The following is a 358,367-nucleotide window of genomic DNA, read 5'->3' on the forward strand; positions in this document are numbered from 1 at the left end:
CCATGCCGATGGCCGGCGCCCGCCACGTCAGCCCGATCACGGCCAGCATCAGCACGGCGGCGAGAACATGGTTCCACGCCGTCAAAGCCGGCCGCGCCGGTACGGCCAGGGAAATCACGTTGACCGCGCATACCGCTGCAAGCGGATAAACACCGCCATAAGCACCGATCCCGCGCAGGGGCATGCTGAAATCCAGGAAAAGGCCGAGCGATCCACCCAATACAACCAGCATCAGGCCGGTTGCCAGTGCGTAAAGCGCTTCACTCTGGAAACTTGCCTGCCAGCGCGATTCCGACAACCACAAAGCACTTACGGCCGCCCAGTAAAGCGGCGGCCAGAACGCCGCAAATTCGGGTGCAAGCAGCTTGTTGAAGGACACCAACAGACAGCCGCCGAACATCAGCGCCGACACGATGCGGTGCGGCATCCACCTCACCCACAGCAACATGAAACTCTCGAACAGAGCCACCATCGCCAAGGCAATACCGCGCTCATGGGAAGAAGTTTCCATGGTGCCGACCAGCAATGCGCCATGCCCCGCCAGACTGGCAACCAACAGAAACTGGCGCCACACCGGGCTTCCCGCCATCACCTCTTTACGGCCCATCAGCGCCCCGGTCGCGCCGATAATCAGCACGCCGACGACGAACCACGCCTCCGCCGAATCGATCAACGGGGCTGCGCCAACACCAAGGAACAGCAGCAGAAACAAAGCCGACAGCCAGCCGCCGGCCATTTGCAACGCCAACACCCACGGAGAAAGGTCGTGCCCAGCGTCTGCCTCGGCAAACACATCGCCGGTATCGCCTTGCAGATACCCTTCCGCCCGCAGCTGCTCCAGAACACGCTCAAGCATGATGTTTCTCCCCGACGCCCACCATCCCGGCCTCGGACCAGTGGCGCAAGACCCGCCGCAGCCACACCGCCGCAACAGCCGTCATCGCGGCAACCGAAATGCCCAGCATAAAAAACGCGGCCATTCCGTCCCGCCAGAACTGATCGGACAACCCGTCGATCAACCCGGCCGTAAGCACCACAATCGCCGACAGCGCCCCGAACACCAAAGGCACAATGTCGCGCCGATGCTGACTGTAAAACCAGAACGTCGCCGCCAGCCAGGGCACATAAACCAGCGGCACATACGGCATCGCATTCCAGTGCGTCCCGCTACCGAGAAACCACCAACTCACTCCAAGCGTCGTTCCCGCGACGGCGGAAAAAGCAGCGATCAGGCGCGGCGCGTAAGCCGCACGCATCCAGACAATGCGCGGCCACAACGCTTCCCACAGCGCGAGCGCCAGCGCATTGACGAGCAGTGGCGCCCAGAACATTGCATCGTTGAAGAAGAAAAACACCCAGACGTCGAGCCGCCCGACCAGAAACACCGTCAGCGCCGTATTCACCAGCACCAGCCAGAACAGCCAGAGCCACGGCGCACGCCCGGCCACCACCCAGGGCAGCGTCAGCACGGCCCAGCCGGCAAACAACAGTTCACTATCGGCACCGGTCTGGTAAATCTGGCCGATCACCGCCAGCAACACACCGGCCAACACCACCCCGGACGCGAGCCAGGCCTTGCCTTCGGCGCGATCGACACCGACCAGCACCGCACGCGAAGCGGCCACGATCAACGGCAGCGAAACCAGCGCCATCTTCTGGAATCGGTGCAATCCGGTCCAGTTGAATGCAAAGAAGAAGATGATCCCGGCGAGGATCAACAACGCGCCACCGCCCAGCAAAAGACGGTCGACAAACCGATGCCAGCGTTCGGCATCGGGCAACACCCCACACCGCTGCAGACCGATTTCAAGCCCTGTGGATGACAACTGACCAGAATGCGCCAACGATTGCAGATAGCGCCGCAATGACGACTGCCCCATGCTTTTCCCCAAGCGAAAAGGCCGAAACTACGAACCCGCCGCGGCCTGGTGCCAGCGCCGTCGATCCCCAGGCGTGGATATCGACGGCGTAGCCCGAATCAACTCTCCAAGGCAAGCACGATGGAGTAGATCTCGTCACCCGATGCGGCGATCACGTCGTTCACCATCGCCTGATCGAATCCCAGAGCGAGGGCGTTGTTGGCGACCGGCACCACGCGCGCGTCAAGTTCCTTGAACGGATCGGGGCGCGGCGACAACACGCCGGCGACAAACAGCACATCGCCCAGGCTTTCCAAGGGCATCTTTCCGCTGAACTGACGCGAAGCGATCACCGCTTCAACAACACTCGGCGGCAGCGCCAGCTCGTCAAGCACGAGTCGGTTCGCGCGGGCGGCAAGATCATTGATCGTCTCGGCGAGGACGGTCGTGTTTTCGAGCATTTCGGGAAATTCCGCCGCCTGCGCCAGCAGGTAAAACCGCCCCAAGTCGTGCACGATGCCGGCAAACATCGCCTCGTCGGCACTGAGTTTCGTCAGTTTTTTGGCGATCACGAACGACAGCGCCGCCACATGGACGCTGCGCTCCCACAACTTGTCCGAAAAACGACAGCAGCCGTTGTGCCGCTGCGACTGGCGCAACTGGTTCATGATCAGCACCATCGCCAGCGATTTGATCGACTCCATACCGATGCGCACCACCGCCTGCCGCACATCGCGCACCGGCTGGTTGGTCGGATTGAGCGCAACGGAATTCGCCAGCCGGATCACCTTGGCCGACAGCAGCGGCTCGGCCACCACGATCTTGGCCAGCGCCGCCAGGCCGATGTCGGGATTTTCGACAGCACGCAGGACCCGACGACTCGCCTCAAGACTGGTCGGAAAATTCAGCTCACCGAGCTTCGCACTGGCAAAGGCCTCACGAAACGCCTCGGATAACGGGTGGATGTCCTGACTCACACTGCGCTCCTTTGCTATCAAAACTGCACCGCATTCTAGCAGGTTGAATGACGGAGGCCTGATCGCCGCCGATATTCAGGATTTAACCTGAATTTCCCGGTTCCAGCGCTCCGTGAGAATGCGAGGATCGGGAAAATCAGGCATCGCTTAACGAGGAGAAATCCATGCGCACCGCAAGCATCCAACCGCTCAAACTCCTGCTGACCGTCATTTCAGGCAGCCTGATACTGGCCGCCTGCAGCACACCGTCCGGCGGCGGGATGGGGGGAATGGGCGGAGCCGGTGGAGGAATGGGGCGCTTCTGATTTCAGTCTGTGAGACTGCGCCGGCCTGCCCCCGCACCCCGCCGGGACAGGCCGAGCGAACATCAATTCCAGCTGATCATCGCGTAGTTCTTTTTTCCGCGACGCAGCAGGGTAAAGCGCCCAAACAGGCGCTCTGCGTCGCCAATCTGGTGATCGAGCGCCTCGACCTTGCTGCCATTGACGGTCACGCTGCCGCTTTGCAGGAAGCCGCGCGCTTCGCTCTTCGATTTCGCCAGCTTGGCGGCGACCAGCGCGTCGATCAGGCCGGATTCCGTCTTTTCCAACACCATGCCCGGCACGCCGTCCTGCGCCAGTTGTTCGAAATCCGATTCAGTCAGCGCGTCCAGACTGCCGGAGAACAAGCTCTGGCTGATGCGCTTCGCCGCTTCGACGGCGGTCTTGCCATGCACGAGTTCCGTCGCCTGCTCGGCGAGGATGCGCTGCGCTTCCGGCTTCTGGCCGCTGGCGCGATCAGCGTCTTCGATGGCCTCGATCTCGTCCACCGACAGGAAAGTGAAGTAGCGCAGGAACTTGTAGACGTCGGCATCGGCCGTGTTGAGCCAGAACTGGTAGAAGGCGTAGGGCGACGTTTTCTTCGCGTCGAGCCAGATCGCGCCCGACTCGGTCTTGCCGAACTTGGTGCCGTCGGCCTTGGTGACGAGCGGCAGCGTCATGCCGAACACGTGCTTCTGGTTGAGGCGGCGGGTCAGATCGGCACCGGCCGTGATGTTGCCCCACTGGTCCGAACCGCCAACCTGCAGGACGCAGCCGTGACGGCGGTTCAGTTCAGCGAAGTCGTAGCCCTGCAACAGGCTGTAGGAAAATTCGGTGTAGGAGATGCCCTGCTCGTCACGGTTGATACGCTGCTGCACCGACTCTTTCTTGATCATCGCGTTGACCGAGAAATGCTTGCCGATGTCGCGCAGGAAATCGAGCGCGCCCATGCCGCCGAACCAGTCGTAGTTATTGGCCATGATCGCCGCGTTCGGCCCCTCAAAATCGAGGAACGGCGCGACCTGACCACGGATTTTGTCGACCCAGCCAGCGATCACGTCCGGCGTATTGAGCTTGCGCTCGGTCGCCTTGAAGCTCGGATCGCCGATCATCCCGGTGGCACCGCCGACCAGTGCGATCGGCTTGTGGCCCGCCTGCTGGAAGCGCTTGAGCAAAAGCACCGGCACCAGATGCCCGAGGTGCAGACTGTCCGCCGTCGGATCGAACCCGCAATACAGCGTCACCGACTCCCTGAGCAAAAGTTCATCAAGCGCTTTCGCATCCGTGATCTGGGCGATCAAGCCACGCGCGTTCAGGTCCTGGATCAGGGCAGACTGGTACATTCAAAAATCTCCACAGTAGGGGCGGCAACTCATTGCCGTTGCAGTTCGACGAGGGGCGAAATTTTAGCACGCGACATGCCCGCTCCCGCTTTCCTGCCAACCCGCAGCGCCTTCCAGGTAGCGCCCCACATGCTGGTTCGGCATTCCCGACCCGGACGGCCCGGATGCCGCCATCGACTACAACGCCATCCCGGCCAACGGCATCGCCATGCATTAGGGCGGAATCGGCTTCGAATTGCGCACCCCGGACGACTTCAATATCTACGGCATCGTCGTCGACCGGGATGAACTGGCGCGCTACGCCGCCGAAGTCGAGGCCATCGAACCGGAAATTCTGCTCGGGCAAAGCAACGTGCTGCTCGTCGACGTCGACGCCAAAAAACGCCTATGCCAGCGCATCACCCACCTGCTCGACGAAGCCAGCCATCTCGAACCCCGACCCATCGACAACACCGAAGATTTCCAGCAAATCACGCAAGACCGCATCCTCGGCGCGCTCGTCAGCGTCCTGATGACGCGCAGCGGCGAGAACGCACCGGAACGCCACGCCCAGACACGCCTCCACCGCTGGCAAACCGTCCGCCGCATCCGCGAATACATCACCGAAAACGCCGATGCCGGCGTCAATGTGCCCGAGCTGTGCCGCCAGTTCCACATGAGCCGGCGGACGCTGCAATACAGCTTCGAGGAAGTCACCGGCCTTTCCCCCACCGCCTACATCCGCAACATCCGCCTCAACGGCGCCCGCCGCGAGCTGCGGCGTCTGCAGCGCGGCGACCGCTCCGTCTCGGAAATCGCCCTCGACGGGGGCTTCTCGCACTTCGGACAATTTTCACAGGACTACCGCCAACTCTTCGCCGAACTGCCGTCGGCAACGTTGCGTTCGGTTGCTGGCTGAAACGCGGCAACAGTTGCGGTTTTTCACCTCGCCTGACCAACCCGCAAATGGCCAGCCGCCGCTCTTCGCATAGCCGCCATTCGTACGGGCGGTGTAGTTCTGAACCTGCCGGAAGGGCAATCCGAACTGATCGGCCTTCGCTGTCCTAGATATGCCCTCCCTGAATCGTCAGTAATGGGACAGATTGCTGACGGAGTAGGCCCCCCGCTGTTCAGCATTCCTGGCTCACTCCATACCCGTTACGACTATCGATCCATCAGAATCCAGATACAAGCCCTTGCAGATGCAGTTTCAAAAGATTTTTCTTTCATCGTGACTTTCCTTCCAAAGAAAGGATGAGCTGTCCAAGAAGCCTCATGCCGGCTTCGCAATCATCATTCCAGGGGGCGCCGTAATTCAGTCGAATGCTGTTGCGGTACTGCCGACTGGCCGAGAAAATTGGTCCTGGCGTGATGCTGATTCCTTCCTGCGCGGCAAGCTGATGCAAGGCCAGCGTGTCGACGTTTTCTGAAAATTCCACCCAGAGGAAATAGCCGCCAGAAGGTTTGGTCACGCGAACGTTTTCCGGAAAATAGCGGCGGATAGCCTCGCTCATCTGGCTCAGTTGCGATTCCAGGGTATAGCGCAGTTTACGCAGGTGCTTGTCGTAACCCCCGTTCTGTAAGTAGTCGGCGAGCGCGACTTGGGCCGGCACACTGGCGGAGAGCGTCGTCATCAGCTTGAGCTGCTCAATCTTCTTGCCGAAGCGGCCGGGCGCCACCCAGCCAATGCGATAACCGGGCGCGAGGCTCTTGGAAAAAGAACTGCAATGCATCACCAGCCCTGCGCGGTCATAGGCTTTTGCAGGCAGCGGCGGGCGAGCACCGAAATAGAGCTCGCCATAGACATCGTCTTCAATCAATGGAATCTGGTGTTGTTCCAACAAGGCGACCAGCGCTTGCTTGTCGGCGTCGCTCATCGTCGTACCCATCGGGTTCTGGAAGTTCGTCATGAACCAACAGGCTTTGACTGAATGTTGCTCGATGGCTTGCGCCAATGCGCCAAGATCGATCCCGCGTTTAGGATGAATCGGAATTTCGAGCGCTTTCATCTTCAGCCGCTCAAGCGCCTGCGCGGCGGCATAAAATCCCGGCGATTCAATCGCGACCACATCACCGGGGCCGGCCACGGCCGACAAACACAGATTGAGCGCTTCGATGGCCCCGTTGGTGATCACGATATGCTCCGGCGGCTGCGGCATGCCCATCGCCAAGTAACGCAAGGCGATTTGCTGGCGTAGTGGCCAATGACCGGGCGCCAGGCTGGCAACCGTCTCCCAGGGGTCGATAAAGCGGGCCGTCGAAGCGAGTGACTTGGCTAGGCGTTTCAGAGGAAACAGCTTGGGCGAGGCGAAGGCGGAGCCCAGCGGCAAGATATCGCGGTCCTGGGTGGCTTCCAGCACGGAGAAGACAAGACTATTGATGTCGACGGCAGGAGACAATCGTGGTGCCGAGGCCGTCTCGGGCTCCGGTAGAGCGGCGCCCCCCGTGCTTGTTACGAAATACCCGGATCGTTCGCGAGCACGCACCAAGCCGAGGTTTTCCAGGCGGTAGTACGCCTGAAAGACTGTTGATGGGCTGACTTCGTGCTGCCGCACGATGGTCCGAACCGAGGGCAGACGGGTTCCTGCAGGAAATTTGCCGCTGCGGATATCGTTTGCCAACAACTCTGCCAACTGCTCATAACGTTTCATCGCGTCCGTTCTCTCGTCCTGCTCTTGCCGTCTTGTCGCATCTGATACGCAAATCAAACGCGTTTCTGATTCTGTTACGCATTTGTCCAGTATCGCATACTCCGTCGCTCAGGCTGGGACGCGGTGTCTGGCCTCATTGCTTCCGGTCGCACGCCTACAGTCGTCCGGATGGATTTCAGGGGAAACGATGTATCTGTACGATGATTACGACAAATCGCTTATCCGGCAGCGTGTCGAGCAATTCCGCGACCAGGTCGTGCGCCATCAGCGAGGAGAGCTTTCGGATGAGCAGTTTCTCCCCCTGCGCTTGCAGAATGGGGTGTATCACCAACGCCATTCGCACATGCTGCGCGTCGCCATTCCCTATGGCACCTTGTCATCGCGCCAAATGCGGGCACTGGCGGAAGTCAGCGAGCAATGGGATCGCGGCGTTGGCCATTTCACCACACGGCACAACGTTCAGTTCAACTGGGTACGGCTGGAAGATACCCCGGAAATTCTGGCGTATCTGGCGGACTTCGATATGCACACCATTCAGACCTCCGGGAATTGTGTTCGTGGCATTACCATCGATGCGCTCGCCGGCGTGGCGGCGGATGAAGCGGTCGATCCACGCCCGTTTGCCGAGCTCTTGCGCCAATGGGCGACGTTGAATCCAGAGTTCGCTTTCCTGCCACGCAAATTCAAGATCGCCCTCTCCGGCGCGGAGGAAGATCGCGTCTTGCTGCGCTCGAACGATGTCGGACTGCAGCTATATCACAATGCGAGCGGAGAAATCGTCGCGCGCGTCTTTGCCGGCGGCGGGCTGGGGCGTACGCCGATCATCGGCCGCCTGATTTGCGACGCGTTGCCCTGGCAACACTTCCTCAGTTACATCACGGCCATCGTGCGCGTCTTCAACCGCTACGGGCGCCGTGACAACAAATACAAGGCGCGGATCAAGATTCTCCTGCAAGCTTTGGGCATCGAAAATTTCGTCCGTGAAATTGAAAGCGAATGGCAACACCTCAAGGACGGCCCAGCCAAGCTGACCGAAACCGAATATCGGCGCGTTGCCGCGTGTTTTGCGACAGCGCTACCGCCCGTATCGGCCGATGACGCAACAACGCCACTCTGTCACGACAAGGAATTCCTGCGCTGGAAAAAACGGAACGTTCGCCCCCACAAAATTGACGGTTACGCGAACGTAACCCTGTCGACCAAACCGGGACCCGGTGCGGCGCCCGGCGACCTCATCAGTTTTCAGATGCAGGCCATCGCCGACTGGGCCGAGCGTTTTTGTCGCGGCGAGATTCGCATCAGTCATGAACAGAACGTCGTGCTGGCCGGCATTCGCCAAGAGGATCTATACACCTTGTGGTCTCTGGCCAAACCGTTTGCGCTGGCCGCTTCGAACATCGGCCTGATCACCGACATCATGGCCTGTCCCGGCACGGATTTCTGCGGCATTGGCAACGCCCGCTCCATTCCGCTCGTTCATGCCATCCAGTCGCGTTTTGACGATCTGGATTATGTGCATGACCTCGGCGACCTGACCCTGAAACTCAATGGCTGCATGAACGCCTGCGCGCATCATCAACTCGCCGACATTGGCATTCTCGGTGTGGAAAAGAACGGCGAGGAATGGTTCCAGATCACGCTGGGCGGCGAGGCCGGCAATCGGCCCAAGCTGGGGAAGGTGGTAGGGGCCGCTTTAAAAGCCGATCAAGTCGCGGAGACCGTCGAGAAAATCGTCGCGGTATTCCTGTCTCACCGTCGTGAGAGCGAAGTGTTTGCCGACACCTTCGAGCGTATCGGCATCGCGGCATTCAAAGCCGCGATTTATTCAAACAAGAACGGGAGCAGCGCCTCATGAAAAAAATCATTAACGGTCAAATTCAACCACCCGCGGTCGTCGAAGATCACTGGAAACTGGTGCGCGGCTCGCTGGCCGAAATCAGTAATCATGGACAATCGGCAACGATCCTCCCCTTCAGCTTATGGCGCGAACTGCGTCAGGCGGGGGCCCAACTCGACCCGGACAAAACCGCGATCTGGCTTTCGGCGGAAGACGACTTCCGCGATGAAATCGACGCCATATTGGCGCTGCCGCTCGTCGCTATCGATTTCCCTGACTTCAGGGACGGACGAGGCTATTCGATCGCCTACCTGTTGCGCACGCGCTATGGATTCAAGGGCGAGTTGCGCGCCATTGGCGATGTACTGCGTGATCAGTTGTTCTACATGCACCGCTGCGGCTTCACGAGCTTCGATGTGCGTGCGGACAAAGATATTGCCGAAGCCCTGAAGGGGCTGCAAACAGGATTCAGTGTCAGGTATCAGGGTTCAGCCGATGACCCGGTGCCGCTCTTCCGTAAACGTCAAGAAGCCGAGCTGGCCGGGGAGTAGTCGCATGTTTGACCACATCGATCACTACCCAGGCGATCCCATTTTGTCTCTGGCGCAAGCCTATCTGCGCGATCCATGCCCGGAAAAGGTCAACCTTGGCATCGGCATGTACTACGATGAAGCCGGCCGGACGCCGATGCTTGAGGCAGTCCAAGGTGCCAAGGCTATCTTGGCAGCCGATCTGGAAGTAACTGGAATCGACAAGGACGTGGCTGGATACCTGCCCATGGAAGGCTGCCCGGAATACCGGCATGCCATTCAGTGCCTTTTGTTTGGAGAAGACAGTAGCGCGGTAGAAGGCGGTCGCATCGCAACGATACAAACACTGGGGGGATCCGGTGCTCTGAAAGTCGGTGCCGATTTGCTCAAGCAGTTCTTTCCGAGCAGCGAAGTCTGGGTTAGCCAGCCCACTTGGGATAACCATCAGGCCCTGTTTGCAGGCGCCGGATTCAAGGTCAATGGCTATCCCTATTACGACCGGTCGCGTGGCGGGATCGTGTTCGACGAGATGACGAGGGTGCTGCGCAGTTTGCCCGCACAAAGCATCGTCTTGATGCACCCTTGTTGCCACAATCCAACCGGAGCTGATCTGACCCGCCGGCAATGGCAGGAGGTGATTGACGTTATCGCAGCTCGCGGTCTGATTCCCTTCCTTGACATCGCTTATCAGGGGCTTGGCGAGGATCTGGAGGGCGATGCACACGTGATTCGCTCGATGGCTGTTGCGGGTATCCGTTTTCTTGTGGCCAATTCCTTCTCCAAAAATCTGGCGCTTTATGGTGAGCGATGCGGTGGACTGTCCGTCGTGTGCCAGGACGCGGAGGAGGCCTCCCGTGTGCTGGGACAGCTCAAAGCGACGGTGCGCAAGAATTACTCCAGCCCGCCGACTTACGGCGCACGCCTTGCCGCGACGGTCTTGAGCAATGCGGAATTGAAACGTCTATGGAAAGAGGAACTTGATGCCATGCGCGCACGGATCCAGCGGATGCGCGGACGCCTCTGCCACGCCTTGGCTTCCCGGATGCCGATGCATGATTTCAGTTACCTCATCCGGCAACGAGGCATGTTCAGCTATACGAATCTGACCGTGGCGCAAATCGATCAATTGCGCGAGGACTACTCCGTCTATCTCGTCAGGTCAGGCCGCCTGTGTTTGACGGGGCTTAACGACCGTAATGTGGACTACGTGGCCGAAGCAATCGCGACGGTCGTGGGAAGAGCGTAATGGAGACGACTGCTCAAGTGATGAAGGCCGGCAACGAACAGGAGACAGAGCGCGCACAGCGCCTTGCGGCGATGCGGAGTTCAGGCAAGGAGGCTCCGCAACGCCCCGAACTGCTTTGTCCGGCCGGCAATCTCGCCGCCCTCAAGGTCGCCATCGATAACGGCGCCGATGCGGTGTATGTGGGGTTCAAGAATCCCACCAATGCCCGTAATTTTGCCGGGCTCAATTTCACCAATGAACAGATATCGGCTGGAATCCGCTACGCGCAGAGCCGGGGCCGTCAGGTGCATATCGCAATCAATACGTTTGCCCAAGCGGGTCGGGTCAGTGAGTGGCGAGCCAGTATCGACAAGGCGGCCGAAATGGGCGCCGATGCGGTGTTGCTGGCCGATATGGGGCTGCTGTCCTATGCGGCGGCCAGACATCCCGCTCTCAAACTTCATCTGTCCGTTCAAGGTTCTGCGACGAACTTCGAAGCGATCAATTTTGCCTACGAGATGTTCGGGATCAAACGCGCGGTACTCCCCCGCGTCCTGACGCTTGCTCAGATCGAGCAGGTCATTCAGAACACGTCCGTCGAGATTGAGACCTTCGGTTTTGGCAGTCTTTGCGTCATGGTCGAAGGACGCTGCATCCTTTCATCGTACGCAACGGGGCAATCGCCGAATACGCACGGGGTATGTTCGCCGGCGGCATTCGTTCGCTGGGAGCCGCAGAATGGCCGAATGAATGCGCGTCTCAACGGCATCATGATCGACCACTTTGAAGAAGGCGAGCGCGCGGGCTATCCAACGCTGTGCAAAGGACGCTTTAACGCTCAAGGCGAAGACTATTACGCGCTTGAAGAGCCGACGAGTCTGAATGTTCTGGCCATCCTGCCTGAACTCGTGCGCATGGGCGTTCGCTCAATCAAGATCGAAGGGCGCCAACGCGGCCCCGCCTACGTTGGCGAGGTCACCCGTATCTTGCGGGCCGCAATCGATGCGGCGATGAAAGCCGATTACACCGTCAAACCCATGTGGTCCGAAGTGCTCGACAAAATGTCGGAAGGACAACAACACACACTGGGCGCGTACAGCCGCCCCTGGAAGTAAACAATGAAACTTGCTCTCGGCCCTTTGCTTTATTACTGGCCCCGCCAGAAAACGCTCGATTTCTACGCAGAGGCGATGAATTGGCCAGTTGACTGCGTATACCTCGGCGAAATGGTTTGTGGTCGCCGCCATGAACTACGCACCGATGACTGGCTGCGCCTTGCGCAGGAATTCAGCGCAGCAGGAAAAAACGTCGTCTTCTCGTCTCAAGCCTTGTTGGAATCGGCTGGCGACCTTGCCAATCTGCGGAAACTGGCAGGGACCGACTGGCCGCTGGAAGCCAATGACCTGGGTGCTGTCAAAATCGCTCGGGAACGGAAAAAACCATTTATTGCCGGGCCTCACCTCAACGTTTATAACGGTGCGACGCTTGACTGGCTGGCCGAACAAGGCGCCGTACGCTGGATTCCCCCCTTGGAAATGAGCCGTTCCGGACTCGCGGCGGTTCTCGAAGAAAAAACAGGCGCCATCGAAACGGAGTTGTTTGCGCATGGCCGATTGCCGCTCGCTTTTTCGGCACGATGCTTTACCGCGCGGCACTACAACCTGACAAAAGACAGCTGTGAGTTCCGTTGTCTGGCGGATTCAGATGGGCTGGTTGTGCGCACTCGCGAGGGGCAGGATTTTCTCCGAATCAACGGCATTCAGACTCAATCGGCCGCTTGCCACTCGCTCTGGCCCTACTGGCATGAACTTGGTATTGCCCAGTATCTCCGTATCAGCCCGCAGGGCGAACACACCGCCAAAATCGTGCGAGCCTTCGCCGACCGGATTGCCGGCAGATCGCCACAGGAGGATTTCGCTTCCTGGAATCCGGAGGGAATCGTCAATGGCTATTGGCAGGCCAAGCCGGGAATCGAGAGCACAGCGTTGTCGGTGAATGAGATTTAGTCGAGCGAGATTTTTCCGATGACGTCACCGCTATCGCTGCGCCATTTTTTTCTTGCTCTGGCTGTGGTCGCGGTCTGGGGTACCAATTTCGTCGTCATCAAGGTGGCGCTTGGTGATCTGCCGCCGCTTCTTTTCGCCGCATTACGTTTTATTTTGGTGTTTCTGCCGGCGGCGGTTGTTTTCCCGCGCCCGTCTGTTTTCTTGGGTAATCTGGCCTTGTACGGCATCCTGATTGGTGTAGGGCAGTTCGGCCTGCTTTACATCGCAATGAATGGGTTGATATCTCCGGGAATTGCGTCGCTTGTCATCCAGTCGCAAGTTTTCTTTACGATTGGGCTTGCGGCGTGGCTGGCTGGCGAACGTATCCGGATTCATCAATACCTCGCCCTGCTGCTCGCCACTGGCGGAGTCGCCCTCCTCATTTATCACACGGATGGCACGACGACCGTGGGCGGACTGGGGCTGGTGCTTTGTGCGGCACTTTCGTGGGCTGGCGCAAACATGGCAGCAAAAATCGGACGTCCAGACAACATGATGGCGTATGTCGTCTGGTCCAGCGCTTTCGCGATACCTCCGCTCTTGCTGCTCTCTCTTGCTTTCGACGGGCCGGAGGCAATTCGACTTGCCTTCGGGCAGATGAGCATGTTCTCTTGGCTGGCGGTGGCATGGCAGGCGTGGGGCAATACGCTTTTCGGCTACGTAGCCTGGGGTTGGCTGCTGGCACGTTATCCCACGACAACAATTGCGCCCATGGCCTTGTTGGTTCCGATCTTCGGCATAGGCGCCTCAACGCTGCTGCTTGGCGAATCACTCCCCTCATGGAAACTCGCAGCCGCCAGTTTCGTGATGGTGGGTCTGGCTTTGAATCTTCTTTGGCCACGCCTGCGTGCGTGGTTGCAGTCGAGATAAGCCGTTAATCCACAGCCATGCGGATGATTGGGCAGGGAAGTTCCTTGCCTCCGCATTCACACTGCCGAACGAGCTGCCGTAAAGCATTCGCAATGGTATTGAGGCGGTCGATCCGCATTTCGATATCCGCAACCTTTTCGCTCGCCAGTTGCCGAGCAGTCTGATGATCTTGGCTGTCGTTGAGCGAAAGCAGTTCGGCGATTTCCTCTAACGTAAAGCCAACACTCTGTGCGCGCTTGATGAAGCGCAGTCGCTGCACATGCTCGTCCGAGTAGCGACGCACGCTACCAACATCCTGCGGTGTTTCCAGTAACCCGCGTCGCTGGTAATAGCGCACGGTTTCCACCCCCACATCGGCGGCCTTGGCAAGTTTGCCAATCGTCAGAAATTGCTCCATAGCCCCCCTTGACTCCGTACCAAGGTACGGAATTTAGACTGCCTTTTATCAGTCATCCAGAGGAAATTGAAACGCTATGAATTACCCCGAGAAAACGATGGAAGTGCTGGACTTGGTTATCGGCGGCATGAGTTGCGCCGCGTGCGCGGCACGCATCGAGAAGCAACTCAACAAATTACCGGGCGTCGAGGCCGCCGTGAATTTCGCGGCTGAACGCGCGCGCATCCGCTTCTCTGCAGGCGCGGCAAGCGCGGAGCATCTACAGGCGATTGTTGAGAAAACCGGTTTTACTGCCCGCCTTGCCTCCAACGACACATGCGAAGGCGAAAAGGTGCGCAAACTCGCCTTGTATCGCCGCGAATTGATCCACTTCTGGATCGCGGCCCTACTGACATTGCCGCTGGTCGCCCAGATGCTCTTCATGTCGGGTGACAACGGTCACGACGATGCGCTACCGCGTTGGCTGCAACTTGTTCTGGCAACGCCTGTTCAGTTCTGGATCGGCGCCCGTTTCTACCGTGGAGCCTGGAAGGCGCTACGCAACGGCGCCGGAAACATGGATGTACTTGTCGTGCTGGGCACCAGTATGGCTTGGGGTTATAGCTTGGCGGTAACGCTCATGGGGCAATACCAACAGCATGTCTATTTTGAAGCGTCCGCGACGGTCATTACGCTGGTGTTGCTCGGCAAAATCCTCGAAGGAAGGGCCAAGGCCAAGACCTCTGCCGCGATCGAGGCGCTGGTCAAACTTCAGCCGCAGACAGCCCTTATCGAGCGCGACGGTCAGCTCGCGGAAGTACCGGTCGATTTGCTGATTCCAGGCGATATTTTCATGGTTAAACCGGGGGAGGCGATTCCTGTCGATGGTGAGGTGATCGACGGCGTATCAAACACCAACGAAGCCATGCTGACCGGTGAGTCAATGCCCGTCGCGAAAATGGCCGGCAGCCGTGTCTTTGCCGCAACGATGAATGGTGATGGCTTGCTGCGTTGCCGGGCAACCGGCGTCGGCACACAGACATTGCTTGCCGGCATCATTCGCCTCGTCGAGGAAGCCCAAGGTTCAAAGGCACCGGTTCAACGCCTCGCCGACCAGGTAGCGTCCATCTTTGTGCCGGCTGTGGTGGCCATTGCCAGCGCGACATTTATCGGATGGTGGTTTTACAGCGGCGATTTGACGTTGGCCATGATCAATGCAGTCGCCGTGCTGGTGATCGCTTGTCCCTGCGCACTGGGTCTGGCGACGCCGACAGCAATTATGGTCGGTACAGGACAAGGCGCCAAAGCGGGGGTGTTGATTCGTAACGCCGAAGCGTTGGAACTGGCGGAAAAACTTGAGGTTCTGGCGGTGGACAAAACGGGCACCCTGACCGCCGGGCAGCCGGTGGTCACGGATGTCGTCTCCGTATTCGGTGCAGTAAGCACGCAACAGGTTTTGAGGATAGCGGCCAGTCTTGAGCAAGGATCGACGCACCCGCTGGCCAATGCCATCGTCGACAAGGCAAAAGGCGAAGGAATCACTCTCGAAATGCCGCGGAATATGGTGGCTATTGCCGGTTACGGGATAAAAGGAGAGGTCGCCGGGCAACATGTGCGGGTTGGCTCCCCTGCTTGGTTCATGGCTGAACAACAAGCCGTATCTAATGCAGCAGCAGCCCTGCAAGCGGCTGGCCGAAGTGTCGTAGTCGTCGCAGCGAATGACGAAGTGGTGGGAGTCATCGGCATTGCCGATCCGTTGCGAGAAAGCTCACGCCGTGCCGTGATGCGCTTGCGGCAACTTGGCGTCGACGTCGTAATGCTCACCGGAGATAACGCCGGGACGGCTGCTGCGATCGCTCTCGAAGCGGGCATCGATTACTACGAAGCGGAAGTCCTACCGGAAGAAAAGTCGTCGGCCATCAAACGTCTCAAAAATGCCGAAGGAGGGATTCAGCGGCGGGTGGGCATGGCGGGCGACGGTATCAACGATGCACCAGCGCTGGCGGTAGCCGATGTCAGTTTCGCCATGGGGGCTGGGTCCGATGTGGCCATGCAGGCCGCCGATGTAACGCTAATGCGTAACGACTTGAATGGTGTCGCCGATGCGGTTTCGCTGTCGCGTGCAACGCTTGCAAAGATTCGCCAGAACCTGTTCTTCGCGTTTATCTACAACGTACTGGGCATCCCGCTCGCGGCTTTCGGCTTGTTGAACCCCGTTGTTGCGGGTGCAGCGATGGCGGCAAGCTCAGTGTCGGTAGTCTGCAGCTCTCTTCTTCTCAAAAACTGGAAACCAGGAAAGGAATAATCATGGAACGCACAACGATCAAAATCAGTGGAATGTCCTGCGGTGGCTGCGTAAGGAATGTAACCAGTGCTCTCACCGCAATGCCGGGCGTGATGCAAGCGGAGGTCTCGCTGGAACAGGCGCTTGCGACGGTTGAATTCGATGCGGTGCAGGTGTCGCGTCATCAGCTGATAGACGCAGTTGAGGCGGCCGGATTCGATGCCTCCTGAGGTTTTCAGGTCGGGGGGCACTGGTGGTCACCATTTATGGCAGAGCGGGAGGTAACTGGCGTATTACCGCCTGAGTCTGACAACAGGCACAAGATCAGCTCAGGCCGATCACCAAGCCGACAGTTTGCAGGAGCAACAGACCGGTTTCGGATCAGTCACCTGCCGGTCGGGCGGCTCGATTTTTCGAGGCCACTACAGCCGGAACTGGCCGACATCGGCTAATGCCCGCGGGCTGGTCAAGCGCCAAACAGAGGTGATCAGACACGATGATCTCACCCGGTCACGTCCACTGCGATTGGGCGGTCAACCGGGACAAGATTTCGCACGAGAAAAAAGGGAGTCTGGATTCCACCAGACTCCCCTTCCCGTTCAGGCGTAGGCCGGCGCGAAGGCGTTTTCTTGTGAGGCCGGGCCGTTTTCGCTCCAATACGGCGAGAGCTTGCGCAACTGGGCGATGATCGGCGGGACGGCGGCGATGACGCGGTCGATTTCCTCTTCGGTGTTGTAGCGCGACAGCGAGAAGCGGATCGTGCCGTGCGCCGCCGTGTAGGGAATGCCCATGGCGCGCATGACGTGCGACGGTTCGAGCGAGCCGGAGGTGCAGGCCGAGCCGCTGGAGGCGGCGATGCCCTGCTTGTTGAGCAGTAGCAGGATCGCCTCCCCCTCGACGTACTCGAAGGCGATGTTGGCGGTATTCGGCAGTCGGTTGGCCGGATCGCCGGTCACGAAGGCGTGCGGCACTTGCGCCAGGATGCCGGCTTCGAGCTTGTCGCGCAGGCGCTTCACCTCGTTGTTTTCGAAATCCATGTGCTGCATGGCGAGTTCCGCCGCCTTGCCGAGGCCGACGATGGAGGCGGAGTTTTCCGTTCCGGCGCGCCGGCCGCGCTCCTGGTGGCCACCGCGCAGCAGCGGACGGAAACGCGTATTGCGGCGCAGGTAGAGAACGCCGATGCCCTTCGGCGCGTGCAGCTTGTGGCCGGACAGCGAGAGCATGTCGATCTTCGTCTTCTTGAGGTCGATCGGCACCTTGCCGACCGCCTGCACGGCATCGGAGTGGAACATGGCGCCCACCGAACGGGCCATGGCGGCCATCTGTTCGACGGGGAACAGCGTGCCGGTTTCGTTGTTCGCCCACATCACCGACACGATGGCGGTGCGCGGCGAGAGCAGCGACTTGTACTCGTCGAGATCGAGCCGCCCTTTCTTGTCGACCTTGAGCCGGTGGACGACATAGCCTTCCTTTTCAAGATAGTCGCAGAGCGACAGGATGGCCGGGTGCTCGACGACGGTGGTGATGATCTGGTTGCGCTCCGGCTGCGCCTTCAGCGCCGAGAGGATCGCCGTCGAGTCGGATTCGGTGCCGCAGGAGGTAAAGATGATTTCCGTATCGAATTCGGCACCGAGCAGCTGCTGCACGTTGGTGCGCGCTTCCTTGAGCGCCAGCGCGACCTTGTTGCCGAAGCTGTGCATCGACGAGGCATTGCCGAACTGCTCGGTGAAAAACGGCAGCATCGCTTCGACAACGGCGGGATCGCAGGCCGTCGTCGCGTTGTTGTCGAGATAGATGGGATTCATGGTGTTATCTCCGTGGCGACATGGCCAGATAGCTGGCGGGCAGCAGTTGAACGAATTCCCCCAGGGCTTCGATGAGTTGCTCCTGGATTCCGGCGAGCGTCGCCTGCTCCATCATGCAGCCCTGACAGGCGCCCTTGAGATTAACGAAGATGTTCTTGCCGTCGATTTCGACGACTTCGATGTCGCCGTGGTCGCGCTGCAGCATTGGGCGGACCGATTCGATCGTTTCCTCGATCTTGCGCATGCGCTGGAAATTGGTGAGTTTCGGCTTGGCCGTCGGCGTGGCTGGTACTTCGGCAACCGGGGCTTCGGCAGACGGCACCGAGGGATGGAAGGTCATCGGTTGCGCGACGGGTTCAGGAGCGGGGATCGGGGCAGTACAGCGTTCAGCTGACACTTTCGCGAGAATTTCTTCGATGCCTTCGTGGCAGCTGGAGCAGCCGCCGCCAGCTTTCGTGTAATTGGTCACCTGTTCGACCGTGGTGAGGTTGTTTGCGCGCACCACGTCTTCGATCAGGACCGAATCGACGGCGAAACACTTGCAGACCATGGCGCCTTCTTCGTGGTCATCGATCCACGTTTCGCCGCGATAGTTGGCCACCGCCGCCTGCAGGGCCTCGCGCCCCATCACCGAGCAGTGCATCTTTTCCGGCGGCAGACCGTCGAGGTAATCGGCGATTTCCTGATTGGAAACCTTCAACGCTTCGTCGAGCGTCTTGCCTTTGACGATTTCGGTCAGCGCAGACGACGAAGCGATGGCCGAGCCGCAGCCGAAGGTCTGGAAGCGCGCGTCGAGGATTCGTTCGTCGGCCGTATCGACCTTGAGCATCAGGCGCAGCGCATCGCCGCACTGGATGGAGCCAACGTCGCCAATCGCGTTGGCACCTTCCAGCAAGCCCGCATTGCGCGGGTTGAAGAAATGTTCACGAACTTTTTCGGTGTAATCCCACATGGCGCTGCTCCTTTGATGGCCTGGAAACCACAGAGACACAGAAGGGCAGCAAAATGCCGGCAAGAAAAGACCAGGACTGGCGTCTAAAACGAGTGACTCATTACACCAAGTCGAGCTCTTCTCTTTTTACCCTGTGTGTTCGTGTTCTCCGCGGTTAATAACTTCGGTTAAAGATTCTTTGGCTGAAGCCTTGCGGCCCCAGCGGTCATGCGTGTGACGTCAGGCCTGAACCGGGCTCGCCGCGTAGCTGTAGCACTCCTTCGGACAGACGCGTCCGCAGGCGCCGCAGCCGATGCAATCCTTGGCGTTCTTGACCGACATCACCGACGCGGTGTCGTCCTCGTCGTAATCCTCGTCATCGAGTTCGACCTCCTCGCCACGAACAACGAGGTCGAGCACGTCACGCGGGCAGACCTTGAAGCAGCGGCCGCAGCCGATGCATTTTTTGGGATCGATCGCGGTGACGAACTGCGGTTCCCACTCCGTTCCCCCGAGGGTCAATCCAGTAATGTTTGCCATGTAGCTTCCCTTTCAGTATCTAAAATCATTGCCATGTGATTGGCCGACAACTCACAGCCCGGCGACGTCTGGGTATTTGCCGACGATTTCGAGCGCGACAGACAGGTATTTGTCGGCCTCGTTCTTCATCTTCGACAGGCTCTCGAAGCCGAAGCGATGCACGTCGCGCAGCGCCCGGTCGAGAACAACCAATTTGCCGACCGTGATCAACACGCGCCCGAAACCTTCGTGCGTGAGATGAACCAGCGGGACGGCCATCAAACCGCACTCTTTTTCGATGAGTACGGAGATTCCGTTGTAAAACGCCCGGACGCACGCCACCGTCGTCTCGTCCGGATCGCCAATCAGCGGGATCTCGGCCCGGCGTTCCTTGGTCAGCACAAAGGCGCCAAGCAACGTCTCGACGGGCTTGCCGTCGTACTGGCCGTAGCTATCCAGCGCGCGCATCTGGCGCACCATTTCCTTGATGAAATCCGACTCGCGAATGGGGTCCTTGGCGATATCGGAAACAGTCGTTGCATTCATGCGTCTTCCCTCACTGTGATTCGGTTTTGGATTCGAAAAAAGCTGTCGTCGGTGCGCCGCTCTGGCAAACGGTTGGCTGGAAGCCCTGCCCCAGCGCGGAACGGACGATCAGTCGGGCGACCAGCAATCCGGCAAAAAATCCGGCCGCCGCGCCGAGCGATGGCGCGACGTCGCCTGCGAAAATAGATGAGGCCACAATGGCCCCGGCGAGCAGGCCGACCGGCGGCACCACATAGCCGAGCAAGGCGGCCCAAGTCAACGTGGAAGCCGGCAGCGAAACGGAAACGAAATCACCCACCCGCGCGCCTGCCCGCACGTCCGACGGCAGCGCCAGTTCGACGAGCTTTCCCTCGGCCGTGCCGCAAGAACTGCGGCTACCGCAGCTCGCGCAGGCTGGCTCCTGTTCGAGCCGAATCTTCGCCTTGCCGCGCACGATCTGGATGACTTGCCCCTCGCGTTTGATCGTTTCCATCACTCGCTCCACCCTTCCTCCGCCATGCGGTCGAAACGCGCTTTATCGCTCTCGCGCTTGACGAGCTTGTCGATCCACGTCACGCCGCCTTCGCGGATGGCGCGGCGCAGCTCGACGAGCAAACTCTCGATTTCGGTTTCTTCCTCCATGCGCACCGGCTGAATGCCGCTCGCCAGCAACTGGCGAATCGCCGATCCGCCGACAGCGAGGCAATACACGGCGGCGCAACCGGCGAGCGCGCTGATCTTGTCGGCAAGCTTGTTCTCGTTGCCGTCCATCGACTCTTCGGGGAACTCGGCCACCTGCACGAGCTTCGCCCGTTCGCCGTCGACAGCGTAGATGGCGAAGCCGACCGTGGCGCCGAAGTGCTGATCGACGGTGGCGCGATCCGAGGTAGCAAAGGCAACTCTGAGCATGTTCGGCACTCCGTCAGTGGCTGACCACGCCAGCGCGAGCTTCCGTCCGCACGGGTGCTGACACGGGTTCGCTTCTGTAGATGGATCGGTAGGCAGGAATGTCATGGTGCTGCCCCAGGAAAAGGTTAGCGATATCGAAAAGGGCCTGCCGCGCATTGCGGTAGCCCGACCAGCCGCGCGCGAAGCCGCCGACCCAGTCGAACTGCGGGAAACCGGCGCGCAGAAGCGCAATGCCGAGGCGCTTGGCGACCTCGCTGCCGTGCGACGACGCGACAAGCATCCGGGCGCCCTGCTCTGCTGCCGAACGTTCCAGATCCTCGAAATCGCCGATCTGGACTTTCGCGCAGGGCATACTTGCCAGCACATCGGCACGCGTCGGCGAGACAGCGGTGACGACCTGCGCACCCATGCTGTGGAAGAAGTCCGACAAGCCTTTGAGCAGATCGGGATCGAGCGCCAGCGCAATACGGGCGAAGCCGGTCATGAAGTGCGCATCGACCATCGCATCCTGCAACTGCGAACGCTGCCGTTCGAGCTTGGCCGGCACCGGCAGGCCGGACAGGTCGGACAGCGTTTGCGTGAAGGCGTCGCACGCGTCGAGGCCGATCAGATGGTCGAAACGGTAGGTCGGCACACCGGTGCGCGCCTCGAGCAGATTCGCCGCCGCCGCGATCGAGCGGCCAATGGCCAGCGTGGCGATCGACTCGCCCATCGTTTCGATCTCGCAACGCGGCGCGCCGCCGATGGTCAGTGCCGAATAATCCTTCTCGGTCAGATGGCCATCCATCGAATCGCCGATATCCGGCACGACGACGGCGCGCAGGCCGAAGGCTTCGATCCACTCCTTGATCGCTTCGATGTCGCCCGGCGAGAGCATCGACGAGGTGAGCACGTTGACCTGCCGCAACCGGCGCCCGGCATGCTGGCTGACCGGCACCATCACATCGATGATCGCCTCGACGGCCAGCGCGAAGCCCGATTCGAAGCAGCCGGAAAAGTCCGGCGAATTGACCGGGATCACCACCGTGTCGGCGAACTGCGGATACTTGATGCGGAATTCGCGGACGAGGCGTTCGATGTCGGTGCCTTGTGTTTCCGACAAGCCGGTGGTCGGCAGCCCGATCACCTCCGGCTTCGATTTCTCGCAAATCGTTTTCAGGCCCTCGATCACGCTGTCGTCGGCGTTCATCACCGTCGCGATCTGGTCCATCGCCGTCGTTTGCAGCGGGATCGGTTCGCGGAAGTGGCGTACCAGAAAGACCTTGCCGAAGGCCGTGCAGCCTTGCGCGCCGTGCAGCATCGGCAGGCAGTTGCGCAGACCAAGGAAGGCGAGCGCGGCACCGACCGGCTGGCTCGACTTGAGCGGACCGACCGTCAGCGGCTTGGCGAATTTGAAGATTTCAGCCATGTTTTCCCTTTCAGAAACCTTGAACCACAGAGGCACAGAGACACAGAGAAAACCCAGAGAAACGTTCATAAGCGAGGCATTTCTCTGTGCCTCTGTGTCTCTGTGGTGAATGGTTTTCAACCATCGCTACGCCCTCACCGGCATACCTGCCGCCTTGTCGGCCGCCCACGGCGCCGGCTTGCGCACGGCCGGCCAGACCGGGTTTTCGATGGTCAGCGCCAGTTGCCGCGCCATTTCGACCATGCCGGCATAACCGGCGTAGGCGTACTCGCGCTCCTGATTGATATCGAGGAACGGAATGCGCGCCTTCAGCGCCGTGTAGAGGTTGCGGCCGCCGGCGATCAGCACGTCGGCGCCGCCTTCGTGGTAGGTCTTGAGCAGACCGGCCGGGTTGCCGTCCTCAATCATGTGCGCGTCCTCGCCCATCAGGTCGCGGATGCGTTCCTTGTCGTCTTCGGTCGACTTGCGCGTGCCGGTGGCGACGACTTCCATGCCGAGATCCTTGAGCGCCGAAACGATCGACCAGGATTTGACGCCGCCGGTGTAAAGCAGCGCCTTCTTTCCCTTGAGGCGAGTACGCCAGGGCTCGAGTTCGGCATTGACCTTGGCTTCTTCGCGGGCGATCAGGGCTTCGGTACGGGCGGCGAGATCGGAATCGCCGAGCAGGCGGGCGAATTCGCGCAGCGCATTCGACATGTCGGAAACGCCGTAAAAACTGCCTTCGAAGTACGGCACGCCGTGGCTCTCGTTGAGCCGGCGGGCGACGTTGAGCAGCGCGTTCGAGCAGACGACCATCGAGGCTTCGGCGCGGTGCATCGTTTGCACTTCGCGATAACGGGCATCGCCGGAGAGCGAGCCGATGATGCGCAGGCCGAGTTCGTCGAGCAGCGGCGCGACGTTCCAGAACTCGCCACGGATGTTGTATTCGGCGATCAGCGAGATGTCGTGCACCTTGATGCCGGGACGTTGCGCCGATTCGGGCACCGGGTCCGGCTCGCGCGTGCCGATCACGTAATCGAGCATGGCTTCGCCGGCGATGCGGTTGCCGAGTTTCTTGGAGCCGTAGAAGCCGGCCGAGTCGACCGGCACCACCGGCACGCCCCAGCGCTCCTCGGCCGCCTTGCAGATGGCGATCAGATCGTCGCCGATCATCGCCGTCACGCAGGTCGAATAGACAAAGACGGCGGCCGGCGCGTGCGTGTCGATGGCCTGCTTGATCGAATGGAACAGCCGCTTCTCGCTGCGCCCCATCACGATATCCTGCTCGGAGAGATCGGTCGTCATGCCGATCCTGAACAGCGACGGCCCGGTCGTGCGGGTACCGCGGTTATCCCACGAGTCGCCGGCACAGGCGATCGGCCCATGCACGATGTGCGCGACGTCAGCGATCGGGAACAGCGTAATCTGGGCGCCGTCGAACGAGCAACCGCCCGCCGTGGCACCGGGTTTCGGACGCGTGCAACCGCCCTTGGCCTTGTTCGCGTTGTTCGAACAGGCCGGCTCGTTGATCAGAAGTGCAATGTCGCTTGCTTTCATGGTGGCATCCTTTCGGGCCTATCCATGCAATCGCTGTGCCAGCTGCAAGCCGATGATTTCCAATAGCTAAATCAGCTGGCGTTTGTGACGATCACGACAGGCGAAACGAACATTCGGGCCACGTTTGTCTGAAACGCGACATCGCCGGACAAGCGTGCCGAACATGCCATTCATTCGCTTGCCCAACGTCTGTCATACGCCGCTCCCATCGACGCTGGAGAACCGTTGGGTGGAATCGGCCACGGCATCGGATCGACAGGAGATTTGTTGAGCACGACACCCTGTGGACAGACTCTTGCTAGAGGAGAGGTGTGTCACTCCGTGTCTTGAGGCCGCCATGCTGAACGAACTCGCTCCCCCGATACACCATTCATCCCGGCCTGCCGAACTGGCAACGCTGGCCATCGTCTGCGTCATCGATCAGTCGCTGCGCCAGAACCGCCTCCCGGTCATTCGAGGCCTCAGTCGGGACGGGCTCGACAGGCTACTCGACAACTGCTGCCCAGGGGTTATTGCCAGCCCGGGAACACCAACGCCGGACACACCGGCTCTCGTCGACGAATTTGACGATCTCGTCGAACTGCTGCTCGAACATTCTGCCGATCTCGGCGAACCGGGCCGCTGGCTGGTCCACGCCATCGCCACCGCCGCGATGGGCGAAAACCACCTGTGGCAGGACATGGGCCTGCCCAACCGCGCCGTCCTCAGCGAACTGATGCAAACCCATTTCCCGGCGCTTGCCGCGAGGAACGTCGGCGACATGAAGTGGAAGAAATTCTTCTACCGCCAGCTGTGCGAACGCGCCGACGTGCTCATCTGCAAATCGCCGAACTGCGCCGACTGCTGCGACTACCGCATCTGCTTTGGCCCCGAGAACTGATCGCCCCATGGACATCGACATCGGCTTCGCCCACGAAAACGACATCGAACCGCTCTGCGATCTGTTGAGTGAATTGTTCGCGCTGGAAAGCGACTTCACGCCGGACCGCGACAAGCAACGGCGCGGCCTGCGCCTGATCCTCGACAACCCGCCAATCGGGCAGTTGTTCGTGCTGCGCATCGCCGGTGAGATCGCCGGCATGGCCAACGCCCTGATCACCGTCAGCACCGCCGAAGGCCGGCCGGTCGTCCTGCTCGAAGACGTCATCGTCAAGGCCGCGTACCGAGGCCGGCAGCTCGGGCGGCGTCTCGTCGAACACGTCTTCGACTGGGCGCGCGCCAACGGCATGCCGCGCGTCACGCTGCTCGCGGACAAGGACAATGCCCCCGCCCTCGCCTTTTACCAACGCCTCGGTTTCGGCCGCTCCGCCATGACGGTGTTGCGGAAGAACCTGTCCGAATAGCAAGCAGAGTCTCGCCCTCTTGACCATGTAATCTCGGTGCACCTGACCATGGCGGTTCCATAGGATGATGATTGGCCTTGAATACGGGGAAAAAGATGCTTGAATCGAAAGGTAAATAGTCATCCTTTACAGCATATAACCCCTGTGACAACTGATCGCGAAACTTAGACTTGCGTCAAAGGTCAGGGGTGTTTCTCGAGAGGTACGCCATGAATACCAAGAGCATTGAGAAAAACTTCCTGCTGTGCGCCGCCTTATCAGGCGCACTCTTTCTTTGGTCTTGCGGCGGCAGTGGCGGTGGGGGCAGTAGTGGTAGCAGCACGCCCACCGGGACGGTGAATGTGCAGCTTACTGATTCGCCTGCCTGCGGTTTTAACAGCGTAAATATCACCGTCGATCATGTGGAAATTTCTGCAGATGGAAATAGCTGGACGACTATCCCGGTTGACTCGGCGGTGGGGCGCATCGACTTGCTTAGTCTGACCAATGGCGTGCTGGTTACCTTGGGGCAGACACCTCTCCCTGCGGGAACATACCAGCAGGTACGGCTGGTTCTGAAAGAGAATGGCAGTGCAGCGCCTTGGGCCAATTCGGTGGTGATTACGGGTGCGACATCCGAAACGGCACTCAAGACACCCAGTGCGCAACAAAGCGGTTACAAGATCATAGGGCCCTTCACGGTGCAGGAAGGGAAACTTACCGATCTGGTTCTCGACTTTGATGCATGCAAGTCCGTCGTGGTAGCAGGCAAGAGTGGGCAATATCTGCTGAAGCCTGTGGTGACCGCCATTGCCAAGGATGCCAGCGGGTCGATTTCAGGAACGACGGTAGCAAACTCGCAAGTACTCGCCGAACAGCAATCGACATCCGGCCCGGTCGTAGTAAAGGGCACTGTGGCTGATTCCACAGGCGCGTTCACCCTGGCGTTCATGGAAAGCGGCAGCAACGTTGATGTCGTGGTCGTTCCACCGCCGACGGCAATGCGTGCTACGGCGATTGTTCAAAACGTTCCAGTCGCCACGGGAGCCGCCACCAGTATTGGTAACATCAACCCGGCGACCAGCACCATCAATACCGTATCGGGTACTGTCACGGAGAAATCGACAGGGTCGGCGATTGCAGCCAACCTCGTGGCAGAACAGACGATTACCGGCACGAATCGAACCTATGTGGTCACTTCAACAGTAACCGATACGGGGCCTTACAGCATACCGCTGGCCGCCTCCGGACCGTGGGTGGGAACCTTCGGTTCGCTGCCGATACTGTTGATCCAAGACATAGCCGTCGCTGACGTCGGGGTCTACAGCATCACGGCAACGGATGCGCTTGGTTATTCGTCGACCCAACAGACCAACGTGAGCACAGGGCCGGCGTCCGTCAACTTTAATCTCGGGCCATAACCCAAAACGGGAAGGGCGAACCGCAAGGTCTACCCTTCCCGTTTCATATCTCTCGACTGCGTTTTTAACGCATGAACAATGGAATGAACTTATTCCCCAAATAATGGAAGTCCACAAGGGGAAGATCGGACGGCTGAGCACTTACCGCCGTCCGTCGTGATGTGTCAGTAGATTGTCCCCACCGTCGAGGTCAGTTCTCCGTTGATAACATTGACCTGGTAGCCTGTCTCATTACCCACGGCCGGTATCTTTTGCACTTTGACATTCGTAAATGTGAGGGGCTGCCCCGGGGAAACAACCAGCTGACTACCTGAACCTACGCTCAGAACGTAGGCAGCCCCACTGACACCCGGATTGACGATGCTTTTGTAGCTGTATTTTGGGGCGGCCGCCGACGAAACCGTCTTGTCATCATATTCCATCAACAAAGCTGTTTCCTGATCGACGCCAATTGCACGCGCATTGGGCGTATTAGTCCATTTGTCATTGATGACGCGAGCCAGGAAGGTAACCAATCGCCCCATGCGGTCACGGGTATCGAAGTGTGAATCGGTGACCGTCGACACGAGGGGAGGAAAAGGCGTTCTGTCGCGCCAGAAATCACGTCTTAACGCCACGCACCTTGAGTAAGGGTCGGCCAATGCATCCAAGGAAGTGATCGTGCATGGGTCAGCGGTATAAACGAACTCGCTGAGGATCATCATTCCCGCACTGGTTCCGCCAATCGGAACACTTCGGTTCTTGACCTGCTCCGACACCAGGCGTTCCAGTAGCGAGCCTTTCCAGAAATTGTAGTAATCGCCTTGATCGCCACCGGTGAGCCAGATCGCGCCAGCGTTCCGGATATAGGGTTCGATGGCGGGGTCGTTAGCGGTCTCGATAGTAGGGACCACCAGTGTTACTACCGAGGCTACAGCGCCGAGTTTGTTGATATAACTATCGTACGAGGGATTACCGCCGGCACGGATAACGACAAAATTTCCCAGTCTGCCCATACTGCCGTCGCCGCATTGGGTCATCTTGGCAATCATCCAGCTGTAGGCGTCTTTGACATCAATACCGCCGCCCATCAGTACAGCGGTTCGTGTACGCAGAGGAACACCGCCACAGGGCAGGTAATCGACCGGCTTGCCATGCTGATAGATACTCAGCTGCGACTTGTTGGCTGCCTTGACCGGCCCGATACCCGTGGCGAGCGCAACAACGACGACCGTCGTAGCCGTCATTAAATCTTTTATCCCGGAGTGCGGTTGTTTACGAGCGGAAAAAAGCCATTGCGCGAACAATTTCATTTTCATCTCCTCGTTTTTACTCCCCAGAAAACAGCGCTCAACGAATGGGGCATGACCTACTTTTTTATACAGCTTTACGGAAGTAAAGAGATAGATCCTCTTTACCACAGCGCCAGGTTCTCTTTTGTCAAAATAGAGCATGAAACGCTCAGGCAGCAAGTGATTGCCATGCTTTGATTCGCCGTCACACAATCGCAAGAAGGATGAATGTCAGCGACGGGCAACGACAGCCGGCCATCGACCTGTCGTGAATCCGCAAGAGCGTGAAATGGCCGGGGTGGCGTAAAATGCCGCCCCATGACTGAACTGATACTCAAACCGGGCAAGGAGCGTTCGCTCTTTCGCCGTCATCCCTGGATTTTCGAAGGCTCCGTGGCCCACCTGAACGGGCGGGCGCGACCGGGCGATACCGTTGATGTGATTGACGACAACGGGCGCCGGCTGGCGCGGGCCGCGTGGAGTCCGAAGTCGCAGATTCGCGCACGCGTGTGGAGCTTCGATCCGGACGCGATCATCGACGACGCCTTCTTCAAGCGGCGCGTCGCCGAGGCCTTGGCACGGCGCGAGGCCATGCCGCAACTCGCCGGACAAGAGGGCATGCGCCTGATTCACGGCGAATCGGACGGTCTGCCGGGCGTCATCGCCGACCGCTACGGCGACACGATCTGCCTGCAGCTCACCGCCGCCGGCCCCGACAAATGGCGCAACGCCATCGTCGGCGCGCTGGTCAAGGCGACGGGCGTGGCCCGCATCTACGAGCGTTCGGATTCGGACGTGCGCGGCCTCGAAGGACTGGAGCCGGTCACCGGCTGGGTGCATGGCGAGGCGCCGGAAGCGAAGCTGTCCATCGACGAAAACGGTGTGCGGCTCGGCGTCGATGTCGTCGGCGGCCACAAGACGGGCTTCTATCTCGACCAGCGCGACAACCGCCTGCTGACACGCGATCTGGCCAAAGGGAAATCGGTGCTCAACTGTTTCTGCTACACCGGCGGCTTTTCGCTGCAGGCGCTCGCCGGCGGCGCGGCCAGCGTGGTGTCGATCGACTCGTCCGGCCCGGCGCTCGCCGGCGCACAGGCCAATCTGGCGACGAATCCGCAACTCGACGCATCACGCGCCGAATGGCTTGAAGCCGATGTATTCGAGGCGTTGCGCGTGTTCAGGAAAGAGGGACGCCGCTTCGACCTGATCGTCCTCGACCCGCCGAAGTTTGCGCCCTCGGCGGCGCACGCCGACCGTGCCGCGCGGGCTTACAAGGACATCAACCTGCTCGGCTTCCGCCTGCTCAATCCGGGCGGCTATCTGATGACCTACTCGTGCTCCGGTGGTATCGGGCTGGAGTTGTTCCAGAAGATCGTCGCCGGCGCCGCCGTCGATGCCGGGCGCGACGCGCGCATCCTGCGCCGCCTCTCCGCCGGCCCCGACCATCCCATCGCCCTCCACTTCCCGGAAGGCGAGTACCTCAAGGGGCTGCTTGTTCAGGCGGATTAACGCTGTAAACCGCTTTTAACGCAGAGGGCGCAGAGATACAGAGATCGCAGAGAAAAAAACGGGGAACAAAACTTGTCGTTTTGTTCCCCGTTTTTTGGTTTTCTCTGCGCCCTCTGCGTCGAAAGCGGTTCTCCTGACGTTCAGTCGATCTCGATCCGCTTCACATCGCCGAGGATGAAGACGTACGAGAAGACGCCGAGCATGGCGGCTGCGCCAACGTAGGTCAGCGCATAGAAGAACGAACCGGTCGCCGAGACGATGAAGCCGATGACGAGCGGCGTCAGGATGCCGGACAGGTTGGTGCAGAAATTGAACAAGCCGCCGGTCAGGCCCATCAGCTTTTTCGGTGCCACGTCGGTGATCAGCGTCCAGCCGAGGCCGACCATGCCCTGACCGAAGAAGGCAACGGACAGGATGGCGATGACAAGTTGGTCGCTCTCGACGAAGTTGGCCCCAATAATCGTTGAAGCCAGCACCAGACCGCCCACGATGGGCAGCTTGCGGGCAATATTGGCTGAACCGGTGCTCTTGAGCAGACGATCCGAAATCCAGCCACCGAACATGACGCCGATCGCGGCCGCGAGGAACGGCATGATGGCGAAAAAGCCGACCTTGATCCAGCCCATGTGCCGCTCGGTCGCCAGGTACGTCGGGAACCAGGTCAGGAAGAAGACGAGCACGGTATTGCCGGCGAACTGGCCAATCGAGGCGCCGAGGATCTGGCGGTATTTCAGCAAGCGGCCAGCACTGGCCAGCGTAAACGGTGTTTTTGTCTTGCTCTGCACTTCAAGACCACCACCGGCGGCGATGTAATCGAGTTCCGCCTTGTTAACCTTCTTGCAGTCTTTCGGCTCGCGATAAATCTTCCACCAGAAAATCGCAAAGACAATACCGACAGCCCCGACGATGATGAACAGCGCGCGCCAGCCAAAGCTGCCGAGAATCCAGAACAGCAGCGGCGAGAAGCAGGCGAGGCCCAAGTATTCGCCAACCGTGTAGATCGCGGTCGCGCGTGCACGTTCCTGCTGCGGGAACCAGGTGCTGACAACGCGGCTGTTGGTCGGGAAGCACGGGGCTTCGCTGACGCCAAGGCCAAAGCGGAACAGCAACAGCGATTTCAGACCGACGGCTGCGCCCTGCAAAGCCGTAAACGCCGACCAGAATGTCAATGCCAGAAAATAGGTGATCTTGCTGCCGAAGCGGTCAAGAAACACGCCCCCCGGCACCTGGGCGAGAACGTAGGTCCACGAAAACGCCGAGAAAACGACGCCCATCACCGCCGCGCTGATGCCGAGTTCCTGCGTCATCGTCGGAGCTGCGATACCGAGCACGGTTCGATCGAGATAGTTGATCATGGTGCCGATCGCCAACAGGGCGAGCATGACAAAACGCACACGCGTGGCCCCTTGTTGTGGTGCTGACGTCGCGGCCTGAACTTCTGCCGCGACTTCATCTTCGGTCGAAACCGTTGTTGCTAAGCTATTCATGCATGACTCCATGCGCCGGGTTGCTGAAGCCGAACGGCCAGTGGCGCTTTCTGGCCGAACATTTTGTGAAACAAGACAACGAATTGGCAAAAAAAAACGCGGCAAAGCGACCGTTCGAACCCGATCACCTTACCGCGTCGAATCACCTTTTTTATTAGAAGCTGTACGGCCGGTGCAGCCAGTCTTTTACGACCTTCACGTCACGCTCCGGCAGGTAGCTGAAGCCGGATTGTACATCGTCGATCACCGCACTAGCGACGGCGTGCGGCACGGTCTTTGTCGTTAGCATATGAAAGAACCAGGCCATCGGGTAGCCGATCTGGCGGTCGAACTTCTGGATCACCTGATACAGCGCCAGCCCTTTCGCGCCATAGACGATCTCGAATTTCGGCGGAAAACCGTTCATCGCGCACACTGGCGTCGCCTGCAGGATGGTCTGCTGGAAGCGGTCGAGATATTCGCGCACGGCCACCACCCAGTGATTGCTGAACTGCGTCGTATTGCCGGCGCTGCTTGCCTGCCAGGCGTCGAAAAAGCGATGCACGATCTGCGGCTCCGGCTTCTGGGCGGCCATGCGGCGAAGGAAATCGGACACATCGACGATCCGGCGCAAACTGTAGAACGGCGTCCCGACCGGGATCGTCAGGCTTTTTCCCGAATCGCCGCTCGGCGGCTCGTACAGTTCTTCGAGGCTGCCCGGCTCATCGCCGGAAAACAGCTCGTGACTGACGACTTCCTGCAACTCCTCGATTTCGATCTGGATGAAATCGGCCGCCTGTGACCCGGTCGCGGCAACAAGGTAATGCGTTTTGCCTAGGTAACGGGTCGCCTTAAAGCCGCTCTCCAGGTAGGCATCGACAAGCGCGTGGATGTCGTCGCCGTGCGCCGCCAGTTCGGCTTCCGCCCACAGTGCCAGATCGTCGGCGATATGTGCGCCAGCCGCATCGACCACGCCTCCGAGCCGATACCAGCCGCCGCGGGTCAAAACATCGCGAAAGTTGAAATCGGAAAGGATCGACGAGAGCTCGCGGGCAAGGCCCGAGGCGCCGGTCGAGACGGGCACCTTGGCGCACAGCAGCGCCACCGCCTTGTCGAGTTCGTACCCCTTGGCGAACGGCAGCGCGATTTCGGCGTTCATTCGACATCCCCTTCGCACAGGGCAACGACGATGCCACTCGCCTGCTCGGAATCGTTGGTCAGGTTCAGGCAATGGCCGCCGGAATTGACGTAGTAAAGACGGCAGAAATCGTTTGCCGCAACATGCTGGATGCGCGACGGAATGTCATCGTCGCTGCAGATGGAAAAATGAACGTCGGGGAACGTCCGGCGCAGATGGGATGCCAACTGGTCGCTGTAATCCCTGGCGTGACTGGCCACCTGATCCATCACTTTAGGTAGCAAAGAAGCCTCGATCATTCCTCTTCCTCCACTAATTCAGCGTATTTTTCGAGTGACGGCGGCTTGACGCCCATGACCTTGGCAAGCCAGGGCGGCGGGCTGTCCAGCGATTTTTGCAGGCGCGACATGACTGCCCGCGCCGATTCGGCACGCGGAATCTTGACCGGATGTACCCCTGCGCGAACGACCTTGGCCGCCGCCGGCCCGCCGATCGACTGGACACAGACGACTTGGCAATCGGCGACAAGTTGCGCCCGCGCTGCGTTTCGGTCGTCTTCATCGTGGTCAGCTTCCAGCGTCGGACGCACCGCGATGAGGCGCAACTCGCTCGTCGTCAGCTGATAAATCAGGAAATTGACACAGGAGCCGAAATGTCCGTCGAGCACCTCCCCCGCGTTCGAGGCACAGGCTACCCGGATCGACGCCGGCATGTCGCCGTCGGTGTAGGCGTCGACGATGGGAAGGTCGCTGCCCGAAACGTCTTCGCCCCAGAGCAGGCGAACGGCCCGCTTGAGCGCGTCGTCATCGACGCCGATCACGCAATTCTCATCGGCGTGGTCACCGGCCAGAATCTCCCGCAGATCGGTCACGGTAATACTGGCGAGCTTGGTTTCGGTCAGGGGCAAATCGAGTCTGTTGGCCAGCGCCTGAACCAGCCCGGGAACGCTGACGCTGTTGAGTTCCTTGGCGGCCAGCCCCATGCGTAAAGCGGCTTCACGCGTCATTGATGCAGACATGATTTCCTCCTGAAGGTGCCGGCCGCTAATTTGCTGCTCTGCGCGCCGGCACGTTGGTCTTGTTAAGACATGGTTAGAGATAAACGATGCAACTGTCGCCCGACGGGCAGGTGTCCTGACACTTAGGCGAGTCGGCGACGCCGTCGCATTCGGTGCAGGTATCGGCATTGATTTTGAAGATACCGCCCTTCTCGACGATTGACTTGGTCGGACAAACGGCGGCGCAATCGCCGCAGGATGCACATTCCGCCTGAACAATCTTCATTGCCATGATGCTTCTCCTTGCTTGGCTTGGGGGTTGATAAACCTTGAAATACGACGTCCGGCTATTTACTCGACGCCGTCGATGCGCTTGGCACGGACTGAATACGGCAACCGTTCCGGCGCGACCTGGGGTTCGATGTAGTAAATGCCGCCGTTGCCGAGCTTGATTTCTCCGCCCCACTTCTCGGGAGAGTCAAACTCCATCGAGACGATGCTGTCCTCGATGTCGCGCTTCGGCATGTAAAACACGTATCCCTTGTCGCTCTTGCGGATCATGATGTTGGCCATGATTTCTTCCCATTAGGAGTGAGGACCGGAAGGCCAGGGCTCCTCTCCTGACCTTCCCTTCCTCTCTGACCGGCCCGCTTAGCGGATGAGGTCAAAGTTGTAGTCCGTCTTGCCGAGCAGCTTGGTTTCCTGATCGAGTTGCTCCAGAACCGCGTTGGTCAGCGTGGTGAGGATGTACATGCCACCCTCGTAGCCCAGCGTCGTCATGCGGTGCAGGTGGTGACGGTCGAAGATCGGGAAGCCGAGACGGATCAGCGGTACTTCGAACTCCGGCCCCTTGTACAGCGTGTCGCGCTGGATGAACTTGCCGAGGCTGCTACCGATGATGAAATCGGGCTTGTCGGTGAAGCACAGGCTGCGCAGGTGCCAGAGATCGCATCCCGGATACAGCTTGGCATGGATGCCGTAGGGCGAGTCCTCGAGCATCTTCTTCATCGCCTTTTCCCAACGCTTGTTGCTGTTGTTGCAGACGATGTGGGTCGGTTCGATACCCAGTTCGAGCATGAACTTGACGAGGCCCATGACGAAGTCCGGATCGCCGAAGACGGCCATCTTCTTGCCGTGCAGCCACTGGTGCGAGTCGGTCATCATGTCGATGAGGCGGCCGCGCTCCTTGGTGATCGACGCCGGAACTTCCTTGCCGGTGGCTTCGGACACCTTCATCAGGAACGCATCGGTCCACTCGACGCCCATCGGGATGTTGAGCTTCGGAATTTCGTGGTTCCAGGTGTTTTCGATGAACTTCTTCGACTTTTCCAGCGTCGTCGATTGCAGCATGAAGGTAGTGATGGCGTTCGGCGCGTCCTGCACTTCCTCGATCGTCGTGCCGCCGGCGTACATTTCGTACTCGCCGGTCGCCGGGGTGTCGAGCACCTCGTCTGGATCGCAGAGATAGGTGTAATCGACGCCCATCTCATTCATGTAGCGCTTGATGACGCGGTAGTTGCCCAGGTAGGTTTCGAAGCCCGGCACGATGTTGATCTTGCCGTTCTTGCCCGGTGCCTTGTCTTCCATCTTGCCGTTCGTGAAGTACTTGACGATCCCCTCGAACATGTTGTCCCAGCCGGTGACGTGCGAACCGACGAAGGACGGCGTGTTGGCGTAGGGAACGGGGAAGTCCTTGTCGACGTAGCCTTCCTTCTTGGCATTGCCGATGAAGGCGCCCAGGTCGTCACCGATGACTTCGGCGATACACGTCGTGCACACGGCGATCATCTTTGCGTCATACAGCTTGGTCGCGTTCTGCAAACCTTCATGCACGTTCTTCTGGCCACCGAACACCGCCGCGTCTTCCGTCATCGAGTCGGCGATGAAAGCGATCGGCTCCTTGAAGTGACGGTTGAAGTAGGTGCGGAAGTAGGCCACGCAACCTTGCGACCCGTGGATGTAGACCATGGTCTTTTCGAAACCAAGACCGCAGAGAGCGCCGCCGAGCGGCTGGCAGGCCTTGGCCGCGTTGACGGTCAGGGCTTCGCGCTTGAAGTTGAGGTCCTGATACTCCTTGGTGGTCGTCCACTCGAACACCTCGGCGACCTTTTCCTTCGGATGACGTTCTTCGTAGGCGCGCTTGGTCTCGAAGATGTTCTGATATTCCGGCTCGTTGAAGAGCGGGAAACAGGGTTTGACTTTTTCGGTGGTTTGCATTTCGCTTCTCCTGACCCGGCCAACTAGCTGTGGACGCGGGTCGAAAGGTGATTCTGTTTGCCGCAACCGCTTCGATTACGCGGCCTTGGCATCGTCGGCGCTCCGGAAAACGTCAGGCCACCTTCTGCTCGGCCTCGACTTCCTCCTGTTGCCACGGAGCCTTGAACATCGACCAGCACGGGTTGTTCACCGTCATGTCCATGTCACGGGCGAAGACGGCGAAACCGTCATAGCCGTGGTACGGGCCGGAGTAATCCCACGAGTGCATCTGGCGGAACGGCACGCCCATCTTGTGGAAGGCATACTTTTCCTTGATCCCGGAACCGACGAGGTCAGGCTTGACCTGGCGCACGAATTCTTCGAGCTCGTACCCGGTCGCATCGTCGTAGATCAGGGTGGCGTCCTTCATCTCCTTGATCGTGCGGTCGTAGTCGTCGTTGTGCGCGAACTCGTAGCCGGCGCCGACCACTTCCATGCCGAGGTCCTCGTAGGCGCCGATGGTGTGGCGCGGACGCAGGCCGCCGACGTAGAGCATGACTTTCTTGCCTTCGAGACGCGGCTTGTACTTGGCGATGATGGCATCCATCATCGGTTGGTACTTGGCGATCACGCGCTCGGCACCTTCCTTGATCGTGTCGTCAAAGTGCGAGGCGATTTCGCGCAGACTCTCGGCGATCTTGGACGGACCGAAGAAGTTGTATTCCATCCAGGGGATGTTGTACTTTTCTTCCATGTGCCGCGCGATGTAGTTCATCGAACGGTAGCAGTGCAGAAGGTTGAGCTTGACCTTCGGCGTATTCTCGATTTCGACGATGGTGCCGTCGCCCGACCACTGGGCAACCACGTTGAGGCCCATCTCTTCGAGCAGGATGCGCGAGGCCCAGGCATCGCCGCCGATGTTGTAGTCACCGAGGATGGCCACGTCGTAGGGCGTGCCTTCGTCGAGCTTGCCGTCACGCGCCGGCAGAATCCAGTCACGGATGGCATCGTTCGAAATGTGGTGACCGAGCGATTGCGACACACCCCGGAAACCTTCGCAGCGCACCGGCACGACAGTTTTTCCAATCTCGGCCGCCTTTTTCTTGGAGACGGCTTCAATGTCGTCACCGATCAGGCCAATCGGACACTCGGACTGTACCGAGAGCGCCTTGGAGAGCGGGAACAGCCCTTCCACTTCGTCGATCAGCTTGGCGAGTTTCTTGTCGCCACCGAAAACAACGTCCTTCTCCTGGAAATCGGAGGAGAACATCACGTCGCAAAACGAATCGACGCCAGAGATGCCCGCAAAGTAGTTACGGCGACCGCCACGCGAATACTGGCCACAGCCGATCGGGCCGTGCGAAATGGCGATGATGTCCTTGAACGGCCCCCAAACCACACCCCGTGCGCCGGCGTAAGCACAACCGCGCTGCGTCATGACCCCCGGCACCGACTTGCGGTTCGAGGTGATGCACTTCTTCGACTGGGTGATGGTCTTGTCGTTGACCATGAGGTGTTTGGCGCGGTCTTTCTTCGCCTTCTCTGGATAAACCTCAAGCACCTCCTGGATGAGGGCTTCGGCTTCTTCGCGGTTGAGCAAACCCATTTTGCTTCTCCTTGACGGGTGTCGGTCTTTAGCCAGGCACGACACCCTTGGTCGTTGAATCAGATTGCTGTCAAAACAATGAGGTCACGGATCAGGCGACTGCTTCCGCCGCCAGTTCTGCAGCTGTCTTGCCGACGATCGATTCGTCTTCGGCTTCCATGATGCCGAATTCCATCAGCAGCTCTTCGAGCTCTTCCATTTCGAGCGGCGTCGGGATAACGAACAACTTGTTATCGACGATCTTCTTGGCCAGCGCACGGTACTCGTCGGCCTGCTTGGCGGTCGGATCGAATTCGATCACGGTCATGCGGCGGATTTCTGCGTGCTGAACGACGTTGTCACGCGGCACGAAGTGGATCATCTGCGTACCGAGCTTGGCGGCCAGCGCTTCGATCAACTCGTCTTCGCGGTCGGTCTTGCGGCTGTTGCAGATCAGACCAGCCAGACGGACGCTACCGGAGTTGGCGTACTTGACGATGCCCTTGGCGATGTTGTTGGCGGCGTACATGGCCATCATTTCGCCGGAGCAGACGATGTAGATTTCCTGCGCCTTGTTCTCGCGAATCGGCATGGCGAAACCACCGCACACCACGTCACCGAGAACGTCGTAGAAAACAAAGTCGAGCTCGTCGTCGTAAGCGCCTTCTTCTTCGAGGAAGTTAATGGCGGTGATAACGCCGCGGCCAGCGCAACCAACGCCTGGCTCAGGACCACCCGATTCAACGCACTTGACGCCGCCGTAACCGACGGCCAGTACGTCTTCGAGCTCAAGATCCTCGACCGAGCCGGCTTCGGCCGCAAGGTGCATAACCGTGTTTTGCGCCTTGCTGTGCAGGATGAGGCGGGTCGAGTCGGCTTTCGGGTCGCAACCAACGATCATCACTTTCTTGCCGGCTTCGGCAAGCGCCGCGACCAGATTTTGTGTTGTGGTAGACTTTCCGATACCACCTTTGCCATAAATGGCGGCTTGGCGCAGTTTTGCCATGGTGCAATCTCCTTTGTCTGTTTAACTTTCGGGTGAAGGACAATTTCCGTGTTCCCGAGCTATGATTCGCAAAGACCATGCCAACCTGGTTATTTATGGATAACTTGCTGAAATGAAAGAACTAATCCGTCGCACGACCGGTTTTGAGGTCGCGATGGAACCTGACAAAGACCACGTCGTTTGTAGTAGTACCGACAATGACACGGCCACCCTCCCCCGCTACGCGCGCCTACCCATCAACCGCTGCAACCTGCCGGCCATTATTCTCGGCAGCCTGACGTTCCAGCACGCGCCAGCGCCATTGCAGATCGATGGCGTCGCCGAGTTGCATCGGGATTTATTCCGCCGCCTCGACAATTGTGACGAGCGGGAAAAGCGGGCCGAGGTCTTCGGCGATTACCTGACGGTTCGCTTCTGCCTCGAAGACCTCGCAGAGGCCGGTCTGACCGAGCGTTCGGAAAAAAGGGCCAACGCCAACTGGATGCGCGTTCTGCGCGGCTGGAGCTTCAATTCGGACAGCCGCGAGGGCGCCATCCTCAAAGGATGGGTGGAGTCGCGCTTCGGCCTCTTGCCCCGCTTCCATAAAGAACCACTGCGCGACTTCTCGGGAGCCGCCTATCTGCGCTATCTGGAGATGCGTTCATCCGGCCTTTATGGAACAAACGCGCTGGAAAGCCAGCTCGACCTCGTGTTTTCATACGGCCAGTACGAATACCAGCGCAGCCAACAGGCCGGCGAATCGCTGCTGCTTTACCGTGGCATCAACCGGCTCAACGAACATGAAGTCCTTAGCAAAACCGGCAAGCGCCAGATCGTGTTGTTCAACAACCTGACCTCATTCACCGCCTCGCGCGAGCGGGCCAGCGAATTTGGCGACTACATCCTGTCCACGCGCGTACCAACCGACAAGATTTTTTTCCATCACGACCTGGTGCCCGGCGTTCTCAAGGGCGAAGACGAATATCTCGTCATCGGCGGCATCTACGACGTCGACATCCGGACTTTCTGACTTGTCGTAGACGCGACAAAACGGCCGCGGCGTAGTTCTTGCAAGAGACCGGGCAACACATCTCTTGCAAGGATCTCCCCATGAATTCCACTCTCCGCAACCAGCTCATTGCCGGACTCAAGGACGGCAGCATCGTCCCTTATATTGGCCCGGGTGCGCTCACCGATGTCGTTTCCGGCACCGGCGCCCCGATGCCGGCCACCAGCGACGACATGATCATCGCCATGAATGGCGGCAAGCCGATGTCGCCCAAGCTGATGTATGAGTTTTCGCGTGCGGCGATGAACATCGAGCTCAAGCGCGGCCGCGCTACCGTCACCCGCTTCCTGAACACGACATACGGCGAAACGGCATGGAGCCGTTCGGCGCTGCACGACTGGCTGAAGGAAATCCGCCCCGCCTACGTCATCGACATCAACCGCGATACGCAGATCATCGACAGCTACGCCGGTACGCCGCACAACCTGATCCTCGGCTGCGCCCGCATCGGCGGCACGAGCTACCGGTTCAAGCTGTATGCGCATGACGGCACGACATACCGCGAGATCACGCCCGACCAGGCTGACCCGAACCTGCCGGCACTCTTCAAGCCGATGGGCTCGCCCAAACCGGAGCCGAGCTACATCGCTTCCGACGCCGACTACGTCGACTTCATCACCGAACTGATGGGCGGTTTCGGCGTTCCTCCGTTCCTTAAAAGATCGAGAAAAGGGAAACGCTACCTGCTGCTCGGCATGCGCCTGAACCGCGACACCGAACGCATGGTGCTTTCCGACATCATCCACGGCGCCGGGGAGCCGGCTGGCTGGGCGTTGATCGAGACCCCGACAGCGAAGGAAAGACGCTTCCTCGCCCGCCAGAAAATCGAGCTCGTGGAATGCAACTGGCGGGAATTGATGAGCGAATCAGCCGCTCTTCAGCTTTCCGAATAAACAACGGAATAGTCAACGGCGTTGCACGGCCCCCAGACGGCGCATCAAGAAGCGGCTGACCACGCCCGATCAGGCTTCCACCTCGCGACCCAGGCCGGGAATTCGGCGGCGGGCATGGGCCTCGCGATGCCATAGCCCTGAACCAGCACGCATCCGAGGTCCAACAGCCGCGAGCCGTGCTCAACAGTTTCGACCCCTTCCGCGATCACCCGCCGGCCAAAGGCCTCGGCAAGACCGACGACGCCCTGAACGATCGCCAGATCATTGGGGTCATCGAGCATACCGCGCACGAAGCTCTGATCGATCTTGAGCACGGCGGCCGGCAATCGCTTGAGATACGTGAGCGACGCGTAGCCCGTGCCAAAGTCATCGAGTGCGAAACTCACGCCGAGATCAAGACAGGCGTACATGAGTTCGGAAACCTGCGTCAAATCCTCCAGGGCACTCGTTTCCAGAATCTCCAGCTCCAGACGATCATGCGGCACTTCCGGGTGCGCCGCCAGCAAGGCCAACAGCCGATCCCGGAAAGTCCCACCCAGCAGTTGTCGCGCACCAATGTTGACGCTGACCGGAATATCCAGCCCCAAATCGCGCCACACCCCAAGCTGACTCAGCGCAGCATCAATCACCCATTCGCCGATTTCAACGCTGACCGCGTGTTTTTCGATCATCGGCAGGAAAGCGGAAGGCGGCAACAGCCCGCGCTCCGGATGCTGCCAGCGTATCAACGCCTCGGCGCCGATGACCGTCCCGGTCCGCATATCAACCTTGGGCTGGTAGTACAGCACGAATTCATCGCGGGCGAGCGCGCCGCGAATGCCATCGACAAGCTCTTTCTGCCGCAGCGTCGCCTCATCCTGCACGACATCGAACACGTAATAGCGGTTCTTGCCCTCCTGCTTGGCGTGATACATCGCCTGATCGGCGTGGCGCATGAGCAGATCGGCATCCCCCTTGTCCTGAGGATAAAAAGTGACACCAATGCTGGCGGAGACTTCGATCGTGTGGCCATTGACAGGCAAAGGCATCGAGGCGGCATGCAGCAGCCGTTCCAATACCGGCAGGCAATCCGGTTCATGTTCGAGATCGACCAATACGGCGACGAACTCATCGCCGCCAATGCGCGAAATCGTATCCCCCTCGCGCAAGACATCTTTCATGCGCTGGGCGACGGTCTGCAAAAGCTTGTCGCCAACATCATGGCCATAGCGATCATTGACCGGTTTGAACCCATCGAGATCCAGATAAAGCACCGCCAGCGAAAGACCACGACGCATACTCAGGACCATCGACTGGCGCAAGCGGTCGGCCAGCAGAACCCGGTTGGGCAGGCCGGTAAGCGAATCGTAGTGGGCCACATGCTCCAGTTGCCGCTGGTACTCCTTCATCTGGGTGATGTCGGAGAAGAGTGCAACGTAGTTCTGGACCTTCCCCGCCGCATCGTAGACCGCCGTGATGTCGGTCAGAGCCGCAAAAAGCTCACCGCTTTTGTTTCTGTTCCAAAGCTCGCCGTACCAGTAACCGCTCTGAATGAGCGACTCCCACATACTGCGATAGAAATCGGCATCCTGGAAACCTGACTTGATTATCCGCGGATTTTGGCCAATCGCTTCCTCGTACGTGTAGCCGGTAATGCGGCTAAAAGCCTCATTGACTTCAACAATCGTGCCGTCCGCCTCGGTAATCATGATGCCTTCGCGGGCATGGGAGAACACGCTGGCGGCACGTTGCTGGCGGACTTCATTCTGTCGCCGCTCGGTGATATCGGAGAACGTGGCCAGCAACCGTTTGTCAGGCAAGCGCTGGGCAGTCACTTCGAGGTCGCGACATTGTCCATCGGGACGGCGAATCCTGATTTGGTCGGCGCCGGCCGTGGCATGCTCGCCATCGATTTGCGCCTGCCAGTCCGCAATCGCTCTTGTCGAACGCTCCCTATCCGCACAGACAAGCGGCCACCAAGCCTCCAGGTCCGGAACATCCCCTGCCGAATGACCGAACAAGCGCGTGAAGGCGGCATTGGCCAGCACGAACCGCTCCCGCTCGTCGAGCAGCGCAATGCCTTGCGGCACGCTCTCCACCAGCATGCGGAAGTTCGTTTCACTTTCGCGCAACCGGGCCTCACGCTCCAGCACCGCCCCGGCCATGCTACGCATATGCTGCGCAAGGCTCTCAATTTCGTCGATTCCGGAATGCGGAATTCCCGCGTGGTAGTTCCCGCCCGCCACGGCCTCCATGTGCGCGGCGAACTCGCCGACTTTCCGCATCATGCTCCGGCTCGCAATCAGTGCGGAAATAACGGCCAGAAGCAGCGCAAAAGCACTCCCCGCCGCGAGCGAAACCAGCGTTGAGCGGACGATGGCAAACGCTTTATCCGTCGGTTGTCCGACCAGCGCCGTCCAGCCGGTTTCGGCAATCGGCGTCGTACTCCCGAGGTATTGCATCGCATCGAGTTCGAAATACCCGGATGCAGGCGAATCCACCTCTCCCTGCAGAAGTTCCAGATTCCTGAAATTCTCTTGCCGCAACGCCCGCACGGCATCGGGATGGCCGACGACATTGCCGCGGCGATCGAGAATGACGGTCAATACGTCATCCGCTGTGCTCAGCAGCCCGGCGAACCGCGATACTTCCTCAAGGTTCAATTCGCCGACCAGCACCCCATCGATGGCGGTCTCGCCCGCTTTCCGGAGCGGAATGTTCAGCGGCAGCGCCAACGCGACGACGATGTTCCCGCGCGCCGAGAGGTAGGTATCCGACCAGACTTTGCGCCCGACCTGACGCGATGCGCGGGCAAAAACACGGGCCGAGAAATCGATCCCCAACAGGTTTTCCCGCCGGGAACGACCTTCTTTCGGCAAACCGACTTCGATCACGCGATCGTCGGCATCCAGAACGTAAAGCGCCTCAAGGCCCTTATTGGCGTGGGCGACAGTATCGACCATCGTCTGCAACTGCGCTTCCGACAACGTCGGGCGGGAAGCGATGTCATTCTCCAGATTGTCCAGTTGGGAGGAAAAATCGGTGAGGAAGTGATCGATTTGCGTCGCAGCCACCCGGCTGAGCATTAGATTCTGGTGCTCGACGTCCCTGTTGAGCCGGGGCACGAGAACGCCAAGCAGGATGAGAATGACGGAAACAACAGCCAGCGCCACCAGCGTCGATAAACCGAGCGAGAGCCAGAAGCGGATTGAACGTGACATTGCTCTAGCGTCCGATCAGGGTAGCCGCACAAACGTGCCGTTGCGGATAGTCGTCATATACGTCTCGCGCCTCGCGTCGCCGGCCGCATCGAAACGTATCTCCGACTGGACCCCCGCAAAAACCCGACGTTCGAGAATGGCCTGCTTCAACGGCTGCCCCTCCTTTTTTGCGGCCAGAGCGTCGAGCACCACATTCGCCGCATCAAACGCAGTCACGCCACCAAAGCCCGGTTCGAGTGCAAAGCGCTCGACATACGCCTTGCGAAACGCCTGATAAGCTGGAGCCTGGCTGTCGCGATCAAGGAACTGGGCGATGGTCATGCCCTCAACGGCCTTGCCACCCAGCTCCGTGAGCCGCTCGGTTGCCGCCCACTCCGACGTCGCGATACGGATAGCGGCATCGCGTTTGCGCAGTTGCTGGGCCAGCATCGCCGTATCGACCGAATTGGCAATGACGAGCACGGCATCCGACTGCGAACGAAGAAGAGTTTCGGCCATGCGCGCGAAATCCGTGTCATCACCGGAAAGATACGGCTCGGTCATCACCACCTCGCCGCCATGCGCGGCAAAAGCCGCACGATAGTCGGCCAACCAGCTCGCGCTGTACGCTTTATTCCGCAGATCGTAAGCCACCGCAATCCGGCGCAGCCCCTGGGTCGTGTACTGATAGTCGGCAATCTTGTGGGCGTACTCGCTGGTTGGCGAAATAACGCGCAGGAAATAATCATCCCGTCCGGACAGCTCGGTTGTAGACACGGTCGGACTGACCATCAGCATCTGCGCTTCATTCGCCCGCGGCACACAGGCCATCGCCATCGCGCTCGTCATCGGGCCGATGATGGCCTCAACCTTGCGGTCAATCAGACGGGCGACGGCCTGCTTCGCCACCTCCTCGTCCTGAACGTCATCCTCGACGATCAGCTCGACCATTCTGCCATTCACACCACCCGCCTTGTTGCGCATTTCGATGGCCAATGCCGCGCCATTCCGCCCACTGATGCCGAGATCGGCCACACGCCCCGAAACACCGCCGATAAAACCGATACGGATTGGCTCACGCGGCGAACACCCCACGAGGACTGCGGCCAAGGCGAGCAGCCATAAGCAGTTTTTTACTATCGCATTGATCATATCGTCCCTGACATACCGGCTGATCTCCCTTTACCGACGTCCACGACTCCGCTTCCAGCCCCTTGTTTGATACTAGCAATTTATCGCGCTTTTTTGCATGCCCTTATCGTTGCAATACAACCGCCAAGGGAAACGGCGCTCGGGCGACGGTGGGAGCCGTGCGGCAGCCTACCTGATCGACTATGATTATTTATCACCACCGGCATAGGGAATCGTCATGCAAATTCTGGGCATTGACGTCGGCGGCACGGGGATCAAGGCAGCGATTGTTGAAACCGAGACCGGCGAACTGATCAGCGAACGCCTCCGGATCTTGACGCCTCGCCCCGCCACGCCGGAAGCCATCGGCCTTGCACTGAAGGATATCGTCGATCAGCATCGCTGGACGGGCCCGCTCGGCATCGGGTTCCCGGCCGCCATCCAGCACGGTATCGCGCGCACCGCTTCCAACATCGACAAATCGTTCATCGGCTTGGCCGTGGCCGACTTTTTCGCCGCGCAAACCGGTTGCCCGGTTTATATCGCCAACGATGCCGACGTGGCCGGTCTGGCCGAAATGCGTTTCGGCGCCGGCAAGGATACCGCCGGCGTCGTTCTGATCGTCACCATCGGCACGGGGCTCGGCACCGCGCTGTTTTCGAATGGCCACTTGCTGCCCAATACCGAACTCGGCCACGTCCTGCTCGGCAAAGGCATCGAAGCCGAGCGCTACGCGTCGGAATCCGTCCGGGTGACCAAGAAGCTCAGGTGGAAAACATGGGGAAAGCGTTTCAACACCTACCTCGAAACGATGGAAAACCTTTTCTGGCCCGACCTGATCGTGCTCGGCGGCGGCGCCAGCCATAAACTGCACAAGTTCGCCCCCCTCATCACCGTCGTCACGCCGGTCATCCCGGCCAGCTTCCTCAACCAGGCCGGCATCGTCGGCGCGGCACTGTATGCCGAGGAATGCCTGCGCGCTCCGAATCGAATTAGCGCCTGAGAAACTCTGTTTGAACCGCTTTCAACGCAGAGAGCGCAGAGCCGCAGAGAACGCAGAGAAAAATCGAGAAAGGGCAAGGAGGAAGCACAAAGGGTGAATTTCACCCATCGGATTGGAATGAAGCTTCTCTCTGCGATCTCTGTATCTCTGCGACCTCTGCGTTGAAAGCGGTTCCAGCCGACGTTTTCCGGCTTATTCGTCTTCCTCAATAGCCTGTGGTTTGGCCGCCCACGAGGCCAGCCATTGAGCAAGTTCGTTCGCCGGGAGGGGCTTGCTGAAGTAGTAGCCCTGCAGTTCGTCGCAGCCGGCGGACGTGAGGGCAAAGCGCTGTTCGAGGCTTTCGACGCCTTCGGCGACGACGCGCAGGCCGAGCGTATGGCCGAGCCCGATGATGGCCTGGGTAATTGCCTTGTCTTTCGGATCGGTCAGCATGTCGCTGACGAACGACTGGTCGATCTTCAGCTTGTCGATCGGGAAGCGATAGAGGTAGTTGAGGCTCGAATAGCCGGTGCCGAAATCGTCGACCGACAATCCGATGCCCAGCGCCTTGATGCCCTGCAACTGTTCGATCGTGCGCACGCGGTCGACCATCAGCAGCGACTCGGTCAGCTCCAGTTCGATGCTGCCGGGCGTGTTGCCGAATTGCTCCAGCGCCTGCCGCAAGTTGGCGAGCAAGGCGTCGTCCTTGAACTGGGCTGCCGACAGATTGACCGAAACCTGGATATTCCCGATGCCTGACTCGCTCCATTCCTTCTGTTGCCGGCAGGCTTCCCCGAAAATCCAGTAGCCGAGCGGGACGATCAGGCCGGTTTCCTCAGCCACCGGAATGAATTCGGACGGCGACACCAGCCCGCGTTGCGGATGGCGCCAGCGCACCAGTGCCTCGACGCCGAGCACTTCGCCGCTGAGTACGTCGACGCGCGGTTGGTAGAAAAGACACAGTTCGTTCTGACCGATGGCGGCACGCAGGTCGCGTTCGATTTGCAGGCGCTCGCGTTCGGCGCGATCCATTTCGGCGGTGAAGAAATGCGCGGCATGACGGCCTTCGCGCCCTTCCTGCTTGGCGTAGTACATGGCCGCATCGGCGTTGCGCATCAACGCTTCGACGCTCTGCCCATGGTCGGGGTAAACGGCGATGCCGACGCTGCACCCGACGTTGAGCTCGACGCCGTTAATCACGTGCGGCGCGCGGATCAGTGGCACCAGCCGCTGTTCGACGATCTGGCCGACTTCCTGCGCCGTCGCGACATCGCTGAAGATGACGACGAACTCGTCGCCGCCCAGCCGGCTCACCGTATCGCCGGCCCGCACCACCTGCAACAAGCGGCTGGCGACCGATTGCAGCAAGCCGTCGCCGACATGGTGGCCGAGCGTGTCGTTGATGCTCTTGAAGCGGTCGAGATCCATGAATAACACGCCAACGCGCCGGTCGTTGCGTTTCGCCTGCTGGATCGCCATGTTCAGGCGATCGAGACAGAGCGCCCGATTCGGCAGATCGGTCAGCGTATCGTGATGCGCGAGATGGCTGATGCGGCGCTCGCTCTCCTTGCGCTCGCTGATGTCGAGGAAGGTCGCTACAAAATGGACGATCTCGCCGTCGCGGTTGCGCACGGCGTTGATGACCGTCCAGATCGGGAAAGTGTCGCCATTCTTGCGCCGCAGAAGGAGTTCGCCCTGCCAGCTGCCGCGCCATTTGGCGGTGCTCCACGCCTGCTCGAAAAGGCTTTCCTGAGCCACGCCGGGACGGAGAAAGTCAGGGTGGCGGCCGACCACTTCCGAATGCTCGTAGGCCGTACTGCGGACAAAAGCACGGTTCACGGTCACGATCTCGTGCTCGGCGTTCGTAACCATGACGCTTTCCGACGACGCCTCGAACACGCGCGCCCACAATTCGAGCCGGGATTCCATCTGCTTGATACGGCCAATCGGCGTGAAGGCCGTCAGCACCGCATCGCGATTCTGGTAGGTCAGGCGGCGCGCCGAAAGCAGCGCCCAGCGGTTCTCCGGCTCGCCGCGCCAAAGCGCCTCGAATTCATCGACACCGCCCTGGTCGGACAACTGCTGGAAAAACGCCGCTCGCTGAGCCCGCGCCAACCCCTTTTTCCAGGGGTCGGCTTGCGGATCGTGCAACCAGTCGAGCGCCGGTGCATTGGCGTGCAACACCTCATGATCGGGAATCGCCGTCACCATCAGCGGAATCGGAATGGCCTCGATCAACTCGCGCTGCGCTTCGGCGGCACGGGCGCTGGCGGCCAGTTCCTGCTGCGTCAGACGGAAGCGGTCGAGTTGCTCAAGCATGCCGTTGAAGGCGTCGACAAGGCAGCCCAGTTCATCACCGGACGACCATTTGGCGCGCAACGAATAATCGGCTGTCCGGCTCACCTCGGTCGCCACCGTCGCCAGCCGCCGGATCGGCAGCGCGATCATCCGCGCCACGAAGAAGACCAAAGACAGAATAACCAGCAACAGGAAAACCGCCGCGCCGAGGTGCCACCACATGCGCCAGAAAAGCTTATCGACGCGCGCTTCGAGCAAGCCATTCAACGCCCAGCCGGCTTCTTGCCAGGTCACCGCGAGGCTCTCATCGAGCGCTGCCTCGTTGTTGCGAATGTTCGCTACGGAAGCCGCGTCGAAACGAACCATCGCCGCGCGGTGCGTCGCTTCGCGAAAAGATTCAACCGCCGTCAACAGCACGTTAAGTGATGGCGACAGATACTGCCCCAATACGCCATCACCGCCCCCCAAGACCTCCGTGTAATCCAGCACGATCCTGTTGACCAGGGCATCAAGACGTCCTTCGGCGATCAGATACGCAGCCTGCCGCCGCTGCCGGCTCTGTGCCGTGCTCGCTTCGCCGACCGCCAGCGCCGTCTGGCTAACCCTGAACGAGACATCGACCAATTCAGGGAAACGCAACACGACGAGCGACATCGTGTAGTAGCTGTCGATATCCGGGTCGAGAATCAGATTGGACTGATTACCGATACGTGTCACAAGCGACTGCAGTGCATAGGATGCACCCAACCTGGCCTCCACTGCACGGGCATTACCGGACGCATCAGATGCCGTATCCAATCGACGTAGTTGTTCCGCCAGTTCCCCTGCGAGTTTCTCGCTCTGCATTCGGCTGCCATACCTGCGTTCCGCTGCTTCAATCCGAGCGGCGCGGCTAGCCCCTTCGCTGTCGTGCCTGGCGAACATCGTTTCCCGAATCTCGCTGATGTAGGCGTTGCCGGCAATTTCCTTGCGCGCAAAGTCGATCGCGATGTATTTCTCGTTGATCAGGATCGACGAGACGAAGATGACGGCCGACAGGTCAAGAATGTAGATGAGCACCAGCTTGCGGCTGACGCTCAGCTTCCCGATCAACTCCTGAATGAAATGCCGCACGCTCAAGCTCCGCTCCGGCCACGCTGACAGCCCTGAAGCCGGCCCCCCTTCTCAAGCTGCGTCATCCAGCCGTCAATTTCCCGACCCAGCGCTTCCCCGGCGTCAACGAGCGCCCGGACGCCGCCGGCCGCATTCGGCGTCGCCGCCGCCTGCTCAATCGTATGCGAACGCGTGGCAAGCACTTGCCGCTTGCCGTCGATCAGGGTGGCGCGGGCATGCAAGACCCCCCGGCTTTTCTCTGCAGCATCGAAGACGTGCGAAAACTCGAGCAGATCAATCCGCAACAGGCACTCGACCGCTGTGCTTGCCGAAGAGCCGTTCGCCCCAAGCTGCTGCCGCAGGTGCTGAGCGAGCAGGCTGGCCGGCGCCCCTGCCCAGCGGCTGGTCGCGTATTCGCGCAACTTCAGCGGATCGTCATAGGCCAGACGGTAATCGACCGGCAGCGCATCGAACCAGGCCGGCGCCTTGACGTCGACGACCAGCTTCGGCCATCCCGCGCCCAGGGGCTGCGCCGGCAATCCGAAATCGTAAATGGCGGATGCGTCGTTCCGGATGCCTCCGGCGCAACCGCCCAGCAGCAGCGCCGCGCAGAAAATGAACCGATATCGCATGAATTTCCCCTATTTTCTTATTGTCCGGCCCCGGCAGGCGCCACAAAACCGGCCTCGCCGGGACCTGGCGGGTTTTGGCGGCCAAAAATCAGACTTTGCGGCGATTCTTCGACCATTTGCAAAACGCGGTTGAGTTGCTGCGAACTCGCCGAAAGTTCATCCGACAGCGCGTTGAGCCGAGGAACGAGACTGCTGGCGCCGGCAGCCGATGAATCGCCGAGCGCCAGTTCGACTTTCTCGGTCGTCGATTGCAGGCGCGCCACCAGTCCGCGCGCCTCGGCGAAGAACGGCCCGGCCTGCGCCACCGTGTATTCGGCATGACTCAACGTAGTATTGAGTCGCTGCACGTTTTCCGGCGACAGCAACTGCTTGAGTTGAGCCGTCGTCTCCCGCGTGTTGCGCGACGTCGCCTCAAGATTGACGAGCGTGTGCGAAATGGCCTGCCGGTTCTCGGGCGTCAGGATTTCATTGACGCTGGCCAGCAGATCGCGGGCGTTGCGCAGCGTGTCGCCACCGACATCGGTCAGCTCCTCAATCAGTGAATCCTGCATGACGATGCGCGCCGGCCGGTCACCGCTTGTCCCGAGCGGCAATCCGTCCCCGCCGTTTTCTTCGAGCAGGACATGGGCGATACCGGTCACGCCCTGGTAACCGAGTTTGGCCGTCGTGCCGCGGGTGATCGGGATGTCTTTACGGACGCTGATGCGGATCAGCGTGTTGCGCGGGTCATCGCGATCGAGTTCGATCGATTCGACCTTGCCGACGCTGATGCCGCGATAACGCACCTGCGCCTGCGGGCTGAGGCCGGTGACATTGCGATGCGTCTGCACCTCGAAGGTGCTGGTCTCATCCTGCTTGCCGCCAAACCACCACACCGAGGCAACGGCGGCCACGCCAAGGAGCAGCGTGAAAAGTCCGGCGATCAGGGCATGCGAGCGATTTTCCATGGGGTTTCCAACCTATTGATCAGCTGACGGCGACGTCTTTCTTTTCATGACGGCTCGGGCATGTTCGGAGCAGAAAAAGCTGTGGATGAACGGGTGATCGACGTTCAGCACCTCGGCCGGCGAACAACAGACGATGATACGCCGCTCGGCCAGCACCGCGACACGCGTCGCCAGCCCGGCCAGCGTATCGAGGTCGTGCGTCACCATGACGACCGAGAAGCCGAGCTGTCTCTGCAAGGTACCGATCAGATGCACGAAATTGTCCGCGAGGTCGGGATCGAGCCCCGCCGTCGGCTCGTCGAGCACCAGCAGTTCGGGTTCGAGCGACAAGGCGCGCGCCAGCGCCACGCGCTTGACCATGCCGCCGGACAGCTCCGCCGGCATCAGCCGGGCATGATCCGGCCCCAGTTCGACCATCGCCAGCTTCATGTAGACGAGATCGCGAATGGTGTCTTCGTCGAGCAGGCGCAGTTCGCGCAACGGAAAGGCAATGTTGTCGAACACCGAGAGCGCGGAAAACAGCGCACCGTGCTGGAAGAGCATGCCGAAACGGCGCCGCACGTCGCGACGCACGCGCGGGTCGGGATCGAGCACGCGCTCGCCGAACAGACGCACTTCGCCGGCGCTTGGCTCGAGCAGGCCGACGATCTCGCGCAGCAGCGTCGTCTTGCCGCTGCCGGAACCGCCGACCAGGCAAAGAATCTGGCCGGACTCAACATCAAGGTCGATGCCGTCGTGAATCACCGTTCTGCCGAAACGGGTCACGATGCCGCGCAACTGGATCACCGGAGTCATGGTCGGTCTCACTACACCGGCATCCCGACGCCGCGCGTCAGCACCGCAAAAATGGCATCGACAATGATCACCACGGTAATCGCCGTCACCACCGAAGACGTCGTCCGCGCCGAGAGGCTTTCCGTGTTCGGCCGCACCTTGAGGCCGAAGTGGCAGGCAATCAGCGCGATCAGAAAGCCGAACAGGAAACCCTTGCCGATGCCGATCCAGACGTTCGCCACCGGCACCACCCTGGGCAGCGTGTCGATGAAAAAGCCATAGGCCAGTCCCATTTCCACATTCGCCGACACCATGCCGCCGATGATCCCGGCCGCCGCGCACCAGACGACGAGCAGCGGCATGGTCACGGCCAGCGCCAGCACTTTGGGCAGCACGAGACGCAAGGTGCGCGAAATGCCCATCGTCGCCAGCGCGTCGATTTCCTCCGTCACGCGCATGACGCCGATTTGTGCCGTCATCGCCGAGCCGGAACGCCCGGCCACCAGCACGGCGACGATGACCGGCCCCAGTTCGCGGATGATCGAAATGCCGAGCAGGTTGACGATGTAGATGTCGGCGCCGAAGGTCTTGAGCTGCAGCGACGAGAGATACGACAGCACGATGCCGATCAGGAAGCCGACGAGCGCCGTCACCGGCAAGGCCAGCGCGCCGCTCTTGTAGAGCGTGGCCGAAAACTCGCGCCACGGAATATCACGCGGATGCGCAAAGAGATAGCCGAGATCAAGCACGAGCTGGCCGATCAGCGTCACGACCTCGCGCAGGTTCCTTACCGCCTTGAACAACAGGGTTCCGACGACGATCAACGGCCACGACAGCCAGTCGAGCCGCTGTTGCGCACGCGTCCCTCTGCCGCGGGAAAACTCGGCCGACGGCGGCAAGGCGGCGGCCCGTTCGAGAATCGCGCGCTGCTCTGCGGTCGCCGTCAGCGCCTCCGGCCAGCGCCGCCCCCACGCCTGCCAGAGCAACACGGCCCCGGCACTGTCGAGACGCGCCACGTCGGTCAAGTCCCACACCGGACGCCGCGCCGCGTGCTCGCGCAACGTCGCTTGCAGCGCCGCGACAGGCGCCGGCAAAGCGGTTAGCGTCCAGTCGCCGGACAACCTGAGTTCGCGCTGTCCGTCTTTCCCGACGCGCTCGTCGATCGCCAACGCCGGACGGGCCACCGACCTACCCCTCCAGCCCGGCCATCCGGCGCTTGATGCGCAAGGTCATGCCAATCGCCTGCCAGTACTGCACGCCATCGGCCAATGCGCCGGCCGTCAGCGGATTGGCATTCATCCAGGCGGCAGGTAGTTCAATCAGAAAAGCCGTCGCTGTCTGCTTGACCCGGCAGTCGGGCGGCGGCACGTTGCTGCGCGAGCGGTTCAGAATCGCCGCCAGCCGCAAACAGAAAAGCAGGCGCCACATCGGATCGGAAGACGGCATCAACGGCAACTTGTCGAGCTTGCCGCGCTGACCCACCACGAGCAGCGACAACCGCTCCTGATCCTTCTTGGAGAATCCCGGCATGTCGGCGTTGCCGATGATGTAAGCGCCATGCTTGTGAAAACCGCTCTGGGCAATCGACATGCCGATTTCGTGCAACGCCACCGCCCAGCGCAGAAAGCGTACTTCGCACTCGCAGTCCGGCGCGTCGATCGGGATCAATTGGCCGAGCAAGGCGAGCGCCGTCTTTTCGACGCGGGCAACCTGCTTGGTATCGACCTGATAGCGGCGCATGAACTGCTGCACGGTCACTTCGCGCATGTCGTTATGCTGATAGCGGCCGAGCAGGTCATACAGCACGCCGAGACGCAAGGCGCCGTCGGAATAAATCATGCGCTCAATGCCCAGCTCGGAAAAGATGGCCGACATGATGGCGAGACCGCCGGGGAATACAGGCAGACGGTCGGGCCGCAAGCCGGAAAGCTTCATGGCGCTTGCCGAACCGGCGCGAATCAGCATCGCTTTGAGCTTCGCCAGGCCTTCGCGCGTGATGCCGGTGACGCCATCCGGGTTGAGATTATTCTCTTCGAGCAGATCGGCAATCGCCCGCGCCGTACCGGACGAGGCCACCGACTCGGTCCAGCCGAGGCGCCGGTAGTCCTCGGCGATGAGCTGGATTTCGCTCGCCGCCGCCACTTCCGCTTCCGTAAACCGCTTTTTATCGACCCGCCCGTCGGGGAAGAAGCGCAGCGAATAGCTGACGCAGCCCATGAACAGCGATTCCAGCGCCTGCGGCTCGAATTTCTGGCCGATGATGAACTCGGTCGAGCCACCGCCGATATCGACGACCAGCCGCTTGTGACGGTCGTTTTGTGGCAGCGCGTGGGCGACGCCGATATAGATCAGGCGAGCTTCTTCGCGTCCGGCAATGATTTCGATCGGGAAGCCGAGCGCCGCTTCGGCGCGCGGCAGAAACACCTTGGCATTCCTCGCCACGCGCAGGGTGTTCGTCGCCACAGCACGCACCGCCTCCGGCTTGAAGCCGCGCAAGCGTTCGCCGAACCGGCTCAGCGTTTCCAGGGCGCGTTGCTGGGCCTCGTCATCGAGAATCTTCTCGCGGTTCAGCCCGGAGGCCAGCCGCACCGGCTCTTTCAACGAATCGAGCGGGTAAATCTGATCCTCAACCAGGCGCCCGATTTCCAGGCGGAAACTGTTTGACCCAAGATCGACTGCTGCAATCTGTGAATAACCCATTTTGTTTTTTTCAGTCTGCGCGGGAAAGTGAGATCGAGCATTCTAGCATCGGGGATAGGCTGAATATTCGCTCAAGTTTCGCTACCCTTTCCCCGTTTTTCGCTGCCGTTACGGTCATCTCTCTGTAACAAAAGCGTCATAAAATCCGGTGGTCGATTGCATTGCCAGCCCACGCCAGCTTGTCCACTTACCTCATTCCTGCTTCAATGCACCCATGACTTCAAACACCGTTATCATGCGCGGCAACGTGCCGCCCTCCCCGTATAACCGTCCCGAAAACTTTTTGAACCGCGAGCTGGGCATCCTCGCCTTCAACCGGCGCGTGCTCGCCCAAGCCAAGAATCCGCGCAAACCCCTGCTCGAACGCCTGCGCTTTCTGTGCATTGTCAGCAGCAATCTGGACGAATTTTTCGAGATCCGCGTCGCGGGACTCAAGGAACAGGTCAAACTCCACTCGGAAGCCATCAGCACCGACGGCCTGACGGCGCGCGAAGCCTTGCAACGCATCAGCGAAGAAGCGCACGCGCTGGTCGATGAGCAATACGATCTGTTCAACAACGACCTCGTGCCCCACCTCGAAGAAGCGGGCATCAAGTTCTTTCGCCGCGGCTCATGGACCGAGGCCCAGCACGCCTGGATCAAGGATTATTTCCTGCGCGAAGTCATGCCGGTACTCACGCCGATCGGGCTCGATCCGTCGCACCCTTTCCCGCGCGTACTCAACAAGAGCCTCAACTTCGCCGTCGAACTCGAAGGCAAGGATGCTTTCGGCCGCAGCTCAGACGCCGCCATCGTGCAGGCACCGCGCGTGCTGCCGCGCGTCATCCGCCTGCCCAAGCACCTGTGCGACTGCGAATACGGGTTCGTTTTCTTCTCGTCCGTGCTGCACGAATTCGTCGGCGAACTGTTTGCCGGCATGCATGTGCTCGGCTGCTACCAGTTTCGGGTTACGCGCAACAGCGACCTGTTCGTCGACGAGGAAGAAGTCAAGAACCTGCGCACCCAGATACAGGGCGAACTGCCGCAGCGCCATTTCGGCGATGCCGTGCGGCTCGAGATTGCCGATAATTGCTCCGAAACGATGGCCGGCTTCCTGCTTTCCCAGTTCGGACTGGAACCGTCCGACCTCTACCGCGTCAACGGTCCGGTCAATCTGGTGCGGCTGATGCAGATTCCCGATCAGGTGGCGCGCAACGACCTCAAGTTCAAACCGTTCCAGCCGGGCATCCCGAAACCGCTGCAAAAAAATCGCGCCCTCTTCGACGCCATTCGCGCCGGCGACATCCTGCTCCACCATCCGTACCAAAGCTTCATGCCGGTCATCGAGCTACTGAATCAGGCCGCCGATGATCCGCACGTCGTCGCCATCAAGATGACCGTGTACCGCACCGGCACCGACTCCGTGCTCATGCAGTCGCTCATCCGCGCCGCCCAGAACGGCAAGGAAGTCACCGTCGTCGTCGAGCTGATGGCGCGCTTCGACGAGGAAGCGAACATCGGCTGGGCCACCAAGCTTGAGGAAGTCGGCGCGCATGTCGTCTATGGCGTCGTCGGCTACAAGACGCACGCCAAGATGCTGATGATCGTGCGTCGCGAGGACAGCAAGGGCGGCAGCCACCTGCGCCGCTACGTGCATCTGGGAACCGGCAACTACCACCCGAAAACGGCTCGCCTCTACTCGGACTTCGGCCTTTTGACCTGCAACGAGGAAATCGGCGCCGACGTCAATGAAGTGTTCAAGCAGCTGACCGGCCTCGGTCGCGCCGAATCGCTGAAACACCTGTGGCAGGCGCCGTTTACGCTGCACGCCAACATTCTCGTCGCCATCCGCAACGAAATCGCCGCCGCCCGCGACGGCAAGCGCGGGCGCATCATGGCCAAGATGAATTCGCTGCTCGAACCGGAGGTCATCGCCGCGCTCTACGAAGCTTCGCAGGCCGGCGTGCGCATCGACCTCATCGTGCGCGGCGTGTGCGCGCTGCGTCCCGGCATCAAGGGATTGTCCGAGAACATCCGCGTCCGCTCGGTCATCGGCCGCATCCTCGAACACCACCGGATCTTCTACTTCTATGCCGGGGGCGAGGAAAAGGTTTATCTCTCCAGCGCCGACTGGATGGACCGCAACTTCTTCCGCCGCATCGAACTTGCTTTCCCGCTGGTCGACAAGAAGCTTAAGCGCCGCGTGATCTCCGAGGGACTACGCATCTATCTGGCGGACAACCTGCAGTCGTGGGAAATGGAAGGCAACGGCAACTACCACCCGCGCCGCGTCTCGCGCACCCGTCCGCGCAGCTCGCAAAGCGAATTGATCGACCTGCTCAAGCCATGATTCGGGAAGGCAGTCCGTGCGCCTGCCTTCCTTTGGAAAAACAAACTGACGCCCCCGGGTTATCACTTGGGGGCGACTGGGCAGTACCAGGAAACCAACCAGCGATCAGCGCGAGAACTGCTGCACCTTCTGCTCGACAAGCGCCGTGAGATCAGGCCCCAGCTTGCCGGTTTGGCGAGCACGCAGGAACATATCGCGAGCCTCGGGCAACTTGCCCTCCGCTTCCAGCGCCAACCCAAGCCCCAGCCACCACCGCCCGTCGGCCGGAGCCAAACGCGTTGCAACCTGGTAATGGGCAATGGCGTCACGGCTACGCCCCTGCTTATAAAGCACATGACCGGCGAAGCCCTGATAGTCGGCGTTATCGCCGCCCGCCGGCAATGAGGACTCCAGCGTTTTCCACGCATCGGCCAGGCTTCCACGCTCGACTTGCAGGCGTGCCAGAGTCATTGCCCAGCCCACTTGCGCAGGCCGCAAGGCGATCCCTTCCTGCAACAGGACGACGGCCTCATCCAGGCGACGGGCGTCGAGCAACAGCTTCACCAGCCATTGTCTGGCGGCCACATGGGAAGCATCCAGACGCAGCGCTCCGCGTAACAGTTCCAGCGCGTCGTTCGTCTGTCCCTGGTTGAGCGCCGTCATGGACTTTCGATATTCCGCCTCAGCTTTCTCCTTCGGCGACGATGATTCGGCTTTTTCGATAACAACCGTTTTGCCAGGCGTATCCGCATGGCGGTCATCACGTGCCTTCTGCTCAGGCACGGATTCCTTCACTGCTCCCGAGGGTTCGGCCTGACTCAGAGGCGCCGCCTCCTTGCCGATCTCGCTCACCTTGGCGGCCGGTGCCGGATTCTGGCGGGAATCAACAGCCTCTTGCGGCACCGGCACCTCGGCGCCAATAACGTCGGACATTCGCAGACTCAACGCCAACGCAGACAAATTGTCGTCGTGCGTCCGGACATCATCGGAACCGTCTTTCGTTGTCGGCAAGGGGGGATTCAGAAGTGACGGTATCGCAGCGGCCTCACCCGGCCCCATGAAAGAATAGGCGATCCAGAAGGCCGAAATCACGACAAGACAGCCGAGAGAAATCAGCCAAACGCGCGACCGGCGCGACGCAAGCGGCGGCAGCGGGCGAACGTTGTCCAGCAGCCCCTTGCGGTCGGTTGCTGCGCGGCGCGCATCGAGATCCCGCAGCATCTGATTGACTAGACTCATGATCCCCTTTCCACCGCCCCGCTCACCATAGCCAGAGCCCGCGGCGGGCACTCTCGGTGTCCCGCCAGGCCAGCCGGACGTGGCGGGCTTTGACATCCGTCTTCCCCTCGCCGAATGAGGCGAGCAGAGCTTTATGCGCCAGGATATTGATCAGGCGCGGCATACCACCACTGGCGCGGAGCAGCACCCTCAACGCACCAGACGAAAACATTGCCTCGCCACGATAGCCGGCGACCCGCAAGCGGTGGGCGACGTAATTGCCGACCTCCTCCCGACCAAGACCACGCAAGCGATAATGAAATGCAATGCGCTGCAGGATCTGGCGCACCTCCGGCCGACGCAGCTTTTCGTCGAGTTCGGGCTGGCCGAAGAGGACGATATGCAGCAGCTTGCTTTTTTCCGTTTCCAGATTCGACAGCAAGCGTAAAGCCTCCAGCGCCTCGAGCGGCAACACCTGCGCCTCGTCGATACAAACGACGATGCGCTGCCCGTTTCGGGCGTATGCGAGCAATGCCTGGTTCAATTCGCGCAGCAGATGAAAGGCATCAGGGCGGGTGGCGGGATCGGAAGTAACAGGCAAAGCGACGCCCAATTCCTCGGCCAGCGCCTGCAACAACATGGTGGCATCGAGATTCGGATTGGGCAGATAGGCCGTCACCCAGCCCTCGCCGAGCATCTGCAACAGCCGGCGACAAAGCAGCGTCTTGCCGGTGCCGACCTCGCCGGTGATCTTGACGAATCCCTCGCCACCTTCAAGCGCCAGCAACAGGGTATTCAATGCCTCCTGATGCTGGCGATGCGAATAGGAAAAATCCGTATCCGGCGTGATGCCGAACGGCATCGCGGTCATTCCGAAATGGCTCAGATACAACGCAGTCTCGATCTAACGTTATCGAACCGTAGGCACTCTTCCCCGCAAACGCGGATCGAGCTGCTCGATGCGCTGCTGCGTCTCGGCCAGATCGTCTTTCCAGCCCGATTCGTTACGGATGATCGTCGGCTTGATCAGGATGACCAGCTCACGCTTGCTCAGATAGCTGCCCTTGGTGCCGAACAGCCAACCGAGGCCGGATGCCGCCGACGCCCCCGGCAAGCCGGTTCCGCCGGCCGACTGCTCCTGCTTCATCAACCCGCCGATGGCCACGATGTTGCGGTCCTGCACGCGCACGATGCTATCCGTCTCATTGACCGAGCTGCTGGCGAGCGGCAGCGTGTAGGTACCGAGTTCGCCAAGATCGATGACTTTCTGGTTCTCGGTCACCACACTGACCGAGGGATGCACGTGCAGCATGACGTTGTTTTCCGCGTCGATCTGCGGCGTCACGTCCAGCGCGATCCCCGAGAAGAATGGCTGCAGGGTAATCGTCGGCGTCGTCACGTTGCTGGTACCGGTTGAAGTCACCGTTGAGCTGACGTTGGTGACGTAGAAGTCGTCGTTGCCAACCTTGAGCACGGCCTTCTGGTTGTTGACGGTGGCAATGCGCGGGCTGGAGAGTACCTGTACGTTGCCCTGCGTTTCGAGGAAATTCAGCAGCGAGGCGAAACTGGCCGTCTGGATCGCCAAACCAAACAATCCTTGACCGAGTTGCGTCGCCACGGCGGATGTGTTGCTGGAATCGACGGTGATACCGCCGCTCGTGCTGGTCAGGGTGCCCGTGGTATTCAAAGAGGTCCCGGGGTTGAGCGATCCCAACGAGTAGCGGTTGTTATTCCCGGCAAACGCCATCCAGTTGATGCCGGCCTGGAACTCCTCGTTGAGGCTCACTTCAAGAATTTTTGCCTCAAGCATCACCTGGCGCTCGACGACCAGTTGCGTGAGCTTCAGGTACTGCTCGACCGCCCGGATGTCGGAGGGAAAGGCCTTGACCACCACCACACCCGACGCCGGATTGACGATCACGGCGCGCCCGTTCTCACTGCCAACGATGCTGACGAGCGCTTTCCCCAGATCGCCCCAGAAATCGCTGTTCTGGGCCGTAGATATCTGGCTGCTCGGAATCGTCGTATTGGTACTGCCGGATGTCGTCGTTGGATAGGTCGTGCCGGTCGTTGTATTCGTCGGATTGGTCGTCGAAAGCGAGCTCGACGTTACCCGCACATCCGTCTGCCCCTGGCGCTTCCCGGCCAGATAGTTGAGTTGGAAGATTCGCGTCTGCAGGGCATTCGGCAGGATATGGATACGCGTTCCCTGGATCTTGAACTCGTATCCGTACAACTCACGCAACGTTTCGAGCGATTCCTTTACCGTCACGTTTTTCAAATTCACCGTCACGCTGCCCGAAACTTCGGGCGATACCAGCATGCTGTAACGCGTGCCGCTGACCAACGCCATGAACACCTGCGTCGCCGGCGCATTACTCACCGCGAGGTCGAAACGCGGCTCGACTTCCTTGGCCGGCGCGGGCAAATCGAGTTGCACGGGCGGCATCATGGCCTGAGTGACGGCCTCGTCGACACTCTTCGGTCTCGACGCCACGGCCCCCTGCAATTCCTGCCCAACGCGATCAAACGTTTGCGCGGGCGCTTTCTGATGGCTGGCACAGCCGCCCAGCATGACGGACAGGAATACCGATGCCGATAGCGGCAAGGTCAACCGCAACGTTTTCAGCAACGTTGAACTGCACTTCATTGTTCGCTCCTTGTTGGCGCCTTGGCGGCAGCCTTCTTTGTTTTTGTTGCGGTTCTCGGGGGATTGTTCGCGGGATTATGGGCGGCAGCCGGCTTCCTTTCGATGCCCGGCGTAAGCAACAGCCGCTCGGTTCCGGACGGGCCTTCGAGCACCGCTTCACGCTCGGTAACGCGGACGAGACGGCTATCCCCGAACGGCTCACCGAGCGTCACGTTTCTCCCGCCAATCACGGCCACGGGACGACCTTTCTTCGGAACCATGACCGACTGCAACACCGGCCCGTCCATGACCGACGGCTCGGCTGACGGAGAGGAGAACGCGGTGGGCGGCCGGGTTGGATCGGGGGGCGACGGTTCCGCCGCGGCAGTGCCGGCGATCATAAGAAGAAGCAGTGTCAAACGATAAGCCATGCCTTATCCATGCTCAGTGTGTAAACCGTCAGTGTCAGGACCAGCTTCGGATATTTCTCGGCCGACAGATCCACGTTGCTCCACAACAACTTCATCTTTGACTGTTCAAGCCGGTCAAGATAAGCCAGCAATTCCGCATAACTGCCCTCCAGCCGAATCTCGACGCCATGTTTGAACAGTCCCTCCCGTAGCGCAGTATCCGCGGTGCCGCCGGGAGCGGCCTTTCCGTCGCTCTTTTCATCGCTCTTTCCGGCAACAGCTCCGTCGCCGCGCTGGCCGGCAGGCTTTCCATCCAGCAACGGTGCTACCGGCAACGTTTTCAGGCTAAGCAGACGCAAGCCAGTGCCCTGCCCGACCATGGCTTCCAGCAAGACAGGCATTTTCTGCGGAAGGACCAGCGATCCTTCGAACACGCTGAGACGCCCGGCCAGGTCCGCCAGTTGCCGGTTGAGCATTTCCAGTTCAACACGCGCAGCGACATCGGGGTGCCGTTCCGGGGCTTGCAGCGCCGTCAACTGCTGACGGACATTCGCCAGTTGCGCCTGCTGCTCGGTGAGCGTGCGTGACGCCGCCCCGGCCCGTTTGAGCGAAGGATCGATAAACAGCGAATAGCCGACCAGCACAATACCGCCGAGCAACGCCGCGGCAATCAACCAGCGCTCGCGCAACTGCAAGGAATCGTAACGCCCGGCCAAGCGTTGCCAGAGTACCTTCATGATCCGGCGCCTCCACGTGTAGCGTTGCTTCCCGATACCGCCGGCAATTCGGAACGCAGGGTAAATTCAACGTAACGCGGCAACTTCGCTGTCGCATTGCCACTCGTCGTCGACCTGGCCGGAGCACTCTGCGCAAGCGCACTGTCCTTGCTTTCGGCTTCCGGCTCGATGCCCTGCATGTCGAGCGAAGCAAAGCGGCGACCTTGAAAAACCGGGTCGCCACTCAAGCCCTGCACGTACGTCGGCAAGCGCGCGGGGTCGAACATGCGCCCGCGAATCTCGATCTCCTCGCCGCCGCGCGTCATGCGAAAGCCGGTCAGCCAGATATCCAGCGACGCCTGGCGGGCAAACCCGGAAAAGAAACGGGAAAACCCCGAGGTATTCCCCAGTTGCCCGGACTCAAGCACGCTCATCACTTCGGTACGACCGGCCAGCGTCGCCCGCGCCTTATCCAGTTCGGCTGCCAGCGCCGGCGACACGCGGCGCTCGCTGACAAGGCGCGACTGGGCGACCAGTTTTTCCTGTTCGGCGGCCAGTTGCTTTTGCAGCGCCGCCGCTGCCGCCGTCTTTTGCGTTGCGGTGTGACCGCTCCATGCGGCCAGCCCCGACACCGCCACCAGAGTCACCAGGGCCGCGACACCCAGATTCCGCGCGGTAGCCAAGTCGCGACGCGGCCTCAGACGCTCTTCGTAAAGATTGATATCTTGACTCACGCGCTCTCCGCCGTACGCAAGGCCGCACCGATGGCCAGCAGATGACGCCCCTGTACACGTCGGTCACGCAATTCCGGCACCGGCTCGAAGTCGAGAACAGCTGAAAGATCCATTTCCTGCACACTCACATAGGTACTGTTGGCGAGTTCTGCCGCCAGGTTTTCGACCGGCCGGTCACTGGCCACCACGACCTTGGATACCGGAATGTGGCTGTACTGGCGATCGAAGTTGTCGAGGCTGCGCTGCAACTCCAGACCAAGCCGCTCCAGAACACGGGAGCGCACATCCGGGTCGTCGCTCGTCAGTTGCTGCGTATTCATCTCGCCGCGCCGAACCGCAATCAGCTCGCCACGGAAAGTCAGCGTCAGCATCATCCCGTTTTCATCGAGGCGCAGAAACACCAGGCCACGATTTTCGTCCTCCAGCAATCTCGCCACATTGCGCTGGGCAAGCTCGGGGATATCGACCGCCGCCAGCGCAATGCCGGCAGACTCAAACGGCGCCGTTCGCGCCCGCACGGCGGCCTCGGGCGCCGACACGACCAGCACACCCGGTGATCGGCCAGACGACGAGCCATTGTTCGGGATGTCGAGCACGTCGATGCAGGCGCTATCGACCGGATACGTCACCAGATCGCGCAACGACCAGCGCAAGGCTTCCTTGCGTTCTTCTTCAGGCACGGGCGGCGCATCGAGTTGCGACAGCATGTATTCACCCTCGCCCATCAGCGTCGTGCAAGCATGGGATGCCAGTTGGCAGGCAGTACGCAGTCGCCGGAAGGTAGCCTCCGTACCGTTCTCGATCGCGAAACTATCCAGGCGCTGAACGACGGGCCTGGAGCCGGTAGCGCCTACCACATGCGCCAGCGTCACCCGGTCGGCGTGTGGAAGGACAGCGAGCCACCCCGGTTTGCGTCGTGCAGAAAAAAACGGAAACATCTGATCGCCCTAATTATTTTTGTGCTGAAAGATACCGATTAAACCGTTAAACAACAAGAATTTCTCTTCATAGAATCGACGCCGGAGAAGCGACAAACACGCCAATCCATAGCCTCCGCGCCCCTCCGGTTCAGTAATTCTCGCGAAAATGATGAATGGGTCCAGCGCCCTTGTACAGGCCGAACGCAGCAACCGCCGAGGGATTCCTGTTGTATTGCGAGGGCGAAGTTGCTCCGAGCCAGCGCCCGCCCAAGTACGACATGCCAGCGTTATTCACATCAGCGGTCAACAACACCGAACCGTCGTTCCCGGCGCCCGGCGCGGAAAACCCGATCGTTCCCTTGCCCGAGACGATTTTCAGCGGACCGGAGGTCAGGACCGTTTCGCCAGCAGAAAGATTCTTCTTCCAATCCGACAAGCCCAGAAGGGACGCACCGACTACGGTGCAGTCATCATCGCCGTTCGGAACGAACGCCGCACCGTTCCAGCGCAAAATCTCGGCGCGCATCGCAAGCGGCAGGCGCTCGGAGCCGATGGCAGGAATCAGGCGAAGCTGGCCGAAATACAATGTCGTCGTCGCTAGTTTCGTGTGATCCGTACTCCCCGAGTTGTCCGTATCGAGGTCGTAAGTCGTAATCCGGACTCCGTCCTGATCGACGGGCGCAATACCGAGCACCAGATTGGTGAACGGTCCGTCGGGCGTAACACGATTATTGACCGGCGTAGTCAGGCTCGACACGATCACCGTCCCGTCGAAAGCCACCATTCCCGCACTGCTGTCACCAGCGGCCGGCCAGGCCGTCGCAAACCCGCTTCCCGCGATCCGCGCGCTCGACACGGCCTTGAACGGCGTCTGCACGGCGGCACCGAAGGAGAACTCCGAGCCATCGGCCGAGAGAGGGAGACGGGCGAGGCTGCCGACGTAATTCTTCGTAACGGCTTCGCCGCCATTCAGCGCCTTAAGCGTGAAGGAGAGCCCCATTCCCTCGTCGAGGTAACTGAACGCCGAAGCCGGCGAACACGCCGCGATCTTCCGGTTACTCAGTACCGGCGAGACGACAACGAACTCATACGGAACGAATCGCCCGATGAGCGACGTGTCGGAAATCAGCCCGAAGTTGCAACCGTACTTTCCGCTGGAATTCTTCACGTTGGAGTAGCTGTCGGCGACGCAATCGCCCGCCGAGGCGACGCTGTCGATCCCGGTCCACGTCGACGACAGCTTCAGTGAATCGCACTGCGCGGAAGTCTGCCCCGAACAGTCGGTCGCCGTCTGGATGCCGTCGTAGACGCCCCGGATCGACGTCGCGTCGGTGTCCGGGCTGAATCCTTTCAGGTAGAAACGTCCGACTTCGCTGTAGGCGAAACTCCCCGTCGCCGTCGACGATCCGGTTCCCGGCGTTGCCTCCGGGAAGGCCAAAGGCGCGAGATCGCCGGCAACCCATTCCGGCCCGGCCGACGGGAACACCGCCGCGCCTATCCTCGCCGTTCCCGTGTAGCCGCTCGCAACACCGGCGACTCCGCTCGTGGTGAGCTGCAGCGAGAACTTGTCGGACCCGGCCTTGAAAATCGGGCTGCCGTCCTCCTTGTTATTCGTCGCATCGCTCGAAACCACCGACGCGATGCCGGTCGGCCTGACCGAGAACGAGTCGGTCGAGCACGCCGTCGTCGTCCCGTCCGAAATGATCGCGACGAGGTTCTTGTACGCCGTGTTCAGCGTGAAATCGCCCGACGTCTTCTGCCCGGCGTTGGAGGATGAAAAGGTCAGGGTCTGGCTGCCGCCCGGAATGGCGCTCTTCGATTTGCACGTCGAACTGCAGTAATTGGCTTTCGAGCTGTCGAGGACGCAGGCGCCGTCGCTGTTATCGACAAGCTTGACCGTGACGCTCTTCGAACTCCCCGCCGCATAGGTCGTCAGGATCTGATTGTTGTCTATCGCGGCGACATTGAGCTTGAACGGCTTGCCGACCACTTTCATGTAGATGTGCCCGGTCAGGTAGTTCTGCACCGCCAACGGCGTCGAACCGTAGCCCTCGTCAATCGCGCTGAAGCCGCTCGCGACGCCTCCCGAAGGCGGGAAAATCATCTGCGCGCAGATTTTCAGCCCCGAGATTTCGTGAATGTTCGTCGAACTCCCGGTCGATCCGGTGAACGAAATCTGCCAGTTGGCCGGCACCGCCGCCTGCGTGTAACCCGAGGGCACCGCCGTATAGACGTTCGGGATGCTGACGAGCTCCGAGTAGCCGCTCCCGGTGTCGCGATTGACGACCACCGAAGTGCCCTTGGGCGTACTGAACTCGTTGCGCGCATCGATGATGACCTGGTACGCGTAGCCGGGGGATGGCGAGGTCGCCGACTGGTTGTCGATTCCCGGCGAAACCGGCAACTTCCCACCGAGCCAGGGATACCCGCTCGTCCCCGAACCTGAGCCGCGAACGCCGACCGAATTCTCCTTGAATCCTGGACCGGTGACCCGCCCCTCGGTCGGATTGGGATAGTTGCCGTACTCGTCGAGCGCAACGCCGATCCAACCGCCGGCAAAACCGTTGATCCCGGTTTTCTGTGCATAGCCCAGCGACCCACCGTAAGCGCCCGGCACAGGGGGCACCGAGTAGTCGGAGAACGTCACAGCGACCCCATCGGCGCCGGAGCCGTTGTACGCGTAGTGTTTAAACTCGACCGAAATGTAATTGCCTGCTGCCGGGAAGATCCCCGGCACCGTCGCCGCCTTGGCGTTGTTCGTCGTCTTGTCCGTCAGGCGAAGGTAGCCGGATTTCTCGATCTTGGGCAGGATGCGGGTCGAGTCGCTCGTCGAAAGAATCCAGTCCGATCCGAAAATCGTCGACGGATTCAGGCTCGTCCGGCCGAAGTTGTCGCAGACGCAGGTCAGGGTGACACCTGATGGGGCGTTCGAGGGAGGGGAGCACGAAGACGGCGTAGTTCCTCCTGTGCAGCGCGGATACTGCGAGGGATTGATAAGCGAATTGGAGTCCGACGTACACACCCCGTGAACGGTGCTCGTATCGTCGATCGAGAGCGCACCGGGCCAATTACCAGCCGTCACGTTTCCATAAATCGTCGTCGACGTCTTGAGCGTCACCTTGTTGTTGCCGGTCACATTGACCGCACTCGACGACGATCCGAGCGTGCTGCCGGAAATCGTGATGGGCACGTTCGTCGCTGTAAGGCTCCCGCTCGTAACCGTGGCATTAGTAATGGAAATTCCACTGCCGCCGCTGGAGGAAATTGCCCCGGACACGGTTCCGCCGGTAATCGAGACCGTGTTGCTCGAACTGCTGACTCCGCCGGCAATATTGGTATTCGACGTGGTTACCTTGCAGCATTCCGACGTCACGCCGTTGGCGACCGATCCGCCCGAAAGGGAAATCGAACCGTTGGACGCGGCAACGCTTCCCCCGAAGACGGTGCCGTTGGTTGAGGTCACGCCATTGTTGGCGGTTACGTTTCCTGAAATGGAGCCGCCCGAAGTCGTTAGCGTGCCGTCACTGATCACGCCGCCGCTAACGGTGGTCCCGGTAAGGGAGATCGACCCGGAATCGCTGGAGACTCCTCCATAAATCTGGCTGGAACTACCGACGGAAAGATTCCCCCAAGCGACCTCCAGATTCACCGGAACCGACGAGCTTCCAACAACATTGTTGCCGGGTAGCGTCATTCCGCCCTTCGCCACGATCGTGATCGACGACGACGGCAAGATTGCGTCGCCGCTCCCGAGGCTCACTGAACCCGAGCACGTCCATATCGAACCACTGTGCGACCAGTCGCCCGAACAAGGCGCCCTCTCGGTTTTTTTGGAAAACGTGTAGGTTTCAGCCATCGCGGGCGCCGCGCAAAAAAAGACCGCCATGGCAAGCCACAACGCATGCAGGAAGCGGCGCCCGGGAAGGGACCACCGCGACAGCCATTGCGAAGCCTGCGAAACGACACCGTTTCTCATGTGAAATTCTCTGGGTTCATCTCTGTCAGCCATATTCATCGCCCGGCGACCACGGCAATTTCGCGCTCGATGTAGTTGGCGCCCGGCGCGAGATTCGGGCAGGTGCCGGGCGCAGCGCCGGTCGGCTGGTTGCAGGCGGTCGCGACGATGCGGCGGATGACGAGCGGGACATCGCTCCCATCGTCGCCGACCTCGTTGTTCGTCGTCGCAACCTCCGCAAGCTCGCACCTCACGGTCACCGTGAAGCCGGCCAGATTGCCGCCGGGCGCGAACGGCGCGCTCGCCCCGCAGGCGCCGTTTTTCAACAGGTTATAGACGCCCCACTCGGCCCCGGCGCGCGCCGCCTGGTACGCACAGCTGCCCTGGATGTCGGCCGCGTGGCCGATGTGCTGTCGCGTCGAGACATGGACGATGAACGCCGCCAGCGCGGAGAGAATCACGAGCAGGAAAATCGCCGAGGCGAGCGCGAACCCTTGCCCGGCCCGCCGCGCGGAAAAAGTCGGCAGAAACTTCGAGCCCGTTTTCATGGCGCGTTAACCACCTGCATCTGATGGACGAGCCGGACCGACTCGCCCGCATCCTCAAGCCGCAGGATCAGCGTCACGAGCCCGGTCCGCGTGTGCACGCCCGCGCTCGCAATGACCTCGTTGTAGTCGAAATCGCATTCGGCAACGTGGCCGACGAGCACTTGCGCCGCGACCCCGGCGGGCGGCGTCGGCTGGGCGGAGGAAAACGGATAATCGGCATAGCGGAGCAGCCCGCCGGCAGCGGGCGTCCCGAAGTTCGGCGCACAGGCGTAAGTCACCGGCCGTCGCACCACATGGAAGCGCGCGGAAGGCGACGGCGCCGGGAACTGAATCGAGGAGAAAGTCAGCGTATGCGCGGCGGCGTCCGTGCTGAAAAGGCTCGCATTGGAATTGGAGGTGGAGAGCGCCGCACGGTTATTGCCGGCGTAGGCATCGGACGCACTCCCCGGCCCGAGGTTGAAGAGCACGACGCTCTCGCCCGCCGCGTAGACGGGAACCGGCCCGAGCACGTCGAACGACGAATCGGCGTTGCTGAAATCGAGGACGTCACCGGCCCCGCCGGCCGTCGGATACTGGCGGTAGCGCCCGCCGCCCGACGTGGGAATGAATTCGAGGTAGGTCACGCCGCCCGAGACGACGACGCGCACGCTGTTCGGCAGCGCCGTTCGCAGGTCGCGGGCGATGCGCCGAATCGCCGTATCGGCGTTTTCCGTCAATTCGGCGCGCCGCGCGGTATCGACGTACGCATTGATCGGCCCCGGGATGAAAACGGCGACCATCGAAGCGATGATGCCGGTGATCACGATCACCGTGATCAGCTCGACAAGCGTGAATCCGCCGGACCGGGCGGCGGGAGGGGGGCGGAAAAAACGGTGATCGTTCATGGGATGTCGTTCGGCGCGTAGCGGGCGCGGTAGCCTTCGAGCGTGAAGGACTGGCCGCCCGGGCCGGTCGCCGTCACGGAGATCCTGAGCGCGTTGCCGCTCGCCTCGGTGATCGTGTTCAGCACCACCGGCGCCACGGCCACGCTCGCCGAATAGCCGCCGAGGTAAGGCACGGCAACGCCGGCCACGTCGGTGATCGCTGCCAGCGCGAGGCCGTTGTAGTCGTTCACGTTGTCGAACGGCCGCGCATCACCAGCCTCCGGCCCCATCGCCTCCGGCGTCGTGGCGCAATCGCCGGGTCCCGTCGCCGTTTCGGCCTTCGCGTCGTCGGGATCGCAGTAGGTAAACGCCGCCTGCTGGACTTCCTCCATCAGCGCTTCGGCGATCGAGACGAGCTGCCGCTCGACCATCGGGTCGGCGCTGCCGCGAACGCTGACGTTGAACGCCAAAAGGATTCCGGCCAGCCCGACCGAGATGACAACCATCGCGACGATCAGCTCGACGAGCGTCACGCCGCGCTGGCGGGAACGCTGCCCAGTCACGCGGCGATCAGGGGCAGACGACGGCATGGACATACCCCGTTCCCGCCTCGACGGCGAGGCAGAAGGCGCCGTCGCCATTGACTCTCAAGCCCGCCGCGTCGGCCTGGCCCAGCGCATCAAAACGGATCGTCGCAGGAAGCGCCGCCGTTGCGCCGTTCGCCGCGAGCGAAACGCCGTCCGGCATCGCGACCGACAGCGCCGCGCCGGTCGCAGGATCGACCACCGCTCGCCCGTCGCACGCCGCCGGCGGCGGCGACGAAGCCTGCGTCACTCCCAGCCCACCCGACGTCACCGCGACGCACACCTGCCGCCGCTGCGCGACCGCCTGCTGGCGGGCAAAGCGCAAGGACGACGAAACCTCGTCGAAAGCGCCCCGCGTGTCAAACGTCTGCCGGTCGGCGAAGCGTGGAATGATCGCGACCGACAGGATGCCGACGAGGACGAGGATCACGATGAGCTCGACAAGCGTGAAACCGCCAGTCAAGGCCGGATAGGAAGCGGGATGTGTTTTATTCACAAGAAAAAGACCGCCACGGAATCGTGGATTGGACGCCTTGCGCGACCTGACACAAGAAGAGGGGCCAAGCCCCTCTTCTCTCATCGAAAAACCGGGGTCTGTCCCCTATTTGGTGCTATTTTTTCCTATCAGTTCGTACACGCCACATATGCTGTAGCAGACTGCTCCGCTGAACCCAGCGTTCTCTTGATAGTGCATTGCACAGTCGTCCCCGAAGAACATGCTTTAGGCGTTCCACCTTCAATCTGTGCTTTATCCTTCGCTGTTGCCGCACCACTCTGAAGAGTGATGCTACCCGTAAGAAGGTTAGTCTGATTTGCAAGAACAGAGTTCGCGGCTCCTGCGCAAGCATCAGTAGTATCCGAAACATTCACACAAGTCCCACCAGACTTGCACTTAGCATAATTAAGATTCGATGCGCCAGTAATCGCTCCGGCAACCGCTTCAATTGCAGCCTTATCCGCCTCGTCAGTCATGCTAATGAATTTCGGCAGCGCGGTCGCAGCCAGAATGCCGAGGATCACGATGACGACGACGAGTTCGATGAGGGTAAAGCCTTGTTGCGTGTGTTTCATGGTTTTCACTCCATTTAGGTAAAAATCAACAGCCGGTGATCGTGAGCCCGCTGACCGTGGCGGCGGCGTTGGCCGCGGTCGATTGGGTGTAGGTGAAGTTGCAGTTGCCCGGCGTCGGCGCGCCGAGGACGCCGAACGTCGCGACGGTTCCGGAGATCGAGTAGGTGTAGCCTTCGGCCTGCAGTTCGGTTTGCGTCGGTTTGAACACACCGGTCAACCCGGCGGCCGAAAGGATTCCGGCGTTGCCGGAAAAATCGGTGACGGCCGGGTAGCCATAGACCATGTAAACGAGGCCATTCTCGGTGCAGACGGTTCCGGTGGCGCCGGCGGCGTTCGACGCCGTTCCGCCGTCCGAACAGGCGGTCGTGTCAGCGATCCCGCCCCGCGCCAGCGTCGTGGCGTGGACAAGCGTCGAAGCGGCCATGACGCTGCCGCGCGCGGCTTGCAGCTTGGCGATCCGCGCGTCGCGCTGGAGGTTGGTGAAGCGCGGCAACGCGACAGCCGCGAGGATGCCAAGGATGATCACAACGACGATCAGTTCGATCAGCGTGAAGCCGCGCTCGCTCCGTGGGAGGCTACGGTCACGCCAGTCATTCATTCGGTAGTTCACTCTGTTTTCCAAGGAATATCCAAAGTAGCGGAATGGCATTTAACCACAACGTCCTCGGCAAACACAATGAAGAATCAAAAGCTTGAAGGACTTTTACCAACGCCCCCCGAATCGGCGTGGCTAATACACCACTCTTCGACCCGCTGCAGTCCGATTCCGGAAAGACTCGCGCGTGCGTTAGCCGCCTGCGGGCCGTCGACGAGGCGGAAACGCGCCTCGCGGCCGGAGCGGAAGCGGTAGGCAAGCTCACCGCGCACGCGGTCGTAGAACCAGACGCCGTCCCCGGAGGACGCCGGAGGCGCGCCGTCGATCTCGCCGAGGTAGTTCGGCGGACGCCGGCCGATCCAGACCAGCGGGTTGCCGCTCGCCGGCAGTTCGCCGCCGACGGCCTGGTGGTGGGCGATCCGGTCGAGGAGTTCGATGCGGATCGCCGCCGCCTCGCTCTGGACAGCGGCTTCCTCGAAGTCCTCGCGCACCCGCTCAAGCGCGCGGGCCAAAAGAAGCGCGAGGACGCCGACGACCGCGATCGAGATCGCGAACTCGAATTTCCGCATGCCGGCCCGCCCCATCACCTTACCGCTTGACCGCGACCTTGCCGAGGTCCCACATCGGCAGGAAGATGCCGAGCGCGAGAATCAGCACCATCACGCCGAGCAGCACGATGAGGATCGGCTCGATTTGCTGACCGAGCGTTTTGAGTTCGTATTCGACTTCCTGCCGGTACATGTCGCCGATTTCGGCCATCATGTCGTCGACCGCGCCCGACTCTTCGCCAACAGCAATCATCTGCAGGACGACCGGGGTAAAGATGCCGGCGCTGATCGCGGCGCGCAGCAGGCTTTCGCCGCGCTCGACGTTCTCGCGCATGCTCTCGACGCGGCGCGAAATGAAGACGTTATCGACTGTCTGCGCCGAATTGGAGAGCGCCTGCATCACCGGCACGCCACTGCGAATGCCGAGCGCGAAACTGCGCGAGAAGCGCGACAGCGCCGCCTTGTGCAGGATTTTCCCGGCAATCGGGATTTTCAGCGACAGCCTATCCCAATCATGCCGCCCGGCGGCCGTCTTGACCCATGCGCGGAAGGCGCCAATCGCTGCCAGCAAGCCGACCAACATAACCGGCCAATAATCAACCATGAAATTCGAGAACCCGAGCAGCACGCGCGTCATCAATGGCAACTGGGCACCGAAACCGGCAAACACTTTGGCAAAAGCCGGAATGACGAAGATGTTGACGACGACGATCGCCGCTGCCATCGCCAGCACGACGAACATCGGATAACGCAGCGCCGATTTGACCTGTTCGCGCATGTAGCGTTCGAACTCCAGATGCTCGAAGAGACGGAAGAACACTTCTTCGAGCAAACCAGTCGCTTCGCCGACGCGCACCATCGACAGGTAGAACGGAGAAAACACGCGCGGATGGCGAGCCAGCGCCTGTGATAGTTCGCGCCCCGCTTCCAGACTCTCGCGCACTTCACCGATCACGCGCCGCAGTTCCGGATTGATCGCCGCCTCCTGCAAACCGGCCAGCGCGCGCATGATTGGAACGCCGGACTTGAGCAGCGTGTGCAACTGGCGGCTGAACAACAGCAGGTCGATATGGGAGACGCGCGCCGGGAGCAGGGAAACATTCAGACCGGCACCTGCTTTCCCGGCCGCCCCGTCCGTGCGCGTTTTCGTTTCCCGGATTTCAACGGGAATCAGCCCCTGCCCCGACAGCATCTCGGCAACACTGCCCGGACTTACGTTTTCGACGACGCCTTCGACGAGACCGCCTCCGGCATTGCGTGCTTTGTAGGCAAAGGTCGCCACCGTCAATCCTCGAACTGGACGCTGATCCGCATGGCTTCCTCAACGGTCGTCCGTCCCTGCACGACCTGCCGCACGGCATCGCGGCGCAAGGTTTCACCGGCCATCTGCCGGCGCGCCGCCTGGACAAACAGTGCCAAGTCCTCGCCGTTGAGCGCCTCGACGAGATCGTTGCTCATTTCGAGCATCTCGTAGACGGCCGTCCGCCCCTGGTAGCCCGTTCCACCGCAGTGCGCGCAGCCACGCCCGCGCTGGTAATGCTGCCGATCGACGGTATCGCCCAACTCGTAGCGCAGCCATTCGCGTTCGTTCGGGGTCGGCGTATAGGATTCGGCGCAGTTTTCGCAGACGAGGCGGACTAGCCGCTGGGCCAGCACCAGCTGCAGCGACAACGCCACCATGTAGCGCGGCACGCCCATGTCGAGCAAGCGAATCGGCGTTGAAACCACGTCGTTGGTGTGCAGCGTCGAAAGCACCATGTGGCCGGTCATCGCGGCCCGCATGCCGATTTCCGCCGTCATCTGATCGCGCATTTCGCCGACCAGAATGATGTCCGGGTCCTGCCGCAGCGCCGACCGCAGCACCCGTTCGAAAGAGAGATCGATTTTCTCGTGCACCTGGACCTGATTGATGCCGGGCAAGCGGTATTCGACCGGGTCTTCGACGGTGATGACCTTTTTTTCCGTCGTATTGAGTTCGGCCAGCGTCGCGTAAAGCGTCGTCGTCTTGCCGCTCCCCGTGGGGCCGGTGACCAGCACCATGCCGCTCGGCCGCCGAACGGCTTTGCGCAGACGTTCCAGAACAGGCGCCGGCATATTGAGCCGCTCAAGACCGAGCAGGCCCGTGTTCTGGTTGAGCAATCGCATGACCACCGATTCGCCGAACTGCGTCGGCATGGTCGATATGCGCACGTCGACCATCGTATTGCGCACCTTGATGGCGAAACGACCGTCGAGGGGCAAGCGCTTCTCCGAGATATCGAGACCGGATATCAACTTCAGGCGCAAGGCCAGTGCCGACGCAATCTTGCTGTCGGCCTCCATCTGCACATAGAGAACGCCGTCGATGCGGAAGCGGACGCGCAGCGAGCGCTCCTGCGGCTCGATGTGGATATCGGACGCCCGCGTGCGCATGGCCTCTTCGAAAACCGTTTGCAACAGCTTGACGACGGGCGCTTCTTCAGCGCCCGTGGCCGCCCCGAGCAGTTCGCCGAACTCGACCGGCACGTCGCCCAAGTCCTCGGTCAATTCGCGCGCCAGGCCGCTGATCTCGTCGGTGCGCCGATAAACGCGGTCGATGAGCGCCAGCAACTGGCTTTCGGCCACCACGGCCAGTTCGACCTCGCGGCGCGTCAGACGCAGGATGTCATCGTAAGCCTGCAGATCGGTCGGATCGACAAACCCGACCTGTAAATGCCCATGAATCTCGCCGAGCACAACGGCGCGAAAACGCCGCGCCTGCGCTTCTGTGAGCAGGTTGATCAATTCCGGATTCGGGTTGAACTGCTTGAGATCAACAAAAGGCGCGTTCAACTGGCGGGCCAGCGCACGCGAGATCGCTTCCTCGGTGGCAAACGAGCTTTCGACGACAATGCGCCCGAGCTTACGGCCACTGCGTTTCTGTTCCTCAAGGGCAAATTTGAGCTGCTCTTCGGTCAGCACTCCTTGCTGGATCAGCAAGTCACCGAGTCTGATTTTTTCCGGACGCGCCATTCAGATTCCAGTCGTTTTTATGGGTGGTACGCGGGGCCACCGATTCTATCCGAATCATGGTCGCAAAGTGTTTTCAAGGTTTCCTGAACCAACCGAAAACCTGCACCTCTCCCCTGATCGGCGACGCCATGGATCAAGAACCCGCGGGAGTTTCTCTTTCGTAAAACCGGATCGTATTGCGCCCGGCCTCCTTGGCCTGGTACATCGCCACGTCGGCCCATTTGAGAACGTCGGGCGGCGTCGCTTCGTGGTTGATGAAAATGACGACACCGATGCTGGCCGTGCAGCGATGCTCGATGAGCTGGTCAGGCGCGCCGGCTTTCTTCACGGTCAGCACATGCGGTTCGGCCAGCACATGCGGTTCGGCCAGCACATGGTGGATTTTCTCGGCGACGATGCGCGCCTGCACGGTCGATTCGGCGCGGCTCGTGTCGAGTTCGCTCAAGACGACGACAAACTCGTCGCCACCGAAGCGTGCAACGGTGTCGGTTTCACGCACGCAATCGGTCAGCCGCCGGGCGACCTGCTCCAGCAGAAGGTCGCCGACGGGATGGCCGTGCGTATCGTTAAGCGGCTTGAAATTATCGAGATCGAGGAACATCAGCGCGGCATAACGACCGCTGCGCCGGCTGGCGGCCATCACCAGCCCAAGCCGGTCGTCGAGCAGGCGACGATTCGGCAAGCCGGTCAGCGCATCGTAGAAGGCCAGGCCGCGAATCTTCTCTTCGGCCTGATGGCGTTCGATGACGAGCAGCACCAGATTGGCGTAGCTCTTGATCAGTTCGATGCTGTCGTCCGCGTCAATTCCCGCCCCCTGAACTGACTCGCGCCGGTAGAGCGCGATTGAGCCGAGCACCTTGCCGGACGGGTCCTTGAGAAGATGCGTGAGGCAAGCGCGCAGACCAATTTGCTCCGCCATCTCGCGGCGAGGCCCGGACGCCGGATGCGCCAGAAGATTGTCGATAACAAGCGTATCGGCAAAATCCCGGCCGAGGTCGGCATAACGTTCGGCCACGACGGTACGATCCACGGCCCGCACATAGTCTTCCGGCAAACTCGGCGCCGCCACCACTCGCAGCGCCTCCCCTGCTTCATCGAGCAGCCGGATCGAGCAAAAAACGCCGGGATGCAAGGCTTCGATCCGATGCGCGAGCAAATCGAGGACTTCATGCAGCATTTGTCCCGCGTTGATCCGGCAGAGGATCTCGTTGTTCAGTTCAAGCTCCCGCGTACGCCGGAGCAACGCCAGCTCGGCCACTTTTCTCGCCGTAATGTCCTGCATGGCGCCGACCAGTCTTACGGTCTTGCCATCGCGCTGGATAGCCTCGCCACGGCTATGAATCCACACCTAGCGCCCGCTCGGCAGCGTCAGCAGCGACTCGTGCTCCCACGGCGTGCCGTCGTTGATCGCCCGTTCGACCTCGGCCATCCGGGCCGGGCGTTCTTCCGGCGCGTAGAACGACAACGCCTCCTCGGCCTTGAGCACACTTCCCGGCGGCAGCTCACGGATGCGCGCCGCTTCGGCGCTGAGGATGATCGTATGCGAACCGATATCGCGCTCCCAGCCACCGATACGCGCCATCTCGTTGGTACGCCGCAGGCTTGAGTTCAAACGCATCAGCCGCTCCTCCGCGCTCTTGCGCAAAACGACTTCCTTGCGCAGACGGTAAAGCATCACCCCCATCGCCGACACGATGGCCAGCGCGGCGAGAATCCCCCACAGCAGCCCCCAAACGATGCGGCGCATGCGATTCTCGCTCGCCCCCACATCCGGGTCGTAAATAAATCCGTCGAGCCGCGCATCGCTCGCCGCCATGCCGGTTTCCTTGAAGGCATCAACCATGCTCTGCCAGCGCCAGCGGTTCATGTGCCCGATTTCGACCATGGCCGGCAAGACCAGCGACCGCATGGCCTCGGCCTCGAACTGCAAATGCTCGCGCGTCTTCGGGACACGGTACTTGTCGAGCAGCAGGTCGATCACTTCGTCCGGATGCTCCATGGCGTAGTTCCAGCCGCGCAGCGTGGCGGCACGGAACATTTTTACGCGTTCCGGGTGCTGACGCAGCTCATCCTCCGACGTGAAGAGGATGTCGCCGTAGTAGTCGATGCCGTAATGACTCGGATTGATGACGTTATATTCGATGCCGAGCTGACGCAGGACGAACGGTTCGTTGGTGAGATAGGAATTGAACGCATCGACCTTGCCCGCAACAAGATCCTTGATGTCGTAGCTGGTCGGCTGGATATTGACCGTTTCCGGCTTGACGCCTTCGTGCAGCAGCATGGCGTAAAAATCCGAGTCATGCCGACCGCGCATGAGCATGACTTTCTTGCCGACCAGATCATGCGGCGTGCGGATTCCGGAATCGGCCCGCGTCACCAGCACCGACGGCGAATGCTGGAAGATCGCCGCCAGCGCGACCAGCGGCTGTCCGCGCAAGCGCTCGTACAGCACCTCGCTGTTGGCGGCGCCATATTGCGCCCGGCCGGAGAGCACTTCATCGACCGGCAGCTTGCCGGGGCCACCCTCGAGCAAGCGCACATCAAGCCCGGCTTCCTGGTAGAAGCCCTTTTCGAGCGCCACGTAATAGCCTGCAAACTGGAACTGGTGCATCCAGCGCAGTTGCACGTTGACCGTTTCGGATGCATTGGACTCGGCGCGACTGGCCCATGCCCCGAACAGGCCGGACAGCGCGAACAACACGGAAAGCAGGCGGATCAGCGTCAGTTTCAAGGCCGGGCTCACAAAAGGTTGAAGACGAACAACCCACGAAGGACGCTGAACGTTTGAACAGCGGCTTGCCGATTATGCCACTTGCCCAACAGCCGTGTGTTTTCTGATCGCTTTTGCGCTTGGCAAGACAAAGACGTATTCACCACCAAGGCACCAAGAACACAAAGTTTCACCAAGAAAACCCTCGAAAGGCTGTTGCCTGTCTTGTTTCTTTTCTTGGTGCGATCTTGGTGCCCTTGGTGACTTGGTGGTTCGCTTTTTTCTATCCTCTGGCACACGCAAGGGCAACAAGTTCGCGCGCCTGCGCCCGACACGCCTTGCAGGTCGCCGGTTCGAGCGCTTTCAGCCAGCGCTTGGGGATGGCGTCGTAGCCGTAGAGCGCGCCGCCGAGCATGCCGGCGATGGCGCCGGTGGTATCGGCATCGCCGCCGCGGTTGGTCACGTCGATCAGGTAGTGCTCGAAGGTATCGGTATCGACCAGTCCCTGCAGGACGACGTGCAGGGTGTGGACGATCCAGCCGCTCGGGTTTTCCTGCCGTTTGCTGCGGTAGGAAAACTCGGGGAATGCCTGCAGCAACGGCTCGATGCGTTGGCGATAAACCGAGCGCAACGGAAGGCCGAGTAAAAAATCCTGCACCGCGAAGGTGAGAAAGTCGCAGGCGCCGTCGGACACCGGGTTGTTGTGCGTCGCATGCGCCTGCGCGCGCACCGCCTGCCGGACGACCTCGGGCGATTTCCCAAGCGTCGCCAGCGCAACCGGCAGGACGCGCATCGCGGCACCGTTGCCGGCATCGTATTCGGACGGCGCGGCCTCCGGATTGCCCGTACGCCGGAAGGAAATCAGGTTGCGCCGCACGGTGTTGCCGATATCGACCGGCTTGCTGCGCATCCAGCCGTCGAAGGCATGGGCGCAGGAAAGCGGCACGACCTCGCCACCGTCAGACAGAATCGCCGCGCCCAGCGCCAGCGACATCGTCGTGTCGTCGGTCACTTTCCCCGGCTTGAGATTGAGCCAGCCGCCACCGCAGATGTCGCGATGCTCGCCGTACTTGGCCGCAATCTCGTGCGGCGTCATGAACTCGACCGTGGCGCCGAGCGCGTCGCCGATGGCCAAGCCAAGGTAGGCGGCTTCGGCGCGGGAGGTCAGTTCCGTGAGCGAAGAATTCACACTCATGCCTTATCGATGTAAATGGCCGGACGCCATCAGGCCGGGATGACGACCACCTCGCCCTTGAGCACTTGCGCCTGGCACGCCAGCCGGTGATGGCGCGGCGCCATGTTGTCCTTGAGCACCTGATCCTCCAGCGCCGACGGCGCACCGAGATTCTCGTGGCCGCTGATCACTTTCGTCAGGCAGGTGCAGCACTCGCCTTCACGACAGCCGTAGGTGATGCCGGCGCCGACCTTCTCGGAGACCTCGATCAGGCGCGTGCCGGCCGGCACGGATACGGTCACATTGACGTCGGCGAAAGTTACGTTTGCCTTGGGCATGGATTGAGTCCTTTCTCTTTTCCGTTCAGGCCAGTGTGGCCATATCGATAATCTGGTTTTCCATCTGGCCGGTCAGGTGCAAGGCCAGGTCGCGGCCGAAGGAGCGACACTCGGCGAGCTCCACCTCGGTCGGGATCAGCCGCGCCCGCACGCCTTTCATCGGCACGCGCAGCTTCAGGCCGCGCAGGCGGTCCTCGATCATGCCGACTGCTTCGCCGGTCCAGCCATAGGAACCGAAGGCGCCGCCCATCTTGCTACGCACCTGGATGGTGGCCAACGACGAGAGCAAATCCCATACCGGTTTGACCGCATCGCCGTTGATCGTCGGACTACCGACGACAAGCGCGTCGGCCTCCTCGATCAGATCGACGAACGGCGCCACTTCACCGCCCTCGATGTCGTACAGCGAAACGAGCACGCCGCCGGCTTCTTCGGCACCGGCCGCGATTTCCTCGGCCATGGCGCGGGTGCTGCCGTAGGCGGAAATGTAAAAGACGAGCAGCGTCTTCAACTCACCCGTCTCTTTTCCAAGCGCGGGCGACGACAACTCGCGGTAGCGCTGCAGGTAGCGTTGCGGCCGGTCGCGCAAGACCGGGCCGTGCGACGGCGCGACGATCCGCACCGGCAGCGCCTCGATCTGTTCGAGCGCTTCGAGCACATGCGCGCGGAACGGCCGCATGATGTGCGCGTAGTAGTAATCGAACGAGAAGCGGAAATCGCCGACCGCGTCGTTGAACAGGCGCGCATCGCAATAGTGGCAGCCGAAGGCGTCGCCGGAGAACAGGATGCCTTCGTCGGCCAGCCAGGTGCACATCGTGTCCGGCCAGTGCAGGAACGGCGTCTGGAAGAAGCGCAACGTGCGCCCGCCCAGATCGACCGAGTCACCCGTATGCACGGCGGTGAATTCGAGCCGGTCGCCGTGCAGCAAGCCTTTCAGCATCGGGCGACCGCGGCCGGAAATGTACAGCTTCGCCTGCGGCGCGCGCTTGAGCAGCTCCGGCAGCGAACCGGAATGGTCGGGCTCCATGTGGTTGAGCACAATGGCCCGGATTTCGTCGTAACGGGCAATCGATTCGATGCGCCGGAAAAAATCGTCGGCGAAGTTGGCCTTGACCGTATCGATGATCGCCACGCCGTCGTTGCCGCGCACGGCGTAGGCGTTGTAGGTCGTCCCGTTGGCCGTTTTCAGGATGATGTCGAAGGTGCGCAAGTCGGGATCGCGCACGCCGATCCAATGCACGCCCGGCGCAATTTCGACGGCACCTTCGCTCTGAGCAACGCCCGGCCTGTTCATCGTCCGCTCCTAACGCGCCGAGATTTCGGCCTGCACTGCTGCCCAGCGCTCGGGCGGGATGCCGGTCAGCGAGCCGGGAGGGTTCATTTCCTCGCCAGCCGAGTTGAGGATAGCGCCCTCGACCGGACAGATCGACGCGCACTGTGGGTCGTCGAACTCGCCGGCGCACTCGTTGCACTTGTCGGCGTCAATCAAATAATGCGGCTTGGCCGCAAAAATCGCCTTGCTCGGGCAAAGCGGCTCGCACGCCGAGCAATTCACGCAACTGTCGATAATCTCAAGGGCCATGACCTGTTTTCTCCACAATTTCCCTGTCGGGACTCACGCCCGCCGTTCGCCTTGCCCTACGCCGCCCAGCTTGCCGGCCTCCAGCAGGCTGCGCCAGACGGCCATCACCGCTTCTTCGACCGGCTCCATCGCGTGTTCGACGTTCGGGCAGATACCCGCCGCCTCCAGCGCGCCCCACGGCTCGATGCCGATCCGTGAGCACAGCACGACTTCGCAGCCTTCAAGCGCCCGGATGATGCGGTCGATACGCGACTCACCGTCGCCACACGTCTCGCTACCGCCGCAGTACTTGTCGGTCTTGCGATGGCCGATCAGCTTGACGCCCGCTTCGGTCGCTTCATAGACGAGGAATTCGCGCGCGTAACCGAAATGCTCGTTCACCACGCCGGAGCCCTTGGTCGCCACGGCCATCAGCACCGGACGGCCCTGCGGCTTGCGTGCCGGACGGTGAAAGGTAACCACCTGCGTCGTTGGTGCCGGCGCGTGCGCCCGCGCCCGTTTCGCTTCGAGTTCGGCATTCGCCTTTTCGCGGAACGCCTGCCGGCGCGCCAACGCGGCTTCGTGGTCAATTTCCATGGCTTCGACCTTCTCCATGGTGAATTCGGCGCCGCGGTCCTCGCCGAGCATGCCGACCGCGTCGGCCCGGCACTGGCGGCAGTGGCGCATCATGTTCATGTTGCCTTCGCAGGCATCCTGCAAGGCTTTCAGCTCATCAGCCGTCGGGCTGCGCTGGCCCATGAGACCGAAGAAGGTGCCATGTTCGGGCTCGGCGATCAGCGGCATCACGTTATGCAGGAAGGCGCCCTTGGCCTTGACGATGCGCGAGACTTCCTTGAGATGCTCGTCGTTGACGCCGGGGATCATCACCGAATTGACCTTGACCAGAATGCCGCGCGCCACCAGCATCTCCAGGCCCTTCTGCTGCTGCTCGATGAGGATCGCCGCCGCCTCGCGGCCACGCACGCGCTGGTTCTTCCAGAAGATCCACGGATAAATCTTGGCGCCGATGTCGGGATCGACACAATTGATGGTGATCGTCACGTGCTCGATGTTGTGCCTGGCGAGTTCGTCCACGCACTCGGGCAGCGCCAGACCGTTCGTCGACACGCAGAGCTTGATGTCCGGCGCCTTCTCGGCCAGCTGGCGGAAGGTGGCGAAAGTGCGCTGCGGGTTGGCCAGAGGATCGCCCGGGCCGGCGATGCCGAGCACCGACATTTGCGGGATGTGCGCGGCCACGGCCAGCGTCTTTTTCACCGCCTGCTCGGGCGTCAGCACTTCCGACACGACGCCGGGACGCGACTCGTTGGCGCAATCGTATTTGCGATTGCAGTAGTTGCACTGAATGTTGCATGCCGGCGCCACGGCCGCATGCATGCGCGCAAAGTAGTGGTGTGCGTCTTCCGAATAGCAGGGATGGTCCTGCACTTTGGCACGCACCTCGTCGGACAAGCCGTTCATCTGCGAGGCCGTCGACCCGCAACTGCCCGCGCCGCATCCGCCGCCTGCAGGGGCAAAGGCCGGCGAAACCGTTTGTTCTGTCGTTTGAAGGCTCACGTCGTTCTCCGCGAAGTCTGTTCGACCTTCTAGGAGCAATGGCTGTGCCACACCAACGACAAGAAACAATGCCTTGTTTTTAAACAAACTATTATCAACAGGCGTTTGTCGCGTTACGAACAAGACAATGACAACGCGACGACCTGTGATAAAAACGACAGCCCATCCATCGCCCGCAGCAACCTACCGACATGACCACCGCCCGCTTTTCCCTGGACACCGTTCGCACCCTCGCCAACGAAAAAACCTTCGCCCGCGGCATGGCCTATTTTCATGAAGGCGCCGTCGGCGTGATCGACGAGGATGGCCACACAATCAGCGCCACCTCAACGGCACATACCCCTATCGCGTCGAACTCACCGCCAGCGACGACGAACTCGATTACGACTGCACCTGCCCGGTCGGACAGGACGGTGAGTTCTGCAAACACGCCGTCGCGCTGGCGCTGGCCTGGCTCGAAAACAGCGGCGAGGAAGTCTTCCACGACGGCGAGCCGGAAAAACCGAAGAAAAAACGCGCCACCAAGGCCGACACGCTCCGCGACTACCTCGAAACGCTCTCCGAAAGCGAATTGCGCGAGGTTCTGATTGATGCAGCGGACCGCGACCGGAATCTGCGCGACCGCCTGCTGTTTGCCGCCAAGGGCCGCGACAGCCGAGGCATTGCCGACCTGAGCGGACTCATCAACCAAGCCACGAAAATCGAGGGTTTCCTCGCCTGGGACGAGGCATGGAAGTACGAAGAACGCCTCAACGACTTGGCCACGATGCTCGAAAAACGCATCGACAGCAGCGACGCCCAACTCGTCGAACTGATCGAACAGGCCATCACCCAGGCAGAATCGGCCCTCGAACACATCGACGACTCGAATGGCGACGTGTATCCCGCTATCCAAGGGCTGCGGGAGGTTCATCAACTCGCCTGTACCCGCCTCCACCCGGACCCGGTCGACCTGGCCGAGCGGTTGTTCCACTACCAGATGGAGGGAGACTGGGACACTTTCCATACCATCCTGCCGGCCTACGAATCGGCGCTCGGTGCGCAGGGGCTGGCGCGCTACCAGGAACTGATTGAAGCGGAATACGACGAACTACCGATCCTCACGGCCAAAGACGCCAATAAATCGTGGAACTCGCGCCGCAATCGTCTCGAAGCCGCGCTGACCGCCTTGGCCAAACAGCGCGGCGACATCGACGCCATCGTCGCCATCAAATCGCGCGACCTGTCGTCGCCCATGCAGCATCTCGAAATTGCCCAACTGCTCGCCGAACACCAGCGCTTCGACGAAGCCCTGACCTGGGCCAACGACGGCATCGCCGCTTTTCCGGAGAACAACCGCACCGACGATCTACTCACCTTCTGCATCGACGAACACCTGCGACGCGGCAACGCCGACGACGTCGAACGACTGGCCTGGCAACGCTTCGAACACCGCCCCAACCAGGAGGCGTTCGCCTTGCTGCTCAAGACCGCAACACACATCGGTCGCCACGACGATATGCGCCAAAAAGCGCTGGCGTTCCTCGAAGCCCGCGTCGCCGCCGAAGAATCCTCAGGGGAAAAGCCGAGCGTCTGGTCACCCTGTACCCGCAACACCCTCGTCGAAATCCATCTCACCGAGGGCAACGGCGAAGCAATGTGGGCGACGCTCAAGGGCGGACGAACCAGCAAAAACCTTTGGGAACGCTGCGCCGCCATGCGCGGCAAAACCCACCCGGACGACGCCATCGCCCTCTATTTCAAGATGCTGCCAATGGCCATCGAGGAAGGCACGCGCAACGCCCGCTACGAACAGGCATTCCGACTGGTCCAGTCAATCGGCAAACTGCGCGGACAACAAGGCAAAACGACTGAATTCGCCGCGGAACTCGCCCGCATCCGCCTTGAATACAAGGCTAAACGTAATTTCATCAAGGCGCTTTCGGTGTTGTAGGCGAGGCGGCAGAACTTCGGAGGGCGTCGCGTAGCCCTGTTTCGCGACGCCCTCCAAGAAAGTCATGAAGACTGAGTCACGATGATGTTCTGTGCAGGCATCGGGGCGGGGAAGCCGGCTCCGGCCAGAGACTCTTTGATCATGCGATTCGTGTCGAAATAGACCTGCCAGTAGTGATCGTTGTGGCAATAAGGGCGAACGACCAGAACGGGCCCCACGAGATTGAACTCCAGTATGGCGACATCGACAACGGGTTCCGCCAGCACATTCGGGATAGTGGCCACTTTGTCGCGTAGCAACTGCATGGCCGTTTGGTGATCGGCGGCACCGGACAATTGCGCTTTCAGATCAACCCGGCGGAAAGGGTTGCTGGAGTAGTTCTGGATGGTATCCGAGAAAATCTTGTTGTTTCCGATGATGGTTTGCACATTGTCTGGCGTGTTGATCGTTGTCGTGAACAAGCCAAGTTCGGTCACGGTGCCGGTAATACCGCCAATGGTCACAAAATCACCAACCTTGATGGGACGCAGTACGACCATAAACGCGCCCGCCGCAAAATTGGCCAGCAACCCCGACCACGCCAAACCGATGGCGACGCCTGCGGCAGCAATCAGCGCGGCAAACGTGGTGGTCTGGATGCCGAAATAACCGAGGATGCCAATCACCAGCAGCACGTTCAAAGTGACCGTGATGATTGACCCCAGATAGCGCAATACGGTGGGATCGACCTTTTGTTTTTCCAGCGAGTTGCGAACCAGTCTGACCGCAAAGCCGATCAACCAGCGGCCGATGACCCAGAAAAGGATCGCCGCAATGATCTTGACGCCGAAATCGCTCGCATATTGAATCGCCAGATCCTGGTAACGCGAGAATTGTTGAGCATTCATCGCCTGTTCTCCTTTGCGCTTGTTATCTTGTGATGGGCAAATGCTGCTGGGTCAATGCAATTCGATTGGCCGGAAAATTTGCGGACAACACAGTCACACCAATAATTTGGTTCATCGCGCTTTGCCGGAAAAAGCGCGATGAACCAATTTTCATACCTCGCTTATTTTTTTTCCGGAGCGGTGGCCTCGTTGGCCTTCTTCATCGCCTCTTCGGCGGCGTTTTTCGCTTCGGTAGCCGCCTTGTCGGCAGCCTCCTTGGTTTTGTCGACCGCTGTGTTGGCGACTTCGCCGACTTTTTCCGCGGCTTCTTTGCCCGCTTCAGTCACGGCCTCGCCGGTCTTTAGTGCCGCTTCCTTGCTGGCTTCGCCGGCCGCTTTGATCGCTTCAGCCGCTTCTTTTGCGGCAGACTCTGCCGCCGTCGGGGCGGCTACCGCGGGTTCTTCCTTTTTGCCGCAGGCAACGATAAACGGCAGACAGATCATGGTGGCGAGCAGGGTTCGGGAAAGAATTCTCATGAGATGGCATCTCCATTCTGACAAATCGGAATTGTTTGGGACTGCGCAGCATTCATACCGGGAGTGCGATGACGATGCCGACCGTGCAATACGACGACATCGTCTTGCGTGCGGGGGTTACTTGGTGCCCTTTGCATCGGCCTGACACTTCTTGATGAAGGAGGCTTTGGCTGCGCCGGTCAGAGGTTTCCCATCTTTACCGACAGCTTTTGCTTCGCAATTTGCCCCGGAGGCCGCACCACCCCGGGCCTCATTTTCACATTTCTTCATAAATGACATTTTGGCGGCCCCAGTCAGAGGCTTGCCATTTTTCCCAATGGCCCTGGCTTCACAATCGGATGCCATAGGCGCGGATACCGTTGCGGCGGGAGCTGGTTTTGTCGAGGCGGCGGGCGCTTGGGCGAAAGCGGTCGCGGTGACAAACAAGCTGGAGAGTACGACGACAAGTAGCTTGGACATACGAAACCTCCTTATTCGTGAGCACTGGCGATAGGCCGATTCCACAAGAGCAAGGCCGGAAAACATGGGGGCACGCCGGAACAAAGGTGTTGCCTTTGCAACATGTGGCGTCTATGTCACCACAGCTCAAGAATAGCGCCACGAAGAAGAAATACAAGAACCGCAAGTCGGCGACTCTGTGGTGATTTTTGGTTGTTCGCCTTGTTTCGTGCGATTGCCCTGCTCATCGCCACGCTACGGCTGCCTCAGTGACATAAGCTGTTAAAATCCGCCACCGGAGATGGCATTCCTCCTTTAACCGCCCTTCGGGCTGATGATGCCTACATAGTTCCCTGGCCCCATCGGGAGAATGTAGACGCTCGTCCATTTCTTCTCTGCGTGTCCAGATTCATTCAACAAACCCGATGGACACGCATGAAATCCTCCAAGCGCCCCGAACAGATCGATCTGCTGCCTTACCTTGGCAAATGGATTTTGTTGTCGATGGCCGTTGCCGCGCTGGCCGGCTCGGCATCCGCCTTCTTCCTCCTATCGCTCGACTGGGCGACTGAAACCCGTAACACCCACCGCTGGCTCATCTGGCTGCTGCCGTTCGCCGGGTTTTTCGTCGGCTGGCTGTACCTGAAATTCGGCCAGCAGGTCGAAGCAGGCAACAATCTGCTCATCGACGAAATTCACGATCCGAAGAAAGTGATTCCCCTCCGCATGGCACCGCTGGTGCTCGGTGGCACAGTGATTTCCCACCTGTTCGGCGCCTCGGTCGGACGCGAGGGAACCGCCGTTCAAATGGGCGGCGCACTGGCCGATCAGCTCACCCATCTTTTCAAGCTGAAGCACGAAGACCGCCGCATCATCCTGATGGCCGGCATCAGCGCCGGCTTCGCTTCGGTCTTCGGCACCCCGCTCGCGGGCGCCGTCTGGGGGCTGGAGGTATTGGCCATCGGACGGTTGCGCTACGACGCCCTGCTCGCCTGCACGGTAGCGGCCATCGTGGCTGACCAGGTCTGCGCTTTCTGGGGCGTGCATCACACCCACTACATCATCCCCGCGATTCCGCCTGTTACGGCCTGGGGACTTGGCGCCACAGTCCTCGCCGGCATGGTCTTCGGCCTGGCCGGCAAGGCATTCGCCGACGCCACACACGCACTCAGCGGATGGGTCAAGAAGACGATCAGCTACGCGCCGTTCCGCCCCTTGCTCGGCGGCGCAATTCTGGCCATCGTCATCATGTGTTTTGCCGTGGACCGTTACATCGGCCTCGGCGTGCCTGTCATCGTGGAAGCCTTTCAAAAGCCGCTGCCGGCTTACGACTTTCTCGGCAAGATGGTCTTTACCGTATTTTCACTGGGCGTCGGATTCAAGGGCGGCGAAGTCACACCGTTGTTTTACATCGGCGCCACGCTGGGCAATGCCCTTGCCCCTCTGCTCAACATGCCGTTCCCGCTCTTGGCCGGCATAGGTTTCGTCGCCGTCTTCGCCGGCGCCGCCAACACGCCGATCGCCTCGACACTGATGGCCATCGAACTGTTCGGCGCCGAAATCGGCGTCTATGCCGGCATCGCCTGCGTCATCAGTTACCTGTTTTCCGGCCACACCGGCATCTACCGGTCGCAACGCTTTGGTCAAGGAAAGCACAAGCACGCGCCCGAGGGGATGAAGCTGGGAGAACTGCCCGCCTATCGCAAGCAACTCCAGACCAAGGCGAGCCAGCCTGGCGCAACGGAAGACAAAGCGGATGAGCAATCATGAGCGAATGTCGGCCCGCCGCGCATACCGCGCCGACAGCATCGAGCAGACGTCATGTAGAAGCAGTCGCCGCAACCGAGCGGCTCGTAGTATTTGAGGACGACCTTGTAGCCGTCCAAGTCACCCGCCCCCTTGTCTGACGCGGTATCGGCACATTGCCTATCTCAAGAATCGAACGGCTTCTATAGACAACGTTGAGCTTGCCGGTCGCCTCCAGATAGCGCGCCACATCGGCCGCCGACAGCGCGCTCGCCTCGGATTCGTTGATTCGGGTAATCATCGATTCACCAACAAAAGCCGCAAAGGGAAGGACTCGGGATGATAAAGGCACACCTTGGCGGTGAGAAGTGAAAGAAGCGAAACGAGCGTTATTGCACGGGGATCACGCGCTCGCCGCGCCGGAGCTGGTTGCGCAGTTGCTGGACCCGCGCATCGATGGCTTCGAGTTCGGCGAGGTGGTCTCGCTCCTCCTGACTGGTCGCCAGAATGCTGGCGATGCCGCCGTTGCGGATGATGAGCCGCTGCTCGGCCATCAGCGCCAGAATCGGGTCGTGCGTGGCCATGAGGACGATCTTTTCCTGCCGCACGAGGAGCTGCAGCGCCTTCTTGCGGTCGATGCCGGCGTTTTCCACTTCGTCGATCAGCACCACCGGCGAGGCGGAAAGGAAGGCGGTGTCGGCGATCATCAGCGCCCGCGACTGGCCGCCGGACAGCGCCGTAACGGGCGTTGTCGCACTGAACGACTCGCCGGCCAGCCGGTTGGCCTGCAGGATGATGTCGTCAACGATCGTTTCGCTGTCGATCTGCCGGCTTTCGGCGTGCATGCGGATGAAGTCGCCGGCCGCGAGGTCCATGACGAAGTTCATGTTCTGCGAGAGCTGGGCGACGAGCTTGTGCTCCAGCGCAAAGCGCAACTCCGGGTCGGGTGCGGCACCGTTGATCAGGATGCGCCGGCCGGTCGGTGTGTCGCCCTGCGCCATCCATTCGATGTCGGCGAGCAGGCGGCTTTTGCCCGAGCCGGTCGGGCCGACGATGCTGGTGATGCTGCCGGGGTGGAGCGTGAGTTCGCAATTTTCCGGCTCGCCGGTCTTGTTGCGCCCGCCGATGACGGTCAGGCACTCGACCTTGAGCGGTGAATGCCGGACCGGTGGATGCAGCAGCCGGTCGATGTGGTGCAGCAGTTGTTCCGGGCCGATGCCGACATGCTCAAAGTGATCGCTGGGCAGTTGCGCCATATAAGCTGCCAGCGTCACCGAACCATCCGGCGGCGGTTCGATGCCGAAATCGGCAAGCTGCATTTTCAGCAAGGGATACGCGGTCAGCAGTTCGGTCAGAGGCCGCTGCCACCAAGGGGGGGCTGTAGTCGACGAATCGTTCATCTGAAAAACCTCAGTTTGAACCGCTTTCAACGCAGAGATCGCGGAGATACAGAGGGCGCAGAGAAAAGCATTGAGTTGCAAGGCGCGTGGAGTGCGTACTTGTGCGCTGGGCTTGCGTCTTCTCTGCCTTTTCTCGGTTTTTCTCTGCGTTCTCTGCGTCGAATGCGGTTTGCTTTTTCATCGTCACACCTTGATCTTGCGGATGTTGCCTTCCTGGAAGTCGTCGCCGATGCGCGTCTCGCCGAGGCAGTAGGAACAGAGGGCGGCCGGTAGCGTGAAGCGTAGCGCGCCGCCTTCCAGCGTCGGCACGTCGGCCGCGTCGTTGAGCAGTGTCGTCAGCTCGTAGGCGCCCTGCCCGGTGATGCCGTTCACGTGCAGGATGCGCGCCTTGCTGTTGGCCTGCCGCACCTTGAAGGCGAACACTTCGCGCTCGGCTTGCGAGACGATGTCGCCCTTGGTGATGACGACGATGTCGGCCATCTTGAGCATCGGCCCGACCTTCTTCGGCGTGTTGATGCCCATCAGGTTGTCGATCACGCAGATCGCCAGCACGCCGCGGATGTGCGGCGAGCAGCGGTTGCACAGGCCGGCGCTCTCGGAAATCAGCAGGTCGAACCCCTCGCCGACGCCCCAGCGCACGCAGTCGTCGATGTTGCTGACGAAGTAGTGGTCCGGACACAGATTGCCCGACAGCCCCACCCGTACCGGCACGTCGAGCGCGGCGTAGCGTTCGTCGTCATCGGTGGCAAGGCAGTCGAACTTGACGACGCCGACCTGGCGCCCCTCGCCGTGCAGCACGCGGATGACGTTGGCCAGCACCGACGTCTTGCCGGACGACGGCGGGCCGGAGACGGTGATCAGCTTCATCCGCGAATCCTCAACCTTTCCTTACGCTGGCCGGCAAACCCGCCTGAAACTCGGCATCGAGCACGTTCGACAATTCGTTGAAATCACTCGACGCCAGCGTATCCATGTCGGCCATCGAATACGGCTGCGACCAGTCCATCGCATCGACGGTGTGGATATCGCCCTTGGCCAGCACGTCGCGCAGCGACTCGCCCCAGAAGAACGGCAGCACGTCGCGGCAGGCGTCGAGCTGGTCGTGCTTCACGAAGAGCAGCATCGGCGTCAGGATCGGGCCGTCGCTCAGCTTCACCTCGACGACGCGCTTGCGGCTCGGAATCTGGCGGATCGCCGCGCTCGGCATGAGCACGAAGCGGGCGCGCTCCGGGTCGCTCGAATCCATGCTCTTGATGATCTGCGAAAAATGCTTGAGGTAGCGAATATTGGCGGCGAACTGGCGCGGCGCGCCCTCGCCCAGCCGCGTGCGCAACACCATCAGCAGCGCCGTGCCGGAGACATGGCCGCTGCACCCATGCATGCCGATTTCGCCGGCGTAGCAGGGTTTGACGAGGTCGTTCCAGGTCGTCGGCACCGGGCTCGACGATTCGACGCTTTCGTCCATCACCATGCCCCACGAGCCGAAGCCAAGGAAGCCGAGGTTGTGCTTTTCTCCAACGGCGCGGAATTCCGGCGAAAGCAAGTCCGCCCATTCCGGTCGCGTCAGGCCGACGTAGAGACCGGAATCGATGAAGCGCGACTTGAACGGCTGCGTGAACAGCGCGTGGTAGTTGTTGGTCAGCCAAACGTCCGGCACGTCGTTGAGCGTCTCCGCGACGGCCATGTCGTCCTCCACCGAATGCGGCTCGCCTTCGAGCAGCGTCGGGCTGTGGAGCGGCACGTCGTGCGTCGCGTTGTACTCGGCGACGAAACTTTCCAGCACGCCCTTCAGCCGCACCTTGAGCGGACACGGCACGCTGATGTGCAGATTGATCGCATCGGGGCGCAACAACGGCACCGGCTCGGCGCTGACCTGCGCCAGAAAGTCGAGAAAATGGTTGGATTTGTCCGAAATGTCGGATTGAACGCTCACGGAAAGCTCCGGAAAAAGGCAGATTCCGGAACCGTGCAAGTTCGATGCCAAGGTCGCTTTTCAGGTGACAGGCCAATAAAAAGCAAACCACCAAGTCACCAAGAACACCAAGGTGGCACCAAGAAAACATTCCAACGCTCTGTTTTTCTTGGTGAAACTTTGTGCCCTTGGTGACTTGGTGGTGAAACGCTTTTATCCAGAGGCCAGAACGAATGTCAGCTTTGAAACATTCGCTGTCGCAAACGGCGCGACGAGGCGGCGCGGCTTAGTGCTTTTTTCCCATCCACTGGCCCGACTTGCCGTCGCTCGTCTTTTCGCAAACGACGTCGACGCCCGCGAGGGTAGCCTTCTCGCCCACGTTGAAGAACTTGCCGTGATCGCCGGAATAGCATTGCGGGACTTTGGCGGCCACAGCCGGTTTCGCCGCTTCGGCGGGTTTTGCAGGAGCGGTCGATTGGGAAGCGCAGGCCGTCAGCGCGAGAACGGCGGCGGTAAGGATGAACAGGGAACGCATGAAACAAATCTCCTTGATGGGTTGAACTGCGCCGGCGATTCTCTTGCATCGATGTTGCAGATTCATTGCAGCCGCGTCCGAACAAAATCCCATCGCAGCGCGCACGATGCAGGGATAATTCAAGGCTTCGCTCTCACCCGCCATTACGGAAAGCCCCCCATGGCCGCCAAGGAAGCCAAAGCCCGCATCAAGATCAACAAACTGCTCGACGAAACCGGCAAACCGCTGCTCGTACTCGAAGCCAAGTCGGAGGACAAGAACCCGCTGGTCGGCAAGAAACTGGCACTTTTGTTGCCGAAACCAATCCGTGTTCCCCTAACTGCTTTCAGATCCCCGGAGAGACGTTGAAACCATGAATGCCAATCCTTCCTCCCAAGGACTCACGCGCGGCCTGCGCAATCGCCACATTCAACTCATCGCGCTGGGCGGTGCCATCGGCACCGGGCTCTTTCTCGGTGTGGCGCAGACCATCAAGCTGGCGGGGCCGTCCGTTCTTCTCGGTTATGCAGTGGCCGGCCTGATTGCCTTCTTCATCATGCGCCAGCTTGGCGAGATGGTGGTCGAGGAGCCTGTCGCCGGTTCATTCAGCCATTTTGCGAACAAATACTGGGGCAGTCTGGCGGGATTTGCTTCGGGCTGGAATTACTGGGTGCTGTACGTACTGGTCAGCATGGCCGAACTGACGGCGGTCGGCATTTATGTGCAATTCTGGTTTCCCGGCGTGCCGACCTGGGCCTCCGCGCTGGCGTTCTACCTGTTGATCAACGCCATCAATATGCTGCACGTCAAACTCTTCGGCGAGATGGAATTCTGGTTTTCGATCATCAAGGTGCTGGCGATCGTCAGCATGATCGTTTTCGGTCTTTTCCTGCTGTTGAGCGGCCAGGCCGGGCCACAGGCCAGCGTTGCCAATCTGTGGCAACTCGGCGGCTTTTTCCCGCATGGGGTGAGCGGGCTGGTCATGGCCATGGCGATCATCATGTTCTCGTTCGGCGGGCTCGAACTCGTCGGCATCACGGCCGCCGAGGCCGACAATCCCGAGGTGAGCATTCCGAAAGCGACGAATCAGGTGATCTACCGCATCCTGATCTTCTACGTCGGCGCACTGGCCATCCTGCTTTCGCTCTATCCGTGGGACAAGGTGCAGGAAGGCGGCAGCCCCTTCGTGATGATTTTCCACGCGCTCGACAGCCAGATCGTCGCCAATCTGCTCAATTTTGTCGTGCTGACGGCGGCGCTGTCGGTCTATAACAGTTGCGTCTATTGCAACAGCCGCATGCTGCTCGGGCTGGCCGCGCAGGGCAATGCTCCGGCCGTGCTGGCGCGCGTCAATAAGCGCGGCATCCCGCTGCTGGCGCTCGGCGTCTCGGCGGCAGCGACCGGGCTTTGCGTTCTGATCAATTTCCTGATGCCAGGAAAAGCCTTTGAGCTGCTAATGGCGCTGGTCGTCGCGGCGCTAATCATCAACTGGGCCATGATCAGCGCGACCCATCTGATGTTCCGCAAAGCGCTGCAGGAACGTCGCCAGACGCCGCGCTACCGCAGCTGGGGGCAGCCATATAGCAATTACATCTGTCTGGTCTTCATGGCCGGCATTCTGGCGGTGATGTGGCAGGTGCCGGACATGCGCCTGTCGGTCACCCTGATCCCGGTCTGGCTGGCCGTGCTGGCCCTCGGCTTCTGGTTCAAGCAGCGTCGCAATACGCTGGATGCCACTGAACCCACGCTCTTGACCCCCGCCTACGCCGAGGATGAGCAGTGATGACACCATCGCCATCAATCACCGTCCCAACCGCTATCTTTCCTGATCCGTCTGACCGGCCTGACTTAACCTGAAAGGAAAAACCATGAAACTCGCCTGGATCGTTACCGCCACCAGCCTGCTTTTCTCGCCATTGTCGATGGCGCAGGAGACTCCGGCTTCGCGCCTGGATACTGTCATCAAGACGCAAAAACTGCGCGTCTGCTCACCCGGCGACTATCGCCCGTTCAGCCTGGCGCGAACGGATGGCACCTTCGAAGGACTGGACATCGACCTCGTTCAATCGGCCGCCAAGGCTCTGGGCGCCCAGGTCGAGATGGTCAAAACAAGCTGGCCTACCCTGATGAAGGATTTCCAGGAAAAATGCGATATCGCCATCGGCGGCATTTCGGTCACGCTGGAACGCCAGAAGAGCGCCTTTTTCACCGCGCCTTACATGGTCAATGGCAAGGCGCCGATTACCCGCTGTGAAAACGTGGCGCGCTTCCAGAGCATTGCCGACATCGACAAGCCGAACGTGACGGTGGTCGAGAATCCTGGCGGCAGCAACGAGCGTTTTGCCCGCGCCAATTTCAAACAGGCCAAGATCGTCATCTTCAATGACAACACGACGATCTTCGACGAAATTCTCAAGGGCAACGCCGACCTGATGATCTCGGAATCGGTCGAAACGATCGTGCAACAGAAACTGCGCCCCGGCCTCTGCGCGGTCAATCCCGAGAAGCCGCTCCAGTACGGCGAAATGGCCTGGCTGCTGCCGCGTGGCGATAGCGTCTTCAAAGCCTGGATCGACCAGTGGCTGCACCTGGCCAAGGCCACGGGCGAATACGACAAGATCGTTGCGCAGTGGGTGCGCTGAGTAGCACCCACGGCAAACCACTCCCCAGTTGACCGGTCAATTTCATCGAGACTTGACCATATCAATCGGGCACTTGCCCCCCGATGGTTATGAGGCAGAACTTGTCTGCGGTCGGCCAACTGCCGTCCTTTGCCCTTCCTCTTGAGCAGTAGTTCAGGTGTCTGGTTCACTCTGAAACCAGCCGAGTGATCCACAGAAGGCGCTCGGCCACAGACAACCTTGGGACGTACTGAAAAACTCCTGTCATTTTGCATCAACGAAAGAGCCAGTCTGAGAAAATAGGGGAAGTGATTTCGGATGTTGAGAGATGAAACAGATCAGTTTTTCGGAAGGGGAGTTTTCGGGGAAAAAGCGGGTAACGCGTCGGGAGCGGTTCCTGAGCGAAATCGAACGCGTGGTTCCGTGGCAAAAGCTCATTGACGTCATTGCCCCGCACTACACCAAAGGGGGCAAGACAGGGCGGCCGCCAATTCCGCTGGAACGCCTGCTTCGAATGTACCTGGTCCAGCAATGCTTCGCTCTCTCGGACGAAGGCACGGAAGACGCCCTGTACGACAGCCAGGCGATCCGTGACTTTGTCGGCATGGATCTGGCGCGCGAAAAAGCCCCGGACGCCACCACGCTGCTGAACTTCCGCCATCTGCTGGAGAAGCACCGCCTCACCGAAGGCCTTTTCGCCGCGATCAACACCCATCTAACCGAGAAAGGCCTGATCCTCAAGGAAGGCACGATCATCGATGCCACCCTGATCGCCGCCCCCTCCTCGACCAAGAACAAGGAAGGGAAGCGCGACCCGGAAATGCACCAGACCAAGAAAGGCAACCAATGGCATTTCGGCATGAAAGCGCACATCGGCGTCGACGCCGCCTCCGGGATCATCCACACCGTCGTCACTACGCCCGCCAACGACCATGACGTCACTCAGGCCGGAAATCTGTTGCACGGCGAAGAGAAAAGCGTGTTTGGCGACGCCGGATACCAGGGTGTCGAAAAGCGCGAAGAAAACAAGGATTGCCAGATCAACTGGCATGTGGCCATGCGCCCGGGCAAGCGGCGCGCCCTGCCGGACGATGAAATCGGCCGGATCGACGAAGCCATCGAAAAGCTCAAGGCCAAGGTTCGAGCCAAGGTGGAACACCCGTTCCACATCCTCAAGAACCGCCTGGGGATGAAGAAGACCCGTTACCGGGGACTCATGAAGAACACGGCGCAACTCTTTACCCTGTTCGGCATCGCCAATCTGCTGATCGCCAAACGGAAACTCTTTGCTCTTGACGGGGGAGGTGCATCCTGAAAACAGGAAAAGCCCGTAAAACGGGCTTTTCAAGGTCGGGGAACGGCTAAAAACGACAATTTTTTTCGGGAAAAACCGAAAAAAATTCCCAACAACGATACTTGCGAAAAATTTGGCGTGTTGTTCAGCGCTTCCCTCCGCTCTGAAACTTGCCGTGTGGTCAATTCACAGTGATTGGACAAAGCTGACCTTGGCCCAGTGGCTAGATTTAGGCGGTAATGCGACAGTCAACTGCCGTTCAACTGCTGACGGCAGATCAGTGTGTTCCTAGAGCTGGCCTTAGATATTACAGTGAGCAAATATATAGGGCGGACTCATTTGGGACGGGAATGTCTAATTGAAGGCCAAATTCCATAGCTTCCGCCAGGACCAGTGAATCGAACGAATCCGCCACCACTCTAAGTCCTATTATTTTTGCTTTGTAGAGGCGCTTTTTGCCAACATATATCGTATCCCCAACTGATACGGATTGCTCCGCAGAAGCAACGACACCATAAATATTTCCGGTAAACCGCTTCTTAATTGTTCCAAAAATCGACGACAAATTACAACGAACACTGTCTTTTATAAGAGTAGAACGTAGCAGATCACCCAATGACTTAGCTACCAGACGAGAGAACTCGCTGTATCTTTTAATCTCACCCGCGGCAGCCACAGTGCCGACGTCACCATGCGCTGTATCATTCCTGTGCTTAACAAACTCGGCAAGATAGGTCTCTGGATTATACTGACCGCCAAGTTCATTAAGGCAAAATTCATTTATATCTTCGCTTTGATTTACCCACGAGAAGGCTGAGTCAAAACCAATCTTCTTAAAGACTCTATTTAAAGTGTCTGGGCGATAATTGTCTGAATCAGTAAGAAATGCTTCGGGAAGCAGCCTATATGCATTCCCACGTAGACCGTCGACCAATCCACACGCAATTTGGTCTTCCGTCAGCTTTCCGTAGATAGGTTGGGTAGTGCTCCACTTCATGAGAACATGTCCGATACCAATTCGGTGGCTGGTTCTCAAGTCCTGACAAAGATCAATATATCCGGAATAAATCCGCGGCAAGTACCCAACATACTCTTCAACCAATTCGGCTATGCACTGTTCAAAAACAGCGTAAATTCGTGTAACTGCTGCATAGTGGTCAAACAGCTGCCAATCCAACTTAACCGGCGCCAACTGCTTAAGAAGCTCTAATGAAGCCGGATCGATTCGAAAGGGCTCATCAGGTAAGTTGCCATAGATCAACGTTCGAATTGAATCATGCCACTGAACAACGGCCGTTAATGCATCTATTTCTTTGTCTAGACGAGCAAGAACGTTGTCAAACATTAATATTATTCCCCGCGAATTACCGAGGAGAATAAGTCACGGAAAAGACTAATTCTATTTTGGATGGAATCTTTTGTATTCCCTTGGCCTGTAAATGTGCCTGGATTGGCTGTCTCGATCAGCTGTTTTGCCTTAGAAGCTATAATTTCTCGCCTTGCGGTTAGAACATCGGCTTGGTCCTGCAATTCACTCAGACTAACCATAATAGCGTCAGCATACGCAATCTGGGGCTTCGTCGCCCAGTCGCCAGATTTCTGAATCCAAGGGCGGAACAACTTGTCTCCAAATATCTGGTTAGCCAAGACGATCGTATTAATAAACAGAATTTCAAGAAACGATATATCATCGCTATTGAAGTTTCGGCTACGGACCATGTACTGATTCAAGAAACTCTGCATTCCGCCACGATAATATTCAACATGCCTGAGTGCGAAAAATCGGAGTACAAACTCCACATCTCGCATTTTGCTAAAGTGGGGGTTTTTCAGCAAAGTGTCTGGCGGGTTTTCAATTTCTTGTTCACTAAATCTTTGCAGCCCCCAAACAGACCTCATTAAATCGTGCCGCGACAGTTTGATTAACAACCGGTCAAATTCATTGTGGTAAATACAGTGACGAACTTCTTGATTTTCGAGTTCTACACCGCCTGTATTTAGTCTTTCGAAAACCTGCTGCCGGAGCAACATTTCTTCATCTTTAGACGTTGCCGACTCCTTTAATAAAACGATATACGAGATAGACCTTCGATCTAAACCTTTCTTAATCTCGGAGGGCAATTTGGAATATATTTTCCCATTCAACTCTGGCCACTGTTCCAAGCCTTTTAGTTTGAACTTGTTCTCGTAGAAGTCAAAAATAGCCGAGATGCGCTGTTGTCCGTCCATTACCTCATAACGAGCCAAATCCGATTCATATAAAAAACACGGCGGCACCGGAATGTTCATGATAAAAGACTCAATGAGCTTGGATTTCCTTTTGTCATCCCATCGCTGACGACGCTGGTAGAACGGCTGCAGCTTTAGCCATCCTTCCCGCTTTATGGCCGAAACAAAATTTGGCAATTGCTCCCTATTAGTTTCAGTGACAATTCTAAGCTCACGCCGACCATATTTAAGATTGATTTCGTCATCGGTAACCGGATCCCTTGATTCCAGTGAAACGTTTCTCCACATTACTCTCTCAGTCGGGGAGTGTTTTACCATTATTACTTCCTTTCAGATTACCGGCGCCAGTTCATGCTTTCAGCATCCGTTCCGAGGGAGGATATTCAGCGATATCTTCCGGAGGTTGCCAATATGCAAATTCCTTACCATCCTGCCCTGAAATGCTTAGATTTTCAAGGTAACACCTCCACCATCCGGATTGTCTGAAACCAATTTTTCTTAAGCAACTACAGGCTACCGATCTTCGTCACCTTCCCATGTCTCACTGCCGGCAAAATCCACGACGCCATCCGAACGACAGTTTTGGCGCGAATGCACGAATTCATCCGCGCAGAAAGCAGCCGCTTGAAGGATCGTAAGCTTGAACTGCTGATCACGACGGCGCGATTTAACACCGGCAAAGCCGTCCAGAACGGGCCCGCCTTCACGGCGGGCTTTTTCATGGTATCGGCTACAGCTTCTTCACCTCGATATCCAGCGTCTGGATGCGGTAGGCGATCTGGCGGGGGGTCATGCCGAGGAGGCGGGCGGCGCGGGCCTGGACCCAGCCGGCTTGTTCGAGGGCGGCGATAACACGCTCGCGTTCGTCGAGTTCGATGTCGTCGGCGGGCTCCGTTGGAACGGGTGACCGCACGGGCGGCGCCGACGGCGCACGCGGGGCGGCATACGGCAGCGGCGAGGGGACACCACTCGGCGCACCGTGGTCGCGATGCCGGTCGATCAGGACCAGTTCGGCTTCGATGTTGCCCGTTTCCGACATGACGGAGGCACGCTCCAGGCAGTTCTCCAGTTCGCGTACGTTGCCCGGCCACGCGTACTGCGACAATTTGCGCAGCGCGCCTTCGGTCAGCGTGAGGCGCCGCCCCTGCGCCTTGCCGATGCGGCCGACCATGAAATTGGCGAGATCGGACACATCCTCCAGCCGGTCGCGCAGGGCTGGCAGCACGATCGGCATGACGTTCAGGCGGTAGTACAAATCCTCGCGGAATTCGCCGGCGTCGACCGCCGCTTCGAGGTCGCGGTGGGTAGCGGCAATCACGCGCACGTCGACCTTGATCGTCGCCGAGCCGCCGACGCGTTCGAGCTCGCCCTCCTGCAGAACGCGCAACAACTTGGCCTGGAAGGCCGGCGAGATTTCGCCGATTTCGTCGAGGAAGAGCGTGCCGCCATTGGCCGCTTCGAAGCGGCCGCGCCGGGCGGCAATGGCGCCGGTGAAGGCGCCCTTCTCGTGGCCGAAGAGTTCGGATTCGAGCAGGTTTTCCGGCAACGAGGCGCAGTTGAGCCGGACGTACGGCGCGCTGGAGCGCGGCGAATGGTAGTGGATGGCGTTGGCGATCAACTCCTTGCCGGTACCGGTTTCGCCGCGCAGCAGCACGGTCGTGTTCCACTTCGACACCATGCGCACCTGATCGAAGACGCGGCGCATGGCCATCGAGCGGCCGACGATGTTGTCGAAGCCGTACTGGTGGCGCACGGTGCGGCGCAGGGTGTCGCGCTCTTCGGCGATGGTTTTCTTTTCCTTTTCGATTTCGAGCGACAGGCGCACGCTCTGCCCGATCAGGCTGGCGACCATTTCGACGAAGCGGGTGCGCTCTTCGAGCATGCCGTCGTCGGGCGTGTTCGGCTGCACGGCAAGCACGCCCTGCAGCGTTCCGCCGAGGCTGATCGGCGCGGCGATGAACGGCAGCCGCCGGTCGTAGATACCGACGCGGTTGAGAAAGCGCAGGTCGTCGCCGGTGCGGGCAACGGCGATGGTGCGCTTCTCTTCAAGGATCAGGCCGAGCAGACCTTCGCCCGACTGGTAGCGCACCGACGCCAGTTCGCCGTCGTCGATGCCATTGACGGCGTTGGCGACGAGGTCGCCCGTCTCCGGATCGAGCACCGTCACCATGCTGCGGCTCATGCCGGCCTGCTCGTCGAGCGCGCGCAGGATTTCCTTCGAGGTCCGCCGGAAATCAAGCGAACGCGAAAGGATGTCGCCGACACGGTAGAGCGTTTCCAGCTCGACCCGGCGCAGGACGCTGAGATTCAAATTGTTGCTAGCACTCATCATGGCCATGTTTTTATCTTTACTGCGCCGGAAGCGTGATGCGGACGCGGCAGCCGCCGCGGCTCGTTTCGTCGAGTTCGATGACGCCGTTGTGATCGGCGGCGACCTGCTGGGCCGATGACAGCCCGGTGCCGAGATGCTGGCCGCCGGCCTTGCGCGTCGAGAAGAAGGGCTCGAAGACCTTGAGCCGGAGTTCCGGCGGGATGCCGGGGCCGCTGTCCTCGATCACCACTTCGACGCTGTCGCCATTGGTTCCGGTGGCGCGCGTCGTCACGAACAGGTCGCGCTGGCGCCAGCCCTTGGTATTCATGGCGTCGATGGCGTTATCGACGATGGCCTTGAACATCATCCGCACGCGGTTCGGATAGGCGTTGACGCTCGGCAGCACGGCTTGCGGCCGCCATTGCACGGTCACGCCGGCCGAGAGCATGCGCATCGTGGTGAGATCGAGCACGTCGCGGATGGCTTCATTGACATTGACCGACGTGCGCGATTCGGCCAGATGCCCGGGAATCGCGCTGCGCAGGCTTTCCACCGCTTCGCGCCCGGCGTGCATGGCTTCGGCCAGAACGCCCGCCGCGGGCGAGGGGCTGCCGGAATGTCCATTATTCCCACTCCGCCGCTCCATCGTCGCCAGCACCGAGGCCATGATGTTGAGCGGCCCTTCGATCTTGAACACGGCGGCGGTGAGGATTTCGCGCAGGCCGTCGACGCGCGATTCCTCGGCCATCATCGCCTGCAGCAGCGCGAGGCGCGTTTTTTCCTGCTCCATTTTCTGGCGCGTCGTTTCCTTGGCGACCAGCAGCAGATACAACGCATTGCGCTGATCGAAAAAACGGTCGGGATCGCTGTCGTTGCGCTGCACCCAGATGCCGGAACAGGAGAACCAGCGCGGCGCGCCGCCCGGCGTGTCGATGCGCACTTCGCGGTCGTTGAAGGCGTAGCGGCCGCGCCCCGGCAGGCTGGTATAGGAGCCATCGTTCGCACGTATGGCGGCCAGAATCTGCGCCGCCGGATCGGCGACATGCAGGTCGATCATCAGCTTCTTGTACTCGTGGTTGTCGAGCACGACCTTTTCCTCGGCATCGAGCAGCGCCAGCACGACCGGTGCCGAATCGACGACCGACTCGATCAGCGCTTTCTGGCCGATCACCTCGCATTCGAGTTCGTGCAGCGTCGTGATGTCGCGGTGGATGCCGAGAAAGCGGGTCACACCGCCGTCGGCATCGGCCACCGGCGTAATCAGCAGATCGGCCAAATACTTGGCGCCGTCCTTGCGCCGGTTCACGAGGCGGCCGCTCCACGCGTGCCCGGCATGCAGTTGCGCCCACATCTGCTTGTAAATCTCCTCCGGCGTCGCCTTGTGCGAGAGCACCGACGAATTGGCGCCGATCACGTCGTCCGGCGCATAGCCAGTCACGCGGGTGAATGCCGGATTGACATAGAGAATGTTGGCGTCGGCGTCGGTGATGGAGATGGCGATATCCGCCTGTTCGACCGCTTGCTGGAACACTTCCGGCGCGATGGCCGGCTTGGCGTCATGCGGGGTGTGCAGTTGAATTTCCACGTTGGCTCCCTTTCCTGATGCCTGGCTAACAGCAATTTTCAAGCCAAGGCCCGGATGAGCGGCGATGCGAGGCCGCCGGTTTTTCGCCCGCCGCACGCCTGACGCTGTCGCGTTTCTCGCAAAGTGTAGGGATTGCGACATACGGCACGCCCGATAACGGCCGCGAAATCAGGCCGCCTTCCGCCGTTGGCCGTACGCGCAGCCGACGGCTCCAACCCCCGCAAAACCCCGATGCGGTGCAGGTTTTTCCGTCGTCGCACGTTTTTGGACGGCCCTCTGCCCGCCGCCGGACAAGGCCACTGGCACGGATCGTGATAGGGCGACAGTGACTTCCCCCTGGAACACTGACATGAGCGAATACTTTTTCCTGCTGATCACAACGGCCCTCGTCAACAACGTGGTGATGGTCAAGTTCCTTGGCCTCTGCCCGTTCATGGGCGTTTCCAAGCGTATCGACAGCGCCCTCGGCATGGGGCTCGCCACCACGTTCGTCATCGTGCTGGCCGCCTCCGTGTGCTGGAACATCGAACACTGGCTGCTGGCGCCGCTCGGTCTTGGCTACCTGCGCCTGCTGACCTTCATTCTCGTGATTGCCGCCGTCGTGCAATTCACCGAGATGGTGGTGCACAAGATGGCGCCGAGCCTGTACCAGATGCTCGGCATCTACCTGCCGCTGATCGCCACCAACTGCGCGGTGCTCGGTCTGGCGCTGATCAACATTCAGGAAAAACACAGCTTCGTCACCACCGTGATTTACGACTTCGGATCGGCGTTGGGCTTCACCTTGGCCATGGTCATGTTCGCCGGCATGCGCGAACGTCTGTCACTGGCGCGGGTACCGGCTGTCTTTACCGGAGCGCCGATCGCCTTCGTTCTGGCCAGCCTGATGTCGCTCGCCTTCATGGGCTTTTCCGGCCTCAACTTCAAATAACAGGAAAAGGAGACAACGATGCTTGCCGCCGTTACTAGCCTGACCGCCCTGGGTGCCATCCTCGGCTGCGGACTCGGCGTCGCCGCCCGCAAATTCGCCGTCGAAGGCGACCCGCTTGCCGATGAAATCGAAGCCATGATGCCCGGCTCGAACTGCGGCCAGTGCGGCATGGCCGGCTGCTCGGCCGTAGCCAAGGCGATCGCCGAAGGATCGGCCACCGTCACCATCTGTCCGCCGGGCGGCAAGGCCCTGGCCACGGCGCTGGCCGCCAAGCTCGGAATTTCCGTGGATCTTGGCGACGTCGTCGATAGCGGTCCGCAAATCGCGCAGGTCAAGGAAGAAATCTGCATCGGTTGCTGCCGCTGCATGAAAGCCTGCCCGACCGACGCCGTCGTCGGCGCCGCCAAACAGATTCACAACGTCATCCGCGAAGCGTGCACCGGTTGCGGCAGCTGCGTCGAACGCTGCCCGACCGAGGCGATCACGCTCCGCCCGGTTCCGGTGACCCTGCAGCACTGGGTCTGGCCGAAACCCGAGATTGAAGCCGAAGCCTGAGGTAAATCATGGGACTCATCGAAAAGTTTCTCCACAACCTGAAAGCCCCGCACTGGGGCGTTCATCCGGATGACCACAAACGCCCGGCCGCCGACGCGCCAATACGCGTCCTCCCCCTGCCCGCACGGCTCTATGTGCCGTTGCAACAGCACGTCGGTCAGGCCGCGCGTCCCATCGTTCTCGTCGGTCAGAAAGTCCTGAAGGGACAGCTGATCGGCGAGCCGCAGGGACGCATCTCGGCGCCGGTGCATGCGCCGACCTCGGGCACGATCACGGCGATTGGCGATATTACGGCGCCGCACGCTTCCGGCCTGCCCTTCGACGCGATCACGATCACTTCGGACGGGCTCGATCAGGCGATTGAGGTCGATGTGCCGGCCGATCCGTTTGCCTTGTCGCCGACCGAAATCACCAATCTGATCGCTGCCGCCGGTATCGTCGGCCTCGGCGGCGCGACTTTCCCGGCCTCGGTGAAGATGGCGCTCGGCAAGCGCAGCGAGATCACGACGCTGATCGTCAACGGCGGCGAATGCGAGCCCTACCTCTCCTGTGACGACCGCGTCATGCGCGACCACGCCGCCGATGTCGTCGATGGCGTCCGCCTGATGATGTACGGCATGGGCGCCAAGGAGGCGCTGGTCGGCATCGAGGACAACAAGCCGGAAGCCATTGCCGCCATGCGCAAGGCGGCGTCGCACTTCCCCAAAGTCAAGATCCGGCCGGTGCCGGCACGCTACCCGATGGGTTCCGACCGCCAGCTGATCCAGACGCTGACCGGCAAGGAAGTCCCGTCCGACTGTCGCGCCGCCGATGTCGGCGTGATCGTCAACAACGTTAATACCGCCTACTGCGTGCATCGCGCCCTGCGCTTCGGCGAGCCGCTGATCCGCCGCATCGTCACCATCAACGGCGGCGCCGTCTGGCAGCCGGGCAACCTCATGGTGCCGATCGGCACGCTGGCCGCCGACCTGTTCGAGTTCGTCGGCCTGAAGAGCGAACCGGCGCGGCTGGTCATGGGCGGCCCGATGATGGGCACCGTGATTTCTCATGCCAACATTCCGGTCGTCAAAGGTACATCGGGCTTTCTGGCGCTCAGCGAAGAAGAAATCCCGCATAGCGAAGCCGGTCCGTGCATCCGTTGCGGCAATTGCACCAGCGTCTGTCCGATTGGTCTGCTGCCGCTCGAGATGGCCGCCCGCGTGCGCGCCGGCGATCTCGATGGCGCCTCGACGATGGGGCTGTCGGACTGCATTTCCTGCGGTTGCTGCTCGTACATCTGCCCGTCGCACATTCCGCTCGTTCAATACTTCTCGCACGCCAAGGGTGACCTGTGGGCGCAGGAGCGTAGCAAGCTGAAGATGGAAGCGGCCAAGAAGCTGGCTGTCGACCGCGCCGCTCGCCTCGAACGCGAAGCCAAGGAAAAAGCCGAAGCCGCCGCCCGCCGCAAGGCCGAACGCGATGCGGCGAAAGCCGCCGAAGCCGCCGCGAAAGCCGCGGCGGCAGCAACCGAAAGCACCGCAACCACTACGGAGACCGTGTCATGATTCCCGTCCTTCCGGCCAGCGCGCCCGCCACGGCGCCCCATACCGTCACCGGCAGCAGCGTCACGCGCATCATGCTGATCCTGCTCGCCACGCTGGTGCCGGCCACCGTTTATGGCTTCTGGCTGTATGGCTGGCCGAGCATCTTCCTGTGGATCGTCACTGTCCTCTCCGCCCTGCTCGGCGAAGCAGCATGCCTGAAAATGGCCGGACGCCGTGCCATGCCGTCGCTGCTCGACGGTTCGGCACTCGTCACCGGCTGGCTGCTGGCGCTCTCGTTGCCGCCCTGGGCGCCTTGGTGGATCGGCTGCATCGGCGGCCTGTTCGCCACGATTCTGGCCAAGCAGGTGTTCGGCGGTCTCGGCTACAACCTGTTCAATCCGGCGATGGTCGCCCGCGTCTTCTTGCTGATTTCGTTCCCGGTGCAGATGACAATCTGGATCGCTCCGATGCCGATCACGGCGCCGGCCGCGCTCAATTTCCACGACGGACTGCTCGTCTTCATCCGCGGCATCCCGGATCTGGACGCGGTGACCAGCGCTTCCCTGCTCGGCTTCGCCAAGACGGAACTGTCGCGCGGTATCGATCTGTTCCACTCGCTGGCCGCTTCGACGGCGCCGGTCACCACGTTCTCCGGAAATCGCACCGGCAGCCTCGGCGAAACGGCGGCCTTGCTGATCGCCGCCGGCGGGCTCGTGCTCATGGCGTTCCGCATCATCAGCTGGCACATTCCGGTCGCCATGCTGGCCGGCATCGCCATCCCGGCGCTCATCTTCAACAGCATCGACCCGGCGCGCTATCTCGATGTCTCGGCACACCTGCTCTCGGGTGCGGCGATGCTGGGTGCTTTCTATATCGCCACCGATTACGTCACCTCGCCCAACACCAAGTACGGGCAACTTGTCTTCGGATTCGGCTGCGGCTTTTTGACCTACGTCATCCGCACCTGGGGCGGCTATCCCGAAGGCGTTGCGTTCGCTGTGCTGCTGATGAACGCCGTCACGCCGGTCATCGACCGCTACCTCAAACCGCGCATCCTCGGCCGCGACTGGCGCGGCGCTCCCCTTGACCCGGCAATCGAAAAGGCAAAGTCATGAGCAAACTTGACGAATTGAGAGATCGCCTCTTCTATCAACCGCTGTCGCTCGGCCTCATCGCCTTAGCCACCAGCGCCGCGCTGTCCTTTGCCAACCAATCGACGCAGGAAGGCATCGCCGACGCGGAAAAACGCGACCTGCAAACCTCGTTGAGCGAGGTGTTGCCGGCCGGACATGGCGATAATGACCTGCTCAAGGACACGGTGACGGTCGCCGACAACGACGGCAAGGAAGTCACCATCTACCGCTCGCGCAAGGCCGGTACGGTCAACGGCGTCGTGTTCAAGACCGCCGCGCGGGGTTACGCCGGCGACATCGTGGTCCTCATCGGCCTGGATGAAAAAGGCACGATGCTCGGCGCCCGCGTCATCAAGCACCAGGAAACGCCGGGGCTTGGCGACAAGATCGAAGTCGCCAAGTCGAAATGGATTCACGACTTCGAGGGCAAATCGCTCGACAACCTGCCGGCCGAAAAATGGGCGGTGAAGAAGGACGGCGGCGTCTTCGACCAGTTCGCCGGCGCCACCATCACGCCACGCGCCGTCGTCAAGGCGGTCAAACAGGGGCTGGATTTCTACGCCGGCCACCGAGAGGAAATCCTGTCCGCGCCCACGCAAGGAGAAGCGAAATGAATATCCGCGAAATCATGAAGAACGGCCTCTGGGACCAGAACATCGTTTTCGCCCAAGTGCTCGGCATGTGCCCGACGATGGCCGTCACCACCAGTGGCACCAACGGTCTCGGAATGGGGCTGGCGACCACCGCCGTGCTCGTCGGCTCGAACATGATCATTTCGTCGATTCGCAATTTCGTCTCGCCGCAGGTGCGGATTCCGGTCTACATCGTGCTCATCGCCACGCTGGTCACGATTGTCGACATGGTGCTCAACGCCTGGATGCACGATCTGTACCGCGTGCTCGGGCTGTTCATCGCGCTGATCGTCGTCAACTGCGCAGTGCTCGGACGGGCGGAATCATTCGCCTCCAAGTCCGGCATCGTCGCCTCGGCGTTCGATGGCTTGTTCATGGGACTCGGTTTCACACTCGCCCTCACCGCCATCGGACTGATCCGCGAACTCATCGGCATGGGAACGTTATTCAGTCAGGCGAGCCTGTTGCTCGGGCCCAAATTCGCCTTCCTCGAAATGACGGTCATCCCGAACTACGGCGGCGTGCTGATGATGATTCTGCCGCCGGCCGGTTTTCTGGTACTCGGCCTGATGCTGGCGGTCAAACGCTTCTATGAACTCCGCGCCGCCGCGAAGGAAACGGCCAAGACCACTGCCTCGCCCACTCCGCTGGCCGAAGGCGCCATCGGTTGCCATTGAGAGGAGAAAACACCATGCAAATCGGAGTTGCCTATTCGGAGCAGGCCCAGCAGATCTGGATGAACATCGAGGTGCCGGAGGAAGCGACCGTCAAGGACGCGATCGACAAGTCGGGCATTCTGAAGATGTTTCCCCATATCGATCTCGACGCACAGAAAGTCGGGGTCTTCGGCAAGGTCGTGAAACTTCAGGCGGGATTGAAAGCGGGCGACCGGGTCGAGATTTACCGCCCGATCATCTGTGATCCGCAAACCGTGCCGCGCCGCGACGGCGCGGGGGATGACGAATAACGCCACCGGCCGATCGCGTTAGCGTCGGCCGTTTCCGTTGCTCGGAGAACTGGAGGCAAGATAAGCAGCGAATTCGCGCGCCGGAAGCGGCGGGCTGTAGTAATACCCCTGCACTTCGTCGCAATGATAGAGGTGCAAGAGATCCAGCACCGGCTTTGTCTCGACGCCTTCGGCGATGGTCCGCAAACCGAGGCTGCGCGCCATCTGGATGATGGCGCGGACGATGGCCGCATCTTCCTGCTCTGTCGCCAGCCCGCGGATGAAGGCTTGATCGATTTTCAGCTTGTCGACTTCGAAGCGCTTCAGGTAAGCCAAACTTGAGTAGCCGGTACCGAAGTCGTCGATCGACAGTTTGACGCCCATCAGCTTGAGCCTTTTGACGGTGGCCAGCACATTCTCCGTATCGCGGATCAGGATCGACTCGGTCAATTCGAGTTCGAGCATGGCGGGATCAAGCCCAGACTCTTCAAGGGCGCGGGCGACCGAGTACTCGATGTTGCCGCGCTTGAATTGCAGCGCCGACAGATTGACGGCGACCGTCGGCGCGGCCGCCCCGAGCGTCTGCCAGCGCACCGCCTCGCGGCACGCTTCGCGCAACACCCAGTCGCCAATCTCGATAATGAGCCCGGTTTCCTCGGCCACCGGGATGAAGCGGCCGGGGGATACCACACCGAGGTCGGGATGCTTCCAGCGGATAAGCGCTTCGGCGCCGATCAACTCGCCGCTCGCGATGTTGATTTGCGGCTGGTAGTGCAGCACGAACTGGTGATTCTCAAGGCCACGCCGCAATCCGGCATGCAGCATGACCTGCTCGACAGCGTCATCGTTCATGCCGTCGTTGAAGAAGCGATACGTATTGCGCCCCGCCTCCTTGGCGCGGTACATCGCCATGTCCGCTTTCTTCAGCAAGGTGGCGAAATCCGCGCCGTCTTCGGGATAGATGACGATCCCCGCCGACAGTGAGGTCGTCACCTCCTTGCCCTCGATGTCGAACGGCTCATGCAGCCGCTCCATCAATTCGCCCAGGAACGTGACAATCGCGTCAGGCTCGGCGAGATTGGCGAGCAGCAGCACGAATTCGTCGCCGCTCTGCCGGCTCAAGGTGTCCGTACCGCGCAACGATTCGCTGATCCGGGCGGCGATTTCGATCAAAAGCCGATCAGCCGCCGTGCGGCCAAGAAAATCGTTGAGCTTTTTGAAGCGATCAAGGTCAAGGACGATCAGCGCGACCTTGGTGCCAGCCTTGGTCGAAAAGGCGATCGACTGCTGCAATCGGTCCTGCAACAGCACCTGGTTGGGCAGGCCGGTCAGCGAATCGTGGTAAGAAAGAAAGCGCGCCTTTTCTTCGGCCCGCTTCCGTTCGGAGATGTCCGAGACGATCCAGATGCTCCCCTCGTCGGGTCTTTCGGGATCAATGGCGCGGCCAGCCAGTTCGCACCAGAATGTGCTCCCGTCGGCACGCATCATGCGCAGTGTCGCGGAAAAATTTCCGCCCCCGCCAATCCCTCCATAGGCCTCCTCGCCCAAGGCGGCGAAGGTTGCATCGCTATCGTATAAGGCTCTGGTCGTCTGGCCGATGAGCGAGCCATGCGGGTAGCCGTAGATTTCCTCGTAACGTCTGTTGCATGAGACGATCTTGCGTTGGCGGAGCATCACAATGCCGACCAGCGCGTTATCCAGCAAGGCGTCCTTTTCCGCCAGCAGCGCTTCGACCATTTCGAGACTGCGTTGCCGCTCGGTCACGTCGCGCCCAACCATCACGCCGTACGGACGACCTTCAAGCACCGTTACCCGGTAGGTGAGCTCGATGGAAAGGCGGGAGTCGCAGCACTGGTGGTCGATAATGAGCGTATGGCCCGGCGACTCGGCGCTACCCGCTTGAGCGGAGCCTCGGGCCTCACCCACTTCGCGACGAAGTTCCTGCAGCACATGCGCCGTATCGCCCAGCCCCAATTCGGCGAATGGGCGGCCAATCACCGTCTCGACGGGCTTGCAGACAACGCGGCCAAGTGCAACGTTGGCATCGACTATCGTTCCTGCGCCAAGATCGACGAGGATGACGAAATCCGTCGTCCGATCAAGCAGCGTACGGAACCGTTCGAGGCGATCCATGTTCTGCCGCAACTGCGGGTAGTAGCTCTTGTGGAACGACCGTTCGCCCAGCCCGATAATGCTGTCTTTGCGCGACCCCCAGTCGTCGCCGTCAGATGGCTTCACCATAAATAGCCTTTACATCTGCTGCGCCTGCATGACGCGGATTCGTAACGAGGCAGGCATCCTTGATCGCATGAACGGCAAGCTCCTCTATATCCGCCACGCGTACGCCACGCTGGCCAAGGCCGCCCGTTATGCCCAAACGATGCCTTAGCTGATTGAGTACTCCGGAAATCCGGTCCGCACATTCCTGATCTGTCAGACCGCGCGCATACATGCCCATGGCCTCGCCGATCTGGCGGTACCGTTCCGGCGCAGCGGCGAAATTGAACCGAACAACATGCTCGAGCAGCAACGCATTGCATTCGCCGTGTGGAAGATCGAGAAAACCGCCCAGTGAATGAGCCATCGCGTGCACCGCGCCGAGGCTGGCGTTCGAAAAGGCCAGACCGGCCTGCAGGCTGGCCAACGACATGTTCTCCCTTGCGTTCAGATCATCGGGGATGAAGACGGCATGTTCGATGTTTTTCCAGATCAGGCGTATCGCGGCCAACGCGTGCACATCGACCACGGGGGAACTTGCCGAGGACACATAAGCCTCGATGGCGTGCGTCAAAGCATCGACGCCCGTGCACGCGGTCAGGTAGGGATCCATGGTGAGCGTCGTTGCCGGATCGACCAGCGCCACATCGGGAATGACAGTCTTGCTGATGATCGCCATCTTGTAGCGATTCAGCGAATTCACGATGATGCAGAACTGCGAGATGTCGGCCGCCGTTCCGGAGGTTGTCGGGATGCAAATGAGCGGCGGGCCGGGTACTTCAACGCAATCGATGCCCTCGAATTTGCCGACGTGACAGCGATTAGCGTGCACAATCCCGATAGCCTTCGCGCAATCGATTACGCTTCCACCGCCCAGCGCGACGATGACATCACAGCGTTCTGCCGCATAGGCTTCCGCCCCGGCCATGACTTCATGATCTTTTGGATTTGGCGAAAGGCCGAGAAAAACCACGGCGTCGACGCCTACGTCGGAGAGATCTTCGCAAACTTGCGCCAGCCAGCCGGCCGCTGCCACTCCGGCATCGCAAACGATAAACACCCGCCTCGCCATCATATTGCGCGCATAAAACCCGACGCGCCGGCGCGATTCAACACCGAATATGAATTCCGGCGCAACGAACTTGCGCATTTCGTACAGAGCCAATTTGCCCCCCGATCCAATCCAGATACCAAGGCTGAACTCGGACGTGCGTTTGCTGCACCCGAGTTTCCCTTCATTCCCTCATTCATTTCTGAGTATAGCGACAGACTCCAACTTTTTGCCCGCAAGCCGCGTGCGGGATGCGTTCCATTGGTGTCCTCCGTTTGGCAAATTCTACAAAACGGCGGACTTTTTTATTTCCCGCCTACGCCACTCCGTCTGGGGTTTGGGGAAAATCGCCCCCTCGTGTAGTTACGCAACAACGCCCCGTAACCTCACTTCCACGACGGGCTAATCCGAATTGCGGTGCTTTACGATCGACCAATTTGCATCGTTTCGAATTCCCAGCATTGTAATTTCCCCATCTTCAACCCTGACCAATCGATCGGCCTTGGCGATGACTCGTTTGTCATGCGTCGAGAAAATAAACGTTGTGCCGTCCGACTGGTTAATCTGCTTCATCAGATTAAGGATTTCCTCGCCAGTTTTGTGATCGAGATTGGCGGTCGGTTCATCGGCCAACACGATAGCCGGATGAATCGCCAGCGCTCGAGCAATCGCTACGCGCTGCCGCTGCCCACCGCTGAGCTGGTTCGGACGATGATCATGAAATTTCGTCAGGCCAACCACAGCAAGGAATTTTGCCACCCTCTCTTTTCGCTCGTGTGACGAAATATCTTTTCGCTGAAGTAACGGATACTCGACGTTCTCAGCAGCCGTAAGAACGGGAAGCAAGTTAAAGGTTTGGAAGACAAACCCGATCGTCTTGTTGCGCAATTCGGCAAGTTGATCGGGCGTCCTTCCGCTGACATCGTTATCGTTGATAAAGATCCTGCCGCTTGTCGGCGTATCGATACATCCGATCAAATTGAGCAATGTGGTCTTGCCACTCCCGGAGGGACCGGCTATCGCCAGAAATACCCCCCGCTCAAACGACAAGGTGATGTCCTTAAGTGCCCGAACTGTCTGATTTCCGAGCGAATAATCTTTATAGACATGTTCTACGCGGACTATACTCATTCGAACTCGTCCTAACGACACAGTTGAAGTTGAAGAATCAGTTACGGCAGGAACATAGCATGGCGATCGAAATTCCTCTTAAGCGTGCCATAAAATTTGGCAAACTATTGTGCGCTTCCCTGATGATACTTCCCACCTGCGCGGCCTACGCCGCAGACCCGGTGCTGCCGAGTGCAACCTCCTCAACTATAGACGTCCGCGCGATTGTCGAAAAAGCCGATTTGGTCCGCTTTCCCGCAGAGAGCTTTCAAGTCGACGTCGCGATCACCACCACACATTCTGGCAATGCAGCCGAAGAACGGAAGTACCGGGTCCTCTCCAAAGGGAACGCCAACACGATCGTCATGGTGACAGAGCCAGCTGCAGAACGCGGCCAGATCATTCTCATGAAGGAGCGTGACCTGTGGATATTTATGCCCGACGTCTCGCAACCGATACGAATAGCGCTATCACAGCGACTCACGGGGCAAGTCGCCAACGGAGATTTGGCGCGTGCGAACTTCGCCGGTGACTACGATCCAAAACTACTCCGCACCGAACTTATTGATTCAGAAATATATTACGTACTCGAGCTCAACGCGATCGACAAGAGCGTCACGTATCAAAAGGTTATTTACTGGGTCCGCCAAAAGGACCATTGGCCTTATAAAGCCGAGTTCTACTCCTTATCGAGTAGACTGCTAAAAACCTGCAGGTATGAGAGCTTCAAACTTCTTGAAGGGCGAACCAGGCCAACGCGACTGATAATGGACGACGCAATACGGGATGGCTCCCGCTCCATTCTTCAATACAGCAACATGAAGCTAAAAGATCTTCCCGACAAACTATTCACCAAAGATTATCTGAAAAAACTTGATTGATAGTCAGCAATTTTCTGACTTGGGACCTGTAGGTATGGGGAAATCAATCAGTCATCCATACAAAAAAACGCCCTGAAAACCAGGGCGTTTTTCCTTCCTGAATTACAAAAGCATCAAAGCGATTGCGAAAGCGTGTACGCGCATAACCACATCAGACCGTTAGGAAAAACTCCAAGCAAAGCGACCAACAATCCGTTCGCTGAGATAAGAACTTTTACTCCGAGAGGCGCAACGACCCGCGCTTCCTCTACCGGCTGATCAAAATACATGACCTTTACAACGCGAAGGTAATAAAACGCTCCAACCAACGAGAAGAACACCGCCGCTATCGCTAGCCAAAGATACCCGGCCGCCACAACCGCCTGAAGAACTGAAAACTTCGCGAAAAATCCCACAAAAAATGGAATACCGGCCATCGAGAACATCATCATCATCAGAAGAGCCGCATACCACGGATTGCGCTTGTTAAGCCCGGCTAGATCCTTAATCTCCTCAGACTCAAACCCGGTCCGTGCAAGCAAGGTCAGCATGCCAAATGCCCCGGCACTGGTCAGCACGTACGTAATGACATAAAACATCGACGAACTATAGGCATTCAGCGCAAACCTGGCGTCCCCCCCCACAACCCCGGTCACCATCCCAAGCAACATGAAGCCCATGTGCGAAATTGCGGAATATGCAAGCATCCGCTTGATATTACTCTGCGAAATCGCGGCGAAGTTTCCAAGCGCCATCGACAGAACGGAAAGGATCAGGAACATTATTTGCCAATCTGCCGACGCAATAAGCAATCCATTGACCAGCATCCGGACCATGATTGCGAAGGCAGCAAGTTTGGGCGCACTGGCGATAAATAGCGTAACAGCCGTCGGGGCTCCTTGATAAACATCCGGGATCCACATATGAAATGGCACGACACCAAGCTTGAATGCAACTCCGGAGACCAAAAATACCAAACCAAACGCAAGAATCGTCCTGTTAATTTGGCCATTGAATGCCTGCTCGGCAACTGCAGTAATCTCAAGCGTACCGGTTGCGCCGTAAATCATCGACATTCCATAGAGCAAGAGGCCCGAAGCGAGCGCCCCAAGCACAAAATACTTCATCGCAGCTTCCGTTGATGTCACAGAATCACGATTAAGGGCAACCATCGCGTACAACGAAAGGGACAACAGTTCAATACCGATATACACCGTTAAGAAATGATTGGCCGAAATCATGACCATCATTCCAAGTGTCGCAAACAACGTAAGCACGTAAAACTCGCCTCGTGCCAATTGTGGTCGGTCGTTAACATACCCGCGTGAATAAAACAGAACGACGGATACGGTCACATATACGCACAACTTGAGCAGATCTCCCATGAGATCTCCGACGTACATGTTATTGAACGTGTAAAGGATTTGCCCGGAGCTGGTCAACAGCGTAGCTACCGCTGCCCCAAGTAGCGAAACCTGTATCAACGCAAATGTGAGCGTACGTTTCTTGTCCTGCACGAATACATCAACGATAAGAACCAAGCATGCCATAGCCAAAACCACGATCTCCGCACTGGCTAAACGAAGATCAGGAACCACAAATTGCATATCGGCGAGCGTCATAAAAACACCACTTATAAAATCTTACTAACGGCAACGTGGCGCAAAAGTTCATTCACGGAACTATGCAAAACTTCCGTAAATGGATATGGGTAAACCCCCATTCCAAGCGCACCAACGGCTAGCAACGCGAGTACAAAAAACTCTCTCGCGCTGATGTCTGACAACTCCGCGACATGATGATTTCCGACGTCCCCAAACACGACACGCTTATACATCCATAACGTGTAGGCGGCACCCAGTATCATCGTTGAAGCGGCTGTGAACGCAACCCAGAAATTAAACTTAACTGATGCAAGAATCACCATAAATTCCCCGACAAACCCTGAGGTCGCGGGAAGCCCGGCGTTTGCCATGGCAAATAACATAAAAAAGGCAGCGAATTTCGGCATCGTGTTAACGACACCACCATAGTCCGCGATCTGCCGGGAATGGACCCGATCATACATAACCCCAATGCAGAAGAACATGGCACCGGCAACAAATCCATGCGACACCATTTGCACGATGGCCCCTTCCAAGGCTAGAGGACTAAACATGAAAAAGCCGAGGGTAACGAATCCCATGTGTGCGATCGAAGAATACGCAACCAGCTTTTTCATATCCTGTTGGACGAGTGCGACGAGCCCGATGTAGACCACCGCAATAAGGGAAAGTCCAATCAATAAGCCAGAAAATTCGTGTGAGGCATCCGGTGCAATCGGCAACGAGAATCGTAAAAACCCGTATGCACCAAGCTTTAGCGCAATGGCTGCCAAAACAATAGAACCGCCCGTTGGTGCTTCTACGTGAGCGTCAGGCAACCAGGTATGAACCGGCCACATCGGAACTTTCACCGCAAAGGCCACCATAAATGCCAAAAACACCCACTTTTGCGCATCCAAAGCCATCGGTAGCTGGTGCCATTCCAAAATCGAGAAGCTATTCCCCGACACAAAATACAAATAAATCAGAGCGATCAAGAAGAGCAGCGAACCCAGCAACGTGAAAAGAAAAAACTTAAACGCGGCATAAACTCGATTCGGGCCACCCCACACACCGATTATGAGATAAAGAGGAATAAGTGAGGCTTCAAAAAAAACATAAAACAACATTCCATCAAGCGAAGCGAAAATTCCGTTAAGGAATCCCGACATGATCAGAAAGCCCGCGTTGTACTGCGCGACCCTGAAATTGATTACTTTCCACCCGGCAACAACGACGATGAACGTAATAAAACTGTTGAGAATTATGAACAGCACCGATATCCCATCGACGCCCAGGTGGTAATTAATATTGAAACGCGGGATCCATGGCATTAGCTCAACGAACTGCATGGTGGGCGTCGACACATCAAATCCCGTATAAAGGGGAATCGTAACTAAAAAACCTATTCCAGCACCGATCAGCGCAAATTTCCGCGCCAGCGACGCATTACGCTCCGCCCCGCTAGTCAATACAACAAGACCGGCAAGTATCGGCACCCAGATCGCGAGAGATAGTAGAGGCATTTCTGACATTTTTAGACTCGATTATTCGGTTTTAGGCACGCAACAGCCAGAAGGAAAGCAACGCACAGACGCCAAATATCATTGAGAATGCGTAATGATAAATATGACCGGACTGAAGCAGCTTGGCTAATAAAGAGAAAATCTCCACGACGCGTACCGAACCACCGACGATAACCCCGTCGATAACGCCTGCATCGCCCCCCCTCCAAAGCCCCTTCCCAAGCAATCTTGCCCCGCCCGCAATGATCCTCTCGTTAAACTCATCAAAGTAATATTTATTTTCGAGAACTTTGTATAACGGATCGAATACCGACTTGATCGCTGCTGGAATATTCGGGCACTTCAAATAAAAAACCCAAGCGGTTACAACTCCAGAAACTGCCAAGAAAAACACGGGAGTAGAAAAACTGTGCAAAGCCATCGCTACTGCCCCGTGAAACTCCTTCCCCATTTCCTCAATTGCAGGATGGATATGTGAATTGATAAACACCGCGCCATCAAAGTAGCCGCCAAATAGCATTGGCTCAACCGCGAAATATCCAATAAATAGCGAAGGAATGGCTAACAAAATCAGCGGCAATGTTACGACGAGCGGGGGCTCATGCGGCTTTTCTCCCGGCCCCAATCCGTGATGGTGATCGGGCGAGACTTCTTCATCGTCATGATCACCATCGTGCGAATGCGTCCCATGGCTGGATTCATGCTTCCCGAAACGCTCCTTGCCGTGGAATACGAGAAAAAACATCCTGAAAGAATAAAACGCGGTGATAAACACTCCCGCCATTACAGCGAAATACGCGAACCCGGATCCAAAAACATTCGACAAGGCGACTGCCTCAATGATCGAATCCTTTGAATAAAAACCGGAAAAGAACGGTGTTCCAATCAAGGCTAAAGAACCGACCAGCGAAGTCATCCATGTAATCGGCATATATTTCCGCAAACCACCCATGTTCCGAATATCCTGATCGTGATGCATACCGATAATCACGGCACCAGCCCCAAGAAACAACAACGCTTTGAAAAAGGCATGTGTCATCAAATGAAAGATGGCAATTGAATATGCGGAGGCGCCCAAAGCCACCGTCATGTAGCCGAGCTGAGATAAGGTCGAATAAGCGACAACCCGCTTGATATCATTTTGAATGATCCCGAGAAAGCCCATGAACAAAGCCGTGATCGAACCGATAATAATGACGAACGACAACGCGGTTTCAGAGAGTTCAAACAGCGGCGACATTCTTGCGACCATAAAAATACCGGCGGTAACCATTGTGGCTGCATGGATGAGCGCGGAAATCGGAGTCGGACCCTCCATTGAATCAGGAAGCCAGACGTGTAGCGGGACCTGCGCCGATTTCCCCATCGCTCCAATGAACAGCAGAATACAAGTCGCGCTCATAAGTGAGACGGTGCCCCACTCAACGCCGGGAACAATAGGCACAAGCACATCGGCGAGTGCGGCAGCCTGCGAGAAGACGGTCTTATAATCAAGCGATCCGAAGTGGGCCAAGACCAAACCAATTCCAAGGATGAATCCGAAGTCACCGACCCGATTTACCAAGAAAGCCTTCATATTGGCAACAATCGCCGTCGGTCTCGTATACCAGAAGCCGATCAACAGATAAGAAACGAGACCAACCGCTTCCCAGCCGAAAAAAAGCTGCATGAAATTGTTGCTCATCACCAGCATTAGCATGGCGAAGGTAAATAACGAAATATAACTGAAGAACCGATTATATCCGGGGTCATCCTGCATATAACCAATAGTATAAATATGCACCATGAGCGATACAAACGTCACAACGAGCATCATTGTTACCGTAAGTTGATCGATCAGAAAACCAACCTCAAACGAGTAATCGCCAGACGTCATCCAGTGATATACCGTCCCGTTAAAGGTATTTCCGGCTAAAACATCTTGAAAGATGAGTATCGAGGCTAAAAATGCGGTCGCCACACCGGCAATGGTGACAGTGTGAGCTAGCGGTCGCGAAATAATCCTGCAAAACAGACCAGCAATCATGGCCCCGAGCAACGGAGCCAACGGGACCAGCAGGTAAAGCTTTTGCATATCCATTGTATTAACCCTTCAGGCTGTCCAGATCATCAACGTGGATGGTCCGTAGATTTCTGAACAACACCACAAGAATAGCAAGCCCAATTGCAGATTCAGCCGCCGCTACGGTGAGAATAAAAAACACGAACAACTGGCCAGCCAAGTCCTGCATATAGTGCGAAAACGCAACAAAATTCATATTAACCGCGAGCAGCATCAACTCAATCGACATCAATAGAACAATTAAATTCTTACGATTGAGAAATATGCCGACGACACCGACCGAAAAGAGTATCGCACCTAGCACGAGAAAATGTGACAGTGTAAGCAAGTTGCCTCCTGGAGCTTTTTTGATATCTCGACGACTTTGTTATCCAGCGGATTAACGCACAACCCACGACAACAACTGATTGATTACTCACGAGCCTCGGCCGGAATCTTCAAAACCCGAACACGATCCTTGGCTTTTACAAAAACTTGCTCGGACGGGCTGACCGACTTGCTCTTTGTTTTGCCGCGTAACGTGAGCGCGACAGCAGCAACGACCCCAACGAGTAGAATCACCGAAGCAAGCTCGAAAGGATATACGTACTCTGTGAACAACAACCTGCCCAAAGCCTTGGAATTACTGTATTGGCTATCCTGTTGGGGAATGTCGCTCTCAAGAAGGCCGGAATATGTTCCACCCAAGACAAGCGCCATTTCGGCAACCATAAGCAAAGAAACAATCGAGGCCAATGGAAGATATTTCCAAAAGCCTTCTCTTAACCTATCAACATTAATGTCCAGAAGCATAACCACAAACAGGAAAAGCACCATTACCGCGCCAACGTAAACTAGCACCAAGGCGATGGCTAAAAACTCCGCCTGCAACAATATCCAAACCCCACTCGCACTAAAAAAAGCGAGGATAAGATGCAGAGCTGCGTGAACGGGATTCTTTAGCGTTACGACCCGTAAACTGGCAAACACCAAGACAGCGGAAATAAAATAAAAAACGAACGTCTTGAATTCCATCGTGTAGTCGCCTCTTAGCGGTATTTAGAATCCAAAGCACGATCTTCGGCAATTTGGTTTTCGTACTTGTCGCCATTCGCCAAAAGCATCGCTTTGGTATAATAAAGGTCATTGCGTGATTCACCGTGGTACTCGAACACACGGGTCTCAACAATGGCGTCGACGGGACATGCCTCCTCGCAGAAACCACAGAAAATGCACTTGTTCAGGTCTATGTCATAGCGCGTCGTGCGCCGCGAACCATCATCGCGTTCGCCGCACTCAATCGTAATCGCCATTGCCGGGCACACCGCCTCGCACAGCTTGCAAGCGATACAACGTTCTTCACCATTCGGATACCGGCGCAGCGCATGCAACCCCCGGAACCGGTAACTCTGTGGAGTCTTCTCTTCAGGATATTGAACCGTGATCTTGCGCGAAAAAAGATGCCGGCCCGTAACAGATAGTCCTTTTAACAGTTCCTTAAGCAGGAGACTATTTAATATTTCTTTCACCGATCCCATGAGTATTTAGCCTCTCACTTCCAGATATTCCAAGGCGACATCATCCAGCAACCGACAATGAGAAGCCAAACAAGACAAACCGGAATAAATACCTTCCAGCCAAGTCGCATCACTTGATCGTATCGATAGCGTGGGAATGTCGCTCGGGCCCAAAAAAAGACTACCAGAAGAGCAAACATCTTAAAGAACAGCCAAAAGGCGCTGTCCGGCAGGAACCCAAAAGGTGACGACCATCCACCCAAGAACAGCAGGGAGATCAACGCAGTACCAAGAATCATTGCAGAATATTCGGCGAGTTGGAATACAGCAAAACTCATACCGGCATATTCAACATGATAGCCAACAATCTCGGACTCTCCCTCGGGCAAATCAAACGGAGCCCGTCCGCACTCTGCAAAAATCGAGACAAGATAGACAACAAACATGGGCAGCAAGGGCAACCAATTCCACGAAAGGAAATTCAAGCCCATATCGGCGAATCTTCCCTGACCCTGCGCTTGTACGATATCAACAACATTCAGGCTGTTCGAAATCATTAGCACCACGACCAGCGAAAGCCCCATCGCAACTTCATACGAAATCATCTGAGCGGCAGAGCGCATGCTGCCCAAAAATGCGTATTTCGAATTTGATGACCAGCCAGCGAGAATGATCCCGTAAACGCTGATAGACGTCACAGCCATGATGAATAGCAGGCTTGCGTTCACATTCGCCAGTACCAAAAAGTCGCTGAACGGAATTACAGCCCACGCCAACACCGCCGGGGTAAAGGCGAAGACGGGCGCAATCAGGAATACGAATTTGTCCGCACCCGATGGAATCGTCACTTCTTTCAGCAGCAGCTTGAGACCATCGGCCAAAGGTTGAATAAGTCCCCAAGGCCCAACCCGGTTTGGCCCGATCCGAACCTGCATCCAGCCAATCACCTTACGCTCAGCAAAGGTTGTATACGCCACACCAAGCAGCAGCGGCGCAATTATGAGCATCACTTTAATGACTGTCCAGACGACAGTAAGAATATCTTGCCAGGCGCCGCCAAATAATTCCTGTCCGAACTGCATGAACCGATCCAGATATGGAAGCAAGAACCCCGGCAAAATTAGCTGAAGCGTATCGACCATTATGCGGACTCCATTTTTATCGCGCCGAACATATCGCCGAGCATTGAAGTTGACGCGTGCGCTGCCGAAATCTGTACGCAGCCAAAGGGCACCGCATTATCTACCGCTATGGATAGAACAGTCTCACCCGAAGACTGAACAACACGAGTCAATGAGCTATCAGCGATCCCAAGACTTTTCAGCGTGCCAGCACTAACTCGCGCAGTTGGCGATACTGAATCACGGGTTTCCTGAAGGCTATTCGCGCGCCGTACCAAGGAATCTGCGAAATAAATAGGCACATCCGAAATGCGCTGCAAATCCATCTGCGCTGCCTCAAGTCGGACCGAGACACCGGCAACGGAATTGTCCAACCCGCCCGCAAACTCACCGGGATTACCGACAATCTCGTTTCGAACCGCCTCACTCGACTCTTGATCGAAACCGCCGAAGTCAAGCAAGTTACCTAAAACGCGCAATACTTTCCACGCGGGGCGCGCATCCCCAGGGGTCTGACACACTCCAGCAACACTCTGAATCCTGCCTTCGGCGCTCACAAACGTACCCGACGTTTCCGTAAACGCAGCAACCGGCAACAACACATCCGCCGTATCGAGCATCGCCTGACTTTTAAATGGCGTGAGCATCACGACAAGGGATGCCTGCTTGAGCGCGGCACTAGCCATTCCTGGATTGTGGCAATCCAATTCTGGCTCTACGCCCAGCAGGATATAGGCCTTGCGAGGCTCAACGAACATATCATAGGCATTACCGGAACTTGGCAAAGCACCTGCGAGATGACCACCAACGCAATTGGCCCCCTCGCCAATAAACCCAACAACCGCACCGGAAAGCCGGCCTAGTTCGTTCGCAAGAACATGAATCGTCGATGCGGACGGATGTTGCTCGGCGAGATTCCCCAAAAATACGGCCTTTTTCCCGTCCGCCAGTAGGCTTTCGGCAATCGAAACGCTAGCCGCGTCGGGCTGGACATTTTCAAGCTCGTCTAGGGTCTCGATTCCTTTCAACGCCGCCACGGCCTTCACCACCGCCGCCAGAGCGAAAGGGAGCTGACTAGGCGCTACGGTAATCCGGGCATTAAGATTGATCAGCGGATCATCTCCCGTAACGGAAATTAGGCTGACTTTTCCAGACTTTCTGGCTAATTGACGAAGCCGCTGGGCAAATAACGGATGATCCTTGCGCAGGACACTGCCGACGACGACGGCCGCATCAAGTTCTTTAATCTCGGAAAGGCGCAACCCAAGCCATGGCGCCCCTACCATCTTGGCGTCAGTTGCGAAATCGCGGCGACGCGGTCGGAAATCAACGCAACCAGAACCAAGTCCCCGCGTCAACTTCTGGAGAAGGTAAAGCTCCTCCAACGTCGACGAAGGTGACGCCAAGGATGCAATGGCATTTCCCCCATGAGTCCTTGCGACATCCTTCAGCCCGTGAGCCACATAGTCGAGGGCCACACTCCAATCGACTTCTCGCAAACTCCCATCCACCCGCACCATTGGCTTCAGCAAGCGATCACTGCAGTTAAGCGCCTCATAGGAAAAGCGATCACGGTCGCTAATCCAGCACTCATTGACATCTTCGTTTTCGCGCGGCAGCACGCGCATAACGCGATTGTTCTTTACCTGAACATACAGATTTGTACCGAGGCTATCGTGCGGACTTACCGATTTCCGACGCGACAGCTCCCAGCTACGCGCCTTATAACGGAAAGGTTTCGAGGTAAGAGCTCCAACCGGGCAGAGATCAATCATGTTTCCGGAAAGCTCGGAATCGACGGTTCTCCCAACGAACGTCTGGATTTCGGAATGCATATTCCGATTCGCCATACCAAGTTCCATCACTCCGGCGATTTCCTGACCGAATCGAACACAGCGCGTGCAGTGAATGCAACGTGACATTTCCTGCATTGATATCAACGGACCAACGTTCTTCTGGAAAACGACGCGCTTATCCTCCCGATATCGTGCTTCAGATCCGCCGTAACCGACCGCGAGATCCTGCAATTGACATTCTCCCCCCTGATCGCAAATCGGACAATCAAGAGGATGGTTGATCAGAAGGAACTCCATGACGCCTTTTTGCGCATTCACGGCAAGTTCAGAATGCGTAAACACCTTCATTCCGTTCGTGACAGGAGTAGCGCACGCGGGCAGTGGTTTGGGGGCTTTCTCGACCTGAACAAGGCACATCCGGCAGTTAGCCGAAATCGACAGCTTTTTGTGATAACAAAAATGCGGAATATAAGCGCCCACAAGCTGAGCCGCATCCATGATGGTGCTTCCCGCCGGGACTTGGGTTTGCTTTCCGTCTATTTCAATTTCAAGCATATCGAACTACCTTAAGACAACGCACTAAAGAAACCGCTACCCGCCCGTTGAATATCGACCGGTACGAGGCATTTCTTCTGTTCGATGTGGTAAATGAATTCGTCGCGGAAGTGCTTAACGAAACTCTGTACCGGCAATGCAGCAGCATCTCCCAGAGCGCAAATGGTGCGCCCCATAATATTTCCGGTAATACTTTCCAGCAATTCCAAGTCGTCCTCACGTCCATTACCATTTTCGATCCGATGAACGATTTTATATAACCAACTCGTCCCTTCGCGACATGGCGTGCACTGGCCGCAAGATTCCTCGTAATAAAAATATGAAAGTCGCTCCAGCGCTTTCACCATACACACAGTCTCATCGATAATGATTACGGCCCCCGACCCCAGCATTGATCCTGCCTTGGCGATCGAATCGTAGTCCATGGTGCATTGCATCATGACGTCGCCTGGCACGACCGGCGATGATGAACCGCCGGGAATGCATGCCTTGAGTCGCCGCCCACCGCGCATACCTCCAGCCATTTCGAGCAATGTCGAAAATGGCGTACCAAGCGGAATTTCGTAATTGCCTGGCTTATTAACATGACCCGAGATCGAAAAAATCTTTGTACCGCCGTTATTCGGTTTACCAGCATTCAGGAAGGCATCACCGCCAAGATTTACAATCCACGGAATAGAAGCGAACGTCTCGGTATTGTTGATCGTTGTGGGCTTGCCATACAGACCAAAATTGGCCGGAAATGGCGGCTTGTATCGCGGCTGCCCCTTTTTCCCCTCGATGGATTCGAGCAGTGCAGTCTCTTCTCCGCAAATGTATGCCCCATAGCCATGGTGAGCGAAGAGGTCAAAATCGAACCCCGACCCTAAAATGTTCGCCCCCAAGAGTCCGGCCGACCGCGCTTCATCCAAGGCTTCTTCAAATCGCTTGTAAATTTCCCATATCTCGCCATGGATATAGTTATACCCACACGAAGCACCCATCGCATATCCGGCGATCGCCATCCCCTCAATTACGGAATGGGGGTTATAACGCAAAATATCGCGATCTTTGAACGTACCGGGTTCGCCTTCGTCGGAATTACAGACTACGTATTTATTGCCTTGATAGTCGCGCGGCATGAAGCTCCACTTAAGCCCTGTGGGGAATCCCGCCCCCCCACGGCCTCGCAGACCCGACTTCTTAACCTCACCGATAATTTCGTCAGGAGAAATTTTTTCTGCCAAAACTTTTTTAAGCGCCGAATATCCACCGCGCTTCAAATAATGCTCAAGTCGCCAAGCATTGTCACCGTCCAAGCCCGACGTAAGCATTGGTTGAATTGCACCCAAAATGGTCATTACTCAAGCTCCGCCAACAGTCTGTCGATTTGCTCCGGCCCCATGCAGCTACACATCCGCCGGTTACTGACCAGCATTACAGGCGCATCACCGCACGCCCCCATGCATTCACCCTCTTTGAGAGTGAACTTGCCGTCCACCGTTGTTTCGTTAAAACCAATACCCAACTTCGCCTTTAAATACTCGGCCGCATCAACTCCGCCGGATAACATGCAGGGTAGATTGGTACACACTGTGAGCTTGTATTTTCCAACCGGGTTCAGGTCGTACATCGAGTAAAAACTCGCTACTTCATAGGCTGCGATCGGCGCCATGCCCAGATAGTTAGCAACGAACTCAATCGTCTCGTTAGACAACCACCCCCGCTCCTCTTGCGCAATAGCCAGCGCCGCCATAACGGCAGACTGTTTTTGGTCAGCGGGATATTTTTCGATCTCTCGATCGATTCTCTGCAGAGATTCAGTAGTAAGCATCAACGGTCAATCTCGCCAAAAACGATATCAATAGTGCCCACCATCGTCACAACGTCCGCAATCATGTGGCCCCGTACCAACTCATCCATAGCCGACAGATGGACATAGCCCGGCGAGCGGATCTTCAAGCGATAGGGTTTGTTCGCACCGTCAGAAATCGCATAGATACCGAACTCACCCTTCGGGTGTTCCACTGCGGAATACACTTGCCCTTCAGGAACATGGATACCTTCAGTGCACAATTTGAAATGGTGCACAAGTTCTTCCATATTCGATTTCATCTTCGCCCGTGATGGCGGCGCAACCTTATGGTTATCGCTTATCACCGGACCAGGATTGACACGCAACCAGTCTATACACTGCCGGAGGATTCTGTTCGATTGCCGCATTTCTTCAACGCGGACGAGATAGCGATCATAACTATCACCAGTCACGCCAACAGGAATATCAAAGTCAAGCCTGTCATAAACCGCATATGGCTGTTTCTTTCGCAGATCCCACGCCACGCCAGAACCACGCAACATTGCACCGGAAAAACCGAGTTGCATCGCACGCTCCGGAGAAACCACGCCAACGTTCACCAGGCGCTGCTTCCAGATCCGGTTGTCTGTCAGAAGCGTCTCGTATTCATCGATAATTTTCGGGAAACGAACAACAAAATCGTCAAGAAAATCAAGCAACGTCCCACTGCGCACTTCATTCAGTTTTTTGACTTCAGCCGCACTTTTCCATTTTGATTCTTTGTACATCGGCATCGTATCGGGCAAGTCGCGATACACGCCACCCGGCCGGTAATAGGCGGCGTGCCAACGTGTTCCCGAGACGGCTTCGTAGCAATCGACCAGATCCTCACGCTCTCTCATGGCGTAAAGCATCATCGTCATGGCGCCAACATCAAGGCCATGCGCACCGATCCACAGCAGGTGATTCAGGACACGAGTAATCTCGTCAAACATCACTCGGATGTACTGAGCACGAACGGGCACATCAATGCCAAGCATTTTCTCGATGGCCAGGCAGTAGGCATGCTCGCTGCACATCATGGACATGTAGTCGAGACGGTCCATATAGGGGACCGATTGAATCCACGTTTTTGTCTCGGCAAGCTTCTCGGTCGCCCGATGCAACATGCCAATGTGCGGATCAGCCCGCACCACAACTTCACCATCCAGTTCGAGCACCATACGCAAAACCCCATGCGCTGCGGGGTGCTGCGGACCGAAATTTATTGTGTAATTCTGAATATCCGCCATGCTAAACATCCCCGTAAGTGTTTTCACGCACAACGCGCGGGGTAATTTCTCGTTCCTCGATCGTTACCGGCTGATAAACAACGCGGCGCTGCTCGGAGTCGTAACGCATTTCAACATACCCACAGACAGGAAAGTCTTTCCGGAATGGATGACCAACGAACCCGTAATCCGTCAAAATACGACGCAGATCGGGATGCCCCGGGAACACAATTCCGTATAAATCAAACGCTTCACGCTCAAACCAATTTACCGAGTTCCATACTTCCACCACAGACGGTACGGAAGGAAAATCGTCATTCTCGGCAAAGCAGCGGACGCGTACCCGCCAGTTGTTGGAAATTGACAAAAGCTGACTAACAACAGCGAAACGCTTTCCAGTCCACGTGCCATTCCCATACGCCGAATAGTCGACGCCACACAAGTCAATTAACTCTTCGCACCGCAATTCAGGGTTATCACGAAGAATAAACATCGACTCAAGGTATGTATCGACCTTGACGTCAAGATTAACCTCCCCAAATGCAACTTGGAGCGATTCGACCCGTTCCCCGAGATGCTTACGCAAGGCTTGACAGAGCGATTCCAGCTTGGACGACATATAGGACTTCCAGCGAATTAACGAGCAATGGTACTAGTACGGCGGATCTTGTTCTGCAACTGAATCAGCCCATAGATAAGAGCTTCTGCAGTAGGCGGACACCCGGGAATGTAAATATCAACCGGAACAATCCGGTCACACCCGCGAACAACCGAGTAGGCGTAGTGGTAATACCCACCACCGTTGGCGCACGACCCCATTGAGATCACCCAACGTGGCTCGGCCATCTGGTCATAAACCTTGCGCAAAGCCGGCGCCATCTTATTTGTCAGCGTACCCGCCACGATCATCACATCAGACTGACGGGGGCTGGGGCGAAAAACAATCCCGAAACGGTCAAGGTCGTAGCGAGAACAACCGGAGTGAATCATCTCAATCGCACAACACGCCAGACCAAACGTCATGGGCCACATCGACCCTGTGCGCATATAGTTGATAAGCTTGTCGGCGGTCGTGGTAATAAAGCCTTCTTGAAGGATGCCTTCAATACTCATGTCTCACTCCCAATCCAGCCCGCCCTTGGCCCAGGCATATGCATAGCCAACGACCAGAATCGCGATAAACACAATCATTTCAACAAAGCCGAAGAACTTTATCGATTCGGTGGCAACAATTTCCTTGAAGATCGTTGCCCAAGGCACAAGAAAGGCAACTTCCAGATCAAAAAGGATAAAAAGAATCGAAATAAGGTAATAACGCACATCGAATTTCATACGTGCGTCTTCGAATGCCTCAAACCCGCATTCGTAAGGCGATAACTTTTCCGGATTCGGCCGGTGCGGAGCGACGACCATACCGGTTATTACCGGTGCAATACCAAAAACCAAGCCGATCAAGACAAAGACAAGCACCGGGAAATACGTTTCCAGCATGATTCGCCACACCTTTTGTCAAAAACAAAGGGGCCGCTAGAGACGCCACCCCTTCGATTGGTGCCGACGATGAGACTCGAACTCATACGACCAAGGTCACTACCCCCTCAAGATAGCGTGTCTACCAATTTCACCACGTCGGCACAACCCAGTTCAGATGGCGCCCAAGAGGGATAAGGGCACCATCATTACGAAACCCAGCTTTTACTTTGGAATTTCTTTCGACTTCGATCCGGGCTCTTGAGAACTTCCAGCCGGATTCTCAGACGTTGTTGCAACTCCGGAAACAGCGCCGGATTCTACCGCTTTCTCCATAACGCTTCCAGTCGTTTTTGGCTTGCTTGCCGCCATATAGGCCAAAGAGAGGCTGGTGGCAAAAAAAACGGCCGCCAAAATCGCGGTTGTTCTGCTCAGGAAATTGGCAGAGCCTGTCGCACCAAAAAGACTTCCCGATGCGCCGCTACCGAACGCTGCCCCCATGTCAGCCCCTTTGCCATGCTGAAGCAGCACCAAGCCGATAATCCCCAAACTAGCCAGAATATGAACCAGCAAAATAATCGAAAACAAGTACCCCATACTTCCTCTTTAGCAAACAGCTGCTGAACATATTGCAAGAAAATCGGCCGCCACCAAGGACGCCCCCCCCACTAAGCCGCCATCAATATCAGGCATCGCAAACAACTCAGCCGCATTCGAGGGCTTGACACTCCCCCCGTACAGTATCTGCAGTTTTTGCGCCACTTCCGGATCGAAAGATGCAATCAACGCACGGATAGCCGCATGAACCTCCTGCGCCTGCTCCGAACTCGCAGTCCTTCCCGTACCGATCGCCCAAACTGGCTCATAGGCAACAACAGCGGTTGAAAAGGCCGTGACCCCCACTTTATCCAGAACAGCCCTTATCTGCGAGGACACCACCTGAATAGTCGCTCCGCTCTCGCGTTCGGACAATGTTTCCCCAACACAAAGCACTGGCAACAACCCCGACGACAAAGCCAGCGAGAACTTTTCCGCAACCACTGCGTCCGACTCACCGTAAATCGAACGTCGCTCAGAATGACCAACAAGCACATAGCGACAAGCAAAATCTTGCAGCATTGATACGCTGACTTCGCCCGTATAAGCACCCTGCGGATACTCGCTTACGTTCTGAGCCCCCCAGGCAACGGGAGTCGCACTCAAGATTGATTGAGCTTGAAAAAGATACGGATAAGGGACAAAGACAGCGACAGAAACGCCCCGCAAGACCGCCGAGCCTGCCACGATGGCTTGCAGCAGATCTTGATTGGTGGCTAGACCACCATGCATTTTCCAGTTCCCGGCAACCAGCTTCTGACGCATATATTCTCCCCGACAAAGCCGAACGATTATAGACAGCCCGGAGCATTCCGGTCAATTTGAAAACGGTTACCCATCTACATCGCATCTTTCGGCGGGAACCCGCACAACGCCCACCAGCATCCCGACATTCACAACCCGACAAGAAATGGGCCGCTTGAAGCGGCCCGCCATTGACTTACAACACGACTACCCGAAGCGACCCGTAATATAGTCCTCGGTTTCCTTCCGTTTTGGTTTGATGAAGATCTGGTCGGTAATGCCGAACTCGACCATCTCGCCAAGATACATGTAAGCGGTATAGTCGGAGATACGTGCAGCTTGCTGCATGTTGTGCGTCACGATCAGAATCGTTACTTTTTCCTTGAGCTCCGAAATAAGCTCCTCAATGCTGGCGGTAGCGATGGGATCCAGCGCAGAAGTTGGCTCATCGAAGAGCAACAATTCAGGGTCAGTCGCCAAGGCACGGGCAATGCACAAGCGTTGCTGCTGCCCCCCCGAAAGATTAGCCCCCAAGTCCTTTAACCGATCCTTGACCTCGCTCCAAAGGGCTGCACCGCGCAACGCGGCTTCAACCTTATCGTCGATTACCGAACGCGCCGTTTCGCCGCGCACGCGCAGCCCGTAAGCCACATTCTCGTAAATCGATTTCGGAAAAGGATTGGGCTTCTGAAAGACCATGCTGATCCGCATGCGCACCTCGATCGGATCGACTGCTTTCGAAAGCAGATTGGTGCGATCCGGATGAAACTCGATCGCACCTTCATAGCGGTTCCCGGGGTACAAATCGTGCATACGGTTAAAACAACGCAGGTACGTTGACTTGCCACACCCCGACGGACCGATCAGCGAGGTCACCTTCTTGTCGTAAACTGGCATGTTAATGCCCTTCAGGGCCTTAAAGTCACCGTAGTAAAAGCTCAGATTTCGAGCCTCTGCCTTGAGAACGGTGCTATTAGCCACCGCCAAATCTTCGGTATTCACATTCATCGATATCACCGTCAAATTCTTACCATTTGATGTTCTTGCGCAAACGATAGCGCAACCAGATTGCCAGTCCGTTCATGGCCAGAGTCATGAGAACCAGTATGAAACCAGCTGCCGCGGCGTTATTCAGAAACGCCGCCTCGGGGCGCGATGTCCAGTTGAACATCTGGATGGGCATCACGGTAAAGGGGGCAAAGAGCCAGTCGAACACACCGGCCGGCGGATCCCCCGCAAACGGCATCGGCGGCAGGAACGCGATAAAGGTCAGCGCCCCCACTGTAATGATCGGCGCCGTTTCCCCGATCGCACGCGCCATGCCGATAATCACGCCGGTCAAAATACCGGGGCTGGAATAAGGGACAATGTGGTCGCTAACAACCTGCCAGGTCGTAGCCCCACAGGCGTACGCGCCCTCGCGGATAATTTGCGGAATCGACCGAATGGCTTCCCGGGTCGCAACGATCACGACTGGCAGAATAAGCAGCGCGAGCGTCAATCCGGCGGTCAAAATACTTTGACCGAAGCCGAATGTATAAACAAACAACCCCAAAGCCAGCAAACCGTAAATGATCGACGGAACGCCAGCCAGATTGGTCACATTGATTTCAATGACGTCAGTCAGCCAGTTCTTGGGCGCATATTCTTCAAGATAGACACCTGCCGCAACGCCAAGGGGAACGGCGGCACATGCCGTCACCAGCATAACGAGCACCGAGCCGACCCAAGCCGAGAGAATCCCGGCATTTGCCGCGCGACGGGACGGGAAGGAGGTCAGAAAATCGATATCGATCCGCCCCAGGCCATTTATCGCCATGTCGATGAACAGCGAAGCGAAGGTCATCAAAGCGACCATCAAGGCCAGAATACCAAGCACGCCGAACATCCAATCCCAGCGCTTGTGCGCCGCGATGATGGCGCGAAGGGCTTGTAAATCCTGCTCTTTCATCAATACACCTCGCGATATTTCTTGCGCATGTAATAACCAACCAGATTGAAGGAGAGCGTCAGCAGCATCAACGTCAATCCCGCAGCAAAAATGGTCTGGTAGCCGATACTGCCGTGCGGCAAGTCTCCCAACGCCACCTGAACGATAAATGAAGTGACCGTTGCCCCCGGTTCGGTTGGATTGAACGTCAGGTTCGGCTGCATACCCGCCGCGACCGCGAGGATCATCGTCTCGCCGACTGCCCGGGAAACCCCCAGAATAAACGCGGCTGCAATCCCGGAGATGGCCGATGGCACCACGACCCGAAGCGCCGTCTGCAGACGGGTCGCACCGGTCGCGTACGACCCCTCGCGCAACGCCATCGGCACCGCCCGCATTGCATCCTCCGAGAGTGAAGCGACATACGGGATAATCATGATTCCCATGACGATACCGGCAGAGAGAAGGTTAAACCCGGGCAAATCCGGATAGACCTTCTGCAACAATGGCGTCAGGAAGAGCAGTGCGAAATAGCCGTAAATAATGGTCGGGATACCGCCCAGCAACTCCAAGAATGGCTTGGCGATTTCACGCACAGAAAACGGAGCGAACTCAGAGAGATAAATCGCGATGACTGTCCCGAGCGGAATTGCCACGAGCAAGGCCACGGCTGAACTTGTAATCGTCCCCGACAGCAAGACCATGATGCCGTAATGTGCATCATCGAAAAGCGGGGTCCACTGTGTGTCGAACAGAAAGTCGGTCAGCGGAACATGCTGGAAAAAGACCCACGATTCCTTTATCAAAATATAGACAATAGCTGTCGTGGTGAAGACTGACACACAGGCAGCAAGCAACAAAACGGCTTCGATCAGCCGTTCTTTAATGTGACGCGTATGGTCTTTTTTTAGACGATCACTGGGTACGGTCATAAAATCAAGCCTTTCGGCGGTTGTAGCACACGAATCCAACGACTCCTCCCATCATCCGGGCAGAGCACAGTTTTTCCGGCTGCGCCCGGGAACCCACATTTCACTCCAGCCGGAACTCCCCCGGCCGGAGCGGAAAGCGGAGTTACTTGGCTTCCAGTTTCATCAACTGTTCGATCGTAATACCAACCTTGTTTTCGCCACCAAATTTGGTGCCCTTGGCACGCTTGGCAAGTTGGTCAAGGTTGTAAGCATAAGCCTTGGCTGGCAACGGAACGTACTTCACTTCCTTGGTCAGTTTTTCGCCGTTCTTCATGTAGAACTCGACAAATTCCTTGACTTCGGGACGCTCAGCCGCTTTGGCGTTAACGTAGATAAAGATGGGGCGCGCCAACGGCTGATACGTACCGTTCACCACTGCCTCAAGCGACGGAGCCACCGCCGGCTTGCCCGGAGCAGCTACGACAGAAACAGCACCCAGCTTCTCTTTGTTCTCGATGTAATAAGCAAAGCCAAAATACCCGAGACCACCAACGTCGCGCGAAACGCCCTGCACGAGCACGTTATCGTCTTCCGAAGCGGTAAAGTCGCCACGCGTCGCCTTGGACTTGCCGTTAATCGCCTCAGTAAAGTATTCAAACGTCCCCGAGTCGGCACCCGGACCATACAACTTCAATGGCCGATCAGGCCATGCCGGATTGACCTGCTTCCAGCTGGTGATTTTACCCTGCGCCGCCGGCTCCCAGATCGCCTTGAGTTCGGCGACAGTCATGTTCTTTGCCCAGTCATTCTTCGGGTTGATCACAACCGTCAGCGCATCGTAAGCAACAGGCATCTCGATGTACTCAACACCAGCCGCCTTGCAGCTTTCCATTTCCTTTTTGGTAATGGGGCGGGAAGCATCCGCAACATCCGTCTCCCCGCGGCAGAATTTCTTAAAACCACCACCGGTACCGGAAATACCCACCGTCACACGAACTGCGTTCTTTTTGGCTTTCTGGAAGTCCTCGGCCACAGCCTCGGTAATCGGATACACCGTAGAGGAGCCATCAATCTTGACCAGCGCCTGGGCATAAGAAACGCTGGTTGCGACAACCCCGGTCAGCGCGAACGCAGCGGCAGCAGCATATTTCGTCATCTTCATGCAACACTCTCCTTGAATAGTTACGATGGGTTTTCATGCAACGAAATCAAGTCTATCCATGGAATATTACAGCTCTGTTACATGACGCCACTATCAGGATGCAGAGCATCGCGCACGGCTGACGCGAGCTTTTCCGCCGCAGCCAGAACCTTGGCCGCATCGCGCCCCTCGACCATCACCCGCAAAAGAGGCTCAGTGCCGGAGGCTCTCAACAGAACCCTGCCCTGCCCGGCCAATTCGGACTCGACCAGCTGCCTCGCCTCATCGATACGCGGATGCGCGTTCCACGGGAACCCCTTGATCAGAGGCACATTGATCAGTTGCTGCGGATACAGCGCCAGTTTGCCGAGCAGCGATTGCAGGCTGCCGCCTTCCTCACACAAAGCAGAAAGCACTTGCAGCGCCGAAACGATGCCGTCGCCGGTCGAATGCTTGTCGAGGCATAAGATATGACCGGAGTTCTCGCCGCCAAACAGCCAGTTTTTTTCGCGCAGCATTTCCACGACATAGCGGTCGCCCACGGCTGCCCGCGCAAAAGGCACCCCGAGTTCATCCAATGCATGCTCCAGAGCAAGATTCGTCATCAGCGTGCCAACCACCCCGGCCACCGGTCCTTGTCGCAAGCGACTGCGGACAACCGCCAGCAACAACTGGTCGCCGTCATACACGTTACCCGCCGCATCGACCATCATCACGCGGTCGGCATCGCCATCCAGCGCAATCCCGAGGTCGGCCCGGTGAGCGAGGACAGCCTTGCTCAGCGTATTTGGCGCCGTGGCTCCCACATCCTTGTTGATATTCAGGCCATTCGGCTCGGCACCGATCGCAATGACCTCCGCACCCAGTTCATGAAAGACGTGAGGGGCGATGTGGTAGGCCGCGCCGTTCGCGCAATCGACAACGATCTTGAGTCCGCGCAGGTCGAAGTCGTTAGGAAAAGTACTTTTACAGAATTCGATGTAGCGTCCCGCCGCGTCGTCGATGCGACGGGCCCGCCCCAGCTCAGCCGAGGAGACACAAACCAGAGGTTCATCGATCCCGGCTTCGATTTCGGCTTCGATCGAATCGTCGAGCTTGGTTCCCTGCGCCGAAAAGAATTTTATCCCGTTATCGTAATAGGGGTTGTGGGAGGCGGAGATCACGATCCCGGCCTGCAAACGCAGCGCGCGCGTCAGATAAGCAACGGCCGCCGTGGGCATCGGCCCGACAAGACAGACATCCACTCCAGCCGCCGCGAAACCTGCCTCCAGCGCCGCCTCCAGCATGTAACCGGAAATACGGGTGTCTTTGCCGATGAGAACGGCCGGTCGTTCCCCGGCCTTCAGATAACCGCGCTCGGCGCCATGGGCAACCAGCACCTTCCCGGCCGAGTAACCAAGGCGCATGACAAAATCGGGAGTGATGGGTGATTGCCCCACGCGGCCACGCACACCATCCGTTCCGAAATATTTTCTCGCCACTCTGTTCTCCTTTCCCGGGCCAATTCCGCCCCACTTCAAGCCGGCCCAATCAAAAAGTGCGGCCAACCTAACTAAAAGCCCGTCATTGTACTGAAACCTTCGCCCGCTAAGCTAAACCTGAACACATCCCCACCAGGAGCCTCCATCATGCATGCGGCGATGGCCAACATCCGACCTTCTTCAGTTCTCCACGTCGACTTCAATCCGCGCAACGGCCATCAAGGGGAAGCAGCCGCGCTGGCTGAAATCATTCAAACCGGCAAATTGACGGCGGTATTCCAGCCGATAATGGATTTTCGCAACAATGCGTATATTGCATTTGAAGGGCTCATTCGCGGCCCCGAGGGAACGGAGCTTCATTCTCCGCATCAGCTTTTCTCGGCCGCCGAACGCCACGGCCTGTACCGCGAACTGGAGCGTGCGAGCAGGGAGGCCGTTTTCCGAAGCTTCGCCCGTCAAAATCTTCCCGGCAAGCTCTTCATCAACGCCACGCCGGACAGCCTTTGCGACGAATTCTTCCTTGGCGATGCGACCCTTGAACTGCTGTATCAGCTCGGGCTGGCCCCCAACCGGATCGTCATTGAAATCACGGAAAACCAGCGCATCCATGACTTTCCAGGGCTTCAAGCCGCCCTCGGACAATTCCGCAACATGGGCTGCCAGATTGCCATCGACGATCTCGGCGAAGGCTTCTCCAATCTGCGCATGTGGTCAGAAATTCGCCCGGACTTTATCAAAATCGACCGGCACTTCATCAACGGCATCGCCGAAGACAATATCAAGCATCAATTCGTCAAAGCGATGCAAAGTCTTGCCGAGATATGTTCCGCCAAAATTGTGGCCGAAGGCATCGAAAGCGAGGCGGACTGCCTCGCCGTACGCGATCTCGGCATCGCACTCGGACAAGGCTACCTGATCGCGATGCCAGTCGCCGAACCGAGACCAACGCCGTGCGAGACGTTGATCCGCATCATCAGGCAGCGAACGATCTCGGTTTTCCCGCCGACGACCCGGATGGCCGGAAAAATCACGGTCCGCAGCCTCACCCGCCCGGTCGGACCAGTCACCCCGCAAACTCCCATCGAAACACTGTATCGGCGCTTCGAAAGCGAACCGGAGCTTACGTCGATGCCCGTCGTCGCCGAAGACACCCCGCTCGGGCTGATCAACCGGCACGAGATGTCCGATCGCCTCGCCAAGCCGTATTTCCGCGAACTCTATGGGCGCAAATCCTGCTCCCAGTTCATGGACGCTTTGCCGCTGTGCATCGACGAGTCCTCGACCGTTCAGGACGCAGCATTGCTGATCAGCCGCTCGGCGCGCCACCATATCTACGACGGCTTCATCGTTACCCGCCATGGAAAATATTGCGGCATCGGCAGCGCGCACGATTTGATGGGCATGATCACGGAAATGCAGATTCAGGCGGCCCGCTATGCAAATCCGCTCACCCAACTGCCCGGCAACGTACCGATCAACGAGCATATCGACCGCTTACTCGAACACCGCGCCAGTTTTCACGCCTGCTATTTCGACATCGACAATTTCAAGCCTTTCAACGACGTCTTCGGCTACCGGCGGGGCGACGACGTCATCGTCATGCTTGCACAGGTACTTGGCCAGATCACCAACCCGTCCATCGACTTTTGCGGCCACATTGGCGGCGACGACTTCATGGTGCTGTTCCAAAGCTCAGACTGGGAAAAGCGTTGCCAAGACGCGCTCGATCTTTTCGATCGCAAGATCAGCACGCTCATCGATGAGACTGAGTTGATGGACAATCATTACCAAGGCGAAAACCGCCGGGGCGAAACGGTTTCCTATTCACTCCCCAGCCTCTCCATCGGCGCCGTACCGGTCGATAACGCCACGGCACTTGATTCGCACCGGGAAATTTCTGCCGCGGCGACGGAAGCAAAACGTAACGCCAAGAAGACGCCGGGCAGTTGCCTGTTCATCGAACGGCGTCAGTTGCATCGAAAGGCAGAATAATCGCCTCCTCCTTGGGACTCTTCACGCCCTACGGAGGCTCTCCGTTCAGTCCCGCAACGACTTGATCATGAACGCCGCGGATGCCTCGTAAGCGGACAGTTTCGCCGACAAATGATGAAGAACAACACGGCGGAACCCCTGCTTTTCCCAGAACGACCGGGAGCCATTGACCGCAACGAGGCTCATCGAGTCGAATCCCCACGCCGCTGCGTCGGCCGCCATCTGCGCCACGACATTTCTGGCTGCACCGATTCCTTGAGCTGCCGTTAGCAAAGCGAGGTCGTGAATGTAGTACGTCGTCCGCTGAATCACCGATCGTGGCAGCTCGACCAACAGACTGTTCAGCGCCGGTATCGCCTCAGGCCACCACGGGTGGCTGATCAGATAACCGCAGGGCTGGCGATCGATCTCAAGCAACCTGGCACCTTTCGGAAACAAACGTTGCCGCTCTGCAAAAACGGCCCTCTCCTCGTAAAGCCCTGGGTGCACCTGGCTGGCGATAAGCTCCACCGAATCCACATCGCTGGGGAGCATCTCGCGCCACGCCACGCTCTTCATGAACACGGACTCACCATGGCTGCTTTAGCGTCATGAAGCGACCCAATTCCTTATCGAGCGCAGAAACGAGTAAATGTTTGCGTCCGGCAATCCACCCCTTGAGCAGCGGAACTGATTTTCCTTCGGGCTGCATTTCCATGATCAAGCGGGACGCCGTTTCCTGATCATTGAGTGTTCCCAACAGATCCTGAAGGGCCGACAACGAAGCTTGGTAGGCCACGAGTCGCCTCCCCCCCAGGATCGGGGCGAAGAAATCAAGCGCATAACGCAGCTTCTTGAAAGCAATACGCAACTGGTGACGCCGCTCGGCACTCATCTTGCCGCGCTCGTTGATGATCCGCTCAATCACTCCCGCACGCCGCGCCAACCGGCGCGACGCAAACTTGTGCAAATTCGCAACGGGGCGAGCGTCCACCTGTTCAATCGTTGGCGGTTCAACCCGGAACAGCGCTGCCAAAAAGGCGAGCAGCAGTTGGCTGTACTCTTTCTCTTTCAAGGCGATACGAGCCGCCGCTTGCGCTTGCCCCTGTGCCGTTTCGGCATGGGTGCGCAGTGCTGCGAGATCGGGATTGGCAGGGAACGCATCCTCCAATGGAGCGAGCGTTTCCGACAAGAAAACATCCCAATCGCGCGCGCCCCCCAACCGGCTCGCCGATGCTCCCCAGCGAGGCGCATAGACATCGATGAACGCCGGCATGAGCACAGGCGCGAATACCTTGAATGCCGATCGCAAGCGCCGGATCGCCACGCGTGCCTGATGAAGATATTCGGGCTGACTCCCCGCAATGGCCCCGCCTTCGTTCCGTTGCAAGTGCAGCACGCATGACAACGCTATCGCCCGGAAGGCGTCGACGGCCGACATGTCACTGTTGATCGGCGAACACACCGCTTTGGCGGGCTGCGACATTTCGGAACCCGCAAGTAAATAGCCGCGCTCGGCCTTGCTCAGAATCTCGGGATGCAATTCGAAATCCTGGGCCAACTCAATCGCAATTTCGAAAAGTGCGTCGGGTGAATCTCCAGAGAGAAGTTCAAGTTCAAGCTCGCAAATCGGCTCGCTGGAGACAGATGATTTGCCTCCGCCATCCGCCGGCTTGATTTCACCCCGATCCAGCGCCACCTCAACGACCGCTCGGGCACGCTCGAGCCGCCACGTAATACGCGTGAAATCGGTCGAAAACACGGGCTGCAGAAGCGCCCGCTTGCACTCCAAAAACTCGCGCAATCCCTCGTCGGTCACGATACTCAAATCGAACACTCCGGGCTGCGTGGGCGCCTCCCACTCCCGACGTTGCGCAAGTGCCCCGCCGTTTGGATCGCTGCCCTTGACGGTAATCAGCCACGAGGACCAGCCTTTGCGCCGAAGGCGTAACGCGATGCACTGCTTGCGCAGATCGGAATCAGGCGTGTCGTAGTAAGTGTTGAACAAGCGGAATTTCTGCCCGGGGGTGGCGACCAGCAACCGGTGCTTTATCAATTGCCTGGCCTCAGCGGGCGACAAACGCAGCTTGAGTTCAATTTCCGTTGGCAATCTTCTTCCTCCCCTCTCGCTTGAAGAGCAGCAATTCCAATCGGTAGTAAATCAGACTAGCAGAGATTCCACGACCAAACCATGCCATAAAGATTTCGTGGCAATAGAACAACCGATCCCTTTTTCGGAGCGTTGATACCGCGACGTCAGCATTCGAACGCGCTTACTGCCTGCCAAACAGCCAGCGCATCGCGCGTCGCCGCAACGTCATGCACGCGCACGATCCGGGCTCCTCGCTGCACGGCGATCAATGCGGCCGTCACGCTTGCTGGCAAGCGCTCATTGACTGGTTGCCCGGTAATTGCGCCAAGCATTGATTTGCGCGACATGCCGGCGAGAATCGGGAAACTTCCGATGGAAGTTCGAAGCTTTGTTTTCTCCAGCCTGGCCAGCAGTATCAGATTGTGCTCGAGGGTCTTGCCAAAACCAAAGCCGGGATCAAGGACGATGCGCTCAGGAGCGATCCCGGCGGCCACGGCCGCCTCAACCCGATTCTTCAGAAAATCACGTACGTCACCAAGCACATCTGAATAGTCGGGATGGGCCTGCATGGTCAGGGGCTCGCCTTGCATGTGCATCAGGCAAACACCGCAGTCGCTGGCCGCAACGGCTTCGAGAGCACCTGGGCGCCGCAAAGCGTAAATGTCGTTGATCAGGGCGGCACCGTTTTCGATTGCCGCACGCATGACCTCCGGTTTGTAGGTGTCGATGGAAATCGGTACACCACACCCAGCCAAGGCCTCGAGTACGGGCACCAAACGCTCCAGTTCCTGTTCCTGCGTTGCTGGAATTGCTCCCGGCCGCGACGATTCTGCGCCCAAATCCAGAATGTCAGCACCCGCCGCAATCTGCTGGTGGGCGTGCTCAACGGCGCGAGCCGTATTTGCCGCCACGCCATCCCCGGAAAAAGAGTCAGGGGTGAGATTGACAATCCCCATAATCAATGGACGATCAAGTGAAAGCTCAAATTTCCCGCAACGGAACATAGGATTAAACCCGACAGAGAAGAATTACTGGGTCCGAATTCCACATAGGACCAAAAACAAAAATGCCGGGGTTGTGTCCCGGCATCAAAGAATACGTTTCAGGTATCAGCCGCCATCACTTACCGCAGCTGGCGCACTGGGCGCAGCGCTCGGTGGAGTATCGGCCGGAGCCGACATTTTCGGACGAATGTCCTTGGGCGGCCGCGGCGGATTCCCCGCCATGATGTCATCGATCTGTTCTGCATCGATCGTTTCCCATTCAAGCAACGCTTTGGTCATTGCCTCCACCTTGTCGCGATTCTCATCCAGGAGGCGGCGGGCCAAAGCATATTGCTCGTCGATGATGCGCCGGATTTCGCCATCAACTTTCTGCATCGTCGCTTCCGAAACATTCTTGTGGGTCGTCACCGAACGACCCAGAAACACCTCGCCCTCATTCTCGCCGTAGACCATCGGCCCGAGCGCATCTGACATTCCGTAGCGGGTCACCATGTCACGCGCCATCTGCGTCGCACGCTCGAAGTCGTTCGAAGCCCCGGTGGTCATCTGGTTCATGAACAGTTCCTCGGCAATTCGGCCGCCGAACAGCACTGCAATACGGCTCAGCAAATAAGTGCGGTCATAGGCATAACGATCCTCTTCGGGCAACTGCATGGTCAGTCCCAATGCACGCCCACGCGGAATGATCGTCACCTTATGCACGGGGTCGGATTTCGGTACCAGCTTGGCGACTACGGCATGCCCGGACTCGTGGTAGGCCGTATTGCGCTTTTCTTCCTCGTTCATGACCATGCTGCGGCGCTCTGCCCCCATCATGATCTTGTCTTTGGCCTTTTCGAAATCCTCCATATCGACCAGACGCTTGTTGCCACGCGCCGCAAACAGCGCCGCCTCATTCACGAGGTTGGCAAGATCGGCTCCCGAAAAGCCCGGCGTACCTCGCGCAATGATGTCGGCCTTGACGTCCGGCGCCAACGGCACCTTGCGCATGTGCACCATGAGAATCTGCTCACGCCCCCGGATATCGGGCAGCGGCACAACGACCTGACGGTCAAAACGCCCCGGTCGCATCAACGCGGGATCAAGTACGTCCGGACGGTTGGTCGCGGCGACAACAATCACCCCGGAACTGGCTTCGAAGCCGTCCATTTCGACCAGCATCTGGTTCAGGGTCTGTTCCCGCTCATCGTTACCGCCCCCCAGTCCGGCGCCGCGCTGCCGCCCCACGGCATCCAGTTCATCGATAAAAATGATGCACGGTGAGTGTTTCTTGGCGTTCTCGAACATGTCGCGCACCCGCGCCGCCCCTACGCCAACAAACATTTCAACGAAATCCGAACCCGAAATCGAGAAGAAAGGCACCTTCGCCTCCCCGGCAATCGCTTTCGCCAATAGCGTCTTGCCAGTCCCCGGATTGCCAACCAGCAGCACCCCCTTCGGAATCCGGCCGCCGAGTTTCTGGAATTTCGACGGGTCACGCAGAAAGTCGACAAGCTCTGATACTTCCTCCTTGGCTTCGTCACAGCCCGCTACATCAGCAAACGTAATCGTATTGGTGGATTCGTCAAGCAGTCGCGCCTTGCTTTTTCCGAACGAGAAAGCGCCGCCTTTGCCCCCGCCTTGCATTTGGCGCATGAAAAACACCCAGACGCCGATCAGGAGAAGCATCGGGAACCAGCTGACGAAAATGCTCATCAAAAACGATTGCTCTTCCTCAGGCTTCGCTTCGACCTTCACACCATGCTTCAAAAGATCAGAGACCATCCACAGATCCGCCGGCGCATAGCTTGTCAGCTTGCGGCCATCACTCGTCGTTGCTTTGAGAACACGCCCTTCAATCACGACCTTGGAAATGGCTCCCCGCCCCACCTCTTCCATGAATTGGGAATACTCCATGGTCGATTGGCTGACCTGACGCGAACTGAATTGGTTAAACACCGTCATCAGAACTACACCAATCACCAGCCAAATGGCCAGATTCTTGAACATGTTATTCACTGCGCAATTTCCTCATAACCCCTCGCAACGTGCCGGAGGGCTTGCTGTTGCAGAAAAGATCTCATTCTAAACCTACTCCGCTGCTTCAGGCACTTATCCAACACCTTCCCTGCAGCCCAACAAGCAAATAGCAGCGCCAAATGACTGCCATCCGTGACCGATGCACCGCTTACTCAAGTCCCGCCTATTTCAGTCCTTTTCCGAGCAAATAAACTTCCGAACTACGATCTCTCGACGCATCAGGCTTGCGCGTCACGACGGTCCGAAACACCCGGCGCATTTCGCCGACAAATTCCTCATAGCCATATCCCTGAAACAATTTGACCAGGAAAGCGCCATCCGGTTTCAGCCAGTTTCTCGAGAAATCAAGCCCCAATTCGGCCAAATGCATCACGCGAGCCTGGTCTGACACGGGTACGCCAGAGATGTTGGGCGCCATATCGGACAGCACCAAGCCGACTTTTTCTCCGCCAAGTGTCGCCTCCAGCTGTTGCAGCACCGCGTCTTCCCGAAAATCGCCCTGAATGAAGACCACGCCGGCCAAGCCATCCATTTCAAGCAGATCGAGTGCAACGACACGCCCCTTCCCCTTCATCCGTTGCGCAGCCACCTGCGACCAGCCTCCCGGCGCAGCCCCCAGATCAACCACGACATCCCCCGCCCGAATCAGATGATCCCGGTCGTCAATTTCCATCAGCTTGAAGGAAGCGCGGGAGCGATAACCCTCCGCCTTGGCACGTTGAACATAGGAATCGGTGACGTGCTCGTGCATCCACGCCTTGCTCGTCCGAGTTCGCTTCATTTTTGATCCTCCTGCAAACAGCGCCCATCGAAACATGGGCTAATCTCTGCCTAAATACGGCCCAACCCGGTAAAATGCACGTTTTTAAAGGTCTCCGAATGCTCGAAATCGATCCCCATCAACGTCGCGCCCTGCGCGCCAGCGCTCACGCCCTCAATCCGGTCGTCATCATCAGCCAGAACGGGTTATCCGACTCCGTTCTAAAAGAAATAGACACCTGCCTGAGCCGGCATGAGCTAATCAAGATTCGCGTTTTCAGCGATGAACGCGAAATTCGCGACCAATATCTTCAAAGCATTTGTGAAAAACTCGAAGCGGCGCCGGTACAGCATATCGGAAAGCTGCTGGTCGTATGGCGGCCATCCCCAGACGACGCGTCAACGCACGCAGGACTCAAGTCCTCAATGGCGTCTCGCCATGGAAAAGCCATCTCGCGTCGCAACGAACCCCGTCGCACAAAACGCAGTTTTCAGAGCGGCGGCTAACGTTAAGTTGATAGCAGCCGTAGCCCCCTGATCTCCGAACTTCACCTGGCGAAGGCAGCCTTAATCCAGCTGCCTTCTCTGAAAAGACTCCGAGAGCCATCCGGAGCCCCGCGCGAGACTCACTCGTAGCGGACGTCCAGCACCTCGTATTCACGCAATCCGCCAGGCGCCTGGACCTGGGCGATATCGCCTGCATATTTCCCGATCAACGCACGCGCAATCGGCGAATTAACCGAGATCTTGCCGGCTTTGATATCAGCCTCGTCCTCACCGACTATCTGATAGGTCACCTGATCGCCGGAATCCTGATCCTCAAGATCAACCGTCGAACCGAACACGCAACGACCATCCGCATCCAATAGCGCTGGATCGATGATCTGCGAATTCGCCAGCTTTCCTTCTACTTCCTGAATTCTGCCTTCGACAAACGCCTGCCGCTCCTTCGCTGCATCGTATTCAGCATTCTCGGAAAGATCGCCATAGGAACGGGCTTCCGCAATCGCGGCAATCACATTAGGGCGCTCAACAGACTTCAGGTGCTGCAATTCGGCACGGAGCTTCTCAGCCCCCTTGATTGTGAGAGGAACCTTACTCATAGTCAGTCGTACCACCAAAACAAAACCGCCGGCTGGCCCAAGGCCCAGTTCCCGGCGGCTCAAGGATTGAAAAAATTAAAGCTGGGTGTGGAGTTCCTGGATCGGATAAACCATCAACTCACCGCGGTTCTTGATGCCGACGGCGGCTGCTTCAGCTCCCCAGACCGTGGTAAACATCGTCACCCGTGCAGCCAACCCAGACGTCCGGATGGAGCGCGAATCGTTGATCGCCTTGCGCTTCTCCTCCACGGTGTTAATGATCAAGGAAATTTCATTGTTCTTGATCATATCCACAATATGCGGACGCCCTTCGGTCATCTTATTGACCGCGACCACGGGGATACCTGCAGCGGCAATCGTCGACGCGGTACCGCGCGTCGCCAAGATGTGGAAACCAGACTCATGCAGATCCTGGGCGATTGCCACGACCTTGTCCTTGTCGGAATCCTTGACACTGATGAAGACCTTACCGGACGTCGGCAATTTGACGTTCGTCGCCATCTGGCTCTTGACAAACGCTTCCTCGAACGTCTTGCCGACCCCCATTACTTCGCCGGTAGATTTCATCTCCGGCCCGAGAATCGTATCCACGCCGGGGAATTTATTGAACGGGAAAACGGCTTCCTTGACCGAGAAATACGGCGGCACGACTTCGCGGGTCACACCCTGGCTGACGAGCGAACGCCCCGCCATGCAACGGGCCGCAATCTTGGCCAACGGCAAGCCGGTCGCCTTGGAAACAAAGGGAACCGTTCGCGAAGCACGCGGATTCACTTCCAGCACGTAAACCACATCGTTCTGGATAGCAAACTGCACATTCATCAGGCCACAGACATTAAGTCCTTTCGCCATCAGCTTGGTCTGGCGGCGCAGTTCATCCTGAACTTCCTGCGACAGCGAGTACGGCGGCAGCGAGCACGCCGAATCCCCGGAATGGACGCCTGCTTGTTCGATGTGCTCCATGACACCGCCAATAATGACCTCGTTGCCGTCGGACAAGGCATCGACGTCCACTTCGCAGGCATCGTTAAGGAAGCGGTCCAGCAGCACCGGAGAGTCGTTCGAAACCTTGACGGCTTCACGCATGTAGCGTTCGAGGTCGCGCGACTCATGCACGATTTCCATGGCCCGGCCGCCCAGCACGTAAGATGGGCGAACAACGAGCGGATAACCGATTTCATCGGCCAGACGAAGCGCTTCCTCTTCGTTGCGGGCCGTCCGGTTGGGCGGCTGCTTGAGCCCGAGGTCCTGGAGCAGTTTCTGAAAGCGCTCGCGGTCTTCAGCCGCATCGATCATGTCAGGAGACGTACCGATGATCGGCACACCGTTGGCTTCAAGATCACGCGCGAGTTTCAGCGGCGTCTGTCCACCAAACTGGACGATCACGCCAACTGGCTTCTCGATGGCCACGATTTCCAGCACATCCTCAAGCGTCAGCGGCTCAAAATAAAGACGATCCGACGTATCGTAGTCGGTCGACACCGTCTCCGGGTTGCAGTTGACCATGATCGTTTCGTAACCGTCTTCGCGCATGGCCAGCGCAGCATGCACACAGCAGTAGTCGAATTCGATCCCCTGGCCAATGCGGTTCGGGCCACCGCCGAGTACCATGATCTTCTTTTTGTCGCTCGGATTGGCCTCGCACTCTTCCTCGTAAGTCGAGTACATGTAGGCGGTCCCCGTCGCAAACTCGGCGGCACAGGTATCGACCCGCTTGTACACCGGCCGGATACCGAGAAGGTGCCGACGGGCACGCACGTCCGCTTCACTCACTTTCAGTAGCTTGGCGAGCCGGCGATCCGAGAAACCTTTGCGCTTCAGCTGGAACAAGGTAGGCGCATCGATGTTGTTCAACGACATGTCGTCCAGCATCATTTCGATGCGCACGATGTCCTCGATCTGCGCCAGGAACCACGGATCAATGTGGGTCAGTTTGTGGACTTCATCAAGCGTGAAACCGTTTTCGAAGGCATCGCCCACGTACCAGATGCGCTCGGGACCGGGCTCGCCGAGTTCCTTTTCCAGTTCTTCGCGGTCGGTCGTGCGCTGATTCATGCCATCAACGCCAACTTCCAGACCACGCAGGGCCTTCTGGAACGATTCCTGGAAAGTGCGGCCAATCGCCATCACCTCACCAACCGACTTCATCTGCGTCGTCAGGCGCGAATCGGCGGTCGGGAATTTCTCGAACGCGAAGCGCGGCACCTTGGTAACGACATAGTCGATCGACGGCTCGAATGACGCCGGCGTCTTGCCACCGGTAATTTCGTTGGCCAGTTCGTCAAGGGTGTAACCGACAGCCAGTTTGGCCGCCACCTTGGCGATCGGGAAACCAGTCGCCTTCGAAGCCAGCGCCGACGAACGCGAAACGCGCGGATTCATCTCGATGACGATCATCCGACCGTCATCCGGATTGATCGAGAACTGGACGTTGGAGCCGCCAGTATCGACGCCGATCTCGCGCAGCACGGCAACCGACGCGTCGCGCATGATCTGGTATTCCTTGTCAGTCAGCGTCTGTGCCGGCGCGACCGTAATCGAGTCGCCGGTGTGCACGCCCATCGGATCAAGGTTCTCGATCGAGCAAACGATGATGCAGTTGTCCTTTTTATCACGAACAACTTCCATCTCGAATTCTTTCCAGCCGATCAGCGATTCCTCGATCAGCAGTTCCTGCGTCGGGCTCGCTTCGAGTCCGCGCTTGCAGATATCGACAAACTCTTCCTGGTTGTAGGCAATGCCACCACCCGAACCACCCATCGTAAACGACGGGCGGATGATCACCGGGAAGCCGATCATCGCCTGCACCTGCTGCGCCTCTTCCATCGAGTGCGCAACGGCGGAGCGCGCCGAACCGAGACCGATCTTGGTCATCGCCTCCTTGAACTTCTGGCGATCCTCAGCCTTGTCGATTGCCTCCTCGGAGGCGCCGATCATTTCGACGTTGTACTTCTCGAGCACACCGTTGTGCGCGAGATCGAGTGCGCAGTTGAGGGCCGTTTGCCCGCCCATCGTCGGCAACAGCGCGTCGGGACGCTCCTTCGCGATGATCTTCTCGACGACTTTCCAGTTGATCGGCTCGATATAGGTCACATCGGCCATTTCCGGATCGGTCATGATCGTCGCCGGATTGGAGTTCACCAGAATGACCCGGTAACCCTCTTCACGCAGGGCCTTGCACGCTTGCGCGCCGGAATAGTCGAATTCGCAGGCCTGACCAATGATGATCGGGCCAGCGCCAATAATCAGAATGCTTTTAATGTCTGTACGCTTCGGCATGAGTTACTTCCCCTCGGCCTTTTTGTCTTGCATCATCTTAATGAACCGGTCGAACAGGTACGCCACGTCGTGCGGACCCGGACTCGCTTCGGGGTGCCCCTGGAAAGAAAACGCCGGCACATCGGTGCGGGCAATTCCCTGCAGGGAGCCATCGAACAACGACACGTGTGTTGCACGTACGTTCGCCGGCAACGTGTTGGCATCGGCAGCGAAGCCATGGTTCTGACTGGTGATCATCACCTGTCCCGTTTCGAGATCCTTGACCGGATGGTTCGCGCCATGATGGCCGAACTTCATCTTGGCGGTCTTGGCACCGGAGGCCAGTGCCAGCAACTGGTGGCCGAGGCAAATGCCGTAGATCGGCATGCCCACGGCGAGCAGTTCGCGAATCGCCGTGATTGCGTAATCACAAGGCTCAGGGTCGCCGGGGCCGTTGGACAGAAAAACGCCGTCCGGCTTGTACTTGAGCACTTCCGACGCCGGCGTCTGTGCAGGAACTACCGTCACTTTGCAACCACGCGAAGCCAGCATGCGCAGGATGTTGTATTTGACGCCAAAATCGTACGCGACCACGTGGTACTTGGCTTCAGTCGGAGACGCATAGCCTTTCAGCGTCCATTCGCCTTGCCCCCACTCGTAAGGCGCATCGACGCTCACTTCCTTGGCCAGGTCCATGCCAGACAAGCCGGGGAAGGCACGTGCCTCGGCAAGCGCCTTGGCTTCGTCAACATCGCCAGCCATGATGCAGCCGGACTGGGCGCCCTTTTCACGCAGGATGCGCGTCAGCTTGCGCGTATCGATACCGGCAATCGCCACGACTCCATGCTTCTTGAGGTAGTCGGACAACGTATCCTGCAAACGCCAGTTTTCGGCGCGCAGCGGCAGATCCCGAATAACGAGGCCGGCAGCAAAGTTGGCGCGAGATTCAAAATCTTCTTCATTACAGCCAACATTGCCGATATGCGGATAGGTCAACGTAACAATCTGGCGGCAATATGACGGGTCGGTGAGAATTTCCTGATAGCCGGTAATCGCGGTATTGAACACCACCTCACCACTGGTGGAGCCAAGAGCGCCAATGGCGTGACCGCGAAAGACGGTCCCATCGGCAAGTACGAGAACAGCGGGCGGAAGAGAGGGTAGCAATGACACGAAGGACTCCTGTTCCGTAGCTTAGATACGCAAAAGCGGGCAAGGCACGATGCCTTCCCGCTTAATTGTTTGATAACAGAAGAATTGTACCGGAGAGCACAGTTTTCGGCAATTTTCCCGCAGTGCTTTTTTAACCAGTGCTTTATTGCCGTACCACCGTACAGCGGCGCCTAGTTTCCTCCATCGGAGCCATCGGCCGGCGGTTGCTCAAGCGCCCCCAACGCCCAACCAAGATTCAGTTCGCGATCAAGAAGAGCAAGCAACGGCAACAAGCGACTGCCGAGCGCTTTGAGATGCGGAAGAACATCGTCCTCTCGCCCCATTTCGATGAACGAGAGCGCTCGCTCGAGCGTCAACGCAGGCGTCGCCCGCTCCACCGCCCCCCGACCGCCGCCCACAACCTGGTTGCCACCACCCCGCTGCGCCGCGTTCATCCGCGCCACCGCCAGTTCGATCAGCGCGCCCGCCGAAGCGACATTGTCAGCCGGACTATTGGCGACCCCGGCACTGACCGACAACTGCAAGCGCTGACCGTGCACGGCAACGTTCGCTGCATTGATCGCCTCGCGCAGGCGATTGGCAAACGATTCGCAGGCCGCGACTGTCGTCCCGGGCGCCACCACAACCAACTGGCTCCCGGCAAAATGGCCGAGACTGTCCTCCTTGCGGACCTTGCCGAGCAGCATCGTGACGAAACGTTTTTGCAACTGCTCGACGATCTCCGCTCCATGCTCGTCACGCAAAGCACCAATATTGTCAAAACAGAGGACGATTACGCTCACTTCGCCACCGTGGCGCAGCGCGTGCGACATGGCCTGGGCGGCCTGCAACTCAATATATTTACGGGTAAAAAGCCCCGTTTCCGGATTCTGCACCTGCTGCTCGAGGCTATCTTTGAGCTCGCTTTGCACGTGCGAGAAGCGGAGTAGCGAATCGACACGAGACAGCAATTCGGAAGTCCCGGCAGCGCGATTGATGAAGTCGGAAGCACCAAGGGATTTGGCGCGCCCGATCGCCTCCTCGTTATCGCCGGCGATCATCAGCATCGGCATTTGCGCCAAGCGGGGCAAGCGCGACGAACGCAGCCGCGCCAGCAAACCGTTGCCATCAAGCACCGGCAACGAGAGCGAACAAATCACCAGCTTGATGGAATGGTCCAGAACCAGCACCTGCCACGCCGCCTCGCCATCCGACTCCTCCCGATAATCATAGAGATCGCGTATTTGCCGTGCGAGCATGGCCCGCACCATCCGCGACGCATCAACAATCAGGATACGAGGCAATTGGTTCGTTTTTTCCATTGTTCCCTCAGCCATTCAATCCGCATCGCACATCAAAACACCCGCCAACTATCTGGCTCTTTCAAGAATAACAACCCTCTTCGCCGCTTTCCAGCGATCCGGATGACTATATTGCCTCAAGAAAACAAAGCAACCCGACAAACCCCCAATCCCGGCACATTTCACGCCTGTGCCGATCAACAAAATGACAACTTTTCGTCATAAAACAAAAACATGATTCGTAGTTGCAGTGTCGGAAAAGTTTACACATCGCAAATTTTCTTTTAGATTGCGCCCCCATGTCTGCAAAGAAATCCCTCACCATTTTGCTCAGCGCTCTCGCCATGACGCTTGCCAGCCCGCTTTCCGGGCTCAGCGCGGCGCACGCTGCCGAGCAGCAAGGGTTCCCGGAGGAGCAGTCCTTTTTCGAGCGCTACACCAACAGCGCTCAGGACTTGGTGCTCAAAGGCCTGGAACTGGTGGGGATCGGCTACCGGTTTGGGGGCACTAACCCGGACACCGGCCTCGATTGTAGCGGCTTCGTTCAGATCGTTTTCAAAGACGCGATCGGCAAGCTCTTACCGAGAACAGCCAGGGAGCAAAGCGAGATCGGCGTCGCGATCGACGCTAAGGAGCTAAAGCCGGGCGATCTCGTGTTTTTCAACACCATGCGCCGCGCCTTCTCCCATGTCGGCATCTACCTCGGCAACAACCAGTTCCTGCATGCTCCGCGCACCGGTTCCCAAGTCCGGGTTGACGACATGAGCAAGAGCTACTGGGTTCAACGCTACAACGGTGCCCGCCGGGTGCTTGAGCGCTAACGGCTCCGCGCATCCCACACCATTCCTATAAGCCGGCCGGCAGGCGTAGAATTCCGACTTTCCGAATTCAATCCAGCCAAGCAGCGTCTTCCCCATGATCGGCGTTTTCGATAGCGGCCTCGGTGGCCTCTCTGTACTGGCAGCCATTGCCCGTTCACTCCCCCTCACCGACCTCGTCTATTTTGCAGATACAGCGCACGTTCCCTACGGCGACAGGGACGATACCTTTATCCGCCAACGCGTGCTGCGCATCGGACACCATCTTGCCGATTCGGGATGCCGCCAAATCGTCGTCGCCTGCAACACCGCCACCGCCGCCGCTGTCGCGGTATTGCGTGAAAGCCTGCCGGAAATTCCCGTTGTCGGCATCGAGCCTGGGGTCAAGCCCGCGGTTGCTGCTTCGAAAAGCGGCCGTATTGCCGTATTGACGACACCGTCCACGGCCCGTAGCGAGCGACTGGCCCGCCTTATCCGCCAACACGCCAAAAACACCCACGTCGACGTCCTTCCCTGCCCCGGATGGGCGACACGCGTGGAGACGCTGAACCTGAGTGACGCAGACTTCGCCGCCGCTGCCCGCCGTCACCTTGAACCGGCGCTGGAAGCAGGCGCCGACCAGATCGTCCTCGGCTGCACGCACTACAGCTTTCTCTCACCGGTGCTTGAACCGATCGCCACCGGGCGAGCGGCGCTCGTCGACGTCGCCAATGCGGTCGCCCGCCAATGCGTGCGCCTCGCTCACAGTTCGCAAGGTGCCAGTGGCCGCCTGACCCTGCTCGCCTCAGCCCACCCGGAACGGCTCCAAGCCTCCTTTCCTGTGCTCGGCTTGAGCCACCTTGCCCCCCGTCTGGCCGGTCCGGCCCGACTGGTCACGGCCTGACCCGATGCACGGGGGCAAGACAATCGCCATCGTCGGCGGAGGCCCCGCCGGCTTGATGGCGGCCGAGCGGCTGAGCCACTCAGAGAGAAACATCGACGTCGTCGTTTTCGACGCCATGCCGTCGGTCGGACGCAAATTCCTGATGGCCGGCAAAGGGGGGATGAACATCACGCATTCGGAGCCGGCCGCCGATTTTTATTCCCGCTATGGCAAGCAGCAAAATCGTCTCGCGCCGCTGCTCGACGCCTTCGGACCAGCGGCGATACGCGACTGGATGGGGACGTTGGGCGTCGATTCGTTTGTTGGCTCCTCGGGGCGCGTTTTCCCGGTCGGCATGAAAGCGGCGCCTCTTTTGCGTGCCTGGCTGCATCGACTGCGCGACGGCGGCGTGCGATTCCATGTTCGCCACCGCATGCACGCGCTCCAGCAACTGCCAAATGGCCGCTACGCGTTGCTTTTTTCCACCCCGGGCGGCGAAGAGCGCTACGAGGCGGATGCCGTGGTGCTCGCGCTGGGCGGCGGCAGTTGGCCGCAACTGGGTTCCGACGGTCGCTGGGTTCCGCTGCTCGAACATCTGGGCCTTCCGGTCGCCCCCTTACGCCCGGCCAATTGCGGCTTTAACGTCGCCTGGAGTAATTTTCTGCGCCAGCGCTTCGCCGGGGAGCCGGTCAAATCCGTGGAAGCAAGCCTGCTGGATGCAGACGGCCACTGGCATCGACGCCGCGGGGAATTTCTGATCACCCAACACGGCATCGAAGGCTCCTTGATCTACGCGCTGTCCGCTCCGATCCGCAACACCATCGACGCATCGGGAAACACCACCCTCCAACTCGATCTGTTACCCGACGTCGACGAAGCACGGGTCATTGAGGAAGTCTTCCACCCACGCGGTTCGCGCTCCCTTTCGAGCCACTTGCAAAGTCGGCTTGGGCTGAAGGGCATCAAGACGGCACTCCTGCATGAATGCCTCCCGCGTGACGACCTGGCCGATCCGTTGAAGCTGGCTAAAGCCATCAAACATTTGCCGTTGCAACTGATCTCACCACGCCCCCTGGAAGAGGCCATCAGCAGCGCCGGCGGCGTGAAATTCGAAGCGCTCGACGATGAACTCATGCTGCGCGATCTGCCTGGCGTTTTTTGCGCCGGCGAGATGCTCGACTGGGAAGCGCCGACCGGCGGGTATCTGCTAACCGCCTGCCTGGCCACCGGCCGCGCCGCCGGGGCTGGCGCGCTCCGTCACTGCACCGGACACGATTCCCCATGACCAATCCCGGCCAACCGACCTTTCACGACTACACGTCCTGGATACTCGCCGCGCTCGGCATCCTCTTCGTGCTGCATTTCCGGTTGCTGCCGGCGCTCATTGCCGGCCTGCTGGTATATGAACTGGTGCACGCCCTCTATCCACTGTTTTCGTGGCGCCTCCCCACCTGTCGAGCCAAGGGCGTGGCGGTCGTCGTTGTCGTCCTGATCGTCGTCGCGCTGGTGTCGGCGGCCGGATTTGGCGTCTTTGCCTTCATCAAACGCGAGGGAAGCCTGCCCACCCTGCTCGCGAAGATGGCGGAAATTCTCGAAGACTCGCGGGCGCATCTGCCGGCCTGGCTGGGCAGTCTGCTTCCGAACAGCGCGCAAGGCATCAGTGAAGGCGCCAGCCGCTGGCTGCGCGAACATGCGAACGATTTGCAGCAGTTCGGCAAGGAGACGGCGCATTCGCTCGCCCACGTCCTGATCGGCATGGTCATCGGTGCCATGGTTTCGTTGCACGAGGTGCTGGACCGCGATGCGCGCGGCCCGTTGGCCAGAGCGCTCGTCGAACGGCTTTTCCGGCTCGGCGAAGCCTTCCGCCGCATCGTATTCGCGCAGGTCCGCATTTCCGCCGTGAATACCACGCTGACCGCCCTTTACCTCGCCGTGGCGCTGCCGCTGTTTGGCGTCTCGCTGCCGCTCACGAAGACGATGATCGTCGTCACCTTCATTGCCGGCCTGCTGCCCGTCATCGGCAACCTGATCTCGAACACAGTGATCTTTGTCGTCAGCCTCGCGCATTCGACGCTGGTGGCGTTTTCATCGCTCGGCTTCCTGATCGTGATCCACAAGCTCGAATATTTCCTCAACGCCCGCATCGTCGGCGGCCAGATCAACGCCAAGGCCTGGGAGCTGCTCACCGCCATGCTGATCATGGAAAGCGCGTTCGGCGTCAGCGGGCTGATTGCCGCGCCGATCTGCTACGCGTGGCTCAAGGACGAGCTCGGCAAGCGCTGCCTGATCTGAATCGTCCGACGGGAAAGCCGGGAGCACCCGCTTCTTCGGTATACTCCCGCCCTTGTTTTTTGCCGTGGAACCCTGCCCGATGAGCACCACCAGCCCCTTCCCTCCCGAAATTCTGCGCGACGTGCAGAAGCGCCGCACGTTTGCGATCATCTCGCACCCGGACGCGGGCAAGACAACGTTGACCGAGAAACTGCTGCTGTTCGGCGGCGCCATCCAGCTCGCCGGCACGGTCAAAGGGCGGAAAAGCGCTCGCCACGCCACCTCCGACTGGATGGAAGTGGAAAAGCAGCGCGGCATTTCGGTGACCAGCTCGGTGATGCAGTTCGAGTACCAGGACCACACCGTCAACCTGCTCGACACGCCGGGCCACGAGGACTTCTCGGAAGACACCTATCGCGTGCTGACCGCCGTCGATGCAGCGGTGATGGTCATCGACGCCGCCAAGGGCGTCGAGGCGCAGACGATCAAGCTGCTCGACGTTTGCCGCATGCGCAACACGCCGATCATCACCTTCATCAACAAGCTCGACCGCGAAGTGCGCGACCCGTTCGACCTGCTCGAAGAAATCGAATCGGTACTCAACATCGAATGTGCGCCGATCACCTGGCCGATCGGCATGGGCAAGGCCTTCCGCGGCGTCTATCACCTCGGCAACGACAGCCTGCTCCGCTTCACCCCCGGTGAAGAAAAGGTCACGGAAGCCGAAAAGATCGACGGCATCGACAACCCGGTGCTCGACCGCGACTTCCCGCTCGAAGTCGGCAAGCTGCGCGAGGACGTCGATCTGATCCGCAGCGCCAGCAGTCCGTTCAACCTGGTCGACTTCCTCGCCGGCCAGCAGACGCCAATCTTCTTCGGCTCCGGGATCAACAACTTCGGCGTGCAGGAAATCCTGCAGGCGCTGCTCGACTGGGCACCGCCACCGCAGCCGCGCAACGCCGGCGCGCGCATGGTCGAACCGGCCGAAGCGCCCTTTTCCGGTTTCGTCTTCAAGATTCAGGCCAACATGGATCCGAAGCACCGCGACCGCATCGCGTTTTTCCGTGTCTGCTCCGGCCGCTACGCCTCGGGCATGAAGGTGCATCATGTGCGCATGGGGCGCGAGATGAAACTCGCCAACGCGCTGACCTTCATGGCCAACGAACGGGTACTGATGGAAGACGCCGTCGCCGGCGACATCATCGGCATCCACAACCACGGCCAGCTGCACATCGGCGACACGCTGACTGAAGGCGAGAAGCTCGGCTTCAAGGGCATTCCCTACTTCTCGCCCGAACTCTTCCGCGTCGCCCGTCTGCGCGATCCGATGAAGAGCAAGCAGTTGCAGAAAGGCTTGCAGGAACTCGGCGAGGAAGGCGCTATCCAGGTCTTTGAAAATCTCGCTTCCGGCGAACTGATGCTCGGTGCCGTCGGCGTCCTGCAGTTCGAAGTCGTCGCCCAGCGTCTGCAGACCGAGTACAAGGTCGATGCCATCTTCGAACAGGCGGACATCCACACCGCCCGCTGGCTCACCTTCCCGGACGATCTGACCCGCCGCAATTTCGAGCGCGAACAGCAGCACCGCATGGCAAAAGATGTGGACGGCAACCTCGTCTATCTGGCCAGCACGCGTTACAACCTCGACGTCACGCGCGAGAAGTGGACCAAGGTCGGCTTCCACGCCTCGCGTGAGCACGGGCAGGTTTTCGGCTGACAAGCGGCACCATGCCCAACATCTTCTTCTTCGACATCGATAACACGCTGCTCGACCTGCGCACGCTGACCATCCCGCCGTCGGCACTCACCGCCATCGGCGACCTTCATCGCGCAGGCCATACGGTAGTCGTCGCTACCGGACGGGCCCATGCCCACGCAAAACCATTTATCGACCAGGTGCAGCCCGCCTACGTCATCACCCAGAATGGCGCCCGCATCCTGCGCGACGAAGAAGAAGTTTTCAGCCTCCCGATGCCCCGCGCCCGACTCGTCGCCTTGTTTGACTGGATGGAGGCGCAGGGCTACCACTTTGGCGTCAATGGGGGAACATCGGGCTACCTCAGCACCCAGGTTCCGATGACGACCGAACCGCTCGACACGGTGGAGATGCCTTACCAGTCAGACGACCCATTCCACCTCGAACGGGACGTCTACCAAGGCTGGTTGTTCTTCGACGAAGCGCTCGACGCGACGCTGATTCCAGCGATCCGGGAGCGCTTTCCCGAATTCGACATCGTGCGCTGGCACCGCTGGGCCGTCGACGTGCAGCTTCGTGACGTCAACAAGTGGAGCGGTTGCCAGTGGGTCATGGCCCAAACCGGCTTCAGCAACGAACAGGCCATTGCCTTCGGCGACGGCTTGAACGATCTGGAAATGCTGCGGGGAGTTGGCTTGGGGATCGCCATGGACAACGGTCACCCCGACCTCATGGCGGTCGCCGACAAAATTGCGCCGGCGGTGCACTGCAACGGCGTCGCACGCATGTTAGCGGAACTCATCCCGACGCAAGGAAACTGATCTTCATCGCTGCAATTGGCGGAATGCGGCGATCTCCCATTCGCGTAGCGCCAGCAGCATACCGACACCGCGCCGTTTGGCCAGCGGTGAGGCCAGACTTTCATCATGCAGTTCAGCCAGACACTGCCGCAACCGATCGAGCATCACCAGTTTCCGGACGCACTCGGCTTCGCTTATTTGATACGTCGCCACAATATCCTTGACCGTCCAGTGGTTCAGTGAGCAGAACCACCTTCACTCAGGAACGGAGCAAAGACATGAGACCCGCTTTCAGGCACCTCCCCATCGCCGTCGTCACCCTGCTCGCCTTAGCGGCGCTGTGGTACGGCCCGATCGCTCAACTGCCGAACTACCACGCGTTCGCCGACCAGCGCACGCTATTCGGCATCGCGCATTTTGCCGATGTGGCATCGAATATTGGTTTCGCACTGGTCGCCGTAGTGGGGGGATACGCTTTGATTCCGCACACCTCCGATGAAACTCTGGTGCACGGTTGGGCAGGCTACCGGCTCTTCCTCGCCGGTTTGCTGCTCACCGCTTTCGGCTCTTCTTACTACCATCTGGCACCGGACAACGCCCGCCTCGTATGGGATCGTTTGCCGATCGCCCTCGCCTGCGGAGGCCTGCTGGCTGGCGTTTGGGGAGACGTGATGAAAAAATCCGCCGCCACGCTGGCGGGCTGGCTAGCTTTGCTCTCGCTCTGGAGTGTCGGTTGGTGGTACGTCACTGAGATGACGGGCAACGGTGATCTGCGGCCCTACCTGATGTTCCAGGCCTTGCCGTTTGTACTCATCCCCCTCTGGCACTGGATATACCGGTCGCCAACCGGAGATCGTCTGGCCTTCGGTGTCGCTCTGCTGCTTTATGCCCTTGCAAAAATTGCCGAACTAATCGATCACGAAATTGCCACCGCGACCGGCCTACTGACGGGGCACACGCTCAAGCATCTGCTCGCCACGGTAGCCGCCGCAATCATTGTCTTGCGTCTTCATCAGCGCAGACGTACCAGCAAAACATAGGCAAACTCATCACCAACAATGGGAAAATGGACGCCTTGGTTGCCTTTTCCATTTTCCCTTCCCCTTTTCCGATAGCCTTCCCGCGCCTGTCGCTCCGCACAATCTTTCCATGATCAACACCTTAACCTTGTTGCTGCTCTTTCAGCTGGGAGGCGAGTTGTTCGTTCGCCTGCTGGGTTTGCCGATTCCCGGCGCCGTCATTGGCATGAGCCTGCTTTTCCTGACCTTACTCGTCCGGGGCGAAGCGAGCCATGCGCTGAAAAAGGACACCAGCGCCTTGTTGCAACATCTCTCGCTGCTGTTCGTGCCGGCCGGCGTCGGGATCATGTTGCATCTGCAGCGGGTCGGCCGCGAATGGCTGCCGATCACGCTCGCACTCGTCATCAGCACGTTTCTCGGGATGGCGGTCGCGGCCGGCATCATTGGCTGGCTGGCGCTCAAAGACACTCGGAGAGAAGAAAGGGGAAAGCCGTGACTCCGCTGCCGCTGACCGATATCTGGACGCTCCTGAGCGGCACGCCGCTCCTCGGCCTCACCGTCACGCTGATCGCCTATCTGTGTGGTGGCTGGCTGTTCAAACGCAGCCGCCAGCACGCGCTCGCCAACCCGGTCCTGATCGCCATCGTGCTGATCACGCTCCTGCTGTGGGCCACCGAAACGCCTTATCCGCGCTACTTCGAAAGCGCCAGCCTGATCCATTTCCTGCTTGGTCCGGCGACAGTGGCGCTGGCGGTTCCGCTGCACGCGTACTGGCGGCGCCTCCGGCAAATGGCGTTGCCGCTGCTGCTTGCCCTGCTCGCCGGATCGGCGACGGCTGCGTTCTCGGCCATGATCATCGCCGACCTGCTCGGCGCGTCGCCGGAAACTGTCCATTCCCTCGCCCCCAAGTCGGTGACGACGCCGATCGCCATGGGTGTCGCCGAACAGATCGGCGGCATTCCGTCGCTCACGGCGGTACTCGTCATCCTCACCGGCATTCTGGGTGCGGTCGGATTTCCTGCGTTTTTCCGCCTGCTCCGCATCCGCAGCCATGCGGCGCAGGGCTTCGCGGTCGGTCTCGCCTCGCACGGGCTCGGCACGGCGCGCGCCTTCCTCGTCAGCGAGGAGATGGGCGCCTTTTCGGCCCTGGCCATGGGACTGAACGGCATCCTGACGGCCGTTTTTTTGCCGCTACTACTGCATCGCTGACCCGGCCTGGAATCGCGCTGCCCCCGTCGGCCATCACGAAAGGGCGGAAATTTGGCGCGCGACACCGCCGCGGGTTCATTTATACTCATGCCATAAAAACTCCCCCGCCACCGGCGCGTAACAATCACGTAGTGCCCGACCTGGAAAGCGTCCTATGAGTATTTTTACGCAAATCCGTTCGATTCTCGGCAAGACGGATGAAGCCCCTCCCCCTGCCGACAGGCTGCCGGACGAGCCGGTCGAGCGCCGGCACCGCAAGCGGTTGAGCCACAAGGGGCGACGCATCCTCATCATCGACGACTCGCCGACGATCGTTGCCGCCCTGAGGAAAATGCTGCAATCGGCCGGGTGCATTACCTTCGAAGCGCTCACGGCGGAAAAGGGACTCGAAATCGTCGAGACCGAAAAGCCCGACCTCGTCTTTCTCGACATCGTGCTTCCCGGCATGAACGGATTCGCCGCCCTGCGGCTGATCCGCCGCAATCCCGCCACAGGTGACACACCGATCATCATGATCAGCGGCAACGAGCAGGCGACCGAGCAGTTCTACGCGAAGAGGATCGGGGCCAACGACTTCATGAAGAAGCCCTTCTCCCGCCATGAGGTTTTCGCCCGTATCGAGCAATTGGTACTAAACAACACGTTGACCAGACTTTCCACGCTCCCCGGAAGCGTTACCCGCGCTCCGGCCGCGCCCGCGGCGGTACAGGAAGTCGCAGCTTCCTTCCTCGAAGCGCGCAGACAACTGACGGCGATGGGCCTGCAGTATTACAGCCAGGAACAATACCTCGCCGCCATCGAGCGCGGCGACACGCTGGCCGCCGATCTTTTTGTCGCCGGCGGCGGCATCAAACCCGTCGGCCAGACAACCGCTCCGTCCGCATGAAGGAACTCCAGTTCATCGCGTCCCGGCAGCATGAATGGGCGGCGTGGGATCACTGGTTGCGCACGGGCAGTCATTCCTCCAGCCGCAAGGCGCGCGAAGAGAAAGCCGCCGCCGAAGATGACACCGTGCAGCCAATGGCCATTGCTGATCTGCCGGCGGCCTATCGCCGACTGTGCCGCGATCTGTCGCTGGCACGCGATCGCCACTATTCGAGCGCCCTCGTTCACGCGCTGCACGACCGGGTGCTGGCCGCCCACCAGCGCGTTTATGGAGCGCGCAAGCGCGTTGCCGGCGCGTGGCTCGAATTCATCGCCAGCGGTTTCCCGCGCCTCGTGCGGCAGGAAGCCGGCTTCGTTCTCGCGGCGGCAGCGCTGTTTTTCATCCCGCTCCTGCTGTCGCTGGCCCTGCTCCAGATTTACCCGGATGGCGTCTATCTGGTGCTGTCCTCGGACAGTGCCGCGCAATACGAAGAAATGTACGCGCCCGACGCCCAGCGCCTCGGCCGTCCGGCCGCACACGGCGCCGCCCGGGAGTTGTCGATGCTGGCGTTTTACATCAGCAACAACGTGCGCATCGATTTCCAGTGCTTCGCCGGCGGCATCGCTTTCGGTCTCGGCAGCCTGTTTTTCCTCGGCTATAACGGGCTGATGATCGGCGCCACGGCCGGTCATCTGACACAACTCGGATACATCGAGACGTTCTGGGGCTTTGTCGCCGGCCACAGCGCGCCGGAATTGATCGGTGCGGTTCTGTCGGGCGCGGCCGGACTGAAGATCGGCCTTGCGCTGATCGCTCCCGGCAGGAAACGGCGGCTCGACGCGCTGAAGCAGGCGGCGCATCCGGCAATCCGGCTGCTCTATGGCGCCGCCGCCCTGACTTTCAGCGCGGCGTTCATCGAGGCGCTGTGGTCGCCGAACCGGGCATTGCCTTTCGCGGTGAAGATCGGCACCGGCATCGCCGTCTGGCTGTTGTTGCTGGCCTATCTGCTCTTCGCCGGACGGGGGTCGCGTGCAGCTTGACCGGATCGAGCTCAACCTGCGTCGCCGCCATCCGTGGGAAGCGATCGACCTCGGCCTTGTCATGCTTCGCCAATGGCACAAGCCGGTTTATCTGGCGTGGCTATCCACCTTTATCGCCTTCGCCGCGCTGACCAGCGCGGTCCTCTGGCAATGGCCGATGCTCGTCATGTTCATCGTCTGGTGGTTGAAGCCGCTGTTCGACCGGATTTTGCTGAAAGTATTCGCCGAAGCCACCTTTGGCGCGCCGCCATCGATACGCGATGTCTGGCGCGCCCTACCCGGACTCATCGGTCACACGGGCCTGTTTTCCGCACTGACTTTTCGCCGCTTCAATCCGCACCGTTCGTTCGACCTCCCCATCTGGCAGCTCGAAGGCCAGCGCGGCAAAGGCGCCCGGAACCGGCGCCGCGTGCTCAGCCGAAAGACGGCCGGGTACGCCTTCTGGCTGACCTTTGTCTGCACGCACTTCATCGTGATTTTCGAGTTCGGACTCGTCGGTCTCGTGAGCTTCCTGACGCCCGGCGACGGCATCGACGATCCTTCGCTGTTCGGCATGTTTTTCGGGGATGCCGAATTGTGGCAATTGCATCTGTTCAACGTCGCCTGGTTGGTCGCCGAAACGATCGTCGAACCGTTCTACATCGCCGCCGGATTTTCCCTTTACATCAACCGCCGCAGCGACCTCGAAGGCTGGGATATCGAAGTGGCTTTCCGACGCATGGCGGCACAGCACGCCCATCGCGGGGAATTTTCAACGGCTCCGCGCCGGGCCGGTGCAATTTCGCTGCTGATTCTGGCGTGCCTGCCGGCACTCCTGACGATAACCCTTGCCTCCACGCCGGCAATGGCACAGGAAGCTTCACCGCCCGCCATTTCGGCCTCACCGGCCCCACCATCGCCGCAGCCGCCAAGCGGACGGATCAAAAAGACGGCCGAAACCATCGTCGCCGATCCAGTTTTTGGTCGCGAAGTCGAGGAACTAAGCTGGCAGCCCAAGAAAAAAGAGAATAAGGAAACCTCCGAGGCCATGCCGCCATGGATCGAGCGCCTCGCCAAGGTCGCCGACTGGCTGGCCTTCGGTCTGCGCGGCATCGTCTATGCGGCGCTCGCCGTCGGTGCCGTCGCGCTGATGCTTCTCCTCTACCGCAACCGCCACCGTTTCGTGCGCACTGGCGGAGTGTCGAACAAGGCGCCCTCCACCCTGTTCGGCCTCGACTTGCGCCCCGACGCGCTGCCCGACAACATCCCCGCCGCCGCGCACGCCGAACTTGATGCCGGCCGCGTGACGGCCGCCCTCTCCCTGCTCTATCGCGGCGCCCTCGTCTCGCTGATCGAACATCACGGCATCGAATTTGCGGAAGGCGATACGGAAGGGAATTGCCTGTCGCGCGTCAAAGGCCGCATCGCGCCCAACGCCGTGCAGTATTTCGGCGAACTCCTCGACGCGTGGACGCATGCCGCCTATGCCGCCGAACCGCCCGCGAAAAACACGGCCAGCGACCTCTGCCAGCGCTGGGCGACGCACTTCAGCGAACGGAAATCGGCCGCATGATGCGACGACTGATCTGGGCACTGGTCGCCGTCGCCGGTCTCGGAACGCTGGCGACGTTCTGGTTCTTCGAGAATTTCGAACGCGTCCCGAAAAAACACTGGGAATCGCCGCAAAAGGAAGCGCGCCGGAACTCCTTTCTGGCCACCGAACGCCTGTTCAGCCACCTGCAACGACCGATCGACCGGATCCGTTCGCCAAAGTCGCTCGACGCGATGACGCCCAACGGCACGCTGATCCTCGCCGCCAACCGGCACCGGCTCATCGACCGCCAGCGCGCCAACCGGCTGCTGCAATGGGTCGAAGCCGGCGGCTATCTCATCGTCGAAGCCGAACGGGCCGGCACCGACCCGCTGCTCGAACGGCTCGGCGTATCGCGTTACAAAAAGCCGCCCGCACCGCCACAGCCAGAAGGCGAAAAGAAACAACCGGTAGCGAAAAAAACGCCAGCCAACCCGCCCGTCGCCAACGTCGTTCTCTCCGACCAGAATATCCGTTACCGACTCATTTTCCACGGCAACGGCCTGATCCGTCAGGCCGAACGGGCTCCCGCGTCCGCGTGGCGCGCCGGCCCGAGCGAGGAAGAAAGCTCCGTCATTCACCTCGCCTGGGGCAAAGGCCAGATCACCGTCTTCGATTCGCTGCATTTCCTGCACTTCCGGCAAATCGCCAAGGAGGATCATGCCGAGCTGATCTGGGCGCTCGTGCAGCACTACCAGCCGCGCGGCGCGATCCACCTCGCCGCCCGCATGGATTTCCAGACGCTGTGGCAATGGCTCGCGGAATCGGCGTGGATGGCCCTCATCAGCGGCATTGTGCTGATCCTGCTCTGGCTCTGGCGGATCGTGCCGCGCTTCGGCGGCATGCAGCAGGCGCGCCTTGATGAGCGCCGCGACCTCGCGCAGCATCTCCACGCCATCGGCCGCAGCCTCTGGCGTGAAGGCGGACTCGCTCATCTACGCGAAATCGTCCGCCAGTCCGTCCTGCAACGGCTGGCCCTGCGGCATCCCCGGCTCGCCCGACAGACGCGCCCCAAACAGCACAGGGCGCTCGCACGCCTCGCCGGCTACAGCCAGCGCGACATCAATGCTGCGCTGTCCTCCGCCGCCGCGCCGACGCCCGACACTTTCACCAAGGCCATGCGCATCCTGCAGCGCCTCGAACGCAAACTCTGACTTTCCGGAACCCACATGAACACGCTCAACGAAGAACAGACGACCAAAGCCACCTCCCTGCTCAACGCCCTGCGCGCCGAACTGCGCAAGGTCATCATCGGCCAATCGGCGGTGGTCGACGAAGTGCTCATCGGCCTCCTGGCCGAAGCGCACGTCCTGCTCGAAGGCGTGCCGGGCCTCGGCAAGACGCTGCTCGTCAAGGCGCTGGCCAAGACTTTTTCCGGCCAGTTCGCGCGCATCCAGTTCACGCCCGACCTGATGCCGTCCGACGTAATCGGCCATTCCATCTTCGATCTGGCCAGCAACACCTTCGTCACCCGGCGCGGGCCAGTATTCACCAATCTGCTGCTCGCCGACGAGATCAACCGCGCCCCGGCCAAAACGCAGTCGGCGCTGCTCGAGGCGATGCAGGAATATCAGGTCACGCTCGAAGGAACGGCCTGCCCGCTGCCCAAGCCGTTCATGGTGCTGGCCACGCAAAACCCGATCGAGCAGGAAGGCACCTATCCGTTGCCGGAAGCGCAGCTCGACCGCTTCCTGCTCAAAATCCGCATCGACTACCCGGATGCGCGTGAAGAAGCCGCCCTGACGCGTAGCGTCACCGAGCGCAACACCGGCGCCGACCTCGGCGTCGACCGCATTTCCACGCTGATCGGTCCAAAGCATGTCGAATCGCTGCAAATGGCCGCCGCACTGGTCGATGTCGATGAGCGCGTGCTCGACTATGCGGTCAAGATCGTGCGCGCCACGCGCGAAAACAACGGTTTTTCGATCGGCGCCGGACCGCGCGGCAGCATCGCCCTCGTTCGCGCCGCCCGGGGCGCCGCCCTGTTGCAAGGACGCGCCTTCGTCACGCCCGACGATATCAAGCGCATCGCCCTGCCCGCCCTGCGCCACCGGGTCACGATTTCGCCGGATGCCGAAATCGAAGGTTTCACCAACGACGCCCTGCTCACCTCGCTGCTCGACAGCGTGCCGGCGCCTCGCCTCTGATCGGCGTTTGAGCGTTTTTCATGCTGATTCCACACCGCCACCTGCTACTCGTCGTCGGTCTCTGGCTGGCCGGATCGTTTGTCGCCATCTGGCTGCCACCGGCCCTGGAAATCTGGCAATCGGCTGGCCTTGCCTTGCTGATCCTCGGCCTCGGCGACGCGTGGAGCGCCATCCGGCTGGGCAATCCGATCGTGCTCGAACGCAAGATGGCACAAGTCTGGCCCGTCGGCGTCGAGCAGACGATTCGCCTGCGCCTGATGCTGCGCGACGGAAGCGATGGCTGGGGGTCAGTGCGCGGTCAAATTTACGACCGCCATCCGGACGACTTCGCCGCCCGGACGCTGCCGCTGGCGTTCAAGGCCACACCCGGCGAATGGGTCGAAACGGCTTACCACCTGCAACCCGACGAGCGCGGCGACCACACCTTCCGGCCGGCGCACATCAGAATCGACTCACCGCTCCGGCTCTGGCAAACGCAACATGAGGTCGGCGACACGGAAACTGTCCGCGTCTTCCCGAACTTTGCCCGCATCACCCAATACGCCCTGCTGGCGACCGATAACCGGCTGGCGCAGATCGGCGTCCTGCGCCGCCGCCGGCGTGGCGAAGGTTCCGACTTCGACCAACTGCGCGAATACCGGCGCGACGATTCGCCGCGCCATATCGACTGGAAAGCCACGGCCCGCCTGCGCAAGCCGATCGTGCGCGAGTTCCAGGACGAGCGCGACCAGCAAATCGTCTTTCTGCTCGACTGCGGCCAACGCATGCGCAGCCGCGACGACGCGCTGTCGCACTTTGACCACACGCTCAACGCCATGCTGCTGCTCTCGTACGTCGCACTGCGCCAGGGCGATGCGGTGGGTTTCGGCACCTTCGCCCATGCCGACCCGCGTTTCTTTGCGCCGCGCAAATCGCTGGCCACCGTGCAGATGCTGCTCAACGCCACCTACGACCTGCAACCAACGCTGCACACTCCCGATTATCTGGCCGCCAGCGACCTGCTCGTCCGCCGGCTGCGCAAACGTTCGCTCGTCGTTCTGCTCACCAATCTGCGCGACGAGGATGATTCGACCTTGCAGCCGGCGCTCGCCCAACTGCGCCGGCATCATCTCATGCTCGTCGCCAGCCTGCGCGAAACGGGGCTGGAGCGGCTGCGGCACACGTCGGTCGGTGACTTTGACGAGGCGCTCGGTTATGCTGCCGCAATGGACTATGCGCTGGCGCGTCAGAAGCAACAGGCCCGTTTGCGGGCCCAAGGAATCAGCGTGCTCGACACACAAGCCGCACAGTTGCCGGTCGCCTTGGTCAATCGCTACTGGGATATCAAACGCAGCGGTCTTTTTTAATCCGTCTTACCAACAACATCAAACACGACCCACGGGAGGGAAATCATGTCTGACAGCAATTCTTCCGATAAGAACCAGCGGCCAATCCCCGCGGCTTGGACCAAAAATCCATTTGAAGCGCCGACAGCACACGTCGAGGATCCGAAAACACACGTCGACGAATCGCTGGCCAGCGAGCCGAACCGTTGCGAAGCCGGTCGCGGCTCCGCGTGGTGGGGCGAGGGCTGGGGTCTCTTCCGCGAAGCAACCGGCACCTGGATCGGCATCGCCGTCGTTCTCGTGCTGATCAACATTGTGCTGGGGCTCATTCCGGTCATTGGCGACTTCGCCACCACTTTCCTGATGCCGGTTTTCGGCGCCGGACTGATGCTCGGTTGCCGCAGTCTCGACTCGGGCGAGGAACTGACATTGGGCCACCTGTTCGCCGGCTTCCAGAAGAATTTCGGCCAACTGATTCTCGTCAGCGTGTTTTACCTCGTGGGCTTCATCCTCGTCTTTCTTGTCGGCTTCGCGCTCGGCTTTGGCGGCGGTTTCGCCGGAGCCATGAGCGGTGGCGCGAACGGTGTTGCGGCCGGAGTCGGCTTGGCCGTACTCGTCGTTCTGGCGCTCAGCATTCCGCTGGCGATGTCCATCTGGTTCGCGCCGGCGCTCGTCGCGCTCAATGACGTGCCCGCTTTCGAGGCCATGAAGCTGAGTTTCCGCGGCTGCCTGCGCAACATGCTGCCGTTCCTGATCTACGGCATCCTGTTCATCCTGCTCGCCATCGTCGCCACCATTCCGCTCGCGCTCGGCTGGCTGGCCCTGCTGCCGACGATGTTCTGTTCAACCTACGCTTCCTACCGGGACATCTTCACGCACGGGAACTAGGAATTGGCGGGCTTGCACAACATCCGGCCCGCCCCGGCGCGGCTTCCGCAACCACTTTGCGCACCGCTCGACACGGTGCGGAAAGTGGCCACGCCGGAAGGCTGCGAACTCAGCCTGCGGCTCGCCGGCCCCGCCGTTCGCGTACGCGCCTGGCTCTTCGATTTCGTCATCCGTCTGATGATTTTTGCCGGCGCGATGATCGTGGCCGGCTATCTGGGCCGCCTCGGGGCCGGCGTCGCGGCACTGCTCGCGTTTGTGCTTGAATGGCTGTATCCGACGCTGTTCGAGGTTCTCTGGCACGGTCAAACCCCCGGCAAGAAGTTTTCGAACCTCGTCGTGCTGAACGACGACGGAACCCCGGTCGGCTGGGGCGCCTCATTCGCGCGCAACACCCTGCGTTTTGTCGACTTTCTGCCCTTTGCCTATGCCTGCGGGCTGTTCAGCCTCTGGCTCACCCCCGATGCAAAGCGCCTTGGCGACCTGCTTGCCGGCACCGTGGTTGTTTATCGCGACGAGACCAGATTTCCTAAGCTGGCGGATGACCACTTCCAGAGCGAACCGCCCCCCTTCCCGCTCACGCTGGCCGAACAACGGGCCTTGATCGAATACCGGTTAAGAGCAACAAACCTGACGACGGCCCGCGCCGAAGAATTGGCGGAACTGGCCTTGCCGCTCACCGAAGGAATGCACCCCGAAGCCGCTCAGGCACGCCTCTTCCGCATCGCCAACGGCCTGCTCGGCCGGCACAAGCAGGGCTGAAGCCCCCCCGCTAAGCCAAGGTCGCGCAGGCCAGCTTGATGCCGAAGCCGACAAACAACCCGCCGACCCCGCCCGTCGCCGAAGCCGACAGCCAGCGATGACGCCGGAAGCGGGCCGCCAGGCGCGCGCCACCGAAAATCAGCGCGGACAGGTAGACGAAGCTGCATGTCTGGACGATCGCGCCGAGAATCAGGAAAGACACCGCCGGCCGTTCATAGCCGGGCGAAACGAACTGGATGAAGAAAGAAATGAAAAACAGGATGGCCTTCGGGTTCATCAGGCTGATGAGCAAGGCCGTTCGCAATGGGCGTGCGGCGACGAGAGAAGAATTCCCGGCTAGCGCTTCCTGCTCCATCCGCGTCGAAGACTCTTCCTTACGGCGCCAGGTTCGCAACGCCGAGCGCAACATGCTGACGCCAAGCCAGGCCAGATAACCACCCCCGGCATACTTGAGCACCATGAAAAGCGCCGGGATGCCATGCAATAGCGACGCGACACCCATCGCCGAAAGCGCCATCAGGATCGTATCGCCGATGAAAATGCCCATCGCCCCGCGATAGCCCATCGCCACGCCCTGCCGGGAAGCCACCGTCATCACATAAAGCGAATTCGGGCCGGGCAGAAGAACGATAAAGATCGTGCCCAGGATGAAAGTCGTGATGTCCGTAATGCCGTAGAACATGGGATAACCACCGCGCAAAGGTTAGATTCTAAATCCAGCAGAACCTTCACGACCGCTATCAAACGCTCTCGCTTCTGTCACGCATGAACAAGGAGGCGCATAGCCCGCGGAGCCAGCGATTTCCCGGATCGTTGTGATAGCGCGAGTGCCAATGCTGCTTGACCGTAAACCCCGGGATGGGAATCGGGCAGGAAAAGACGCGCAGCCCGCCGAGCTTGGCTAGCGTCTCGCCAATCTGCCGCGGCAACGTCACGAGAAGGTCGGTCGTGGAAATAATCGCGGTCAGGCCGAGAAAGCCTGGCAGTTCCAGCGCGACACGCCGGTCGAGATGATGCCGCTCCAGGCTGGCATCGAGCAGGTGATGGCCCGTGCCGGAAACAATCGTGACGTGTTTCTCCTGCTGATACGCCGCCTCGCCAAGCGCATCGGTAATGCGCGGATGGTTCGGATTCACCAGACACACCCAGTCCTGGTTGAACAGGCTCTGCTGGTAAAAGCCAGCCCCCAGCTCCGGAATCAAGCCCACCGCCAGATCGGCCTCGCCTGATTCCAGACGCTGGGCGATCCGGTCGTCGATCCGTTCGGCGCCGAGACGGACATTCGGGGCCACCGACTGCATGTGCGCCAAAAGTTGCGGCAGCAAGGTGATGTGGCTCGCGTCAGTCATGCAGATACGGAAGCGCCGTTCGCTAGTCGCCGGATCGAAGCGGGATTCGCGCTGGGCGAGAAAACGCAGCGAATCGATGGCCTGCCGCACCGTCCCGATGAGCGCATCGGCCTCCGGCGTCGGCAGCATGCCGGACGGCGTGCGGACAAACAGCGGATCGTTGAGCTGCTGCCGGAGCTTGGCAAGCCAGATGCTCACCGTCGGCTGCGCCAGTCCGAGGTGTTCGGCGGCGCGCGTCACGCTGCGCGTGTCGTAAAGCAACTCGAACAGGAGCAGGAGGTTGGCATCGAGCAACGGCAGCGGAGGCGTACTTTTTTTTACCATTCGGATCGGCGGACAACAGGTCTCTGTGATTACGCGGGGTGCTCAAAGCATGATAACGATGCCGCAGCTTTCCTGAAACCCGTCCCGATAAAGCGAAAACCGGCCGGAGCCGGTTTTTCCTGCGATTGGCGCCCGAGCTTACTTGTGCGCGCTGCGATATTTCTGCAGTTCGGACATCATTTCGCCGACAAACTCCGGACCGATCTGCTGGGTGTGCTTCTCGATGACGGGCTTCAGACGGTCACGCATCTTGTCCAGTTCGGCGGGCGGCAGAACGGTGACGGTCACGCCCTTGGCCTTCAACTGGTCGAGTGACTTGGCAGCCACGTCGCGCGACAGCTTGCGTTGATAAACCCCGGCTTCGGTGGCCGCTTCCTCGATGATCTTCCTTTCATCGGCGGTCAGCTTGTCGTAGAGCCGCTTGCTCATGCCGAGGAAGGACGGCTGATAAACGTGATTGGTAATCGCCAGGTTCGGGCTGACTTCGTAGAACTTGCCATCCACCATGTTGATCAGCGGGTTCGACATGCCGTCGATCGTGCCTTGCTCAAGCGCGGTATAGGTTTCGTTGAAGCCCATCGGAACGGCATTGGCGCCCAGTCCGTTGACGAGATCGATATACACCGCCGTCGTTTGCACGCGCAGCTTCTTGCCATTGAAGTCGTCGGCTGTCTTGATCGGCGCACCCTTGCGCGTATGGAAGTGGCGGAATCCGAGTTCGAAGAAGGCGAGGTCGACGATGCCCTTCTCGGCCATCTTGTCCTTGATCTTCTTGCCGATCGGGCCGTCCATGATGAAGTCAGCTTCGTCCGCCGACTTGAACAGGAACGGGAATTCAAGCGCCAGCGTTTCCTTGACGGTACCGCCAAAGTTGTTGAGCGTGCCGATCATCATGTCCAGCGATCCACCCTGCAAGGCCGCCATGCTCTGACCATCGTTACCGAGCGCGCCGTTCGAGAACATCTTGGCCTTCATCTTGCCGCCGCTCTTCTTTTCGAGCAGTTCGGCAAATTTGAATCCCCCCTGGTTTTGCGGGTGGGTTTCACTGTTGGCCGCAGAGATTCTGAACAGGTGGGTATTGACCTGTGCGGAAGCGTTGCCGATCGCCGAGAAATACATGACGCCCGGAACAATCAATGCAGCAAGCAATGGCGAAATCCGTTTGACCATCATCCTTCTCCTTAAGACATGAGTGTATTGCCGGTTCTAGTTGTGAGAGCTGGATCCGCCCGACCGGCGCGGGCGGATCCTGTTGCTACGAGATAGGTAATTCCTCCGTTTTTTTAACGACAAGACAGGCGTTGCGCGGCATCAACCGCGAGTCAACCACGGTTGCGCCACTCGTCCTTGATGCCCATGATTTCCGGACGGAACATGCGCTCATCCATGGTCTTGAGATTGGCCGCCATCTTCGGCTGGAAGTCCATGTGCGCGAGGATGTCGCGTTCGATATCGACGCCCAGCGCGACTTCGGTCAGTTCGACGCCTTCGTTGGTCAGACGGAACACGGCGCGCTCGGTGACGAAGACGACCTCCTGGCCGCGCCGCACGGCGTCGGCGCCGTTGAAGGTCACTTCCGGCACATTCGCGATCAGCTTGCGGAACTTGCCTTCGTTGTCGATCTTCAGCTTGCCGTCGGCGAACGAGACCTTGAGGCCGCCGGCGGTCAGCGTGCCGCAGAAGACGACTTTCTTGCTGTTCTGCGAGATGTTGATGAAGCCGCCGGTGCCGACGATCTTGCCGTTGAAGCGGTGCACGTTGACGTTGCCCTGCTGGTCGAACTCGGCAAAACTCAGGAAGCTGGCGTTGAGACCACCGCCGTCGTAGAAGTCGAACTGCGACGGCATCTCCATCAGCGCCTGCATGTTGGCGGTGGCGCCGAAGAAAATGCCTTGCGCGCCGACGCCGCCGACCGGGCCGGTTTCGACGGTGAGCGTGAAGTCCTCATTGACACCTTCTTCGCGGGCGATGACGCCGATGCCGTCAGCGATACCGACGCCGACGTTGCCAACGTTGCCCGGGCCGATTTCCATCAGGGCGCGACGGGCGACCAGCTTGCGCTCGGTCAACGGCAGCGGCACAACGTCGCCTTCTTCCATGGTGAAGTCGCCGGAGAAGAAGCGGCTGGTGCCGGTGTAGAGCTGGGTCTGTTCCGGGACGACGACCAGCGCATCCACGAGGTAGCCGGGGATGCGGACGGTGCGCGGGTGCAGCGTCCGCGCCTTGACGACCTTCTCGACCTGACAGATGACGAGGCCGCCGTTGTTGTGCGCGGCTTGCGCCAGCGCCAGCGTGTCGAGGTAGCAGATTTCGTCTTCCATGCTGATGTAGCCGTCGGCGTCAGCGGTGGTGCCGCGAATGAAGGCGACATCGATCGGTACGGTCTTGTAGAACAGGCATTCCTTGCCATCGATGTTCATCAGCGTGACGAGGTCATCCTTGGTGCGCTCGTTCAGCTTGCCGCCGGTCTGGCGCGGATCGATGAAGGTGCCGAGGCCGACGTGCGTCAGGATGCCGGGCTGGCCAGCGGCGGCGGCGCGCACGAGCTGGCTCATGACGCCTTGTGGCAGGTTGTAGGCTTCGATTTCGTTGTTCTGTGCCATGTCGGCGAGACGCGGCGATTGCGCCCAGTGGCCGCCGACGGCACCCTTGACGAGCCCGGGCTGGGCCAGCACCGACATGCCGCGCTCGGCGCGATCGCCCATGCCCGTCGAATGATAGAAGGTCAGGTCGCGCGGTTGCTGCGTAGCCTTGAACCGGTCGGCCAACGCGTTGATCAGCGCGGTCGGCTCGACCACGCCACCGCCGGCGCCGCAGATGGCCACCGTGGCTCCCGACGGGATCAGGTTGATGGCCTCATCGGCCGACATCTGGTTAACACGGGTGCCTTTGCGTTTCAGTCTCGTTTCCATGTTGCCTCCTCGAAAATTGAGGCCATGGTATAGTGGCGCGAATGAAACATAATTAGCACTTTTATTGATTCACTATCAACACATCGTGGATAACCTACCTGCACTTTCGGATCTCAGTCTGTTCTGCGTCGCGGCGCGTCGCTCGAGCTTTGTGGCGACGGCGACCGAGCTCGGAAAATCGTCGGCCTTCGTCAGTAAACGCATCGCCATCCTGGAAAAAACGCTCGGCGTCAAACTCTTTCACCGGACGACCCGGCAAGTGGCGATTACCGAGGATGGCGAGTCTGTTTTCCAGTGGGCGCAGCAGATCCTCGAAGCGGCCAACGGCCTGACCGAGATGGTGGGCGGGCGCGACGTCGAACCGAAGGGGATGGTGCGCATCACCTCAAACTTCCGTATCGGGCGATTGCATCTGGCGCCGCTGCTGTCAGAACTGGAGCAGCGTCACCCGGGACTGGAAATCTGGCTGGAGGCGATCGACCGCCCGGTCGACCTGATCCGCGACGGCATCGATATCGATATTCGCATCGGCACTGTGACCGAACCGCATTTGTTCGCGCACCGCATCGTCGAGTCCCGGCGCATCCTGTGCGCCGCGCCTTCCTATCTCGAAAAGCGCGGGGTCCCGAAATCGCTCAACGAGCTGTCACAACACGCCTGTCTGGTCCTCCGGGAGCGCGATCAGGCATTCGGCGTCTGGCGGCTCGATGGGCCGAACGGCCTCGAAACCGTGAAGGCCACCGGCTCGATGTCGACGAACAACGGTGATGTCGCCCGCGTCTGGGCACACGCCGGACAGGGCATTTTTCTCGTCTCGGATCGCGACGTCGCCGACAGCCTGGCGAACGGGGAATTGGTGCACATCCTTCCCGACTACTTCCAGCCCGCCGACGTGTGGGCGGTGTGCCGGACTCGCCTTTCCGATTCGCTGAAACTCCGCGTTTGCGTGGAGTTCCTGCGCGAGCAACTGACCTCGGGGCCGTACGCGCTGGTCAAGCCCAAGGTCGAACAGAGCTGATTTCAGACCGAGCCCGATCATAAGCAGACGAAACTGGTTTCCGTCTCGATAGAGCCTTCGCCGAGGTAGCGCGCAATCTGCGGATACGGACAGAGTGGGCGCGTCCTACCTTCGGGCCACGTAGGATTGGTTTCGCTGTTTTCTCTGACCGGTCGAGTAGAAGCCACGATGCGTTGCGGGGCGATGCCTTTCTCAACCCAATCGACGATGGCGGTCACCATGTCGAACTTGTCAGCCGCCGGCCCACCATAGGAATGCAGCATGCCGGGAACAACGAACAGCCGGACGAATTCCGCCCGATTACGGTGATTTTTTGCCAGCGCCTCGTACCAGCGGATCGTGTCATTGACCGAGAAAACCGGATCGGCGGTGCCGTGATAAACAATCATCTTTGCGCCGCGCTGACGAAATGCCGCCAGATCGTCTGGGTGCGGCGGCGTGTATTCGTCATAGGGCGCCTCCGCGTAGCCGTTGCCCGTGGCAAAGATTTTCAGCGCATCGGCGCCTTCGCCATTCATGCGAAAACCCATGACGTAGTCGAAGATCGTTGTCCCCTGACCGGTAAGAACATCCGGAGATTGCGGCGGATTCGAAAACATGAACGCCATCCCCGGGCCGGTCAGCGTCATGATCCGGCTGGTCGGATTGCTGGCGGATGCCGGGCCCTGGGCATTCGCAAAATCGCCCATCTGCCATTGCCGCCAGCCAAGCGCTCGCATGCCGGGGTCGAATGGCCATTCGGCGTAAAGCGCGTTCCCGTGCCGGTCTTTCGGCCCCTGCATCATTTTGTCGAGCGTGTTTTTCTTCGCCGCCGTCAGGCAATTGGTTTCCAGCGCCGACGAGCAGGTCGGCACATCGTCCTTCAACGAAAAAGCCTGACGACACGCTTGGATGTCGAACACCAGACCATCGTCGAGTCCATCGAGAGCATCGCAGCGCTCCAGAACCCTGTTGGCGACGAGGTCCATGTCCGCTTGGGAAAAACTGCGCGAGATATCGGCCTTGCCATCAACGAGCGGCGCAATGGCTGCCATCGCCTGCGCATTCCAGATCGCGGCCAGCACCGCTTTCGGCAGGTTGAACGCCGGCGGACCGGAAACGATACCGTCGAACAACGCCGGATAGCGCGCCGCCGTAACCATGCCGACACGCCCGCCGTTTGAGGTGCCGACCATGTACGAGCGATCTGGCGCTTTTCCGTAGGCCGCTGCGATCAACTTTTTGGCCATCGGCGTCACGACAGCTACGTAGCCGTGGGCGTTTTCCGTGCGCGCCTGCGGATCGATCCCGAACACTTGCTGCCGGATGGCGGGAGCGACGGAAGTATTGGCACTACCGTCATGCCCGGAATCAGTCGTGACCACGGCAAAGCCGCGCTGCAACGCCGTATCGACGGGACTGCCGCCCAGCGTTCGTCCGTAGGCCTGAACCATCGGTACGGCCAACGAGCCCTCCACGCCACCGTTAGGCTGGAAAAACAGGCGGCCGTTCCAGTCCTTCGGCAAGCTCATCTCGAAACGGATGGCATAGCCTTGCCCGTCGACAGGACTCGTGCGCTCGTTCATGCGCCCGCGCACGTAGCAGTGCTCGGGCAATTGGTAGGCCACGCCGTCGATGCTGACCTGCTTGCCGTGCGGGATCGTCTCGGCGGAAAGCATACGCAGGCTGGTGTGCGAGAAATCTAGCAATTCGGCACATTTCTCACGCACCGCACCAGACGCCACCGTGAGTTGCGGCACGGCCGGTTCGGCGCCGGCGCCGGCGGGCGGTCGCCCAGCGCATCCTCCGACAAACGTACAGAGCAATGCGCCAGCGGCCACGACCAGCGTTTTATTCCTGTTTTTTTGCATACGCGCCTCCTGTGGGAAGCGCTCATTATTCAATTGTCACGCAAGCCACGCGACACGCAGGGCGTGAATAGTGAATTCACGTTTGAAAAAGAACAATTGGCTGAAGGCCACACCTTCGATCTGCAAACACCGCTTGGATCGCACCGCGCGTTCTTATTGTTCCGGACCGATGAAGTAGAAAGTTGTCGTCATACCGGCGAAGGCCGGTATCCCGTGTCGGAGAGCCATCGCCGACTGTACCCCGGCGTTCGCCGGGGTGACGAATTCAAACATCAACGGGCCGGATCAATAACGTTCGGAGCGGGATCAAAAGCAGTCGTTACTGTCGCTTCGGGATATCGATCTATTGTTTCCCTACTAACGAAGTCGATGCGTTACCACACCGGGTACCGTCTGTAACGCATCGCTCTTCTCCGTTCTTGCCTGCAGGATTGCCGGCAACTTAACTTCAATCCAATCTGCGAGATCACGAACTAGAAGTCCCACTTCATTCCCGAGTGGAGTTAACGAGTATTCCACACGAGGCGGGATGACCGGATAAGACACGCGCAGCACAAAACCATCCGTTTCAAGCCATTGCAGCGTCTGCGCGAGCATCTTTTCGCTGACACCGCCAATCTTGCGCCGTAGATCACTGAAACGATGTGTCCCGGTCAGCAGCGCTACGAGGACTAATACCCCCCAGCGACTGGTCACGTGCTTCAGAACTTCACGCGACGGACAGGCCTCGGCAAACAGATTCCCACGTAAAAACTGCTCTGTAAGCGTGACAGGCATGTCTGCGGATTTGTCGGTTGACTTTGATTGCATACACTAACCTTTAAGTGCGTACTTACGAGAAGTAAGTATAAGCGATAATGTAGGCGCTCCTTCAATACATCACACAGGAGCATTTACCATGATTGTTATTACCGGAGCTTCCGGCCAACTCGGCCGTCTCGTTATCAAGTCTTTGCTGGCCAAGGTTCCTGCATCGCAAATCGCCGCCACTGTACGTAATCCCGAGCGCGTTTCCGATCTCGCGGCTTTGGGGGTGCAAATCCGAAAAGCGGATTATTCAAACCCGGCATCTCTCGAAACGGCGTTTCAGGGCGCTGAAAAGGTATTGCTGATTTCATCGAGTGAAGTCGGGCAACGTCTTGCTCAACACAAGAATGTCATCGATGCCGCCAAGAAGGCGGGCGTCGCTCTGCTGGCCTATACGAGCTTGCTGCACGTCGACACGTCGCCTCTGTTCTTGGCCGGGGAACACAAAGAAACCGAAGCCTATCTCAGGCTGTCGGGTGTCCCGTTCGTGTTGCTGCGCAACGGTTGGTATACGGAGAATTATCTGGCGAGCATCCAGCCCGCTCTGCAACATGGAGCATTCATTGGCAGCGCAGGCGAAGGCCGCATCGCCTCTGCCGCACGTGCTGATTATGCGGAGGCCGCCGCCGTTGTGCTTACCAGTGCCGGACAAACTGGCAAGGTATATGAACTCGCCGGCGAGGAGTCCTATACGCTGGCAGAATTTGCTGCTGAATTGAGCCGTCAGTCAGGCAAACAGATTCCATATGTCAATCTGCCGGAAGCCGAGTTCAAGGCCGCATTGGTTGGCGCTGGATTGCCAGAGCCGCTCGCCGGGGTTCTGGCGGGCTCGGATGTTGGTGCCTCCAAAGGGGGGCTGTTTGATGACAAACGCCAACTCAGCGCTTTGATTGGTCGAGCGACAACACCACTTTCCTCGCTTATCCAAGCGGCTTTGAAGTAATCAACCAAAGCGGCGTCGGTTTAGTCGGCATAAGTGTTGAAGCTCCGGGGCGACGTGGAGTTCCTGCGCGAGCAACTGACCTCCGGGCCGTATGCATTGGTCAGGACGCCAGCCAGCAACAAATGCAACATTGCTTATTGATCCGGCCCGTTGATGTTTGAATTCGTCACCCCGGCGAACGCCGGGGTCCAGTCGGCGATGGCTCTCCGACACGGGATACCGGCCTTCGCCGGTATGACCGCAACTTTCTACTTCATCGGGCCGGAACAATAGCGAGTCGTTGTGGCGCGGATTGTTGCAGCAGTCTGACCAGAATCGCTCCGAATACGCCGACCAGTATTACGCCAGCCAAACCGGAAAGTGCAGTGGAAATAGCCCCTTCTCCCAAAGCAGGAAGCGTGTAGTCAGGCAGCGGCGCAATGAACAACGGGGCTCCTTCTTTCAAGAAGCCATATTGCCCGGCCACCCATTCCAGACCGTCTGGATAGGTGCAGGCAAATGGGCTCAACAGCGTAGCGGTCAGCAATGCGCCCAGGAATGGCGCGGCGTGTTTGCATTGGTTTGTCGTAGCATTCTTGCTATCGAGGGTGCGAACCAGAATCAGCGTAACGAGTGCTTCACCGACCCCGATCAAGGCGTGGACGCTGAGCATGGCGGGCACTACTTTGCCCGCCGCAATTGTGTCGCTGACCGCCAGTTCAATGCTGCAAGCGGTTGCGGCCAGCAAAGTAGAAGTCCATCCCGCCAGTATCAGGGCAATGTTGTCGTTCGCCCCCCGTTTCAGCAAGAATTCGTACAGCAACCTAGTTGGACACCCGCCCCTGCCACTCTCCCACGTCAATTGTAAAAAGCAATTTTATTGATTGTATCCATTGCATAGCAGAGACCGAATCTGACGACTAGAGTGACTGCAACGTTCAACGACATTCAAAAACGTGGCAAGGAGCTCGAAGTGAAAATTTGCATATTGGGCGCAGGCGCCTTGGGTTGCTCGATCGGCGGCGTGCTGGCCATGGGCGGTTCGGATGTGATCCTGATTGACCGCAATCAGCCGCACGTCGATGCCATCAACGGCGCAGGCCTGAAGATGCGCATCGGCGACGAAGAGAAAACCGTCAAGGTCAAAGCCTACACCAGCCCGGCCGGGCTTGAGCCGGTCGACCTCGTGGTCATCCTCGTCAAATCGTTTGCCACGCGGGCGGCCATCGAATCGGCACGCAATCTGGTCGGCCCGGACACGCTGGTCATGTCGATCCAGAACGGGCTGGGGCATGAGGAAATCCTCGCCGAGGTCGTCGGCCGCGAACACGTACTGGCCGGCAAGACCTACGTCGGCGGCGTTTTCCTCGAACCGGGCCGCATCATCTCCGGCTACAAGGGCAAGCACACCTACATCGGCGAACTCGATGGCCGGCTGACGCCGCGCCTGCAGGCCGTCGTCGGCGAGTTCAACAAGGCCGATCTATTGACCACGGCCAGCACCAACATCATGGGCACCATGTGGGACAAGCTGATGGTCAACGTCGCCGCCGGCGCGCTGTGCGGCATCACGCGGCTGCCCTATGGCTGGCTGTACAAGATTCCCGAAATCGAGGAAGCCGGCGTGGCGGCGGTGGCCGAAGCCATCGCCGTGGCCAAGGCCAACCACATCAGGCTGACATCGGAAGAACCCAAGTACTACTGGGATCTGGCGGCCGAAGGGCTGCCCGCCGACTTCAAGACTTCCATGCTGCAAAGCCTGGAAAAGGGGCAGATGACCGAGATCGATTTCATCAACGGCGCCGTCGTCCGCTGGGGCGAGCGTTCCGGTATCCCGACGCCGGTCAACAGGACGCTCGTCGCCTGCATCAAGGGCATCGAAAACTGGATCGTCAGTTTCGGCAACCAATAACACAACACGCCGAAACGGCGCGGGGGCGCACACGCGTAACAAGAGTAACGAGATTCGTCAGGACAGGGCTTTCCCGGTCATCGAATGCGGAGATTCCGCGCAATGCTTCAAGTCTTTTTTCAACAGGAGGTTCAAATGCATCTGAAGAAGAAAATCGGTCTGGCAGTTGCCGCAGCGTGCTGCATGATGATGGTCGGCGGGGCGCAAGCGGAGATTCGCGAGCATTCCTTCCGTTTCTCGACGACGAACCCGAAAGGCCACCCGATCCCGGCCGGCGGTGAAAAATTCGGCGAACTGCTCGCCAAGAAGAGCGGCGGCAAGATGACCGTCAAGCAATTCCCGGGCGGCGTGCTCGGCGGCGACGTGCAGGTCCTCTCCGCCGTGCAGGGCGGCACCATCGACCTGACCTCGATGAACGCCGGCATCCTGCAGGGCCAGATCAAGGAATTCGCGATCGTCGACCTGCCCTTCCTCTTCGCCAACGGCAAGGAAGCCGACGCCGTACTCGACGGCCCGGTCGGCCAGAAGATGGCCGCGCTGATGCCGGCCAAGGGCATGATCAACCTCGCCTACTTCGACCTTGGCTTCCGCCAGCTGACCAACAGCAAGAAGCCGGTCAAGACGGCAGACGACATCCCCGGTTTGAAGCTGCGCGTCGTCCAGTCGCCGACCTACATCGACACCTGGACCGCGCTCGGCGCCAACGCCGTCCCGATGCCGATCACCGAGGTCTACACCGGCATGGAACAAAAGATGATCGACGGCCAGGAGAACCCGTTCTCCGTAATCGAGATCAACAAGTTCTACGAAGTACAAAAGTACCTGACGGTGACCAACCACATGTACAACCCGCAAGCCTTCTTCATGAGCAAGAAGTCGTGGGACAAGCTCAACGCCGACGAGCAGAAGGTCGTCATGGAAGCGGCCAAGGAAGCCGCCGTCTGGCAACGCCAGTTCTCGCGTGACTCGCAAGACAAGGCGCTGGCCAACCTGAAGAAGACGATGGAAGTGAGCGAACTGACGCCGGCCGAAGTGGCCAAGCTGCGCGCCAAGGTCAAGCCGGTGATCGACAAGTACAGCACCACGATCGGCGCCGACTTTACCAAGGAATTCCTCGCCGAGATCGAGAAGGTCCGCAAGTAAGCATAATGCGTTCGGCTGAGTCAGCCCGATAGTTTGGGCTCCGGTGACTCTATGCGGCGACCTCCTAGCGCCGCATGCCGGAGCTGTTTTTAGACCCGTGACAACCAGATTGGCCTGACCGGGCTAGAGGAAGAAGAGGAAGCAAAAATGGCCTACACGAAAAAAGCGTACGTCGAACATGTCGCGATCCGCGTCAGGGATATCGACTGGCACATCCGCTTCTTTCGCGACGTGCTCGGCATGACGGTGAAGGAAGTGCATGGATCGGAAGAAGCACCGATCAGAGCCTGGACGATCGGCGGCATGCAATTCAACCTCGATCAGGATTTTCAGCGCCCGGACGGGCTGCTCGATCACATCGGCCTCATGGTCGAGGACCTCGAAGCCGTACTGCGCGAGGCGCAAGGCTGGGGCATCAAGGAAGGGCCGATGGGGCGCAACTGGCTTCAATTGCCGGAGGGCCTGATGCTCGAGATTAACCAAGCACATGGCAACGCGGTAGCGGAAGCGCTTGCCGTCCAGCCACAACCGAAACCGTAACGATTTCAAGTGAGACCGCAATGACCAAGAAAGAACTGTATTTCGACGAAATCAAGGTGGGCGACAAAGGCATCAGCCCGACCTACACCTTCACCGAAGCACGCATCAACGCCTACGCCGAACTGACCGGTGATTTCACCCCGGTGCACGTCGACGAGGAATACGCGAAAAAGACACCGTTCGGCACGCGCGTCGCACACGGCCTATTCGGCCTGTCGGTGGCCGACGGCCTGAAGACACAAAGCGAATACTGCTTCCAGCCGGGCATGTCGCTGGGCTGGGAATGGAGCTTCGTTCTGCCGATCAAAATCGGCGACACGTGTCATATCGAGTTTGTGGTGGCAAGCACGCGCGAGTCGAAAAGCCGCCCGGGCTGGGGCATCGTCGTCGTGCCGGTGGAACTCATCAACCAGCGCGGCGAAGTCGTGCAGAAGGGCGAGCATCGCGTCATGGTGCCGTGCCGTCCGAAGGCATAAGCCAAAATCAGAAGTCCATCATGAAAACCCAACCTCTTCCGCTATCCGGTATTCGTGTCATCGATTACAGCCACTTTCTGGCCGGCCCCTATGTGTCGCGGTGTCTGGCGGCGCTCGGCGCCGAAGTAATCAAGGTCGAGCGCCCGACGGAAGGGGAAGCCGGCCGGGCGCATCCCTATTTCATCAAGGGACAGAGCGGCTATTACCTGCAGCAGAACATGGGCAAGGAAGGTCTCCGCATCGATATGAAAGACCCGCGCGGTCTCGCGTTGATGCAGAAACTGGTGGCATCCGCCGACATCTTCGTCGAGAACTACCGGCCGGGAACGCTCAAGAAGCTTGGGCTGGGCTACGAAGAGCTGTCGCAGATCAATCCCGGGCTCATCTACTGCTCCATTTCGGCCTACGGGCACACCGGGCCGGATTCGCACCGCCCGGGATATGGACTGATTGCGGAAGCCAAGAGCGGCATCATGTCGATGATCGGCTCGTCCGGCGAAGCGCCGCCGCTTCTGCGCATCGCGCTGGGCGACGTGCATACCGGGGCGAACGCCGTCGGCGCCATCTGCGCCGCGTTATTCGGGCGAGTCAAATCCGGGCGCGGCCAGCATATCGACATGGCGTTGTACGACAGCCTTGTGTCGATGCACGAGTACGCGGTGCAGTGCTACACGCTGTCCGGCGGCAAGGAAATCCCCGTGCAGACGGGGCACGACCTGCCGACATCGACGCTCTACGGTGTGTTCACGGCAACTGACGGCTACGTGGTCATCGCCGCGCAGGTCGATGAGGCCTGGAAACGCTTCGCCAAGCGGGTGGGCGGCGAGGCCCTGGCGGCCGATCGCCGCCTCCATTCCGCAGCGGGGCGCAACGCGCACCGTCTGAAAATTCTGGCGATCGTGCGCCCGTGGGTGGCACAGCGCCGCGTCGCCGAGTGTCTGGCAGCGCTGGAGGAAATCGATGTACCCGCCGCCAAGGTGCAGAACATCGAAGAAGTGCTTGCCGATCCGCAGATCAAAGCGCGCGGCATGCTGGTCGAGCAGGAACATCCGGTGCTCGGGAAGGTGCAGTTGGCCAACCTTCCGTATCACTTCTCCGAATGCGATACCACGTTAAAGACAGCGGCTCCGTTGCTGGGCCAGCATAACCGCGCCATTGCCGCCCGTTTGGGCTACAGCTCGTCGGAAATCGATGCACTGGTCCGCGATGGCGTTTTGTACGCCGAAGCGGCCGTCGCAGAAATCACCGAGAGTGCCACGAAATAATTGGAGCTTTGACAATGACTGACAAGTACGCCGTGATCGGCAACCCCATCGGCCACACCAAGTCGCCGCTGATTCACATGACGTTCGCCGAGCAGACCGGCCAGGACATCGAGTACACGGCCATCGAAGGCTCGCTCGGCGGCTTCCGCGAAGCGGCCGAGGCGTTCCGCGCGGCCGGCGGCTGCGGCATGAACGTCACCGCGCCGTTCAAGCTCGACGCCTTCGCCTACGCGACCGACCTGACCGAACAGGCGCAGCTCGCCGGCGCCGTCAATGCGCTGAAGTTCGCCGACGGCAAGGTGTACGCGCAGAACTTCGACGGCATCGGCCTGACCCGCGACATCGTGCATAACCTCGGCTACCCGATGCGCGGCAAGCGCGTCCTGCTGCTCGGCGCCGGTGGGGCCGCGCGCGGCGCGATGCTGCCGTTCCTCAAGGAGAAGCCCGCCCAGTTGGTGCTGGTCAACCGGACCGTCAGCAAGGCCAAGGAATTGTTCGAGCAATTTTCTCCCTATGCCGGCGATACCGATTTTTCATTCTGCGCGTATCCCGAACTCGGCGACTTGTCCGTTCAGTTCGACATGGTCATCAACGCCACCTCGGCCAGCCTGCGCGGCGAGTTGCCGCCGGTGCATACCGGCGTCTTCAAGCCGGGATGTCTGGCCTATGAACTGGCTTACGGCAAGGGGCTGACACCGTTCCTGCGGTTGGCCCAAGGCGCGGGTGCACAAAAACTCGCCGACGGCGTCGGCATGCTCGTCGAGCAGGCCGCCGAAGCCTTCGAGTGGTGGCGCAGCGTGCGCCCGGAAACCGCACCGATGATTGCCACCCTGACGGTTCCGCTGGTTTGAGCGGGACGTTTGAATAGTGTTTCTTGATCGTCTGTTTAATTTTTTCAAAGGAGTGAAATCATGAAAGTTCTGATGCTGCACGGGATCAACCACAACATGTTCGGCAAACGCGACCCGAAGCAATACGGCACGATCACGCTCGACGAAATCGACGCCACGCTGCGTGAAGTCGGCGAGGAACTCGGTTGCGAAATCGAGAGCTTCCAGACCAACGACGAAGGCGCGATGTGCCTGCGCATTCACCAGGGCTTCCTCGACGGTGTCGACGCCGTGCTGATCAACGCCGGCGCCTGGACGCACTACAGCTACGGCATCCGCGACGCACTGGCCATCCTGACCTGCCCGATCGTCGAACTGCACATGTCGAACATCCATTCCCGCGAGAAGTTCCGCCACTACTCGTGCTTCGGCGAAATCGTCAATGGCTCGATCTGCGGCTTCGGCGTCGACAGCTACACGCTGGCCCTGCGCGCCGCCGTATCGGCCGCCAAGGCGAAGAAGGCCTGACAGGTCAAAAACGGGGCAGACAAATGCTTCACCACCAAGACACCAAGAGCACAAAGATTCACCAAGAAAACAGAGCTTTTACTTGGTGCTCTCTTGGTGTCTTGGTGCCTTGGTGGTTCGCGTTTTTCGCTGTCTGATTACCAGCGTTGTCTTTCCCCTGCTGTTTCAAAAGGAGTTACGCATCATGAGTCAAATGACCAATGAAGAAAAAGTGAAGGCGGCGTCGGACTGGTGGTCGACGAGCATCATCGACGTTCAGCGAGGCGCAATCGGTATTCGCGGCTATGCCATTCAGGATCTGATTGGCAAGGTCAGCTTCCCCGAGATGATCTGGCTGATGTTGAAAGGCGATTTGCCGTCGCGCGCCCAGGCGCAACTCCTCGAAGCAGCGATGGTTCCCTGCGTTGACCACGGGCCGCAGGCTCCCTCGTGCGCCATCGCCCGCATGGCGGTGACGTGCGGCTTGCCGGTCAATGGCGCCCTGGCTTCGGCCATCAACGCGCTCGACGACATTCACGGCGGGCCGGCGCAACGGTGCATGGAGATTTACAACGAAATCGATGCCGAAGCCGGGGCGGATGGCGACCTGCTGGCCGCAACGGCCGCGGTGCTGGCGCGCAGCGAGAAATACATGCCGGGCTTTGGCCACCGCTGGCATCCGATCGACCCGCGCGTCGCGCCGCTGTTTTCGCTGGTCGACAAGGCCGTTGCCGACGGCACGATCTCCGGTCGCTTCGCCGCCATTGGCCGCGCCGTGGAAGTGGTGCTCAAGGAGAAAAAAGGCCGCACGATCCCGATGAACATCGACGGCGTCACCGCCGCCATCTTCTGCGAACTCGGCTTCCCGCCCGAACTCGGACGGGGGATTTTCATCCTTGCCCGGTCGGTCGGCCTCTTAGCGCATGCCTGGGAACAGAAGCAGGCAGGAGTGCGCATCAAGGGGCCGCTGCCGAAGGAAATCCCTTATACCTACACGGGGCCGGCGCCACGGGAATTGCCCGAACGGTAACCGAATCGAGCAACTTAAGGGAACGCTGAAGTATTCGTCACCCCGGCGAAAGCCGGGGTCCAGTTCGTTGATTTTGTGGATTCCGGCGTTCGCCGGAATGACGAATCTGGCCTAAATCAGCACTTCATCAAAAATGCAGCGGCCGCTTGTCGCAGGCCAGCGCGGCTTCGTGCACAACTTCCGACAGCGTCGGATGGGCATGGCAGATACGGGCGAGATCCTCGCTCGCGGCGCCGAATTCCATGGCGACGACGCCTTCTGAAATCAGCTCGGAGGCGTTCGCGCCGATGATGTGCACGCCGAGGATGCGGTCGGTCGCCGCATCGGCCAACATCTTGACGAAACCGGTCGTCTCGCCAACGCCGAGCGCCCGGCCGTTGGCGGCGAACGGAATCTTGCCGACCTTGTAGGCCACACCCTCTTCCTTGAGCTGCTGCTCGGTCTTGCCAACCCAAGCGATTTCGGGGCTGGTGTAGAGCACCCAAGGGATCGTGTCGAAGTTGCAATGCCCGGCCTGACCGGCCATCAGTTCAGCGACCATCACCGCTTCTTCCATCGCCTTGTGCGCCAGCATCGGGCCGCGCACGACGTCGCCGACCGCCCAGACACCCGGCAGGTTGGTGCGGCAGTGGTCGTCAACGGCGATGCGGCCACGTTCGTCGATTTGCAGCCCGACAGTCTCGGCATTGAGGCCCTCGGTATTCGGCACGCGCCCGATCGAAACGATCAATCGGTCGGCCTCCAGTTGTTTTGCCGCGCCGTCCTTGGCGGTGTAAGCCACCGAAACGCCCTTCTTGGTCGTCTTGACTTCGCCTATGCTGACGCCGAGTTCGATCGCCAACCCCTGCTTGGCGAACACCTTGGCGGCTTCCTTGGCGACGTCGGTATCGGCCGCGCCGAGAAAATCAGGCAAGGCTTCGAGGATCGCCACTTCGGCGCCGAGACGGCTCCAGACGCTGCCCATTTCGAGGCCGATCACACCGGCACCGATGATCGCCAGCTTCTTGGGCACGGCGTCGATGTCGAGCGCCCCAACGTTGTCGCAAACGCGGACGTTGTCGACCGGCACGCCGGGCAAATGCCGCGCCCGCGAGCCGGTGGCGACGAGGACCTGTTTGGCCTCGACCACCTCCTCGCCCACCTTCACCTGCCAGCCGTTCTCCGTCTGGCCGACGAAGGCGCCGTGGCCGTTGAGCAGCGTGACCTTGTTCTTCTTGAACAGCCCCTTGATGCCGGTAGTGAGCTGGCCGACGATCGTGTTCTTGCGCTTGACCATCGTCGGCACGTCGATTTTCGGCGTATCAACGAGAATCCCTTGCGCGGCGAAACCATGCGCGGCTTCGGCAAACAGGTGCGAGGTATGGAGCAGCGCCTTCGACGGGATGCACCCCACGTTCAGACAGGTGCCGCCCAGACGCGGCTCGCCCTTCGGATCAGCATAGGGATTGGACTCGCAACAAGCGACCGAAAAGCCGAGCTGGGCCGCACGGATAGCACCCACGTAGCCGCCGGGACCACCACCGATGACCAGCACATCAAAATTCTTTGCCATACAAACTCCTAAATCTTCACCACCAAGACACCAAGGGCACCAAGATTCACCAAGAAATACTTGGTGCAACTTTGTGTTCTTGGTGCCTTGGTGGTTTGCATTTTTTTCATTAAACGCCGAGCAGCAGACGAGTCGGATCTTCCAGCGCTTCCTTCATGGCGACCAGGCCGAGGACGGCTTCGCGGCCGTCGATGATGCGGTGGTCGTAGGACATCGCCAGGTAGTTCATCGGGCGGATGACGATCTGGCCGTCTTCGACGACCGGCCGGTCCTTGGTCGCATGCACGCCGAGGATCGCCGATTGCGGCGGGTTGATGATCGGCGTCGACAGCATCGAGCCGAACACGCCGCCGTTCGAAATCGAGAACGTGCCGCCGGCAAGGTCTTCCATCGACAGCTTGCCGTCCTTGGCCTTCTGCCCGAATTCAGCGATCTTCTTCTCGATGTCGGCAAAGCTCATCTGGTCGGCATCGCGCAGGATCGGCACGACCAGACCGCGCGGACTGCCGACGGCCACGCCGATGTCGATATAGCCGTGATAGACGATGTCGTTGCCGTCGACCGAGGCGTTGAGGATCGGGTATTTCTGCAGCGCGGCCACGGCGGCCTTGACGAAGAAGGCCATGAAGCCGAGGCGCACGCCGTGTGCCTTCTCGAACTTCTCGCCGTACAGCTTGCGCAGCTCCATCACCGGCGCCATGTTGACCTCGTTGAAAGTGGTCAGGATGGCGTTGGTCGATTGCGACTGGATGAGCCGTTCGGCGACGCGGGCGCGCAGGCGGGACATCGGCACGCGCTGCTCCGGACGGTTGGCCAGCGGCACGGGCACCGGGGGCGCTGGCGGCAGCGTTGGCGAAACAGCCGCTACCGTCGCCGGAGCAGCAACGGTCGCCGGCGCTGCGGCTGGTTTGACGGCCGCCAGCGCATCGGCCTTGGTCACCCGCCCGCCGCGACCGGTGCCGGGCACCTCATCCACGGCAATCCCCTTTTCATCGAGGATCTTGCGCGCCGCCGGCATGGCGACGCCTTTGGCGTCCGGCACAGCCGGAGCAGGTGCTGCACTTGGCTGCGGCGTGGACTTGGCAACCGGCGCCGCAGATTCGGCGCTGGGCGATTCGGTGGCCGTCGCGTCTGTATCGATGCGGGCGATCACCTCCTCGGCCACGACGGTCGCGCCGTTGGCCTTGATGATTTCAACCAGCACGCCGTTCGCCGGCGCCGGCAGTTCGAGCACGACCTTGTCGGTTTCGATGTCGATCAGGTTCTCGTTGCGTTTGACGGCCTCGCCAGCTTTCCGGTACCAGGACAGCAGGGTGGCTTCGGCGATGGACTCCGAGAGTTGGGGAACTTTGACGTCGATCAGCATGATCAGTGACTCCGATTAAGCGGGTTTGTACGGTCCGATGGCACCCAGAGCGGACTCGATCAGCGCTTTCTTTTGCGCGTTGTGTTTGCTCAGATAGCCTACCGCCGGCGAGGGCGACGCGGGGCGCGAAACCAGCAACAGGTGCTGGTTTTTCTTCAACGACCGGTCGAGGTGTTGGCGCGAGGCGATCCAGTACCAGGCGCCCTGATTGCGCGGCTCATCCTGGCACCAGAGGATTTCGGTGGCGTTCGGGTATTTGGCCAGTTCCTCGTCGAACGCCTTTTGCGGGAACGGGTAAAGTTGCTCGATCCGCGCAATCGTGATGTGGTCGATGTTCTTCTCGCGACGGGCCGCCAAGAGATCGAAGTAGATCTTGCCGGAGCAGAAGACGAGGCGCGTCACCTTCTTCGGGTCGATCGGATCGACTTCGCCGATCAGCGGCTGGAAGCGCCCCTTGGCCAGCTCGTCAAGCGTCGACACGGCGTCCTTGTGGCGCAGCAGCGATTTCGGCGTGAAGACGATCAGCGGCTTGCGCTGCTTGCGGATGGCCTGCCGGCGCAGCATGTGGAAGACCTGCGCCGGCGTCGTCGGCTGGCAGACTTCCATGTTCATCTCGGCGCAAAGCTGCATGAAACGCTCGATGCGCGCCGACGAGTGTTCCGGCCCCTGCCCTTCGTAACCATGCGGCAGCAGCAGCACAAGCCCACACGCCTTGCCCCACTTTGTTTCGCCCGAGGCGATGAACTGGTCGATCACCACCTGCGCGGTATTGGCAAAGTCGCCGAACTGCGCTTCCCAGACAACCAGATCGAACGGGTTCGAGGTCGCGTAGCCGTATTCGAAGGCGAGCACGGCTTCTTCCGACAACACTGAATCGAAGCACTGGAACGACGCCTGCTTCTCCTGCAAATGGGCCAGCGGGTAATGGACGCGGTGCTCGTAAATATCGCAACCCTGATCGTGCACCGAAGCGTGCCGATGGAAGAAGGTGCCGCGACACACATCCTCGCCCGACAGGCGCACGCCGTGCCCGGAAACGAGCAGCGAGGCATAGGCGAGGTTCTCGGCCATTCCCCAATCGAAGGAGAGGTCACCCTGTCCCATCCGGCGGCGGTCGTCGATGATCTTGCGCACGCGGCTGTGCAGCGTGAAATCGTCCGGAATCGCCGTCAGGCGCTCGGCCAGGCGCTTGATCTCCTTCAACGGCACCGTCGTATCGCAGTTCTCGATGTATTTCTTGGGCAGGAACGGCGTCCAGTCGATCAGCAACGGGTTCGTGTAGCCGGCGAGCACCGGGTTGTAGAGCAGTTCGCCGCGGTCGAGGTGATCGCGGTAGCTTTCGATCATGTCGTCGGGGCCGCTTGCCGGAAGTACGCCCTCGGCCACCAGCCGGTCGGCGTACAGCTTGCGCGTGCCGGGATGCTCGGCGATGCGGCGGTACATCGAGGGCTGCGTGACCATCGGCTCGTCCTGCTCGTTGTGACCCAAGCGGCGGAAGCAGACGATATCGACAACGGTGTCCTTCTTGAATTCCTGCCGGAACTCGAAAGCAAGGCGGATGGCCAGCGCCACGGCTTCCGGGTCGTCACCATTGACGTGGAAGATCGGCGCCTCGGCCATCTTGAACACGTCGGTGCAGTAGAGCGAGGAGCGCAGATCGCGCGGGTCGGACGTCGTAAAGCCGATCTGGTTATTGACGACGATGTGCACCGTGCCGCCGGTCCCGTAGCCGCGCGTTTGCGCGAAGTTGAGCATCTCCTGATTGACGCCCTGACCGGCCACGGCGGCGTCGCCGTGGATGAGGACCGGCAATACTTTTTCCTGCGCGCCTTCGCCGCGTCGGTGTTGGCGGGAATAAACGGCACCGGCGACGACCGGATTGACGATTTCCAGATGCGACGGATTGAACGCGAGCGTCAGCTGGCACGGGCCGCCCGGCGTCGACACGGAAGAGGAGTAACCAAGGTGGTATTTGACGTCGCCAGACGCAAGTTCCTGCGCCTTTTTGCCTTCGAACTCCTCGAACAGCATTGAGGGTTCCTTGCCCAGCGTATTGACCAGCACGTTCAGACGACCGCGGTGCGCCATACCGATCACGATGTCATCGACTCCGGCGCCGCCGGCAACGTTGACCAACTCATCGAGCGCCACGATCAGCGATTCGCCGCCTTCGAGCGAGAAACGCTTCTGGCCGACGTAACGCGTGTGCAGGTAACGCTCCAGCGTCTCGGCGGCAGTCAGCCGTTCCAGAAAGCGCAGCTTCTGCGCCGGCATATAGGTCGCCTTGGCGCGGATCGGTTCCAGCCGCGCCTGCAGCCAGCGCCCTTCGGTGATGGTATTGATGTACATGTACTCGACACCGATCGAGCCGCAGTAGGTTTCCCGCAGGGCGTCGAGAATCTGGCCGAAGCTGGAGTGTTCCGGCACGCCGAGGAAGGAGCCGACGTTGAACACCGCGTTGGCGTCGGCATCGGAAAAACCATAGAACGACGGCTCAAGCTCGTTAATTTTCGGCCGCGTTTGCCGCTTGAGCGGATCGAGGTCGGCCCAGCGCACGCCGAGCGTCCGGTAGGCCCGGATCATCTGCAGCACGCGCACCTGTTTCTTGTCGTTCACCGGTTGGGCGGCGACTGCCCGGTAGCCGCCCTGCTTCGCCTGTTCGGCAAAGGCGTGAATCACCGGCTGGTGCGGCACATCGCGCGCGACGGGCGCGGGCAACTGGGCGAGCTTGTCGAAATAGGCCCGCCATTCATCAGGCACCGAAGTGGGGTCGCCGAGATAGTTTTCGTAGAGTTCCTCGATGAACGGCGCGTTGCCGCCGAAGAGATACGAGGTCGAGAAAAGCTGATCGAGCTGAGTCGTCATGTCGGTCACTTGCCGTTAGAAGATCCTGGATAAATAGAGACGCAATCCTCAGATGACGATTTTGCGCTCCGCGAAATCGCCTCCAAAGTTGCCGCGATATCGATACTCGTTTGGGCGGCGCGTTCGAAGCTGGCGGTGTCGTTTTCCCGAACAAGCTTTGCAAACGCTTCTGCCGCGAACAGGAAGCCGCTCCCCGTTGCTGCCTGAATTTCCTCAAACGGAATATTGAAGGCAATGCCGCGTCGCATCCGCAGCTGGCTTGGCAAATAACCGTAGGGGTTGTCGCCCGGCTGAGCGGCCGTATGGTTCAGATATTCCGTTTCGATGACGCCCTGGCTGCCAACGATGGTTGCCCGCCGGTGATTGGCTGCATTCATGGCGCAGGAAACCTGGGCGCGCCGACCATCCGCGTAAAAAAGCGTCGCCACCGTGCTGATATCGACGCCGGAATCAACCCACGAGGACTTTGCCATTACCTTGACCGGCGCTTCGCCCATCACCAGCCGGATCAGGGCCACCGGATAGCTGCCGGCATCCAATAGCGCGCCCCCGCCCATCTCCGGACTCATGCGGATGTTGCCGTCCGGCGAAAGCAGGGTAAAGCCGAAGGATGCCTGAACGCTGCGCACTTCGCCGATAACGCCTTCATTCAGCAAAGACGCCATCTCGCGAATCTGCGGCTGGAAGTAGAAAGGATAGGCTTCGAGCAAAAACACACCGTTGCGCCGCCCGGCATCGAACATCGCTGCGGCCTCTTCACGGTTCAGCGCCAGCGGCTTCTCGCACAGGACATGTTTGCCCGCCTCGGCCGCCTTGATCGCCCATTCCGCATGCAGACTGTTCGGCAGCGGCACATAGACGGCCTCGATCTGAGGATCACGGAGCAGCGCTTCGTAGCTGTCAAAGTATTCGGGCAGACCAAACTTCTCCGCAAACTCCCTGGCTTTGGCCGCGTCGCGGCTGGCAACCGTCTGAATCTGAACAATCGAACTGCCTGCAACATCGCGCACGAATTGTTTTGCAATGTTCGCGCAACCGAGCACACCGAGTTTTAGTGGTGAAGCAACTGACATGAACACTCCCTTTTAGAGACCGGCTGTTTGGCATTCACGCGCTATTTTTGTTCCCAACGTGTCGCGTGAAGATCACCCATTGGCGGAAACTGACATACAAAAAAGCCGCCTGTCCGAAAACGGCTCAGGCGGCTTGCCGAATAATTAAGAGTGTTGATTACTTCTTGGCGCGGCCTTTATCGAGCTCAGTCTGCAATTCCTTGACCAGTTCCGGTCCGGCAGTGGCGCTGTACTTGTCAAGCACGGGTTTGATCTTGGCCCGAATCTTGGCAATCTCTTCCGGCGCCAGAACGGTGACCTGCAAGGATTTTTTCAGCGCATTCAGCGACTGGTCGGCAAGTTTGCGTGCATTTTCACGCTGCCATTTCGTGGCTTCCGCAGCCGTCGACATCAGCAGTTCTTGCTCATCCTTGGTCAACGCATCCCATTTCTTTTTGCTCATCAGCACGGACTGAGGGTTATAGATATGGTTGGTGACTGTCAGATATTTTTGTACTTCATAGAGCTTGCTGGTCTCGATCACCGAGAAGGGATTTTCCTGCCCGTCGATGATCTTCTGCTCGAGGCCGGTATAAACCTCGGTAAAAGGCATCGGAACAGTGTTCGCCCCAAGCGCGTTGAAGGTATCAAGGTAGATCGGCGACTGGATCACGCGGATTTTCAGCCCCGCCATGTCCTCCATCTTGGCGACCGGCCGCTTGCTGTTGGTCAGTTCGCGGAAACCCAGTTCCCAATAGCCCATGCTAACCAGCCCCTTGGCCGGTAGCAGGGCGGCAATTTTCTTGCCGAAAGCACCGTCAAGAATGGCATCTGCCTCCTTGCCCGACTCAAACATGAACGGCAAATCGAAAATGGCGAATTCTTTAATCTGCGACTGCAGGATGCCGGAGTTCATCGCAGTCAGGTCGATCGTCCCACCCTGAACGGCGGAAAGAACTTGCAAGTCACCACCGAGCGTGCCGTTGGAAAACACTTTGAGCTGTAGTTTTCCGCCACTCTTCTGTTTAAGAAGCTCAGACCATTTTTCGGCCCCCATGACTGCCGGGTGCCCAGGTGCGCCAGCGGTTGCAAAACGGAACGTGCGATCGTTAATTTGAGCCTGACTTGCCGACGCGGCAAACAGAGCCAAAAGCGCCAACGATGTCCCCTTAATGATTCCCGAAAATTTCATGTTTGATCCCTCAAAGAAACGACAACAATTCACGTAGTTGTTGCAAACAATCTCATGAGATCGGTCAAGTCATACTGCGCTTACCGACAGGAATGAGCGGCAGCGTACGAGTAAATACTTACGCGCTCACCGGGGCAACAATACAAGAAACATCCGTTCTGATAATTATCAAATTTGTTTTTTGACAATTAGCCACAGGTCAATAATCAACCAAAGAAGATCGCCTTTGTTGCACAAAACAAAGCGCAAATCACACTCACACGATCACCTGATTTTGATTTCTAACGCTTGTCGAGGGACGGCACGTCGCGCCGTGGCGCACCGACATAAAGCTGGCGTGGGCGGCCAATTTTGTACTCGGGGTCGGAAATCATCTCCTCCCACTGCACCATCCAGCCGACAGTCCGCGCCAGGGCGAAGATGCAGGTAAACATCGACGTCGGAATACCGATCGCCTTCTGAACGATGCCGGAATAGAAATCGACGTTCGGATAGAGTTTCTTCTCGACGAAGTAGTCGTCCTCAAGCGCGATCCGCTCAAGTTCGAGCGCCAACTCAAAGAGACGGTCATTCACCAGCCCCAGTTCATGAAGCACTTCGGCGCAAATCTTGCGCATCAGCTTGGCGCGCGGATCGAAGTTCTTATAGACGCGATGACCAAAGCCCATCAGCTTGAACGGATCATCCTTGTCCTTGGCGCGGCGGATGTATTCGGGCACACGCGAGATGTCGCCGATCTCTTCGAGCATCTTGAGGCATGCCTCGTTGGCACCACCGTGCGCCGGCCCCCAGAGACAGCCGATACCGGCAGAAATGCAGGCGTAGGGGTTGGCCCCCGACGAACCGGCCAGACGAACCGTCGATGTCGAGGCATTTTGTTCGTGGTCGGCATGCAGAATAAAGATCGTGTCGAGCGCCTTGACCACCACCGGATTCGGCACATATTCCTCGCACGGCGTACCGAACATCATGTGCAGGAAATTGGCCGTGTAGCTCAAATTGTTGCGCGGGTACATGAACGGCTCGCCCATCGAGTACTTGTAGGCAAGCGCCACGATGGTCGGCAGTTTGGCGACAATGCGATTGAAATTGATGTTGCGCTGCCGCGGGTCGGTGAAGTCCTCGGCTTCGTGGTAGAACGCCGACAACGCGCCCACCACACCGACCATCACCGCCATCGGATGCGCATCACGACGAAAGCCCTGATAGAACCTGGCCATCTGTTCGTGAATCATCGTGTGCGTCTTGATGATGTTCTCGAATTCTGCCTTCTGTTGGGTATTTGGCAGTTCGCCGTGCTTCAGCAGGTAGGCGACATCGAGGAAGTTGCACTGCTCGGCCAACTGTTCGATCGGATAGCCGCGGTAAAGCAACTCGCCCTTGTCGCCATCAATATAAGTAATCGCCGAGCGGCACGACGCCGTCGACATATAGCCGGAATCGTAGGAGAACATCCCGGTTTTGGCGGCAAGATTCCGGAAATCGACACACTCGTTGCCATGCACTGGCGTCAATACAGGAAACTCTTGAGGCTCATGCCCTTCGATGATCAGTGTTGCCTTGCGTTCGCTCGTCATACCAACCTCCCGTTCAATCTTGTCAATTCAGAAAGCAGAAAGCCATCGAGATTCCGGTGATGCATTTGCCGCACTTCAAGTTCTGCGCTACGCCACCTTCAAATTGCGCAACATCGACACAACCTCTGCCTGCACTGGATTGACACATTCACGCCGCCCGCTGACCAGCGCCCATAAATCGAGATCTTCCATTTCGACCAGTTGCTCGAATGCTGCGGTCTGCGCCGGGTTCAACCCGACGTAATATTTATCGAGAAAACTCCCGAGCAGGTAATCGGCTTCCGCCATCGAGCGCCGCGTGCATTTCCAACGCAACCGGCCCAGCTTCTTTTCCGTATCCATTCAATCTTCCTTTGCATTGTTGAGAACTCCACTCGCCCTCAGTGTAGCCGGGGAAAGAGCAAAAATGGCCGTTCACGTTGCCTGTAGATTTCTTTGCTTTTACGACCCGACGCCTTTTGGAAAGTTCAAGTGCATTAAAACGCCTCTCGCGCCAAGTGCCATACGCCGCGCCGGCTGGCGCCCTTGGCCTCAAACCAGTTCGTTCCGATAGTGAAGATGCCGAGTGGAAAAAATGCTACGACGGAACTCGACCGGTCTGTCGGAGTAACTGAACGTCGTGCGTTCGACGAGCAATAATGGCTCACCCTCCGCGACCTGCAGAAATCTCGCACTGACGGGATCCGCCAAAATCGCCCGCACACGCTCCTCTGCCCGGATAACGCGTACGCCAAACTGGCTTTCGTAGAGACCATAGAGCGACACATCCCCCGCCAAGAGCGTTTCCTGTGTCAGATCCGCGAAGAAATCCGCCGCCAGATAGACCTCATCGAAGATGGCGGGCATTTCGCCCGACAGCACCACCCGACGCACCAGCATGACGGAGGCACCTTCTTCGACATTCAGGGCATGGCAAATATCGCTCCCCGCTTTCACGCGCCAACACCCGAGCGGCTCACTGCGCAGGGGCTGCAGATCTCCGTCGTTTGCAGCAACGCGCAGGAAGCGCGAAAAAATCCTTGGATCAGCATGAGTCGCAACGAACGTCCCCTTGCCTTGGCGGCGCACAAGAAGATGCTCCGCAGCCAGTTCGTCGATCGCCTTACGCACCGTCCCCTGGCTCACCCCATAGCGTGCCGCCAGCAATGTTTCGCTCGGAATGACCTCACCAGGCTTCCACTCGCCAGACTCCAGACTCCGCATCACGAGTCCGATCACTTGGCGATAGAGCGGATTGAGCGTTGGCGAATGCGAGGAGGGAAGCGTAACCATGGGCGGCACTTTCAGAATGCATCGTTTCTGCACCCATCATAACCCCAAGTCTTATATAAGATATAGGTCAAGTAGTGGCCAATTGACACTACCCGACGTTCGCTCTTATGATCCCGCACTGTTATTAATTGCGTCGAATGGATCAGTGTAGGCCTAAACAGGACCACCTCTGGTTTTTTCAAGCTCAAAGTTACCCACAGGAGCCGTAACATGTCGAAACCTCCGGTCCGGATCGCCATCACGGGTGCAGCCGGTCAAATTGGTTACAGTCTGCTATTTCGCATTGCCTCTGGCGAAATGCTGGGCAAGGACCAGCCTGTCATCCTTCAGCTTCTTGACCTGCCGGAAGCCCAAAAGATCTGTGACGGCGTAATGATGGAACTCGACGATTGCGCTTTCCCGCTGCTTTCCGGAATGTTCGCGACCGATGTACCTGACAAGGCGTTTTCAGATGCCGATCTCTGCCTGCTCGTCGGCGCCCGCCCCCGCGGCCCGGGCATGGAACGTGCGGACCTGCTTGCCGCCAACGGCGCGATCTTTTCCCAACAGGGAAAATCAATCGCCGAAAACGCAAAAGAAGACGTCAAGGTGCTGGTCGTCGGCAACCCTTGCAACACGAACGCTTACATCGCGGCAGCCGCCGCCAAAAAAGTCGGCCGCACCAACCCGGCCAACTACCACGCAAAGATGCGCCTGGACCACAATCGCGCTCTTTCAATGCTCGCACACAAAACCGGCCGCCCGGTCGATAGCATCAAGCAGCTGGCCGTTTGGGGCAACCATTCGCCGGCCATGTATGCCGACTACCGCAACTGTGTCTCCAACGGCGACAGCGTCAAGGACCTGATCAACGATCACGCCTGGAACAACGACGTTTTCCTGCCGACGATCGGAAAGCGCGGCGCCGCCATTATTGCTGCGCGCGGCCTCTCGTCCGCCGCCTCCGCCGCCAACGCTTCAATCGGTTACATGCGCGACTGGGTTCTCGGCTCGGATGACTGGGTCACCATGGGCGTACAAAGCGACGGCTCTTATGGCATTCCAGAAGGGCTGGTGTTTGGCTTTCCCTGTGAATGCAAGAATGGGAACTTCAAAATCGTCGAAGGCATCGAAATTGACGATTACGCGCGCTCCAAGATCGACGCCAGCGTCAAGGAACTGAGCGAAGAGCTGGAAGCCGTCAAACATCTGCTTTGATACGCAACATCTAAAAAAGCCGCAGACCGCTGCGGTTTTTTTTCGTCCTCGTTTTTTTACCCTGATTCCTGCACGGCTCCATCCGTAAAACCTCAGGGTAAAATCAAACTTTTCCTCATTTTGGGAATACGTCATGCAACACCCCAGCGATGTCCTTTTCCCGGGCGAGAAGCCCTTCCCCATCCTGCCCGCCGTTGATCACTACGCCGGGTCTGAAAAGCTCATGAAGAAAGCCCTCCAGCTCCAAAACGAACTCGGGCCGATTTTTGACATTACCTGTGACTGCGAGGACGGAGCGCACGCGGGCGCCGAGCGCGAACACGCCGAAATGGCCGCCGGCCTCATCATGAGCAGTGGCAACCAGCATGGCCGCATGGCGGCGCGTATCCACGACATCACACACCCCCACTGGCAACAGGATATCGACATCATCGTCTCGATCGCCGGTAGCCGACTCCCGTTCATCACGTTGCCGAAGCCGCGTGGCGTTGCTGACGTGCGCACGCAAATCGCCGCCTTGCGCAAAGCCGAGGCGGCTGCGGGCATGCAGCGCGAAATCCCGGTGCACGTACTGATTGAAACCCTGAGCGCCTTGCACGAAGTCTGGGAAATCGCCTCAACCCCCGGCGTAGAATCGCTCGACTTTGGCCTCATGGATTTCGTGTCCGACCACCACGGCGCCGTTCCGGGATCCGCCATGAAGAGCCCGGGCCAGTTCGACCACCCGCTGGTAGCTCGCGCCAAATGTGAAATATCAACCGCCTCGCTGGCCAACGGCGTCGTGCCCACGCACAACGTCACCACCGAACTGAAGGATCTCGACATCATTCGCAACGATGCCCGGCGGGCGCGCAACGAATTCGGTTTCCTGCGCATGTGGAGCATCCACCCGAACCAGATCATCCCGATCGTCGAAGCGATGCGCCCGGACTTTTCGGAAGTTGAGAAAGCCGTTGCCATCCTGATCGCCGCCCAAGACAAGGGCTGGGGGCCGATCGCGCACGAGGGACTATTGCACGACCGTGCCTCTTACCGCTACTACTGGGAACTGCTGGCAAGGGCCCACGCAACGGGAATGGCGCTGCCGACCGAAGCTCAACAGCGCTTCTTCAGCTAACAAAATGGAGCTTCAGGCACTGACGCAGGCTTTGCTGAAATTTCGCGACGAGCGCGATTGGGCGCAATTTCACAGCCTGCGCAACCTGATCGTCTCCCTCAATCTGGAAGCGGCAGAGTTGCTCGAACTGACGCAGTGGAAAAGCGATTCCGACATCGCGACACTCCCCACCAACCCGGATACGCTCGAAGCACTGCGTGACGAATCCGCGGACGTTCTACTCTATCTGCTTCTGATTGCGAACCGGGCAGGCTTTGACCTGGGCGAAGCAGCAAAGAATAAGCTTGAAAAAAACGCTGCCAAATATCCGGTCGAGAAATGCTATGGCTCAAGCCTGAAATACACGCAATTACACGACACGTAAAGCCAATGAAAGACGCCTGACGACGCCGCGGTCGTCAGGCCGCCGCTTCTTGCTCCAAAGTAAAACCGGCTCCGGCATCGACGCCGAGCGTTTTCACCAGATAAGGCATCACCTCGGCCATCGTGTCAGGCAGCGTCCATGGTGGATTGACGACGAACATTCCGCTGCCGTGCATTCCGAACCCGTCCTTTGCCGGCTCCTTGACGCGCAATGCAACATTCATCCAGCCCTTGACCGGCAAACGCTTTAATCGCCGCGGGAGTTCGTGCGCTTCCAGCCGCGTCAGCTGCGGATACCAGACCGCATAGGTCCCGCCCGGGAAGCGGACCAGCGCATCCTTGAGCGCGTGATAGACACGATCGTAATCCTGTTTTTCCTCATACGAGGGATCGATCAGCACCACTGCCCGCCGTGGCGGTGGTGGCAAAGAGGCTTTCAGCCCGGCAAAACCGTCGTTCGCCTCGACATGCACTTGCTTCCCTGCGTTCTCGAAGTTCTGCTGCAACAAACGTGCGTCTTTGCTGTGCAACTCGAACAAGCGCAACCGATCCTGAGGGCGCATCGCCCACAGTGCGAAGAAAGGCGATCCGGGGTAGTGCTGCAAACGGCCATCCGCGTTAAATTGCCGGACAAGATCGACGTAGTCGGCAACCGGCTGGGGGTAATCAGCCCGCTTCCACAAGCGCCCAATCCCTCCCTCGAATTCCCCCAGCTTCTGCGCAAAGCCTTCGGTGAGCGAATAAGCGCCCGCACCCGAATGCGTATCGATATACCAGAACGGCTTATCCTTCTGCCCCAGATAGCGGATCAGCTGGATGAGCACGATATGCTTGAGCACGTCGGCATGATTGCCGGCATGGAAAGCGTGGCGGTAACTGAGCATGGTTTATCGTCCCGCCGCCTATTCCGGCAAAGCAATCCTGTTGTCGGCACTGAATTGATAATCACGGAAGACATGTTCTGCCGTGAGCATCTGGTAACTTCCGTCCTCAAGTTTCCGCGTCGTATCCTTCAGGCGATACGTATAGTGCCCGCACGTCCACAGATCGAAGTTGCGCATCTGCGTGCACAAGCAGGTTTTGTCCACCACCGACACGCGCTTGGCGCCGGGATGCGCCGCCACTTCGCGGTTATAGGAGGTGACGTACGAACAATGCCCGTTGGCGTCGAGCAGGTACCCATAGGCTTCGCAATTCGGCCGGATGCCGTCGCCAATCGCCGGACTGTTGGAAAGCATCCGCATCGGGTAGCCGGTGGGAGAAATCTGGTTGACCTCGATCCGGTCTTCCGTGGCCTTGAAATACTCCTGCTTTACATCTTCCGGAAGCCCGCATTCGTTAGTCACGGTAAAGCGCGTCGCCACCTGCACGGCGGCCGCCCCGTTTTCCAGGAACGAAACGGCATCGCTGCCCGTAAAAATACCGCCAGCGGGAATCAACGGAATGGCGAGACCTTCAGCGTCGAGATACTGGCGGATCTCTGCCACGATCGTTGCCAGATCGTATTCGGACCAATCCATGCCGAACCCCAGATGTCCGCCGGCCAACGGCCCTTCGACAACCACATAATCGGGCAAACGGTTGCTGCGCGCCGTCTTGCGCAGGAACAGCTGTAGCGCGCGCAGGGAAGAAACGATGATGCCCAGTTTGGCATCGCGGAAACGCGGGTGATCCTCGATCAGCGCAAACGAACCGAGATGCAAGCCGGCGGCCAATGTAATCCCGTCGACACCAGCATCCAGCGCGGCACGCAAACGGACGCGCAGCGTTTCCTTCGGCGCGTTCATCGTCAGCTTTTCCATGCAATTGACGAAAATCAAGCCTTCACCCCGCTTGGCCTCCATTGTCTTGCCGACATGAAGCTTGGTCGCTTCTTCCAGTTGCCCAAGATCGAACTGAACGACCGACTTGTCCGGGTTGGCCACGTTGAACTTGTACTGTTTCAGCTTTTCCTTGACGTACTTCGTATCGAAGCGGCGATCCGTCACCGTGTTGACCATGGCATCCGATATGTGCCCGATCCCGCCCAGCCGGGCGGCTTCAAGCGCTAGACTGGCCGTTGAGATATCAACTCCCATACCGCCAATTACGATTGGCACCAGTTCTTTACGGCCAAGCTTCAGACGGAAATCATCAACACGTTTCATCAAGATCCTTCCAGTATTCCCTTCCGACGACTGCGGAGCGGGCAAATCTACGCAAGCCCGGTATTATCTCTCATGAAACGCCAACACGGCGTTTTTTATGGAGAAATTGGCAAATACGGGTTCGCCCGCCTCGTGCAAACCAGGCAACAGTGCACGGTATCATTTACTCTTTCGGAGGATGGACGAGGAAATGGCCGACTGCACCGAACACGAACGCAAGGCTGACGATTCATGCCACATCGGAATCCCACGCACGAAACGGTTTGACGCGCCTGCTTTCGAGCAGGCCATCCATGACCTCCTCCGTGCTTGCGGAATCGCCGCGGACACTCCCCACATGGAACGCACGGCCGAACGAGTTCGCGAACTGTGGCAATCCCGCCTGCTCGGCGGATACGACCTTGACCCGGCCAGCGTGCTCGGCAACGGTTTTCCCGACGAGCGAAAAGACATGGTCGTTATCCGCGGCATCGCGGTTCATGGCATCTGCCCGCACCACCTCGTGCCATTCCGCGGCGTTGCACACGTAGCGTACCTGCCGGGAGGCAGGCTACATGGATTCGGGCGAATTGCCCGGCTTGTCGATGCGATCGGGCATCGATTCACCTATCAGGAATGGATGACGCGGGACATCGCGAACGCCTTGATGAAACACGGTCAAGCACGGGGCGCCGCCTGCATCATCGAGGCCGAACAACTCTGCCTTTTGCTCGGAGAGGATCGTCGTGGCGACGAACGGGTGATCACCCAGGCGTTCAGCGGCGAATTCGACTCATCTCACCAACTCCGGCACGAATTCCTCGAAACGATAAGACGCGCTCGGCGCAATGACTAACAATTTACGCACCGCCTCTTCAAGAGGACAATTCGCATCCCTGCGCCATTAATTCCGGCTTGCCCCCATGCTTTCGCCCCATCGTTTTGAGTCCACATCGCATTCATTCACCGTCATTCACGCGGATCGTTTTCTTCTCGTTGTAAGCAAGCCGAGCAGACTGCTTTCAGTTCCGGGAAGGGGGGAAGAAAAGCAGGATTGCCTGATTTCCCGTGTACAGGCCGAATTCCCCGACGCGCTCATCGTGCACCGTCTCGATTACGACACCTCCGGCCTGTTGGTACTGGCCCGCGGCAAGGAAACACATCGCCAGCTAAGCATCCTTTTTCAGGAGCGAAAAGTCTCGAAGCGGTATGTCGCCATCGTCGACGGCCACCTGCAACAAGAGATGGGCGAGGTTCGCCTGCCACTCATCGTCGACTGGCCAAACCGGCCATTACACAAAGTTGATTTCGAAATCGGAAAGCCTTCGCTCACCTATTTCCGCCGGCTGTCCTATGATCCGGCCAGCGATTGCACACGGGTCGAACTCACACCGGAAACAGGTCGGACACACCAATTGCGCGTGCACATGCAGGCGCTTGGCCACCCGATCATCGGCGACCCACTGTACGCTGGGCCACCGGCCAAGGCAAAAGCCGACCGCCTCTTGTTACACGCCGAATTTCTCGCCTTCGATCACCCGGTTCACGGAAAACCCCTGTCTTTTCTCTGCCCACCTTCTTTCTGAGCCGCAAGCTCGAGCGGCGCGTCATCAACGACCAGAGAAACTGACGAAGTCATAATCAAAAAAATTGCGGGCATCGACTGCCACAGTTGGCAGCGATGCCCGCAACGGGCTTTCAGATCAACGTGACGTCTTAGCTGTTGTTCTGGGCTTGGGCTTTTTCCTTGACCAAGTCAGCACAACGACCGGCCTTCAGCACGGTGCTGCCAGCCTCATGACCAACGAATTGAGCAGCCAGGCGAGCCGTATCCATGGCCTTGAGCAGATCGACACCCGTATCGATGCCCATTTCGTGCAGCATGTGGATGACGTCTTCCGTGGCGACGTTGCCCGAGGCCCCCGGAGCGAACGGGCAGCCACCGAGGCCGGCAAAGGCACCGTCGAACATACGGACACCCGCCTGGATACCGGCGACGATGTTGGCCAGCGCCATGTCACGCGTGTTATGGAAGTGCATGACCCACTGCACTTCCGGGAAAGCCTGGATCATGTGCGTGCCGAGTTCGTAGACTTGGCGCGGGTTGGCCATACCGGTCGTATCCGACAGCGACAGCTCGGTGATACCGAGCTTGACGAAGCTGCGCACGACGTTTTCAACCTGCTCGACGGGAACCTTGCCCTGGAACGGGCAACCGAACGAAACGGAAATGGCGCCAGACAGCGTCATGTTGTTCTTCGCAGCAAATTCGCAGCAGTCTGCAAACGCTTCGACCATCTTGACCGGCGAGTTGTTGAAGTTTGCCAGGCAGTGCGCTTCGCTAGCCGAAACCGTCAGCTTGGCCTTGGTCAGACCCGCGTCGAAGGCACGTTGCACACCCTTGATGTTCGGCACGAGCGCACGATATTCGACGCCTTCGACCTTCTTCATGGCACGGCAGAGCGCGTCGGTATCGGCCATTTGCGGCACAGCCTTCGGGTGGACGAAGGAGCCAACTTCGATAATCTTGATGCCCGAGGCGACGACCGAATCAAGAAGCTGAAGTTTCTGTTCAACGCTCGGAATCGCTTTTTCGTTCTGCAAACCATCACGCAGACCAACTTCACAGATCGAAACCTTATCGGGCCAAGCCGGGATTGAATTGCTCATGCTACTTTTTCCTTTCGTATAAAAACCATAAATCCAGTCTGACCGACGACGCTCATCCAAAACTGCTTATCGCCAACCAGACGGTGGCTATTTTCTATTTTCGCGCTCGATCGCAAAAACGTAGTCACCACCTAAATCAATTAGACACTCTTCAAGACCAATCATTCGGTCTTGCCAACTTATCCACCAGCCACGTCAGAGTCGCCACCCACGCGCCGGAGCGATTGATTAAGCGCCTCCAACGCCTCACTCCCCGGGCACAGTTCCGAGTAGCAAAGCTGATTCAGCGGCTTTTCAACTGTATTCAGATGACGATGCAGATCTTCCGCATTGCTATCCACATACAAAAGCCCCGTGACGATTTCGCCCATGGACGCCCTCTCCTGGAGGTAGTTCATAGCCGCGACACGGTCAGACGGATCATAGTTCTCGTGAAGTTTGCGCAACAGCAAGACCGATCCATCGTGCTGAACCACCCGGCGCAACGACCCGGCCGGATACGAAGCCGTAATTTTATCACGCGGCAGGATCACATCCAGGCGGTTAACCGCTTCGTTGTGCTCGCGCACGTAATCGTAGCTACGGGTCGATCCAGCGTGATTATTAAAGGTCACGCACGGGCTGATAACGTCGATCAAAGCCGGACCGCGATGTCGCAATGCGCCCTTGATCAAGGGAATGAGCTGCTCCTTGTCCCCCGAAAAACTACGCGCCACATAACTGGCGCCGAGTTGCAGCGCCAGCGTCACGAGATCGATCGGCGTATCGCTGTTAATCACGCCGCGCTTGCTCTTCGAGCCCTTGTCAGCCGTAGCGGAGAACTGACCCTTGGTCAGACCGTAAACGCCATTGTTCTCGACGAGATAGACCATATTGACGCCACGCCGCATCGCGTGCGCGAACTGGCCAATACCAATGGAAGCGGAATCACCATCGCCGGACACCCCCATATAGAGGAGATCGCGGTTGGCAAGCGCGGCGCCCGTGAGAACGGACGGCATGCGACCATGCGTTGTATTGAAGCCGTGGGAGTTACCGAGAAAGTAGTCCGGCGTTTTCGACGAGCAGCCGATGCCCGAGAGTTTAGCCACGCGGTGCGGCTCGACGTCGAGATCGAAGCAGGCCTGAACAACGGCCGCACTGATCGAGTCGTGCCCACAGCCCGCACAAAGCGTCGAAATAGCCCCTTCATAGTCACGCTTTGTGTAGCCGAGAGCGTTGCGAGGCACATCCGGCCGCAACAGTTTAGGTTTAGCAAGATAGGTCATGAGGCCACCTGTTTGCGAACGGGAGTCACGCTGTGCTCCGAAATGACTTTGGCGATGTTCCCTGAAATGAAGCTGGCTGTAATCGGCGTGCCGTCATAGTGCAGCACACGAATCAACCGTTTGGGATCGAGCTCCTCTTCGTTGACGAGCAGGGTGCGCAACTGAGCGCTCTCGTTTTGCTCGACGACGAACACGTAGTCATGCTCCTCGATGAAGTCGACGACTTCCCTGGCAAACGGGAAGCCCCGCACGCGCATGATATCGACCGGCACTCCTTGTGCTTCCAATTGCGCGAAAGCTTCGGCCATCGCCGGACTCGTCGATCCGTAGTAAATCGCCCCATAACGGGTTGGCTGCGCTGCACGTTTCACGATCGGTGCCGGCACCAAGGTCTTGGCTGTCCCGAACTTCCGGCGCAGACGCTCCATGTTGTACACATAGTCCGTCCCGGCCTCGCTGTATTTCGCGTAAGCATTGCGGGTCGTACCGCGGCTGAAGAACGCGCCCTTCGTCGGATGCGTTCCGGGAATCGTTCGATACGGGATACCGTCTCCATCCACATCGAGATAGCGACCAAAGTTCTTGCCCGCTTCGAGTTCCTCGGCCGTCATTACCTTGCCGTAATCGTAGCGGTACTGATCATCCCAGTCGAACGGCTTACAAAGAACTTCATTCATGCCGATGTCGAGATCGGACATGACGAACACGGGGGTCTGCAAACGCTCCGCCAGATCAAACGCCTGCGCCGTGAACTTGAAGCATTCGTAAGGATCTTCCGGGAACACCATGACGTGCTTCGTATCGCCATGCGAAGCGTAAGCACACGAAAGCAGGTCGGATTGCTGGGTTCGCGTCGGCATCCCGGTGGATGGCCCGCCGCGTTGCACGTTGACGATGACAGCCGGCACCTCGGCAAAATAGGCCAGACCAAAAAATTCCTGCATCAACGAAATACCGGGACCGGAGGTGGCCGTAAACGCACGGCAGCCGTTCCATGACGCACCGATGACCATGCCGATCGAAGCCAGCTCATCCTCGGCTTGCACGATGGCATAGCGCGCCATGCCGTTATCAGGGTCGGTACGAAACTTCCGGCAATAATTCCCGAACGCTTCGATGACCGACGTCGACGGCGTAATCGGATACCATCCGGCAACTGTCGCCCCTCCAAACACAGCGCCGAGGCCGCACGCGTCGTTGCCGTTAGCAAAAACACGATCGCCAACCGCATCGGAGCGCACGACGCGCAAACCGATCGGTTCCGGAATACTCTCTTTCGCGTACTCATAGCCAAGGCGCAATGCCTTGACGTTAGCATCGATCAGCTTGTCTTTGCCTTTGAACTGATAAGCAATCAGACGCTCGACGACGGGAAATTCCATGCCCAACAACCACGTCAAGGCGCCGACATACATGATGTTCCTGAGCAACATACGCTGACGCGGTTCTGTGTACTCGCAATTGCACATTTCGGTCAGCGGAACTCCGATAACCGTGATGTCATCCCTGAACCGGGAACGCGGCAGCACTTTCGTCGAATCGTAAAGCAGATAGCCTCCGGAAGAGACTTCCGCGACATCGCGATCCCACGTTTGCGGGTTCATCGCCACCATCATGTCGCAGCCGCCCTTGCGGCCAAGCCAGCCAGCTCCCGAAACGCGCATCTCGTACCAGGTCGGCATCCCCTGGATGTTGGACGGGAAAATATTGCGCGGCGCGACGGGAACCCCCATGCCCATGACAGCCCGGGCAAACAATTCATTGGCCGAAGCAGAACCGGTACCGTTGATGTTGGCAAACTTGATAACGAAGTCATTACATGACTGGATTGAATTCGTCGCGCTCATGTCTTTGGCATCTCCGCACCGGCCTGGGCGGCCTCCAAAAAGAATTTCTGCATATCCCAGGCGCCCGTCGGACAACGCTCGGCGCACATGCCGCAATGCAGACAAATGTTTTCATCCTTGACCAAGACCCGGCCGGTCTTGAGGACATCCGACACATAAAGCGCCTGTTCCCGATTGCTGGAAGGTGCTTTCAGGCGACTGCGAAGGTCATCCTCCTCACCATTAGCCGTGAAGGTGATGCATTCGGTCGGGCAGATATCGGCACACGCATCGCACTCGATACAGGCTTTGTGCGTAAAGACCGTTTCGACGTCGCAGTTCAGGCAACGCTCGGCTTCGGAACAAGCCATGTAAGGATCAAAGCCGAGTTCCAACTCGAGTTTGATGTCTTGCAGCGTCTTTTCCAGCGACTTGACCGGCACTTTCTTGCGCCCCTCTTCGGACACCTGATTGTCGTAGCTCCAGTCATGGATACCCATTTTCTGGCTGACAAGATTGAACGTGGGCGGCGGCCGGTCGTTAAGGTTTTTGCCTTTGCAATAAAGATCGATCGAAATAGCCGCCTCATGCCCATGAGCAACAGCGGTAATGATGTTCTTTGGTCCGAACGCAGAGTCGCCGCCGAAGAACACATTCGGAATCGTCGACTGGAATGTCGTCTCATTCAGGACCGGCAAACCCCATTTATTGAATTCGAGGCCGACGTCCTTTTCGATCCACGGAAACGCATTTTCCTGACCAATCGCCACCAGGACGTCATCGCATTCCATGAACACATCCGGCTCGCCCGTTGGAACCAGCTTGCGGCGACCTTTCTCGTCGTACTCGGCTTTGACGATCTCGAAGAGAACGCCTTTCAACTTGCCGTTGTCGTGCACGAATTCTTTCGGCACGTGCATATTGATGATCGGAATCTGCTCGTGAATTGCCTCTTCCTTTTCCCAGGGAGAGGCTTTCATCTCGTCGAAGCCGCTGCGGACGACCACCTTGACGTCCTTGCCACCCAAACGGCGCGCCGACCGACAGCAGTCCATCGCCGTATTACCGCCCCCGAGGACGATCACACGCTCCGAAATACTTGTTGTATGGCCGAACGCCACGTTGGCCAACCACTCAATACCAATATGGATGTGCGCTGCCGCCTCCTGGCGCCCGGGAATATCGGCATCACGGCCACGCGGCGCGCCGGTCCCGACAAAGACAGCATCCCAGCCTTCAGCCAATACTTCCTTCAGACTCCCCACCCAATGGTCGAAATGCGCTTCTACACCGAGATTCAGGATGTAACCGCACTCTTCGTCGATCACACTGTCGGGCAACCGGAACTTTGGAATCTGGGTCCGCACCATGCCGCCTGGCCGTTTCCCGTTATCGAAGATCGAAACTTGATAACCGTGCAATGCCAGGTCACGCGCAACAGTAAGTGAAGCCGGACCTGCGCCGATACATGCGACACGTTTGCCGTTTTTCCCTACTGGAGCCTGTGGCAGACGTTCCTGAATGTCATCCTTAAGATCAGCTGCGACGCGCTTCAGTCGACAGATGGCCACCGGCTCCTTATCGATCCGGCCACGACGACATGCCGGCTCACAAGGACGATCGCAAACCCGCCCCAAAATTCCGGGGAAGACATTGGAGCGCCAATTGATCATGTAGGCTTCCGAATACCGCCCCGTAGCGATAAGGCGAATGTATTCGGGCACGGGAGTGTGGGCTGGACATGCCCATTGACAGTCTACGACTTTGTGAAAATAGTCGTGACCGCCGATGTTGGTCGGTTTCACGTACTTACAGACTCCAGTCACAGTTTCGAGAAGAAAATCGGCCTATGGGCACCAAGCCATTTTCGCACCGGTGCACTCTACCACCCCTCCCCGGCAAAGCAATACCGGCACTATTTCCGGAACAAAAAAACTGGATTAACCTTTCAAACCGGCCATAAAATCGAGTACTCTCGACCACTTCTCACTCACGGACTGGACTGTCATCAGGTAATCATCATGGCCTTACGCGCACTCATTTTTGATGTTGATGGAACCCTAGCCAACACCGAACGGGATGGACACCGCCCGGCATTCAATGCGGCTTTTGCTGAAGTCGGACTGCCTTGGCATTGGGACGAATCTTTTTACGGCACCCTGTTGGTCAAGGGTGGCGGCATGGAACGGCTTTACTTTTATGCCGAACATTTCGACCCGGCCACGCGGGCCCGACCGGACTTCGACAATCTGATGCAACGCGTCCACGACATCAAGACCCGGAACTACCAGCGCCTGCTCGCTGCTGGCGCCATTCCTCTGCGTGGCGATATCGGTCAACTGATCTGCGACGCGCGAACCGATGGTGTTCGGCTCGCCATCGCCTCCTCGTCCAGGGAGGAAAACATTGTCGGCCTGCTCCGCGCCAACCTGGGCCCGAACGCCGACGCGTGGTTTGACGCGATTGTGTCAGGCGACCTTGTAAAGGCCAAAAAACCCTCGCCCGACATTTACAAGAAGGTTCTTGAATTGCTGAACATCCCGCCCAGGGACTGCCTCACGGTGGAAGACTCGGCCCACGGCCTGGCCGCCAGCCTGGCTGCGGGGATCCCGACCGTCATTGCGGTCAGCGACTATACGCATGGGGAAGACTTCGAAGGCGCGCGCATGGTCCTGCACGAAACAGAACAGCTTTCGCTGGAAAAACTCCGCCTCTGGCACAAGACGGCCAGCACGTCGTAAGAACCGCGATAGCGCGAGTGCGTTTCCTCGCGCTATTGGTGCATCGGGTAGCGCCCTGGCAAGCGCAATACCCACAGTACCCATTTACACCGCCCGAAACGACTTTTTCACATAGATATCAAAACGGTTGGCCTTGCCTTCAAGGCAAAAAGTCGGCTTCCTTCCGGCAAGCACGGGCGCCTTGCGCGGACGCTTGACCACAACCCGGTGGGACGCAAGACCTTCCGCAACCTCGAGCAGCGCTGACGCATCATTGTCGTCGCCAACAAGCAATCGAAAAAGACGCATCTCCTTTTTCACCAGCGCACTCTTGTCCCGATGCGGGAACATCGGATCAAGATAGACAACCTCGGGCGGCAACCCAGACCAGGCTTGCATCAATTCAACCGCATCACCTCCGAGCAGCTGCATTCGTCCGGAAATTTCCCGCACCTCCTCATCCTGATTCGCCCTGATCAACGCGTCTTCAAGCAACGCGGCAACGATTGCATGGCGTTCGATCAAGAAGACGTCGCAGCCCAGCGATGCCAAAACAAACGCATCGCGACCAAGGCCTGCTGTCGCATCAAGCACTCGTGGGCGAATACCGGGCTGAATCCCAACCGCTTTTGCAATCATTTGCCCCTGCCCACCGCCAAACTGTCGGCGATGCGCCAGCACCCCCTCGACGAAATCGACACGCACCGGCCCAGAAGCACCGGGACCAACCTCCATCAGTTGCAGACCATTCAGACCGATCTGCAACGCGAAGTCCTCTTCACATTGCTCGGATTCACTTTCTTCGCTTAGCCCCAAGCGTTCGGCCAACTCGGCTGCTTTGGCAAGAAACTCCGGGGCCAACGCCTCAACACGCACTTTTGACAAACTTGATTCACCTCAAATCACGCCACCACTCAAGAATCACCTGCACAAAACCGGACAGGGCCTCAACTTTCACACAGCACCTCGCTCCATAAAAAAACGCCCCGGCAGTTTACCGCCGGGGCGTTTTCAAGTGCTTACGCGGAACGATTAGATGTTCACGGTTTCAGCGGCTTCCTTGAACTCTTCGATCTGGTCGAAGTTCATGTAGCGATACACGTCGGCAGCCTTGGCATTCACAGCCTTGACCTGCTCCATGTACTCAGCCGGCGACGGAATCTTGCCCATCAGCGAGCAAACCGCAGCCAGTTCGGCGGAACCGAGGAAGACGTTGGTGTCGATACCGAGACGGTTCGGGAAGTTACGCGTCGAGGTCGACATCGCCGTGCTGCCCTTGCGGATCTGTGCCTGGTTACCCATACACAGCGAGCAACCCGGCATTTCCATGCGGGCGCCGCTCTTGCCGAGGATGCCGTAGTAGCCTTCTTCGGTCAGGATTGCGGCATCCATCTTGGTCGGCGGAGCGATCCACAGACGGGTCGGGATGTCGGTCTTGCCGTCGAGAACCTTACCGGCTGCGCGGAAGTGGCCGATGTTGGTCATGCACGAACCGATGAACACTTCGTCGATCTTGGTGCCGGCGACTTCGGACAGCAGCTTGACGTCGTCCGGATCGTTCGGGCAAGCAACGATCGGCTCCTTGATGTCGGCGAGGTCGATCTCGATCACGGCCGCGTATTCTGCATCGGCATCGGCCTTCAGCAGTTCGGGCTTGGCGATCCAGGCTTCCATAGCCTTGACACGGTTGGCCAGCGTCTTGGCATCGCTGTAACCGTTGGCGATCATCCACTTGAGCAGCGTGATGTTCGAACGCAGGTACTCGATGATCGGTTCCTTGTTCAGCTGAACCGTACAGGCAGCAGCGGAACGCTCGGCCGAAGCGTCGGTCAGTTCGAAGGCTTGTTCAACCTTCAGATCTGGCAGGCCTTCGATTTCGAGAATGCGGCCGGAGAAGATGTTCTTCTTGCCCTTCTTCTCGACGGTCAGCAGACCTTGCTTGATGGCTTGCAGCGGAATGGCGTTAACGAGGTCACGCAGGGTGATACCGTCGTTCATCTTGCCCTTGAAGCGGACCAGAACCGATTCCGGCATGTCGAGCGGCATCGTGCCGGTGGCAGCAGCAAAGGCAACCAGACCCGAACCGGCCGGGAAGGAGATACCAATCGGGAAACGGGTGTGCGAGTCGCCACCGGTACCGACCGTATCCGGCAGACACATGCGGTTCAGCCAGCTGTGGATAACGCCGTCGCCCGGACGCAGGGCAACACCGGCACGGGTGCTGATGAAGCCTGGCAGGGTGCGGTGGGTCTTGATGTCGACCAGTTTCGGGTAAGCAGCGGTGTGGCAGAAGGACTGCATGACCAGATCAGCGGAGAAGCCGAGGCAAGCCAGATCCTTCAGTTCGTCGCGGGTCATCGGGCCGGTGGTATCTTGCGAACCAACGGTCGTCATCTTCGGCTCGCAGTAAGCGTTCGGACGAACGCCCTTGCCTTCCGGCAGACCACAGGCGCGGCCAACCATCTTCTGAGCGAGGGTGTAACCCTTGCCGGTATCGGCCGGTTCTTGCGGCGTCTTGAACAGCGTCGAAGCCGGCAGACCCAGCGCGGCACGGGCGCGAGCGGTGAGGCCACGGCCGATGATCAGCGGGATACGGCCACCAGCGCGGACTTCGTCCAGAATCACCGGGGTCTTCAGTTGCGATTCAGCGATAACCTGACCGTTCTTGAGCGCAACAACCTTGGTCGTGGCAGCATCAATCTTCAGCTCGATCTCGTCGCCCATTTCCATCTGGTTGACGTCGATTTCAACCGGCAGAGCGCCCGAATCTTCGAGGGTGTTGTAGAAGATCGGAGCGATCTTGCTACCGAGGGTCACGCCACCGCAACGCTTGTTCGGGACGAACGGGATGTCTTCACCGGTCCACCACAGCACGGAGTTGGCCGCCGACTTGCGCGACGAACCGGTACCGACCACGTCACCGACGTAGGCGATCAGGTTGCCCTTCTTGGCGAGATCAGCCAGATGCTGGATCGGGCCGCGAACGCCAGGCTGCTCAGGCTCGATACCCGGACGCGGGTTCTTGAGCATGGCCAGCGCGTGCATCGGGATATCCGGACGGGTGGTTGCATCGGGAGCCGGCGACAGGTCGTCGGTATTGGTTTCGCCGGTGACCTTGAAAACGGTCAGCTTCTGGCTGGCCGGAACTTCAGGACGCGAGGTGAACCATTCGGCATCGGCCCAGGACTGGATCACGCCCTTGGCGTTGGTGCAGCCCTTGTCGGCGAGCGCCTTGACGTCGTTGAAGTAATCGAAAACGAGCAGCGTCTTCTTGAGCGCTTCAGCGGCAACAGCGCCGACTTCAGCGTCGCCCAGCACGTCAACCAGCGGCTTGACGTTGTAACCGCCGAGCATGGTGCCCAGCAGTTCGGTGGCCTTGGCGCGGGAAATCAGGGCACAGGATTCTTCGCCCTTGGCCACTTTAGCCAGGAACTCGGCCTTGACCTTGGCAGCATCATCCACACCAGCAGGAACGCGGTAGGTAATGAGCTCGACCAGCGTCTGCTCTTCGCCCTTCGGCGGGTTCTTCAGCAGAGCGATCAGTTCCTCGGTCTGCTTGGCGGACAGCGGCAGCGGCGGGATGCCGAGCGCGGCACGTTCAGCGACGTGGGCACGATAAGATTCCAGCATGGAAACGTCCTTTCAATTAAACAAAAACAACGGGTAAGAAGAAACCTGAATTCGGGGCCGGTATTGTACTTCAAGCCCGCCCGGGAGACAGCACAAAGGATGATGATTTTTCGGAAGAATCTGAAAAGAAAAAACTGCGAATCCGGACACGCCTTGACGCAGCCCTTACGCCTTTATCAGCGCAAGGACCACCCTTAGGTGGCGTGTTCAGCCACCAACTCAACAACCTCGCCAGCGTAGCCGACCGACTGCCCTGGTCGCAGCTTCGCCCGCTTGCGGCTCTCGACTACGCCATCGACCGTCACCCTGCCCGCCTCGATTTCGGCATGGGCAAAACCGCCGGAATGACAAAGCCCGGTGGTTTTCAGCAACTGGTCGAGCTGGATATAGTCACCTCGCACCTCTAAAACAATCGACATATTTTCCTTTCACAGGGCCAGCGGCGGCAGGCCATAACGGCATCGCGCCCGGTCACAGGCATCGTCGCCGATGCCCAGCGGCGCATACGGCGCAAAATCCCGGCAGGGGCCGGGGCGTTGTTCGTAGATGGCACAGTGCACCGCGCCCCCTATTTCGCCTTCCAGCGCAACGCAACGGGGCGGCGCTTCGTCGGTACCGCGCATGCGAACCAACGTCGCCGTCAGCGGGACCGTCATCGCTTCCGGCACCCCCGCCCGTTCAGGCGACGCCAGATCATCACGATGAAAATCGACACGAAAGGCGGCACAGCATGCACCGCAACTCAAACAGGCAAAATCCGACACGAGACCGCCAATCCAAAAAGCACGGGCCGGGATTGTCCCCCAGACGTCACGCGACGGCAAACCTTTCAGCCGAGATGAACGATCGCCCGAAAAAGCGGGTGCCCCGAGTCCAGATACTTGCGCTCGAAGGGCGTAAGCGGCTGCCCAGTCTGATATGGCTCGCACGTCACCGTTTTTTGCGTCAAAAAATGGACGGCAAAGCAGAATTCTTCGACGTAAATTGGCCAGTTGCTCCGGCATTCAAGCACGCCACCCAGCGCCAGCATGTCGCTGAAAACAGGATGCCCATGCCAGCGGCGCGACAGATGGCCGATTTTTGGCCAAGGGTTCGGATAAAGAAGATAGTGACGATCCAGCCTTAGCCCTGCGTCGCGCATCAACCGCCAGAAATCGACAAGATCGGCGCGTACCAGATCAAGGTTTTCCGGCAGATCGGCCGCTCCGGGCCAACCCCCGGAATTGCGGCTCAAGCGCGATGCGGACTGATCGACGCCGATCACATAATGGTTCGGGTAAGCCTTGGCCAGCGCAACGCTGCTCTCCCCGACGCCGCAACAGGAATCGAGAATCAGAGGCGCGGCGGGAGCGATTTTCTGCCAGCGACGGAAACTCTCCTCGAACGCCACCCGGTTGTAATCGGCATACGGCTTGCGAAACGGCGCCGAGCGATGGCGCTCGAGCAACACAGGAAGATGGTCATGAATGCCGGTTTGGGCACTCGTCGGAATTCGGGAATTGGCGTACACAGCTAAAAACTCCTCAGGACAGCTCGCGCTCCGACGACACGACGACACCATGCAAACCAAGCACACGTACCACGTCGTCCACTTTGTGCGCCGTGCGCACCTCGCCATACAACGACTCGGCCTCCGGAAAGGTGTTGCGCAACGCCCCCAACCAGAGCTTGATCCGTCCCGGCACATAGCGCGGCTCGACCCGCCCCAGGAACAGCCGCCAGAATTCCGCCAACAACGGTTTCAATTCGAGCCAGTCGTCGCGGCGATCAGGTTCACCGACTTCACTGACTTCACCAGCCAATTTCGCCTTGATCCGTCGCACCAGAAAAGGATCGGCCACCGCCCCGCGCCCGATCATCACGTCGCGGCAACCGCTCACGGCGCGGCAGCGCTCATAATCCTCGGGCGACCAGACTTCCCCGTTCGCGACTACCGGAATGCTGACGCTTTCGCGCACGCGTGCAATCCATTCCCAATGGGCGGGGGGCTTATACCCCTCGACCTTGGTACGCGCATGAACCACCAGCGAAACCGCCCCACCCGCTTCGAGCGCCAACGCGCACGCCACGGTTTTTTGGGTATCGCGCACCCCGAGCCGCATCTTCGCCGTCACGGGGATAGTCGCTGGCACTGACTGCCGAACCGCCGAGACGATCCGGAACAAACGCTCAGGCTCTTCCAGAAGCATGGCCCCGCCGCCATGGCGATTGACCGTCGGTGCCGGGCAGCCGAAATTCAGGTCGATGCCGGCCGGTGCCAGCGCGGCCAGACGCTCCGCATTGGCCGCCATCAACTCCGGATCGCTCCCCAGAAGCTGCACGACAACCGGCGTTCCCGCGCGCGTCCGGCTGGCATTGTTCAACTCGGGAGCAATGCGCTGAAAAGTCCGATTCGGCAAGACCGACCCGGAAACGCGGACGAATTCGGTCACCACGCCATCGTAGCCGCCGACGCGCGTCAGCACGTCGCGCAGCACACAGTCGGCAAGCCCCTCCATGGGCGCCAGAAAAAGCTTGCTCATAAACTTGAATCCCGGGAAAACAACACAGATGGAAGAATCAGAACGCAGACAAGCGAAGAAAATCAGCCCAGACCGAGCATTTCCCGCGCGTGCTGCCGGGTAATCCCGGTAATCTCGACGCCGCCGAGCATGCGCGCGATCTCTTCGACTCTTCCAGCATCGTCGAGACGAACGACGCGGCTACGCACGTCGCCCTCCTGTTTCTGCTTGCTCACCTGCCATTGCGCATTGGCGCGTGCGGCCACTTGCGGCAAGTGTGTCACGCACAGCACTTGCCGTTCGCCACCCAACTCGCGCAAGAGACGGCCAACGACTTCGGCAACGCCGCCGCCGATGCCGACATCGACCTCGTCGAAAATCAGCGTCGGCACGCTCGCTTCCTTGCTCGTCACCACCTGGATGGCCAGACTGATCCGCGACAACTCGCCGCCGGACGCCACTTTCGCCAGCGGGCGCGACACGCTGCCAGCCAGGCCGGCGATACGGAATTCGACCTGTTCAAGCCCGTTCGCACTTCCTTCCTCGATCGGAACCAGCGCAATTTCGAAACAACCGCCGCCCAGCGCCAGTTGCTGCATGAAGCGGCTCACCTCGGCCCCCAGCGCTTCGGCCGCCTCGGCCCGCTGCTGCGACAAGCGCTGCGCCAGTTCCAGATATTTCCGTCGCTCCGTCTCGACCCGTCGTTCCAGCGCCTCAATATCGGCCGCCGCGCCGAGGTCGGACAGGCGCGTCTGCCAACGTGTCAGCAAGGCGGGAAGCTCTTCGGGCAACACACGGTATTTGCGCGCACAATCGTGGATCGCCTCGATGCGGCGCTCGACGTCGCCGAGCCGCTCCGGATCGAGCTCGACACGATCCGCATAGCGCCGCAATTCCGATACAGCCTCGGCGAGTTCCGTCTGCGCCGACTGCAACAGCGCCGCCACCTCGCCCAAGGCCGGATCGAATCCGGCCAGGCTGTCGATCCGGCTGACCACGGCCTCCAGCTGGACTTCGCAAGCGCCGTCATCCTCGGCCAGCGCCCCCAGCGCAAAACGCGTTCCCTCGGCGAGACTGGCCGCATGGGCAAGGCGTTTGTGTTCGCCATTCAGCGATTCCCATTCTTCGACCGAAAAGCCGAGACGCTCAAGCTCCCTGACCTGCCACTCCAACTGTTCCCGCTCTTGCTGCAGCGTCTCCGCCCCCGTCGCGGCCGCCAGCAGTGCGGACTTCGCCTCGCGCCATGAGCGCCAAGCCGCCGCCACATCATTGACCAGCGGCAGCAGGCGCGCGTGGGAATCGAGCAGGAGACGCTGGGCATCGTTACGCAGCAACGACTGGTGGGCATGCTGCCCATGAATATCGATCAGCGACTCGGCCACTTCGCGCAATTGCTGAACGGTCGACGGCGAGCCATTGAGGTAAGCACGCGAACGCCCGTTGTTATCCACGATACGGCGCAACAGCAGACCGTCCTCGCAATCAAGATCGTGCTCGCGCAGCCAGGCCGTCGCTGCGGGCGAATCCGCGAGGTCGAATTCGGCGCTCACCTCGGCCCGCTCACAGCCGGAACGGATCAGCCCGCTATCGGCCCGCTCGCCGAGCGCGAAAGCCAGCGCATCGACGAGGATGGACTTCCCGGCCCCGGTTTCGCCGGTCAATGCGGAGAAGCCTGCTTCAAATTCAAGCTCCAGTTGATCAACCAGCACAAAATCGCGAATGTTCAGACGGCGAAGCATCGAACGGCCCAGTCTTCAGTCAGGAATTCAGGGAGTTCTCGGCTGCTTGTTCCAGTGCAGTTTCTCGCGCAGCATGGCGAAATAACTGTAGCCGGGCGGATGCAGGAAGCAGATCGAGTATTCGGAACGCCGGAGGTGAATCGAGTCTTCAGGACGAAGATCGAAGGTCACTTGCCCGTCGAAGTGCACGCGCGAATCCTGGGCGCACAAGATGCGGATCTCCAGTTCGCTTTCATCGCCGACCAGAATCGGCCGATTGGTCAGGGAATGCGGGCACAGCGGCACGAGCAGGATGCCGCCAACGCGCGGATGCATGATCGGACCGTTGGCGGACAACGAGTAGGCGGTCGACCCCGTCGGCGTCGACACGATCAGGCCGTCCGAACGCAGATTGAAAAGAAACTCGCCATCGATGCGCAGCTCGAATTCGATCAAACGACCGATCGCCCCCTTGTCCACCACGACCTCGTTCAACGCGAGATTCGTGGCAATCGTCTCGCCGCCGCGCTTGATTTCACCGGCCAGCATCATCCGGTTCTCGGGCATGAATTTCCCGCCCAGCAGATCGTCGATGCAGGTCAGCATCTCGTTCCGCGCGATATCGGTCATGAAACCGAGATGGCCCTGGTTCACCCCCACCAGCGGAACACGGTAGCGGGCAAGCTGGCGCGCCGCGTTGAGCATCGTGCCGTCGCCGCCAAGGACGATCGCCATATCGGCCTGCTCGCCGATACGCGCGTAATCGCCGCTTTGCCAGCGCTTGAGGTCGGTTGATTCGGAAATACTCGCCGTCACTTCCTCGACGATCACCCGCAGGCCGCGCTCTTCGAGGCAGCGCCCCAACAGACAGAGCGATTCCGAGATTTCGCGGCTTTGATACTTTCCGATCAGCGCAACGGTTTTTGGCACAACCTTCTGGCACGCGGAACGAGGTAGAGAAATTTCATCCATGGGGCGGAATTAAACCATAAATTCGCACACCGACAGTTGCACGCCGGAGATTGCGGAGCGATATCATCTGCCTTCTGTCCACACGCACGAGGACAGACTCCGTGACCGTCGGGCGAGGGAATAGGCAACCTCCCGCATTTCCCCGAGTCACATGTCTGCTTTCCGCTTTATTTTGTAAAATCGCCCACCATGCTCGACGACCGCGCCAGAACACTGCTCAAAACCCTGATCGAACGCTACATTGCGGACGGTCAACCGGTCGGCTCGCGCGCGCTTTCCAGATTCTCGGGCCTTGATTTGTCGGCGGCCACGGTGCGAAACGTCATGGCCGACCTCGAAGACCTCGGCTTCATCGCCAGCCCGCACACCTCGGCCGGACGGATTCCAACGCCGCGCGGCTACCGGCTTTTCGTCGATAGCCTGCTCACCGTGCAGCCGCTGGAGACCGAGAAGATCCACGCCATCGAGGGGCGGCTACACCCGTCACAGCCGCAGCTGCTGATCAGCAACGCCTCGCAGCTGCTGTCCGGACTCACCCATTTTGCCGGCGTCGTGCTGGCGCCACGCCGCAAGTCGGTCAAGATCCGGCAGATCGAGTTTGTCGCGCTGTCCGAGAAACGCCTCCTGCTCATCATCGTTACGACCGATGGCGACGTACAGAACCGCATTCTGTTCACCGAACGCCCCTATTCGGGGGCCGAGCTGACCTCGGCCAGCAACTACCTGAACCAGTATTTCGCCGGCCATGACTTCGAGCACATCCGCAAGCGCGTCAAGGAAGACGTGCTCCGCCTGCGCGGCGACCTGCAGGATCTGATGGCCAAAGCGCTGGCCGCCAGCGACGAAGCGCTCAACGACGGCAGCGAACATTTCGTCATCTCCGGCGAACGCAACCTGCTCGAAGTCGAGGAGTTCTCGTCGAACATGAAACGGTTGCGCGAACTGTTCGACCTGTTCGAGCAGCGCACCGCGCTCATGCAACTACTCGACTCGTCGCACAGCGCCGACGGTATCCAGATTTTCATCGGCGGCGAATCGGGGCTGGCGCCGCTCGACGAATGCAGCGTCGTCACCGCGCCCTATGAAGTCGAGGGCCAGATCGTCGGCTCGCTGGGCGTCATCGGACCGACACGGATGGCCTACGAGCGCGTGATCCCGATCGTTGACATCACCGCGAAGCTCCTCTCATCGGCGCTCACTTACCAGGCCAGCGCCTGATGTCCGGACTCCTTCCCGAACCCGCGCACCAAGGCAGCAAAAATGGGGGCAAGACGGGCGTCCTGCTGATCAACCTTGGCACCCCGGACGAACCGACCACGCCCGCCGTGCGGCGCTATCTCAAGGAATTTCTCGCCGATCCGCGCGTCGTCGAAATTCCCAAGCTGCTCTGGTGGCCGATACTCAACGGCATCATCCTCAACCTGCGCCCGGCACGCTCGGCAAAGAAATACGCTTCGGTCTGGATGCCCGAAGGCTCGCCGCTCAAGGTCCATACCGAACGGCAAACCAAGCTGCTACGCGGCTATCTCGGCGCCGACGGCGAATCGCTCGTCGTCGATTACGCGATGCGCTATGGAAGCCCGTCGATCCCGGCCGTGCTCGACCGCCTGAAGGCAAGCGGCTGCACCCGCATTCTGCTGCTGCCGCTCTACCCGCAATACTCGGCGAGCACCACCGCCACGGCATTCGACGCGGCCTTCGGCTGGATGCGGACGGCACGCAGCCAGCCCGAAATCCGCACTGTCCGCAGCTTCGCGGACGACCCCGGTTATATCGCGGCCCTCGCCGCCAGCGTGCGCAGTTTCTGGCAGACGAACGGCCGGCCCGAACCCGGCAGTCGTTTACTGATGAGCTTCCACGGTATCCCGCGTTTTGCCATCGACAAGGGCGACACTTACCGCGACGAATGCGTGCGCACCGGCCGCTGCCTCGCCGAAGCTCTGAACCTGAACGACGGCGATTATCAAATCTGTTACCAGTCACGCTTTGGCCGCGCCGAATGGCTGCAACCCTACACCGCGCAGACACTTCAGCAACTCCCCGGCCAGGGCATCCGGCACGTCGATATCCTCTGCCCCGGCTTCCCCGCCGACTGCCTCGAAACGCTCGAGGAAATCGCCATCGAAGGCAAGACAACCTTCCTCGGCGCCGGCGGAAAAAGTTACCGCTACATCCCCTGCCTCAACGAAAACGATGCCTGGATTCGCGCCTTGTCCGGCTTGATCCAGAAGCATCTCAATGGCTGGCCAGACTAACGCTGCCTAAAATTTACTCAAGCATCGGCACCTTCATCCGTTAAAGCCTTACGCGGATTTACAGAAACAGGAGGTCGCCGTGAGAATAAGCAGTTCAGCGTTGCAGTTGGAAGCCAGCCATTCGTCGTTCCAACGACATGAAGTCAGCGAATCGCTGCGCGCCTGGGTTGGCAATGCCCGCCCCCGGGAGGCTGGCAACGCCACAAACGGCCGCAATGATGCGCAAACAGAAAAACTCTCCGCCATTGCGGCGCTCAGTTCGACACTCGCCACCAACCCTCTGAATACCGACACCGTCGATATTTCCGATGCAGCACAAGCGGCCGAAAGCAATCAAGCCAACGCCATCGAGGAAGGCTTCGAGGCCGCCGAGAACGACCCGATCGTGAGACTCATCCGGGCCATGATCGCCGTGCTCACCGGCGAAGAGCCGCGCGTCTTCAGTGCCAGCGAGCGACAAGGCGACAACGAAACCTACGCCCCGGCACGCGGCGCAAATCCTCCGGCCAGCAACACGCCGAGCGCCGGTTATGGCATCGAATACGACCGCCACGAGAGCTACACCGAGAGCGAAAGCACGCAATTTGCCGCCGCCGGTATCGTCCGCACCGAAGATGGCCAGGAAATCCGCTTTGCCATGTCGTTATCGATGTCGCGCGTCTACCACGAAGAATCGAACATCAGCCTGCGGCTTGGCGATGCCCGGCAGACCAAAGACCCGCTGGTGATCAATTTCAACGGCAACGCCGCCCAGCTGACCGACCAGCGCTTTTCCTTCGATCTGAATGCGGATGGTCAGACCGCCGAACAAATCAATTTCGTGACGCAGGGGAGCGGCTTCCTCGCCTTCGACCGCAATGGCGACGGCGCAATCACGAGCGGCGCCGAACTGTTCGGCGCGCTGACCGGCGATGGTTTTGCCGAACTGGCCCGGCTCGACGCCGACAGCAACGGCTGGATCGATGAAAACGATGCCGCGTTCGAAAAACTCGCCGTCTGGACGAAGGATGGCGACGGCAACGACCGGCTCGCGGCGATGAAGGAAGCCAACGTCGGTGCGATCAGTCTGGAGCGCGTTGCGACGCCGTTCGACATCAAGGACAGCGGCAACGGTCTACAGGGCCATGTCCGGACAACGGGGATTTATTTGCAGGAAAGCGGCGCGGCCGGAACCGTCCAGCAGGTCGACCTCACCGTTTGAGCCAGACGTTCAGGGCGGCGCCAGCTCGAGCACCGTGCCGGTGCCCCGCCCCTGAACGGCCGGCGGTCCCAGTTTTGCCAATGCCTGGTTGGCTCCGCGCAACCGTTCAAGCATCCTGATCATCAGCGTTTTGCGGAAACGCTCCTGCACCTCGTCCGAACTCAATTCCAGCGCCGCGCTGTTGATTTCGAGGAACCGGGTCGGTTCGAGCGTCACCACCGTCGCCATCCGCGTCGTCTCGGTCGGATGGAGGAAGGTCATTTCCCCGACCACCTCGCCGGAACCGAGCCGGCACAGCGAACGCCCATCGATCGACACTTCGACGAAACCCTTCACGATCACGCCGAAAATCCGGTTCTTGTCGCCCTCGCGAATCAGCGCCACTTTCTCGGAAAACTCGCGCCAGACGCTGATGCGCAGCACCTCCCACAACTCGATGTCCTCGAAATCGCGAAAGAACGGCAATTGGCGCAGGATCTCGAAGTGCGACGTGTCCTGCGCGGCGGCATTCTCGTCGTACATCTGATAACGAACCGTCGACAGATCCTTGGCGAACGCGGCCCCGTTGCGGTAACGGTTGTAGAGATCCTTTTCGAGCGCCTTCTTCAGAATCGGCTCAAGCCCGGCCGGCAGGTTCGGATTGAGCGCACACACCGACGGCGCATCCATATTGACGATCTTATAGACCAACGCCCCCTGATTCTGCGCCCGGAACGGCAAGCGTCCCGTCAGCAACTGGAACAACAGCACGCCGAGCGAATACAGGTCGGTTTTCTGGTTGAGCGGGTAATCCTTGATCTGCTCCGGCGACATGTAGGCCGGCGAGCCGACGCCCATGACGAACGTCGAATCGACATGCGCGTTTTTGTGCAGGTTGAGCGCCAGACCGAAATCGGTGATTTTCGGGTTGTCATCGGCGTCGATCAGGATGTTCGCCGGCTTGATGTCGCGATGCACGACACCTTGCCGGAACGCATGATCGAGCGCCAGGCAGCACTTGAAGATGATTCCGATGACGCGGTGCATCGGCAGGAGCTTGTTGATGGCGCAAAACTGCTCCAGTGAAGTGCCATCCACATACTCCATCACGATGTACGCCTGATCGTCCTCGACCGCCGCGTCGTAGATTTTGACGATGTTCGGATGATCGAGACGGCGGCCAACCGAGCTTTCGGTCTGGAAAAGTTTGCGCAAGCGGCGAGAAACAGCGGCGTTCTCTCCGCCAAAACGGATCAGCTTGACCGCTACCTCACGCTGCGAATCGGGATCCTGCGCAAGATAGACGGTCGCCGTCGCCCCTTTGCCGAGGGGACGGATGATTTTGTACTTTCCGATTCTTTCCGCCATCGTCTAACGATTCTTCATCTCGCTCCAGGAGCGCAAATCGTAGCAGTTTGGCACAGCGCCACAAGACCGCGAAAAAAGCCACCCCACCTCTTGAAACCGGACCAAACGCCCCAACATCGCTTTTCGTTAATCCGGGAGACATCCAACCATGCAAGCGCTAGACAAAGATACAACGCCTGAAGAAAACCAGAATCCGGCGGACGCCACGCCGGGTGCGAACGTGGAAACGACACCGAATCTTGAAGAAATGATTCGCCTCGCCGAACAGAAGGCGGAAGAGCACCACGACGCCTGGTTGCGCGCCAAGGCCGAGAGCGAAAACGTCCGCCGCCGCGCCCAGGACGACATCGCCAAGGCCTCCAAATTCGCCATCGAACGCTTCGCCGGCGAACTGCTCGCCGTCAAGGACAGCCTCGAAGCCGGTCTGGCCACGGAAAACCCGAGCGTCGAAAGTCTCAAGTCCGGTACCGAACTGACGCTCAAGCAACTCGTCGCCGCCTTCGAAAAATCCGGCCTCAAGGAAGTCAATCCGGTCGGCGAGAAGTTCGACCCCAATTTCCATCAGGCGATCAGCATGATCGAGGCCGAGCAGGAGCCGAACACCGTCGTTTCCGTGCTGCAAAAGGGCTACCTGATCGCCGACCGCGTGCTGCGTCCGGCGCTGGTCGTCGTCGCCAAGGCCAAGGCTTGAAATTAATCCACGCAGCCCCACTTAGGGCGTAACCCGACATTCCTCGGTATTCACGAATTATCAAAAAGGACTCAGACATGGGCAAAATCATTGGTATCGACCTCGGCACCACCAACTCCTGCGTTGCCGTGATGGAAGGCGGCAAGCCGAAAGTCATCGAAAACTCCGAAGGCGCACGTACCACGCCGTCGATCGTCGCTTACGCTGACGACAACGAAATCCTCTGTGGCGCCCCGGCCAAGCGTCAGGCCGTCACCAACCCGACCAACACGCTGTACGCCGTCAAGCGCCTGATCGGCCGCCGCTTCGAAGAAAAGGAAGTGCAGAAGGATATCTCGCTGATGCCCTTCAAGATCCTCAAGGCCGATAACGGCGACGCCTGGGTCGAAGCGCGCGGCAACAAGATCGCTCCGCCGCAGGTATCCGCCGAAGTGCTGCGCAAGATGAAGAAGACCGCCGAAGACTACCTCGGCGAGGAAGTCACCGAAGCCGTCATCACCGTTCCGGCCTATTTCAACGACAGCCAGCGCCAGGCCACGAAGGACGCCGGCCGCATCGCCGGTCTCGAAGTGAAGCGCATCATCAACGAGCCGACCGCCGCCGCGCTCGCTTTCGGCATGGACAAGAAACAGGGCGACAAGAAAATCGCCGTCTATGACCTCGGCGGCGGCACGTTCGACATCTCGATCATCGAAATCGCCGAAATCGAAGGCGAGCACCAGTTCGAAGTGCTGTCGACCAACGGCGACACTTTCCTCGGCGGCGAAGACTTCGACCAGCGTCTGATCGACTACATCATCGACGAGTTCAAGAAGGAATCCGGCGTCAACCTGAAGTCCGACGTCCTGGCGCTGCAACGCCTCAAGGATGCCGCTGAAAAGGCCAAGATCGAGCTCTCGTCGAGCCAGCAGACCGAAATCAACCTGCCGTACATCACCGCCGACGCTTCCGGTCCGAAGCACCTGGCGCTCAAGATCACCCGCGCCAAGTTCGAATCGCTGGTCGACGAACTGATCGAGCGCACCATCGAACCCTGCCGCATCGCCCTCAAGGACGCCGGCGTCAAGGCCAGTGACATCGACGACGTGATCCTCGTTGGCGGCATGACCCGCATGCCCAAGGTGCAGGACAAGGTCAAGGAATTCTTCGGCCAGGAACCGCGCCGCGACGTTAACCCGGACGAAGCCGTTGCCGTCGGCGCTGCCATCCAGGGCGGCGTGCTGCAGGGCGAAGTTAAGGACGTGCTGCTGCTCGACGTCACCCCGCTCTCGCTCGGCATCGAAACGCTCGGCGGCGTGATGACCAAGCTGATCAAGAAGAACACGACGATCCCGACCAAGGCGTCGCAAGTCTTCTCGACCGCCGACGACAACCAGTCGGCTGTGACCATCCACGTCCTGCAGGGCGAACGCGAAATGGCTTCGGGCAACAAGAGCCTCGGCCAGTTCAACCTCTCCGACATTCCGCCGGCCCCGCGCGGCATGCCGCAGATCGAAGTCACTTTCGACATCGACGCCAACGGCATCCTGCACGTTTCGGCCAAGGACAAGGCGACCGGCAAGGAAAACAAGATCAAGATCCAGGCTTCTTCAGGTCTGTCGGAAGAGGAAGTCCAGCGCATGGTGCAGGACGCCGAGTTGCACGCCGAGGACGACAAGAAGGCGCACGAATTGGCCGACGCCCGCAACCAGTGCGATAGCATGATCCACATGGTCAAGAAGTCGATGACCGAGTACGGCGCCGAACTGTCCGACGAAGAGAAGAGCAAGATCGAAGCCGCGATCAAGGAAGCCGAAGACACCATCCGTGACGGCGACCTCGAGACCATCAAGGCGAAGACCGAAGCGCTCGGCACCGCCGCCCAGAAGCTCGGCGAGAAGATGTACGCCAAGCAGCAGGCTGAAGCCGGCGCGGCCGGTGAAGGTTGCGGCAGCGAATGCGGCGACAAGTGCGACTCGAAGAAGGATGAAGGCGACGTCGTCGACGCCGAATACACCGAAGTCAAAGACAAGAAGTAAGGCGTAAAGAGTAATCGGGAGTGAGGAGCCATCCTCACTCCTTTTTCCGTACACTTCCGACTCTTTACCCCCATCTCCCTACGGTTTTCCCATGTCCAAACGCGACTTTTACGACATTCTCGGCGTCAACCGCGACGCTTCCGACGAAGAAATCAAGAAGGCCTACCGCAAGCTGGCCATGAAGTATCACCCGGACCGCAATCCGGACAACCCGAAGGCCGAAGAGCACTTCAAGGAAGCCAAGGAAGCCTACGAAATCCTCTCCGACGGGCAGAAACGCGCCGCCTACGACCAGTACGGTCACGCCGGCGTCGATCCGCAGGCCGGCATGGGCGGAGGTTTTGGCGGGTTTGGCGGCGGCGCGGGCGGCTTTTCCGATGCGTTTGGCGGAATTTTCGACGAAATTTTTGGCGGTGGCGGCGGTGCCCGGGGCGGCCGATCCAACGTCTATCGCGGCGCGGATCTGCGCTACAACCTTGAGATCACGCTCGAACAGGCCGCCTTCGGGACCGAGACGAAGATCCGCATTCCGACCATGGAGGTCTGCGATTCCTGCAAAGGCAGCGGCGCCAAGGCCGGCACGCAGCCGAAAACCTGCCCGACCTGCCAAGGCAGCGGCCAGGTACGTATCCAGCAGGGCTTCTTCTCGATCCAGCAAGCCTGCCCGAAATGCCACGGCACCGGTAAGTTCATCGCCGAACCGTGCGGCAGCTGTCACGGCGCTGGCCGCATCAAACAGCACAAGACGCTGGCGGTCAAAATTCCGGCCGGCGTCGACGAGGGCGATCGCATCCGGCTCTCGGGCGAAGGCGAACACGGCATCAACGGGGGCCCCGCCGGCGATCTGTACGTGCAGATTCACCTCAAGGCGCACAGCGTCTTCGAGCGCGAACAGAACGACCTGCACTGCGAAATGCCGATCAGCTTCGCCACCGCCGCACTGGGCGGCGAGATCGAGATTCCGACGCTCGACGGCGCCGCCAAGCTCAAGATTCCCGCCGAAACGCAGTCGGGAAAAATCTTCCGCCTGCGCGGCAAGGGCATCAAGGGCGTGCGCAGCCACGCGCCGGGCGACCTGCTTTGCCACGTCGTCGTCGAAACCCCCGTCAATCTCACCGAGCGCCAGAAAGAACTGCTGCGCGAACTCGAAGATTCCAGCAGCGATTCTGCCCTCCACAACCCGCGGGCCAAATCGTGGATGGACAAGGTGAAGGAGTTTTTTGCCGGCTGAGCAAAAGAACGGGGCTTCTCCCCAAAAAAATCTGCAAAATCAAAGCAAAGGCCTCCTCGGAGGCCTTTTTCATTACCCGCTGTTCCCTACCCAGACATCCGCCTCTTCCGAAAGCAATCCCGGAAGCATTTTGTAAAACTGCTTAAGGTTTTTCTGCCCCGACCGTAAATGTTGACAACCTGACTCTGTTTTGTTAGGTTGCGCACGTTGCTTAATTTTTAGGCAACTTGATTCGAAAAAAACCAGCGTCGGCCGTTGTGCCGATGCTGCTTGAAAAGGGCAAACCCGTCGAAAGGCGGGGACGCAAAATCACCGGTCTAAAGGGTTGAGTCACACTCAATGACAGCGGGATTGCCAGGCAGTGTTACCGCTCCTTCCCTTGTGGAAAGAGCACTATTTGCTGCATGCGATTTCGCGCTCATCCCCCGCGGCCATTGAACGACGGGCAGACAGATGAACGGATCGCAAGGTAACACCACCCACTCCCCCACGCCTCCAGCAGCAACGCAAGCCATTTGGCACGAACCTGTCCGGCGCCCGCCGTCACAACGGCGGCTGAAAATCAATTCGTCGCCCCTTGGCGACAACGCAAGCGACTGATTTTTGGTCAGTTTTCAGAAACAGACACCAACCGAGTCGCTTTCCCCCGACAACCACGCGCGGGAATTCCGCCTGAAATTTTAGAAATTAGCCTAACCAATTGTTACATATAGGAATTTTATATTTGGCATTGGTTTTGCTTTTGGCAGCAAAACTTTATCGCAAAGGAAGATGATCCATGTTTGACAAATCCAGCCCCTCCGCCAATTCCTCAGTATCGACCGCGTCCGTTCTTGATGCTTCCCGCCGACACATCCCTGCGGCGCTGGCTTTGACTTTCATGCTGGGCGCAGGCGCGATCCCGGCGGCAGCGCAAACAACCGCACCAACAGAAAAATGGGTTCCCGGCCGCCTGCTGGTACAGCCACGCGCCGGCCTCTCGGATGCCGAGTTCGACAAGATCCTAAAGCCGCACGGCGGCAAGCAGGTTGGAAAGATCGACAAGATCAATGTGCGCATCGTGCAATTGCCGGCGAACGCTTCGGAGAAAGCTATCGCTGCTCTCCTCAAACATAACAAACACATCAAGTTCGCCGAGCGCGACATGCTCGTCAAGGCCGAGGGCACGGCAAACGACCCCTATTTCGGCAGCGCGTGGCATCTCCCGAAAATCAACGCCCCAGTAGCGTGGGACAGCAGCCAAGGTTCAAACGTCACGATTGCGATCCTTGATTCCGGGGTCGACCCATCACACCCCGACTTGGCAGGAAAACTCGTGGCCGGCTGGAATTTCTTTGACAACAATTCCAACACGTCCGACGTGTACGGGCACGGCACCAAGGTCGCCGGCGCCGCAGCGGCAGCGACGAACAACTCTACTGGCGTCGCCGCAGTTGCCACCGGCGCGTCGATCATGCCGGTTCGAGTTGCCGGAACAGACGGTTATGGCTCATGGAGCGCGATTGCGAGTGGTCTGACATGGGCCGCTGATCACGGCGCCCGCGTCGCCAACCTGAGCTTTTACGGAGTAGAGACAAGTTCCTCTGCCGTAAGCGCTGCGCAATACATGAAGAGCAAGGGCGGGCTCGTAGTGACGTCTGCTGGCAACTACGGGACCGAGGCGACAATTGCCCCGAGCGACTCGATGATCACCGTATCGGCCACCGATACGGCAGATGTCAAGACAAGTTGGTCCAGCTATGGAAGCTTCGTTGACGTGGCCGCCCCCGGCGCCGGCATCTGGAGTACCGTCAATGGCGGCAGCTATGCCGCCGTTTCCGGAACCTCGTTCGCCAGCCCGGTCACTGCCGGTGTAGTGGCCCTGATGATGGCCGCCAATCCAGGTCTCGCTGCCGCCGAAGTTCAGAAGCGGCTGTATGCCAGCGCGCTTGATCTGGGCACGTCCGGCTTCGACAAATACTACGGCAACGGGCGCGTCGATGCCGCCGCAGCGGTCCAGGCCGCCAAGGTCGCCGCGTCGGTGGACAGTACTGCGCCGAGCGTCAGCATCGGATCACCGACGGCCGGCAGCACGGTGAAAGGACTCGTGGCCGTCGATGTCAGCGCAAGCGACAACGTCGGCGTAAGCCGTGTCGATCTATTGGTAAATGGAACCAAGATTGCCAGCGACACGACCGCACCGTTCGGCTTTAGCTGGGACAGCACGAAGGCAACCGATGGCAGTGCGACGCTTGCAGCCTATGCGTACGATGCCGCCGGCAACTCCGCATCGCGCAACGTGACGGTCACGGTCGCCAATGCAACTGCTGCGGACAGCCAGGCACCGGTCGCCACGATCAGCAATCCAGTTGATGGAAGCACAGTAGCCGGCGTCGTGGCCGTCAAGGCAACCGGCACGGACAATGTCGCGGTAACAAGCGTGCGTCTGTTAATTGACGGAAAACAGGTTGCATCCACCACAGGAACGAGCGTCTCTTACAACTGGAACACGAAGAAAGTCAAAGCAGGGACGCATACCATCGTGGCCGAAGCAGCCGATGCAGCGGGCAATAAAACGACCAAGAGCATTCAAGTCGTCCGCTGAAGGTGACTGGCCGGCGTCCTTCCTATGACGCGCAAACCACTGACCAAAAAAACCGCCGCATTTCGCGGCGGTTTTTTTGAATCCGGATCAGCCTTATACCCGGCGACGGATCCCAAACATCCCGAGCAATCCAAGTCCCAGCAATGCCAGGGAGGCAGGTTCAGGAATTTCTTGCGGTGGCGGGCCACCATCTTCAACGGTTACGAACAAATCCATATGAGAGATGTCTTTCCGGTTTACACCATCATTACCGTACATCCCCCACGTGCCACACAGCTCATAAATACCGCAAGCCGGGGACAAAGCTTCATCAACAAGGAAATACACCCACTTCGCATCAGACCCGGTTATCACTCCGTCCTTAATCGTGATCAGGAAATCGGTATTGGCTAGCGTGTAGCTAGGATCCAGAATATCGATACCCCAATTACCTTCCTTCGTTCCGCCATAGAAGTCGATCTTGAAGTCTGTTCCAAATGCAAGTGCCGGATTTTGCGCAACATTCTCGTCTTTCGAGACATGGAGATAATCGGCAGTCCCCGGTACAGCAAGATCAACGTTCGTGCCGTCCGGATTAACACCAATACCCAATCCGCAAGCCGACGCGCCATTCAGATAAGCATCGGGATTGGTTTCAGCAAGATTACAAACAAGAGCACTCGCCGCCCCGCTACTCAACAAACCAACTGCGGCAAACAGCGCTCCAACCGTGCAAGTCATCTTTTTCTGCAGAGTTTTCATGACAGCTCCTTCCATCTACTGCTTGAAAGTACTACTGAGGGGCAATGTTTCTTCCGCCCTGCCTTCGTTGAGCATGATTCACGCCACGCATTGCATCATATTGAAAAACATAAGGAATTTAATTTTCGGAAGAATCAAGTCAGCACTAAGCGTAAAAATTCCCGACAGGTTGCGATCCATTGCCAGGCTCTTCCGCTTAATGTTTCAGAAGGGACTTTTTCATTTAACCCCCCAATCGCTTGTGCCATACTTTGAACGGGCATCTCTAGCGGGAGACCGACAATGAGCGCAATCAGGAACAGACGAGCCTTTGGCCCGGCCAACCTCCACCCACACGGCTTCACCCTGCTCGAACTGCTGGTGGTCATGGCCATCATCGGCCTGCTGGCGGGTTATGTTGGCCCGCGTTTCTTCTCCCAGATCGGCAAATCCGAGACCAAGGTGGCGCAGGCGCAGATCGATGCTTTCGGCAAGGCGCTCGACCAATACCGGCTCGACGTCGGCCGCTACCCTTCGACCGATCAAGGTTTGCAAGCGCTGATGGCCGCGCCCGTGGGCGAGGCGCGCTGGCAGGGGCCGTACCTGAAGAAGGCGGTGCCGGCCGATCCGTGGGGCAAGCCTTATCAATACCGGCAACCCGGCGAGCACGGGGAATACGACCTCCTCTCGCTCGGTGCCGACGGCCAGCCGGGCGGTAGCGGGCCGGCGGCCGACGTCGGCAACTGGTAAGAATCGGGGCGCGCGATGCGCTACCGGGTGAAAGCCATCGGCCCCGATGCCGCCGTGGTCGAAACCGAGCTCGATGCGGCGAGCGAAGCCGAACTGCGCTCTCTGGCCGCCACGCGCGGCCTGAGGGTGTTGTCGTTGCGACGCATTTCGCGTCCGCGTCGGCGCTCGCGCTTTCCGCTGCAACTTTTCAACCAGGAGCTGCTCGCCTTGCTGCACGCCGGCATCCCGCTCACCGAGGCGATGTCGGCGCTGACCGAAAAGGAACACCGCGGCGCGGTGCGCGTCGTGCTGTCGGATATTCATACAGCGCTGCGCGAAGGGCGCACGCTGTCGAGCGCCTTCGAGGCCGAACCGCAGGCGTTCCCCGATCTGTACGTGGCGATGATCCGTGCTGCCGAACGCACCAGCAACCTCGACCTTGCCCTTTCCCGCTACATGACCTATCAGCAGCAGATCGAAGGTCTGCGCGGCAAGCTCGTCAGCGCCGCGATCTACCCGGTGCTCCTGCTCGGCGTCGGCGGGTTGGTGGTGCTGTTCCTGCTCGGTTACGTGGTACCGCGCTTCTCCCACATCTACGAGGATTTGGGCGGCGACCTGCCGTGGCTCTCGCGCCTCCTGCTCGACTGGGGGATGTTCGTCGAAGGGCACGCGCTGCTGCTCGGCGTTTTGCTGCTGGCGGTCATTGGTGCCCTGTCCGTGGCCGTGCGCCGACCGGCGCTCTGGGCAGCGGTCAGGCGCGAGGCTTGGCGTCTGCCGCTGCTCGGCGAGCGACTGCGCGTGTTCCATCTGGCGCGTTTTTACCGCACGCTCGGAATGCTCCTGTCGGGCGGCATTCCGGCGGTGACGGCTCTGGGCATGGTCGCCGGGCTGCTCTCCCCGGTATTGCGCGACAGCCTGCACACCGCCATCGCCCGCATTCGCGAGGGGCGCGCCTTTGCCGCGACGCTCGGCGAATGCGGTCTGACGACCCCGGTGGCGCGCCACATGCTGACAGTCGGCGAACGCGCCGGCAATCTGGGCGAAATGCTCACCCGCTCGGCGGAATTCCACGAAGAGCAGACGGCACGCGAGATCGAGTGGGCGACGCGCCTGTTCGGCCCGCTGCTGATGCTGTTCATCGGCTGCGCGATCGGCCTCATCGTCGTGCTCATGTATCTGCCGATCTTCCAACTGGCGGAGACTATCGGATGAAAACCCAACCCGCTTCGCCCTCCCCCGTCCGCCCATTTTCGGCGACCGAACTGGCCACCGCCCGCGCCGGCAGCGGCCGCGTCATTGACTCGCTGGCCGAACTCGAACCGCTGCCCGAGCGGCGGCTGGCGCGGCTGGCCGCCACCTGCGCCTTGCCGCTGATCGGTCATGCGCGGCTGCTGGCGCTGGCACCGGACTTCGCCGCGCTGCCGGTCGAAACGGCGCTGCGGCGCGAATGCGTGGCGTTGCGCGATGAGCAGCGCGCTCTGTTCATCGTCGTCGCCGACCCTTTCGATCAGGATCTGCTCGACGGCATCGCCGCCCGCCAGGCCGAACCCTTCACCCTTGCCCTGGCCGATCGCGACGAAATCACCGCCTGCCTGGCGCGCCATGAGGATGAAATACGGCAAGCGGTGGGCCTCAGCGAAGCGAGCGAAACGGCCACAACGGGCGATGCCGTGGAAGAGCTCTCGCTCAAAAGCATCAGCGCCGATGCCAGCCCCGTCGTCAAGCTGGTCAACTCGATGCTCTACGACGCGCTCAAGCAGGGCGCCAGCGACATCCACATCGAAGCCGTGCCGGGCGGGCTGGTCATCCGCTTCCGCATCGACGGCGTGCTGTCGCGGGCCGGCACGGCGTCGGGAACGGAACAGGCCGAGCAAGTCATCTCGCGCCTCAAGGTGATGGCGGAACTGGACATCGCCGAACACCGCGTACCGCAAGACGGCCGCTTCAAGGCGCAGACCGACGGACGCGAGATCGACTTTCGCGTCTCGATCATGCCGAGCATCCACGGCGAGGACGCCGTCTTGCGCGTGCTGGACAAGGAACATCTGTCGCGCGAAATGAGCGGCCTGACGCTCGAATCGCTCGGCTTTGACGCCGCCGCGCGCACGGTGCTGCGCCGGCTGGCCAGCGAGCCGTACGGCATGCTGCTCGTCACCGGCCCGACCGGCAGCGGCAAAACGACAACGCTCTACGCCCTGCTCGGCGAAACCAACCGCAGCCAGGAAAAAGTGGTGACGATCGAGGACCCGGTCGAATACCAGCTGACGGGCGTGCTGCAGATTCCGGTCAACGAGAAGAAGGGGCTGACCTTCGCGCGCGGTCTGCGTTCGATCCTGCGCCACGACCCGGACAAGATCATGGTCGGTGAAATCCGCGACGGCGAAACGGCCGAAATCGCGGTGCAGGCGGCGCTGACCGGCCATCTGGTTTACACGACGGTGCACGCCAACAACGTCCTCGACGTCATCGGTCGCTTCATGCACATGGGCATCGACCCGCACAACCTCGTCGCCGCCCTCAACGGCGTCGTGGCGCAGCGTCTGGTGCGCGTCAATTGCCCGCAGTGCAGCGTGGCCGTGACGCCCGATCCGGCTGCGATTGCCGATTCGGCGCTGGGCGATACCACGGGGTTTACGTTTCGCGCCGGTCAAGGCTGTGGCCATTGCCGCGGCTCCGGCTACAAGGGGCGGCGCGCGGTGGCCGAAGTGCTGCTGCTCGATGACGAAATACGCGAACTCGTCATCGCCCGCGCGCCGGTGCGCAGTCTGCGCGAGGCGGCCCGCCGGCGCGGCTTCCGCCATCTGCGCGAAGCGGTCATCGAACTGGTCGCGGCGGGAGTAACCACAGTGGAGGAACTGAATCGTGTCACGCTCCACGGCTGACTGGCTGCTTCGGCTCGAAGCCGACGCCTGGGTGCTGCACACGCCGGCGGGCGTGCAACGGCAGGCACATGACGGCGCGCCCGAGTCGGCGCTGGAGCGACTGGCCGGCGACACGGCGGCGCGCGGCACCCGTTTGCATACGGTACTCGGCGACGGCTGGCTGCGTTATCTGGTGATGCGCTGGCCGGCGGGCGTGCAATCGCGTGAAGAACGCGCCATCTACATGGCCTACCGTTTCGACGAAGTGCATGGAGCGAGCGAACCGGAATGGGCGTTCGCGCTCGATCGCGATGCCGTCAACTTCCCGGCGCTGGCCTGCGCGGCACCGGCGTCGCTGCTGGCCGCAATACAAGCCTTCGCCGCCGCCCACGGGTTGCGTCCCGGCCGGATCGTCGGCGACTTCGTCGACTGCTTCAACCAGCTTCGGCAGCGTTTCGACGAGCCGCCCGGCACACTCGCCGCGCTGGCGCTGATCCGCCCGGAACGGCTCACGGTGGGGCTGTGGTGCGACGGCCGATGGCAGGCGATACGCAGCCGCACAACGGGCAATAACAGCGCGGGCCCAAACAACGCCGCCGAGCTGTGCCACATGCTCGCCGGCTGGCACGCCGAACTGGCGCCGGAACAGACCGGCATGCTCTACGTGCAGGGCCCCTTGCCGGTGGTCTGCGCCGGCTGGTCCGTGATCCAGGAGGCCGCGCCATGAAAAAGCCGATTTTCAACGCGCCGGCGCCGCTGGCTTTAGACTTCAGCCCGACCCGGCGCCGCCCCGGCTGGCTCGGCTGGCTGGCTCTGGTTGTGGGCGCCGCAGCGCTGGGCGGAGTGCTGGGCGAGGCCTACTCAACCCACGTCGATCTGCAAGAGCGTGCATCCATCGTCGAACGACTGCGCGCCCAGTTGTCGGCCAAGGGCGGGCGCACGGCGACAGGCAGCTACGAGGCCGGGCCGGCGTTTGCCGTGGCCGCGCAGCTCAATGCCGACTGGGCGGGAATGTTCGCCGACCTCGCCCGGGCACAGGAGTCCGAATTCAATCTGGTCGAATTGCAGGCCGATGCCGCACGCGGCAGCGTGCGCATCGTCGCCGAAGTGCCTACACTGGAAGCAGCCTTCGCCTATCTGGAACGCTTGCGCGCCCAGCGCGTGCTGCGCTCGGCCACACTGGACAGCCACGCTCTCGTTGACGCAGGCGGCCGGATGGTGGTGCGTTTTACGGCAAGTGCGCATTGGGGAGCGGAACGATGACACCTACAGCCAGACTGCGCGAAAGCGCCCGACGCACACTGCGGCGGGCGGGTTGGCCGGGGTGGCTGGGTCTTGCCCTGCTGGCGCTGGCGTTCGCAATCGGCGTGGGCAATGACACCCTGAGCACGCAACGGCGGACGGCCCTGACCGCCGAGCGCGCGCAGCTCCTGCGCGGCGCAAGCGCCTCCGTCACCGGATCGGCCCCCGTGGTCGAGTTCCTTTCCGGTTTCCCGTCCGATCAAGCGTTGCCGCGCACTCTGGCACGCCTCTATGAGTCCGCCGACCAGCACGGGCTGAATGTCGAGCGAACCGAATACCGCAACGTGAATGAGGCAGGCACCCCGCTCTCGCGGGTATCGCTGCAGTTGCCGGCACAGGGCAGCTTTGCCGCCCTGTACGCGTGGCTGAACGAGACGCTGGGCTCCATGCCCGAAGTAGGCCTCGAATCGATCGTCGTACGCCACGCCGAGGCCGAAGCGGCGCAGATCGACGCCGAGGTCAGGCTGCTCGTATTCGTCAAACGGGAGTAATGGGGGGAGTACCGAGCGATGCGCGGAAATCTGGAGTCTGGGCGATGAGAATCCGGCCAACCAGCCGGCGTCCGCTGCTGTTCGCGGCCGCCCTGCTGGCGACGCTGGCCGCGACGTGGTGGGCCTCGTCGCTGGACGAGGAAGCGGAAGTCGTCTCCGGCCCTGCTCGGGGAGGCACGCCAGCGGCCACGCCAAGACGCGTTTCAGCGCCTCCCGGAGGGATGCTCGCCGTACGCCGCGCCCCGTGGCCCGAGGCCGGCGCCACTTTGATGCAGTCGCCGCCCCCGCCGCCCGTCGCCGTAGAAATGCCGCCGCCCGAAGCGGAAATTCCGCCGCTGCCGTTCCGTTTCATCGGCGCGCTCGGAGAGCAGGGCCGGCGATCCGTCATTCTGCTGGAAGGAAAAGAAGTGCGCATCGTGCGCGCTGGCGAGCGCATCGATGCCAACTACCGCGTCGATCGCATCACGCCGACGCGTGTCGAATTCACCCACCTGCCGACGCGCCAGCGTCAGGCGCTCGACATTGCCGATCATGAAGCCCAACCATAAAACCGCTTGTCGCCTGTTGCCACTGGCGTTCGCCGGGTTGCTGTCCGCCTGCATGACCAACTCGGCACTGGATCGCAGCCGCGTCGAATTCACCGACGGCGATCCAGCCACGGCCTTTTCGGCCCTTGAGCAACGCGTGCGTCAGGAACCACGCAATCTGGAACTGCGCGCCTACTATCTGCGCCAGCGCGAACGGCTAATCAGCGACTATCTCGCCACGGCCGAACAAGCGCTCACCGCTGGCGACCTTGATCGGGCCGAGCAAGCATTCCGACGCGTGCTGGAGATCGATGCCCGGCACCCGCGCGCTGCGGCCGGGATCGAATCCCTTGCCGACGAGCGGCGTCGCCAGACACGCCTGGCCGCGGCAGAAGCCGCGCTGGCGCGTGGAGACGCGACCACAGCCGAGCGTCTTGCGCGTTCGGTGCTGGCCGAAGTGCCCGCCAACACGGGCGCCCGGCGCCTGCTCCGCGAGGCGGACGAACGCCGCCTGCTCGAACAACCGGCAAACTCCGCGCAGACGCTTGGCGCGATGAACAAACCGGTGACGCTGCATTTCCGCGACGCGCCGTTACGCGCGGTGTTCGAGGTGCTGGCACAAGCGGCCGGGTTGAATTTCGTGTTCGACCGGGAAATGCGCGAAGACACCCTCGTCACGCTGATGGTGCGCAACAGCACGGTGGGAGAAATACTCAAGTTGCTGGCGACCACGCAACAGATCGAAACGCGGCTAGTGAATACGAATTCGGTGCTCGTCTATCCGGCGACGCCCGCCAAGCAGCGCGAGTACCAGGAACTCGTGTCGCGCAGCTTCTACCTGGCCCACGCCGACGCCAAACAGGTGCAGGCCATGCTCAAGCAACTCGTGAAAACGCGCGACCTGTTCATCGACGAGAAGCTGAACCTCGTGGTCATCAAGGACACACTGGACGCGGTGCGCTTGGCCGAGCGTCTGATTGCATCGCTGGACGTGGCCGAACCGGAAGTGATGCTTGACGTTGAAGTCCTCGAGGTCAACCGCACCAAGCTGCGCGACCTTGGACTTGAGCTTCCCGACGAGATCGGCTACGGCCTGCTCGCCAGCGGGGATAGTGGTGCACTGGTCACGGGCAACGTCAGCCTGCGCGATACCAGCGCACTGGTGCCTTACACGGTCAACCCGGCGGCGGTGTTGCGCATCCTGAGCGAGGACAGCGACACCAACCTCCTGGCGAACCCGCGCATCCGCGTGAAGAACCGTTCCGCCGCGAAAGTACATATTGGCGACAAAGTACCGGTGTTCACCACGACCTCGACGGCGAACGTCGGGGTGGCGGCGTCGGTCAGCTACCTCGACATCGGCCTCAAGCTCGATGTCGAACCCAGCGTGACGCTCGACGATCAGGTGGCGATCAAGGTCGGACTGGAAGTCAGCAACATCGTTTCCGAAGTTCCCGGCCCGGAAGGCTCGCTCGCCTACCGCATCGGCACGCGAAGCGCACAGACAACGCTTCGCCTGAAGAATGGCGAAACGCAGGTGCTCGCCGGCCTGATCAGCGACGAGGACCGATTGGGCACGCGGCGCATTCCGGGCCTGGGCGACTTGCCGGTCCTCGGGAGACTCTTCTCATCGCAAAACGAGAACGGCGTAAAAACGGAAATCGTCTTGCTGATCACGCCGCGCATCCTGCGCAACGTCGTGCCGCCGGTCTCCGCCCGCGATGAACTGCCGGCCGGTACCGAGGCCAGCATCGGCGCCCAGCCCCTGCGCATTGGATCAACCGCCCCCGGCGGCCTGAGCCTGCGAGTGGCGGGGACGGTGACTCCAGCGGCGGCGCTGCCCGCACCAATCGCCACGCCGGCCCTCCCGGCCCCCGCTCCCACCCCAAGCCCCGGCCCGGAGGGACTGGCGATACGCCTGTCCGGCCCGGCGACGGCCAAGGCGGGCGAAACGGTAGCGCTAAGCCTCGAACTCGGCGGACGCGGAAGCTACGATGGCGGCACGGCCGACATAACCTACGACGCGAAATTGCTCGAGCCGGTCGGAATCACCGCCTCGGCACCGGGACAGGCAAGGATTGCGCTACCTGCGGGAACATTACCGGCCAGTCAGCCAGTCACCTTCCGCGTCAAAGCCGAAACCGGCGGAATGGCCAGCATAGCCGTCACCGGGATCAACCTGGAGTTCGCCGGGCAGCGACTCGCCTCGCCGGCCAGCGCATCGACCACGATCACGATTGGACAGTGATGCACAGCGGGCGCGGCTTTACCCTCATCGAGTTGGTGGTGACGGTGGCCATCATCGGCATCCTCGCCGCCGGCGCGATGCCGCTCGCTGAATTGGGGGCGCAACGCGCGAAGGAGTCCGAACTGCGGGTCGCGCTGCGCCAGATTCGCGACGGACTGGATGCGTACAAGGCGGCATCCGACGCCCAACGCGTCGAGCGCAAGGCCGGCGCCTCGGGTTATCCGCCGGATCTGGCAACGCTGGTCAATGGCGTGCCCGACGCGGCCGTCCCATCGGGGAAGCGGATTTATTTCCTGCGCCGCATCCCGCGCGATCCGTTTCATGGCGATCCAGGCGTGCCGGCCGACAAGACCTGGGGCAAACGCAGCTACGCCAGCCCGCCACAAGCGCCGCGCGAAGGGGCGGACGTGTTCGACGTCTATTCGCTGTCGGAACGAACGGGGCTCAACGGCATCCCGTATCGGGAATGGTGAGGGAAGGAGTTGCCATGGCACGAGCCAGAAAAAGCCGTCTCGGGTTCACGCTGATCGAACTGCTGGTGGTCATGGCAATCATCGCCACCCTGCTGTCAATCGTCGCGCCGCGCTACTTCGACAATCTGGATCGCTCGCGCGAAGTCGCCTTGCAACAATCGCTCGCCGTGATGCGCGATGCGATCGACAAGTACCGCGCCGACACCGGTGTCTATCCCAAAGATCTGCAGGAACTGGTCAGCCGGCGCTATCTGCGCGCGGTGCCACGCGACCCCGTCACCGAGTCGACCAGTACGTGGCAGGTCGTACCGCCGCGCGAGGGCGAGGAAGGCGGCATGGGCGACGTACGCAGCGGCGCTCCCGGGCAGGCGCGTGATGGAAGCGACTATGCGAACTGGTAAGACCCGCCATCAGCGTGGATACACCTATCTGCTGGTACTGTTCCTCGTTGCCGAACTCGGCTTGCTGGCAGCAAAGGCCGGTGTCGTCTGGCAGGCCGTGGCGCAACGCGAGCGCGAGGCGGAACTGCTGGCGGTTGGTGGCGAAATGGCACGCGCCATGGCGCGTTATCGCGACGAAACGCCGGTGGGCCAGCCACCCTGGCCGACCAAGCTTGAGCAACTCATCGAGGATTCACGTTTCCCCGTTCCACGCCGTCATCTGCGCCGCATCTACCGCGACCCGCTGAGCGGGCGCACCGAATGGGGGCTGGTGCGTACGGGAGAGGCCATCGTCGGCATTCACAGCCTATCGACGCTCACCCCTATCCGCCGCCACGATCTCCCCCCCTACCTGGACGAGAGTGCGAAATCGGCGACAAAGTATTCGGAGTGGATCTTCCGGCCTGGCTCATCAACCCCTGCGACAGCGACGCCGTAAGCGCGGACGAGGAGAGCTTATCTTAAGCGCGCCGCCACGTCGTTCCCTGCGCGCTGTCCTCCAGCACGATACCGGCCGCCAACAATTCGGCGCGGATGCGGTCGGCTTCGGCAAAGTTTTTGGCCTTTTTGGCCGCGACCCGGTCGGCGATCAGCTGTTCGATTTTTTCCGCCGAATAACCGGCCGCCTCGTCGCCCCCCGCCCCGCCCGACGGCGTCGCTTGCAGAAACGCCTGCGCATCACGCTCGAGCAGCCCCAACAATCCGGCCAGCGCGCGCAGTTGCCCGGCCAGCGCGGGAGATTTGCTGCGATTGACTTCCGCCGCCAGATCGAAAAGGACGGCGCAGGCTTCCGGCGTATTGAAATCGTCGTCCATCGCTTCACGGAAGCGTTGCGCGTATTTCTCTTCCCAATCGACGGCCGACGCCGGTGCATCGACCGCGTCGACCGCTTTGAGCGCCGTATATAACCTGGCCAGCGCCTGCCGCGCATCGTCGAGGTGCTTGTCCGAGTAATTGAGCGGGCTACGGTAATGCGCACGCAGGATGAAGAAACGGACAACCTCGGCATCGTACTTCTTGAGTACCTCGCGAATGGTGAAGAAATTGCCCAGCGACTTGGACATCTTTTCATCATCGACACGCACGAAACCGTTGTGCATCCAGTAATTCACGAACTGGCAGTTGTGCGCCCCTTCCGACTGGGCAATCTCGTTTTCGTGGTGCGGGAACTGGAGATCCTGACCGCCGCCATGAATGTCGAATTGCTTGCCGAGCAGATCGGAACTCATCGCCGAGCATTCGATGTGCCATCCCGGCCGGCCACGCCCCCACGGCGACTCCCAGAACGGTTCGCCTTCCTTGGCATGCTTCCACAGCACGAAATCGAGCGGGTCCTGCTTGGCTTGATCAATATCGACGCGCTCGCCCGCCCGCAGATCATCGAGCGACTTGCCCGACAGCTTGCCGTACCCCGGGAACTTGCGCACCGAGAAATTCACGTCCCCATCGGTTGCCTTGTAGGCCAAGCCGTTTTTCTCCAGTTCACCGATCAATTCGAGCATCTGCGGGATGTATTCGGTAGCACGCGGCTCATGAGAGGGGCGTTCGACACCAAGCGCCGCCGAATCCTCATTCATGAAGGCGATGAAACGGTCGGTCAGCGCACCGATCGTTTCGTTGTTTTCCAGCGCCCGCTTGATGATCTTGTCGTCGATATCGGTGATATTGCGAACGTACGTCACCTCGTAACCGCTGGCCTTCAGCCAACGCTGCACCATGTCGAACACGACAAGCACTCGCGCGTGCCCCAAATGGCAGTAATCGTAGACCGTCATTCCGCACACGTACATGCGCACCTTGCCCGGCTCGATCGGCACAAAAACCTGCTTCTCCCTGCTCAAGGAATTGTAAATCTTCAACATTTTCAGCTCGCGAGACGCCGTTTCGAGATTACGATGGCGTTAGAAAAATAAGGAAAATCTTTGGGATTCCACGTGCTTCTTGTTAGAATCCGCGGTTGAATAATCAGGCTTTTGAGTATATCACACTCATGACTCCCCCCCTCCGAATGCCAGTACTGAAGCACCTTCCAGCCGTTTTTATCGGATTTTCCCTGCTATTTGGCACGTCTTTTGCCAGCGCCCAAACGCTGCCCGAGATTCAGAAACTGATGAAGCAAGGCCAAATGCCGCAGGCACTGGAAAAGGCCGATGCCTATATCGCCACAAAGCCGAAGGATGCCCAAGGCCGTTTCCTGAAGGGCGTCATCCTGACCGATTTGGGCCGCACCGGCGAAGCCATCACCACCTTCTCCAGGCTAACCGAGGACTACCCGGAACTCCCGGAGCCCTACAATAACCTGGCTGTTCTCTACGCCCAGCAAAAGCAGTACGACAAGGCCCGTGCCGCCCTTGAAATGGCGATCCGGACGCACCCGAGCTACGCCATAGCGCACGAGAATCTCGGTGATGTCTACGCAAAAATGGCAAGTCAGGCGTACAGCAAAGCACTGCAGATCGATGCATCGAACACGACGACGCAGACAAAGTTGTCACTGATCAAGGATCTGATCAGCGACACGACAAAGCCGCAAGGCGCCAAGCCGGCCCCCGCACCGGCCCAACCGACGACCAACGCTCCCGCCAAGCCCATCGCGCCAGAAAAGGGGGCCAGCGCAGTGAATAACCTGACGGCTTCGGCAACGGCGCAACCCGCCAAGCCCGTCGCCCAAGCGACAAAAGCATCCGAGAAGACGACCGAACCAACCGCGTCGCAGCCCCAGAGCGCTGCCGAAAAAGCCGTTACTAACGGCAGCGAGGAAGATGTCGCCAAGGCTTTGCAGACATGGGCCAAGGCTTGGTCGCGCAAGGACGTCAAATCCTATCTGGGAAGCTACGCAAAGAATTTCCAGCCCCCGAAAGGCATGTCGCGCAAGGCCTGGGAAGCCGAGCGCACTCAGCGGATAGGCAAGCGCGGAACGATTCAGGTTGACGTCGATAACATCAAGGTCTCGATTTCGGACGACACCGCCACGGTCCGTTTCCGCCAACACTACAACTCTTCATCACTCAAATCATCCACCAGCAAGACGATTGTCTTCGTAAAGTCGGGTGGTAAATGGCTGATTCAGCAGGAACGTATCGGTTGATGCGCTGGCTGCGCCTCGCCTTGGGCCTGCTGGCTTTTCTGGCCACCGGGCCCGGCGTCGTTGCCCGGCTTGAAGAACGCCCACGGACATTTTCGGACGCTGGTCCGGAAACGCAACTGCTCAAGGTCTTCGAGGAGATCGAGAATAACCGCTTGGCCAAGGCGCTCGAACGCACCGAAAACCTGTTGGCGCAATACCCGAATTTTCGTCTCGCCCACCTGATCAAAGGCGACCTCCTCCTTGCCCGAGGCCGGCCGATTTCCGAATTTGGCAACGCGGCCAACTCCTCTCGGAGCGAACTGAGCGACCTGCGCGAAGAAGCCGTTGTTCGCCTCAAGGCCTACCGAAATCGGCCGATGGCCGGCGATTACGTACCACGCTATCTGCTGCAAATGCAGCCCGACCAGAAGCACGCGATTGTCGTCGACACGCGCAAGTCGCGGCTTTACCTGTACCGGAACGATAACGGGCGCCCACGCTTCGTAGCCGATTACTACATCACCCAAGGCAAGCTTGGCGCGGGGAAGACCCGGGAAGGCGACAAGAAAACCCCAACCGGCGTCTACCATGTCACCGGCAACCTTTCCCCCAAGAAGGTCGGGGATTTCTACGGATCGGGGGCTTTCCCGATCAATTACCCCAACGAATGGGACAAACGACAAGGCCGCAACGGGCATGGTATCTGGCTGCACGGCACGCCCTCCGATACGTACGCGCGGCCTCCAAAGGCCTCTGACGGATGCGTCGTTCTCTCGAACACCGACCTGAACGCGCTGGCCAGGAATCTGCAAGTCGGCCTGACACCCGTGATCATCAGCGACTCGGTCGAATGGCTAACCCTTGATGACTGGCAGAACGAGCGCAAAGCACTGAACAACAAGATCGACGAATGGCGCCAGGACTGGGAGAGCCGCGACACGAACCGTTTCCTGCGACATTACTCGGCTAAATTCAGAACGTCGGACCAAACTTTTGACCAGTTCGCCAAGCAAAAGCATCAGGTCAATACGGGCAAACAGTGGATCAAGGTCAATCTGTCCAGTGTTTCCATGTTCCGCGACCCCGGTCAGGACGATCTTGCCGTCGTCACGTTCGACCAGGACTACCAGAGCAACAACCTCAACAATCGGATGAAAAAACGCCAGTACTGGCTCCGGGAGAATGGGGCCTGGAAAATTATTTACGAAGGGAATGCTTGATGCGATTCTGCCTTGCCAAACTTGTTCGCCATACCGCACTGGCTGCTTCAGCAATGTTTATCGCCGCAACGGTAACGGCCGCGCCGACCGTCGAAATGCAGACGACTCACGGCACTATCATCCTCGAACTGAGCCAGGAAAAGGCACCGGAAACCGTCCGGAATTTCTTGCAGTACGCGAAAGACGGGTTCTACACGGAGACCATTTTCCATCGCGTCATCAGCGGCTTCATGATCCAGGGTGGAGGTTTCCTGAAAGACATGGCCGAAAAACCGACCCGTGCGCCCATTGCCAACGAAGCCAAGAACGGACTGAAAAATCAGCGCGGTACCATCGCCATGGCCCGCCGCCCCTCGGCGCACTCGGCAACGGCCCAGTTTTTCATCAATCACAAGGACAATGCCGCGCTTGATTTTCCTTCGCCCGACGGTTGGGGCTACGCCGTTTTCGGCAAGGTCGTCAAAGGCATGGACGTTGTCGACAAAATTGCCGCCGCACCGACTACGACGCGTGGCATGCATCAGGACGTCCCCGTCGAACCCGTCATCATCCAGACGGTCAAAATTCTCTCTGACAAATAAGGAAATTACATGATCAAGCTGCACACCAATTTCGGCGTCATCGCGCTCGAACTCGACGCTGAGAAAGCCCCGGAAACGACGAAGAACTTTATCAGCTACGCCGAATCAGGCCACTACGACAACACCATTTTCCATCGCGTCATTGACGGCTTCATGATTCAGGGCGGCGGTTTCGAGCCGGGCATGAAGCAGAAACCCTGCAACGCGCCGATCAAGAACGAGGCCGACAACGGCCTGAAGAACAACGCTTACACCATCGCCATGGCACGGACCAACGACCCGCACTCGGCGACAGCCCAGTTCTTCATCAACGTCGCCGACAATGACTTCCTCAACTTCAGGGCACCAAACGCCAGCGGCTGGGGCTACTGCGTTTTTGGCAAAGTGACCGAAGGTCAGGATGTGGTCGACAAAATCAAGAGCGTCAAAACCGGAAACGCCGGATTCCACCAAGACGTTCCCGCGCAGGATGTCGTTATCGAGCGTGCCGAGGTTTGCTGAGCAAAACGCGCCAGCGGCCGCTTAACATCCTGCCAAGAGCGAAGACAGATTCGTGATTCATTTCCTGTCCGACCTGCATCTTTCGCCGCAAACCCCTAGCCTGACCGGCCTGTTTCTCGACTACCTCGGGAAACAGGCACGGGGGGTCGAACACGTCTTCATCCTCGGCGACCTTTTCGAAGCCTGGCCCGGAGATGATTGCATCGACGCCCCGGAGGACTCCCACCCGTCCCTGATTGTGAATGGACTGCGCCACCTGACTGAAAATGGCGTAAACGTATCGGTGATGCATGGCAACCGTGATTTTTTATTGGGCGAGGGTTTCGCAAAACGCAGCGGTTGCCGTTTGATTCCCGACCCTTTCACGCTTTCCTTGCCTGGCGGACAGTTCGTCCTGTCGCACGGTGATGCGCTGTGCACAGACGACCGGAACTACCTGGATCTCCGCAGACATATCCGGACCGAAGAATGGAAACGCGCATTTCTCGACCAACCGCTGGCACGACGTCGGGAAATCATTGCCGGTTTTCGCGTCAAAAGTGAAGAGTCAAAACGCGAAAAGCAAAAGCTTTCCCCATCCCTGATGGACGTCAATGCGGTGGCCACCGACGACTTCCTGCGCGCACATGGTTACGCCACGTTCATTCACGGCCACACCCACCGACCGGAGACCCATGAACACATGGTCGACGGGATACTCGTCGAACGCTGGGTTCTCTCCGATTGGCGCGACGACTGTGGGCAAATTATTTCCTGGGATGGCGAGAAACTTCGCAGAGAATACCTACGATTCGCCCCTCAATAATCTGCTAAGTGCAAGTACTTAGGAAGAGTTGCCCCGCCCATCTACGCCAAGGCTCAGTGTAGAATGCCGGGCCCGAATGAACCCACAGACACGATCCTGAATGAAATACATCGCACCCGAACTGTCGATCAACCTGCTAGAGCAAGAGATTGAGCGTAACGTTTCTGCCGCCCTGACGGAAGACGTAGGCGAAGGCGACCTGACCGCACAACTCGTACCGGATAATGTCATTGCCACAGCCACCGTGATCTCGCGTGAAAAGGCCATACTTTGCGGAACCCAGTGGTTTACTCGCTGCTTTGCGAAAATCGACGCCGATACCGAAATCATCTGGAAGGCAACTGACGGGGACATCATCCATCCAGGCCAGACCTTGTGCGAAATCAAGGGCAAAGCACGCTCGCTTTTGACCAGCGAACGTGCCGGGCTCAACTTCCTGCAAATGCTCTCCGGCGTTGCGAGCAAGGCTTGGCGCTACACGGAAGCCGTTGCTGGAACGGGAGCGAAAATCGTCGACACGCGAAAAACGCTTCCGGGCCTTCGTCTTGCCCAAAAATATGCGGTCGCCTGCGGCGGCGGATGCAATCATCGGATCGGCCTTTACGACGCCATCCTGATCAAGGAAAACCATATTCTCGCCGCTGGCAGCATTGCTGCGGCCATGTCGGCCGCAAAACAAGTCGCCGGAGCGGTCAATCGCTGCAAATTCATCGAGATCGAAGTCGAAACTCTGCAAGAACTGGAAGAAGCCCTTGCCGCCGGCGCTCAAATGATTCTGCTTGATAACATGACGCTCGACCAAATGCACGAGGCGGTGGCTATCACGAAAGGATGTGCCGTGCTCGAAGCGTCGGGCAACGTAAGCCTCGAAACGGTTCGCAGCATCGCCGAAACAGGCGTCGACCGCATCTCGGTTGGCGGCCTTACCAAAAACGTGCGCGCCGTCGACTTGTCGATGCGACTCCAGGAGTAGCTCTGCTCCGCCCGACCGGGCGGATAGACTCATTGGGAAACACAAAGGGCGCCGAGGCGCCCTTTGTGTTTCTTCAGCGAAGCATATGAACTGATGCCGCAAGGTGCGGCATCAGTTCCACCCGTCAGCTCATGCCAAGCTTCGCGACAATATATTGCTTCACAGCCTCTGTATCGACATCGAGAACCTCCACCCGCTGCGGCAGGTTCTCGATCCCCTGCAACCCGGCAGGACGGTCGGGACGCTTGCCGAGCGCTTCAACGATCGTATCCTCGAACTTGGCAGGCAAGGCTGTCTCCAGTACCAAGGTTGGCATATCGGGCGAGAGATTTTCCTGCGCCACCTTCAGGCCATCGGCGGTATGGGTATCAATCATCACACCGAACTTCTCGTGAGCATCGCGAATTACCGTCAAGCGATCAGCGTGACAACTTCTGCCGGAGACAAATCCAAATTCGCCCAGGCGTGCGAAATAAGGCGTATTCGACAAATCGAAACTCCCGCCGGCATCGACCTTGGCCCACATTTCACGAATGACCGCCGGATCTCGACCGACAAGATCAAATACAAAGCGCTCGAAGTTGGACGCCTTGGAGATATCCATCGACGGGCTCGACGTTGCATGCGTCTCGACCGTTCCACGCGGACGATAAATCCCGGTACGGAAGAATTCATCGAGCACATCGTTCTCGTTTGTCGCCAACACCAGGCGACCGATCGGCAGCCCCATCATGCGCGCGATATGACCGGCGCAAATGTTGCCGAAGTTTCCGGACGGCACGGCAAAAGCAACCTTTTCGTCGTTGGATTGGGTTGCTGCGAAATACCCCTTGAAGTAATAGACGATCTGGGCCGCGACCCGCGCCCAGTTGATCGAATTGACAGCGCCGATCTTGTATTTCGTCTTGAAGGCGTGGTCGTTGGAAACAGCTTTGACGATGTCCTGGGCATCGTCAAACATGCCGCGCACCGCAATGTTGAAGATGTTCTCGTCTTGCAGTGAGTACATCTGGGCGCGCTGGAACGGACTCATCTTGCCAAAGGGCGAAAGCATGAAGACGCGGATTCCGTGCTTGCCACGCATGGCGTATTCCGCGGCCGATCCGGTATCGCCGGAGGTCGCGCCGAGGATATTGATTTCCTCGCCACGCTTCTCCAGGACGTACTCGAAGAGATTACCGAGCAACTGCATCGCCATGTCCTTGAAGGCCAACGTCGGCCCGTTGGACAACTCCAACAACCCCAGGCCGGGACGCAACCAGCAAACCGGCGTGATTTCTTCGGAATTCCCCCCCGCACGCCCGTTGCAATAGACATCGGCGGTATACGTCTTGAAAATCAGTGTCTTGAGATCATCCGCCGGGATGTCGTCGATGAACTTCGAAAGCACCGCAAACGCCAGCTCGGGGTATGACATGCTTCGCCAAGCATCGAGCTCGGTCCGTGTCACCTGCGGATAGGTTTCGGGCAAATACAACCCGCCATCAGGCGCAAGCCCCCCCAAGAGAATTTCCGTAAATGATTTTTTGGGTGACTTTTCAAAATCACCCCGAGTCGAGATATAACGCATGGGAAGTTTAACTAATTAATAAATAAGCGGAATTATCGGTTGGCTGTGCAGTTTACCATGCCTCGCACCGCCGCCCGGCGGCGGCTTTCAGCCTCCGGCAAGGCGGCACAGGCATTCGCGATGCACATCTGCAATCCAATGGACGTACAAACCCGAGCCCTCCTGGCACTCAGACAAGCTCTTCCAAACGCAGCCGCGTTACTTTCCCGTTGACGACGGACAACTGTTCAATCCGCGCCAGCGCCGCATCGATGTTCTTCTCGCGTGTCTGGTGCGTCAACATGATGATATCGGTCTGTTCCTCGCCCTCGCCCGGCTCTCGCTGAATCATCGCGTCGATCGAAATCTGGTGATCGGCCAGAATGCGCGTGATGTCCGCCAGAACACCCGGCTTATCCTCAACCCGCAAGCGCAAGTAATAGCTGGTCACAATCTCGGACAACGGCAGCACGGGCAGGTCAACCATGGCGTCCGGCTGGAAGGCAAGATGCGGCACGCGATGTTCCGGATCGGCCGTATGCATCCGTGTCACATCAACGAGGTCGGCAATGACCGACGACGCTGTCGGCTCGGCGCCGGCGCCCTTTCCGTAATAAAGCGTTGCCCCGACAGCATCGCCCTTCACCAATACCGCATTCATCGCCCCTTCGACATTCGCGATCAGGCGCTTGGCCGGAATCAGCGTCGGGTGTACGCGCAATTCGACGCCCTCGGGCGTGCGTTTGGTAATGCCCAACAGCTTGATGCGATAGCCAAGTTGCTCGGCGTATTTGATATCGACAGCATCGAGCTTGCTGATCCCTTCGATGTACGCCTTGTCGAAAGCGACCGGCGTTCCGAAGGCAATGGCGCTCATCAGTGTCAGCTTGTGCGCCGCATCAATGCCTTCGATGTCAAAGGTCGGATCGGCTTCGGCGTAACCGAGTTTCTGCGCCTCCTTGAGCACCGCTGCAAAGGGCAACCCCTTGTCACGCATCTCGGAAAGAATGAAGTTGGTCGTGCCATTGATGATGCCGGCGATCCACTCGATGCGGTTCGCCGTCAGGCCTTCGCGCAGCGCCTTGATGATCGGGATACCGCCCGCCACGGCCGCCTCGAAGGCAACGGTTACACCCTTCTTTTGCGCCGCCGAGAAAATCTCGTTGCCATGCATCGCCAGCAAGGCCTTGTTGGCCGTCACGACATGCTTGCCGTTCTCGATGGCCTTCAACACCAGTTCGCGCGCCACCCCATAGCCACCGATCAGCTCGACAACGATATCGATGTCCGGATCAACAACAATACTGAATGCGTCATCGGTCACGCGGCAAGCGCCCGCCGTCACCTGCTTGGCGAGTTCGACATTCTTGTCGGCGACGGCCGTCACCTGAATCACCCGTCCAGCGCGGCGGGCGATTTCCTCTGCATTACGTTTGAGAACATTAAAGGTGCCGCCGCCTACCGTGCCAACCCCCAGAAGTCCAACATTGATCGGTTTCATCTCAAATCTTTCTTAAAACTGAACGAGGCGATGATTCCGCCCATTAAAAACATGTATGGCTAGACCTTCTATCAGGTTCCGTGCCGTTTTCTGTAACCTTCGAGGAAACACGCCAAGCGCGAAATAGCGTCATGCAACATCTCTTCCTGCGGCAGGAAAACAAGGCGGAAGTGATCCGTTCCCGGCCAGTTGAAGCCGCTCCCTTGAACGACCAGCACCTGCTGCTCACGCAAGAATTCGATCACGAAATCCTGATCGTCCTTGATCGGATACATTTCCGGATCGAGGCGGGGGAACATGTACATCGTTGCCTTCGGCTTGACGCAGGTAACGCCGGGAATCGAGGTCACCATCTGGTGCGCCAAATCGCGTTGACGACACAACCGCCCTGACGGCGCCACCAGATCGTTGATGCTCTGGTAGCCATCGAGCGCCGCCTTGATGCCGTACTGTGCCGGAACGTTCGAACACAACCGCATCGAGGCGAGCATTTCCAGCCCTTCGATGTAATCCGTCGCCGACGACTTGTCGCCGGAGATGACAACCCAGCCGGCGCGGTATCCGCAGGCACGGTAGTTCTTCGACAAACCATTGAAGGTAAAGGTAAGAACATCATCCGAGAGCGAGGCGATCGACACATGCTGCACGCCATCGTACAGAACCTTGTCGTACACCTCGTCCGCAAAGATGATCAGGCCAAACTCGCGAGCGATCGCAACGATCTCGCGCAACACGCTCTCCGGATAAAGCGCACCGGTTGGATTATTCGGATTGATGATGACGATGGCGCGTGTGTTGGGCGTAATCTTGGCCCGGATATCGGCGACATCCGGCATCCAGTCGCTCTTCTCGTCGCACAGATAATGACGCGCCGTCCCACCGGAAAGGCAGACGGCCGCGGTCCACAGCGGATAGTCCGGCGCCGGGACGAGCACCTCGTCACCGGAATTGAGCAACCCGTTCATGCACATGACGATCAGTTCGGAGACACCATTGCCGATATAGATGTCATTCAGGCCGACGCCCTTGATATGCTTCTCGGCCGCGTAACGCGCAATGGCTTCACGCGCAACGATGACGCCCTTGGAATCCGAATAAGCCGCCGCCTCGCCAAGATGCTCGATCATAGACCGCTGAATATCCGCAGGTGCGTCGAAGGCGAATGCCCCAACATTGCCGATATTGAGCTTGATGATCTTCTGTCCCGCATCCTCCATTCTTTGGGCCTGTTGCATAACGGGACCGCGAATATCATAGGAAACATGGGCCAGCTTGCGCGATTTGTAGACGGGCTTCATAACATTCAACCTTAGCGGCCCGACAACCCCAGGCCGTCCTCAAAATACCTATCGGATACCGGATCAGCACCCACGGTGCGTCTCGAATAAACCAACCGGCAAAAAGTTATAATCCTACTTTATCGAACCCAGCACCGCAATTTTATGAAACTGCAACTTGACCGGATTTCTGGCCGGTACGCATTCACCGGCTACGGAGACGGTTACGTCAAAGTCAATGCCACCCGCCACACCGGCAACCTAGTAGTGCTTCCCGATCGACTGATCGAAGGCTGGACAGAGTCGAATTTCGACACGCTATCCGTCAGCGATTTCGAATTTCTCGTCACGCTGGATGCCGAAATTGTCATTCTGGGCACGGGGAACCTGCTGCGCTTTCCGCCCCCCGAACTCCTTCAACCGTTCATGAAAGCCCGCAAAGGACTCGAAATCATGGACATTCAGGCAGCTTGCCGCACCTATAACGTATTGACCGGCGAAGGACGCAATGTCGCCGCCGGCCTCATCTTTGGCTAAGACAGCCGCCACCGGGAAATTGATCGGAACGCACCCGCCTCATGAGACGAATTGCCCTCAAAATTGACGTAGACACGTTCCAGGGAACGGCACTTGGCGTGCCAAAACTCCTGGAACTGCTTCAGCGCCACAACGCAAAAGCGTCTTTCTTTTTTTCACTAGGCCCTGACCACAGCGGACGCGAATCCCGTTCCGAGAGCCTTGTCCGATTCCATGGGCTCAGCACACGTCTTTACGGACGCTTCCTGCCGGGGCCGGCAATCGGAACGCGCTGCGCCACGATTCTCCGATCAACCCAAGAGGCCGGATTCGAAGCGGGAATCCATGCTTGGGATCGCGCAAAATGGGAAAAAAGAATCCAGACGGCCGACAACACCTGGGTTGAAGCTGCAATGTGCCAGGCTTGCGCCCGCTTTGAAGAGATTTTTTCCGTCCCGGCCAAATCGCACGCAGCCGCCGGATGGCGCATGAACCGGCACGCACTGCGCCTCACCCAGCGCCTCGGCTTCGCCTACGCCAGTGATTGCCGCGGCGACCACCCCTTCATTCCGGTCATCGACGGCGAGATAGTCACCTGTCCGCAGTTGCCGACAACCCTGCCGACAATCGATGAAATACTCGTTCTGGAGCCCGGCTTTTCGCCCGATCAAGCCGTTGACCGCCTTTTCCAACTCTCGAACGCGATCGCCAGCGACCACGTATTCACCCTCAGAGCGGAACTCGAAGGCTTGCAGTTCTTCAGTTCTTTTGAACGCCTGATTACGACGTGGGTCGACAACGGTTTTCAACTCGTTGCCCTGGAAGAGATCGCAGCAACGCTCGACAAAAAAACGCTACCTCGCCACACCGTCGTCTTTTCTGAACACCCGGGGCGCAAAGGATTGCGTTTAACGCAAGGCCCCTTGTTCTTGCAAGCATAAAAAAGAGCGGCTACTCGCCGCTCTTGCTGACTACGATTGCAACCTCTGAAATCTCAGTCCCGCTCCCCCGTGAGTGCCATCAGAAGATTAAGGAGATGGACAAAGAGGTTGTAGATATCCAGATAGACGGCAAGCGTCGCCGTAATGTAATTATCCTCGCCCCCATTCACGATCCGGCTGATATCGAAGAGGATGTATCCAGAGAAAAGAAGTACCGCAACACCGGAAATCGCCAGTGACAACGCCGGAATCTGGAAGAAGATGTTGGCCACCATGGCAAGCAGCACGACGACAAGGCCGATAAACAGGAACTTGCCAAGAAAGCTGAAATCCCTCTTCGTCACGGTGGCGATACCCGCCAGCGCAAAAAAGATCGCCCCCGTACCGCCCGCTGCCGTCGCAATCATCGAAGCCCCGTTGGAAAAACCCAACGCAACCTGAAGAATGCGCGAAAGCATCAACCCCATGAAAAAGGTGAAACCGAGCAGCAAAACGACGCCCATGCCGCTATTTTTCGTCCGCTCAATCCCCCACATGAACCCGAAGGCAACGCCAAGGAAAAGAAGGAAGGAAATCAGCGGGCTACCGGCAAAAAATGTAAAGCCAGCCTGCACCCCCACGACGGCACCAATTACCGTCGGAAGCATCGACAGCGCCAGCAACATATAGGTGTTACGCAAAACCCTATTATGTTGCAACGAAAGTTCCTGGGTAACCTGACCAGTCATGTGAACCTGAGGTTGCATCATTTTCTCCCGCAAAAAGAATAAATTAAGCGTACGTAAGACTAATTAAGAAAGGAATAAGTTTCAAGAATAACCGACTGACTCGAAACAAACGATCGCAATGACTCCTCGACGAACCAACGTGGTATCATTCGCGCCGCTGCAAAGGCAGCCTTCATCGGAAGCGTGGCAGAGTGGTTGAATGCACCGGTCTTGAAAACCGGCGTTGGTTTACGCCAACCGTGAGTTCGAATCTCACCGCTTCCGCCAGCCGCCTGCGCCTTGATACTCTCTCCCGCAACGCAGTCTTATTTGACTTGCCGCCCCAGGCAACTCCAAACGAGGTCGAAATGTTCTGCGCGACCACTTTCTCGCGACCGCTGACAGCATTTGCGCTTGGTATTGCGCTGGTTTTGGGCACACAAAGCTCATTCGCGATCCCGAAGGCTGCAGAGTCCCCCGATGCCCCGGTGACCCAAGGCACTAACCTGCTGGCAGAGAAGCCCTCTCCCAAACAACAGGCATCTGCCGCCCCCACTCGCCCCGCCGCTTCAGCCGGTTCTCTGCGTAAATCGAAGACAAGATCAACAAAGAAAACCCAAACTGTCGCCCGGCAAAAGCAATCAGATCGTACCTCCGCGAAGAAACGCCGCTAACACACCGTCGCGAGCGTAGGAATATCCAAACATCGGCTGCATCAACCTGCTCAATATGCCAAAAATCAATCTTCACCGGTTTCTCAGCGCTGTTTTCATGCTGTTGCTGCAACTCCCCGCCATAAGTCGAGCCGAGGGGCCACGGATGGAACTGACAGCCGGTTTCCACCGAATCGAGGCTGAAATTGCCGCCGACCAGGCCAGCCGGATGCAGGGGCTCATGCACCGGCAAAGCCTGCCTGTTAATCAAGGAATGCTTTTCGTGTTCACGCGCAAGGACCGCCATTGCATGTGGATGCGCAACACACTGATCCCGCTGTCCGTCGCTTTTCTTGATGACGACGGGAAGATTCTGAACATTGAGAACATGCAACCGAACACCGAGAGCAACCATTGCGCAAGCGCTCCTGCACAGTTTGCATTGGAAATGAACCATGGCTGGTTTGCGCAGAAGGGGCTGAAACCGGGGCAGAAAATAGGTGGCGTTGAAAAGTCGCCGCGCCCCTACTAATAGTTACCGGCAAACATGCCCGGCGGACGACGAACAAACTGGCTAAGCAAGCCTTTCCCCCAGTCCCAAACAGCCCCCTCTGCCTGGCTACGTGACCGGGGCTCCCTGACCAAACGCCTTCAAACAAAGGGGGCGTTCTCGGTTCACCTGATAACGCAAGGCCTCTCGCTTCCCACCGACGACGAAGCCTTCCTTTTAGGCCTTCCTCCCCGCAAGCGCGTTTGGGTCCGCGAAGTCGAGCTGTACTGCAACGGCAAAGCGCTTGTCTTTGCACACACGATCATGCCTTGCCGACCACGCGGCCCGCTCAACCGCTGGTTCGCCCGCCTTGGTAACCGTTCGCTTGGCGCGCTTCTCTTCACGCACCCGGGATTCCAGCGGGGCGAGCTCGGTTATACCGCCATCGACCGCCACCACCCCCTTTTTGCTCACGCCGCCAGCACCTTGTACCCCGAAGGATTGCCGCTTGGGCACTCGGCAAAGCTGTGGGCAAGGCGATCGCGCTTCGTCTATAAGACGCAAACCATCCTGGTAACGGAAATTTACTCTCCGGCCATTGCTTCGATCTGATCGCAGCCTCGCGCTCGCCAATAAAAGCTACGCCTTCCTGACAAATTCCGACTTCAGCTGCATCGCCCCGAAGCCGTCAATCTTGCAGTCGATATCATGATCGCCTTCGATCAACCGGATGTTTTTCACTTTCGTGCCGATTTTGATGACAGAGGACGAACCTTTAACCTTGAGATCCTTGATAACTGTCACCGCATCGCCGTCGTGAAGCTCATTGCCTGACGCATCGCGAACCACTCGCTGCTCGCTGGCGTTTTCTTCTGCCGCCTCCTTCGCCCATTCGTGGCCGCATTCGGGGCATATCAGCATAGCGCCATCTTCGTAAGTAAATCCTGAACCGCATTTCGGACACTGGGGAAAATCGCTCATACAAAATCCTTTCAATAGCCAATTGGCAACCATGCGCCCCAAAACCGGGCGCAAAAAAGCGCGGAAGGATAGCACCATGCCCCCCGGCCAGAGCGAATTCTTTTCGACAACCGCAAACCAGACATCTATTCATATAGAACAGCCGATATTCTTACCGAAGCAAAAAAGCTCGACACATTGCCCACCCATCTATAGAATCGCGCCCTTCGCGTTAAAAAACGTGAAAAACGCGCTTCGCGAACCTGGCCGCATTTCAAAGCCCTCCTGCCTTCTGGTGCATACGACAAGCACCGTCCTGGCACAAAGCTTTTGTGCCGAAAAGTCCTGAATTCTCTCGCCTTCCCGGGCCGAGTTTTTCGTCGCTATTTCGTTGGTTGGCGTTGCACTTCATTGCGATCGCCTCCTGTCCCGCAGGAAGCGTCACGCTAACTTTCCTGAAAGAACGACATGACTTTTGCAGAACTTGGCCTTCACGACACCCTTTTGAAAACACTGATCGAATCCGGCTACACCGAACCGACAGACGTACAAGCACAGGCAATTCCCGCCGCGCTCGAAAAACGCGACCTGATGGTTTCCTCGCAGACCGGATCGGGCAAAACCGCCGCCTTCATGCTGCCCGCCCTACATCACCTGGCTACACAGGAACGCCGCCCCTTCGTACCGCCGCTCCGCCGCACCCCGAATCAGGAGCGCCAATCTGCCCGCGCACGTGGCAAAGAACGGCCACGTTTCCAGACAGCCTTCCCGCGCGTCCTGGTTCTGGCGCCTACCCGCGAACTGGCGCTGCAGGTTACGGCCGCCACCGACAAATATGCGCACGAAATTCGCCACCTCAAAGCCGTCGCGATCCTCGGCGGCATGCCCTATCCGAAGCAGATGGAACTGCTGGCGCGCAATCCGGAAATTTTGGTCGCCACTCCCGGTCGCCTGATTGACCATATGGAGTCGGGAAAAATCGACTTCTCCGAACTCCAGATGCTCGTGCTCGACGAAGCGGACCGGATGCTCGACATGGGTTTCATCGACGACATCGAAAAAATCGTCGCCGCCACGCCCGAAAGCCGCCAGACCATGCTCTTTTCCGCGACGCTCGATGGCGCGGTTGGTCAAATCGCCCGCCGCATCACGCGCGATGCGCTGCTGATTCAGGTGGCCGCCTCCCACGCGAAACACGAGAATATCGAACAGCGTCTGCATTTCGTAGACGACCTCTCGCACAAGAACCGCCTGCTGGATCACTTGCTGCGTGACGCCGCCATCGACCAGGCCGTCGTATTCACCGCAACCAAGCGCGATGCCGACACCCTGACCGACCGCCTGAACATCGCCGGTTTCAACGCGGCGGCGCTGCATGGCGACATGCACCAAGGCGCACGCAACCGTACTCTCACCGCACTGCGCCGCGGTCAAGTGCGTATTCTGGTTGCCACCGACGTGGCCGCTCGCGGGATTGATGTGCCGACGATCACTCACGTCATCAACTACGATCTGCCGAAATTTGCCGAAGACTACGTGCATCGCATCGGTCGCACCGGTCGTGCCGGGCGGAACGGCCTCGCCATCTCGCTCGTCAATCACGCAGAACACTTCTCGGTGCGCAAAATCGAACGCTTCACCAAGCAAACGATCCCGGTCGAAACCGTTGCCGGACACGAGCCTACGCGCCCGATGCCAAACCGAAGCACGCGTCCAAACGGCGCACCGAATAACCGCCCGCCTCGCAAACCCAACGGCCAACGCGGCCAGCGCACTTTCAGCAATGAGAGCCATGGCAAACAGAATGATCGTCATGAGAGCCGTTCGCCCAGACAGGAAGGATTCGCCCAAGATGCAAACTCTTTCGCGAACACTCCACGCCGCGACGACGGTTTCAGCGCGCGAAACGGACGTCCGGCGGCCGCGGCGGCAAACAACCGCGGCAACCGTAAATGGTGACCGCTAGGCAGCCAAACCAGCGGAATGCAGAAACCCATGCACAAGGCATTTAATCTGCAAAAACAGCTGCCCAGCCAAGGACTCGTCCTGATATAATTTTCAGCTGTCTGGCGGCTCCGCCGGTCAACCAATCACAGGATTGTGCGTTGGATACTTGCTGTTATTTTTTTACTGATAGGAATGATCAACATGAAGAACTCGCTCCTCCTCGCCGCTCTGGTAGCCCTGACCCTCTCCGCTTGCAGCAAGCAAGAAGAAGCCGCTCCGGCCGCTCCTGAAGCTCCTGCTGCTGCTCCGGCTCCTGAAGCCGCTGCTCCGGCTGCTGACGCTGCTGCTCCGGCTGCTGACGCTGCTGCTCCGGCCGCCGACGCTGCTGCTCCGGCTGCTGACGCTGCTGCTCCGGCCGCCCCGGCCGCCGACGCTGCTGCTCCGGCTGCTGCCAAGTAAGAAATTCAGCTTTCTTGCAAAAAAAGCCGGCGCTTGCCGGCTTTTTTACGTCCAGGACTTGGGGATCAAACCAACTGGCGCCAACCAAATCCACCACCTTGGTCGGCAACATCAATCCACTGTTCGGCACAGCCCAACGCCCCCGCCAAAGCCGTAGCCGCGAGATGCGGCCGGTTATTCTGCTCGCTCAGATGAGCGGCCACAACATGTTGCAGACGACCTGTCTCGATTCCCTGTAGCAAAGCAGCCGCCTGGGCATTGTCGAGGTGGCCATAATTGCCTGCGATGCGCCGTTTGAGCACAGCCGGATAATCCGAAGACGCCAGCAAATCCGGGTCGTGATTGCATTCGAGAACCAGCGCATCACAGTGGTCCAGCATTTGAACCACATGTGGCGTCACTGTTCCAGCATCCGTGAGCACCCCAAGACGATGATTGCCATCGGAGAACACGAACTGCACCGGCTCGCGGGCATCATGGGGAACGGGAAACGGAAAAATTTCCAGATCGCCAATGGAAAAGCGGGAGTGGCTGTCAATCAAGCGACAATCGGGGAGAATTTTGGCGCCGGCCATCACGGCGAGATGGGTTCCATGCGTCAGATGAACCGGCACACCATAGCGGGCTGCGAATCTGGAAACACCACTCACATGATCGCCATGTTCGTGCGTGACCAGTACGGCCGTGATTTCTTCACACGCCACGTCAAGCCGTGCCAGCCGTTCTGCGGCAGAACGCATCGAGAAACCGCAATCGAGAAGGATCTTGGTGTCTCCGGCATCGACAATCAGGGAATTTCCCTGACTGCCGCTGCCCAGCGATGCGAAACGCATCACTTCAACTGTTCAAACAATAGACCGAGAATTTTCTTCGACGTTTCTGGCTGATCGACGCCACCTTCAGAACCAAGCACCTGAACTGTCGTAACTGAACCGGTGCCTTTCACGGAAACACGATAGCGAGTTTGCGGATCAGGTGCAGGCTCTTTCCAGAAAGCCAACTTGGAGAGCACGCCTTCATCTTTCTTCTGGTTGTCCGCTTCCGGATCGACATAGCGCACGAAATAAAGGCCGTTGGAGCGATCCCGGTCTTCAACCGTAAAACCAACACGGTCGAGGGCCAGACCAACGCGACGCCAGGCGCGGTCGAAAGATTCCTGAATCTCAAGCGTACCGGCACCGGCACCGCTCCGCACCAATCGCGCCCGGTCGGCCGGCTTCGCCTTGACCAGCGCCACCTCTGCCTCGGCACGCTTCTGGTCGCTGCCAAAGCGAACCATCAGGCGACGCAGCATTTCCGCTTCGAGTTCGGGATCAGACTCGCGTGGTTGCCACTTGGTCTGATCCTTTCCTTCGGAAACGTAAATCTCGTACATGCCGCGATGCGAGATGTAGATCTCGGTCGTTCCCGGTTCTGTTCCAGGCTCAAGACGCGTCCGGAATTTATCGCGCTCGGCTGTCGAATACAGCGAATCGAGGGCCTTGCCGAGCAGATCCCGAATGAAATCGGCACCGATCTTGGCACGGTTCTCGGCCCAATCGGTCTCCATCACCCCGGCCTCGGGAATCTCCTGCTTGATCAGAAAGCCGGTTTCCTGCCAGAACTCCTTGACCGTATCCCACAATTTTTCCGGCCTCTCGGAGACGACCAACCAACGCTGGTTACCCGAACGCTCGATGCGGACCTTATCAACGCTCGGCAAGACGTCGCTCTGTTGCGGGGTCGCCGCAGCCGTCGTGCGCTCCACGGTATACGCCGAATACGTCGCAGTTCCCTTGCCACCGGTATCCGGCACGACATAGCGATCGTCGCGCGTCGGCGACGTCAGATCGGGCGGTATTTCAAGCGTCGGCACTTTGTTCGCCGACGCTGATTTGTAATCGATTTTCTTCGATTCGATACTGAGGTTGCTGCACCCGGTTAAATAACCGGCCAGAACCAACACCAATGCCGAGTACATCGGCCGCAAAGCAACAGATTTCATCGGATTTCCTGAAAGGGCGAGATTAAGCGACCAAACCGGCCTGGCGCATGGCGGCGCGCACGCGTTCATGACATTCCGGGGAGAGCGGCGTCAGCGGCAAACGGATACCGCCTTCAATCATGCCCAGTTGCTGGCACGCCCACTTGACCGGAATCGGGTTGGCTTCGCAGAACAACTGGCGATGCAGGGCCAGCATGCGGAAGTGGAGCTCACGCGTTCTGGCAACATCGCCCGCCATCGCCGCCACGCACATCTCGTGCATCATGCGGGGCACCACGTTGGCAACGACCGAAATATTGGCTTTGGCCCCCATCAACAGGAGGTGACACGCGCTGGCATCATCGCCGCTGAACACCGAGAAGCCTTCCGGCGCGCGGGCAATCAGCTCGCAGCCACGGTCCATGTTGCCGGTCGCATCCTTGATGCCGATCACGTTCGGAATCTGCGCGAGGCGCAGCGCCGTGTCGTTGCTCAGATCGGCCACGGTACGGCCGGGCACGTTGTACAGAATGACCGGAATATCGACGGCTTCGGCGATCGCCTTGAAGTGCTGGTAGAGCCCTTCCTGCGTCGGCTTGTTGTAGTAGGGAACGACGGAGAGCGAGGCGTCGGCGCCGACTTTCCTGGCGAATTCGCTCATCTCGATCGCCTCGGACGTCGAGTTCGCACCGGTCCCGGCAATCACCGGAATCCGTCCCGCCGCCTGCTCGACAACGACGCGAATCAGTTCCTGATGTTCCTCCACATCGACGGTCGGCGACTCGCCGGTCGTACCGACGACGACGATCGAGTCCGTCCCTTCCTGCACATGAAAATCAACGAGCTTGCGCAGACTTGGCAGGTCCAGGCTTCCGTCCTCGTGCATCGGGGTGACAATGGCTACAACTGATCCTGAAATCGTCTTCATGAATTAAGCACCGAAAAGTTAGCACCAGAAAATAATTGGATGATTTTAACTGAAGGCCGGCGGCGCAACACGCACACCCAAATCAAAAAAACGCGGCCGATCGAATTCGGCTGACAGATTCGTGGTCGAAGCATGGCGACAAATGGCACTACAATCGAAAAACCGCCCCACATTCAGCGACAGAATCATGCCAGCCTCCGGAGCACACTCAACTAAAGAGAACTGAGATATTCAGTAGGGGCTAAGCGAGATATTTGTGGGACGTAGGGATTCTTAGCGGGATTTTACGGGCGTTCCAATTAAAGACACTTTTGTATTGCGCAACACTTCGGCGCTCAGAAAATTTTGCCGATTTTATTTTGCTGCGGCATTCAGGATGTCAAAAATAACGTCGGTTAATGCTCGCTCATCGTCAGGGGCGAGTGTTCCTGATTCTGGATCCGCGAAGAGCATTCCGCGACGCGCCATTTTTTTCGTCCCGAACTCGTGGAACGTGGCGTACCCCTCTTTGAAACCAACAGTCGCACTGGAGGCGTCGTGCTCATGGCTGATGTGTTCCAGCATGTCGCCAAAACGGTCGAGCAATCGCCTGTTTCCATCTTTCGGATAAGTTTTTTCCGTACTTGGTTTCCACGGAGACCATGGAACACCTAACGGATCCGTCTGGCTTTCAAAGCGCTCCTTTACCCTGTTCTCCATTTCCATGCCGAGAGCGCTCATCACGGGCGACAGATCATTCGTTTTTGCATACAGCTTCGCAAGCACGGAACTCAGTGAGTCGCTTTTAACTGTGACGGTAAGGCTCATGGCTGGACCGGCTTCTTGCGCAGGAAGTCTGGTATTGGCTGGATGTCTTCTGGCCGGGGGCGCGGCCGGCGTGGGGTCGTTTTGATAACGGCCTGGGTGACGGGATCGGTTTCAAAGTCTTCGATCTTGACCAGATCCTCGTAGCTCAAGCCACAAAATTCGCCGCCGGGGAAGACGGGAATCTTGAAGTCTCCGCAATCCGGGTAATCGGTACGGCCCCAAACGGAAATCTGTGATTTATCTTCATCAAAAAATACCAAAACCTGCATTACAGCCCCTTGCCTTCGATTGCCTTATACAAGGCCGCCCTCGTTTCTGGGAAGGCCGCCATCACATTCAGCAAGCTAGCGGTTCCTGACCCGTGGCGCAAGGCATAAAGCTCGGCGATTGTTTCCAGCAAGCCATTCGGAAATTTCTTGGTGAAATAGTCGATTTCTTTGGAAAACTCAGCGCCTCCATTGTCTCGGTAAGCCGCCAATGTCGACGCCTCCTTGCGCCAAGCGGCTTCCACCTCCGGAATCTTGGCCAGTTGATAAATCTCATCCAGGGCATGTCCGACTTCGTGCTGCAGAACGCTTGCGCCACGGCCGGGAAGCGCGGCTTTCCACGTATTGCTGGAAATATCGAAGGCCTGTTCCGCAATCAGAATCTGCCGTTTGGCGTAGCGGGTCAGTCCGTCGATCTGATCGCCGCTTGGGCCGGCAAGATCCGGGGCCGCACGGCTGATTCTATCGACCACATGAATCTCATAGCCGGCGCTGGCCAGTGCCTGGCGCGTGGCCTCGGGCAGCGCCAGGTGTGCATCGCTGACCTCGCGTGAGAATTCCTGAGCAACGCCCGGCGTTACGACCGGCTGCATTGCCGCCCTCCGAATCGGGGCCGGAAGATTATTCAGCTTATCGAGGCCAACCTTGTGCAAGCCGTCTTGCCGGGTGCGTGCCAACCCCGGGTTGTAATCGAACCCCGGCGCAATACCCAGAGGAACATGACTGATTTCGCCGGTGCGCTTGTTGGTCCATTCAACCAGACGTTCCGGCGGAGCCTTCGTATTGATCGTCCCGGCTGCCCGGCGCTTCTCGTATTCCCGCGCCGTCATTCCTGTCACCCGGCAGCGGCAGCGCCAGGCATTCGGTGGCCAGTGCGTTTCCCAGAACGGATCGTCGATCGGCAGCACGAGATTGTTCCAGGCGCGATGCGTCGCCCGCACGCGCGCATCGTCCTTGGTGATGTACCGAACGTACGGATGCGTCGAACGGTTGCGCCACGACCGATCCCACATGCCGGCGCTGTACGCCATGCGCGTGTTGGTGTCGTAAATCAGCTTGAGGCGAGCGTTATCGAACTTGGTTGTGACTTCCTCGCCGCTGGCCGGATCCTTCCCCTTGACCTCGCCCCACCAGCCTTCTTTCGCGAGCAGTGCCTTGATGTTGCGCGTCCAGTCACGGCGCGACAAATCGCCCTCGACAGATTTTGTGATCCCATCCTGAACCGCCTTCAGCAGATCCAGCCGTGCCAGACGGCTCACGGTGAATTGCTGACCATGCTCCTCATGCCATAAATCCTGCCAGGAGAATGTCTGCGTCAGCTGGCCGCGCGCTTTGAGATAGTCAACGGCCTCCTGAGAGGTCAGCGATTGCAGCTTGGCAAAGAGCTGCGCATCATGCTCAGGCATCGGTCGAGACCCCAGCGTTTCCGGCCAAACGTGCCGAGAAGGCAATGCGCGCCAGCCGTTCGCCGAGCACGTCTGAATTCATCCCTTCCAACAATGCCGGCAAGCGAGCAATCAACTCCTCTGCGGTTTCCCCTTGGCGCGCCGCCTCGGCCAGTGCCGCTTGCAAGGGCGCAATCATCGGGTCAAGCAGCGGCTCCCAGTCCATCAGTTCGGCATCGACCAGCGCATCAATCGCATCGCCGTGGGGATGACTATCCCCCTCCGCAAAACTCGCCGCCGCCCCATCCTCAACCTTCGCCACTTCATTTGCTGGCGATTTCCCGGAAGTGACGGCTGGAACCGGGGCCGGTGGCGTGTTCGGCACTGCCTTCTTCCGCCACCCATCGCCATACTTCTCCCGCACAGATTCTTCGGACAGCTCGAAGCCCATCTCCGCCACATTCTTATCGGTCTCGCTCTCTGCCTTCTTGTCCTCCTCTTCCTTGATCTGCCGATACACCAGGCACGGGGCCAGGCCGTTGTATTCGCAGATCCACGCGATCAGCGTCGAGTTGAGTGTCTCCGAGAGCAGATCGGAGTCGGCCTGCACCAGGTCAAGGCGGACCGATTGGCGCTCTTTGCTCGCGGCCGCCAAGGCACCGCCGCCGCTGGCGCGCGGCTCCTGACCCAGCACCACCTCGGCGATCCAGTCATCCATGTACTCGCACAGCGACTGCTGCGTCGTCACGCTGCCGGTCAGCTTGCTCTCCAGCAGCTCCAGCTGCATGCCTTCCGGGGTCATCACCACGCCATCGTTGCTGATCGCCCGCAACGCATCGAACAGCGTCGACTTTTCCTTCGGGCTGGCCGTGCGGGGGTATTTCCCCCATGGCGTCGGCGAGCCAAAGCGGTCGTTCAGCTTGTTCCAGCTGATGATCCCCTTGCGCTTGAAGAACACCGGCCAATACAGCTGCAAGCCGAGCCCTGTGCCGTACGGATTGTCATCCTCCGGATTGCAGCGATGCACGATGAACTTCTTTTCCGGCAACTCCACGCCAGTCAGCATGTTCTCCCGCGTCAGCAGGCGCAGCTCCGGGCCTGAATTCTCATCGGCCTGCACATACACAAAGCGGCGTTGGCGACGCTTGACCACCCGCGCCGGCACGATTCGGCCATCGCGCACCGTCCACACGATCTCGCCGACCGAATAGCCCATGATCAGTGCATCGAGCAAGTCGCGGCACAACTGATCAAAATTCACCGCCTGCAGAATATCCCGCAGCACCTGCGCGTCGGCCTCGCCGCCATCGGCAATCGGTTTGACCGTCCATTCGCGGCCCACCAGTGCCCCGATCCGCTTCTGAATCGTCGAAAACACCTTGCCATCGCGCTTCAGATCGCGATACATCTCGACGTTCTGCCCCTTCTCCAGCAGCAGCGGATCATTCGAGCGCAGCAGCCCCATGTAATCCGTCTCGAACGGATCGCGCTGCCGGTTGGCCACCTCGGTATCGAGCAGCGGCTTTGCTGTAGCGTCAGCCTTTTTAGACATAGAAGAATCCTTCCGTTTCGGTCACAGCCGCACGCGGCCCATCACTGGTGAATTCGATCGGTGCCGATGGATTGGCGGCCGCATGTTTGGCTAGGCCAAGCGCCCAAAAACGGTCAGAGTGGCCATCGGCCGTCCGCTCGGCGGTAAAGCGCACGTTGCCGGAGGATGTCACCTGCTTGGTGACTTGCCGCAGATCGGCGCGAATAGCCGGGTCGTACGGGATGCGCAGCTTCTTGTCTTCCATCGCCCCACGCACCGGATACGCCAGCGCCTCCTTGGTGCGCGTTGAGAAGGTCACCGCCTCGACGCGATACTCGCCGAACTGATCCTGCGCATCGTCCGCCCAGCCGATACCCAAGCCGGTCGCATCGACACAGGTCCGGTCGGCCATCTCGATCAATGGCCACAGCACCTTCTCCTGATCCGACTTGCGCATGTTCTGCAGGCAGATCACGCGGCGCGTATACAGCACGTCGCCCAGCTCCTCCAGCAGCCAGGCCACCGTCAAATCCTGCTTGCGGCCGATATCGATGCCGAGGAACAGGCGGCCGCCCTCGAGGCGCTGCCAATCGGCACCGCTCTCATACTCGGCGCTGGCGATCAGGTCATACTCAAGGAAGGCGACATCGTCGTCGGCCGGATTGCACATGTACTCCTGCTGGAACGACTCCTCGTCGGCGCAGCCGGAGCGGATGAAATCGAAATAGGCCGCCTCATCCATCGCCTGCCGCTCATCGTCGGCCGGCAGCATCTGCTGCAGCTTGAACAAAAAGCCCTGGTCGAGCGCGTCCTGCAGCGTCACCCGGTGCAGGCTGATCTTCTTCGGATTGCCGTGCTCCTTGACCTCGCGGATCAACTGGTTGAAGAAGTTGTGGCTGCCCCGGTGCGTGGAAATCACTTCCATCGAGCCGCCCCAGGTGATGCCCGGATACGCTTTCCGCGCTTGGAATGCCAACGGCGCGGGCGACGATAGCGGCGGAGTTCCCCTCGCTATCCGCAGCGGCAACCGCGCAGTACAACTCCTATGCCGAAAGGCCGACTGTTGCGATGTCGGCGGCGGAATGGCAGTACGCGGCGCCGGTTTCGATTGGTGCACAGGAAAACAGCCAATCCCCGCGCCGCGATGCTTCCGGCAGCGAGTCCCGATTTACGCCGGCAGACACCGCACAGGCCGGGGCGCTGTCCGCGATGCCGCTCGCGCTCGACGCGCTGCCTATTCAACACGCCGAGAAGCACGCAACAGCGGCGCCCGCCGCCTCGCGCAGCACCGCAGCGCACCAAGACGCCGCGCGGGATCGCCGCGCCTCCCGCGCCGCACATCACCAAGACGCTGCCCGCCTTCGCCAATCGCGCTCGGCGCGGCATCAGGACACGCTGCGCACCAGTCGCCGCGCGCTGGCGTCGCCGTATTCGTTCGGCAGCACAGCACATGGCGGCTTCGATTCCGTTGCGGGCGCCGGTGCTGACGTTCGCAGCTTCGCGCAGAGCTACGAGCAGAACGCTATCCGGCCAGCAGCTGGTAAGTGGGTCAAGCCAACAGAACCGGAAACGACTGGTTATGAGCCAACTGCCAATTTATTGTTTTTTCGGCCATCGGATGGCTCGGCCGCGTTGCTGTTCGGTAACGATGGCGATGCGCTCAGCGCTGCGGTCATTGTGCCGATCAGGAGGAGATATATTGTGATCAACACGCAGTCACTCATGCGAGTCGGTGATGGTTTGACGATTCCGGCTTCTGATATCAAGGTGTCGATCGACGTCGATTCATGGGCGTGGGGCTGGTCAGCGACGGTTCCTGGCGCGTATCTGTATGAGTTGCAGGCTGGGATTGGTGAGCTTGTTGAGCTGGAGGCGAATGTCAATGGGCACACATTCCGTTTGTCCGTCGAAACAATTCAGAGCAGTCGCAGTTTCGGAAAATCAACCCTATCTGTTTCTGGTCGCAGTCGTGCCGCCTGGCTCGCGGCTCCTTATGCAGACATCGCCAATCGTGCCAATACAACACAGATGACGGCGCAGCAACTGATGGCGCTCGCGCTGACGGAGAACGGCGTGTCTCTTGGCTGGGATATTGACTGGCAGATTACGGACTGGATCGTCCCCGCCGGCGTCTGGTCGCATTCCGGCACGGCCATTGAAGCGTGCATGTCGATTGCTGAGGCGGTTGGTGCCTATATCCAGTCAGATCCGAATGATCAGGTTCTGCGCGTACAGCCGCGTTATCCAGCGGCCCCATGGGGGTGGGACGATTTGACGCCGGATATTGAGCTGCCCGAGGATGTTTGCGTGACAGAGGGCATTGAGTTCGTCGATAAACCTGCCTACAACACGGTTTTTGTTTCCGGTCAGGCGCAAGGCGTACTTGGTCACGTCACTCGCGGCGGGACGGATGGAAGTCGTGCAGCCCCGATGATTATCGATCCGCTGGTGACCCATGCCGATGCGGCACGCCAGCGCGGTACGGCCGTTTTATCCGATACCGGCCGCCAGAAACTGATTTCGTTGAGCCTGCCGGTGCTTGAGGAGACTGGAATCATCCTGCCAGGCAAGTTGGTTCGGTATACAGAAAGCGGTAAAACCCACCTGGGTCTTTCGCGTTCGGTTGATGTCGAGGCCAAGTTCCCGAAAGTCCGTCAAACCATCATGCTGGAAAGCCATGTCCTTTAACCTATACGCACGGCTGCGCAATCTGTTTCCTGATGCCCGTCTGCAGGTCGGTACGGTTAGCGCAGTAAATACTGACTCGGTGACAGTAACGCTTCCCGATGGGGCGCTGCTGAGAGCGAGGGGGGGGGCAAACGTCGGCGACAAAGTTTATCTTCGCGACGGAGTGATCGAAGGATCCGCTCCAGACCTTCAGATCGTCGAGATCGAAATCTAGCCTTCTCAGTGGTAAATTTTGTTTGCTGTCGGTAAAGCTCTGAATTTCTGATTTATCTCGCACAGCGCGGCGCATTTATCGCGCGCGGCATTACTCAACGATCGACGCGGTCATCTCGGCCGCCAACCGCATCATCCTCGGCAAGGACACACAAATCCGGCTGGCGCTGGCCTGCCTGCTGGCGCGCGGCCATCTGCTGATCGAAGACCGCCCCGGTGTCGGCAAGACGACCCTGGCGCACATGCTGGCCCGCTTGCTCGGCCTGCACTTTTCGCGCGTGCAATTTACGAGCGACATGCTACCGGCCGATGTCATCGGCCTCTCGATCTACGACCGCGAACGCAGCGAATTCAAGTTCCTGCCCGGCGCGATCTTTTCGCAAGTGCTGCTGGCCGACGAAATCAACCGCGCGACGCCGAAAACGCAAAGCGCCCTGCTCGAAGCGATGGAGGAACGCCAGGTCACCGTCGAAGGCGAAACGCGGCCGCTGCCCGAACCGTTCTTCGTCATCGCGACGCAAAATCCCTCTACCCAGATCGGCACCTTTCCGCTGCCCGAATCGCAGCTCGACCGTTTTCTGATGCGCATCGAACTCGGCTATCCCGATCGGGCGGCCGAACGCGCCCTGCTGGAAAGCGGTGGCCGGCACGACACGCTCGCCGCCATCCAGCCCTGTCTGACGCCTGATCAGCTCCCGTCGTTGCAGCGCACGGCGGCCGATGTGCATGTTTCGCCGGCGCTGCTCGATTACCTGCAAGCCCTCGTCGAGGCCACGCGCACCAGCCAGCGCTTTGTCCATGGACTGAGTCCACGCGCGGCGCTGGCGCTGATCGCCGCGGCCCGTGCCTGGGCGTTCATTGACGGCCGCACGATGGTCATGCCGGAAGACGTGCAGGCCGTGTTGCCGAGCGTCGCCTGCCATCGCTTGCAGCTGAGCAACAGCGCCAGCCACGCCCGGCCCGAAGATATTGTCCAGTTGATCCGCTCGATACCGGTCGTCTGACGAAGCTCACAAAACACCGCATGGCCCGCACATTCGCTCGACCACTCCCGCTCACGGCGGCCTTCCGGCGCTGGCTGTTCCGGCTCGGCCCCGACAGCGATTTGCCGATCATCCTCACGCAGCGACGCATCTTCATCCTGCCCACCGGGGCCGGCGTGCTTTATGGCGTCGTACTGATCGTGATGCTGATCGGCGCGATCAACTACAACCTGAGCCTCGGCCATGCGCTGGTTTTTCTGCTCATGGCGCTCGGACTCGTCGCCATGGTGCACACCTTCCGCAACCTGCTCGGCCTGCGCCTCACGCCCGGCCCGGCCGAAGCGGTCTTCGCCGGGGAGACGGCCCGCTTTCCGCTTTTTGTCGAAAACCCGCGCCGGCATGCACGCTACGCGCTCGAACTTCACTTTGACGGCGCCGGGGAAACATTGCGCCTCGACGAAATCCCTGCCGGCGAGCAGCGTCTGGCCGTCATCGCATATCCAGCCATCCGGCGCGGACGACTCGTTCCCGGGCGGATCACGCTGGCCAGCCGTTTTCCGCTCGGTCTCTTTCGCACATGGTGCTACCCGCATCCGCCATTTTCCTGCCTCGTTTATCCGAAGCCGATCGACTCGCCGCTGCCGTTGCCGCTCGCGGCGGCCCAATCGGGCGAGCAGCCGGGCAAGAGCGGTCTGGAGGACTTTGCCGGACTGCGCGAGCGGCAACCCAACGAATCGCCGCGCCACATCGCGTGGAAAGCCGTTGCCCGCGATGCTGACCATCGGCCGTTGCTGGTCAAGCAGTTCGATGGCGGCGGCGTCGATGAAATCCGGCTCGACTGGGCAATGACGGATCCCGGTCTGGACACGGAAACCCGCTTGTCGCAGCTCGCCGGCTGGATCGTCGCTGCCGAGCGGCGGCAACAGCATTACGGTCTGCGCCTGCCCGGTCGCGAAATCGCCCCCGGACACGGCCGCCTCCACCGCGACACCTGCCTTGAAGCGCTGGCCCTGTATGGCGATTAGTCTTTTCCGCACCGGGCGCAAACTGAAGACTTCCCCAAGCGCCCCGCTGCTCGAACACGGCACCCTCCCCTGGCTGCTGGCCGTTGCACTGGCCACTGCCGGCCCGCACGTCAGCCACTTGCCGCCGTGGCTCTCGCTGCTGGCCGGCCTGCTTCTCGTCTGGCGGGCACTGATCTGGCAACGGAATGGACGGCTGCCGCCGCGCTGGCTGCTCGCCGGCCTCGTCATCGCCGGTTCGGCAGGCATCGCCTTTCAATTCCGCACGCTGTTCGGCCGCGAAGCCGGGGTCGCCATGCTCGTTTTTTTCATGGCACTCAAGCCGATGGAAATGAAGGCGCAGCGCGACGCCTTCGTCGTCATCATGCTCGGCTTCTTTCTGCTGGTGACGCATTACCTCTACTCGCAGAGCATCGCCACCGGCGTTTGGCTGCTCGGAACGGCCACGCTGCTGACGGCGACGCTGATCCGGCTGTCCGGCGGCGCGCAACCGGTGCGGGCGATAGTCAAATACGCCGGCCTGCTGGTCGCGCAGTCGTTGCCGTTGATGCTCGTTCTTTTCCTGCTCTTCCCGCGCGTATCCGGCCCGTTGTGGGGATTGCCGCTGGACGCCCACGCCGGCCTCACCGGGCTGTCCGACAGCATGTCGCCGGGATCGCTGAGCAATCTGATTCAGTCCGGCGCCATCGCGTTTCGCGCCCAATTCTCCGGTCAGCCGCCCGAACAATCGCGGCTTTATTGGCGCGGCCCGGCTTTCAGCCTTTACGACGGGAAAACCTGGCGCCCCGACCCGCCACCAGCGCCCAATCCGCGCTCCGCTACGCAACCCATCATCGAAGCCCGCGCCACGCCAATCAGCTACAGCATCACGCTGGAGCCGCACAACCAGCGCTGGCTGCTGGCGCTCGACCTGCCGGTGGCGCTGCCGGAAAACAGCACGCTGGCGCCAACATTCGAAGCGCTCGCCCGCGAACCCGTACGCAGTCGCGCCCGCTTCGCCTTCCGCTCCTCGCCCGACCATGTCGCCAACCGAAGCGAGGACAGCGCGATGCTCCGGCAAGCGCTGCGTCTCCCGCCCGGGCTCAATCCACGAACTCGAACGCTAGCCGCCGAATGGAAACAAGCGCTGGCCTCGCCCGAGCAGATTTCCGCCGCCGCCCTGCGTTTTTTCCGTGAAGAGCAGTTTTTCTACACGCTGCGTCCGCCGCTGCTCGGCCAGCACGCCGTCGACGAATTCCTGTTCGCCACCCGGCGCGGTTTCTGCGAACACTACGCCAGCGCCTACGTCGTGCTGATGCGCGCCGCCGGCGTCCCGGCACGCGTCGTCGTCGGCTATCAGGGCGGCGAAATCAACCCGGTCGACGGCTATCTGACGGTTCGCCAGTCGGACGCGCACGCCTGGGCCGAAATCTGGGTCGAGAACAAGGGCTGGCTGCGCGTCGACCCGACGGCGGCCGTGGCGCCTTCGCGTGTCGAGCGCGGCATCGGCGCGTCGCTCGGCGCCGACGAACCGCTGCCGGCGCTTGTCCGTCTCGACGCGGGCTGGCTGCAAACCCTGCGCCATCGCTGGGAAGCGGCCGACAACGCCTGGAACCAGTGGGTCCTCGGGTACAATCCGCAGCGTCAGCGCGAACTGCTCTCGCGGCTTGGTCTGGCCAATGCGGACTGGGCGAAAATGATCGCTGCCCTCGCCGCCCTGGGTGGTGTGTGCCTGTTGCTGGTCGCGTTCTGGACGTTGTATCAAGCGCCCGGAACGCCCGCCGAAGTCCGCGCCTGGCAGCGCTTTTGCCGCCGGCTCGAACGGTTCGGCATCCGTCGTGCGGCTTGGGAAGGGCCGTTCGACTTCGCCGCCCGTGTCGTCCGGGAACATCCTGACTTGGGGCCGCTGACGAACGAGGCTGCCCAAGCCTTCGCCGACTTGCGCTACGGCGCCGGCCGGCCCGAACAACTGAAACAACTGGAGGCGTGCAGCCGACGCATAAAAAGCATCCCTGCCTCCCGGAGAGAACGAGCTTGAAAAAGACATTGACCGCCGTGCTGATCGGCCTGATGGGAATTGCCGCCGCCGTTATTCCAGCGACCAGCCACGCCAGCAAGAACACCAAGAAAGTCGCCGCGGCCAAAGCAGCCAGTGCCCCCGCCTTCAGCGAATCCCAGGACGTTCACGAGTTCATCCAGACCATGCATGAACAGCATGGCTTCGACGTCGAACACCTGACGCGCCAGTTTTCGCGCATCCACAGCAACCAAACTGTCCTGCGCGCCATCCGTCCGGCCGCCGTCCCCGAACTGCAACGCTCCTGGCAACGCTACCGCGCCCGCTTCCTCAACGAACGGCGGCTCACCGCCGGCCTGCGTTTCTGGGAGGAAAACGGCGCCGAACTCAAGCGCGCCGAGGCCATCTACGGCGTCCCGCAGGAGATAATCGTCGCCATCATCGGCGTCGAAACGGAATACGGGCGCAACATGGGCAGCTTCAGCGTGCTGGAGGCGCTCAGCACCCTCGCCTTCGATTACCCGCCCCGCGCCCCGTTCTTCCGCAACGAACTCGAACAGTTTCTGCTGATGGCACGGGAAAACGGTTTCAGTCCGCTCGACTACAAGGGCTCCTACGCCGGGGCGATCGGCATTCCGCAGTTCATGCCGAGCAGCCAGCGCCGCTTTGCCGTCGATTTTGACGGCGACGACCGCGTCGACCTGCGCCGCAGCCCGACCGATGCCATCGGCAGTGTCGCCCGCTTCCTCAACATGCACGGCTGGCAGGCCAACGCGCCGGTCGCGGTGCCGGCCAGCGTCAGCCAGGATCCGGCGGCGCTCATCGCCGCCGGCATCAAGCCGACGCAGCCTCTCCAGGCGCTGCAGGAACAGGGCATCGTCGCGCTGACCAGCGCGCCCGTCGCCAACGACAAACCGGCCGCGCTGATCGACCTCGCCAGCCCCGACGAGCCGACCGAATACTGGCTCGGCTTCGACAATTTTTACGTCATCACGCGCTACAACAGGTCGAGTTTCTACGCGATGTCGGTCTTCCTGCTCGCCGAAACGTTGCGCGAAGCGCGCGTCACCACGGCCGGATGAATCGGACTCCCGAAGTTGCCATTATCGGCGGCGGCTGGGCCGGCTTGGCTGCTGCCGTCGAACTGTGCGCGGCCGGGGCACGCGTCGTCGTTTTCGAAGCGGCCAAACAGTTGGGCGGACGGGCCCGGCGCGTCGACGTTCACGGACACGCGCTCGACAACGGCCAGCACATCCTGATCGGCGCCTACCGCGAAACACTCCGGCTCATGCGCCTCGTCGGCGCAGACGAGGATGCCAGCCTCAAACGTCTGCCGCTCGAACTCAATTATCCGGGCGCCAATTTCCGCCTGCGGCTACCACGCCTGCCGAAGCCGCTTCACCTCGCCGTGGGCCTATTGAGCGCGCGTGGATGCAGCCTCGGCGCAAAATTTTCCGCCGCCCGCTTCATGCAAGCGTTGCAAGCCAGCGACTTTGCACTGACCACCGACTGCACGGTCGCCGAACTCCTCGACCGCCACAATCAGCGCGGCGCAATCCGCCGCCTGATGTGGGAACCGCTCTGCCTTGCCGCGCTCAACACCCCCCCGGAACACGCTTCCGCGCAGATCTTCGCCAACGTGCTGCGTGACAGCCTCGGCGGCAGTCGCGCCGACACCGATCTTCTGTTGCCGACGGTCGATCTCGGCCTGCTGTTTCCCGAACACGCCGCCCGCTTCATCGAACGGCACGGTGGCTCGATTCGACTATCCACGCGCGTCGAGTCCGTCACACGCAGCCGTGCAGACACCCACCTCTGCATCAACGGCGAATCATTCGCGCACGTCATCGTCGCTACCGCCCCGCAGCACGCCGCCCGCCTGCTGCAGCCCCATCCGGAAACCGAAACCATCGTCCGTACCCTGGCTGACTACTGCTACGAGCCGATCGGCACCGTCTATCTGGGCTACCCGTCCGAAGTTCGCCTTCCCTTCCCGATGCTCGGCATGGATGAAGGAAAACCGGGGCAATTCGGGCAATGGGTGTTTGATCGCGGACAACTCGGAGGCGCCCACGGAGTTATGGGATTCGTCCTCAGCGCCGAGGGAACGTGGGACGAGTGCGATAACGCAGTCCTCGCCGACGCACTGCACCGCGAGCTGCAGACGATGCTCGGACGATCTTTGCCGCCCCCGCACTGGCATCAAGTCATCCGCGAACGCCGGGCGACCTTCTCCTGTCGCCCGAACCTGCCGCGCCCACCTAGGCGAACCCCGGTGGGCGAGCTTTGGCTCGCGGGCGACTACGTCTGCGCTGACTACCCGGCAACGCTCGAAGGCGCTGTCCGGAGCGGCATTCAAACAGCATGCGAAGTGCTCAAGGCGACTAGCTGACTCCCCCCGGAGACCTCTGCCAAACCGCTTTCGACGCAGAGATCGCAGAGAGACAGAGAGCGCAGAGAAAAAACTGAGATAAAAGCAAGGAAAGAGTGCATGGAATCATGCATCACCCACTGGGTAAATCACGGGTTTTCTCTGCGCTCTCTGTACCTCTGCGATCTCTGCGTTAAATGCGGTTTCTAAAAAACCTCACACCGCATCCTTGCCCAACACGAGCCGCACGTCGGACCCTGGCCGTGGTTTTTTGGCTGGCATGAGCCGGGCTTCAAGGTTGGACACTGACATCAGAAGGCGGGCCGCCGGTTCGAAGCCGGGCTGGTACTCGACAACGGTTTCCCTGATGCTGAAAGAGTCGTAGTTGGTGATCCTCTTCACCGGAATATCGTTGCCCCGCAAAAACGCGCCAAACTTGCGGGCGAAGCCGGTGACACCATTGCCGTTCGAGACCTCAAAGCGCACGGAGGCAATGTTCACCTCCGGCGTGCTGTCCTTTTTCTCAGCGGCGGGACTGGCTGGCATGGCAGGAGGTGTAGCAGGTGGCATAACACGTTCAGCCGGTGCCGGTTCTGCCGACTTTTCCGGTGCCGCCACAGCGATCTTTACCGGCTGTTCGACATTCAGCGCGACTTCCTGGCTTGCGGACACGAGCACGAATTTGCCGTTGCTCGCCGGAGGCTCCGCCTGCTGCATCTGCGTCGATCCATTGCCCGAATTACCGGCAATCGGCGGCGGTATCACGACTTCCTGTTTTGGCTGGAGCAGTTGGGCGCCGCCCAGGTCGATTACGTTCGGCGGGCTTTCCTGCTGAGGCACCTGCGGCGCCGAGGCAACCACGGTAGGTATTTGCACTGGCGCCGGCTCTTCGAACGTCATTTCCGGTCTGGCCGCCATATCCAGCGGCAGCGCATCAAGCCGCCGCCATTTGACCACTTTTGCCAGCAACACGTCCGATTGCGCGCTGGCGATCCGCTCAAGATTCGACCAGCCACGCTCAAGCCGTGGATCGAGACCCAACGCTTGCCGCACAGAAGCATAAGCTTCGTCATAGCGCCCCTGCAGGAAATAGGCAAAACCCAGGTTGTTACGGAGATACGCCGCGCCCGGCGCAATGGCAATGGCCCGCTGGAATGAATGAATGGCCTTATCCAGCTCACCGCGCTCCCCATACAGGCTGCCCAAGGCATTAAAGGCGTCGACGTGCCGGGCATCCATCGAAATGGCTTTCAAATAAGCCTCTTCGGCCTGCACAAAACGCTGTTGTCCTTGGTAGTAACGCCCCAGTTGGTAATACGCCAGAGCATTTGCACCGCCGTGGCGAACCTCGGAAAGCGGCTTGACCTGAAGCGCCGAATGCATCTTGTCGGTTGACGCACAACCGGAACCCAGCGCTGCAATCAGCGCAAATACGATCAGTCGCAGTTTCATGACGACTCCTTTCTATCCCGCATCGAAGCGGGAGAAACCGGCAAATCGGTGCTCAACCACCACCCGCCATCGTCGGCAACAGCACGCGGTAAATCTGGATGAACGCCGGACCGAGCAGCACGAGCAGCAGCGAGGGGAAGATGCAGAAGATCAGCGGGAAAAGCAGCTTGAGCGCGATCTTGGCCGCCGCTTCCTCGGCGCGTTGGCGACGTTTCGTACGCAGCATATCGGAGTGAATCCGCAGCGCCGCCCCGATGCTGGTACCGAAGCGCTCGGCCTGGATGATCAAGGCGACCCATGCTTCGACCTCATCAACCCCCGTTCGGGTAGCGAGGTTGCGCAAAGCCCGTTCGCGGTCGCTGCCGGCGCGCAGCTCCAGCCCGACCAAGCTGAGTTCCTCGCTCAGCACCTCGCTCTTGTGCCGAATATCATCGGCCACGCGATCAAGCGCCGCCTCGACACCCAAACCGGCTTCGACGCACACCGTCATCAAGTCAAGCGCATCGGGGAACGTCTCGAAAATCTCCCGCTGTCGCACCATCACCAGATGCGACAAAACAAGGTTCGGCAGGTAGTACGCGATGGCCGCAACCACCAGCAAAACCACCAGCATCGAGTTCAGCCCCATTTTGCTGCCAATGAACGCGAGGTAAAGATAGACAAGGCCGGGCACGCAAATCGCCAGAATGGTCTTCAACCCGAAATAGACCATCGGCGCGGACGCGCTATGGATACCGGCATTCATGAAGCGCGTACGAATCCCGGATTGCTCCCACCCTTCTTCCGGAATCGACAACTTGCCGAACCGCGCCGTCAGCTTGGCCGCCCGCTCGACCCACTGGTTCGAAGCGCCGGGGCCTCGACTGGCAGCCGCTGGCGGCACCAGCCCGCGCAACCTCTCCTGCGCCGCCGTCGGCTGGAAGAACATCATGGCAAAGGCCGTAACGCCAAAAACGGCCAGGAAGATCAGGATTAAAAAGGCGATCTGTATAAGGCTCATTTTTCATTCTCCCGCAAGAGCGCTCGCATCATCTTTTTCAAACGCGGATCTTGATGATTTTCCGCATCCACCAGATGCCAAACACCATCAGCGCCACCGCCGCATAGACCAGATTCAAACCAAACGGATCGGTCCACAACACCTTCATGAATCCCGGATTGACCACATTGATCAGGATTGCCGTCGCAAAGGGCAAAAGCGACAGAATCCAGGCCGACAGCTTACCTTCCGCTGAAAGCGTCCGTATTTCCCCCATCAACTTGAGGCGCGCCCGCACGATCGCCGCGATGTTATCCAGCAGCTCGGCCAGATTGCCGCCGGTTTCCCGCTGGATCAGCAGTGCGACGACGAAGTATTGCAAGTCGGTACTTGGCACGCGCTCCAGCAGATTGAGCAACGCATCTTCCAGCTTGACGCCGTAGTTGATTTCGTCGAACAGCGTGCGGAACTCGGTGCCGATCGGGTCGGACATTTCGTCGCCGACCATCTTCAGCGCATTCGGGAAGGCATGCCCCGCCCGCATGGCGCGCCCCATCAGATCGATGGCATCGGGAAGCTGGGTTTCCATGCGCTGCATGCGCTGGGTCCTGGCATGCACTATGTACAAGATCGGGAGCGAAGCAAGCACCAATCCACCGACGATTCCGAACAAAATGCCACGCCCCGCATAGACCGGTACGAAGAAACCGGCGCCGCACAGCAGCAACGTCAGCAGCATCAGATCGCCCACCGTCATCGACACCCCGGACTGAACAATGATGCGATCAAGGGAATGAACGTGCGGCAACATCAGCAACAGGCGCTGAAATCCTTCCGAACGGCTCAAAACGCGCTGCTTGAGGATGGAAACATGGTCAGTCCCGTGGCCACCGGCAGACGCCGAACGCAGGCGACGCTCCAGACGTTGCGCCTCGGGGCCACGCTTCGCGTTCCACCACGTAAAAGCACCCTCGATGCCAAGCACCACGGCCACGAACACCGCCACACCGAAGAACAGAAAGATCGAATCGAACATTTCCTGCTCCTTTCTGGTTGATCACTCGAAGCGCCGTAACGGATCGAACAATTCGTCAGCCAGCGGAATACCGTACGCCCGCAGACGATCCGTAAAGCGCGGCCGGATGCCGGTGGCGGCAAAATGCCCCTGCACCACGCCCCCCTCGCCAATGCCGGTCTGCCGGAAGCAGAAGATTTCCTGCATGGTGATGATGTCGCCTTCCATGCCCGTAATTTCTTGCAGACCGATGACCTTCCGCTTGCCGTCCGTCAGCCGCGCCACCTGCACCACGACGTTGATCGCCGAGGCAATCTGCGAACGCATCACCTTGGGCATGGAATTGACGCCGGCCATGCCGAGCATGTTCTCAAGCCGTGTCAGCGCATCGCGCGGCGTATTGGCGTGGATCGTGCCCATCGACCCTTCGTGACCGGTATTCATCGCCTGCAACATATCCAGCGCTTCGGCGCCCCGAACTTCGCCGAGGATGATGCGGTCCGGCCGCATGCGCAGGGCATTGCGGACGAGAGCGCGCTGCGTCACCTCGCCCCGGCCTTCGATGTTCGCCGGGCGCGTTTCAAGGCGCACGACGTGCGGCTGTTGCAACTGGAGTTCGGCAGCATCTTCGATGGTGATGATCCGCTCATGCGCCGGAATAAAGCCCGACAGGATGTTCAGCAAGGTCGTCTTGCCGCTACCGGTACCGCCCGAGATCAGGATATTGATCTTGGCCTTGGTCAGCGATGCGAGCAGTTCTGCCATTTCCGGCACCAGCGTCTTGAATTCGAGCAGGTTCTCCATGGTGAGCGGAATAACCGAGAAGCGCCGGATCGACAGCACCGGCCCATCCAATGCCAGCGGCGGGATGATCGCGTTAACCCGCGATCCGTCCGGAAGCCGGGCATCGACCATCGGACTCGACTCATCGATGCGCCGCCCAACGCGCGACACGATCTTGTCGATAATTTTCATCAGGTGCGCATCATCGACGAACGTCACATCGCTTTGTTCGAGCACGCCACACCGCTCGACGTAAATCTGCTGCGAGTTATTGACCAGAATGTCCGAAATCGTCGGATCAGCCAGCAGCGGCTCGAGCGGCCCGAGACCGAGCATTTCGTACTGGATATCGCGTACGAGGCCGCGTCGCTCCTGCTCGTTGATAACCACGTTTTCTTCTTGCAGCAGCTTCTCGACCAGATTGCGCAATTCGTCGCGCAACCGCTCGGGCGTCAGGGTCTCCATCGCCTCCAGGTCGATACGGTCGAGAAGGGCCATGTGCATGTGGCTTTTCAGCTCCTGATAGGCCCGTGAATTGCGCGAGGCTGCGCGAGGAGAAACGTCACCGCGAATGTCCGCAGGATTGGTTCCGCCGAATGCCTCGAGTCTCTCTCTCAAACTCACGTTATCTCTCCCTGCGAATTTTCTTACTTGCGTGTTTTAGTGCGTGCTTAACTGCGCTCTTGTTCTCTACTGCGCCCCGCCCCTATTGTTGTTCTAGTAGTCAGTCACGCGGAAAACAAGGAGATCAGCACGTCATTCCGGCGAAAGCCGGAATCCAGCAGTGCCCCACTGGATTCCGGGTCAAGCCCGGAATGACGGTTTCTGTCAGGTCGTTTCGCTTCATCGTGACCACCTGCTAGCGTGAAAAAATTCGGGAAAACCAACCTCCGTTTGCTGCCAGCGTTTCCTCCGGGACAAATTCGCGCCCCATCTCGATCAGGAACTTGCTGATCGGATCGTTTCGATTCGCCTTGGCGATCGGAATACCGAGATTCACCGACGCCGCTGCCGCCCGGTAACTGTTCGGAACGACATACGCAATACGCCCATCGATCGCCTTCTCCAGATCGTCCAGCGTAAACTCGCCGCCCTTCTCGTAGCGATTAACGATCACCTTGATCTTCGACCGCGGATAATCGAGCGAACGGAAAATTGTCAGCAAACGCTTGCCGTCGCGCACGAACGGCAAAGTCAGCTGCATGACCGGGAAAATCATATCGGCGACATCCAGCACCTGAAGACTGACGCCGTTGAGCGAACGCGGCAGATCAAGCACGACGAAGTCGTAATGCAAGCGGGCGAGCCGCACGATGGTATCGATATGTTCGCGCTGCACGTCGGTCAAATGATCCGGATTGTCTGGCGCGGCGAGGACGAAGAAATTGGGGGCCACTTCCAGCATTGATGCGGCCAGCAACGAAGCATCGAGGCGATGGATCTGCTGCGACAACTCGGCCAGATTGCTCGGCGGATGCGACTCCGACACAAACATCGCCGCATCGCCGAACTGGAGGTTCAGATCGATCAACGCCACCCGCTTGCCATACTCCGTCGCCAGCACATAAGCGAAGTTGGCGGCCAGGAACGTTGCACCACTGCCGCCCTTGCACGACAGGAAGGCGAACACTTTCCCCTCAGGTGCTGCACTGCCGGTTTGTTTGATGCGTTTTTGCGAAAGACGGGTCAATGCGGCCTGCAAGGCATCGTGGCTGGCGTTCGAGGGAACGACCTCGCGCACACCGGAACGCATGGCGTGCATCAAAAATTCGGCCGACGTATCAGCCGAAATCAGCACGATGTCGATTCCCGGCGAAACCAGACTCAACGATTCGATGGCATCCAGACAACCGCGCGTCGCTTCATCGACGATCAAGACATCGGGTGCAGATCCGTTGATCACGGCGGGCATGGCTCCACCCGCAAAGACGCTCCCGGATATCTCAGCCGCCGGATTTTTCTCCGCCGCCGCGCGTCGGATGAACTCGAAACGGGCGCTGTTGTTGTGAAGGACTTTGATTTTCATGGCCTGATTCTCGTCAAGAACTCCACTGGTTACATTAGTTACATATCTCATTGCCGGTGCTGTCCATGAATTCGCGCGGCAATGTCGTCTGGAACGGCGGCAATGTCACCGACAGTGGCACAAAGGGAATAATCGTTTGATGAACATAATCGGTAAGGCGAACACGCACTTCTTTGCAGGTATCAATCGTGCACGTATTTGGGGCAGACGGCGGATTGAGATAGTCGATCTCGATCTGCGCATCGCTGAGGTTCGGAAGCATCCGCTGCATCCGATCCATGATATCCCCATCGCCCATCGAGCAAACCACGGCCAGACGCGCCCCCAAGCGGGTGGATTCGGCTGCCGCGTTCCATACCCACAACAGCCGCCCCATCTCCATAATGCCGATAAGCAGGGTAAAAAACACCGCCGCGACAAGCGCGAACTCGACTGCCGCCACACCGTGTTGTTCGCGAACCCGCGGGTGTCCGAACGAATGAATACTTGTTTTCACAATTGGCCTCGCATCGATGTACTGATGGCCTCGAACGTTATGTCAGGCATAACAAACTCGACAAACGAGTCGTATGGATAGCCTTGAATCCTCACCACAACCAGATTGATCGTGCCGCTACCGGTACTTAATGACGTCGTAACCCCGCCACACGTCAGAATCCGGTCACAAGTCTGCACCATGCCCGTGGTCAGCCCGGGGGCCAGCGGCGACCCCGAGCAATCGGGATTGCCGAACGCTGCCATGCATTTGGCTGTCGCGTGCTCGTTCGTATCGCCTGGCGTTTGCGACGTAAGGTAGCGGGCCGCATCGCGTACCGATTTAGTCAGCGTGTTGTAGGTGTAGATTGCCCGGCCATACTCGGTGATACCGAAAACAAGGATCACCAGTGGAATCAACAGAATGCCGAATTCAACCGCGGCCACGCCTTTCATAAGTTTGCGCATATCTGGCTCCCTTACTCATTTTCCGGGTCATTGCACAAGTGCCGGCACCATCGGCCCGACCGACGAAGGGCCGCCGACAGCGCCAGAGGTCGCACATGGACTACCCGGCGCATTCGAGGCGCCGAGATACTCGGCACTTACCGTCACATCCTGTCCCGATTTCTTGTACGGACTGAGCATCAAAATGCACGCATAACCGCGAATCGGCGACTGCTGGCCGCTCTCGAAATCCGCACAGGGCACGAAAGGTAACGTTACCAAGCGCCGATCCGCACCGTAATCATGCAACTGGGTTTGGCTTGCAGAACTTGACCCACCTGGATTCTCATCTGCCTGAACGGGCGTATTGGCTGCACGCGACGCCAGGAAGTTGTCAGTGGTACCCGAAGTACCATTGTAGGCATTCTCACCAAGCGGCCACGTCGTCGTGTTGTATGCAAACCCCGTGAAGTCAGGTGGTGCCGAAGTCAGATCGCCAGTCGTCACACCCCCGCCACCTTGGTAGATACCGAAACGAGTGTTGAAAGCCTTGCCGAGCGACGTGATGTTACCGGTCTGCCCGACGCATCCGGGGATAGGATTGCCCGGACTTGCACCGGCACAGCTACCAAGATTATTGGCTGGCAAATTACACTGTCCAGCACCTTCGAGCAGACATGCCAGTTCCTGCGCGCCGCCACCGGAGCAACCCGGCGTACCAGAACTCGGATCGAAGTCGATCCAGCGGAAGTTGCCCGTCAAGTCACTCATACCACTCCCGCCACCGGTTTCCTTGAAATTCATCGAATACCACTGACCGACGACATAGCCGAAGTCTGGCGCGGAACCGCCGTACCGATCACTGCACAGCGCCATCGGAATGGCACAATTGGTTTGAGCCGGGGTCAAGGTTGCCGTCGCCAAGGCATTAACATCTGCATCGTCTATTCCGAGAACCCGCATGAACCATAGCGGGATATTCGGACGATCAATGACACAACGAACGTACTTGGTAGTACCGGGTGGATTTGAGCTGGCTGATAACCAGGAGCCACCGGACAAAGAACTACCGAACGTCACCGCAACAGATCCGGCGACGATATTCGCCCCCTGGAATCCAACCCTGTTTTGCGTCGCAACCGTGATCCCCGCATTCTCGGCACGCGTGAAATTCTCTGCCGGAACAGGATCGCCGGTCAGTTCATAAGCCGCGGAAAGGGCGCAAGCATCAGCTGCGTTCTGCAGTTCGGTCTTGGTGACATAGAGCTGACCGGCATCCAGTGCCAGACCGGCAAACCCGATCAACACGGCAATGGAAAGGCCGACGATGATTGCCACCGCACCGTCCTGACGATTTATGGGCTGTCTCATTTGGCGCATGATTCTTGCCCCTTTCCTTGGTTCGTTCGTACCTAATCCGTTGAAACATTGTTCGAAATCAACGGAGTCAATGCCTCTGACGGCGGCTTGCGGAAGCTGTCACGATAGTTGTCGAGCGCTCCCTTGGCCGCCTTGCCGTCAAGCCCGGCGACCGGGTCCATGTTGCGGGACGCGTCCGGATTCAAGGTCTGCTGGGCCTTCAGCATGTTTGCCGACTCGCCGAAACGGGCATCCAGGTCAGGCGTTCCGGTTCCAGCGCAACCGCTCAGAATAACCAGGCCAGCAATCGCCAAGATTCGTGCTTTGCTCGTTTTCATTTTTGGCTCCTTGGTTATTTGACTTCGAAGCCGCCGGTTGATTCAGGCTCGGTCGTTTGGTCGGCTGGCTGCGTTGTTGTTGGTGGCGTACCTTCCATCCGCCCGTTCAGGAAGAACTCGGCACGGTTCGGCGGCACATAGCTATCGGTCGGCAGCCCGTAATTCGGCGGTAGCGGTTTGACGAGACGCGGCGTCACGACGAACACGAGTTCAGTCTTGTCGGTCTGGAAGTCGCTACTGCGGAACAGGGTACCGAGAATCGGAATTTCACCCAGCCCCGGGAAGGCCTTGATGTTGGTCGTCACGTTGTTCTTGATCAGGCCACCGATGGCGAAGGTCTGACCGTCGAACAGCTGGACCGTCGTCGAAGCCCGGCGCGTCGTGAAGGACGGCAGAACCGACAGACCGCTGACACCCGGCACCGTGATACCGACCCCTTGCGGGTTCAACTCGGACACCTCCGGACTGACCTTGAGATTAATCCGCCCATCACTCAACACCGTCGGTGTGAATTTGAGCGCCACACCGAACTCTTTCTCTTCGAGCGTGATCCCGCCATCATCATTTTGCTGTACCGGGATGAAGATCGTGCCACCCGCCAGGAAGCTGCCTTCCTGCCCGCTGATCGCCAAGACGTTTGGCTCAGCCAGAATCTTGACCAACCCGTTGTCACGCTGCGCATCAAGTGATGCGGCTATCGGATTACCCGCCGTCTTGAGTGCTGACAAAAAGCCGCTCGTATCAGTACGCCCGAAATTCGACAGCAGACTGTAGGCCCAGTCGCCACGCGACCAGGTGGCGGCGAATTCAACACCGAGCTTGTCGAGCAACGTGCGGGAGATTTCGGCCACCTTCACTTCCAGCATGACCTGCTGCGGAGCCGCCACCGACAGCATGTTGATGATGTTGTCGTGCGTCGAAGCGCGCCCGCCGGCGGAACCGCCCGACACCCGACGCACATAGGCGCCAGCGATATCGACGGCGCGATCGGCCGCAACGGCATCGCTGACCATCCCCGACAGCACCACCGAATCTGCCGCCGATGACACTTTGATCCCGTTCTCTGTCGGCAACAGTTCCTTGAACATGGCTGACAAGGAGGCGGTATCCATTCCCACCGCCACGTCGATCATCGTGCACTGTCCAGCGCGGTCGAGCATGATGACATTGGTCGATCCCACCGTCTTGCCCAGCAAATAGATTTCACGCGGGCTGAGCAGCAACACATCGACATCAGCAACGCCGGGACGCCGCGTGTTCTGCCGATTCGACCCAGGCGACCGGTTGGCCTGTTCGCTCTGCGCCCCCTCTTTCGGATGCGCGACCTGAGAATCCTCCGGATTTCCCAGCAAGATACGCGTCACCGGCGACTCAAGCTTGAGAACCGAGGCCTTGCCGACAGAAAGTTTGACGATCGGCCCCATCTCGACCCGCGCGCAGGGCGATCCGGCGGTCGGAGCAGGTGTTGCACGAGCCGGCGCCGCATTGACCGGGGCGCTCCCCAACGCCATGGCGAGCACTATCGCCGACGTGCTTAGCAAGAATTTTGCTGACATCATTTGATCCTCCCTGAATTTCGGCGATTCGAGTTAGAAGCATTCCGTCGTTTTGTTGGCGCCGCGAATCACTACCACGCATTCCTTCCCAGCGGCGGGTTTGGCAATTCTCCGTGGTGCGGCACGCTTGGTCGCCTTGGTGGGAACTGGCGTCGCAGTCACAGCAGGTGGCGGCATCGGCGTCTTGACAAAGAGTGAATCCTTGGTCGCCCCAGCGGTCCGGATTGGTTCCATATCCGTCTGGTTGCGCAACACGAGCGAGAGCGTACCAACCGACCGGGCGAGGTCGAGCTTCTCGGCCTGGTCCGGCGTTACTTCCAGCGTCACGGCATTGACCACCTTGGGTTTGGTCTCGTCACGACCTGCCTCCTGAGCAACGGCCAGAACAAGGATGTGCTCAAGGACGATCTTGGAGATGGTGCGATCCTTGTCGTTGCCCTTGGCACCTTCCTCCTGCGTGCTGACCATGATGTCGACGTAATTGCCGGGCAAAGCGAAACCGGCGACGCCGATGACATCATTCACGCGAACGGTGATGGCCCGTTTGCCTTCGCCGACGACTGCCGACAGCCCACCGCGGCTACCGACCGGAGCGAGCTTGCTTTCGAGAACCGGTTCGCCCCGGGTCACGGTGGTCTTGACGACGCGATCGACCAGCACTTTTTCATCGGTGAATGCCCCGGGCGGGACGCTGGAAGCTGGCCACTCGACCATCTGGATCATTTCCGGCGACAGGCGGCTACCGAGTTGAATATCCAGCACCGCCACGGCGATTTTGTTGCCCGAGTTCTGGCCTTGCTGCTGTATCCATTTCGCCGCCAGAACGACAGCCGCCAGTCCCGCAAGTAACGCGATCACCAGCATGACTACGCTTCGCATGTTCTTCATTTTCTTTCCTCCCTGATTAGGTTTTTGCCGGTTTTCGGAAAGCTTTTGGAAGCCCTTGAAATTCATTCTAGACCGATATTTTTCGATGTCACCATCAAATTCCATGGCTCCTTACGGTCGCCAAGCGAATCATTCCGAAGCGAAATAGCTATGCCATGCCCAGTCGATAAGCTGCGGAGTAAGCTCGACAGGCCATTCGCGGTAGGTCGCATAATCCCGCACTTGCGAGAGCAGGTCGCGCGGATAGCAGGCAAAGGTCGGACGCCCAAGCCGTCGATGCGTATTGAGTAGTGCATCAAAAGTCTCGGCATTGAACGTAATCCCGAATTCGTCGCACACATCGCGGAATATTCGTTCGTATTCGCTATCGCTCACGGCGCCGATGTGAATCTTGTACCCAAGACGGCGCAAGAAGGCCTCGTCAGCCAGCTTAGAAGGCGACAGATTGGTCGAGAAAACGAGCTTCACGTCGAATGGAATCTCGAAGCTCCCACCGGTATGCAAAGCGAGATAGTCGCGCCGGCGATCCATCGGCACGATCCAGCGGTTCATCAGTTCTTCCGGACGCACGATCTGGCGGCCAAGGTCGTCGATGATGTAGAGGCCGTTATTCGCCTTGACGTGCGACGGCGCCTGGTAATACCCGGAGGTGCGGTCGAAATGCAGGTCGAGCATATCGATAGTCAGTTCGCCACCGCTGATGGCGACCGGACGCGAACACGGAACCCAACGCCCATCAACGCGCAGACGATTGTCGAGACCACTTTTCTTCGATTCTGTATCGATTGGTCGGTGAATGATCGGATCAAACACCTGAATTATTTCCGAATCGACAACCAGGGCATAAGGCACATAAACCGTGCCATGGAGCAATCGCATCATGCTCTCGGCGAGGAATGTCTTGCCGCTGCCGGACGGGCCATAGAGGAACATCGGTTTGCCCGAGTTCATCGCCGTGCCGACCAGGTCGCGCAACTCCGCATTCACGACCATATTTCGATAGCATTCCTCGACATCGGCGTGGGTCACCCGCATGTCGGCAAAAGACTGGGCGCGAACCTGTTTGGTGTAGCTTTCCAGCGTTACGGGCGCTGCCCCGACGTACCGACAGCGACGCAAAAAATCGGTCGCCCGCGATCGCCCGTGCTCGGTGAGCCCGTAATCAGCGTCGCCGCTCGTTGAACCGTGGCGCAGCAGCTCGACCAGCCGCTCGGCGCGCATGAAATTACAGACCCCTTCCACGATCATGGCCGGCAACCGCAACTGTTGAGCCAACTCGATCAGGCTCATGTTGCCACGCAGATAAAGCGTCTTGACGATCAGTTCGATTAGCAGGTGATCGTTCAGCCCGGTCTCTTCCAGGCTGCGAGGGGCCAGAGGCGCCACATCCTTTGCTTGACCCAGTTCCGGAGCCTCGGCGAGCACTCCCTGATTTTTTTCGCTGTTCATCATGTCCTCTCCGTCCATTCTGTAACCAGCGACTTTTGGCCTTCACTTCTTGTTCTATTTGAACGGCCAGTCCTTCAGCATTGTCAGCCCTATCTGCAACCCGGTGCCGATGGCAATCGCCACCGCATAGGGCAATCTCCCGGTCGTTTGCACATCGCGCAATGACAGCCCGGAAGAACGGGCCGTAAACACTACCAATCCCATCAGCCGCAAGTTATCAATCACACGTGCCAGCGCCCCTGAAAACAACGCTGCCAACAACGACAACACACCGCCTGCCACAAAGGTCAGCAGAACCGCACCGACCACCGGCATCGGGCCAAGAAAGGCGCCGATCGCCGCCATCAACTTCACATCGCCGCCGCCCATGGCGCGGATCGCGTACAACGGCAACATCAACGCGAGTCCGACCAACGCACCGAGCAACGACTGACTTAACCCTAGCCCAACGCTGGTAGAAAAAAAGGCCGGTTGTGGAGCAAAGAGGCTGAAAGCCAAGCCCACGACCAGCCCCGAAGCAACCAGCCAGTTAGGTATTCGGCGGGTGGCAATGTCGTATCGAACCGCAAGCCCGAGCAAACACGCCACTGCTCCCGCCGATAGCCAGTAATTATTCATTTAGAGTTGTTTTCTCCCTATCGCAACGCAAAAGAACAGTCTAGGCAGCAAGAGCGGCAGCCAGTTCGTCACGGATTCTTTGAAAGACAAGAACCAAATTGTCACCAACTTCCGAAGTGGCAGTAATAATCACAACAGCAATCAGCGCAGCGATCAGACCATATTCAATCGCGGTTACGCCTTCCTCGTCGCGTACAAATGTCATCAGCTTTTTCATGATAGTCCTCCTTGACTGAACCCCACATTCCGCCCACCGGCGGCCACCCCATCAGGCAAGACCGCCGGCCTGCCTGAAATCCTGTTGAAGCCTCAACTGCCTGAAACCCTATTCAGTTCTGAACGGCAGCTGCAACTTCACGCGCAACAAACTCCCATAAACCATTCGCCGCCTGCCCCGTCCCCATCACGCTCGCCACGATTACGACGGCGATCAAGGCACCGATCAGCGCATACTCGATTGAGGTAACGCCGGACTCATCGTTCGCCAAGCGGCTAATCTTGCGACATCCATGCCGAATGGCTGAATTGGCTTGTTTCCACATTTCTGTCGCTCCCGGTTGAATGAATTATTTCCTTTTGTTGATTTCATTCTAGGAACGGCTCGCCGGAAAGAAACCGGACTCTTCAACCTATTTTTCGGGGAGGAGACTCCCGGCAGGACGTGACAAAAGTCCCATATGATTCGGCGAAAGCCTAACTCTCTGCCAGACCATGTTTGACGGCATAGGCAAACAGCCCCAGCCGGTTGCGCACGCCAAGTTTTTCGTAGATGAGGGTCAGATGGTTGCGCAGGGTGTGTTCGCTGATGTGCAGGGTGTCGGCGATAGCCAGGCTTTTTTCGCCTTGGCTGTTGACGACGGCGCGGATGATTTCCCGCTCGCGTGGCGTCAGGCTGGCGATTTTGGCGGCCTCGGGGTCTTTTTCACCGCCCTTGCCGGCTCCGCTGGACATCGCATCGAGAAGTTTCCCCATCATCGCCCGGTTGATCCAGACTTCGCCGGCGTGGACGCGTTCGATCGCCCGCAGCACGACGTCGGCGCTTTCATCCTTGCCGACGACGCCGCGCACACCGTGCAGGACGGAGGCCTGCAGCAGCGACGAATCCCGGCTGCCGGTCAGCAACAGCACTTTGGCCTCGGTCAGCTGCAGGAGCTCCGGCAAGGCGTCGAAGGAATTCTCGCCGTTGAGATCGAGGTCGAGCAGGATGATGTCCGGCTTGGCCGAAACGACCTTGGACAGCAGTTCGGCGCAGGTACTTGCCGTGCCGACGACCGCCATGCGCGGCTGTGCGCTTTCGACCAGCCGTTCGAGCCCCCACAGTACCGACTTGTGGTCATCGACGAGCATTACGCGAATCGGAGTCTGGTCCGCCGTCTGTTCTGTCATTGTCAATCGCCTTCTCAAGAGGACGTTTTGCCGCTTTTTGCGGCAGGCATGGGCACCCGGACCGTGACCGTCGTGATCGCCCGATCCCGTTTGATATCGACGGAACCGCCCAGATCCGCCGCCCGCTCGGTGAGCGAACGTGGCGTGAAGTCTAAATCAAGCGGCACATTGGCGTCGTTTTCGTTACGGATGCTGATCACCAGCTGGCCCTTGCACACCCGCAAGGCAATCCATGCCCGCCGTGCGCCTGTATGCCGCCGGATGTTGCTGAGCCCTTCCGACACAATGTGGAACAACTCGCCGGCCATGCGCCGACTGACCGGCATGTCGCCTTCGATATCCACCTTGACGTCGATGCCGAACAGTTGCCCGAAACGGGCCGCCTGACGCTGCACGGCGCTCGACAGCAACGCCCCGCCCTTGCCCAGTTCGCCGCGCAATCCGCTGACCACATCGCGCATGGTCATCAGCTCTTCGGTCACCATTTCGACCAGACGCTCAAGATCCTCTGCCACGGGATTGTTCGGCCCCGCGCGCCGCTGGACGGCTTCGACCGCGTACTTCAGGCCGATGTACGGCTGAATCGCGCTGTCATGCAGGTCGCGTCCGATCCTGGCCCGCTCGGCATCCGCCGCCTCGGCGGCGAGTTGTTCCCGCAGGTAGGCGTTTTCGAGCGATGGCCCAAGGTGCTCGACGATGAGTTGCAGCCTGTCGAGCAACTGAACGCTGACGCGGACCCCCTCGCCCGCCAGGATCAGGCGCATCCGGCCGACGCCCATCACTCCGAGTGGAACGGTCACCAGACGCCCGCGACCGATCAGGTCATTCAGCGCAACCAGCGTTTCGCGATCGGATGCACCCGGATCGGCCGGTTCGCCCGAAGGATCAAGCTCGAATTGGCGGTTGCAGTTCCACCAGTGACGCTCGCCTGACCAGCCGGCGGCGGCGTCCGCCGGCAAGGCCAGTGCGTGGTCGGCCAACAGGACGGCAACCTCGTGCGGCAACTCGGAGGCGCCCTCGTTTTCTTCCCAGCAAAAGATTCGGCACTTTCCTCCGAAAGGCCGCAGGACGAATATCGCCACCGACGCATCGAGATGCACGGCAATCTGCTCGAGCACATCGTGGACGATGCTGTCAAAGCCTCGCCGCGGGTTGAGCCGCTCCACCATCGATGCGGCAAGTGCCTGGTTCTTCTGCGTCAGCACCTCCATCCGCGCCAGCCCGACGAACATGGGACCGACGACAAACAAGGAAAGCGGCAAGGCGATGATCTGCATCCACGGCAGATGCGGTTCGCGCAGGGCGAAGATCGCCAGCGATGCAAAACCGCTGAAGGTCGCGATGATGATGCTCTCCCGATATCCCGTTCGCCACGCGGCGAAAAACACCGGGAAGAAGAGGAACAGGAAATAGTGCGTCCGCCCCTCGCCGGACAGCCACAACATCAGAAGGAACCAGAGCGCATCGATCCAGTAGAAAAGGCGGCGCTGGACATTCGCTGTCCCGTTCGCCGCCAGCCAGAGCAAAACGCTGGCATAAACACTGAAGCAGCCAACGGCAATCGACAGTCCGGGCGGTAGCGCGGGCCGCGCATCAAGCATCAGCAGGCCGGCGATGATGGCCAGCATCACGCGCAGACTTTCAATCAACCGGCGATAAGCTGACCTGGAAGCGGATCGGCGAGGAAGCATTTTTGTTTTGTTCTCCCTGGTTGAGAAGCGCTGCGTTTTTCGGCTCCACACTGATTTCAGTCTATGCGCCACGGCAGTGCCAGCCAAGTCCGAATTAGCACGTAATCGCTGCTATTTGAGCTTCATCTTGTGGGTAAGTGAATTTCTTGTCACCGCATTCGCTTTTGCCGCCTTGACAAGCTGTTTTAGCGCTTGTGGATCCACGTCCAGATCGCCTGCCGGATAGAGGTTGGGCAAAAGAGACCCGAGGGCATGCATCGGGAAGCCAACTCTTACCCGGCCTCTAGGAGTGTCCGAGACAAGAAATCCTTCGAGGACGAGCGCGTTAAGTACGTCTCTCGCAGTTCTCTCGGGCAGGCCGGTCAGACGGCTTGCCTCCATGCGGTCGAACTCTCCAGTGCTGAAGGCATGGAGAAACAGGTGTACAGATTCAGGCTTGAGGTCGAACCGCACTTTCCGGAAAAAATGCTCGGCTCTGAACCTGAAGTTGTCGAGTGCGAACATCCGGGCCATGAACTTAGCCTGATCGATAGCCGTTTGCATGGCGTATTCGCAAAACTCTGCCAACCTCTTTTCGGACAGGTTTCCACGTCCATCAAGATCGCCCATTCGAGGCTGGTCGGCCCCGGCGAGTTTCGCCTTGTATTCTTCTGCCGTTTTTGCGAATCCCCGGGAGATTGACCAGAGGCCCGCGCCATTAACGCCACACTCTCGAAGCATGGCGTCGATGGTGATTCGCGCGACACGACCGTTTCCATCAAGGAATGGGTGAATCCAAACAATACGATGATGGGCGAAGAAAGCAGCAAGAATTCCGTCCAGCTTGCTTATTCCCCCCTTTTTTGACCATTCAAGGCGGAGGCCGTAGACCTTTGCGAAGCGTTCCAGAAAGCCATTCAGAGAGTCTGCTCTGGGAGCTACATGCCTGCCGACATGGACGTCACGCTCTCGAAACTTTCCGGGTTCCATGTAGCTCCCGTCCTTGAGCGTCAGCATTTCCTTCGGCAAGTGCTCGCAGAAACGCCGATGAACTTCAAGAATAAACGGGAGTAGAGATTTTTGGTCGAGACACTGCGGCTTTGCCCATCGATCAGCTTCAATGTGAGCAAATGCAAGACTCTGCAAGTCCTTTTGCTCCATCTGCTCCTTTATCTCAAACAGAGCCTTCTCGATATCCATTGGCAGGGTGTGATGGCCCTCGATCAAGTTCGAGTAGTAACAGTTCATCCCCGAGACAAGCTCAGAGAGGCTTCTCGCTGTCGCGGGCACAACAGCCGCGTCCAAGCAGGCAGACGCCTCTGATAGTTCGTGCGCAAGCCCGATCAGTGAGTTGTAGGCAGGCCGGGAGCTATCAATGACTAGCGGTTCCATCTGAGCCGCATCGGCGTATAACTCAATCATTATTTTCCCTATATTTGCCGATAACTATGCCGATTATAGTCATAAATTATCAGATAGTTATCGTCGCATAATGGGCTATCTTTGCCGATATCTTCGCCGAAGTTAAAGCCGGATCGAACGGGGAAACCCGCCCCCGTGCTGAGTCATGCAACGAGGCCCTTCGATATAAAAAAGAGGGGAAGGCGCTGCCCTCCCCTCTTCACCTTCCTGATTCAGCGCTTGAGCGCCTTAGCATCTTAGCGCGGCGGTTCCGCCACAAAGATTTCAACGCGCCGGTTCATGGCCCGGCCGGCGACGGTGTTGTTATCGGCAATCGGCTCGCGCGAACCCCGGCCGTCGATGCTGATGCGGCTCATCGCCACACCGCGCGCAACGAGGTAATTGCGGGTCGCGCTGGCGCGGTTGACCGACAACGGTACATTCACCGAGTCGGAACCCGTGCTGTCCGTATGGCCGACAATCCTGACCGTCGTCACCGGATTCTGGTTCAGCGTCGTCGCAAAGCGGTCGAGAATCGGGCGCAGGTTCGGCTTGACGTCGTAACGGCCGGAGTCAAACGAAATGTCGCTCGGAATTTCCAGCTTGAGCTGGTTGTCGGCCGTCTGCGTGACGTTCACACCGGTCCCCTGGGTGGCCTGCTCCATCGCCGCTTTCTGTTCCTGCATGTGCTGCGACCAGAGATAACCGCCGCCCGCCCCGAGCGCGGCACCGATCGCCGCCCCCGTCGCGGCACTCTTGCCGCCACCGGAAATCCCGCCAATCACCGCCCCGGCCACGGCACCGATGCCGGCGCCCGTGGCGGTAGTGCGCTGCGTTTCGGTCATGTTGGCGCAGCCGGCCAGCCCGCCGGCACCGATCGTGATAGCCGCAATAGCCAGAATGATTTTTTTCATCGGGAAACCTCCTGTGTCGTTCATAACGAATTTCATTATAGGCAAGGATTTGACTTCACCATCAAGGCTCAAAAGAACCCAAATACACCGAGTCATCGCCTTGTTTAACTTGGTGAAACTTGGAGTTCCTGGTGGCTTGGTGGTTCGTTTTTTTTTCGCGACAACAGTCTATCGATCACGTCGCCGCATCGCGTGCAGGCGGCGGAACAGCCAGCTGCGCGGCGGTTCGATGCCGGTGCGGACGTAAATCAGCGGGCTCGGTTCGAGTTGGAAGCGCCGTTGCAACTCCTCGACGCCACGATCGCCCGCGAAAAGGATGCGATCGCCCGCCGTCAGAGGCATGTCGTCCGGCGGCAACGGAATCTCGGTTCTTTTGCGCAGGAGCAGCAACGGGACGGCATTGAGCCGTTCGGGCGGGCTTTCCGGGTTGATCAGCAAATCACCGATGCAGAACGGTGGTGCGACTTTCATCTCCAGCGCCTCGCGGATACCGGCGTAGGGGAGATAGCAATCGAATCCCCACATGAACGGCACGCGATCGCCGACGTGCGTTTCAAGCAGCGCCGCGGCCCGCTTCACGAGTTCGGCCGAATTTTCCGCGCTATCGAGGTGGCGCAGGAAGCGGATCAGCAGCGGCGAAGTCAGCAACTGGCGCGCCTTGTGGGCGACAACTTCGGCCTTGACGAAGCGCAACGGCGCCATCGAGGCATCGATCAGGGCCGCGTTAGCCATATTGACCTGGCGGATGACGACGTACAGATCCGATTTGAGGGAACGGGCGCGGGTGACGGTGGCGAGGTTGACCGGATCGTCGTCGGTACAAGCCACCAACCCGACGGCGCGCTCGATACCCGCCGAAACGAGATCCTCAAACACGCCGTCAGCGCGGCAGCCGGAGCCGCTGGAAGCTCGCAGGAGCGGATCGTTATCGACCAGCGAACAGGTATTGCCGGTTTCCGTGAGGGCCGTCTCCACATAGTCGGCAAAACTGCCTTCGCCGCAAATGACCCAATGGCCTTTCGGCAGGTTGAGCGAACCGGGGCGCGCGCCGCCGGGAATGCCGGTCAGCCATTCGATAACGCGCAGCTTCTCGGGCGAGCCCATGTCGAGCCGCATGTTGTGGGCGAATGATTCGTACGGATTAACGAGTTCGATCTTCTTGAACGATTCGAGGTTGGCGCGGGCGATCGGCGTATGCACGCGGGCGATGATGCGCAGCGACGGATTGAGCACCGTGCCGCCGATCGCTACGGCCTGGTTGGCGTCGTCGCTGGCCGCCATCGAGACCATGGCCAGGCATTTACGGTGCGTCACGCCAGCATCGACGAGCACATCCGGCAGGCGCGCATCGGCGGCGAGAAAAATCGGCGGATGCTCGAATTCGTCGATTTCGATGCGCGCCGCCCGATCCGCCCGCGCTTCGACGATGACCATGCGCACGCCCATGCGATCGAGCATGCGCGCCAGCATCATGCCGCTCTGGCCGTAACCGACGATAACGATGAACGACTCCTGCATTGCCGCGACGCGCGCCGCGAAACGCCGCCGGGTGATGGCATCGCGAAACGTCTGGTCCTGTGACAGGTGAAAGATGCTGCCGAGCGCATAGGCCCACGAAACGACAGTGGCGTAGATGCAGAACACGGTCCACGCCCGTTGCGCGTCGGTGAAGGCATGCGGAATCTCGCCGAAGCCGATCGTCGTCGCCGTATAGCTGACGATATAAAGCGCGTGGAAAAAGCCGAGCCGGACGCTGTTGCCCTCGGCATCGACGCCCGGAATGAGGACGAGCCCCCAGACCGAAACCGCGTAGGCCAAAACGAGGACGATCAGCGGCCGGCGCAAGCGGCGCAGGATGACGAAGAGCAGGTCGTTCACACCGCCTCCTTCTCGCTCAAATCGCCATTACCGCGTCTGGCGCAACGTTTCGCTGATCAGCAAGACGACCGAAATGAGATTGGCCAGCAAGGCACCACCGCTCAGCGAGACGACCGACGACATGGTCTGCACGTCCATCGGTGCGTGGTTGATGCTGACGTGCCACATCCAGACGAACGAGGCGGCCAGCAACTGCAGCATGGCGACGAGGCTCGTCGCCAGATGGGTGGCACCGAGATGGGTTCGGTCGCCGAACTTCATGATCAGGGCGATCAGATTGACGACCACGGCCGCGAACAGGTGGCCGGGCTCATGCAGGAGGCTGTTGCCAATATCCCCGATGAAGAAACCGAAGTTCAGCGTACAGGCGAGGATGACGAAGAAACCGAAGATGACTTTTTCAAGATTCATGGCGGGGACTCGCTCTGGTCATGGGTTACGGCCATCCTACTGGCTTGATATGGGACTGTAAATCGACCGGGAAGCTGCACCTCCGTCACACCCGCTCCAGAGGCGGCGCGACTTTGAACACTTCGGCGAGCGTCGTGACGCCGGCCGCCACTTTCATCGCACCAGAGATACGCAGCGGCTTCATCCCTTCCCGATACGCCTGTTCGCGGATTTTGGCGACTTCGACGTTATCGCCGATCAGCTGCTTCATGTCGGGCGACATCATCAGGATCTCGTACAGCCCGAGCCGCCCGCGATAGCCCGTCATGCGGCAGTCGAGGCAGCCGACCGGGTGATAGAACTGGCTCGGCCGGTTGGCTTTCCACGGCGCCACAAGGCGATCCCACAACGCCTCGTCTTCCGGCGTCGCCGGCCGCGCTTCCTTGCAGTTCGTGCACAGCACGCGCACCAGCCGCTGCGCCATGACGCCCAACACCGTCGAACTGATCAGGTAAGGCGGGACGCCAAGATCGAGCAGCCGGGTCACTGCCGCCGGCGCGTCGTTGGTGTGCAGCGTCGACAAAACAAGGTGCCCGGTCAACGCGGCCTGGATGGCCACCTCGGCCGTTTCGATATCGCGGATTTCGCCGATCATGATGATGTCCGGGTCCTGCCGCATGAGGGCGCGCACACCTTCGGCAAAATTGAGGTCGATCGCCGGTTGTACCTGCATCTGATTGAACGCCGGCTCGACCATTTCGATCGGGTCTTCGATCGTGCACACATTGACGGCGGGCGTCGCGAGTATCTTCAACGTCGAATACAGCGTCGTCGTCTTGCCGGAACCGGTCGGCCCGGTGACGAGAATGATGCCGTTCGGGCTTTCCGCCATCGTTTTCCAGCGCTTGCGGTCGTCGTCCGAAAAACCGAGTTCGCTGCAATTGCGTACCAGCACTTCCGGGTCGAAGATGCGCATGACCAGTTTCTCGCCAAACGCCGTCGGCAGCGTCGACAAACGCAGTTCGGCCTCCTGTCCGTCGGCCGTGCGCGTCTTGATGCGGCCGTCCTGCGGGCGGCGCTTCTCGACGAGGTCCATGCGGCCGAGAATCTTGATCCGGCTGACCATCGCCGCCATCACGCTCATCGGAATCTGATAGACCTGATGCAGCACGCCGTCGATGCGGAAGCGGACGATGCCGACCTCGCGGCGCGGTTCGATGTGGATGTCGCTGGCGCGCTGCTCGAAGGCGTATTGCCAGAGCCAGTCGACGATGTTGACGATGTGCTGGTCGTTAGCGTCGAACTGGCGGTTGGAGCGGCCGAGTTCGACGAGCTGCTCGAACGACGACAGCCCGGCGCTCTGGTTGCCCTGTTGAGTGGCTTTCTTGACCGAACGGGCGAGGTTGTAGAACTCGACGAGATAGCGGGCGACATCGAGCGGATTGGCGATGACCCGCCGGATGCGCCGCTTGCTGATGAATTCGATTTCCTTTTCCCAGTCGCGCAGGAACGGTTCGGTGGTGGCAACCACGATTTCCGCCGTCGTGGTCTGCACCGCGAGAATGCCGAAACGCGTGGCATAGGCGCTCGACATGACATCGGTAACGGCGCTGAAATCGATCTTCAGCGGATCGATGTGGTAATACTCCAGTCCGACCCGCGCCGCCAACCATTCGCCCAGTTCGTCGAGCGTCAGCGGACGATGCGGCGCCAGCAATGACTTCCACTTCTGGTCAGCGATGATTACCAGCGGATGGGCTCCCAGCCGTTTCAGACGGCTTTCGGCAACGAGGGCGTCCGCTTCCGGCTGGGCGGCGATGCCGTCCTCGACCAGCATCCGCAGCAGTTCGAGCAAAGTCAGCCGATGTTCCGGCTCGGAATTGGGCCTGCCGGGCTTTTTCGAATGCATACGACCCCCTGAATACGTAATCCGGGAACTATAGCCGAGCGCGCCGAGACAGCTCAATCGCCGCCGCGGAAAGAATCGGTAAATCGCGATTTTCGCGCGGGAACTGTCATCCGGAACTCGAGGTCTTCGTTATGAGTTGATCGGTTGAATTTTTGGGCCGCGTGCTACCTGCCTCCATCGCCGTAATGGCCATTGCTTCTATGACTTTCAGCTAATGGCAGAGCATGCCGGCTCTCTTTACAATTCAACGCCCGCCATTGATCTACGCGGCTTGACGCCGTTTTTCACCGCACAAGGAAAATTGATGAAACACCTGTTGATCGTCGCCGCCTTCGCCACCGTCCTCGCTTCACTCCCAGCCCAGGCGCAGCTCGGTCCGGCCGGCGTTCCCGGCGCGCCCGGACTCGTTCCGCCATCTGCCACCAAACCAGCGGCAAAAACCGAACCGAAGGCTAAAGTCGCAACCCCGTCCCGCTCAACCAAAGCAGCGGCCAAGCAGAAGGCCAGCGTTGAGAAAAAGTCGCCACTGCCCGATTGCAGCAAAACGGCCGAACCGGAGCGGTGCGAACGCCATCAGAAAGCCCGCCAGCTCTGTTCGGACAAGGAAGGCGACGCCCACTTGCAGTGCCTGCGCGACACGCTCGTGCCGAATAAATAGGCAGGAATCAGGTTTTTTCAGGGGCTCTGGCCCCACGCTGCGCGCCAAAGATCGACCTTGCGCGCCAAGGCAAGCGTATAAGCAGGGCTGGTGGAGGGAAGAACGTGGGTCTCGTACCCGCTCCCCATGAACCAGCGCTCGAATTTTCCCGAAGTTTTTCCGTTGAAACAGACGCGCCGCAAGTGCGGCGCACGCGTCAAAAGCTGTGCAAAATCGTTCGGCTCGCCAGACTGAATTGCCGAATCAAGCGCGCCTTCGCGCCGGCAGCAGCGATAGACATCCCAGACGCCAACACGATGCTGTAACAGGCGACGCTGCTTTTCCGCATAGTCGAGATCAGGCAGCGGCTCGTCCAGCACCGCGCCCATCACGCGCCAGAACTGGTTTTGCCGATGGGCATAATAATGCTGCGCGGCCAAAGAAGCCGGCGACGGAAAACTGCCAAGAATCAGCGTCTCGACATTGGCGTCGAGGATGGGTGGCAGACCGACGAGAGTGGATGGATCGGGAATCATCAATAACCGCCTTAAACGCAGAGGGCGCAGAGATACAGAGTTCGCAGAGAAAAACGAAGGGGCTTGCTTTCTCTGTGTTCTCTGTATCTCTGCGCCCTCTGCGTCAAAAGAGGTTTACTGCATCACTTCCCCGACAACGCCATCATCAAGTCGTTGATGCGCTTGACGAAGCCGGCCGGGTCTTCGAGCGTGCCGCCTTCGGCCAGCGTGGCCTGTTCGAGCAGCAGGTTAGCCCAGTCGTCGAAGCAGGTTTCCTCATACTTCAGCCGCTGCACCGCCGGATGCTTCGGGTTGATTTCGAGGATCGGCTTCATTTCCGGCGCCTTCTGGCCGGCGGCCTTGAGGATGCGCGCGAGATTGCCGCCCATGTCGTGCTCGTCGGCAACGACGCACGACGGCGAATTGGTCAGGCGATGCGTCACGCGCACGTCCTTGACCTTCTCGCCGAGCGTCGTCTTGATCTTCTCGATCAGCTCCTTGTACTCGTCGGCGGCCTGTTCGGCTTCCTTTTTCTCGGCTTCGTCTTCGAGCTCGCCGAGGTCGAGGCCGCCCTTGGCGACCGATTGCAGCGGCTTGCCGTCGAACTCGGTCAGGTAGCCGGTCACCCATTCATCGACGCGGTCGGAAAGCAGCAGCACTTCAATGCCCTTCTTGCGGAAAACCTCGAGGTGCGGGCTGTTCTTGGCGGCGGTGAAGGTCTCGGCGGTGACGTAGTAAATCTTCTCCTGGCCTTCCTTCATGCGCGACACGTAGTCGGCCAGCGACACGGTTTCGTCCGGGGTATCGGTATGCGTCGAGGCGAAGCGGAGCAGCTTGGCAATGCGATCCTTGTTGGCGAAGTCCTCGCCGACGCCTTCCTTGAGCACGCGCCCGAACTCGGTCCAGAATTTGGCGTACTTCTCTTTCTCGGCGGCTTCGTCGCTGTTGGCCAGCCCTTCGAGCATGCCCAGCACCTTCTTGACGCAACCGCCGCGAATCGTCTCGATGTCCTTCGATTCCTGCAGGATCTCGCGCGAAACGTTGAGCGGCAGGTTGTTCGAGTCAACAATGCCGCGCACGAAGCGCATGTACAGCGGCATCAGCTGCTCGGCGTCGTCCATGATGAAGACGCGGCGCACGTAGAGTTTGACGCCGTGACGGGCGTTGCGGTCCCACAGGTCGAACGGCGCCTTCTGCGGAATGTAGAGCAGTTGCGTGTATTCCTGCTTGCCCTCGACCTTAGCATGCACGTAGGCCAGCGGCTCCTCGAAGTCGTGCGCGACGTGCTTGTAGAACTCCTTGTACTGCTCGTCGGTAATTTCCGACTTCGGCCGCGCCCACAGCGCCGACGCCTGATTGATCGTCTCGTCCTCGTCGGTGACGACCTGCTCCTTCTTCTCCTCGTCCCACGTTTCCTTCTTCATCACAATCGGCAGCGTGATGTGGTCGGAGTACTTGCGGACGATCTGCTGCAGGCGCCAGCTCGACAGGAATTCGTCCTCGCCGTCGCGCAAATGGAGAATGACGTCGGTGCCGCGCCCGGCCTTTTCCACCATTTCGATGTCGTACTCGCCCTCGCCCGCCGATTCCCACTTAACGGCCTGATTGGCCTCCAGCCCGGCGCGACGGGAGATGACCGTCACCTTGTCGGCAACGATGAACGAGGAATAGAAACCGACGCCGAACTGACCGATGAGATGCGCGTCTTTCGCCTGATCGCCGGTCAGCGAGGCAAAGAACTCGCGGGTGCCCGACTTGGCGATGGTGCCCAGATGCTGCACGGCCTCGTCACGCGACAGGCCGATGCCGTTGTCGGAGATGGTCAGCGTGCGTGCTTCCTTGTCGAATGAAAGGCGGATTTTCAGCTCCGAGTCGTCACCGTACAACGCGCCATTGTTCAGCGCCTCGAAACGCAGCTTGTCGCAGGCATCGGACGCATTCGACACCAGCTCGCGCAGGAAGATTTCCTTGTTGCTGTACAGCGAATGAATCATCAGGTGCAGCAGTTGTTTGACTTCGGTCTGAAAACCCAGGGTTTCCTTGTTGGCACTCATCGTGTCGCTCCGTAGTTGCGTGAATTTTGATTCGGACATGGGAAAAGCCGGGGGAGCCCCCGGCAACGCGTCCGTAGATGGGGATGGCGCGAATCATTTCAAGCCCCCGCGCCGGAAGCAGGAAGGGATTTACGGCTCGATCGTCACGTATTCGACGACCAGCACTTCGACCTCACGCCAGCCGGCCGGGCTCTGGAAGCGCACCTGATCGCCCTCGCGCGCCTTGAGCAAGGCACGCGCCAACGGCGACACCCAGCTGATTTTGTTACGCGAAAAGTCGGTCTCATCGACGCCGACAATCCGGTAGGTCTGTTCCTCGCCTTGTTCGTCGCACAGCGTCACGGTCGCGCCGAAGAACACCTGATCGGTGTTCTCGCGCCGCGCCGCCGGATCGACAACCTCGGCGAGATCAAGACGTTTGGTCAGGAAACGGATGCGCCGATCGATTTCGCGCAAGCGCCGCTTGCCGTAGATGTAATCGCCGTTCTCCGAACGATCACCGTTCGATGCCGCCCAATGGATAACCTCGACCAGATGCGGACGCTCAACGCGCAACAGCTGATCGAGCTCATCCTTGATTCGCTTGTAACCGCCCGGCGTGATGTAGTTGCGTGTCCCTTGCGGCAACGCCAGCGCGGGCTCGACGCCCTCGTCGTCATCGCCGTCAGTTTCCCGGGTAAAAGCCTTGTTCATACGTAACACCAAACACGTCAGGAATAAGCAGAGCTGCAAATCATAACGCGGAGATTGCCATTTGGCGGGAAGCGTTGTCTTTAGCCGCAGGGGCGCCTAAGATTGTGTCGCTGTCGCACTGATCACCACCAGCCATCCAGCCTCCCGGCATCGCCGAGGCCTCAACCAACAACACGGGTGCCAAAATGATGCTGACCGAAGAAGAAACAAGCGCCGCCCGCGCCCAACTGAACGAGCTTCAGATTGAACACCGCGACCTGAATCTGGTGATCGAGCATTTGACGCGAGCGCCGGTTGCGGAGCAGGACCAGCTCCTCATCCAGCGCTTGAAGAAGCGCAAATTGCTGCTCAAGGACAAGATCTTCCAGCTGGAAGGAATGCTCGTACCGGACATCCTGGCCTGAAAACTATCGGCATCGCACCAACAGCGCGATGCCGATATGAAGATGGAGCCGCCGTGACCGATCATTCACGTCCGTACGGCCGCTCATGCATGAATCTTGATTAGAACAACACCTTTGCCAGACACCAGAAGAGCGCGGCAATAATGGCGCTGCAGGGAATCGTCAGAACCCACGCCCAGACGATGTTGCCGGCCACACCCCAGCGCACTGCGGACATGCGTTTGGTCGAACCGACGCCGACGATGGCGCCGGTGATGGTATGCGTTGTCGATACCGGCACGCCGAGCGCGGTGGCAAGGAAAAGCGTCATCGCGCCGCCCGTTTCCGCGCAGAAACCACCCACCGGACGGAGCTTGGTGATCTTCTGGCCCATCGTTTTGACGATCCGCCAGCCACCGAACATGGTGCCAAACGCGATCGCCGAGTAGCACGAGATAATCACCCACATCGGCAACGGATCGGACGATTTCGACAAGCCGGAGGCAATCAGCAGCATCCAGATAATGCCCATCGTTTTCTGCGCATCATTTCCGCCATGCCCGAGGCTGTAAAGAGACGCCGAAAGCAGCTGCAACCGACGGAACCATCGATCAACGCTCCGTGGTGTCGCTCGTCGGCACGCCCAGGAAACCAGAAGCATCATGATTGATCCGAGCAACATGCCCAGCATTGGTGAGACGAAAATGAACGCTACGGTTTTGAGCAGGCCGCTGGCAATGAGCGACGCTGGCCCGGCTTTAGCCAGGGCGGCACCGACCAGTCCCCCGATCAATGCGTGCGAGGACGACGAAGGAATGCCGTAATACCAAGTGATGACATTCCAGGCGATCGCTCCGACCAGCGCCCCGAAAATGACATAGTGGTCGATGATCGAAGGGTCGATGGTGCCCTTGCCGACCGTCGAAGCCACCTTGAGATGAAAAACGAAAATGGCAACGAAATTGAACGAGGCCGCCAGCAGAACAGCCGTCTGCGGACGCAGGACGCGTGTCGAAACCACCGTCGCGATGGCGTTGGCGGCATCATGAAAACCATTCATGAAATCGAACACCAACGCCATGGCCACGAGCAGAACAACGACGCCCATGCTGATGTTTAAAGTTTCCATAGGGGCACCGGTCAGGAGTTTTCGAGCACGATGCCTTCGATGATGTCCGCCACATCCTCGCAACGATCGGTCACTGATTCGAGGAGTTCATAGACGGATTTGAATTTGATCAATTCCCTGACATCCGGCTCTTCGCGGAAGAGTTTGGACATCGCACCACGCATCTCGCGATCCGCTTCTGATTCCAGTGCGTCGATTTCCTGACAAAGCTTCAGGATTTGCGGGCCGTTGTCCATTGACGACAACAACACGACGGCGTCGCGCATCCTCTCGCAGCACGCCAGTCCGAGCTTGCCGAGCGAAATGGCTTCTTCGGTGATGTGGCTGACGTTATAGAGCGAGACCGTATACGCCACGTCCTCGATCAGGTCGAGCGTTTCATCAAGCCAGGTGATGAGCTGATGGATTTCTTCGCGTTCGAGCGGGGTGATGAAGGACTTGTGCAACTGCTGCATCGTCTCGCGGGCGATCTCGTCGCCGCGGGTTTCGATCGCGTAGATCGTTTCGCAGTGTTTGGCCGCCTGCTCATCGGACTCGTTGCGGACGGTGAGCATGCTGACCAGTTCCCGGCTTGCCAACACAACCTGCTCGACATGCGAGTTAAATAGATCGAAGAATTTGCCCTCTTTGGGCATAAAGTGCGAAAACATAGTTTTATTTCAGAATTGTGACGGCGCATTCTACCACCCGGCCCTCTCGTCCATAAGGGGCACGGAGGCCGCGTCCTTCCGGCAAGGTTCCGATTTTATTGCGGCAAAACCAGCGGACTCAGCACGATTCGCCCGGCTTCCGGGTGATTGCCACCAACGCCTCGGCCGCCCCAAGCGGCAAATGGAACCGCACGTGATCGCTCAGCCGCGTCCCGGCCGGATTGATCTCGACCGTCGGCACGCCGTTTCGGACGGCGCGCATGACCGGTTCGGCAATGTAAGGAAAAACCGCGGACGTCCCGATGACAAACACCATATCGAAGCCCGTCGCCGATTCCTCATACAAACGCTGGAGTGCGCCATTGGGCAACGATTCGCCGAACAGCACGACTTCCGGGCGAACAACGCCGCCGCACACGGGACATACAGGGAAACCCGCCGCCCCCACGGCTTGCCTCGCGTCCGCCGCTTTGCCGCAGCGCGTGCAATGCCGCCTGCCGAGCGTGCCGTGGATTTCGATGACGTTGGTGCTACCCGCCAGAGTGTGCAGACCATCGATGTTCTGCGTCAGCACCACGACCTGCCGCCCCTTTTCGAGCGCCGCGATCGCCCGGTGAGCGGCGTTTGGTTCAATCTGGCGGCAATTGCGTTCAATCCGCGCCAGATACTTCCACGTAATATCCGGTCGCGTCGCGAAACATTCGCCCGACAAGGCATCCTCAATTGTCAGGCCGTCCTCCGTTTCACTGCCGTTATACAACCCGCCGACACCGCGATAGGTCGGCAAGCCGGAATCCGCCGATACGCCCGCTCCGGTAATGAACAACACCCGCCGCGCTGTCCTGAGTTCCACCGCGATATCAGCAACCATGTCCTCAACATTCATCGCCATCCGGGCATCCTCTTTTCATACCAAAGCGCATGGTATCGCGCCCCCTATACCCTGATCAGAAGAACAAAAAACCGACGCGTCAGTCTATTCTTCCAATAAAGTGATCTTGCCCTGGCACACAACTCCTGAACGAAGGAAACGATCATGGACGAATGGCAACAGCTCTCCAAGCACGACGAGCGGTTTGTACGATTCCTGCAATCGATCATCCATCTCGCCGTGAAGGCCCTTGCCGTACTGATGGTCGTCGTGATTATTTTCGGTGTCGCCGACGTCGTGTATGTCCTCTACACGCGCATTTCCGCCCACCCGTACCACTTGATCGACGTCAGCGACATTCTCGCCACTTTTGGCGCCTTTATCGCCGTACTGATCGCCATTGAGATTTTCATCAATATTGTCAGTTACTTAAGAGACGACGCTATTCAACTCGAAGTGGTGATCGCCACCGCCTACATGGCAATCCTGCGCAAGGTCATTGTCCTTGATTACAAGGAAACGGCGCCTGAATATGTCTTTGCGACGGCGGCCACGGTACTCGCTCTCTCTATCGGCTATTGGCTCATCGTCGCCCGCAAAAGCCGGACGCGGATTGTGCCAGGACAACGGGACCGGACAGCAAACGACTAAAAGCTTAGGCATTCATCTGACGACTGATCGACAACGGCCTTTTATCCTTCACGGCGCCAACACGACAGGCGCACATCGACGGTGAGTGACAAATCGGTCAGCGCAGCCGCCCGCTCTCGGCCCTCGGCACTTGCCCGATAGAGATGCGGCGTCATGGCCAGCAAATTGGCAATCCGCTCCTTGCCATTGATTTGCAGTGGGTAACGGACCGTTTCGACGGACACGAGGGTAAAACCCGGCGGCGCTGCCGCCGCGGACGGGCGCTCGGGCTTCAGGACCGGATAAATGACTTCGCGCAGTTCACGCAGATGATCCGGTCCGGCATCCACCTGCAGCAACAGTCCCCCCGGCTTGAGTACGCGAGCGAACTCGGAATAGACGGGGAAACCGAACATGCACAGAACACGATCAAGCGTTTCCGGCAACACAGGCAGATTGGCGTTGCTCCCCACCACCCATTGGATTGTTTTATCCTGCTTTGCGGCCGCCAGAACCGCCCATTTGGAAATATCGAGCCCGACAAGCGCGAGGCGCTGGTCACCCGCCTCCGCGACGAGCCGGCGCAGGTAGTACCCCTCCCCGCATCCAGCATCAAGGCAACTGAGCGTTGACGCCCTTGCAACATCAACGGTAAGTGCTGCGCGACTGACCGCTGCGGCGATCGGCTCATAATAGCCAGTATCCAGAAAACGTCGGCGCGCCGCGACCATCTCCTTGCTGTCGCCGGGATCGCGCGAACGCTTGTGCTGGACGGGCAGCAAGTTGATATAACCCTGGCTGGCAACATCAAAACTGTGGCCGGCCACGCATCGCCACGCCGAACCGGAGCAAGACAGGGGCGCTTGGTCCAGAGGGCAAGCCAGCGCTTGAAACGGAATTATGTTCATAATCGATAGCCTCGTACGGCCCGGAAACCAGGAGAACACATGCGCACTTATCTCAACAAAAAGAACGGAAAGCGTTACATCGTGCTGGCGGATGGAATTGACTGCACCAATGAGCGTGACGGAACGGCTGTCGTCATTTACGCCCCGGAAGACAAACCTGAATTGATCTGCGTCAGGGAAAAAACGGAGTTCATGAAAAAGTTCGATTTCGAGTCAGATAACCATTCCCCCTCAATTACTTTGGGACGTGAATAGATCAGTTCAAACACCAGAAATATCGACCAAAATCAGCGACACCCGGCCGGCCAGATATGTTTCTCCGTTGTATCGAGACAAAGAAGGCACGCCCGTAAATCGAACTCCAGCTGGTGATAATCGGGCTCCATGTAACGACACAGCTGATAAAAGTCCTTGTCGTGTTCGCGCACTTTGAGGTGCGCCACTTCATGCACAACGATCATGCGCAGGAATTCAGAGGGCAGCGTTTTGAATACGGAGGCAATGCGGATTTCGTGCTTCGACTTGAGCTTTGCGCCCTGCACCCGCGAAATTCTTGTGTGCGTTCCCAGAGCCTGATGAATCACATGGAGCTTGCTGTCGAATGCCACTTTGTCCGGTTGCGGGGCATTGCGCAGATATTCGCCCTTGAGTTCCTGCACGTAGTCGTAAAGAGCCTTGTCAGTACGAACCGAATGCATGCCCGGATATTTCCGGCGCAGCAAATCGCCAAACTGGCCCTGCCCGATCAGCAGATGAACTTGCTCGACCAGCGATGCAGGGTAGCCGGACAGATAATCAGGAATGGTTCGGGTAAACATGTAGCCAAGCCGGGGAGCGACTTTAGATATTTTCCACCCTCGTAGCCGTCAGGGCGGGAATTCAACGAACTTGTTGCAATACTGCACTAGCGAGACGAGATCGCCGCACGAACAACAGTAGCACACCGCATTTTGCACAAAACAAAAAAGCCCTTGAACATCAAGGGCTTTTTCTATCAACTTGGCGGAGAGGGAGGGATTCGAACCCTCGGTACCTTGCAGTACGCCTGATTTCGAGTCAGGTACAATCGACCACTCTGCCACCTCTCCAACAGGGGCAAGACTATATCACAAGACATGAAAAAATGCGCCATCTTCTTCTGATTTTTTCGCTTATTGTCGCCGGATGCGGCAAGGTTGTTCCCTTGCCATTCAACGAAAGCGGCGAACTTGTGATCTTGACCCGTGTGGGATCAACAACTTATTCGCCTGACTCGCCAAACACCTTACCGGGTTCCGGGAACGATGCAATGGGTTTCGAACACGATCTGGTGCAGATGTTTGCCGCCGATCTGAAGTCAAGAAGCCGTTTCGTTGTGGCCGCCAGCGATGACGAAGTCCAGACGCGCCTTCGGAATGGCGAGGCACATATGGCCGCCGCCTGGCTCGTTGCACCCGACGATCATGGGCTGCCTGCAAGTACGCCGTTCTTCGAAAGCCGGAACATACTCGTGACCCACGAAGCATCCCTTCCGCCCATGGAAATCAGGCAACTGGCGCACAAGAGCATCCACGTTGTCGCGGGATCCCGCCAGGAAACGGCATTGCGCAAAATCAGCGACGAGGTTCCCGGCCTTAAAGCCGTCGCCAGCCGTCAGCAGACGGAAATCGACCTCATGGAAAGGGTGGCTTCGCAGCGCATTGAAGCCGCCTTGGTCAACAACGCCGAGTTCGATATTGGCATCAACCACTTCCCTGTCCTGCAAAACGCCATGCAAATTGGCCCGTCGCGGCCGATTGTCTGGCTTTTCGCGCCCAACACCGACCCTGCACTGATTGCAAAAGCCAATGACTTCCTGGAGCGCAGCCGTAAGAACGGCGAACTGGATCGACTGAAGGATCGTTACTTCGGCCATGTAAACCGGCTCACCCAAGCGGACACCCTGCACTTCATCGAACGCGTGCAGTCGGTACTGCCGCGTTTCCGAAAAATGTTCCAGGATGCGCAAACAGAAACCGGCATCGATTGGCGCATTCTCGCGGCGGTGTCGTATCAGGAGTCGCAATGGGAACCACTGGCGACCAGTCCGACCGGTGTGCGCGGGATCATGATGCTGACCGAGGAAACAGCGGACCAACTCAACGTTTGCAACCGTCTCGACCCGGCGGAGAGTATCCGTGCGGGGGCCCGCTACATCAGCAGCTTGCGTCAATCGCTGCCCCCCGGCATTAGCGAACCGGACCGGTTGTGGCTGGCACTTGCTGCCTACAACCTCGGCATGGGCCACCTGAAAGCCGCCATGCACATTGCCGGCACACTGAATGCCGACCCCAATTCTTGGTACGAGATGAAGAAAGTCCTACCGCTTCTCGCCCAGCCAAAATATTACAACCGGCTCAAATCGGGACGAGGGCGCGGCGGCGAGGCGGTCATCATGGTTGAAAACATCCGCGTCTATACGGACATCCTTACCCGGCGCGAAATGGCTTTCTCATCGATCGACATTGCACCGGAGACAAGGACCGACAAGAGCGGAAAGCCGCGCAAGCTATTTGCGGCAAACCGCTAATCCGTCCTCGCCGCCGGCAGCCAGCCCGGCCTCACTCAAGCGCCGATCTTCTCCACGCCGCCCATGTAGGGACGCAATGCAGCCGGAATCGTAATGCTGCTGTCGGCATTCTGATTGTTTTCAAGAATGGCCACCAGCGTACGCCCGACTGCCAGCCCCGAGCCGTTCAGGGTATGAACGAGTTCGGGCTTGTTTTTCTCGTTGCGGCAACGCGCCTGCATGCGCCGGGCCTGGAAGGATTCAAAGTTGGAGCACGAGGAAATTTCGCGATAGGTGTTCTGCGCCGGAAGCCAGACTTCCAGATCGTACGTTTTGGCCGACGAGAAGCCCATATCGCCGGTGCACAGCGCGACGCGACGGTAGGGCAGTTCGAGCTTCTCGAGGATCGTTTCGGCGTGACGGGTCAGAGCCTCGTGCGCTTCGGTCGATTGCTCGGCGGCAACAATTTGCACCAATTCCACCTTGTCGAACTGGTGCTGGCGAATCATGCCGCGCGTGTCCTTGCCATACGAGCCGGCTTCGGAGCGGAAGCACGGCGTGTGGCTGACGAACTTGAGCGGCAAAGCTCCCTGCGCAACGATTTCGTCGCGCACGATGTTGGTGACCGGCACTTCGGCGGTCGGAATCAGGTACAGCGGATCAGCGTCTTCGCGCAGGATCTTGAACAGATCAGCCTCGAACTTCGGCAGCTGGCCGGTCCCGTACATGCTGTCCGAATTGACGAGGTATGGCACATAGACTTCGGTATAACCGTGCTCGGTGGTATGAACATCAAGCATGAACTGGGCAAGCGCGCGATGCAGACGCGCCAGCGGGCCTTTCATCAGCGAGAAGCGTGCGCCCGCAATCTTGGCGGCCGTCGCAAAATCGAGCTGACCAAGCCCTTCGCCGAGGTCGACGTGATCCTTGGCCGGGAAATCGAACGTCCGTGGCGTGCCCCAACGCTTGATCTCGACGTTGTCGGCCTCCGACTTGCCCACCGGCACGTTCTCCTGCGGCAGATTGGGAATGGTGGCGACAAACGCTTCCAGTTCCTTGAGCAGTTCGCCGAGGCGCTTTTCGTTGGCTTCGAGCTCGTCCTTGAGCGCAGCCACTTCGGCCATCACCGCCGATGCATCCTCGCCTTTCCCCTTGAGCATGCCGACCTGCTTCGACAGGCTGTTGCGGCGGGCCTGCAGATCCTGCGTCTGCGTCTGCAACGTCTTGCGTTCGTTTTCCAGCGTCTGGAAGGTGGCGCTATCGAGCGTAAAGCCACGCGTGGCAAGGCGCCCGGCAACGGCATCGATGTTGGTCCGCAACAGTTGTATGTCAAGCATGTCAGTCCTTAGAGTCTTTGATTTTCTTCGCCTGACGATCCAGCTCGCGCAGATGCGCGAGCTTTTCGCCAATCTTTATTTCGAGTCCGCGCTCGACTGGCCGATACCAGTCGACGGGCGGCATCCCTTCGGGGAAATAGTTTTCGCCGGCCGCGTAGGCGCCTTCTTCATCGTGCGCGTAACGATAGTTCTTGCCGTAGTCGAGTTCCTTCATCAGACGCGTCGGTGCGTTGCGCAGATGCAGCGGCACCGGCCGGGAACCATCCTTGGCGACAAAAGCACGCGCGGCATTATACGCGACGTAGGCGGCGTTCGATTTGGCGGCCATGGCCAGATAGATCACCGCTTCGGCCAGCGCCAGCTCGCCCTCCGGCGAACCAAGCCGCTCATACGTGGCCGCGGCATCGGTCGCAATCTGCATGGCCCGCGGATCGGCCAGCCCGGTTTCTTCCCAGGCCATGCGCACAATGCGGCGGGCAAGATAGCGCGGATCGGCGCCGCCATCGAGCATGCGGCAGAACCAGTAGAGCGCCGCGTCCGGATTCGATCCGCGCACCGATTTGTGCAGTGCGGAAATCTGGTCGTAAAACGCCTCGCCGCCTTTATCGAAACGACGCAAGCTCTGCGCCAATGTGTTATCGATGAAGGCGCCATCAATCTGTGTCCGCTTGGCAGTCAGCGCCGCCGTGCGCGTCTGTTCGAGCAGATTGATCAGGCGACGTGCGTCGCCGTCGGCCAAGCCAACCAGGCGCGCCCGCGCATCGTCGTCGAAGGTCAATCCCGCAAGGGCTTTCTGACAGGCGCGTTCGAACAACTGGCCCATTTCGTCGGCCGACAGCGGATTGAGCACGTAGACGGAAGCACGGGAGAGGAGCGCCGAGTTCACTTCGAACGACGGATTCTCGGTCGTCGCGCCCACCAGCGTCAGCAGGCCATCTTCGACGTAAGGCAGAAAGGCATCCTGTTGCGCCTTGTTGAAGCGATGAACTTCGTCGATGAACAGAATCGTCGCCCGCCCCGACTGCGCCCGAATGGCTTCGGCCCGTGCGACGGCTTCCCGGATGTCCTTGACCCCGGAAAACACCGCCGAGAGCGCGACAAATTCGGCATCGAAAGCATCGGCCATCAGGCGCGCCAGCGTCGTCTTGCCGACGCCCGGCGGCCCCCACAGAATCAACGAGTGCAGCTTGCGCGCTTCGAACGCCAGACGCAGGGGCTTGCCCGGTCCGATCAGATGCTGCTGGCCGATCACCTCGTCCAGCGTCTTGGGGCGTAACGCTTCGGCAAGTGGAACCGGATGGTCTTGAGCGAACAGGTCAGTCACTGATGACATCGACTCCGGCGGGCGGCGTGAAACGGAAACTCGTCGCCGGCAGCGACGGGTTGCGCTCAAGTTTTCCGAAGGACAGCGACGTCGTTTGCCCGAAATTGTCGAACAATTCCATCGCCTTCAGGTCGTTGCCGGCAAATCCGAGTTGCAACTTCTCGAAGCCGCTGTCCGCCGATTTCGGCGTCGCTTCCAGCCATTCCAGCCCTTCGCGCTCGCCGAGTTCGCGCAGATTGAAATCTTTCTCCAGGGTATTCGAACCGACGAGCAGCGCCGCCGGCGTACTGCCAAGCGCGGCACTCATTTTCTTGACCGTCACCTGGCGCAGGTCGGGGTCGTAAATCCAGATTTTCTCGCCGTCGCCAACCAGCAACTGGCTATACGGCTTTTCGATCTGCCAGCGAAACTTGCCCGGCCGCGAAACCATCATCACCCCGGAAGACATCTGGGGCCGCTTGCCGTTTTTGGCGACGACGATCTGCGCAAAACTGGCGCGCAAGGTTTTCGTGCTCTCCAAAAAGCGGTGCAGTTTGTCGATCGCACCCGCGTGAGCGGTCGCGAAGAAAAACATGCCGCATAAAAAAAGGAACAAGGATTCCCGCCGGAAAAACCATTTAGTCGAACATCTCACTCGCTGTGCCTCTGTGTTTCTGTGGTTAAACTTGTGCCAATCATTCTTCACTCTGGCGCGCCAGCACTTCGCGTCCGCCGCGCGCATCCATGGCCGAAACAAGGCCGGCCTTTTCCATCGCCTCGATCAGGCGCGCCGAACGGTTGTAGCCGATGCGCAAATGGCGCTGCACCAGCGAAATCGAGGCACGACGGTTCTTGAGCACGATTTCCACCGCCTGATCGTAAAGCGGATCGGCTTCCGCATCGCCCCCGCCCTCGCTCTCACCGTCGGCTCCGCCCTCGCCTTCGTCTTCGAAGCCGCCGCCCGTGAGCACGCCTTCAACGTAATCAGGCGCCCCCACTTTCTTCAGATAATCGACGACGTGGTGCACTTCCTCGTCGGCCACGAAGGCACCATGCACGCGCGTCGGATAACCGGTTCCCGGCGCCAGATAGAGCATGTCACCCTGACCCAGCAGCGCCTCCGCTCCCATCTGGTCGAGGATGGTACGCGAGTCGATCTTCGACGATACCTGGAAAGACATGCGCGTCGGAATGTTGGCTTTGATCAGGCCGGTGATGACGTCAACGGACGGTCGCTGCGTCGCCAGAATCAGGTGAATGCCGGCGGCACGCGCCTTCTGCGCGAGGCGGGCGATCAGCTGCTCGACTTTTTTGCCGGCCACCATCATCAGGTCGGCCAGTTCGTCGATCACGACAACGATGTGCGGCATTGACTTCAGCGGTTCGGGCGATTCCGGCGTCAGCGAGAACGGATTGGTCAGCGGGTTTCCCGCCTTCTCGGCATCCTTGATGCGATGGTTGAGGCCAGCGATGTTGCGCACGCCGATGGCCGACATCAGCTTGTAGCGTTTCTCCATCTCGCCGACGCACCAGTTGAGCGCATTGGCCGCCTGCTTCATATCGACGACAACCGGCGCCAGCAGATGCGGGATACCTTCGTAGATCGACAATTCGAGCATCTTCGGGTCGACGAGGATCAGCCGCACCTTTTCCGGCTCGGACTTGTACAAGAGCGAGAGGATCATCGCGTTGATGCCCACCGACTTGCCGGAGCCGGTCGTCCCGGCCACCAACAAGTGCGGCATTTTGGCGAGATCGACAACGACCGGACAACCGCCGATGTCCTTGCCCAGCGTCATCGCCAGCGGCGACGACATGTTGTGGTATTCGCTGCTCGAAATGATCTCGGAAAGCCGGACGACCTGCCGCTTCGGGTTCGGCAGTTCGAGCGCCATGCAGGACTTGCCGGGCACCGTTTCGACAACGCGGATCGACACCATCGACAGCGAACGCGCCACGTCCTTGGCCAGATTGACGATCTGCGCTCCCTTCACGCCGACCGCCGGTTCGATCTCGTAGCGCGTAATCACCGGACCGGGATAGGCAGCCATCACCTGCGCCTGAACGCCAAAATCGGCCAGCTTGCGCTCGATCAGGCGCGACGTGTATTCAAGCGTTTCCGGACTGATCTGATCGGTCGGCGGCGCCGCCGGTTCAAGCAGATGCAGGGGCGGCAGCAACCCGCCCTCGACGGCTTCCGGGAAAAGAAGCACCTGCTTTTCGCGTTCGATGCGCTTCTCGACCTTGGCCGGGACAACCACTTCAGGTACCGGCTTATCGACGATAATGACCGGCTCGCGCGCTTCTTCACGCCGCTTTTCCCCCTCGACGACCACTTCGCGCTCGCGCGCCGCTTCGCGCCCGATGCGCCGATCCTGCCAGCCATCGATCAAATCGCGCCCGCCCGTATAGCACCTTTCCAACAACGTACCGAAGTATTCAGCGGCCGTAAGCCAGGACATTCCCGAAAAAAGGCTCCAGCCGAGCGCCAGCGCCACCATCAGAACGAGTGTCGCGCCGGTGTAGCCGAGATAGCGAGCCGACGCGCCGCCGATTTCCATGCCAAGCACGCCACCGGGGGCGAGCGGCAACGCCCCCTCTAGAGAATAAAAACGGAGCGCCTCAAGGCCGGTGCTGGCCAGCAAGACAATCAGAAACCCCGCCAGCGCGATATACATCGGGCGCTTGTCCTCTGACGGCGGCGCATCCAGACGCCGATACCCCCACCAGACAAACGTAAGCAGCAGAATAATGAACCACCAGGCCGAACGACCGAACACGTAAAGCAGCAAATCCGCCAGCCAAGCCCCGCTCCGGCCGACCGGATTGTGCAGTGTCGCCACAGGGACGGCGTGCGACCAGCCCGGATCGTCCTGATGATAGCCCCCCAGGGCGAGGCCGATAAATACGGCAAGAAACGCCAAAACCAGCCAGCGCGATTCCTGCAGCACGACCGCAATCTTCTCCGGCAGCGGACTGGAGTGTCCGGCCCCTCGGCGAATCTTCCCAGCGTTTTTTTGCAACAAAACCATCTTTCCGATCGCAGCTAATTTTCAGGAGAGAAATTATAACGGCAGGCACGGTGCCTATTAACCAGACGTCACCGGGATCAGCTTCATCGTTTAAACAAACCGCTCAGTCCTCAAACGAGGCGAAATGATTTCGTCTGCGAAAAACGACCCAGTCTGTCGGTAGAATGTCGATCCATCCGCCGCCAGTGTTCATTGACCATTTGGCGGCGCTACCGTATCGGCGTTCGATTATAGGACAAGCGGAAACGCACGACCGGTACATTCGATGACACGTATCCACCCTGCTCTATGGCGGGGCAAACCAACAGAAAAGCGAAAGGGGAATCCCCATGTCCGAAGCAACCCGTCACTGCCCGTTGCTCATTCTCGGCTCCGGCCCGGCCGGCTATACGGCCGCCGTGTATGCCGCGCGCGCCAATCTCAAGCCAGTCCTGATTACCGGCATGGCGCAAGGCGGCCAGCTGATGACGACAACCGAAGTTGATAACTGGCCGGCCGAAGCGCAAGGCATTCAGGGCCCCGAACTGATGCAGCGCTTCGAAGAGCATGCCCGGCGCTTCGAGACGGAGATCATCTTCGACCACATCCACACCGCAAAACTGACCGAAAAGCCGTTCACCCTGATCGGCGATAGCGGCACTTACACGTGCGACGCCCTGATCATCGCCACCGGCGCCTCGGCGCAATACCTCGGCCTGCCATCCGAGGAAGCCTTCTCCGGCCGCGGCGTTTCGGCCTGCGCCACCTGCGACGGCTTCTTCTACCGCAACCAGCCGGTCGCCGTCATCGGCGGCGGCAACACGGCCGTCGAAGAGGCGCTTTACCTCGCCAACATCGCCAGCCACGTCACGCTGATCCACCGCCGCGACAAGCTACGTAGCGAGAAGATCATGCAGGACAAGCTGTTCGAGCGGGAGAAGGAAGGCAAAGTGACGATCAAATGGGACTCGACGCTCGAAGAAGTGCTGGGCGACAAGACCGGCGTCACCGGCATCCGCATCAAGAACGTCAAATCCGGCGCCAGCGAGGACATTGCGCTGACGGGCGTCTTCATCGCCATCGGACACAAGCCGAACACCGACCTGTTCGTCGACCAGCTTGCGATGGAAAACGGCTACATCGTCACGCACGGCGGTCACAACGGCAACGCGACGGCGACATCGATTCCGGGTGTCTTCGCGGCGGGCGACGTTCAGGACCACATTTACCGTCAAGCATGTACGTCAGCAGGAACTGGATGCATGGCCGCGCTTGACGCCGAGCGCTACCTCGACAGTCTCGGCGGTTAAGTTTCCAGCCCACGAGTCATTAAGGACGAATCGAACAAGCCCCGGCACAGCCCACAGCCTCGCCGGGCGTTCATCACATGCCAGACGTAGCCAATGCGCCAGCGACCGCCCACCGAAGAAATCAGCGCCGAAGACCTCGACGCCTTTCTTGCGGCCATCGAGGGCACGCAGCCGCTACGCACACCGGCGCGCGTCGTCCATGAGCCGCCGAAGCCACGCCCGCGACCGCGCCAACGCGAACTGGACGACATCGAGGTAATCCGGGAATCGCTGCATGGCCCATTCGAAATCGACGATCTGTTGGCCATCGGCGACACTTTTCTCCGCCCCGGCTTGCCCCGCGACGTCCTGCGCGACTTGCGGCGGGGGCGCTGGGCGATTCAGAACCATACGGATTTGCACGGAATGAACCGCCATGAGGCGCACGACGAAATCGCCCGTTTTCTCGCCGAATCGCGTCTCACCGGAAAACGCTGTCTGCGCATCGTCCATGGGCGTGGACGCGGCTCACCCGGGCGTGAAGGCGTCCTGAAACGGCTCGTAAAAACCTGGTTATCACGCCATCGCGACGTGCTTGCGTTCTGCCATGCCGCCCCATGCGACGGCGGTGAAGGCGCCCTCTGGGTTTTGCTCCGCGCCAACCGGGAACGATAAGCATCAAAACGGCAAACGATCAGCCCTCGCGCCAGAATTTCGCTGCCATCCCCGCCGCCATTCCCTTACCCGACCGAAATCCCGTCCAGCAAAAGTTTGACGCCTGACAACCCCAGGGCCGCCGTGGCAAACCAGTAAAACGGCCGCTCGGGTATTTTCGCCAAAATGCGCAATCCGAGCCAGACGCCCAGCGGCACGAGCGGCAACAACATGGCCGAGGCGATGAGCGACTCCTTCGTAAAAATACCGAGAGCGAGATACGTCGGGAGTTTGGCCAGATTGATGGTGGTGAAAAAATAGACCGACGTGGCCACAAAATTCTGCCGCGGCAACTGCCGGCTCAACAGATAAGCCATCACCGGCGGGCCACCGGCATGTGCCAGCGTGCTGGTAAAGCCCGACCCCGCTCCGGCGAGCCATGCAAAGAGACGTCTCGGAGGGCGTGCGGACTGCGCGCCACGGCTACGGCGAACCAGTCGGTCAAGCGCAAAAAGAACGGCAATCAGACCAACGGCAATTTTCACGAAACGATCGGGCATGACGCCGAAAGCCAGCGTGCCGAGGACGATACCCACGATGGCAGCGGGCAGCATCATTTTAAGGTCGGCCCAACTGGCTTTCCCGCGCCACGCCCCGATGCCGACCCAGTCGGTCACGATCAGCACCGGCAGCATCACGGCCGCCGCGTCGCGGGGCGATATCCAGATTGCCATAAGCGGCACGGCCAAGCCACCCAGCGCGCCACCCAGTCCGGATTTCGAAATTCCGGTGATCAGCACGGCAAAAGCCGCCACGACCCAACCCAACGAATCGAATTCCACCGCAGTTACTCCGAATCGGGCCTTGAACGCCCGTTCTTCAATGACGTTGATGCTCCAAAGCAAACGGCCCGCTAAGCGCGGGCCGTTTGTACTCGAACCTCAGGACAACTTAGACCGCCGCCTCGCCCGTCTCGCCTGTGCGAATCCGGATGACCTGTTCGACTGGCATCACGAACACCTTGCCGTCGCCGATTTTGCCGGTACGGGCCGCTTTCAGAATCGCCTCGATGGCGTTGTCGACCACGTCGTCTCCGACAACGACCTCGATCTTGACCTTGGGCAGGAAGTCCACAACGTACTCTGCGCCACGGTACAGCTCGGTATGGCCTTTCTGGCGGCCAAATCCTTTGACTTCGGCCACTGTCAGGCCGGTAATGCCAATTTCCGACAAAGCTTCGCGCACTTCGTCGAGCTTGAATGGTTTGATAACGGCTTCGATTTTTTTCATTGCAGTGGCTCCGGAAAAACGGGACGAATCGTACCAGAAATTTTGTTCAGTATGGATCAGCGTAGCGGTTGGTGATCGGGTAGCGCCAGTCCTTGCCGAAGCCGCGCGGCGTCACGCGGATACCGACCGGCGCCTGACGCCGCTTGTACTCGCTGATTTTGAGCAGACGCACGACGCGCCGGACATCGGCTTCATCATAACCGCTGGCGATGATCTCGCGCGGGCTAATGTCGCGCTCCATGTAGGCTTCGATGATCGCGTCGAGAACCTCGTAAGGCGGCAAGCTGTCCTGATCGGTCTGGCCCGGCTTCAGCTCAGCCGACGGCGGACGTGTGATGATGCGTTCGGGAATCACTTCGCCCACCGTATTGCGCCAGCGCGAAAGGCGATAAACGAGCGTCTTGGCGATGTCCTTGATCACCGCGAAACCACCGGCCATGTCGCCGTAGAGCGTGCAGTAGCCAACGGCCATTTCCGACTTGTTGCCGGTCGTCAGCACCAACGAACCGCTCTTGTTGGAAAGCGCCATCAGGATCATGCCGCGAATGCGCGCCTGCAGGTTTTCTTCGGTCGTGTCGGACGGCAGGCCGGCAAATTCCTTTTCCAGCATGGCAGAAAAGACCTGCATCGCCGGCTCGATCGGAATCTCGTCGTAGCGCACGCCGAGACGGTGAATCATGTCACGCGAATCGTCGAGACTGATGTCGGCCGTATACGGCGAGGGCATCATCACAGCACGCACTTTTTCCGGCCCCAGCGCGTCGACGGCGACGGCCAGCGTCAGCGCCGAATCGATACCGCCAGACAGACCGATGATCGCACCGGGAAAACCGTTCTTGCCGAGGTAATCGCGCACGCCGAGCACAAGCGCCTGATAGACCTCGGCCTCGACACACGACTCCAGCTCCTGCGATCCAGGGCGCAAGTCGCTGCCATCGTATTCGACAACCTCCAGCGCCTCTTCGAATTTGGCAAGCTGGCAAACAACGTTTCCTTTTCTATCGAGGGCGAACGAACCGCCATCGAACACCAGTTCGTCCTGGCCACCCACCTGATTGACGTAAATCATCGACAGGCCGGTACTGGCCAGGCGATCGCGCAAAACCTGCGTCCGCAGCCCCTGTTTGCCGATGTGGTAGGGCGACGCATTGAGCACCAGCAGAATTTCCGCACCCGCCGCCTGCGCCAGATCGGCCGGCCCCTCGACCCAGACATCCTCGCAGATGTTGATGCCGCAACGCACGCCGTTGAACGTCACGACACACGGCGTATCGCCCGTGTCGAAATAGCGCTTTTCGTCGAACACTTCGTAATTCGGCAGCCGTTGCTTGCAGTACGTGGCAACCCGCTTCCCGTCACTGATCAGCGTCGCCGCGTTGAAGCGCCGCCCATGCTGCAGGAGAGGATGCCCGACCAACAGCGAAATGCCATCCAGTCTGGCCGCCAACGCATCAAGCTCCTGTTCGCAGCTGGCGTAGAAATCGTCGCGCAGCAGCAAATCTTCGGGTGGATAACCGCACAACCCCAACTCGGGCGTCACCACGAGATCGGCGCCCAGCGTTTTCGCCCGCTTGGCAAAATCGAGGATGCGCGCCGCATTGCCGGCCAGATCGCCGACAGTAGCGTTGATTTGAGCGATTGCAATCTTGAGAGACATGAACGTGGCTCTAATTGAAAGGAAACGGCGTCAGGCCGCAGGCCAGGCGGCGAGGAATTCGCGCCAATGCGGCTTGTCGAGCCGCCCCAGCTCATCGCGCACGAAGGCGATTTCAGCCTCGTATTCAGCCCGCGCCATTTCGCCGCGCATGAGGCGGAAGCGCAACGCGACAAGATAGGTGTTCATCACATCGGTCTCGCAGTAATCGCGAATTCCCGCGATCTCGCCTTGCGACCAGGCCTCCCAGACCTTGCTGCCGTCCATGCCCAGCTTGCCCGGAAAACCGATCAACTTGGCCAGATCGTCGAGCGGCGCGTTGGCGCGCGGCTGATACATCGCCAACAGGTCCATCAGGTCGAGATGGCGCATGTGATAGCGGCTGATGTAGTTGTTCCACTTGAAGTCACGGCTGTCACCGTAGTCACCATCGCCGAGATCCCAGTAGCGCGGAGCCACGACACCGTGGATCAGGCCGCGATAGTGCAGTACCGGTAGATCGAACCCTCCGCCGTTCCAGGACACCAGTTGCGGCGTGAACTTTTCGATGCCATCGAAGAAGCGCTGGATGATTTCGCCTTCGCTTTGTTCCGGCTCGGCCAGCGACCAGACGCGCAGATCCTTGCCGGCGCGCAGCACGCAGGAAATGACGGCGACGCGCTGCAGGTAGTGCGGCAGGAAGTCGCTGCCGTTCTGCGCCCGCCGCTGCTGGAAGGCGAGTTCCGCCACTTCCGCATCGGACAACGCAGGATCGAGGTCGTGCAAACGGCGCAAACCCGGCACGTCGGGAATGGTTTCGATATCGAAGACGAGTACGGGAAGCATAAAGAATCTACCTGATCAGGCGGGAAAAACGCCGGTCGACAAATAGCGGTCGCCGCGGTCGCAGACGATACTGACGATCGTGGCATTTTCCAGCTCGTTCGCCAAGCGCAGCGCGACCGCCATCGCGCCGCCCGATGAAATACCGGCGAAGATACCCTCTTCCCGCGCCAGACGACGGGTCATTTCCTCGGCATCGGCTTGCGACACGGATTCGATACGATCGATGAGGGAACGGTCGAAAATCTTCGGCAGGTAGGCTTCCGGCCATTTGCGGATGCCGGGAATCTGCGAACCGTCTTCGGGCTGGCAACCGACGATGCAAATCGCCGGATTCTGTTCCTTGAGATAACGCGCCGAGCCCATGATCGTGCCGGTCGTGCCCATGCTGCTGACGAAATGGGTCACACGCCCTTCCGTCTCGCGCCAGATTTCCGGGCCGGTGCCCTCGTAATGGGCCAGCGGATTGTCCTGATTGGCGAACTGGTCGAGGATGATGCCGCGCCCCTCGTCGCGCATTTTTTCGGCGACGTCACGCGCCAGTTCCATGCCGCCACTCACTGGTGTCAGCACCAGCTCGGCGCCATAGGCACGCATCGTCTGGCGGCGCTCGACGCTCTGGTTTTCCGGCATGACAAGGATCATGCGATAGCCCATGATCGCCGCCGCCATCGCCAGCGCGATGCCGGTATTGCCGGATGTCGCCTCAATCAGCGTGTCACCCGGCTTGATGTCGCCGCGCTGCTCGGCACGCCGAACCATCGACAGCGCCGGTCGATCCTTGACCGAACCGGCCGGGTTGTTGCCTTCGAGCTTGGCCAGGATGACATTGCCGCGCGCCGCGATGGCCACGCCGGGCAAGCGTTTCAGCTGGACGAGCGGCGTGCCGCCAACGAAATCTTCGAGTGTCTTATACACGGGCATTCAACCATTGAACGTATTCGGAAACGCCCTCGTCGACGCTGGCAAACGGTGCCGCATAGCCGGCCGCCCGCAGCTTGGTCAGATCGGCTTGCGTGAAGCTCTGGTATTTGCCCTTGAGCGCCTCGGGGAATGGAACGTATTCGATGAATCCCTGCTGCAGGAGTTCCGTCAGCGACTGCTTCGGCGCGCCTTCGAGCGCCCGGCAGGCATTGACGTTGGCGACGGCGAGTTCGTTGAAGCTCTGCGCGCGTCCGGTACCGAGATTGAAGATGCCCGACTGCTCCGGATGATCGAGGAAGAACAGATTGACCTTCGCCACGTCACCAACGTAAACGAAATCACGCTTTTGCTCACCGTTGGCGTAGCCTTCGCAGCCTTCGAACAAGCGTACCTTGCGCTCGGCGCGGAACTGGTTGAAGTGATGAAAAGCGACTGAGGCCATCCGCCCCTTGTGCGTCTCGCGTGAGCCGTAGACGTTGAAATAGCGGAAGCCGACGATCTGGGCCGTCGCGCCCGGCAGGCGCTGACGAACAATCTGGTCAAAGAGGAATTTCGAGTAGCCGTAGACGTTGAGCGGGGCCTCGAACTGGCGCTCCTCGCGGAATTCACTGCTGCCGCCATAGGTGGCCGCGCTGGAAGCATAGAGGAACTGCACGCTCTGCGCCTGACACCAGTCGAGCAAGGCCAGCGAGTAGCGGTAGTTGTTCTCCATCATGTAGCGCCCGTCGCCTTCCATGGTGTCGGAACAGGCACCTTCGTGGAAGACGGCCTTGACGGCACCATCGAACTGGCCACTGAGCAAGCGTTCCAGAAACGCATCCTTGTCGAAATAATCAGCGATTTCGCAATCGACGAGATTCTTGAATTTTTCCGCGCGCTTCAGGTTGTCGACGGCGATGATCCTGGTAACGCCGCGCTCGTTCAGCGCCTTGACGATGTTCGATCCAATAAAGCCAGCCGCGCCGGTCACAATGATGTACATGATTTTTCCTCAGCTCAAAGCGTTTTCGAGTTCTTCGCGGGTAACGACAGCCGTCCCCAGCTTACCGACGACAATACCGGCCGCGACGTTGGCAATGTGAATCGCTCGCGCCCAATCGTCGCCCCTCGCCAGCATGACGCCGAGCGTGGCGATGACGGTATCGCCGGCGCCGGAAACGTCGAACACTTCACGCGCTACGGCCTTCTCATGGATCACGCCGCCATCATGGAAGAGCGACATGCCCTCTTCGCTGCGCGTCACCAGCAAGGCATCAAGCGCCAGCCTCGCGCGAAGACCATCGGCTTTGCTCTGCAATTCCGCCTCGTCCTTCCAGCGTCCAGCCACCTCGCGCATTTCGGAGCGGTTCGGCGTAATCACCGTCGCCCCGGCATAGGCCGAATAATCGTCGCCCTTCGGATCGACGAGGACGATCTTGCCCGCCGTGCGGGCCAGCCGGATCATTTCGCTGATGTGCGTCAGGCCGCCTTTGCCGTAATCGGAAAAAATCACGGCATCGCAATCGGGCAGACGCTGCTCGAATTCTGCCAGCTTGGCGCGCAAAACCTCGTGCGACGGTTGCGTTTCAAAGTCAATGCGCAGCAATTGCTGTTGTCGCCCGATGACACGCAATTTGACCGTCGTCGCCACTTCGTCGTCTACATGCAGGCTGGCATCAACCCCTTCGGCTTCAATGAGACGCTGCAGACTCTCGCCCGCCTCATCCCGGCCAACGAGCGCCAGCAACGAAACTCGCGCCCCCAGCGCCGCCGCATTGCGCGCCACATTCGCCGCGCCGCCGGGGCGTTCCTCGCTACGCTCGACCTTGACCACGGGTACGGGCGCCTCCGGCGAGATGCGCGACACGTCGCCAAACCAGTAACGATCGAGCATGACATCGCCGACAACGAGCAAGCGGACGCCCCAAACATCTCCTAGCTGCATGAACACTTTCCTTGATTCATGACCTCACGCTCCTTCAAAGCGCCTGATCGAACTCTTCCGTCCGCTTCGGCGAGTAGGTCTCCCAACCGCCACAAGCCGGGCAACGCCAGTAGAACTGGCGTGCCTTGAAGCCGCAATTATCGCATCGATAACGCGCCAGACGGCGGGTGTAACCCTGCACGATGCTCTTGGCCAGGTCGAGGTCGGCACGGTTTTCGGCCGGCACAATCAAAGCCCTCGCCTCGATCAGCTTGTCGAGTCCAAGCAACGTTGGGTTGCGCTTCAGCTCCTCGCGCAGCAGCGTGTAGGCAGCTTCAGCCCCCTCCCCCTCGAGCACCAGTTGGAAAACAACATCGAGCAGGTCGAGCGACGGGTAGCGCTCAAGATAGCCGCGCAGCAGTTGCAAGCCCTCATTACGGCGCTCCAGCTTGCGGAAGGCGTCGAGTAGACGTTGCGCGACCAGTGCCAGGTAGGGCGGATCCTGCTGCTCGATCCGCAGCCAGCAAGCGATGGCCGCGTCGTAGTTCTCCCGCTGAATTTCGATGTCGCCCTGCAGCAAGCTGGCCCGGACGCATTTCCGGTTGCTCTCGAGAGCCGTCTTCAGATAATCGGCCGCCGAATCGTAACGGGAGCGAATGAGTTCGGCCGCCGCGAGTTCACAGTAGTACTCGGCAATTTCTTTCTGCGTCGCCAGGGCTGGCAATTCTGCCGCGATCGCGATGGCCTTCTCCCAATCCTTCTCCAGCTGATAGATTTCCAGCAGATTGCGCTTGGCTTCTTCGGCCAAGGCGGACGTACATAGTTTGTTGTAGATTTCCTCGGCCCGATCGAGCAGTCCGGCTTTCAGGTAGTCCTGCCCGAGTTCGGACATCGCCTGAAGCTTCAGGTCTTCCGGCAAATCTTCCCGGTCGATCAGCGTCTGGTGCATGCGAATGGCTCGCTCGGTCTCGCCGCGGCGGCGAAAAAGACTGCCGAGGGCAAAATGCAGTTCGACGGTCTGAGGATCCACCTTCACTGCCTCGACAAACGCCTCGACGGCCCGATCCTGCTGTTCGTTGAGCAGGAAATTCAGCCCCTGAAAATAGGAGCGTGGCAACGACCGCGATTCTTTGACCAGATGGCGGATATCAATGCGGGCTGCAGCCCAGCCAAGCCCGAAGAACAGCGGAAAGAAAAGAAGCTGCCAGTATTCAAGTTCAATCATGTGATCAAAAGATCCACGTAAGGATTTTCCTTATCGACTACGCGTCAGCACGCCGCGCATCCTGAAACTGCTGAAGTTGCCGTTTCACAGCGGACAATTCGCGGCGAAGTCCGAGCAATGTCCCAAGAAGCGAAAACACCCCCAGGACGGCACCGAAAGCAAAGAAGGCGAGGACAATGATAATCAGCGGCGCCTGCCAAACCGCATCAAAAAAGAACCGGATGCTGACCGTCTCGGTGTTCTTGAGTGCAAATGCCAGCAGGAACAAAAAAATGACGATTCGAATCGCCCAGAGCGCGCCTCGCATTCTCAATGCCTCCCAAAGAAAAGGGCGGCAACTTGCGTTGCCGCCCTTTTTACTCTAACACAGCTTGGTCACTCAGACCGCTTGCAGCGCACTATCAACACGTTCTCGCAATTCCTTGCCAGCCTTGAAATGCGGCACCCATTTTTCCGGGACATCGACCTTATCCCCGGACTTCGGGTTCCGGCCGACGCGAGGCGGTCGATAGTTCAGCGAGAAACTGCCGAACCCTCGAATCTCGATGCGATCCCCTTTGACCAAAGCCTCGGACATCGCATCCAGAATCATCTTGACCGCAAAATCGGCGTCTTTCGCAACCAGCTGGGGAAAACGCTCCGCCAGCCGGGCGACCAGATCTGACTTGGTCATGCCGAGACCTTATTGCTGGCTGTTCAGCTTGGCCTTAAGCAGAGCACCAAGATTGGTTGTACCGGCACTGGCACTGCTCTCGGCCGAGAACTTCTGCATTGCTTCGTGTTGCTCAGCCTGATCCTTGGCTTTGATCGACAGGTTGATCGAACGGGTCTTGCGATCGATATTGATGATCATCGCTTCGACTTCGTCGCCTTCCTTGTAAACCTTGGTCAGATCGTCGATACGATCGCGCGACACTTCGGAAGCGCGCAGGTAGCCGTCCATATCGCCTTCCAGCGTGACAACTGCACCGCGAGCATCAACCGACTTGATCGTGCCCTTGACGATGGCGTTCTTCTCGTGGGTAGCGATGAAGCTGGTGTAAGGATCGCCGTCGAGCTGCTTGATGCCGAGGGAGATACGCTCTTTCTCGGTATCGATGGCCAGAACGACTGCCTCGACTTCGTCACCCTTCTTGAAGTTGCGGATGGCTTCTTCGCCCGCCACCGACCAGGAGAGGTCGGACAGGTGAACCAGACCATCGATACCGCCCGGCAGACCGATGAACACACCGAAGTCGGTGATCGACTTGATGGCGCCCTTCACCTTGTCGCCCTTCTTGTGGTTCATCGCGAAATCGTCCCACGGATTGGCAACACACTGCTTCATGCCGAGGGAGATACGACGACGCTCTTCGTCGATTTCGAGGATCATGACTTCGACTTCGTCGCCGAGCTGGACAACCTTCGACGGATGAACGTTCTTGTTCGTCCAGTCCATTTCGGAAACGTGCACCAGACCTTCGATACCCTGTTCGATTTCAACGAATGCACCGTAGTCGGTCAGGTTGGTCACCTTGCCAAACAGGCGGGTGCTCTGCGGGTAGCGGCGTGCAATGCCAACCCACGGATCTTCGCCGAGCTGCTTGAGGCCGAGCGAAACACGATTCTTGTCCTGATCGAACTTGAGAATCTTGGCCTGCACTTCGTCGCCCACGGCCAGAACTTCGGACGGGTGACGGACACGGCGCCAGGCCAGATCGGTAATGTGCAACAGACCATCGATGCCGCCGAGATCGACGAATGCACCGTAGTCGGTGATGTTCTTGACGACGCCCTTGACGATGCTGCCTTCCTTGAGGTTCGACAGCAGCGCTTCGCGCTCTTCACCGGCGCTGGCTTCAAGAACGGCGCGACGCGAAACGACAACGTTGTTACGCTTGCGGTCGAGCTTGATGACCTTGAATTCGAAGGTCTTGCCTTCGTACGGCGTGGTGTCCTTGACCGGACGCAGATCAACGAGGGAGCCCGGGAGGAAGGCACGGACGCTGTTGGCCATGACGGTGAGGCCGCCCTTGACCTTGCCGGTAATCGTACCGGTCACGAGCGAACCGTCGTTCAATGCCATTTCGAGGGCATTCCATGCGGCAACACGCTTGGCGCGGTCGCGCGAGAGGCGAGTTTCGCCGAAACCATTTTCGAGTTGCTCAATAGCAACCTGTACAAAATCGCCAACGTTGACTTCGATTTCGCCCTGATCACTCAGAAACTCTTCACGATCGATGTAGCTTTCGGACTTCAGCCCGGCATTGACGACCACAAAATTCTGGTCGATGCGCACGACCTCGGCGGTGATAACCTCACCTTGGCGCATTTCCTGGCGCGCGAGGCTGGCTTCAAAAAGATCGGCGAAATTTTCTTGCATGGTGGGATTGGCAGACATAAGAGAGATTAAAAACCGCAAAGCGGCGGGTTAAGTTAAAAAACAGCCACCGGCCGAAACGTCCCGCTTGACGACGGACAAACCAGAAAAGGCTACCCGACAAGCATTCAATCCAAAGGATGTAGAACTGGAGGGACGTCGAAATACGAACCGGCAACACCAGGAACGGCTCGGGAACACCCCGAACCACTCTTGCTACGAGGCCATCTTGCTCCACGCCAAAACGCGTTCCACAGTGTTTTCTATGGACAGGTCGGACGTATCAAGCAAATTGGCATCTGCACTTTGCTGAAGCGGCGCGACACTTCGTTGACTATCACGCTCGTCACGTGCGCGCAGATCCAGCAAAATAGGCTCGATATTAGCAGGCATTCCCTTGTCGATCAACTGCTTATAGCGCCTTTTAGCACGCACCTCGACGCTGGCCGTCAGGAATATCTTGGTGCCGGCGTCGGGGAAAACGACCGATCCCATATCGCGACCATCGGCAACCAGCCCCGGCGCCCGCCTGAACATTCGTTGCCGGAAAAGCAACGCGGCTCGTACAGCCGGCAACGCGGCCACCAGCGAGGCACCGGAAGAAATCTCTTCCGTGCGGATAGCCTCACCCACTTCTTCGCCGCCCATGCGGATCGAATCACCGGAAAATTCCACATCAAGTCCGGCCGCGATCCCGGCAACCGCCGCTTCGTCAGACCAGGCCACGCCGGCACGCTGCGCCGCCAAGGCAGTGAGGCGATAAAGCGCGCCGGAATCGAGGAAATGCCATCCCAGCACGGAGGCAACACGCGCGGCAATCGTTCCTTTACCGGACGCTGACGGCCCGTCGATGGCGATCACCGGAACCGGCTGAGTCACGCCAGCAAAGCGCTCGAAATAATCGGGAAACGTCTTCGCCACACACCCCGGCTCATTCACGCGCAAAGGCGCCCCGAAGCTGGCAAGCGAGAAACACATCGCCATCCGGTGATCGTCGTAGGTATCGATGCCGCAAACCGGCGACAGCAACGCACCACGGGGAGCGATCCGGATGTAATCCGCCCCCTCCTCGACGTCGGCCCCAAGCTTGCGCAACTCGTTCGCCATGGCGGCAATGCGGTCAGTCTCCTTGACGCGCCAGCTGGCGATGTTTTTCAACGTTGTTGGCCCGTCGGCAAACAGCGCTGCGGTCGCCAGGGTCATGGCCGCATCCGGGATGTGATTGCAATCGAGTTCGACCCCCTTCAAGGCGCCGGAAACGGGAGCACTGGCCTCAATCCAGTTCGGCCCCATTTCGACGCGCGCCCCCATCAGCGCCAGCGCCTCGGCAAAGCGCACGTCGCCCTGAATCGAATCGCGCCCCACCCCTTTGACACGCAACGGCCCCTTGCCGATCGCGCCGAGAGCGAGGAAGTAAGAGGCCGAAGAAGCATCCCCTTCGACATAAACGACGCCGGGGGAACGGTAAACGCTGCCAGCCGGCACAACGAACCGCTGCCAGCCATCACGCACCACCTGCACGCCGAAACGCGCCATGGTCGCCAGGGTGATCTCGATGTACGGCTTGGAGATCAATTCGCCCACGACTTCGATCGTTGCCTCGACCCCGGTCAACGGCAAGGCCATCAACAACCCGGTCAGGAACTGGCTGGAGACATCGCCCCGTATTTTCACCACGCCGCCAGGACGAATCTCGGCAGGACGAATCTCAAGTGGCGGAAAGCCTTCCTTCTCGAGACAAGTGACATCGGCGCCGACCTGACGCAACGCATCGACGAGATCGCCGATCGGGCGCTCATGCATGCGCGGGATGCCCGTCAGCGTGTAGTGCCCACCGGCCAGCGCCAGCGTCGCCGTCAGTGAGCGAAACGCGGTGCCGGCGTTGCCCAGAAACAGACTGGCTTGCTTTACCGGAAAATCGCCGCCAATACCGCTTACCCGATACGCATGATCGCCCAGTGCTTCCACGCCGACGCCGAGCACGGCAAGGGCCTCAAGCATTCGCGCCGTATCGTCAGACTCGAGCAAATCCCGAACTTCGGTGACACCTTCCGCCAGCGCCGCCAGCAGCAAAACCCGATTGGAGATACTTTTCGACCCGGGCAAGCGCACCATCCCTTGCGCCGAAAGCAGTTCCGGCAGATCAATATAGTCCATGTCTTACTTTGCCTTGCCTTCCGCCCAGGCGCGCCGCGCTGTCCGGGCAACATCAAATGTCTTTTCAAGCGCCGCCCCATCATCCTTCTGCAGGGCATCGCGCAATTCATCGAGTTGCGCCCGATAGCGGTCGAGTTCCTCGACCAGCGCCACACGATTGGCGAGACAAATATCCCGCCACATTTCCGGATGGCTCGCCGCGATCCGCGTGAAATCGCGAAAACCGCTTGCCGCGAAGCTGAAAAACAGCTCGCTGTTCTCACGCACCGCCAGATCGTGGACCAGCGCAAACGACAACAGGTGCGGCAAATGACTGACTGCCGCAAAAACGCGGTCGTGCTCGCTGGAAGAGAGTTCATGCACCTGTGCGCCGCACAATTCCCAAGCCCGGCGCACCCTGGCGACGTTATGCGCAGAATTTTCGGAAACCGGCGTCAGCACAACCTTCTTGTCGCGATAAAGATCGGCCCGCGCGGCCGCTGCGCCACTGTTCTCCGCCCCGGCAATCGGATGTGCCGGGACGAACTGCCCCACCTTCGCGCCGAAATGTTCGCGGGCGGCCGCGACGACATCCGCCTTCGTGCTCCCACCATCGGTCACGACGGTCTGCGGCCCGAGATACGGTGCAATCCGCGACATGATCTCGGGCATCTGACCGACAGGCGTGGCGATCAGCACGAGATCAGCGTCAACCACCTCCTGCCCCGGGTTGGCACCGACACGATCGATGATGCCAAGATGGAGCGCCTCGGTCAGCGTCACGAGGCTACGCCCAAAGCCGACGACCTCTCCGACCTGAGCAGCCGCCTTCAGCCCCAGCGCGAACGAGCCGCCGATCAGGCCGACGCCGAAAACGACGACCTTGCCGAATTCAGGCCGGCTGTTCATCCCGCGTGGCCTACCGCGGTAATAGCTTTCTCCAGCGCAGCGAGGAAGCGCTGATTCTCAACTTCGGTGCCGATGGTGACGCGCAGCCATTCAGGCATGCCGTAACCGGCGATCGGGCGCACGATAACGCCTTGCTGCAACAGCTTCTCATTCACGGCCGCCGCATTGCCGGCCTTGAAAGTGAGGAAGTTGCCGCCCGAGGGAATATGACCAAGATCCAGCCGCTGGAGTCCGGAGAGGATTTGCTCCATGCCCGCCCGGTTAAGTTCATAACTGCGCTTGACGAACTCGTGATCATCAAGCGCCGCCGTCGCCGCAGCCAGCGCGAGGTTGTTGCAATTGAACGGCTGACGGACGCGGTTCATCAGATCGGCAATTTCGGCCGACGCCAGCGCGTAGCCGATCCGCAATCCGGCCAGTCCGTAAATCTTGGAGAACGTGCGGGTGACGACAAGATTCGGGAATTCGGAAAGCCAACCGGAGATATCGACGCGATCCGCCGGGGGAAGGTATTCGTTGTACGCCTCGTCGATAACGACGATCACATCGGCCGGGACGGACTGCAGAAACGCTTTGAGCTGCGGATACGGCAGGAAAGTGCCGGTCGGATTGTTCGGGTTGGCTATCCAGACGAGGCGGGTATCCGGTCGAATGGCCGCACGCATGGCATCAAGATCATGTCCGAAGTCTTTGGCCGACACGGCAATGAGTTCGGCCCCGACCGACAGCGAGGCGAGCGGATAGACGGCAAAGGCGTGCTGCGAGAAAACCGTCGAGCGACCGGGCGCCAAATAGACACGGGCAATCATGTCGAGCACGTCGTTCGACCCGTTACCCAGTACGACCTGCCCGACCGGCACACCGGTATGGTGGGCCAGTGCGGCCTTGAGCTCGAAGTCATCGGGGTAGCGTTCCAGCGAACCGACCGCCTGCTCGACGGCGACCTTCGCCTTCGGGCTCATGCCAAGCGGATTCTCATTGGAAGCGAGTTTGACGATCTGGTCGACCGCAATGCCCATCTCGCGGGCCAATTGCGTAATCGGCTTGCCCGGCTGGTAGGGCGAAATGGCGCGAACGTAAGGCAACGACTGATCACAAAGTGCCATGGACTTTCCTCAGAAAAATTGAAATGTTCTGTGCGATATCAATAAACGGCCACGGGGTAGGAACCAAGTATTTTCAAGTAAGCGGCCCGCTTTTCCAGCTCGGCCAGCGCGGCGGCCACACCCGGTTCTACGCGGTGCCCGTCGATATCGACGAAAAATACGTATTCCCACAATGTGTGCCGCGCCGGTCGCGATTCGAGCCGGGTCAACGACACACCATGTTCCGAAAACGGCGCCAGCAGGTTGCATAGCGAACCGGTCTTGTTGGCCGCCGACATGATCAGCGACGTTTTGTCTCGACCGGACGGCCCGGTTTCCTGACGGCCCAGAACGACAAAGCGCGTCGTGTTGTTCGGCTCATCCTCGATGCAATTGGCCAGCACCGGCAATTGATAGCGTTCGGCCGCCGCCTCGCCGGCGATTGCCGCCGCGCCGGCCTCACTTGCGGCAAGCTGCGCCGCCTGCGCATTGCTGCCCACTGAGATGCGCTGCGCTCCCGGCAAGGAGCGGTTCAGCCATTCGTGACATTGCGCCAAAGACTGCGCATGCGAATAAACCTTGGTAATGCGGTCGAGCGAATCCTCCTTGGACAGCAAATGCTGATGGATACGCAGCACCACTTCTCCGCACACTTTCAACGAACTTGTCATCAGCAGGTCGAGCGTGCGCCCGATCGCGCCTTCAGTCGAATTTTCGATCGGCACCACGGCGTGGTCGGCATGCCCCGCTTCGACCTCGCGGAATACGTCGTCAATCGAAGCCTGCGGCTGAAGGTTACCGGCGTGGCCGAAATGCTTGGTCGCCGCACTTTCGGAAAACGTACCGAGCGGGCCGAGGAAGGCCACGCCGAGCGGCCGCTCCAGCGACAGGCAGGCCGACATCACTTCCCGGAAGAACCAGGTCACGCTGTCGTCTGACAACGGCCCAGGGTTCATTTGCTGAATGCGGCGCAAAATCTGCGCTTCGCGCTCCGGACGATAGATAAAACCGGCCTCGCCATGTTCGGCCTTGATTTCGCCAACCCGCTGCGCGCAGCGGGCCCGGCGGTTCAGCAAATCGAGCAACTGGGCATCAATGCCGTCTATTTCGGTTCGAACGATCGACAGTTGCTGGTGAAGCTCATCGCTCATGATATTGGCTTTCCTGATTATTCCTGTATGGGAGCTGAATCATCGCTGGCGGCATCATTCCCCTCCGGGCTGCCTTCTTCGCCGCCATCATCGTGCTCGTCATCCGACTCCACGATCTTTTCGAGCCCCGCAAGCTTTTCGCCCGGATCGAGCGCAATCAGCGTCACGCCCTGCGTCGCCCGGCCCAGTTCGCGAATTTCATGCACGCGGGTTCGGATCAGCACACCGCCGGTCGTGATCAGCATGATTTCGTCCTCATCCTTGACGAGACGGGCCGCGACGACCTTGCCGTTGCGCTCGCTGGCGGCAATGGCGATGACGCCTTGCGTACCGCGCCCCGAATGGCGGAAATCAGCCAGCACCGTGCGCTTGCCGTAGCCGTTCTCAGTGGCCACCAGCACCGTTTCCTGGTGGTTCTCGGCCACCAGCAAGGACAACACCTGCTGCCCCGCGCCAAGCTTCATGCCGCGCACACCGCGCGCCGTACGGCCCATCGGGCGCACGTCTTCCTCGTCGAACCAGACCGCCTTGCCGGCGTCGGAAACTAGAATGATGTCCTGCGTGCCGTTGGTTACTTCGACGCCAATCAGGTAATCGTCCTCGTCCAGTTCGACCGCAATGATGCCGGCCTTGCGCGGGTTAGAGAAAGCGGAAAGCGGCGTTTTCTTCACCGTCCCCTGTGTCGTACACATGAAGATGAAACGGTCTTCCACAAACTCCTTGATCGACAGGATGGCGTTGATTTTCTCCCCCTCTTCGAGCGGGAACATATTGACGATCGGCTTGCCACGGCTGGTGCGCGTACCCTGTGGCACTTCATAAACCTTGAGCCAGTAAACGCGGCCGCGGTTCGAGAAACAGAGGATGTAGTCGTGCGTATTCGCCACAAAAAGGTGATCGACGAAATCATCTTCTTTCATCGCTGCCGCCTGTTTACCGCGCCCGCCGCGACGCTGTGCGCGGTAGTCGGCCAACGGCTGCGACTTGATGTAACCGGAATGGGAAAGCGTCACCACCATGTCTTGCGGCGTGATGAAGTCCTCAATGCCGAGGTCTTGCGTATTGAGCTCGATCTCCGAGCGGCGCTTGTCGCCAAACTGGGCGCGAATGGCGGCCAATTCTTCGGAAATGATCTCGGTGATGCGTTCCGGGCGAGCGAGAATATCCATCAGATCGGCGATATTCACCAGCAACTCGGCGAAATCGGCAACGATCTTGTCGCGCTCCAGCCCGGTCAGACGCTGCAGACGCAATTCGAGGATCGCCTGCGCTTGGGCCTCCGAAAGCAGATAGCCGTTTGACGACAGGCCGTACTCCAGCGCTAGCCCCTCCGGGCGCGTCGCATCGAGCGACGCCCGTTGCAGCATTTCGCCGACTGTGGCCGACATCCACAATTTCGCCATCAGGCCACGCCGCGCATCGGCCGGCGTCGGCGAGGCCTTGATCAGGGCAATGATCTCGTCGACGTTGTCGAGCGCCACCGCCAGACCTTCCTGAATGTGCGCCCGTTCGCGCGCCTTGCGCAATTCGTACACCGTGCGGCGGGTGATGACCTCGCGCCGGTGCGACAGGAAGCAGTCAAGCAACTGTTTGAGGTTCAGCAAGCGCGGCTGGCCGTCGACCAGCGCCACCATGTTCATGCCGAAGGTATCCTGCAACTGCGTCTGCTTGTAGAGACAGTTGAGCACGACCTCGGGCACTTCGCCACGCTTGAGTTCGATCACCACGCGCATACCGGACTTGTCGGACTCGTCGCGCAGATCGGCGATACCCTCAATTCTCTTGTCGTTGACCAGCTCGCCGATTTTTTCGAGCAAGGAGCGCTTATTTACCTGATACGGCAATTCATCGACGATGATCGCCTGACGGTCGTTGGACCCCTTGATATCCTCGACGTGCGTTCGGGCCCGCATGATCACCCGGCCGCGACCGGTGCGATACCCCTCCCGAACTCCGGTCACACCGTAGATGATGCCTGCCGTCGGAAAATCCGGCGCCGGGATGATCTCGATCAGGTCGTCTACCGACATCTCGGAATTGCGCAACAGGGCCAAACAGGCATCAATGACTTCGTTGATGTTGTGCGGGGGGATATTCGTCGCCATGCCCACCGCAATCCCCGACGAGCCATTGATCAGCAGATTCGGGATGCGCGCCGGGAGAATTAACGGCTCCTGCTCGGAACCATCGTAGTTCGGACCGAAATCGACCGTTTCTTTTTCAATGTCCGCCAGCAATTCGTGGCCGATGCGCGCCATGCGGACTTCGGTGTATCGCATCGCTGCCGCGTTATCACCATCGACCGAACCGAAGTTACCCTGCCCATCAACCAGCATGTAGCGCAGGGAAAAGTCCTGTGCCATGCGCACAATCGTGTCATAGACCGCGGTATCGCCGTGCGGATGGTATTTACCGATCACATCACCGACGACACGAGCCGACTTTTTGTAGGGCTTGTTCCAGTCGTTGCCAAGCTCGTGCATGGCAAACAGGACACGGCGATGCACCGGCTTGAGGCCGTCGCGCGCATCAGGCAAGGCGCGCCCCACGATCACGCTCATCGCATAGTCGAGATACGATCGGCGCATCTCGTCTTCGAGGCTAATGGGAAGGGTTTCCTTCGCGAAGAGTTCTACGGGGTGTTCCATACTTGTCTATCCGGAAAGTTCCAGCAAGAACCAGACTTCGGCTTTTGTTGTCGTTTGAACAAACGACGGATTCTATCACGCTGGCCGCAGCCTATTCCCGACCGGCAAGCCAAAAGGAGCCCGTAACCACAAACCCGCGCTATGCTCACCGAACATTAAAAACACCACTTTCACCCCGTTCAACAACCCAAGCCACATGACCGCCATTGATCTACTCATCGAAGCACGCTGGATCATCCCCATTGAGCCAGCCGGCATGGTTCTCGAGAACCATGCCGCCGCGATCGACAACGGAAAAATTGTTGCCGTTTTGCAACAACAAGAGGCCCGACTTCGCTTTCTACCTCGCCAAACAAAACACCTTTCGCACCACGTTTTGATTCCAGGGCTCGTCAACTTGCACACCCATGCGGCCATGACACTGCTGCGCGGCATAGCCGACGACCTGCCGCTGATGGAATGGCTGCAGAAGCACACATGGCCGACCGAGCAAAAGTTCGTATCCCCGCAGTTCGTCTACGACGGCACCTTGCTCGCCTGCGCCGAAATGCTTCAAAGCGGCATCACCTGCTTCAACGACATGTACTTCTTCCCCGAGGCCGCCGCCAAAGCGGCGCTTGACTCCGGAATGCGTGCCGCCATCGGCCTGATTACGCTCGATTTTCCGACAGCCTACGGCACAGACGCTGACGATTATCTGGCCAAAGGACTCGCCATCCGCGACGTATTCCGAGAAGAACCGCTCATCAGTTTCTGCCTTGCCCCACACGCCCCTTACACCGTCAATGACCGGAATTTCTCGCGCGTTCTCGCCATCGCCGAACAGTGCAACCTCCCGATCCACCTCCACATTCACGAAACGCAACAGGAAATCGACGAAAGCATGATGAAATACGGCGTTCGGCCCATCGAGCGACTGCGCCGACTCGGATTGCTCGGCCCCGGACTCATCGGGGTTCACGCCGTCCACCTCACTCCCGATGAAATCTGCCTGCTGGCAGAACATGGCTGCTCAATCGCTCATTGCCCGAGCTCAAATCTCAAGCTGGCCAGCGGCCTTCCCGCCCTGATCAGCAATGCAGCGAAACAAGGCATCAACATCGGCCTGGGAACCGACAGCGCCGCCAGCAACAACCGGCTCGACATTCTTCAGGAAATGCGCCTCGCCGCCTTGCTGGCCAAAGCATGCAGCGGGCAAGCTAGCACCTTTAGCGCGCATGAGGTTTTACGTATGGCAACCCTCGGCGGAGCCCAAGCCCTCGGCCTTGACTGGCTTATCGGCTCAATTTCCCCTGGCAAATCCGCCGATCTTTGCGCCATAGAACTCGACAGTATCAGCCAACTCCCCTGCTATGACCCCGCATCGCATGTCGTGTATTCCGCGGGAAGGGAAAACGTATCAGACGTTTGGGTGTCGGGAAAATGCCGCATCAATTCCCGCAAACCAGTCGAGAACACGGAAATCAAGTTGAAAAAACTTGCATCCCTATGGCAGAATCAAATCCGTCCGCGCCAAGCTTGACTGTGTATTTAACCAAGAGGCATAACAGGCCATGCGGACAAAAGTTTTCCGCAGGCTTTTTACAAACAACGAGGTGAAATCAGATGAATAAAACAATCAAACACTCCATCGTAGCCGTAGTTGCCGCTACTCTCGGTATCTGTGCTTCGCTGGCCCAGGCACAACAAGCCACTGACCGCGTTTACGTCATTGACCAGCGCGGTGAAGTCGCCATGAGCGGCGCCGGCCTGTGCTGGCGCACCAACTTCTGGACCCCGGCCGCCGCCGCCAAGGATCCGGCTGGCTGCAAGTGCGACAAGGACCTCCTCCCGAAGGAAGTTTGCGAACCGAAGGCCGCTGCACCTGCCGCGCCTGTTGCAGCCACCAAGCCCGCCGGCGAAAAGGTCACGCTCGCTGCTGACGCCCTGTTCGACTTCAACAAGTCGACCCTGCGTCCGGAAGGCAAGCAGAAGCTTGACGGCGTTGTTGCCAAGTCCGGCAACCTGAACCTGGAAGTCGTTATCGCCGTTGGTCACGCTGACCGCATCGGCAGCGCCGCTTACAACCAGAAGCTCTCCGAAAAGCGTGCCGCCTCCGTTAAGGATTATCTGGTCAACAAGGGCATCCCGGCCAACCGCGTTTACACCGAAGGCAAGGGCAGCAAGCAGCCGGTAACCAAGGCTGATCAGTGCAAGGGACCGAAGAGCGCCAAGGTCATCGCTTGTCTGCAACCTGACCGCCGCGTCGACATCGAAATCATCGGCACCAAGAAGTAATTTCGCCGATATAAAAAAAGCCCTGCCTCGGCAGGGCTTTTTTGTTTCCACCAACAGGGAAACTCTGTTATGCAAAACGCCGACCCAAACGAACTAGACAAATTCAGCCAACTCGCTCACCGATGGTGGGATCCGAACAGTGAATTCAAGCCATTGCACGAGATCAATCCCTTACGCCTCGAATGGATTGACCGCCATGCAAAGCTGGCCGGAAAAAATGTTCTCGATATCGGCTGCGGCGGCGGCATCCTCTCCGAAAGCATGACCTGCCGCGGCGCAGAGGTAACCGGCATCGACCTTTCGGACAAGGCACTGGGGGTTGCCCGTTTGCACCTCCTGGAAAGCGGCGTCAATGTGGAATACAAAAAAATTTCAGCGGAAGAATTCTCCACACAGGCGGCAGGCACTTTTGATGTTGTAACCTGCATGGAAATGCTAGAGCACGTCCCGAATCCGGCCAGCACCATCGCCGCATGCGCGGCTCTCGTCAAGCCTGGCGGACACGTTTTCTTCTCAACGCTCAACCGCAACCCAAAAGCCTATTTACTCGCTGTCATTGGCGCCGAATACATCCTCAGGATGTTACCCAAAGGTACGCACGAATACGCCAAATTCATCAAGCCAGCCGAACTCTCGCGCTGGACCAGAAGTGTCGGACTGGAGCCCGATGAATTGATTGGCATGAGCTATAACCCGCTGAGCCAGCGCTACAGCCTGACCAATAACACTGACGTCAACTACCTGATGCACACCGTCAAGATGACTTGAACACGAATCGACGCGGGCGGGCACCCACGAGGAACGTATGCGACTCCGGACCGAACGGGCGGACAAACGCGCCGCCGCCATCCAGAGTCTGCTCGGCACCGCCAAACCCAATGGCTTTGGGCCGCTGACTTGGCTGACAACCACGCTGGAAAAACTCCCGACCTGCCCGCATTCGCAGACTGATAAGTTGCCGCCTCTCAAATCCCTACCGGAATAGGCGTGCGCTGAAAAGGTGGGACAGCAGAGGCTTACTTTTGTATGGACGCCGGTTGCAACCTTGGTCTGTTTCAGTTGCACTGCATCGGCGTTAGCTGCTTCCCGTTCCCCCAGAAACACGCCGCAAGTCGTTAGTCGAATTTTAAAAGGCGATTAAGAAGACGCTGATTTATTCGTCACACCGGCGAACACCGGTGTCCAGTCCGTTGATTTTTATGGATTCCGGCTTTTTCCCTGAATGACGGATCTCGAATTATCCGGTGCTTCCTCAATTCTCCAGCGCGCGCACTTTTACGGTCTTGCCCTTGACCTTCCCGGTTGCCAGCTTGCGCAGGGCTTCGCCAGCGATCTCGCGTGCCACGGCGACGTAGGTGGATTGGTCGGTGACGGTGATCTTGCCGACCTGCTCGCGGGTGAAGGTGCGCGTGCCGGGCGCTTCTGCCGTGAGCGCGCCGAGGACGTCGCCGGGGCGGATCTTTTCCTTGCGTCCGCCGAGAATCTGCAGGGTGACCATGGGCGGCACCGGGGCTTCGTCGTTGCCGCTCTGCAGCGAGCCGAGCGTGTGCCATTCGGGTTCGCTGCCGGTCATCCGGGCGATGGTGTCCACGCGGCGCCGGTCGCGCGGGCTGCACAGGCTGAACGCCCAGCCGTCCTCGTCGGCGCGGCCGGTACGGCCAATGCGGTGGATGTAGATTTCCGGGTCGGGCGTGACATCGACGTTGATCACCGCTTCGAGCTGGGCGATGTCCAGCCCGCGCGCGGCGACGTCGGTCGCCACCAGCACCGAACAGCTGCGGTTGGCGAACTGGATCAGCACCTGATCGCGTTCGCGCTGTTCCAGGTCGCCATTCAACGTCAGCGCGTGAAAGCCCTGGGCGTGCAGCACATCGAGCAAATCGCGGCACTGTTGCTTGGTATTGCAGAAGGCCAGCGTGCTGACCGGCCGGTAGTGCTTGAGCAGCGTAGCGACGGCTTGCAGGCGTTCTTCGTGCTTGATCTCGTAGAAGCGCTGGCGAATCTTGCTGCCCTCATGCTGCTCCGGCAATTTGACTTCCTGCGGCTGGCGCAGGAACTGGCTCGCCAGCCTGTCGATGCCTTCCGGGTAGGTGGCCGAGAAGAGCAAGGTCTGGCGGTGGGGCGGGCAGTGTTCGGCGACGTACACGATGTCGTCGTAAAAGCCCATGTCGAGCATGCGGTCGGCCTCGTCGAGCACCAGCGTGTTGAGCGCGTCAAGGCGCAGGCTGCCGCGTTCGAGGTGATCCATGAGGCGTCCCGGCGTGCCGACGACGATGTGCGCGCCATGTTCGAGACTGCCCCGTTGCGGGCCGATGGGGGTGCCGCCGCACAGCGACAGCACCTTGATGTTGTCTTCGAAGCGCGCCAGCCGGCGGATTTCCTGCGTCACCTGCTCGGCCAGTTCGCGCGTCGGGCAGAGCACCATGGCTTGCACGGCAAAGCGGCGCGGGTTGAGATTGGTGAGCAGGGTAATGGCGAAGGCCGCCGTCTTGCCGCTGCCGGTCTTGGCTTGCGCGATCAGGTCATGCCCGCCCAGCGAGATCGGCAGGCTGGCCGCCTGGATCGGCGTCATCGTCTGGTATTCGAGCTGCTTCAGGGCGGCGCGCAGGCCGGGCGACAGCGAAAGTTCGTCGAAGGAGCGTGCTTCGGTCGCGGCGAGGGGTGCGGTTTCGGTCATATCGGTCAGTCCTTGCGGCGGCGTGCGGGTAGTGGCTTGCGCTGGCGTTGACCGGGGCGCGGCTTGTCGCTCGCGCTGGTTTGAGGCTTGGGCGCCAGCAGGTTCTTGGCAGCACTATTGGCCGAAGCGCGGTGCGCCAGAATGGCGACGCAGACTTCCTTGGTCGTGAGCTGGATCGGCGCGTGCTCGCCCTGGGCGTTGTAGGCCGCCAGCTTTTCCTTGATGCCGGCGATGCGCTTGGTCGTGTCGGCGCTTCTCGATGGATTGGCCAAGACATTCTGCGCTTCCGCCGTCAGCGTGAACCCGCCATCCTGAGCGCGAATCAGACCGTGCCTGGCTAGGCGGGAGAAGGCTTCGACCAGCCGCACATCGGCGGGAATGACGCCCTGAACGATCTCGGTCGCCGCGACAATCTCGACAAGTTCGGCCGGCCGCCGCTTTGAGGAGAGCGCCAGAGCGAGTAACAGAAGAACATCAACATCGTGGATCGGTTGCATCGGATACCTTTTGCATGCGGTGAAGAGAAAGCCAAGAGATGCCGAGTGTACTGGATCAGGGAACCGCTGATTCATTCCCGTTTTCTGACTGAGGGTTCGGCCGGGATGAGAAAATGCTTTTGTTGTGGCACTGAAAGAGAGCAATGAGCCGGCAATCGAGTTTTCCCAAACTGCAATACGGAGAAGCGAAGAGGAAAGTCACGCGACGAGACCGGTTTCTGGCAGAAATTGAAGCCCCCCCGTGGGGAGAATTGGTGAGCGCGGTTCAACAAAGAAGTTTTTGGATGAGTGCTTCAAGCCGGATTTGACCTTCGAGACACTGCGTAACGCCAGCCTGAGATTGCCCGCACAGAAAACAAAAAAGGCTTGCATCGCTGCAAGCCTTGATATTTATGGTGGAGACGGGCGGGATCGAACCGCCGACCTGTTGATTGCGAACCAACCGCTCTCCCAACTGAGCTACGCCCCCATACGAGCGACTTTACTCGCTAGCTTTTCTTGCGTCAACGCGAAAGAGCAATCGCATAAATGCGTCAGTCATTTTCCCGTACCACACTGCACCGCAAAAATCCCCAAAACAGCCACCCTGACAAACAGGGGACACAGCCTGCGCTCAAGAGACTTGGATTTCGACGTTCGCCGAAATGATTGCACGGAGTACCTTCCTTGATTTGATTCAAACAACATTCATGCGATCGCACCCTTACCCCGCCCGGAAGCCTTCCCTCACTGCTTATTTTTCGCTACGATACAAAAATGAAGGAACCGGGGGCTTTGAGACGGCATCCCCCCGACCATACCGAGCGCACAAGGCACATTCGGCGCAACCGTTCTTACGGACACCAATTTTCAAGAGGCTTTTTGATGAGTGAACACATTCACTACGTTACCGATGACAACTTTGCAACCGAAGTACTGCAGTCCGCGCAACCCGTTCTGTTGGATTACTGGGCCGAATGGTGTGGCCCCTGCAAGATGATCGCCCCCATTCTTGACGACATCGCCAAGGATTACGCTGGCCGCCTCAAGGTCGCAAAATTGAACATTGATGACAACCCGGAGACACCCGCAAACTACGCTGTCCGTGGCATCCCCACGCTGATGCTCTTCAAGAATGGGAATGTTGAAGCCACGAAAGTTGGAGCCCTTTCCAAATCGCAGCTTTGTGCCTTCATTGACAGCGCCCTGTAAACTCACTATCCTCCTCGGCCTGAAAGCTTTCGCGTCGCACCTCACCTACAACGCAAGCACAAAAAGCGTCACACCAGCTTTCAGGCACTCTAGGCGCCCCCTCGCCAACCCCTCCGGTTTTACCCGAAACATCTCGCCGACCGCACCTCTGTCGCGTTCGCACCAAGCACACCTGGCTCATTCACTGACCTACACCGCTCATGCACCTATCCGAACTAAAAGCTTTCCATGTCAGCCAACTTCTCGACATGGCAGTTGCCAACAATATCGAGGGCGCCAACCGGCTCCGCAAGCATGAACTGATCTTCGCCCTGCTCAAGAATCAGGCCAAAAAAGGCGAAACCATTTTCGGAGACGGCACGCTGGAAACACTACCCGACGGGTTCGGCTTCCTGCGCTCGCCGGACACCTCGTACTTGGCCAGCACCGATGACATCTACGTCAGCCCAAGCCAGATCCGGCGCTTCAACCTCCACACCGGCGACACCATCGAAGGCGAAATCCGCACGCCGAAGGATGGCGAACGTTACTTCGCACTGGTCAAGGTCGACAAGATCAACGGCGAGCCACCGGAGGCGTCAAAGAACAAGATCCTGTTCGAAAACCTGACGCCACTGCACCCAGAAAAGCACATCAAGCTTGAACGCGAAATCCGCGGCGAGGAAAACACGACCAGCCGGATTATCGACATCATCGCACCGATCGGCAAAGGCCAGCGCGGCCTGCTCGTCGCCAGCCCAAAAAGCGGCAAGACAGTAATGATGCAGCACATCGCGCACGCGATCACCGCCAACCACCCCGACATCAACCTGATCGTCCTGCTCATCGACGAACGCCCGGAAGAAGTGACCGAAATGACGCGCTCGGTACGCGGCGAGGTCGTCGCATCCACCTTCGACGAACCGGCCACGCGTCACGTGCAGGTCGCGGAGATGGTCATCGAAAAGGCCAAGCGCCTGGTCGAGCACAAGAAGGACGTCGTCATCCTGCTCGACTCGATCACCCGCCTGGCGCGTGCTTACAACACCGTGCAACCGGCCTCCGGCAAGGTGCTGACCGGCGGCGTTGACGCCAACGCCCTGCAAAAACCGAAACGTTTCTTTGGCGCGGCGCGCAACATCGAGGAAGGTGGCTCGCTGACCATCATCGCTACCGCACTGATCGACACAGGCAGCCGCATGGACGACGTCATCTACGAAGAGTTCAAGGGCACCGGCAACATGGAAATCCATCTTGACCGCCGGATGGCTGAAAAACGCGTCTACCCGGCGATCAACGTCAACCGTTCCGGCACTCGCCGCGAGGAGTTGCTGCTGACACCTGACGTGCTGCAGAAAATGTGGGTGCTACGCAAGCTGCTTTACAACATGGACGACCTTGAGGCGATGGAGTTCTTGCTCGACAAAATCAAGGCGACAAAGACGAATAACGAATTTTTCGATTCCATGCGCCGCTAAGTCGAAAGTAAAACCTTTATCATTGCCAACCCCAAAAAAAACAAGCATAATCCGCCGTTTCCGGGGTCGACCACCGATGTGGCGCTTGTCCATCTCGAGCCGGCCAGATTTGACTTACAGGAATTTCCACAGATGAAATCCGATATCCATCCGCAATACAACGAAATCGATGTCGCCTGCTCGTGCGGCAACACCTTCAAGACCAAGTCGACTTTGAACCGTTCGCTTCACGTCGAAGTGTGCTCCGCCTGCCATCCGTTCTACACCGGCAAGCAAAAGATCATCGACACCGCTGGCCGCGTCGAGAAGTTCACCAAGAAGTACGGCTCCAAGCTCACCAAAACGGCTTAAGCTCGACTTCGAGTTCGCGCGAACTCAGCAGAAAAGGCAGCCCGACGGCTGCCTTTTTTATTAATTCAGACCAACCAGCCCCTCACCCGGACAGGCCATGCCGTTTCAACAGGAACACGCGACTACCAAAGGAATATCACTTCCGCCCACTGGCTGGGCGCTGGCCATTCTCCTCGTCGTTTACATCTTTACCGGCCTGATCGGGCACGATCCATGGAAACACGACGACGCGCTCACGATTGGCGTCGTGCATGACATTTTCCGCAACGGCAATTGGTTAGCATTCGAGCTGGCAGGCCAACCCCACCCTGACGCACCGCTCTACTACTGGCTGGCGTCGCTCTTCGCCCATTTATTCTCCTGGCTGCTACCGGTGCACGAGGCCGTGCGCCTGGCAAGCGGCCTTTCCACTCTTCTGACCCTCCAGTTCATCCTGCTCGCCGCACGAGAACTGCACGGCCGTGACTACGCGGCAGCGGCGCCACTCGCCCTCGCCGGCAGCATAGGCTTTCTCTACCACGCGCACGAAGCTCAGCCGATGCTCTCCGCGCTGACAGCGCACACCGCCGCCTACTGGGCTCTCGCCCTTTTCCCGCGGCGACCGGTGCCCGCCATGCTTATCTTTGGCAGCGCAGCAGGTCTCAGTTTTCTGGCAAATGGACTACTTCCGCTCGCCGCCCTCCTCCCGGTCACCTTAACCGCGCTCCTGCTTTCCGGAAACATCAGAAAATCCCTGCCTTATTTTCTCATCGCATTTAGCATCGCCACTATCATCGCCGCCGCCTGGCTACTGGCTTTGAATATCGAAGCACCCGGCAGTTTCGAGGCTTTCGTTCAAACCGAACTTGGCTCCATGCCCCAGGACAGGGCAATGCTTTTCACCCCGCTCAAATACCTTAACCTGCTGCTGTGGTACGCGTGGCCCGCACTCCCACTGGCCGCCTGGACGCTCTGGTCGAGACGCCGCCAGTTGACCGAACGATCAATTGCCCTGCCCACGCTCTCTTTTGGCGGTGTACTGCTCGTCCTGTGCCTGACTACCGACGTTCGCAGCGCTCCCGCTCTGCTGTTGCTCCCACCACTCATTCTTCTGACCGTGCCCGGCATCGCGTCTCTGCGACGCGGCGCTGCGAATGCGTTCGACTGGTTCAGCATGATGACCTTCTCGCTCTTTGCGGGGGTTGTGTGGATCGGCTGGAGCGCCATGGCATTCGGCTGGCCAGAGCGCCTCGCCCGCCAGGCAGTGCGCCTTGAGCCTGGATTCATCGGCCGCTTCGACCTTTACGCTTTCGTCTTTGCCGGCGCCGCCACGGCCGTCTGGTTCTGGCTCATCCTCACGAGCCCGCGCTCGCCGTTTCGCGGAATAACGCACTGGATGGCGGGCCTGACGTTGTTCTGGCTACTGCTCGTCGCGCTGTGGATGCCGTGGATCGATTACGGGAAATCCTACCGCCCCGTATCCAATGCACTCGCTACCGCCCTACCAAAAAAAGTAGACTGCATCGCAAATACCAACGTAGCACCAGCCATTCTGGCCTCGTTCGATTATTTCGATGACATCCGGACCATTCCCCAGAAAAGCGAATTGGCAACGAAATGCTCCTGGCTACTCGCACAAGGAGACATCCGCAAGCTCGGGTCGATCACCGAAGCGCGCTGGCGCAAGGCGTGGGATGGCAAACGGCCGGGCGACCGCAAGGAAAGCGCCAAATTCCATCTTTTCCGCCGAACGCCGAAGGCGGAATCGGCTACCGCACTTCCGCAAATCGAGACAGAGGATAAAGAGGCGCTGCCGAGCCTCTGAACCCGATGCCAAGGGCGTGACCGCGCATCCTTGGCAGCCACCGCCATCCCTTGTCGTCACAGCTTGATAAAGTGCTCGCGGTAATATTTCAGTTCATCGATCGATTCACGAATATCAGCCAACGCGGTATGCGCTGACTCCTTCTCGAACCCTTTGGCCACCTCCGGCTTCCAGCGGCGGCACAACTCCTTGAGAGTGCTCACATCAAGATTGCGGTAGTGGAACCACTCCTCAAGCTGAGGCAGGTAGCGCACCATGAAGCGCCGGTCCTGACCGATTGAATTGCCGCACATCGGGCTGGTCCGTTTTGGCACATATTCCTGCACAAACGCCAGCGCCGCCGCCTCAACCGCCGCTTCATCGAGGGTAGACGCCTTGACGCGCTCAATCAGGCCGGATTTACCATGCGTGTTCTTGTTCCACTCATCCATCGCATCGAGCAATTCGTCCGACTGGTGCACCGCCCAGACCGGCGATTCAGCGACCGTCTCAAGATTGCTATCGGTCACGATCATTGCCATTTCGATAATGCGATCACGCTCCGGATCGAGTCCGGTCATTTCCATGTCAAGCCAAACAAGATGATTAGCGTCTTGTGCCATATAATCCGCCCACGATTTTCTTATCCGATAAAGCGCTCATTCTAGCCTGATGCCCGATACACCACCCCTCGCCGCGAACTTCACACTCATTTTTCTCGCCACGCTTACGGTGACACTGGTGCTTCGTCTCTGGCTCGCCCGGCGACAAATCGCGCATGTCACCACACACCGCGCCGCCGTCCCCGCGCAATTCGCCGACCGGATTCAACTGGCTGCACATCAAAAAGCGGCCGATTACTGCGTCACGCGCACCCGCTTCGGAATCTTCGGATTGGTGATTGAAACCGCCGTACTTCTCGCCTTCACCCTCGGCGGCGGGCTGCAAGCGTTGCATGAATTCTGGGCACCGCGCCTGGACGGCCTCTTTTACGGCGTCGCCATGATGTTCAGCGTCATGGGCATTTCGGCACTGATCGACATTCCGCAATCGCTCTACGCCCAATTCGTCATCGAGGAAAAATTCGGTTTCAACCGGATGACCTTGAAACTCTACTTTGCCGATCTAGCCAAACAAACGGCGCTTGGTCTGGCCATCGGTACGCCGGCGCTGCTCCTCGTCCTCTGGCTCATGGCCCAAATGGGCCCGCGTTGGTGGCTTTACGTCTGGCTGTTCTGGTGCGGATTCAACCTGTTGATCCTTTTCATCTACCCGACCTGGATTGCCCCGCTGTTCAACACCTTCAAGCCGCTGGAGGACGACGCGCTCAAGAAGCGCATCGAGGCCCTGCTCGCCCGCTGCGGCTTTGCATCCTCCGGCCTGTTCGTAATGGATGGTTCGAAACGCTCGAACCACGGCAACGCCTACTTCACCGGCTTTGGCAAAACCAAGCGCATCGTCTTCTTCGACACGCTGCTCAACCGCCTCCAACCTGCCGAAATTGAATCCGTTCTCGCGCACGAGCTCGGCCATTTCAAGCACCGCCACGTCATAAAACGCATCGTGCTCATGTTCGCGATGGCGCTGCTATTCCTCCTCGCGCTCGGCCAACTCATGCAAGCCGAATGGTTTTTTGCCGGACTCGGGGTCAACACCCAAAACACGGCGCTCGCACTGATTCTCTTCTTTCTGGTCGCGCCCGTCTTCACCTTCCTGCTCACCCCGCTGATGAGCCTGCTCTCGCGCCGCCACGAATTCGAAGCCGACCGCTACGCCGCCACTCACGCCAGCGCCGACGACCTGATCCACGCACTGGTAAAACTGTACGAAGACAACGCCGCGACGCTGACGCCCGATCCGTTGCACTCGGTGTTCTACGACTCGCACCCGCCCGCCGCTTTGCGAATCGCCCGGCTAACTGAAGCGAAGCAAGCCACGTGAAGCTCGAAGGCACCATTGTCGCCGCGCATGGCCGGCACTATCTCGTTGAATTGGACAACGGCGAGACGCTCCCCTGCTTCCCGCGCGGCAAGAAAAGCGAACTGGCCTGCGGTGATCGCGTCACGGTTCAGCGTAGCAGCGACAGCCAGGGCGTCATCGAAGCCATCGCGCCGCGCCAATCGCTGCTTTATCGCTCCAACGAATTCAAACACAAACTCATCGCCGCCAACGTTTCCCAAATCATCATCGTAGTCGCGACCGAACCCTCGTTTTCCGACGCGCTCGTCACGCGCTGCCTGGTCGCCGCCGAAGGCCAAGACCTGAAAACGCTGATCGTGCTCAACAAATGCGACTTGAGCGAACGAGTAGACTCGGCGCTCTCGGTGCTCGCGCCGTTCACCAAGCTTGGCTACCCCATCCTCCAAATCTCCGCACGCGAGAAAACCGCTAGCGCCGAAGCATTGCGCCCCTTCCTCGTCGGCCACACCAGTGTGCTCGTCGGCCAGTCCGGAATGGGAAAATCGACGCTGATCAACGCATTGATCGAAGGCGCCAACGCCCGCACACGGGAAATTTCCGAAGCACTGGACTCCGGCAAACACACGACGACGCACGCCACACTTTACCGGCTCGACGCCGAGTCGATCCTGATCGACTCCCCCGGACTGCAGGAATTCGGCCTGAGGCACGTGCCGCCGGGCGACCTCGAACAAGCCTTTCCCGAATTCCGTCCGTATATCGGCCAATGCCGCTTCCGCAACTGCCGTCACGACCAAGAACCGGGTTGCGCCATCCGCGCCGCGATCGAAGCCGGCCACATCGACCCGCGCCGTCACACCAGCTTCCTGACCCTTTACGCCGAAGCGACGCGATAGACAAAGCCATACCACTGATAGGCGGCCGGATGCCCCCATGGTAAGCTCCCGCCCTTACTGCTTTCTGACCATTCACCAACCTTCTCAGTCCGCTTTATGAACACGCCCACCCAGCCCAACACCATCGGGCAAGAGGCTCGCGCCTTACTCAAAACCCTCGAAGAAACTTTTCCGGTGATTCGCGACCACGCGCCGCTTGCCATCGGCATCGACAAGCAATTGATCGCAAAACTGCCAGAGGTAAATCGCAAACAGCTTCGTGTCGCGCTAAGCATGCACACCAACTCGCTGCGCTACCTCAAGACGTTGGAGAAGGCGACACACCGGCTTGATCTCGAAGGCAACCCGGCCGAAGAAATCACCGAGGAACACCGCAAGCACGCCACCGAAGTACTTCGGGAACGCTTCAAGAAAAACGCCGAACGCATCAAGGCGCGCAAGGAAGCCGAAACGGCCGAACGCAAGCGCAACGAAGCCGAACGCCAGCGCACCGAGAAACTCAGCCAACTCGTCGAGAAGTTCAGCAAAACGCGGTAAGGAAAAAGCCGGCACTGCCATGGCCGGCCTGACCACCAAGAGCACCTTACCTGGCCGGGCATTCGGGGGGCAAAGCCGTTATAATTCAGGCTTTTTCCCTTCCCGTCTTGCCACCCCGTTCTCTCTGATGCTCGTTTATCGCGGATTCTCACACCCAGCGCCCAGCCCTACCGCCCTCACCATCGGCAACTTCGATGGCGTGCACCTTGGCCATCGGGCGCTGCTCGCCCGCCTGAACGAGATCGCGGCGAACGAGCAACTGCTTCCCGCCGTCATCACCTTCGAGCCGCACCCGCGCGAATTCTTCGCGCCCGAATCGGCCCCGGCACGCCTTTCCGCATTGCGCGAAAAACTTGAATTGATCGGCGAGGAAGGCACCGCTCTCGCCTACATTTGCCGTTTCAATGCCGCCTTTGCCGCGCAGACCGCGCAAGCCTTCATTGAAAACACACTGGTTGGCTGCCTGAAGGCAAAACACATCGTGATCGGCGACGACTTCCGCTTCGGCGCGGATCGCCGCGGTAGTTTCGCGATGCTTTGCGAAGCCGGCAAGCGCTACGGTTTCACCGTCGAAAGCATGGGCAGCGTGATTATCGGGGGCGAACGCGCCTCCAGTTCGTCAGTCCGCTCGGCGCTCGGCAAAGGCGACATGGAGCACGCCGCGCGCCTGCTCGGCCGCCCGTATTCGATCGACGGCCGCGTCGTGCATGGCGACAAGATCGGGCGCAACCTCGGCTTTGCCACCGCCAATATCCGCATCAAGCACGACAAGCCGCCGCTCCTGGGCGTCTTCGCCGTCGAAGTGCATGGGCTGGCCGACGGGCCGCACAAAGGCGTCGCCAACATCGGCGTCCGCCCGAGCGCCAACCGCCTGCCGCGCCCGTTACTGGAAGTTCATCTACTCGATTTCAATCAGGACATCTACGGAACGCACCTCAACGTACGCTTCCTGCACAAGATCAGAAACGAAGTACACTTTCCCGATTTCGACGCATTGAAAACGCAAATCTCCCGCGACGTCACGTCCGCACGACACTATTTCAAGCTCTGAGTAACCACCATGGCCGACTACAAAAACACGCTGAATCTGACCGACACCCCCTTCCCGATGCGCGGCGACCTCGCCAAGCGCGAGCCGCAATGGGTCGCCAACTGGCAGGAGAAAAAGCTCTATCAGCAGATTCGCGAGATTTCGAAAGGCCGGCCGCGCTTCGTGCTGCATGACGGCCCTCCCTACGCCAACGGTGACATTCACATCGGCCATGCCGTCAACAAGATTCTCAAGGACATCATCGTCCGTTCGAAGACGCTCGCCGGTTTCGATGCGCCCTACGTGCCCGGCTGGGACTGCCACGGCCTGCCGATCGAGCACCAGATCGAAAAGGTGCATGGCAAGCACATCCCCGGCGACAAGGTGCGTGAGTTATGCCGCGCCTACGCCGCCGAACAGGTCGAGCGCCAGAAGAAGGACTTCATCCGCTTGGGCGTCCTCGGCGAGTGGGACAACCCGTACCTGACAATGAACTTCAAGACCGAGGCCGACGAAATCCGCGCCCTCGGCAAGATTCTCGACAAGGGCTACCTCTATCAGGGGCTGAAGCCGGTCAACTGGTGTATGGACTGCGGTTCGGCGCTTGCCGAAGCCGAAGTCGAGTATGAAGACAAGACCTCGCAAGCCATCGACGTCGCCTTCGAAGTCCATCCGAACCATGCCGACAAGGTCGCCCAGGCTTTCGGCCTCACCCACCTGCGCGGCCCCGCCTTTGCCGTCATCTGGACGACAACCCCGTGGACGCTGCCCGCCAACGAAGCCGTCAGCGCCCACCCTGAATTCACTTACGACCTGATCGAAACACCGAAAGGTGCGCTGATCCTCGTCCGTGAACTCGCCGAAGCCAGCCTCAAGCGCTACGGCTTCAACGAAGGTGAGACGACGGTCATCGGCTCTGCCAAGGGGGCCGCGCTGGAACACGTCCTGCTCAAGCACCCGTTCCAGGAACGCGACGTCACCATCATCTGCGGCACGCACGTCACGCTCGAAGCCGGTACCGGCCTCGTGCACACCGCGCCCGCACACGGCGTCGACGACTACCTGATTGGCAAAGTTTACGGCCTGCCGGTCAATAACCCGGTTGGTGACGACGGTAAATTCCTCGGCAACACGCCGGCACTGTCTGTATCCGAACTCGCTGGCAAGACGGTATGGGAAGCCAACCCGCTTGTCCTGCAAGAATTGGAAGCCAAAGGCCGCTTGCTCAAAGTCGAGAAAATCACCCACAGCTACCCGCACTGCTGGCGCCACAAGACGCCGATCATCTTCCGCGCCACGACGCAATGGTTCATCGGCATGGAGCACAAGGACAAGGAAGACGCCGCCACGCTGCGCTGGATCGCCGAGCGCGCCGTCGACGAAACGCAATTCTTCCCCTCCTGGGGCCGTGCCCGTCTTGAGGCGATGATGAAGACGCGTCCGGACTGGTGCGTTTCCCGTCAGCGCAACTGGGGTGTGCCGATCCCCTTCTTCCTGCACAAGGAAACCGGCGCGCTGCATCCGCGCACGCCCGAGCTGATCGAGGAAGTCGCGCTGCGCGTCGAGAAGGCCGGCATCGAAGCCTGGTTCTCGCTCGATGCGAAGGAACTGCTCGGTGTCGAAGCGGACCAGTATCGCAAGATGAGCGATACGCTCGATGTGTGGTTCGACTCCGGCGTCACCCACTCCAGCGTCATGCGCGGCTCGCACGAAGCGCAATGCGCCTTCCCGGCCGACCTCTATCTCGAAGGCTCCGACCAGCACCGCGGCTGGTTCCAGAGCTCGCTGCTCACCGGCTGCGCCATTGACGGCCGCGCGCCCTACAAGGCGCTGCTGACGCACGGCTTCGTCGTCGACGGCAAGGGGCTCAAGATGTCGAAGTCCAAGGGCAACGTCGTCGCCCCGCAAAAAGTGTCCGACACGCTCGGCGCCGACATCCTGCGCCTGTGGACGGCGGCGACCGACTACTCGGGAGAACTGTCGATTTCCGACGAAATCCTGAAGCGCGTCGTCGAAGCCTACCGCCGCATCCGCAACACGCTGCGCTTCCTGCTCGCCAACACGTCTGATTTCGACGCTGCCAAGGACATGCTGCCGTTCGATGAATGGCTCGAAATCGACCGCTACGCGCTGGCCATGACGCGCCAGCTCCAGCTCCAGTGCGAAGCCGACTACGGCAAATACGAGTTCCACCGCGTCGTCCAATCCCTGCAAACCTACTGCTCGGAAGACCTCGGCGGCTTCTACCTCGACATCCTCAAGGATCGCCTCTACACCTCGGCCGCCAACTCGAAGGCTCGCCGCGCCGCGCAAAGCGCGCTCTGGCACATCATGCAGACCTTCGTGAAACTGATGGCGCCGATCCTCACCTTCACCGCCGAAGAAGTCTGGCAAACCCTCTCCGGCAACGCCGACGCCTCCATCATGTTCGAGACTTGGCAGCCGCTGCCGCAACTCGCCGACGAAGCGACACTCATCGACAAATGGAGCAAGATCCGCGGCTACCGCGCTGAAGTCACCCGCGCGCTGGAAGAACTGCGCATCGCCGGCAAGATCGGCTCGTCGCTGCAAGCCGAAGTCACGCTGCACGCCGACGGCGAAAAGCACGACCTCCTGACCTCGCTCGGCGACGACCTGCGCTTCGTCTTCATCTGCTCGAAGACGACGGTCCTGCGCGGGGAAGACAAGGTCGAATGCGCACCGCTCACGCACGGTAAATGCGAGCGCTGCTGGCATGTCCGAGAGGATGTCGGCAGCAACCCCGAGCATCCCGAAATCTGCGGCCGTTGTGCAAGCAACCTGCACGGCGAAGGTGAAGATCGTGCCTGCGCGTAGCATCAAACCGTGGCTGTGGCTGGCCGGACTCGTCATCCTGCTCGACCAGCTCAGCAAATGGATCGTGCTCGGCGCCATGCGACCGGGGGAGACGCGCTACGTCGCGCCCTTCTTCAACTGGGTGCTCGCCTTCAACCCCGGTGCCGCCTTCAGCTTCCTGTCGGATGCTGGCGGCTGGCAGCGCTGGTTCTTCACCGCTCTCGCCCTCGGCGTTTCCGGCTGGATCGTTTATCTGCTCCGGCAGCACCGCAACGAATTCCGGCTCTCGCTGGCGCTCACCCTCGTCCTCGGCGGCGCGCTCGGCAACGTGATCGATCGCATTCGCTTCGGCGTCGTTGTCGACTTCATTCAGTGGCACGCGGCCGGCTACTACTGGCCCGCGTTCAACATCGCCGACTCGGCCATCACGCTCGGCGCCGCCCTGCTGATCTGGGATCAACTTTTCGGGAAACCGACAAGCGACAACGCGGTCGAATCCAGTCCAAACCAAACAAAGTAGGCGCCTCATGCAAATCATCCTTGCCAACCCGCGCGGCTTCTGCGCGGGCGTCGAACGCGCCATCGCCATCGTCGAGCGCGCCATCGAAAAATTCGGCGCGCCGATTTACGTCCGGCATGAAGTCGTGCACAACAAGTTCGTCTGCGACAGCCTGCGCGCCAAAGGCGCCATTTTTGTCGACGAACTCGACGAGGTACCCACCGGTGCCACCGTCATCTTCAGCGCGCACGGCGTATCGCAAGTCGTGCGCGCTGACGCCGCCGCGCGCGGCCTGAAAGTCTTCGACGCCACCTGCCCACTCGTCACCAAGGTTCACCTCGAAGTCGCCCGCATGCGCAAAGAAGGACGCGAAATCATCATGATCGGCCACAAGGGCCACCCTGAAGTCGAAGGCACGATGGGGCAATGCACTGACGGAATGTATTTGATCGAAAAGGCTGACGACATTCGCGACCTTGTCGTTCAGAACTCTGCCAATCTGGCATACGTAACACAAACAACACTCTCTGTTGATGACGCCAGAGAAATCATCTCCGTACTAAAAACCAGGTTTCCAGACATAGCCGGCCCGAAGAAAGAAGACATCTGCTACGCGACGCAAAATCGGCAAGACGCTATCAAGGCGCTTGCAGATCAGTGCGATATCGTCATTGTTGTCGGCTCTCCTAACAGTTCAAATTCAAACAGATTGCGCGAAATTGCCGAAAAGTTAGGCAAGCCTGCTTATATGGTCGAACACGCCGCAGAAATCGATACCCAGTGGTTTTTAGGCAAAAAGGCGATCGCAGTTACTGCCGGCGCTTCCGCTCCTGAAATCCTCATCGAACGTATCGTCACTTACATCAAGTCCATTACCCCAGCGACCGTAATCGAGTTTGAAGGCAAAGAAGAGCGGGTTTCGTTTCCGCTCCCATCATCCTTATAGAGAACGAATAATCGACCTATCTTGTACGATTTTTTGCTGACGCCCCAGACTCCGAATTTGCGCCAAAGATCACCGACACAGGCGACAAAGCGAAACGAACACGGCTGCGTACAGATGTTGTATTGATCACCCCAGGGGAAAATCGAGTTTGCCTGAACGCCTGCTTGGCGTATTGGACAACGGGTTCTGGAAGGCTCGAACTCATTACCAGCACGTCGTCTACGACCCCATCAGAGGAAATTAGTAGCAGCAGTTCAACGCTGCCAACCAACCCCTGCGAACGAAAGCCGGGAGGCACCACGTCTATAGAATCAATCGGGCCTGGAGGAACGGTCAACACACTGACTGGGAGATAGCTATCAAGAGAAACCATCGGCAATGGCGAGAAATCCTTCAACGTCATTTCGCTTGATGTCGAAACAGCAGATTTACTCACTTCATCACTCACCCCTGATGCCGCCCCAGCCCCAAACTGCACTTCTTTTTTGTCATTAGTTGCCCCGATTGCCGCATCCGGAACGCCAAGCAACCGAGCAGTACCCGGCACTCTCACCTCTAACTTGCTACGCAACGCCTTTGCGGGAATGCTGTTACCGCCCAACCAACATGGACTCCACAGCAACGCTATGGCATGCACGAGCAAAGAGACTCCACATGCAAGAAAAATGAGATAACGCTGTATTTTCATAGAGATGTGATTATTACCCATCACCAGCACCAAACACCCTACGGCATCATCCGCTAATCAGCCCGACAACGCCTTTCGTCTGCAAACCCCTCCGCCTTGCAATACGGTTATCTACGATTGCAGTCTAGGAGGAGTCATGAGTACATTTCAGATACATCGGGGCTTTACGCTAATAGAAATGCTGGTAACGATTGCCGTACTAGCAATCGTTCTGGCGATTGCGGCACCGTCCTTCTCGACCATTGTAAAAAATAGCCGCCTCGCTACCGAAACCAATGACCTGATGTCGGATTTGGCGCTCGCACGCACCGAGGCGGCACGCAGAGGCCGCCGTGTTTCTCTGTGTATTAGCAATAACGGCACAACGTGCGCCACATCAGGATCAGACTGGTCCGGTGGGCGCATAATTTTTTCGGATGTTTCGCCTTACGGTCAAATCGATTCAGGCGACACGATCCTTCGCGTAGTTCCGTCAGCCTCAACGAAAAAGATCACCTTGACGGCATCAGGATTCAGCGAGCTTCGCTACCTTCAGTTCCGTCCCAATGGTGCATCATCCTCTTCGACAACAGGGGTTATCAAAATATGCGATGACCGTGCAGGATCCTTCGGACGCGAAATCGAAATCCTGATTACCGGACGCGTTTCATTAAAAACCACCACATCAAGTTGCTCATAAAACACCATGATGTATTGCCACAATAAAGCCAATTCTTCGGGATTTTCCCTGATAGAAGTACTCGTCACCGTTGCCATTGTCAGCTTCGGACTGATGGGCCTTATATCCCTCATGCTCAAAAGCTTGCAAGCCAACGCCACCTCCGGGCTAAGAACGATGGCAGTCGCCCAAGCCTACGACATGGCTGACAGAATGCGCGCGAATATGGCTGGCATAAAGGACGGGAGTTACAACGCTATCGTTCCCCCTGGATCAAGCTCCACGTGCCCCATCAACATCAATGGCAATGTTGGGGTCGCCACATCAACTCTTGGCTCTTGTGGGGCATGCACTTCGGCTTGCACAGCAGCCCAGATTGCCCAAAGGGACGCCTGTATTTGGCATGAGCAAAACAGCAAACTCTTACCCAAAGGCTCTGGAGCCGTCTGCAAGGACGGCAGCTCGAGCTGGTATGCCATATCAATCTCTTGGGACGAAAACAAGGGAGGCACTCCAAACAAGACATTTATCCTGAGATTTGAACCATGACTTCGTTTCCTTTAACAAAAGAACAACATGGCATAACGTTGGTTGAGCTCATGATCGCCTTGGCGATCGGCCTCTTCATGACTGCAATCATCGCCGGACTTTATCTGAGCATGCGTGGCAGCTTCCGTTACCAGGAGGACTTCGCCCGCCTACAAGAAAATGGGCGTTTCGCGATGGATGCGATCACCCGTGACATCCGCATGGCTGGCTACAATGGGTGCGGCGATCTGACGACATTCGCAAATGTCGTGAACGGTGGCAGTTCTAGTCCATTTCTGAATTTCGCTACCCCAGTCATTGGGTACGAAGGCGGTGTAAGCACATTCCCAAGCGCACTTACCGGCGCGGGAATAATTGCAGGAACCGATGCAATCGTACTTCTCGGTATTGATCCTTCAAATGAACTTGTGGTTCAGTCCCACAATCCGCCCTCAGCCCAGATCAATACAAATACCCACAACCTTCCCGCAGGAGAAATCTTGCTTATTACCGATTGTGCACACACCGCAGTTTTCCAAATGACAGGCCCCGCAAGTTCAACCAAGACAAATGTTGTGCACAACACAGGCACCGGCGCCCCTGGGAATTGCACTAAGTACCTCGGAGCAAGCTGCGGAGCAGAGAAATCCTATCAATTCAAGCCAGGCTCATCTCTGTTGCGGATCTACTCAAACGCCTACTTCATCGCTGCCAGCAGCGTCGGAAACGGACGATCACTGTACGTTCTCAGCCTTACGGGTCAAACAAATGGAACTCCCGAAAAACGAGAGCTTATTCAGGGCGTGGAAAACATGCAGATTACTTATGGAATTGACAGCAACGGGGATCGGTCAGCCGACAGCTTTGCTTCAGCAAACTCGGTAGCAGACTGGTCGAAAGTAGTTTCCGTGCGCGTTTCGCTGCTTGTCACTTCACTAAAGGACAACATCAGTTCATCAGTGCAGTCCTATGAATATAACGGGACAAACACTACCGCTTCCGACCGCAAAATTCGTAAGGTATTTACTGAGACAGCCACTGTACGTAACCGTACTCCCTAATCTTCAGGAGTTTCCAAATTGAAAAGTTGTGAGACCCACCAGACAACCCAACAAAGCGGATTTGTCCTTATCTCCGCAATGCTCTTTCTGGTCGTGTTGACGATTCTGGTCATTTCTCTCATGAGAACCAGCATTCTGGAAGAACGGATGATTAGCAATACGCGGGACTGGAATGTAGCCTTTCAAGCGGCTGAATCAGCCTTGCGTGACGCCGAGCGCGAAATCATCGCCGGCATCCGAATCAATGGTGAAACGGGATTTGTTTCCGGATGCAGTTCATCGTCGGACGCCAAAGGTGCTGGCCTGTGTTTGCCAAACCTGTGCACGGACACTTCTGCGTCAGGGGACTGTAGCCCGATCTGGGAAGAACTGGAAATAAAACAAAACGACACAGGGTGGATTTCTGGCGCAAACAGCGGAAAAAGCATCGCTTACGGAGATATCACAGGCGCTTCCTCGCTGAATGTAAGTGGTTCGCAGGCTGTCGGAGCACTCCCTAGATACATCATCGAAGTCCTCAAGATTCCCAACGCAGCCTCGCTCAAAACGTCCCAAGGCCAACCCGAGCAAAAATATGTCTATCGTGTCACCGCAGTGGGTTTCGGCAAATCCACGACGACCAGAGTAATGCTCCAGGGAAACTACAGACAATATTGAATTAGCAAACAAACCGATTTGCTAGGAGAAATACGTGATGCCCGATATTCGCCCATTGACAAAGACAATCTCGAAAACCATCCCATGGGGATTGCTCATTGCGCCGATGTTCATAACACCTGCCAACGCAACAAGCCTGGCGCAAGGGCCGCTATATCTGACAGCAAGCCAGCCCCCATTAGTCATGCTCACGATGGCTCGTGACCACAAACTCTATTACGAAGCATATAACGACTACTCCGACCTGGACGGCGACGGAATCATTGAACAATTTTACAAGCCAAGCATCGATTATCTTGGCAATTTTGACTCTTACAAATGTTACGACTACAGCGGCGGGATATTCACCCCGGTCGCCATAACCGCAAATAAGAAATGCACAGGCGCTAACGATGGCTATTGGAGTGGCGACTTTCTTAACTACTTGACCACATCACGGATAGACGCTTTGCGAAAGGTTTTCTATGGTGGAAAACGAAGCACCGATACCACAACACAGACCATTCTCGAACGCTCATTCATTCCTCAAGACGCTCATTCTTGGGGCAAGGAATATACAAGCGTAGCCTACGATGGTTACGACATACGCGAATACACTCCATTGAGCTTACCCGTCGTTGGTTATCGCCACATTTTTGCGAATGTTACTTTGACGTCTGATACGAGTCGCCCGCTACTGCGAGTGTTAAATGACAGCAAGTACCGCGTATGGGAATGGCTCTCAATCGAACAACCGGTGGCCGGAGACAAGTGTCTTTCAGGTAATAGCGGCCCGGCCTGTGCGACAAGCGCTGGCACGATCTGGTCCATTGTTCCGGCAAGCAACACTAATGGCCTGAGCAACATGACTCAGACGACCTACAACACAGCGGAAGAAGCTTCACCCACATCACAATCGGCCTTTGATTCGATGGAAGTTAACTATGGGACACTGTCGCGCCGTTGTGGAACAGGTTCCATAAGCAGCATAAATGGTTCGGGCAACCCATTTACCCAGGGGGCACCAACCTTAGGCACCTGCTCTAACGACAACTACATGACAGTCTTTACGGGCACGCTAAACACCCCGACCGCCGCCACTTACACATTCGGAATTGATGGCGACGATGCGATTGATCTGTTCATTGATGGGACTCAACGCATCGGTTGGTATGGCGGCCATGGAAAATCATCAGACCCATCCGCTCATTCGATCGATGTAACACTCGCCGCCGGAACTCATACGATCAAATTCCGCCACCACGAAAGAACCGGCGAAGACAATTACTATTTGTATGAGAAAATAAACGTACCGGCATCGGCCATTACGGATTACAACGTTCGGGTGGAAGTATGCAAAACCATCCCCGATGTAGGTACGGAAAACAACCGGGGAAGGGAGAGCAACTGTCAAGGCTACGGAACATCGCCAATCGTCTACAAGCCGACAGGACTGCTACATAAATATGGCCAGAATAACGGGATGTATTTTGGACTAATCACTGGATCGTATGACAAAAACACTAAAGGCGGTATTCTTAGAAAAGAAGTAAGCTCAATCGTTAATGAAATAGAAAGCTCCACAGGAAGCTTCAAGGAATCAGGAACAACATGTGGAGAATCAGGAACGAGTCAATGTGTAAGAGGCGTTATTGGCACTATTGACCGGCTCAAAATAACTGGCTTCTCACCATATAGCTATTCATGTGGATGGATTACAAACCGTCAAATCAATGATGGCGAATGCGAGATGTGGGGCAATCCTCTTGGCGAAATGATGTATGAAGGCCTGCGCTACTTCACCGGAAAAACAAGCGCGACGAGTGATTTTGTCGGCACCAGCACCAAAGATGATGGCCTTGGACTCCCGAAAGTCACCTGGGGCACAAACACAGACCCCTATGGAGCCAACAACTACCCAAGTTGTGCAAAGCCTTATTTCATGCTCGTCAGCGACGTTTATCCGTCGTTTGACTCCGATCAGGTACCCGGCTCTTATTTTGGAGGCTTCGCAGGAGACATCACAGAATTCAGCACAACGACTACCGGACAAAACATTTGGGAAATTGAGTTTGGAAGCGGTGTAACCAAGAACATATTTATAGGTCAGTCAGCTGGCACCTACGACGGCGCCCCAACAGTCAAATCAGCTGGTAGTTTCGGCAACATTAGAGGATTGGCACCGGGAGAACCTACCCGTCAAGGCAGCTACTCCGTAGCCAGCGTGGCCTATTTTGCAAAAACACATGACATAAACACAGCAACTGGAAACCAAAAAGCATCTACCTATTCGATTGCTTTAGCGCCAGCATTACCGAAAATCGAAATACTGGTGGGGGGCAAAAAAGTCAGCCTTGTACCCTTCGCAAAATCCGTCGGAGGTTCAAGCATCAGTGCAACACAGGGGGATTTCCAGCCAACGGATCAAATAGTCGACTTCTATGTTGAAACGATCAACAACACCACGGCAGGCAACACAAACGCTGCGGTGAATGAAGGACGCCCCTACTATAAGTTCCGCATCAACTATGAAGACGTTGAGCAAGGCGCCGATCATGACATGGATGCGATTGCAACCTACGAAGTTAGACTCAATGCGAACAATACCATTTCTGTTTCATTAAGCTCCGACTATGCGGCGGGCGGAATTATTCAACACATGGGATATGTCATCTCGGGCACCACTGCCGATGGCGTCTATCTTGAGGTAAGAGACGTCGACACCTCGGCTGGTTCCGATCCCGACTATTTCCTTGACACCCCCAACACTAGTGGAGCAGCACTACCGCTCAGCTCGTCACGTACGTTCACTCCTAGCAGCAATACAACCGCTGGTACTCTTTTAGAGGACCCACTGTGGTACGCCGCCAAATTTGGAGGCTTTTCCGATGCCAACAGTAACAACATTCCCGAAAGTACAGAATGGGACGCTGATGGCGATGGCGTTCCGGACAACTACTTCCTGGTTGTCAATCCGCTGAAGATGCAAACGCAAATGGATAAGGCAATGGCAAAAATCAGCGATGACTCGGGCACATCGGCGTCTTTATCGACAAATTCTTATTCGCTTCAGTCAGGCACTCTGATTTATCAGTCGCGTTTCAGGAGCGGGGTTTGGTCGGGCGAACTTAACGCCTACCCCGTTACATCCAGTGGATTGTCTGCTGTCACTTGGCAAGCGCAACAGCAACTGGCAACGGCTTCTGGCAGTAGCCGGACAATCTTGACGTATGACGTAGACAAAACAAGCGGCAGAGGCATTCCATTTCAATGGGATAGCATGACTAATAGCACGCCAATGACGTTGCGAACATCTTTGAACAAAAATGCTGGCGGCACGATAGACAATCTAGGTAGTGACCGCACCACCTTCTTGCGTGGCGACGACGTCACTGGTATGCGGACACGTCCCACGATTACCGGCACAACTACCGTCAACCGGCTTGGGGATATCGTCAATTCTCAAGCCCAATTTGTTGGGAAACCAAATTTTGGATATGGCGATGCGTCTTATGCCCTTTTTAGTAACACAAAGGCTAACCGCACAAAAATGCTTTATGTAGGCGCCAACGACGGCATGCTCCATGGTTTTAACGCGCTCACGGGGGTTGAACTATTAGCCTACGTTCCAAGTGAAATGTATCGCACCCGGAGCGGCGTACCACTGCTAAGTGCTCTCACTCGCAATGACTACGGGAAAGCAACCAATCCTCATCATTACTACGTAGATGGCACACCGACGTTTGGCGATATCTGCACAGGCTCTTGCGCAGGCGGCACAGGAGCAGATACATGGAAAACAATTCTCGTTGGAGGGCTTTCAGGAGGGGGGCAAGGAATATACGCGCTAGACATCACGAATCCGAGCAACTTCTCCGAGGCCAATGCCTCGTCCATTGTCAAATGGGAATTTCTAGACCACGACCACGACGGAAACTCTACCTCTGCAACGATTACAGGAGATTCTGAACTGGGTTATACGTATAGCCGCCCATACATCGTTAAGCTTTGTACGGAGAGAGATAACTCTTCGTCTGCCACACCGAAATTCTGTAGCACATGGAAATGGTATGTTGTTTTCGGCAACGGTTACCACAATACTGAGGCGGATGGCTATCGAGGCACCGGAGATGCGGCTCTGTACATTCTCGACGCAGACACCGGCTATCTTGTAAAGAAAATCGCACTAAACGAAACCGATGCCGCCAATCCTAACGGTCTTTCAGAGGTGGCACCTATCGACATCGATGCCGATGGAACAGTCGACTATATCTATGGGGGAGACCTGAAGGGCAACCTGTGGCGGATCGATTTCACATCCGACAATACAAATAGCTGGGCAACCGCTTTCGGGTCATCTTCGGACCCATTGCCACTTTACGTTGCCATGGACGAACAATCGACCCCGGCACGCCAACCAATTACCACAGCCCCCGACGTCATTCTGCATCCATCCGGCGGGGTAGTCGTAATTTTCGGAACAGGTAGCTACATCGCGAATACCGATCCTTCGACAACCCAAGTCCAGTCCATCTATGGCGTCTGGGACAAAATGAGCGGCAGCACCGTTTCCTCAACCAGCCACTCGAGCTTACAACAACAGACCGTCAACAGCTACACAGTTAGCACGGGAGGCGAATCGTACCGGACAGTTTCCTCAAACCCTGTTGCATGGGAAGGAGCAGGCGCAAAAGACGGCTGGTATATAAATCTTCCCGAGAGTAAGGAACGTATTGTTTTCAACCCACAAATTCTCGGCGGAGGCATTCTGAAATTCACCAGCACGATTCCCTCGGGAGATGCTTGCGAGGCAGGCGGAACGGGTTGGGACTATTACGTAGATGCGCTCACTGGTGCTCGACTACAGTGGTCAGCATTCAATGCAGTACAGGACATGCTGAATTTCGGCGGAACCTCGGCCTATGCAAGCGCACGAAAATCAAACGTTGGCATAACCCCATCAGGAACCCTGCTGATAGAGGGCCAAGGAATAGGCACAATCTATCAAGGAGGCAGCAATGGAGAAATGGATTCATATAAAGCCAACCTCGGACAAGCCGTCGCAGGGCGTATCTCTTGGCGCGAGATTTTGAATGACTAGAGGAAAAATCATGAAACAAAAAATACAACGTGGATTTACCCTCATCGAACTGATGGTCACAGTAGTCATCATCGGCATTTTGGCCAGCATTGCGCTTCCCAACTACACTGAATTCATGCGCAAGAGTCGTCGTAGCGATGGGAAAGCAGCCCTTCTTTCCATCAGCCAAGCTCTGGAGCGGTACTACACAGAAAATTCGACCTATAGCGCTCCGGCACTTAGCTCAACTTCAAGCATTGGAAACACTGTCTCTTCAGAAGAGTTTTACACCCTCGCATTCGACGCTGATCCGACCAGCGCGACTGTCTGTGGCTCAACTGCAAACACAAATCCGAGCTCCTCTTCCTACCGCATCTGCGCGACGCCGACAGGAGTACAATCCTCTGACAGTTGCGGCAAACTATCTCTAAGTAGCACCGGAGTTAAGACTGGCACCGGAACAGACTGCTGGTAATTCACATGCAGTCGTCCCGACAAACGCGCTGAGGAAACATTGGGCACAACAGATAGTTGACCTTGCCAAGCCCTAACAACTATAATACACCCTCTTCGCCGTTGTAGCTCAGTTGGTAGAGCAACTGATTCGCAATTGGATCAGCCAGCTATGGTACCTGATCTCAAAGGCTAGCAGTGCAAGGCTTCCGGCCCGCCGGCAGTCTGATGCTTGAAGCAGTTCAGACACGATTAAACAAGTTTTGGTTTAAGCCGCTTTAGCTCAGTTGGTAGAGCAGTTCATTCGTAATGAAAAGGTCGCCAGTTCGATTCCGGCAAGCGGCACCACTTGATGTAAGAAGGCCACCCTAACCGGGTGGCCTTTTTGCTGTGCGCGTAGCCAACTTCACCATAAGCGTCCATCCGTCCCACATTGAACGGACCAAGAAGGCTTGCAAGCGTTCCGTCGGCCTCTTCGATAATCGCGCAGGCCGTGATCTGCGCCTGATGCACATCGAGTCCGATGACGCGTTTGTGAAGCGCTACCAGTTCCATTGCTCCTCCCGTCGATTTACACTCCAAGGCGGAAGGCGGCGGGTGCCGAGACTGAAATTGCCTGAAGGCGACAAGTCGCCGACGGCCTGTTTAACTTGCGCTCTCTATCGAAGCAATGTAAGCGTTCTGCCAACGCCGTCTTGAAATTGAAACCGGAATCAGGCTGAAGCGTTGTCAGGCGAGGCGATCTGCGTTGCCACGGCCCAAGGCAGGAGTTCGTCGACACGATTGACCGGATGTTCGGC

335 protein-coding genes, 5 tRNA genes, 1 pseudogene and 2 riboswitches (1 of these 343 only partly in view) are annotated in these 358,367 nt (G+C 59.2%); of the genes and pseudogenes, 136 read left to right on the top strand and 205 right to left on the bottom strand.

What is annotated here, in order from left to right:
• The 3 genes from GH659_RS00290 to GH659_RS00300 all read right to left on the bottom strand — a co-directional run.
• On the bottom strand, positions 1–856 hold the 5' portion of the coding sequence (locus GH659_RS00290; RefSeq protein ID WP_153108721.1) for a DUF4401 domain-containing protein. Its footprint begins 203 nt before the window's first position; 856 of the gene's 1,059 nt are visible here — the first part of the coding sequence; the start codon lies at positions 854–856; the stop codon falls past the left edge of the window.
• Entirely contained in the window at positions 849–1,880 is a 1,032-nt protein-coding gene (locus GH659_RS00295) for a DUF2157 domain-containing protein (protein WP_153108722.1), read from the bottom strand. The genes GH659_RS00290 and GH659_RS00295 overlap by 8 nt, the downstream gene beginning before the upstream one ends.
• A gap of 98 nt (positions 1,881–1,978) precedes the next feature.
• Positions 1,979–2,836 carry an HDOD domain-containing protein gene (locus tag GH659_RS00300; protein ID WP_170285794.1) on the bottom strand — a complete coding sequence of 286 codons (858 nt, stop codon included), beginning with the start codon at positions 2,834–2,836 and terminating at the stop codon, positions 1,979–1,981.
• Between the two features lie 164 nt (positions 2,837–3,000).
• Here GH659_RS00300 and GH659_RS00305 point away from each other — a divergent pair, with 164 nt between their 5' ends.
• Entirely contained in the window at positions 3,001–3,141 is a 141-nt protein-coding gene (locus GH659_RS00305; RefSeq protein ID WP_153108724.1) for a hypothetical protein, read from the top strand.
• 62 nt (positions 3,142–3,203) lie between these two features.
• Here the strand turns inward: GH659_RS00305 and tyrS are convergent, their stop codons facing one another.
• On the bottom strand, positions 3,204–4,478 hold the full coding sequence (gene tyrS / locus GH659_RS00310; protein ID WP_153108725.1) for a tyrosine--tRNA ligase: 1,275 nt from the start codon (positions 4,476–4,478) through the stop codon (positions 3,204–3,206).
• A gap of 235 nt (positions 4,479–4,713) precedes the next feature.
• On the opposite strand from tyrS, the gene GH659_RS15070 reads away from it, so the two are divergent.
• Complete coding sequence (locus GH659_RS15070) at positions 4,714–5,376, top strand: helix-turn-helix domain-containing protein (protein WP_153108726.1); 663 nt, start codon at positions 4,714–4,716, stop codon at positions 5,374–5,376.
• Positions 5,377–5,683: 307 nt separating this feature from the next.
• Here the strand turns inward: GH659_RS15070 and GH659_RS00320 are convergent, their stop codons facing one another.
• A complete protein-coding gene (locus GH659_RS00320; RefSeq protein WP_153108727.1) occupies positions 5,684–7,108 on the bottom strand; it encodes an aminotransferase-like domain-containing protein in 1,425 nt (474 codons plus the stop codon).
• Between the two features lie 187 nt (positions 7,109–7,295).
• Between GH659_RS00320 and GH659_RS00325 the strand changes: the two genes are divergently transcribed.
• The 6 genes from GH659_RS00325 to GH659_RS00350 all read left to right on the top strand — a co-directional run bounded on the left by GH659_RS00325 (position 7,296) and on the right by GH659_RS00350 (position 13,615).
• Entirely contained in the window at positions 7,296–8,963 is a 1,668-nt protein-coding gene (locus GH659_RS00325; RefSeq protein WP_153108728.1) for a nitrite/sulfite reductase, read from the top strand.
• Positions 8,960–9,496, top strand: coding sequence for a DUF934 domain-containing protein (locus GH659_RS00330; RefSeq protein WP_153108729.1), 537 nt, complete (start codon positions 8,960–8,962; stop codon positions 9,494–9,496). The genes GH659_RS00325 and GH659_RS00330 overlap by 4 nt, the downstream gene beginning before the upstream one ends.
• Positions 9,497–9,500: 4 nt before the next feature.
• Positions 9,501–10,721, top strand: a complete 1,221-nt coding sequence (locus GH659_RS00335; protein ID WP_153108730.1) for an amino acid aminotransferase — start codon at positions 9,501–9,503, stop codon at positions 10,719–10,721.
• A gap of 71 nt (positions 10,722–10,792) precedes the next feature.
• On the top strand, positions 10,793–11,815 hold the full coding sequence (gene ubiU / locus GH659_RS00340; protein ID WP_153109029.1) for a ubiquinone anaerobic biosynthesis protein UbiU: 1,023 nt from the start codon (positions 10,793–10,795) through the stop codon (positions 11,813–11,815).
• A gap of 3 nt (positions 11,816–11,818) precedes the next feature.
• Positions 11,819–12,706 carry a U32 family peptidase gene (locus tag GH659_RS00345; protein ID WP_153108731.1) on the top strand — a complete coding sequence of 296 codons (888 nt, stop codon included), beginning with the start codon at positions 11,819–11,821 and terminating at the stop codon, positions 12,704–12,706.
• A gap of 18 nt (positions 12,707–12,724) precedes the next feature.
• Positions 12,725–13,615, top strand: coding sequence for an EamA family transporter (locus GH659_RS00350; RefSeq protein ID WP_153108732.1), 891 nt, complete (start codon positions 12,725–12,727; stop codon positions 13,613–13,615).
• A 4-nt stretch (positions 13,616–13,619) separates the two neighbouring features.
• Here GH659_RS00350 and GH659_RS00355 read toward each other — a convergent pair whose 3' ends face one another.
• Positions 13,620–14,012 (bottom strand): MerR family transcriptional regulator, encoded by a 393-nt coding sequence (locus tag GH659_RS00355; protein WP_153108733.1) that lies wholly within the window; start codon positions 14,010–14,012, stop codon positions 13,620–13,622.
• A 76-nt stretch (positions 14,013–14,088) separates the two neighbouring features.
• Here GH659_RS00355 and GH659_RS00360 point away from each other — a divergent pair, with 76 nt between their 5' ends.
• Complete coding sequence (locus tag GH659_RS00360; RefSeq protein ID WP_153108734.1) at positions 14,089–16,296, top strand: heavy metal translocating P-type ATPase; 2,208 nt, start codon at positions 14,089–14,091, stop codon at positions 16,294–16,296.
• A gap of 2 nt (positions 16,297–16,298) precedes the next feature.
• On the top strand, positions 16,299–16,505 hold the full coding sequence (locus tag GH659_RS00365) for a heavy-metal-associated domain-containing protein (protein ID WP_153108735.1): 207 nt from the start codon (positions 16,299–16,301) through the stop codon (positions 16,503–16,505).
• 369 nt (positions 16,506–16,874) lie between these two features.
• On the opposite strand, the gene nifS is transcribed toward GH659_RS00365, so the two are convergent.
• The 8 genes from nifS to nifE form a co-directional block, all read right to left on the bottom strand.
• A complete protein-coding gene (nifS, locus tag GH659_RS00370) occupies positions 16,875–18,080 on the bottom strand; it encodes a cysteine desulfurase NifS (RefSeq protein ID WP_153108736.1) in 1,206 nt (401 codons plus the stop codon).
• Between the two features lie 4 nt (positions 18,081–18,084).
• On the bottom strand, positions 18,085–19,032 hold the full coding sequence (gene nifU, locus GH659_RS00375; protein WP_153108737.1) for a Fe-S cluster assembly protein NifU: 948 nt from the start codon (positions 19,030–19,032) through the stop codon (positions 18,085–18,087).
• Positions 19,033–19,251: 219 nt separating this feature from the next.
• Positions 19,252–19,551 (bottom strand): ferredoxin III, nif-specific, encoded by a 300-nt coding sequence (gene fdxB / locus GH659_RS00380; protein ID WP_153108738.1) that lies wholly within the window; start codon positions 19,549–19,551, stop codon positions 19,252–19,254.
• Positions 19,552–19,602: 51 nt separating this feature from the next.
• Complete coding sequence (locus tag GH659_RS00385) at positions 19,603–20,076, bottom strand: NifX-associated nitrogen fixation protein (protein WP_153108739.1); 474 nt, start codon at positions 20,074–20,076, stop codon at positions 19,603–19,605.
• Positions 20,077–20,086: 10 nt separating this feature from the next.
• Positions 20,087–20,548, bottom strand: coding sequence for a SoxR reducing system RseC family protein (locus tag GH659_RS00390; protein WP_153108740.1), 462 nt, complete (start codon positions 20,546–20,548; stop codon positions 20,087–20,089).
• Positions 20,548–20,964: a NifB/NifX family molybdenum-iron cluster-binding protein gene (locus GH659_RS00395; RefSeq protein ID WP_153108741.1), complete on the bottom strand. Its 417-nt coding sequence runs from the start codon at positions 20,962–20,964 to the stop codon at positions 20,548–20,550. The genes GH659_RS00390 and GH659_RS00395 overlap by 1 nt, the downstream gene beginning before the upstream one ends.
• Positions 20,965–20,977: 13 nt before the next feature.
• Positions 20,978–22,372, bottom strand: coding sequence for a nitrogenase iron-molybdenum cofactor biosynthesis protein NifN (gene nifN / locus GH659_RS00400; RefSeq protein ID WP_153108742.1), 1,395 nt, complete (start codon positions 22,370–22,372; stop codon positions 20,978–20,980).
• A gap of 126 nt (positions 22,373–22,498) precedes the next feature.
• Positions 22,499–23,908: a nitrogenase iron-molybdenum cofactor biosynthesis protein NifE gene (nifE, locus tag GH659_RS00405; protein ID WP_153108743.1), complete on the bottom strand. Its 1,410-nt coding sequence runs from the start codon at positions 23,906–23,908 to the stop codon at positions 22,499–22,501.
• A gap of 337 nt (positions 23,909–24,245) precedes the next feature.
• Here nifE and GH659_RS00410 point away from each other — a divergent pair, with 337 nt between their 5' ends.
• The 3 genes from GH659_RS00410 (at position 24,246) to GH659_RS00420 (ending at position 26,651) form a co-directional block, all read left to right on the top strand.
• Positions 24,246–24,788, top strand: coding sequence for a nitrogen fixation protein NifQ (locus GH659_RS00410; protein WP_153108744.1), 543 nt, complete (start codon positions 24,246–24,248; stop codon positions 24,786–24,788).
• Between the two features lie 7 nt (positions 24,789–24,795).
• A complete protein-coding gene (locus tag GH659_RS00415) occupies positions 24,796–25,251 on the top strand; it encodes a GNAT family N-acetyltransferase (protein WP_153108745.1) in 456 nt (151 codons plus the stop codon).
• A gap of 209 nt (positions 25,252–25,460) precedes the next feature.
• Positions 25,461–26,651: a DUF4382 domain-containing protein gene (locus GH659_RS00420; RefSeq protein WP_153108746.1), complete on the top strand. Its 1,191-nt coding sequence runs from the start codon at positions 25,461–25,463 to the stop codon at positions 26,649–26,651.
• 164 nt (positions 26,652–26,815) lie between these two features.
• Here GH659_RS00420 and GH659_RS00425 read toward each other — a convergent pair whose 3' ends face one another.
• Positions 26,816–28,084 carry a cyanophycinase gene (locus tag GH659_RS00425; RefSeq protein WP_153108747.1) on the bottom strand — a complete coding sequence of 423 codons (1,269 nt, stop codon included), beginning with the start codon at positions 28,082–28,084 and terminating at the stop codon, positions 26,816–26,818.
• Between the two features lie 156 nt (positions 28,085–28,240).
• Here GH659_RS00425 and GH659_RS00430 point away from each other — a divergent pair, with 156 nt between their 5' ends.
• The gene (locus GH659_RS00430; protein WP_153108748.1) at positions 28,241–29,431 is read left to right on the top strand and encodes a class I SAM-dependent rRNA methyltransferase; all 1,191 of its coding nucleotides are present in this window, start codon (positions 28,241–28,243) and stop codon (positions 29,429–29,431) included.
• A 140-nt stretch (positions 29,432–29,571) separates the two neighbouring features.
• Here GH659_RS00430 and GH659_RS00435 read toward each other — a convergent pair whose 3' ends face one another.
• The 9 genes from GH659_RS00435 to nifH all read right to left on the bottom strand — a co-directional run bounded on the left by GH659_RS00435 (position 29,572) and on the right by nifH (position 37,819).
• Positions 29,572–30,918 carry an MFS transporter gene (locus GH659_RS00435; protein WP_153108749.1) on the bottom strand — a complete coding sequence of 449 codons (1,347 nt, stop codon included), beginning with the start codon at positions 30,916–30,918 and terminating at the stop codon, positions 29,572–29,574.
• A 154-nt stretch (positions 30,919–31,072) separates the two neighbouring features.
• The gene (locus GH659_RS00440) at positions 31,073–32,056 is read right to left on the bottom strand and encodes a hypothetical protein (protein ID WP_153108750.1); all 984 of its coding nucleotides are present in this window, start codon (positions 32,054–32,056) and stop codon (positions 31,073–31,075) included.
• Positions 32,053–32,334: a DUF6129 family protein gene (locus tag GH659_RS00445; RefSeq protein WP_153108751.1), complete on the bottom strand. Its 282-nt coding sequence runs from the start codon at positions 32,332–32,334 to the stop codon at positions 32,053–32,055. Before GH659_RS00445 ends, GH659_RS00440 begins: the two co-directional genes overlap by 4 nt.
• Positions 32,331–33,053, bottom strand: coding sequence for a dinitrogenase iron-molybdenum cofactor biosynthesis protein (locus GH659_RS00450; RefSeq protein ID WP_153108752.1), 723 nt, complete (start codon positions 33,051–33,053; stop codon positions 32,331–32,333). The genes GH659_RS00445 and GH659_RS00450 overlap by 4 nt, the downstream gene beginning before the upstream one ends.
• Before the next feature lie 73 nt (positions 33,054–33,126).
• Positions 33,127–33,324 (bottom strand): 4Fe-4S dicluster domain-containing protein, encoded by a 198-nt coding sequence (locus GH659_RS00455; protein WP_153108753.1) that lies wholly within the window; start codon positions 33,322–33,324, stop codon positions 33,127–33,129.
• 59 nt (positions 33,325–33,383) lie between these two features.
• Complete coding sequence (gene nifT, locus GH659_RS00460; protein ID WP_153108754.1) at positions 33,384–33,605, bottom strand: putative nitrogen fixation protein NifT; 222 nt, start codon at positions 33,603–33,605, stop codon at positions 33,384–33,386.
• A gap of 78 nt (positions 33,606–33,683) precedes the next feature.
• Positions 33,684–35,249 (bottom strand): nitrogenase molybdenum-iron protein subunit beta, encoded by a 1,566-nt coding sequence (gene nifK / locus GH659_RS00465; protein ID WP_153108755.1) that lies wholly within the window; start codon positions 35,247–35,249, stop codon positions 33,684–33,686.
• 112 nt (positions 35,250–35,361) lie between these two features.
• The gene (gene nifD, locus GH659_RS00470) at positions 35,362–36,834 is read right to left on the bottom strand and encodes a nitrogenase molybdenum-iron protein alpha chain (RefSeq protein ID WP_153108756.1); all 1,473 of its coding nucleotides are present in this window, start codon (positions 36,832–36,834) and stop codon (positions 35,362–35,364) included.
• A 91-nt stretch (positions 36,835–36,925) separates the two neighbouring features.
• Positions 36,926–37,819, bottom strand: a complete 894-nt coding sequence (nifH, locus tag GH659_RS00475) for a nitrogenase iron protein (RefSeq protein WP_153108757.1) — start codon at positions 37,817–37,819, stop codon at positions 36,926–36,928.
• Positions 37,820–37,931: 112 nt separating this feature from the next.
• Here nifH and GH659_RS00480 point away from each other — a divergent pair, with 112 nt between their 5' ends.
• On the top strand, positions 37,932–38,828 hold the full coding sequence (locus tag GH659_RS00480; RefSeq protein WP_211364049.1) for an NAD(+)--dinitrogen-reductase ADP-D-ribosyltransferase: 897 nt from the start codon (positions 37,932–37,934) through the stop codon (positions 38,826–38,828).
• Positions 38,829–38,908: 80 nt separating this feature from the next.
• The gene (locus tag GH659_RS00485) at positions 38,909–39,760 is read left to right on the top strand and encodes an SIR2 family protein (protein WP_153108758.1); all 852 of its coding nucleotides are present in this window, start codon (positions 38,909–38,911) and stop codon (positions 39,758–39,760) included.
• Positions 39,761–39,804: 44 nt separating this feature from the next.
• Here GH659_RS00485 and GH659_RS00490 read toward each other — a convergent pair whose 3' ends face one another.
• Together GH659_RS00490 and GH659_RS00495 are read right to left on the bottom strand one after the other, a co-directional pair.
• Positions 39,805–42,960 (bottom strand): bifunctional diguanylate cyclase/phosphodiesterase, encoded by a 3,156-nt coding sequence (locus tag GH659_RS00490; RefSeq protein ID WP_153108759.1) that lies wholly within the window; start codon positions 42,958–42,960, stop codon positions 39,805–39,807.
• 15 nt (positions 42,961–42,975) lie between these two features.
• On the bottom strand, positions 42,976–44,049 hold the full coding sequence (locus tag GH659_RS00495) for an ABC transporter substrate-binding protein (RefSeq protein ID WP_211364050.1): 1,074 nt from the start codon (positions 44,047–44,049) through the stop codon (positions 42,976–42,978).
• Between the two features lie 259 nt (positions 44,050–44,308).
• On the opposite strand from GH659_RS00495, the gene ppgK reads away from it, so the two are divergent.
• The gene (gene ppgK / locus GH659_RS00500; RefSeq protein WP_153108761.1) at positions 44,309–45,073 is read left to right on the top strand and encodes a polyphosphate--glucose phosphotransferase; all 765 of its coding nucleotides are present in this window, start codon (positions 44,309–44,311) and stop codon (positions 45,071–45,073) included.
• Positions 45,074–45,265: 192 nt separating this feature from the next.
• Here ppgK and GH659_RS00505 read toward each other — a convergent pair whose 3' ends face one another.
• From GH659_RS00505 to ppx, 6 genes are read right to left on the bottom strand one after another with little or no spacing between them, the layout of a single operon-like run.
• Positions 45,266–48,463, bottom strand: a complete 3,198-nt coding sequence (locus tag GH659_RS00505; protein WP_153108762.1) for an EAL domain-containing protein — start codon at positions 48,461–48,463, stop codon at positions 45,266–45,268.
• Between the two features lie 2 nt (positions 48,464–48,465).
• Complete coding sequence (locus GH659_RS00510; protein WP_153108763.1) at positions 48,466–49,074, bottom strand: ABC-type transport auxiliary lipoprotein family protein; 609 nt, start codon at positions 49,072–49,074, stop codon at positions 48,466–48,468.
• 17 nt (positions 49,075–49,091) lie between these two features.
• Positions 49,092–50,021: an MlaD family protein gene (locus GH659_RS00515; RefSeq protein ID WP_153108764.1), complete on the bottom strand. Its 930-nt coding sequence runs from the start codon at positions 50,019–50,021 to the stop codon at positions 49,092–49,094.
• A gap of 12 nt (positions 50,022–50,033) precedes the next feature.
• The gene (locus GH659_RS00520; protein ID WP_153108765.1) at positions 50,034–50,816 is read right to left on the bottom strand and encodes an ABC transporter ATP-binding protein; all 783 of its coding nucleotides are present in this window, start codon (positions 50,814–50,816) and stop codon (positions 50,034–50,036) included.
• A gap of 11 nt (positions 50,817–50,827) precedes the next feature.
• Positions 50,828–51,979, bottom strand: coding sequence for an ABC transporter permease (locus tag GH659_RS00525; protein WP_153108766.1), 1,152 nt, complete (start codon positions 51,977–51,979; stop codon positions 50,828–50,830).
• Between the two features lie 4 nt (positions 51,980–51,983).
• Positions 51,984–53,495: an exopolyphosphatase gene (gene ppx / locus GH659_RS00530; protein WP_153108767.1), complete on the bottom strand. Its 1,512-nt coding sequence runs from the start codon at positions 53,493–53,495 to the stop codon at positions 51,984–51,986.
• A gap of 214 nt (positions 53,496–53,709) precedes the next feature.
• On the opposite strand from ppx, the gene ppk1 reads away from it, so the two are divergent.
• Entirely contained in the window at positions 53,710–55,824 is a 2,115-nt protein-coding gene (ppk1, locus tag GH659_RS00535; protein WP_246167589.1) for a polyphosphate kinase 1, read from the top strand.
• A gap of 105 nt (positions 55,825–55,929) precedes the next feature.
• Here the strand turns inward: ppk1 and GH659_RS00540 are convergent, their stop codons facing one another.
• The 8 genes from GH659_RS00540 to GH659_RS00575 form a co-directional block, all read right to left on the bottom strand.
• Positions 55,930–57,042 (bottom strand): tetratricopeptide repeat protein, encoded by a 1,113-nt coding sequence (locus tag GH659_RS00540; protein ID WP_170285795.1) that lies wholly within the window; start codon positions 57,040–57,042, stop codon positions 55,930–55,932.
• Between the two features lie 22 nt (positions 57,043–57,064).
• On the bottom strand, positions 57,065–57,883 hold the full coding sequence (locus GH659_RS00545; protein ID WP_246167590.1) for an ExeA family protein: 819 nt from the start codon (positions 57,881–57,883) through the stop codon (positions 57,065–57,067).
• A 48-nt stretch (positions 57,884–57,931) separates the two neighbouring features.
• The gene (gene mshL, locus GH659_RS00550) at positions 57,932–59,671 is read right to left on the bottom strand and encodes a pilus (MSHA type) biogenesis protein MshL (RefSeq protein ID WP_153108770.1); all 1,740 of its coding nucleotides are present in this window, start codon (positions 59,669–59,671) and stop codon (positions 57,932–57,934) included.
• Positions 59,668–60,081 carry a hypothetical protein gene (locus GH659_RS00555; protein ID WP_153108771.1) on the bottom strand — a complete coding sequence of 138 codons (414 nt, stop codon included), beginning with the start codon at positions 60,079–60,081 and terminating at the stop codon, positions 59,668–59,670. The genes mshL and GH659_RS00555 overlap by 4 nt, the downstream gene beginning before the upstream one ends.
• Positions 60,066–60,797 carry a type II secretion system protein GspM gene (gene gspM / locus GH659_RS00560; protein ID WP_153108772.1) on the bottom strand — a complete coding sequence of 244 codons (732 nt, stop codon included), beginning with the start codon at positions 60,795–60,797 and terminating at the stop codon, positions 60,066–60,068. Before gspM ends, GH659_RS00555 begins: the two co-directional genes overlap by 16 nt.
• Positions 60,794–61,510: a PilN domain-containing protein gene (locus GH659_RS00565; protein ID WP_153108773.1), complete on the bottom strand. Its 717-nt coding sequence runs from the start codon at positions 61,508–61,510 to the stop codon at positions 60,794–60,796. Before GH659_RS00565 ends, gspM begins: the two co-directional genes overlap by 4 nt.
• Positions 61,507–62,448 carry a type IV pilus biogenesis protein PilM gene (gene pilM, locus GH659_RS00570; protein WP_153108774.1) on the bottom strand — a complete coding sequence of 314 codons (942 nt, stop codon included), beginning with the start codon at positions 62,446–62,448 and terminating at the stop codon, positions 61,507–61,509. The genes GH659_RS00565 and pilM overlap by 4 nt, the downstream gene beginning before the upstream one ends.
• A gap of 130 nt (positions 62,449–62,578) precedes the next feature.
• Positions 62,579–65,620, bottom strand: coding sequence for a DUF6701 domain-containing protein (locus tag GH659_RS00575; RefSeq protein WP_153108775.1), 3,042 nt, complete (start codon positions 65,618–65,620; stop codon positions 62,579–62,581).
• 43 nt (positions 65,621–65,663) lie between these two features.
• Here GH659_RS00575 and GH659_RS00580 point away from each other — a divergent pair, with 43 nt between their 5' ends.
• Positions 65,664–66,026: a hypothetical protein gene (locus tag GH659_RS00580; protein WP_153108776.1), complete on the top strand. Its 363-nt coding sequence runs from the start codon at positions 65,664–65,666 to the stop codon at positions 66,024–66,026.
• 415 nt (positions 66,027–66,441) lie between these two features.
• On the opposite strand, the gene GH659_RS00585 is transcribed toward GH659_RS00580, so the two are convergent.
• From GH659_RS00585 to GH659_RS14840, 17 genes are all read right to left on the bottom strand, one after another.
• Positions 66,442–66,933: an agglutinin biogenesis protein MshP gene (locus GH659_RS00585; protein ID WP_153108777.1), complete on the bottom strand. Its 492-nt coding sequence runs from the start codon at positions 66,931–66,933 to the stop codon at positions 66,442–66,444.
• Positions 66,930–67,817, bottom strand: coding sequence for a PulJ/GspJ family protein (locus GH659_RS00590; protein ID WP_153108778.1), 888 nt, complete (start codon positions 67,815–67,817; stop codon positions 66,930–66,932). Before GH659_RS00590 ends, GH659_RS00585 begins: the two co-directional genes overlap by 4 nt.
• Positions 67,814–68,359, bottom strand: a complete 546-nt coding sequence (locus GH659_RS00595) for a prepilin-type N-terminal cleavage/methylation domain-containing protein (RefSeq protein WP_211364051.1) — start codon at positions 68,357–68,359, stop codon at positions 67,814–67,816. The genes GH659_RS00590 and GH659_RS00595 overlap by 4 nt, the downstream gene beginning before the upstream one ends.
• Before the next feature lie 7 nt (positions 68,360–68,366).
• Positions 68,367–68,876, bottom strand: a complete 510-nt coding sequence (locus GH659_RS00600) for a pilus assembly FimT family protein (protein ID WP_170285796.1) — start codon at positions 68,874–68,876, stop codon at positions 68,367–68,369.
• 128 nt (positions 68,877–69,004) lie between these two features.
• Positions 69,005–69,451 (bottom strand): prepilin-type N-terminal cleavage/methylation domain-containing protein, encoded by a 447-nt coding sequence (locus tag GH659_RS15075; RefSeq protein ID WP_153108780.1) that lies wholly within the window; start codon positions 69,449–69,451, stop codon positions 69,005–69,007.
• 25 nt (positions 69,452–69,476) lie between these two features.
• Positions 69,477–70,061: a prepilin-type N-terminal cleavage/methylation domain-containing protein gene (locus tag GH659_RS15080; RefSeq protein ID WP_281349689.1), complete on the bottom strand. Its 585-nt coding sequence runs from the start codon at positions 70,059–70,061 to the stop codon at positions 69,477–69,479.
• Between the two features lie 74 nt (positions 70,062–70,135).
• Positions 70,136–70,615 (bottom strand): hypothetical protein, encoded by a 480-nt coding sequence (locus GH659_RS00615; RefSeq protein WP_153108781.1) that lies wholly within the window; start codon positions 70,613–70,615, stop codon positions 70,136–70,138.
• 19 nt (positions 70,616–70,634) lie between these two features.
• Complete coding sequence (locus GH659_RS00620; protein ID WP_153108782.1) at positions 70,635–71,876, bottom strand: type II secretion system F family protein; 1,242 nt, start codon at positions 71,874–71,876, stop codon at positions 70,635–70,637.
• A 2-nt stretch (positions 71,877–71,878) separates the two neighbouring features.
• Complete coding sequence (locus GH659_RS00625; RefSeq protein WP_153108783.1) at positions 71,879–73,585, bottom strand: GspE/PulE family protein; 1,707 nt, start codon at positions 73,583–73,585, stop codon at positions 71,879–71,881.
• Between the two features lie 133 nt (positions 73,586–73,718).
• Positions 73,719–74,933, bottom strand: coding sequence for a sensor domain-containing diguanylate cyclase (locus GH659_RS00630; protein ID WP_211364052.1), 1,215 nt, complete (start codon positions 74,931–74,933; stop codon positions 73,719–73,721).
• Complete coding sequence (locus GH659_RS00635; protein WP_153108784.1) at positions 74,934–76,319, bottom strand: ABC transporter substrate-binding protein; 1,386 nt, start codon at positions 76,317–76,319, stop codon at positions 74,934–74,936.
• Positions 76,320–76,581: 262 nt separating this feature from the next.
• Complete coding sequence (draG, locus tag GH659_RS00640) at positions 76,582–77,493, bottom strand: ADP-ribosyl-[dinitrogen reductase] hydrolase (protein ID WP_153108785.1); 912 nt, start codon at positions 77,491–77,493, stop codon at positions 76,582–76,584.
• Positions 77,494–77,522: 29 nt separating this feature from the next.
• Entirely contained in the window at positions 77,523–77,810 is a 288-nt protein-coding gene (locus tag GH659_RS00645; RefSeq protein ID WP_153108786.1) for a 2Fe-2S iron-sulfur cluster-binding protein, read from the bottom strand.
• A gap of 25 nt (positions 77,811–77,835) precedes the next feature.
• Positions 77,836–79,104, bottom strand: coding sequence for an FprA family A-type flavoprotein (locus tag GH659_RS00650; protein ID WP_153108787.1), 1,269 nt, complete (start codon positions 79,102–79,104; stop codon positions 77,836–77,838).
• A 9-nt stretch (positions 79,105–79,113) separates the two neighbouring features.
• Entirely contained in the window at positions 79,114–79,392 is a 279-nt protein-coding gene (locus GH659_RS00655) for a 4Fe-4S dicluster domain-containing protein (protein WP_153108788.1), read from the bottom strand.
• Between the two features lie 33 nt (positions 79,393–79,425).
• Positions 79,426–80,946 carry a nitrogenase cofactor biosynthesis protein NifB gene (gene nifB / locus GH659_RS00660; RefSeq protein ID WP_246167592.1) on the bottom strand — a complete coding sequence of 507 codons (1,521 nt, stop codon included), beginning with the start codon at positions 80,944–80,946 and terminating at the stop codon, positions 79,426–79,428.
• A 113-nt stretch (positions 80,947–81,059) separates the two neighbouring features.
• Complete coding sequence (locus tag GH659_RS14840; RefSeq protein ID WP_211364053.1) at positions 81,060–81,257, bottom strand: hypothetical protein; 198 nt, start codon at positions 81,255–81,257, stop codon at positions 81,060–81,062.
• A gap of 134 nt (positions 81,258–81,391) precedes the next feature.
• On the opposite strand from GH659_RS14840, the gene GH659_RS00665 reads away from it, so the two are divergent.
• Positions 81,392–82,879 carry a DUF6880 family protein gene (locus GH659_RS00665; protein WP_343030077.1) on the top strand — a complete coding sequence of 496 codons (1,488 nt, stop codon included), beginning with the start codon at positions 81,392–81,394 and terminating at the stop codon, positions 82,877–82,879.
• A gap of 62 nt (positions 82,880–82,941) precedes the next feature.
• Here the strand turns inward: GH659_RS00665 and GH659_RS00670 are convergent, their stop codons facing one another.
• The 3 genes from GH659_RS00670 to GH659_RS00680 all read right to left on the bottom strand — a co-directional run bounded on the left by GH659_RS00670 (position 82,942) and on the right by GH659_RS00680 (position 84,740).
• Positions 82,942–83,766: a mechanosensitive ion channel family protein gene (locus tag GH659_RS00670; RefSeq protein ID WP_153108789.1), complete on the bottom strand. Its 825-nt coding sequence runs from the start codon at positions 83,764–83,766 to the stop codon at positions 82,942–82,944.
• Between the two features lie 161 nt (positions 83,767–83,927).
• Positions 83,928–84,281, bottom strand: a complete 354-nt coding sequence (locus tag GH659_RS00675) for a hypothetical protein (RefSeq protein ID WP_153108790.1) — start codon at positions 84,279–84,281, stop codon at positions 83,928–83,930.
• Positions 84,282–84,398: 117 nt separating this feature from the next.
• Positions 84,399–84,740 (bottom strand): hypothetical protein, encoded by a 342-nt coding sequence (locus GH659_RS00680; protein WP_153108791.1) that lies wholly within the window; start codon positions 84,738–84,740, stop codon positions 84,399–84,401.
• Between the two features lie 267 nt (positions 84,741–85,007).
• Positions 85,008–85,070: riboswitch (Fluoride riboswitch) on the top strand.
• A gap of 84 nt (positions 85,071–85,154) precedes the next feature.
• On the opposite strand from GH659_RS00680, the gene GH659_RS00685 reads away from it, so the two are divergent.
• The gene (locus GH659_RS00685; RefSeq protein ID WP_153108792.1) at positions 85,155–86,489 is read left to right on the top strand and encodes a voltage-gated chloride channel family protein; all 1,335 of its coding nucleotides are present in this window, start codon (positions 85,155–85,157) and stop codon (positions 86,487–86,489) included.
• 49 nt (positions 86,490–86,538) lie between these two features.
• Here the strand turns inward: GH659_RS00685 and GH659_RS00690 are convergent, their stop codons facing one another.
• From GH659_RS00690 to GH659_RS00710, 5 genes are all read right to left on the bottom strand, one after another.
• Positions 86,539–86,766, bottom strand: a complete 228-nt coding sequence (locus GH659_RS00690; RefSeq protein ID WP_153108793.1) for a hypothetical protein — start codon at positions 86,764–86,766, stop codon at positions 86,539–86,541.
• 88 nt (positions 86,767–86,854) lie between these two features.
• A complete protein-coding gene (locus GH659_RS00695) occupies positions 86,855–87,865 on the bottom strand; it encodes an ATP-binding cassette domain-containing protein (RefSeq protein WP_153108794.1) in 1,011 nt (336 codons plus the stop codon).
• 183 nt (positions 87,866–88,048) lie between these two features.
• Entirely contained in the window at positions 88,049–88,732 is a 684-nt protein-coding gene (locus GH659_RS00700; RefSeq protein WP_153108795.1) for a GTP-binding protein, read from the bottom strand.
• A gap of 10 nt (positions 88,733–88,742) precedes the next feature.
• A complete protein-coding gene (locus GH659_RS00705; protein WP_153108796.1) occupies positions 88,743–89,798 on the bottom strand; it encodes an ABC transporter substrate-binding protein in 1,056 nt (351 codons plus the stop codon).
• 265 nt (positions 89,799–90,063) lie between these two features.
• Complete coding sequence (locus GH659_RS00710) at positions 90,064–90,312, bottom strand: hypothetical protein (RefSeq protein WP_153108797.1); 249 nt, start codon at positions 90,310–90,312, stop codon at positions 90,064–90,066.
• Positions 90,313–90,471: 159 nt separating this feature from the next.
• Here GH659_RS00710 and GH659_RS00715 point away from each other — a divergent pair, with 159 nt between their 5' ends.
• From GH659_RS00715 to GH659_RS00730, 4 genes are all read left to right on the top strand, one after another.
• Positions 90,472–90,660, top strand: coding sequence for a hypothetical protein (locus GH659_RS00715; protein ID WP_153108798.1), 189 nt, complete (start codon positions 90,472–90,474; stop codon positions 90,658–90,660).
• Positions 90,661–90,664: 4 nt separating this feature from the next.
• Positions 90,665–92,074: an amino acid permease gene (locus GH659_RS00720; RefSeq protein ID WP_153108799.1), complete on the top strand. Its 1,410-nt coding sequence runs from the start codon at positions 90,665–90,667 to the stop codon at positions 92,072–92,074.
• An 85-nt stretch (positions 92,075–92,159) separates the two neighbouring features.
• Positions 92,160–92,933 carry a transporter substrate-binding domain-containing protein gene (locus GH659_RS00725; protein WP_153108800.1) on the top strand — a complete coding sequence of 258 codons (774 nt, stop codon included), beginning with the start codon at positions 92,160–92,162 and terminating at the stop codon, positions 92,931–92,933.
• A gap of 307 nt (positions 92,934–93,240) precedes the next feature.
• Positions 93,241–94,227, top strand: coding sequence for an IS5 family transposase (locus GH659_RS00730; protein ID WP_153108801.1), 987 nt, complete (start codon positions 93,241–93,243; stop codon positions 94,225–94,227).
• Between the two features lie 286 nt (positions 94,228–94,513).
• Here the strand turns inward: GH659_RS00730 and GH659_RS00735 are convergent, their stop codons facing one another.
• The 4 genes from GH659_RS00735 to nifL form a co-directional block, all read right to left on the bottom strand.
• Positions 94,514–95,551 carry an MAE_28990/MAE_18760 family HEPN-like nuclease gene (locus GH659_RS00735; protein ID WP_153108802.1) on the bottom strand — a complete coding sequence of 346 codons (1,038 nt, stop codon included), beginning with the start codon at positions 95,549–95,551 and terminating at the stop codon, positions 94,514–94,516.
• 5 nt (positions 95,552–95,556) lie between these two features.
• Complete coding sequence (locus GH659_RS00740; RefSeq protein WP_211364054.1) at positions 95,557–96,723, bottom strand: DUF262 domain-containing protein; 1,167 nt, start codon at positions 96,721–96,723, stop codon at positions 95,557–95,559.
• A gap of 442 nt (positions 96,724–97,165) precedes the next feature.
• Complete coding sequence (nifA, locus tag GH659_RS00745; RefSeq protein WP_153108804.1) at positions 97,166–98,773, bottom strand: nif-specific transcriptional activator NifA; 1,608 nt, start codon at positions 98,771–98,773, stop codon at positions 97,166–97,168.
• A gap of 10 nt (positions 98,774–98,783) precedes the next feature.
• The gene (gene nifL / locus GH659_RS00750; protein ID WP_246167599.1) at positions 98,784–100,331 is read right to left on the bottom strand and encodes a nitrogen fixation negative regulator NifL; all 1,548 of its coding nucleotides are present in this window, start codon (positions 100,329–100,331) and stop codon (positions 98,784–98,786) included.
• 349 nt (positions 100,332–100,680) lie between these two features.
• Here nifL and rsxA point away from each other — a divergent pair, with 349 nt between their 5' ends.
• The 7 genes from rsxA to GH659_RS00785 are packed head-to-tail and all read left to right on the top strand — an operon-like array spanning position 100,681 to position 106,072.
• Positions 100,681–101,262, top strand: a complete 582-nt coding sequence (gene rsxA / locus GH659_RS00755; protein ID WP_153108806.1) for an electron transport complex subunit RsxA — start codon at positions 100,681–100,683, stop codon at positions 101,260–101,262.
• A gap of 18 nt (positions 101,263–101,280) precedes the next feature.
• On the top strand, positions 101,281–101,817 hold the full coding sequence (locus GH659_RS00760) for an RnfABCDGE type electron transport complex subunit B (protein WP_153108807.1): 537 nt from the start codon (positions 101,281–101,283) through the stop codon (positions 101,815–101,817).
• 8 nt (positions 101,818–101,825) lie between these two features.
• Complete coding sequence (gene rsxC, locus GH659_RS00765; protein ID WP_153108808.1) at positions 101,826–103,361, top strand: electron transport complex subunit RsxC; 1,536 nt, start codon at positions 101,826–101,828, stop codon at positions 103,359–103,361.
• Positions 103,358–104,455 carry an RnfABCDGE type electron transport complex subunit D gene (locus GH659_RS00770; protein ID WP_153108809.1) on the top strand — a complete coding sequence of 366 codons (1,098 nt, stop codon included), beginning with the start codon at positions 103,358–103,360 and terminating at the stop codon, positions 104,453–104,455. Before rsxC ends, GH659_RS00770 begins: the two co-directional genes overlap by 4 nt.
• A complete protein-coding gene (gene rsxG, locus GH659_RS00775) occupies positions 104,452–105,087 on the top strand; it encodes an electron transport complex subunit RsxG (protein ID WP_153108810.1) in 636 nt (211 codons plus the stop codon). The genes GH659_RS00770 and rsxG overlap by 4 nt, the downstream gene beginning before the upstream one ends.
• On the top strand, positions 105,084–105,782 hold the full coding sequence (locus GH659_RS00780) for an electron transport complex subunit E (RefSeq protein ID WP_153108811.1): 699 nt from the start codon (positions 105,084–105,086) through the stop codon (positions 105,780–105,782). The genes rsxG and GH659_RS00780 overlap by 4 nt, the downstream gene beginning before the upstream one ends.
• A 14-nt stretch (positions 105,783–105,796) precedes the next feature.
• The gene (locus GH659_RS00785; RefSeq protein WP_153108812.1) at positions 105,797–106,072 is read left to right on the top strand and encodes an RnfH family protein; all 276 of its coding nucleotides are present in this window, start codon (positions 105,797–105,799) and stop codon (positions 106,070–106,072) included.
• An 18-nt stretch (positions 106,073–106,090) separates the two neighbouring features.
• On the opposite strand, the gene GH659_RS00790 is transcribed toward GH659_RS00785, so the two are convergent.
• The 3 genes from GH659_RS00790 to GH659_RS00800 form a co-directional block, all read right to left on the bottom strand.
• Positions 106,091–108,292, bottom strand: a complete 2,202-nt coding sequence (locus GH659_RS00790; RefSeq protein ID WP_153108813.1) for a putative bifunctional diguanylate cyclase/phosphodiesterase — start codon at positions 108,290–108,292, stop codon at positions 106,091–106,093.
• A complete protein-coding gene (ercA, locus tag GH659_RS00795; RefSeq protein WP_153108814.1) occupies positions 108,276–109,418 on the bottom strand; it encodes an alcohol dehydrogenase-like regulatory protein ErcA in 1,143 nt (380 codons plus the stop codon). The genes GH659_RS00790 and ercA overlap by 17 nt, the downstream gene beginning before the upstream one ends.
• Before the next feature lie 303 nt (positions 109,419–109,721).
• Positions 109,722–110,450: an ABC transporter ATP-binding protein gene (locus GH659_RS00800; RefSeq protein ID WP_153108815.1), complete on the bottom strand. Its 729-nt coding sequence runs from the start codon at positions 110,448–110,450 to the stop codon at positions 109,722–109,724.
• A gap of 59 nt (positions 110,451–110,509) precedes the next feature.
• Between GH659_RS00800 and GH659_RS00805 the strand changes: the two genes are divergently transcribed.
• Complete coding sequence (locus tag GH659_RS00805) at positions 110,510–111,310, top strand: outer membrane lipoprotein-sorting protein (protein ID WP_153108816.1); 801 nt, start codon at positions 110,510–110,512, stop codon at positions 111,308–111,310.
• Between the two features lie 113 nt (positions 111,311–111,423).
• On the opposite strand, the gene nuoN is transcribed toward GH659_RS00805, so the two are convergent.
• The 22 genes from nuoN to glmM form a co-directional block, all read right to left on the bottom strand.
• On the bottom strand, positions 111,424–112,896 hold the full coding sequence (nuoN, locus tag GH659_RS00810; RefSeq protein WP_153109036.1) for an NADH-quinone oxidoreductase subunit NuoN: 1,473 nt from the start codon (positions 112,894–112,896) through the stop codon (positions 111,424–111,426).
• A 26-nt stretch (positions 112,897–112,922) separates the two neighbouring features.
• Positions 112,923–114,407, bottom strand: coding sequence for an NADH-quinone oxidoreductase subunit M (locus tag GH659_RS00815; RefSeq protein WP_153108817.1), 1,485 nt, complete (start codon positions 114,405–114,407; stop codon positions 112,923–112,925).
• A gap of 22 nt (positions 114,408–114,429) precedes the next feature.
• Complete coding sequence (nuoL, locus tag GH659_RS00820) at positions 114,430–116,478, bottom strand: NADH-quinone oxidoreductase subunit L (RefSeq protein WP_153108818.1); 2,049 nt, start codon at positions 116,476–116,478, stop codon at positions 114,430–114,432.
• A gap of 4 nt (positions 116,479–116,482) precedes the next feature.
• Positions 116,483–116,788 (bottom strand): NADH-quinone oxidoreductase subunit NuoK, encoded by a 306-nt coding sequence (gene nuoK / locus GH659_RS00825; protein ID WP_153108819.1) that lies wholly within the window; start codon positions 116,786–116,788, stop codon positions 116,483–116,485.
• Between the two features lie 83 nt (positions 116,789–116,871).
• Positions 116,872–117,474: an NADH-quinone oxidoreductase subunit J gene (locus GH659_RS00830; protein WP_153108820.1), complete on the bottom strand. Its 603-nt coding sequence runs from the start codon at positions 117,472–117,474 to the stop codon at positions 116,872–116,874.
• Positions 117,475–117,488: 14 nt separating this feature from the next.
• On the bottom strand, positions 117,489–117,977 hold the full coding sequence (gene nuoI / locus GH659_RS00835) for an NADH-quinone oxidoreductase subunit NuoI (RefSeq protein ID WP_153108821.1): 489 nt from the start codon (positions 117,975–117,977) through the stop codon (positions 117,489–117,491).
• 14 nt (positions 117,978–117,991) lie between these two features.
• Positions 117,992–119,050, bottom strand: coding sequence for an NADH-quinone oxidoreductase subunit NuoH (nuoH, locus tag GH659_RS00840; protein WP_425499971.1), 1,059 nt, complete (start codon positions 119,048–119,050; stop codon positions 117,992–117,994).
• 47 nt (positions 119,051–119,097) lie between these two features.
• Positions 119,098–121,428 (bottom strand): NADH-quinone oxidoreductase subunit NuoG, encoded by a 2,331-nt coding sequence (gene nuoG / locus GH659_RS00845; RefSeq protein WP_153108822.1) that lies wholly within the window; start codon positions 121,426–121,428, stop codon positions 119,098–119,100.
• Positions 121,429–121,439: 11 nt separating this feature from the next.
• The gene (gene nuoF / locus GH659_RS00850) at positions 121,440–122,741 is read right to left on the bottom strand and encodes an NADH-quinone oxidoreductase subunit NuoF (RefSeq protein ID WP_153109038.1); all 1,302 of its coding nucleotides are present in this window, start codon (positions 122,739–122,741) and stop codon (positions 121,440–121,442) included.
• 26 nt (positions 122,742–122,767) lie between these two features.
• Positions 122,768–123,241 (bottom strand): NADH-quinone oxidoreductase subunit NuoE, encoded by a 474-nt coding sequence (nuoE, locus tag GH659_RS00855; RefSeq protein WP_153108823.1) that lies wholly within the window; start codon positions 123,239–123,241, stop codon positions 122,768–122,770.
• Positions 123,241–124,494: an NADH-quinone oxidoreductase subunit D gene (locus GH659_RS00860; protein ID WP_153108824.1), complete on the bottom strand. Its 1,254-nt coding sequence runs from the start codon at positions 124,492–124,494 to the stop codon at positions 123,241–123,243. Before GH659_RS00860 ends, nuoE begins: the two co-directional genes overlap by 1 nt.
• Before the next feature lies 1 nt (position 124,495).
• Entirely contained in the window at positions 124,496–125,092 is a 597-nt protein-coding gene (locus tag GH659_RS00865; RefSeq protein ID WP_153108825.1) for an NADH-quinone oxidoreductase subunit C, read from the bottom strand.
• A gap of 17 nt (positions 125,093–125,109) precedes the next feature.
• Entirely contained in the window at positions 125,110–125,586 is a 477-nt protein-coding gene (locus GH659_RS00870; RefSeq protein ID WP_153108826.1) for a NuoB/complex I 20 kDa subunit family protein, read from the bottom strand.
• A 3-nt stretch (positions 125,587–125,589) separates the two neighbouring features.
• Positions 125,590–125,964, bottom strand: a complete 375-nt coding sequence (ndhC, locus tag GH659_RS00875; protein WP_153108827.1) for an NADH-quinone oxidoreductase subunit A — start codon at positions 125,962–125,964, stop codon at positions 125,590–125,592.
• A gap of 58 nt (positions 125,965–126,022) precedes the next feature.
• Positions 126,023–126,107: transfer RNA gene (locus GH659_RS00880), tRNA-Leu, on the bottom strand.
• A 61-nt stretch (positions 126,108–126,168) separates the two neighbouring features.
• Positions 126,169–126,540: a preprotein translocase subunit SecG gene (gene secG / locus GH659_RS00885; RefSeq protein WP_153108828.1), complete on the bottom strand. Its 372-nt coding sequence runs from the start codon at positions 126,538–126,540 to the stop codon at positions 126,169–126,171.
• A 9-nt stretch (positions 126,541–126,549) separates the two neighbouring features.
• Positions 126,550–127,305 (bottom strand): triose-phosphate isomerase, encoded by a 756-nt coding sequence (tpiA, locus tag GH659_RS00890; RefSeq protein WP_153108829.1) that lies wholly within the window; start codon positions 127,303–127,305, stop codon positions 126,550–126,552.
• Between the two features lie 186 nt (positions 127,306–127,491).
• Positions 127,492–128,292 carry a phosphate ABC transporter ATP-binding protein PstB gene (gene pstB / locus GH659_RS00895; protein ID WP_153108830.1) on the bottom strand — a complete coding sequence of 267 codons (801 nt, stop codon included), beginning with the start codon at positions 128,290–128,292 and terminating at the stop codon, positions 127,492–127,494.
• Between the two features lie 19 nt (positions 128,293–128,311).
• Positions 128,312–129,235: a phosphate ABC transporter permease PstA gene (gene pstA, locus GH659_RS00900; RefSeq protein WP_153108831.1), complete on the bottom strand. Its 924-nt coding sequence runs from the start codon at positions 129,233–129,235 to the stop codon at positions 128,312–128,314.
• On the bottom strand, positions 129,235–130,146 hold the full coding sequence (gene pstC / locus GH659_RS00905) for a phosphate ABC transporter permease subunit PstC (protein WP_153108832.1): 912 nt from the start codon (positions 130,144–130,146) through the stop codon (positions 129,235–129,237). Before pstC ends, pstA begins: the two co-directional genes overlap by 1 nt.
• Positions 130,147–130,288: 142 nt before the next feature.
• Positions 130,289–131,287, bottom strand: coding sequence for a PstS family phosphate ABC transporter substrate-binding protein (locus GH659_RS00910; protein ID WP_425499967.1), 999 nt, complete (start codon positions 131,285–131,287; stop codon positions 130,289–130,291).
• Positions 131,288–131,364: 77 nt separating this feature from the next.
• Positions 131,365–132,747, bottom strand: coding sequence for a phosphoglucosamine mutase (gene glmM, locus GH659_RS00915; RefSeq protein WP_153108833.1), 1,383 nt, complete (start codon positions 132,745–132,747; stop codon positions 131,365–131,367).
• A gap of 147 nt (positions 132,748–132,894) precedes the next feature.
• Here glmM and GH659_RS00920 point away from each other — a divergent pair, with 147 nt between their 5' ends.
• Positions 132,895–134,739, top strand: coding sequence for a GGDEF domain-containing protein (locus GH659_RS00920; RefSeq protein WP_153108834.1), 1,845 nt, complete (start codon positions 132,895–132,897; stop codon positions 134,737–134,739).
• 45 nt (positions 134,740–134,784) lie between these two features.
• Here the strand turns inward: GH659_RS00920 and GH659_RS00925 are convergent, their stop codons facing one another.
• From GH659_RS00925 to GH659_RS00945, 5 genes are all read right to left on the bottom strand, one after another.
• Positions 134,785–135,297, bottom strand: a complete 513-nt coding sequence (locus tag GH659_RS00925) for a GNAT family N-acetyltransferase (RefSeq protein WP_153109040.1) — start codon at positions 135,295–135,297, stop codon at positions 134,785–134,787.
• 10 nt (positions 135,298–135,307) lie between these two features.
• Complete coding sequence (locus GH659_RS00930) at positions 135,308–136,828, bottom strand: CYTH and CHAD domain-containing protein (RefSeq protein WP_153108835.1); 1,521 nt, start codon at positions 136,826–136,828, stop codon at positions 135,308–135,310.
• Between the two features lie 146 nt (positions 136,829–136,974).
• Positions 136,975–137,766 (bottom strand): dihydropteroate synthase, encoded by a 792-nt coding sequence (gene folP / locus GH659_RS00935; RefSeq protein ID WP_246167603.1) that lies wholly within the window; start codon positions 137,764–137,766, stop codon positions 136,975–136,977.
• Between the two features lie 153 nt (positions 137,767–137,919).
• Positions 137,920–139,812, bottom strand: coding sequence for an ATP-dependent zinc metalloprotease FtsH (gene ftsH / locus GH659_RS00940; RefSeq protein WP_153108837.1), 1,893 nt, complete (start codon positions 139,810–139,812; stop codon positions 137,920–137,922).
• 184 nt (positions 139,813–139,996) lie between these two features.
• A complete protein-coding gene (locus GH659_RS00945) occupies positions 139,997–140,614 on the bottom strand; it encodes an RlmE family RNA methyltransferase (RefSeq protein WP_153108838.1) in 618 nt (205 codons plus the stop codon).
• A 98-nt stretch (positions 140,615–140,712) separates the two neighbouring features.
• Here GH659_RS00945 and GH659_RS00950 point away from each other — a divergent pair, with 98 nt between their 5' ends.
• The gene (locus tag GH659_RS00950) at positions 140,713–141,099 is read left to right on the top strand and encodes a YhbY family RNA-binding protein (RefSeq protein WP_153108839.1); all 387 of its coding nucleotides are present in this window, start codon (positions 140,713–140,715) and stop codon (positions 141,097–141,099) included.
• Positions 141,100–141,218: 119 nt separating this feature from the next.
• Here GH659_RS00950 and greA read toward each other — a convergent pair whose 3' ends face one another.
• The 4 genes from greA to GH659_RS00970 form a co-directional block, all read right to left on the bottom strand.
• Positions 141,219–141,695, bottom strand: coding sequence for a transcription elongation factor GreA (gene greA, locus GH659_RS00955; RefSeq protein WP_153108840.1), 477 nt, complete (start codon positions 141,693–141,695; stop codon positions 141,219–141,221).
• Positions 141,696–141,770: 75 nt separating this feature from the next.
• A complete protein-coding gene (gene carB / locus GH659_RS00960; RefSeq protein WP_153108841.1) occupies positions 141,771–144,974 on the bottom strand; it encodes a carbamoyl-phosphate synthase large subunit in 3,204 nt (1,067 codons plus the stop codon).
• A gap of 3 nt (positions 144,975–144,977) precedes the next feature.
• Positions 144,978–146,126 carry a glutamine-hydrolyzing carbamoyl-phosphate synthase small subunit gene (gene carA, locus GH659_RS00965; protein ID WP_211364056.1) on the bottom strand — a complete coding sequence of 383 codons (1,149 nt, stop codon included), beginning with the start codon at positions 146,124–146,126 and terminating at the stop codon, positions 144,978–144,980.
• A gap of 170 nt (positions 146,127–146,296) precedes the next feature.
• Positions 146,297–147,427 (bottom strand): diguanylate cyclase, encoded by a 1,131-nt coding sequence (locus tag GH659_RS00970; RefSeq protein WP_170285797.1) that lies wholly within the window; start codon positions 147,425–147,427, stop codon positions 146,297–146,299.
• Between the two features lie 278 nt (positions 147,428–147,705).
• Here GH659_RS00970 and GH659_RS00975 point away from each other — a divergent pair, with 278 nt between their 5' ends.
• The 6 genes from GH659_RS00975 (at position 147,706) to GH659_RS01000 (ending at position 153,871) form a co-directional block, all read left to right on the top strand.
• Complete coding sequence (locus tag GH659_RS00975; RefSeq protein ID WP_153108843.1) at positions 147,706–148,227, top strand: C40 family peptidase; 522 nt, start codon at positions 147,706–147,708, stop codon at positions 148,225–148,227.
• A gap of 94 nt (positions 148,228–148,321) precedes the next feature.
• Positions 148,322–149,107: a glutamate racemase gene (gene murI, locus GH659_RS00980; protein WP_153108844.1), complete on the top strand. Its 786-nt coding sequence runs from the start codon at positions 148,322–148,324 to the stop codon at positions 149,105–149,107.
• A gap of 4 nt (positions 149,108–149,111) precedes the next feature.
• Positions 149,112–150,371 (top strand): TIGR03862 family flavoprotein, encoded by a 1,260-nt coding sequence (locus GH659_RS00985; protein WP_153108845.1) that lies wholly within the window; start codon positions 149,112–149,114, stop codon positions 150,369–150,371.
• Positions 150,368–151,378: an AI-2E family transporter gene (locus GH659_RS00990; protein ID WP_153108846.1), complete on the top strand. Its 1,011-nt coding sequence runs from the start codon at positions 150,368–150,370 to the stop codon at positions 151,376–151,378. The genes GH659_RS00985 and GH659_RS00990 overlap by 4 nt, the downstream gene beginning before the upstream one ends.
• Before the next feature lie 79 nt (positions 151,379–151,457).
• On the top strand, positions 151,458–153,071 hold the full coding sequence (locus tag GH659_RS00995) for a peptide chain release factor 3 (protein WP_153108847.1): 1,614 nt from the start codon (positions 151,458–151,460) through the stop codon (positions 153,069–153,071).
• 11 nt (positions 153,072–153,082) lie between these two features.
• Positions 153,083–153,871, top strand: coding sequence for an HAD family hydrolase (locus GH659_RS01000; RefSeq protein ID WP_153108848.1), 789 nt, complete (start codon positions 153,083–153,085; stop codon positions 153,869–153,871).
• Between the two features lie 3 nt (positions 153,872–153,874).
• Here the strand turns inward: GH659_RS01000 and GH659_RS01005 are convergent, their stop codons facing one another.
• A complete protein-coding gene (locus GH659_RS01005; protein ID WP_153108849.1) occupies positions 153,875–154,015 on the bottom strand; it encodes a hypothetical protein in 141 nt (46 codons plus the stop codon).
• A gap of 113 nt (positions 154,016–154,128) precedes the next feature.
• On the opposite strand from GH659_RS01005, the gene GH659_RS01010 reads away from it, so the two are divergent.
• The 11 genes from GH659_RS01010 (at position 154,129) to GH659_RS01060 (ending at position 164,672) form a co-directional block, all read left to right on the top strand.
• The gene (locus GH659_RS01010) at positions 154,129–154,890 is read left to right on the top strand and encodes an alkaline phytoceramidase (RefSeq protein ID WP_153108850.1); all 762 of its coding nucleotides are present in this window, start codon (positions 154,129–154,131) and stop codon (positions 154,888–154,890) included.
• Positions 154,891–154,999: 109 nt separating this feature from the next.
• Positions 155,000–155,365 (top strand): CidA/LrgA family protein, encoded by a 366-nt coding sequence (locus GH659_RS01015; RefSeq protein WP_153108851.1) that lies wholly within the window; start codon positions 155,000–155,002, stop codon positions 155,363–155,365.
• Complete coding sequence (locus GH659_RS01020; RefSeq protein WP_170285793.1) at positions 155,362–156,078, top strand: LrgB family protein; 717 nt, start codon at positions 155,362–155,364, stop codon at positions 156,076–156,078. Before GH659_RS01015 ends, GH659_RS01020 begins: the two co-directional genes overlap by 4 nt.
• Before the next feature lie 154 nt (positions 156,079–156,232).
• On the top strand, positions 156,233–156,964 hold the full coding sequence (locus tag GH659_RS01025; protein WP_153108853.1) for a response regulator: 732 nt from the start codon (positions 156,233–156,235) through the stop codon (positions 156,962–156,964).
• Positions 156,961–157,983, top strand: coding sequence for a stage II sporulation protein M (locus GH659_RS01030; protein ID WP_153108854.1), 1,023 nt, complete (start codon positions 156,961–156,963; stop codon positions 157,981–157,983). Before GH659_RS01025 ends, GH659_RS01030 begins: the two co-directional genes overlap by 4 nt.
• The gene (locus tag GH659_RS01035; protein WP_153108855.1) at positions 157,973–159,535 is read left to right on the top strand and encodes a DUF4129 domain-containing protein; all 1,563 of its coding nucleotides are present in this window, start codon (positions 157,973–157,975) and stop codon (positions 159,533–159,535) included. The genes GH659_RS01030 and GH659_RS01035 overlap by 11 nt, the downstream gene beginning before the upstream one ends.
• Complete coding sequence (locus GH659_RS01040; protein ID WP_153108856.1) at positions 159,532–160,707, top strand: DUF4350 domain-containing protein; 1,176 nt, start codon at positions 159,532–159,534, stop codon at positions 160,705–160,707. Before GH659_RS01035 ends, GH659_RS01040 begins: the two co-directional genes overlap by 4 nt.
• 15 nt (positions 160,708–160,722) lie before the next feature.
• Complete coding sequence (locus GH659_RS01045) at positions 160,723–161,700, top strand: AAA family ATPase (RefSeq protein ID WP_153108857.1); 978 nt, start codon at positions 160,723–160,725, stop codon at positions 161,698–161,700.
• A 20-nt stretch (positions 161,701–161,720) separates the two neighbouring features.
• The gene (locus GH659_RS01050; RefSeq protein ID WP_211364057.1) at positions 161,721–163,046 is read left to right on the top strand and encodes a DUF58 domain-containing protein; all 1,326 of its coding nucleotides are present in this window, start codon (positions 161,721–161,723) and stop codon (positions 163,044–163,046) included.
• Positions 163,047–163,091: 45 nt separating this feature from the next.
• The gene (locus tag GH659_RS01055; protein WP_153108858.1) at positions 163,092–163,913 is read left to right on the top strand and encodes a BPSS1780 family membrane protein; all 822 of its coding nucleotides are present in this window, start codon (positions 163,092–163,094) and stop codon (positions 163,911–163,913) included.
• Between the two features lie 84 nt (positions 163,914–163,997).
• Complete coding sequence (locus GH659_RS01060) at positions 163,998–164,672, top strand: RDD family protein (protein ID WP_153108859.1); 675 nt, start codon at positions 163,998–164,000, stop codon at positions 164,670–164,672.
• A gap of 10 nt (positions 164,673–164,682) precedes the next feature.
• Here GH659_RS01060 and leuE read toward each other — a convergent pair whose 3' ends face one another.
• From leuE to GH659_RS01080, 4 genes are all read right to left on the bottom strand, one after another.
• Positions 164,683–165,354, bottom strand: a complete 672-nt coding sequence (gene leuE / locus GH659_RS01065) for a leucine efflux protein LeuE (protein WP_153108860.1) — start codon at positions 165,352–165,354, stop codon at positions 164,683–164,685.
• Positions 165,355–165,412: 58 nt separating this feature from the next.
• Entirely contained in the window at positions 165,413–166,345 is a 933-nt protein-coding gene (locus GH659_RS01070) for a LysR family transcriptional regulator (RefSeq protein ID WP_153108861.1), read from the bottom strand.
• A 138-nt stretch (positions 166,346–166,483) separates the two neighbouring features.
• Positions 166,484–167,518 carry a DctP family TRAP transporter solute-binding subunit gene (locus GH659_RS01075; protein ID WP_153108862.1) on the bottom strand — a complete coding sequence of 345 codons (1,035 nt, stop codon included), beginning with the start codon at positions 167,516–167,518 and terminating at the stop codon, positions 166,484–166,486.
• A 149-nt stretch (positions 167,519–167,667) separates the two neighbouring features.
• Positions 167,668–169,257: an acyl CoA:acetate/3-ketoacid CoA transferase gene (locus GH659_RS01080; protein ID WP_153108863.1), complete on the bottom strand. Its 1,590-nt coding sequence runs from the start codon at positions 169,255–169,257 to the stop codon at positions 167,668–167,670.
• Between the two features lie 85 nt (positions 169,258–169,342).
• Between GH659_RS01080 and GH659_RS01085 the strand changes: the two genes are divergently transcribed.
• Positions 169,343–170,275: a LysR substrate-binding domain-containing protein gene (locus GH659_RS01085; protein ID WP_211364058.1), complete on the top strand. Its 933-nt coding sequence runs from the start codon at positions 169,343–169,345 to the stop codon at positions 170,273–170,275.
• A gap of 17 nt (positions 170,276–170,292) precedes the next feature.
• On the opposite strand, the gene GH659_RS01090 is transcribed toward GH659_RS01085, so the two are convergent.
• Together GH659_RS01090 and GH659_RS01095 are read right to left on the bottom strand one after the other, a co-directional pair.
• The gene (locus GH659_RS01090; protein ID WP_153108864.1) at positions 170,293–172,125 is read right to left on the bottom strand and encodes a tannase/feruloyl esterase family alpha/beta hydrolase; all 1,833 of its coding nucleotides are present in this window, start codon (positions 172,123–172,125) and stop codon (positions 170,293–170,295) included.
• Positions 172,126–172,482: 357 nt separating this feature from the next.
• The gene (locus GH659_RS01095; RefSeq protein WP_281349690.1) at positions 172,483–172,935 is read right to left on the bottom strand and encodes a winged helix-turn-helix transcriptional regulator; all 453 of its coding nucleotides are present in this window, start codon (positions 172,933–172,935) and stop codon (positions 172,483–172,485) included.
• 88 nt (positions 172,936–173,023) lie between these two features.
• Between GH659_RS01095 and GH659_RS01100 the strand changes: the two genes are divergently transcribed.
• The gene (locus GH659_RS01100) at positions 173,024–173,875 is read left to right on the top strand and encodes an SDR family oxidoreductase (RefSeq protein WP_153108865.1); all 852 of its coding nucleotides are present in this window, start codon (positions 173,024–173,026) and stop codon (positions 173,873–173,875) included.
• Positions 173,876–174,128: 253 nt separating this feature from the next.
• Here the strand turns inward: GH659_RS01100 and GH659_RS01105 are convergent, their stop codons facing one another.
• Entirely contained in the window at positions 174,129–174,677 is a 549-nt protein-coding gene (locus GH659_RS01105) for a PDGLE domain-containing protein (RefSeq protein ID WP_211364059.1), read from the bottom strand.
• 150 nt (positions 174,678–174,827) lie between these two features.
• On the opposite strand from GH659_RS01105, the gene GH659_RS01110 reads away from it, so the two are divergent.
• The 8 genes from GH659_RS01110 to GH659_RS01145 all read left to right on the top strand — a co-directional run bounded on the left by GH659_RS01110 (position 174,828) and on the right by GH659_RS01145 (position 181,557).
• Positions 174,828–175,766, top strand: a complete 939-nt coding sequence (locus tag GH659_RS01110) for a ketopantoate reductase family protein (protein ID WP_153108867.1) — start codon at positions 174,828–174,830, stop codon at positions 175,764–175,766.
• A gap of 135 nt (positions 175,767–175,901) precedes the next feature.
• On the top strand, positions 175,902–176,909 hold the full coding sequence (locus tag GH659_RS01115; protein WP_153108868.1) for a TRAP transporter substrate-binding protein: 1,008 nt from the start codon (positions 175,902–175,904) through the stop codon (positions 176,907–176,909).
• A 147-nt stretch (positions 176,910–177,056) separates the two neighbouring features.
• The gene (locus tag GH659_RS01120; RefSeq protein WP_153108869.1) at positions 177,057–177,449 is read left to right on the top strand and encodes a VOC family protein; all 393 of its coding nucleotides are present in this window, start codon (positions 177,057–177,059) and stop codon (positions 177,447–177,449) included.
• A 20-nt stretch (positions 177,450–177,469) separates the two neighbouring features.
• On the top strand, positions 177,470–177,925 hold the full coding sequence (locus GH659_RS01125; protein WP_153108870.1) for a MaoC family dehydratase: 456 nt from the start codon (positions 177,470–177,472) through the stop codon (positions 177,923–177,925).
• A gap of 20 nt (positions 177,926–177,945) precedes the next feature.
• Positions 177,946–179,190, top strand: a complete 1,245-nt coding sequence (locus tag GH659_RS01130; protein ID WP_153108871.1) for a CaiB/BaiF CoA transferase family protein — start codon at positions 177,946–177,948, stop codon at positions 179,188–179,190.
• Between the two features lie 14 nt (positions 179,191–179,204).
• Positions 179,205–180,041: a shikimate dehydrogenase gene (gene aroE / locus GH659_RS01135; RefSeq protein ID WP_153108872.1), complete on the top strand. Its 837-nt coding sequence runs from the start codon at positions 179,205–179,207 to the stop codon at positions 180,039–180,041.
• Between the two features lie 60 nt (positions 180,042–180,101).
• Positions 180,102–180,548: a type II 3-dehydroquinate dehydratase gene (locus GH659_RS01140; RefSeq protein WP_211364060.1), complete on the top strand. Its 447-nt coding sequence runs from the start codon at positions 180,102–180,104 to the stop codon at positions 180,546–180,548.
• A 184-nt stretch (positions 180,549–180,732) separates the two neighbouring features.
• On the top strand, positions 180,733–181,557 hold the full coding sequence (locus GH659_RS01145) for a citryl-CoA lyase (protein ID WP_153108874.1): 825 nt from the start codon (positions 180,733–180,735) through the stop codon (positions 181,555–181,557).
• A gap of 127 nt (positions 181,558–181,684) precedes the next feature.
• Here GH659_RS01145 and lpdA read toward each other — a convergent pair whose 3' ends face one another.
• The 8 genes from lpdA to GH659_RS01185 form a co-directional block, all read right to left on the bottom strand.
• Positions 181,685–183,109: a dihydrolipoyl dehydrogenase gene (gene lpdA / locus GH659_RS01150; protein WP_153108875.1), complete on the bottom strand. Its 1,425-nt coding sequence runs from the start codon at positions 183,107–183,109 to the stop codon at positions 181,685–181,687.
• Between the two features lie 109 nt (positions 183,110–183,218).
• Complete coding sequence (gene odhB, locus GH659_RS01155) at positions 183,219–184,475, bottom strand: 2-oxoglutarate dehydrogenase complex dihydrolipoyllysine-residue succinyltransferase (RefSeq protein ID WP_153108876.1); 1,257 nt, start codon at positions 184,473–184,475, stop codon at positions 183,219–183,221.
• A gap of 15 nt (positions 184,476–184,490) precedes the next feature.
• Entirely contained in the window at positions 184,491–187,340 is a 2,850-nt protein-coding gene (locus tag GH659_RS01160) for a 2-oxoglutarate dehydrogenase E1 component (protein ID WP_153108877.1), read from the bottom strand.
• A gap of 5 nt (positions 187,341–187,345) precedes the next feature.
• Positions 187,346–188,413: a Gfo/Idh/MocA family protein gene (locus GH659_RS01165; protein WP_153108878.1), complete on the bottom strand. Its 1,068-nt coding sequence runs from the start codon at positions 188,411–188,413 to the stop codon at positions 187,346–187,348.
• 157 nt (positions 188,414–188,570) lie between these two features.
• Positions 188,571–189,584: a TRAP transporter substrate-binding protein gene (locus tag GH659_RS01170; RefSeq protein ID WP_153108879.1), complete on the bottom strand. Its 1,014-nt coding sequence runs from the start codon at positions 189,582–189,584 to the stop codon at positions 188,571–188,573.
• Between the two features lie 281 nt (positions 189,585–189,865).
• Positions 189,866–191,161, bottom strand: a complete 1,296-nt coding sequence (locus GH659_RS01175; RefSeq protein WP_153108880.1) for a citrate synthase — start codon at positions 191,159–191,161, stop codon at positions 189,866–189,868.
• A gap of 87 nt (positions 191,162–191,248) precedes the next feature.
• On the bottom strand, positions 191,249–191,503 hold the full coding sequence (locus GH659_RS01180; protein WP_153108881.1) for an FAD assembly factor SdhE: 255 nt from the start codon (positions 191,501–191,503) through the stop codon (positions 191,249–191,251).
• A 189-nt stretch (positions 191,504–191,692) separates the two neighbouring features.
• Entirely contained in the window at positions 191,693–192,433 is a 741-nt protein-coding gene (locus tag GH659_RS01185) for a GntR family transcriptional regulator (RefSeq protein ID WP_153108882.1), read from the bottom strand.
• A gap of 210 nt (positions 192,434–192,643) precedes the next feature.
• On the opposite strand from GH659_RS01185, the gene GH659_RS01190 reads away from it, so the two are divergent.
• The 3 genes from GH659_RS01190 (at position 192,644) to GH659_RS01200 (ending at position 195,111) form a co-directional block, all read left to right on the top strand.
• On the top strand, positions 192,644–193,630 hold the full coding sequence (locus GH659_RS01190) for a malate dehydrogenase (protein ID WP_153108883.1): 987 nt from the start codon (positions 192,644–192,646) through the stop codon (positions 193,628–193,630).
• A gap of 133 nt (positions 193,631–193,763) precedes the next feature.
• On the top strand, positions 193,764–194,747 hold the full coding sequence (locus tag GH659_RS01195; protein WP_153108884.1) for an HpcH/HpaI aldolase/citrate lyase family protein: 984 nt from the start codon (positions 193,764–193,766) through the stop codon (positions 194,745–194,747).
• Positions 194,748–194,751: 4 nt separating this feature from the next.
• Entirely contained in the window at positions 194,752–195,111 is a 360-nt protein-coding gene (locus GH659_RS01200) for a nucleotide pyrophosphohydrolase (protein WP_153108885.1), read from the top strand.
• Positions 195,112–195,145: 34 nt separating this feature from the next.
• On the opposite strand, the gene GH659_RS01205 is transcribed toward GH659_RS01200, so the two are convergent.
• On the bottom strand, positions 195,146–195,994 hold the full coding sequence (locus GH659_RS01205) for a 23S rRNA (adenine(2030)-N(6))-methyltransferase RlmJ (protein ID WP_153108886.1): 849 nt from the start codon (positions 195,992–195,994) through the stop codon (positions 195,146–195,148).
• Between the two features lie 18 nt (positions 195,995–196,012).
• On the bottom strand, positions 196,013–197,257 hold the full coding sequence (locus GH659_RS01210) for a nitronate monooxygenase (protein WP_153108887.1): 1,245 nt from the start codon (positions 197,255–197,257) through the stop codon (positions 196,013–196,015).
• A 190-nt stretch (positions 197,258–197,447) separates the two neighbouring features.
• On the opposite strand from GH659_RS01210, the gene folE reads away from it, so the two are divergent.
• Both folE and GH659_RS01220 read left to right on the top strand, forming a co-directional pair.
• Positions 197,448–198,092 carry a GTP cyclohydrolase I FolE gene (folE, locus tag GH659_RS01215; protein ID WP_153109045.1) on the top strand — a complete coding sequence of 215 codons (645 nt, stop codon included), beginning with the start codon at positions 197,448–197,450 and terminating at the stop codon, positions 198,090–198,092.
• Between the two features lie 67 nt (positions 198,093–198,159).
• Entirely contained in the window at positions 198,160–198,822 is a 663-nt protein-coding gene (locus GH659_RS01220) for an RluA family pseudouridine synthase (protein ID WP_153108888.1), read from the top strand.
• A 130-nt stretch (positions 198,823–198,952) separates the two neighbouring features.
• Here the strand turns inward: GH659_RS01220 and GH659_RS01225 are convergent, their stop codons facing one another.
• The 4 genes from GH659_RS01225 to GH659_RS01240 form a co-directional block, all read right to left on the bottom strand.
• The gene (locus GH659_RS01225; protein ID WP_153108889.1) at positions 198,953–199,906 is read right to left on the bottom strand and encodes a hydroxymethylglutaryl-CoA lyase; all 954 of its coding nucleotides are present in this window, start codon (positions 199,904–199,906) and stop codon (positions 198,953–198,955) included.
• Positions 199,907–200,085: 179 nt separating this feature from the next.
• Positions 200,086–201,174, bottom strand: coding sequence for a 2-oxoacid:ferredoxin oxidoreductase subunit beta (locus tag GH659_RS01230; RefSeq protein WP_153108890.1), 1,089 nt, complete (start codon positions 201,172–201,174; stop codon positions 200,086–200,088).
• Complete coding sequence (locus tag GH659_RS01235) at positions 201,171–203,021, bottom strand: 2-oxoacid:acceptor oxidoreductase subunit alpha (protein ID WP_153108891.1); 1,851 nt, start codon at positions 203,019–203,021, stop codon at positions 201,171–201,173. The genes GH659_RS01230 and GH659_RS01235 overlap by 4 nt, the downstream gene beginning before the upstream one ends.
• Complete coding sequence (locus GH659_RS01240) at positions 203,018–204,826, bottom strand: FAD-dependent oxidoreductase (protein ID WP_343030073.1); 1,809 nt, start codon at positions 204,824–204,826, stop codon at positions 203,018–203,020. The genes GH659_RS01235 and GH659_RS01240 overlap by 4 nt, the downstream gene beginning before the upstream one ends.
• Between GH659_RS01240 and GH659_RS01245 the strand changes: the two genes are divergently transcribed.
• A complete protein-coding gene (locus GH659_RS01245) occupies positions 204,749–205,741 on the top strand; it encodes an HAD-IA family hydrolase (protein WP_246167608.1) in 993 nt (330 codons plus the stop codon). The genes GH659_RS01240 and GH659_RS01245 overlap by 78 nt on opposite strands.
• A gap of 84 nt (positions 205,742–205,825) precedes the next feature.
• Here the strand turns inward: GH659_RS01245 and GH659_RS01250 are convergent, their stop codons facing one another.
• The 8 genes from GH659_RS01250 to GH659_RS01285 all read right to left on the bottom strand — a co-directional run bounded on the left by GH659_RS01250 (position 205,826) and on the right by GH659_RS01285 (position 214,499).
• Positions 205,826–206,548, bottom strand: coding sequence for a class I SAM-dependent methyltransferase (locus GH659_RS01250; RefSeq protein ID WP_211364061.1), 723 nt, complete (start codon positions 206,546–206,548; stop codon positions 205,826–205,828).
• 204 nt (positions 206,549–206,752) lie between these two features.
• Complete coding sequence (locus GH659_RS01255) at positions 206,753–209,350, bottom strand: bifunctional aconitate hydratase 2/2-methylisocitrate dehydratase (protein ID WP_153108894.1); 2,598 nt, start codon at positions 209,348–209,350, stop codon at positions 206,753–206,755.
• 194 nt (positions 209,351–209,544) lie between these two features.
• Complete coding sequence (locus tag GH659_RS01260; RefSeq protein WP_153108895.1) at positions 209,545–209,769, bottom strand: RNA-binding S4 domain-containing protein; 225 nt, start codon at positions 209,767–209,769, stop codon at positions 209,545–209,547.
• A 9-nt stretch (positions 209,770–209,778) separates the two neighbouring features.
• The gene (locus GH659_RS01265) at positions 209,779–210,096 is read right to left on the bottom strand and encodes a YkgJ family cysteine cluster protein (protein WP_246167610.1); all 318 of its coding nucleotides are present in this window, start codon (positions 210,094–210,096) and stop codon (positions 209,779–209,781) included.
• Positions 210,097–210,179: 83 nt separating this feature from the next.
• The gene (gene trmB, locus GH659_RS01270; protein WP_246167611.1) at positions 210,180–210,860 is read right to left on the bottom strand and encodes a tRNA (guanine(46)-N(7))-methyltransferase TrmB; all 681 of its coding nucleotides are present in this window, start codon (positions 210,858–210,860) and stop codon (positions 210,180–210,182) included.
• Positions 210,861–210,873: 13 nt separating this feature from the next.
• A complete protein-coding gene (locus GH659_RS01275; protein WP_153108898.1) occupies positions 210,874–211,872 on the bottom strand; it encodes a tRNA dihydrouridine synthase in 999 nt (332 codons plus the stop codon).
• A gap of 62 nt (positions 211,873–211,934) precedes the next feature.
• Positions 211,935–213,590 carry a DNA repair protein RecN gene (gene recN, locus GH659_RS01280; RefSeq protein WP_153108899.1) on the bottom strand — a complete coding sequence of 552 codons (1,656 nt, stop codon included), beginning with the start codon at positions 213,588–213,590 and terminating at the stop codon, positions 211,935–211,937.
• 27 nt (positions 213,591–213,617) lie between these two features.
• Complete coding sequence (locus GH659_RS01285; RefSeq protein ID WP_246167613.1) at positions 213,618–214,499, bottom strand: NAD kinase; 882 nt, start codon at positions 214,497–214,499, stop codon at positions 213,618–213,620.
• Between the two features lie 231 nt (positions 214,500–214,730).
• Between GH659_RS01285 and hrcA the strand changes: the two genes are divergently transcribed.
• From hrcA to GH659_RS01300, 3 genes are all read left to right on the top strand, one after another.
• The gene (gene hrcA / locus GH659_RS01290; RefSeq protein ID WP_153108901.1) at positions 214,731–215,759 is read left to right on the top strand and encodes a heat-inducible transcriptional repressor HrcA; all 1,029 of its coding nucleotides are present in this window, start codon (positions 214,731–214,733) and stop codon (positions 215,757–215,759) included.
• Positions 215,759–216,796, top strand: coding sequence for a ferrochelatase (gene hemH, locus GH659_RS01295; protein ID WP_153108902.1), 1,038 nt, complete (start codon positions 215,759–215,761; stop codon positions 216,794–216,796). Before hrcA ends, hemH begins: the two co-directional genes overlap by 1 nt.
• Positions 216,797–216,875: 79 nt before the next feature.
• A complete protein-coding gene (locus GH659_RS01300; RefSeq protein ID WP_153108903.1) occupies positions 216,876–217,997 on the top strand; it encodes a VCBS repeat-containing protein in 1,122 nt (373 codons plus the stop codon).
• A gap of 9 nt (positions 217,998–218,006) precedes the next feature.
• Here the strand turns inward: GH659_RS01300 and GH659_RS01305 are convergent, their stop codons facing one another.
• Positions 218,007–219,344, bottom strand: a complete 1,338-nt coding sequence (locus tag GH659_RS01305; RefSeq protein ID WP_153108904.1) for a protein kinase domain-containing protein — start codon at positions 219,342–219,344, stop codon at positions 218,007–218,009.
• A 148-nt stretch (positions 219,345–219,492) separates the two neighbouring features.
• Between GH659_RS01305 and grpE the strand changes: the two genes are divergently transcribed.
• From grpE to GH659_RS01325, 4 genes are all read left to right on the top strand, one after another.
• Positions 219,493–220,035 (top strand): nucleotide exchange factor GrpE, encoded by a 543-nt coding sequence (grpE, locus tag GH659_RS01310; RefSeq protein ID WP_153108905.1) that lies wholly within the window; start codon positions 219,493–219,495, stop codon positions 220,033–220,035.
• A 77-nt stretch (positions 220,036–220,112) separates the two neighbouring features.
• Complete coding sequence (gene dnaK / locus GH659_RS01315) at positions 220,113–222,053, top strand: molecular chaperone DnaK (protein ID WP_153108906.1); 1,941 nt, start codon at positions 220,113–220,115, stop codon at positions 222,051–222,053.
• A 91-nt stretch (positions 222,054–222,144) separates the two neighbouring features.
• The gene (dnaJ, locus tag GH659_RS01320) at positions 222,145–223,284 is read left to right on the top strand and encodes a molecular chaperone DnaJ (protein WP_153108907.1); all 1,140 of its coding nucleotides are present in this window, start codon (positions 222,145–222,147) and stop codon (positions 223,282–223,284) included.
• Between the two features lie 268 nt (positions 223,285–223,552).
• A riboswitch (cyclic di-GMP riboswitch) is annotated at positions 223,553–223,643 on the top strand.
• A 419-nt stretch (positions 223,644–224,062) separates the two neighbouring features.
• A complete protein-coding gene (locus GH659_RS01325) occupies positions 224,063–225,868 on the top strand; it encodes a S8 family serine peptidase (protein WP_246167615.1) in 1,806 nt (601 codons plus the stop codon).
• 93 nt (positions 225,869–225,961) lie between these two features.
• Here GH659_RS01325 and GH659_RS01330 read toward each other — a convergent pair whose 3' ends face one another.
• Positions 225,962–226,609 (bottom strand): PEP-CTERM sorting domain-containing protein, encoded by a 648-nt coding sequence (locus tag GH659_RS01330; RefSeq protein WP_211364062.1) that lies wholly within the window; start codon positions 226,607–226,609, stop codon positions 225,962–225,964.
• Positions 226,610–226,891: 282 nt separating this feature from the next.
• On the opposite strand from GH659_RS01330, the gene gspG reads away from it, so the two are divergent.
• Genes gspG through GH659_RS01385 form a run of 11 tightly spaced genes read left to right on the top strand, consistent with a single transcriptional unit; the run spans position 226,892 to position 236,098 of the window.
• Positions 226,892–227,338, top strand: a complete 447-nt coding sequence (gene gspG / locus GH659_RS01335; RefSeq protein WP_153108909.1) for a type II secretion system major pseudopilin GspG — start codon at positions 226,892–226,894, stop codon at positions 227,336–227,338.
• A 15-nt stretch (positions 227,339–227,353) separates the two neighbouring features.
• A complete protein-coding gene (locus tag GH659_RS14845) occupies positions 227,354–228,529 on the top strand; it encodes a type II secretion system F family protein (RefSeq protein WP_153108910.1) in 1,176 nt (391 codons plus the stop codon).
• The gene (locus GH659_RS01345; RefSeq protein ID WP_211364063.1) at positions 228,526–230,199 is read left to right on the top strand and encodes a GspE/PulE family protein; all 1,674 of its coding nucleotides are present in this window, start codon (positions 228,526–228,528) and stop codon (positions 230,197–230,199) included. Before GH659_RS14845 ends, GH659_RS01345 begins: the two co-directional genes overlap by 4 nt.
• Positions 230,180–230,905 carry a hypothetical protein gene (locus tag GH659_RS01350; protein ID WP_153108912.1) on the top strand — a complete coding sequence of 242 codons (726 nt, stop codon included), beginning with the start codon at positions 230,180–230,182 and terminating at the stop codon, positions 230,903–230,905. Before GH659_RS01345 ends, GH659_RS01350 begins: the two co-directional genes overlap by 20 nt.
• On the top strand, positions 230,902–231,441 hold the full coding sequence (locus tag GH659_RS01355) for a hypothetical protein (RefSeq protein WP_153108913.1): 540 nt from the start codon (positions 230,902–230,904) through the stop codon (positions 231,439–231,441). The genes GH659_RS01350 and GH659_RS01355 overlap by 4 nt, the downstream gene beginning before the upstream one ends.
• Positions 231,438–231,971, top strand: coding sequence for a hypothetical protein (locus GH659_RS01360; protein WP_153108914.1), 534 nt, complete (start codon positions 231,438–231,440; stop codon positions 231,969–231,971). The genes GH659_RS01355 and GH659_RS01360 overlap by 4 nt, the downstream gene beginning before the upstream one ends.
• Before the next feature lie 44 nt (positions 231,972–232,015).
• Positions 232,016–232,519, top strand: a complete 504-nt coding sequence (locus GH659_RS01365) for a hypothetical protein (RefSeq protein WP_153108915.1) — start codon at positions 232,016–232,018, stop codon at positions 232,517–232,519.
• Entirely contained in the window at positions 232,503–234,746 is a 2,244-nt protein-coding gene (locus tag GH659_RS01370) for a secretin N-terminal domain-containing protein (RefSeq protein ID WP_153108916.1), read from the top strand. The genes GH659_RS01365 and GH659_RS01370 overlap by 17 nt, the downstream gene beginning before the upstream one ends.
• Positions 234,746–235,219, top strand: coding sequence for a type II secretion system protein (locus GH659_RS01375; protein WP_153108917.1), 474 nt, complete (start codon positions 234,746–234,748; stop codon positions 235,217–235,219). The genes GH659_RS01370 and GH659_RS01375 overlap by 1 nt, the downstream gene beginning before the upstream one ends.
• Before the next feature lie 14 nt (positions 235,220–235,233).
• Positions 235,234–235,620, top strand: coding sequence for a type II secretion system protein (locus GH659_RS01380; protein WP_153108918.1), 387 nt, complete (start codon positions 235,234–235,236; stop codon positions 235,618–235,620).
• Positions 235,607–236,098 (top strand): type II secretion system protein, encoded by a 492-nt coding sequence (locus tag GH659_RS01385; protein ID WP_246167617.1) that lies wholly within the window; start codon positions 235,607–235,609, stop codon positions 236,096–236,098. The genes GH659_RS01380 and GH659_RS01385 overlap by 14 nt, the downstream gene beginning before the upstream one ends.
• 22 nt (positions 236,099–236,120) lie before the next feature.
• Here GH659_RS01385 and cysS read toward each other — a convergent pair whose 3' ends face one another.
• Entirely contained in the window at positions 236,121–237,521 is a 1,401-nt protein-coding gene (cysS, locus tag GH659_RS01390; protein ID WP_153108920.1) for a cysteine--tRNA ligase, read from the bottom strand.
• A 248-nt stretch (positions 237,522–237,769) separates the two neighbouring features.
• On the opposite strand from cysS, the gene GH659_RS01395 reads away from it, so the two are divergent.
• The 6 genes from GH659_RS01395 to nadC all read left to right on the top strand — a co-directional run bounded on the left by GH659_RS01395 (position 237,770) and on the right by nadC (position 242,806).
• Entirely contained in the window at positions 237,770–238,747 is a 978-nt protein-coding gene (locus GH659_RS01395) for a YybH family protein (RefSeq protein WP_246167620.1), read from the top strand.
• Entirely contained in the window at positions 238,717–239,946 is a 1,230-nt protein-coding gene (locus GH659_RS01400; protein WP_153108922.1) for a L,D-transpeptidase family protein, read from the top strand. Before GH659_RS01395 ends, GH659_RS01400 begins: the two co-directional genes overlap by 31 nt.
• Positions 239,946–240,527, top strand: a complete 582-nt coding sequence (locus GH659_RS01405; protein ID WP_153108923.1) for a peptidylprolyl isomerase — start codon at positions 239,946–239,948, stop codon at positions 240,525–240,527. The genes GH659_RS01400 and GH659_RS01405 overlap by 1 nt, the downstream gene beginning before the upstream one ends.
• Positions 240,528–240,536: 9 nt before the next feature.
• The gene (locus GH659_RS01410; RefSeq protein ID WP_153108924.1) at positions 240,537–241,028 is read left to right on the top strand and encodes a peptidylprolyl isomerase; all 492 of its coding nucleotides are present in this window, start codon (positions 240,537–240,539) and stop codon (positions 241,026–241,028) included.
• A 52-nt stretch (positions 241,029–241,080) separates the two neighbouring features.
• Positions 241,081–241,833: a UDP-2,3-diacylglucosamine diphosphatase gene (locus tag GH659_RS01415; protein WP_153108925.1), complete on the top strand. Its 753-nt coding sequence runs from the start codon at positions 241,081–241,083 to the stop codon at positions 241,831–241,833.
• A gap of 100 nt (positions 241,834–241,933) precedes the next feature.
• Entirely contained in the window at positions 241,934–242,806 is an 873-nt protein-coding gene (gene nadC / locus GH659_RS01420; RefSeq protein WP_153108926.1) for a carboxylating nicotinate-nucleotide diphosphorylase, read from the top strand.
• A gap of 124 nt (positions 242,807–242,930) precedes the next feature.
• On the opposite strand, the gene thrC is transcribed toward nadC, so the two are convergent.
• The 3 genes from thrC to GH659_RS01435 form a co-directional block, all read right to left on the bottom strand.
• The gene (gene thrC / locus GH659_RS01425) at positions 242,931–244,376 is read right to left on the bottom strand and encodes a threonine synthase (RefSeq protein WP_153108927.1); all 1,446 of its coding nucleotides are present in this window, start codon (positions 244,374–244,376) and stop codon (positions 242,931–242,933) included.
• Positions 244,377–244,545: 169 nt separating this feature from the next.
• Positions 244,546–245,856 (bottom strand): homoserine dehydrogenase, encoded by a 1,311-nt coding sequence (locus tag GH659_RS01430; RefSeq protein ID WP_153108928.1) that lies wholly within the window; start codon positions 245,854–245,856, stop codon positions 244,546–244,548.
• A gap of 71 nt (positions 245,857–245,927) precedes the next feature.
• Positions 245,928–247,154, bottom strand: a complete 1,227-nt coding sequence (locus GH659_RS01435; RefSeq protein WP_153108929.1) for a pyridoxal phosphate-dependent aminotransferase — start codon at positions 247,152–247,154, stop codon at positions 245,928–245,930.
• A gap of 144 nt (positions 247,155–247,298) precedes the next feature.
• Here GH659_RS01435 and GH659_RS01440 point away from each other — a divergent pair, with 144 nt between their 5' ends.
• On the top strand, positions 247,299–247,670 hold the full coding sequence (locus GH659_RS01440; protein ID WP_153108930.1) for an Mth938-like domain-containing protein: 372 nt from the start codon (positions 247,299–247,301) through the stop codon (positions 247,668–247,670).
• Positions 247,671–247,711: 41 nt separating this feature from the next.
• Positions 247,712–248,590 (top strand): polysaccharide deacetylase family protein, encoded by an 879-nt coding sequence (locus GH659_RS15085; protein ID WP_153108931.1) that lies wholly within the window; start codon positions 247,712–247,714, stop codon positions 248,588–248,590.
• Positions 248,591–248,643: 53 nt separating this feature from the next.
• On the opposite strand, the gene GH659_RS01450 is transcribed toward GH659_RS15085, so the two are convergent.
• The gene (locus GH659_RS01450) at positions 248,644–249,336 is read right to left on the bottom strand and encodes a Bax inhibitor-1/YccA family protein (RefSeq protein ID WP_153108932.1); all 693 of its coding nucleotides are present in this window, start codon (positions 249,334–249,336) and stop codon (positions 248,644–248,646) included.
• Positions 249,337–249,495: 159 nt separating this feature from the next.
• On the opposite strand from GH659_RS01450, the gene GH659_RS01455 reads away from it, so the two are divergent.
• The 4 genes from GH659_RS01455 (at position 249,496) to GH659_RS01470 (ending at position 251,052) form a co-directional block, all read left to right on the top strand.
• Positions 249,496–249,585 (top strand) — tRNA-Ser (locus GH659_RS01455).
• Entirely contained in the window at positions 249,558–249,971 is a 414-nt protein-coding gene (locus GH659_RS01460) for a hypothetical protein (protein WP_153108933.1), read from the top strand. The genes GH659_RS01455 and GH659_RS01460 overlap by 28 nt, the downstream gene beginning before the upstream one ends.
• A 97-nt stretch (positions 249,972–250,068) precedes the next feature.
• Positions 250,069–250,482 carry a DUF192 domain-containing protein gene (locus GH659_RS01465; protein ID WP_246167622.1) on the top strand — a complete coding sequence of 138 codons (414 nt, stop codon included), beginning with the start codon at positions 250,069–250,071 and terminating at the stop codon, positions 250,480–250,482.
• Between the two features lie 15 nt (positions 250,483–250,497).
• On the top strand, positions 250,498–251,052 hold the full coding sequence (locus tag GH659_RS01470) for a chorismate--pyruvate lyase family protein (protein ID WP_153108935.1): 555 nt from the start codon (positions 250,498–250,500) through the stop codon (positions 251,050–251,052).
• A gap of 27 nt (positions 251,053–251,079) precedes the next feature.
• On the opposite strand, the gene GH659_RS01475 is transcribed toward GH659_RS01470, so the two are convergent.
• A complete protein-coding gene (locus GH659_RS01475; protein WP_153108936.1) occupies positions 251,080–251,421 on the bottom strand; it encodes a zinc ribbon domain-containing protein YjdM in 342 nt (113 codons plus the stop codon).
• Positions 251,422–251,868: 447 nt separating this feature from the next.
• Between GH659_RS01475 and GH659_RS01480 the strand changes: the two genes are divergently transcribed.
• Positions 251,869–253,359: a DEAD/DEAH box helicase gene (locus GH659_RS01480; RefSeq protein WP_153108937.1), complete on the top strand. Its 1,491-nt coding sequence runs from the start codon at positions 251,869–251,871 to the stop codon at positions 253,357–253,359.
• 189 nt (positions 253,360–253,548) lie between these two features.
• Entirely contained in the window at positions 253,549–253,806 is a 258-nt protein-coding gene (locus tag GH659_RS01485; RefSeq protein WP_153108938.1) for a hypothetical protein, read from the top strand.
• Positions 253,807–253,871: 65 nt separating this feature from the next.
• On the opposite strand, the gene GH659_RS01490 is transcribed toward GH659_RS01485, so the two are convergent.
• From GH659_RS01490 to GH659_RS01525, 8 genes are all read right to left on the bottom strand, one after another.
• On the bottom strand, positions 253,872–254,639 hold the full coding sequence (locus tag GH659_RS01490) for an MBL fold metallo-hydrolase (RefSeq protein ID WP_153108939.1): 768 nt from the start codon (positions 254,637–254,639) through the stop codon (positions 253,872–253,874).
• Positions 254,639–255,790, bottom strand: a complete 1,152-nt coding sequence (gene bamC, locus GH659_RS01495) for an outer membrane protein assembly factor BamC (RefSeq protein WP_153108940.1) — start codon at positions 255,788–255,790, stop codon at positions 254,639–254,641. Before bamC ends, GH659_RS01490 begins: the two co-directional genes overlap by 1 nt.
• Before the next feature lie 22 nt (positions 255,791–255,812).
• Positions 255,813–256,697, bottom strand: a complete 885-nt coding sequence (gene dapA / locus GH659_RS01500) for a 4-hydroxy-tetrahydrodipicolinate synthase (protein ID WP_153108941.1) — start codon at positions 256,695–256,697, stop codon at positions 255,813–255,815.
• 354 nt (positions 256,698–257,051) lie between these two features.
• Complete coding sequence (locus GH659_RS01505) at positions 257,052–257,504, bottom strand: phage virion morphogenesis protein (RefSeq protein WP_153108942.1); 453 nt, start codon at positions 257,502–257,504, stop codon at positions 257,052–257,054.
• Positions 257,501–257,773 (bottom strand): hypothetical protein, encoded by a 273-nt coding sequence (locus GH659_RS01510; protein ID WP_153108943.1) that lies wholly within the window; start codon positions 257,771–257,773, stop codon positions 257,501–257,503. The genes GH659_RS01505 and GH659_RS01510 overlap by 4 nt, the downstream gene beginning before the upstream one ends.
• Positions 257,773–259,176: a phage minor head protein gene (locus tag GH659_RS01515; RefSeq protein ID WP_153108944.1), complete on the bottom strand. Its 1,404-nt coding sequence runs from the start codon at positions 259,174–259,176 to the stop codon at positions 257,773–257,775. Before GH659_RS01515 ends, GH659_RS01510 begins: the two co-directional genes overlap by 1 nt.
• Positions 259,169–260,707, bottom strand: coding sequence for a DUF935 domain-containing protein (locus tag GH659_RS01520; protein WP_246167623.1), 1,539 nt, complete (start codon positions 260,705–260,707; stop codon positions 259,169–259,171). Before GH659_RS01520 ends, GH659_RS01515 begins: the two co-directional genes overlap by 8 nt.
• The gene (locus GH659_RS01525) at positions 260,700–261,611 is read right to left on the bottom strand and encodes a phage terminase large subunit family protein (protein ID WP_211364064.1); all 912 of its coding nucleotides are present in this window, start codon (positions 261,609–261,611) and stop codon (positions 260,700–260,702) included. The genes GH659_RS01520 and GH659_RS01525 overlap by 8 nt, the downstream gene beginning before the upstream one ends.
• 44 nt (positions 261,612–261,655) lie before the next feature.
• On the opposite strand from GH659_RS01525, the gene GH659_RS01530 reads away from it, so the two are divergent.
• The 7 genes from GH659_RS01530 to hpnE all read left to right on the top strand — a co-directional run bounded on the left by GH659_RS01530 (position 261,656) and on the right by hpnE (position 269,980).
• Positions 261,656–263,374, top strand: coding sequence for a hypothetical protein (locus GH659_RS01530; protein WP_153108945.1), 1,719 nt, complete (start codon positions 261,656–261,658; stop codon positions 263,372–263,374).
• Positions 263,364–263,588, top strand: a complete 225-nt coding sequence (locus GH659_RS01535; protein WP_153108946.1) for a hypothetical protein — start codon at positions 263,364–263,366, stop codon at positions 263,586–263,588. Before GH659_RS01530 ends, GH659_RS01535 begins: the two co-directional genes overlap by 11 nt.
• Before the next feature lie 73 nt (positions 263,589–263,661).
• Complete coding sequence (locus GH659_RS01540; protein ID WP_153108947.1) at positions 263,662–264,591, top strand: AAA family ATPase; 930 nt, start codon at positions 263,662–263,664, stop codon at positions 264,589–264,591.
• Between the two features lie 20 nt (positions 264,592–264,611).
• On the top strand, positions 264,612–265,595 hold the full coding sequence (locus GH659_RS01545; protein WP_153108948.1) for a DUF58 domain-containing protein: 984 nt from the start codon (positions 264,612–264,614) through the stop codon (positions 265,593–265,595).
• Positions 265,585–267,609, top strand: coding sequence for a transglutaminase TgpA family protein (locus GH659_RS01550; protein WP_153108949.1), 2,025 nt, complete (start codon positions 265,585–265,587; stop codon positions 267,607–267,609). The genes GH659_RS01545 and GH659_RS01550 overlap by 11 nt, the downstream gene beginning before the upstream one ends.
• Complete coding sequence (gene mltB / locus GH659_RS01555) at positions 267,606–268,670, top strand: lytic murein transglycosylase B (protein WP_246167625.1); 1,065 nt, start codon at positions 267,606–267,608, stop codon at positions 268,668–268,670. The genes GH659_RS01550 and mltB overlap by 4 nt, the downstream gene beginning before the upstream one ends.
• Positions 268,667–269,980, top strand: a complete 1,314-nt coding sequence (gene hpnE, locus GH659_RS01560; protein ID WP_153108950.1) for a hydroxysqualene dehydroxylase HpnE — start codon at positions 268,667–268,669, stop codon at positions 269,978–269,980. The genes mltB and hpnE overlap by 4 nt, the downstream gene beginning before the upstream one ends.
• Positions 269,981–270,175: 195 nt before the next feature.
• Here hpnE and GH659_RS01565 read toward each other — a convergent pair whose 3' ends face one another.
• From GH659_RS01565 to tfpB, 22 genes are all read right to left on the bottom strand, one after another.
• Positions 270,176–271,411, bottom strand: a complete 1,236-nt coding sequence (locus GH659_RS01565) for a LytR C-terminal domain-containing protein (protein WP_153108951.1) — start codon at positions 271,409–271,411, stop codon at positions 270,176–270,178.
• Between the two features lie 52 nt (positions 271,412–271,463).
• On the bottom strand, positions 271,464–272,411 hold the full coding sequence (locus GH659_RS01570) for a type II secretion system F family protein (RefSeq protein ID WP_153108952.1): 948 nt from the start codon (positions 272,409–272,411) through the stop codon (positions 271,464–271,466).
• 37 nt (positions 272,412–272,448) lie between these two features.
• The gene (locus tag GH659_RS01575; RefSeq protein WP_153108953.1) at positions 272,449–273,426 is read right to left on the bottom strand and encodes a type II secretion system F family protein; all 978 of its coding nucleotides are present in this window, start codon (positions 273,424–273,426) and stop codon (positions 272,449–272,451) included.
• Positions 273,427–273,447: 21 nt separating this feature from the next.
• Positions 273,448–274,692, bottom strand: coding sequence for a TadA family conjugal transfer-associated ATPase (locus tag GH659_RS01580; RefSeq protein ID WP_153108954.1), 1,245 nt, complete (start codon positions 274,690–274,692; stop codon positions 273,448–273,450).
• Between the two features lie 355 nt (positions 274,693–275,047).
• A complete protein-coding gene (locus GH659_RS01585) occupies positions 275,048–276,214 on the bottom strand; it encodes a CpaE/TadZ family protein (protein ID WP_170285798.1) in 1,167 nt (388 codons plus the stop codon).
• 34 nt (positions 276,215–276,248) lie between these two features.
• Positions 276,249–276,710 (bottom strand): TadE family protein, encoded by a 462-nt coding sequence (locus GH659_RS01590; protein ID WP_246167628.1) that lies wholly within the window; start codon positions 276,708–276,710, stop codon positions 276,249–276,251.
• The gene (locus GH659_RS01595; RefSeq protein ID WP_153108956.1) at positions 276,707–277,156 is read right to left on the bottom strand and encodes a TadE/TadG family type IV pilus assembly protein; all 450 of its coding nucleotides are present in this window, start codon (positions 277,154–277,156) and stop codon (positions 276,707–276,709) included. The genes GH659_RS01590 and GH659_RS01595 overlap by 4 nt, the downstream gene beginning before the upstream one ends.
• A gap of 27 nt (positions 277,157–277,183) precedes the next feature.
• Positions 277,184–278,473: a pilus assembly protein TadG-related protein gene (locus tag GH659_RS01600; protein WP_211364065.1), complete on the bottom strand. Its 1,290-nt coding sequence runs from the start codon at positions 278,471–278,473 to the stop codon at positions 277,184–277,186.
• A gap of 74 nt (positions 278,474–278,547) precedes the next feature.
• The gene (locus tag GH659_RS01605) at positions 278,548–278,832 is read right to left on the bottom strand and encodes a hypothetical protein (RefSeq protein ID WP_153108958.1); all 285 of its coding nucleotides are present in this window, start codon (positions 278,830–278,832) and stop codon (positions 278,548–278,550) included.
• A gap of 14 nt (positions 278,833–278,846) precedes the next feature.
• The gene (locus GH659_RS01610; protein ID WP_246167629.1) at positions 278,847–280,388 is read right to left on the bottom strand and encodes a type II and III secretion system protein family protein; all 1,542 of its coding nucleotides are present in this window, start codon (positions 280,386–280,388) and stop codon (positions 278,847–278,849) included.
• Positions 280,389–280,421: 33 nt separating this feature from the next.
• Positions 280,422–281,276: a Flp pilus assembly protein CpaB gene (gene cpaB / locus GH659_RS01615; protein ID WP_153108960.1), complete on the bottom strand. Its 855-nt coding sequence runs from the start codon at positions 281,274–281,276 to the stop codon at positions 280,422–280,424.
• Between the two features lie 129 nt (positions 281,277–281,405).
• Positions 281,406–282,728 (bottom strand): P-loop NTPase and SpoVK domain-containing protein, encoded by a 1,323-nt coding sequence (locus GH659_RS01620; protein WP_246167631.1) that lies wholly within the window; start codon positions 282,726–282,728, stop codon positions 281,406–281,408.
• A gap of 51 nt (positions 282,729–282,779) precedes the next feature.
• A complete protein-coding gene (locus GH659_RS01625) occupies positions 282,780–283,343 on the bottom strand; it encodes an A24 family peptidase (protein ID WP_153108961.1) in 564 nt (187 codons plus the stop codon).
• A 40-nt stretch (positions 283,344–283,383) separates the two neighbouring features.
• Positions 283,384–283,560, bottom strand: coding sequence for a Flp family type IVb pilin (locus GH659_RS01630; protein ID WP_153108962.1), 177 nt, complete (start codon positions 283,558–283,560; stop codon positions 283,384–283,386).
• Positions 283,561–283,672: 112 nt separating this feature from the next.
• Positions 283,673–283,885, bottom strand: a complete 213-nt coding sequence (locus tag GH659_RS01635; protein ID WP_153108963.1) for a Flp family type IVb pilin — start codon at positions 283,883–283,885, stop codon at positions 283,673–283,675.
• Positions 283,886–284,036: 151 nt separating this feature from the next.
• Positions 284,037–284,729 carry a response regulator transcription factor gene (locus GH659_RS01640; protein ID WP_153108964.1) on the bottom strand — a complete coding sequence of 231 codons (693 nt, stop codon included), beginning with the start codon at positions 284,727–284,729 and terminating at the stop codon, positions 284,037–284,039.
• A 14-nt stretch (positions 284,730–284,743) separates the two neighbouring features.
• Complete coding sequence (locus GH659_RS01645) at positions 284,744–286,420, bottom strand: sensor histidine kinase (protein WP_153108965.1); 1,677 nt, start codon at positions 286,418–286,420, stop codon at positions 284,744–284,746.
• A 111-nt stretch (positions 286,421–286,531) separates the two neighbouring features.
• Positions 286,532–287,821, bottom strand: coding sequence for a Fic family protein (locus tag GH659_RS01650; protein ID WP_153108966.1), 1,290 nt, complete (start codon positions 287,819–287,821; stop codon positions 286,532–286,534).
• Between the two features lie 236 nt (positions 287,822–288,057).
• The gene (locus GH659_RS01655; protein WP_153108967.1) at positions 288,058–288,714 is read right to left on the bottom strand and encodes a YiaD family glycine zipper/OmpA-like lipoprotein; all 657 of its coding nucleotides are present in this window, start codon (positions 288,712–288,714) and stop codon (positions 288,058–288,060) included.
• Positions 288,715–288,882: 168 nt separating this feature from the next.
• Positions 288,883–290,592 carry an NAD-binding protein gene (locus tag GH659_RS01660; RefSeq protein ID WP_153108968.1) on the bottom strand — a complete coding sequence of 570 codons (1,710 nt, stop codon included), beginning with the start codon at positions 290,590–290,592 and terminating at the stop codon, positions 288,883–288,885.
• 27 nt (positions 290,593–290,619) lie between these two features.
• Positions 290,620–291,003: a DUF6394 family protein gene (locus tag GH659_RS01665; RefSeq protein WP_153108969.1), complete on the bottom strand. Its 384-nt coding sequence runs from the start codon at positions 291,001–291,003 to the stop codon at positions 290,620–290,622.
• An 85-nt stretch (positions 291,004–291,088) separates the two neighbouring features.
• Complete coding sequence (gene tfpB / locus GH659_RS01670) at positions 291,089–292,891, bottom strand: type IV pilus assembly ATPase TfpB (protein ID WP_153108970.1); 1,803 nt, start codon at positions 292,889–292,891, stop codon at positions 291,089–291,091.
• A 304-nt stretch (positions 292,892–293,195) separates the two neighbouring features.
• On the opposite strand from tfpB, the gene GH659_RS01675 reads away from it, so the two are divergent.
• Entirely contained in the window at positions 293,196–293,549 is a 354-nt protein-coding gene (locus tag GH659_RS01675; protein ID WP_153108971.1) for a hypothetical protein, read from the top strand.
• A 17-nt stretch (positions 293,550–293,566) separates the two neighbouring features.
• Here GH659_RS01675 and GH659_RS01680 read toward each other — a convergent pair whose 3' ends face one another.
• The 3 genes from GH659_RS01680 to greB form a co-directional block, all read right to left on the bottom strand.
• Positions 293,567–294,064, bottom strand: coding sequence for a DNA-deoxyinosine glycosylase (locus tag GH659_RS01680; protein ID WP_153108972.1), 498 nt, complete (start codon positions 294,062–294,064; stop codon positions 293,567–293,569).
• A 122-nt stretch (positions 294,065–294,186) separates the two neighbouring features.
• Positions 294,187–296,136, bottom strand: coding sequence for a molecular chaperone HtpG (htpG, locus tag GH659_RS01685; RefSeq protein WP_425499968.1), 1,950 nt, complete (start codon positions 296,134–296,136; stop codon positions 294,187–294,189).
• A 90-nt stretch (positions 296,137–296,226) separates the two neighbouring features.
• Positions 296,227–296,790, bottom strand: a complete 564-nt coding sequence (gene greB, locus GH659_RS01690; protein WP_153108973.1) for a transcription elongation factor GreB — start codon at positions 296,788–296,790, stop codon at positions 296,227–296,229.
• Positions 296,791–296,975: 185 nt separating this feature from the next.
• On the opposite strand from greB, the gene GH659_RS01695 reads away from it, so the two are divergent.
• Positions 296,976–297,194 carry a YdcH family protein gene (locus GH659_RS01695; RefSeq protein WP_211364066.1) on the top strand — a complete coding sequence of 73 codons (219 nt, stop codon included), beginning with the start codon at positions 296,976–296,978 and terminating at the stop codon, positions 297,192–297,194.
• A 100-nt stretch (positions 297,195–297,294) separates the two neighbouring features.
• Here GH659_RS01695 and GH659_RS01700 read toward each other — a convergent pair whose 3' ends face one another.
• The 3 genes from GH659_RS01700 to GH659_RS01710 all read right to left on the bottom strand — a co-directional run bounded on the left by GH659_RS01700 (position 297,295) and on the right by GH659_RS01710 (position 299,844).
• Positions 297,295–298,302 (bottom strand): inorganic phosphate transporter, encoded by a 1,008-nt coding sequence (locus GH659_RS01700; protein ID WP_153108974.1) that lies wholly within the window; start codon positions 298,300–298,302, stop codon positions 297,295–297,297.
• An 11-nt stretch (positions 298,303–298,313) separates the two neighbouring features.
• Entirely contained in the window at positions 298,314–298,952 is a 639-nt protein-coding gene (locus tag GH659_RS01705) for a DUF47 domain-containing protein (protein WP_153108975.1), read from the bottom strand.
• A 118-nt stretch (positions 298,953–299,070) separates the two neighbouring features.
• Complete coding sequence (locus tag GH659_RS01710; RefSeq protein ID WP_425499969.1) at positions 299,071–299,844, bottom strand: NAD-dependent deacylase; 774 nt, start codon at positions 299,842–299,844, stop codon at positions 299,071–299,073.
• A 144-nt stretch (positions 299,845–299,988) separates the two neighbouring features.
• On the opposite strand from GH659_RS01710, the gene GH659_RS01715 reads away from it, so the two are divergent.
• Entirely contained in the window at positions 299,989–300,474 is a 486-nt protein-coding gene (locus GH659_RS01715) for a phosphate-starvation-inducible PsiE family protein (protein WP_153108976.1), read from the top strand.
• 41 nt (positions 300,475–300,515) lie between these two features.
• On the opposite strand, the gene GH659_RS01720 is transcribed toward GH659_RS01715, so the two are convergent.
• Positions 300,516–301,361, bottom strand: a complete 846-nt coding sequence (locus GH659_RS01720) for a putative RNA methyltransferase (RefSeq protein WP_153108977.1) — start codon at positions 301,359–301,361, stop codon at positions 300,516–300,518.
• Positions 301,362–301,400: 39 nt separating this feature from the next.
• Between GH659_RS01720 and GH659_RS01725 the strand changes: the two genes are divergently transcribed.
• Complete coding sequence (locus GH659_RS01725; protein WP_153108978.1) at positions 301,401–301,616, top strand: hypothetical protein; 216 nt, start codon at positions 301,401–301,403, stop codon at positions 301,614–301,616.
• Between the two features lie 32 nt (positions 301,617–301,648).
• On the opposite strand, the gene GH659_RS01730 is transcribed toward GH659_RS01725, so the two are convergent.
• Together GH659_RS01730 and GH659_RS01735 are read right to left on the bottom strand one after the other, a co-directional pair.
• Positions 301,649–302,179, bottom strand: coding sequence for a YgjP-like metallopeptidase domain-containing protein (locus GH659_RS01730; protein ID WP_153108979.1), 531 nt, complete (start codon positions 302,177–302,179; stop codon positions 301,649–301,651).
• 182 nt (positions 302,180–302,361) lie between these two features.
• Positions 302,362–302,449: transfer RNA gene (locus GH659_RS01735), tRNA-Ser, on the bottom strand.
• Between the two features lie 35 nt (positions 302,450–302,484).
• Here GH659_RS01735 and mltF point away from each other — a divergent pair.
• Positions 302,485–303,909, top strand: coding sequence for a membrane-bound lytic murein transglycosylase MltF (mltF, locus tag GH659_RS01740; protein WP_153108980.1), 1,425 nt, complete (start codon positions 302,485–302,487; stop codon positions 303,907–303,909).
• A gap of 35 nt (positions 303,910–303,944) precedes the next feature.
• Here the strand turns inward: mltF and serS are convergent, their stop codons facing one another.
• From serS to GH659_RS01760, 4 genes are all read right to left on the bottom strand, one after another.
• Positions 303,945–305,225: a serine--tRNA ligase gene (gene serS, locus GH659_RS01745; RefSeq protein ID WP_153108981.1), complete on the bottom strand. Its 1,281-nt coding sequence runs from the start codon at positions 305,223–305,225 to the stop codon at positions 303,945–303,947.
• Position 305,226: 1 nt separating this feature from the next.
• Positions 305,227–306,549 (bottom strand): replication-associated recombination protein A, encoded by a 1,323-nt coding sequence (locus GH659_RS01750; protein WP_281349691.1) that lies wholly within the window; start codon positions 306,547–306,549, stop codon positions 305,227–305,229.
• Complete coding sequence (lolA, locus tag GH659_RS01755; RefSeq protein ID WP_153109055.1) at positions 306,542–307,123, bottom strand: outer membrane lipoprotein periplasmic chaperone LolA; 582 nt, start codon at positions 307,121–307,123, stop codon at positions 306,542–306,544. The genes GH659_RS01750 and lolA overlap by 8 nt, the downstream gene beginning before the upstream one ends.
• A 100-nt stretch (positions 307,124–307,223) precedes the next feature.
• On the bottom strand, positions 307,224–309,551 hold the full coding sequence (locus GH659_RS01760) for a DNA translocase FtsK (protein WP_246167634.1): 2,328 nt from the start codon (positions 309,549–309,551) through the stop codon (positions 307,224–307,226).
• A gap of 338 nt (positions 309,552–309,889) precedes the next feature.
• Between GH659_RS01760 and trxB the strand changes: the two genes are divergently transcribed.
• Together trxB and GH659_RS01770 are read left to right on the top strand one after the other, a co-directional pair.
• Positions 309,890–310,849 (top strand): thioredoxin-disulfide reductase, encoded by a 960-nt coding sequence (trxB, locus tag GH659_RS01765; RefSeq protein WP_153108984.1) that lies wholly within the window; start codon positions 309,890–309,892, stop codon positions 310,847–310,849.
• A 93-nt stretch (positions 310,850–310,942) separates the two neighbouring features.
• Complete coding sequence (locus GH659_RS01770; protein WP_153108985.1) at positions 310,943–311,503, top strand: Smr/MutS family protein; 561 nt, start codon at positions 310,943–310,945, stop codon at positions 311,501–311,503.
• A 65-nt stretch (positions 311,504–311,568) separates the two neighbouring features.
• Here GH659_RS01770 and GH659_RS01775 read toward each other — a convergent pair whose 3' ends face one another.
• The 16 genes from GH659_RS01775 to gyrA all read right to left on the bottom strand — a co-directional run bounded on the left by GH659_RS01775 (position 311,569) and on the right by gyrA (position 329,588).
• Positions 311,569–312,324: a sulfite exporter TauE/SafE family protein gene (locus GH659_RS01775; protein ID WP_153108986.1), complete on the bottom strand. Its 756-nt coding sequence runs from the start codon at positions 312,322–312,324 to the stop codon at positions 311,569–311,571.
• 109 nt (positions 312,325–312,433) lie between these two features.
• Positions 312,434–312,772, bottom strand: a complete 339-nt coding sequence (locus GH659_RS01780) for a P-II family nitrogen regulator (RefSeq protein ID WP_153108987.1) — start codon at positions 312,770–312,772, stop codon at positions 312,434–312,436.
• Between the two features lie 46 nt (positions 312,773–312,818).
• A complete protein-coding gene (locus GH659_RS01785) occupies positions 312,819–314,429 on the bottom strand; it encodes an NAD+ synthase (RefSeq protein ID WP_153108988.1) in 1,611 nt (536 codons plus the stop codon).
• 30 nt (positions 314,430–314,459) lie between these two features.
• Positions 314,460–315,251, bottom strand: a complete 792-nt coding sequence (locus GH659_RS01790) for a 3'-5' exonuclease (protein ID WP_153108989.1) — start codon at positions 315,249–315,251, stop codon at positions 314,460–314,462.
• A gap of 15 nt (positions 315,252–315,266) precedes the next feature.
• The gene (gene cysM, locus GH659_RS01795; protein WP_153108990.1) at positions 315,267–316,172 is read right to left on the bottom strand and encodes a cysteine synthase CysM; all 906 of its coding nucleotides are present in this window, start codon (positions 316,170–316,172) and stop codon (positions 315,267–315,269) included.
• Entirely contained in the window at positions 316,159–317,154 is a 996-nt protein-coding gene (rfaD, locus tag GH659_RS01800) for an ADP-glyceromanno-heptose 6-epimerase (RefSeq protein ID WP_153108991.1), read from the bottom strand. The genes cysM and rfaD overlap by 14 nt, the downstream gene beginning before the upstream one ends.
• Positions 317,155–317,163: 9 nt before the next feature.
• Entirely contained in the window at positions 317,164–318,096 is a 933-nt protein-coding gene (gene rfaE1 / locus GH659_RS01805; protein ID WP_153108992.1) for a D-glycero-beta-D-manno-heptose-7-phosphate kinase, read from the bottom strand.
• Between the two features lie 34 nt (positions 318,097–318,130).
• Complete coding sequence (gene lapB / locus GH659_RS01810) at positions 318,131–319,297, bottom strand: lipopolysaccharide assembly protein LapB (RefSeq protein WP_153109056.1); 1,167 nt, start codon at positions 319,295–319,297, stop codon at positions 318,131–318,133.
• 40 nt (positions 319,298–319,337) lie between these two features.
• Positions 319,338–319,607 carry a LapA family protein gene (locus GH659_RS01815; RefSeq protein ID WP_153108993.1) on the bottom strand — a complete coding sequence of 90 codons (270 nt, stop codon included), beginning with the start codon at positions 319,605–319,607 and terminating at the stop codon, positions 319,338–319,340.
• 72 nt (positions 319,608–319,679) lie between these two features.
• The gene (locus tag GH659_RS01820; protein ID WP_153108994.1) at positions 319,680–319,973 is read right to left on the bottom strand and encodes an integration host factor subunit beta; all 294 of its coding nucleotides are present in this window, start codon (positions 319,971–319,973) and stop codon (positions 319,680–319,682) included.
• 9 nt (positions 319,974–319,982) lie between these two features.
• The gene (gene rpsA, locus GH659_RS01825) at positions 319,983–321,662 is read right to left on the bottom strand and encodes a 30S ribosomal protein S1 (protein ID WP_211364067.1); all 1,680 of its coding nucleotides are present in this window, start codon (positions 321,660–321,662) and stop codon (positions 319,983–319,985) included.
• Between the two features lie 213 nt (positions 321,663–321,875).
• The gene (locus GH659_RS01830; protein WP_153108996.1) at positions 321,876–323,816 is read right to left on the bottom strand and encodes a bifunctional 3-phosphoshikimate 1-carboxyvinyltransferase/cytidylate kinase; all 1,941 of its coding nucleotides are present in this window, start codon (positions 323,814–323,816) and stop codon (positions 321,876–321,878) included.
• A gap of 3 nt (positions 323,817–323,819) precedes the next feature.
• On the bottom strand, positions 323,820–324,704 hold the full coding sequence (locus GH659_RS01835; RefSeq protein ID WP_153108997.1) for a prephenate dehydrogenase: 885 nt from the start codon (positions 324,702–324,704) through the stop codon (positions 323,820–323,822).
• The gene (hisC, locus tag GH659_RS01840) at positions 324,701–325,810 is read right to left on the bottom strand and encodes a histidinol-phosphate transaminase (protein WP_153108998.1); all 1,110 of its coding nucleotides are present in this window, start codon (positions 325,808–325,810) and stop codon (positions 324,701–324,703) included. The genes GH659_RS01835 and hisC overlap by 4 nt, the downstream gene beginning before the upstream one ends.
• A gap of 38 nt (positions 325,811–325,848) precedes the next feature.
• Complete coding sequence (gene pheA, locus GH659_RS01845; protein ID WP_153108999.1) at positions 325,849–326,940, bottom strand: prephenate dehydratase; 1,092 nt, start codon at positions 326,938–326,940, stop codon at positions 325,849–325,851.
• Positions 326,941–326,957: 17 nt separating this feature from the next.
• Complete coding sequence (gyrA, locus tag GH659_RS01850) at positions 326,958–329,588, bottom strand: DNA gyrase subunit A (protein ID WP_153109000.1); 2,631 nt, start codon at positions 329,586–329,588, stop codon at positions 326,958–326,960.
• A 196-nt stretch (positions 329,589–329,784) separates the two neighbouring features.
• Here gyrA and GH659_RS01855 point away from each other — a divergent pair, with 196 nt between their 5' ends.
• The 4 genes and pseudogenes from GH659_RS01855 to GH659_RS01870 form a co-directional block, all read left to right on the top strand.
• Positions 329,785–331,110 carry a TRZ/ATZ family hydrolase gene (locus tag GH659_RS01855; protein ID WP_153109001.1) on the top strand — a complete coding sequence of 442 codons (1,326 nt, stop codon included), beginning with the start codon at positions 329,785–329,787 and terminating at the stop codon, positions 331,108–331,110.
• Positions 331,111–331,193: 83 nt separating this feature from the next.
• Complete coding sequence (gene ompA, locus GH659_RS01860) at positions 331,194–331,865, top strand: outer membrane protein OmpA (RefSeq protein ID WP_153109002.1); 672 nt, start codon at positions 331,194–331,196, stop codon at positions 331,863–331,865.
• Between the two features lie 69 nt (positions 331,866–331,934).
• Positions 331,935–332,633, top strand: a complete 699-nt coding sequence (gene ubiG / locus GH659_RS01865; protein ID WP_153109003.1) for a bifunctional 2-polyprenyl-6-hydroxyphenol methylase/3-demethylubiquinol 3-O-methyltransferase UbiG — start codon at positions 331,935–331,937, stop codon at positions 332,631–332,633.
• Between the two features lie 49 nt (positions 332,634–332,682).
• Positions 332,683–332,850: pseudogene (locus GH659_RS01870) on the top strand (transposase domain-containing protein); the annotation flags it as partial.
• 267 nt (positions 332,851–333,117) lie between these two features.
• Here GH659_RS01870 and dbpA read toward each other — a convergent pair.
• The 3 genes from dbpA to GH659_RS01885 form a co-directional block, all read right to left on the bottom strand.
• On the bottom strand, positions 333,118–334,542 hold the full coding sequence (gene dbpA, locus GH659_RS01875) for an ATP-dependent RNA helicase DbpA (RefSeq protein ID WP_153109005.1): 1,425 nt from the start codon (positions 334,540–334,542) through the stop codon (positions 333,118–333,120).
• Positions 334,543–334,547: 5 nt separating this feature from the next.
• Positions 334,548–335,039, bottom strand: coding sequence for a hypothetical protein (locus GH659_RS01880; protein ID WP_153109006.1), 492 nt, complete (start codon positions 335,037–335,039; stop codon positions 334,548–334,550).
• Between the two features lie 393 nt (positions 335,040–335,432).
• A tRNA-Ala gene (locus tag GH659_RS01885) sits at positions 335,433–335,508 on the bottom strand.
• Positions 335,509–335,903: 395 nt separating this feature from the next.
• On the opposite strand from GH659_RS01885, the gene trxA reads away from it, so the two are divergent.
• The 4 genes from trxA (at position 335,904) to GH659_RS01905 (ending at position 339,842) form a co-directional block, all read left to right on the top strand.
• The gene (gene trxA, locus GH659_RS01890; protein ID WP_153109007.1) at positions 335,904–336,230 is read left to right on the top strand and encodes a thioredoxin TrxA; all 327 of its coding nucleotides are present in this window, start codon (positions 335,904–335,906) and stop codon (positions 336,228–336,230) included.
• 200 nt (positions 336,231–336,430) lie between these two features.
• A complete protein-coding gene (gene rho / locus GH659_RS01895; protein ID WP_153109008.1) occupies positions 336,431–337,687 on the top strand; it encodes a transcription termination factor Rho in 1,257 nt (418 codons plus the stop codon).
• Positions 337,688–337,819: 132 nt separating this feature from the next.
• On the top strand, positions 337,820–338,038 hold the full coding sequence (rpmE, locus tag GH659_RS01900) for a 50S ribosomal protein L31 (protein ID WP_153109009.1): 219 nt from the start codon (positions 337,820–337,822) through the stop codon (positions 338,036–338,038).
• A 97-nt stretch (positions 338,039–338,135) separates the two neighbouring features.
• Positions 338,136–339,842 (top strand): ArnT family glycosyltransferase, encoded by a 1,707-nt coding sequence (locus GH659_RS01905; protein ID WP_153109010.1) that lies wholly within the window; start codon positions 338,136–338,138, stop codon positions 339,840–339,842.
• A gap of 56 nt (positions 339,843–339,898) precedes the next feature.
• Here the strand turns inward: GH659_RS01905 and orn are convergent, their stop codons facing one another.
• A complete protein-coding gene (gene orn, locus GH659_RS01910; RefSeq protein WP_153109011.1) occupies positions 339,899–340,444 on the bottom strand; it encodes an oligoribonuclease in 546 nt (181 codons plus the stop codon).
• Positions 340,445–340,493: 49 nt separating this feature from the next.
• On the opposite strand from orn, the gene GH659_RS01915 reads away from it, so the two are divergent.
• The 7 genes from GH659_RS01915 (at position 340,494) to ispH (ending at position 348,463) form a co-directional block, all read left to right on the top strand.
• Entirely contained in the window at positions 340,494–341,762 is a 1,269-nt protein-coding gene (locus GH659_RS01915) for a M48 family metallopeptidase (RefSeq protein WP_153109012.1), read from the top strand.
• Positions 341,759–342,637, top strand: coding sequence for a ribosome small subunit-dependent GTPase A (gene rsgA, locus GH659_RS01920; RefSeq protein WP_153109013.1), 879 nt, complete (start codon positions 341,759–341,761; stop codon positions 342,635–342,637). Before GH659_RS01915 ends, rsgA begins: the two co-directional genes overlap by 4 nt.
• 96 nt (positions 342,638–342,733) lie before the next feature.
• The gene (locus GH659_RS01925; protein ID WP_153109014.1) at positions 342,734–343,174 is read left to right on the top strand and encodes a ProQ/FINO family protein; all 441 of its coding nucleotides are present in this window, start codon (positions 342,734–342,736) and stop codon (positions 343,172–343,174) included.
• Positions 343,175–343,301: 127 nt separating this feature from the next.
• Positions 343,302–344,225, top strand: a complete 924-nt coding sequence (locus tag GH659_RS01930; protein WP_153109015.1) for a bifunctional riboflavin kinase/FAD synthetase — start codon at positions 343,302–343,304, stop codon at positions 344,223–344,225.
• Positions 344,226–344,234: 9 nt separating this feature from the next.
• Complete coding sequence (gene ileS, locus GH659_RS01935; protein WP_153109016.1) at positions 344,235–347,039, top strand: isoleucine--tRNA ligase; 2,805 nt, start codon at positions 344,235–344,237, stop codon at positions 347,037–347,039.
• A complete protein-coding gene (lspA, locus tag GH659_RS01940) occupies positions 347,026–347,538 on the top strand; it encodes a signal peptidase II (protein ID WP_246167635.1) in 513 nt (170 codons plus the stop codon). The genes ileS and lspA overlap by 14 nt, the downstream gene beginning before the upstream one ends.
• A gap of 7 nt (positions 347,539–347,545) precedes the next feature.
• Positions 347,546–348,463 carry a 4-hydroxy-3-methylbut-2-enyl diphosphate reductase gene (gene ispH, locus GH659_RS01945; protein WP_153109017.1) on the top strand — a complete coding sequence of 306 codons (918 nt, stop codon included), beginning with the start codon at positions 347,546–347,548 and terminating at the stop codon, positions 348,461–348,463.
• Between the two features lie 16 nt (positions 348,464–348,479).
• Here the strand turns inward: ispH and GH659_RS01950 are convergent, their stop codons facing one another.
• Positions 348,480–349,172, bottom strand: a complete 693-nt coding sequence (locus tag GH659_RS01950) for an energy transducer TonB (protein ID WP_153109018.1) — start codon at positions 349,170–349,172, stop codon at positions 348,480–348,482.
• A gap of 115 nt (positions 349,173–349,287) precedes the next feature.
• Between GH659_RS01950 and GH659_RS01955 the strand changes: the two genes are divergently transcribed.
• The 7 genes from GH659_RS01955 (at position 349,288) to GH659_RS01985 (ending at position 357,915) form a co-directional block, all read left to right on the top strand.
• Complete coding sequence (locus GH659_RS01955) at positions 349,288–349,830, top strand: GspH/FimT family pseudopilin (protein WP_153109058.1); 543 nt, start codon at positions 349,288–349,290, stop codon at positions 349,828–349,830.
• 9 nt (positions 349,831–349,839) lie between these two features.
• Entirely contained in the window at positions 349,840–350,358 is a 519-nt protein-coding gene (pilV, locus tag GH659_RS15130) for a type IV pilus modification protein PilV (RefSeq protein ID WP_425499972.1), read from the top strand.
• On the top strand, positions 350,355–351,398 hold the full coding sequence (locus tag GH659_RS01965; RefSeq protein ID WP_153109059.1) for a PilW family protein: 1,044 nt from the start codon (positions 350,355–350,357) through the stop codon (positions 351,396–351,398). The genes pilV and GH659_RS01965 overlap by 4 nt, the downstream gene beginning before the upstream one ends.
• Before the next feature lie 18 nt (positions 351,399–351,416).
• The gene (locus GH659_RS01970; RefSeq protein WP_153109020.1) at positions 351,417–352,055 is read left to right on the top strand and encodes a pilus assembly PilX family protein; all 639 of its coding nucleotides are present in this window, start codon (positions 351,417–351,419) and stop codon (positions 352,053–352,055) included.
• A gap of 37 nt (positions 352,056–352,092) precedes the next feature.
• Entirely contained in the window at positions 352,093–357,135 is a 5,043-nt protein-coding gene (locus GH659_RS01975; protein ID WP_153109021.1) for a PilC/PilY family type IV pilus protein, read from the top strand.
• A gap of 10 nt (positions 357,136–357,145) precedes the next feature.
• Entirely contained in the window at positions 357,146–357,589 is a 444-nt protein-coding gene (locus tag GH659_RS01980; RefSeq protein ID WP_153109022.1) for a type IV pilin protein, read from the top strand.
• Between the two features lie 250 nt (positions 357,590–357,839).
• Positions 357,840–357,915: transfer RNA gene (locus tag GH659_RS01985), tRNA-Thr, on the top strand.
• The last annotated feature ends 452 nt before the right edge of the window (positions 357,916–358,367 follow it).

This window comes from Propionivibrio limicola (assembly GCF_009469695.1).
Taxonomy (GTDB): Bacteria; Pseudomonadota; Gammaproteobacteria; order Burkholderiales; family Rhodocyclaceae; genus Propionivibrio; species Propionivibrio limicola.

Excerpts from the sequence above, each read along its gene's own strand:
- GH659_RS01450 (WP_153108932.1), bottom strand. The coding sequence starts at position 249,336 with ATGCAACCTCAGGTTCACATGACTGGTCAGGTTACCCAGGAACTTTCG.
- grpE (WP_153108905.1), top strand. The coding sequence starts at position 219,493 with ATGCAAGCGCTAGACAAAGATACAACGCCTGAAGAAAACCAGAATCCG.
- GH659_RS01070 (WP_153108861.1), bottom strand. The coding sequence starts at position 166,345 with ATGGTAAAAAAAAGTACGCCTCCGCTGCCGTTGCTCGATGCCAACCTC.
- nuoN (WP_153109036.1), bottom strand. The coding sequence starts at position 112,896 with ATGCAATTTGTGGTTCCTGATCTTCGTTTAGCCAGTGCGGAGATCGTG.
- GH659_RS01015 (WP_153108851.1), top strand. The coding sequence starts at position 155,000 with ATGATCAACACCTTAACCTTGTTGCTGCTCTTTCAGCTGGGAGGCGAG.
- GH659_RS00720 (WP_153108799.1), top strand. The coding sequence starts at position 90,665 with ATGAATGCCAATCCTTCCTCCCAAGGACTCACGCGCGGCCTGCGCAAT.
- GH659_RS01930 (WP_153109015.1), top strand. The coding sequence starts at position 343,302 with ATGCTCGTTTATCGCGGATTCTCACACCCAGCGCCCAGCCCTACCGCC.
- mltF (WP_153108980.1), top strand. The coding sequence starts at position 302,485 with ATGCGCCATCTTCTTCTGATTTTTTCGCTTATTGTCGCCGGATGCGGC.
- GH659_RS01980 (WP_153109022.1), top strand. The coding sequence starts at position 357,146 with ATGAAACAAAAAATACAACGTGGATTTACCCTCATCGAACTGATGGTC.
- GH659_RS01430 (WP_153108928.1), bottom strand. The coding sequence starts at position 245,856 with ATGAAACCGATCAATGTTGGACTTCTGGGGGTTGGCACGGTAGGCGGC.
- ubiU (WP_153109029.1), top strand. The coding sequence starts at position 10,793 with ATGCGGAGTTCAGGCAAGGAGGCTCCGCAACGCCCCGAACTGCTTTGT.
- GH659_RS01725 (WP_153108978.1), top strand. The coding sequence starts at position 301,401 with ATGCGCACTTATCTCAACAAAAAGAACGGAAAGCGTTACATCGTGCTG.
- GH659_RS01620 (WP_246167631.1), bottom strand. The coding sequence starts at position 282,728 with ATGATGAACAGCGAAAAAAATCAGGGAGTGCTCGCCGAGGCTCCGGAA.
- GH659_RS01345 (WP_211364063.1), top strand. The coding sequence starts at position 228,526 with ATGAAAACCCAACCCGCTTCGCCCTCCCCCGTCCGCCCATTTTCGGCG.
- nuoI (WP_153108821.1), bottom strand. The coding sequence starts at position 117,977 with ATGGGATCGGTGAAAGAAATATTAAATAGTCTCCTGCTTAAGGAACTG.
- GH659_RS00650 (WP_153108787.1), bottom strand. The coding sequence starts at position 79,104 with ATGAACAGGCCGGGCGTTGCTCAGAGCGAAGGTGCCGTCGAAATTGCG.
- greA (WP_153108840.1), bottom strand. The coding sequence starts at position 141,695 with ATGAGTAAGGTTCCTCTCACAATCAAGGGGGCTGAGAAGCTCCGTGCC.
- ercA (WP_153108814.1), bottom strand. The coding sequence starts at position 109,418 with ATGCGCAAGTTCGTTGCGCCGGAATTCATATTCGGTGTTGAATCGCGC.
- GH659_RS00320 (WP_153108727.1), bottom strand. The coding sequence starts at position 7,108 with ATGAAACGTTATGAGCAGTTGGCAGAGTTGTTGGCAAACGATATCCGC.
- GH659_RS00395 (WP_153108741.1), bottom strand. The coding sequence starts at position 20,964 with ATGCTCAGAGTTGCCTTTGCTACCTCGGATCGCGCCACCGTCGATCAG.
- nuoL (WP_153108818.1), bottom strand. The coding sequence starts at position 116,478 with ATGGATATGCAAAAGCTTTACCTGCTGGTCCCGTTGGCTCCGTTGCTC.
- GH659_RS01965 (WP_153109059.1), top strand. The coding sequence starts at position 350,355 with ATGACTTCGTTTCCTTTAACAAAAGAACAACATGGCATAACGTTGGTT.
- rfaE1 (WP_153108992.1), bottom strand. The coding sequence starts at position 318,096 with ATGCAGCTAGGAGATGTTTGGGGCGTCCGCTTGCTCGTTGTCGGCGAT.
- pilM (WP_153108774.1), bottom strand. The coding sequence starts at position 62,448 with ATGTTTCCGTTTTTTTCTGCACGACGCAAACCGGGGTGGCTCGCTGTC.
- nuoF (WP_153109038.1), bottom strand. The coding sequence starts at position 122,741 with ATGCTTACGTCGGGCTTGGACGGTGACAATGCTTGGCGACTTGAGCAT.
- trxA (WP_153109007.1), top strand. The coding sequence starts at position 335,904 with ATGAGTGAACACATTCACTACGTTACCGATGACAACTTTGCAACCGAA.
- GH659_RS01650 (WP_153108966.1), bottom strand. The coding sequence starts at position 287,821 with ATGATTGAGTTATACGCCGATGCGGCTCAGATGGAACCGCTAGTCATT.
- gspM (WP_153108772.1), bottom strand. The coding sequence starts at position 60,797 with ATGAAGGTACTCTGGCAACGCTTGGCCGGGCGTTACGATTCCTTGCAG.
- GH659_RS01545 (WP_153108948.1), top strand. The coding sequence starts at position 264,612 with ATGGCCCGCACATTCGCTCGACCACTCCCGCTCACGGCGGCCTTCCGG.
- GH659_RS00355 (WP_153108733.1), bottom strand. The coding sequence starts at position 14,012 with ATGGAGCAATTTCTGACGATTGGCAAACTTGCCAAGGCCGCCGATGTG.
- pstB (WP_153108830.1), bottom strand. The coding sequence starts at position 128,292 with ATGAATGTGAATACCGAAGATTTGGCGGTGGCTAATAGCACCGTTCTC.
- pilV (WP_425499972.1), top strand. The coding sequence starts at position 349,840 with ATGTATTGCCACAATAAAGCCAATTCTTCGGGATTTTCCCTGATAGAA.
- GH659_RS01210 (WP_153108887.1), bottom strand. The coding sequence starts at position 197,257 with ATGAAACGTGTTGATGATTTCCGTCTGAAGCTTGGCCGTAAAGAACTG.
- GH659_RS01530 (WP_153108945.1), top strand. The coding sequence starts at position 261,656 with ATGCCAACGGCGCGGGCGACGATAGCGGCGGAGTTCCCCTCGCTATCC.
- GH659_RS01595 (WP_153108956.1), bottom strand. The coding sequence starts at position 277,156 with ATGCGCAAACTTATGAAAGGCGTGGCCGCGGTTGAATTCGGCATTCTG.
- GH659_RS00710 (WP_153108797.1), bottom strand. The coding sequence starts at position 90,312 with ATGCGTTCCCTGTTCATCCTTACCGCCGCCGTTCTCGCGCTGACGGCC.
- GH659_RS01165 (WP_153108878.1), bottom strand. The coding sequence starts at position 188,413 with ATGTCAGTTGCTTCACCACTAAAACTCGGTGTGCTCGGTTGCGCGAAC.
- GH659_RS01200 (WP_153108885.1), top strand. The coding sequence starts at position 194,752 with ATGGAGCTTCAGGCACTGACGCAGGCTTTGCTGAAATTTCGCGACGAG.
- GH659_RS00515 (WP_153108764.1), bottom strand. The coding sequence starts at position 50,021 with ATGGAAAATCGCTCGCATGCCCTGATCGCCGGACTTTTCACGCTGCTC.
- GH659_RS00420 (WP_153108746.1), top strand. The coding sequence starts at position 25,461 with ATGAATACCAAGAGCATTGAGAAAAACTTCCTGCTGTGCGCCGCCTTA.
- GH659_RS00860 (WP_153108824.1), bottom strand. The coding sequence starts at position 124,494 with ATGGCGGATATTCAGAATTACACAATAAATTTCGGTCCGCAGCACCCC.
- GH659_RS01235 (WP_153108891.1), bottom strand. The coding sequence starts at position 203,021 with ATGAGCGCGACGAATTCAATCCAGTCATGTAATGACTTCGTTATCAAG.
- GH659_RS01570 (WP_153108952.1), bottom strand. The coding sequence starts at position 272,411 with ATGAGCCTTATACAGATCGCCTTTTTAATCCTGATCTTCCTGGCCGTT.
- GH659_RS01130 (WP_153108871.1), top strand. The coding sequence starts at position 177,946 with ATGAAAACCCAACCTCTTCCGCTATCCGGTATTCGTGTCATCGATTAC.
- carB (WP_153108841.1), bottom strand. The coding sequence starts at position 144,974 with ATGCCGAAGCGTACAGACATTAAAAGCATTCTGATTATTGGCGCTGGC.
- ppx (WP_153108767.1), bottom strand. The coding sequence starts at position 53,495 with ATGGGTTATTCACAGATTGCAGCAGTCGATCTTGGGTCAAACAGTTTC.
- GH659_RS00360 (WP_153108734.1), top strand. The coding sequence starts at position 14,089 with ATGAATTACCCCGAGAAAACGATGGAAGTGCTGGACTTGGTTATCGGC.
- GH659_RS01905 (WP_153109010.1), top strand. The coding sequence starts at position 338,136 with ATGCCGTTTCAACAGGAACACGCGACTACCAAAGGAATATCACTTCCG.
- GH659_RS01385 (WP_246167617.1), top strand. The coding sequence starts at position 235,607 with ATGCGAACTGGTAAGACCCGCCATCAGCGTGGATACACCTATCTGCTG.
- GH659_RS01050 (WP_211364057.1), top strand. The coding sequence starts at position 161,721 with ATGCTGATTCCACACCGCCACCTGCTACTCGTCGTCGGTCTCTGGCTG.
- GH659_RS01820 (WP_153108994.1), bottom strand. The coding sequence starts at position 319,973 with ATGACCAAGTCAGATCTGGTCGCCCGGCTGGCGGAGCGTTTTCCCCAG.
- nifK (WP_153108755.1), bottom strand. The coding sequence starts at position 35,249 with ATGCAAACCACCGAAAAAGTCAAACCCTGTTTCCCGCTCTTCAACGAG.
- GH659_RS01505 (WP_153108942.1), bottom strand. The coding sequence starts at position 257,504 with ATGAGCCTTACCGTCACAGTTAAAAGCGACTCACTGAGTTCCGTGCTT.
- draG (WP_153108785.1), bottom strand. The coding sequence starts at position 77,493 with ATGAGTGTGAATTCTTCGCTCACGGAACTGACCTCCCGCGCCGAAGCC.
- GH659_RS01730 (WP_153108979.1), bottom strand. The coding sequence starts at position 302,179 with ATGTTTACCCGAACCATTCCTGATTATCTGTCCGGCTACCCTGCATCG.
- GH659_RS01535 (WP_153108946.1), top strand. The coding sequence starts at position 263,364 with ATGTCCTTTAACCTATACGCACGGCTGCGCAATCTGTTTCCTGATGCC.
- mshL (WP_153108770.1), bottom strand. The coding sequence starts at position 59,671 with ATGAAGTGCAGTTCAACGTTGCTGAAAACGTTGCGGTTGACCTTGCCG.
- hemH (WP_153108902.1), top strand. The coding sequence starts at position 215,759 with ATGTCCGGACTCCTTCCCGAACCCGCGCACCAAGGCAGCAAAAATGGG.
- GH659_RS01225 (WP_153108889.1), bottom strand. The coding sequence starts at position 199,906 with ATGAGCAATTCAATCCCGGCTTGGCCCGATAAGGTTTCGATCTGTGAA.
- GH659_RS01030 (WP_153108854.1), top strand. The coding sequence starts at position 156,961 with ATGAAGGAACTCCAGTTCATCGCGTCCCGGCAGCATGAATGGGCGGCG.
- GH659_RS00390 (WP_153108740.1), bottom strand. The coding sequence starts at position 20,548 with ATGGAAACGATCAAACGCGAGGGGCAAGTCATCCAGATCGTGCGCGGC.
- GH659_RS01255 (WP_153108894.1), bottom strand. The coding sequence starts at position 209,350 with ATGCTGGAATCTTATCGTGCCCACGTCGCTGAACGTGCCGCGCTCGGC.
- GH659_RS01140 (WP_211364060.1), top strand. The coding sequence starts at position 180,102 with ATGAAAGTTCTGATGCTGCACGGGATCAACCACAACATGTTCGGCAAA.
- GH659_RS01185 (WP_153108882.1), bottom strand. The coding sequence starts at position 192,433 with ATGGTTACGCTTCCCTCCTCGCATTCGCCAACGCTCAATCCGCTCTAT.
- GH659_RS00910 (WP_425499967.1), bottom strand. The coding sequence starts at position 131,287 with ATGAAGATGACGAAATATGCTGCTGCCGCTGCGTTCGCGCTGACCGGG.
- GH659_RS01470 (WP_153108935.1), top strand. The coding sequence starts at position 250,498 with ATGCCCGGCGGACGACGAACAAACTGGCTAAGCAAGCCTTTCCCCCAG.
- GH659_RS00815 (WP_153108817.1), bottom strand. The coding sequence starts at position 114,407 with ATGTCAGAAATGCCTCTACTATCTCTCGCGATCTGGGTGCCGATACTT.
- GH659_RS01330 (WP_211364062.1), bottom strand. The coding sequence starts at position 226,609 with ATGAAAACTCTGCAGAAAAAGATGACTTGCACGGTTGGAGCGCTGTTT.
- GH659_RS00345 (WP_153108731.1), top strand. The coding sequence starts at position 11,819 with ATGAAACTTGCTCTCGGCCCTTTGCTTTATTACTGGCCCCGCCAGAAA.
- hrcA (WP_153108901.1), top strand. The coding sequence starts at position 214,731 with ATGCTCGACGACCGCGCCAGAACACTGCTCAAAACCCTGATCGAACGC.
- GH659_RS01475 (WP_153108936.1), bottom strand. The coding sequence starts at position 251,421 with ATGAGCGATTTTCCCCAGTGTCCGAAATGCGGTTCAGGATTTACTTAC.
- GH659_RS00725 (WP_153108800.1), top strand. The coding sequence starts at position 92,160 with ATGAAACTCGCCTGGATCGTTACCGCCACCAGCCTGCTTTTCTCGCCA.
- GH659_RS00830 (WP_153108820.1), bottom strand. The coding sequence starts at position 117,474 with ATGGAATTCAAGACGTTCGTTTTTTATTTTATTTCCGCTGTCTTGGTG.
- GH659_RS00685 (WP_153108792.1), top strand. The coding sequence starts at position 85,155 with ATGAAATCCTCCAAGCGCCCCGAACAGATCGATCTGCTGCCTTACCTT.
- orn (WP_153109011.1), bottom strand. The coding sequence starts at position 340,444 with ATGGCACAAGACGCTAATCATCTTGTTTGGCTTGACATGGAAATGACC.
- GH659_RS01230 (WP_153108890.1), bottom strand. The coding sequence starts at position 201,174 with ATGACCTATCTTGCTAAACCTAAACTGTTGCGGCCGGATGTGCCTCGC.
- GH659_RS01835 (WP_153108997.1), bottom strand. The coding sequence starts at position 324,704 with ATGAACAGCCGGCCTGAATTCGGCAAGGTCGTCGTTTTCGGCGTCGGC.
- GH659_RS00695 (WP_153108794.1), bottom strand. The coding sequence starts at position 87,865 with ATGAACGATTCGTCGACTACAGCCCCCCCTTGGTGGCAGCGGCCTCTG.
- GH659_RS01830 (WP_153108996.1), bottom strand. The coding sequence starts at position 323,816 with ATGGACTATATTGATCTGCCGGAACTGCTTTCGGCGCAAGGGATGGTG.
- recN (WP_153108899.1), bottom strand. The coding sequence starts at position 213,590 with ATGCTTCGCCGTCTGAACATTCGCGATTTTGTGCTGGTTGATCAACTG.
- bamC (WP_153108940.1), bottom strand. The coding sequence starts at position 255,790 with ATGAAATCTGTTGCTTTGCGGCCGATGTACTCGGCATTGGTGTTGGTT.
- nifA (WP_153108804.1), bottom strand. The coding sequence starts at position 98,773 with ATGGCCATGATGAGTGCTAGCAACAATTTGAATCTCAGCGTCCTGCGC.
- GH659_RS00805 (WP_153108816.1), top strand. The coding sequence starts at position 110,510 with ATGGCGATCGAAATTCCTCTTAAGCGTGCCATAAAATTTGGCAAACTA.
- GH659_RS00545 (WP_246167590.1), bottom strand. The coding sequence starts at position 57,883 with ATGCCGTTCGGCATCACGCCGGATACGGATTTTTCCTATTCGCATCGC.
- cysM (WP_153108990.1), bottom strand. The coding sequence starts at position 316,172 with ATGCCCGTGTATAAGACACTCGAAGATTTCGTTGGCGGCACGCCGCTC.
- GH659_RS01305 (WP_153108904.1), bottom strand. The coding sequence starts at position 219,344 with ATGGCGGAAAGAATCGGAAAGTACAAAATCATCCGTCCCCTCGGCAAA.
- GH659_RS01565 (WP_153108951.1), bottom strand. The coding sequence starts at position 271,411 with ATGAAACTGCGACTGATCGTATTTGCGCTGATTGCAGCGCTGGGTTCC.
- GH659_RS01785 (WP_153108988.1), bottom strand. The coding sequence starts at position 314,429 with ATGTCTCTCAAGATTGCAATCGCTCAAATCAACGCTACTGTCGGCGAT.
- rpmE (WP_153109009.1), top strand. The coding sequence starts at position 337,820 with ATGAAATCCGATATCCATCCGCAATACAACGAAATCGATGTCGCCTGC.
- GH659_RS01780 (WP_153108987.1), bottom strand. The coding sequence starts at position 312,772 with ATGAAAAAAATCGAAGCCGTTATCAAACCATTCAAGCTCGACGAAGTG.
- GH659_RS00335 (WP_153108730.1), top strand. The coding sequence starts at position 9,501 with ATGTTTGACCACATCGATCACTACCCAGGCGATCCCATTTTGTCTCTG.
- GH659_RS01205 (WP_153108886.1), bottom strand. The coding sequence starts at position 195,994 with ATGCTCAGTTACCGCCACGCTTTCCATGCCGGCAATCATGCCGACGTG.
- GH659_RS00580 (WP_153108776.1), top strand. The coding sequence starts at position 65,664 with ATGGAAATTCCACTGCCGCCGCTGGAGGAAATTGCCCCGGACACGGTT.
- GH659_RS01010 (WP_153108850.1), top strand. The coding sequence starts at position 154,129 with ATGAGACCCGCTTTCAGGCACCTCCCCATCGCCGTCGTCACCCTGCTC.
- GH659_RS01190 (WP_153108883.1), top strand. The coding sequence starts at position 192,644 with ATGTCGAAACCTCCGGTCCGGATCGCCATCACGGGTGCAGCCGGTCAA.
- GH659_RS01370 (WP_153108916.1), top strand. The coding sequence starts at position 232,503 with ATGAAGCCCAACCATAAAACCGCTTGTCGCCTGTTGCCACTGGCGTTC.
- GH659_RS00625 (WP_153108783.1), bottom strand. The coding sequence starts at position 73,585 with ATGGCGCGTCCGGAAAAAATCAGACTCGGTGACTTGCTGATCCAGCAA.
- GH659_RS00740 (WP_211364054.1), bottom strand. The coding sequence starts at position 96,723 with ATGTGGAGAAACGTTTCACTGGAATCAAGGGATCCGGTTACCGATGAC.
- GH659_RS00730 (WP_153108801.1), top strand. The coding sequence starts at position 93,241 with ATGAAACAGATCAGTTTTTCGGAAGGGGAGTTTTCGGGGAAAAAGCGG.
- tfpB (WP_153108970.1), bottom strand. The coding sequence starts at position 292,891 with ATGCATTCGAAAAAGCCCGGCAGGCCCAATTCCGAGCCGGAACATCGG.
- GH659_RS01075 (WP_153108862.1), bottom strand. The coding sequence starts at position 167,518 with ATGATGGTCAAACGGATTTCGCCATTGCTTGCTGCATTGATTGTTCCG.
- GH659_RS00865 (WP_153108825.1), bottom strand. The coding sequence starts at position 125,092 with ATGTCGTCCAAGCTGGAATCGCTCTGTCAAGCCTTGCGTAAGCATCTC.
- murI (WP_153108844.1), top strand. The coding sequence starts at position 148,322 with ATGATCGGCGTTTTCGATAGCGGCCTCGGTGGCCTCTCTGTACTGGCA.
- GH659_RS01950 (WP_153109018.1), bottom strand. The coding sequence starts at position 349,172 with ATGGGTAATAATCACATCTCTATGAAAATACAGCGTTATCTCATTTTT.
- GH659_RS01405 (WP_153108923.1), top strand. The coding sequence starts at position 239,946 with ATGCGATTCTGCCTTGCCAAACTTGTTCGCCATACCGCACTGGCTGCT.
- GH659_RS01580 (WP_153108954.1), bottom strand. The coding sequence starts at position 274,692 with ATGCACATGGCCCTTCTCGACCGTATCGACCTGGAGGCGATGGAGACC.
- GH659_RS00655 (WP_153108788.1), bottom strand. The coding sequence starts at position 79,392 with ATGGCCCTTGAGATTATCGACAGTTGCGTGAATTGCTCGGCGTGCGAG.
- GH659_RS01655 (WP_153108967.1), bottom strand. The coding sequence starts at position 288,714 with ATGAAAAAAATCATTCTGGCTATTGCGGCTATCACGATCGGTGCCGGC.
- GH659_RS00540 (WP_170285795.1), bottom strand. The coding sequence starts at position 57,042 with ATGAGTCTAGTCAATCAGATGCTGCGGGATCTCGATGCGCGCCGCGCA.
- GH659_RS01375 (WP_153108917.1), top strand. The coding sequence starts at position 234,746 with ATGCACAGCGGGCGCGGCTTTACCCTCATCGAGTTGGTGGTGACGGTG.
- GH659_RS01770 (WP_153108985.1), top strand. The coding sequence starts at position 310,943 with ATGCGCCAGCGACCGCCCACCGAAGAAATCAGCGCCGAAGACCTCGAC.
- GH659_RS00925 (WP_153109040.1), bottom strand. The coding sequence starts at position 135,297 with ATGAAGAGCGTGGCGTGGCGCGAGATGCTCCCCAGCGATGTGGATTCG.
- GH659_RS01975 (WP_153109021.1), top strand. The coding sequence starts at position 352,093 with ATGCCCGATATTCGCCCATTGACAAAGACAATCTCGAAAACCATCCCA.
- GH659_RS01055 (WP_153108858.1), top strand. The coding sequence starts at position 163,092 with ATGTCTGACAGCAATTCTTCCGATAAGAACCAGCGGCCAATCCCCGCG.
- GH659_RS00690 (WP_153108793.1), bottom strand. The coding sequence starts at position 86,766 with ATGATTACCCGAATCAACGAATCCGAGGCGAGCGCGCTGTCGGCGGCC.
- GH659_RS15075 (WP_153108780.1), bottom strand. The coding sequence starts at position 69,451 with ATGAAACACACGCAACAAGGCTTTACCCTCATCGAACTCGTCGTCGTC.
- dnaK (WP_153108906.1), top strand. The coding sequence starts at position 220,113 with ATGGGCAAAATCATTGGTATCGACCTCGGCACCACCAACTCCTGCGTT.
- GH659_RS01090 (WP_153108864.1), bottom strand. The coding sequence starts at position 172,125 with ATGCAAAAAAACAGGAATAAAACGCTGGTCGTGGCCGCTGGCGCATTG.
- cpaB (WP_153108960.1), bottom strand. The coding sequence starts at position 281,276 with ATGAAGAACATGCGAAGCGTAGTCATGCTGGTGATCGCGTTACTTGCG.
- GH659_RS00430 (WP_153108748.1), top strand. The coding sequence starts at position 28,241 with ATGACTGAACTGATACTCAAACCGGGCAAGGAGCGTTCGCTCTTTCGC.
- dbpA (WP_153109005.1), bottom strand. The coding sequence starts at position 334,542 with ATGACCGAAACCGCACCCCTCGCCGCGACCGAAGCACGCTCCTTCGAC.
- GH659_RS00385 (WP_153108739.1), bottom strand. The coding sequence starts at position 20,076 with ATGAATGCAACGACTGTTTCCGATATCGCCAAGGACCCCATTCGCGAG.
- GH659_RS00735 (WP_153108802.1), bottom strand. The coding sequence starts at position 95,551 with ATGTTTGACAACGTTCTTGCTCGTCTAGACAAAGAAATAGATGCATTA.
- nifN (WP_153108742.1), bottom strand. The coding sequence starts at position 22,372 with ATGGCTGAAATCTTCAAATTCGCCAAGCCGCTGACGGTCGGTCCGCTC.
- GH659_RS14845 (WP_153108910.1), top strand. The coding sequence starts at position 227,354 with ATGCGCTACCGGGTGAAAGCCATCGGCCCCGATGCCGCCGTGGTCGAA.
- nifD (WP_153108756.1), bottom strand. The coding sequence starts at position 36,834 with ATGGGTTTGCTCAACCGCGAAGAAGCCGAAGCCCTCATCCAGGAGGTG.
- GH659_RS01815 (WP_153108993.1), bottom strand. The coding sequence starts at position 319,607 with ATGCGAGGCGCGCTCTGGGCGATTCGAATCGTCATTTTTTTGTTCCTG.
- GH659_RS00445 (WP_153108751.1), bottom strand. The coding sequence starts at position 32,334 with ATGATCGAGGCTTCTTTGCTACCTAAAGTGATGGATCAGGTGGCCAGT.
- GH659_RS01880 (WP_153109006.1), bottom strand. The coding sequence starts at position 335,039 with ATGCAACCGATCCACGATGTTGATGTTCTTCTGTTACTCGCTCTGGCG.
- rfaD (WP_153108991.1), bottom strand. The coding sequence starts at position 317,154 with ATGTACATCATTGTGACCGGCGCGGCTGGCTTTATTGGATCGAACATC.
- GH659_RS01525 (WP_211364064.1), bottom strand. The coding sequence starts at position 261,611 with ATGGAAGTGATTTCCACGCACCGGGGCAGCCACAACTTCTTCAACCAG.
- GH659_RS00780 (WP_153108811.1), top strand. The coding sequence starts at position 105,084 with ATGAATATCCGCGAAATCATGAAGAACGGCCTCTGGGACCAGAACATC.
- dapA (WP_153108941.1), bottom strand. The coding sequence starts at position 256,697 with ATGAAGACGATTTCAGGATCAGTTGTAGCCATTGTCACCCCGATGCAC.
- GH659_RS01640 (WP_153108964.1), bottom strand. The coding sequence starts at position 284,729 with ATGACAGAACAGACGGCGGACCAGACTCCGATTCGCGTAATGCTCGTC.
- GH659_RS01160 (WP_153108877.1), bottom strand. The coding sequence starts at position 187,340 with ATGACGACTCAGCTCGATCAGCTTTTCTCGACCTCGTATCTCTTCGGC.
- GH659_RS01490 (WP_153108939.1), bottom strand. The coding sequence starts at position 254,639 with ATGCGTTTCGCATCGCTGGGCAGCGGCAGTCAGGGAAATTCCCTGATT.
- gspG (WP_153108909.1), top strand. The coding sequence starts at position 226,892 with ATGAGCGCAATCAGGAACAGACGAGCCTTTGGCCCGGCCAACCTCCAC.
- GH659_RS01365 (WP_153108915.1), top strand. The coding sequence starts at position 232,016 with ATGAGAATCCGGCCAACCAGCCGGCGTCCGCTGCTGTTCGCGGCCGCC.
- GH659_RS01665 (WP_153108969.1), bottom strand. The coding sequence starts at position 291,003 with ATGAATCTTGAAAAAGTCATCTTCGGTTTCTTCGTCATCCTCGCCTGT.
- rho (WP_153109008.1), top strand. The coding sequence starts at position 336,431 with ATGCACCTATCCGAACTAAAAGCTTTCCATGTCAGCCAACTTCTCGAC.
- ppk1 (WP_246167589.1), top strand. The coding sequence starts at position 53,710 with ATGACTTCAAACACCGTTATCATGCGCGGCAACGTGCCGCCCTCCCCG.
- tyrS (WP_153108725.1), bottom strand. The coding sequence starts at position 4,478 with ATGTACCAGTCTGCCCTGATCCAGGACCTGAACGCGCGTGGCTTGATC.
- lpdA (WP_153108875.1), bottom strand. The coding sequence starts at position 183,109 with ATGGCAAAGAATTTTGATGTGCTGGTCATCGGTGGTGGTCCCGGCGGC.
- GH659_RS01025 (WP_153108853.1), top strand. The coding sequence starts at position 156,233 with ATGAGTATTTTTACGCAAATCCGTTCGATTCTCGGCAAGACGGATGAA.
- secG (WP_153108828.1), bottom strand. The coding sequence starts at position 126,540 with ATGGGGTACTTGTTTTCGATTATTTTGCTGGTTCATATTCTGGCTAGT.
- GH659_RS01395 (WP_246167620.1), top strand. The coding sequence starts at position 237,770 with ATGAAGCAAGGCCAAATGCCGCAGGCACTGGAAAAGGCCGATGCCTAT.
- GH659_RS00455 (WP_153108753.1), bottom strand. The coding sequence starts at position 33,324 with ATGGCAATGAAGATTGTTCAGGCGGAATGTGCATCCTGCGGCGATTGC.
- ndhC (WP_153108827.1), bottom strand. The coding sequence starts at position 125,964 with ATGCTGGAAACGTATTTCCCGGTGCTTGTCTTTGTCTTGATCGGCTTG.
- GH659_RS01040 (WP_153108856.1), top strand. The coding sequence starts at position 159,532 with ATGATGCGACGACTGATCTGGGCACTGGTCGCCGTCGCCGGTCTCGGA.
- GH659_RS01645 (WP_153108965.1), bottom strand. The coding sequence starts at position 286,420 with ATGCTTCCTCGCCGATCCGCTTCCAGGTCAGCTTATCGCCGGTTGATT.
- nifS (WP_153108736.1), bottom strand. The coding sequence starts at position 18,080 with ATGAATCCCATCTATCTCGACAACAACGCGACGACGGCCTGCGATCCC.
- ispH (WP_153109017.1), top strand. The coding sequence starts at position 347,546 with ATGCAAATCATCCTTGCCAACCCGCGCGGCTTCTGCGCGGGCGTCGAA.
- GH659_RS00990 (WP_153108846.1), top strand. The coding sequence starts at position 150,368 with ATGACCAATCCCGGCCAACCGACCTTTCACGACTACACGTCCTGGATA.
- nifT (WP_153108754.1), bottom strand. The coding sequence starts at position 33,605 with ATGGCCAACATCATGATCCGCAAGAGCGACAAGGGATACGTGTTTTAC.
- GH659_RS00770 (WP_153108809.1), top strand. The coding sequence starts at position 103,358 with ATGATTCCCGTCCTTCCGGCCAGCGCGCCCGCCACGGCGCCCCATACC.
- GH659_RS00645 (WP_153108786.1), bottom strand. The coding sequence starts at position 77,810 with ATGCCCAAGGCAAACGTAACTTTCGCCGACGTCAATGTGACCGTATCC.
- nadC (WP_153108926.1), top strand. The coding sequence starts at position 241,934 with ATGAAATACATCGCACCCGAACTGTCGATCAACCTGCTAGAGCAAGAG.
- GH659_RS01000 (WP_153108848.1), top strand. The coding sequence starts at position 153,083 with ATGCCCAACATCTTCTTCTTCGACATCGATAACACGCTGCTCGACCTG.
- ileS (WP_153109016.1), top strand. The coding sequence starts at position 344,235 with ATGGCCGACTACAAAAACACGCTGAATCTGACCGACACCCCCTTCCCG.
- GH659_RS00950 (WP_153108839.1), top strand. The coding sequence starts at position 140,713 with ATGCTCGAAATCGATCCCCATCAACGTCGCGCCCTGCGCGCCAGCGCT.
- GH659_RS01180 (WP_153108881.1), bottom strand. The coding sequence starts at position 191,503 with ATGGATACGGAAAAGAAGCTGGGCCGGTTGCGTTGGAAATGCACGCGG.
- nuoE (WP_153108823.1), bottom strand. The coding sequence starts at position 123,241 with ATGCTTACTACTGAATCTCTGCAGAGAATCGATCGAGAGATCGAAAAA.
- GH659_RS01605 (WP_153108958.1), bottom strand. The coding sequence starts at position 278,832 with ATGAAAACGAGCAAAGCACGAATCTTGGCGATTGCTGGCCTGGTTATT.
- GH659_RS00410 (WP_153108744.1), top strand. The coding sequence starts at position 24,246 with ATGCTGAACGAACTCGCTCCCCCGATACACCATTCATCCCGGCCTGCC.
- GH659_RS01440 (WP_153108930.1), top strand. The coding sequence starts at position 247,299 with ATGAAACTGCAACTTGACCGGATTTCTGGCCGGTACGCATTCACCGGC.
- odhB (WP_153108876.1), bottom strand. The coding sequence starts at position 184,475 with ATGCTGATCGACGTCAAAGTTCCCCAACTCTCGGAGTCCATCGCCGAA.
- GH659_RS01480 (WP_153108937.1), top strand. The coding sequence starts at position 251,869 with ATGACTTTTGCAGAACTTGGCCTTCACGACACCCTTTTGAAAACACTG.
- GH659_RS01925 (WP_153109014.1), top strand. The coding sequence starts at position 342,734 with ATGAACACGCCCACCCAGCCCAACACCATCGGGCAAGAGGCTCGCGCC.
- ppgK (WP_153108761.1), top strand. The coding sequence starts at position 44,309 with ATGCAAATTCTGGGCATTGACGTCGGCGGCACGGGGATCAAGGCAGCG.
- lolA (WP_153109055.1), bottom strand. The coding sequence starts at position 307,123 with ATGTTTTTCTTCGCGACCGCTCACGCGGGTGCGATCGACAAACTGCAC.
- GH659_RS01220 (WP_153108888.1), top strand. The coding sequence starts at position 198,160 with ATGCTTTCGCCCCATCGTTTTGAGTCCACATCGCATTCATTCACCGTC.
- GH659_RS01625 (WP_153108961.1), bottom strand. The coding sequence starts at position 283,343 with ATGAATAATTACTGGCTATCGGCGGGAGCAGTGGCGTGTTTGCTCGGG.
- GH659_RS01115 (WP_153108868.1), top strand. The coding sequence starts at position 175,902 with ATGCATCTGAAGAAGAAAATCGGTCTGGCAGTTGCCGCAGCGTGCTGC.
- GH659_RS00675 (WP_153108790.1), bottom strand. The coding sequence starts at position 84,281 with ATGAGAATTCTTTCCCGAACCCTGCTCGCCACCATGATCTGTCTGCCG.
- hpnE (WP_153108950.1), top strand. The coding sequence starts at position 268,667 with ATGAATCGGACTCCCGAAGTTGCCATTATCGGCGGCGGCTGGGCCGGC.
- GH659_RS01325 (WP_246167615.1), top strand. The coding sequence starts at position 224,063 with ATGTTTGACAAATCCAGCCCCTCCGCCAATTCCTCAGTATCGACCGCG.
- GH659_RS00920 (WP_153108834.1), top strand. The coding sequence starts at position 132,895 with ATGCATGCGGCGATGGCCAACATCCGACCTTCTTCAGTTCTCCACGTC.
- GH659_RS00985 (WP_153108845.1), top strand. The coding sequence starts at position 149,112 with ATGCACGGGGGCAAGACAATCGCCATCGTCGGCGGAGGCCCCGCCGGC.
- GH659_RS00415 (WP_153108745.1), top strand. The coding sequence starts at position 24,796 with ATGGACATCGACATCGGCTTCGCCCACGAAAACGACATCGAACCGCTC.
- GH659_RS01680 (WP_153108972.1), bottom strand. The coding sequence starts at position 294,064 with ATGATTCCCGATCCATCCACTCTCGTCGGTCTGCCACCCATCCTCGAC.
- leuE (WP_153108860.1), bottom strand. The coding sequence starts at position 165,354 with ATGTTCTACGGCATTACGGACATCACGACTTTCATCCTGGGCACGATC.
- dnaJ (WP_153108907.1), top strand. The coding sequence starts at position 222,145 with ATGTCCAAACGCGACTTTTACGACATTCTCGGCGTCAACCGCGACGCT.
- GH659_RS01095 (WP_281349690.1), bottom strand. The coding sequence starts at position 172,935 with ATGCAATCAAAGTCAACCGACAAATCCGCAGACATGCCTGTCACGCTT.
- GH659_RS01510 (WP_153108943.1), bottom strand. The coding sequence starts at position 257,773 with ATGCAGGTTTTGGTATTTTTTGATGAAGATAAATCACAGATTTCCGTT.
- ubiG (WP_153109003.1), top strand. The coding sequence starts at position 331,935 with ATGCAAAACGCCGACCCAAACGAACTAGACAAATTCAGCCAACTCGCT.
- GH659_RS00800 (WP_153108815.1), bottom strand. The coding sequence starts at position 110,450 with ATGAGTATAGTCCGCGTAGAACATGTCTATAAAGATTATTCGCTCGGA.
- GH659_RS00995 (WP_153108847.1), top strand. The coding sequence starts at position 151,458 with ATGAGCACCACCAGCCCCTTCCCTCCCGAAATTCTGCGCGACGTGCAG.
- hisC (WP_153108998.1), bottom strand. The coding sequence starts at position 325,810 with ATGGCACTTTGTGATCAGTCGTTGCCTTACGTTCGCGCCATTTCGCCC.
- GH659_RS01630 (WP_153108962.1), bottom strand. The coding sequence starts at position 283,560 with ATGAAAAAGCTGATGACATTTGTACGCGACGAGGAAGGCGTAACCGCG.
- GH659_RS00490 (WP_153108759.1), bottom strand. The coding sequence starts at position 42,960 with ATGTCACGTTCAATCCGCTTCTGGCTCTCGCTCGGTTTATCGACGCTG.
- ompA (WP_153109002.1), top strand. The coding sequence starts at position 331,194 with ATGAATAAAACAATCAAACACTCCATCGTAGCCGTAGTTGCCGCTACT.
- GH659_RS00480 (WP_211364049.1), top strand. The coding sequence starts at position 37,932 with ATGAAAGAACTAATCCGTCGCACGACCGGTTTTGAGGTCGCGATGGAA.
- GH659_RS00700 (WP_153108795.1), bottom strand. The coding sequence starts at position 88,732 with ATGAAGCTGATCACCGTCTCCGGCCCGCCGTCGTCCGGCAAGACGTCG.
- GH659_RS00295 (WP_153108722.1), bottom strand. The coding sequence starts at position 1,880 with ATGGGGCAGTCGTCATTGCGGCGCTATCTGCAATCGTTGGCGCATTCT.
- GH659_RS00520 (WP_153108765.1), bottom strand. The coding sequence starts at position 50,816 with ATGACTCCGGTGATCCAGTTGCGCGGCATCGTGACCCGTTTCGGCAGA.
- GH659_RS01045 (WP_153108857.1), top strand. The coding sequence starts at position 160,723 with ATGAACACGCTCAACGAAGAACAGACGACCAAAGCCACCTCCCTGCTC.
- GH659_RS01790 (WP_153108989.1), bottom strand. The coding sequence starts at position 315,251 with ATGCTTCCCGTACTCGTCTTCGATATCGAAACCATTCCCGACGTGCCG.
- GH659_RS01465 (WP_246167622.1), top strand. The coding sequence starts at position 250,069 with ATGCTGTTGCTGCAACTCCCCGCCATAAGTCGAGCCGAGGGGCCACGG.
- GH659_RS01355 (WP_153108913.1), top strand. The coding sequence starts at position 230,902 with ATGAAAAAGCCGATTTTCAACGCGCCGGCGCCGCTGGCTTTAGACTTC.
- GH659_RS00585 (WP_153108777.1), bottom strand. The coding sequence starts at position 66,933 with ATGAAAACGGGCTCGAAGTTTCTGCCGACTTTTTCCGCGCGGCGGGCC.
- GH659_RS00330 (WP_153108729.1), top strand. The coding sequence starts at position 8,960 with ATGAAAAAAATCATTAACGGTCAAATTCAACCACCCGCGGTCGTCGAA.
- htpG (WP_425499968.1), bottom strand. The coding sequence starts at position 296,136 with ATGTCCGAATCAAAATTCACGCAACTACGGAGCGACACGATGAGTGCC.
- GH659_RS01550 (WP_153108949.1), top strand. The coding sequence starts at position 265,585 with ATGGCGATTAGTCTTTTCCGCACCGGGCGCAAACTGAAGACTTCCCCA.
- GH659_RS01705 (WP_153108975.1), bottom strand. The coding sequence starts at position 298,952 with ATGTTTTCGCACTTTATGCCCAAAGAGGGCAAATTCTTCGATCTATTT.
- GH659_RS01125 (WP_153108870.1), top strand. The coding sequence starts at position 177,470 with ATGACCAAGAAAGAACTGTATTTCGACGAAATCAAGGTGGGCGACAAA.
- folP (WP_246167603.1), bottom strand. The coding sequence starts at position 137,766 with ATGGGGATTGTCAATCTCACCCCTGACTCTTTTTCCGGGGATGGCGTG.
- GH659_RS01100 (WP_153108865.1), top strand. The coding sequence starts at position 173,024 with ATGATTGTTATTACCGGAGCTTCCGGCCAACTCGGCCGTCTCGTTATC.
- GH659_RS01175 (WP_153108880.1), bottom strand. The coding sequence starts at position 191,161 with ATGACGAGCGAACGCAAGGCAACACTGATCATCGAAGGGCATGAGCCT.
- GH659_RS00440 (WP_153108750.1), bottom strand. The coding sequence starts at position 32,056 with ATGAACGCCGAAATCGCGCTGCCGTTCGCCAAGGGGTACGAACTCGAC.
- nifU (WP_153108737.1), bottom strand. The coding sequence starts at position 19,032 with ATGTGGGATTACACCGAAAAAGTTCGTGAACATTTCTTCAACCCGCGC.
- GH659_RS01915 (WP_153109012.1), top strand. The coding sequence starts at position 340,494 with ATGCCCGATACACCACCCCTCGCCGCGAACTTCACACTCATTTTTCTC.
- GH659_RS00305 (WP_153108724.1), top strand. The coding sequence starts at position 3,001 with ATGCGCACCGCAAGCATCCAACCGCTCAAACTCCTGCTGACCGTCATT.
- GH659_RS00450 (WP_153108752.1), bottom strand. The coding sequence starts at position 33,053 with ATGTCTGCATCAATGACGCGTGAAGCCGCTTTACGCATGGGGCTGGCC.
- rsxG (WP_153108810.1), top strand. The coding sequence starts at position 104,452 with ATGAGCAAACTTGACGAATTGAGAGATCGCCTCTTCTATCAACCGCTG.
- GH659_RS00975 (WP_153108843.1), top strand. The coding sequence starts at position 147,706 with ATGTCTGCAAAGAAATCCCTCACCATTTTGCTCAGCGCTCTCGCCATG.
- GH659_RS00680 (WP_153108791.1), bottom strand. The coding sequence starts at position 84,740 with ATGTCCAAGCTACTTGTCGTCGTACTCTCCAGCTTGTTTGTCACCGCG.
- GH659_RS01710 (WP_425499969.1), bottom strand. The coding sequence starts at position 299,844 with ATGGCGATGAATGTTGAGGACATGGTTGCTGATATCGCGGTGGAACTC.
- folE (WP_153109045.1), top strand. The coding sequence starts at position 197,448 with ATGGCCGACTGCACCGAACACGAACGCAAGGCTGACGATTCATGCCAC.
- GH659_RS00425 (WP_153108747.1), bottom strand. The coding sequence starts at position 28,084 with ATGCTCTATTTTGACAAAAGAGAACCTGGCGCTGTGGTAAAGAGGATC.
- GH659_RS00590 (WP_153108778.1), bottom strand. The coding sequence starts at position 67,817 with ATGAACGATCACCGTTTTTTCCGCCCCCCTCCCGCCGCCCGGTCCGGC.
- GH659_RS00615 (WP_153108781.1), bottom strand. The coding sequence starts at position 70,615 with ATGCGGAAATTCGAGTTCGCGATCTCGATCGCGGTCGTCGGCGTCCTC.
- GH659_RS01635 (WP_153108963.1), bottom strand. The coding sequence starts at position 283,885 with ATGTGGAAACAAGCCAATTCAGCCATTCGGCATGGATGTCGCAAGATT.
- GH659_RS01275 (WP_153108898.1), bottom strand. The coding sequence starts at position 211,872 with ATGAGCAAGCTTTTTCTGGCGCCCATGGAGGGGCTTGCCGACTGTGTG.
- GH659_RS15085 (WP_153108931.1), top strand. The coding sequence starts at position 247,712 with ATGAGACGAATTGCCCTCAAAATTGACGTAGACACGTTCCAGGGAACG.
- cysS (WP_153108920.1), bottom strand. The coding sequence starts at position 237,521 with ATGTTGAAGATTTACAATTCCTTGAGCAGGGAGAAGCAGGTTTTTGTG.
- GH659_RS01695 (WP_211364066.1), top strand. The coding sequence starts at position 296,976 with ATGATGCTGACCGAAGAAGAAACAAGCGCCGCCCGCGCCCAACTGAAC.
- pheA (WP_153108999.1), bottom strand. The coding sequence starts at position 326,940 with ATGAGCGATGAGCTTCACCAGCAACTGTCGATCGTTCGAACCGAAATA.
- GH659_RS00760 (WP_153108807.1), top strand. The coding sequence starts at position 101,281 with ATGCTTGCCGCCGTTACTAGCCTGACCGCCCTGGGTGCCATCCTCGGC.
- GH659_RS00785 (WP_153108812.1), top strand. The coding sequence starts at position 105,797 with ATGCAAATCGGAGTTGCCTATTCGGAGCAGGCCCAGCAGATCTGGATG.
- GH659_RS01080 (WP_153108863.1), bottom strand. The coding sequence starts at position 169,257 with ATGGAAACGAGACTGAAACGCAAAGGCACCCGTGTTAACCAGATGTCG.
- GH659_RS01410 (WP_153108924.1), top strand. The coding sequence starts at position 240,537 with ATGATCAAGCTGCACACCAATTTCGGCGTCATCGCGCTCGAACTCGAC.
- GH659_RS00350 (WP_153108732.1), top strand. The coding sequence starts at position 12,725 with ATGACGTCACCGCTATCGCTGCGCCATTTTTTTCTTGCTCTGGCTGTG.
- GH659_RS01610 (WP_246167629.1), bottom strand. The coding sequence starts at position 280,388 with ATGTCAGCAAAATTCTTGCTAAGCACGTCGGCGATAGTGCTCGCCATG.
- gyrA (WP_153109000.1), bottom strand. The coding sequence starts at position 329,588 with ATGGAACACCCCGTAGAACTCTTCGCGAAGGAAACCCTTCCCATTAGC.
- serS (WP_153108981.1), bottom strand. The coding sequence starts at position 305,225 with ATGCTTGACATACAACTGTTGCGGACCAACATCGATGCCGTTGCCGGG.
- nuoG (WP_153108822.1), bottom strand. The coding sequence starts at position 121,428 with ATGCTTGAAATTGAAATAGACGGAAAGCAAACCCAAGTCCCGGCGGGA.
- GH659_RS01585 (WP_170285798.1), bottom strand. The coding sequence starts at position 276,214 with ATGAAAATCAAAGTCCTTCACAACAACAGCGCCCGTTTCGAGTTCATC.
- GH659_RS01005 (WP_153108849.1), bottom strand. The coding sequence starts at position 154,015 with ATGCTCGATCGGTTGCGGCAGTGTCTGGCTGAACTGCATGATGAAAGT.
- nifE (WP_153108743.1), bottom strand. The coding sequence starts at position 23,908 with ATGAAAGCAAGCGACATTGCACTTCTGATCAACGAGCCGGCCTGTTCG.
- GH659_RS00870 (WP_153108826.1), bottom strand. The coding sequence starts at position 125,586 with ATGAGTATTGAAGGCATCCTTCAAGAAGGCTTTATTACCACGACCGCC.
- thrC (WP_153108927.1), bottom strand. The coding sequence starts at position 244,376 with ATGCGTTATATCTCGACTCGGGGTGATTTTGAAAAGTCACCCAAAAAA.
- GH659_RS01145 (WP_153108874.1), top strand. The coding sequence starts at position 180,733 with ATGAGTCAAATGACCAATGAAGAAAAAGTGAAGGCGGCGTCGGACTGG.
- GH659_RS01700 (WP_153108974.1), bottom strand. The coding sequence starts at position 298,302 with ATGGAAACTTTAAACATCAGCATGGGCGTCGTTGTTCTGCTCGTGGCC.
- rsxC (WP_153108808.1), top strand. The coding sequence starts at position 101,826 with ATGGGACTCATCGAAAAGTTTCTCCACAACCTGAAAGCCCCGCACTGG.
- greB (WP_153108973.1), bottom strand. The coding sequence starts at position 296,790 with ATGAACAAGGCTTTTACCCGGGAAACTGACGGCGATGACGACGAGGGC.
- GH659_RS01380 (WP_153108918.1), top strand. The coding sequence starts at position 235,234 with ATGGCACGAGCCAGAAAAAGCCGTCTCGGGTTCACGCTGATCGAACTG.
- aroE (WP_153108872.1), top strand. The coding sequence starts at position 179,205 with ATGACTGACAAGTACGCCGTGATCGGCAACCCCATCGGCCACACCAAG.
- GH659_RS00510 (WP_153108763.1), bottom strand. The coding sequence starts at position 49,074 with ATGCGATATCGGTTCATTTTCTGCGCGGCGCTGCTGCTGGGCGGTTGC.
- GH659_RS00325 (WP_153108728.1), top strand. The coding sequence starts at position 7,296 with ATGTATCTGTACGATGATTACGACAAATCGCTTATCCGGCAGCGTGTC.
- rsxA (WP_153108806.1), top strand. The coding sequence starts at position 100,681 with ATGAGCGAATACTTTTTCCTGCTGATCACAACGGCCCTCGTCAACAAC.
- GH659_RS01435 (WP_153108929.1), bottom strand. The coding sequence starts at position 247,154 with ATGAAGCCCGTCTACAAATCGCGCAAGCTGGCCCATGTTTCCTATGAT.
- GH659_RS01855 (WP_153109001.1), top strand. The coding sequence starts at position 329,785 with ATGACCGCCATTGATCTACTCATCGAAGCACGCTGGATCATCCCCATT.
- GH659_RS01120 (WP_153108869.1), top strand. The coding sequence starts at position 177,057 with ATGGCCTACACGAAAAAAGCGTACGTCGAACATGTCGCGATCCGCGTC.
- rpsA (WP_211364067.1), bottom strand. The coding sequence starts at position 321,662 with ATGCAAGAAAATTTCGCCGATCTTTTTGAAGCCAGCCTCGCGCGCCAG.
- GH659_RS00670 (WP_153108789.1), bottom strand. The coding sequence starts at position 83,766 with ATGAATGCTCAACAATTCTCGCGTTACCAGGATCTGGCGATTCAATAT.
- GH659_RS01675 (WP_153108971.1), top strand. The coding sequence starts at position 293,196 with ATGAAACACCTGTTGATCGTCGCCGCCTTCGCCACCGTCCTCGCTTCA.
- GH659_RS01400 (WP_153108922.1), top strand. The coding sequence starts at position 238,717 with ATGGCTGATTCAGCAGGAACGTATCGGTTGATGCGCTGGCTGCGCCTC.
- nifH (WP_153108757.1), bottom strand. The coding sequence starts at position 37,819 with ATGGCAAAACTGCGCCAAGCCGCCATTTATGGCAAAGGTGGTATCGGA.
- fdxB (WP_153108738.1), bottom strand. The coding sequence starts at position 19,551 with ATGGCAAACATTACTGGATTGACCCTCGGGGGAACGGAGTGGGAACCG.
- GH659_RS01955 (WP_153109058.1), top strand. The coding sequence starts at position 349,288 with ATGAGTACATTTCAGATACATCGGGGCTTTACGCTAATAGAAATGCTG.
- GH659_RS00555 (WP_153108771.1), bottom strand. The coding sequence starts at position 60,081 with ATGGCTTATCGTTTGACACTGCTTCTTCTTATGATCGCCGGCACTGCC.
- tpiA (WP_153108829.1), bottom strand. The coding sequence starts at position 127,305 with ATGCGTCAGAAGCTGGTTGCCGGGAACTGGAAAATGCATGGTGGTCTA.
- GH659_RS00485 (WP_153108758.1), top strand. The coding sequence starts at position 38,909 with ATGAATTCCACTCTCCGCAACCAGCTCATTGCCGGACTCAAGGACGGC.
- GH659_RS01515 (WP_153108944.1), bottom strand. The coding sequence starts at position 259,176 with ATGCCTGAGCATGATGCGCAGCTCTTTGCCAAGCTGCAATCGCTGACC.
- GH659_RS01170 (WP_153108879.1), bottom strand. The coding sequence starts at position 189,584 with ATGAAATTTTCGGGAATCATTAAGGGGACATCGTTGGCGCTTTTGGCT.
- GH659_RS00435 (WP_153108749.1), bottom strand. The coding sequence starts at position 30,918 with ATGAATAGCTTAGCAACAACGGTTTCGACCGAAGATGAAGTCGCGGCA.
- GH659_RS01260 (WP_153108895.1), bottom strand. The coding sequence starts at position 209,769 with ATGTCGATTGTTTTAGAGGTGCGAGGTGACTATATCCAGCTCGACCAG.
- trxB (WP_153108984.1), top strand. The coding sequence starts at position 309,890 with ATGTCCGAAGCAACCCGTCACTGCCCGTTGCTCATTCTCGGCTCCGGC.
- GH659_RS00715 (WP_153108798.1), top strand. The coding sequence starts at position 90,472 with ATGGCCGCCAAGGAAGCCAAAGCCCGCATCAAGATCAACAAACTGCTC.
- pstA (WP_153108831.1), bottom strand. The coding sequence starts at position 129,235 with ATGAAAGAGCAGGATTTACAAGCCCTTCGCGCCATCATCGCGGCGCAC.
- GH659_RS00790 (WP_153108813.1), bottom strand. The coding sequence starts at position 108,292 with ATGGTGAAGCCATCTGACGGCGACGACTGGGGGTCGCGCAAAGACAGC.
- GH659_RS01520 (WP_246167623.1), bottom strand. The coding sequence starts at position 260,707 with ATGTCTAAAAAGGCTGACGCTACAGCAAAGCCGCTGCTCGATACCGAG.
- GH659_RS00945 (WP_153108838.1), bottom strand. The coding sequence starts at position 140,614 with ATGAAGCGAACTCGGACGAGCAAGGCGTGGATGCACGAGCACGTCACC.
- GH659_RS00365 (WP_153108735.1), top strand. The coding sequence starts at position 16,299 with ATGGAACGCACAACGATCAAAATCAGTGGAATGTCCTGCGGTGGCTGC.
- GH659_RS01195 (WP_153108884.1), top strand. The coding sequence starts at position 193,764 with ATGCAACACCCCAGCGATGTCCTTTTCCCGGGCGAGAAGCCCTTCCCC.
- GH659_RS01575 (WP_153108953.1), bottom strand. The coding sequence starts at position 273,426 with ATGTTCGATTCGATCTTTCTGTTCTTCGGTGTGGCGGTGTTCGTGGCC.
- GH659_RS01360 (WP_153108914.1), top strand. The coding sequence starts at position 231,438 with ATGACACCTACAGCCAGACTGCGCGAAAGCGCCCGACGCACACTGCGG.
- GH659_RS01715 (WP_153108976.1), top strand. The coding sequence starts at position 299,989 with ATGGACGAATGGCAACAGCTCTCCAAGCACGACGAGCGGTTTGTACGA.
- GH659_RS00970 (WP_170285797.1), bottom strand. The coding sequence starts at position 147,427 with ATGGAAAAAACGAACCAATTGCCTCGTATCCTGATTGTTGATGCGTCG.
- GH659_RS01720 (WP_153108977.1), bottom strand. The coding sequence starts at position 301,361 with ATGAACATAATTCCGTTTCAAGCGCTGGCTTGCCCTCTGGACCAAGCG.
- GH659_RS01485 (WP_153108938.1), top strand. The coding sequence starts at position 253,549 with ATGAAGAACTCGCTCCTCCTCGCCGCTCTGGTAGCCCTGACCCTCTCC.
- pstC (WP_153108832.1), bottom strand. The coding sequence starts at position 130,146 with ATGACCGTACCCAGTGATCGTCTAAAAAAAGACCATACGCGTCACATT.